Source organism: Vibrio penaeicida, assembly GCF_019977755.1.
In the GTDB taxonomy this organism is placed as follows: domain Bacteria; phylum Pseudomonadota; class Gammaproteobacteria; order Enterobacterales; family Vibrionaceae; genus Vibrio; species Vibrio penaeicida.
In genome coordinates this window covers 3,800,948-4,134,604 of sequence record NZ_AP025144.1, presented here as the reverse complement: position 1 = coordinate 4,134,604, position 333,657 = coordinate 3,800,948, and the positions used below count along the sequence as shown (strand labels likewise).

Annotated in this window: 274 protein-coding genes, 9 tRNA genes, 10 rRNA genes, 3 pseudogenes and 1 riboswitch (1 of these 297 running past the window's edge); of the genes and pseudogenes, 193 read left to right on the top strand and 103 right to left on the bottom strand. The window is 44.7% G+C overall.

Features of this window, described 5'->3' with window-relative positions; all coding sequences use genetic code 11:
- The first annotated feature begins 333 nt into the window (after positions 1-333).
- The 33 genes from LDO37_RS18490 to glmU all read left to right on the top strand — a co-directional run bounded on the left by LDO37_RS18490 (position 334) and on the right by glmU (position 33,535).
- Positions 334-1,089 (top strand): amino acid ABC transporter substrate-binding protein, encoded by a 756-nt coding sequence (locus LDO37_RS18490; protein ID WP_126609537.1) that lies wholly within the window; start codon positions 334-336, stop codon positions 1,087-1,089.
- A 92-nt stretch (positions 1,090-1,181) separates the two neighbouring features.
- Complete coding sequence (locus LDO37_RS18485; RefSeq protein WP_126609538.1) at positions 1,182-1,853, top strand: amino acid ABC transporter permease; 672 nt, start codon at positions 1,182-1,184, stop codon at positions 1,851-1,853.
- Complete coding sequence (locus tag LDO37_RS18480) at positions 1,850-2,587, top strand: amino acid ABC transporter ATP-binding protein (protein WP_126609539.1); 738 nt, start codon at positions 1,850-1,852, stop codon at positions 2,585-2,587. The genes LDO37_RS18485 and LDO37_RS18480 overlap by 4 nt, the downstream gene beginning before the upstream one ends.
- A 219-nt stretch (positions 2,588-2,806) precedes the next feature.
- Positions 2,807-2,944, top strand: a complete 138-nt coding sequence (gene rpmH / locus LDO37_RS18475; protein ID WP_101114886.1) for a 50S ribosomal protein L34 — start codon at positions 2,807-2,809, stop codon at positions 2,942-2,944.
- Between the two features lie 45 nt (positions 2,945-2,989).
- Positions 2,990-3,313 carry a ribonuclease P protein component gene (rnpA, locus tag LDO37_RS18470; protein ID WP_233448346.1) on the top strand — a complete coding sequence of 108 codons (324 nt, stop codon included), beginning with the start codon at positions 2,990-2,992 and terminating at the stop codon, positions 3,311-3,313.
- Positions 3,280-3,537 carry a membrane protein insertion efficiency factor YidD gene (gene yidD, locus LDO37_RS18465; RefSeq protein ID WP_004400212.1) on the top strand — a complete coding sequence of 86 codons (258 nt, stop codon included), beginning with the start codon at positions 3,280-3,282 and terminating at the stop codon, positions 3,535-3,537. The genes rnpA and yidD overlap by 34 nt, the downstream gene beginning before the upstream one ends.
- Positions 3,538-3,539: 2 nt before the next feature.
- Entirely contained in the window at positions 3,540-5,177 is a 1,638-nt protein-coding gene (yidC, locus tag LDO37_RS18460; protein WP_126609540.1) for a membrane protein insertase YidC, read from the top strand.
- A 130-nt stretch (positions 5,178-5,307) separates the two neighbouring features.
- A complete protein-coding gene (gene mnmE, locus LDO37_RS18455) occupies positions 5,308-6,669 on the top strand; it encodes a tRNA uridine-5-carboxymethylaminomethyl(34) synthesis GTPase MnmE (RefSeq protein ID WP_126609541.1) in 1,362 nt (453 codons plus the stop codon).
- Positions 6,670-6,963: 294 nt separating this feature from the next.
- Complete coding sequence (locus LDO37_RS18450) at positions 6,964-7,476, top strand: sigma-70 family RNA polymerase sigma factor (RefSeq protein ID WP_101114881.1); 513 nt, start codon at positions 6,964-6,966, stop codon at positions 7,474-7,476.
- A gap of 7 nt (positions 7,477-7,483) precedes the next feature.
- Positions 7,484-8,428, top strand: coding sequence for a FecR domain-containing protein (locus tag LDO37_RS18445; protein ID WP_126609542.1), 945 nt, complete (start codon positions 7,484-7,486; stop codon positions 8,426-8,428).
- A 72-nt stretch (positions 8,429-8,500) separates the two neighbouring features.
- Complete coding sequence (locus tag LDO37_RS18440) at positions 8,501-11,617, top strand: TonB-dependent receptor (RefSeq protein ID WP_126609543.1); 3,117 nt, start codon at positions 8,501-8,503, stop codon at positions 11,615-11,617.
- 167 nt (positions 11,618-11,784) lie between these two features.
- The gene (locus tag LDO37_RS18435) at positions 11,785-13,203 is read left to right on the top strand and encodes a PKD domain-containing protein (protein ID WP_126609544.1); all 1,419 of its coding nucleotides are present in this window, start codon (positions 11,785-11,787) and stop codon (positions 13,201-13,203) included.
- 58 nt (positions 13,204-13,261) lie between these two features.
- Complete coding sequence (locus LDO37_RS18430; RefSeq protein WP_126609545.1) at positions 13,262-14,605, top strand: PKD domain-containing protein; 1,344 nt, start codon at positions 13,262-13,264, stop codon at positions 14,603-14,605.
- A 195-nt stretch (positions 14,606-14,800) separates the two neighbouring features.
- Positions 14,801-15,535 carry a Slam-dependent surface lipoprotein gene (locus LDO37_RS18425; protein WP_126609546.1) on the top strand — a complete coding sequence of 245 codons (735 nt, stop codon included), beginning with the start codon at positions 14,801-14,803 and terminating at the stop codon, positions 15,533-15,535.
- 73 nt (positions 15,536-15,608) lie between these two features.
- On the top strand, positions 15,609-17,075 hold the full coding sequence (locus LDO37_RS18420) for a surface lipoprotein assembly modifier (protein ID WP_126609547.1): 1,467 nt from the start codon (positions 15,609-15,611) through the stop codon (positions 17,073-17,075).
- Positions 17,076-17,242: 167 nt separating this feature from the next.
- Entirely contained in the window at positions 17,243-18,103 is an 861-nt protein-coding gene (exbB, locus tag LDO37_RS18415; RefSeq protein WP_126609753.1) for a tonB-system energizer ExbB, read from the top strand.
- Between the two features lie 3 nt (positions 18,104-18,106).
- Positions 18,107-18,538 carry a biopolymer transporter ExbD gene (locus LDO37_RS18410; protein WP_126609754.1) on the top strand — a complete coding sequence of 144 codons (432 nt, stop codon included), beginning with the start codon at positions 18,107-18,109 and terminating at the stop codon, positions 18,536-18,538.
- Positions 18,535-19,422: an energy transducer TonB gene (locus LDO37_RS18405; RefSeq protein ID WP_126609755.1), complete on the top strand. Its 888-nt coding sequence runs from the start codon at positions 18,535-18,537 to the stop codon at positions 19,420-19,422. The genes LDO37_RS18410 and LDO37_RS18405 overlap by 4 nt, the downstream gene beginning before the upstream one ends.
- 251 nt (positions 19,423-19,673) lie before the next feature.
- Positions 19,674-20,108 (top strand): FMN-binding protein MioC, encoded by a 435-nt coding sequence (gene mioC / locus LDO37_RS18400; protein WP_101114863.1) that lies wholly within the window; start codon positions 19,674-19,676, stop codon positions 20,106-20,108.
- Positions 20,109-20,580: 472 nt separating this feature from the next.
- Positions 20,581-22,473, top strand: a complete 1,893-nt coding sequence (gene mnmG / locus LDO37_RS18395) for a tRNA uridine-5-carboxymethylaminomethyl(34) synthesis enzyme MnmG (RefSeq protein WP_126609756.1) — start codon at positions 20,581-20,583, stop codon at positions 22,471-22,473.
- Complete coding sequence (gene rsmG, locus LDO37_RS18390; RefSeq protein WP_126609757.1) at positions 22,473-23,105, top strand: 16S rRNA (guanine(527)-N(7))-methyltransferase RsmG; 633 nt, start codon at positions 22,473-22,475, stop codon at positions 23,103-23,105. The genes mnmG and rsmG overlap by 1 nt, the downstream gene beginning before the upstream one ends.
- Before the next feature lie 14 nt (positions 23,106-23,119).
- Positions 23,120-23,893 carry a ParA family protein gene (locus LDO37_RS18385; RefSeq protein WP_101114858.1) on the top strand — a complete coding sequence of 258 codons (774 nt, stop codon included), beginning with the start codon at positions 23,120-23,122 and terminating at the stop codon, positions 23,891-23,893.
- 22 nt (positions 23,894-23,915) lie between these two features.
- Complete coding sequence (locus LDO37_RS18380) at positions 23,916-24,797, top strand: ParB/RepB/Spo0J family partition protein (RefSeq protein ID WP_126609758.1); 882 nt, start codon at positions 23,916-23,918, stop codon at positions 24,795-24,797.
- A gap of 189 nt (positions 24,798-24,986) precedes the next feature.
- On the top strand, positions 24,987-25,376 hold the full coding sequence (locus LDO37_RS18375) for a F0F1 ATP synthase subunit I (protein WP_101114855.1): 390 nt from the start codon (positions 24,987-24,989) through the stop codon (positions 25,374-25,376).
- An 8-nt stretch (positions 25,377-25,384) separates the two neighbouring features.
- Positions 25,385-26,197, top strand: coding sequence for a F0F1 ATP synthase subunit A (gene atpB / locus LDO37_RS18370; protein ID WP_101114853.1), 813 nt, complete (start codon positions 25,385-25,387; stop codon positions 26,195-26,197).
- 51 nt (positions 26,198-26,248) lie between these two features.
- The gene (atpE, locus tag LDO37_RS18365; protein WP_004411110.1) at positions 26,249-26,506 is read left to right on the top strand and encodes a F0F1 ATP synthase subunit C; all 258 of its coding nucleotides are present in this window, start codon (positions 26,249-26,251) and stop codon (positions 26,504-26,506) included.
- Positions 26,507-26,578: 72 nt separating this feature from the next.
- A complete protein-coding gene (gene atpF, locus LDO37_RS18360) occupies positions 26,579-27,049 on the top strand; it encodes a F0F1 ATP synthase subunit B (protein ID WP_101114852.1) in 471 nt (156 codons plus the stop codon).
- Positions 27,050-27,064: 15 nt separating this feature from the next.
- Positions 27,065-27,598, top strand: coding sequence for a F0F1 ATP synthase subunit delta (gene atpH, locus LDO37_RS18355; RefSeq protein ID WP_101114850.1), 534 nt, complete (start codon positions 27,065-27,067; stop codon positions 27,596-27,598).
- Between the two features lie 13 nt (positions 27,599-27,611).
- Positions 27,612-29,153 (top strand): F0F1 ATP synthase subunit alpha, encoded by a 1,542-nt coding sequence (gene atpA, locus LDO37_RS18350; RefSeq protein ID WP_101114848.1) that lies wholly within the window; start codon positions 27,612-27,614, stop codon positions 29,151-29,153.
- Between the two features lie 50 nt (positions 29,154-29,203).
- On the top strand, positions 29,204-30,070 hold the full coding sequence (gene atpG / locus LDO37_RS18345; RefSeq protein WP_101114846.1) for a F0F1 ATP synthase subunit gamma: 867 nt from the start codon (positions 29,204-29,206) through the stop codon (positions 30,068-30,070).
- A gap of 34 nt (positions 30,071-30,104) precedes the next feature.
- Complete coding sequence (gene atpD / locus LDO37_RS18340; protein WP_104398602.1) at positions 30,105-31,508, top strand: F0F1 ATP synthase subunit beta; 1,404 nt, start codon at positions 30,105-30,107, stop codon at positions 31,506-31,508.
- 18 nt (positions 31,509-31,526) lie between these two features.
- Positions 31,527-31,949 carry a F0F1 ATP synthase subunit epsilon gene (locus LDO37_RS18335; protein WP_101114842.1) on the top strand — a complete coding sequence of 141 codons (423 nt, stop codon included), beginning with the start codon at positions 31,527-31,529 and terminating at the stop codon, positions 31,947-31,949.
- A gap of 224 nt (positions 31,950-32,173) precedes the next feature.
- Positions 32,174-33,535, top strand: a complete 1,362-nt coding sequence (glmU, locus tag LDO37_RS18330; protein WP_126609759.1) for a bifunctional UDP-N-acetylglucosamine diphosphorylase/glucosamine-1-phosphate N-acetyltransferase GlmU — start codon at positions 32,174-32,176, stop codon at positions 33,533-33,535.
- A 76-nt stretch (positions 33,536-33,611) separates the two neighbouring features.
- On the opposite strand, the gene LDO37_RS18325 is transcribed toward glmU, so the two are convergent.
- Positions 33,612-34,349 carry an amino acid ABC transporter permease gene (locus tag LDO37_RS18325; protein ID WP_399481260.1) on the bottom strand — a complete coding sequence of 246 codons (738 nt, stop codon included), beginning with the start codon at positions 34,347-34,349 and terminating at the stop codon, positions 33,612-33,614.
- 108 nt (positions 34,350-34,457) lie between these two features.
- Between LDO37_RS18325 and LDO37_RS18320 the strand changes: the two genes are divergently transcribed.
- Positions 34,458-35,231, top strand: coding sequence for a transporter substrate-binding domain-containing protein (locus LDO37_RS18320; protein WP_126609761.1), 774 nt, complete (start codon positions 34,458-34,460; stop codon positions 35,229-35,231).
- 59 nt (positions 35,232-35,290) lie between these two features.
- Here LDO37_RS18320 and punC read toward each other — a convergent pair whose 3' ends face one another.
- The gene (punC, locus tag LDO37_RS18315; RefSeq protein ID WP_126609762.1) at positions 35,291-36,493 is read right to left on the bottom strand and encodes a purine nucleoside transporter PunC; all 1,203 of its coding nucleotides are present in this window, start codon (positions 36,491-36,493) and stop codon (positions 35,291-35,293) included.
- Between the two features lie 137 nt (positions 36,494-36,630).
- Here punC and punR point away from each other — a divergent pair, with 137 nt between their 5' ends.
- Positions 36,631-37,542, top strand: a complete 912-nt coding sequence (punR, locus tag LDO37_RS18310; RefSeq protein ID WP_126609763.1) for a DNA-binding transcriptional activator PunR — start codon at positions 36,631-36,633, stop codon at positions 37,540-37,542.
- A 27-nt stretch (positions 37,543-37,569) separates the two neighbouring features.
- Here punR and ilvA read toward each other — a convergent pair whose 3' ends face one another.
- The 5 genes from ilvA to ilvG are packed head-to-tail and all read right to left on the bottom strand — an operon-like array spanning position 37,570 to position 43,867.
- On the bottom strand, positions 37,570-39,099 hold the full coding sequence (gene ilvA / locus LDO37_RS18305; RefSeq protein ID WP_126609764.1) for a threonine ammonia-lyase, biosynthetic: 1,530 nt from the start codon (positions 39,097-39,099) through the stop codon (positions 37,570-37,572).
- A gap of 3 nt (positions 39,100-39,102) precedes the next feature.
- Positions 39,103-40,944 (bottom strand): dihydroxy-acid dehydratase, encoded by a 1,842-nt coding sequence (gene ilvD / locus LDO37_RS18300; protein WP_101114832.1) that lies wholly within the window; start codon positions 40,942-40,944, stop codon positions 39,103-39,105.
- An 11-nt stretch (positions 40,945-40,955) separates the two neighbouring features.
- A complete protein-coding gene (ilvE, locus tag LDO37_RS18295) occupies positions 40,956-41,921 on the bottom strand; it encodes a branched-chain-amino-acid transaminase (RefSeq protein WP_126609765.1) in 966 nt (321 codons plus the stop codon).
- A 15-nt stretch (positions 41,922-41,936) separates the two neighbouring features.
- Positions 41,937-42,221, bottom strand: coding sequence for an acetolactate synthase 2 small subunit (ilvM, locus tag LDO37_RS18290; protein WP_104398593.1), 285 nt, complete (start codon positions 42,219-42,221; stop codon positions 41,937-41,939).
- Complete coding sequence (gene ilvG / locus LDO37_RS18285) at positions 42,221-43,867, bottom strand: acetolactate synthase 2 catalytic subunit (RefSeq protein ID WP_126609766.1); 1,647 nt, start codon at positions 43,865-43,867, stop codon at positions 42,221-42,223. Before ilvG ends, ilvM begins: the two co-directional genes overlap by 1 nt.
- A 459-nt stretch (positions 43,868-44,326) precedes the next feature.
- On the opposite strand from ilvG, the gene LDO37_RS18280 reads away from it, so the two are divergent.
- Positions 44,327-45,850, top strand: a complete 1,524-nt coding sequence (locus LDO37_RS18280; protein WP_126609767.1) for a YifB family Mg chelatase-like AAA ATPase — start codon at positions 44,327-44,329, stop codon at positions 45,848-45,850.
- A gap of 59 nt (positions 45,851-45,909) precedes the next feature.
- On the opposite strand, the gene LDO37_RS18275 is transcribed toward LDO37_RS18280, so the two are convergent.
- On the bottom strand, positions 45,910-46,884 hold the full coding sequence (locus LDO37_RS18275) for a DUF2860 family protein (RefSeq protein WP_185829929.1): 975 nt from the start codon (positions 46,882-46,884) through the stop codon (positions 45,910-45,912).
- A 200-nt stretch (positions 46,885-47,084) separates the two neighbouring features.
- Here LDO37_RS18275 and LDO37_RS18270 point away from each other — a divergent pair, with 200 nt between their 5' ends.
- Positions 47,085-47,969, top strand: a complete 885-nt coding sequence (locus LDO37_RS18270; protein WP_126609769.1) for an acyltransferase — start codon at positions 47,085-47,087, stop codon at positions 47,967-47,969.
- A 74-nt stretch (positions 47,970-48,043) separates the two neighbouring features.
- On the opposite strand, the gene LDO37_RS18265 is transcribed toward LDO37_RS18270, so the two are convergent.
- The 4 genes from LDO37_RS18265 to LDO37_RS18250 all read right to left on the bottom strand — a co-directional run bounded on the left by LDO37_RS18265 (position 48,044) and on the right by LDO37_RS18250 (position 51,743).
- Positions 48,044-48,646: a thiol:disulfide interchange protein DsbA/DsbL gene (locus LDO37_RS18265; protein ID WP_101115256.1), complete on the bottom strand. Its 603-nt coding sequence runs from the start codon at positions 48,644-48,646 to the stop codon at positions 48,044-48,046.
- Positions 48,647-48,688: 42 nt separating this feature from the next.
- A complete protein-coding gene (locus LDO37_RS18260) occupies positions 48,689-49,675 on the bottom strand; it encodes a serine/threonine protein kinase (RefSeq protein ID WP_126609770.1) in 987 nt (328 codons plus the stop codon).
- Positions 49,676-49,723: 48 nt separating this feature from the next.
- Positions 49,724-51,142 carry a cytochrome c oxidase accessory protein CcoG gene (gene ccoG, locus LDO37_RS18255; protein WP_126609771.1) on the bottom strand — a complete coding sequence of 473 codons (1,419 nt, stop codon included), beginning with the start codon at positions 51,140-51,142 and terminating at the stop codon, positions 49,724-49,726.
- A 337-nt stretch (positions 51,143-51,479) separates the two neighbouring features.
- Positions 51,480-51,743, bottom strand: coding sequence for a YihD family protein (locus LDO37_RS18250; RefSeq protein WP_126609772.1), 264 nt, complete (start codon positions 51,741-51,743; stop codon positions 51,480-51,482).
- A gap of 838 nt (positions 51,744-52,581) precedes the next feature.
- On the opposite strand from LDO37_RS18250, the gene LDO37_RS18245 reads away from it, so the two are divergent.
- Both LDO37_RS18245 and trhA read left to right on the top strand, forming a co-directional pair.
- Positions 52,582-53,382 carry a sporulation protein gene (locus tag LDO37_RS18245; RefSeq protein WP_101115252.1) on the top strand — a complete coding sequence of 267 codons (801 nt, stop codon included), beginning with the start codon at positions 52,582-52,584 and terminating at the stop codon, positions 53,380-53,382.
- Positions 53,383-53,548: 166 nt separating this feature from the next.
- The gene (trhA, locus tag LDO37_RS18240) at positions 53,549-54,202 is read left to right on the top strand and encodes a PAQR family membrane homeostasis protein TrhA (RefSeq protein ID WP_126609773.1); all 654 of its coding nucleotides are present in this window, start codon (positions 53,549-53,551) and stop codon (positions 54,200-54,202) included.
- Between the two features lie 12 nt (positions 54,203-54,214).
- Here the strand turns inward: trhA and LDO37_RS18235 are convergent, their stop codons facing one another.
- The 5 genes from LDO37_RS18235 to def form a co-directional block, all read right to left on the bottom strand.
- The gene (locus LDO37_RS18235; RefSeq protein ID WP_126609774.1) at positions 54,215-55,660 is read right to left on the bottom strand and encodes a TrkH family potassium uptake protein; all 1,446 of its coding nucleotides are present in this window, start codon (positions 55,658-55,660) and stop codon (positions 54,215-54,217) included.
- Between the two features lie 57 nt (positions 55,661-55,717).
- A complete protein-coding gene (trkA, locus tag LDO37_RS18230; protein WP_101115249.1) occupies positions 55,718-57,094 on the bottom strand; it encodes a Trk system potassium transporter TrkA in 1,377 nt (458 codons plus the stop codon).
- Between the two features lie 81 nt (positions 57,095-57,175).
- Complete coding sequence (gene rsmB, locus LDO37_RS18225) at positions 57,176-58,456, bottom strand: 16S rRNA (cytosine(967)-C(5))-methyltransferase RsmB (RefSeq protein ID WP_126609775.1); 1,281 nt, start codon at positions 58,454-58,456, stop codon at positions 57,176-57,178.
- Between the two features lie 137 nt (positions 58,457-58,593).
- Positions 58,594-59,541 carry a methionyl-tRNA formyltransferase gene (fmt, locus tag LDO37_RS18220; protein WP_126609776.1) on the bottom strand — a complete coding sequence of 316 codons (948 nt, stop codon included), beginning with the start codon at positions 59,539-59,541 and terminating at the stop codon, positions 58,594-58,596.
- A 34-nt stretch (positions 59,542-59,575) separates the two neighbouring features.
- Positions 59,576-60,097 carry a peptide deformylase gene (gene def / locus LDO37_RS18215; protein ID WP_101115246.1) on the bottom strand — a complete coding sequence of 174 codons (522 nt, stop codon included), beginning with the start codon at positions 60,095-60,097 and terminating at the stop codon, positions 59,576-59,578.
- 117 nt (positions 60,098-60,214) lie between these two features.
- Here def and LDO37_RS18210 point away from each other — a divergent pair, with 117 nt between their 5' ends.
- The 4 genes from LDO37_RS18210 to LDO37_RS18195 are packed head-to-tail and all read left to right on the top strand — an operon-like array spanning position 60,215 to position 63,481.
- Positions 60,215-61,321: a LysM peptidoglycan-binding domain-containing protein gene (locus LDO37_RS18210; RefSeq protein WP_126609777.1), complete on the top strand. Its 1,107-nt coding sequence runs from the start codon at positions 60,215-60,217 to the stop codon at positions 61,319-61,321.
- Complete coding sequence (dprA, locus tag LDO37_RS18205) at positions 61,322-62,422, top strand: DNA-processing protein DprA (RefSeq protein WP_126609778.1); 1,101 nt, start codon at positions 61,322-61,324, stop codon at positions 62,420-62,422.
- 2 nt (positions 62,423-62,424) lie between these two features.
- Positions 62,425-62,898 carry a DUF494 family protein gene (locus tag LDO37_RS18200; protein ID WP_101115243.1) on the top strand — a complete coding sequence of 158 codons (474 nt, stop codon included), beginning with the start codon at positions 62,425-62,427 and terminating at the stop codon, positions 62,896-62,898.
- Between the two features lie 13 nt (positions 62,899-62,911).
- The gene (locus LDO37_RS18195) at positions 62,912-63,481 is read left to right on the top strand and encodes a DNA topoisomerase family protein (RefSeq protein WP_126609779.1); all 570 of its coding nucleotides are present in this window, start codon (positions 62,912-62,914) and stop codon (positions 63,479-63,481) included.
- An 80-nt stretch (positions 63,482-63,561) separates the two neighbouring features.
- Here the strand turns inward: LDO37_RS18195 and LDO37_RS18190 are convergent, their stop codons facing one another.
- Both LDO37_RS18190 and purE read right to left on the bottom strand, forming a co-directional pair.
- Positions 63,562-64,689, bottom strand: a complete 1,128-nt coding sequence (locus tag LDO37_RS18190; protein ID WP_126609780.1) for a 5-(carboxyamino)imidazole ribonucleotide synthase — start codon at positions 64,687-64,689, stop codon at positions 63,562-63,564.
- A 5-nt stretch (positions 64,690-64,694) separates the two neighbouring features.
- Complete coding sequence (gene purE, locus LDO37_RS18185; protein ID WP_101115240.1) at positions 64,695-65,180, bottom strand: 5-(carboxyamino)imidazole ribonucleotide mutase; 486 nt, start codon at positions 65,178-65,180, stop codon at positions 64,695-64,697.
- A 192-nt stretch (positions 65,181-65,372) separates the two neighbouring features.
- On the opposite strand from purE, the gene LDO37_RS18180 reads away from it, so the two are divergent.
- The 4 genes from LDO37_RS18180 (at position 65,373) to LDO37_RS18165 (ending at position 68,072) form a co-directional block, all read left to right on the top strand.
- Entirely contained in the window at positions 65,373-65,930 is a 558-nt protein-coding gene (locus LDO37_RS18180) for an L-threonylcarbamoyladenylate synthase (protein WP_126609781.1), read from the top strand.
- Positions 65,931-65,952: 22 nt separating this feature from the next.
- Positions 65,953-66,870: an oxygen-dependent coproporphyrinogen oxidase gene (gene hemF / locus LDO37_RS18175; protein ID WP_101115238.1), complete on the top strand. Its 918-nt coding sequence runs from the start codon at positions 65,953-65,955 to the stop codon at positions 66,868-66,870.
- A gap of 98 nt (positions 66,871-66,968) precedes the next feature.
- The gene (aroE, locus tag LDO37_RS18170) at positions 66,969-67,799 is read left to right on the top strand and encodes a shikimate dehydrogenase (RefSeq protein WP_126609784.1); all 831 of its coding nucleotides are present in this window, start codon (positions 66,969-66,971) and stop codon (positions 67,797-67,799) included.
- Positions 67,800-67,805: 6 nt separating this feature from the next.
- Positions 67,806-68,072 (top strand): DUF1488 family protein, encoded by a 267-nt coding sequence (locus LDO37_RS18165; RefSeq protein ID WP_126609782.1) that lies wholly within the window; start codon positions 67,806-67,808, stop codon positions 68,070-68,072.
- Here LDO37_RS18165 and LDO37_RS18160 read toward each other — a convergent pair.
- Positions 68,062-68,613, bottom strand: a complete 552-nt coding sequence (locus tag LDO37_RS18160; RefSeq protein WP_126609783.1) for a gamma carbonic anhydrase family protein — start codon at positions 68,611-68,613, stop codon at positions 68,062-68,064. The genes LDO37_RS18165 and LDO37_RS18160 overlap by 11 nt on opposite strands.
- Positions 68,614-69,151: 538 nt before the next feature.
- On the opposite strand from LDO37_RS18160, the gene LDO37_RS18155 reads away from it, so the two are divergent.
- The 15 genes from LDO37_RS18155 (at position 69,152) to thiH (ending at position 82,154) form a co-directional block, all read left to right on the top strand.
- Positions 69,152-70,681 (top strand): 16S ribosomal RNA (locus LDO37_RS18155).
- A gap of 66 nt (positions 70,682-70,747) precedes the next feature.
- Positions 70,748-70,824, top strand: a tRNA-Ile gene (locus LDO37_RS18150).
- A 37-nt stretch (positions 70,825-70,861) separates the two neighbouring features.
- Positions 70,862-70,938, top strand: a tRNA-Ala gene (locus tag LDO37_RS18145).
- Between the two features lie 312 nt (positions 70,939-71,250).
- Positions 71,251-74,135: ribosomal RNA gene (locus LDO37_RS18140) — 23S ribosomal RNA — on the top strand.
- Between the two features lie 93 nt (positions 74,136-74,228).
- Positions 74,229-74,344: ribosomal RNA gene (gene rrf, locus LDO37_RS18135) — 5S ribosomal RNA — on the top strand.
- 71 nt (positions 74,345-74,415) lie between these two features.
- Positions 74,416-74,491: transfer RNA gene (locus LDO37_RS18130), tRNA-Thr, on the top strand.
- Positions 74,492-74,543: 52 nt separating this feature from the next.
- Positions 74,544-74,660, top strand: a 5S ribosomal RNA gene (rrf, locus tag LDO37_RS18125).
- Together the 16S, 23S and 5S rRNA genes with 3 tRNA genes alongside form the textbook arrangement of a ribosomal RNA operon.
- Positions 74,661-74,819: 159 nt before the next feature.
- Positions 74,820-75,254 (top strand): IS200/IS605 family transposase, encoded by a 435-nt coding sequence (gene tnpA, locus LDO37_RS18120; protein ID WP_126606448.1) that lies wholly within the window; start codon positions 74,820-74,822, stop codon positions 75,252-75,254.
- A 215-nt stretch (positions 75,255-75,469) separates the two neighbouring features.
- On the top strand, positions 75,470-75,853 hold the full coding sequence (crcB, locus tag LDO37_RS18115) for a fluoride efflux transporter CrcB (RefSeq protein ID WP_126606449.1): 384 nt from the start codon (positions 75,470-75,472) through the stop codon (positions 75,851-75,853).
- A gap of 50 nt (positions 75,854-75,903) precedes the next feature.
- A riboswitch (TPP riboswitch) is annotated at positions 75,904-76,020 on the top strand.
- A gap of 136 nt (positions 76,021-76,156) precedes the next feature.
- The gene (thiC, locus tag LDO37_RS18110) at positions 76,157-78,097 is read left to right on the top strand and encodes a phosphomethylpyrimidine synthase ThiC (protein ID WP_126606450.1); all 1,941 of its coding nucleotides are present in this window, start codon (positions 76,157-76,159) and stop codon (positions 78,095-78,097) included.
- Positions 78,098-79,291 (top strand): thiamine phosphate synthase, encoded by a 1,194-nt coding sequence (gene thiE / locus LDO37_RS18105; RefSeq protein ID WP_126606451.1) that lies wholly within the window; start codon positions 78,098-78,100, stop codon positions 79,289-79,291.
- 4 nt (positions 79,292-79,295) lie between these two features.
- Positions 79,296-80,063, top strand: coding sequence for a HesA/MoeB/ThiF family protein (locus LDO37_RS18100; RefSeq protein WP_126606452.1), 768 nt, complete (start codon positions 79,296-79,298; stop codon positions 80,061-80,063).
- Entirely contained in the window at positions 80,063-80,272 is a 210-nt protein-coding gene (gene thiS, locus LDO37_RS18095; protein ID WP_126606453.1) for a sulfur carrier protein ThiS, read from the top strand. The genes LDO37_RS18100 and thiS overlap by 1 nt, the downstream gene beginning before the upstream one ends.
- A 2-nt stretch (positions 80,273-80,274) precedes the next feature.
- Complete coding sequence (locus LDO37_RS18090) at positions 80,275-81,036, top strand: thiazole synthase (RefSeq protein WP_126606454.1); 762 nt, start codon at positions 80,275-80,277, stop codon at positions 81,034-81,036.
- A gap of 5 nt (positions 81,037-81,041) precedes the next feature.
- Positions 81,042-82,154 (top strand): 2-iminoacetate synthase ThiH, encoded by a 1,113-nt coding sequence (gene thiH, locus LDO37_RS18085; RefSeq protein ID WP_126606455.1) that lies wholly within the window; start codon positions 81,042-81,044, stop codon positions 82,152-82,154.
- Positions 82,155-82,307: 153 nt separating this feature from the next.
- On the opposite strand, the gene LDO37_RS18080 is transcribed toward thiH, so the two are convergent.
- Positions 82,308-84,095 carry an aminopeptidase P family protein gene (locus LDO37_RS18080; protein WP_126606456.1) on the bottom strand — a complete coding sequence of 596 codons (1,788 nt, stop codon included), beginning with the start codon at positions 84,093-84,095 and terminating at the stop codon, positions 82,308-82,310.
- 169 nt (positions 84,096-84,264) lie between these two features.
- Positions 84,265-85,215, bottom strand: coding sequence for a LysR family transcriptional regulator (locus LDO37_RS18075; RefSeq protein WP_126606457.1), 951 nt, complete (start codon positions 85,213-85,215; stop codon positions 84,265-84,267).
- A 103-nt stretch (positions 85,216-85,318) separates the two neighbouring features.
- On the opposite strand from LDO37_RS18075, the gene LDO37_RS18070 reads away from it, so the two are divergent.
- Positions 85,319-86,515 (top strand): multidrug effflux MFS transporter, encoded by a 1,197-nt coding sequence (locus LDO37_RS18070; protein WP_221768499.1) that lies wholly within the window; start codon positions 85,319-85,321, stop codon positions 86,513-86,515.
- Positions 86,516-86,649: 134 nt separating this feature from the next.
- Positions 86,650-86,934: an H-NS-like global regulator TsrA gene (gene tsrA, locus LDO37_RS18065; RefSeq protein WP_101111430.1), complete on the top strand. Its 285-nt coding sequence runs from the start codon at positions 86,650-86,652 to the stop codon at positions 86,932-86,934.
- A gap of 549 nt (positions 86,935-87,483) precedes the next feature.
- Here the strand turns inward: tsrA and LDO37_RS18060 are convergent.
- From LDO37_RS18060 to LDO37_RS18045, 4 genes are all read right to left on the bottom strand, one after another.
- Positions 87,484-87,939, bottom strand: a complete 456-nt coding sequence (locus LDO37_RS18060; protein WP_126609992.1) for a DoxX family protein — start codon at positions 87,937-87,939, stop codon at positions 87,484-87,486.
- Positions 87,936-88,715 carry an HvfC/BufC N-terminal domain-containing protein gene (locus tag LDO37_RS18055; protein ID WP_126609991.1) on the bottom strand — a complete coding sequence of 260 codons (780 nt, stop codon included), beginning with the start codon at positions 88,713-88,715 and terminating at the stop codon, positions 87,936-87,938. Before LDO37_RS18055 ends, LDO37_RS18060 begins: the two co-directional genes overlap by 4 nt.
- Positions 88,696-89,544, bottom strand: coding sequence for an MNIO family bufferin maturase (bufB, locus tag LDO37_RS18050; RefSeq protein WP_224055285.1), 849 nt, complete (start codon positions 89,542-89,544; stop codon positions 88,696-88,698). Before bufB ends, LDO37_RS18055 begins: the two co-directional genes overlap by 20 nt.
- 147 nt (positions 89,545-89,691) lie before the next feature.
- Entirely contained in the window at positions 89,692-89,952 is a 261-nt protein-coding gene (locus LDO37_RS18045; protein ID WP_101111426.1) for a BufA1 family periplasmic bufferin-type metallophore, read from the bottom strand.
- 276 nt (positions 89,953-90,228) lie between these two features.
- Between LDO37_RS18045 and uvrD the strand changes: the two genes are divergently transcribed.
- Positions 90,229-92,400 carry a DNA helicase II gene (gene uvrD, locus LDO37_RS18040; protein WP_101111425.1) on the top strand — a complete coding sequence of 724 codons (2,172 nt, stop codon included), beginning with the start codon at positions 90,229-90,231 and terminating at the stop codon, positions 92,398-92,400.
- Positions 92,401-93,196: 796 nt separating this feature from the next.
- Here uvrD and ggt read toward each other — a convergent pair.
- From ggt to rarD, 4 genes are all read right to left on the bottom strand, one after another.
- On the bottom strand, positions 93,197-94,954 hold the full coding sequence (ggt, locus tag LDO37_RS18035) for a gamma-glutamyltransferase (protein ID WP_126609989.1): 1,758 nt from the start codon (positions 94,952-94,954) through the stop codon (positions 93,197-93,199).
- A 99-nt stretch (positions 94,955-95,053) separates the two neighbouring features.
- Entirely contained in the window at positions 95,054-95,719 is a 666-nt protein-coding gene (locus LDO37_RS18030; protein WP_126609988.1) for a LysE family translocator, read from the bottom strand.
- A 63-nt stretch (positions 95,720-95,782) separates the two neighbouring features.
- On the bottom strand, positions 95,783-96,583 hold the full coding sequence (locus tag LDO37_RS18025) for a helix-turn-helix transcriptional regulator (RefSeq protein ID WP_126609987.1): 801 nt from the start codon (positions 96,581-96,583) through the stop codon (positions 95,783-95,785).
- Between the two features lie 94 nt (positions 96,584-96,677).
- Positions 96,678-97,571, bottom strand: a complete 894-nt coding sequence (gene rarD / locus LDO37_RS18020; protein WP_126609986.1) for an EamA family transporter RarD — start codon at positions 97,569-97,571, stop codon at positions 96,678-96,680.
- 217 nt (positions 97,572-97,788) lie between these two features.
- Here rarD and recQ point away from each other — a divergent pair, with 217 nt between their 5' ends.
- The 3 genes from recQ to LDO37_RS18005 all read left to right on the top strand — a co-directional run bounded on the left by recQ (position 97,789) and on the right by LDO37_RS18005 (position 100,908).
- On the top strand, positions 97,789-99,627 hold the full coding sequence (gene recQ / locus LDO37_RS18015; protein ID WP_101111420.1) for an ATP-dependent DNA helicase RecQ: 1,839 nt from the start codon (positions 97,789-97,791) through the stop codon (positions 99,625-99,627).
- 71 nt (positions 99,628-99,698) lie between these two features.
- On the top strand, positions 99,699-100,001 hold the full coding sequence (locus tag LDO37_RS18010) for a DUF3630 family protein (protein ID WP_126609985.1): 303 nt from the start codon (positions 99,699-99,701) through the stop codon (positions 99,999-100,001).
- Between the two features lie 241 nt (positions 100,002-100,242).
- Complete coding sequence (locus tag LDO37_RS18005; protein WP_126609984.1) at positions 100,243-100,908, top strand: 7-cyano-7-deazaguanine/7-aminomethyl-7-deazaguanine transporter; 666 nt, start codon at positions 100,243-100,245, stop codon at positions 100,906-100,908.
- A gap of 109 nt (positions 100,909-101,017) precedes the next feature.
- On the opposite strand, the gene LDO37_RS18000 is transcribed toward LDO37_RS18005, so the two are convergent.
- Entirely contained in the window at positions 101,018-102,127 is a 1,110-nt protein-coding gene (locus LDO37_RS18000; protein ID WP_126609983.1) for a Gfo/Idh/MocA family protein, read from the bottom strand.
- Positions 102,128-102,177: 50 nt separating this feature from the next.
- Positions 102,178-102,912, bottom strand: coding sequence for a GntR family transcriptional regulator (locus LDO37_RS17995; protein ID WP_126609982.1), 735 nt, complete (start codon positions 102,910-102,912; stop codon positions 102,178-102,180).
- 329 nt (positions 102,913-103,241) lie between these two features.
- On the opposite strand from LDO37_RS17995, the gene LDO37_RS17990 reads away from it, so the two are divergent.
- From LDO37_RS17990 to LDO37_RS17975, 4 genes are all read left to right on the top strand, one after another.
- On the top strand, positions 103,242-103,775 hold the full coding sequence (locus LDO37_RS17990) for a TRAP transporter small permease (protein WP_101111414.1): 534 nt from the start codon (positions 103,242-103,244) through the stop codon (positions 103,773-103,775).
- Positions 103,776-103,778: 3 nt separating this feature from the next.
- Positions 103,779-105,068 carry a TRAP transporter large permease gene (locus tag LDO37_RS17985; protein ID WP_101111413.1) on the top strand — a complete coding sequence of 430 codons (1,290 nt, stop codon included), beginning with the start codon at positions 103,779-103,781 and terminating at the stop codon, positions 105,066-105,068.
- Positions 105,069-105,225: 157 nt separating this feature from the next.
- Positions 105,226-106,269 carry a TRAP transporter substrate-binding protein gene (locus LDO37_RS17980; RefSeq protein ID WP_370693438.1) on the top strand — a complete coding sequence of 348 codons (1,044 nt, stop codon included), beginning with the start codon at positions 105,226-105,228 and terminating at the stop codon, positions 106,267-106,269.
- 290 nt (positions 106,270-106,559) lie between these two features.
- A complete protein-coding gene (locus LDO37_RS17975) occupies positions 106,560-107,540 on the top strand; it encodes a TauD/TfdA family dioxygenase (protein WP_126609981.1) in 981 nt (326 codons plus the stop codon).
- Between the two features lie 77 nt (positions 107,541-107,617).
- On the opposite strand, the gene gppA is transcribed toward LDO37_RS17975, so the two are convergent.
- Positions 107,618-109,111 carry a guanosine-5'-triphosphate,3'-diphosphate diphosphatase gene (gene gppA, locus LDO37_RS17970; RefSeq protein WP_126609980.1) on the bottom strand — a complete coding sequence of 498 codons (1,494 nt, stop codon included), beginning with the start codon at positions 109,109-109,111 and terminating at the stop codon, positions 107,618-107,620.
- A gap of 18 nt (positions 109,112-109,129) precedes the next feature.
- On the bottom strand, positions 109,130-110,431 hold the full coding sequence (gene rhlB, locus LDO37_RS17965) for an ATP-dependent RNA helicase RhlB (protein ID WP_126609979.1): 1,302 nt from the start codon (positions 110,429-110,431) through the stop codon (positions 109,130-109,132).
- A gap of 112 nt (positions 110,432-110,543) precedes the next feature.
- Here rhlB and trxA point away from each other — a divergent pair, with 112 nt between their 5' ends.
- The 18 genes from trxA (at position 110,544) to LDO37_RS17875 (ending at position 128,034) form a co-directional block, all read left to right on the top strand.
- Complete coding sequence (trxA, locus tag LDO37_RS17960) at positions 110,544-110,870, top strand: thioredoxin TrxA (RefSeq protein ID WP_126609978.1); 327 nt, start codon at positions 110,544-110,546, stop codon at positions 110,868-110,870.
- 205 nt (positions 110,871-111,075) lie between these two features.
- The gene (rho, locus tag LDO37_RS17955; protein WP_101111407.1) at positions 111,076-112,335 is read left to right on the top strand and encodes a transcription termination factor Rho; all 1,260 of its coding nucleotides are present in this window, start codon (positions 111,076-111,078) and stop codon (positions 112,333-112,335) included.
- A 108-nt stretch (positions 112,336-112,443) separates the two neighbouring features.
- Positions 112,444-113,445, top strand: a complete 1,002-nt coding sequence (locus tag LDO37_RS17950; protein ID WP_126609977.1) for a hypothetical protein — start codon at positions 112,444-112,446, stop codon at positions 113,443-113,445.
- Positions 113,446-113,566: 121 nt separating this feature from the next.
- Entirely contained in the window at positions 113,567-115,429 is a 1,863-nt protein-coding gene (ubiD, locus tag LDO37_RS17945) for a 4-hydroxy-3-polyprenylbenzoate decarboxylase (RefSeq protein WP_126609976.1), read from the top strand.
- Entirely contained in the window at positions 115,426-115,698 is a 273-nt protein-coding gene (locus tag LDO37_RS17940; protein ID WP_004399134.1) for a 2Fe-2S iron-sulfur cluster-binding protein, read from the top strand. Before ubiD ends, LDO37_RS17940 begins: the two co-directional genes overlap by 4 nt.
- A gap of 9 nt (positions 115,699-115,707) precedes the next feature.
- Positions 115,708-116,421, top strand: a complete 714-nt coding sequence (fre, locus tag LDO37_RS17935; protein WP_126609975.1) for an NAD(P)H-flavin reductase — start codon at positions 115,708-115,710, stop codon at positions 116,419-116,421.
- Between the two features lie 528 nt (positions 116,422-116,949).
- Positions 116,950-118,482: ribosomal RNA gene (locus LDO37_RS17930) — 16S ribosomal RNA — on the top strand.
- A 66-nt stretch (positions 118,483-118,548) separates the two neighbouring features.
- Positions 118,549-118,625 (top strand) — tRNA-Ile (locus LDO37_RS17925).
- A 37-nt stretch (positions 118,626-118,662) separates the two neighbouring features.
- Positions 118,663-118,738: transfer RNA gene (locus LDO37_RS17920), tRNA-Ala, on the top strand.
- Positions 118,739-119,050: 312 nt separating this feature from the next.
- Positions 119,051-121,939, top strand: a 23S ribosomal RNA gene (locus LDO37_RS17915).
- A 93-nt stretch (positions 121,940-122,032) separates the two neighbouring features.
- Positions 122,033-122,149: ribosomal RNA gene (gene rrf, locus LDO37_RS17910) — 5S ribosomal RNA — on the top strand.
- Positions 122,150-122,499: 350 nt separating this feature from the next.
- A 16S ribosomal RNA gene (locus LDO37_RS17905) occupies positions 122,500-124,031 on the top strand.
- Between the two features lie 88 nt (positions 124,032-124,119).
- Positions 124,120-124,195, top strand: a tRNA-Glu gene (locus tag LDO37_RS17900).
- A 2-nt stretch (positions 124,196-124,197) separates the two neighbouring features.
- A tRNA-Lys gene (locus tag LDO37_RS17895) sits at positions 124,198-124,273 on the top strand.
- A 30-nt stretch (positions 124,274-124,303) separates the two neighbouring features.
- Positions 124,304-124,379 (top strand) — tRNA-Val (locus LDO37_RS17890).
- 387 nt (positions 124,380-124,766) lie between these two features.
- Positions 124,767-127,654 (top strand): 23S ribosomal RNA (locus tag LDO37_RS17885).
- Between the two features lie 93 nt (positions 127,655-127,747).
- A 5S ribosomal RNA gene (gene rrf / locus LDO37_RS17880) occupies positions 127,748-127,863 on the top strand.
- Between the two features lie 94 nt (positions 127,864-127,957).
- A tRNA-Asp gene (locus tag LDO37_RS17875) sits at positions 127,958-128,034 on the top strand.
- 772 nt (positions 128,035-128,806) lie between these two features.
- On the opposite strand, the gene LDO37_RS17870 is transcribed toward LDO37_RS17875, so the two are convergent.
- The 4 genes from LDO37_RS17870 to hemC are packed head-to-tail and all read right to left on the bottom strand — an operon-like array spanning position 128,807 to position 132,869.
- On the bottom strand, positions 128,807-129,991 hold the full coding sequence (locus LDO37_RS17870) for a heme biosynthesis protein HemY (protein ID WP_126609435.1): 1,185 nt from the start codon (positions 129,989-129,991) through the stop codon (positions 128,807-128,809).
- Positions 129,988-131,175 carry a uroporphyrinogen-III C-methyltransferase gene (locus LDO37_RS17865; protein WP_126609436.1) on the bottom strand — a complete coding sequence of 396 codons (1,188 nt, stop codon included), beginning with the start codon at positions 131,173-131,175 and terminating at the stop codon, positions 129,988-129,990. Before LDO37_RS17865 ends, LDO37_RS17870 begins: the two co-directional genes overlap by 4 nt.
- A 14-nt stretch (positions 131,176-131,189) precedes the next feature.
- On the bottom strand, positions 131,190-131,921 hold the full coding sequence (locus tag LDO37_RS17860; protein ID WP_126609437.1) for a uroporphyrinogen-III synthase: 732 nt from the start codon (positions 131,919-131,921) through the stop codon (positions 131,190-131,192).
- Between the two features lie 9 nt (positions 131,922-131,930).
- A complete protein-coding gene (gene hemC / locus LDO37_RS17855) occupies positions 131,931-132,869 on the bottom strand; it encodes a hydroxymethylbilane synthase (RefSeq protein WP_126609438.1) in 939 nt (312 codons plus the stop codon).
- 351 nt (positions 132,870-133,220) lie between these two features.
- Here hemC and LDO37_RS17850 point away from each other — a divergent pair, with 351 nt between their 5' ends.
- Positions 133,221-135,749 carry a class I adenylate cyclase gene (locus tag LDO37_RS17850; RefSeq protein WP_126609439.1) on the top strand — a complete coding sequence of 843 codons (2,529 nt, stop codon included), beginning with the start codon at positions 133,221-133,223 and terminating at the stop codon, positions 135,747-135,749.
- Positions 135,750-135,819: 70 nt separating this feature from the next.
- Here the strand turns inward: LDO37_RS17850 and cyaY are convergent, their stop codons facing one another.
- Positions 135,820-136,134, bottom strand: a complete 315-nt coding sequence (gene cyaY, locus LDO37_RS17845; RefSeq protein WP_101115631.1) for an iron donor protein CyaY — start codon at positions 136,132-136,134, stop codon at positions 135,820-135,822.
- Between the two features lie 75 nt (positions 136,135-136,209).
- On the opposite strand from cyaY, the gene lptM reads away from it, so the two are divergent.
- From lptM to LDO37_RS17810, 7 genes are all read left to right on the top strand, one after another.
- The gene (gene lptM / locus LDO37_RS30395; RefSeq protein ID WP_411757107.1) at positions 136,210-136,326 is read left to right on the top strand and encodes an LPS translocon maturation chaperone LptM; all 117 of its coding nucleotides are present in this window, start codon (positions 136,210-136,212) and stop codon (positions 136,324-136,326) included.
- Positions 136,327-136,352: 26 nt separating this feature from the next.
- Positions 136,353-137,606, top strand: a complete 1,254-nt coding sequence (gene lysA, locus LDO37_RS17835) for a diaminopimelate decarboxylase (RefSeq protein ID WP_101115633.1) — start codon at positions 136,353-136,355, stop codon at positions 137,604-137,606.
- Between the two features lie 10 nt (positions 137,607-137,616).
- A complete protein-coding gene (gene dapF / locus LDO37_RS17830; protein WP_126609440.1) occupies positions 137,617-138,447 on the top strand; it encodes a diaminopimelate epimerase in 831 nt (276 codons plus the stop codon).
- Positions 138,448-138,483: 36 nt separating this feature from the next.
- Positions 138,484-139,188 (top strand): DUF484 family protein, encoded by a 705-nt coding sequence (locus tag LDO37_RS17825; protein WP_126609441.1) that lies wholly within the window; start codon positions 138,484-138,486, stop codon positions 139,186-139,188.
- Positions 139,163-140,098 carry a tyrosine recombinase XerC gene (gene xerC / locus LDO37_RS17820; protein ID WP_101115636.1) on the top strand — a complete coding sequence of 312 codons (936 nt, stop codon included), beginning with the start codon at positions 139,163-139,165 and terminating at the stop codon, positions 140,096-140,098. The genes LDO37_RS17825 and xerC overlap by 26 nt, the downstream gene beginning before the upstream one ends.
- The gene (yigB, locus tag LDO37_RS17815; protein ID WP_126609442.1) at positions 140,098-140,811 is read left to right on the top strand and encodes a 5-amino-6-(5-phospho-D-ribitylamino)uracil phosphatase YigB; all 714 of its coding nucleotides are present in this window, start codon (positions 140,098-140,100) and stop codon (positions 140,809-140,811) included. The genes xerC and yigB overlap by 1 nt, the downstream gene beginning before the upstream one ends.
- A gap of 217 nt (positions 140,812-141,028) precedes the next feature.
- The gene (locus tag LDO37_RS17810; RefSeq protein WP_126609443.1) at positions 141,029-143,557 is read left to right on the top strand and encodes a bifunctional diguanylate cyclase/phosphodiesterase; all 2,529 of its coding nucleotides are present in this window, start codon (positions 141,029-141,031) and stop codon (positions 143,555-143,557) included.
- Here the strand turns inward: LDO37_RS17810 and LDO37_RS17805 are convergent.
- Genes LDO37_RS17805 through LDO37_RS17795 form a run of 3 tightly spaced genes read right to left on the bottom strand, consistent with a single transcriptional unit; the run spans position 143,554 to position 147,131 of the window.
- Positions 143,554-144,963 (bottom strand): coniferyl aldehyde dehydrogenase, encoded by a 1,410-nt coding sequence (locus tag LDO37_RS17805; RefSeq protein ID WP_101115639.1) that lies wholly within the window; start codon positions 144,961-144,963, stop codon positions 143,554-143,556. The genes LDO37_RS17810 and LDO37_RS17805 overlap by 4 nt on opposite strands.
- Positions 144,953-145,591, bottom strand: a complete 639-nt coding sequence (locus tag LDO37_RS17800; protein WP_126609444.1) for a tRNA-uridine aminocarboxypropyltransferase — start codon at positions 145,589-145,591, stop codon at positions 144,953-144,955. Before LDO37_RS17800 ends, LDO37_RS17805 begins: the two co-directional genes overlap by 11 nt.
- 1 nt (position 145,592) lies before the next feature.
- Positions 145,593-147,131, bottom strand: a complete 1,539-nt coding sequence (locus LDO37_RS17795) for a hypothetical protein (protein WP_126609445.1) — start codon at positions 147,129-147,131, stop codon at positions 145,593-145,595.
- A gap of 324 nt (positions 147,132-147,455) precedes the next feature.
- On the opposite strand from LDO37_RS17795, the gene LDO37_RS17790 reads away from it, so the two are divergent.
- Positions 147,456-147,908, top strand: coding sequence for an EVE domain-containing protein (locus LDO37_RS17790; protein WP_126609446.1), 453 nt, complete (start codon positions 147,456-147,458; stop codon positions 147,906-147,908).
- A gap of 4 nt (positions 147,909-147,912) precedes the next feature.
- On the opposite strand, the gene LDO37_RS17785 is transcribed toward LDO37_RS17790, so the two are convergent.
- Positions 147,913-148,773 (bottom strand): Cof-type HAD-IIB family hydrolase, encoded by an 861-nt coding sequence (locus LDO37_RS17785; protein WP_126609447.1) that lies wholly within the window; start codon positions 148,771-148,773, stop codon positions 147,913-147,915.
- A 132-nt stretch (positions 148,774-148,905) separates the two neighbouring features.
- The gene (locus LDO37_RS17780; protein WP_126609448.1) at positions 148,906-149,904 is read right to left on the bottom strand and encodes an alpha/beta fold hydrolase; all 999 of its coding nucleotides are present in this window, start codon (positions 149,902-149,904) and stop codon (positions 148,906-148,908) included.
- A 78-nt stretch (positions 149,905-149,982) separates the two neighbouring features.
- On the opposite strand from LDO37_RS17780, the gene rhtB reads away from it, so the two are divergent.
- From rhtB to arsJ, 6 genes are all read left to right on the top strand, one after another.
- Positions 149,983-150,600: a homoserine/homoserine lactone efflux protein gene (rhtB, locus tag LDO37_RS17775; protein ID WP_126609449.1), complete on the top strand. Its 618-nt coding sequence runs from the start codon at positions 149,983-149,985 to the stop codon at positions 150,598-150,600.
- Between the two features lie 102 nt (positions 150,601-150,702).
- Positions 150,703-151,962 carry an EAL and HDOD domain-containing protein gene (locus LDO37_RS17770; protein ID WP_126609450.1) on the top strand — a complete coding sequence of 420 codons (1,260 nt, stop codon included), beginning with the start codon at positions 150,703-150,705 and terminating at the stop codon, positions 151,960-151,962.
- A 123-nt stretch (positions 151,963-152,085) separates the two neighbouring features.
- Positions 152,086-152,418, top strand: coding sequence for a metalloregulator ArsR/SmtB family transcription factor (locus LDO37_RS17765; RefSeq protein ID WP_126609451.1), 333 nt, complete (start codon positions 152,086-152,088; stop codon positions 152,416-152,418).
- Positions 152,419-152,477: 59 nt separating this feature from the next.
- Complete coding sequence (locus LDO37_RS17760; RefSeq protein ID WP_126609452.1) at positions 152,478-153,479, top strand: ArsJ-associated glyceraldehyde-3-phosphate dehydrogenase; 1,002 nt, start codon at positions 152,478-152,480, stop codon at positions 153,477-153,479.
- Positions 153,480-153,491: 12 nt separating this feature from the next.
- Complete coding sequence (locus tag LDO37_RS17755) at positions 153,492-153,995, top strand: cyclin-dependent kinase inhibitor 3 family protein (protein ID WP_126609453.1); 504 nt, start codon at positions 153,492-153,494, stop codon at positions 153,993-153,995.
- A gap of 116 nt (positions 153,996-154,111) precedes the next feature.
- Complete coding sequence (arsJ, locus tag LDO37_RS17750; RefSeq protein WP_126609454.1) at positions 154,112-155,335, top strand: organoarsenical effux MFS transporter ArsJ; 1,224 nt, start codon at positions 154,112-154,114, stop codon at positions 155,333-155,335.
- A gap of 75 nt (positions 155,336-155,410) precedes the next feature.
- Here the strand turns inward: arsJ and LDO37_RS17745 are convergent, their stop codons facing one another.
- The 4 genes from LDO37_RS17745 to LDO37_RS17730 form a co-directional block, all read right to left on the bottom strand.
- Entirely contained in the window at positions 155,411-156,214 is an 804-nt protein-coding gene (locus LDO37_RS17745; RefSeq protein ID WP_126609455.1) for an inositol monophosphatase family protein, read from the bottom strand.
- Complete coding sequence (locus LDO37_RS17740; RefSeq protein WP_126609456.1) at positions 156,214-157,290, bottom strand: ABC transporter ATP-binding protein; 1,077 nt, start codon at positions 157,288-157,290, stop codon at positions 156,214-156,216. Before LDO37_RS17740 ends, LDO37_RS17745 begins: the two co-directional genes overlap by 1 nt.
- Before the next feature lie 30 nt (positions 157,291-157,320).
- Positions 157,321-159,522, bottom strand: a complete 2,202-nt coding sequence (locus LDO37_RS17735; protein WP_126609457.1) for an ABC transporter permease — start codon at positions 159,520-159,522, stop codon at positions 157,321-157,323.
- Positions 159,523-159,619: 97 nt separating this feature from the next.
- Complete coding sequence (locus LDO37_RS17730) at positions 159,620-160,645, bottom strand: ABC transporter substrate-binding protein (RefSeq protein ID WP_126609458.1); 1,026 nt, start codon at positions 160,643-160,645, stop codon at positions 159,620-159,622.
- A 232-nt stretch (positions 160,646-160,877) separates the two neighbouring features.
- On the opposite strand from LDO37_RS17730, the gene LDO37_RS17725 reads away from it, so the two are divergent.
- Positions 160,878-161,888 carry a LacI family DNA-binding transcriptional regulator gene (locus LDO37_RS17725; RefSeq protein ID WP_126606999.1) on the top strand — a complete coding sequence of 337 codons (1,011 nt, stop codon included), beginning with the start codon at positions 160,878-160,880 and terminating at the stop codon, positions 161,886-161,888.
- A gap of 102 nt (positions 161,889-161,990) precedes the next feature.
- Here the strand turns inward: LDO37_RS17725 and LDO37_RS17720 are convergent, their stop codons facing one another.
- Both LDO37_RS17720 and LDO37_RS17715 read right to left on the bottom strand, forming a co-directional pair.
- Positions 161,991-162,461, bottom strand: a complete 471-nt coding sequence (locus LDO37_RS17720; protein WP_126606998.1) for a Dps family protein — start codon at positions 162,459-162,461, stop codon at positions 161,991-161,993.
- A 125-nt stretch (positions 162,462-162,586) separates the two neighbouring features.
- Complete coding sequence (locus LDO37_RS17715) at positions 162,587-163,417, bottom strand: LysR family transcriptional regulator (protein WP_126606997.1); 831 nt, start codon at positions 163,415-163,417, stop codon at positions 162,587-162,589.
- 125 nt (positions 163,418-163,542) lie between these two features.
- On the opposite strand from LDO37_RS17715, the gene LDO37_RS17710 reads away from it, so the two are divergent.
- Both LDO37_RS17710 and LDO37_RS17705 read left to right on the top strand, forming a co-directional pair.
- Positions 163,543-164,262 carry an SDR family oxidoreductase gene (locus LDO37_RS17710; RefSeq protein ID WP_126606996.1) on the top strand — a complete coding sequence of 240 codons (720 nt, stop codon included), beginning with the start codon at positions 163,543-163,545 and terminating at the stop codon, positions 164,260-164,262.
- A 125-nt stretch (positions 164,263-164,387) separates the two neighbouring features.
- Positions 164,388-165,407, top strand: coding sequence for an acyltransferase (locus LDO37_RS17705; RefSeq protein ID WP_126606995.1), 1,020 nt, complete (start codon positions 164,388-164,390; stop codon positions 165,405-165,407).
- A gap of 34 nt (positions 165,408-165,441) precedes the next feature.
- On the opposite strand, the gene LDO37_RS17700 is transcribed toward LDO37_RS17705, so the two are convergent.
- The gene (locus LDO37_RS17700; protein WP_126606994.1) at positions 165,442-165,771 is read right to left on the bottom strand and encodes a DUF2500 domain-containing protein; all 330 of its coding nucleotides are present in this window, start codon (positions 165,769-165,771) and stop codon (positions 165,442-165,444) included.
- A 234-nt stretch (positions 165,772-166,005) separates the two neighbouring features.
- Here LDO37_RS17700 and LDO37_RS17695 point away from each other — a divergent pair, with 234 nt between their 5' ends.
- The 4 genes from LDO37_RS17695 (at position 166,006) to LDO37_RS17680 (ending at position 168,899) form a co-directional block, all read left to right on the top strand.
- Entirely contained in the window at positions 166,006-166,371 is a 366-nt protein-coding gene (locus tag LDO37_RS17695) for a DUF4145 domain-containing protein (RefSeq protein ID WP_101115656.1), read from the top strand.
- A gap of 943 nt (positions 166,372-167,314) precedes the next feature.
- Entirely contained in the window at positions 167,315-167,938 is a 624-nt protein-coding gene (locus LDO37_RS17690; protein WP_126606993.1) for a lysoplasmalogenase family protein, read from the top strand.
- A 44-nt stretch (positions 167,939-167,982) separates the two neighbouring features.
- Positions 167,983-168,219 (top strand): YecH family metal-binding protein, encoded by a 237-nt coding sequence (locus LDO37_RS17685; RefSeq protein WP_101115659.1) that lies wholly within the window; start codon positions 167,983-167,985, stop codon positions 168,217-168,219.
- Between the two features lie 89 nt (positions 168,220-168,308).
- Positions 168,309-168,899, top strand: coding sequence for a YhgN family NAAT transporter (locus tag LDO37_RS17680; RefSeq protein ID WP_101115660.1), 591 nt, complete (start codon positions 168,309-168,311; stop codon positions 168,897-168,899).
- Between the two features lie 116 nt (positions 168,900-169,015).
- Here LDO37_RS17680 and LDO37_RS17675 read toward each other — a convergent pair whose 3' ends face one another.
- On the bottom strand, positions 169,016-169,282 hold the full coding sequence (locus tag LDO37_RS17675; RefSeq protein WP_101115661.1) for a DUF1145 domain-containing protein: 267 nt from the start codon (positions 169,280-169,282) through the stop codon (positions 169,016-169,018).
- A complete protein-coding gene (gene rsmD, locus LDO37_RS17670; RefSeq protein ID WP_126606992.1) occupies positions 169,279-169,878 on the bottom strand; it encodes a 16S rRNA (guanine(966)-N(2))-methyltransferase RsmD in 600 nt (199 codons plus the stop codon). The genes LDO37_RS17675 and rsmD overlap by 4 nt, the downstream gene beginning before the upstream one ends.
- A gap of 81 nt (positions 169,879-169,959) precedes the next feature.
- Here rsmD and ftsY point away from each other — a divergent pair, with 81 nt between their 5' ends.
- From ftsY to glpG, 6 genes are all read left to right on the top strand, one after another.
- Positions 169,960-171,192, top strand: a complete 1,233-nt coding sequence (gene ftsY, locus LDO37_RS17665; protein WP_126606991.1) for a signal recognition particle-docking protein FtsY — start codon at positions 169,960-169,962, stop codon at positions 171,190-171,192.
- A 47-nt stretch (positions 171,193-171,239) separates the two neighbouring features.
- Complete coding sequence (gene ftsE / locus LDO37_RS17660; protein ID WP_101115663.1) at positions 171,240-171,914, top strand: cell division ATP-binding protein FtsE; 675 nt, start codon at positions 171,240-171,242, stop codon at positions 171,912-171,914.
- Positions 171,904-172,836, top strand: a complete 933-nt coding sequence (gene ftsX / locus LDO37_RS17655) for a permease-like cell division protein FtsX (protein ID WP_126606990.1) — start codon at positions 171,904-171,906, stop codon at positions 172,834-172,836. Before ftsE ends, ftsX begins: the two co-directional genes overlap by 11 nt.
- Before the next feature lie 172 nt (positions 172,837-173,008).
- Positions 173,009-173,866, top strand: a complete 858-nt coding sequence (gene rpoH, locus LDO37_RS17650) for an RNA polymerase sigma factor RpoH (protein WP_101115665.1) — start codon at positions 173,009-173,011, stop codon at positions 173,864-173,866.
- Between the two features lie 385 nt (positions 173,867-174,251).
- Entirely contained in the window at positions 174,252-174,572 is a 321-nt protein-coding gene (gene glpE, locus LDO37_RS17645) for a thiosulfate sulfurtransferase GlpE (RefSeq protein WP_101115666.1), read from the top strand.
- Between the two features lie 9 nt (positions 174,573-174,581).
- A complete protein-coding gene (gene glpG, locus LDO37_RS17640) occupies positions 174,582-175,415 on the top strand; it encodes a rhomboid family intramembrane serine protease GlpG (RefSeq protein WP_126606989.1) in 834 nt (277 codons plus the stop codon).
- A gap of 67 nt (positions 175,416-175,482) precedes the next feature.
- Here the strand turns inward: glpG and LDO37_RS17635 are convergent, their stop codons facing one another.
- Complete coding sequence (locus LDO37_RS17635) at positions 175,483-175,893, bottom strand: flagellar basal body-associated protein FliL (protein WP_126606988.1); 411 nt, start codon at positions 175,891-175,893, stop codon at positions 175,483-175,485.
- 131 nt (positions 175,894-176,024) lie between these two features.
- Between LDO37_RS17635 and LDO37_RS17630 the strand changes: the two genes are divergently transcribed.
- The gene (locus LDO37_RS17630) at positions 176,025-176,564 is read left to right on the top strand and encodes a chorismate lyase (RefSeq protein WP_101115669.1); all 540 of its coding nucleotides are present in this window, start codon (positions 176,025-176,027) and stop codon (positions 176,562-176,564) included.
- Positions 176,565-177,413 carry a 4-hydroxybenzoate octaprenyltransferase gene (gene ubiA, locus LDO37_RS17625; protein ID WP_185829746.1) on the top strand — a complete coding sequence of 283 codons (849 nt, stop codon included), beginning with the start codon at positions 176,565-176,567 and terminating at the stop codon, positions 177,411-177,413.
- Positions 177,414-177,521: 108 nt separating this feature from the next.
- Here ubiA and LDO37_RS17620 read toward each other — a convergent pair whose 3' ends face one another.
- Positions 177,522-179,861, bottom strand: coding sequence for a Tex family protein (locus LDO37_RS17620; RefSeq protein WP_126606987.1), 2,340 nt, complete (start codon positions 179,859-179,861; stop codon positions 177,522-177,524).
- Positions 179,862-179,900: 39 nt separating this feature from the next.
- Complete coding sequence (gene greB / locus LDO37_RS17615) at positions 179,901-180,383, bottom strand: transcription elongation factor GreB (protein WP_101115672.1); 483 nt, start codon at positions 180,381-180,383, stop codon at positions 179,901-179,903.
- A gap of 225 nt (positions 180,384-180,608) precedes the next feature.
- Between greB and fdhD the strand changes: the two genes are divergently transcribed.
- The 10 genes from fdhD to LDO37_RS17565 all read left to right on the top strand — a co-directional run bounded on the left by fdhD (position 180,609) and on the right by LDO37_RS17565 (position 210,387).
- Complete coding sequence (fdhD, locus tag LDO37_RS17610; RefSeq protein ID WP_126606986.1) at positions 180,609-181,520, top strand: formate dehydrogenase accessory sulfurtransferase FdhD; 912 nt, start codon at positions 180,609-180,611, stop codon at positions 181,518-181,520.
- A complete protein-coding gene (locus tag LDO37_RS17605) occupies positions 181,520-183,805 on the top strand; it encodes an FdhF/YdeP family oxidoreductase (protein ID WP_126606985.1) in 2,286 nt (761 codons plus the stop codon). Before fdhD ends, LDO37_RS17605 begins: the two co-directional genes overlap by 1 nt.
- A 183-nt stretch (positions 183,806-183,988) precedes the next feature.
- Entirely contained in the window at positions 183,989-184,708 is a 720-nt protein-coding gene (gene ompR / locus LDO37_RS17600) for an osmolarity response regulator transcription factor OmpR (RefSeq protein ID WP_101115675.1), read from the top strand.
- 99 nt (positions 184,709-184,807) lie between these two features.
- Positions 184,808-186,121, top strand: a complete 1,314-nt coding sequence (envZ, locus tag LDO37_RS17595; protein ID WP_126606984.1) for a two-component system sensor histidine kinase EnvZ — start codon at positions 184,808-184,810, stop codon at positions 186,119-186,121.
- Between the two features lie 181 nt (positions 186,122-186,302).
- Complete coding sequence (gene recG / locus LDO37_RS17590) at positions 186,303-188,393, top strand: ATP-dependent DNA helicase RecG (RefSeq protein ID WP_126606983.1); 2,091 nt, start codon at positions 186,303-186,305, stop codon at positions 188,391-188,393.
- A gap of 350 nt (positions 188,394-188,743) precedes the next feature.
- Positions 188,744-190,081, top strand: coding sequence for a glycosyltransferase (locus tag LDO37_RS17585; RefSeq protein WP_126606608.1), 1,338 nt, complete (start codon positions 188,744-188,746; stop codon positions 190,079-190,081).
- A 75-nt stretch (positions 190,082-190,156) separates the two neighbouring features.
- Positions 190,157-192,046 (top strand): non-ribosomal peptide synthetase, encoded by a 1,890-nt coding sequence (locus LDO37_RS17580; protein ID WP_185829727.1) that lies wholly within the window; start codon positions 190,157-190,159, stop codon positions 192,044-192,046.
- Positions 192,047-192,103: 57 nt separating this feature from the next.
- Positions 192,104-201,232, top strand: a complete 9,129-nt coding sequence (locus tag LDO37_RS17575) for a non-ribosomal peptide synthetase (protein ID WP_126606606.1) — start codon at positions 192,104-192,106, stop codon at positions 201,230-201,232.
- Between the two features lie 3 nt (positions 201,233-201,235).
- Entirely contained in the window at positions 201,236-204,637 is a 3,402-nt protein-coding gene (locus LDO37_RS17570; RefSeq protein WP_126606605.1) for a non-ribosomal peptide synthetase, read from the top strand.
- Positions 204,638-204,639: 2 nt separating this feature from the next.
- Entirely contained in the window at positions 204,640-210,387 is a 5,748-nt protein-coding gene (locus LDO37_RS17565; RefSeq protein WP_126606604.1) for a non-ribosomal peptide synthetase, read from the top strand.
- 29 nt (positions 210,388-210,416) lie between these two features.
- Here the strand turns inward: LDO37_RS17565 and trmH are convergent, their stop codons facing one another.
- From trmH to LDO37_RS17535, 6 genes are all read right to left on the bottom strand, one after another.
- Positions 210,417-211,103: a tRNA (guanosine(18)-2'-O)-methyltransferase TrmH gene (trmH, locus tag LDO37_RS17560; RefSeq protein ID WP_126606603.1), complete on the bottom strand. Its 687-nt coding sequence runs from the start codon at positions 211,101-211,103 to the stop codon at positions 210,417-210,419.
- 85 nt (positions 211,104-211,188) lie between these two features.
- Positions 211,189-213,306: a bifunctional GTP diphosphokinase/guanosine-3',5'-bis pyrophosphate 3'-pyrophosphohydrolase gene (gene spoT / locus LDO37_RS17555; protein WP_126606602.1), complete on the bottom strand. Its 2,118-nt coding sequence runs from the start codon at positions 213,304-213,306 to the stop codon at positions 211,189-211,191.
- Between the two features lie 69 nt (positions 213,307-213,375).
- Complete coding sequence (rpoZ, locus tag LDO37_RS17550; RefSeq protein ID WP_101111469.1) at positions 213,376-213,648, bottom strand: DNA-directed RNA polymerase subunit omega; 273 nt, start codon at positions 213,646-213,648, stop codon at positions 213,376-213,378.
- A 59-nt stretch (positions 213,649-213,707) separates the two neighbouring features.
- Complete coding sequence (gmk, locus tag LDO37_RS17545; RefSeq protein WP_101111468.1) at positions 213,708-214,331, bottom strand: guanylate kinase; 624 nt, start codon at positions 214,329-214,331, stop codon at positions 213,708-213,710.
- Between the two features lie 146 nt (positions 214,332-214,477).
- A complete protein-coding gene (locus LDO37_RS17540; protein ID WP_185829726.1) occupies positions 214,478-216,373 on the bottom strand; it encodes an LTA synthase family protein in 1,896 nt (631 codons plus the stop codon).
- A 68-nt stretch (positions 216,374-216,441) separates the two neighbouring features.
- Positions 216,442-217,308 carry a YicC/YloC family endoribonuclease gene (locus LDO37_RS17535; RefSeq protein ID WP_101111467.1) on the bottom strand — a complete coding sequence of 289 codons (867 nt, stop codon included), beginning with the start codon at positions 217,306-217,308 and terminating at the stop codon, positions 216,442-216,444.
- 188 nt (positions 217,309-217,496) lie between these two features.
- Between LDO37_RS17535 and rph the strand changes: the two genes are divergently transcribed.
- Positions 217,497-218,213, top strand: coding sequence for a ribonuclease PH (gene rph, locus LDO37_RS17530; RefSeq protein WP_101111466.1), 717 nt, complete (start codon positions 217,497-217,499; stop codon positions 218,211-218,213).
- A gap of 123 nt (positions 218,214-218,336) precedes the next feature.
- Positions 218,337-218,978, top strand: a complete 642-nt coding sequence (gene pyrE / locus LDO37_RS17525) for an orotate phosphoribosyltransferase (protein ID WP_101111465.1) — start codon at positions 218,337-218,339, stop codon at positions 218,976-218,978.
- Between the two features lie 107 nt (positions 218,979-219,085).
- Here the strand turns inward: pyrE and lpxL are convergent, their stop codons facing one another.
- From lpxL to coaBC, 3 genes are all read right to left on the bottom strand, one after another.
- Positions 219,086-220,024, bottom strand: coding sequence for an LpxL/LpxP family Kdo(2)-lipid IV(A) lauroyl/palmitoleoyl acyltransferase (gene lpxL, locus LDO37_RS17520; protein ID WP_126606601.1), 939 nt, complete (start codon positions 220,022-220,024; stop codon positions 219,086-219,088).
- Between the two features lie 3 nt (positions 220,025-220,027).
- Positions 220,028-220,618, bottom strand: coding sequence for a nucleoid occlusion factor SlmA (gene slmA / locus LDO37_RS17515; protein ID WP_101111463.1), 591 nt, complete (start codon positions 220,616-220,618; stop codon positions 220,028-220,030).
- Between the two features lie 155 nt (positions 220,619-220,773).
- The gene (coaBC, locus tag LDO37_RS17510; RefSeq protein ID WP_126606609.1) at positions 220,774-221,985 is read right to left on the bottom strand and encodes a bifunctional phosphopantothenoylcysteine decarboxylase/phosphopantothenate--cysteine ligase CoaBC; all 1,212 of its coding nucleotides are present in this window, start codon (positions 221,983-221,985) and stop codon (positions 220,774-220,776) included.
- 766 nt (positions 221,986-222,751) lie between these two features.
- On the opposite strand from coaBC, the gene LDO37_RS17505 reads away from it, so the two are divergent.
- The 4 genes from LDO37_RS17505 (at position 222,752) to rpmG (ending at position 225,449) form a co-directional block, all read left to right on the top strand.
- Positions 222,752-223,738, top strand: coding sequence for a cytochrome-c peroxidase (locus tag LDO37_RS17505; RefSeq protein WP_126608118.1), 987 nt, complete (start codon positions 222,752-222,754; stop codon positions 223,736-223,738).
- Between the two features lie 248 nt (positions 223,739-223,986).
- Positions 223,987-224,661 carry a RadC family protein gene (gene radC / locus LDO37_RS17500; RefSeq protein WP_101111461.1) on the top strand — a complete coding sequence of 225 codons (675 nt, stop codon included), beginning with the start codon at positions 223,987-223,989 and terminating at the stop codon, positions 224,659-224,661.
- 370 nt (positions 224,662-225,031) lie between these two features.
- The gene (gene rpmB / locus LDO37_RS17495; protein WP_004728407.1) at positions 225,032-225,268 is read left to right on the top strand and encodes a 50S ribosomal protein L28; all 237 of its coding nucleotides are present in this window, start codon (positions 225,032-225,034) and stop codon (positions 225,266-225,268) included.
- A 13-nt stretch (positions 225,269-225,281) separates the two neighbouring features.
- Positions 225,282-225,449 carry a 50S ribosomal protein L33 gene (gene rpmG, locus LDO37_RS17490; protein ID WP_004405486.1) on the top strand — a complete coding sequence of 56 codons (168 nt, stop codon included), beginning with the start codon at positions 225,282-225,284 and terminating at the stop codon, positions 225,447-225,449.
- Positions 225,450-225,514: 65 nt separating this feature from the next.
- Here rpmG and LDO37_RS17485 read toward each other — a convergent pair whose 3' ends face one another.
- Both LDO37_RS17485 and LDO37_RS17480 read right to left on the bottom strand, forming a co-directional pair.
- Positions 225,515-226,411 carry a hypothetical protein gene (locus LDO37_RS17485; protein ID WP_126608117.1) on the bottom strand — a complete coding sequence of 299 codons (897 nt, stop codon included), beginning with the start codon at positions 226,409-226,411 and terminating at the stop codon, positions 225,515-225,517.
- A gap of 50 nt (positions 226,412-226,461) precedes the next feature.
- Positions 226,462-226,932 (bottom strand): hypothetical protein, encoded by a 471-nt coding sequence (locus tag LDO37_RS17480; protein WP_126608116.1) that lies wholly within the window; start codon positions 226,930-226,932, stop codon positions 226,462-226,464.
- A gap of 111 nt (positions 226,933-227,043) precedes the next feature.
- On the opposite strand from LDO37_RS17480, the gene mutM reads away from it, so the two are divergent.
- Positions 227,044-227,865: a bifunctional DNA-formamidopyrimidine glycosylase/DNA-(apurinic or apyrimidinic site) lyase gene (gene mutM / locus LDO37_RS17475; RefSeq protein WP_126608115.1), complete on the top strand. Its 822-nt coding sequence runs from the start codon at positions 227,044-227,046 to the stop codon at positions 227,863-227,865.
- Here mutM and coaD read toward each other — a convergent pair.
- Positions 227,844-228,350, bottom strand: a complete 507-nt coding sequence (gene coaD / locus LDO37_RS17470) for a pantetheine-phosphate adenylyltransferase (protein WP_104400986.1) — start codon at positions 228,348-228,350, stop codon at positions 227,844-227,846. The genes mutM and coaD overlap by 22 nt on opposite strands.
- Before the next feature lie 112 nt (positions 228,351-228,462).
- Between coaD and LDO37_RS17465 the strand changes: the two genes are divergently transcribed.
- Complete coding sequence (locus tag LDO37_RS17465) at positions 228,463-229,494, top strand: glycosyltransferase family 9 protein (protein WP_126608114.1); 1,032 nt, start codon at positions 228,463-228,465, stop codon at positions 229,492-229,494.
- Between the two features lie 31 nt (positions 229,495-229,525).
- Here the strand turns inward: LDO37_RS17465 and LDO37_RS17460 are convergent, their stop codons facing one another.
- Positions 229,526-230,314: a glycosyltransferase family 2 protein gene (locus LDO37_RS17460; protein ID WP_126608113.1), complete on the bottom strand. Its 789-nt coding sequence runs from the start codon at positions 230,312-230,314 to the stop codon at positions 229,526-229,528.
- Positions 230,311-231,363 (bottom strand): glycosyltransferase family 9 protein, encoded by a 1,053-nt coding sequence (locus LDO37_RS17455; RefSeq protein WP_126608112.1) that lies wholly within the window; start codon positions 231,361-231,363, stop codon positions 230,311-230,313. The genes LDO37_RS17460 and LDO37_RS17455 overlap by 4 nt, the downstream gene beginning before the upstream one ends.
- A 95-nt stretch (positions 231,364-231,458) precedes the next feature.
- Here LDO37_RS17455 and LDO37_RS17450 point away from each other — a divergent pair, with 95 nt between their 5' ends.
- Positions 231,459-232,172 carry a 3-deoxy-D-manno-octulosonic acid kinase gene (locus LDO37_RS17450; RefSeq protein WP_126608111.1) on the top strand — a complete coding sequence of 238 codons (714 nt, stop codon included), beginning with the start codon at positions 231,459-231,461 and terminating at the stop codon, positions 232,170-232,172.
- Positions 232,162-233,139: a glycosyltransferase family 2 protein gene (locus tag LDO37_RS17445; protein WP_126608110.1), complete on the top strand. Its 978-nt coding sequence runs from the start codon at positions 232,162-232,164 to the stop codon at positions 233,137-233,139. Before LDO37_RS17450 ends, LDO37_RS17445 begins: the two co-directional genes overlap by 11 nt.
- Positions 233,140-233,173: 34 nt before the next feature.
- Here the strand turns inward: LDO37_RS17445 and LDO37_RS17440 are convergent, their stop codons facing one another.
- From LDO37_RS17440 to LDO37_RS17390, 11 genes are all read right to left on the bottom strand, one after another.
- A complete protein-coding gene (locus LDO37_RS17440) occupies positions 233,174-233,995 on the bottom strand; it encodes a glycosyltransferase (RefSeq protein WP_126608109.1) in 822 nt (273 codons plus the stop codon).
- Positions 233,992-235,227 (bottom strand): O-antigen ligase family protein, encoded by a 1,236-nt coding sequence (locus tag LDO37_RS17435; protein WP_126608108.1) that lies wholly within the window; start codon positions 235,225-235,227, stop codon positions 233,992-233,994. The genes LDO37_RS17440 and LDO37_RS17435 overlap by 4 nt, the downstream gene beginning before the upstream one ends.
- A gap of 9 nt (positions 235,228-235,236) precedes the next feature.
- The gene (locus tag LDO37_RS17430) at positions 235,237-236,229 is read right to left on the bottom strand and encodes a glycosyltransferase family 4 protein (RefSeq protein ID WP_224056039.1); all 993 of its coding nucleotides are present in this window, start codon (positions 236,227-236,229) and stop codon (positions 235,237-235,239) included.
- Between the two features lie 47 nt (positions 236,230-236,276).
- A complete protein-coding gene (waaA, locus tag LDO37_RS17425) occupies positions 236,277-237,560 on the bottom strand; it encodes a lipid IV(A) 3-deoxy-D-manno-octulosonic acid transferase (protein ID WP_126608106.1) in 1,284 nt (427 codons plus the stop codon).
- Positions 237,557-238,591, bottom strand: coding sequence for a lipopolysaccharide heptosyltransferase II (waaF, locus tag LDO37_RS17420; protein WP_126608105.1), 1,035 nt, complete (start codon positions 238,589-238,591; stop codon positions 237,557-237,559). Before waaF ends, waaA begins: the two co-directional genes overlap by 4 nt.
- Before the next feature lie 63 nt (positions 238,592-238,654).
- Entirely contained in the window at positions 238,655-240,418 is a 1,764-nt protein-coding gene (locus LDO37_RS17415; RefSeq protein WP_126608104.1) for a polysaccharide deacetylase family protein, read from the bottom strand.
- Positions 240,415-241,356, bottom strand: a complete 942-nt coding sequence (gene rfaD / locus LDO37_RS17410) for an ADP-glyceromanno-heptose 6-epimerase (protein WP_126608119.1) — start codon at positions 241,354-241,356, stop codon at positions 240,415-240,417. The genes LDO37_RS17415 and rfaD overlap by 4 nt, the downstream gene beginning before the upstream one ends.
- 118 nt (positions 241,357-241,474) lie before the next feature.
- A complete protein-coding gene (locus LDO37_RS17405; protein ID WP_126608103.1) occupies positions 241,475-243,697 on the bottom strand; it encodes a YjbH domain-containing protein in 2,223 nt (740 codons plus the stop codon).
- Entirely contained in the window at positions 243,694-244,413 is a 720-nt protein-coding gene (locus LDO37_RS17400; RefSeq protein ID WP_126608102.1) for a capsule biosynthesis GfcC D2 domain-containing protein, read from the bottom strand. Before LDO37_RS17400 ends, LDO37_RS17405 begins: the two co-directional genes overlap by 4 nt.
- Positions 244,414-244,420: 7 nt before the next feature.
- Positions 244,421-245,092: a YjbF family lipoprotein gene (locus LDO37_RS17395; RefSeq protein WP_126608101.1), complete on the bottom strand. Its 672-nt coding sequence runs from the start codon at positions 245,090-245,092 to the stop codon at positions 244,421-244,423.
- 67 nt (positions 245,093-245,159) lie between these two features.
- Positions 245,160-245,393 (bottom strand): hypothetical protein, encoded by a 234-nt coding sequence (locus tag LDO37_RS17390; protein ID WP_126608100.1) that lies wholly within the window; start codon positions 245,391-245,393, stop codon positions 245,160-245,162.
- Positions 245,394-245,597: 204 nt separating this feature from the next.
- On the opposite strand from LDO37_RS17390, the gene LDO37_RS17385 reads away from it, so the two are divergent.
- The 21 genes and pseudogenes from LDO37_RS17385 (at position 245,598) to LDO37_RS17285 (ending at position 268,527) form a co-directional block, all read left to right on the top strand.
- Positions 245,598-246,218 (top strand): TetR/AcrR family transcriptional regulator, encoded by a 621-nt coding sequence (locus LDO37_RS17385; protein WP_126608099.1) that lies wholly within the window; start codon positions 245,598-245,600, stop codon positions 246,216-246,218.
- A gap of 424 nt (positions 246,219-246,642) precedes the next feature.
- Complete coding sequence (locus LDO37_RS17380; RefSeq protein WP_126608098.1) at positions 246,643-247,956, top strand: capsule assembly Wzi family protein; 1,314 nt, start codon at positions 246,643-246,645, stop codon at positions 247,954-247,956.
- Between the two features lie 110 nt (positions 247,957-248,066).
- Entirely contained in the window at positions 248,067-250,688 is a 2,622-nt protein-coding gene (locus tag LDO37_RS17375) for an SLBB domain-containing protein (protein WP_126608097.1), read from the top strand.
- A 75-nt stretch (positions 250,689-250,763) separates the two neighbouring features.
- Positions 250,764-251,762, top strand: a complete 999-nt coding sequence (locus LDO37_RS17370) for a Wzz/FepE/Etk N-terminal domain-containing protein (protein WP_224056038.1) — start codon at positions 250,764-250,766, stop codon at positions 251,760-251,762.
- Positions 251,763-252,227: 465 nt separating this feature from the next.
- A protein-coding gene (locus LDO37_RS17365) for an IS3 family transposase (protein ID WP_224055281.1) occupies positions 252,228-253,378 on the top strand; the annotation gives its coding sequence in 2 pieces (ribosomal slippage) (positions 252,228-252,471 and positions 252,471-253,378; 1,152 coding nt in all).
- A gap of 24 nt (positions 253,379-253,402) precedes the next feature.
- Positions 253,403-253,691: pseudogene (locus LDO37_RS17360) on the top strand (LPS O-antigen length regulator); the annotation flags it as partial.
- Positions 253,688-254,881 (top strand): O-antigen ligase family protein, encoded by a 1,194-nt coding sequence (locus tag LDO37_RS17355; protein WP_224055280.1) that lies wholly within the window; start codon positions 253,688-253,690, stop codon positions 254,879-254,881. The pseudogene LDO37_RS17360 and the gene LDO37_RS17355, both read left to right, overlap by 4 nt.
- A 531-nt stretch (positions 254,882-255,412) precedes the next feature.
- Complete coding sequence (locus LDO37_RS17350) at positions 255,413-256,012, top strand: hypothetical protein (protein WP_224055279.1); 600 nt, start codon at positions 255,413-255,415, stop codon at positions 256,010-256,012.
- On the top strand, positions 255,996-256,718 hold the full coding sequence (locus tag LDO37_RS17345) for an alpha-1,2-fucosyltransferase (protein WP_224056037.1): 723 nt from the start codon (positions 255,996-255,998) through the stop codon (positions 256,716-256,718). Before LDO37_RS17350 ends, LDO37_RS17345 begins: the two co-directional genes overlap by 17 nt.
- A gap of 87 nt (positions 256,719-256,805) precedes the next feature.
- Complete coding sequence (locus LDO37_RS17340) at positions 256,806-257,441, top strand: DUF1919 domain-containing protein (RefSeq protein ID WP_224055277.1); 636 nt, start codon at positions 256,806-256,808, stop codon at positions 257,439-257,441.
- A complete protein-coding gene (locus LDO37_RS17335; protein WP_224055276.1) occupies positions 257,441-258,550 on the top strand; it encodes a glycosyltransferase family 4 protein in 1,110 nt (369 codons plus the stop codon). The genes LDO37_RS17340 and LDO37_RS17335 overlap by 1 nt, the downstream gene beginning before the upstream one ends.
- Positions 258,543-259,301, top strand: a complete 759-nt coding sequence (locus tag LDO37_RS17330) for a glycosyltransferase (RefSeq protein ID WP_224055275.1) — start codon at positions 258,543-258,545, stop codon at positions 259,299-259,301. Before LDO37_RS17335 ends, LDO37_RS17330 begins: the two co-directional genes overlap by 8 nt.
- Before the next feature lie 22 nt (positions 259,302-259,323).
- A complete protein-coding gene (gene gmd, locus LDO37_RS17325; RefSeq protein ID WP_126609726.1) occupies positions 259,324-260,430 on the top strand; it encodes a GDP-mannose 4,6-dehydratase in 1,107 nt (368 codons plus the stop codon).
- An 83-nt stretch (positions 260,431-260,513) separates the two neighbouring features.
- Entirely contained in the window at positions 260,514-261,473 is a 960-nt protein-coding gene (gene fcl, locus LDO37_RS17320; protein ID WP_126609725.1) for a GDP-L-fucose synthase, read from the top strand.
- Between the two features lie 42 nt (positions 261,474-261,515).
- Positions 261,516-261,989 carry a GDP-mannose mannosyl hydrolase gene (locus LDO37_RS17315; RefSeq protein WP_126609724.1) on the top strand — a complete coding sequence of 158 codons (474 nt, stop codon included), beginning with the start codon at positions 261,516-261,518 and terminating at the stop codon, positions 261,987-261,989.
- Positions 261,990-262,009: 20 nt separating this feature from the next.
- Complete coding sequence (locus LDO37_RS17310) at positions 262,010-263,452, top strand: mannose-1-phosphate guanylyltransferase/mannose-6-phosphate isomerase (protein ID WP_126609723.1); 1,443 nt, start codon at positions 262,010-262,012, stop codon at positions 263,450-263,452.
- A 22-nt stretch (positions 263,453-263,474) separates the two neighbouring features.
- A complete protein-coding gene (locus LDO37_RS17305) occupies positions 263,475-264,902 on the top strand; it encodes a phosphomannomutase (RefSeq protein WP_126609722.1) in 1,428 nt (475 codons plus the stop codon).
- Between the two features lie 29 nt (positions 264,903-264,931).
- Complete coding sequence (locus LDO37_RS17300; RefSeq protein WP_224056036.1) at positions 264,932-265,390, top strand: glycosyltransferase; 459 nt, start codon at positions 264,932-264,934, stop codon at positions 265,388-265,390.
- Complete coding sequence (locus LDO37_RS17295; protein WP_224056035.1) at positions 265,348-265,947, top strand: glycosyltransferase; 600 nt, start codon at positions 265,348-265,350, stop codon at positions 265,945-265,947. Before LDO37_RS17300 ends, LDO37_RS17295 begins: the two co-directional genes overlap by 43 nt.
- Before the next feature lie 56 nt (positions 265,948-266,003).
- Positions 266,004-267,179, top strand: coding sequence for a mannose-6-phosphate isomerase, class I (manA, locus tag LDO37_RS17290; RefSeq protein WP_224055273.1), 1,176 nt, complete (start codon positions 266,004-266,006; stop codon positions 267,177-267,179).
- Between the two features lie 101 nt (positions 267,180-267,280).
- Positions 267,281-268,527 (top strand): annotated as a pseudogene (locus LDO37_RS17285) (IS256 family transposase).
- Here LDO37_RS17285 and LDO37_RS17280 read toward each other — a convergent pair.
- Both LDO37_RS17280 and LDO37_RS17275 read right to left on the bottom strand, forming a co-directional pair.
- A pseudogene (locus tag LDO37_RS17280) lies at positions 268,520-269,769 on the bottom strand (IS1634 family transposase); the annotation flags it as partial. The pseudogenes LDO37_RS17285 and LDO37_RS17280 overlap by 8 nt on opposite strands.
- 397 nt (positions 269,770-270,166) lie before the next feature.
- Positions 270,167-271,177, bottom strand: coding sequence for a sugar transferase (locus LDO37_RS17275; RefSeq protein WP_126606693.1), 1,011 nt, complete (start codon positions 271,175-271,177; stop codon positions 270,167-270,169).
- 385 nt (positions 271,178-271,562) lie between these two features.
- On the opposite strand from LDO37_RS17275, the gene rfbB reads away from it, so the two are divergent.
- The 11 genes from rfbB to LDO37_RS17220 all read left to right on the top strand — a co-directional run bounded on the left by rfbB (position 271,563) and on the right by LDO37_RS17220 (position 283,945).
- Positions 271,563-272,633, top strand: coding sequence for a dTDP-glucose 4,6-dehydratase (gene rfbB / locus LDO37_RS17270; RefSeq protein ID WP_126606694.1), 1,071 nt, complete (start codon positions 271,563-271,565; stop codon positions 272,631-272,633).
- Positions 272,630-273,505: a glucose-1-phosphate thymidylyltransferase RfbA gene (gene rfbA, locus LDO37_RS17265; protein WP_126606695.1), complete on the top strand. Its 876-nt coding sequence runs from the start codon at positions 272,630-272,632 to the stop codon at positions 273,503-273,505. Before rfbB ends, rfbA begins: the two co-directional genes overlap by 4 nt.
- A gap of 61 nt (positions 273,506-273,566) precedes the next feature.
- Positions 273,567-274,418, top strand: coding sequence for a dTDP-4-dehydrorhamnose reductase (gene rfbD / locus LDO37_RS17260; protein WP_126606696.1), 852 nt, complete (start codon positions 273,567-273,569; stop codon positions 274,416-274,418).
- On the top strand, positions 274,419-275,585 hold the full coding sequence (locus LDO37_RS17255) for a rhamnosyltransferase WsaF family glycosyltransferase (protein ID WP_224055272.1): 1,167 nt from the start codon (positions 274,419-274,421) through the stop codon (positions 275,583-275,585).
- Complete coding sequence (rfbC, locus tag LDO37_RS17250; RefSeq protein ID WP_224055271.1) at positions 275,586-276,143, top strand: dTDP-4-dehydrorhamnose 3,5-epimerase; 558 nt, start codon at positions 275,586-275,588, stop codon at positions 276,141-276,143.
- Positions 276,143-277,054 carry a rhamnan synthesis F family protein gene (locus LDO37_RS17245; protein ID WP_224055270.1) on the top strand — a complete coding sequence of 304 codons (912 nt, stop codon included), beginning with the start codon at positions 276,143-276,145 and terminating at the stop codon, positions 277,052-277,054. Before rfbC ends, LDO37_RS17245 begins: the two co-directional genes overlap by 1 nt.
- A 1-nt stretch (position 277,055) precedes the next feature.
- Positions 277,056-278,855 (top strand): ABC transporter ATP-binding protein, encoded by a 1,800-nt coding sequence (locus tag LDO37_RS17240; RefSeq protein ID WP_224056034.1) that lies wholly within the window; start codon positions 277,056-277,058, stop codon positions 278,853-278,855.
- A gap of 17 nt (positions 278,856-278,872) precedes the next feature.
- A complete protein-coding gene (locus LDO37_RS17235; RefSeq protein ID WP_224055268.1) occupies positions 278,873-281,071 on the top strand; it encodes a glycosyltransferase family 2 protein in 2,199 nt (732 codons plus the stop codon).
- A 20-nt stretch (positions 281,072-281,091) separates the two neighbouring features.
- Positions 281,092-282,372 (top strand): capsular polysaccharide export protein, LipB/KpsS family, encoded by a 1,281-nt coding sequence (locus tag LDO37_RS17230; RefSeq protein ID WP_224055267.1) that lies wholly within the window; start codon positions 281,092-281,094, stop codon positions 282,370-282,372.
- Positions 282,365-282,865: a glycosyltransferase family protein gene (locus tag LDO37_RS17225; protein ID WP_224056033.1), complete on the top strand. Its 501-nt coding sequence runs from the start codon at positions 282,365-282,367 to the stop codon at positions 282,863-282,865. The genes LDO37_RS17230 and LDO37_RS17225 overlap by 8 nt, the downstream gene beginning before the upstream one ends.
- Before the next feature lie 330 nt (positions 282,866-283,195).
- Positions 283,196-283,945 carry a class I SAM-dependent methyltransferase gene (locus LDO37_RS17220; protein WP_224055457.1) on the top strand — a complete coding sequence of 250 codons (750 nt, stop codon included), beginning with the start codon at positions 283,196-283,198 and terminating at the stop codon, positions 283,943-283,945.
- 5 nt (positions 283,946-283,950) lie between these two features.
- Here LDO37_RS17220 and LDO37_RS17215 read toward each other — a convergent pair whose 3' ends face one another.
- Positions 283,951-285,813: a polysaccharide biosynthesis protein gene (locus LDO37_RS17215; protein ID WP_126608202.1), complete on the bottom strand. Its 1,863-nt coding sequence runs from the start codon at positions 285,811-285,813 to the stop codon at positions 283,951-283,953.
- 121 nt (positions 285,814-285,934) lie between these two features.
- Between LDO37_RS17215 and LDO37_RS17210 the strand changes: the two genes are divergently transcribed.
- The 4 genes from LDO37_RS17210 to LDO37_RS17195 all read left to right on the top strand — a co-directional run bounded on the left by LDO37_RS17210 (position 285,935) and on the right by LDO37_RS17195 (position 289,853).
- Entirely contained in the window at positions 285,935-286,885 is a 951-nt protein-coding gene (locus LDO37_RS17210; RefSeq protein WP_126608201.1) for a UDP-glucose 4-epimerase family protein, read from the top strand.
- A gap of 35 nt (positions 286,886-286,920) precedes the next feature.
- Positions 286,921-287,481, top strand: coding sequence for a sugar transferase (locus LDO37_RS17205; RefSeq protein WP_126608200.1), 561 nt, complete (start codon positions 286,921-286,923; stop codon positions 287,479-287,481).
- 131 nt (positions 287,482-287,612) lie between these two features.
- Positions 287,613-288,779: a nucleotide sugar dehydrogenase gene (locus LDO37_RS17200; RefSeq protein WP_126609338.1), complete on the top strand. Its 1,167-nt coding sequence runs from the start codon at positions 287,613-287,615 to the stop codon at positions 288,777-288,779.
- 69 nt (positions 288,780-288,848) lie between these two features.
- Positions 288,849-289,853 carry an NAD-dependent epimerase gene (locus tag LDO37_RS17195; RefSeq protein ID WP_126609339.1) on the top strand — a complete coding sequence of 335 codons (1,005 nt, stop codon included), beginning with the start codon at positions 288,849-288,851 and terminating at the stop codon, positions 289,851-289,853.
- An 81-nt stretch (positions 289,854-289,934) separates the two neighbouring features.
- Here LDO37_RS17195 and LDO37_RS17190 read toward each other — a convergent pair whose 3' ends face one another.
- The 4 genes from LDO37_RS17190 to LDO37_RS17175 all read right to left on the bottom strand — a co-directional run bounded on the left by LDO37_RS17190 (position 289,935) and on the right by LDO37_RS17175 (position 299,959).
- Positions 289,935-291,089 carry a murein hydrolase activator EnvC family protein gene (locus tag LDO37_RS17190; RefSeq protein ID WP_126609340.1) on the bottom strand — a complete coding sequence of 385 codons (1,155 nt, stop codon included), beginning with the start codon at positions 291,087-291,089 and terminating at the stop codon, positions 289,935-289,937.
- Between the two features lie 65 nt (positions 291,090-291,154).
- Positions 291,155-292,693 (bottom strand): 2,3-bisphosphoglycerate-independent phosphoglycerate mutase, encoded by a 1,539-nt coding sequence (gene gpmM / locus LDO37_RS17185; protein ID WP_126609341.1) that lies wholly within the window; start codon positions 292,691-292,693, stop codon positions 291,155-291,157.
- A gap of 238 nt (positions 292,694-292,931) precedes the next feature.
- Positions 292,932-295,127, bottom strand: coding sequence for a penicillin-binding protein 1C (gene pbpC, locus LDO37_RS17180; protein WP_126609342.1), 2,196 nt, complete (start codon positions 295,125-295,127; stop codon positions 292,932-292,934).
- An 11-nt stretch (positions 295,128-295,138) separates the two neighbouring features.
- Entirely contained in the window at positions 295,139-299,959 is a 4,821-nt protein-coding gene (locus LDO37_RS17175) for an alpha-2-macroglobulin family protein (protein ID WP_126609343.1), read from the bottom strand.
- A gap of 361 nt (positions 299,960-300,320) precedes the next feature.
- Here LDO37_RS17175 and LDO37_RS17170 point away from each other — a divergent pair, with 361 nt between their 5' ends.
- The 5 genes from LDO37_RS17170 (at position 300,321) to LDO37_RS17150 (ending at position 304,304) form a co-directional block, all read left to right on the top strand.
- Complete coding sequence (locus LDO37_RS17170) at positions 300,321-300,755, top strand: rhodanese-like domain-containing protein (protein WP_101113999.1); 435 nt, start codon at positions 300,321-300,323, stop codon at positions 300,753-300,755.
- A 76-nt stretch (positions 300,756-300,831) separates the two neighbouring features.
- Entirely contained in the window at positions 300,832-301,302 is a 471-nt protein-coding gene (gene secB, locus LDO37_RS17165; RefSeq protein WP_101114000.1) for a protein-export chaperone SecB, read from the top strand.
- Between the two features lie 277 nt (positions 301,303-301,579).
- Positions 301,580-302,629 (top strand): NAD(P)H-dependent glycerol-3-phosphate dehydrogenase, encoded by a 1,050-nt coding sequence (gene gpsA, locus LDO37_RS17160; RefSeq protein WP_126609344.1) that lies wholly within the window; start codon positions 301,580-301,582, stop codon positions 302,627-302,629.
- 138 nt (positions 302,630-302,767) lie between these two features.
- The gene (gene cysE, locus LDO37_RS17155; RefSeq protein WP_101114002.1) at positions 302,768-303,589 is read left to right on the top strand and encodes a serine O-acetyltransferase; all 822 of its coding nucleotides are present in this window, start codon (positions 302,768-302,770) and stop codon (positions 303,587-303,589) included.
- A gap of 121 nt (positions 303,590-303,710) precedes the next feature.
- Positions 303,711-304,304: a DUF2913 family protein gene (locus tag LDO37_RS17150; protein WP_126609345.1), complete on the top strand. Its 594-nt coding sequence runs from the start codon at positions 303,711-303,713 to the stop codon at positions 304,302-304,304.
- A 26-nt stretch (positions 304,305-304,330) separates the two neighbouring features.
- Here LDO37_RS17150 and LDO37_RS17145 read toward each other — a convergent pair whose 3' ends face one another.
- Positions 304,331-305,938 (bottom strand): GMC family oxidoreductase, encoded by a 1,608-nt coding sequence (locus tag LDO37_RS17145; RefSeq protein ID WP_126609346.1) that lies wholly within the window; start codon positions 305,936-305,938, stop codon positions 304,331-304,333.
- Between the two features lie 347 nt (positions 305,939-306,285).
- On the opposite strand from LDO37_RS17145, the gene LDO37_RS17140 reads away from it, so the two are divergent.
- From LDO37_RS17140 to LDO37_RS17125, 4 genes are all read left to right on the top strand, one after another.
- On the top strand, positions 306,286-307,506 hold the full coding sequence (locus tag LDO37_RS17140) for a TRAP transporter substrate-binding protein (RefSeq protein WP_174715134.1): 1,221 nt from the start codon (positions 306,286-306,288) through the stop codon (positions 307,504-307,506).
- A gap of 102 nt (positions 307,507-307,608) precedes the next feature.
- Positions 307,609-308,136, top strand: a complete 528-nt coding sequence (locus tag LDO37_RS17135; RefSeq protein ID WP_101114005.1) for a TRAP transporter small permease — start codon at positions 307,609-307,611, stop codon at positions 308,134-308,136.
- Positions 308,137-308,146: 10 nt separating this feature from the next.
- Complete coding sequence (locus LDO37_RS17130) at positions 308,147-309,436, top strand: TRAP transporter large permease (RefSeq protein ID WP_101114006.1); 1,290 nt, start codon at positions 308,147-308,149, stop codon at positions 309,434-309,436.
- A gap of 45 nt (positions 309,437-309,481) precedes the next feature.
- Positions 309,482-310,240 (top strand): IclR family transcriptional regulator, encoded by a 759-nt coding sequence (locus LDO37_RS17125; RefSeq protein WP_126609347.1) that lies wholly within the window; start codon positions 309,482-309,484, stop codon positions 310,238-310,240.
- 352 nt (positions 310,241-310,592) lie between these two features.
- Here the strand turns inward: LDO37_RS17125 and tpiA are convergent, their stop codons facing one another.
- Positions 310,593-311,363 carry a triose-phosphate isomerase gene (tpiA, locus tag LDO37_RS17120; RefSeq protein ID WP_104400087.1) on the bottom strand — a complete coding sequence of 257 codons (771 nt, stop codon included), beginning with the start codon at positions 311,361-311,363 and terminating at the stop codon, positions 310,593-310,595.
- Positions 311,364-311,873: 510 nt separating this feature from the next.
- Between tpiA and LDO37_RS17115 the strand changes: the two genes are divergently transcribed.
- Both LDO37_RS17115 and LDO37_RS17110 read left to right on the top strand, forming a co-directional pair.
- A complete protein-coding gene (locus LDO37_RS17115; RefSeq protein WP_101114009.1) occupies positions 311,874-312,221 on the top strand; it encodes a 5-carboxymethyl-2-hydroxymuconate Delta-isomerase in 348 nt (115 codons plus the stop codon).
- A 17-nt stretch (positions 312,222-312,238) separates the two neighbouring features.
- The gene (locus LDO37_RS17110; RefSeq protein ID WP_126609349.1) at positions 312,239-312,667 is read left to right on the top strand and encodes a DUF805 domain-containing protein; all 429 of its coding nucleotides are present in this window, start codon (positions 312,239-312,241) and stop codon (positions 312,665-312,667) included.
- A gap of 409 nt (positions 312,668-313,076) precedes the next feature.
- On the opposite strand, the gene LDO37_RS17105 is transcribed toward LDO37_RS17110, so the two are convergent.
- The 3 genes from LDO37_RS17105 to glpX all read right to left on the bottom strand — a co-directional run bounded on the left by LDO37_RS17105 (position 313,077) and on the right by glpX (position 315,358).
- Positions 313,077-313,406: a DUF3135 domain-containing protein gene (locus LDO37_RS17105; RefSeq protein ID WP_101114012.1), complete on the bottom strand. Its 330-nt coding sequence runs from the start codon at positions 313,404-313,406 to the stop codon at positions 313,077-313,079.
- A gap of 179 nt (positions 313,407-313,585) precedes the next feature.
- On the bottom strand, positions 313,586-314,203 hold the full coding sequence (locus LDO37_RS17100; protein WP_101114013.1) for a helix-turn-helix transcriptional regulator: 618 nt from the start codon (positions 314,201-314,203) through the stop codon (positions 313,586-313,588).
- Between the two features lie 147 nt (positions 314,204-314,350).
- Positions 314,351-315,358 (bottom strand): class II fructose-bisphosphatase, encoded by a 1,008-nt coding sequence (glpX, locus tag LDO37_RS17095; RefSeq protein ID WP_126609350.1) that lies wholly within the window; start codon positions 315,356-315,358, stop codon positions 314,351-314,353.
- Positions 315,359-315,663: 305 nt separating this feature from the next.
- Here glpX and zapB point away from each other — a divergent pair, with 305 nt between their 5' ends.
- Entirely contained in the window at positions 315,664-315,906 is a 243-nt protein-coding gene (gene zapB, locus LDO37_RS17090; RefSeq protein WP_101114015.1) for a cell division protein ZapB, read from the top strand.
- A 186-nt stretch (positions 315,907-316,092) separates the two neighbouring features.
- Here zapB and rraA read toward each other — a convergent pair whose 3' ends face one another.
- The 7 genes from rraA to priA all read right to left on the bottom strand — a co-directional run bounded on the left by rraA (position 316,093) and on the right by priA (position 323,820).
- The gene (rraA, locus tag LDO37_RS17085; RefSeq protein WP_126609351.1) at positions 316,093-316,617 is read right to left on the bottom strand and encodes a ribonuclease E activity regulator RraA; all 525 of its coding nucleotides are present in this window, start codon (positions 316,615-316,617) and stop codon (positions 316,093-316,095) included.
- A gap of 77 nt (positions 316,618-316,694) precedes the next feature.
- Positions 316,695-317,612 carry a 1,4-dihydroxy-2-naphthoate polyprenyltransferase gene (locus LDO37_RS17080; RefSeq protein ID WP_126609352.1) on the bottom strand — a complete coding sequence of 306 codons (918 nt, stop codon included), beginning with the start codon at positions 317,610-317,612 and terminating at the stop codon, positions 316,695-316,697.
- Between the two features lie 112 nt (positions 317,613-317,724).
- A complete protein-coding gene (gene hslU, locus LDO37_RS17075; RefSeq protein WP_126609353.1) occupies positions 317,725-319,056 on the bottom strand; it encodes an HslU--HslV peptidase ATPase subunit in 1,332 nt (443 codons plus the stop codon).
- A 13-nt stretch (positions 319,057-319,069) separates the two neighbouring features.
- Positions 319,070-319,606: an ATP-dependent protease subunit HslV gene (gene hslV / locus LDO37_RS17070; protein ID WP_101114019.1), complete on the bottom strand. Its 537-nt coding sequence runs from the start codon at positions 319,604-319,606 to the stop codon at positions 319,070-319,072.
- A gap of 110 nt (positions 319,607-319,716) precedes the next feature.
- A complete protein-coding gene (locus tag LDO37_RS17065; protein ID WP_126609354.1) occupies positions 319,717-320,253 on the bottom strand; it encodes an SPOR domain-containing protein in 537 nt (178 codons plus the stop codon).
- Positions 320,254-320,363: 110 nt separating this feature from the next.
- On the bottom strand, positions 320,364-321,368 hold the full coding sequence (gene cytR, locus LDO37_RS17060; RefSeq protein WP_101114022.1) for a DNA-binding transcriptional regulator CytR: 1,005 nt from the start codon (positions 321,366-321,368) through the stop codon (positions 320,364-320,366).
- Between the two features lie 250 nt (positions 321,369-321,618).
- Positions 321,619-323,820 (bottom strand): primosomal protein N', encoded by a 2,202-nt coding sequence (gene priA, locus LDO37_RS17055; RefSeq protein WP_126609355.1) that lies wholly within the window; start codon positions 323,818-323,820, stop codon positions 321,619-321,621.
- Between the two features lie 302 nt (positions 323,821-324,122).
- On the opposite strand from priA, the gene rpmE reads away from it, so the two are divergent.
- Both rpmE and LDO37_RS17045 read left to right on the top strand, forming a co-directional pair.
- The gene (rpmE, locus tag LDO37_RS17050) at positions 324,123-324,338 is read left to right on the top strand and encodes a 50S ribosomal protein L31 (RefSeq protein WP_101114026.1); all 216 of its coding nucleotides are present in this window, start codon (positions 324,123-324,125) and stop codon (positions 324,336-324,338) included.
- Positions 324,339-324,605: 267 nt separating this feature from the next.
- Positions 324,606-325,868 (top strand): malic enzyme-like NAD(P)-binding protein, encoded by a 1,263-nt coding sequence (locus LDO37_RS17045; protein ID WP_126609356.1) that lies wholly within the window; start codon positions 324,606-324,608, stop codon positions 325,866-325,868.
- A 106-nt stretch (positions 325,869-325,974) separates the two neighbouring features.
- Here LDO37_RS17045 and metJ read toward each other — a convergent pair whose 3' ends face one another.
- A complete protein-coding gene (gene metJ, locus LDO37_RS17040) occupies positions 325,975-326,295 on the bottom strand; it encodes a met regulon transcriptional regulator MetJ (RefSeq protein ID WP_101114045.1) in 321 nt (106 codons plus the stop codon).
- A 296-nt stretch (positions 326,296-326,591) separates the two neighbouring features.
- Here metJ and LDO37_RS17035 point away from each other — a divergent pair, with 296 nt between their 5' ends.
- From LDO37_RS17035 to metF, 3 genes are all read left to right on the top strand, one after another.
- Complete coding sequence (locus tag LDO37_RS17035; RefSeq protein WP_126609357.1) at positions 326,592-327,758, top strand: O-succinylhomoserine (thiol)-lyase; 1,167 nt, start codon at positions 326,592-326,594, stop codon at positions 327,756-327,758.
- A complete protein-coding gene (locus LDO37_RS17030; protein ID WP_126609358.1) occupies positions 327,758-330,169 on the top strand; it encodes a bifunctional aspartate kinase/homoserine dehydrogenase II in 2,412 nt (803 codons plus the stop codon). Before LDO37_RS17035 ends, LDO37_RS17030 begins: the two co-directional genes overlap by 1 nt.
- Before the next feature lie 255 nt (positions 330,170-330,424).
- Positions 330,425-331,315: a methylenetetrahydrofolate reductase gene (gene metF / locus LDO37_RS17025; protein ID WP_126609359.1), complete on the top strand. Its 891-nt coding sequence runs from the start codon at positions 330,425-330,427 to the stop codon at positions 331,313-331,315.
- A gap of 71 nt (positions 331,316-331,386) precedes the next feature.
- Here metF and LDO37_RS17020 read toward each other — a convergent pair whose 3' ends face one another.
- Together LDO37_RS17020 and ppc are read right to left on the bottom strand one after the other, a co-directional pair.
- A complete protein-coding gene (locus LDO37_RS17020; protein ID WP_101114053.1) occupies positions 331,387-331,926 on the bottom strand; it encodes a PadR family transcriptional regulator in 540 nt (179 codons plus the stop codon).
- A 392-nt stretch (positions 331,927-332,318) separates the two neighbouring features.
- On the bottom strand, positions 332,319-333,657 hold the 3' portion of the coding sequence (ppc, locus tag LDO37_RS17015; protein WP_101114055.1) for a phosphoenolpyruvate carboxylase. It continues 1,295 nt past the right edge of the window; the window shows 1,339 of its 2,634 coding nt (coding positions 1,296-2,634); its start codon lies beyond the right edge, outside the window; its stop codon occupies positions 332,319-332,321.

The following is a 333,657-nucleotide window of genomic DNA, read 5'->3' as shown; positions in this document are numbered from 1 at the left end:
GTTGCCCTCACTCTTGTAATCGTTATTTGGAAAAGGTTGGTAATTCTAGCGCTCTGTTGCCCAGATCGCTAGTAAATGATCGCAGATCCAGTGAATAAGATCTAAGTTATTCACAATTTTTCATCCTCAATTCGAGTGATCCGCACACTTTTCCCCAATATTACCCACATGATCACCCACAATTTGTGGATCAATAGCGGTTTATCCCCAAGATCAAATGTTAACAAGTCGTTTCTTTTAAGATAGTTGGTTATTTGTAATAACAACTCGTTATTTTCACTAATAATACAATTAACAGTAATATTCCCCTCCATAATAATGAGGATATAACGAATGAAATACTGGATTAAGTCCGCACTTGCTGCTCTCGCTCTAACTGCTTCTTTTGCACAAACTGTTCACGCTGCGACAGACGTGAAAGTTGGAATGTCTGGCCGCTACTTCCCATTCACGTTTGTGGAAAAAGATGTGCTTCAAGGTTTTGAAGTCGATCTTTGGGACGAAATCGGCAAACGTAACGATTACAACGTTGAATACGTAACGGCAAATTTCTCGGGTTTGTTTGGTCTTTTAGAAACGGGGCGTATTGACACCATTTCTAACCAAATCACCATGACGGATGTGCGTAAAGCAAAATACCTTTTCGCTGACCCATACGTCGTTGACGGTGCACAAATTACGGTTCGTAAAGGCAACGATGAGATTAAAGGCATCGCTGATCTTGCAGGTAAAACGGTTGCAGTAAACCTAGGCTCGAACTTCGAGCAACTGCTACGCGATTACGATAAAGACAACAAAATCAACATCAAGACCTACGACACAGGTATCGAGCACGATGTTGCACTTGGTCGCGCTGACGCGTTCATCATGGACCGTTTATCTGCACTAGAGCTTATCAAGAAGACAGGTCTTCCTCTTGAGCTTGCAGGTCAGCCATTCGAAACCATTCAAAATGCATGGCCGTTCGTTGATAACGAAGCGGGTCGTAAGCTTCAAAAAGAAGTGAATGCGGCACTGAAATCGATGCGTGAAGATGGCACATTGAAAGAAATTTCAACTAAGTGGTTCGGCGGCGACATCACTCAATAATCAAAAAGCACAATACACAAGGATAAAGGTGGAATCATGGTTCCGCCTTTTCTTGTCTCTGCTACATCCGAATTTTAAGTACAGGTAATCATATGGGTTTCGACTTTAACTACATGATGGAATTGATGCCGATACTGCTGAAGTATCTCGGTACCACCATGTCTATGGCCACCTGGGGACTGCTGTTTTCTTTGATACTGTCGGTTATTCTCGCCAATATCCGTGTGTTTAAAGTGCCAGTGCTGGATCAGCTTAGCCAGCTATACATCAGCTTTTTCCGAGGAACACCGCTACTCGTTCAACTTTTCTTATTGTATTACGGATTGCCTCAGATCTTTCCGTTTATGGTGGGGTTGGACGCGTTTAGTGCGGCTGTTATCGGCTTAACCCTGCACTTTGCCGCTTATATGGCGGAAAGCATTCGCGCAGCGATTATTGGCATCGACAGAAGCCAAATGGAAGCCAGTTTGTCTGTAGGTATGACTACCAGCCAAGCCATGAGACGCATTATTTTGCCTCAGGCAACCCGCGTAGCTCTTCCGTCTTTGATGAATTATTTCATCGATATGATCAAATCGACGTCGCTGGCCTTTACGTTAGGTGTCGCTGAAATCATGGCGAAAGCGCAAATGGAAGCGTCATCCAGTTTCCGATTCTTTGAAGCGTTTTTAGCGGTTGCATTGATTTACTGGGGTGTGGTCTTAATTCTGACCCGTGTTCAAATTTGGGCAGAAGCGAAGCTCAATAAGGCATACGTACGATGATAAAACTCGACAACATTCATAAAAGCTTCGGCGATACTGAAGTATTGAAAGGCATTGATATCGAGATCCAGCAAGGCGAAATCATCGTTATCATTGGCTCAAGTGGTACCGGAAAATCCACACTGCTGCGTTGCGTGAATTTTCTAGAGCAAGCCAACAAGGGTGTGATCTCCATTGATGACATTACTGTCGATGCAGAAAAGCACACCAAATCGGACGTTCTGGCGCTGCGTCGCAAAACCGGTTTTGTTTTTCAAAGCTATGCACTCTTTGCTCATATGACAGCACGACAAAATATTGCTGAAGGCTTGATCACCGTCCGTGGTTGGAAGAAAGATCAGGCATTAGAGCGCGCTCAAGCGATTCTAGACGACATTGGCTTGGGTGATAAAGGGGATAGCTACCCTGCCGCGCTTTCAGGCGGTCAGCAGCAACGAGTGGGTATTGGTCGCGCAATGGCATTTCAGCCCGAACTTCTGTTGTTTGATGAGCCAACTTCGGCACTGGATCCGGAATGGGTGGGTGAAGTGCTCAGCTTAATGAAATCGCTCGCTGCGAAAAAACAGACCATGCTTGTCGTGACACACGAGATGCAATTTGCCAGAGAAGTTGCAGACCGAGTGATCTTCATGGCAGATGGACACATAGTGGAGCAAGGTTCTCCACAAGATATTTTTGGTAATCCACAGGATCCAAAACTGCAAAAATTTCTTCGCCAGGTGGGGATCGAATAAGGATCCTTGAGATTTAACTGACAATCCGTATAATTCGTCGACCGGAATTTTCGTTAGACCAATGATTGACTCTTAATGAGTCAGTGATTACAATTCCGCCTCTTTGTTGAGAGGCGTCGGATTTCGCTCAGACTTTCTAATAAAGAGCCAGAGTGAAGTTAAGTCCCACGCCGGGTTTAACATAAACCTATAAACTACTGATCAGTAAAGGTAATAACAATGTCTAAACGCACTTTTCAACCTTCAGTTCTGAAGCGCAAGCGTTCTCACGGTTTCCGTGCTCGCATGGCAACTAAGAACGGTCGTAAAGTAATTAATGCACGTCGTGCAAAAGGCCGTGCGCGCCTTTCAAAATAATATTTAATTATTTTGAGCAAGTACGCGTTTAATCGGGAGTTACGTTTGTTAACTCCCGAGCATTATCAAAATGTCTTCCAGCAAGCTCATCGAGCAGGCTCACCTCATTTCACCATCATTGCCCGAAAGAATTCTCTTTCACATCCTCGCTTAGGCTTAGCTGTCCCTAAAAAGCAGATTAAAACTGCCGTCGGTCGTAATCGTTTCAAACGTCTGGCTAGAGAAAGCTTCCGCCTGTCACAACATCAGCTACCAAGCAAAGATTTTGTTGTGATTGCGAAGAAAAGCGCTCAAGATTTAAGCAATGAGGAAATATTTAAGCTCTTCGATAAGTTATGGCATCGCCTTTCTCGCCCCTCTCGTGGTTAGCCATTGGTCTGATAAAAATCTACCAGTGGGTGATTAGTCCGTTAATCGGACCACGTTGTCGTTTTACACCAACCTGTTCTCAATATGCGATTGAAGCGTTGAAAGCTCACGGTTTTGTAAAAGGGTGTTGGTTATCAGGCAAACGTCTATTAAAATGCCATCCTTTGAGCGATGGGGGATATGACCCCGTTCCACCACACCAAAAACAAGACAGAGATAAATAACGATGGATTCTCAACGTAATATCCTACTGCTCGCTTTGGCACTGGTTTCTTTCTTGCTGTACCAACAGTGGCAAGTAGAAAAGAATCCCGCGCCACAACAACAGGTTGAGCAGGTACAAAACAGCGGTACTCTTCCGGCCCCAGACTTTGCGGACCCACTAGCCGACCCTGCACCTCAAGCAGCAGCGCCTTCAGCGCAAATCGTAACCGTAAAAACAGATGTCTTGACGCTCTCTATCGATACATTCGGTGGTGACGTGGTTGAAGCAGATCTAAATCAGTACGCGAAAGAATTCGACTCAGCAGACCCATTTGAACTGCTGAAAAACAGCCAAGGTCAAACATTTATCGCTCAAAGTGGCCTTGTGGGTCCTCAGGGTGTCGACCTAAGCAGCAAGAGCCGCCCTGTTTATCATGTGGCATCAAACAGCTTCGAGCTGGCTGATGGTAAAGATGAACTGAGCATTCCTATGACGTTTGAAGCGAACGGTTTGCAGTACGTGAAAACGTTTGTGCTTAAGCGCGGTCACTACGACCTTAAAGTGAAATACGATGTTGTAAACAACTCTGGTACTAACGCAACTTTCGGTATGTACGCGCACCTTCGCCAAGACCTAATGGACGACGGTGGCAGCATTACCATGCCAACGTACCGTGGTGGTGCTTACTCATCACAAGACGTTAACTACAAAAAATACAGCTTCGATGATATGCAAGACCGCAGCTTGGCCATTGAGCTGACAACAGGTCAAGGTTGGGCGGGTATGATCCAGCATTACTTCGCAGCTGCGTGGATCCCAGAGCAACAGCCTGGTACTCGACTGTATACGCGTGTTATCGGCAACAAAGGTGACATCGGTGTTCGTATTCCAGACATCACGATTGCTAATGGCGCAACGGGCTCAGTTGAATCAACTCTTTGGGTTGGTCCAAAACTTCAAGACGACATGGCAGCTGTAGCACCACACCTAGATTTGGTAGTGGATTACGGGTGGCTATGGTTCATCGCGAAGCCTCTTCACTGGTTGCTCTCTGCCATTCAAGGCATTGTGATTAACTGGGGTGTGGCTATCATGGTTCTGACGTTTATTGTTCGTGGTGCGATGTACCCACTAACAAAAGCGCAATACACCTCCATGGCAAAAATGCGCATGCTACAGCCTAAGCTGCAAGCGATGCGTGAGCGTATTGGCGACGACCGCCAACGCATGAGCCAAGAAATGATGGAACTGTACAAGAAAGAAAAAGTAAACCCGTTAGGCGGTTGTTTACCTATCCTTCTTCAGATGCCTATCTTCATCGCACTATACTGGGCGCTGATGGAATCGGTAGAACTTCGTCACTCGCCGTTCTTTGGTTGGATTACTGACTTGTCTGCACAAGACCCGTACTACATCCTTCCTGTTCTGATGGGTGCAAGTATGTTCCTAATCCAGAGAATGAGCCCATCAACCATTACGGATCCGATGCAGCAGAAAATCATGAACTTCATGCCATTGATGTTCACGTTCTTCTTCCTGTGGTTCCCGTCCGGTTTGGTTCTATACTGGTTGGTTTCCAACGTCGTGACAGTAATTCAGCAAACTCTGATTTACCGAGCGCTGGAAAAGAAAGGCTTACATACTAAGACAGCCAAATAAAGACTAAGACAGCCAAAATAATAGAAAGAAAGGCGACCAAATGGTCGCCTTTTTTAATAGTGCTGATTACAATTGCGCACAAAGAACTCAACACAGTAATGGGCAAAATGCCCCTTCAGGTAAAAATGCTATGACAACTGACACTATAGTCGCTCAGGCTACCGCTCCGGGACGAGGCGGTGTAGGTATAATTCGGGTATCAGGTCCACTCGCAGCGCAAGTTGCTTTAGAAGTGACAGGCAAAGTATTGAAGCCTCGATATGCTGAATACCTCCCGTTCAAAAACCAAGACGGCTTAGAACTGGATCAGGGCATAGCGCTTTACTTCCCTAACCCACATTCATTCACGGGTGAGGATGTGTTAGAGCTTCAAGGGCACGGTGGTCCTGTTGTCATGGATATGTTGATAAAACGTATTTTGAGCATCTCTGGCGTGCGCCCTGCACGCCCAGGCGAGTTTTCGGAGCGTGCATTCCTAAACGACAAAATGGATTTAACTCAAGCAGAAGCTATTGCTGACTTAATCGATGCAAGCTCAGAAGAGGCGGCGAAATCCGCCCTGCAATCTCTGCAAGGTGAATTTTCCAAACGCATTCATACGCTGGTGGAGTCTTTAATTCACTTGCGCATTTATGTTGAAGCCGCCATTGATTTCCCAGAAGAAGAAATCGACTTTCTTGCCGATGGCAAAGTCGCCACCGATCTGCAAACCATCATCGATAATCTCGCCGCGGTCCGCCAAGAAGCCAATCAAGGTGCCATTATGCGAGAAGGCATGAAGGTGGTCATTGCTGGTCGGCCAAATGCAGGGAAGTCCAGCTTACTTAATGCACTTTCTGGCAAAGAGTCTGCCATTGTTACCGATATAGCGGGTACGACGCGAGATGTGCTGCGTGAACACATTCATATTGATGGTATGCCGCTGCATATTATTGATACCGCGGGTTTACGTGAAGCATCCGATGAAGTAGAAAAAATCGGTATTGAGCGCGCTTGGGAAGAAATAGAGCAAGCCGACCGAGTCTTATTTATGGTGGATGGCACTACAACCAATGCCACCGACCCACGTGAAATTTGGCCCGATTTTGTGGATCGATTGCCTGAAAAAATCGGCATCACAGTGATCCGCAACAAAGCCGATCAAACCAGCGAAGATCTTGGGATCTGCCACGTCAACACACCAACACTTATCCGCCTATCGGCAAAAACAGGGGAAGGTGTGGATGCATTGCGTAATCATCTGAAAGAAATCATGGGGTTTTCTGGCAATCAAGAAGGCGGATTTATGGCGCGTCGCCGTCATTTGGATGCACTGGAACGTGCGGCTGAGCACTTGGATATAGGTCAACAGCAACTCGAAGGTTACATGGCAGGCGAAATTTTGGCGGAAGAACTTCGAATTTCTCAGCAACACCTCAATGAAATTACAGGTGAATTCAGTTCTGACGACTTACTCGGTCGAATTTTTTCTTCATTTTGTATCGGAAAATAGTACTTTCCATATTCAACCACCCTCATTTAATTTGGACGAAATGAGGGTAAATACCCTTCAAAATACCGTATAGTGGTGCGAAAAGTTGTTAAGTTACGAAGCCTTTCGTTTTCAATTAGAAAGATTCGACTTTTCATTGCCACATATCTCATTTACACAATTTATTTCTTTTCTCAGTATTTATTGATCTAGATCTACCGCCAAATTCTGCTATATTTCGTTGCCTGTTATCAATATAAATGATAACCATTATCATTTAAGTAAGCCAAATCTAGGCGATAGGAGTAACAAGCGATGGTGGCAATTGACCCAGCTAATATGCAACGCATTGATAATATGTATCAAGAGCACCGCAGCTGGCTCTCGGTATTCGTTCAACGACGCCTTGGTTGCCCTGAAGTTACTGCTGATTTGGTTCAGGACACGTACCTAAGGTTGTTAACCAAAGGCAAGCTTCCCGAACAAAAAGATTCGCGCCGCTATCTGACAACCATTGCCAAGGGTTTGGTTATCGATCTCTATCGAAGACGTCGGATTGAAACCGCTTATCTTGAGCTATTAGAAAGTGAGCCGGCTGATGTGTCCTCCTCACCCGAATCCCATACTTTGGTGGTGGAAGCACTGGTCGAAATTGACACCCTATTGAATAAACTTCCACACAAAGCGAGACAAGCCTTGCTGATGCGCCAACTTGAAGGCAAAAGCTACAAACAAATCGCCCAAGAGTTGGATGTATCGGTCTCCTCAGTTGAAAAGTACGTCGCCAAAGCCTTGCAAGGCTGCATGATGGCAATGCTCGAGGTCTGATTTGTCGATGGATAGAATTTCTCGAGAATCCATAGAGCAAGCATCTCTATGGATGGCTCGCTTATGGGCAGATGACGTCACAGAGCAAGATAAAAAAGCATTCAACACCTGGCGTACCGCTCACCCAGACAATGAATTTGCTTGGCAGCAATTGGAAAATCTGCAAAAAAAGTTTGCCTCTGTTCCAAATCCTCAGCTCAGTGGAAAGGTACTCGGTCGCAATCGTCGTGGAACCACTCGTAGGCAAGTTCTCCTTTGGGGAGGTGTCTCTGTTAGTACGTTAGCCCTGATGATGTCTACACAGGTTACCCAACCAACTGGCGCAGAATACGCTACAGCAACGGGCGAAGTGCGCTCGCTATCACTTTCTGATGGCACAGAATTAATCATGAATACCGCCACTCGTGTTTTTGTCGATTTCAATCAATCAGAAAGAATCTTGCACCTCGTTCAAGGGGAAATAATGATCACCAGCGGTCATCACTTAACCCCGTTTAAAGTGATAACAGGTCAAGGGAGAATCGTTCCAATTGGCACTCGTTATACTGTCCACCAGCAAGCGGAGCAAACTCAAGTCAGTGTGTACGAAGGAGAAGTGGCGGTTTATCCTGAGCAAAGCTTTGAGTCTACTCACATTCTTTCTGGTGAGAGCATTGTATTTAATGCTAATCGCACCGATACAAAATACGCCAATCGAGCGACTGACGCATTGTGGCTAAAGCAAAAAATCCTAGCTCAAGCAACACCACTGCCGGACTTCATTAACGATCTCGCCCGATATCGTCGTGGAGTGATCAAAGTCGACCCTAGTCTCCATCATTTAAAACTTACTGGTGTTTTCTCCACCAGAGACACAGACAAAACCTTGTACAACGTCAGCCAAGTCCTCCCGATCGAGATCCGCTACCGCACCCCTCTTTGGGTGAGTATCACCCCCAAACAAAATCATTGAGGAATGTTTACGGATTTTGACGTCTCACTCGGTGTAATTACCAGTGAGTAAAATAACGAAAAGGATAGCAAGGTGTCGTTCCTGCCAAGGCTTACACGTCAAGCCGTATTAATACGTGTCAAACTGGGTCTTACCGCTCTTCTTGTTCCAGCAATAGCTTGGTCTGCACAAAGTTTTCAAATCCCTGCAGGCAGGCTGGATCAGGTTTTGAATCAATTCGCTTTGGAAGCAGATATCGAGTTTTATCTGAATGCATCGCTTTCTGAAGACATATACAGCCAAGGGATACAAGGTGATTTCGATCCAGCGCAAGCGTTGACTTTATTGTTAGAAAATACAGGGCTTGTCGCGGAACCACAGGAAGATGGCAGTTTTATTCTTACGCCACTCAACAGTGCAATGACGTTGGATGCCATTCAGGTTCGTACCCATTTCGATGATGAAATTGCTCGGGATGAAACTGGTGAATTGGATGTTTACGACGCTGACACATCCACCGCCTATATCAGCAAAGAAGAGATAGAGCGCTTCAAAGGTGCCAGTGGTGCCGACTTGTTCACAGGCATGGCCAATACGTTCAGTGGTGAAGCACGAAACGGTGGCAGCAGCATCGACGCTAATATCCGAGGTGTCCAAGGTCCAGGACGAGTTCCGGTTGTGATTGACGGTACCGAACAGGGAATTTCGGTTTACAACGGCTATCGCGGTGCGTCGAACCGTAACTACATCGACCCCAATTTGATTGGTGGCATGAAGGTCCACAAAGGGGCGCAGCTCAATTCTGACATCAATACGTCAGTGGGGGGAGCAGTAGAAGTTACCACATTGTCACCGCAAGATATCATCGAAGAAGGGGAAACCTTTGGCATGGAGTTTGTGGTAGAGGGCAGCAGCAACTCTGTCGCTCCCAATGTCGCACGCCTTCATACAGGTAAACATTGGCAAGATGTTCCTGTCTACAATGAACTTGGTGGCGTTCCTTTGTATCAAGACCCCGAAGTTCGCTTTCAAACGCGAGACAACAGGAACGACAACCCGCTAGCCGGTAAAGATGTGGCATTTCGATTAGCGATGTCTGGTATAGCACAAAATTTTGAATGGTTAGGTGCTTACGCCTATCGCAAGCGCGGAAATTACCACTCTGGTACTCAAAAAGCGGAATTCTATCAACAACCTTATTCCGAAGAAGATTCAGGCACTAACTTTGGACGGATACCTTACCTGCAACCGGAGCACGTCGCTTTAAATCACCTTCCAAGGCATGAAGTTTCCAATACTTCATCAGAAATGCAGTCATACTTGCTAAAAACCACTTACAAGTTTTCAGACTTCGAGAAAATTCAGTTTAATGCGCGCTACACCGAAAGCATTCACGGGGAGATTCTAGCGAGTCGTTCAGACTATCGTACCTCAGACGGTATGCCGCAATGGCCATTGGCAAAGGTGAAAATTCAAGCTTACAGCTTTAAATATCGGACCAATCCAGACAATCCATATATCGACTTAAGCACCAACTTGTGGACAACGTTTTCAGATTCAAAAACCAATACGGGATATGGGTTCCCAAATTTTGCACATTTTCAGCCCGTTAACCCAGATATCATCATCAATACCGCCACCGTATTCAATAAAGAACGGCGTATAGGGTTTAACTTCAAAAACAAAATGCGGCTGGCAGATAACTGGGATCTCACGCTATCAGGGCACTATCAAGATCATAAATTGGTGCCAAAAGAAGGGCTACAGCACATGATCGACTTCTATGGCGGTGCTGTTCGCTCTGGTGAACGAGAAGAATACAACGGCGCTGCCAAGTTGGAATGGCGAGCCAACGACTCGTGGATCTTCAATGCGGGTTTACGGTACGGAAAATATAAATCAGTCGATCACTACATTAAAAATCGAGTAGATGCCGGAGACAAAGAATCTCTGCGCGAGTACAAAACTGAAGGCTATAGGCTAACCTACCAAACAAAAGAGACCTACGATCCCGCAGAAATGGCACAAAAAGTTGCTAATGCAGAACATGAAGTGCGCACAACATTTACTCGTCAGAATTTGAGAAAGGAAATTTCTCGCTTACAAAATCTGATCAAGTTATTCCCTGATCAAGCTTCTAAATACCAAAGTCGTCTAACCAATACCCAGTTAGAACTCACCAACTTTGACGTACTCCTAGAGAAAAAGGTCAGAGAGAGTATCACGGTGGCCCAAAATGATAAGACCTATATTCAAGAACACACTCACGATTGGGTAACGGACGGCAACAATGACTTGAGCCTTTCTAAAAATGCTTGCGCGCAAGCTATGACAAAACCAACCTACATTCAAGGCAGTTGTAAGATAGCTCGACTTGCTGATGTACCAGCCTACAATACGAACTACGAAACTAATGGTAGCGGTTGGATGCCTTCACTTACTGCTACCTGGCTTATCAGCGATGATAAACGTGCATACGCACGCTACGCAGAAACGCTTCGCTTCCCTAGCCTTTTTGAGAGCACAAGCGGTTTTTCAGCTACGCCAACAGCATCCGCGCCCCTTCAACCTGAACGAGCTCAACTGTTTGAATTGGGCTACATAAAATACTTCGATACCGCCAACATCAAGATCGCTTATTTTGATCAACAAATAGATGATGTTATGGACAGAGATCGCCGTGACATGGCGTTTTCAAACCTCAACTACCAACGCACAAGCGGCATCGAATTACAGGCTGCCTATGACAATGAACGCTATTTCGGCGAGTTGTCTGCCGCATACAACTTCCGAAATCAGGTCTGCGATGAGAACTCTGCGGCACAAGAGTTTGTTGTTGATCTCATTGATGGTGAAAAACCACAAACAAATCAATGTATGAGAGGCGGATTCTCGCAAGTCAGTTATCTCTCAGCTCACGCTGCACCCGAATATTCCACCAGTCTGTTGTTAGGCTCTCGTTTCTTCAATCAAGCATTGGAAACGGGCGTACGCGGTAACTACCAATCTGGCAGCCACGAAGACGAAGTCGTCAATCGAAATAAAACTCTAACCTTCGATGCTTACATAAAGTACGAAATCTACAAAGGGCTCGACGCAGAACTAGTGGGCACAAACATTCTAGATTTGTACTACCTAGAACCTGGCTCAATCTCTGGAATGCCAGCTCCAGGACGCACGATAAGCCTAAAACTGAAAGGTAAATTCTAACCTTGAATAGAAGATCGAATAGCGTTCTGCCATTTCCAACCTATCAAGGTAGAAAATTTTTACGGATTTCACGCATTGGCTCGGTGTATGGGGTGAGACATTAATTCCAACTTGTTAGCAGATCCCCACATAACGTCTGCACCAAGAAAAATACTCAGGACGATACAATGAATTCAAAAATTAAATGGACACTTCTGTCATTGACGATTCCAGCCCTAATAGCCTGCGGTGGTTCAGAGTCATCGGATTCACCAAAAGATAACACCAAGCCTTCAGTTATAGAGCCAAAACCAACGCTATTTGCCGTTACAAACCAAGGTGAGAATGCGAAGGTAAATTCCAGAGTTCGTCTTGATGGCTCTAGCAGTTACAGCTTGGAAGGTCGTGTACTGACCTACAACTGGGTTATCTCGACTAAACCAGATAGCAGCAACGCGGCACTGAGTAAAGCCGATGCGATTTCTCCAACGTTCGATCCTGACGTTGCAGGGACTTACATTATTGACTTAAGGGTGAGTAATGGTTCAAAGACCAGTAAAGCGACCTCGGTAACGTTTAACGCATCTACCGATGCGGTGAATGCCGCTCCAAACGTCTTCCCTGTTACAAATGTCAATGCGGTTACCGACACCGCCATCAACCTAAGTGCAAATGCGAAGGATGCCGATGCGCGAGACCAACTCACCTACGCTTGGTCGGTTTTAAAACAACCTGAAGGCGCTACACCAACTTTAACGAACGAGACAAGCGAGAGTGCTGCTTTCACGGGTAACGTTATTGGTGAATACCAAGTTCAAGTTGCAGTATCTGACGGCACTGACACTGTCAGTAAAACCATTACTGTAAATGTTAATGATGGCAACGTTGCCCCTATTGCTAAGGCATTTGCTTTTACAACACCAGCAGAGAATACCTCTGAGCCCGTCAATAAATCCAACGCGGCAACATTTGAGTTAGGGGGTGAAGCAACGCTCGACGCCTCTCATAGCTACGATGCCAATACCACAGACATAAATACTTATCAGTGGTCTGTTGTATCCAAACCAAGTGATAGCAAAACAGCACTTAGCGACAACACTGCAGAAAAACCCACTTTTACTCCGGATGTAATCGGCGAATATACCTTCTCATTAACCGTTAACGATGGGCAGGAGAGCAGCGAAAGAGCCTTTGTACGTGTTTCGGCAACTGAAACTGACTCCAGCCAAATCAAATTGTTTGATAAAGATGGAAATGAGCTAACCTGGCCACAAAAGCCAACCGATATGATTACGAAATCTCTTAATGGAAGTACCCCTGATTTTGTTGAGGTCAGTTCGTATCGACTCGAAGCGATTAACGCAGACTTCAAAATTATTGAATCAAGTACTATGGAGTTAGACGCTCAAGATCCATCAGCGATAGCTTTCACACCAAGAATTGAAGGGCTGGAAACAGGAACAGTGGTTCGAGCAGGCGATGTTATAGAAGTCAGCTTGCAAGCAAAACCAACAAATGGCGCGATGAAAATGCTTGTTTTCAGTTTTGCATTCAGTCTGAACCCTGAAATCCTAGTATCAACAGGTCATACATTTATCACAAACTAAGCTCAAAGAGGTGCGGAATCCGCACCTTTTCCTTTAGTTCGATTATGGAATAAAAAGAATGAAAAACATCTACCTAGGCTTTGTTTCTACTCTGGCTATTTTGATGACCGGATGCAACGGTGGAGAGGCAGAGTCGATAGACAGTGCCAGTGGAAACCGTACCCCCATCGCTATTGCTGGAATAAATCAACAAGTGAAGGTAGGTGATTTAGTCGCATTGGATGGAACAAATAGTGTAGACAGAGACAACGACGCACTGTCTTTTCAATGGACACTGGTAGAAAAACCGGAAAACAGCACCGCTCAGTTAAATTCACCTAACTCAACCAGACCCGATTTCAATGCAGATCTTGCAGGTACTTACTTGATCGACCTTGTGGTTAATGACGGCAAAACAAACAGTCGTACTAATCAGGTAAAAGTTGTTGCTGTTACCGTCGGTGAAAACTCAGCGCCTACTTTGAGTATTACTCAAGGAAAACGTAATAATTTAAGGTACTACTTACATATCGATAGTGGTGCAAACGATATTGATGATGATGAGCTGTATTTTTCTTGGGAAATAATAGATAAGCCACAACACAGTCATCCCATACTTTCAGACAATGGAAGTACTTCTTCATTAAAAGCAGATGTAGAAGGTGACTATACGGTAAAAGTGACCGTCTCCGATGGAGTAGAAGTTATTTCTTCTACATCAACTTTCTATTTTTTCTATGAAAACGTTGCACCTCTTGCCTACTTTGAACCTCCTTTCTACACATACGTCGGTCATCAAGTCCAAATAGACGGATCGGTCAGCAGCGATGGGAATGGTGAACCATTAACCTACCAATGGACGCTATTATCTAAACCGGAAGGAAGCCAAGCGACTTTTGACGACGCGACAGCCGTAAAGCCTTCATTTGTGGCAGATCTAGCTGGAACATATAGATATTCTTTAACGGTTAATGATGGTCAACTCGACAGCGATCCACCCTATTCTGAATACTCAATCGCCCTCACCCCTTCCGATCCACAACTTCGCATTTATGAGCACCCTCATTCAATGCCAGAAAATATGCCTTACAAAAAGACATTTACGGTAGACAAACGCGGTAGCCAAGGTTCTCTCCATGTTCTTGGGCGCTATACCCTGACGGCGATTGGTGCCGACGTCAGCATCCAAGACATTCACACTCAGGACAACAATGGCGTTGTTACCCCATACTTTAAGGGGCTAGACGAAATAAAATTGATCACCCTAGCTAAAGGCGAAAGTCTATCTTTTGAATTGATAGCACCTTCGACCAACGGTCAGCAAGCCGACCTTAAGTTTGAGTTTCACTGGGGAATAAAGGGACCTGGGAAATTCACGAAAGCCGAGCTTTTCAGAGCCCGATATCATTTCACCAGCGACTAGCCTAACTACTATTTACTCCTACTGAAGCCAGCTAATCCAAGCTGGCTTTTTTTATTTTTTTAACTCGCAGGGTTACGGGTTTTGCCTTTTCATCCGGTAGAAATAGTAAGACAACGCAGGAGATCTGTCGTGCGCACCAGAAACTCTTTGGTTGTTTCCTTAATCATATTTCAACCCATATAAAAGGAAGAGAAAATGAAACCAGTTCAACTTTCATGGATTACAGCGGCTATGCTTGGTCTTAGCACAATGGCACACGCAGGTTTTGATGGTGCAAGCAGCGACAATACGGTTCGTCAGGTTGGTGTATCTGAAGTTTATGTCCCATTTTTCCACCAAAAAGGCAAAGCGGGTATTGGTAAAGCTGGCGGTAAACGTGTGGATTTCCAAAGCCTAGCAAATCGCGCTTCAGGTATTTTTGGAACGACTCGCAACGGTATTCATACTTCAGGTAACTACCACTTTAGCAACACACACTACAACTTTGCTAAAGCCGCGAATCAAGATGTATGGTTCGGTGAGTGGTATGAAGGCGATCAAGATACAGGCTTCAACAACCGCGTTGTTTACTACGTAGGTGATGACACTGGTACTACTGTTCCAACGAGTGGCGTAGCGACGTACTCAGTAGCTGGCATCAACAAGTTCTCTGGTTCTAACAAGTTGAATGGTACGTTTACAGCAAACTTTGGTACGCAAACACTGACAGGCAACATCGCCAACTCCTCATTGTCTGTCGGTGTAAACGCATCAATTAATGCCTCTACCGCAGCATTTACTGGTTCTGCAACAGCTTCTGTAAATGGCGGTGCCGCGACAAACGGTGCGTCTCAAGGTCACTTCTTTGGTGCAAACGCATCTGCTCTTGCAGGTATTGCGACCTTCACTAACAGTGATCTAGACACAGCATTTGGTGGCAGCAAAAACTAATTGTTGAATCTCCCTCATACAGAAGCAGCCTACGCTGCTTCTGTTTTTCTTTCTTTACCATTTGGTTATTCCCTTGCTTAAATCCCTTTTAACTGTTTCTCCTATAGCGCTCACGTTTCTGTTTAGTGCACATACGTTAGCCGATCAAGACAAAAACCAGCGTCTGCAACAACGAGATGCCCTTTCTGCGCTGGAAAAAGAACAGGAACTTTTGAGAGAAGAACGGGAAAGAGAGCAATCGTTAATCGTGGATGGCGACACCTATGAAGTGAGCGACACATTAGATGACCTCGGCCCTGCTCTGCATATCGCAGTGAAAACAAGGCAATGGGAACAAGCTCAGGGTTTTCTGACCCGCTATAAAGCACAGGAAGGATACGATCCTTTGCTGGTGCACTACGCTCAGGGTGCGCTTTTCAGAGTAGAAGGAAAGCTTGCAGAATCAGAAGCGGAATATCAGTCTCTTCTTACCCTAGCTCCGGAATTCATGCCAGCCAAGCTAGAGCAGGCTCGGGTGCAGTTCAAAAATCAAAAAAACCGAGACTCTCTGGATCTGTTCAAAGAAATCAAACGCAGTATTCCACAAGACAATCCACGAGCATCGGGGGTTATCCGAACGATTGATACGTTCAGCGAAGCACTCGAAGTTCGTGACAGCTGGCAAGGGGCTTTTAGCTTTGGTCCTTCATACAATGACAATCTGAACAGCTCATCCGAAAGCACGGTCTGCCTAGCGACACTGCCTAATGGGCAATGCTGGATAAGTCAGACGACACCAGACAAAGAATCTGGCTTTGGGATGGATTACGACGCCAGCCTGAACAAACGGTTCTCGCTGTCCGGTCACCATGGAATGAAATTCAATACGTTAGCGTATGGGCTGCTGAATGACAGTAAAAAAAAGTACAACAAACATACCCTCATTACGGGTCTTAGCTACAGCTATCAAAGTGCCAAAGTTCAATTTTCTATTGGTCCGCAAGCTGAATACAACAACTCTGGCGATCGCACGCTTTACATCGCTCCTGGACTAAAGCTGGATGGCTTTTACAGCATCAACAATAAAAGCGCCGCAAAAGTAGAACTGAAAGCCGAATATCAGGATTACAAAGATCCGGATCTAGACCACAACAGCGACTGGTTATGGACGGCTTCTGGTACTTACTGGTATCAGTTACCCGAAAGGTGGCTCGTGTTTGGCGGTATCGACTGGAACAAGAAGCAAAGTGAAATAGAACTCTTTGCTTATGAGTCCCTAGGTGGGCGATTGGGCGTAAACCGTGCCTTTTTTGACGGCTGGGACATCAGCCTGTTTTCGTCGGTTAAAAAACGAAGGCACGACGGGTTCAACAAAATTCTCAACGGAAAAAGAGAAGATAAAGAGCAAAACCACACCTTGCTGATCACCGCAAAATCATTAGAGTTTTGGAGTCTCACCCCCACATTTACTTGGCAATACCAAAAAGTCGACAGCACATTGGATGCGATATACAGCTACAGCCAAGATGAATACAGTATCAAGTTGGAAAAAAGATTTTAGAAAAATAAAATCACAAGATACTGATTATTATAAATAAAAATATAAATCCAGTTTTTTATTCAGTTTTTATTACGGGTTTTTCTCTCTCATTCGGTATTCATATAAGGAATTAAGAAAAAACACTCGACAATAAAAGCGCGCAAGAACGCCCAACTAAGAGCAATCGAATGAGTAAATCACTTTATCTGAGCATGATCATCACCCTTTTTCTGTTCATACCTTCCCTCGCCTTTGCTGAAAAAGCGCCAGCTCAAGATCTGGCAAGCCCTCTAGTATCAGAGACTCAGTTAACCCCACCGACGAACCCACTCAATGCCCACGATCTCTCACCTATGGGTATGTATCATGCTGCTGATTGGGTTGTAAAAGCGGTGATGATCAGTTTAGTCATCGCCTCTGTATTAACTTGGGGCGTATTGTTTGCAAAGCAGTGGCAACTTTCATTGGCTTCCAAAAAAGCCCATCGCCAACTTCATGCCTTAACCCAATCCGATAGCCTAATTGAGGCAGAAACATTATGTGAAGACTTACAAGGTCCGGCTCAATTACTACTTTCTGCCACCCAGCATGAGCTGAAATTATCAGCCCAAGGATCGGCCAGCGAAGACGGAATAAAAGAACGAGTTCAACTTCGCCTAGAAAGAATTGGGGTCTCAATGAGTTCGAACATGACAAAAGGCACAGGAATTCTCGCCACGGTTGGATCAGTCGGTCCCTTTGTTGGATTGTTTGGAACCGTATGGGGAATAATGAATGCTTTCATTGGTATTGCCAAATCACAAAGTACCACGCTAGCCGTGGTTGCACCGGGTATTGCAGAAGCGTTAATGGCAACAGCGATCGGCTTAGTTGCCGCCATTCCTGCGGTGATATTCTACAATCACTTCGCGCGGCAGATAGGATGCTACAAGAATCAATTGGCTGATCTTTCCGTCGCCATAATGATATTAGTCAGCCGCGACCTTGACCGGCGGACAATACAAACTGAACAACCCGATGCAAAAATACCGCTCAAAGAGGCGGTGTAAGTCATGGCATTTAAAACCAGTCAATCCGGCGAGGACATGGCAGAAAACCACGAAATTAATGTCACGCCTTTTGTTGATGTGATGTTGGTGCTTCTCATCATTGTGATGGTTGCCGCGCCGCTGGCAACCGTGAATGTTCCCGTAGACTTACCCACTTCATCTGCTAGCCCAACCCCAATGAAGGACGATCCTGTCTACCTGACGATTCAAAAAAATTTAACGATCGTGATCGGTGAAAGTAATACCGTGGATTTAGCGAACCTAACCACGGCCTTAAAAACAAGCCTGCCAGACAACGAGCAGAGGATTTATCTCAGAGCAGATAAAGCGCTGGTGTATCAAGATCTTCTTAAGGTAATGAACAAACTGGCAGCGGCTGGCTATACGCAAATTGCTTTAGTGGGGCTAGAGCAACCGAAACGGGACGACCCGTGAACCTACTGGCCGGCGACAAAACGACAAACAGCCACAGTTCTTCTTGGTTAGTATGTGGCGTGATAGCAAGTATCGCACTTCATCTTGGTGCCGCTACAGCCTATTTATGGACACCGAGTTTTGACTTCACTCCACCACCTGCTGCCTCCCCTATTTCAGTCTCTCTGGTTGCGCCCCTCGCCGCCCCTACAGAACAAAATAATGACGCGCAGCAAGCCAGTGCCCAGCAATCGGAGCAATCTTTAAAATCGACAACGAATCAGCACGATCCAAAACTCGTAGTACCGAAACCACCTCTAATTGCTGAAAAAGCACCTGATCCTTCAGATTTACCAGAATACAAAGAAACCAAAGCTCCCAAGAAAATACCAGAAACACAAAAATCAGCGTTGCCTGACAAAACAGTGCCTTTAGAACAAGTGCGACTAAAAGCTGAGCAACCAAAACCGGTGCCAAAAAAAGAGAAAGAAGAAGAAAGTGAGAAGCCACAGGCTTCGTCTCCTTCGCAAATGGCGTCAACACCAAGCATCGAAGCGCCAATAAAAGCGGCAAATGCTTCCGCCCCAAAACAAGGCAAAACCAGCCAGCATGAGAAAGCCGCAAAGCTTCAGTGGCAACAGTTGCTTCACGCTCACTTAGAAAGAGAAAAGCGATACCCAAGGAAAGCCAAGCGTTTACGCAAACAAGGTATGCCAGTGATCCGATTCACAATGGATCGAGAAGGAAACGTGTTAGATGTCATCCTAATAAGAAGCTCAGGAACCCAATCACTGGATCAAGAAGCCATCGATCTTGTATTTCGAGCCCAACCGCTGATCAAACCACCCAGTTCGGTTTCAGGCCTTAAACTCTCTTTAACGGTCCCGATCAATTTTTCTTTCTAGTCGGATCCTACTATCAATACGATCCATACACATGTAATGAACAAAACAATAAAAACGTAATAAAGGGGGTGGATCCAGGGTTTAAAAGGTCTAGGCACCGCTCAATTTCGTTTAACCACACATTATGTCATCTGTTTATCCACAATCGAATCCGATACCATACCTCTGTTTATTAGCAGAAATTACACGTTAGCTTCTTTCAAATAACCAATAAGAGGCAAAGAGTGCCTCACAAGAAAAAGGATGCGTCCATGATCCACATTATGACCGGCAGTACTCTCGGTGGAGCTGAATATGTTGGTGACCACCTTAGTGATCTACTTAGAGAGAAAGGTCACGAAACGACCATTTATAATGAACCTAAGCTCGAAGAGATCCCCGCTAACGGGACTTGGCTTCTGATTACATCCACTCACGGTGCTGGTGAATACCCAGATAACATTCAACCGTTCATCGAAGCTCTTCAAAACACCCCTCCTAAAATGGCAGAGGTTAAGTTTGCGGTGGTTGCGATTGGAGACTCTAGCTACGATACCTTCTGTGCAGCAGGGAAACATGCCTATGCACTTCTCGAAGACATCGGGGGCACTCCGATAACGGATTGCTTTACGATCAATATTCTAGAAAACCCTGTTCCCGAAGACGCAGCCGAAGAATGGCTGCAAGAACACATCACAAAGTTCTAGTCAAAAGGCGGGAATCCCGCCTTTTTCCCTTCTTCTCCGTAAAAATTTACGCCCTGTGAATAACATTTAGACCTTTTATTTGATTCAAGTGATGCTTTTTTAAACAAACCATCTGTGGATAAATAGTGATCTATCCCGTTATTAACCTATAGTTATCCAAATAATAAGATCATACCATTTATACCCCTGTGTATAACCATCGATTTTGATCCCAGCTAATCCTCGATCAGATCAAAGGTAGATCACAAGATACGATCGTATAAAAAAGCATGATCTTGTTGATCATTTTTGACTTATCCACAAGATCGAGCTTCCTTAATAGTAGATCTAATAAAAGATCTATATAAAGATCTTATATATATTAAAGCCTCCGCTTCGATCCAAAATCGTTTCTCTCCTTGCCCTAAAGAGGGTAGAATATCGCTCCTTTTTACTAAGCTCTCTAAACTCATTGAATACCTGAGGTCGGTTCATGCTTTATCACGAAACTTTTGACGTCATTGTTGTTGGTGGCGGACATGCAGGAACGGAAGCCGCACTCGCATCAGCTCGTACGGGTCAGCGTACCCTGTTACTCACTCACAACATTGATACCCTAGGGCAAATGTCTTGCAACCCCGCTATTGGTGGAATAGGCAAAGGGCATTTGGTCAAAGAAGTGGATGCTCTGGGTGGATTAATGGCACAAGCCATTGATCATGCAGGTATTCAATTTCGTACTCTAAACGCGTCAAAAGGTCCTGCTGTTCGGGCAACTCGAGCGCAAGCGGATCGTGCTCTGTACAAAGCATTTGTTCGTCACGCACTTGAAAATCAACCCGATCTAACGCTCTTTCAACAATCGGTGGATGACATTATTGTTGAAAATGATCGAGTGACTGGTGTAGTGACTCAAATGGGGCTGAAATTCAAAGCTGATGCTGTTGTATTGACCGTAGGAACGTTTTTAGGGGGCAAGATACATATTGGGATGGAAAACTTCTCTGGAGGTCGTGCAGGCGATCCTCCTTCGATAGCATTGGCTGATCGTTTGAGAGAAATGCCTTTCCGGGTTGATCGCTTAAAAACGGGAACACCTCCTCGTATCGATGCTCGCACGGTCGATTTTAGTGAGCTTGATGTTCAGCATGGAGATGATCCAACCCCCGTATTTTCATTCATGGGTAATCGATCGCAGCATCCAACACAGATTCCATGCTTTATCACTCATACCAATGAGAAAACGCATGACGTGATCCGACAGAACCTCGATCGCAGCCCAATGTATGCAGGTGTTATTGAGGGGATCGGTCCTCGATACTGTCCATCGATCGAAGATAAAGTGATGCGGTTTGCTGACAAAAATAGCCACCAGATCTTTATCGAGCCAGAAGGTCTTACCACGCACGAGTTATACCCTAATGGGATCTCTACAAGTTTGCCATTTGACGTTCAGGTTGAGATTGTTCATTCAATGAAAGGGTTTGAGAACGCACATATTGTCCGCCCTGGCTATGCCATTGAGTACGATTTCTTTGACCCAAGGGACTTAAAACCAAACTACGAAACCAAATTTATTAATGGCTTGTTCTTTGCCGGACAAATTAACGGCACAACAGGCTACGAAGAGGCGGCAGCTCAAGGGCTAATGGCCGGATTGAATGCCAGCTTACAAACCCAAGGAAAAGAGGGTTGGAACCCTCGTCGTGATCAGGCGTATGTTGGCGTGTTGATCGACGATCTTTCTACAATGGGCACTAAAGAACCTTACCGCATGTTTACCTCTCGCGCGGAATATCGACTGTTACTTCGTGAAGACAATGCTGATCTTCGATTAACCGAAAAAGGTCGTGAGTTAGGGTTGGTTTGCGATGCTCGTTGGGCGCGTTTCAACGAGAAAGTGGATAACATGGAGCGTGAGCGTCAACGTTTAAAAGATACGTGGATGAATCCTAAGTCCACAGGAATTGATGCTCTTAATGCTCTGCTAAAAACACCTATGTCGCGTGAAGCCAGCGGTGAAGATTTGCTTCGCCGTCCGGAATTGAATTACGAGCAATTAACGCAGTTGGATGCGTTTTCTCCTGCGTTAGAAGATTCTCAAGCCGCGGAACAAGTTGAAATTCAGGTCAAATACGAAGGCTATATTCAACGTCAGAAAGACGAGATTGAAAAGTCACTTCGTCATGAAAATACGGAGATCCCTTCTGATTTTGATTACTCAACGGTGAAAGGCCTCTCTAACGAAGTGGTCGCAAAACTGTCTGATGCTAAACCATTGACCATTGGGATCGCGTCTCGTATTTCAGGGATCACCCCTGCTGCTATTTCTATCTTACTGGTTTACCTAAAGAAAAGTGGGCAACTGAAGAAAGGAGCAGCCTAGTGGAAGCGTTAAGAATCAAACTGGATGCGTTGTTAGAAGAAACCTCATTGGTCGTTTCAGATACACAAAAAGCACAGTTGGTTGGTTATGTCACACTGCTCGACAAATGGAATAAAGCGTACAATTTGACGTCCGTTCGAGATCCACTAGAAATGATCGTGAAACACATCATGGATAGTATCGTTGTCAGCGCTCATCTTGAAGGTGAGCGTTTTATCGATGTTGGCACGGGACCGGGTTTACCAGGCATTCCATTGGCCATCATGAATCCTGAAAAATCTTTTACGCTGCTTGATAGCCTAGGTAAGCGCATTAGGTTTATAAAACAGGTTCTTCATGAGCTGAAAATCGAAAATGTCACCCCTGTGCAAAGTCGAGTGGAAGAATTCCAGCCTGAAATTGGCTTCGATGGGGTACTAAGTCGTGCGTTTGCTTCGGTTTTAGACATGGTAGAGTGGTGTCAACATTTACCAAAACCAGAATCCGGCGTATTTTTAGCACTGAAAGGGGTAAAACCTGAATCAGAGCTTGCTCAGCTTCCGGACTGGTGTTCTGTGATCGACATCAAAGCTTTGAATGTTCCAGAGCTTGAAGGTGAGCGACATCTTGTAATCTTATCGCGCAAGGGATAATAGCGAGGTCATCCGTGGGAAGAATCATTTCAATTGCCAACCAGAAAGGTGGTGTGGGCAAAACCACAACGTGTGTCAATTTGGCTGCTTCTATGGCAGCGACAAAACGAAAAGTACTGGTAATTGATCTTGATCCACAAGGCAATGCGACCATGGCGAGCGGCGTAGATAAATACTCTGTTGACGCCTCCGCGTATGATTTGTTGGTCGAAGATACGCATTTTGACGATGTGGTGGTTAGCAAAACGTCTGGTGGCTTTGATCTCATTGCTGCGAACGGTGATGTTACCGCGGCGGAAATTAAACTGATGGAAGTGTTTGCTCGTGAAATGCGTTTAAAGAATGCGTTGGCCACGGTCTGTGACAACTATGATTTCATCTTTATCGATTGCCCACCTTCATTAAACCTCCTTACAATCAATGCGATGGCGGCTTCTGATTCTGTCTTAGTACCGATGCAATGTGAGTATTTTGCGTTGGAAGGCTTAACAGCATTGATGGATACCATTAGCAAGCTAGCAGCTGTCGTTAACGAAGATTTGAAAATAGAAGGTTTGCTCCGAACGATGTATGACCCACGCAATCGTTTGTCAAATGAAGTATCAGATCAACTGAAAAAGCATTTTGGTGACAAAGTATATAGAACCGTCATCCCTAGAAATGTTCGATTGGCAGAAGCCCCAAGCCATGGTAAACCTGCAATGTATTACGACAAATATTCCGCTGGAGCTAAAGCTTATCTTGCTTTGGCTGGCGAAATGCTTCGTCGTGAAGAAATGCCTGCATAATCCAATTTAGAAGGAAAGTGTCATGTCCAAACGCGGCTTAGGAAAAGGCCTCGATGCGTTGCTTGCGACCAGTTCAATGGCGAGAGAAAAGCAACAGACAATCAACCACAGTCAGTCTTTGTCCTCAGAAGGGGAATTGAAAGATTTGTCAGTGGCACAATTGCAGGCAGGCGTATATCAGCCACGTAAAGAGATGGAACCAGAAGCATTGAGCGAACTGGCGGCATCCATCCAATCTCAAGGCATCATCCAACCAATAGTTGTCAGACAAGTGGGTGAGCAACAATACGAAATTATCGCGGGTGAGCGTCGCTGGCGAGCAGCGAAACAGGCCGGTCTGAAACAAGTACCTTGCCTAGTGAAAAAGGTACAAGATCGCGCAGCTGTCGCCATGGCACTGATTGAAAATATCCAACGTGAAGATTTAAATGCGATTGAAGAAGCTCAAGCTCTAGAGCGATTACAAGACGAATTTGAACTCACACACCAGCAGGTCGCAGAGGTTATTGGTAAATCTCGCACCACCGTTTCTAACCTATTAAGGCTGAACCAGTTAAATGGGGATGTGAAGCGATTTGTTCAAACTGGAAAGCTTGAAATGGGACATGCACGTGCTCTGCTTTCGGTTGAACAAGACGACCAATTTGATATCGCTGAAACGGTTATTGCGAAGAAACTTAATGTTCGCCAAACCGAGCAGTTAGTGAAAAAACACCTTTCACCACAAGTTGACAGCAAAAAAGCTAAAAATGACCCTGAAGCGCAAGCTTTATCGGAAAGATTGAGTGAAAAATTAGGCTCTCAAGTGTCAATTGTTCGTTCTTCGAATGGCAAGGCAAAACTGACCATAAGTCTTGATGAACCTCACAAATTGGAGCAACTCGTTGCAATATTGGAAGGTTAAGTGAGATAATTGATTTAGGTCAATTATAAAAAAATGTTTTTTTGAGCGAAAGTTGTCGGTTTGTAAACAAAAATGTAAGTTTTTGCTGCGTTTTAATTGCATTAACAGCGTCTCACCGTATAATTTTCGGCAATTTCTCTTCGCTCGCAGTATAGAGTGATGCGAGCGTTTATTTAGAGGTACGAATACATGATAGCGGCGTTAGCTAGACCAGGACGAGAGCTTGCCAAGCAATTGTTATTGATCCAGGTTGGCGCGGTTATGTTTGTCGCAGCAGGAACAACGATTGCTGTAGATGTTGAATGGGGAATATCAGCGCTGATAGGTGGTAGCATCTTTGTTGTTGCCAATGCCGTTTTCGCAATGTGTGCATTCTTGTTTGTTGGAGCGCGAGCAGCTAAATTTGTCGCCGCTTCCTTCTACACGGGTGAAGCTCTGAAAATCCTCATTACAGTCGTGTTGTTCTCTGTTGCTTACATGTATATGCAGGTGGAACTCGTTCCCCTGAAACTAACCTATTTGCTGGTATTAGGGATTAACATCTTTGCGCCAGCGCTATTCATTAACAACAAAAAATAGGATGAGTTATGGCTGCGCCAGGTGAAGCGCTAACAGCTTCCGGTTACATCACTCACCACCTTACTCACCTTTCAACTTACAAGTTGGGGTTAGTGGCGGAAGAGACGAGTTTCTGGAACATACACATCGATAGCCTGTTGTTTTCTTGGATCACTGGTTTGATATTCTTAGGAGTATTTTACAAAGTAGCTAAGAAGTCGACAGTAGGTGTGCCGGGTAAGCTTCAATGTTTTGTTGAAATGATCGTAGAATTTGTCGCGGAAAACGTCAAAGATACGTTCCATGGACGCAACCCGTTGATAGCCCCTCTCGCACTGACTATCTTTTGTTGGGTATTTTTAATGAACTTGATGGACTTAGTTCCAATCGATTTCTTACCATATCCAGCAGAGCATTGGCTAGGTATTCCTTACCTTAAGATAGTACCGTCTGCTGATGCGAACATCACCATGGGGATGGCTATAGGCGTATTTGCTTTGATGATTTTTTACAGCATCAAAGTGAAAGGTCTAGGTGGGTTTGCTAAAGAATTGGCATTACATCCATTTAATCACTGGAGCATGATTCCATTTAACCTACTGATTGAAGTGGTATCGCTATTGGCGAAACCTCTATCTCTTGGTATGCGTTTGTTTGGTAACATGTTTGCAGGTGAGGTTGTATTCATTCTTTGTGCAGCAATGCTACCATGGTTCCTTCAATGGATGGGTTCACTGCCGTGGGCAATTTTCCATATTCTGGTAATCACGATTCAAGCATTCGTGTTCATGATGTTGACTATCGTCTACATGTCCATGGCACACGAAGACAATGATCATTAAAATTTTTTATTCTAAGTAGTTTTAGTTAATCGCTATATATTGGAGATAGTAATGGAAACTGTATTAAGCTTCTCAGCAATCGCAGTAGCAATCATCGTAGGTCTATGTGCAGTTGGTACTGCAATTGGCTTCGCAATTCTGGGTGGTAAATTCCTTGAAGGTGCAGCACGTCAACCTGAAATGGCGCCAATGCTTCAAGTTAAGATGTTCATCATCGCTGGTCTATTGGATGCGGTTCCAATGATCGGTATCGTAATCGCGCTGCTATTCACTTTCGCAAACCCATTCGTTGGTCAATTAGCTGGTTAATCATTGGTTTTGAGCGACAAGCACTAGCTTGTCACTGATTAACACTAAGTCTAATTAAGAGGGGTAGCTGTTGTGAATATGAACGCAACTCTGCTAGGTCAAGCAATCTCGTTCGCACTATTTGTGTGGTTCTGCATGAAGTATGTATGGCCGCCAATTATGCAAGCGATTGAAGAGCGTCAGAAGAAAATTGCTGACGGTCTACAAGCGGCTGAACGTGCTGCTAAAGACTTGGATCTAGCACAAGCCAATGCTTCTGATCAACTTAAAGAAGCTAAGCGCACAGCAACTGAGATCATCGACCAAGCGAACAAGCGTAAGTCTCAAATTCTGGATGAAGCTCGTGAAGATGCTTTGGCTGAACGCCATAAAATCTTGACTCAAGCAGAAGCAGAAGTTGAAGCAGAACGCAACCGCGCGCGCGATGACCTGCGCAAACAAGTTGCTACTCTGGCTGTAGCTGGTGCTGAGAAAATCCTAGAGCGCTCTATCGATGATGCAGCGCACAAAGATATTCTTGACAACATTACTGCAAAACTTTAATGCAAGGGGCAGCATATGTCTGATTTGACTACAATCGCACGCCCCTATGCTAAAGCAGCTTTTGACTTTGCTGTTGAGAAAGACGCTCTGGACCAATGGGGACAGATGCTGACTTTCGCAGCAGAAGTCGCAAAAAATGATGATGTTGCTGACTTGCTAGACGGGTCAATGACAGCTGAAAAGCTTTCTGAGCTTTTTATCGCGATTTGCGGCGAGCAGTTTGATGAATATGGTCAAAACCTAATTAAGGTATTGGCTCAGAATGGTCGCTTAAAGGCCCTTCCTGAAGTCTGTAGTGGTTACTTCGCTCTTAAACGAGAGCATGAGAAAGAAATCGAAGTTGATGTTATTTCAGCAACCGATCTTTCTGAAGAACAACAAGCAGATATCAGCAGCAAACTTGAAAAACGCCTAGAGCGCAAAGTAAAGCTGAATTGCAGCATAGATGAGACCCTACTTGGTGGGGTTATAATTCGAGCCGGAGACCTAGTCATTGATAACTCAGCGCGTGGACGTTTGAACCGCCTGAGCGATGCATTGCAGTCTTGATGGGGATTGGAGCATGCAACTTAATTCCACGGAAATAAGCGAACTGATCAAACAGCGTATTGAATCTTTCAACGTTGTAAGTGAAGCTCGTAATGAAGGTACTATCGTATCGGTAAGCGACGGTATCATTCGCATTCACGGCCTAGCGGACGTGATGCAAGGTGAAATGATTGAATTACCGGGTGGTCGTTATGCACTCGCACTTAACCTTGAGCGTGACTCGGTTGGTGCAGTTGTAATGGGCCCATATGCCGACCTTAAGGAAGGCATGAAAGTAACAGGTACTGGTCGTATTCTTGAAGTACCAGTTGGTCCTGAACTACTAGGTCGTGTTGTAAACACACTTGGTGAGCCAATTGATGGCAAAGGTCCAATTGAAGCGAAACTGTCTTCTCCTGTAGAAGTTATCGCACCAGGCGTAATCGACCGTAAATCGGTTGATCAACCTGTACAAACTGGTTACAAATCTGTTGACTCAATGATCCCAATCGGTCGTGGTCAGCGTGAGCTTGTTATCGGCGACCGTCAGACTGGTAAAACAGCGATGGCGATTGACTCGATCATTAACCAGAAAGATTCAGGTATTTTCTCTATCTACGTAGCTATCGGTCAGAAAGCATCGACTATCGCTAACGTAGTTCGCAAACTAGAAGAGCACGGCGCGCTAGCTAACACTATCGTTGTTGTTGCATCAGCTTCTGAATCAGCGGCGCTACAATACCTAGCACCATACGCTGGTTGTGCGATGGGCGAATACTTCCGCGATCGCGGTGAAGACGCACTGATTGTTTATGATGATCTATCTAAGCAAGCTGTCGCTTACCGTCAAATCTCTCTATTGCTTAAGCGTCCACCTGGTCGTGAAGCGTTCCCTGGTGATGTTTTCTACCTTCACTCACGTCTACTAGAGCGTGCAGCTCGTGTAAGCGAAGAGTATGTAGAGAAGTTCACTAACGGTGAAGTGAAAGGCAAGACTGGTTCTTTGACTGCTCTACCTATCATCGAAACGCAAGCAGGTGACGTATCTGCCTTCGTACCGACGAACGTAATCTCGATTACTGATGGTCAGATCTTCCTACAAACTGAACTGTTCAACGCAGGCGTACGTCCAGCTGTTGACCCAGGTATTTCAGTATCTCGTGTAGGTGGTTCAGCGCAGACTAAAATCATCAAGAAGCTGTCTGGTGGTATTCGTACCGCTCTTGCACAGTACCGTGAACTTGCAGCGTTTGCTCAGTTCTCATCTGACCTTGATGATGCGACTAAGAAGCAGCTAGACCACGGTCAAAAAGTTACAGAACTGATGAAGCAGAAGCAATACGCTCCTATGTCTGTATTTGACCAAGCACTAGTTATCTTCGCGGCAGAGCGCGGTTATCTTGAAGATATCGCTCTTGATAAGCTGGCTGATTTCGAATCAGCTCTACTGTCGTATGCTCGCAGTCAATACGCTGATCTTGTAAAAGAGATCGATGCAACGGGTGCTTACAACAATGACATCGAAGCGCAGCTTAAGAAGCTAGCGGATGATTTCAAGGCAACCCAGACTTGGTAATTGGTCGGTGGCCGTAAGGTCACCTATTACCATAAACGGAGAGTAATACGATGGCCGGCGCAAAAGAGATACGTAATAAAATCGGTAGTGTTAAAAGCACGCAGAAAATTACGAAAGCGATGGAAATGGTAGCGGCTTCTAAGATGCGACGTTCACAAGACGCGCGTCAAGCTTCTCGTCCATATGCTGAAACAATGCGTAAAGTGATCGGTCATGTGGCGAACGGTAGCCTTGAGTATAAGCATCCTTATCTTGAGGAACGTGAAGCCAAACGTGTTGGTTACATCATCGTTTCTACCGACCGTGGTCTGTGTGGTGGTTTGAACATTAACTTGTTCAAGAAAGCGACATTAGACATGAAAGAATGGTCGGATAAAGGCGCAGACGTTGAACTGGCGATTGTTGGTTCGAAAGCGACAGCGTTCTTTAACAACAGTGGCGCAAAAGTAGCGGCTCAAGTTTCTGGTCTGGGCGATAGCCCAAGTCTTGAAGACTTGATCGGATCAGTAAGCGTGATGTTGAAGAAGTATGATGAAGGCGAGTTGGATCGTCTGTATGTAGTGTACAACCACTTTGTAAACACTATGGTACAAGAACCAACGATCGATCAATTACTGCCTCTGCCAAAATCGGACAGCGAAGAGATGCAGCGCGAACATGCTTGGGACTACATTTATGAGCCTGAGCCAAAACCACTTCTAGATACTCTATTGATTCGCTACGTTGAATCACAAGTGTACCAGGGTGTGGTCGAGAACCTTGCTTGTGAGCAAGCGGCTCGAATGATCGCAATGAAAGCTGCAACTGACAACGCAACCAACCTGATTGAAGACCTAGAGCTTGTGTACAACAAGGCGCGTCAAGCGGCTATCACACAAGAACTGTCGGAAATCGTTGGTGGTGCTGCCGCGGTTTAAGCATAGGTAAAACTAATAAGTTAGAGGATTAACGATGGCTACAGGTAAGATCGTACAGATCATCGGTGCGGTAGTCGACGTAGAGTTCCCACAGAGCGAAGTACCAAGTGTATATGATGCTCTGAACGTTGTTGAAGCAAAAGAGCGTCTCGTTCTTGAAGTTCAACAGCAGCTAGGCGGTGGCGTAATTCGCGCAATCGTTATGGGTAGCTCTGATGGTTTACGTCGTGGACTGACAGTGGAAAACACTGGCGCTCCAATCTCAGTACCAGTAGGTACTAAGACTCTTGGTCGTATCATGAACGTTCTAGGTGACGCGATTGATGAGTGTGGTGAAATCGGTGCAGAAGAGCACTATGCAATTCACCGCCAAGCACCAAGTTACGAAGAGCAATCTAACGAAACTGCTCTACTAGAGACAGGTGTTAAAGTAATCGACTTGGTTTGTCCATTCGCTAAGGGTGGTAAAATCGGTCTGTTTGGTGGTGCAGGTGTAGGTAAGACCGTTAACATGATGGAACTTATCAACAACATCGCACTTCAACACTCTGGTCTATCAGTATTTGCTGGTGTAGGTGAGCGTACTCGTGAAGGTAACGACTTCTACCACGAGATGCAGGAAGCGGGCGTTGTAAACGTTGAGAATCCTGAAGAATCTAAGGTAGCAATGGTTTACGGTCAGATGAACGAGCCACCAGGTAACCGTCTACGTGTTGCACTGACTGGTCTAACAATGGCAGAGCGTTTCCGTGACGAAGGTCGTGACGTACTGTTGTTCGTTGATAACATCTACCGTTATACACTAGCAGGTACTGAAGTATCAGCACTTCTAGGTCGTATGCCATCTGCGGTAGGTTACCAGCCAACACTTGCAGAAGAAATGGGTGTTCTACAGGAGCGTATCACGTCAACGAAAGCAGGTTCTATCACCTCTGTTCAGGCGGTATACGTACCAGCGGATGACTTGACTGACCCATCTCCAGCAACTACGTTTGCTCACTTGGATGCAACGGTTGTACTTAACCGTAACATCGCAGCTATGGGTCTATACCCTGCGATTGACCCATTGGATTCGACATCACGTCAGCTTGATCCATTGGTTGTTGGTCAAGAGCACTACGACATTGCTCGTGGCGTTCAGTCGACACTTCAGCGCTATAAAGAGCTGAAAGACATCATCGCTATCCTAGGTATGGATGAGCTTTCTGAAGAAGATAAGCAAATCGTATCTCGTGCGCGTAAGATTGAGCGTTTCCTAACTCAGCCTTACCACGTAGCTGAAGTATTTACAGGCGACCCAGGTGTATACGTACCTCTGAAAGAAACCCTACGTGGTTTCAAAGGTCTGCTATCTGGTGAATACGATGACATTCCAGAGCAATCGTTCATGTACTGCGGTACTATCGATGATGCTATCGAGAATGCGAAGAAGCTATAAGGCTATTTAGGAGGCGATATGGCAGCAATGACCTTTCACTTGGATGTTGTAAGTGCAGAGAAAAGACTTTTCTCAGGACTTGTTGAAACATTTCAAGTGACCGGTAGCGAAGGTGAGCTAGGAATTTATCCTGGGCATACACCGCTGCTGACCGCTATTACGCCTGGAATGGTGCGTATTGTGAAGCAACACGGTCACGAAGAGGTGATTTACATCTCTGGTGGCATGATGGAAGTTCAGCCTGGTACAGCGACTGTATTGGCTGACACAGCTATCCGTGGTGAAGATCTAGACGCAGCTAAGGCAGAAGAAGCCAAGCGCAAGGCTGAGGAGAATATCCATAATCAGCATGGCGACATGGACTTTGCACAAGCGGCCAGTGAGCTGGCTAAAGCCATTGCTCAGCTTCGAGTAATCGAACTGACCAAAAAAGTACGCTAATCATTAGCGCAGCGATTAAGGCGACCTTAGGGTCGCCTTTGTTTTTTCCGTCTTTAATTCCTAATTAGTCCAACCTATTTCAATACGACCTTAAGCCTGTTGTCCTACTTTTGTTAAACCAAGTCATCATTTGGCACGAAAACTACTCTCAATCTTTAACTCTTCGGCTAATTCACGCTAAAATCTATCACTTAAACGACAACGTCTTTTAGGAACCACTATTTATGAAATTCAGCGCGGTTATCCTCGCTGCGGGTAAAGGCACCCGCATGTATTCTAATAAGCCTAAAGTGCTTCATACACTTGCAGGCAAGCCAATGGCAAAACACGTTATTGATACCTGCAATGGACTGGGTGCTCAAAATATTCACCTTGTTTATGGGCATGGTGGCGATCAAATGAAAGCGTCGTTGTCGCAAGAGCCAGTCAATTGGGTTCTGCAAGCCGAGCAGCTAGGTACAGGGCATGCGGTCAATCAAGCGTCATCTGAGTTTGCCGATGATGAGAAAATACTGGTGCTGTACGGAGACGTTCCACTTATTTCTTCTCAAACGGTTGAAAACCTATTAGAAGCGCAGCCTCATGGTGGTATTGCCTTGCTAACCGTGGTGCTAGACAACCCTATGGGCTACGGGCGTATTGTTCGTAAAAATGGTCCGGTAGTGGCGATTGTGGAGCAAAAGGACGCGACAGAAGAACAAAAGCTGATCAAAGAAATCAATACTGGCGTTATGGTGGCGACGGGCGGTGATCTGAAACGTTGGTTAGCGAATCTTAAGAACGAAAATGCGCAAGGCGAGTATTACCTGACGGACGTTATTGCCGCAGCTCACGATGAAGGTCGTGCAGTAGAAGCGGTTCATCCAGCGAATCCAATCGAAGTAGAAGGTGTGAATGATCGCGCTCAATTAGCCAAGCTTGAACGAGCATACCAGCGTATGAATGCGCAAACTTTGCTTGAGCAAGGCGTGATGTTGCGTGACCCGGAGCGATTTGATCTTCGCGGAACGCTACAGTGTGGAATGGATGTGGAGATTGATACCAACGTTATCATCGAAGGTAATGTTAGCTTAGGTGACAATGTGGTCATCGGTACAGGTTGTGTGCTGAAAGACTGTGAGATCGATGACAACACCATCGTTCGCCCTTACAGCGTCATTGAAGGTGCGACTGTTGGTGAGGAGTGTACCGTCGGACCATTTACTCGCTTACGACCTGGTGCTGAGCTTCGTAACGACGCTCATGTTGGCAACTTTGTTGAAGTGAAAAATGCACGCTTGGGTGAAGGCTCTAAAGCAAATCACCTTACGTATTTGGGTGACGCTGAAATCGGTCAACGCACCAATATTGGTGCTGGTGCGATTACGTGTAACTATGACGGTGCAAATAAATTCAAAACCATCATTGGCGATGACGTATTTGTAGGGTCAGACAGTCAGCTCATCGCACCTGTAACAGTGGCGAATGGTGCAACGATTGGCGCAGGAACAACATTAACAAAAGATGTCGACGAGGGTGAGTTAGTCATCACTCGCGCAAAAGAGCGTAAGATCGCTGACTGGCAGCGACCAGTTAAAATTAAATAAGCTTTAATTCGATAAGCATTAAGAAGGCTGACGGTGATGTCAGCCTTTTTTGTACCTGCATTCAGCCCTAAAAGAGCTAGTTACTTGGAATAGCAATACGTTTTTCTAGCCACCTAACACATTGGGAAACAAATAGGATCAGTATTAAGTATTCGAGTACCAAAAAGGTATAAATCTCGAGTGGTAAGTATTCGTTGACGACCAATTCGTTGGCTCTTCGAGTTAAGTCACTCAAACCAATAACACTGACCAAGGACGACATTTTTAAAATATAGACAAATTGGTTACCCAACGGAGGAAGTATTTGTCTCAAGGCTTGTGGCAATATGACCAATCTCATTTTCTGCCAGTAATTTAGCCCCAGCGATTCTGCTGCTTCATGCTGACCACGCGCAATGGCTTGAATACCACCACGAAATACCTCTGCCATAAAGGCACTCTCAGCGAGAGTAAGTGCTATCACCCCTGCTGCAAAATAGTCGAGCGATACATCCATAAGTGTCGGCAAACCGTAATAAACCCACAGCAACAGTACTAACACGGGGATGGAACGGATACTTTCAACGTATATTCGATTCACTGCTCGAAGCGATTTACGTTCACTCAAAGCAGGTAACGCTACGATTAAGCCCAATAACATCGCGAGCAGCATGCTGATTAAAGATATGTATATCGTATCTTCAAAGCCCGCTATTAAGAATTGTAGATTGATAAGACCCTGTTCGGTCGTGGGATCTAATACGTACCAACCCCATTGATAATCGCTGCACCCTGATAGGAGGAATACAGACAAAGCAACAAAAAGCGAAGACAAACGCACAATATTTATAACCAAACGCTAAAATTTGTTTAAAGATATTGCTATGTTATCAGTGTTGTCGTGAGAAAACGTTGTTTTTTCGAACATTAAAAAGGAATTAAAATGAAAAAGTGGTTAATTGGTTTTAGTGTATTGCTGTTGGGATTAGCGCAAGCTCATGCGGCTAGTCGCTTGCATGAAATATTGGATGCGGGTGTACTTCGTGTGGGCACGACTGGAGATTGGAATCCCATGACGATGAAAAATCCAGCAGATAACAGTTACAGAGGCTTTGATATTGATGTAACGACAGAACTGGCGAAAGATCTGGGCGTGAAAGTGGAATACGTCGCAACCGATTGGAAAACATTGGTTAATGGTGTAACTGCGAATAAATACGATATTACAGGCAGTGCGTCACTTAATATGTCGCGTGCTAAAGTGGCAGGGTACAGCCAACCGTACTTTTATCTAGCTTTTGTCCCTGTGGTTCAGAAAAAAGATTTAGCTAAATTTTCTGATTGGAGCGATTTCAATCAATCAAATATCCGAGTTGCTGCGACGCTAGGTACCGTTCAGGAAAAAATGGTGAAAGATTTCTTCCCTGATGCAAAGCATGTTGTCATCGAAGCGCCCGCACGTGATTTCCAAGAACTATTGGCTCGCCGTGCTGATGTATCTGTTACGTCAAATGTAGAAGCGGCGACCCTGGTTGAGAAGTTTAAGCAACTCGCGATAGTGCCCGTTGAAAAACCTCGCCGTCCAACCCCGATTTCTATGTTGCTACCGCAAGATGACCAAGTATGGATCAACTACGTGAACCACTGGGTAGAATTAAAGAAAACTCAGGGCTTCTTTAAGCAAACAGCTGAAAAGTGGGGGCTGAAAAGCCTTTGATCGACGAACTCGATAATTAAAATGGAATGAAAGGAGCGCTATGCTCCTTTCTTTTTACTTTAATCTTCTCTCGCAACTCGCGAGTTGTCAGGCAGTGTGAAATGCCTAGCAGCTTTTTCATGCGAGACAAAATAGCCCAACCAAAGTCCTGTCAAACAAATGATGATGGCTATTCCCGTAACCTTTAACGCATCGCTTGCCAGCCATGCAACCAAGGCACTGGCTAATCCACTGATGCAAATTTGTAAGCTATTTTGTAACCCCGCAGCTGTTGCTGGGCTTTGTTTCGCACTTGATAACGCTCGGTTTACAACGATTGGGTAAAGAGCGCCATTCGCTACGGCGATAAAACAAAAGGGAATCAGTAGCGGGTAGATGGTCGTCAGAGCCCATTGTGTTGCGACAAACACCAGCATGGAGGATACGCTGAACAAAGCCAGTAGCTGTTTTAACACTCGCTCATCACCATATAGACCCACAAAACGTTTCCCTAAGTATCCACCCAACATAAATGCGATGGTTTGAGGGATGAAACTCATGCCAATATCTTTCGCATCGTAGCCAAGTTTTGCCATTATTTCGGGCATACCCGTTAGGTAGGCAAAAAAAGCCGCTGAAGCCGTAGCAAACATCATCACATTACCTAGGTAAACCCGAGAGTGCATGAGAGCAGAAATGTCGGCTTTGACGCTGGTGGATTTATGGAGGGCGTTAGACTCTTTTTGTGCGAGTGTCATGAATACTAATACGACACCCATTAGCGTTAGTGCAATAAAGATACTGCGCCATCCTATGTTATTCAGTAGCAAGACACCAAGCTGTGGTGCTAAAGCTGGTGATAGCGCGACCAAGGGCATAATGGTTGAAAAAATCTGCTGGCTTACTTTCTTTGAATTTTGACTAATGACCATGGCTTGCCAAATGACTGCTGGCGCACAAACTCCAATCGCTTGAATAAATCTAAGGCTTAGCAATTGCCAAATTTCTTTAGTAAAAACGAGCCCCATCGACGCGGCAGAAAAAATCAGTAGTCCGATAATCAGTGTTTTCTTGTGGCCAAATTTATCGCTGGCTAATCCCCAAACTAGCTGACCGACAGCCAAGCCACCTAGGAATATTGATAAAGAAAGAGCGATGGATTCGGGACCTGTCGTTAGGTCTTGCTCCATTGCCTTGAATGCGGGTAGGTACATATCGGTAGCAATAAAACCGAGCATCGATAAGCACGCAAGATAAAAGAGTTGGTATTTAGATATATTCATCAATTTTCCGTTTAAAATTTTTGATGGTTTAAAAGCGATCTACTGGTCGCTTTCTTTGATGAAATCATTCTATTTTTGGATATAGGAAACGATAAGAGCTATATTTTGTGGTTATCAATCAAAAATTTTGAAAGCAAATGTTCTCGAAACAATCTTTAGAAATGTTGGATACGATTGCAAGAATGGGCAGCTTTACCGCCGCCGCAGCGCGTCTACATAAAGTGCCGTCTGCGGTGAGTTATGGTGTCAGGCAAATCGAGCAAGATTTGGGCGTGCTGTTGTTTCGTCGATTGCCCAGAAAAGTAGAACTGACCCCAGCAGGGGAAACGTTTATTCAGCATGCAAGGCAGATGCTGAGAGATATGGAAGAGGTCCGAGCCCAAACGCGTCGTGCGGCATTGGGGTGGCATCAAACATTGAAAGTTACCCTCGATAACGTGGTCAAACTCGACAAATTAAAGCCGATGATTGAAGACTTTTATCAGACATTCGACTTTGCTGAATTACAAATCAACATGGAAGTGTTTAACGGATCTTGGGAAGCGATTTCGCAAGAGCGGACAGATATCGTACTTGGTGCTACGGCTGCGGTGCCTGTTGGAGGCGATTTTGGTATTCGTTCTATGGGGGATTTAGAGTGGGTCTTCGTTATGTCGCCAGCGCACCCCTGCGTTTTAGAGCCCGTTCTAAATGAAGAAACCGTAAGTCCATACCCAGCAATTTGTCTCGATGATACGTCGATAACATTGCCTAAGCGGCACAACTGGCATTACAAAGAGCAACGGCGCATATTACTGCCTAATTGGTTCAGTGCCATAGAGTGTTTAAAAAATGGTGTTGGGGTAGGGTATATGCCTAAACACATCGCACAAGGGTACTTGGAGCGCGGGGAGCTTTACTCAAGAGAACTACTGACGGTAGAACACAGACCAATGAGTGCTTGCTGTATGGTTTGGCGTCAGAGTGAAGAGCACCGATTGCGTGACTGGATGATTAATTACCTAGGTGGTTCAGAAAAACTGCACCAAGACTGGATTGCAAGCGGATAGAGAAACGGGGCTTTCGCCCCGTTTAAATTACGATAAAAAGAATTTATACGATGGATTATCTGACTCATCCTTGCACTGGTAGCCCAATTCTCGAAGGTGAGCAGAGAAACGTGTCAGATCCGATTCCTCCAATTCAAACCCACAAAGCACGCGACCGTAATCCGCGCCTTGGTTTCGGTAATTGAATAGGCTGATGTTCCAGTGAGTGCCTAGCGTACTTAAGAATTTCACGAGTGCACCTGGATATTCTGGGAATTCAAAACTGTACAATCGCTCTTTCAATGGCTTTGACGGCTTGCCACCAATCATATAGCGGACGTGCAATTTCGCCATTTCATCATCAGATAAATCGACAACAGGGTATCCGCCGTCGCGTAAATCTTGTATGACGCTATCCAACTCTTGCTGACCATCTTGTAAGCGCAAACCGACAAAGATATTGGCAAGCTGATCATCGTTGTAACGGTAATTAAATTCGGTCACGGCTCTGCCGCCAATCAAGTTACAAAACTCGAAGAAAGCACCTTGGCGCTCAGGTATTGTCACCGCGAGTAAACCCTCGCGCTTTTCACCAAGTTCGCAACGCTCAGAGACATAACGCAAACCATGAAAGTTGGTGTTTGCGCCAGATAGCACTGTACCTAGTTGTTTGTCTTTCAACTCATGTTGTTCGGCAAACTTTTTCAAACCCGCCAGAGCTAAAGCACCTGAGGGTTCGGCGATAGCACGAGTATCTTCAAAAATGTCTTTTACGGCAGAACAGATTTCGTCACTGGAGACACTGATGTGACCGTCGATGTATTGTTGGCAAAGCCGGAAAGTTTCCTCGCCGATGCGCTTCACCGCAACACCATCCGCAAACATACTCACTTGATCCAGAACCACTGGCTCACCCGCATCCAATGCTGCTTTTAGGCACGCTGATTCTTCAGGCTCGACAGCGATGACTTTGATTTCTGGCATCAATTGTTTGACCAATACCGCTACGCCAGCAGCCAAACCGCCTCCGCCAACAGGCACAAAGATGTAATCTAGGTGACCATTTTGCTGCAGCATTTCCATACCAATCGTGCCTTGCCCTGCAATCACCATGGGGTGATCAAAGGGTGGCACAAAAGTATACCCATGTTCAGCAGACAACCTTTCCGCTTCGGCTTTGGCTTCATCAAAGTTATTGCCGTGAAGTACCACATTTCCACCAAACCCTCGAACCGCATCGACTTTGATATCTGGTGTGGTTTTGGGCATAACAATGGTAGTTTGAATGCCTAGTTTGGAACCCGACAGCGCCATGCCTTGAGCGTGATTGCCGGCAGAAGCCGCAATGACGCCTGATGCTTTTTGCTGATCAGTCAGGCTTGCGACCATGTTGTAAGCGCCACGTAGCTTAAATGAATGAACAGGCTGGCGATCTTCTCGCTTTATTTGAATTTGATTACCGATGCGCGCAGAGAGCCGAGGCATCTCTTGAAAGGGAGACACCATTGCCACTTCATAAACAGGAGCGCGCAAGATTTGGCGCAGATACTCTGCGCCGGTTTGAGTGGTCAGTGTCATCGGCTAGTCCTCTAACAACGATTTGTCACGGACTGCACCTTTGTCTGCACTGGTCGCCATGCTGCCGTATGCTTTAAGAGCGAAAGATACTTCACGTTGGCGGTTCGCTGGTTTCCAACCCAGTTCATCTTGTTTTGCACGGCGAGTAGCCAATTCGTCTTCAGATACGTCTAGGGTGATAGAGCGGCTTGGGATATCAATAGTAATGATGTCGCCATTTTGAACCAAACCAATGGTGCCGCCACTGGCTGCTTCTGGTGATGTGTGACCGATGGATAAACCAGACGTACCACCAGAGAAGCGACCGTCCGTTAGAAGTGCACAAGATTTGCCTAAGCCCATCGACTTCAAGTAGGTCGTTGGGTAAAGCATTTCCTGCATACCTGGTCCGCCTTTTGGTCCTTCATAACGAATAACCACGACTTCACCTGCTTTTACTTTTCCACCCAAAATACCTTCTACAGCGGTGTCCTGGCTTTCAAATACGATAGCTGGGCCTTGGAATTTCAGGTTATCTTCGTCAACGCCCGCTGTTTTGACTATACAGCCATCTTCAGCGATATTGCCCGAAAGTACCGCTAAACCACCTTCTTGGCTAAAGGCATTTTCTTTGGTGCGGATACAGCCGTTTTCACGGTCATCATCCAAGCGATCCCAACGACAATCTTGAGAAAAAGCTTTTGTAGTACGAATACCAGCAGGTCCGGCACGGAAGAATTTTAGAACATCTTCATTTTCTGTTTGGATGATGTCGTATTCTGCAAGCTGTTCTTGCATAGATAAACCCAAAACGGTACGAGTATCGCTGTTTAGTAATCCTGCGCGATCGAGTTCACCAAGAATGGCCATCACACCACCAGCGCGGTGAACATCTTCCATGTGATATTTTGGCGTGGATGGTGCCACTTTACATAGGTGTGGGACACGTCGAGACATTTCATCGATGTCTTTCATGTCAAAATCAATTTCGCCTTCTTGAGCCGCAGCCAATAGGTGCAAGACAGTATTACTTGAACCACCCATCGCAATATCCAGTGCCATGGCATTTTCAAACGCGGCGCGGTTTGCGATGTTTCTTGGAAGCGCCGTCTCGTCGTCTTTTTCGTAGTAGCGACGAGTAAGCTCAACCACTCGCTTTCCGGCGTTGATGAACAGTTCTTCACGATCAGCGTGAGTGGCTAGCATGGAACCATTACCTGGTTGAGAAAGACCTAGTGCTTCTGTTAGACAGTTCATCGAGTTCGCGGTGAACATACCGGAACATGAACCGCAAGTTGGGCACGCAGAACGCTCTACTTGCTGGCTTTGTTCATCGGATACCGTTGGATCGGCACCTTGGATCATCGCATCAACTAGGTCGAGTTTGATCAACTGATCTGAAAGCTTGGTTTTACCTGCTTCCATTGGTCCACCAGAAACAAAGATCACTGGAATGTTTAAACGCATGGACGCCATTAACATTCCCGGTGTGATTTTGTCACAGTTCGAGATACATACCATCGCATCTGCACAGTGCGCGTTTACCATGTACTCAACAGAATCGGCGATCAGTTCACGTGAAGGCAGTGAATACAGCATGCCGCCGTGACCCATTGCGATACCATCATCAACAGCGATGGTGTTAAATTCTTTGGCGATTCCGCCCGCTTTTTCGATTTCTCCAGCCACCAATTGACCCATGTCTTTTAGGTGAACATGTCCAGGTACAAACTGTGTGAATGAGTTCACTACAGCAATGATTGGCTTACCAAAATCTTCTTCTTTTACGCCTGTTGCACGCCATAAAGCGCGAGCACCAGCCATGTTTCTACCGTGTGTTGTTGTTGCTGATCTATATATTGGCATTGTTTTATTCCTTACTTCGCTGGTGCACTTTGTGTTGATTCGGCATCTTGAGGATACACGTAATCTAACCAGCCCCACTTGTCCTCTGTGGTGCCATTAAACAAGCCAAAATAGGCGTCTTGCAGTACTTTTGTGATAGGGCCGCGTTTGCCGTTACCCACTTCAATTTTATCGATGGTGGCAACAGGAACGATTTCTGCTGCAGTGCCTGTCATGAAAACTTCATCGGCTAGATACAAGGCTTCACGGGCAATATTGGTTTCGCGTACTTCGTAGCCTCTGTCTCTGGCTAGAGTCATGATAGAGTCGCGAGTGATACCCGGTAGAATGGCGCTAGTCGCTGGTGGTGTCATCAGAACACCGTCTTTAATTACAAAGATATTTTCACCAGCACCTTCCGACAGATACCCATCTACGCTTAGAGCAATGCCTTCGTCGTAACCGTGGCGACGCGCTTCTCCACCAACGAGGAGAGAAGATAGATAGTTGCCCCCCGCTTTCGCTGCAGTTGGAATTGTGTTCGGTGCCGCGCGATTCCAGCTTGAAATCATCGCGTCAACCCCGTTTTCCAACGCTTCTTCACCTAAGTAAGATCCCCAAGGGAATGCCGCAATGATCACTTCCATTTCCGTTCCTTCAGGAGGGCAAACCCCTAAACCGACATTTCCAACAAAACCCAATGGACGGATATACGCATTATCCAATTTGTTTTGACGTAATGTCTCACGGGTCGCTTCCATGATTTCTTCGACAGAATAGGGGATTGGGAAGCGATAGATTTTAGCGGAATCTTTTAAGCGTTTAGCGTGCTCTAAGTGACGGAATACGATCGGACCATTTGGCGTGTTGTAGCAACGCACCCCTTCAAATACCGAGGTGCCGTAATGCATAGCGTGGGTCAAAACGTGAACGTTCGCTTCGCCCCATGGAACCATTTCACCGTTAAACCAGATGTAGTCGGCTGTTCTTGCTGTCATGTTCGCGTTCCTTCCTTATGCACACACTTTTTGTTGTAAGTTATTATTGGGGAGTTCGTTGGTTTCGATCTCAGTGACATCGACAGAGCGAATGTCCCACAATTTTTCGATCTGGCTGACCAACATAGAAATGGGGCGATCACTGTCAACGATGATCTCAACGCTGGCCACTTTACTTTCATGGTTTTGAGTGGCGGCGACTTGGCGAATAATGAAACCGCGATGGCGTACAACGCGAAGAACACGTTCCAGCAACACGGGTTTATCGTCGGCTTTGATATCTAATAAATAGCGTTGCATTAGGTGTTCTCCAGCATGTCATTGTTCGAAGCACCTGGTGGTACTAATGGCCACACGTTTTGCTCTTCATCAATCAATACATGAAGCAGATACGACGTTTTGCTCTCTAGCATTTCTTTCAGCGCAGGCTCAACCTCTTCCTTACGCGTGATTTGTTTACCCGGAATACCAAACGCTTGTGCCAGCATAATGAAATCTGGGTTGTCATCTAAAATGGTTTCACTGTGCCTGCCGTCAAAGAACAAAGACTGCCATTGACGAACCATGCCCAAACGCTGGTTGTCGAGCAGAACCATTTTAACTGGAATCTGGCGGCGCTTTAGTGTCCCCAGTTCCTGTACATTCATCATGAACGAACCATCTCCTGATATAAGGATAGATTGGTCGTTAGGACGTGCAACTGCTGCGCCCATTGCCGCAGGTAAACCAAAGCCCATGGTGCCCAGACCAGCAGAACTGATGAAGTTCTGAGGTTCACGAGGTTGAATATGCTGTGCCGCCCACATTTGGTGCTGACCAACATCCGTAGAAACAATCGATGAATCCGGCATCATGTCAGACAGTTGCTTTAGCAATAGCGGCGCAAAAATAGGGTCACCCGGATGGTCGTAACGCCACTTGAAGCCACTTCTTAGGCTTTCGCTGTGATGAACCCAAGGGGAAATATCCTGTGAAAGTTCTAACTGAGGAAGTATCACGTTGATGTCGCCGCGTATTGGGGCGTTTGCCGTTCTCAGCTTATTGAACTCAGCGGCATCAATATCAATGTGAATCACTTTGGCGTGCGGGGCAAAAGTATCGAGTTTTCCTGTCACGCGGTCATCAAAACGAGCACCCACAACGATCAGTAGGTCAGATTCTTGAACCACTAAATTCGCCGCTTTCGTACCGTGCATCCCTAACATACCTAGGTAATGAGGGTCATGACGTTCAATGGTACCCAAACCTTTCAGTGTGCTTACAGAAGGCATTGGGTTAATTCTTAAAAACTCACGTACCGACTCGGTCGCATTGGCAAGTTGAACACCGCCACCTACATACAAAACTGGGCGCGTAGCTTGTGAAAGCAATGCTTGAGCTTGTGATATGGCTTCTGAGCTGGCAACTGGAATGGCTGGTGGTTCAAAATGAGGCAGTATTTCAGTTGGTGCTTGAGCTAACTGAACATCTTTAGCTATGTCCACAATGACTGGACCCGGACGACCACTTTTCGCAACTTCAAAAGCTTCAGCAAGAGTGGGAGCGAGATCGTTGATGTCAGTAACGAGGTAGCTGTGCTTAGTACACGCTAAAGACATACCAATGACGTCCATTTCTTGGAAGGCATCAGTCCCGATGTGAGAGCTGGCAACCTGACCTGTGATGGCAACCAATGGAACTGAATCGAGAAATGCATCTGCGAGTCCAGTGACTAGGTTGGTTGCACCTGGTCCTGATGTGGCCATACAGACAGCGACATCTTGAGTTGAACGAGCCATACCAATGGCTGCCATAGCTGCACCTTGTTCATGGCGGCATAGGATGTGCTCCACACCACCATCATACAACGCATCATATATTGGCATAATTGCCCCACCAGGGTAGCCAAATATTGTCTTAATACCTTCTTGCTGCAAAGCCGCAACAACTAATTCAGCACCTGTCATAGTTGTTCTCCTGCGATTTGCGAGGGATGAAACGGCTTCATCCCTTTATTGCCATTGCACATCGTGTGCTCCCATTTCTTCCTGTATTAACCTAATTGTATTCGGTTAATCATGTCTTAAGTTATAAAAAAACCCCCGAGCTTCTCAGCGCGGGGGTTTTTGCTATTCTGTGGTTATTTCCTACCCACAATCCCCCGCGCGGTCCTAATAATGACCACGATAATCAGGGCAACGAGTGCGTTAATGCGAGTAGTTAAATTCATTAATTCTAATTATTCAAAAGTTGTGAAATTGTTTGCGTTTCTAGTGGTAACACACTCTTTGGTTACATGACAAGGGAAAAGTAAGACTTTTTTCACATTTATCGCGTACGGAAAAAAGCTATAAAGTGAATAATTATTTAAAAATTAGATAGTTATAAATTTATCACTGTGTATAAATAATAGGCAAGGATGTAACATGGCTTTAGCAATTATTCACAGCCGCGCGTGTGTAGGAGTGGAAGCTCCAGAGGTGACGGTTGAAGTGCACATCAGCAATGGTATGCCTGGTTTTACTTTGGTGGGCTTGCCTGAAACAACGGTGAAAGAGTCGCGTGATAGAGTGCGCAGCGCCATTATCAATTCTGGCTTCGAATTTCCAGCCAAGCGTATAACGGTGAACTTAGCCCCAGCGGATTTGCCAAAAGAAGGCGGCCGCTTTGATTTGCCTATTGCGCTCGGGATATTGGCGGCATCAGAACAAATCGCCATCACTAAGCTGGGGCAAATAGAGTTTATTGGCGAACTTGCTCTGTCTGGTGAATTGAGAGCAGTCAAAGGCGTGTTACCAGCTGCGCTAGCGGCTAATAAGAGTAACCGTTGTTTAGTCGTACCCGATACCAATGGTGATCAAGCCGCATTGGTTGGGGCAAATACACATAAATCGGCAGCCAACTTGCTGGACGTATGCGCCGATTTATGTGGTCAAAAATCCCTTTCTTTATTTCAGACTCCCGAACTCACTGTTACCCAAGAATCATCTCGTTGTTTACAAGACATTATTGGTCAGCAGCAAGGTAAACGTGCGCTAGAGATAGCTGCTGCAGGTAACCATAACCTTTTGTTCCTCGGTCCTCCGGGAACAGGAAAAACCATGCTGGCATCTCGATTGCGTGATTTGTTGCCCGATATGGATGAACAAGAAGCGATGGAAACGGCGTCGGTTGCCTCGCTTACTCAGCAGGAAATCAATCAATATAACTGGAGGAAACGACCTTTTCGTTCTCCTCACCATTCCAGTTCCATGGCGGCTCTGGTTGGCGGAGGCTCGATTCCCAGACCAGGTGAGATCTCATTAGCGCACAATGGGCTTCTCTTTCTTGATGAAATGCCAGAATTTGAGCGAAAGGTGCTGGATTCATTACGCGAACCTCTAGAGTCAGGAGAAATCATCATCTCGCGTGCAGCGGGTAAAACGCGTTTTCCAGCTCGCTTCCAGCTAGTTGGAGCGCTGAATCCAAGCCCGACAGGGTATTACAAAGGGAATCAAGCGAGAGCGAATCCTCAGGCCATACTCCGGTATTTAGGGCGTCTATCTGGTCCACTGCTCGATAGGTTCGATATGTCTTTAGAAATCCCTGCGCTGCCAAAAGGTACGCTTTCTGAAGGTGGTGATCGTGGTGAACCTACTCAGGTAGTAAAACAAAGAGTGAATTTTGCGCGTGAGAGGATGCAATCGCGCAATGGGAAAGTAAACGCATTGCTAGGGACGCGTGAGATCGACAAATATTGCCCATTGCAAAAACAAGATGCGGAGTTTCTTGAAAACGCGCTGCACCAGCTTGGTTTATCTATTCGAGCGTACCACCGGATTATCAAAGTGGCTCGTACCATTGCCGATTTGTCGGGGAGCCGGAATATAGAGCGCCCGCATATTGCCGAAGCCTTGGGATATCGAGCCATGGATAGGCTCATGAAGCAGCTTACCGCGCAAGCGGCATAAAAAATGCCAGCGAAGAGCTGGCATTGATGAGCGATACGTTATTGGGTTGCTTACGCTGTTTAAAAACTGTAGTTCAAGCCAGTAGCAACAATCCAGTTACTGCTGTCGTAGAAATCAATATTTGAAGTGACGGAGTCGTAACCACCAAAAGCAACCAAAGACGTGTTTTCCCAACCCATGAAGTTCACGTATTCATAAGCTAAGAAAAGCTTGAGCTGATTATCATCTCGAGTTTTATCGAAGACAGGGTTTGTGTCGTCAAAGTTGCGGTTGAGATAAGAAACAGTGGTGACGAATTGATGCTGACCGCGAACCATGATCGCGGTTAAGTCTGCACCGATTCCAGTATTTTGCATGGCTGAACCATCGGCATCACGTTGGATGTATTTGAGCGAAGGCAGTAAAAAGGTGGTGCGACTTAATGGTACAAACTTCTCGACTTTGGAATACAGTACTTTACCATTTCGATCCAGTTTGTCGGCACCCGACGCCAATTCCGATCCCGATGTTTCTTTATCAATATTAATTTGCCCATAGGCGAGATCAAAATTGAGACCGAACAACGGCGTCTTTTCCAATTGAAGGCGGTAAGCCGTACCAAACTCTTTGGTTTCTGCGCGGTTACCGTTGAGCTGATAAGGGTCTTGCCATATTTCGGATTGAAGGACACTCGGCAGTGCCGCGAGGCTCCATGTCATTCCAGAAGACAATTCATTTTTGTAGCCTAACTCAAGCGCTAAGGTACCTATGGCAATATCGGCGCGAGACGTACCGAAAAATACCTGATGCTGCTTATTTGAGCCGAACGTGTATTGCAGGTTACCTAACGGCGCAATTAAGACGTTACTCTCGGTTGGGGTTTCGCCCTTTGTACGCTGCGCGCTGGCTTCGGTATTCATGTTTGATGTTTGACTGGTATAGCCAACATTGATAGCGACTTCGCCACTGAATCCATTCTTATCGCTGAGCTCTGCCTGAGCACCACAGGAAGCAACCAAAGCAGACAGTAAAACACTTAACGATTTTCGTTCCATGATAATTCCTTTATCCGAATACTGATTTTGAGCGAGAGTACAGAATGTCATATTAAGTGGTACTTCATCCATTAATCTATAACGTTATACGAAAAACTCGACAAATCAGACCATTAAATAAATGGATTACATTAAGATGACAGCGCAGTACAATAATGCACCATTTTTAACGTGGGCTTATTTTCGATACTTATAACGCTATGTTTGGTTATTTTCTTCTTATTCTCAACGTCACACTCGTCATCCTGACTTCTGCTTTGTGCTCCATTCCAATCGTCTTACTCGCATTGGTTAAGTTTCTCGTTCCGGGACAAAAACTAAAAACGCATGTTACTCGTGGTGCCAACTTTTTTATGTGGCTTTGGGCCACCCTTAATGGGCTCATTTTGATTATCTCTAACCGAATAGAGTGGCGTATTGAAGGGGGAGAAGGACTAAAAAAAGAGGGCTGGTACTTGATGATTAGCAATCATCTCAGCTGGACAGATATCGTTGTTCTTTGTTCTGTTTTTAAAGACCGCATACCCATGCCTAAATTTTTTCTAAAACAGCAACTTTTATACGTCCCTTTCGTTGGTATGGCTTGTTGGGCGCTGGATATGCCATTTATGCGTCGTTATTCAAGGGAGTACTTAATTAGGCACCCTGAAAAGCGTGGACAGGACTTGGCGACTACGCGTCGCTCATGCGAAAAATTCAGACACCTGCCCACCACAGTTGTCAATTATGTCGAAGGCACGCGTTATACTTCTGAAAAGCAGAAAAAATCCAGCGCGCCTTATCAGCATTTATTGTCCCCAAAATCGGGTGGGATAGCTTATACCCTAGCGGCGATGGGCGAACAATTTGATCATATTATTGATGTTACGTTGGCGTACCCAGACAATATAGATACCCCGTTTAAAGACATGCTAATGGGAAAAATGAAGAGAATTGAGGTGCGTATTCGTTTGATACCGATGACAGAAGAGGTGAAGGGCGACTACTTTAACGACAAGCCTTATAAGAGGCAGTTTCAGCAATGGCTTGGGAATATTTGGCGAGATAAAGATGAAGTACTGAGGAATATTTATCAAGGTAAATAGACCTAGCTCTAACTAACTGATTAAGAATAAAAAAGGAGCCAAAGGCTCCTTTTTTAATGACTATTCAATGTGATTTACTTGAGCTTCAATAGGAAATTAACCAGCTCGAAGTACTCATCCATTGATTTAATTGATGGTGCTTGTACGAGGTATTTGTTGTTCACAACAATGGCAGGAACACCGCGTAGACCGCTGTTTTGGAATTGCTTATCGAATCGACGAACCATAGAGTCCACAGCAAAACCTTTGTATGCAGAATCGAATGCCTTGGCATCAATACCTTCATCTAGGAAGATTTGACGCAATTCTTCTTCGTTCTTTGGTGCCTTTTGCAGGTTGTGGATGCGATTGAACATAACCGGAACCATTTTATCTTCTGCTTTCAGTGCCACCATTGCCGCATAGGCTTTACTCATTGGCACGCCCATGTTGCCGCCCATGAAAGAAACGTGCACTTTAACCAGTTTCGCGTTGTCTGGCAGTTGCTTTTTAAGTTGCTGAACAACGGGTTCGAATGAATTACAGTGCGGACAGTAGAACGAGAAAAACTCTGTTACTGTTGGGGAAGAAGACGCAGGAAGATCCAGAACTTTGTAGTGTTCACCTTCACTGAATTTTGCTGCATGGGCTGAAACGCTGATAAGCACAGTTGCAATCAGTGCAAAAAGTTTTTTCATGTAGTTATTCTCCGTGTAAAACCGTGTTGGACACAGCACAACTTACCATTGAGGCGTGAGTGTCAGCGGGGCTTCTTCTAAAGCCGCCAATTGTTCCTTGAATGCAAGCACTTGACCTTCCCAGTACTTTGCGTCGCTAAACCAAGGGAATGCAACGGGAAAGGCGGGATCTTGCCATCGCTTAGCTAACCAAGCCATGTAATGTACCATTCGTAGACCGCGCAATGGCTCAATTAGTTTCAATTCATTGTGATTAAAGTTACAGAATTCTTCATAACCCTCAAGAATGATATCCAATTGAGCCAATTTATCGTGGCGTTCACCATTGAGTAGCATCCATAAGTCCTGAACGGCAGGACCATTTCGCGCATCATCTAAGTCGACAAACATCGGTCCATCTCGCCAAAGAATGTTCCCTGGATGGCAATCTCCATGCAATCGCTGTATGGCTGCACCAGAAACCCAATGCGACTCGATTCGCTCAATAAGCATGTCTAAGTCGTTGAAAAAGCTTTTTTCCAAATGCATGGGTATCAGGTTCGATTGCTGTAATAGTGCACGAGGTTGATAAAGGTATTCTTCAAAACCTAAAGTAGGACGATGTTGAAATGTCTTACTTTGAGCAACTTTGTGAATTCGACCCATAAAACGACCCACCCACTCCAACTGTTCATCGTTATCGACTTCGAATTGACGCCCGCCTACGCTATCAAAAAGCGTGAATAGATAGCCATTATACTCATGCAATGTTTGACCATTGATCACCAAAGGAGGGGCAAGAGGTATGTCTTGTTCCAGTAATTCTAAAGCAAAATCATGTTCTTCTTGGATTTGAGCCTTGCTCCAGCGCGATGGTCTGTAGAACTTAACCACATAGCGTCGCTTGTCTTCGTCTGCGAATTGATAGACTCGGTTTTCATAGCTGTTTAGGGCAAGTAACCCCGATTCCGCGCGGACTCCGATGCTTTCCAGCGCGTACCACATGAAGTCGGGAGTCAGAGCTTCAAAGTTAAAGGCATTATCAGACATACATTAAAAAAGGCGCATTACTGCGCCTTATTCCATCTTGAGAAGAGTCTATAGCTTCTTAATAAATCGGCTTTCGACTTCGACAGTAAATTGGTCACTGTCGGTGAGTATAAACTGAATCTTTGAGATGGGAGAGCGAAGTTTGTCAGGATCAGCACCAAGGCTTAAAGGAAAGTTAAGCACTTCACCCGGGCTAACCTGCACGGTTTGAGAACCATACCAAGTAACATCGCTAATCCCGCTCACGTTGAGATGGTATTCCTGCCGTTCTTGAGTTTTGTTGATGATTTTAAGGGTGTACGTGTTTTCTACGAGCCCTTCATTATTCATTCTGAACAGCTGGTTTCTATCGCGTAAGACCGATAACCCCATGGGTTCAACACTCACTACTTGGAATAGAAAAAGCCCCGTCATGAGTAACATTACCACGCCATAGCCGAGTAATTTCGGTCGCATGATGTTGGTGTGCTTGCCTGATAGTCGATGTTCGGTGGTGTAACTGATGAGCCCTTTTTCATACCCCATGCGGTCCATGGTTTTGTCACAGGCGTCAATACAAGCGCCACAGTTGATGCATTCGTATTGCAAGCCATCACGGATATCGATACCAGTCGGGCAAACCTGAACACATAGGTCGCAATCAATGCAATCCCCCAACCCTAGCTGTTTCGGGTCGGCTTTTCGAGAGCGACCGCCACGTGTTTCTCCTCGTTCTACGTCGTAACCAACGATGTAGGTATCTTTATCGAACATCGCAGATTGGAAGCGAGAGTAAGGGCACATATGAATACACATAATTGAGCGCATCCACCCTGCATTACCATAGGTACAAGCGGCAAAAAACACGACCCAAAACACAGGCCAAAAGCTGGCGTTAAACGTAAAAAAGTCGATAACCAAATCTTTGACAGGCACAAAATACCCTACAAAGGTAAAGCCGGTAACGAGGGCTATAAACCACCATGCTATGTGCTTAAGGGCTTTGCGAAGCAGAAGGTTCGAGTTCATTTTTCCGCTGTCTTGCTTTCGCCGTTTATTGGCGGCGCCTTCTAACTTCTCTTCAAACCATATGTACATAAATGTCCAAACGGTTTGAGGGCAAAGGTAACCGCACCAAACTCGCCCTAAAAATGTGGTGAGGAAGAACAGCCCAAAGGCGGCGATCATAAACAACAAGGCAAGGAGCGTAAGATCTTGAGGGAACAAGGTTGTGCCGAAGAAATTAAACTGCTGATTCCCTAAATCCAGCAATATCGCCTGACGATCGCCGTAGGGTATCCAAGGCGTTAGACCAAACATCAGCAATAGAAACCAACCACCATATCGACGGAGTTTTTGGTAGGTTCCTTTACTTTCTCGCACATAGATTTGATTGTTCGGGTTAAAACGGTCTCTTTTACCCTTATGTGTTTTAGGGTTATAGGTTTTCGGAGTCACATCTTTAACTTCGATTTTGTCCTGACTCATACAGGTGTCCTTCTTGGGCGTTTGAGGTGAAGGTTCTTTTGCCTTCACTCTTCGACATTGCTTTTTTTATTCTAGTTGTCTTGCCAGATCTCACACGAGGAAGTCGATCGTAAGAAGGTTTGTGTGTGAAGAGAGCACGACACTCTGTTTAACTACACATACAAAGAGCAAGACACAGCTCGAATTGCCTAAGGATTATACTGTTTATAAAACATTTATTTTTTTATGGGTATCAAGGTTTAATAACTTTCTTAGTAACAGTTGAGCAAAAAAATAGGCATACACAAAAGCGGCAGAAACGCCGCTTTAAGGAAAGAGAGTTGAAATACGGTTGGAATTAAAGAATACCGCGAGCTTTTAGAAGTGCTGTCTTGAAATCGTCTTCTTGATCTTTAGCTAACCCTGGAATCATGTCGTCTTTTTGACTGTTTCGCATTTTTAAATGGTAGATCAGCACATCATCGGTCAAATCTTCAAGTTTGCCTTCATATCCTGCTTCTTGAGATAACTTTTGGATGAATGCCATTAAGTTGAGATCTGACTCTTTTTGCCATTCTGGATGCATGAGCTCGATTAACTCATTGATGCGATGACATTTCATATCTTTCTCCACAAATTTCATAGTGATATTTTTTGTACGTTAACAAAATCTGTTGAAATAAAAAAGCGCAGTCTGAGACCGCGCTTTTTATTAAGCCGCTTGGGTTACTTTCTTGTCTTTTTGGCTCTCAAGAGCTGTTTTAACAACTAAGTTTACCTGTGGAGCTGGTTTGCTGCAGACTGGAGCTGAAGCAAAACCTGAACGACGTCGAGACGCACTACGGTGTGTGTGCGAAAACCTGACAGGTGTTGGGCGCATTCGTTTACCTAACAGTCAGGCACATCCTTTGCCAATCATATGGCCTGATTCACTATGAGAAAAATCTCTTCTGGCGAGCGCCAATCCTATAGAAAATCAGGAGTATAGATATGAAGTCATATCCGGCTCAAAGATTAGCATTTATTCAAAATATGTGCGAACAAAATGCTGGTTTTTTGCTCATTTTTTAGTGAGTCTCTCGTATGAATGTTGCACAAGTCCGCCGTACAGGATATGTATAGAAAATAATCGGAACTTTCTTCTGCTAATCATCACCTTATATACTCAAGTGACATCAAGGTGCTAGGTTCAGCGAGAATTAACTGGCTTTTAGACAAGGCACCGATTTGAAGATCTAGTGGTTCTAAATCGATAATCGGTAACGCAGGATGAAAGCCAGTTAAACTCGCCCTTGGGAGCTCATATACTGTCTCATTTCTTTGTCAAAGAATTTGGAAAGGACTCGTCATTCCACTGCATTCTTTTCCTTGAACTGAAACAGTATATGAAGCTCTGAATCCTACATCTTGAGGTCACTTGAGTATAAAGCAAAGGAAGAACCTAACCAGAGGAGTTGTTCATGTCTTTTTTAAAGAAAACCTTAGCCAGCTTTGGTATTGGTAGCGCCAAAGTAGATTCTATTCTTCAGCAGGAAGTGCTGATTCCGGGGCAGAATGTCAGCATTAAAATCCACGTGTATGGTGGTTCTTCTGCGCAAGAGATCGATAACATCGATTTGAAGCTTTGTTGTCGATACGTACGTGAAGTACCCGCAGACAACGACAAAAGCCACGTGCAAGAAGGGATGCAAACCAAGAAGCAAAACGTGAAATACGCGTTGGCTTCATGGCAGTTGCCTTACGCTTTTACCATTGAACCCGGTGAAGAACGTACGTTTGATGTAGAGCTGCCTATTCCATGGAATACGCCTGTAACCATCGGTGATGCCAAAGTGTGGTTGGAAACAGGGTTGGACATATCTATGGCGATTGATCCAACAGACAAAGATGTATTGACCGTCCGTCCAGATCCGTTAATGGATGGCATATTTACGGCATTAGAAGAACAGGGCTTGCGTATTCGTCAGGTTGAGTGTGAAGAAGCCAAAGGGTTTGAACTTCCATTTGTGCAAGAGTTTGAATTTGTTCCGACCACGGGACCTTACCATGGACGCTGGCGAGAGCTGGAAATTGTGGCGTATCGTGACGAAGGTGAATTAAAGCTGTGGTTTGAAGTGGATCGCCGCAAGAAAGGCATTGGTGGCATGTTGGCTGGGTTACTTGGCGGCAACGAATTAAAACGTCATTTGGTTCTGCCATCCAGTACGTCCGGTGAAGATGCAGGGCAGCAAGTATTGGCGTTTCTGGAAAGTTCGACTTAGTCAGCCCAGTAAACCTAGTCAGTCCAGAAAACATAGTCATTTGACTCTAAACAGATCTGTTGATCTGAATCGGTCTGTCTAGCCAAAATTTAAGCTTACAAGTGTACGCTGAGTGTGTCATACTTCTCTTCTGTTGAGTATTCGCTCTAAATTGAAGGAGGGGCGTATGACACGTCCTACAACAACTGAGTACAGCGTAAGTGAAGAGATAGCCAATAGCATCACACATGCGCTAGGGATGATTTGTGGCATCGTTGGGTTAGTGTTCTTGCTGATCAAAGCGGTAGATAATCATGCCGATGTGCTAACCATCACCAGTATGAGCGTATACGGCGGTAGCCTTATTCTGCTGTTTCTGGCTTCGACGGTTTATCACGCTGTGCCTTACCGCAAAGCGAAACGCTGGCTAAAAACGCTGGATCATTGCGCGATTTATCTGCTCATTGCGGGCAGCTACACACCTTTCTTATTAGTCAGCTTGCGAACCCCATTGGCCATTGGTTTGATGATCATTATTTGGTCGATCGCACTGATTGGCATCATTGCCAAAATAGCCTTCGTGTACCGATTTAAAAAACTGTCGCTGTATACGTATCTTGGCATGGGATGGTTGTCACTTGTTGTGATCTACCAATTAGCGATCACGCTCGATGTGGGTGGTCTGGTTTTACTCGCTATTGGTGGCGTAGTGTATTCCTTGGGGGTTATTTTTTACGTGAGTAAACGTATTCCCTTTAACCACGCCATCTGGCACGGGTTTGTTCTAGGTGGGGCCGCGTGCCATTTCTTTGCTATTTACTTCTTTGTTGACCCGATTTAATCGGGTTAATCACTACCTTCTCCAGAATGCGGGGAAGAAAAGCACCAGTAGTGTCAGGATTTCCAGCCTACCCATTAACATACCAATACTCAGTAACCATTTCGCAGCATCAGGAAGCGGGGCAAAATTCCCCGTCGGACCGATAACATGCCCCATGCCCGGACCAACATTCGCCACTGCGGTGACTGCTCCCGATATGGCGGTCACTGGGTCTAAACCCATAGCCCCTAATGCAGCAGCAATCACGATAATGGTGATAAAGAACATCAGCCCAAATGCGACCAACGAGCGAACGATGTCGTCGTTGACGGGGCGATGGTTGTACTTTTGGACAAAAACACCTGACGGGTGAATTAAGCGCATCATTTGTTTGTGCAGAAGGGTAAGCGCTATTTGGAATCGAAAGACTTTAATACCGCCTGATGTGGATCCAGAGCAAGCCCCTGCCATCATCATGAATGCAAAAATAACGGCAGGCAATGCGCCCCAAGCTGTGAAGTCTTCCAAACCAAACCCTGTTGTTGTTGTTACCGAGATGATGTTAAACAAGGAAACACGAATGGCGTCGGATATGGGATAGTGCTGATGGAGCCATAACCAACCAGCGACAACCAAAGAGGTGAACGAGACCAAGTAGACGAACCCTCTTACTTGCGCATCTTGCCAGAAGGAATTAAGTTCGCGCTTTTTCAGTGCAGTAACAAACAGTAAGAAGGGAAGCCCGCCAAGAAACATAAAAAGAATGCCCACCCAATGTGCTCCGTTGGAAAAGTGGTTCATGGAGCTGTCTGATGTGGAGTACCCTCCAGTGGATAGCGTGGTGAATGCATGATTTATCGCATCAAAGCCTGACATCCCAGTGAGCAAATAGCCAATCACGCACATCGCCGTCAATGTGAGGTACACGTACACGATATGAATCGCGACAATTTTTGTTCGCGGTGCACTTTTGTCAGACCAGTCAGAGCTTTCGGTTTGGAACAACCGCATGCCGCCAACATTCAGCATGGGCAAGATGGCCACCCCCATTACAATAAAGCCGATTCCTCCTAACCATTGCAAGATAGAGCGCCAAAGCAGAATGCTCGGTGCCATATCATCGAGTCCGCTGAGGACTGTTGAACCCGTGGTGGTAATCCCCGACATGGTTTCAAAATACGCGTCGGTAAAGCTGATGTGGTTAATGAATACGAAGGGCAGGGCGGCGAATGCGCTGGCGATAGTCCAAACAAGTGACGTTATCAAAAAGAGGTCTCGAACCCCAAGACGGAATTCTGCGGTTCGCCCAATGGTTAAACAAACGAATGCCACGCCGTGCAAAATCAGTACGGACTGACCAAATTCGATAAACCCAGGTGTGCCAGTGAAAAAGGCAACGGCAGTGGGGGCGTACATAAATAGGGCTAGCTTAGAGAGCACCAGTCCAATGACAAATAAGATCGGGCGTAGATGGACCATATCGACTTATTACCACGGTTTGAGCGACGCCCCAAACACAGAGCGCCAACACTGACTCTATAGGAAAAATGGGCTTGGTTGGAACAAGCGCTCCACGTCGGGCACGTATTTTTTATCGACCAAGAACATCACCACATGGTCATCTTGTTCAATCACCGTTCGGTCGTGGGCGATCAACACTTCTTCGCCACGAACAATGGCACCAATGGTGGTACCTGGTGGAAGTTTGATATCACCTACCGCACGACCTACGACTTTAGAGGTGGTTTCATCCCCATGTGCAATGGCTTCGATGGCTTCAGCCGCCCCGCGGCGTAAGGATGATACGTTGACGATATCTGCGCGTCGAACGTGTGTCAGGAGTGCAGAAATTGTGGCTTGCTGTGGTGATATTGCCACGTCAATGGTACCGCCTTGCACCAAGTCGACGTAAGCACCGCGTTGAATCAGCACCATGACCTTTTTTGCGCCCATACGTTTTGCCAGCATGGCGGACATGATATTGGTTTCGTCTTCATTGGTTAGAGCGATGAAGACATCCACTTGGTCGATGTTTTCTTCTGCGAGCAGTTCCTGATCGGCCGCGTCGCCACAGAATACAATCGTATTTTCAAGCTGTTCAGACAGCCTTTCTGCTCGCTGATAACCGCGTTCAATCAGTTTTACGCTGTACTCTTTTTCCAAGCGTTTGGCGAGGCTGGCACCAATGTTTCCTCCCCCGACTATCATGATGCGGCGGTAAGGTTTCTCAAGACGTTGGAGCTCACTCATGATAGAGCGAATGTGGTTACTCGCTGCGACGAAGAACACTTCATCATCCGCTTCAATGACGGTGGTACCTTGCGGGCGAATGGGCCTGCCTTGACGAAATATGGCCGCTACACGAGTGTCAATGTGAGGCATGTGATCACGCAGTGCAGAAAGCGCGTTCCCAACTAGTGGACCGCCATAGTAGGCCTTAACCGCAACCAAGCTGACTTTACGTTCAGCGAAACTGACCACTTGGAGTGCTCCAGGGTATTGGATCAAGCGTTCGATATAGCTCGTAACCAATTCTTCTGGTGCGATAAGGTGGTCGACGGGAATCGCACCAGATTGGAACAATGCGTCTTTTTCTGTCAAATACTCTGGCGAGCGAATACGGGCAATTCGGTTAGGGGTATTGAACAACGTAAAGGCAACCTGACATGCCGCCATATTGGTTTCATCGGTATTGGTCACCGCAACCAGCATGTCGGCATCTTGAGCACCTGCTTCACGTAAGGTGCCCGGGTGGCTGGCAAACCCATTGACCACCCGCAAGTCATACTTATCCTGCAATTCACGCAGTCGGTCTCCATTCCGGTCTACTACCGTGATGTCGTTGTTCTCACCCACTAAGTTTTCTGCAAGGGTGCCGCCTACTTGTCCGGCACCGAGTATGATGATTTTCATCGCCTACCTATTCTGCTTATCTATCCGCTTACTACTGCTGCGCCTTTTGGCGACACGTATTGAGCATGGTTGTTTTATTGCTTACGCCTGCTTTCTCAATACAGCGTAATAGAAGCCATCCATATCGTCTTCTCCCGGAAGAATTTGTCTACCCGGGCTTTCGATGTCTGACCCATCTAACGTTGCATCCGATGTGCGATTCAGAAATCTAACCACTTGATCGCGATTTTCCTGCGGGGTGATCGAACATGTCGCGTAGACAAGCGTGCCACCCGGTTTGAGCTGTTGCCACATCGCATCGAGAATCTCACCTTGCAGTTCGGCTAAGGCTTCGATGTCATCGGCTCGGCGCAGCCATTTAATGTCTGGATGACGACGGATAACCCCTGTCGCAGAACATGGCGCATCAAGCAAAATGCGGTCAAATTGTTCCCCTTGCCACCATTCTTGAGGATTCCTAGCATCACCGCAAATAACTTTCGCCTGAAGGTTGAGGCGCTTCAGGTTTTCATGAACTCGCTTGAGGCGGTTTTCGTCGCAATCTATCGCAACAACGTCGCTGTTTTGGGTGCGCTCAAGTATATGTGCTGTTTTACCACCCGGTGCTGCGCAGCAATCCAAAATCAATTCGCCATCTTGAGGTGTCAGGTAATTCAGTGACAGCTGAGCGGCGGCATCTTGTACCGATACCCAACCTTTTTCAAAACCAGGCAAGGCATGCACATCGCTCGGCGCATCCAATTTTATGGCGTCTAGTGCTTCACTGTGTGCGCTGCTATCAATGTTTGCATTTTTGAGTAACTCAAGGTACTCGTCGCGGCTGTAATGCTGGTGGTTCACGCGAAGCCACATCGGTGCTTTTTGGTTGTTTGCTTCAACAATGGTTTCCCATTGTTCTGGGTAAGCCGTTTGCAACAATTTTAGTAGCCAGCTTGGGTGGCCATATTTGCCCGCGTTGTGGCTAACCGCAACTTGATCCAATTCTTCTTGGTTTCTTTGGTAGTTACGAAGTACCGCATTGATCAAACCGCGAAGCCGAGGACCTTTGAGTGTTTTGGTGCCTTCAACCGTTTCCCCAACCGCTGCGTGTGCAGGAATTCGCATGAAACTCAGTTGGTAAATGCCCACCAGAATAAGATGATGAAACACGCGTTGCTTGCCCTTTAATGGTTTATCCATTAAATGATTGGCAATGGTTTCTAGGCGAGGGAGGTAGCGTAGTGCGCCGTAGCAAATTTCTTGCAATAGAGCGTGGTCTCGCGGGCGGATATTTTGTTGTGCGGCAGGAAGGGCGGTAGAAAGTGATTGCCCTTTATCGACAACGAGATACAAAACGTTGGCAGCTTCAGCGCGAACATTCATGATGAATACCTTAAAGCAAAGGAGGGCATCTCTGCCCTCAAAAAGTACGTATTGAAGTGAGTCTTCACTTCGTCGATATACCAATTCAATCAATCATTGATATTGGCTATTTATCCTGAAATCAGGTTGTTTCTGATTTAAACGAGCTGCGTGCCCACTTCAAACCAAGAGGCTCTTGAGTTCAATATGTCTTGAACTGGCATCGCTTTTTTACCCGGAACCTGCAGCTTTTGGAGTACAAGTACACCGTCACCTGTTGCAACGTAAATACCGGTTTTGTCCGCTTGAAGAATGGTGCCAGCCGCTTTATCGGTGGTTTGGCTCTCTAAGCGACTCTGCCAAACTTTGATGGTGTTATCTGCAGCTTCAAAATGGCTAATGGGCCATGGATTGAAGGCACGAACACAGCGCTCTAAGTGAGCGGCATCGTCATTCCAATCGATACGGGCTTCTTCTTTGCTGAGCTTCTTCGCGTAAGTGGCTTGCTCGTCATCTTGCTTGACGGGTTGCGCGTTGCCATTCGAAATATCCGCTAGGCAGTCGACAAGTGCTTCTGGACCAAGAACGGCCAGTTTGTCGTACATCGACGCACTGGTGTCGGTTGCTTCAATTGGAAGAGAGGCAATTTTCAACATATCACCCGTATCCAAGCCAATATCCATCTGCATTATGGTAACGCCAGCTTCAGCATCCCCCGCCCATACCGAACGTTGAATCGGTGCAGCACCACGCCAGCGCGGTAAAATCGAACCATGAACGTTGACGCACCCTAAACGAGGGGTATCCAATACGGCTTGTGGTAGTAACATGCCATACGCGACAACAATCATGATATCGGCATTTAGATCCACCAACGTTTGCTTCGCTTCATCAGATTTGAAGTTTTCGGGTTGGTAAACAGGAATATCGTGTTCCAGCGCCAAGCTTTTAACTGGGGTAGGGGTAAGTTTTTTACCTCGACCTGCTGGGCGGTCTGGATTGGTGTAAACCGCAATAACTTCGTGCTCCGAAGACAATAACGCCGCCAAGTGAAGGGCGGCGAAATCCGGAGTACCTGCAAAGACAATTCTTAAAGACTGACTCAAGGTAAGGTTCCTTTATGGATGAAGGTGGTTTGGATTAGGCGTTTTTCGCTTGCTTCTCATTGAAACGCTTAAGCTTCAACATCTTGTCCTGAATGCGCTTACGCTTCAGTGGCGAAAGGTAATCAACAAACAACTTGCCTTCGAGGTGATCCAATTCATGTTGAACGCAAATGGCCAAAAGCTCATCGGCTTCAAATGAGTATTCCTCACCTTCGCGATTCTTCGCTGTAACAGAAACTTCTGCCGCACGAGGCACCAAAGCACGAGCACCTGGGATAGACAGACAACCTTCTTCGATGCCATCTTCACCGCGTTTTTCGGTGATCTCAGGGTTAATCAGTACCATTGGCTGATCGCGAGTATCAGAAACATCGATAACAACGATGCGCTGATGAATATCGACTTGCGTTGCAGCAAGGCCGATGCCTTCTTCGTCGTACATGGTTTCTAACATATCGTCGACGATTTTTTGAATCTCTGGTGTCACTGCTTCGACGGGCTTAGCCACTGTGCGAAGGCGATCATCAGGGAAAGTTAATACTTGTAATACAGACATATACACTCTAAATATTGAACTGTGCCGAAACAGCTAAAACCTAGCTGGCTCAATTCTAGACATTTTATAACCTAAATGACAGCATCCTAGCCAATATTGGATAGGGAAATTGAGGTTATGAAAGGAATAATAGCCAAGTTAGGTCGTACCTCTTTAGCTATAATAACATGTGTTGTCACACATAGTGTCCTTGCAAAAAGTGATGTTTTATCGGTTAAAGAAAACGCACCGAAAACGTACGAAGTGAAAAAAGGGGATACCCTATGGGATATTTCGGCGCTTTACCTCGACAGCCCATGGCTTTGGCCACGACTCTGGCAGATTAACCCAGACATCAATGATCCTCACCTTATCTACCCTGGCGACAAGCTGACTTTGGTATGGCGAAATGGGCAACCCATGTTGAGCCGAAAGCCTCTTCTTACGCTTTCCCCCAAAGCCCGAATTCTGGATAAAGATGCGGTACCTACCTTGCCTGAAGGGCTGGTTTTGCCATACATCAACTCGGATCGGCTAGTCACTAAGGAGGTGTTAGACAGTGCAATGCGAGTGATCGGGACACAAGATGGAAGACGTTTCTTGAGCCAGCATGACCAATTGTTCATTGATGGCAAAACCACAGAGAAACATTGGGGTATCTACCGCTCTGTGGCCGAATATCAGCGCAGTGACACTGGTGAAGAAGTCTTTTCTTTGAAAATGGTTGCGACGGCAACGTTAGTAAAATCAGAAGAAAAGCTGAGTTCTTTGAAGGTTGAATCCCAGAATCAAGAAATCCTATCCAATGATTTTGCGTTACCGCATCAGCATCGCGAAGACTTGTCATTCTCCAATACATTTTATCCAGAACCAGCGCCTAAGCATGTCTCTGCGTCTATTCTTGGGTCTTTGGAAGGAAGTAAGTTTATTGGGCGTAATCAGGTTGTCATCATTGATCGCGGGCTTAACGACAAAGTGGAACAAGGCACCATGTTTGACCTTTGGGAAGAAGGGTTAGGTGTCTCTGGAAGTCGAGGCAACTATATTGTGGATGATGGGTGGCTTAGCGAAAATCTTCCGGATGTTTCTGTCGGGGAAATGATCGTTATTCGTCCGTATGCGTCTTTCAGTATTGCATTAATTACCCGTAGTAAAGCACCGATTCACACCCAAACCATGGGGCTTTCTCCGTTATTGAAAGAGCCACAAAATGACCCATTGGAAGCGAAGGACGAAGACAGTTAAATGACAGAAAATGAGTTGAGAGCTTGGCTGACATTGAGTTTTACGCCCCAATTGGGTGGTCAGTCTCTGACTCGATTACTCACTATTGATTCTCCCGTCAATTTACTTTCGTCCAGTGAAGAGCGATGGCAAGCCATAGGGCTTAAGCCGAAACAAATTCAATTCCTTAAAGCCAGTTCACATCCAGAGGTCGATGAATGCTTGGAGTGGCAGCTGGCGTCAAACCACCATATTGTTACTCTACTCGATTGTGCGTTCCCGCCATTACTCAAAGAAGTCTCTTCTCCACCAACTACATTGTTTGTTAAAGGGGACGCTCGATCTTTGAGCACCCCACAGATAGCCATGGTAGGCAGTCGAAACGCCAGCATTGAAGGGCTACAAACAGCGAGGGCGTTTGCCAAAGATTTATCCGCAAATGGGTTAGTGGTCACCAGTGGTTTGGCGCTCGGTGTGGATGGGCACGCTCACGATGGTGCGTTGGAGGGAGGTGGTCAAACTGTTGCTGTGTTGGGCTCGGGACTCGACTGCATTTACCCGGCTCGGCACAGAAAGCTAGCACAAAGGATTATTGAGCAAGGCGCGCTCGTTTCTGAATTTCGACCCAACACAAAACCCAGACCAGAGCACTTCCCGCGCCGCAATCGTATTATTAGTGGATTGTCGGTTGGCGTTTTTGTTGTCGAAGCTGCCGAACGCAGCGGGTCGTTGATAACAGCGCGATACGCAGCAGAGCAAGGTCGCGATGTTTTTGCACTGCCCGGCTCAATTCACAACCCCAATTCTAGAGGGGGGAATGCACTCATTAAGTCTGGTGCCTGCTTAGTCCAATCGTCCGAAGATATTCTCCAAGAAGTAGAAAATTTAGTTTCTTGGTCGTTTTCCCAACAAACATCTATATTTAGTGAAGAAGCCTCGCAAGAAGAATTGCCATTTCCTGAACTAATGGCTAACGTAGGGTTAGAAGCAACACCCGTTGATATTCTTGCAGAGCGGACCCATATACCTGTGCATGAAGTCATGATGCAACTACTGGAGCTTGAGCTTTCAGGGTATGTTGTTGCAGTACCTGGTGGCTATATTCGAAAGGGGAGGGGCTAACTATGATGGACATACTGATGTATTTGTTCGAGACCTATATCCACAGTGATGCGGAATTGATGGTCGATCAAGATGAGTTGGAAGATGAGCTTCTCAGAGCTGGATTCCACCAAAAAGAAATTTACAAAGCCCTGAATTGGTTAGAGGACTTGGCAGCGCTACAACAAAGCGATGCACAATCCGCCATGAGAACCAGTGCAGCTACGTCGGTACGTATATACACGCGCACTGAAATGACACGTTTAGATATAGAATGTCGTGGATTCTTGCTGTTTTTGGAGCAAGTTGAAGTGTTGACCGCCGAAACTCGTGAAATGATCATTGATCGAGTAATGGGCTTGGAAACCAGTGACTTTCAGCTGGACGATCTAAAGTGGATTGTATTGATGGTACTGTTTAATGTACCGGGTAATGAAAACGCCTACACCCAAATGGAGGAGCTCTTGTATACTACCGAGAGTGGTATTCTTCATTAATGGTTTTGGGTGAATGAGCGGTAAAATCGATTCGCAATTATTCTCTGCCCATGAGCACGCACTGGAAAAAGAACCGTGCCCTCAATGCGGTGGAGAATTGTCTTTACGTCATGGTAAACATGGTCCTTTCCTAGGGTGCAATCAGTACCCATCTTGTGACTACATTCGTACGATTGGTCAAAATGATGGTCATATTGTTAAAGAGTTAGGTGTCCCTTGTCCAGAGTGTGCTAATGAATTGGTGCTGAGGCAGGGGCGCTATGGCATGTTTATCGGTTGCAGTGCATACCCAGATTGCCATCATATTGAGTCCTTGGATGCCCCTAAAGAGGAGCAGAAAAAGGAAGAAGAGATTACCTGCCCTGAATGCAAAACGGGTTATTTGGTCGAAAGAAAGTCGCGCTATGGCAAAACGTTTTACGCCTGCAATAGCTACCCTAAATGCAAGTTTGCGGTGAATCATAAACCTATCGTCGGTTCGTGCACTGAGTGTGATTACTCACTACTGATTGAGAAGAAACTGGCATCTGGCGTTAAAGTATTGTGCGCTAATCGGAAGTGCCAGAAAGAACAAATCCAATAAAAAACGGCACTCACTAGAGTGCCGTTTTTACAGGTAATGCTGCTTTTTATTGGTAACTGCTTTTTACAGATAGGTGCGTCTTACAGAGCTTGGGCGCTTTCCTTTAATGCAGGAAAAGCATCTGCATCCAAAATATCTGCAAGCTTAACCAAAGCGGCTTTTAACGCCTCATCGTTGCTTGCACACACATTAATGTGACCCATTTTACGACCTGCACGCTTTTCCTTGCCATACCAATGCACATGGCACTCTGGCATTGCCAAAACGCTCTCTGGCACTTGGTCTTCACCCAAGATATTTACCATAGAGGTTGGGCGTACCAGCTCAGTGCTGCCTAATGGTAACCCACACACAGCGCGTAAGTGGTTCTCGAATTGGCAAGTCTCAGCACCTTGTTGAGTCCAATGACCAGAATTATGGACGCGAGGCGCGATTTCGTTTACCAGTAACTCGCCATTCACATCAAAGAACTCGAGCGCCAAAACACCCACATAATTCAAAGATTCCGCTACTGCCGTAAACGCGATATTGGCTTGTGCCTGAAGTGTTTCATCTGCAATGGCTGTCGATAGTGTTAAAACCCCATCAGTATGAACGTTCTCTGCTAGTGGGTAGATGGCGATTTCACCCGCTGCATTTCGAGCACCAACCAAAGACACTTCACGCTGAAACGGTACAAACTCTTCTGCGACAATCGCTTGGTTTGGTGTTTCAGCGATGCACTCAGACATTTCCTGCCAAATCGCATTGGCTTGTGCTTTGTCTTTTAAACGCCACTGCCCTTTTCCATCGTAACCACCAAGAGTGCTTTTCAGCACCATCGGAATGCCAACATGCTGGATGGCATTCTCAAAATCTTCTTGTGTATTGATCACGAAGTACTTGGCATTTCTCACCTTGGCATTATCGAGTAGCGATTTCTCTATACGGCGATCACCGCCAGCTTTGATGGCGTCGGTAGTCGGAAAAAACTTACCGCTTTTTTCACACTCATCAAGCACATCGTGTGGAATGTGTTCGAACTCGGCCGTTATGACATCCGCTTGCTCAATAGCCGTGGCTAAGCCATTTCCAATCATTTGTTGGGTGAGTGGGTGAACAATGTTTTCTGTGCCTACATCGAAGGCAGAAATGTGAATGTTCAATGGCGCACCAGCCAAAGACATCATTCGAGCCAGTTGACCTGCGCCTAAGACAAGAACGTGCATGGGGATCAATCCTCTGCTGGGTTCGGGTTAGCTAAAACCGTCTCAGTTTGTTCTTGGCGGAAAGCTTCAACTTTTGCCATTACTTCTTCATTGTGAGTACCAATGATCTGAGCGGCCAAAATACCGGAATTGGCTGCACCAGCCTCTCCAATAGCCAAAGTGCCCACTGCAATACCTTTAGGCATTTGTACAATTGAAAGTAGGGAGTCCATGCCTTTTAATGCACGAGATTGAACAGGAACACCTAGAACCGGCAAGCTTGTAAAGGCCGCCGCCATACCAGGTAAGTGTGCGGCACCACCTGCGCCAGCAATGATTACCTTGATGCCGCGGTCTTTAGCGCTATTGGCGTAGTCTGCCAATAATTGTGGCGTACGGTGGGCAGAAACCACTTTCGTTTCATAGGACACACCAAAGCGATCCAGCATTTCTGCTGCTAGTTTCATGGTTGGCCAATCTGATTTAGAACCCATAATAATACCGACTTGCATCTCAAAACTCCTTCAGCGCTTTCATTGGGTGAGCGGATATTTTGCGCGCATTATACGTAGAATTTTCGGTAAGGAAAACGTTTGCGCGAAATCGTTTTAAGGTTTGATACAGTTTACTGATAAATTACTTTTGGGCTGAGGGGTAAACTCTTTGTACACTACTGCCCAAATGTTAAAGATAAGGGGTTCAAATTGACCAATTTTGAAAACACAGTTCAGGCGCTCCATGATGGGGAAGTCATTGCTTACCCAACGGAAGGTGTATTTGGAGTCGGCTGTGACCCTGATAACGCAGACGCTATTCAAAAGCTACTTGAACTTAAGAAAAGACCAGTAGAAAAAGGGTTAATTCTCATCGCTGCCAATTTTGAGCAACTTAAGCCATACGTCGATGAATCTCAATTAACGGATGAAGCTCGCCAAGCGGTATTTGACACTTGGCCTGGACCAGTTACTTGGGTAATGCCTGCAAAACCTGGGTTATCAAACCTACTTTCAGGTCAATTTGATTCCATTGCCGTAAGGGTGACGGATCATCCATTGGTACAAAAACTTTGCGAGTCGTTTGGTAAACCGCTAACCTCGACCAGCGCCAACCTTACGGGTGAGCCACCGTGTATGACTTTCCAGGAGGTATACGCACAGCTGGGTGAGTACTTGGTCGCAATTTTAGAAGGTGAAACCGGTGGTCGCGATAAACCGAGTGAAATACGCGACGCTTTAACGTCTACCATATTAAGACAGGGATAACCTGCGAATATAGGAATAAGCAATGTCAGATATCGATAAAGATGCAGTAAAGTACTTTTTGTTAGAACTTCAGGACAGCATATGCCAGCAGCTTGAAGAGGTGGACGGTAAGGCTGTATTTGAAGAAGATATTTGGCATCGTGAATCGACTGAGCGCCTGGGTGGCGGAGGTCGAACTCGAGTCATGAGTGGTGGCAACGTCTTTGAACAAGGTGGCGTGAACTTTTCACATGTCTCCGGTCGAGAGATGCCTGCCTCAGCTACCGCTCACCGCCCAGAGCTTGCTGGTCGAAAATTTGAGGCGATGGGCGTGTCGCTAGTGATGCACCCGCACAACCCTTATGTACCAACCTCTCATGCCAATGTGCGTTTCTTTATTGCCGAGAAGGAAGGTCATGATCCCATCTGGTGGTTTGGTGGTGGCTTCGATTTAACCCCGTTTTATCCTTTCGAAGAAGATTGCTTATATTGGCACAACACGGCGAAAGAAATCTGCGCACCCTTTGGTGATAATGTGTATTCGGAGCATAAAAAGTGGTGCGATGAATATTTCTTCCTTCCACACCGTAACGAAACTCGTGGTGTCGGTGGTTTATTTTTTGATGACCTCAACGAATGGGGTTTTGATAAAAGCTTCGAATACATTCAAGCCGTTGGGAAGGGCTATACCGATGCGCTTGTACCCATCATTGATCGAAGAAAAGAGACCGAATATGGTGAAAAAGAGCGCCAATTTCAGTTATACCGCCGTGGTCGCTACGTCGAATTCAACTTAGTCTACGACAGAGGCACTTTATTTGGGCTACAAAGTGGTGGGCGTACTGAATCGATCTTAATGTCGATGCCTCCTTTAGCTCGATGGGAATACGACTATCAGGTTGAGCCTGGGACACCGGAAGATGATTTGTACCAAAATTACCTAAAACCTAGAGAATGGTGATTTCCAGCTATAACGCTCAGAATCCAGTCGCTTGAGGCAATTTAGGTATGATGATAGGGTCTGTACAAACGACCCTATTTAATTTTGCAGGCAAGGAAATGGCGCAACCTATCGATCAGTACGTCGTGTTTGGTAACCCTATCGGACACAGTAAATCCCCTTTTATACACACCCTTTTTGCTCGGCAAACCAATCAGTCTTTATCCTATGTAACGCGCCAAGCGCCCGTGGGTGGTTTCGTAGAATCGGCAACAGAGTTTTTTTCGCAAGGTGGGAAAGGCTGTAATGTTACCGTGCCATTTAAGGAAGATGCTTTTCAATTTGCTGATCGCCTGACCGAAAGAGCGCAATTGGCTGGGGCGGTGAATACACTAAAAAAACTCGATGATGGAGAAATCATTGGTGATAACACTGATGGTGAAGGCTTGGTTCAAGACTTATTGCAATACCAAGTACCGTTAGAAGGTGCCCGTATTTTGGTTATTGGTGCAGGTGGCGCTGCTCGCGGCGTGATAAAGCCACTTTTGGACCAATCCCCAAAAAGCATAGTGGTCACCAACCGTACATTTGCTAAAGCGAAAAAGCTTGAGGAAATGTTTAAAGAATTTGGTGATATTCGTTCTGTTCCTATGGAAGACATCAAGACTTCCTTTGATGTGGTGATCAATTCTACGTCTGCTAGTTTGAGTGGTGACCTACCCACGATTAGCTCTTCGATATTCACTTCAACAACCGTTAGCTATGACATGATGTATGGGCAGGGGCTGACAGCATTTAACCAGTGGGCTAAAGATAACCAAGTTGTCAATACTTACGATGGTCTTGGTATGTTGGTCGGGCAGGCTGCAGAAAGCTTCCTTGTATGGCGTGGGTTAAGACCTGGCGCAAAGCAAGTTCTCAGAGAACTAAGAAAAAATTTGGAAGGATAGCCTGCCATGAATCAATCAATACTCTTTCCTGATATCCAAACTTGGGATGAAGGGCATAACGCGGTACGTTTTCCTGCACAGCAATCAGGTATGTTGATCGAATGTCTCGCTTTAGTGGCTGCCATTGAACGAGTGAGTGGAGAGACAATAGAGGAAGAGCAGCAAGCTCTCACTCTATTCTCACAATACCGCTTTGATATGGAAGAGCTTGCTGAATCTTTGATAGAAGAGGAAGACTACGACGACAGCGGGCAAGTTGTTATTAGAAAGTGACTGGCTCTACTACTGTTCTGTACTCATTTTTAGTATTGACGTAGTTATCTGCGGACTTGCGCAAAAAAGCGATTTCTTTTTCACTTAATGGGCGAGCCTGTTTTACTGGGCTCCCTACATAGAGATAACCACTTTCCAATACTTTATTGGGAGGGACCAAACTGCCCGCACCAATCATGACTTCATCTTTTATGTGCACGCCGTCTAAGACGATGGCACCCATACCTACTAATACACGATCGCCTAACGTACACCCATGAAGCATGACCTTATGACCGATAGTCACTTCATTACCAATGATAAGTGGGTAGCCTTCAGGGTTTTCCGCATTTTTATGAGTTACGTGCAAAACGGAACCGTCTTGAATGTTTGTACGCTCGCCAATATGAATATGATTAACATCACCCCTGGCAGCAACAAGTGGCCAAACGCTAGAATCCTTACCTATTTTAATGTCACCCACTAAGATAGAGCTGCTATCTATATAGACACCTTCACCAATTTCAGGGCAACTACCTTTATAACTTCGAATTGAGCTCATGATTTCTCCTTAATTTAGGGCGATTAAAGGGTAAAAAGTGAAAGAAGAATAGTGAAAATACCACCTTTTGAATAAAAAACACGCAAACAACCTAGAAATTGAAAAAAACGTCAAAAAGGGCTTGCCAATGTGATGCCGATCTCTATAATGCCCCCTCGCTGACACGGGAACGCTTCGAAAGAAACGAATCGAGTCAGAGGTTAGATTAGGTAGCTGAAAAGCTAACGAAATAAACTGAAAAAAGTGTTTGACACTAACGTTTATCTCGCTAAAATAGCCGTCCGATTTGAGTGAGACTCAAATCACGCTCTTTAACAATATAGACCTATCAATCTGTGTGGGCACTCGTTGATGATAATCCAAATAGTTTCTTTGGAAACAATTTAGGTTTCAATGAACTGAGTGACCAATACGATGATAACTTTCTTAGAAAGCAATCATTGGCACAGTCAATTCATTATCGTTCTGTTGGAACGATAATAGCTTTAAATTACATACGTAGTTTGAAGTCAGTATTCATTGAGCCGAACAAAATCTTAAATTGAAGAGTTTGATCATGGCTCAGATTGAACGCTGGCGGCAGGCCTAACACATGCAAGTCGAGCGGAAACGAGAATAGCTTGCTATTCGGCGTCGAGCGGCGGACGGGTGAGTAATGCCTGGGAAATTGCCCTGATGTGGGGGATAACCATTGGAAACGATGGCTAATACCGCATAACGCCTTCGGGCCAAAGAGGGGGACCTTCGGGCCTCTCGCGTCAGGATATGCCCAGGTGGGATTAGCTAGTTGGTGAGGTAAAGGCTCACCAAGGCGACGATCCCTAGCTGGTCTGAGAGGATGATCAGCCACACTGGAACTGAGACACGGTCCAGACTCCTACGGGAGGCAGCAGTGGGGAATATTGCACAATGGGCGCAAGCCTGATGCAGCCATGCCGCGTGTATGAAGAAGGCCTTCGGGTTGTAAAGTACTTTCAGCAGTGAGGAAGGGTGTGAAGTTAATAGCTTCATATCTTGACGTTAGCTGCAGAAGAAGCACCGGCTAACTCCGTGCCAGCAGCCGCGGTAATACGGAGGGTGCGAGCGTTAATCGGAATTACTGGGCGTAAAGCGCATGCAGGTGGTTTGTTAAGTCAGATGTGAAAGCCGGGCTCAACCTCGGAACCGCATTTGAAACTGGCAGGCTAGAGTACTGTAGAGGGGGTAGAATTTCAGGTGTAGCGGTGAAATGCGTAGAGATCTGAAGGAATACCAGTGGCGAAGGCGTACCTGGACAGATACTGACACTCAGATGCGAAAGCGTGGGGAGCAAACAGGATTAGATACCCTGGTAGTCCACGCCGTAAACGATGTCTACTTGGAGGTTGTGGCCTTGAGCCGTGGCTTTCGGAGCTAACGCGTTAAGTAGACCGCCTGGGGAGTACGGTCGCAAGATTAAAACTCAAATGAATTGACGGGGGCCCGCACAAGCGGTGGAGCATGTGGTTTAATTCGATGCAACGCGAAGAACCTTACCTACTCTTGACATCCAGAGAACTTAGCAGAGATGTTTTGGTGCCTTCGGGAACTCTGAGACAGGTGCTGCATGGCTGTCGTCAGCTCGTGTTGTGAAATGTTGGGTTAAGTCCCGCAACGAGCGCAACCCTTATCCTTGTTTGCCAGCACGTAATGGTGGGAACTCCAGGGAGACTGCCGGTGATAAACCGGAGGAAGGTGGGGACGACGTCAAGTCATCATGGCCCTTACGAGTAGGGCTACACACGTGCTACAATGGCGCATACAGAGGGCGGCCAACCAGCGATGGTGAGCGAATCCCAAAAAGTGCGTCGTAGTCCGGATTGGAGTCTGCAACTCGACTCCATGAAGTCGGAATCGCTAGTAATCGTGGATCAGAATGCCACGGTGAATACGTTCCTTGTACACACCGCCCGTCACACCATGGGAGTGGGCTGCAAAAGAAGTAGGTAGTTTAACCTTCGGGGGGACGCTTACCACTTTGTGGTTCATGACTGGGGTGAAGTCGTAACAAGGTAGCCCTAGGGGAACCTGGGGCTGGATCACCTCCTTATACGATGATTGTCGCGATGAGTACCCACACAGATTGATACGGTTTATAACAGTTAAGAGTAATGTTGGGTCTGTAGCTCAGCTGGTTAGAGCGCTCGCCTGATAAGCGGGAGGTCGGTGGTTCAAGTCCACTCAGACCCACCAATCTTGCCAAAAGCAAGATTCCAGCAACATTATTGATGGGGCTATAGCTCAGCTGGGAGAGCGCCTGCCTTGCACGCAGGAGGTACAGCAGTTCGATCCTGCTTAGCTCCACCATCTTTAAGTATTTTCTTAATACAGAATATTTAGAAATGGTTCTTAACGAATCACGCTCTTTAACAATTTGGAAAGCTGACGAATAACAACAATCCCCTTATCTTCGGATAAGCGTTGTTATTCAAATTAAAAGTTCTCAAATCCTAGATGACTTGTTCATTTAGGTACCAACACACATTCAAGTGTTCTTGGGTTTTCACGAAAGTGAAAACATATTTGAGTCCGGCAAAATCGAAGTGTTGTCTCGCTCATAATAAAGAGACAACGATAAACCTTGGTTGTTTGCCATACAGAAACCTTTTGGGGTTGTATGGTTAAGTGACTAAGCGTACACGGTGGATGCCTTGGCAGTCAGAGGCGACGAAGGACGTATTAACTTGCGATAAGCGTAGATTAGGCAGTAAAAGCCACTTGAGTCTACGATTTCCGAATGGGGAAACCCACTTACATAAGTAAGTATCCTGTTGTGAATACATAGCAGCAGGAGGCAAACCAGGGGAACTGAAACATCTAAGTACCCCGAGGAAGAGAAATCAACCGAGATCCCGAAAGTAGCGGCGAGCGAAATTGGGTTAGCCCTTAAGCTTTTTGTGCGTCAGGTGAAGTCTCTGGAAAGGGACGCGATACAGGGTGATAGCCCCGTAACCGACAACGCACATTGAGTGAAATCGAGTAAGGCGGGACACGTGATATCCTGTCTGAATATGGGGGGACCATCCTCCAAGGCTAAATACTACTGACTGACCGATAGTGAACCAGTACCGTGAGGGAAAGGCGAAAAGAACCCCTGTGAGGGGAGTGAAATAGAACCTGAAACCGTGTACGTACAAGCAGTAGGAGCACCTTTGTGGTGTGACTGCGTACCTTTTGTATAATGGGTCAGCGACTTATATTCAGTGGCAAGGTTAACCGTTTAGGGGAGCCGTAGGGAAACCGAGTCTTAACTGGGCGTTCAGTCTCTGGATATAGACCCGAAACCAGGTGATCTAGCCATGGGCAGGTTGAAGGTTGAGTAACATCAACTGGAGGACCGAACCGACTAATGTTGAAAAATTAGCGGATGACTTGTGGCTAGGGGTGAAAGGCCAATCAAACCTGGAGATAGCTGGTTCTCCCCGAAAGCTATTTAGGTAGCGCCTCGGACGAATACTACTGGGGGTAGAGCACTGTTAAGGCTAGGGGGTCATCCCGACTTACCAACCCTTTGCAAACTCCGAATACCAGTAAGTACTATCCGGGAGACACACGGCGGGTGCTAACGTCCGTCGTGGAGAGGGAAACAACCCAGACCGCCAGCTAAGGTCCCAAATTACTACTAAGTGGGAAACGATGTGGGAAGGCTCAGACAGCCAGGATGTTGGCTTAGAAGCAGCCATCATTTAAAGAAAGCGTAATAGCTCACTGGTCGAGTCGGCCTGCGCGGAAGATGTAACGGGGCTAAGTAGTAAACCGAAGCTGCGGCTGCAATCTTTTGATTGCGGGGTAGGGGAGCGTTCTGTAAGCCGTTGAAGGTGGTCTGTAAGGGCTGCTGGAGGTATCAGAAGTGCGAATGCTGACATGAGTAACGATAAAGGGAGTGAAAAACTCCCTCGCCGGAAGACCAAGGGTTCCTGTCCAACGTTAATCGGGGCAGGGTAAGTCGACCCCTAAGGCGAGGCTGAAAAGCGTAGTCGATGGGAAACGGGTTAATATTCCCGTACTTCTTACAATTGCGATGGGGGGACGGAGAAGGCTAAGTGGGCCTGGCGATGGTTGTCCAGGTTCAAGTGCGTAGGCTGATGGTTTAGGTAAATCCGGACCGTCATTAAGGCTGAGACACGACGTCGAGCTGCTACGGCAGTGAAGTCATTGATGCCATGCTTCCAGGAAAAGCCTCTAAGCTTCAGATTGTAAGGAATCGTACCCCAAACCGACACAGGTGGTCGGGTAGAGAATACCAAGGCGCTTGAGAGAACTCGGGTGAAGGAACTAGGCAAAATGGTACCGTAACTTCGGGAGAAGGTACGCTCTTGACGGTGAAGTCCCTCGCGGATGGAGCTATTAGGAGTCGCAGATACCAGGTGGCTGCAACTGTTTATTAAAAACACAGCACTGTGCAAAATCGTAAGATGACGTATACGGTGTGACGCCTGCCCGGTGCCGGAAGGTTAATTGATGGGGTTAGTCTTCGGACGAAGCTCTTGATCGAAGCCCTGGTAAACGGCGGTACGTAACTATAACGGTCCTAAGGTAGCGAAATTCCTTGTCGGGTAAGTTCCGACCTGCACGAATGGCGTAATGATGGTACGCTGTCTCCACCCGAGACTCAGTGAAATTGAAATCGCTGTGAAGATGCAGTGTACCCGCGGCTAGACGGAAAGACCCCGTGAACCTTTACTACAGCTTGGCACTGAACATTGAACCTACATGTGTAGGATAGGTGGGAGGCTTTGAAACCATGTCGCTAGATATGGTGGAGCCGTCCTTGAAATACCACCCTTGTAGCTTTGATGTTCTAACTTACCCATTATCTGGGGTGAGGACAGTGCCTGGTGGGTAGTTTGACTGGGGCGGTCTCCTCCCAAAGAGTAACGGAGGAGCACGAAGGTGGGCTAAACACGGTTGGACATCGTGTGGTTAGTGCAATGGCATAAGCCCGCTTGACTGCGAGAATGACAATTCGAGCAGGTGCGAAAGCAGGTCATAGTGATCCGGTGGTTCTGAATGGAAGGTATCGCTCAACGGATAAAAGGTACTCCGGGATAACAGGCTGATACCGCCCAAGAGTTCATATCGACGGCGGTGTTTGGCACCTCGATGTCGGCTCATCACATCCTGGGGCTGAAGTCGGTCCCAAGGGTATGGCTGTTCGCCATTTAAAGTGGTACGCGAGCTGGGTTTAGAACGTCGTGAGACAGTTCGGTCCCTATCTGCCGTGGGCGTTGGAAGATTGAAGGGGCTGCTCCTAGTACGAGAGGACCGGAGTGGACGAACCTCTGGTGTTCGGGTTGTCATGCCAATGGCATTGCCCGGTAGCTAAGTTCGGAATCGATAACCGCTGAAAGCATCTAAGCGGGAAGCGAGCCCTGAGATGAGTCTTCCCTGACACTTTAAGTGTCCTAAAGGGTTGTTCGAGACCAGAACGTTGATAGGCAGGGTGTGTAAGCGTTGTGAGGCGTTGAGCTAACCTGTACTAATTGCCCGTGAGGCTTAACCATACAACACCCAAGGGGTTTTGTGGGCTCAGATAAGAACAGATTGAATGTGTAAGAATCAGAACTAAAAAAACAGCTTTCCAGATTAAGAATTTGCTTGGCGACCATAGCGTTGTGGACCCACCTGACTCCATGCCGAACTCAGAAGTGAAACGCAATAGCGCCGATGGTAGTGTGGGGTTTCCCCATGTGAGAGTAGGACATCGCCAGGCTTTAAATTTATTGAAAGAGCCCGTTTGAAAAAACGGGCTTTTTTATTCCAACGCATATAAGAATTTAATGTGCTGGTATAGCTCAGTTGGTAGAGCGCACCCTTGGTAAGGGTGAGGTCCCCAGTTCAAATCTGGGTACTAGCACCACTATTTATTGCTTTTAGATTTTAAGAAATTCTAAGAGCAAAAACCAAATTTACTTGGCGACCATAGCATTGTGGACCCACCTGACTTCCATGCCGAACTCAGAAGTGAAACGCAATAGCGCCGATGGTAGTGTGGGGTTTCCCCATGTGAGAGTAGGACATCGCCAGGTTCAAATTGATAAGCCCTGATCTCTGATCAGGGCTTTTTTGTTTTCAGCCCTAAACCACCTACTTCAGTAGGTGGTTATCATTCAGTTAGGCTTTGCCTGTAGTTCTACCCATGTTAAATGCCCCCTTGATTTTTAGCGAAGTCAAAGAGGACAAATAACATGAGTAGATACAATCAAGCTTCCCACGTATTTTGGAGATGTCAATATCACATAGTGTGGACACCAAAATATCGATTTAGGATCTTGAAGAACAATGTAGGCAAAGAAGTTTATCGGTGTATAAATGTTTACTGTAATCAACTTGGATGTGAAGTTGTCGAGCTGAACGTCCAGATTGACCACGTGCACTTAGTAGTAAAAGTTCCACCCAAGCTATCCATATCCAAGTTGATGGGTGTATTGAAAGGCAAAATAGCCTTAAAACTCTTCAGTAAGTTTCCATATTTGAGGAAAAATAAGCTTTGGGGTAACCACTTTTGGCAAAGGGGCTATTTTGTCGATAGCGTAGGAATTAATGAAGAAATTATTCGACGTTATGTAAGACATCAGGAGAAGAAAGAGCGCGTGGAACAGCAACAATTAGCACTGGACTAAACAAAGGCCCCTTTTAGGGGGCTCACACAAAGCCACCTTCTTTAGAAGGTGGTAATTTACTTGCCTGTTAAGAAATATGCTTTACATCACCTAAAGTGACTCCTGTAACTTTTTATATTTATCCTTCTTTATGGCGAGTATTACCCGAAATTAAAAACGAATTTTAGCGTATATAGAGATAGAATGGTTTCAATATTTGATTAGGGTTGGTAGAGATGGGACAGTTATCCATTCTTGGTTTCATAGCATTAGGCGGTGCATTTGGCGCATGTTCTCGCTTTTTGGTGTCGGAGTTATGCGCGAGTTTATTTGGTAGAGGGTTTCCATATGGCACGCTCACAGTGAACGTAGTGGGTTCATTAGCGATGGGAATGCTGATAGCTTCATTTGAGAATGGAAGCCTTGCTACAGAGCCTTGGAGGCAGATAATCGGTCTTGGCTTCCTAGGGGCACTAACTACTTTTTCTACCTTCTCTATGGACAACGTTTTACTCATGCAGCAAGGTGCTTTTTTTAAAATGGGTTTAAATGTGTTATTGAATGTCGTTCTTAGTATCTCTGCCGCATGGATTGGCTTTCAATTGTTGATTAAAAGTTAATCTTTTTAAACTTTGGTCTTGGTTTTGACCTAACCTTTCCCTTATACTGGCTTCACTTGTCGGAGTGCTCCGCCCGATTTATTAATGGGCGAGCTGAGACCGCGTTAGCGGGATCCGTTGAACCTGATCAGACTAATATCTGCGAAGGGAACAAGAGAAGATACCTCACCTGATATTAGTCGGGATCTATCTACTTTCAGATGGCGTTATTCACGCACATTTGCCCTCTTGTAACAACAATCCGCCAAGCATTTTCTTCCTAGGGACTTTGTCCTAAAAATAATGATTGCAAGGAAAAATGCTATGTCGAATCGCAAGCAAGCGAGACTGGAAGCCAAACAGTTTATTGATAACCTGTCGACTCAACCGTATCCAAATTCTCATAAAGTGTATGTAGAAGGCTCTAGAAGCGATATTCGAGTGCCAATGAGAGAGATCTCTCTCGCAGACAGTTTGGTTGGCGGGAGTAAAAAAGACCCAATATTTGAGCCAAATGAGCCAATACGTGTCTACGATACGTCTGGGGTCTATACCGATCCAGAACATGAGATCGACCTTTATAATGGTCTGCCGAAGTTACGTGAAGACTGGATTAAAGAGCGAAATGACACTGAAGTCTTGTCGGATGTGAGTTCGGTTTACACCAAAGAGCGCTTAGAAGACGATACGTTAGACGATTTACGCTATGGCAATCTTCCAAAAATCCGACGTGCTAAAGAAGGTCAGTGCGTTACTCAGCTGCACTATGCACGCCAAGGTATTATTACCCCTGAAATGGAATACATTGCCATACGCGAAAACTTGCAGCGTCATAAGTTTGCGGATGACCAGTTGAACATTGAGCACCCAGGCGAAAGCTTTGGTGCAAATCTTCCTAAAGAAATTACCCCTGAATTTGTGCGAAAAGAAGTTGCTGAGGGACGCGCCATTATTCCTTCCAATATTAACCACCCTGAATCAGAACCTATGATTATTGGGCGTAATTTCCTTGTTAAGGTAAATGCGAATATTGGTAACTCTGCTGTGTCATCTTCAATCGAGGAAGAAGTTGAAAAGCTTGTTTGGTCGACTCGTTGGGGCGGCGATACAGTAATGGACTTGTCTACAGGTCGAAACATTCATGAAACTCGTGAATGGATCATGCGTAATAGTCCTGTTCCTATTGGTACTGTTCCTATGTATCAAGCACTAGAAAAAGTAAATGGTGTCGCTGAAGACCTCAATTGGGAAGTCATGCGAGATACGCTAATTGAGCAGGCAGAGCAGGGGGTAGACTACTTCACCATTCACGCTGGTTTGCTATTACGTTACGTGCCAATGACGGCAAAACGTGTCACCGGTATCGTATCTCGTGGTGGTTCTATCATCGCGAAATGGTGTTTAGCTCATCATCAGGAAAGCTTCCTATATACCCACTTCCGTGAAATCTGTGAAATATGTGCGAAGTATGATGTTGCTCTTTCACTTGGTGATGGCTTACGCCCAGGTTCAATTGCAGACGCGAACGATGAAGCACAATTTTCCGAGCTGAGAACCTTAGGTGAGTTGACTAAAGTTGCGTGGGAATATGATGTTCAGGTAATCATAGAAGGTCCTGGTCATATCCCAATGCACATGATCAAAGAAAACATGGACGAGCAGCTTAAGCACTGTCATGAAGCTCCATTTTATACTCTTGGTCCACTAACAACAGATATTGCCCCTGGATACGATCATATTACTTCAGGTATCGGTGCAGCCATGATTGGTTGGTATGGCTGTGCCATGCTTTGCTATGTGACACCGAAAGAGCACCTAGGCTTACCCAACAAAGAAGATGTTAAAACGGGTTTGATTACCTATAAGTTAGCGGCGCACGCAGCAGATTTAGCGAAAGGGCATCCTGGTGCTAAAATTCGCGATAACGCACTTTCAAAAGCTCGATTTGAATTCCGCTGGGAAGACCAATTTAACTTGGGTCTGGATCCTGAAACCGCACGTAAGTTTCATGATGAAACGCTTCCACAAGAGTCCGGGAAAGTCGCTCACTTCTGTTCAATGTGTGGTCCAAAGTTCTGTTCAATGAAGATTTCTCAAGAAGTAAGAGAGTACGCAAAGGACACTAAGCAAGTCGCGCAGGATCAGGCTATTGAGATCAAGATGCTAGATGACCCATTGGAAGGTATGCGTAGGAAGTCCGAAGAGTTTAAAGCGACGGGCTCAGAGTTGTACCACCCTGCCAAGCAGAGTGTTTTGGAGGATTAAATGGCTCAGCTATTACTGCCAAAGGCTCAAGTCGAGTTAACAGATCTCGTTCAGTCTAGACTGTTATTGGCTCAGGAGCAGGGCTTTGATATTGCTGATATCGAGTTGGGTGTAAGCCCAACTCATTTGACGCAATGCTACGTTGATGACAGGTGTATGTCTCTTTCATTTGATGAATCCGATAGTGAAGCTACTCATGTTTGCCGTTTTTCTAATGGTCAGGCTTCACCTTTGGCTTTATCTCAACTTTCAAAAGAGCCTAACTTACTCTTGATTGACGTTTATCATGATTTTCAGCTTGTTGATCTATGGTGCCATGGCGAATCCAATAGAGCGTTGAGTTTTAAGGGCGCTCCATTATCGGAGATAGAACAACAATCCTATCTGGCTTGGTTACTGACATCTCTTGTACTTGATTTCCCGATTGAAGATGCACTCGTGATAGCAAGAGGTGCAGTACGTTCTGATGTTTCACGTGAAACATGGCCTCAGAATCTATCTGAATTTCCAACACCGATACTCTCTGACGAGCTATTAGATATCCATGTAGGATGGGATATAGAAAACGCTTTGCCTTTCCCTGATACAAATGCTGAATATCTTAGTTTATATCCGGTTGTAGATACGGTGGAGTGGGTAGAGCGACTTCTGAAACTTGGAGTAAAGACAGCACAGCTTCGGATAAAAAATGCCGATGACCCAGAGCTAGAAACGAAGATTACAAAAGTAATCGAATTAGGACGTCAGCATAACGCTCAAGTCTATATTAATGACTATTGGCAGTTAGCGGTAAGACATGGTGCTTATGGCGTGCATTTAGGACAAGAAGATCTCGAGTTTGCAGACTTAGACCAAATTGCAAAAGCTGGCGTAAGGATAGGGTTATCCACTCACGGTTACTACGAAATACTTAGAATCAAACAGGTCAATCCTAGCTATATAGCGCTCGGTCATATATTTCCAACAACCACTAAAGTTATGCCTTCACGCCCTCAAGGGTTAGTGAGGCTTAAGCTTTACCAAGAACTGTCAGGACGTTTTCTTACCGTTGCGATTGGTGGAATTGACCTAGAACGAGCACCAAAGGTGTGGGAGTGTGGGGTTTCAAGTCTAGCCGTTGTTCGGGCTATTACACTAAGTTCTGACCCAAAGAAAGCTATTAGCGATTTTCGTGAAATTCTAAGTAGTAGGTAGTTCCGTGACGATTACAGATTCTGAGTTTCTGAGATATCAGCGTCAGGTAGCGTTACCTGAGATTGGAGAGCTCGGACAAGCAAAGCTTAGAAATTCGAGCATTCTAGTTGTTGGGTGTGGTGGGTTAGGGTGTTCTGCCATTCAGCATCTTGCTGCTTCGGGTATAGGTCATCTTATTATTGCTGATGATGATGTTGTTGAAGTGAGTAACCTCCCGAGGCAAATACTCTACTCAAGTGACGAGATAGGACTAGCCAAGGTAGATGCAACAAAAAAAGCTATTGCCAAAATCAATTCTGATGTGCGCGTTCGTGCTATCAACAAGAAACTTCTGGGTAGTCGGCTTGAACTTGAATGTATGCAAGCGGATATCGTTTTAGACTGCAGCGATAACTTTGAAACGCGACAAGAAATTAATCGAGCGTGTCATAAATCAAAAACACCTTTGGTATCTGGTGCAGCAATCGGCTGGGAAGGTCAATTAGCTACTTTCACGTATCAAGACTCAGATCCTTGCTATCACTGTTTATATCCAATCAATGAGTCACAACCCAATACGCGCTGCTCAGAATCCGGTGTGGTGGGACCTGTCGTAGGAATTATTGGAACTCATCAAGCTCTCGTCGCCATTCGTTTAGTCACATTAGAACGAGACTTAGCGAACCGTCTTACATTATTTGATGGCTTATCTATGCAGTTCCATCAATTTGCTATTCCAAAAGACAACGCGTGCAGTGTGTGCAACTCAACTTTTGATACTCAAGGAAAATAATGAGTACGTTAAAAATTACTTTTAATGGCGAGCCTATTTCGATTTCAGATGAAATGACGCTTGTCGATTTGCTGGAAAACAAAAAAATTGAACTCGTGGGCATTGCAATCGCAGTTAACCAAGAAGTTCAAACCAAAACAATGTGGTCTGATACTCGCTTAAAAGCGGGTGACGATGTTGTGGTATTTAGAGCGATTGCCGGAGGTTAAAGGTGTTAACGATAGCAGGAAAAACATTTGAGTCTCGCTTATTCACAGGGACAGGGAAGTTTTCAAATAGCCGTGTAATGAGCGATGCCATTATTGCCTCTGGCTCCCAGCTTGCGACGATGGCGTTAAAGAGGGTGGATCTCGATACAAAGGATGACGACATACTTTCTCCACTCATCGACAATAGAATAGCTTTACTGCCAAATACATCGGGCGCAAAGAATGCGAAAGAAGCGGTATTTGCTGCTCAGTTAGCGCGTGAAGCTTTGGGTACAAAGTGGCTTAAATTGGAAATTCATCCAGACCCTAAGTATCTAATGCCCGATCCTATTGAGACGCTAAAAGCAGCGGAAAAGTTGGTTGAACAGGGATTCATCGTATTACCTTATTGCCACGCTGATCCGGTACTTTGTAAACATCTTGAGGAAGTGGGTTGTGCTGCGGTAATGCCTTTAGGAGCACCTATTGGTTCAAACAAGGGTATCGCGACACAGGACTTTCTGGAAATCATTATCGACCAAGCGAATGTTCCGGTTGTTGTAGATGCAGGCATAGGTGCACCTTCTCACGCAGCAAAAGCCATGGAGCTTGGAGCGGACGCGGTATTGGTAAACACGGCAATTGCCGCCGCGGCTAATCCCGTTCAAATGGCTAGAGCCTTCAAGCTTGCCGTTGAAAGTGGGCGCCTAGGCTACGAAGCTGGCTTGGCGGGGCAAGTGAATCACGCTGTTGCATCTAGCCCACTCACATCATTCCTGGAGTGATCAATATGAGTTTTTCAGACCAGTTTGAAAAGATGAATTGGGATGAGATCCGCATGTCTATCTACAGTAAAACGTCTGAAGATGTACAAAGAGCAATATCGAAATCAAAGCGTGATTTAGAAGATTTCAAAGCGCTTATTTCGCCTGCAGCGGAACCCTTCCTAGAACAAATGGCGCAACAATCTTACGCGCTTACACGAAAACGTTTTGGCAATACTATTGGGTTTTATATTCCATTGTACCTGTCAAATCTTTGCGCAAATTCTTGCACCTATTGTGGATTCACTATGGAGAATAGAATTAAGCGCAGAACATTGAATGTTGATGACATTCAGTTGGAAATCGATGCGATCAAGAAAATGAGTTTCGATTCGGTTTTACTCGTCACGGGGGAGCATGAAACGAAAGTAGGCATGAAGTACTTTCGCGAAGTAGTTCCATCTATAAAAAAACGATTTAGCTATCTGGCTATGGAGGTTCAACCTCTGGACCAAGAGTGTTATGCAGAGTTAAAAACACTCGGCTTAGATGCGGTTATGGTTTACCAAGAAACGTATCATCCGTCGACCTACGGTCAGCATCACCTTCGCGGCAACAAAACAGATTTTAACTATCGTTTAAATACTCCGGATAGATTGGCTTCCGCTGGCATCGATAAAATTGGTATGGGTGCATTGATCGGATTGGAAGAGTGGAGGACGGATTGCTTTTTTGTTGCTGCTCACCTTAGCTATATGGAACGGACTTATTGGAAGTCCCGCTATTCGATTTCTTTCCCTCGATTAAGACCTTGTGAAGGGTCTTTGCAGCCAAAGTCAGTGATGTCCGATAAACAACTGGTTCAATTGATATGTGCTTACAGAATGCTAAATCCGGAAGTTGAGCTTTCCCTTTCAACGCGAGAGTCACCAGAATTTAGAGACAATGTATTGCCTCTTGGGGTGACGAGTATTTCAGCTGCTTCAAAGACTCAGCCAGGAGGCTATGCTAATGACGAAGAAGAACTCGAGCAGTTTGCGATAAGCGACGAGCGTTCTTCTGTTCAAGTAGCAAACGCCGTTAGAAGTAAGGGATTTGAACCTGTTTGGAAAGATTGGCACCATGCTTATTCTGGATAAGTTGTTTTTCTGGAGGATGATTAGAATGCGATTTTTGGTGAGATGTTTCACGTGAAACACAACGACCCAACTTAGTATCTTTTTGACTTTCATTACTCATATAAAAACCCCGCTAAACTTAGCGGGGTTTTGTTTTTGAAATCTAGAAAAATCTTATCGAGTTAGTGGTTCAGTGGCGAGTCTTAACCAATCTAAAGATGAACCAGATACTAACGGGCTGATCTCATCCCACACTTTTGCATGGTAGCTGTTTAACCAAGTTAATTCTGAGTCGGTCAGAAGAGCGACATCAATATTGCGCTTATCGATAGGGCATCGTGTTAGTGATTCAAACGCTAGCATGTCCATATCGCCTTGCGTTTCAACTTCGACAACTAACTCCAAGTTTTCTATCCGAATACCGAACTCATCAGCACGGTAATAACCTGGTTCATTAGAAAGTACCATGCCTTCCAGTAGAGCGACGTTATTAACAACAGGCGCGATTCTTTGAGGACCTTCATGAACACTTAGGAAATGCCCAACACCATGACCAGTACCATGATCGAAATTATAGCCATTTGCCCAGAGATGCTGACGCGCAAGAATGTCGAGCTGGTGACCTGTTGTGCCATGAGGGAATATTGCATTAGCAAGCCCGATATGACCTTTCAAAACCAACGTAAATTGCTGGATCATGTCGTGGCTAGGTTTACCTATCGCAATAGTACGTGTGATGTCTGTTGTACCATCTGGGTACTGACCACCTGAATCTACAAGGTAAAGTGAATTTGGTTCTAACTTACCGGGTTCTGGTTGGTTCATGTGATTGTAGTGACACATTGCGCCATTACCAGCTGAAGCAGAAATAGTGTCAAAGCTTAAATCCGCCAACGTTGGATCGGCCTTACGGAATTCATGAAGCTTATCTGCAAGAAGACCTTCATCATGATAATTTCCAGCTTCTACCTCAGCATCAAGCCACGATAAGAAGTTAACCATTGCCGCACCATCACGAAGGTGCGATGCGCGCATCCCTTCAATTTCTGCTGAGTTTTTTGCTGCCTTCGGAAGTAAACATGGGTCGTTACCATTAATAACTTCGGCACCAGCATTTTGTAGAGTCAGTGTAAACCAAGCGTTGCTTGTTGCTGGGTCCACTAAAACATTCTTGCCTAAAAGCGCTTGAAGTTGTGTCTCAAGTTGCTCCGGAGAATAAACCGTTACACCTTGACCTACATGCTCAGAAAATTCGCTAGGTAAGCGTGCTGGGTCAATAAAGAACTCTACATTAGCGTCAGCATGAACAATGGCGTGTGATAGCAGCACCGGTAAGCAAGAGACATCTAAGCCACGGACATTCAACAGCCAACAAATGGAATCAAGTTGAGTTAGCAATGCAGCGTCGGCACGGTTTTCTTTTACTATTTCAGCAATTTCTTGGCGCTTACTTTCACTTGTTTGTCCTACGAGCTTTTGCTCCATTAAGCGAGCATCTGTATAGACTGGAGCAGGTCTGTCCGACCAGATTAGATCGACCGGGTTATCGTTGACCAGCACTAACTCAAGCTTATCAGTAACCTTGTCTTGCGCTTTTAGAAGCCAAGAGTGTGAGTGCATTTTAGGATCGACGGCCAACTTAGCATTTGTCGGTAAGTTGTCGAGTGCCCAATCCAAAGGAGGCTGTTGGATGAGATGACAGTATTCAAAAACATCAGCAGGTGATTGCTTTGTTACTTGAACAGTGTATCTACCGTCGACAAAAATAGCGGCTTTGTCAGCCGTGATTACAGCTGCACCAGCAGATCCAGTAAATCCGGTCGCCCAAAGTAAACGTTCATGGTGAGCGGGAACGTATTCTCCTAAAAACTCATCTTCGTGGGGAATGATAACCGCATCAACGTTGTTCTCGCTTAACCAGCGACGAAGGGCTTCTACTCTTTCTTTAATCATGACATCCATCCGTATGATTCCTTTTCGACTGTTCTATTATCCGTACTTGCGACGAAATTGCGTACAAACTATCGTTTTTTAATCAGACAAGCAATGTATTCTGCTGTGAGATGAAGCCTAGCTTGTAAGCAATTTTGAACGTACCAATATATAGCCAAAATGATTCAATCTCTGAGTCTCAAACGACACTATTTAAGTGGTGAGTATGCGAGGTAATGATATTCCTAAACCAGCTAAGCGCTGCGTCTTGTGTTCTGTCTTTATGCCAGAAAAGCGTATAAGCCATTGGAGGTAATTCTGTCGGTAAAGGTAACAGTACCAAGTCGAGGTAGCCCGAAATGTACTGAGCGAAATGTCTTGGTGCTGTGAACACGAAATCGGTGTAAGTACACAAGCTGGCTGCGCTGTTAAAATCGGGAACATACAATGCGATGTCTCGTTCCAAGCCTTTATCAGCAAGTTTATAATCAAGTAACCAGCGATCGTTACCATCACACCTTACTTGGACGTGTCGCTCGGCAAGGTAGGCATCAAGGTCCCAGTGACGGCTCAGAACTGGATGGTATTTTCGAACCAAGCAAATCTGTTCGTCCTGAAATATTTCCTGCATTTCTATATCGCTTGGAGGCAGCATCGTTAGAGTGGCGTCATTAATATCGATGTCTTTTCCAGTAATACCGAAATCCATATCACCGGATTGGAGAAGCTTAAAGGTTTCTTTATTCCAGGGGTGGGTCGTGAGTTTGATACCTGGCGATTCTTGGAAAAGTTTCGGAAGAAAATGGGGCAGAATTAGTGGGTACACACTTTCAACTAAAGATATATGGAATCTACGATCAGATGTTTTCGGGTCAAAACTATCTGGCTGTGTAATAGATTCCAAATGATAGATTAGAGCTTCTAATTTGGGTTTAAGGAATAGTGCCCGTGGTGTTGGGTTTAGTCCGTGTGCGCTCCTATAAAACAGTGGATCATCAAATTGTGTACGCAGTTTGGCTAATGATTTGCTGACAGCAGATTGTGTTAAGCAGAGCCTAGATGCGGCTCGGGTTACGTTTCTTTCTTCAAGTAGCACGTTAAGGCAAACCAGAAGGTTGAGATCGATTCGACCGAGTTGTTCAATATTCATTAAGAAATTCCCCCATGGAATATCTGAGATGAAAATAGTCCATTTCCATTCATATCTTGATAATAATAAACTCCGCCTTAAGAAAACAGAAGTGACGGTTACTATGTCGACAATAAATCCAGAGAAAGTCTCAAAGCTACAATTCACCATGTTGGTAATGCTTGTGCTTTTTAGCCCAATGGCAATAGATATTTATCTTCCTGCGCTACCAACTATGGCGAAAGCATTTCAAGTAGACGCCACACTTGCACAAGATACGGTGACCTGGTTTTTATTTGCGATGGGAATCGGGCAGTTATTTGCAGGACCCATTGCCGACAGATACGGACGTCGAACTGTTGCATTAGGAGGCATAGTTATTTACGGGTTGAGCGCTTATTTGGCGTGGGTTGCTCAATCCATTGAGTGGATGCTAATGGCTCGGCTGCTACAAGGCTTCGGTGCTTGTGCGACATCGGTGGCAGCTTTTGCAACAGTTCGCGATATGTTTGGTCCCCAAAAAAGCGGCAGAATGATCAGTTACCTAAACGGGGCAATATGTTTTATTCCTGCTCTGGCACCAATCTTAGGCAGCTGGCTAACCCAACAGTTTGGCTGGCGGAGTAACTTTAGCTTTATGGCTGGTTTTGCTGTGATTGGCGGTATCATGATGCTGATGAATCTAAAAGAAACCAACCCTTCACGCTCGGAAGAGCCCTTGTTTAGACCTTCGAGATACTTGAGCGTATTGAAGCATCCGAGTTTTATATTTCATTCGTCGCTTTGCATGTTGGGCATGGCCGTCATTCTTGCCTACGTAACGTCAGCCCCCGTAGTATTAATGACGAATATGGGGATTACGATGAACGCGTTTACGTTCTGGTTCGGAATCAATGCCATATTCAACATCGTATTTTGCATGGTTGCACCTAAACTAATGGATCGCTGGGGCACTCATGGGACTTTGGTATTTGGTGTCGTTGTTTTATTGATTGGCGGTACCATGATGCTTGGCATGAAATCGTGGCAAACGCCTTTGGGCTTTATGTTGCCTATTTTTATGTCATCCATTGGATTTGCATGCATCATGGGTGCGGGGGCAGGGAAAGCTTTGGCTCCATTTGGTGATAAAGCAGGCACTGCTGCGGCTCTATTGGGGCTATTTCAAATGAGTGGTTCTGGTCTTATGGTTGGTATTATGCAAAGACTGTCGTTTGAGCCAGAGACGCTAATTGCATTGCATATGTGGCTTTTGGCACCGGCTTTAATCATTCTGTATAGCCGAGTGGGTAGGAATTGGCATGCAGAAGCAGTCAGCTAACCACATTTTGTAAGGTGCCGAGTATATAAATGACCAATAATTGAAATTGATTGTTTTCCCAACAGCGAAAGGGGTGTATATTTAGCGTCACATATATAATTATTTCCCCGATCTATTTGGAAGATACATATTCAATGTCGATGACAACATATGAGATGGCTCGTATTTTAGAGCAATTAGAAGAGTCTCCAGAAAAAGTAATGTTCGGAAAACTGCTTAGTGAACTCGGGAATCAGAGTGAAGAGCGTATTCGAAGCGCCGCCAAACAAGTTCCTTTGCATATGCTAAGAGATATTGTTTACCAATTTCAGCAAGTGATTGAATCCCGTAAGAGTGAAAGTGTTCAGCAACTCGCTGCTGAATTGGCTCAGCAGGGTATTTCACCAGATGAACTGAAAGAATTCCTTTCTAAGAAATAATCGGATTCTAAAATTAAAAGCCAGCCTTTGTGCTGGCTTTTAATTTATCTATGGATTTCATAGCAATATTTAACAAATACGAAAGGCTTTTGACTGTTAATATATTTCTCAAATTTATCCAAATAAATAATCTAGGCTTTCATCCAACCCTGCCTAATTATATTTTCCCTATCTGCATTAAATATCCTGAAACTTATCCATTCACTTTCCTATTGATAGCTGTAAGTCTAGAGCACTAAAAACCTAGTTTGCTAAAAAACTAAGATACTGGGTATAGAGTGATAAAAAAGGCGGCTCTATTACAGCCGCCTTGGTCATCCACGGTTGAGGGGGGAGGTGTGGTGACGAAATACATCAATGTTTTAACTTCATTTCAGCAATATTGGTGTTTGCTACATAGATGATGGTAGTGATATAGATGTTAATAGAGTATTTATTGAGCTTAAGATAAGCGCTTAAGGCTGAGAGGCGCATGCAAAAAAATGCCCCAGAAACTGGGGCGAATTGGTAGGTAGCTTACAGGTTGCTACTTAACTAAAGGGAGATTTGTTATTGGGTTAGCTTTTTCTTTAAGATATGGTCGACTGAAATCAGACCGGCTCCCCAAACAACATTTATAAGAATCATCAAACCCCATAGCTGATGATCGTAGAAGCCTTTTTCCCACAGAAGTGGGTAAGAGATAACGGCAATAATATTGAATACAAACAATATGGCTGCCATTGGGCGTGTAAAAAGCCCGAGCGCAAGAAAGACAGGTAAAATCAGCTCTGCTGCTGTTCCTGAATACGCAGCAAACTCCCAAGGTAGCAATGGGACGACATATTCAAACTCAAAGAGGTACAGGGTACTGTCCCATGAAGCAATTTTGGTCAGCCCTGAATTGAAAAAGACCCAAGCTACCCATAAGCGGCAAAAAACAAGTAACAACGGAATAAATCCAGCTTGAAGTTTGTCTACGATTCCATCGTAGGTGTCGATAATATTTCGAATGGCTGAACTCATAATTCTTCCTCTATTTGTTGTTCTTTTATACTGAACCCATCTAAGTAGCCTGAGGCCATTAAAGTGTTCAAATGCGTCAATAAATCGGGTTCGATTTCTGCTAGTGATAACCCCATCGAACAAGATTGAATAAGTTGATGTACTTCATCTGATATCGGATCGATATGAAGATGGCGAGCAGAATCAAGCCATACCACACCTTGCTCGGCGTTATTCAGCTCTAATCCGTCAAACTTCTCTTTCTCTAAGGCTTCCCACAAAGAGAAAACGGCAAATTGGCTGGATATAAGCTGAATATTTGAAGCAAGATGAAGGACAAGCGATGGCTGTTGTTCCTCAGCCACGGAGGCGAGTTTGTCCAAAGATAAGTATGGCTTTTCTCTTGCTAAAGATAATGCCATTTCACTTAGATCCAGTTTCCATTCCATGTCAGCGATATCCGAGAGGTAAGGCACAGCAGCAATGACTTGATCAAACTGTCTTATTGTGTCGGCAAAACCTTCACCATATCCAGAGACATCGCCTTCGGTTAAAGGGCGTGTCAAAACGTGTTGACGAGCAAGCTGTTGAAAACACTCCTCACCGACTAGCGCTAAAACCTTGGGATAGGTTGCTTCAATTACCTCGCACAAACTCATCACAAAATTGTTGCGATAAATCTGCATGCGTTCGTCAGCAGAGAACTCATCAGACACTAAATCACAGGATTCACCAGTAGCTTGGTAATGCAGCGCTTTGGCAAACTGGTTTTGCAGCTCAGCGAGGGAAAGTGCCATAAGACTCTCCTTGGATCTGCATTAAGTAATGACTGGCTTTGCTGGCTTCTTGAATCAAAACTTGAGGTTCAGGAATATCCAAATCCCACTCTATAAGTGTGTGTCGCTCACCATGCTCTTTTATCCAAGCATCAAATAACGCCCAAACTTCATCACAAACAGGGCGGCTATGGGTATCAATCCAAATTTCACCTTTCTCATGTTGCTTAATGGTGAAGCCGGCAAGGTGTATCTCGTCCACCTTTGTAGCATCGATGCCTGCTAAGTATTCATCACAATCGAAGCCGTGGTTGAATGCGCTGACATAAATGTTGTTGAAGTCGAGCAATAGTTGGCAATCGGTACGCTTTTGCACTTCGGACAGAAAAACCCACTCATCTATCGTAGAGTGAGAAAACTTCACGTAACTCGATGGATTTTCAATGAGTAGCGGTCTCTTTATCGCATCTTGAACTTGCAGCACATTCCGACAAAATACATCCAACGCTTCTTCCGTATAGGGAAGCGGCAACAGGTCGTTAAAGTAATGACCGCCGTTTTCGCTCCAACTTAAGTGATCAGAAACTAAAATAGGTTGTAAATCATTGATTAAGCGTTCTAGTCGCGCCAAGTGCGATTGACTGACGCCTTCTACCGACCCTAGAGACAGTCCAATACCATGGCAGCTAATATCGTAATTGTCCGCTATCTGATTAAGTTGCTGGCGTTGCAGAGAGTTAGGGAGAAAATAGTTTTCACTGTGGATTTCCAACCAGCTCAATCCAGTCGCTTCCTCAGAAAAGTAATCCAAATGTGGTGTTCTTAATCCAACGCCAACTTTGTTATGCATGTCTCTCTCCGGTGAGTTCATCAAGATTTAGCCAATCTTGTAAAGCTGTATGCGTTTAGCGGTTATTAAGCCTTTTTCACAAAGCCACTCCATAAATTAGGGCGATAAGCATGGCTCATCGCCCTGAAATGGCTAAGAGGGAAAGGCTTAAGAAGACGTGTTGCTTCCACCAGCCAAACGGTCACAAAGACCTTTAGGTACTACGATGAATGCGTCTTTTTGGAAATCTTCTTTAGACGTACCAGCACATGAGCTAGTTTTGGTTGCACAGTCGTTTTTACCTGCTTTGGAAACGCCATAGCATTTCTCTTTTTCTGCTGCGACCGCAGAAGTAGCAGTTAGAGTAGTACCAGCGATGGCAAGAAGGCCCGTAACCGCAGCAGTAACAGCAAGATTAGACTTTTTCATATTTCAATCCTCGAACTTGATCCTTAGTTTCTTTAATAAAGACAACCTGTTTCGCGATGGACAAGCGTTTGTCAGGTTGCTTACAGAATAAGATTAGGAATGAACGACAAATCTTTCACAAAAAACGCGATTTTTTTTTACTTATTTTTTTAATATATTCCAACCTATTGATTTTATGTGAATTATAAAGTGGGGTTTTTATTGCGAATTCAACCTTATTCTTCATTGGAATTCGGTTATAATGACCAGTTATGTATAAATACACAGTAGAAAACGATGGACGCTTCCCTATTACTTGATGGTTTGAATGACAAACAACGCGAAGCGGTAGCAGCTCCGCTAGAGAATATGCTCGTGCTTGCAGGGGCTGGTAGTGGTAAAACACGGGTGCTGGTACACCGGATTGCTTGGCTAATGGCTGTCGAGAATGCCTCTCCGTTTTCTATTATGTCGGTAACGTTTACCAACAAAGCCGCGGCTGAAATGCGTGGCCGTATTGAAGAGTTAATGATGGGCAGCGCATCGGGTATGTGGAACGGCACTTTCCACGGTATCTGCCATCGTATTCTGCGGGCGCATTACTTGGATGCCAAGCTTCCTGAAGACTTTCAGATATTGGATTCAGAGGATCAACAACGTCTACTGCGTCGATTGATCAAAGCCATGAATCTTGATGAAAAACAGTGGCCAGCGAGACAAGCGGCTTGGTGGATTAACGCCAAAAAAGACGAAGGTTTGCGCCCTAACCACATCGATTGCTATCAAGACCCCATAACTAAAACAAACCTACAAATATACACCGCATACCAAGAGGCTTGTGACCGAGCTGGGCTGGTGGATTTTGCTGAAATCCTGCTCCGAGCGCATGAGTTGCTTCGAGACAAACAACACATTCGCGAGCATTATCAGGCGAGATTTAAACATATATTGGTCGACGAGTTTCAGGATACCAACAACATTCAATACGCTTGGCTTCGCATGATGGCGGGACCAGAGGCACGCGTCATGATCGTGGGTGATGACGACCAATCCATTTATGGTTGGCGTGGAGCCAAAGTCGAAAACATTCAGCGTTTTCTTGATGAATTCCTTGGAGCAAAAACCATCCGATTAGAGCAAAACTATCGTTCAACCAAGACCATTTTATCGGCAGCCAATGAACTGATTTCCAATAATACGGAGCGCATGGGTAAAGAGCTCTGGACTGATGGCAATGATGGCGAGCCTATCTCTGTGTATTCGGCGTATAACGAGCTCGATGAAGCTCGCTTTACCGTTAGCAAAATAAAAGAGTGGCAAGAGAAAGGCGGAGCGCTGAATGACACCGCCATGCTTTATCGTAATAACGCCCAATCCCGTGTTTTGGAAGAAGCGTTAATTCAGTCTGGGTTACCTTATCGTATCTACGGTGGCATGCGATTCTTCGAGCGGCAAGAAATCAAAGATGCACTGTGCTACTTGCGTTTGATGTCTAACCGGAATGACGATGCCGCATTCGAACGTGTTGTAAATACACCAACTCGTGGAATGGGGGATAAAACACTCGAAACCATTCGTTTTGCTGCTCGAGATCGTGGTGCCACACTCTGGCAAGCCTCACAAGCGTTGTTGGAAGAAAAGGTTCTAGCCGGACGAGCCGCTGGTGCGTTAAGTCGATTTATCGAACTCATCAATGCACTTGAAGACGATACGTTTGAAATGCCGATGCATCATCAAACCGACCACGTCATTAAAAATTCAGGTTTGTACGCGATGTACGAACAAGAAAAAGGTGAAAAGTCGAAAGCTCGAATTGAAAACCTTGAGGAATTGGTTACGGCGACTCGCCAATTTGAAAAGCCAGAAGAAGCCGAAGAATTATCCGAACTCACTGCATTCCTTACGCACGCTGCGCTTGAAGCCGGAGAAGGGCAAGCCGACGAATTCGATGACGCGGTGCAGCTTATGACTCTTCACAGTGCTAAAGGGTTGGAATTTCCCCTCGTATTTATGGTTGGTGTCGAAGAAGGGATGTTCCCAAGCCAGATGTCGGCTGAAGAAGCTGGCAGGTTAGAAGAGGAACGACGCCTTTGCTATGTGGGTATGACACGAGCAAAAGAGAAGCTTTACATCACTTACGCGGAAATGCGTCGTCTATACGGGCAAGATAAGTACCACAAACCTTCACGCTTTATTCGTGAACTACCAGAAACGTGCTTGGATGAAGTTCGAATGAAAGCGCAAGTGAGCCGACCGGCATCATCTGGGCGGTTCAGTCAGCAAGTCGTGAAAGAAAACTTCAACGAAACGGGCTTTTCATTAGGCGCGAGAGTGATGCATCCGAAATTTGGTGAAGGGACGATTATTAACTTTGAAGGCAGTGGTCCCCAAAGCCGTGTCCAAGTCGCGTTCAACGGTGAAGGGATTAAATGGTTAGTAACGGCATTCGCCAAGCTAGAAAAGCTCTAACCGCGACAATGAATGGAATCAAAGCCTGCGCAAGCGGGCTTTTTTTTTGTCTCATTACAGGGGCGCTTTATCTCTGGTTATCTATATTGCTGATTAGTTATATCGCTGACTAGCTTTATCACGGAATAGTGGCACAGGTGATAAAACCGTTAGGCTGAAAGGTTACTTATGTACAGATAAAGAAAAACCCCGAGAGCAATGCCCATCGGGGTTATAATCTTACTCGCAGCAATCCGGCTACTAAAGTTGCTCCATGCATCAAATCCTTGATAGCAATACTGAATCCTTCAGCATAATCCTTTTCATCGCCATCCTAGCGGTGTCCATGATCTTATCCTGATCAGCCAACGTTCCTCGTTAGCGTGCTCACTTGTTCCTTGAGCGGTGTCCTTTACATCATCCTGATGTTTGTTCCTTGCCTCATCCTAGAGGTGTCCATTGTCTTCCTTGCGTTATCTTCCTGATAACGATTGAGTCCGTTCAATGTCCTTTTTTGCTCCATGCTGATTATTCATCCTAAATAATCAAATCTTCATCCTGAAGATAACCAAATCCTTGGCTTTTCCTGTTCCGTGTCAGCATCCTTCCGACAGGGTTAATATTAAGAGATTGAGGATTTTCCTCAATATACGGGCAGAAAAAACCTCTGCTCAAATAAGCGTCAATATTACCTAATTTGTTTTATATCAGCACCTTAGGCTTAGCTTCTTCTCTTGTTGATATAAATGAAACCGCGTTCACTTACGCCCTTGTAAGAGATATCTCACAAGGGCGTTGGCACAACGTCTAGATTCGGCTATTCACCAATAGCGGCACCTTCACGGCGCGGGTCAGCAGCACCTTCTAAGCCGTCTTTGGTGAGTCGAATGGCATGCAGTCCGGAATTGAGATCGCGAATGTTTACCTTGTGCCCCATGCCTTCAAGCGTTGACTGCATGGACTCGGCTGCGGTGCCTTTCTCGATATCCAACGTTCCGAATCGGTTTACCAAATGAGGTTGGTTGATGGCTTGTTGAATATCCATGCCCCACTGTAAATGCGCGATAATGGATTGAGCCACGTAACCAATGATACGGCTTCCCCCTGGCGAACCGATCGCCATATAAGGTTTACCATCTTGCATGATGATGGTCGGCGACATTGAAGAGCGAGGGCGTTTTCCTGGCTCAAGTCGGTTTGCGATGGGCGCTCCATCTTTGTGCGTTTTGAAAGAAAAATCCGTTAATTCATTGTTGAGTAAAAAGCCACGAACCATTAAGCGCGATCCAAAAGCGTTTTCTATGGTTGTGGTTATTGAGACAACGTTACCTTCCGAGTCCACGACATTAAAGTGGCTGGTGGAAGGCAGTTCAATGGATTCATCATCAGCTAAACGCATGGCATGACTCCAAGGGGGCGAACCCGCGCTGACACTCTCTAGTGCTTTGTTTGGAGTAATTAACTTCGCTCGTTCGGCAATGTAGCCAGAGTCCAGTAGCCCTTGAGTCGGCATTGGTACGTAGTCACTGTCAGCCATATAGCGACCACGATCCGCAAAAGCGAGACGAGAAGCGTCGGAAATGATCTGCCAGCTGGTTGGGTTGTCAGCACCGAGCTTTTCCAAATCAAATTTTTCAGTGATAGAGAGGATTTGCCCCACGGTTAATGCGCCAGAGCTTGGGGGGCCCATACCGCATATGTCATAAGACTGATAGGGAGCACAGACGGGCACGCGCTCTTTTGTGCGGTAATTTGCAAAATCCTGCAAGCCAAGTACCCCTGGGTTGCCTGGTGCGCTTTGCACGGTTTCTACAATGTCTTTTGCAATGTTGCCGGAATAAAAGGCGTTCGCCCCATTGTTTGCAATTTGAGCCAGGGTATCCGCGTATTGTGGGTTCTTAAGTATTGTACCTTCGGTTTTCGGTGTACCGTCGGCATTAAAGAAGTACGCTTTTGTTGAATCAAAGCGGCTTAACCGTTCTTTATCTTTTGCTATCAAGCCAGCAAGACGCGGGCTGATCGCAAACCCTTTTCGCGCTAAGTCGATTGCAGGTTGAACGACTTGTTTCCACGATAACTTTCCATGTTGCTGATGGGTATCCCATAACAATTTAACGGTTCCAGGGGTGCCAACAGAGCGACCACCGACAACAGCATCATAAAACTTGAGTGGTTTGCCTTGTTCATCTTGAAATAGAGTCGGGGTTGCCGCTAAAGGAGCGGTTTCTCTACCATCAACGGTCGTAAGGCGATTACCTTTGGCATCCCAGTACACGAGAAAAGCCCCACCACCTATGCCGGAGGATTGGGGTTCTACAAGTCCGAGAATGAGTTGAACCGTCACCATTGCGTCGATGGCATTTCCGCCAGCAGCAAGAATATCCGCACCTGCTTGTGTGGCAATGGGATTTGCAGCGGTGACCATCCATTTCTTAGCTGTGGTTAGCGTTTTGTTTTCAAGCCCGGTACTTTCTTCCGGTGCAACGCCATCTGCTGCCTGATTTGCAAAGCCAAAGGAACTGACAAGCAAGAGTGAGCAGGACGTCATTTGTGTGAGAGTTGTTTTCCATGACATAAGCTTCTCCTTTTGTTGGATCTTCAGCCTGTCAGGACAACGGAACTCGGTCTATACAAGGGAGATGCTTTTGTAAGCAATGTACCAGATTTGCTACGCCTAAATTCCAGAAGTGAATACGTTACTCAAAACTTGATACAAAATACTGAGTCCAATTCCTGTAAATATCAGCCCACACAATCCATCAATGTATAGTGACATGCGTTTCAATTTTGTTTGAAAACGAGCCGTAGAAAGCATCCATGCGAGTGCCGAAAACCAAGCAAAGGAAAGGCTCCATAAGATAAGAAGCGCTGTGCCTTTTCCGCTTAATGACATACTGGCAGGGACAAGTGAAGACATAAGACTAACAAAGAAGACCAACGCTTTCGGATTTAAAATATTAGTGATGAATCCGCGTAAAAAGGCTTGTTTACGGTTACTTAGCACCATATTGGGCGCTGAGGTGTCTTGGGATATAGCTTGGTTCCTATATTGAAAGACAAATCGAAGGGCGCCCAAGCCTAGATAAAGTAGGTAGCTACCCCCTGCGACTTGTAACAGCTGAAAGACAGAAGGGTGTTGGTGAACAAGGTAACTAACGCCAGTGAGGCTGAAGATCGAATGCAATAGAATGCCAACGGAAAGCCCAAATGCAATGTAGACGCCGGTTTGTCTGCCATGTCGGCTGGCATTTTGAACCACAAGTGCGAAATCAGGTCCTGGGCTCAAAAGCGCAATAAAATGGACCGTTGTAAGGGTGAGCAATAGGGTAGTTTCATTCATCTAACAGACTCTAGAGTGCAAAAAACGCCATTATCATTAATAGATACCAAGAGGTCTTGTAAATTAGTGACACTGAACTTGACTGGGTGTCGTGCCATAGGTGGTTTTAAAGGCTTTAACGAAGTGGGCTTGATCATAAAACCCAACTTGTATGGCGACATTGATGCTGTTGACTCCATGCAACAGTAGGCTAAGTGCTTGTTCCATTCTCAATCTCATTAACCAGGCGTAAGGTGTTATCCCCATACTGGCTTTGAAATGGCGCTGGAATTGTGAAGGTGTCAGCTCACACATATCGGCCAAAGCCTTTAATCGTATGGGCTGATCAAGGTTCACCATTAAGTATTCACGCAGAGATTGAATCGTTGTCTTACCTAAAGGCAAAGCAACGCCTGGCTTTAGGCTTCCATATCGATCCAACATGCTGTCGAAACCTTCGAAAGGCAAACAATCCTGCGCAAGTTGGCAAACCCTATTGTGCATAAGTTGTGTGTGAAGGCAGGATAATTGGTGGAAAAGTGCAGGATCGCTAATGATCAACTCAGTAAAGTGCGTCATTGCTTGTTTATTACCCAGATCAAGTTGATCTGTAAACCATTCTGGTTTTACCGAAAATACTTTCACTTGATAGCCGCTCTGTAACTCGGAATGACCGTCATGCATTTCATCTGGAGGCATGACAATAATCTGCCCTTGACCAACTTGATGACGGCTACCTGAATGGTTGAAGTTTTGAACGCCACGCTGAATCAACCCGATATGAAAGTCGAGGTGGTAATGGCGAGAAAAGGCAAACTTTTTATAATCGGCGTCTATCAGTTGGATACTGGGATCGCTAGATAGAGAGTATTTAACGTTGTCCATCACTTAAGTCGGTTCAATAGAATACAAAACAGCTGGTTGCTTTATCTACACTAAAGCATAACCAGCGTATTGTTGTCTTGTAAAAAACGAACAGTTAGCGCTTTTTCCGGCCGTTTCGAATTCCGTCGAAACTGAATACCACCAAAGCACTCCATATAAAGCCAAAGGTGACGGCTTTATCGAGTGTAAATGCTTCTCCATATACCAATACGGCTAGAAGGAACATTAAGCTTGGACCAATGTATTGAAAAAAGCCCAGTGTCGAGAGTTTGATACGGGTCGCTGCTCCTGTAAAGCATAGAAGGGGAAGCGTGGTGACTATCCCGGCAGCCAACAACAGAAGGTTTAGTGTAAATGTGTTGCTGCTCAAATCTGACGTTGCACTGTCTGCAATTAATAGGACATAGATAGCGGCGGCAGGAAGCATCACCATGGTTTCAATAAACAGACCAGTTTGCGCTTCCATATTGATTTTCTTTCTAAGCAAGCCATAAAAACCAAAACTAAAGGCAAGTGCAATGGCGACGACGGGAACAGAACCAAAGACCACGAGCTGTACTATCACACCAATTGTGGCGAGTGAGACGGCAAACCATTGTAGCTTTCTTAGACGCTCTCCAAGAAAGATCATTCCCATAAGAACGTTAAGAAGAGGGTTAATGTAATACCCTAAGCTGGCATCCAGCATATGATCCGCATTGACCGCCCAGATAAAAATTAACCAGTTAACACCAACCAGAATCCCTGTCAGGGCAAGTAGACCCAAACGTTTTTTATTTTTAAGTACAGTGACGACAGAATGCCAACTTCTTCCTATGTGCAGCAATATCGCTAAAAACACAAACGACCAAATTACCCTGTGGCTTAGGATTTCCAAGGCAGGGACATTATCGAGTGCTTTAAAGTAGATGGGTGCGATGCCCCACATGGTATAGGCAAGTACGGCTAATATGCCGCCTTGGCGTGACCTTTGTTGCTCTTCCGTCATTCTTATCTTTCACGTTTTCGTAACAGAACGTTACATTTAGAGGAAAAACACAGTATATCGATAGCCTTGTTAATGCCCTAGCAATTTAATTGTTCTTTAGGGAAATTTTCTGTGCACGGAATTATCTCCAGCAAAGGTTAATTTAAGTTTAATTAACCGTTAAAGCGCTCTACAATATGACGCTTTGCCGCAATCCAATTGTCCCTCAGAGAACCGAATGTCCGACTCCGCTCTAGCTCAGCCGATAGATCCAGAAACGAACAGTGCCATCAAGGTATTGAATGATGTTTTCGGTTACCAGTCATTCAGAGTTGGGCAGGAAGAAGTCATCGATTCAGTGCTCGATGGGAAAGACAGTTTGGTGATCATGCCAACGGGTGGCGGAAAATCTCTGTGTTACCAGATCCCTGCATTGGTAAAAGAAGGGGTGACGCTGGTGGTTTCGCCTTTGATTTCCTTGATGAAAGATCAAGTCGACCAGCTAAAAGCCAACGGTGTCGCGGCCGAGTGTATTAATTCCTCTATGGAGCGCGATACGCTGATCAGCGTGTATAACCGAATGAACTCTGGTCAGCTGAAGTTAGTGTATGTCTCACCAGAGCGTGTCCTGACTCGGGATTTTCTAGAAAGGCTCGAACATTTAAAGCTTTCGATGATAGCGGTCGATGAAGCGCACTGTATTTCCCAGTGGGGGCACGATTTCCGCCGAGAGTACGCTGCGTTAGGGGAACTCAAGCAGCGTTTTCCTTATGCACCGATCATGGCTCTGACAGCGACAGCGGACGAAGCCACGCGCAAAGACATCATTTCTCGGCTTCAACTTGACGAGCCACTCGAATACCTAGGCAGCTTTGACCGACCTAATATTCGTTATACATTGACCGAAAAACACAAACCCGTCTCGCAAGTCATTCGCTTCCTTGCCACACAGCAAGGTCAGTGTGGTGTTATCTATTGCGGTAGCCGGAAGAAAGTCGAAATGCTGACAGAAAAACTGTGCAACAATCACATTCGCGCTGCCGGTTATCATGCGGGTATGGATGCTGATGAGCGCGCCTACGTACAAGACGCATTCCAAAAAGATGATATTCAGGTCGTTGTCGCAACCGTGGCATTCGGAATGGGCATCAATAAACCTAATGTTCGCTTTGTTCTGCACTTTGATATTCCGCGAAACATCGAATCCTACTATCAGGAAACCGGTCGGGCAGGGCGGGATGGATTACCTGCGGAAGCAATGATGCTTTACGATCCAGCCGATATTAACTGGTTACGTCGGATGTTGGATGAGAAAGACGACGGTCCTCAGAAGCAGGTTGAATCTCACAAGCTCAATGCCATGAGCGCGTTTGCTGAAGCGCAAACATGCCGCCGTCAGGTATTGCTTAACTATTTTGGTGAATACAGCGAAAAGCCATGTGGTAACTGTGATATATGCCTTGATCCACCTAAGCATTTTGATGGCATTGAATCGGCGCAGAAAGCCCTATCTTGCGTATATCGTGTTAATCAAGGTTTTGGTATGGGGTACGTGGTTGAAGTGCTGCGCGGCATGCAAAACATTCGTGTACGAGAAAATGGTCACGATAAGCTTTCGACGTATGGGATCGGACGTGAACACAGCCACGACTACTGGGTGAGTATCATTAGGCAGCTTATTCACAAAGGGTTGCTTACTCAAAACATTACCCGTAACTCAACATTGCAGCTTACCGAAGAGGCTCGTCCCGTCCTACGTGGTGAACAATCGCTAGAACTCGCAGTGCCAAGGCTGGATACGGCGGCTCGTACAGCGAAATCGGACAAGATGGTGAACAAGCATTACGATAAAAAGCTGTTTGCCAAACTGCGCAAGCTGCGTAAGTCCATTGCTGACGAAGACGGCTTACCACCATACGTTGTTTTCAGTGATGCCACATTAATAGACATGGCGGATATTCTGCCAACTTCTTATGGAGAAATGCTGGCGGTGAATGGTGTTGGTCAAAGAAAACTGGAGAAGTACGCCGATCCATTTTTGGATTTGATTCAAGAACATCTGACTAACGGTAGCTAATAAAAGTAATAGCGAACATCAAGTGGATGTAAAACAAGATTCTCGCGGGTAAACAAGAAGTGACTAATGACATGAATACAGATTACGGTTTGGTGGAATATCAGAAAGAGCAGGGGCGAGCACCGCGATTCGATTATGATTCTTTTCCTGAACTTGGCGAGGCGCTAGTAAAAACCTTGTCTGCCGATGTGCTTGAAAAGCAATCGGATGCCGATATTCATTCATGGCTCATCGACTTTGAAGGGTGCCAACTGTTTTTAAGAGCAGAGCATTACAGTGAATCATTGTGGTTGGAAGTACTTTCTAAGGAAGACAACAGTGAAGACCTCGATTACCTTGCTGGTCTATTCCAAAAAGGCTTCAATATTCTTTAGTGCAACGTTTCCTACCATTCTATTTGAGACTGTGTAGGGGAGCATAGGTATTGAATGTTTCACATGAAACACTCGATTTAAACCGATTTTCTGGTTTATTACAGTTAAACGATTGCCTAATAAATCATCTATTGCACCGCCTTCAAGTTGCAGTATAATCCCCATCCTTAATTCACAGTCATGAAGCATTTTGCTTCGATTTGGGTTCCCTCACCCCCAAATAAAACGAAAAAGGTACAATATGAGTCACTTTACCCCTGCGCAGCAGCGCAACGCCCTTTTCTTTTTGGTTCTATTCCATCTGATCATCATTGCATCTAGCAACTATTTGGTTCAGCTACCCTTTACCATATTCGGTTTTCATACCACTTGGGGCGCGTTTACGTTTCCGTTTATCTTCCTAGCAACCGATTTGACCGTGCGAATTTTTGGGGCTGCGTTGGCTCGGAAAATCATTTTCCTCGTGATGTTGCCTGCATTAGCGGTGTCCTACCTGTTATCGGTCGTCTTCTTTGAAGGTCAATTCCAAGGTTTTGGGCAGCTTTCCGAGTTTAATCTGTTTGTTGCTAGAATCGCCATCGCGAGCTTTATGGCATACATGCTAGGTCAGATTTTAGATGTGCATGTGTTCAACCGCCTACGTCAAATGAAAGCTTGGTGGGTTGCACCAACTTGTTCGACACTTATCGGTAATGCTTTAGATACACTCGCGTTTTTCTCTATCGCTTTTTATCAAAGCAGCGATCCTTTTATGGCAGAGCATTGGACGGAAATAGCGCTGGTGGATTACGGCTTTAAGCTGGTGATTAGCTTGGGTCTGTTTGTACCTATGTATGGTGTGCTGTTGAATTACATTGTGAAGAAGCTAACGTTTGTAAAGCCTGAGCTGGAAACGCAGCAAGCGTAAACGTATTTTTGTTGGTACAAATTTCAAAGAAAAAAGGAGCGTTGGCTCCTTTTTTGATTTTTGTATTTGTAGGTTGGGTATATAAACTGTTATCACAGGGTTTGTTGAATTAAAATGCCCAGCCGTTATCAGTGATATCAACTGCTTTACCTTGCGCTATCGATTGCTGCGCAGCGAGTCCTATGATGACAGCTTTCAGCCCGTCTTCCACCGTGACTTCTACCTTTCCATTTTCCGTGACCGCTTGGTGGAATTTTTGATGCTGATAGAACGTTGACCCATTGTGGTCGCCAGCTTCAAGTAGTTCTGGGTCGACAGGGATATCGATTTCTTCAGGACCTGACGGTGTTCTTGGCGAAATCACAACTTTAGGGGTAGGTGGATCGCCAAGTTCTGTATTCCAAAAACGGGTCGGACCGGGCACAAAAGCTTCTACTTTCCCTTGGTGTCCTACTACGGAAATCTCTTCTTGATAACGTGAGCCTTCGGCAAACATACAGAGTTCCAACATGGCACGCTGACCATTAGCAAAATCGACAATGACATACGCATTGTCGAGGATATCGGGTGTTTCACCGCGATACTGTTCATCAATATGGTTGTGGTGTTGGCTACCAGAAGCATAGACGCGAACCGCTTCACTTTGCGTTTGCAGACGCATTAAATCGAAAAAGTGGCAGCACTTTTCAACCAATGTACCCCCCGTATTCCGGTTAAAGCGATTCCAATCGCCCACTTTTTCTAAAAAGGGAAAGCGATGCTCACGGATACTCAGCTGGCTTACGCGACCAGCTTGGTCGGTATTGATGAGTCCGAGAAGCTTACTAATAGGCGGCATGTAGCGATATTCCATTGCAACCCAAAGCGGAGCCGTGTGTTTCGCTACCGCTAAACGAATTTGGTGCGCATGCTCTAGTGATGTGACGATAGGTTTTTCAACCAATATAGGTAAACGAGTGTGTTCGATTACTTGCAGTAATTGATCGGCATGGCAATGGTTAGGGCTGGCGATCAATATGGCGTCGATATCCTGACGTTCAAGAAGCGATTCGGTCGATGACTCGAATTCAATAGAGCTGTCCAGTGCATGAATGGCTGTTTTCATCTGTTCGTCAGGTTCAAAAACAGCAGTAATACTGGCATCAGGCAATAATAGAATATTCCGAATGTGCTCTTGTCCCATCATACCGCATCCAATGATGGCGTATCGAATTGCCATATCAACTCCTTTTGACTTTTGAGGCTTTGCCTCAAGAGCATCGAGAGCCCTTAAGACATGCGTGAAACGTAGTGACAGGTTTCAGGGTTAAACCAAGTTCTGGAATACTCTTCAACCTTTTCATCATCTGACCAACTGATACGCTCAATCCAGCCGATCATTGTGTGTGTGGGAATACCTAAAATATCGGTTGCCCATTGATCCGCTTGTTTAACACTAATGCGGTCTTCCACACGGCTTATCCAAAAATTGAAATGTTCACGGTAATGCCGGTAAAGAGATTCATCTAACTCATCTGGGCTAAGGGAATCGCAGTGTTCAGCACGGATCCACATTTCTTCTGCCGCTATGACCGTATTATTGAGAAATCGTTGACGTTCTATTCGCCAAAAGTAGCTATCTTTTGCTGCCTCAAAGTGTTCAGCGACATCGGGGTTTTGCTCTTTTCGCACCGTTAGCGTGTTGGCATGTGGTGTCCCGCCACCTTCAAGAAGCTCCAAGCGAAATAGTTGGTAAATGGCTTCTTTTGGTGGGCTTTTGACATACGTGCCGCTGCCTTGGCGACGTTCCAGTAGACCGTCTTGTTCCAGTAGAGCTAGCGCTTTTCTCAGAGTGCCAACTGCCACCTTCAACTCTACCGCCAATTCCGCTTCTACTGGCAGCCTTTCGCCCGCTCTCCAATGACCAGCATTGATTTCACGAATCAGTAATTCACTGACCTGAACGTACTTTGGTCGCTTCTTTTGTTTGCTCTGTCCTGTATTGGACTGAAAATCAATAGCCATTATTTTCTCGAATTTTCCGCAGTTTGTAACTAGTTTGAATTAAAACAGATACTCATTTTTGCATCAATTCATTTACATTTGATTTACATGTTGAGAATACACTGTTAGGGTAATCTTGCAAACTAAAAAAATAAATGAATTGTGAATGAAAGTGATTTTATTCGGACTGGGAAGCTAAATGCCAGAGGTTAAAGCGATTTTAACCTGATAGAGCCTTTGTGGTGAAATATGTGATGTTCAACCATTTTCGTATTCTTAACCTCTTCTTTTTCCGAATGTCACCTACGTTACAGTAAAAGCTGATAACGGATTATCGCTGGAGAGGGTTAATGAAGAAGGTGTTGCATGGAAGCTTGCGGCTTCTGGAAGCTGTCAACAACCGCATGATTTGGGCGGGTCGTCAAATCGCTTGGGTTCTAGTGTTTGCAATGGTTGCTACTATTCTATTGCAGGTATTTTGTCGTTACATACTGTCGAACGCATTACCTTGGCCGGAGGAAGTGGCGAGGGCATTGATGATATGGATGATGGCATTTGTTGCCGCTGGTGCTTATCGAACAGGTGGGTTTGTTGCGATAGAAATGCTCCACGACTTTATACCCGGTAAGGTGGCACAGCTGCTTAAGCTCACATTGCTGGTTCTTTCTGCGTTGGTGCTGTTCCAACTATCCAGTCTTGGCTTAGAATTTTTTGAGCGTGGGTTTCGTACTCGTGCCGCTTCTTTTCAATTATCTCGCGCTTGGATTTACCTCGCTATGCCCGTGTGCTTCATTACCATGTTAATGGTGAACGTGGAGCTTATTCTTAAAAATATTTTAGGTGTTAGCGTTTCATCGCCCGACACTGAAGCGGCGAGGGGGTAAGTGATGCTCGTTCTCTTTTTACCTTTATTTTTGGTTCTTCTCTTAATTGGGCTACCTGTTTTCTTTGCAACACTGTTTGCTCCTGGCGCAATGATGCTTGCGTTGGATATGGACCGCGACTTGCCCCTGCTATTTCGAAATATTTACAACGGTATTGATTCATTCCCTTTGATGGCTATTCCATTTTTTATGTTGGCGGGCGAATTGATGAACCGTGGAGGCATTACTCTTCAACTGGTTAACTTTTCTCAAGCTTTCATTGGGCATGTGAGAGGCGGATTGGCGCACGTAAATATTATGTCGAGTATGCTTTTCGCAGGGCTATCCGGATCTGCAGTAGCCGATACTTCTGCCTTAGGCTCTATGCTGATACCCGCGATGGAGAAGAATGGTTACTCGCGGCGCTTTGCGGCGGCGATTACCGCAGCCAGTTCTGTGATTGGACCTATTATTCCGCCGTCTGGCATCATGATCATCTACGCCTACACCATGGAAGTATCGGTTGCTGCCTTATTTGCGGCAGGTGTGGTCCCCGGTGTGTTGATTGGTTTGGCGTTGATGGGAGTCACAACATTATTGGCGAAAAAGCATAACTTCCCCATAGCCAGCCAGAAGTCAACGTGGCCAGAGCGTGGGCAAGCAACTCGCGCCGCGATTCTACCGTTAATGACCCCTGTGATAATTTTGGGTGGGATTGTGGGAGGAATCTTTACCCCCACGGAAGCGTCTGCCATTGCAGTGGGTTATGCGTTATTCCTAAGCCTTTTCATGCTCAAAACCATAAACCTAAGAGACTTACCCGAGATATTTGCTCGCTCAGCGTCGTCTTCAGCCGTGGTTCTTCTTCTCGTAGGCTCTGCATTGGCATTCAAGACCGTGGTGAGCTTGTCTCACGCGGCAGAAGATTTGGCTGGATGGGTTTTGGCCATCAGTGATAACCCACTGATTTTACTGTTTGCCATTAACATCTTGTTGTTTGTTGTGGGTATGTTTTTAGATGCCGGTCCCGCCATCATCATTCTCGGTCCTATTCTCGCTCCTATCTTTATTTCTATCGGAATAGACCCTGTGCACTTTGCGATCATTATGAGTGTGAACTTAACCGTTGGGTTAGCCACACCACCAATGGGGCTGGTGTTGTTTGTGGCTTCGAGTGTGTCGGGGGAAAGGGTGGAATCTATTGCCAAGGGGATACTTCCGTTCTTGGCTGTCGAAGTTTTGGTGATTTTTATCATTACCTTTTTCCCATCCGTTTCCATGACCATTCCAAAATGGCTTGGATTAGTTCAATGAATTTGAGGTCAGCCTGATGGGTGACCTTAATGTTTGACCGTAAGGTCTGAAAGTGCTGCTGCTGAGGAAAGCGATAACAATAAGCCCAGTGCGCAACACGTAAAACAGGAAAGTGAAACATTCAAAAGGATAAGAAATTATGAAATTTGCTAAAGCGATGGTGAACAGTCTTGCTGCTCTGGTTCTTGCGTCGTCGATAACTGCTGCTCAGGCTGCAGATTTTCGATTAAGAGCCGTAGCCAACTCAAATGAAAACGATGAAGACTATGATGGTTTGGTCGTGTTCAAAGATTTTGTGGAATCGCGCTCTAATGGAAAGATCTCGGTGGACTTATTCATTGGCACTCAATTATGTGGTAACGGCACTGAATGTGTACAAGCACTGGAAGATGGCTCTATCGATATTTATGTGTCCACATCGGGTGGTACCGCAAATATGTTCCCTTACGTGCAAGTGCTCGACTTACCTTACATCCTATCAAGCGACCGAGTTGCTGAAGAAGTGCTAAGTGGTCAGTTTGTGCAGGAAATGCGCAGCGATATTTTGAAAGATTCGGGCAACAAAGTCCGCTTGATGACCATCGGTAATACGGGTGGGTGGCGTAACTTTGCGAATACAAAGCGCACGGTGAAATCCCCAGATGATATTAAAGGATTGAAGATACGTACCGTTGTGGCTGATTTACCTCAGGAGTTGGTGAAATCTCTGGGTGCAAGCCCTACCCCAATCCCATGGCCAGAGCTTTATACATCATTCCAAACGGGCGTTGTGGAAGGGTCTAAGAACGGTATTACCGACATTATGGGCATGAAATTCCCAGAAGCAGGGCTGAAGTACGTAACACTCGATGGTCATGCTTACATGGCGGCATTGTGGTTTATGAATAACGAGCACTTCAGCAAAATGCCAGAAGATCTACGTAAAGTTGTTGTGGATGGGTTTTATGCACTCCAACAAGCGACATTTGCCTCACCTAAGCGCAAATCCATTAAAGCTTATCAAGATTTCTCAAAGGCTGGCGGAAAGCTGTATGTGCCTAGTAAAGCGGAGAAAGATCAATTCAAAGAAAAGGCACAGCCAGTGTATCAATGGTTCTCTAAGAACGTGAAACAAGGCAAGAAGTACTACGAACTCTTGGTCTCAGAAGCGGGTAATGCCGAAAAAGCCATTGCCGATACCTACGCAGCTGAATTGAAATAGAAATACTCCAGCCTCTCCACCAAGCGCTTTTCGACAGAAAGCTCGATTGGGTTTGAATAAAGTGGAGAGGTCTTTTGCTTGTGTAGCGGACTTCGCTACCCATACAGCCACTCTTATAACCAGGTCACTAGACCCTAGTCATCTAGCCTGTTAATTCTGAAAATACGATATGGCATATATCGTATTTCGTGATCAGGATGTAAATTCATTCACAATTGATTTACATTTATATTGGGTGTGATAGGGTGGTGATAATTCATTCACTATTGATTTATTTATTGGAGAGAAGAATGACTTTGAATATTGGAAATATACCGGAGCAAAAAAGCGTTAATGGGCGCGCGTTTCCTTTGGTTATTCTTCCACCTGATGATGCTGTCGCTTTAGAGCCTACCGCCATGTTGAATTGGTTTTCTGGTGTAAAAGAAGCGGTTCACGAAAAATTGATTACGCACGGCGCAATACTATTACGAGGGTTTCCGGTGCAGGATGCTGATTTGTTTGAGCAGCTTCTGAATCATTCAGACTATGAAAACATGCCTTATATTGGTGGGGCAGCGCCTCGCGTTCAGGTCACACAATCACGTATTGTGACGGCTAATGAAGCCCCAGCGACCGAAAAAATACCATTTCATCATGAAATGGCACAAACTCCGAATCCACCTGGGTACATTTTCTTCTACTGCGATATCCCTTCAGAAACTGGTGGTTCGACGTCCATCCTTCACTCTTCTGAAATTTGCCAACGCTTTTTTGATATTGCACCTGAGTTTGCAGCAAAAATCGAGCAAGAGGGCGTTCGATATGTGCGTTACATGCCAGAGGTAACCGATAACTCATCTCCTATTGGACGTTCATGGAAAGAAACTTTTCATGTAGAAACACGCGAGGAATGCGAAGCGAAGTTGCGTGAACATGAAATGAACTGGCAATGGGGAGAAAAAGGCGTACTGAAAACAGAAACCTCTGTTTTACCCGCGATTCGATTTGATGAAGAAACGCAGGAGAAAACGTTCTTCAATTCTATTGTTGCCGTGTTTGACGGCTGGAATGATAGCCGAAATGTTTCAACCAAGGCGGTGACCAGTGGCAGTGGAGCACTAATGGACGCAGAAGTCATGGAGAAAACCAAATCTGCCATGGATGAGCTCAGTGTTAACTTTCGTTGGGAAGCTGGGGATGTGTTGTTAGTTAACAATTACACCGTTTTGCATGCAAGGCAGCCTTTTACCGGAAAGCGACGCATACTGGCTTCCGTAGCAATTAAGTAAGGTTGCGTTTACCAAAAAAAAGCCTCGCATCATGCGAGGCTTGGACATTTCAATAGGCTCTAGTGAAACAAGCTCAACTAGCACGCTTTGATTGCAAGCGGCCACCCCATATCAGATTGTCTATTCGATTCAATCTCTAGCTCAGCCTTGGTAAGGGGGTTGCTCTCCAACCATTGTTTGTCTACACACAGCTCGAGCCTGTCACCCTCTGCATTCAACGTGACTTTTGGTTGAAGTTCGGAGCATCGCCTGTGCGTCAGCAATACGGCTAACCTGAGTAATCTCAGTACTCGTTTGGCACTTTGACCCGACAATGCATGCTGTCCTGGTAAAGAGCTTACTTGCTCTCTGTATCGTCTGGCGAGTTCAGCCAATAAGTGTTTCTGTGCGCGGGTGAAACCCGGTAAGTCTAAGTGCTGTAGTAAGTACGCACTATGCTTTCCACCGCATTTGTAATCGATAGTCAGCCCAACCTCATGAAGCTTCGCAACAGAAGATAATAGATAGTGAGCTTGTGGTTCAGCAATCCAATCTTCGCCACCACATTGCTTGAAGAGCTGGCTTGCTGAATCAGCGACTAATTCGCCATATTCGGAATCAAGTTGGTAGCGAGACTGTATGCTGGCAATGGTTCTGGCTCGAATGTCGTCTTGACGCATTTCTGCCATCATTTCGTACACCATGCCTTCGCGAAGTGCGCCTCCGGCGAGGGTCATCGACTCTATCTCTAGAAGCTCAAAAATCGCGATCAAAATGGAAAGACCACTTGGGAATACCAATGCTCGTTCCAGTGTTAGACCATCAATATCCAGCTCTTCTAAATGATCCGCCAACATGGCTTGCTTCTGTAGGCGTTTTAATTTGGCATGGGTGATCACTTCATCCATGCCTTGTGCCAGCATGATTTCTTGAAGTGCCTGCACGGTACCGCTCGCTCCGACACATACATCCCAGCCGATGTCTTTATACTGCTCTAGAATCGGTGCTAGGGTGTTTTTTGCGGCTTCAATAGCGGTATTGAAATTGGTTATGGTTAATTGTCGGTCTTTAAAATGCTGTTCAAGCCAAGTTACACAACCCATTTTCAAGCTGGTGAGTGCTTTTGCATCAAATCCTTCACCAATAATCAATTCCGTACTAGCACCACCAATATCAACAACCAATCGGCGACCTAGACCGCCTGAAGTATGAGCTACCCCTTTATAGATAGTGGCAGCTTCTTCTTCACCGGCAATGACATTGATGTCGTAGCCTAAAATATCATTCGCCTTTTCTAAGAAAACATCCACATTTGTTGCGGTGCGCAATGTCGCGGTTCCAACGATGCGAATGTTCTCTGGCGATATATCTTGCAGCCTTTCTGCAAATAAGCTGAGGCAATCCCACCCTCGCTGCATGGCTTCAGTGCTAAGTTTATTATCCTTATCTAACCCAGCGGCCAAACGCACTTTGCGTTTGATTTTGGCCATGATTTGAACGCTGCCATCGATATGACGCACAACGAGCATATGAAAACTGTTCGACCCGAGGTCGATAGCAGCGTAAAGCGGCGAAGTAGCTGACTGACTCATAAATATTTGCTGTGTTCCTTAAGACTGATGACGAGGTGCTCTTGGGCGCGAATGGCGCTTGCGGTTACCGCCGTGTTTGTTTCCACCAGTGTTGGTGCGACGCTGCTGCATTTGTTTGTGACGCAGGCGAAGCGGAGCCGGTAGATGTTCAAGTAATGCGCTAGCATCGTAATCGGACACAGGGATCGGGTGCTCGATGTAGTCCTCGATCGCAGTCAGGTTGATGGCGTACTCTTCACATGCAAAGCTAATTGAGTGACCACTTTCACCCGCACGACCAGTACGACCAATTCGGTGTACGTAATCTTCGCAATCGTCCGGCAAGTCGTAGTTAAAGACGTGCGTCACTTGAGGAATGTGCAATCCACGCGCAGCAACATCGGTAGCAATCAGTAGATCAACATGACCTTGAGTGAATTGTTCTAAAATACGTTCACGTTTCTTCTGTGGTACATCACCTGTTAGCAAACCTACGCGATGCCCATCAGCGGCTAGGTGACCCCAAATGGATTCGCACTTGTACTTGGTATTGGCAAATACAATTGCACGATCTGGCCACTCTTCTTCTATTAGTGTCTGCAGAAGCGTCATTTTGTCTTCATTCGACGGATAGAAAAGTTCTTCTTGAATACGGTGACCGGTTTTTCTTTCTGGTTCTACGACGACATGCTCTGGGTTGTGCATGTGCTCGAAAGCCAGTTCTTGTACGCGGTAAGACAAGGTTGCCGAGAACAGCATGTTCAGCCTGTCTTTCGGCTCAGGCATACGGCGGAATAAGAAACGGATGTCTTTAATAAAACCGAGGTCAAACATACGATCGGCTTCATCAAGAACAACCGCTTGGATGTTATTTAGATTGAAAACACGTTGTTTGTAGAAATCGATGATACGACCGGTGGTACCGATAAGAATATCAACACCTTGTTCAATAGTCGCCAATTGTTTGTCGTAGCTTTCGCCACCGTAAGCCAGTGCGATTTTAACGCCAGTCGACTCCATCAAGGGCTTCGCGTCGTTGTGGATCTGAATCGCAAGCTCTCGAGTTGGTGCCATCACAATCGCACGTGGTTGCGATGGATTGCGACCTTCGTGTTCAGGCGTTGTCAGTAAATGGTTGAAAGTAGCAGTAAGAAACGCGAGGGTCTTACCAGTGCCCGTTTGGGCCTGGCCTGCAATGTCTTGGCCGGTGAGCAGTACCGGCAACGCCAAGGCTTGAATAGGGGTACAAAATTCGAACCCTTTTTTCTCAAGCCCTTCAATGATTTGGGGGTGTAAATCCAAATCGGCGAACTTTTGCTCTGTGATATGCGTCTTTTTCATGGGTATAGAATATCAGCTTAAGCTTGCATTACGAAAGTAAATACATTCCAATAGGGCATCTATTTACTGGTTATCATCCAACCAGTTCCTGAAAAACACAACGGAGTGGAAGATGAGTGACAAGATTTTGCAGCTTACAGATGACGGTTTTGAACAAGATGTAATCCAAGCTGCAGGTCCAGTTCTGGTAGATTTCTGGGCAGAATGGTGTGGTCCTTGTAAAATGATTGCTCCAATTTTGGACGAGATCGCAGACGAGTACGAAGGCAAGCTCACTATCGGTAAGCTAAACATCGATCAAAACTCGGGTACGCCACCAAAGTTTGGTATCCGCGGTATCCCAACACTACTTCTATTTAAAGATGGCAGTGTTGCAGCGACGAAAGTTGGCGCACTTTCTAAGACTCAACTGAAAGAGTTCCTAGACGCTAATATTTAATAGCGAATGCAAACTTAGTCATAAAACCGTGCTCCACATCTAGATGCACGGTTTTGATTTTTTTTAATGGCTAGACTAGGCTTGATTTTAGTGCTAATTTGTCGCACGCTAATTAAACAAATGTTCATTTCTTGGTCGATCCTGTGACCAAATCTCTCTAACTAACACAACAGATCCTATTTTGACTAAACAAGTATCCACTACTATGAACCTGACAGAACTGAAGAACAGACCTGTGTCTGAGCTCGTGAAACTAGGTGAAAGCCTGGGTTTAGAAAACCTAGCGCGTTTAAGAAAACAAGACATTATATTTTCCATCTTAAAGGCTCACGCAAAAAGTGGTGAAGATATCTTTGGTGATGGGGTTCTGGAAATTCTTCAAGATGGGTTTGGTTTCTTACGTAGTGCCGACAGTTCTTATCTAGCTGGTCCAGACGATATCTACGTATCACCAAGCCAGATTCGTCGATTTAATTTACGCACTGGTGACTCCATTGCAGGGAAGATTCGACCACCTAAAGACGGTGAACGCTATTTTGCCCTTCTAAAAGTCAACACAGTCAACCACGACAAACCAGACAACGCTCGCAACAAGATCCTTTTCGAAAACCTTACTCCTCTTCATGCCAACGAACGTATGGTCATGGAGCGCGGTAATGGTTCGACCGAAGACATCACTGCACGTGTTTTGGATTTAGCCTCACCAATCGGTAAAGGTCAACGTGGTCTTATCGTTGCTCCGCCAAAAGCGGGTAAAACGATGCTTCTTCAGAACATTGCACAAAGCATTGCGCACAATCACCCAGAATGTGAACTGATGGTTCTTCTGATTGATGAGCGTCCGGAAGAGGTAACAGAGATGCAACGCCTAGTAAAAGGTGAAGTGATTGCATCCACGTTTGATGAACCTGCTTCTCGCCATGTTCAGGTCGCTGAAATGGTTATCGAAAAAGCTAAACGCTTAGTAGAGCACAAGAAAAACGTAGTCATCCTTTTGGATTCCATTACACGTCTAGCACGTGCATACAACACCGTAGTGCCTTCGTCAGGTAAAGTCCTGACTGGTGGTGTAGACGCGAATGCATTGCACCGTCCAAAGCGTTTCTTTGGTGCAGCACGTAACGTAGAAGAAGGTGGTAGCCTGACTATCATTGCTACAGCGCTAGTGGATACGGGTTCTAAGATGGACGAAGTTATCTACGAAGAATTTAAAGGTACAGGTAACATGGAATTACACCTGAACCGTAAGATCGCTGAGAAGCGTGTTTTCCCTGCAATAGACTTTAATCGCAGTGGTACTCGTCGTGAAGAGCTTCTAACGAAAACTGATGAGCTTCAAAAAATGTGGATTCTCCGCAAGATTGTTCACCCAATGGGTGAAATCGATGCAATGGAGTTCCTTATCGATAAATTGGCAATGACCAAAACAAACGATGAGTTCTTCGACGCGATGCGTCGACAGTAAAATACGTTAATATTGTTTAACAAAACACCACCGACTCAGGTGGTGTTTTTGTTTGCGTCTAATTCATAATGGTTGCAAAATAGACGAAATCGTTAACAGGATGTTAATATGCAACAAGGGATGTTGGCATGGTTTATATCTTTACTTCTATTGTTTTCTCCATTGTCAGCAAAAGAGCTGTCACATGAGGAAGCCCAGCAGTGGGTTTTAGACCAGCAAGTTCTGAATAAAGCCGATGAGCTTTATCAGTTAGTTTTGAAAGATGAAGTCAGCTCTTTGGATTTTTCTTTGCAAAGGCTTAGTCTGCCTCAGCAAGATGTTGTGCGTTTTCTGTTATTAGAGCATATGGAAGACCAAGACATTATTCTCACATCCAAGATGGCTAAGTTTGTTCAAAAACAAATTGGCCGCCCTTCGCCATATAAAGTGCGTAAGCAAGGCGAAGGCTATGAATTCTCTGTTCCCGCGTTTGACTCCAGTGCTGTCGCCAGCCGCTTACTGAAGCGTTGGCATAGCGACCAACAAATTTTGACCTTTATCCTTAAAGCAGAGCAACTGGACCTGGTTTTGTCTCAGTGGTTAACGGATGAGGAGAGTAAGAAAAATAAAGAAAGAGAAGCGTTGTTGATCCGTGAATTAGACGGTTTATCTCCTAAGGCTCTGGACTACCTTATAAAGCAAATCACACAAAACCCCATCACCAATTGGCTTCCTTCGACCCAAGTAGTCGTTCGTATGGCTCAAGTTAGCGAGGATCCAGAAGTCTATAAGTTGCTATGGCGCATGAAAGCGGATAGTCACAGTAAGTCAGAATTGAAGCGATTGGCCAAAATTAAAAGCGAGTTTTCACTTCAGCAACTCATGCTTGCGAGTGATAATCCATCACTGCATGATGCTGCGTTGGATGAGTTGACACGCTTAGACCCCATTCCATTGGAAGTAAAAACTTTTCTGATTAAGAAGCTTAAGCAGTCAAACGATGCTTCTATTGTCGCTCGCAACCTTGTTAAGCACGGACACAGGGGATGGGTTGAGCAATTGGCTGAAAATCATCGAGGCTTGAACACCAAATCTTTGCTTCAAGTGCTCTCGAGAACAAAAGACAAATAGAATTGCTCTTAGATTCCGCCATTCACGTATCTATCCCTGCCGAGAGTTTATCGGTAACGAGAGTATATTGCATTTGTCTTTGATATAATGCGCGCAATTTAACCTGTTACAAGAAAGGTCTATGAGTTTTAAGGATTTACGCGATTTTATTGAACACCTTGAAAATGAAGGCTTATTAAAACGCATTACCCACCCAGTTGACCCACATTACGAAATGACCGAGATCAGCGATCGTACTTTGCGCGCTGGTGGTCCTGCCTTATTGTTTGAAAACCCGATTGGTTATGATGTTCCAGTATTAGCGAACTTGTTTGGTACGACCGAGCGAGTGGCAATAGGAATGGGGCGCGGTGACGTATCAGAATTACGAGAAGTTGGGAAACTACTGGCTTACTTGAAAGAACCAGAACCGCCTAAAGGATTTAAAGATGCCCTAGACAAGCTCCCAGTCTTTCGACAAGTCTTGAATATGCCAGCAAAGCGTTTGCGAAAAGCACCTTGTCAGCAAATTGTGTGGTCTGGTGAGCAAGTCGATTTAGACAAAATCCCGGTGATGAGCTGTTGGGCTGAAGACGTTGCACCACTCCTCACTTGGGGGTTAACGGTTACGAAAGGTCCGAGCAAAAAGCGGCAGAACCTTGGAATTTACCGTCAACAAAAGCTGAGTAAGAACAAAGTTATCATGCGTTGGCTCGCCCATCGTGGTGGAGCTCTCGATTTACGTGATTGGATGGAAACGAACCCGGGTAAACCTTTCCCCGTGTCGGTTGCATTTGGTGCTGATCCTGCAACCATTCTTGGCGCTGTGACTCCTGTACCTGATACTTTATCTGAATATGCCTTTGCTGGTTTACTTCGAGGTAGCAAAACCGAAGTCGTAAAATCGGTCAGTAACGAGCTTGAAGTACCAGCCAGTGCAGAAATTGTATTGGAAGGGTATATAGACCCAAATGAATATGCCGACGAAGGCCCTTATGGTGACCACACAGGCTACTATAATGAAGTGGAGAAACACCACGTCTTTACGGTAACTCATGTGACGATGCGCGAAAACCCCATCTACCACAGTACATACACAGGTCGTCCGCCAGATGAACCCGCAGTATTAGGGGTTGCGTTGAACGAAGTGTTCGTACCTATTTTGCAAAAGCAGTTCCCAGAGATTACGGATTTCTATCTGCCACCCGAAGGCTGTTCTTATCGAATGGCCGTCGTGTCGATGAAGAAGCAATACCCAGGACATGCCAAGCGAGTCATGATGGGAGTTTGGTCCTTCCTTCGTCAATTCATGTATACCAAATTTGTCATCGTAGTTGATGAAAGTGTAAATACTCGTGATTGGAGTGAAGTGGTTCGTGCCATGACAACGCAGATGGATCCTGTTCACGATACTGTCATGATAGAAAACACACCGATAGACTCATTGGATTTTGCTTCTCCAGTGGTTGGGCTTGGGTCAAAAATGGGATTGGATTCCACCATCAAATGGGAAGCTGAACTGTCGGTTTCATCAAAACCGAAAGAAACCATGCCTGAGGCGGAAGTCGTCGATAAGTTAGTGTCTCAGTTCAAACAAAAACATCCAGAGCTGATTGATCTGCATTTGCCTGAAGCCGCAAATGGTAGAAGCATGGCAATTGTGAGCATCAACAAAACGGAAGCCTGGCAAGGTCACCGTTTGATGAACGCACTATGGGAAGAGTTTGAGGCGCATATCCATCTTCAATACATCATCATTTGCGATGAAGATGTGAATGTCAGAGATTGGAATGATGTTATATGGGCAATTACCACGCGTATGGACCCAGCTCGTGACACGCTGATGAAGCAAGAAGCCAATCTTCCAACGACCCAAATGGGGTTAGATGCTACCAATAAAGTCGAAAGAGAAGAGACGCAGCGTGAATGGGGTCGACCAATTAAGAAAGATCCTGCGGTAGTCGCAAAAATTGATGAGATTTGGGATCAACTAGGAATAGAATGACTCAAACTGTCACCATAATGCCCCAGCAATGGGTATTTGAAGTTTCTACTGGGCAAACAATACTGGAAGCAGCGCTCAACAATAATTATCGCTTCCCGCATCGTTGTACAGTAGGCGCATGTGCCATGTGTATGTGCAGAAAATTAGAAGGGGAAGTCAGCTATCACCTTGAGCCTATGCTTACGGAAAAAGAAATAGCTCACGGTTGGATCTTCCCATGTCAGGCATACGCCGAAAGTGATTTACTGCTCACGTTTGAAAGTGAGTAAGAGGAAACCATGACAATTAAATGCCAAGTAAAGTCCATTGAGCCTTTGGCGTGCAACACATACCAAATTTTATTGCACCCAGAAACACCAGTCAGCTTTAAAGCAGGTCAGTACCTGTTGGTTGAAATGGGTGAAAAAGACAAACGCCCATTTTCAATCGCAAGTAGCCCTTGCCGCCATGAAGGAGAGCTCGAACTGCATATCGGTGCTGCGGAGCACAACGCTTATGCAAGTGAAGTTGTCGAAGCAATGCAAAAAGCACTGGAAGACGGCAGCGAGATCGCAATAGATGCACCACATGGTGATGCGTGGGTACGTGAAGAGAGTACTAACGATCTGTTACTGATAGCTGGTGGAACTGGATTTAGCTATGTGCGCTCTATACTTGACCATTGCGTTAGTCAAAAATTGAATAACACCATCCACCTATATTGGGGTGCGAAAGATGAATGCCAGCTCTATGCTAAAGAAGAGTTGGTTGAAATCGCAAATGTTCACAGCAATGTTCACTTCGTTCCTGTAGTAGAAGAAGCAGATGCAAATTGGTCTGGTAAGTTAGGCAATGTGCTTCAAGCGGTAGAAGAAGACTTTAATAGTTTAGAGAATGTAGATATCTACATTGCAGGTCGTTTTGAAATGGCCGGCGCAGCAAGAGAGCAATTTACTCAATCTAAACAAGCTAAGCGAGATCAGATGTACGCTGACGCGTATGCATTTATCTAATTAGTAGAGATAAATGAAAGAAAAAGAGGGTTTTTTAACCCTCTTTTTTCGTTTTTGATGGATTCTTCATCGAAAACGCATTTTTTTCGATTTTTTATCAAAAAGGTCTTGCGCACTTTATTAATCTCCCTATAATGCCGCCTCACTGACACGGCAGACGCCACAAGGCTTCAGCAGTGTTAGAGAGGTGAAAAACTTCTGAGAAAATAAATTTGAAAAAGTGTTTGACTCTTCAAATTATCTCGCTAGAATGCACCTCCGCTTCGAGAGAAAAACTTCTCGAAAAGCAACGCTCTTTAACAATATAGACCTATCAATCTGTGTGGGCACTCGTTGATGATAATCCAAATAGATACTTCGGTATCAATTTAGGTTTCAATGAACTGAGTGACCAATACGAATAATGACTTTCTTTATAGAAACGAGTTATTTGGCACAGTCAATTCATTATCGTTCTGTTGGAACGATAATAGCTTTAAATTACATACGTAGTTTGAAGTCAGTATTCATTGAGCCGAACAAAATCTTAAATTGAAGAGTTTGATCATGGCTCAGATTGAACGCTGGCGGCATACTTAACACATGCAAGTCGAGCGGAAACGAGAATAGCTTGCTATTCGGCGTCGAGCGGCGGACGGGTGAGTAATGCCTGGGAAATTGCCCTGATGTGGGGGATAACCATTGGAAACGATGGCTAATACCGCATAACGCCTTCGAGTAAAAGAGGGGGACCTTCGGCATCTCGCGTCAGGATATGCCCAGGTGGGATTAGCTAGTTGGTGAGGTAAAGGCTCACCAAGGCGACGATCCCTAGCTGGTCTGAGAGGATGATCAGCCACACTGGAACTGAGACACGGTCCAGACTCCTACGGGAGGCAGCAGTGGGGAATATTGCACAATGGGCGCAAGCCTGATGCAGCCATGCCGCGTGTATGAAGAAGGCCTTCGGGTTGTAAAGTACTTTCAGCAGTGAGGAAGGGTGTGAAGTTAATAGCTTCATATCTTGACGTTAGCTGCAGAAGAAGCACCGGCTAACTCCGTGCCAGCAGCCGCGGTAATACGGAGGGTGCGAGCGTTAATCGGAATTACTGGGCGTAAAGCGCATGCAGGTGGTTTGTTAAGTCAGATGTGAAAGCCGGGCTCAACCTCGGAACCGCATTTGAAACTGGCAGGCTAGAGTACTGTAGAGGGGGTAGAATTTCAGGTGTAGCGGTGAAATGCGTAGAGATCTGAAGGAATACCAGTGGCGAAGGCGGTACCTGGACAGATACTGACACTCAGATGCGAAAGCGTGGGGAGCAAACAGGATTAGATACCCTGGTAGTCCACGCCGTAAACGATGTCTACTTGGAGGTTGTGGTACTTGAGCCGTGGCTTTCGGAGCTAACGCGTTAAGTAGACCGCCTGGGGAGTACGGTCGCAAGATTAAAACTCAAATGAATTGACGGGCCGCACAAGCGGTGGAGCATGTGGTTTAATTCGATGCAACGCGAAGAACCTTACCTACTCTTGACATCCAGAGAACTTAGCAGAGATGTTTTGGTGCCTTCGGGAACTCTGAGACAGGTGCTGCATGGCTGTCGTCAGCTCGTGTTGTGAAATGTTGGGTTAAGTCCCGCAACGAGCGCAACCCTTATCCTTGTTTGCCAGCACGTAATGGTGGGAACTCCAGGGAGACTGCCGGTGATAAACCGGAGGAAGGTGGGGACGACGTCAAGTCATCATACTCTTACGAGTAGGGCTACACACGTGCTACAATGGCGCATACAGAGGGCGTACAACCAGCGATGGTGAGCGAATCCCAAAAAGTGCGTCGTAGTCCGGATTGGAGTCTGCAACTCGACTCCATGAAGTCGGAATCGCTAGTAATCGTGGATCAGAATGCCACGGTGAATACGTTCCCGGGCCTTGTACACACCGCCCGTCACACCATGGGAGTGGGCTGCAAAAGAAGTAGGTAGTTTAACCTTCGGGGGGACGCTTACCACTTTGTGGTTCATGACTGGGGTGAAGTCGTAACAAGGTAGCCCTAGGGGAACCTGGGGCTGGATCACCTCCTTATACGATGATTGTCGCGATGAGTACCCACACAGATTGATACGGTTTATAACAGTTAAGAGTAATGTTGGGTCTGTAGCTCAGCTGGTTAGAGCGCTCGCCTGATAAGCGGGAGGTCGGTGGTTCAAGTCCACTCAGACCCACCAATCTTGCCAAAAGCAAGATTCCAGCAACATTATTGATGGGGCTATAGCTCAGCTGGGAGAGCGCCTGCCTTGCACGCAGGAGGTCAGCAGTTCGATCCTGCTTAGCTCCACCATCTTTAAGTATTTTCTTAATACAGAATATTTAGAAATGGTTCTTAACGAATCACGCTCTTTAACAATTTGGAAAGCTGACGAATAACAACAATCCCCTTATCTTCGGATAAGCGTTGTTATTCAAATTAAAAGTTCTCAAATCCTAGATGACTTGTTCATTTAGGTACCAACACACATTCAAGTGTTCTTGGGTTTTCACGAAAGTGAAAACATATTTGAGTCCGGCAAAATCGAAGTGTTGTCTCGCTCATAATAAAGAGACAACGATAAACCTTGGTTGTTTGCCATACAGAAACCTTTTGGGGTTGTATGGTTAAGTGACTAAGCGTACACGGTGGATGCCTTGGCAGTCAGAGGCGACGAAGGACGTATTAACTTGCGATAAGCGTAGATTAGGCAGTAAAAGCCACTTGAGTCTACGATTTCCGAATGGGGAAACCCACTTACATAAGTAAGTATCCTGTTGTGAATACATAGCAGCAGGAGGCAAACCGGGGGAACTGAAACATCTAAGTACCCCGAGGAAGAGAAATCAACCGAGATCCCGAAAGTAGCGGCGAGCGAAATTGGGTTAGCCCTTAAGCTTTTTGTGCGTCAGGTGAAGTCTCTGGAAAGGGACGCGATACAGGGTGATAGCCCCGTAACCGACAACGCACATTGAGTGAAATCGAGTAAGGCGGGACACGTGATATCCTGTCTGAATATGGGGGGACCATCCTCCAAGGCTAAATACTACTGACTGACCGATAGTGAACCAGTACCGTGAGGGAAAGGCGAAAAGAACCCCTGTGAGGGGAGTGAAATAGAACCTGAAACCGTGTACGTACAAGCAGTAGGAGCACCTTTGTGGTGTGACTGCGTACCTTTTGTATAATGGGTCAGCGACTTATATTCAGTGGCAAGGTTAACCGTTTAGGGGAGCCGTAGGGAAACCGAGTCTTAACTGGGCGTTCAGTCTCTGGATATAGACCCGAAACCAGGTGATCTAGCCATGGGCAGGTTGAAGGTTGAGTAACATCAACTGGAGGACCGAACCGACTAATGTTGAAAAATTAGCGGATGACTTGTGGCTAGGGGTGAAAGTACCAATCAAACCTGGAGATAGCTGGTTCTCCCCGAAAGCTATTTAGGTAGCGCCTCGGACGAATACTACTGGGGGTAGAGCACTGTTAAGGCTAGGGGGTCATCCCGACTTACCAACCCTTTGCAAACTCCGAATACCAGTAAGTACTATCCGGAGACACACGGCGGGTGCTAACGTCCGTCGTGGAGAGGGAAACAACCCAGACCGCCAGCTAAGGTCCCAAATTACTACTAAGTGGGAAACGATGTGGGAAGGCTCAGACAGCCAGGATGTTGGCTTAGAAGCAGCCATCATTTAAAGAAAGCGTAATAGCTCACTGGTCGAGTCGTATGCGCGGAAGATGTAACGGGGCTAAGTAGTAAACCGAAGCTGCGGCTGCAATCTTTTGATTGCGGGGTAGGGGAGCGTTCTGTAAGCCGTTGAAGGTGGTCTGTAAGGGCTGCTGGAGGTATCAGAAGTGCGAATGCTGACATGAGTAACGATAAAGGGAGTGAAAAACTCCCTCGCCGGAAGACCAAGGGTTCCTGTCCAACGTTAATCGGGGCAGGGTAAGTCGACCCCTAAGGCGAGGCTGAAAAGCGTAGTCGATGGGAAACGGGTTAATATTCCCGTACTTCTTACAATTGCGATGGGGGGACGGAGAAGGCTAAGTGGCGCGGCGATGGTTGTCCAGGTTCAAGTGCGTAGGCTGATGGTTTAGGTAAATCCGGACCGTCATTAAGGCTGAGACACGACGTCGAGCTGCTACGGCAGTGAAGTCATTGATGCCATGCTTCCAGGAAAAGCCTCTAAGCTTCAGATTGTAAGGAATCGTACCCCAAACCGACACAGGTGGTCGGGTAGAGAATACCAAGGCGCTTGAGAGAACTCGGGTGAAGGAACTAGGCAAAATGGTACCGTAACTTCGGGAGAAGGTACGCTCTTGACGGTGAAGTCCCTCGCGGATGGAGCTATTAGGAGTCGCAGATACCAGGTGGCTGCAACTGTTTATTAAAAACACAGCACTGTGCAAAATCGTAAGATGACGTATACGGTGTGACGCCTGCCCGGTGCCGGAAGGTTAATTGATGGGGTTAGTCTTCGGACGAAGCTCTTGATCGAAGCCCTGGTAAACGGCGGTACGTAACTATAACGGTCCTAAGGTAGCGAAATTCCTTGTCGGGTAAGTTCCGACCTGCACGAATGGCGTAATGATGGTACGCTGTCTCCACCCGAGACTCAGTGAAATTGAAATCGCTGTGAAGATGCAGTGTACCCGCGGCTAGACGGAAAGACCCCGTGAACCTTTACTACAGCTTGGCACTGAACATTGAACCTACATGTGTAGGATAGGTGGGAGGCTTTGAAACCATGTCGCTAGATATGGTGGAGCCGTCCTTGAAATACCACCCTTGTAGCTTTGATGTTCTAACTTGTACCCATTATCTGGGGTGAGGACAGTGCCTGGTGGGTAGTTTGACTGGGGCGGTCTCCTCCCAAAGAGTAACGGAGGAGCACGAAGGTGGGCTAAACACGGTTGGACATCGTGTGGTTAGTGCAATGGCATAAGCCCGCTTGACTGCGAGAATGACAATTCGAGCAGGTGCGAAAGCAGGTCATAGTGATCCGGTGGTTCTGAATGGAAGGTAGCATCGCTCAACGGATAAAAGGTACTCCGGGGATAACAGGCTGATACCGCCCAAGAGTTCATATCGACGGCGGTGTTTGGCACCTCGATGTCGGCTCATCACATCCTGGGGCTGAAGTCGGTCCCAAGGGTATGGCTGTTCGCCATTTAAAGTGGTACGCGAGCTGGGTTTAGAACGTCGTGAGACAGTTCGGTCCCTATCTGCCGTGGGCGTTGGAAGATTGAAGGGGCTGCTCCTAGTACGAGAGGACCGGAGTGGACGAACCTCTGGTGTTCGGGTTGTCATGCCAATGGCATTGCCCGGTAGCTAAGTTCGGAATCGATAACCGCTGAAAGCATCTAAGCGGGAAGCGAGCCCTGAGATGAGTCTTCCCTGACACTTTAAGTGTCCTAAAGGGTTGTTCGAGACCAGAACGTTGATAGGCAGGGTGTGTAAGCGTTGTGAGGCGTTGAGCTAACCTGTACTAATTGCCCGTGAGGCTTAACCATACAACACCCAAGGGGTTTTGTGGGCTCAGATAAGAACAGATTGAATGTGTAAGAATCAGAACTAAAAAAACAGCTTTCCAGATTAAGAATTTGCTTGGCGACCATAGCGTTGTGGACCCACCTGATTTCCATGCCGAACTCAGAAGTGAAACGCAATAGCGCCGATGGTAGTGTGGGGTTTCCCCATGTGAGAGTAGGACATCGCCAGGCTTTGATTTTGATTGAACTCTATTGAGTTCAGTCACCATAAGGTTTTAAACAAAAGTTTAGAATTTTATGTTGACTTCCAAAGTCAGTCGCGTATTATACGCGTCCTGCCTAAGTGGTAACACACTGAAAGCAAAGCTCTTTAACAATATAGACCTATCAATCTGTGTGGGCACTCGTTGATGATAATCCAAATAGTTTCTTTGGAAACAATTTAGGTTTCAATGAACTGAGTGACCAATCAAGACTTCGGTCTTGGCACAGTCAATTCATTATCGTTCTGTTGGAACGATAATAGCTTTAAATTACATACGTAGTTTGAAGTCAGTATTCATTGAGCCGAACAAAATCTTAAATTGAAGAGTTTGATCATGGCTCAGATTGAACGCTGGCGGCAGGCCTAACACATGCAAGTCGAGCGGAAACGAGAATAGCTTGCTATTCGGCGTCGAGCGGCGGACGGGTGAGTAATGCCTGGGAAATTGCCCTGATGTGGGGGATAACCATTGGAAACGATGGCTAATACCGCATAACGCCTTCGGGCCAAAGAGGGGGACCTTCGGGCCTCTCGCGTCAGGATATGCCCAGGTGGGATTAGCTAGTTGGTGAGGTAAAGGCTCACCAAGGCGACGATCCCTAGCTGGTCTGAGAGGATGATCAGCCACACTGGAACTGAGACACGGTCCAGACTCCTACGGGAGGCAGCAGTGGGGAATATTGCACAATGGGCGCAAGCCTGATGCAGCCATGCCGCGTGTATGAAGAAGGCTTTCGGGTTGTAAAGTACTTTCAGCAGTGAGGAAGGGTGTGAAGTTAATAGCTTCATATCTTGACGTTAGCTGCAGAAGAAGCACCGGCTAACTCCGTGCCAGCAGCCGCGGTAATACGGAGGGTGCGAGCGTTAATCGGAATTACTGGGCGTAAAGCGCATGCAGGTGGTTTGTTAAGTCAGATGTGAAAGCCGGCTCAACCTCGGAACCGCATTTGAAACTGGCAGGCTAGAGTACTGTAGAGGGGGTAGAATTTCAGGTGTAGCGGTGAAATGCGTAGAGATCTGAAGGAATACCAGTGGCGAAGGCGTACCCTGGACAGATACTGACACTCAGATGCGAAAGCGTGGGGAGCAAACAGGATTAGATACCCTGGTAGTCCACGCCGTAAACGATGTCTACTTGGAGGTTGTGGTACTTGAGCCGTGGCTTTCGGAGCTAACGCGTTAAGTAGACCGCCTGGGGAGTACGGTCGCAAGATTAAAACTCAAATGAATTGACGGGTACCGCACAAGCGGTGGAGCATGTGGTTTAATTCGATGCAACGCGAAGAACCTTACCTACTCTTGACATCCATAGAACTTAGCAGAGATGCTTTGGTGCCTTCGGGAACTATGAGACAGGTGCTGCATGGCTGTCGTCAGCTCGTGTTGTGAAATGTTGGGTTAAGTCCCGCAACGAGCGCAACCCTTATCCTTGTTTGCCAGCACGTAATGGTGGGAACTCCAGGGAGACTGCCGGTGATAAACCGGAGGAAGGTGGGGACGACGTCAAGTCATCATAGCCTACGAGTAGGGCTACACACGTGCTACAATGGCGCATACAGAGGGCGGTACAACCAGCGATGGTGAGCGAATCCCAAAAAGTGCGTCGTAGTCCGGATTGGAGTCTGCAACTCGACTCCATGAAGTCGGAATCGCTAGTAATCGTGGATCAGAATGCCACGGTGAATACGTTCCGTTTTGTACACACCGCCCGTCACACCATGGGAGTGGGCTGCAAAAGAAGTAGGTAGTTTAACCTTCGGGGGGACGCTTACCACTTTGTGGTTCATGACTGGGGTGAAGTCGTAACAAGGTAGCCCTAGGGGAACCTGGGGCTGGATCACCTCCTTATACGATGATTATCGCGATGAGTACCCACACAGATTGATACGGTTTATGTAGAAAAGAGAAATGAACGTTCCCATACGTTCATACTAGTGTCCCGTTCGTCTAGAGGCCTAGGACACCGCCCTTTCACGGCGGTAACAGGGGTTCGACTCCCCTACGGGATACCATTGGGTCGTTAGCTCAGTTGGTAGAGCAGTTGACTTTTAATCAATTGGTCGCAGGTTCGAATCCTGCACGACCCACCATTTCCTGCCACAGGAAATCAAAATATATGTGGGCGATTAGCTCAGTTGGGAGAGCACCTGCCTTACAAGCAGGGGGTCACTGGTTCGAGCCCGGTATCGCCCACCATTCTCTAAATATTTTTGGAATTTTAATCCAAACCACATCAAACTCTTGCTGCTGGTTCGGATTTTTGTCGCCTAATTTGCGCACTGAAAATCTTTAGAAAATGCATATCTTTCGATAGAAAGTGGCATCGCTCTTTAACAATTTGGAAAGCTGACGAATAACAACAATCCCCTTATCTACGGATAAGCGTTGTTATTCAAATTAAAAGTTCTCAAATCCTAGATGACTTGTTCATTTAGGTACCAACACACATTCAAGTGTTCTTGGGTTTTCACGAAAGTGAAAACATATTTGAGTCCGGCAAAATCGAAGTGTTGTCTCGCTCATAATAAAGAGACAACGATAAACCTTGGTTGTTTGCCATACAGAAACCTTTTGGGGTTGTATGGTTAAGTGACTAAGCGTACACGGTGGATGCCTTGGCAGTCAGAGGCGACGAAGGACGTATTAACTTGCGATAAGCGTAGATTAGGCAGTAAAAGCCACTTGAGTCTACGATTTCCGAATGGGGAAACCCACTTACATAAGTAAGTATCCTGTTGTGAATACATAGCAGCAGGAGGCAAACCAGGGGAACTGAAACATCTAAGTACCCCGAGGAAGAGAAATCAACCGAGATCCCGAAAGTAGCGGCGAGCGAAATTGGGTTAGCCCTTAAGCTTTTTGTGCGTCAGGTGAAGTCTCTGGAAAGGGACGCGATACAGGGTGATAGCCCCGTAACCGACAACGCACATTGAGTGAAATCGAGTAAGGCGGGACACGTGATATCCTGTCTGAATATGGGGGGACCATCCTCCAAGGCTAAATACTACTGACTGACCGATAGTGAACCAGTACCGTGAGGGAAAGGCGAAAAGAACCCCTGTGAGGGGAGTGAAATAGAACCTGAAACCGTGTACGTACAAGCAGTAGGAGCACCTTTGTGGTGTGACTGCGTACCTTTTGTATAATGGGTCAGCGACTTATATTCAGTGGCAAGGTTAACCGTTTAGGGGAGCCGTAGGGAAACCGAGTCTTAACTGGGCGTTCAGTCTCTGGATATAGACCCGAAACCAGGTGATCTAGCCATGGGCAGGTTGAAGGTTGAGTAACATCAACTGGAGGACCGAACCGACTAATGTTGAAAAATTAGCGGATGACTTGTGGCTAGGGGTGAAAGGCCAATCAAACCTGGAGATAGCTGGTTCTCCCCGAAAGCTATTTAGGTAGCGCCTCGGACGAATACTACTGGGGGTAGAGCACTGTTAAGGCTAGGGGGTCATCCCGACTTACCAACCCTTTGCAAACTCCGAATACCAGTAAGTACTATCCGGAGACACACGGCGGGTGCTAACGTCCGTCGTGGAGAGGGAAACAACCCAGACCGCCAGCTAAGGTCCCAAATTACTACTAAGTGGGAAACGATGTGGGAAGGCTCAGACAGCCAGGATGTTGGCTTAGAAGCAGCCATCATTTAAAGAAAGCGTAATAGCTCACTGGTCGAGTCGTATGCGCGGAAGATGTAACGGGGCTAAGTAGTAAACCGAAGCTGCGGCTGCAATCTTTTGATTGCGGGGTAGGGGAGCGTTCTGTAAGCCGTTGAAGGTGGTCTGTAAGGGCTGCTGGAGGTATCAGAAGTGCGAATGCTGACATGAGTAACGATAAAGGGAGTGAAAAACTCCCTCGCCGGAAGACCAAGGGTTCCTGTCCAACGTTAATCGGGGCAGGGTAAGTCGACCCCTAAGGCGAGGCTGAAAAGCGTAGTCGATGGGAAACGGGTTAATATTCCCGTACTTCTTACAATTGCGATGGGGGGACGGAGAAGGCTAAGTGGGCCGGCGATGGTTGTCCAGGTTCAAGTGCGTAGGCTGATGGTTTAGGTAAATCCGGACCGTCATTAAGGCTGAGACACGACGTCGAGCTGCTACGGCAGTGAAGTCATTGATGCCATGCTTCCAGGAAAAGCCTCTAAGCTTCAGATTGTAAGGAATCGTACCCCAAACCGACACAGGTGGTCGGGTAGAGAATACCAAGGCGCTTGAGAGAACTCGGGTGAAGGAACTAGGCAAAATGGTACCGTAACTTCGGGAGAAGGTACGCTCTTGACGGTGAAGTCCCTCGCGGATGGAGCTATTAGGAGTCGCAGATACCAGGTGGCTGCAACTGTTTATTAAAAACACAGCACTGTGCAAAATCGTAAGATGACGTATACGGTGTGACGCCTGCCCGGTGCCGGAAGGTTAATTGATGGGGTTAGTCTTCGGACGAAGCTCTTGATCGAAGCCCCGGTAAACGGCGGCCGTAACTATAACGGTCCTAAGGTAGCGAAATTCCTTGTCGGGTAAGTTCCGACCTGCACGAATGGCGTAATGATGGCCACGCTGTCTCCACCCGAGACTCAGTGAAATTGAAATCGCTGTGAAGATGCAGTGTACCCGCGGCTAGACGGAAAGACCCCGTGAACCTTTACTACAGCTTGGCACTGAACATTGAACCTACATGTGTAGGATAGGTGGGAGGCTTTGAAACCATGTCGCTAGATATGGTGGAGCCGTCCTTGAAATACCACCCTTGTAGCTTTGATGTTCTAACTTGGCCCCATTATCTGGGGTGAGGACAGTGCCTGGTGGGTAGTTTGACTGGGGCGGTCTCCTCCCAAAGAGTAACGGAGGAGCACGAAGGTGGGCTAAACACGGTTGGACATCGTGTGGTTAGTGCAATGGCATAAGCCCGCTTGACTGCGAGAATGACAATTCGAGCAGGTGCGAAAGCAGGTCATAGTGATCCGGTGGTTCTGAATGGAAGGGCCATCGCTCAACGGATAAAAGGTACTCCGGGGATAACAGGCTGATACCGCCCAAGAGTTCATATCGACGGCGGTGTTTGGCACCTCGATGTCGGCTCATCACATCCTGGGGCTGAAGTCGGTCCCAAGGGTATGGCTGTTCGCCATTTAAAGTGGTACGCGAGCTGGGTTTAGAACGTCGTGAGACAGTTCGGTCCCTATCTGCCGTGGGCGTTGGAAGATTGAAGGGGGCTGCTCCTAGTACGAGAGGACCGGAGTGGACGAACCTCTGGTGTTCGGGTTGTCATGCCAATGGCATTGCCCGGTAGCTAAGTTCGGAATCGATAACCGCTGAAAGCATCTAAGCGGGAAGCGAGCCCTGAGATGAGTCTTCCCTGACACTTTAAGTGTCCTAAAGGGTTGTTCGAGACCAGAACGTTGATAGGCAGGGTGTGTAAGCGTTGTGAGGCGTTGAGCTAACCTGTACTAATTGCCCGTGAGGCTTAACCATACAACACCCAAGGGGTTTTGTGGGCTCAGATAAGAACAGATTGAATGTGTAAGAATCAGAACTAAAAAAACAGCTTTCCAGATTAAGAATTTGCTTGGCGACCATAGCGTTGTGGACCCACCTGACTCCATGCCGAACTCAGAAGTGAAACGCAATAGCGCCGATGGTAGTGTGGGGTTTCCCCATGTGAGAGTAGGACATCGCCAGGCTTGTTTCCTTGTTTTCAGATTTTGAAAAATCTGAAGGCAAAACTAAATAAAGCAATCTAACCATAAGACTTTATTTAGTAAGAGATACCACTGCGGAGTGGTAGTTCAGTTGGTTAGAATACCGGCCTGTCACGCCGGGGGTCGCGGGTTCGAGTCCCGTCCACTCCGCCATTTGTTTAAGAAACCTCAGCAGACATGCTGAGGTTTTTTGTATTTAGGGAAGGTATATTCGACCTGCGGTCGAACGAGTCCCGGTTGCGTGCGACCCCAGCCACTCCGCCATTTATTTAAGAAAGGTATATTCGTCCCACGTTCGAACGAGTCCCGGTCGTATGCGACCCCAGCCAATCCGCCATTTATTTGAGAAACCTCAGCAGAAGTGCTGAGGTTTTTTGCGTTTAGGAAAGGTATATTTGACCTACGGTCAAACGAGTCCCGGTCGTGTGCGACCCCAGCCACTTCGCCATTTATTTGAGATGCCTCAGCAGAAATACTGAGGTTTTTGCGTTTAGGGAAGGTATATTCGACCTACGGTCGAACGAGTCCCGGTCGTGTGCGACCCCAGCCACTCCGCCATTTATTTAAGAAACCTCAGCAGAAATGCTGAGGTTTTTTGCGTTTAGGAAAGGCATATTCGACCTACGGCCGAACGAGCCCCGGTCGTGTGAGAGCCTTACCACTTACCTCTATTCAAAAGCATTCACTAGCAATCTTCGTTTGAAGAGGTTTATCCGACCTGCAGACGAATGGATTTTAACTACTGGCTGCCTTTGGCTCTTAATAATAAGTAGCGTTCGTAGAGCGTATTGTTGGATTAGCCGAATTTGATAGTGGAAGGAGTATAATTTGGATTTGCAGACGAGAGGGCGAATAGAGCGATAGTTAGAAAAAACAAAGCCAGCGACTTATCGCTGGCTTTAAGAATACGAATCAGATGTTTAGATTAAGACTTATTGTCTATCAACGAAAGTGCCTTACGAGAGACGTCTCCAGCTGCTTGCGTTAGTTGCTGCTTCTCTAAGACGTCAGCTAAATAAGCGTAATCTGAAATGTCTTGTCGTAACTTCAGTGCTTGCTCGAAGTGATGCTGTGCCTCAGACCAGTTTTCCTGGCGCATCAGTAATTGGGCAAGTGTACTGTGGACAATAGCGCTTTCACCATCCTTTTGCAGTGCTCCTTGAAGAAGAACAACTGCTGGGTGCAGGTCTGGTAAGTTCATTTCAGAGATAAGTGAATAGAGTTTGTCGTCTGGTTGCTTTTTCAATCTATCCCGTACGATGATATAGGCTTGCGAATCGGCTTTACGCTCGATAAGTTGCTCTAATAGGCAATGGACAAGTGTTTCGCCCTGACGAGCCTTTTTAGGGAGTCCATTCCAATAAGCAAGTAAGCCTTCGCTGCCTTTTTGTTGGGCAACGTCGGCAAGTAACCCGCATTGTGCTTTCAACATCAAAGAGTCGTGTTCTATTGGGTCAATGAGCTTAGCTTTCTTTAGTTGTGGCAATAGATCAATGGTGTTCTGCCATAGCGCCAGTTCTTCATAAACGGTTTTAAGAAGCTCTGCCACAATGGGATTACCAGTGTAGCGATCGCGTAGTGAATGCAGGGTATCTAAAGCCAATTCATACTGAGAGTCTCTTACTAGCTGCTTCGCTCTTGTCAGCTCTACAGCAAGATCTGAGTTTTCTTGTTTTGAAGCTAAGCCTAAGTAGTGATCGCGTTTACTCTTGTCACCAAGCCCTTGCGCGGCTTCTGAAGCAACGAGATAACAAAGCATTGGCATGTCGTGATGATTTGCCCAGCGGGTGACTTTTTTCTCGGCTCCTTTCCAATCACCTTCTAAAAGCATGATGATGCCCTCGTTTGTATAGCGACGAGCTCGTTTCATCTTGCGTACACTAAACCAATTCCAAGTCGCACTGCTGGTATAAAGGAGTTTCTTAATGAGGTATTCCAAACCAAATAGCGCAGCAAGAATGCCAATGATAAAAATCACCAGGGTAGTCACGCTCATTTCTATTGTTTTGTCGGCAATAGAAATTAAGACATATCCTTGCTGTCCAGAAAACTGAGTTCCGGCGTAGAGGCCTATTCCTAGAATTACGAATAGAAAAATTGCACGAATCATTTAGCCTCCTCCGTAATAATGGTGGTCATCTCTCGGCGCAAGCGCTCTGAAATAACGTCAGAAAGGAGTTCCTGTGTTTCCAATTTTACTGGGTAATTTACTTGGATGTTTTGTTTGCCCAAAGCGGCTATACGTTGGTTAAATTTCTGAACAGCGGGATCATCCAAATTAAAGAATTGCGTTGACCATTCATGAGCGACTTTTAGTGCCGTGGAGAAAACTTCTCCTTGTTCGGTGTATACACCTTTCATCGCCGTTTCTAGCTTCGCCTTAATATTTTCACGCAAGTAGAAATGCTGTTCTGGTGACAGAAGGGGGATAACATTGCCATCTCGAGTGCGGAAGGTAATGAATTGCTCAGAAAACTCGCCTAAGGATGTCATCAAATTTTGCTGCCAGTCATTGATATCGGTTGAGACTTCTTGTTGCTCAACTACTGGCGCTTCAGGAAGAATGGCATTAGCGAGAGGTAAACCATCGACTTGAAGTTGCAAGCTAGTTAATGCAATGACCAAGCCGTCTCGGTCGATTAATGGCAGTGCTCGTAAATTGGTGATGTCATTTGCCATTGCTCTTCTTAAAGGAACCAAGCTAGGGTCATTAAGCGCTGCAATGCGCTGGTCAGCACTTTCCATCAATTTGGTTGCGCTAACAATATCGTGTTCTAAGAACAACTTTCTACCTGCCAGTTTCACCAAATAATCGGATTCGGCTAGCAGCCAGTCATTTGGTCGACGTCCCTTTACATCGGCTAAGGCGAGTTGAAGGCTTTCGATGCTCTTTTGTTGTTGTTCAAGCTCTACTTTGGTGCGGTTAACCGTGTGACGGTTGAGAGCGGCTGTTTCGCTTTTAACGGAATCTAACTCTTGAGCTAGGTTCGTTTGGGTTGCTTTAAATTGCGCTTTTAGCTTGGCTATTTCTTGTTCTTGTTGCTGTGTCTTTTGCTGAATAAGGTAGGTAAGACCACCTCCAAATATAAGCGAAAGAATGATCGCAATCGTACCAAGCTTGACGCCTCTCTTGCCCTGTTTTTCTTCAAACTTAACAGGCTCATGTTCTTTGACTTGAGGTTTGTCGGCTTCTTTATTTTGTGAAGATTCCGTTACCGTTTCCGTCGGTTCTGCTGTCTCTTCTTTTGTTTCTTCAGGTTCAATGTGCTCGTTGTTGTTTTTTTTACTTACCATGCTCTTGTCCTGTTTTATTTCTTGCTAACTGCATTCAGCAAGTCCGAATTTGCTGCGCTGCCTGTATTCACGATATTTTGATATCCCAGCTCTCTGGCGAGAATAGCTATCCGTTGGCTTGGCACTAAAAGGCTTAAAGTATGTAGCCAATCTTTTTGAATTTTCGACATTGATTGCTCTAGGTAGCTGAGTTGTTCGCTACTCGTGAGAATCAAAGTATCAACATTGCGGCTACGCCAATATTGAATAGAATCTTCCGAATTAAAAGGAATTGGGTGTCGTTGATAAACTTCTGCATATTCGACACTCGCATTCTTATTCGACAGCGATTCAAAAATCAACTCTCTGCCACTGTTCCCCCTCAAAATCACTATAGAAAGCTGAGAAACGTTTTGTAATTGAGGCAATTGCAGAAAGTGTTCACTATCGCTGATTGTCGGATAGTGTACTTTTTGTTGGGTCACTTTGCCTAATTTGTATGCGGTTTTTTGACCAATGGCAAGGTATGACACGCTCGCTGGCCACTTGGCTTGCTGTTCTTTGAGTATTTCTTGAGTGTAATGAACAGCGTGTTGGCTGACGGCGATAACAATATCGGCGTTGTGAAGCTTACTAGGTAGTGATTGGATATCGTCAGAAGATTGGAATTGAATGAGTGGGTGATGTATGGCATCAGTGTGCTGCGCTTGAATCGCTTCACACAACTCGATGCCATCTTGTCCCGGCCGGGTGACTAATACCGCCATAAAGCCGACTTATTCATGATCCTGATATAGGCGCTCCAGAATATCTTTTGCACCTTGGTCAAGAAGTTGATTCGCTAGGGTGACACCCAACTCATGCGCTTTAACGACGGGACCTTTAATCTCTCCGCGCACGACTTTGGAACCATCGGGTTCACCAACAAGTGCTCTCAGCCAGATCTCATCACCATTGATAAGAGAGTAGCTACCAATTGGAACCTGACACCCACCTTCGAGAGTCAAGTTCATTGCACGCTCTGCAGCAACTCTATTCGCCGTTTCCGGGTGATTCAAAGGCTCCAATAACTTAATTAGGTGGTCGTCGTCTAACCGACACTCGATACCCACTGCTCCCTGCCCAACCGCCGGAAGTGATTGTTCTGGTTCAATGACACTGCGTATGCGCTCTTCCAATTTCAGACGCTTTAGCCCCGCCGCTGCGAGAATGATTGCATCGTATTCCCCCGCGTCCAGCTTGCCTAATCGAGTTCCGACATTACCCCGAAGCTCTTTGATATGGAGGTCTGGTCTGTATTCTTTCAACTGACATTGACGGCGTAAACTGCAAGTTCCAACGACAGCACCTTGCGGTAGGTCGTCAATGGAAGCGAATGTGTTGGATACGAAAGCATCACGTGGATCTTCTCGTTCGCAAATTGTAACCAGCCCTAAACCTTCAGGAAAATCTACTGGGACGTCTTTCATCGAGTGAACAGCGAGGTCGGCACGACCTTCTAGCATCGCCACTTCGAGCTCTTTGACGAATAACCCTTTACCACCCACCTTCGCAAGAGGGGTGTCCAAGATAATGTCTCCCTTGGTAACCATGGTTACCAACTCAACGTCTAAACCTGGGTGTGCCGCTTGCAAAGAATCTTTGACGAAATGTGCCTGCCAAAGGGCAAGTGGACTTTTTCTCGTTGCGATGCGAATGGGAGCTCTTTCGGACATAATGTTTCCATATAGGTCAATCGGATGCGCTAATCCTACCACTGTGCTTAGTAAAGTATTACTGTTTCGTCACACCTATAGTCTGTGTGGCTATCGATCTCGATATTAAGAAAAATATATGTGATCGGGATCTCAAATGTTCTTAGGTCTATTATTACTATATGGTAGAAGGGATGACACTTAATGCGGCAGGGCAATATGTAGGAAAAGGAAGAAAGCAGGAGTTCAGGATATACGCTTATTCTTTACCCTTGAACATTAAAGTGTTAAATTGATCACGTTTTTGTGGCGATTGTGAATGCACTTTGAACAAAAACATCAATTTAACTTACATATCAAGGAATCACCCCCTTGCAGGCATTTACCGAAACTCTTGTTCACAGATTGGATTTGTTGAATCAGCAGCGTATTGATCGAGCATTGGCTCTGATGGATACGCAAAGTCAACGCGTATTCCATTTACTGCCTGCTCTCCTTCACTTTAATCATCCGTCCATTCCTGGTTATCTCGAAAGTCACGTTCCCTATGGCATTTTGGGCTTCTCATTAAATCAAACACAGCAGCAGTTTGTTGATGATACGGAGCTGACGCTAGGCGAATCGTTGGAAACATCAAACGAACCTGGAATTCTAGCGCTCTACACCATGGGCAGTACGTCCTCTATCGGACAGAGTACATCTAGCGATTTGGATGTCTGGGTGTGTGTATCGCCATCGATGCCCAAACACGACAGAGATAATTTGACCAATAAGTGCTTATTGATCACCGATTGGGCAAAAAACTTAGGCGTAGAAGCCAACTTTTTTCTGATGGATGAAGAGCGTTTTCGAAGCAATCGCTCGGAAGAGATGACAGGGGACAACTGTGGTTCCTCACAACACTTGTTATTGCTTGATGAGTTTTACCGTTCTGCCGTAAGGCTGGCTGGACAAAGATTACTTTGGCAAGTTGTGCCTCCAGAAATGGAGGAAGCGTATGATGATTACGTTGAAAAGCTCGTCAAAAATGGTGAGATAGATCGTAATGAGTGGATCGATTTTGGTCAGCTCGATCGCATTCCTGCTGAAGAATATTTTGGCTCCAATTTGTGGCAGTTATACAAAAGTATCGATTCGCCGTATAAATCGGTTTTAAAAGCGATTCTTCTGGAAGCCTATTCTTGGGAATACCCAGCAACTCGCCTCCTTTGTATTGATTCTAAGCGCCGATTCTTTTCTCATGAGCCCGATCTCTACGGAATGGATGCGTATTATTTGATGCTTGAGAAAGTCACGCGCTATTTAGAGCGAGTGAATGATCAGCGCCGTTTAGATTTGGTTCGTCGCTGTTTTTATTTAAAAACTCACGAAAAGCTATCACGTGAACCCGGAGTAGGGTCGGTCGCATGGCGACGAGAAGCTCTGGGCGACATGGTGAAGCGTTGGCAGTGGTCAGACAGTGTGGTTGAAGAGCTGGATGACCGCCGCAATTGGAAAGTCGAGCAAGTGAAAGTGGTTCACCACGAATTGCTGGATGCTCTGATGCTGAGTTATCGCAACTTAATTCAGTTTGCGCGTCGAAACGACATTACTTCAGCCATCAGCCCGCAAGACATCAGCATACTTGCGCGTAAGCTTTACGCTGCTTTTGAGGTGTTACCTGGCAAGGTTACCTTACTCAATCCTCAGATTTCTCCTGATTTGCACGAGGCTGATTTAAGTTTTATTCAAGTATCACCTGGTCGAACAAATAAACAAGGTTGGTATCTTTATAAACAGCCTTTAGATCCAAGCGCCATCATTGGTCAAAAATACCTAGAACATAATGAATACCTGAGTAAATTGGTCGCGTGGTCTTTCTTTAATGGTTTGATAACCGAGTCGACGCGTTTGCACTCCGTAGTGCGAGAAGCGGAATTAGATATCGATAAGTTCTACCAAATGGTCAGTGATTTGCGTAACACGTTCTCGTTGCACAAACGTCGTCCTACAATGGAAGCTCTGGGTAGCCCCTGTGAAATTAGTCAGCTCGCCATGTTCATCAATTTTGAAAACGACCCTACTGTTGAATTGAAGGGCAAATCGCTCAAAGTTGACTTGAAAGATATTGATATTTTTAGTTTTGGAGAAGAGCACCGAAGCTTAGTCGGCAGTGTAGACTTGGTGTATCGCAATTCATGGCATGAAGTTCGAACATTACATTTCACGGGTGAAACGGCGATCTTGGATGCTTTAAAAACCGTCCTAGGAAAAATGCACCAAGATGCGTTGCCGCCAGAATCAGTCGACGTATTTTGTTATAGCAAAAATTTGCGGGGTGTTATGCGTAACATGGTGTACCAGCTTTTGGCTGAGTGCATAGAGTTACGTTTGAAGCCTGTAGAGCAAGAGAAACGTCGTCGCTTTAAAGCCATTCGAATTGGCGAACAAATGTATGGGTTGTTTTTTGAGCGCCGTGGTGTTTCAGTTCAGAAGCTTGAAAATTCTGTTGATTTCTACAGCAGTATTTCGACCAATAAACTGAAAGGTTCGCCGTTGATGATGCTCGACAAAGAGCAGGATTATCAGATGCCAGATGTCGTCGATAGTTTTGCCAGCGAGGGCTTGATTCAGTTTTTCTTCGAAGACACTGTTAAAGGTTTTAATATCTATGTGTTGGATGAAGCGAACCGAGTGGAAGTTTATCACCAGTTTAGCGGTGACAAAGACGAGATGATCAGTAACGTTAACCGCTTCTATACGTCAAATCAGGATGAACTCGAAATTAGCGCCAAGTTTATCAATTTTAACTTGCCTCAGTATTATCAAATCATCAATCCTGAAGATGGTGACCCTTACGTTGTGCCTTATCGCAGCGACTCTTCACCACAGAATCGTTCGAATAATGCAGTGAATGCATGAAAGAATGAGTTTCCCCAGATCTTAAAAAGGAGCGCTTAGCGCTCCTTTTTTGCATTGCTCGTATTTGGGTTTATACCCAATCTATCGATTCTTGTGCGTGCTTTTCACACTCTTCTTTTACCATGGCGATCAGCTCAATACCTGTCTTCGAGCAAATCCATTCACTACCTTGTAATTTGAAGTGGAAACCACCCGATTTTGAAGCAAGCCAAATCTCGTGCATAGGCTCTTGTCGGTTGATGATTATCTGAGAGCGGTTTTCAAATTCTAGGGTCATAACGTTACCCGACGTTTCATAATCGATGTCCGCGCCTGAATCATCTATGGCTTCTTCGATAGTTTGCAGCTGCTCATCCACTAATTGATGAAATTCAGTATCGTTCATCTCTTATATCCTATTGCTTTTCCTGAGTGTGGTGCGATTATAGGGGGCATTGAATTATTTATCACGAATTGCAGCATGAAAAAGTCAATCACGGCACTTTTAATGTTTGTGGTACTCGGTCTTGCCGGGTGTGGACAGACTGGAGCGCTTTACTTACCAAGTGACTCCGAGCAAAACGAACAAACGCAATAGCAATAAAAGAATACAGGGATACAACATTGGATTACTTTAATTATCAGGATGATGGTCAGCTTTGGGCTGAGGACGTCTCATTAACTGAATTGGCGAATCAATATGGAACGCCATTATACGTATACTCACGTGCAACGTTGGAACGCCATTGGAACGCGTTTGATAAATCAGTGGGTGATCATCCCCACCTAGTGTGTTATGCCGTGAAAGCAAACTCCAACTTAGGTGTGCTGAACGTATTGGCCAGACTGGGTTCTGGTTTTGATATTGTATCTCGTGGCGAATTAGAGCGTGTTATCGCTGCTGGTGGCGATCCTGCAAAAATTGTTTTTTCTGGTGTGGGTAAAACCGCGGACGAAATGCGCCGTGCGCTGCAACTGAATATCAAATGTTTCAATGTCGAGTCAGAGCCAGAGCTAGAGCTACTCAATAAGGTAGCGAAAGAGCTGGGTGTTGTAGCACCAATCTCATTGCGAATTAATCCCGATGTAGACGCTAATACTCACCCATACATTTCTACAGGTTTGCTAGAAAACAAATTTGGTATCGCCTTCGATCAAGCGTTGCGCGTTTACAAGTTTGCTCAAACGCTTGATAGCCTAGATATTCAAGGTATTGATTGTCATATCGGCTCCCAGCTAACGGATATCGAACCTTTTATCGACGCAGTCGATCGTTTGCTTGGCTTGATTGATCAGCTAAAAGCAGAAGGAATAGAAGTTAAGCACCTTGATGTAGGTGGTGGCTTAGGCGTGGTATACAAAGATGAACTACCACCGGAGCCTTCTGATTACGCCAAAGCATTATTAGGCAGATTAACGAACCACTCTGACTTGGAGCTGATTTTCGAACCAGGTCGTGCGATTGCTGCAAATACAGGTGTATTGCTGACGCAGGTTGAATTCCTAAAACATACCGAACACAAAAACTTTGCGATTATTGATGCCGCAATGAACGACTTGATCCGCCCTGCACTGTATCAAGCATGGCAAGATATCGTTCCTGTTGTACCGCGTGAGGGTGAGGCAACCAACTATGATTTGGTTGGTCCGATTTGCGAGACTGGTGACTTCTTAGGTAAAGACCGAGCTTTGGTTCTGGAGCAAGGTGACTTGCTTGCGGTTCGCAGTGCCGGCGCTTACGCATTCGTGATGTCTTCTAACTACAACACACGTGCACGAGCTGCGGAAGTTATGGTTGATGGCAAACAAAGCCACTTAGTTCGTCAACGTGAAGAGTTGAGCAGCTTGTGGGAACTGGAACAAGTGTTACCGGAGTAATGTAAAACACATGCACTTTCATTTTTCTAAAATGCACGGATTGGGTAACGACTTCATGGTTGTGGATTGCATTACCCAAAATGTGTTTTTCTCTCCGGATTTGATCCGCCGATTGGCGGATCGTTATACCGGAATTGGGTTCGATCAGCTGCTGGTGGTTGAAGCGCCTTACGATCCAGAAACCGACTTCCATTATCGTATTTTCAATGCGGATGGTAGCGAAGTGGAGCAATGTGGTAATGGCGCGCGTTGTTTTGCTCGTTTTGTCAGAATGAAAGGCTTAACCAATAAACACGCGATAGGCGTCAGCACCAAGAAAGGCAAAATGGTGCTCAATATTGAAGATGGCGATCAGGTTACGGTCAATATGGGCGAACCTGTTTTTGAACCTTCTAAAATTCCATTTAAAGCCAAGCAAAAAGAGAAAACCTACATTCTGCGTGCTGATGACCAAACTCTATTTTGTGGTGCCGTAAGTATGGGTAATCCCCATGTGGTTACCGTCGTTGATGATATATCCACGGCCGACGTCGATAATTTAGGACCTCTTCTGGAATCACATGAACGCTTCCCTGAGCGAGTAAATGCTGGCTTTATGCAGGTTGTATCCCGCAATGAAGTCAATTTGCGAGTGTACGAACGCGGAGCAGGGGAAACTCAGGCTTGCGGAAGTGGTGCTTGTGGGGCTGTTGCCGTTGGTATTGTGCAGGGCTTACTTGATGAAGAAGTCACCGTACATTTACCTGGAGGCGATTTAAAAATTCGCTGGCAGGGACCCGGCAAGCCACTGTATATGACTGGACCAGCAACCCACGTGTTTGACGGTCAATTAAGCTGTTAGGGTCTACAGAGCCCGATGTTCTAAAAAGGAAACGTTTTGTCTTATCCAGAAGCGGATGCACTCACGGCTGAAATTGTTGCCGAATATCTGCAAGATAACCCTGATTTTTTCCAGCACCGTTCAGAGCTGGTTGGTCGCTTATCGATTCCACACCAACAACAAGGTGCGGTTTCATTGGTCGAAGTTCAGCTGAATCGCCATCGTCAACGCATTGAAGAATTGGAAGAAGAAATCACTCAGCTTATGTCACTTGCGGCGAACAATGATCGCACGTTTCACGAGTTTATGGATTTGCAGCAACAGGTGCTTAATTGTGACAACTTGACTCAAGTTGCGCATTGCATTGAGCAAAAATCCAAAGACTTAGGCTTGAAGGGCTGGATGAAAATTTTTGAATGTCCAGATAAGAACCATCATTTGGAACAAGAGCAGTACCAGCGTTTTGCGACGAATCACTTTAATGGGAAAGACGCCTTTTTGGGACGCATGAAGCAGACGGATCGTGCATTGCTGTTTTCCGATGACTCTGTCCCAGAGCTCGGTTCATTTGCAGTCTTGCCTATAATCAGAAAGAAGCCGTTGGGAATCATTGCCTTTTCCAGTGACGACGGCGGTCATTTTCAACCGAACATGGACACCTTATTTTTACGTCATTTGACGCTGGTGGTCAGCCATTTGGTAGAAAACCTTTCATGGCAGTCTGATGAGAAAACCCATGTCCAACGCACCTCTTCCCAGTGATATTCAAAAGCCTCTCGATCGTTTCTTTGAATTTTTAAGAAGCGAGCGAGGGCTTAGCCTCCACACTCAGCGTAATTACAAACTTCAACTTCATAGCATGGCCGAACATCTTGTTTCTTTGGGGCTAAATAATTGGTCTCAAGTCGATGCAGCTTGGGTTCGCCAGTTAGCCAGTAAAGGCATGCGAGATGGCATGAAAGCCAGCAGCATCGCAACTCGACTATCTTCACTCCGTTCGTTCTTTGATTTCTTAATATTGCGCGGTGAGATGCAAGCAAACCCCGCAAAGGGAGTGTCTGCTCCACGTAAACAGCGCCCATTGCCGAAGAACTTAGATGTGGATGAAGTTGGTCAGCTACTCGAAGTGGATGAGAACGATCCACTGTCGGTGCGTGACCGTGCCATGATGGAGCTGATGTATGGTGCCGGTTTGCGTTTAGCTGAATTGGTGAGTATCGATGTTAAACATATATCGATGTCCAAAGGGGAGCTACGCGTTGTCGGTAAAGGTGACAAAGAACGAAAAGTGCCTTTTTCTGGTATGGCGAAAGAGTGGGTAAAAAACTGGCTCAAAATGCGAGGAGAACTGGCATCCTCAGATGAACCCGCGCTCTTTGTATCGAAACTGGGCGTGCGGATTTCTCATCGAAACGTGCAAAAGCGGATGGCGGAGTGGGGACAAAAGCAATCTGTCGCGAGTCATATCAGCCCACACAAACTCAGACACTCTTTTGCCACTCATATGCTTGAATCCAGTGGTAATTTACGTGCGGTACAAGAGCTGCTTGGGCACGAGAACATCTCTACCACCCAAATATATACTCACCTTGATTTTCAGCACTTGGCAACGGCTTATGATAAGGCACACCCAAGGGCACGTAAGAAAGACTCGAGCAATAAGGACGACTGATGCGCGTTTACCGTAGTATTCCCACTATTAAAGCCATGACATTTGATTTGGACGATACGCTGTACGACAACAGACCAGTCATACTGAGGTTGGAATCAGAAGTCTATCAATGGATTGCACACCATTACCCTAAATGTCAATTGATAACCAAAGACGACTGGCTGACGTTTAAGTATCTTGCCAGAGTCAACAATCCAAATTTGGCTAGTGATGTGACGTTACTTCGCCGAGCGCAGTTAGCGTTGGGTTTAACGCATGTTGGATATGACGAAGCGGATATCCCCGGCATCATCGATAAAATCATGGAACAGGTGCTTTATTGGCGGCATCAGATAGACATTACAGACGAAACACACCAAGTCCTACGTCAGCTATCCAAACGTATGCCTTTGGTCGCGATTACCAATGGCAATGTTTACCCTGAAAGAATAGGGTTAGATCAGTATTTTTCACAGGTACTGAAAGCGGGACCCGACGGCGAAGCAAAACCGCATCGCGAGATGTTCGACAAAGCGGTGTCGTTTTTAGGTTTGAAACCCAGTGAAATATTACATGTAGGCGATCATCCCGTGAGTGATGTTTTGGGTGCAAAAGAAAATGGATTTGTCGCATGTTGGTTCAATGATCAGGCGTGTAACACCATCACCTCAAAGAAAATGCGAGTACTCCCCGATATTGAAGTGACCCGATTGAGCTACTTACTCAATATATAGTGGTATCACTTGCATAGATGGATTGTGAGTGCACACTTACGCTAGAGTTATTGTTTTGTTGTGCTTGCCTTTCACTTGGTCGCAAAAAAATTGGAGCGTTATCACTAAAAACTGAAATATTATTAGCTAATTGATAAAAAGTTGATCCGATGCGTGTTTTCTAGAGGAATGCTAACGTTATAGTGGCAAAAATCACGTTCTGTTAATAATTTGTAATATGCAATGTCATTCGATTTTGGCTCAAGATCTCAGTCAGCTACAGGCTGAGGTATTAAGCTACTCGCCAGACCCAAACGCAAACCATCTAATACAAATCTTTTCTACGCAATCTCCTGAGCTTGTTGTTGAATATAGCCGACTGATGAAACAGCGTTTTCCACACAGTACTATTCTGGGTCAAAGTACCAGTCATTGCATTAAAGATGGAAGTATTATTAATCTCGGCACATTGGTTGTGATCACCGAGCTAGCCGAAACACGTTTGACATCTTGTCTGGTGCAGTACACTGGGAATGCTCAGCAAGATGGTGAAGAGCTTATCGAGCATTTGAATGTAAGCGAAGAGACCAAAGCAGTCATCTGCTTTGCAGAGCAAGTTAATGATCAAGACACCCTACTTTTTGGCTCTCAAGATTATGAGGTGTTTGGTGCATTTAATGAACTGACATTTGAGTTGCCCGTTGCCGGTGGTTTGTCGCAGCCTAATTTGTTTGGGCGTTGGGTGTTATGGAACGACCAAATTCATCGACAAGCATGCGTTGCTGTTGCCCTTCATAATCCTAAACTTCAAGTTTGGCGTGGCTGTTACGCTGAATGGAATCCAATTGGTCGAAAGTTTCGAGTGTCTTCTGCCAAGAACGGCGCACTTTACGAATTAGATGGTATTCCTGTTCAACAAATCTATGACCGATATCTAGCCGATGGCAACCCAGTTCCTTTCGAACAGCTTTATGATTTCCCATTAATGAAAGGCGAAGCGAGTCAGCAAAAAGTGCAAATTCCTGTTCGACAGCTGGATGATGGGGCAATAGAGTTTGATACTCAGTGGCGTGTAGGAGATGAAGTTCGATTCTGCTACAACCACCCTTCGCTTACCGAAGAACAGGTTCGAGTCGGTGCACGCCAGCTCGACGTGAATAAACCAGAAAGCCTGTTTATCTACAACTGTTCATCGAGACTGGAATTCGTGGATGGGTTCGATGAAATCAGCCCATTTGCATCGGTTGCAAAAGTCAGTGGCGTGTATTGTTTGGGTGAGTTGTACCGTGATGTTAACCATCAAACCATTATGCATCATAGTTTGACGTATTTAGCCATGCGTGAACATGAAGTTGCAACGCAAATAGATGCCATCCAGCAAGATCGCTTTCAACATCAAATGTCGCCTTTGTTTTCCTTGATACGTAATGCCATCGCCGATGTCGACGATATGCAGGAAAACATGGAACACGAATTACTGGTGCAAGCACATCGACTAACAGAAAGTTACCGCCATGACAGACGAACGGGTTTACCCAATCGCTCTGTATTGAAAGAACGATTGGCGTCGATCAAAACAAATGAACACCTTCTAACGATAAAACTCGCTAACTTTAGCCAAGTGAATGAAAAATATGGGTATAAGGTAGGTGACCAGCTACTCGGTGATCTGAGCCAATACTTCAAAGAACAACTTTGGCAACGATTTGGCGGAGACTCTGAACTGTACAGCATAGGGGTAGGCGAGTGGGCTGCGGTTTTTTCATCTCACCATACAGGGCTGTATATTCGCCACTTATTTACCGAGCTGGTGGACGAGATAGAACATGTGAATTTTGAACCTTTTGGCTTACCTGAATTGGATTGTTTATCGGTTTCGATATGTGGAGGTTTGGTCAGTCGTCGTGATTTTCCGCAAGCAAGAGTCGAAGAGCTTTTGATTAAATCGATTGAAGCTCGTCGCCATGGCATGAAAAACAATCGACACATGTGTAACGCAAAGTTACTTGAGAAAGAAGAAGAAAACCGACAAGAGCAATTGAATTGGCTGTCGTCGGTGAGTCGAGCGGTATTGAATCATAAGGTCGTTGCCTATTCTCAACCCATATTTGCTGCCCATAGCCACAAGAAAGTGTCTGAAGAGTGTTTGGTTCGAATTCAAGAAGGCAACCAAATCATTCCCCCAGGGAAATTTCTCCCTGTTATCGAGGGGACGCACATATACACCCGACTCAGCCGGCAAATGCTCACGAGTGTCTTTGAGTTGATGTCCCATCGTGAAGGATCGTTCTCCATCAATTTGTCTCCACAGGATTTGATGAGTGACAAAACTCTGTATTTGCTTGAAAGCGCTTTGCAGAAAATGGTGAATCCAGCACGAGTTGGGATAGAGGTTTTAGAAACCGAACAAATCAAAGACTACAGCCGAATGAGAGAAGTGTGTAACCACTTCAAGCAGCTCGGCGCAAAGATTGTTGTTGATGACTTTGGCTCTGGTTATTCAAATATTGATGAAATCATCAAACTCGAACCCGATACCATTAAATTGGATGGCAGTATCATTCGAAATATAGATAAAGACCGAAGGCAGCGCCAAATTGCCATGCAGCTAGTCCAGCTTTGCCATGTATTTGAAGCCAAAACAGTTGCGGAGTTCGTGCACAACGAGCAGGTCTGCCGCGTGGCGGAAGACCTGGGGGTCGATTACTTGCAAGGGTTTTATTTGGCCGAGCCTTCCCCTTTGTTATCCAAAGCTAAGGTTTGTTAGCGAAGGAGCCACTTACGCACTAGCTGGTGGATGCTGCGAAACGGTGGGTGAATCATTCTAGTTGGGTACAGTTTTTTTCGAGCCACGACAGTGCGCTGGTTGCTGAACGTCAGGAACCCTTCTTTTCCGTGATAGCTGCCCATTCCTGATGTCCCGACGCCGCCAAACGGTGCATCTTCTGCCACAACTTGCAATATAGTGTCGTTCACACACGCACCACCTGATTGTGTTTTTTCCAACACTTTACTGACACTGTTTTTATCGTGGGAAAAGACATAAAGCGCCAACGGTTTTGGTCTTTGATTTACGTATTGAATGGCGTCATCAAGGGATTTATACGCCACAATTGGCAAGACTGGGCCGAAGATCTCGTTTTGCATCAATTGGCTGTCTTCCGGTGCGTCCATCACTAACTGAGTGACCATTTTACGTTGATTACTGTCTACCGAGTATTTGTTGGCGGGTTCAATCCATGCTCCACCTTGCTCTGCTTCGTCGAGCCATGATTGCAAGCGGTCGAAATGCGCTTGGCTGATGATGCTGGTGTAGCTTTCGCAATTCACACCAGAGGGGTACAGGTAACCAAAGTGATGTTTATAAGCAAAGACAAATTCTTTCGCCTTACCTTCTGGAATCATAACGTAATCGGGTGACACGCAAATCTGCCCAGAGTTGAGCGTTTTGCCATAGACCAATCGCTCAACCGCGTCGTTCATGTCCATATCTGGAGCGACAATAACGGGGCTTTTTCCGCCTAACTCTAAGGTGACTGGTGTTAAGTTTGACGCTGCGGACTGCATGACTTTTCGTCCTACTTCGGTGGAGCCAGTGAACAGTAGGTGGTCAAAGGGCAAGGAAGAAAATTGCGCAGCGATGGTGGCATCCCCTTCCACGATGTGGACGAGCTCCGACGAAAACACACTTTTAAGCAGCTTAATCAAGACTTGGTTGGTTCTGGGGGTAAACTCGCTCACTTTTATCATGACTCGATTGCCTGCCGCCAACGCAGTAATCAATGGACCTATCGACATAAACACAGGAAAGTTCCATGGCGCAATCACCCCGATGACACCTAAAGGCTGGGGGTGAACTCGGACGCTAGACAAAGCCAGCACTAATCCTGTTTTACGCCTTTCTGGCTTCATCCAGCTTTTTAGATGCTTCAGCGAATATTTAATTTGCTGAATGCACGGGAGGATATCGGTAAGTAGCGTTTCATAGTGATGCTTTGCACCAAAATCTTTTGCTGCCGCTTCACAGAGCGCGTCTTGATGATGAAGAAGCGCTTCTTTTAGTGCTGTGAGTCGTTGTTTTCGTTCACTCAAACTCGGATGCTTTTCACCTTCAAACGCCAATTTTTGTCGGTGAAATTGTGCAATCAACGGGTTGCTTTGATTATTGGTCATGATTGCTTCCTTTCCATTGATGCCCACTTTTGTCGGCTTGATAGACATTTAGGTAATGTTCAAAAAACTGTTGTAGCTGCTCACTACTATTGTTGTTAGGCAGTGTGGTGCGATGAGATAGAGATAATAAATGGATACCCACCTCCAGTGTGCAAAAATGCCCTGAAGTTTGATTTCTGCGAAGGGAATAACACGAATCTCCAGACATTTGAATATGCCAGTGAGGCAGCGCCTTAAGCCAATCGCTCCGGTTATACATTTTTTGTGCTTCCTGCCATGTGCCATCCAATACAATAAACACGATGCGCTTTGAACAACCCTGAATCGCGGTCGGCGTTAACAATCGGCTGTTGTCATTAGGAAACAGTAAAATGGGTTGATGGTTTGGGCTTTCCAAAATAGCCGTCAACTCCGCTGGAATGCTTGTACGGCTCCACTCAAATACTTGGCATTGCGCCAATGATTTACGCAGCCATTGACCTGTGTTGGTTTCACGTCGAGTTTCATTCGGGTGTGTCAGAAGCACCAAATCCCAATCTGCTACCAGGCTAGGTAGGCTGTCGCACACACAGTTAAATGTGAGACCGCAACCGCGACAACTTTCTATGATTTGCTTCTTTACCGCCATGCTACATTTGTACTCCGCTTTGCGGCGCTTTTCCGTCAGCAAAAAGGGTGACAACGGATTGAGAAGAAGACCAAAGCTCTGGAGCACTGCTCGGGTTTATTGGGTAACTGATACCATCGAAAGACAGCGTATGTGTGCTGGAACCTTGTGCGTTTTTAACGTTCATCTCTAGATCATGCCAACCAAGCTTGTTGTGTTGGCTGACTTTGAAAGGCGTTTGTACTTGAGTCACTCTTGAATGAAAGCGCCAAAGACTGCCTTTGTCTTCAAAAATTAAAAGAGTGCAACCGGCATTATTACACCAATCAAGATAAGTGAGTAATTCTGGTTTTCCATCTTGATTGAGATCGTACTTAAGCCAGCGGTATCGCGTGTTGGCAGGGTCGGTTTTATGAAGCGTGAAATACTGACGAAGCGCCTGATCGACATTGGCATCAAATTCAGAAGAAGATGAGATCGTGGCTTCTTTAAGCGTAGGATTAGGGGTATTGTCGGACGCTGTCAATTCACTGGTGTATGACTGACTGTCGGCAAACAGTTCCAATCCATTCCCTTGAATGGGGTATACCACGCCATTCACTTTTTCTTTCACCGCTTTTAGGCTCGAACCTGAGCGTGTATAAATACGCTCGGAAAGCAGAGGTTGGTTTTGGTAGTGTGTCATCGTCACTTTGATTTGATCCGGATTGAGCTGCTGCCAGTATCCTTTTTCTTGTGTGCTCGGATCGCCATTGCTGTAGTGGTAATGCGTATTGGCGCTGTGATCAGAGTTGAGCTCCAATTGCACTGAAAACCCTTGGCTCTTTGTACTGGTAGCGCGATAGCTTCCAAGCCAGTCGTGACTAGAATCACCATTAGAAAGTGCCCCACAGCCTAGATATTGGCTGTTTTTGGTCTTTAATGTTGCAGACCAACTGAATACATCCCCACTGCTGGTATCAACACAATGTGCTCGAGTGAATACGAGATTACCGTTATCGAACTGGTAGGTGCGTTTTAGTGGCGAAATTTCTGTTTTTCTCACCGTGTAGGATTGGCTCTCTTTACCTAATACAGCCAGTTGGATTTGGTCTTGCTCAAATGTGGCTTTCCAGAAAGGTTCGCTACCTGTGGCATAGGTTGAGTGTAATGGTGATGCACAACGCAACGGAGATTGTGCACTAACGTGGTTAATGCCCGTTACGACGAAGCGCGCTGCAAAATCGGCGGCAAAGCCATCTTGAGGTGGCGGGGCTAAGTAGCCAATCATTTCGCCATAAAGCGGTTGATATGGGCGCTCCACTAACCCTTGAATACGTTGGAATGCTTCTGGTGTAATATCCAGCCAGTATTGCTGTTTTCCGCCACATGGGGCTATGGTTCGAGTTTCATGCCCTAATACGACTTCACCATGCAACATAAACGTTTGTGGCACGATTTCAGGCTGATCAATAGTGACAGGAGTAGGCTTTTCAGGCTCGATTTCTGGCACCTTTGTTTGTGCACAGCCCTGTAATATCAGCACGCTACCGATGAAAGTCGAAAAAATCAGGGATTTCATTAAAATTAACCTCAAGCCAGCCTTCGAATTATGTGAGAAGTATTATACTCAAACTCCCCCAAGATACAGGATTCAGAGTTTTATCTTCTGATTAAGTTCAAGCCTTTCCACTCTTCATATTTAGAGGCGCTGCGAAATGACTCGTCATTTTCAAGTTCTTTGACGATGAGATGAAGTAAAAGATAAACTCCCTAGGGCGAGTTTGCTTGGCTTTCATACTGCGTTATCAATCCTCGATTTAGTGCCCTAAAGCTTCAAATTGATGCCTTGCCTGAAAGCCAATCAATTCTCGCTGAACCTAGTATTTTGAGGGAGTTTGAGTATATGCCATATTGGTTATTTAAAACTGAACCAGATGAGTTTTCTATCGATACTCTACGGGTGAAAAATGTATCGTGTTGGGAGGGAGTACGCAATTATCAAGCGCGTAACATGATGCGAGATGAGATAAAAGTCGGCGATTTGGTGTTTATCTACCATTCATCTTGCAAACATATTGGTGTGGCTGGAATTGCGAAAGTGACGAAAGAATCGTATCCCGACCATTTCCAGTTTGATGCAAAAAGCGACTACTTCGACCCCAAGTCTGATCCCGATAACCCACGCTGGGTTATGGTGGACATCGAATTTGTTCGTAAACTCGATAGGCTGATTCCGCTGGCTAAGCTTAAGTCTTTGCCCGAGTTGAGTGAATTACCTTTGGTTAAAAGAGGAAATCGCCTATCCATTATGCCGGTGTCCGAGCAAGAATGGCAGACGATTCTGGATCAGGAGTAGGGAGTTAATCTTTTCCTATCAAATGATTTTCTAGATAGTGTGCAACGGCGTCGTTCGCGTTGCTGCCAATGATTTCGTTGTTTGGTAGGGCAAGCTTCACTTTTTCATGGGATGTTTCCATGATTAATCCCTTGCCCGCCATGGCTAACATTTCGACGTCGTTCATGCCATCACCAAAAGCAATGCAGTTTTCAAGACCAAAGCCCAACTGCTTGGCAACGGCATCCAATGCTTCCCCTTTTGATACTCCAGCCGCCATGACTTCTAAGCACCACGGTGTCGAGAATGCGATATTCAGTTTGTCGCCAAATACGTCATTCAATTGGCTTTCAAATTGAACCAAATGTTCATGATCAGGGTAGGTGAAAAACAATTTAGCTATTCCATCGGTTGGTGCGTTATTTACCTCAAAGCGTTGATACGTAAAGCCGGATTCCTCATGGAAGTTTTTGAGTTTTTCGTCTTCCCGATCCAATAACCACGATTCATTCTGATACAGGTGAATAATGATGTCTTTGTCTTCTTTTATGATATCGATGACAGGTTGCACCAACTCAGAAGGCACATTTTGGCTGTACACCAAGTTATCGTTGGTGTCGTGTACACGTGCGCCATTTGACGTGATCATGTAAGCAGGAATACCCACTTGGCTGCGAATTCCTGCAACGTCGACGTGGTGCCTACCTGTTGCGAAAATGAAGTGAATGCCTTGTTGATGCAGGGCTTTCAGCGTGGATTTACTGAATTCACTTAGCTGGTGGTTCGGCGCAAGGAGTGTACCGTCAAGGTCGGAAGCAACGATACTGAAGTTGGCATGGTCAATATCAGAGCCGTTAAGATTGGAATCGCTAGCAGTGGTCTTCATAGGGTGTGTAGGTACTCGACGTTATTAATAAGGAAATTATCACCCTAGTCTAATTCAGTCTCATGACAAAAAAGAGGGTAATTCCGTATTTCCTCTTTTAGGAACCTATTCTTTTTTGATTCGGCTAATTGATTACTCTTTCGATGTATTCCCTTGAAAGAACCTGAGAATACTTTCAAGGGCAGCGTTGCGTATATGATCTCGTTCGAACAGTAATTCATGCCTAGAATCGGGCAAGCTAACCATGTGTGTAACGCGTTTCTCTCGTTTTAGGTTTTGAATAAATTCTGATTGCGCTTGATTGCTCACGATAATGTCATCGCCCGCTTGCAGCAACAGCAGTGGTGTTTTTATGTCGGCGGCTTTATCCACACAGGTTTGCGCGGCTGTCAGGCTCTGCCATACCCAGCGGCTACTTGGCCCACCGAGCTTGAGTTGTGGCATGGATTCATATAAATCTCGGAACCACGTATAGCGTGTTTTGCTAAACGTAAGAGGGTTATTCTCGAAGGGTTTACTCCAATACGCCCCTTGACCCGGTGCAAAATTGGGTTTGTTTGAAAAGGTATCAATAAGCCCACTAAGAATCTTCGCAACTGGGCGCATGTACCAAGATAGGTTTACCCCAAACATAGGGGCGCTCAGTGCCGTTGCAACAAACGGGTGATTGGCGTGGGTTTGCAAATACCGAGTGATGATTGCTCCCCCCATTGAATGCCCCAGTAAAAAGGACTGTTCGTAACGCGAGAAACCGAACTGTTCAACCATTAAAGCCATGTCGTCTACGTAATCGCCAAAGTCCATCACATGCCCTAATTCGGGGTTTTCGGTGAGCCTATCCGACAAACCTTGACCTTGATGATCGTAAGAGTAGATATCGTAACCTTGTTGGAATAAGTCGAAGAAGAGTTCTTGGTATTTCCACGTACTTTCGATACGCCCGTTCACGACCATAATGGCTTTCGTGTGCTTAGGTGAAGTCAGAGAGATCCAGTAAAGGCGGCGGCCATTGGTGCCCTGCGAGTAACCGTGTTGCCTTTGTTGCCAAAAAGGCGCAATCTGTTGGGCATAATATTGCGAAAAAGAGTCTTCCTGACTGAATGTGTAGTTGGAGGAGGCGAATTCGCTCATGGTTTTCTCTGTTAGATTGTCGACTATAGGTATATTGTACGCTGAAAGTGACGATTGAATGTAAAAAGGATTGCAGAAATGGATACCCAAGTTTTGTTGACCTATATCGCCACCGCAATCATTTTTAGTTTCGCACCGGGCTCAGGAACTGTGAACTCGATCAGTAATGGTATCAATTATGGGATACGCAAGTCGTTACCCGCGATCTTGGGTTTACAAATTGGGCTTACCTTTCATATTGTCTTAGTAGGAGCAGGGATAGGCGCCTTGGTTGCACAGTCTGCAATAGCATTTACTGTGATCAAGTGGGTTGGAGTGGCCTATCTAATTTTACTTGGTATGCAAAAGTGGCGAGAAACCACGAGCTTAACCGTTTCTACAGAGCCCAAACAAGTGTCGGGATGGCAATTGATGCGGAGTGCCACTTTTATCAATTTGACCAATCCGAAGTCGATTGTTTTCCTCGTAGCCCTGTTTCCACAGTTTATCGATCCGGCTCAAGATCAGATGACTCAGCTTATTGTGCTTGGTGTGACCACCGTTGTAATTGATATTTTTGTCATGATTTTTTACACCGGAATGGCTGCGCATTTAGGTCGGTTTATCCGATCAGAAAAGATGATGTCGAGAATGAACCGGATTTTTGGCTCTATGTTTATCGGTTGCGGTGCTTTGCTGGCGACGGCAAGAGCTTAACGCATTGGTGGATATTAACAATTTGGACTACCGATACGCATGGAAATACGGTATCTTCTCGGACCAGTGATACCTTTAGTTTGTGGTTTTGGGTAATTATCTATGTACACCTATGTTGCACGGCAACCTATTCTGAATAATAAATGCCAAACCATAGGCTATGAACTGCTGTTCAGAGACGGGGAGCACAACGCATTTCCCGTTCATGTTGACTCAAATCGAGCGACCTACCGCTTGATCGTCGAGAACTTCCTTTCTTTTGGAAGTAGTGCGACCTCTAAAGCTTCTCGCTACTTCATTAACTTCCCTCACGAAAGTTTGGTTCGAATGCTTCCAATGGCATTGCCCAAAGAGCAAATCATTGTAGAAGTGCTGGAAACATGCCGCCCAACCGACGATTTACTGCACGCGATCCGTTACCTACATCGTCATGGCTACGCCATTGCGTTGGACGATTTTGATTTGGGCGCAGAGTGGGAGCGATTTGTTCCTTACGCAAAAATTATCAAGATAGACCTGATGCAAGTGGGTATCGAGCAAGCGTGCGAATACGTTCGTCAAAAGATAGCCGCTGGGTCAAAATGTAAATTCTTAGCTGAGCGTGTTGAAACGTATCAAGAATTTGAAGCGGCTCGTGAGGCGGGTTTCGATTTCTTCCAAGGCTTTTTCTTCAGTAAGCCTGAAGTTATCCGTAATCGCGCAGTTAAACCTGAGCAAATGCTTGCCCTTGAGCTCTTTCAAGAAGTTTGCCAAGCCGATGTCGACTACGATCGCGTCGAAATGTTGGTCACTCAAGATGTGACGCTCAGTTATCAATTACTGCGTTTTGTAAATGGAATGACGCCAAGGATTTCTGTGCCTATTTCCTCTTTTAGGCAGGCCTTGGTCTACCTAGGACAAGATAAGCTTAAACAGTTTGTTTCCTTGGTTGTTGCTTCTTATGTTTCGAACAAGAAACCATTGGAATTGCATAAGCTGTCGTTGCAGCGCGCGCGTTTCTGCCACTTAATGACTCGCTATCGCCCCTTTGATAGCCAACGTGATCAAGCGTTCATCATTGGGTTGTTTTCATTGTTGGATTCCTTTCTCGACCATTCCATGGACAGCTTACTTGAGCAACTCCCATTATGCGCTGAAATCAACATTGCGTTGCTCCAGCGTGAAGGGCCTCTGGGTCAGCTGTTAACGCTTGAAGAACGCTTTGAAAATGCTGATTGGGATGGCGTGGAAAGTTTGTGCCAATCACTGCAGCTGAAAGTGGACGATGTCCGAAATGAACTTCACGAAGCGATGAACTGGAGTGAGCACATGCAAGCAATGATTCTGACCAATATGAAGCCGCCCAAAGCCGTCGGTGGGTAATTGAGCTGCTTGACTCACTGTCCTTTCCTTATGTGACAATTCTATTAATTTGATCTTTCTCTCTTGACCTAAGTTCGTTATTTTTTAATATATATGGATATGCGAATATATTAAGAGATGGCTATGTTACCTCACCTGTTTTTCAAGATGCTGTCAGACGAAACACGTTTGAGATGCTTACTTCTGCTCGCCCGAGAAGGCAGCCTTTGTGTATGTGAACTAATGGATGCATTGGAAGAAAGCCAGCCCAAAATCTCACGCCACCTTGCGCAATTAAGACAATCCGGTGTGCTGTTGGATGAACGCCGAGGGCAATGGGTGTATTACCAAATCTCTTCAGAATTACCTGAATGGCTAAGCAATGTGATTGATGGTATTGCGACTTCAGAAAGTTTGAAAGTGCAGTATCAAGCCGATATAGAACGTTTGAATCGCGCTGAAAGACCATGCCAGTAGCTCCCAGTCACCTTAAAGTTACTTGGGTACAACAGTTTCCCTAAATGGAAGATAAAACGATGACGATTAAAGTAGGAATTAACGGTTTTGGCAGAATTGGTCGCCTAGCATTGCGCGCGGCGTTTGACTGGTCCGAAATCGAATTTGTTCACATTAATGATGTGGCAGGAAATGCAGAAACCTTAGGCCACTTGCTGGAGTTTGATTCCGTTCAGGGGCGCTGGCACCACGAAGTGAGTGTCGATAATGGTGATATTGTTATCAATGATCAGCGAATCTCGACGTCACAAAATGCTTCCATTGCGGATACCGATTGGTCGGGCTGCGACGTGGTGATTGAAGCAACGGGCGTGCATCGCAAAACCTCTTTCCTGAACCAGTACTTAGATCAGGGTGTAAAGCGTGTTGTGGTATCAGCGCCAGTAAAAGAAGAAGGCATAGCGAACATCGTGGTGGGCGTGAACGACCATATCTTCGACCCTGCGAGGCATAAAATTGTTACCGCAGCTTCTTGCACCACCAACTGCATTGCACCTGTTGTGAAAGTTATCCATGAGAAGCTTGGGATAGCGCAAGCGTCTTTCACGACGATTCACGACTTAACCAATACTCAAACCATTTTAGATGCGCCCCATAAAGACCTTCGCCGCGCACGCGCATGTGGAATGAGCTTGATTCCAACCACAACGGGCAGCGCGACCGCGATTGTGGAAATTTTCCCAGAGCTAAAAGACAAGATTAACGGACACGCGGTGCGCGTACCTTTAGCCAATGCCTCTTTAACCGACATCATTTTTGATGTGAAAAAGGACACCACTCCAGAAGAAGTGAACGCCTTGCTTAAAGAAGCATCTGAAGGCGAACTGAAGGGGATTCTTGGTTTTGAAGAGCGTCCACTGGTATCAATCGATTATAAAGGCGACCAACGCTCTACCATTGTCGATGCGCTTTCAACCATGGTTGTTGGAACGCGAATGGTGAAAATCTATGCGTGGTATGACAATGAAATGGGCTACGCGACTCGTACCGCTGAGTTGGTTCGTAATGTTGGTTTGGCATAGAGAGGAACAGACATGTCTCACCCCACTTGGAATTTAGATTTAGAAATCGGTGGTTTGGTTTTAACGCCTTGCCCAGGTACAAAAGGCGTTTCATTAGAGGATTCTCTGAAGCAGCTTCAATCTCAAGGTGTGCAAGCGATAGTCACTGCTTTGAGTGATGCCGAACTTGCCAGCAAAGACGTTGCAGAGCTTGGAGCATTAACCGAGCAATTGGGTATGAAGTGCTTTCAAATTGAAATTGAAGACGATTGCGCACCGAGCGAAGCGTTCGAAATTAAATGGCAAAACGCCAGCCCAGACTTACACGCCATTCTAGAAGAAGACGGTAACGTAGCCATGCACTGCATGGGAGGCTCGGGACGTACAGGTTTGTTCGCCGCTCACCTATTGCTAGAAAAAGGTTGGGCTCTGGATGACATCATCCGGGAAGTACAGGCACTTCGTCCGGGTGCGTTTACCAAACCCGTACAAGTTGATTACATCGAGCGTGTGGCATCCGACTATACATCGAAGTAAGGCGATCTCTCGTGAGCTAGATTGATCGTTTAAAAGCTTTGGGATCATGATGTTCTCAAAGCTCAATTACCTAGGTCGGCAGACCTCAGCCTTTACTGCCAAGCATGGGAGTTTTCATGTTTTCAGGTTTGAGTAAAAGTGTTCGCCAATACATGTTGGTGACGTTCAACTATTGGAACTTCACACTCACCGATGGTGCACTCAGAATGCTGGTGGTGTTGTATTTCCATGATTTGGGTTACAGCACGTTGGCTATCGCTTCGCTGTTTCTTTTCTATGAATTTTTTGGGGTCGTGACCAATCTTATTGGGGGTTGGCTAGGAGCGAGGTTAGGCTTGAACCGAACCATGAATATCGGTTTGGGAATGCAAATCGTCGCCTTGATGATGCTAGCGGTACCTGCGGTGTGGCTCACCATTCCTTGGGTTATGGCTGCACAAGCACTTTCGGGTATTGCTAAAGATCTGAATAAGATGAGTGCCAAAAGTGCCATTAAAACGCTGGTGCCAAAAGAAGACCAAGGTGGGCTGTACAAATGGGTCGCTATCCTCACTGGTTCTAAGAATGCGCTTAAAGGTGCAGGTTTCTTTATTGGTGGATTATTACTGTCTCTTATCGGCTTTAAAGCGTCGGTATTGGTGATGGCTGGTGTGTTGTCTTTGGTGTTGGTTGGTAGCCTAATCGCACTTGAAAGCAACATGGGGAAGGCGAAGAACAAACCGAAATTCAGCCAAATTTTCTCTAAGTCTGAAAGCATCAATATTCTTTCTGCAGCCCGTCTATTTTTGTTCGGTGCACGAGATGTTTGGTTTGTCGTGGCGTTACCTGTGTATCTCGGTTCAGTATTCGGTTGGGATCACCTATGGGTAGGCGGGTTCCTCGCGAGTTGGGTGATTGCCTATGGTTTGGTACAAGGTTTTGCGCCCAACATTACCGGTAAAGCGCAAGGGCGTGTCCCCGATGGCTCCGCTGCATTGTATTGGGCACTGCTGTTGGCAGGTATCACGGGTGTGATTGCATATGCCGTCCAAATGTCGTGGTATCCACAGTGGGTTATCGTCATTGGTTTAATGGTATTTGGGGCAGTATTTGCGGTTAACTCGTCTCTGCATTCCTACCTGATAGTGAGCTATGCCAAAGGCGATGGGGTTTCGCTCGACGTCGGTTTTTACTACATGGCTAATGCAATGGGAAGGTTGATAGGCACGGTATTATCTGGCTGGGTCTTTCAGGTGGCGGGATTGTCGGCATGTTTGTGGGTGTCGTTCGGCTTCTTAGTGTTAACCGCTGTAATCAGTATTAAGTTGCCCAAACATAAAGTAATTGAACCCGCCTCCTAACGTATAAGATAAGAGGCTGCTAATGATGCAGCCTCTTGTTTTGAGTGGAATCCGTGTCGAATTTTGACTGGATGCCTATTTGATTTGTGATTTAAGGTCAAATACAGACGACTTTGTTCCTGCTAATACTCGGGCACCATGCTTTATGGTGTAGTCGTTTAGCTCAAAATCGCAAGCGTACCCTTTTGATTCCTTTATTAAACAAATTCCGGCTAGACAGTCCCATGGGTACATTCTTGGTTCAAAATAGGCGACGAGTTTAGAAGCCGCTACTTGGGCAAGCATCAGCGCTCCGGAACCATTCCTGATCACTTGCCCGCCGTTACCGAGTATGTAATCTATAGTAGATACGACGGGCTCCTGCGAACCGAATCGATTAGTACCTACTCCGGTCATGCCATCAGATAGAGACAGCTGGTTGTTGATTATCATTTTTTGATTGTTTAGATAAGCTCCATTTCCAATTAGACCAGAGTAGCAATCCCCTTGGTTGGGGTCGTACACGACACCTATGATGGGTTCACCATTAGAAACAATGGCGATGGAGATACTCCACGTTGGAATACCAGACAGAAACATTTGAGTACCATCAATGGGGTCGATCACCCAAGTGTATTCTGAATCAGCATTATCAAACCCCAATTCTTCACCAAGAATGCCATCGTTTGGAAATTCTGACTTGATGAGTTCTCGCATTAGAATTTCAGTTTCGCGGTCGGCAATTGAAACGACATCGTGTGCATTCGATTTTTTCTCGACCGCTAGGGAAGCAAGATCATTGAAGTACTTCAACGCAAGAATACCTGCTTTATGAGCGATGGATATGGCGAACTGAAGCCGGCTTTCTTCCGGATTCGCCGCCGAATATTTTGTCGTCATTAAGATTTACCTCCCTGTTTCAACAGCGCGAGATCACTCTGCCTGAAATGGATAGATACTTCTTGGTTCGTGGATATATCACTGTTGGAGTTATCGGCGATGGCAAAAAGATCGCCAGCAGCCGTTTCTATTTCATACTCCATATGGTCCCCCAAAAATGACGCGACTTTGACTTTGCCAGACAAGGTGTTTGCCTCTGGGCTGGAGGATATTTGGATGGCACCGGGCCTGACGGCAAGCCGTCCGTTTCCGACTTTGGCGTGCGCACAATTCAGTTCGAAGGTGTAGCCGAGTACGTCAATTTTCGCGACACCCTCGTTAACCCCTACAACTAGGCAATCGACCAAGTTCGCTTCGCCAATGAAATCCGCAACAAATTCATTCTCTGGTTGTGAGTACAGCTCCTTAGGCGTTCCCACTTGCTCTATCTGTCCGTTATTCATAATGACAACTCGGTCGGATACCGCTAACGCTTCATCCTGATCGTGGGTTACATACAGTGCCGTCAGGTTGAGCTTTTGTTGAATTTCTCGAATGTCAGTACGCACTTTTCGACGCAATCGTGCATCCAAGTTCGATAAAGGTTCATCAAGAAGCAAAACCTGTGGTTCGAGTACCAGAGCCCTTGCAACCGCGACCCTTTGCTGTTGCCCACCAGACAATTCAGAGGGTAAGCGTTCCCCGTACCCATCCAAACCCACTAGGCTTAAACCTTCCTCTGCTTTCGTAATGGCCAAGTTTTTAGGCATGCCACCTGAAATAAGCCCATACTGAACATTCTCAGCAACGGACATGTGTGGAAAGAGGGCGTAGGACTGGAAAACCATCGCGACATCGCGTTCATTCGCCGGCAGGTTGGTGACATCTCTGCCACCAATTTTAATGGAACCCGAAGACGGATGCTCTAAGCCTGCTAGCATACGAAGGGTTGTTGTCTTCCCACAGCCAGAAGGACCAAGGAGTGTGACTAACTCCCCAGGTCGAAGTTGAAAGTCGAGATCGGGTACAGCAGTAAAATCGCCGTATTTTTTGCAGATGCTAGAAAAATCAACCGCACCTTTTTTTGAACTATTCATTTAGCTTAATTCCTTGTTTTAGGCCTTGGACTAAGAGGTCGCCTTTTTAGTCGCGAGTCGGTTATGTCTTCGGAGCTTCCTTTCCCCAATCAATAACTGGAATATTGATATGACAATAACCATCACCACAATAAGAGCGGAGGAGTAGGCGATAGCGACACCAAAGTCACCATTTTCAACTAGCCCTACAATGTAGGCCGTTGCCATGTTCCACTCTGCGCTCACTAAGAAGATAACGGCGCTGATCGACGTAATTGCACGGACAAACGAGAACACCATTGCACTCAATATCGCGGGTCTCAAAAGTGGTAGGATAACTTTGCGTAAGGTACGCCAAGTGGTTGCTCCCAAAGTCTGAGACGCTTCATCTAGGCTTTGATCTAATTGCGACATAGCGGCGATACCCCCTCTCACACCAACGGGCATATTGCGGAAGACAAAACCGAGAATGAGAATTAAGGCGGTTCCCGTCATCTCTAGTGGTGGGTAGTTAAATGCCATAACGTAACTGACACCGATAACCGTCCCTGGTATCGCAAAGCTCATCATGAGGGAGAACTCGAAAATACTTCGCCCTTTAAAATGTTGTCTGACAATTAGATACGCAGTCAACAATCCGACGGCGGCGGTTAATGGCGCGGAAATCAGAGAAATTTCCATGGTTGTCCAGAAAGAATCCCAAGCAACACCCGTCCACTCGATACCCGTTTCGAGGAATTCGATACTGAATGCATGAGCGTAGTGCTTAAGGGTGAAGCTATGATCCAGTCCCCAAACATTCACAAAGCCGCCAAATAAGATCATCCCGTAGACAACGACGGTAACTGACATCCAAGTGAGAACAATCGTCACCGTTGCACGTTCTGCTGGTTTTGGCAGTCGGGCATGTACGCCAGAGTCTGCTTTACCCGTAACGGTCGCGTAGTTTTTACCGGATAACCAAAGGCGCTGAATCATGAAGGCTGTTAAGGTGAAACACAGGAGTACCAATGCCAAGGACGCCGCCCGAGTTGGATCACTTTGAGCACCGACCACCGCAAAGAATATCTCGGTGGAGAGCACGCCGTTACTGCCGCTGAGTACGAGCGGGTTACCAAAGTCAGCCATACTTTCAATGAAGGAAACGAGAAATGCGTTGGCAATACCGGGGCGCATTAACGGTAAAGATACGTTCCAGAAAGTTTGAGCAGAGTTAGCACGTAAGGTTTGGGATGCTTCTTCTAGTGAAGGGCTCACCCCTTCGACTACACCAATCATAATCATGAATGAAATCGGTGTGAATGAAAGCACTTGAGCTAGCCAAATCCCCTTCATACTAAATAGCCATCGGCTGGGTTCTATCCCAAACAGATCCGACAAAGACTCTGTAATAATGCCACTTCGTCCGAACAAAAGAATCAGTGCCATACCGATAACAAAAGGAGGTGTGATGATGGGTAAGATAGTGGCAATACGTAGTGTTTTCTTATACTTGAAGCTGGTTCGAGTAACGACAAGTGCAAAACACAGTCCTAATAACGTACATGCAGTTGCCGTCGAGATGGCTAAGCCAAGCGTACGAATGGCCACACCACAACGTGAATCGCTCACGACACATGCGAGGCTCCAAACATTTTCGTGGAATAAGTTTCGCGCTAGACCTCCCGGGTTGAACGTACCATCCAATGTTTGAACAGAACCCGCGAACATGCTCAATACGGGGTACAGAACAAACGTTGCGACCATGACGACCAGAAAGGATATAGCGCCAATGACAAAGGCGTCGCCTTTCATTACCCCACGTTCTGCCAGTCCAAAAGAAAAAAGACCAACCATGCACAGACCAAAGGAGACAGCACCTGCACCGAACGGGTTTTGCCCTGGAACCTCAGGTAAGACGGCAGACAAAAATGTCCAACTCCATCCATTCCAAGAAATGGCAAAGCCTTGAAGCGTCAGCAGCGTAAAACCCGCCAAGGAGCCATAAATGAGCAGGCTTGTTCGTCTGTTGGATGAGACAGCCGAACAAGCCGCTACCACGCTCAGGAGTATTACAATAGGAACAAATATTAACCAGTGTTTCCCATAAGCCAACAACTGCACCATACCTGGTGAAGATTCTTCATTACTGAATACACTTGAAATCCAGTAGAAAGAATAAAAGCCTTCTTCTTGCCTATACCAAGGGAGTATCAGAAAAGATAAAACAGCGGCGGCAACGGTTGCATATAAACGTCGATTTTGTAGCTGCATTCGTTTCCCTCACATTTTTATTGATGTGTACAGAATGCTCCTCACAAGAGTGAGCATTCCGTACCACGAGATGAATTTTTAAAGTGGAGCCGCGGAGTTACTTGGCAAGTACGCCAACTTCTGCGTCCCAACGCTTAAGAAGGCGAATTCGTGTTTCTGAAGACCCGTAGGTTACAAAGTCGAAATCAATCAACTTAGTCTCTTCTAGCCTTGGTGCCTTTTCTGGAATAGTCGAAGATTTGTTAGAAGGGAGCTGATATGAGCCTACATCTTTCAATCGACTTTGCGCGTCTGGCGTGAGCACCCAATCGTAAAATAGGCGAGCGTTTTCAGCGTTCCGTGCTCCTTTTACAATAGACATGGAGCCGATTTCATAGCCCGTTCCTTCACAAGGTGCGACGGTTTCAATAGGGAACCCTTTAACCGATTGTTTTATGGCATCGTGAAGGTAAACAATGGCAACGGCGTTTTCTCCACGAGCAGCCGACTTAACAGGAGCAGAACCTGATTTAGTGTACTGCGAGACATTTTCATTCATCTTCATTAAGTACAGGTAAGCTTCATTTTCACCCATAAGTTGACTTAATGTTGCCAGTACTGAATAAGCGGTACCCGATGAATTAGGGTTAGCAACTTGGATTTCTCCTTCAAGTTTAGGATTCAGTAAATCTTCCCAGCATTTAGGCGGCTCTATGCCTTTTTTGGCTAACAGTTCCGTGTTGTAGGCAATACCTAAAACACCTGAATAGACACCAACCGTTCTGTAATTAGCACTTTTTGCTTGTGAAACAGCCCAATCGTGCAGCTCTGGTAAATGTTTCGATTTATACGGTTCTGTTAGGCTCAGTTCTGCTGCCTGCAAATGCGGCTCGCCTGTTCCGCCCCACCAGATGTCAAGCTTAGGGTTACGTGCCTCGGCTCTCACGCGAGCAAAAACTTCCCCAGACGATAAGCGAACCATGTTCACATCCACATCTGCCTTTTCACTGAATCCTTTCGCAAGGGACTCACATACATCAACTGTCGCAGAACAAACCAAATTGAGTTTGCCTTCAGCATAAACATTGTGGGTAACACCAGTTAAAGCTATCGCGGCTAATGTTGCACTTAACTTGTATTTCATAAATCTTCCTCCATGAAGAATAAACATCTAATTCATTGTTGCACTCGTGTGCACTGATCAAAATGTAATCAATCAATAAGGGTTCTGTCAACCCTTGAAACAAATTTTTAACAACTATTTAATCTTTGTTGTAATATAGATTTGTCTAAGTCATGATGGGTTTTTGTACTGGTTTAGTCGGTTTTATTAGAGCGGCATTTAATCGACTAGTGAATTTCTTTAGTGAGTTGTTATGGAAATAAAATCATTAAAAACAAAAGGAAAGGTGACTTCTAGTGCTGTTGCTGAGTTGGCGGGTGTGTCTCGTTCAGCGGTTTCGAGAACTTTTTCTGGTGGGACGGTATCTCAAGCAACACGCGAGAAAGTTCTCAAAGCAGCAGAAGAGCTTGGTTATGAAGAAAACCGGTTAGCCAAAGGCTTAATTGAAGGGAAAAGTGGTATCGTGTGCATCGTTGCTGATCATATTGTCCAGCCGTGGCACTCAAAACTGTGTGATGCGTTGATTGAGAGCATTCAAAATAGTGGCCGAGCCGCTTTTGTTATTACTTCGGGCTCAGGGGATGCGGAAAATGCGCTAAAGCGGACCATTCATTTTCGTGCAGAAGCCACAATTATACTGTCGGGCTCTCCATCTCGCTCGGTCGTCGAAGCGTGTATCCGGTTTGGTCAAAGGTTGATATTGCTGGATCGGGAAGAGACGTTTGAAAACTGCCTAAACATTCGCCCAGATAACCTCGCGGCGGCTGAACGTGTTTGCCAATTGTTTTTGAGGGCAGGATTTAGCAAAGTGGCATTTGCTAAATCTCAGTCGAGTTCTCAAGGCTTAACAGAGCGCATGGAAGCCTTTCAATTAGAGGCAAAGAAGAAATCGTTGAACACGCAATTCTTCGAGATAGGTGAGACAAGCTATGAAGGCGGATGTCAACTGGCCAATGAGATCCTCAGCCACGTCGACTTACCTGAAGCGGTATTTTGTGCGTCGGATTTACTGGCATGCGGATTCATCGATACAGCTCGTAAGAAATTTGGTCTCGACGTCCCTAAAGACATCAGTGTTGTTGGGTATGATGATATTGATCAGGCGAGTTGGGCGGGGTATGACTTAACGACTTTCCATCAGCCGCCAGAAGAGATTGCACGCCTTGCTGTCGATTTTATCAATGAAGAACAACCGAGTAAGACGGTACGCATCAAATCTCGATTTATTGTGCGCTCTACGGTACGTACGAAAATGCATGGATAAGAAAAATCCCGGCATTTAGCCGGGTAAAGAGGGGGAACTCTAAAGCGGGTAAATTACCCAAATAGTGCAAGGATTATGTTCTAAGGCTCGGGTCTACAGACCTTACTGAAGCCAAGCGTTCAGCATCCACACGAGCTTTTCTTGTTCACGGATGTAATCACCCATTTGTGCGGCGGTGCCTTCATCGTCTGCGTCGCCTGCTACTGCAAGAATGTTGCGTTGCTGACGGATAAGTTTCCCAAAACCATTTACAAGCCCTGTCATTGTGCTCTGACCATCAAATGCTTGAGTGTGTTCTTCAATCGTGCTGACTTCTAAGTATTCCGAGAAGCTATGCAGCGGTGTGTGCCCAAGGGTTAAGATACGTTCAGCGATTTCATCCACTTTGGTTTGCAAGTCAGTGTAGATTTCTTCAAATTTTTCATGCAATTCGAAAAACGCGTGACCTTTGATATTCCAGTGATAACCGCGGCTGTTCATGTACAGCACCTGATAATTGGCGAGTAGCTGATTCAGAGCTTGTGCTAGGTCTTCTGATTGTTGTTGGTCTAAACCGATAAGTGTCGTATTCATAATGCTCTCCCAATGTTTTGAATGTTCTTCTTGGCTATGGGAGTAGAATAGCTATATTTTATTATTAGATAAAATCGATTGTAATTATCTATTCGATAGCTAAAAACTATCAATTCCAATGCCTCCTAGTTTCGATTTAGCGTTTTCAATACTAATTGAAGGGCTGGGTTAAGGCTGGTATTGGTTGGATAGCACAGCCCGATCCGACGAAACATCCTTGGACCATTTAATGCCTTGGTGACCAGCATGTTAGACGCTTCTAATACACCCGTTGGCAGAAAAGATATACCCACTCCCGCCTGTGCCAAATGCATGACTTGTGTTTTATGCTCAGCTTTAGCAACCAAATTGACAGCAAGCCCATCGCAGGCAAGTAGCCCAACGGTTTGCTGGTGGGCTTCACACGGTGGGCATTCGATGAAATCATGTTGATGTAACTGGTTTAAATCCACTGCGTCTTGATTGGCTAAAGGGTGATCGGACAGCATGCAAAGGACGTAGTCTTCCTCCCAAAGTGGCGAGAATATTTCGTCTTCTTGCTGAAACATATCCAAAGAGATTCGCGCATCATAATCTGCGTTATGATCCACCAGTTCAATTAGTAAGCTTGGAGCGTGCTTGGCAAGCTTAGCCAGCAGTTTTGCCAGTTCTGATTGACTGATGTCTGGAAAAGTAGCGAGTTTAATAGGTAGGCATTGATTGCGTTCTTGGAATAGTGAAGGTAGCTTTTGCACGTCATGAAGTAAGCGGATTGCCAGCGGGTAAAGGTGATGAGCCTCGTCGGTCAGGTTGACCCCTTTTTTATGTCTAACAAAGAGAGATGTATTTAATTCCTCTTCTAACTGCTTAATAGCATTAGAGATAGAGGGCTGGGAGACGAAGCAGCGTTCTGCAGCGAGTGTAATGTTCTTCTCTTCGTAAACCGCAAAAAAGCTTTTCAGTAAACGCAAATCCATGGTGGTCTTCTCATTATTATCTATAACTTAAACTTATCATAAACCTCAGAAAACGATATTTATCATTTATTTCTCTTATCCATATAGTGTCCTCCGTTCCCGTGAAACAGATAGAGAGAAAGAAAATGTCGAAGTTAATAGTAATTACTGGTGCAAGTTCAGGTATTGGTGAAGCCACCGCGAAAAAGTTGTCAGCAGAAGGCTACTCTCTGCTTTTACTGGCACGCCGAATTGAGAAACTGGAAGCGTTAAACCTGCCTAACACTTTGTGCCGAAATGTTGATGTGACCGATGTGAAAAGCTTTGAAGCCGCAATTGTGGAAGCGGAAGAGGCGTTTGGCCCGGTTGATGGTTTGATCAACAACGCAGGTGTGATGCTGTTGGGTAATGCGCACGAGCAAGATCCACAAGAGTGGAAAACCATGTTCGATGTGAACGTGATGGGTTTGTTGAATGGTATCCATGTGGTACTGGCGAAAATGAAAGCTCGCAAAACAGGTACAGTCATCAACATCAGTAGCATTGCTGGTCGCAAAACCTTCCCTAGTCATTCTGCATACTGCGGCACTAAGTTTGCCGTGCATGCCATTACGGAAAACATTCGTGAAGAAGTGGCTGACGATAGCGTTCGGATGGTCACCATTGCACCAGGCGCCGTTGAAACTGAGCTATTGAGCCATACGACCAGCGATGACATCAAAGCGGGCTATGAAGAGTGGAAAGAGGGTATGGGCGGTGTGATTGTGCCAGAAGATATCGCTAATGCGATCAGTTATGCCTACAACCAACCACAAAATGTATGTGTGCGTGAAATCGTTATCGCCGCCACGCGTCAGCCAGCGTAATGTGAGCTGTTCTAACAAACAGAAAATACTCACCTGTTTCTGACCGTGAGTTCCCTTTTTCTGACGGTTGGTAACATAGTACTCCCGGCTTTTACTGATATATTTGGGGAAGTTGGGAGTATGTTATGCAACAAAGAATTTTCTATTTTGACCTATTGCGGTGCGTTGCGGCGGTTGCTGTTGTCGCAATTCACGTTCTTGGTCCGTATCGTCACTTGCTCGGGGAGACTCCGATAGGTCATTGGCTCAGTGCGATAACCTTGAACAGCGCCATTCGTTGGGCAGTTCCTATTTTTATCATGATTACAGGAGCGTTGCTGCTCAGTGATCAACGCCCATTTAATTTACGTTATTACGTTCAAAGGCGTGTGGTGAAGGTGGTTGTGCCGTTTGTGGTTTGGTCGTTTATTTTCGCTGTGATTGTCTCTTATTCCTTAACGGATGGATTGAGTCTTAACGTACTAATAGAAAAAGTCTCGGCGTTTTTTTATCACGAAACCTATTACCATCTGGGCTTTTTTTATTATTTTATCCCGTTGTATTTTGTTGCCCCATTTCTGACTCACTTGGCTCAACACGCTGACCGCCCTCCGCTGATTGCTTTGCTGGTGGTTTGGATGATGACCACAACGCTGAATCTGTTTTTTATTGATGGATTGTGGTCAAACGACTTGTGGCTTTTTTCCGGATACCTACTTCTCGGTTATTTGTTGTTTAAGCAAGAGAGCGTGCCTTTGTCTTTCGTTTTACTGCTAGGAACCGTAGCGATAGCAGCGATTGCTTGTAATGCCTATCAAGTGATTACATTGAGTTTAGAAGCGGAACAATATCGAGTTGGGCGATGGCTGTCGTACAAAACCATTAACACCGTGATGGAAGCTGCGGCGCTGTTTTTATTGGTGAGATACTTTGCCCTCAAGCTAAGTGACAAGTCGAAACGTTTGGTTTCGTTTGTCAGCCGTCATAGCTTAGGGATTTACCTTACGCACCCATTAATGCTTTTACCCCTGTACCAGTGGCAATGGTACGAAGGCAATCATCCATTATGGGTGATCCCACTGTGGACGTTTATTGGATTCTTTGGCGCGTTATTGATGAGCTGGGGGCTGTCTAAGTCAAGCCATACAAGATGGTTGGTACCATAGAAACAGTGTCGCTATCGAACTGGATTAACAGGCCCTAACGCTTTAAAGCAAAATGCATGAACTTCTGACCTTTATAAGTCAGCGTTCCTTTGTCACCTGGGTTTAGAGCGTGATAGTAGTGAACACCAATTTGGAATTCACGTTTAGGACCGACTTTACCTTTTTGGATGTAGATCCAATATTCTTGAGATTCTTCACCTTCTTTAGGGTCGGGAACATCAATGATTTGTTTGTCTAAAACGGTCACTTCCGTTGTTTGCTCTGGCGCATCTTCACCAAACGTATGGCGTTTTTGAAATTGAACAAAAAACCAACCTGCAGCAAGCGCGAGAAGGATCAATAGGGCAAACAGAGTAAGAGGCATGAGGAAATATCATCTATGAAACACAATGGTGTTCAATTTTACTCTTACCAGACGCTTCGTCATAGGAATGCGACACAAATCGTGATCTAGCTAGAGAATTTGTTGCGGTAAATGCGCTAAATTCAAACGAGGATAGCCATAAAACAGCGAGTTAGGTATATGCTGGGCAATAGGTTATGAAACTGGTTGTGTTGGTGGAAAGTTGTGCCAACTACCCAGTAGGGAGGGACGGTAATGTCAGATATTGAAAAAGTCGTGACAAAGACCCGCAGGCTGGAAAAGTTGCTTAGGCAGCAATACCACGCATCTGGTGGGACGATGGAGCAGTTGATTTCAAGCTGCGAAGAACGATTACCTCATGACGTGATCGACAAATTACGCACAGTAGCGGCAACAAGGGATTCGCTTGTTAACGAACATATAGAAGAGCTTGATGATTCCATTCGCTTTTTGAAGCTGTGTGATGAATGTGAGAAAGAGCTGACACCGAGAAGTGGTCGATTTATTTGGGGGGTGGCACTGAGTTTAATGGTTGTGATTACACTAGTGGCTCTAAGTTTCTATTACGCGCACTGGCAAGAACTCAGTAAACACCTTTAAACAACAGAATTTGAACGAATAAAAAAGGGTAACGCATTGCGTTACCCTTTTTTATTCGTTCCATCATGAAATGATTCGCTGGAACTTAAATGTAAAGCATTGGCAGCGTCATTAAACCAACAACTACTGCAATCATTACAAGTCCTTGTCTTTGTGAAGACGTAATCATAACGCTGCTCCTAAAATATATAATTTATCCGTTGACAAAAAGAATAGCACTTATTTTGGGTTTTGATCAAGTATTTATTTCTCTAAGCCTCAAAAACATAAGTAATCTAGCTTAAAAACGACCAATTTACGTCACCTTAGTGTCAGGTTTTTGTTGTTTTTATTTTGAGCGAAAAACAATTGTTGGTCAAAATTTGATTTTAATACATTGTTTTTAAAGGCTTTTTTAAATGTTATATATTGTTCATAATGGTTTGTTGTATAAATCTCTTTTCGATCTTCTCTACCCTCTCTGATTTCAATAAAACACTGTTTCTTGATTTGATGGGTGCTTTTTCTGCTGATTAATGAGAATGAATATCATTGGTGAGAAATTTAAGATTAATAAATGAAATAAGAATGGAGTACGGTGCTTGTAAAGGGTTGGTGTCTTGTTTGCTTTTTGAAATTCACATTAGCTGTTGAAATAAAACGATTTTATTTTATATATATATTCAGTTAACTTGGCTGTTTATAGCGACTAATCAAAAAGATTAACCAAACTTTTAAGATCTAATATCGACAGAATAGTTGAGAAGAGGATTTTCAAGGTGACTGTTAATGGATTGTTTAACTATGTTGTGTTGGTGTTCTAGATACTGTTTGAAGATTAATCTAGATCCAATTATGAGCATTTGTTGCTGGACTTCGAATGATCTCTCTCTACACTGAGCCTCTACTTTTTAAGTATAGCCATAATTGGTGGATTGAAACGGTTAAAAGAGGTCGATGAAGCGTGAAGCAATCCAATCTAATAGACATCACAACTTCAAATGCATCCGACAGAGCAGTCAGCTTTTTTAGACCGATTGCCGCGCTTTTACTTTGCGCCGCGATATGGCTAACCGTGCCGTTTTCAGAGCCCTCGTTGTGGCTGCTAGTCGGTATGGGCGCGTTTGGAGTGAGTGATCTTCTACGTACATCCACCTCACCAACATTCAAGCTTTCCTTTCTTATTGATTTATTTGCGGTTGTGGCTATCAGTGGTACGTTTTGGTCCCAACTCGAAAGTGACATTATATGGTGGCTACCTGCTTTTCTCTTTGCCGCGGGCGTGATTGTTTTCCTTCTTTTGCTACCTCAGCTGGATAAACTGCTTGGTCCCATCAGCGTCTTGGGAATGGTTTTGGTGCAGCTCTTGTGGGCGTCAGGAGAAGTATGGCTGACTCAAATGAGCTTAGTGAGCTTATTAGGTGTTGTTGGGTGTCTTATATTGCTGATGTCTCAGATGACGTTTGTTCTACACCACTTTAAAAGCCCAATCCGAAATGGTGAAGCTTGGTGTTCAGCCAGCTATTTTATTGGTCTCTTTTTTATCTCTATCTCAACCATCATTGCGCTAAATCAACTGCTTGGTTAACCCTTTCGTTAGTCTGAATGGCAATTCCCTAATTGGAGAAAGCCATGTCTCAGTCCGTACACGCACATCAAGTTTTACATTTGCTGGCAGAGCAAGACCTTAACCTTCAACAGCTGCTAGAGCGCATTGAGCTGTCGTTTGGCAACGATGCGACATTTCACACCTGTAGCCGTGAAGGCATGACGATAGAAGAGTTGCTCGAATTCTTTGTGCAAAGGCAAAAAATCTTTGTCGAAGGTGAAATGCTCTCCTTGAACGCGGCGAGAGTTTGTTCCCACTGATTTCGAGATACTTCCTAGATTAGAATTCTGCATCTTGGTGTAACTTGGGTATATACTTGTCGGCATTTGATGCCGACTTGAGATTTTAGATGGATATTTTATCCGCTGCTGTCATGTTGTTTTTGATTATGGATCCGTTGGGTAACTTGCCCGTTTTACTGTCCATTCTTAAACACCTAGACCCCAAACGAAGAAGAAAAGTGCTCGCTCGTGAGCTTTTCTTCGCACTGATGATTTTGTTGCTGTTCCTATTTGCAGGTCAGAAAATCCTGAACTTCCTGCATGTGCAGCCAGAAACGTTGAGCATTTCCGGTGGTATTATTCTGTTTATCATTGCGATTAGAATGATCTTTCCCCAGCCTGGAGGTGTGGTTGGATTAGCAGCAGGCGAAGAGCCTTATATTGTGCCAATCGCGATTCCAATGATTGCAGGACCGTCGGTGATAGCGTCTTTGCTATTGTTATCGAATCAGGAGCCAGCGAGAATTTGGGAGTGGTCAGGCGCAGTGATGATTGCTTGGGGTGCCAGCTTTTTGATACTGATGTTTTATGACTTCTTCCATAAGTTGTTAGGAGAGCGGGGATTGAAAGCTGTAGAGCGCTTAATGGGGCTTTTATTGGTGATTATCTCAACCCAGATGTTCCTCGACGGTGTCAGTGCCTACTTCAAAATGGCATAAGAGCTGTTAGTTTGAGCAACAGCTTTTAGTTTGAACAAGAGCGTCTCACTTCCATAAGAACAAAAAAACCGCAGTTTTAAGACTGCGGTTTTTTATTTATCCTGAATTTAGCTTACTTAGCTCATGTACTTTCTGCGGATATCCAGCAATGAGAAAATACCAAATATCAGTATCGACCACTTTTCCCAGCGAGTAATGCTTATCTTGTCGCCGAAAGCACCCAAGAAAATCAACATTTGAAGCCCGTGCATGAAGAACAAAAATGCCGTCATGATGTACAGCGCAATAGCGGCTTTACCTGGAAACGGATGAAAAATATTGATCAACAAGACCAGCCATACAAACGCGATGGCGGCTTTCGCAAGAATTAGAAGTACTTTCATTTCTCTTCCCTTTCAAACAAACGGTAGCAAACCTGACCTGCGGTTTTCTCCCGATGCAATTGCCAATGTGTTGGAACGGCATCGATGGTCAGTTCTTTTTCCGCTTCAATATAAATCATCGCATTGGCGCTTAACCAGCCATTTTGTTCAAGCAAATGTATCACGCCATCCAACAGCCCTTTGCGAAAAGGGGGGTCGATGAATACTACGTCGTGCGGTGTACCTGCTTGCTTCAAAAACACCAATGCGTCGGTATGAATGGCTTCTATGTTACTGGCATCAAGTGTTTGAATATTTGACTGAAGCTGTTTGTGAGCCTGTTTGTTCATTTCAAGCATGGTGACGTGTTGTGCCTGACGGCTTGCGGATTCAAAACCCAAGCCTCCAGACCCCGCAAATAGATCAAGAACTTTCGCTCTAGGGACATCTTGAGCTAGCCAATTAAAAAGAGTCTCTTTGACACGGTCGGTAGTCGGACGTAATCCTTCAGCGTCGTAAACCGGCAACTTTCGACCTCGCCAAAGCCCACTGATAATCCGTACAAAACCGCTCGATTGTTTTTTTTGTGATGAGTTTGACTGACGACGTCTTACCATAGATTTTTTGACCGCGAATAAAGTGATAGTATACGCGGTCAAGTGTACCAGAAAGTTTTTGAAGTTTATTTAGGAACCCCGATGACAGGTAAGAAAAAACGCGGATTATTGTCTTGGCTGGGCTTTGGTGAAGAAGAGCAAAACCAGCAAGCTAACCAACAAGTTCAAGATGGTGTTCAACAAGAATCAGACCAATCAGAAGCCCCATCACAAACTCCTGTCGCTGAAGAAGTTAAGGAAGCATCTGTAGAAGAGCCAACAGATGGCGCGGTTGATGAAACACAAGGTGTTTCGGAGACGACGGTAAGCGAACAAACAGAGGAAGAGGTTACCAAAGCGCTTGATCTACCTGAGCCTGCTCAGCCTGAAATCGTTGAGCAAGAAAAACCAACAGAGAGCTTCTTCACACGCCTAAAACGTAGCCTAAGCCGAACCAAAGAGAACATTGGTGCAGGTTTCTTTGGCATGTTCAAAGGCAAAAAAATTGATGACGATTTGTTTGAAGAACTCGAAGAGCAACTTCTGATTGCCGATGTTGGCATGAATACGACCGTTAAGATCATCGACAGCCTTACAGAGAAAGCTTCTCATCGCGATTTGAAAGATGGTGAGGCGCTTTACGGTTTATTAAAAGAAGAGATGGCAGATATCTTAAGCCATGTTGAACAGCCTCTTGAAGTGGACACCAGCAAAACGCCATACGTGATTTTGATGGTAGGTGTTAATGGTGTAGGTAAAACCACGACCATTGGTAAACTGGCGAAGCAATTTCAGTCTCAAGGTAAGAAAGTCATGCTGGCAGCGGGAGATACTTTCCGCGCGGCTGCTGTTGAACAGTTGCAAGTTTGGGGACAGCGAAATGATGTCCCAGTTATCGCGCAGCACACTGGTGCCGATAGTGCTTCAGTGATTTACGATGCCATTGAAGCAGCCAAAGCACGTGGTGTAGATGTTGTTATTGCTGATACTGCGGGTCGTTTGCAAAATAAGAGCAATCTTATGGAAGAGCTGCGCAAAATTGTACGCGTAATGAAGAAGATTGACGACTCAGCGCCACACGAAATTATGCTTACTTTGGATGCAGGTACGGGTCAAAATGCGATCAGCCAAGCTAAATTGTTCAGTGAGGTCGCGCCAGTTACGGGCATAACGCTAACAAAACTTGATGGAACTGCCAAAGGTGGCGTAATTTTCTCCATTGCCGACCAATTTCAGATTCCTATTCGCTATATTGGTGTGGGTGAAGGCATCAATGATTTGCGTCCATTTGAAGCGCAAGAATTTATTGATGCATTGTTTAGTCGAGAAGAGTAAGTTCGCCACAAGTAATTAATATGGCGCATATATAGGAATTAGCACGCGTGATCAGGTTTCAGCAAGTCAGTAAAGCATATCGTGGCGGCAGACAAGCGCTGCAAAAGGTTGACTTCCACCTTAGACGTGGAGAAATGGCTTTTCTTGGTGGGCATTCAGGAGCGGGTAAAAGCACCCTGCTCAAGCTAATTTGTGCAATTGAACGCCCAACAGATGGGAAAATAAGCTTCAATGGTCACGATATTACACGCATCAAAAATGGCGACATTCCTTTCCTGCGCCGCAATATCGGTATTGTCTTCCAAGATCACTGCTTGTTAATGGATCGAAGTGTTTACGATAACGTTGCCCTGCCAATGCGCATTGAATCAGTCTCTGAAAATGAGATAAAACGCCGTGTTTCTGCTTCGCTAGATAAAACGGGGTTGCTGGATAAAGCACGATGCTTGCCTAACCAGTTGTCTGGAGGGGAGCAGCAACGTGTTGGCATCGCACGAGCTGTCGTTAATCGACCGACACTATTATTGGCTGATGAACCAACAGGTAACCTCGATTCAGATTTGTCGAACAGAGTATTGAGCTTGTTTGATGAATTTAACCGCGCAGGCGTCTCCATTCTATTTGCAACGCACGATGTCGATTTAATGAATACGAGATCGCAGTATCGCCGGTTGGAGTTAAATCAGGGCTTTTTGAGTGAGGTAGATTCCTATGGGCGCTAAAAATCGTCCTAAAACGGACAACTTCCTAAAAGCGCATTTTAAGCAAGCACGCCTATCTTTGATGGAACTGCTGCAGCGTCCGTTGGGCAATTTGCTCACTCTCGCCGTCATCTCAATGGCTCTGACCTTGCCAGCTTGCCTTTATTTGGTAGGAAAAAACTTAAGTGTTGCGGCTCAGGGGATGAATGCGTCGTTGCAAATCAATGCCTTTTTGATCGAACAGACCCCAGAAGCTCGTATTATGGTGCTTAAAGATGAGCTCGAAAGCTTGGATGAAATAAAAGCGGTCGAATACGTGTCTTCTCAACAGGGTCTTGAGGACATGAGCCAACATTCGGGGCTGGAGCAAGCCTTATCCTTACTGGATGACTATGCATTACCTGCTGTTTTGGTGATAACACCGAACACCGGTGAACAAAGCGACATATCCAAACTCAGGGTGAAAATTCAGAATTACACCGAAGTAACGGATGTGCGGATGGATGAAGACTGGCTAGAAAGGCTAGGTGCTATCCGCAACTTAGCGCTAGTTTTGGCTGCAGCATTGGGCTTCTTAATGCTCGGCGCTGTTTTCCTTATCGTAGGAAATACATTGCGTTTCAATGTGCTGGCCCGCAAAGAAGAAATACAAGTGATGAAGCTCATTGGAGCAACCGATGGCTTTATCCTGAGACCTTATCTATACACTGGTATGTGGTTTGGTGGAATCAGCGCAATTACCGCATGGATTTTAACCGCAATTATTACTATTTTATTGAATGGTGCCGTTGAAGACTTAGCTATTCTGTACGACAGTCAGTTTCGATTGATTGGTATGAATTGGGATGAAACCGTTATCTTACTGATGATTGGTACGGCATTAGGGCTGATAGCCGCTAAACTATCCGCTCAGCGTCACTTAAAAGAAATTGAACCTGTGTAGCATTTTTAAGTCATATATTCAGGTTAAGTGGTCGGTAGAGGCGATCTCTGACTTGCCAGTGACGCAGAACTATGGATAATAACTTTCCCCTCTTGGAATCTGTTCATTTTGAGTTCAAGAAGGCGACGTTAGATTAACCATTGCTCTAATTAAGAGACGAATGAGGAATTGAATGACTAAGCAAGCGTATTCTATGGCTTTAGTAACACAAGATAGCCTAGACAGCTATATCCGTTCAGTGAATAGCTACCCAATGCTAACCGCTGAAGAGGAACGTGGACTCGCCGAGAGACTACACTACAAAGGTGAAATTGATGCAGCGAAAGGTCTCATCCTTTCTCACCTGCGATTTGTCGTTCATGTTGCTCGCGGTTATTCAGGTTATGGTTTGCCAATGGCAGACTTAGTTCAGGAAGGCAACATTGGCTTAATGAAAGCCGTAAAACGCTTTAACCCAGAAGTGGGTGTGCGTTTGGTATCATTTGCTGTTCACTGGATAAAAGCTGAAATTCACGAATACGTTTTGCGTAACTGGCGAATTGTAAAAATCGCCACAACCAAGGCGCAACGCAAGTTATTCTTTAACTTACGTAAATCTAAAAAGCGTTTAGGCTGGTTTAATAACGGTGAAGTAGAAACCGTTGCTCGTGAACTTGGTGTAGAGCCTTCAGAAGTTCGTGAGATGGAATCACGCTTGGCTGCTCAAGATGCGGCTTTTGAATTACCCGCGGAAGATGATGATTCCGCCGCTGCATACTCAGCGCCTGTTTTGTACTTGGAAGACAAGCAATCGGATGTCGCTGAAAACGTTGAAGCCGATAACTGGGAAACGCATACCAATAATCGCTTGAGTCATGCTTTGGCAACATTGGATGAACGAAGCCAATTTATTGTTCGTTCTCGTTGGCTTGATGATCAAAAATCAACGCTTCAAGAACTGGCTGATAAATACGGTGTGTCGGCAGAACGTATTCGACAACTAGAAAAGAATGCGATGAAGAAGCTGAAATTAGCCGTTGGTGAATTCTAAGCTAACACCGAAAGAATTTGAAAAGCCGGGATCCGAAAGGACCCGGCTTTTTTGATCTTCAATTTTACAAATTAATTGTGGATAACTCTGTGAAAATAACTTTCGGTTATAGTGGTCAATACGGGTGTATATTGGGGTGGGAGAGCTTTTGACCTATGGGGATATGTTTGCTCTTACACACAGAAAAACAAAGATCATCACTACATATTGTGGATCTAAGATCCAAAAGACACTTTATCAACGCAATCCACAGAGTTTTCCACAAATGGTGCAAAATTACACAGTAGTGGATAACCTTATCGGTTACGGGTCTAACTTTGCCTTTGGATACGTTACACTTACACCAGACCAATAATTTTCAAAAAATACTCTGATAAGGAATCAAATGGAGCAGTTCAAACACATTGATGTCGAGCAAGCGAAGCTGAAATTGGAGAGTGGCGAAGCCGTCATGGTGGATATTCGTGATCCGCAGTCATTTGCTTTGGCTCATGCGCCGAGTGCTTTTCATCTGACCAATGACACAATTGTGTCTTTCATGAACGATCATGAATTTGAGCAACCCATTTTGGTCATGTGTTACCACGGCGTGAGCAGCCAAGGTGCAGCACAATATATGGTGAATCAAGGTTTTGAAGAAGTGTACAGTGTTGATGGTGGCTTCGAGGCATGGCAACGTAGTGGAAATTCAATCGAATCGGTATAGGTTAACTCTTTGATCAGACTGGCTGATGTGAATAACCCAAGATTGGGGCAGGCATATATAGACTATATGGCGACAAGGGGCATCTTGGTTGAAATGATGCCCGAAGGGGAAGGGCGTTTCGCACTTTGGGTGATGAATGATCAGGATGTAGATGAAGCACAAGCCGAATTTACTCTTTTTACTCAACACCCAGATAACCCCAAGTATCTTGAAGCCTCTTGGAACGTTGCAGAAAGTCGCAAGAGCCAATTTCATTATGGTTCTCCTTCCATGGCATCGATGATTACCGCAAAAGCTGGTCCTATCACGCTCATTGGAATGATCGTATGTGCTGTTGTATTCCTTGGGCAAATCATCGGCTTTGAACCTGTACTTTTAAATACCTTCCACTTTCCGGCATCGTCACAGCAAGCCTTTGAGGTGTGGCGCTGGTTTAGTCATGCCATTCTTCACTTCTCAGCGCTTCATATCGTATTTAATGTGTTGTGGTGGTGGCAGTTGGGGGGGGATATAGAGCGTAAATTAGGTGGTGGGAAACTCTTACTGCTGTTCTTCGTTTCGGCTGCGGTATCTGGACTTGGGCAGTACTTAGTTGCTGGACCTAATTTTGGTGGGTTGTCTGGCGTGGTGTACGCCCTGCTAGGGTATATCTGGATGCTCAGTTGGAAAGCACCGCATCTAGGTATTACGATAGCCAAGCCCATTGTGGGCTTTATGCTCGTGTGGCTGGTTATCGGTTTCGCACAACCTTTTATGGCGATAGCCAATACCGCTCATGTTATGGGGTTGATTGCTGGTTGCGCTCTTGGCTTAATTGACGCGCATAAAAAAAGAGATATTTAGTATCTCTTTTTAAACATTCTTTTTTCAGCGGAATACTTTTCCGAGCAAGATGCTTTTCAGTTATTACTTACTGATAAAGATACTTGGTAAAGAGTAGATCGGATACAACAGTTTTACCTGTTTCCGGCAGCAAAATTTCATTCAAGTGAGCCATCAACTCTTTACGTAAATCTTCTCTTCCCGACAGGGATTTCACTTTATCTTCGCCTTGCTTACCAAGCAAATCTATCACTGCGTCTCTAATCAGTGGTGTGTGTTGCTCCAGTAAAGGGACAAATGTCGCGTCAGCGACCATAATGTCTATACGTACTTGAAGGTAACCCAGCTTTTTCCCACTCGTGTGAAAATTGGTCGTTAAATCTGGTTGCAACGTATAGTAAGCGAACTGAGGTCCCGTTTTTTCTTCCTCTGTGGCTCCTGCAGCAGAAAAAAGTAGAGCGAAAGCTAAGATACATGGCTTTATAAGATTTCGAATCATAATGTGTCTTTTCTTTTTATGGGTAACTTGGGTATGGATAGTCTGATACAATAGTGGGTCAACAGTGACCAAATTAAAAGAAATTTTTCCGGCATCACATTTTATTGTAATGCGTCTAATAGAATAATGGTATGGATGAGTTGAAATCGTTGTACTTAACCGCACTGAAATCAGTTACCTGGCAATCACCTGAGCACTTTTCTTATCGCGATGAGCATTCAAAACGTTGGTTGCTGGAGTCCGGTTCGCTATCACGCTTATTGGCGCAGAGATGCAGTCACTTAGGCGTGGATTTATTGAATAACAGCACCGTTGAGTCAGACGCGTTAACCATAGATGAACTGAACCGTTTACCTGCTGAGTCATGCTTATTGCGTGAAGTGGTTTTATCCGGTGACGCCTCTCCTTGGGTCATAGGCAGAACTTTGATTCCCGTCTCCTCTTTGCAAGGTCAACAATCGGACTTAGCTCGTCAAGGAACCATACCTTTAGGTTTAACCGTGTTTAGTGCAGAAGATGTACGTCGAGATGGTTTAGAGCTTGGGTGGGCGAAACTCCCAACAGGTGATCTAATGGCAAGACGCTCAACACTTTGGATGAATCACAAACCCATGCTCGTGGCGGAATTGTTTCTACCAGATGCACCGATCTATACCAAGGAGAAGGTATAAATGTTGAAGGCGAAAGCGTACTTCCAACTTATGCGGCTGGATCGTCCAATTGGTTCGTTGTTGCTTCTTTGGCCGACGTTATGGGCACTATTCTTAGCAGCAGAAGGTTTCCCACAATGGGATGTACTGGTCGTTTTTATTGCTGGTGTATTTTTAATGCGCTCCGCTGGTTGTGTGATCAATGATTATGCAGATCGCGACTTTGATGGGCATGTTAAGCGAACCCAAAATCGTCCACTTCCATCCGGCTTAGTCAGTGGAAAAGAAGCATTAGCGCTTTTTACGGTCCTTGGATTAGCGTCATTTGTTTTGGTTCTTACCATGAACACATTGACTATCCAGCTCTCCTTTATCGGGATTGTGCTCGCCTTCATTTATCCATTTATGAAGCGTTTTACACATTTACCTCAACTGTTTCTTGGCCTGGCGTTCAGTTGGGCTATCCCAATGGCGTGGGCTGCGCAAGCGGGAGAGTTACCTCCTCAAGTCTGGTTAATTTTTGCTATCAACGCTTTGTGGACCATTGCATACGATACCCAGTACGCTATGGTTGATCGCGATGATGACCTTAAAATTGGCATCAAATCGACGGCTATTTTATTTGGTCGCTTCGATAAACTGATCATTGGATTGCTGCAGTTAATTTCCGTTGCACTGTTGATCGTGCTTGGGATGTGGCTTCAATTAGGCAGCGGATACTATTGGGGTGTATTAGCGACAGGTGCATTGTTTGTGTATCAGCAACACTTAATGCGACACCGTGATCGAGACGCATGCTTCCAAGCCTTCCTCAACAATAACTACGTTGGAATGGTTATTACCATTGGGTTAGCAATTTACTATTTCTAGTTTTTCTGACTCTATGGGTTGGAATGATAAAAACGAAAAAGAAGGTCGAGCATATGCTCGACCTTTTGCTATTCAGCTTTTATTAAGTGCAGAGGCGTGTGAGAAGATTTATTTCTTCTTCGCATTAGCAAAAGCAGCTGCGAATGCGCCACCCATTGCCCCATTTTGAGGTTCGTTGCGTTGCCCTTGGTTACGATTGCGCTGATTACCTCTGTCTTGACGTTGACCAGATGGGCGATTGCTTGCAGGTCGAGAGCTACGGCTATCTTGCCCCGGTTCATCGTTTAATCGCATGGACAACCCAATTCGCTTGCGTTGTACGTCCACTTCCATGACTTTCACTTTCACAATGTCACCGGCTTTCACCACTTCACGTGGGTCAGAGACGTAGCGATCGGTAAGCGCAGATATGTGTACCAAACCATCTTGATGCACGCCAATGTCCACGAAAGCCCCGAAGTTGGCCACGTTAGACACCACGCCTTCCAGTACCATACCAGGCTCTAAGTCCGAAACTTTGTTAATGCCGTCGGCAAAAGTGGCGGTTTTAAATTCTGGGCGAGGATCGCGACCGGGTTTGTCGAGCTCTTTGATGATGTCGGTAACGGTTGGTAGACCAAATGAATCGTTGGTGTAATCAACGGCTTTAAGTGAGCTCAGGAATCCGCTGTCGCCGATCATCACTTTGATGTCTTTCTGGTTTTTCTCAGCGATGGATTTCACCACGGGGTAAGCTTCTGGGTGAACAGAAGAAGCATCCAGTGGGTTTTTCCCATCCATGATCCGTAGGAAACCAGCACATTGCTCAAACGCTTTTGGACCTAAACGTGCGACTTTTTTCAATGTGGTTCTATTCGCAAAGCGCCCATTTTCATCGCGATAGTTCACAATGTTTTGTGCAATGGTCGTTGAAAGACCTGCAACACGAGTCAGTAGTGCGGAAGATGCCGTATTCACATCCACACCCACGGCGTTCACACAGTCTTCCACTACCGCATCAAGACGTTTCGCTAGCAAGCTTTGGCTTACATCATGCTGATATTGACCGACACCGATCGATTTAGGATCGATTTTCACCAATTCAGCTAACGGATCTTGTAATCGACGGGCAATCGACACTGCACCACGCAGCGACACATCCATATTCGGGAATTCATTAGCGGCAAGCTCAGACGCAGAGTACACCGATGCACCTGCTTCACTGACGATGATCTTCTGCACTTTGAGATTACCGCGTTTGATGACGTCGGCAACAAAGGCATCGGTTTCACGTGAAGCCGTGCCGTTACCAATAGCGATGAGATCAACATTGAACTGACGAACCAACTGCTCTACCACGTGTGCCGATTTGTCGTATTGCTTTTGTGGTGGATGAGGGTAGATGGTGTCAGTGGCAAGGACTTTACCCGTTGAATCAACCACTGCAATTTTAGAACCCGTACGTAAACCCGGATCAAGACCTAATGTCGCTCTAGGACCAGCAGGCGCGGCCATGAGCAGGTCTTTCAAGTTGGTGGCGAAAACTTCAATTGCCTCAACTTCAGCGCGCTCTTTCAATGCACCCATCAATTCTGTTTCCATGTGCATCGATACTTTAATGCGCCATGCCCAACTGATGACTTGTTTACGCCAATTGTCGGCGGGTGCTTGGCTTAGGTGGATACCATAGTGCTCGGCAATGATGGACTCACAGTACGAACCTCGCTGCCCCTCTTCTTGCTGTGGGTCCGCATTCATGGACAATTGAAGAAAGCCTTCATTTCGCCCACGTAACATGGCTAATGCACGGTGAGACGGCGCTTTGCTGATGGCTTCATCGTGCTCAAAGTAATCTTTGAATTTTTCGCCTTCTTGCTCTTTGCCCTCAATAACGCGAGCACTCAATTCGGCATGCTTGTTTAAGTAAACACGGACTTTTTCTAACAAGTTTGCGTCTTCAGCAATGCGCTCCATGATGATGGCACGAGCACCATCTAACGCAGCCTTTGTATCCCCAATGCCGTTTTCTGAATTGAGATACTTTTCTGCTTCGGACTCTGGATGATGTTCTGGCTGTTGCCATAGGGTATCGGCAAGAGGCTCTAACCCAGCTTCAATCGCAATTTGCCCCTTGGTACGGCGCTTCGGTTTATACGGTAGGTATAAGTCCTCAAGGCGTGTTTTGCTGTCTGCGCCGTTGATCTCCGCTTCAAGCTCTGGAGTCAGTTTTCCCTGATCTTGAATAGACTTGATGATGGTTTGTCGGCGTTCATCCATTTCTCTCAGATAAGAAAGGCGAGAATCCAGGTTTCGAAGCTGGGTATCATCCAATCCACCTGTTACCTCTTTACGGTAACGGGCAATAAATGGGACGGTATTTCCGTCATCAATTAGGGTAACGGCTGATAAGACTTGCTCAGCGCGAACGTTCAGTTCCTGAGCAATGGTTTGACAGATAGCTTGGCTCATCCGTGTGTACTCTTAGTAAAATTTGGGGAATGGGTGTGGCTACGAAGATTTATCGTAGCGAATGGCGTTAACAAACCACTCTTTTTCACCGTCAGGAGTGCGAACGACGCATTCATCGTCCACTTCTTTTTTCAATAGAGCGCGCGCCATGGGCGAGTCGATGGAAATGTAGTCTTTGACGCCACCGTAAATTTCATCGGGGCCAACTATGCGAAACGATTTGGTCTCGCCGCTTTCGTTTTCCACTTCTACCCACGCGCCAAAAAAGACTTTGCCTTCTTGTTGAGGTGCGTAGTCGATTACTTTCACCTGCTCTAGACGCTTTCTTAGGTAGCGCACTCGGCGGTCGATTTCACGCAGGCGCTTTTTGTTGTATTGATAATCCGCATTTTCTGAGCGATCGCCAAGGCTTGCTGCCCACGTGACTTTTTTTGTCACTTCTGGGCGGTCTTCTTTCCACAGAAAATCGAGCTCTTTTTTAAGGCGATTAAAGCCTTCTCGTGTAATTAAATTTGTTTTCATCCTGTTCAGAGCGGTATCCGAAATTAGGGTCAGTTTTACCACAAGTCAGCAGAAATGGAATGCCGTGTTTCATGGGATTAGAGTAATTTTGACATAGTTTTCAATTTCAGCCACGGATTGTCGCGAAATCGACATTCAGTGCCCATTTTTTATGCTTTGGTATGGCGGAGTGCACAATTTACTGTTTCATTTGGAAGTAACAAACATTTAACAGGTCTGACTATAGTGAAGAATAGGGTGGCACAAAGCCCAGAGCAATACCTCGATAAGGCGGATAAATCAACAAAGCGCCTGAACCGAATCGCGGTGAAACAAGGTAAGTGCATTCCTCAGACAGATAAATTGATCGTAGAGGAGCCTTTCGCGATTTGGCTGCGACAGCAACAACCCGATACTAGCGTGAAAGAAAAGCACCTATTTTCGACGATGCGAACACCGGGGGGGGATAGCGAACTCGTTCTTGGGATGTTGCTTTCGGAAGGGGTGATTAACAGCGTAGCTCAAGTTAGAAGCTTAACATTTGGTGAAGGCACCGACAGTAACGAATGTTACGCAGAACTGGTGCCCGAATTAGAGGTCGATTGGGCGTCGCAAGGGCGCAGTGCGTCCTTTTCCAGTTGCGGGTTGTGTGGCAAGTCTGCCATCCGATTGCTTGAGCTTAGAGGCGTCCCCAAACTAGACAACACCTCTCGTTGGCTTCCAGAACAAGTCGTTGTTGCGTTGCCAGATACGCTTAAAGCCCAACAGGACCTATTCGCCCAAACAGGGGCCTCTCACGGTTGCGGGTTGTTTGATGCTAACGGGTCCCTTCTTTCTATCGCAGAGGATGTAGGCAGGCACAATGCGCTGGACAAATTACTTGGTCAGCGAGCGCGCGTTTCAGAATACATGGAAAAGGGCAAAGTGATTGGGCTGAGCGGCAGAGTAAGTATTGAGATGATGCAAAAAGTCGTGATGTCTGGTGTGCCTGTTGTGGTCTCTGTCGGGGCGCCCACTCAGCTGGCAGTGCAAATGGCGCAGCGTTTTGGCATCACGCTGATCGGGTTTTGTCAGCAAGAGGGGTTTAATATTTATAGCGGTGAGCAAAGATTAGCCTTTGGTTCTCAGCCCCCAAAAAATAACATCAAGGAAAAATGATGACGGTAAAAAAATACACAGGGAATGCCGGAGGCTGGGGGGCGTTAGCGAGCACCACTCAGCACTTGATCAAAAGTGAGAGCGTTATCCGAAATATTCGCAACTTGCTGAGTACAAACCAACACGATGGCTTTGACTGCCCTGGTTGTGCTTGGGGTGAGCTGGAAGAGAACCGCCGATTTAAGTTTTGTGAGAATGGCGCAAAAGCGGTGAACTGGGAAGCAACGAGCCGTCGTGTTCGTGCGGACTTTTTTGCGACTTATCCAGTGTCGTGGCTTGCCAAACAAACGGATTATTTTCTGGAAGATCAAGGTCGATTGGCAGAACCCATGCAATATGACCCATCTACAGACCATTATCGCCCCATAAGTTGGGACGATGCTTTTGCACTCATTGCCAAACACCTCAAAGCGCTTCCCGATCCTAATCACGCGGAATTTTATACATCAGGGCGAGCCAGCAATGAAGCCGCCTTCTTGTATCAGCTATTTGTACGTGCGTATGGCACCAATAATTTCCCTGATTGTTCAAATATGTGCCACGAAGCCAGTGGTGTTGCGCTTAAACAATCCATTGGTGTGGGTAAAGGTACTGTCACCTTAGACGACTTTGATCATGCCGACGCCATATTTGTCTTCGGGCAGAACCCCGGAACAAACCATCCGAGAATGTTGGACACCTTGCGCTCTGCATCGTTAAGAGGCGCCAATATCGTCACATTCAATACGCTCAAAGAGCGCGGACTGCAGAAATTCACCAACCCACAGGCGATGGATGAAATGCTCACGGGTGGTGGAACAAAAATTACGCACCATTATTTTACCCCCAAACTAGGGGGAGATATGGCAGTGGTGCGTGGGATGGTGAAAGCTTTACTCCAAAGCGAAAAGACCGTACCAGGGAGTGTGTTTGACCAGCGTTTTATTGAAGATCACACGCTTGGGCTTGAGGCGTATCTGGACAAAGTGGAACACACGGAGTGGCACCAAATTGTAGATCAGTCTGGACTAAGTCAAGTGGAAATCGAGCACACCGCACAAATTTACCGGCATTCTGAAAAAGTAATACTGACGTGGGCGATGGGCATTACCCAACATTTACACTCGGTGAAAACCATTCAGGAAATGGCGAATCTGCAATTGTTGTGTGGGCAAGTGGGAAAACGCGGTGCAGGGCTATGTCCAGTAAGGGGGCACAGCAATGTACAGGGTGATCGCACTATGGGCATTGATGAAAAGCCACCGCAATCCCTACTAGACGTGATAGAAAAACAATTTGGGTTTAAACCCCCTCAAGATGAAGGGCACAACACCGTTCAAACCATCAAAGCTATGGAAGAGGGGCGTAGCAAAATCTTCATTGCCTTAGGGGGAAACTTTGCAGCAGCCACACCGGATTCCGCCAGAACACTGCAAGCGCTCTCTTCTTGTGATCTCACGGTGAATATTGCCACTAAGTTGAATCGAACACACGTCACGCCTGGTAAGGCATCGTTGATATTGCCTTGCTTGGGTCGAACCGATATCGACTTACAAGAGGGTGTGCCCCAAAAAGTGACCGTCGAGGATTCCTTTAGCATGGTGCACGCGTCTGGTGGCGTCGTGAAAAGTGACACAAGCGAAATGCGTTCAGAGCCTGCGATTGTGGCAGGTATGGCTCAGGCAACGCTGGGTGTTACTCCCGTTGATTGGTTGGCACTCATTAAAGATTACGATTTGATACGCGATCTCATCGAGAAAACCATCCCCGGATTTACCGATTTCAATCATCGCTTGAAACAGCCCGGTGGCTTTTACTTGGGAAACCGAGCAGCAGAGCGTGTTTGGACCACTCAAAGTGAAAAAGCCGAGTTTCATTCTCATGCTTTACCTGAATCGATAATCAAATGGGCAAAACCACGTAAAAGTACCGATCCCGTTTTTGTGTTACAAACCATGAGATCTCATGATCAATACAACACCACCATTTATGGCTTTAATGACCGATACCGTGGGATATCTGGCGAGCGAAAAGTATTGTTCATTAATCCAACCGATATAGAACTTTTGGGGTGCCAAGAAGGGGATCGGGTGACCATTACGGCCTGTTGGGGAGACGATGTTAAGCGTCAGGTTACCTCATTTAAATTGGTTGCTTATGAGATACCTGCGGGTAACTTGGCGGCGTATTTTCCAGAAACTAATCCGTTAGTGGCTCTCGACAGTCATGGAGAGTACAGTTTTACACCAATATCGAAATCCATTCCTGTGACAATTGAAAAAATAGAATCATCTACTGTGATTTAGCTGCGTAAATCAACGACAAAGCAGTTTTCTCTGTCAATAATCGCTCGCTGTCAGAATGAGGTAAGGTATATACTTGTGTTTCATATATGAAGCGAAGAAATAAAGTGTAACAATTGATTGAGTGAAAAACGCTCAGTCAATGCTACCTTTAGTCCGATTAAGTTGTTAGCGGAAGTAAGATCTATGCAAGAGAACTACAAAATACTAGTGGTAGATGATGATGCTCGATTACGTTCTTTGTTAGAGCGCTATTTATCTGAGCAAGGTTTTCAGGTGCGTAGTGTCGCCAACAGTGAACAGATGGATCGTCTGCTAACACGCGAAAACTTCCACCTAATGGTATTGGACTTGATGTTACCTGGTGAAGATGGCTTGTCCATTTGTCGCCGTTTGCGTAATGCCAACAACATGCTGCCTATCTTAATGCTGACAGCAAAAGGCGATGAGATAGATCGTATTGTGGGTTTGGAAGTCGGTGCTGACGATTACCTACCTAAGCCATTTAACCCGCGTGAGCTGCTTGCTCGTATCCGAGCTGTTTTACGTCGTCAGACGATTGAAGCACCGGGCGCTCCAAGTGCTGAAGATAAGGTTATCGAGTTCGGTGAATTCATACTGAACCTTGGAACACGTGAAATGTTCCGCGGTGAAGAACCTATGCCACTGACATCCGGTGAGTTTGCGGTTCTGAAAGCACTCGTGACTAATGCGCGTGAGCCAATGTCGCGTGACAAACTCATGAATATGGCACGTGGTCGTGAATACTCGGCCATGGAACGTTCTATTGACGTTCAAATTTCCCGTTTACGCCGTATGCTGGAAGAAGACCCTAGCCGCCCACGTTATATTCAAACGGTTTGGGGATTAGGTTATGTCTTTGTCCCAGACGGCAAAGAAATGTAACGCTCAAAACTGACATGAGTAGGGAGTAAAGATAATCACTTTACTCCCTATCTTTTTTAACCGATAACACTTCTCACCTACTTCCGAAAGGAGCCCTCGATGCGATTACGCAGCTCCCGTACTCAAAGCATAGTTCTATTCCTTACCTTACTTATTGCCAGTCAGGTTTTTTCCTACTTTGCTGTTTTCAATTACGCGCTCTTACCTAGCTTGCAGCAGTTCAACCGTATTCTTGCCTACGAGATGAACCTCATGCTTGATGAAAGTGTCGAGTTAGAATCCGGCGTGGTGCTCGAAGCGCCTCAGCGTCGTAAACTACTGGAGCAGCTTGGGGTAACCATGCATACGCTTGATGAAGCCATCGTCGAGGAGTATGACAAAGCCACAGAAATCGATTTGATGAGTGAAGAAATGAGCGCCGCCCTCGACAGAGAAACGCACGTTCGCCTTATCTTGTCGGAAGAAAGCTACGTGTTATGGGTGAAAATCGAGTCTTTATCTGGGTATCTGATTCGGATTCCATTGTCAGAACTGCAAGAAGAAGACTTCGCGCCCTTTTTCCGCAACAGCCTGATTGGGGCATTGTTGATTATCGCGGGTGGTTGGTTGTTTATCCGTTTGCAAAACCGCCCACTAATGGCATTAGAAAAAGCGGCCGCAAACGTTGGGCGAGGTGAAATTCCACCACCGCTGCCAGAGCGTGGCGCAACCGAAATCAAAGCGGTGACAAAAGCATTCAACCAAATGTCTCGAGGTATTCAAGAGCTAGAAGGAGACAGAGCACTTCTCATGGCTGGGATCAGTCACGATTTACGTACTCCTCTTACTCGAATTCGACTGGCGACGGAAATGATGTCGCCTGAAGATGCGTATTTAGCAGAAGGGATCATCAGTGATACTGAAGAGTGCAATGAAATCATCAGCCAGTTTATGGATTATTTAAAACCCGTAAATACGGATTCATTTGCCCCTGTGCATCTTAACGACATTGCAAAAGACGTGGCCGGATCGGAAGGGGGTTACGAAATCCCTATCGAAACGGACCTACAAGAACCCAATAAACCTGTATTAGGTAGCCCAATCGCAATCAAACGCGCCGTTAGTAACTTGGTGGTGAATGCCGTTCGTTATGGCAATGGTTGGGTCAAAGTGAGTTCGGGTATGACTGCCGACAACAAGCTGACGTGGGTATGCGTAGAAGATAACGGACCTGGAATTGAAAAAGACCAGGTAGCGAAGCTGTTTGAACCCTTTACTCGGGGCGATACGGCGCGCGGCAGTGAAGGTACTGGGTTAGGGCTGGCGATCGTTAAACGTATCATGAGCCAGCATCTCGGCTCCGTAGTGGTGAATAACCGAAGCGAAGGGGGGCTGAAAGTTCAAATTAGCTTCCCTGTAGCGAAAAAGCAGTAAATACGAAACGAGCTGTTGTTCCCCAAAAGACCATTCTCCAAACGTACTTTAGCCCCGCGGTTGCGGGGTTTTTCGTTTATGCTTCTGATTCCTTGTCTTGCTCTTGAAGATCTTTTAAATGGGCGTCAAACTAACTCTCTGAATCCCTATTCACTTTCCTAGAATCAAGAGAGACCTTTTTATGTCGCAACTCCTGTCTGCCATTCCACTTACAGAGCTATCTGGTGTCGGCGCAAAAGTGGCAGAAAAGTTAGCCAAAGTCGGACTGAACACCGTTCAGGATCTCTTGTTTCATCTGCCTTATCGTTATGAAGACCGCACCCGCGTTTATCCCATGGCGAAGGTTCACCCAGGGTTATGGGCGGCGGTGCAAGGAAAAGTGATGGGCGTAGATACCATTTTTGGACGACGCAAAATGCTGACAGTAAAGATCAGCGACGGTAACGGCACAGTTACCTTAAGGTTTTTTAACTTTACCGCGGGCATGAAGAATAACTTCTCCAACGGAAAATTGGTTCATGCCTACGGAGAGATAAAGCGTGGCGGTCATGGGTTGGAGATCATCCATCCAGATTACACTTTTTATACTCCAGACCAAAAAGCGGAAACCGAGCCGACATTAACTCCAGTTTACCCAACGACGGAAGGGCTTAGGCAGATCACCCTGCGTAACTTGACCGATCAAGCGTTAGAACTGCTAGATAAAGCGTCGGTAACCGAATTGTTGCCAAGTGGGCTCTATAACAATCAGATGACTATGGGGCAGGCACTTCACATTATCCATCGACCTTCTCCTTCAATTGATTTAGAAGCGTTTGATGCCGGTGAACACCCAGCACAAAGACGATTGATTTTAGAAGAATTACTGGCGCAGAATCTATCCATGCTTGCCGTGCGCAGTAAAACGCAAATAGACGCAGCACTGCCATTACCCGCCGTGCACCAACTGAAACAGCAATTGCTGGATTTGTTGCCATTCACCCCAACTGGCGCGCAGCAAAGAGTCGTTAACGAGATTGAGCAAGACTTGGAAAAGCCGCATCCAATGATGCGATTGGTACAAGGCGATGTAGGATCCGGAAAAACGCTGGTGGCAGCCTTGGCGGCAGTACGAGCGCTGGAACACGGTCATCAGGTGGCATTAATGGCGCCTACTGAGTTGTTGGCAGAGCAGCATGCAATCAACTTTACCGAGTGGTTCGAGAAAATCGAATTCAATGGTAAGCCCATCAAAGTTGGCTGGCTGGCAGGCAAGTTGAAAGGCAAAGCCAAAGAAAAGGAATTAGCGGATATTGCCAGTGGTGATGCACAAATGGTGGTCGGAACCCATGCACTGTTTCAAGAGCACGTAGAATTTAAAGATCTCTCTTTGGTCATCATTGATGAGCAGCACCGTTTTGGTGTTCATCAAAGGTTAGAGCTACGTGAAAAGGGAACCAAGCAAGGGTATTACCCGCATCAATTGATCATGACTGCCACCCCCATTCCTCGTACACTCGCAATGACGGCATATGCCGATTTAGAAACCTCGGTGATTGATGAGCTGCCACCAGGAAGAACACCGATTCAAACGGTCGCGATTCCGGATACACGTCGAAAGGACATTGTCGACAGAGTTCGAAATGCGTGCTTAGAAGGGAAACAAGCCTATTGGGTGTGTACTTTGATAGATGAATCAGAAGTGCTAGAAGCCCAAGCTGCCGCTGATACGGCAGAGGAGCTTAAACTTCAACTACCCGAGTTGAACATTGGTTTGGTACACGGGCGCATGAAGCCTGCTGAAAAACAGCAAATCATGGCTCAGTTTAAGAACAACGAACTGCATTTGCTGGTGGCGACCACGGTTATTGAAGTAGGGGTGGATGTTCCTAACTCCAGTTTGATGATCATAGAAAACCCAGAGCGATTGGGTTTGGCTCAGCTTCACCAACTTCGCGGTCGAGTAGGGCGAGGGTCGGTCGCAAGTCATTGTGTCCTGCTTTACCATTCTCCTCTTTCTAAAACAGCCCAGAAGCGTTTAGGTGTATTGCGTGAAAGTAATGATGGGTTTGTGATTGCACAGAAAGATTTAGAAATTAGAGGACCAGGTGAACTGCTTGGTACCAAACAAACCGGTTTAGCGGATTTTAAAATTGCTGATTTGGTGCGAGATCAAAAGTTGATTCCTGAGGTTCAACGTATTGCAAGGCATCTACATGAGCAATATCCAAACAACGCTCAAGCAATAATCGACCGTTGGCTGGGTGATAGAGAGCTATATTCAAACGCCTAGATTAGAAATCATCAAAAGAAGGTGTTTTATTGTTTTATTTGTTAGTAAAAAATCACAATAAAATAACCTAAGTCAATTAAACTATAATTACATTAATATTTATTTTTAAATATTGATCTCAATCTCTGTTATTTATTTAATTACCTTTTTATTCAATATAAGTCAGTAGATAAATCTCAAATCAGATAAATATATTTTCGCACGATTTATAATTGTTAACTGAGTCTAAAATTTATCCAATCTTAATGTAACGAAAATTCTATTGATGATATTTTTCGCAGTAAAAAATAAATCGAATTAATACTTATGTATTGGTTTCAATAATATTTAATACTGGCTGGTATCATCATATGGCGAATATATTAATATCGACTCATTGGGTAGGTGGGGATGTCATTCCCTTTATCCGGTTAGCTGAATATTTGAAAAAACAGGGGCACTCAGTCCGTATTTTTAGCCATTATGGATACCAACAATGGGCAGAAGATGCAGGGGTGAATTTTACATCTTGGGAAGATGAAGATTCGTATCATGAGCTCCAAGAATGCTTGCCTAATTTCCTCCAGCCTTTTTCTCAACCCGACCAGTTCCAGCATTTCAGGCAGCAATACCTCAGCCCAGAAAAGCGATTAAAAGAATTCAATATCCTCGCCCAATACGCAAACGAACCCGAGACCATACTCATTGGACGTTGCCGATCCAGCATCGCTGCCATGCACCTTTCCGAAGTGTGCCAATTGCCCTTTATTAGCGTTTATCTCGCGCCTAGCAACTTGAGCTATATGGCGCTGATCAATCAGGCGTTTAAAGCAACGCTAGACAAAGAAGTGAATGATTTTAGAGCACTTCTCCAGCTTGAAGGGCAAACAACTTGGCAGGATTACCAATTTTCTAGCGTACACAATTTAGGCTTTTGGCCTAGTTGGTTCTCGAACGAAGTCTTTGATTCTAAGTTGGAAATATCGCATGTGGGCTTTCCTTTAACCGCTGATAAATCGACTGATATTGAGAAACCTCGCGACCTTTTGCCTGAAGCGATCGAGCGCTTTTTTCTCGCGAACCCTAATCCCGTGCTGATCACCGGTGGCACAAGCCAACTCGTTTCAAAAGATTTATACAAAACCGCCATCGACGCTTGTGCGCAAGCCAATCGCCCTGCGATTGTTGTGACGGAGCATGACCTTATGCTGCCTAGCGAGTTACCCAAACATGTTATTCGAGCAAGAAAGCTCTCATTTGAGCGTGTTTTTTCACGTTGTTCGCTAGTGATACACCACGGTGGAATTGGCTCTAGTGCGCAATGCGTAAGTGCTGGCGTGCCACAACTGGTGATGGCCCATATGACGGACGGTCCTGATAATGCTAGGAAGTTAGAAGCCCAACAAATCGCCCGCTTTTTGCCTCAAGCTGAATGGACGACGACCCATCTTTTGCAAGTGATGGAGGAGTTAGGCTCACAAAGCGTGTTAGAGCATTGCCAGTCATTAGCCGAGTTAACGTCTCAAGAGCAGCCCTTCGAAGCGGTTCATCAGCGAGTACAGAAATTGGTGGAATCAGGTGGTGGATATATACCTCACCCAAGCAGCATGGTTACAGACACCTCAGATAAACCCAAGATAAAGTCAAAGACCAGCATTAATAAAAAAGCACTACTCATGCGTCGGTTAAAACAAAAGAGTCACGAGTGATTCATTTTTAATATTGTATTTCTGTCGCACATAAAAACATACGCTCTGTAATTAATAAGGTTACATGGAATGAGTATGAAAAATGATATTGATCAAGGCGTAAGCCTTCAATATTTATTTGAAGAACGATTTCGTTTATCTGGTGATAAGTGCGCAATCGTTTTTAAAAATAAAGAAATCAGCTTTAATGAACTAAATTTAAGAGCCAATAGACTTGCCAACCTTTTGGTAGATAAGCAGGTAAAAGAAGGCGACATAGTGGCCATTCTTTTGGAGCGCTCAGAAGACATTCTTGTGTCCATATTAGCAGTGCTTAAGGTTGGTGCGGCTTATTTACCTGTAGATTTGAATTACCCATCATCAAGGGTAGAGCACATGCTAAACGACAGCATGTGTCGCTTGGTCATCGCCGATGACAGCGGAACCAAAATGCTCGGAGCCATACAAAGTGAATTGGCCGTGGACGTCGCATTGGTGGCGAATTCTTTGGCACTCCATCCACGGTTTGAATGTCACCAAGGCGCAGCAACCGATTTGGCGTACCTCATTTACACGTCAGGTTCGACTGGAAAACCCAAAGGCGTGTGTGTCACTCATGGCAATGTGGCTAATTTTAATGCAGGGATGCAAGAATGCCTTGATTTAAGCGAACTGCGTAGCATGGCGTCTTTAACAACGGTGTGTTTCGACATCTTTGTTTTGGAATCTCTGGTTGCACTGTTGCAGGGGCTGACCGTTCATTTGATTTCGGACGATGAGCGCAAATCCATTTCTCGGCTTTCCGAAGCGCTTTCTGACGTGGATGTCCTTCAAATCACCCCTTCTCATCTCAGTGTGATGATGGATGAACCTCGTATTCAAGCGGCTTTAGCGGGGCTCAATACCCTATTGGTCGGTGGTGAAGCATTCCCTGTTACTCTGCTTAGAAAGCTCCAGTCGGTCACCCAAGCTCACATTTTCAATATGTACGGGCCAACCGAAACCACGGTTTGGTCGACCGTGCAAGATGTGACGCACAAAGACCAAATCGATATTGGTCATCCCATTATAAATACTCAAATCCTCATTCTGGATGACAACAACACAGAATTGCCTCAAGGCGATGTGGGTGAAATCTGCATCTCAGGGGAAGGAGTAACCGCAGGGTATTGGAACCGCACTGAAATGACGGCGCAACGCTTTATCGAGCATCCGTCAGCACAAAGCAAAGTATACAAAACAGGAGATTTAGGGAGAGCCAATCCGGACGGGTCATATCAGTGTCTTGGCAGAATTGACCATCAGGTGAAAATTAATGGTCATCGAGTCGAACTTGGTGATATCGAAAGTCACATACTTGCCCAATCAAATGTGCAGCAGGTAGGCGTTGTGGTGTTGTCGTCACAGCCTTACCAAGGGCAGTTGGCTGCGTTTGTCGTCAGCTCTACTTTTGATGCTCACTCCCTTCGTCATCGGCTTTCCAGCTCGTTACCCAGCTACATGATCCCTGCGTATATTGAGCATGTAGAGTCATTGCCCATGACAGAAAATGGCAAAGTCGACCGCCAAGCATTAGCGCAATTGATACCAAGCGCTGTCTCGGCTGGTGTTTCGCAATCGAGCGTTTCGCAAAAAAGCACTTCGCAGCCCGTTATTTCGCAATCCTCTATTTCTCACTCCTCTATTTCGCAAGAACCCGTCTTACCCGAAACCGACATTGAAGAAGAAATCCATCATATTTGGTGCGAAGTATTGGCTCGTCCCCAAGTTTGCTGCACCCAGCGCTTTATGGACTTGGGCGGAACATCGGTGCTTGCCATTCAGCTATTGAGTGGGATTGAGGCTGAGCTGGGCATCGAAGTGACCTTTTCAGACTTCATTACACGGGGGAATACCGTTCAGTCGCTATCACGGTTGATTGAAGATCTGATCATCTCAGAGATGAGTGAAGAGGAAATAGAAGCATTAATGGCATCGGAAGAGTAACGCTATACCCAAGCATCTAGAGAATAAATACAACGAAGCAAACACAGTAGGCAGAATATGAACGGTGAAAGAAAGGGAAGGCTTTCGCTTTCCCAAAAGCAACGGGAAAAGTTGCTCGCGCAGCGTAAGCGCCGCACAGGAAATGGCATAGAAGCATTAAACCGACAGGGAAGTGACAACACATTTCCGGTTTCTGAATTACAGCAAGATATGTGGGTACTTGAAAGCCTGCATAATGCAACTTCTACCAGCAACATCCCCTGTATGTATTCCGTTGAACATTCTTCTTCCAAAGAACATTTTGACGTCGCCAAACTTCGCCGTGCCATGTCATGCTTAATACAGCGGTATGAAAGCCTACGAACCGTATTTGTGAACGAAGAAGGGCAATTAAAGCAGCGAATATTGCCCAATGTACAATATGAAATCCGCGAAACGAATTTATCTGATCATAACCAAGAGGTCGCAGTTCTATCGCTGGATGAGGTGATTCAGCAAGATATTGCAGAAGCGTTTAACGTCAACACCGGTCCTATGTTTCGCGTGCACATCATCCGATGCAGCGATACCAAAAGCAAAGTGGTGTTTGTTTTCTCTCACCTGATCTTTGATGGTGGCTCCATTGCGCATTTCGAGCGTGATTTCTTCCACTTTTATTTGTATTCAAACAGCGAACAGCATCCTGAAGAGACAAGTGAAGCCTTACCCGCACTTCCAGTTCAACCGGCAGACTACGCCCACTGGATGCAGCAAGAACCACAGAAAGCCAAGCGAGCGTCTCATCTTGCTTACTGGAAAACGCAACTGGCGGGTTGCGACGTCGATTTAGCGTTACCTTACGACCGCACACCAGGCATCCACAACGATGTGTCGGTGACTCAATATGAACACGTTTTACCTACTCGTTTGACTCGTTGGTTAAAGGACGAGTGTGCACAGACAGGTACATCGCTGTATTCCCTATTGCTGGCGACTTATGGTGTCTTGCTGCACCGAATAACGGGTCAAACTGACGTTGCCATAGCCTCAGCGTTCACCAACCGAAATCGCTCCGAGCTAGAGCATCTTATTGGGCTATTTGCCAGAGAGGCATTACTGCGAGTTCGCTTGAACCAAAACGATACCTTTTCCAGCGTGAAGCAGTCCGTTCAGCAACGTGTGATTGAGGCAATAGACCACAGCGAGCTGTCTTTGGGGCAAATTAACCGAGAGCTTGGCATGGTGAAAGCCAGTCAAGATGGGCAGGTTGCAAGAACGCTGTTTCTGCTTCGAGAGCATAAAAGCCAGCTAGGAAGCCAACACAATGTAGAAGGCTGGGAGCCCTATGGTGAAGCGCGTTTAGGGAACGATCAAAACCGCTACGATTTGAGCTTAGTATGTCGCGATGAAGGCGATTCAATACGCGTGTCATTTAACTATAAACCGTCGCTGTTTAATGAATCCACGGTGGCACAGTTCGCCGCGATATTTGAACGAATACTGCAAAGCCATATGGAAGAGGCGTTGCCGATTGGGGAGATATCCCTGATACCTCCGATGGAATTAAGCGATGTTTACCATCGATGGAATGGCACCCAGCGCGCTTATTCTGAACACAAAACATTGCATGGAAAATTTGAAGAACAGGCGAAGGAAACGCCTGACAATACTGCACTGATTTTTGAACAGCATTCGCTTACTTACCGAGAATTGAATCAGCGAGCGAATCAGCTAGCCCATAAAATTCGAACGTATCACTTAAACAGAAATCAAACTCAACTTGCGGCTAATACCCCTGTCGCCTTGTATCTAGACCGCAGCTTAGAAATGGTTATCGCGATTTTGGCGGTCATGAAATCCGGTGGTGCTTACGTACCCATTGCCACCGATAATCCTACGCAGCGTACACGTTACATATTGGAAGATACCCAAGCGCAGCTGATCCTAACGCAAGAAAGGTGGCAAAACGATTTACTCGGTGTCTGCGAGGATTTGCCTGCTGAAAGTGTCTCTATAGATGAAGGTAGCGATCGCACAAACGAAAACTATGAAAACGTAAACGCGGATGTCAGTAGCTCGGATATGGCTTACATCATCTATACCTCTGGCACAACGGGTCAGCCAAAGGGGGTAATGGTGCCGCATAAGGGCGTGGTCAATCGTTTGGAAGCGCTGCAAAACCAATTTCCATTGAGTGCCAACGACAGAGTGTTGCAAAAGACGCCATACACGTTTGACGTATCGGTGTGGGAACTGCTTTGGGCGAACTGGACAGGCGCAGCGATTGTGATGGCGCCGCCAAAAGCGCATCAATCACCGGAGCAGCTGCATCACATCATGACGCAAAATCGGGTGACGGTTACGCACTTTGTACCTCCCATGCTAACAGGCTTCAGCCACTTTCTGTCTCACGCTAACCAATCAATACCGAGTTCAGTACGTCGTGTTTTTTGCAGTGGGGAAGCATTAACTCCCGAGCACATTAGGCTGTTCAATGCGATTAACCAGCATGGTGCAACCTTGCATAACCAATACGGACCAACGGAAGCCTCGATAGAAGTCAGTGTGTACGATTGCTTACTGAATGAAACGGAAACCGTGCCCATTGGCCGACCGATTCAAAATGTGCGTTTATTGGTCATGGACCCCCATTCTGAGCATCTTCAGTTATGTCCTGAAGGGCTACCTGGCGAGCTGTACATAGGTGGTATTGCCGTCACACAGGGGTATTTGAACCAGCCAAATCTGACGAAAGAACGTTTTGTCGATAACCCATTTGCGACCAAAGAAGAGATAGCGCAAGGTCTAAACAAGCTTTACAAAACCGGTGATTTAGTCAGACGTCAGCCGAATGGAAACATCGAGTATTTGGGAAGAAACGATTTCCAAGTCAAAGTGCGCGGCTACCGTATCGAGTTAGAAGAAATTGAAGCAGCGATGCAAGCGCACCCGAGAATCAAAGCATCGTGCGTTCATACCGTTGAGGGCGCAGGTGAAAAGTCGCTAGTAGGGTATTACGTGGAACACGCTCCTACCTCTTCTTCCAATCAGGAGCAGGAAGGCGTGGCGCTTTGGAAGAGCGTTTATGAAGCGGAATACAAAGAGGATAATCAGACCATTAATCAGTTCGATATCCGAGGCTGGAAAAGCTCGTTTACGCAATTGCCTATCCCACCGGAAGAAATGAAAGAATGGGTCGATGCTACGGTGACTCGGATTCAGGGGTTAAACCCTAATTCTGTATTGGAAATTGGCTCGGGATCGGGTTTGATTTTCTATCCGTTATTGCCGTCTTGCACCCACTATATAGCCACCGATTTTTCAACAAATGCGATGAATCGTTTGTCTTCTTCGGCAAAAGTGTTGGGATATGAGCATAAATCTGAATTTGTCACTTGCCCAGCCGACGAAGTGGCTAATGCCGCGTTAGAGCAACGTGTTGATACAGTGGTGATGAATTCGGTTTCTCAATATTTTCCTAATGCTGGCTACCTCGACAAAGTGATCGAACAAGCCATTGAAAGTATTGAGGGGGAAGGCAACCTATTCTTTGGTGATATAAGAGATCAACGGTTACTAAGGGCTTTCCACCTTTCCATTCTTGCTCACCGGAATCCGGAGAAAGCCATCGATCAGTTAGTCAAACAGGCGACTTGGTTAGCATCGAAAGAAACGGAACTCGCGATTTCTCCCACTTACTTCCTCGCATTGATGCAGCACCCAGCGGTTGATGCGGTTCAAGTGCTTCCTAAACGCGGTTTTGCCGATCACGAGATGAATCGTTTTCGATACGATGTCATTGTTCAAATTAAGAAAAACGGTGCAGAAGGCGTCGAAGCAGCCAATAACCATTCTATTGAATTAAGTGAATTTGACTCGGTTGAGTATTCAAGTGAACTCGATTTGCCGAGTTTATTGGCTTCGTCTGAACGTGGAGTTTGGATAAAGCATTACCCAGATGCGCGAGTCTGGGGCATACAGCAATGCGTAATGGGGAACCCGTCAACGGAACGATCTTTTTCTGCCGAAGACGCGCTTTCCATTGAAGTTTTGCATCTATTGGCGGAGCAGCAAGGGGTAACATTACAAGTATTGCTGGCAACGGAATCTGAGCAAGCGGGCGCCTTACATTTGTTCTTCAGTGAAGACGCCGTGAATGTCTCAAGCCATGCATTGCATGATGTTGAGTCACACCTTAGCTCACCTGCTCAACATTCCCATACCAATTCACCCGATATCGGCCATCAAGCGCTGACATACGGAGAATTGAGCGACTATTTGGCACTTCGCCTACCCGAATATATGGTGCCAGTGGCGTTCGTTCCGATGAAAGACTTTCCATTGTCGAGCAGTGGAAAGCTGGATCGCAATGCGCTCCCAGAACCTGAACTCATCGATAAAAATAATTATGTCGCGCCTGATAGCGACATAGAACTGGAACTTTGCAGCATTTGGAAGCAAGTTTTAGGCATTGAAAGTATCGGTGTGAACGACAACTTTTTCCGTATTGGTGGCGATAGCATCATCGCCATTCAACTTGTCTCTAAAATCCGTAAAGCGGGTTTTCATATTCAAGTGAAAGACATGTTTGATGCGCCAACGGTTAAGCAATTGGCGCTGGTATTGGCGGACAATAAACCTCAGCAAACGCTCAATACTGAGCAAGGAGAGCTGGAAGGTGAATTCTCGCTATTGCCTATACAGACGTGGTTTTTCAACAAAGGGCTGGCAAACCCACACCATTGGAATCAAGCCTTTACGCTACGTGTCCCCGCTGGTATTTCCCAGCCTGCTCTTGAGGCGGCTTTATTCAAGTTGAGTGCCTACCACGATGCCATGAGAATTCGATTTGAAATCAACGAAGGCAGTATCAAGCAGCGTTATTGCCGGACTGAAGAATTACCAAAAGTAGAAGTGCATGAGTTGAATGTGGCGGCAGAAATGGACGTAGCGCAACAGCTCACGGCTTGGCAGAGCGATTTCGATATAGAAAATGGCCCGTTATGGCGAGCGGCGTATCTAACAGGATACCCCGAAGGTGAAGCCCGCCTCTGGTTTGCTTTTCATCACTTGATTATAGATGCGGTGTCTTGGCGGATCATTGCAGAGGACTTGGAGACGTTACTGTCTGACAATACGCTATCGCAGAAAGGAAGCAGCTATCGCCAATGGGTACGTGCGGTGGAGCAATATAGGGAAACCCATGTAGCCGAGCTGCCTTATTGGCAAGATGTATTATCAGATACAAAGACGCTGCCTTCTCCGCAAAGCGACTCTTCTGGTGCTGCTATTGCTGAAAATACGTCGACAACGCGAATCGAGTTTCCGTTAAAAGAAACGCATTTGCTGCTGCACGAGGCGCATCAAGGATATAACACCGAAATCAATGATTTGCTTCTGAGTGCGTTAAGCCTTGCGCTGAATGCCGTTGCGGGGCAGTCAGTTAATCACATTACGCTTGAAGGACATGGGCGCGAGGCGATCGACCCTGCTCTCGATATTTCTCGCACACTAGGGTGGTTTACCACGGCTTATCCGCTGCGATTAGAGGCGGCAGGCGATCTCGAACACACCATTATTCAAACCAAAGAAACTCTGCGCGGTGTCCCCAATAAAGGCATTGGGTTTGGTGCGTTTTCTCACACGTTTTCTCATGATGCGTTGCCGAAGATTTACTTTAACTACCTAGGGCAATTGGACTCCACAGGAAACGGGTCGATGTGGGAGGTGGTGAATGAAGACAGTGGCAATGTTATTGGAGAAAGTAACCGTGACAGCGCTTTACTGAACATCAATGGTGGTGTCTTTAATGGGCAGCTGCAGTTCGACATCATTTCTCAATTGCCGCCAACTCAGACCATGGCATTTCGCCAAGCGTTCGACACATCTTTGCATCAAGTATTGGAGCAAAGCCTAGAAGCAGCCAAGCGAGGAGGCGTGAATACGGCGAGCGATTTTGGCTGTGCTGGATTGCACCAATCGCAATTGGAGCATATTGGTCAGTCACGCCAGTATGGTTTATCGAGCATAGCGGCTATTTATCCAGCAAGCAGTTTGCAGCAAGGGTTTGTATATCATCACATCAGCCAACCTGAAGATGATGCTTATCGCCTTCAAGTGCTGGTGGATTATGACCGCGCCATTGATGTTGACCGTTATTTTAAAGCATGGGAGCTCGCATCCTTCGCGTTTCCAGCGCTTAGAATCGCATTCCACTGGGAAGGGGAAATGGTTCAGGTGATCGGAAAAGAGGCGGGTATCACCTCACGCCAATTCACCTCTTTAAGTTTGGCGGACCTCCCAGAAGACGAACACGATGACGCCATCATCGCTCTACAATCCGCTGAGCGTGAAAAGCCTTTTGACCTGACCGTGTCTGGTCTGATGCGTGTAGCGATAATCAAACGCAGTGACAGTGCTTTTACACTAATTCAAACCGCACATCACAGCATTACCGACGGCTGGAGCAACCCAATTTTGCTCAAGGCAGTTCACAGATACTACGACGCACTGAGTGCAGGGCAAGTGCCACACGTAGTGGAAGAGTCGGTGTATGGCAAAGTGCAAATGCACCGCATGGCACAACGTGATAAAACCACGCGTTATTGGTCGGAAAAACGCAGTTCATTGAGTCAACCGAATGACCTTGGCGCATTTCTGCTAGAGTCCCAGGAGCTCGATAGTGTTAGGTCGCTTGTGACACCTTCGCAAGCGTCAAAGTGTATTAGCGGGAAAGCTTACCAACAGCTCAAATCTGCCTGCCAATCCCATAACGTAACACTCAACGTGGCACTGCAGTTTGCATGGCATAAGTTGATTCAAATTTACACGCAAGATGTTCAAACCATAGTGGGAACCACGGTTTCGGGGCGAGATGTTCCGATCGATGGGATTGAAGAAAGCGTCGGCTTGTACATCAATACCTTGCCACTCGCCGTCAATTGGACCGATTCCCTCACCGTTGCCGAAGCACTTACTTCCATTCATCGAAGTATCGCTGAGCTTAATAGCTTTAGTGGAATTGCATTGGCCGATCTGCAAGAAGACGGCAAGCGCCTTTTCCAAAGTTTGTTTATTTTTGAAAACTACCCATCTCTCGATGATGTGTCTCCAACTGGGCTTTCGGCAGACAGCACACCGAGAAGTTGGTCCGATAAAATGGACTACCCATTTTCGGTGATGGCCTACGAGAAAGAAGGTGCGTTGTCGATTCAGCTAGGTTTTGATCAGTCGCTGATGGAAATCAGCCAAGTCGAAAGGTTATTGACGCAATTGGAGAGCATATTGCAGTTTGTTGCTCATCAGAGCGACGAAAGCCATCACCATATCAATGTGATTGATAGCACTGAGCAAAACAGGCTTATCCACGACTGGAATACAACGCAATCGCCTGTGCCTTCCATGCCAACGTGGCATCAGTTATTTGAAGCGCAAGTGCAAACTACACCTAATGCAGTGGCACTCACGTTTCAAGATCAGCATTTGACCTATCAAGAGCTGAACCAAAAAGCCAACCAGCTCGCGCACACTCTGCGCCAACAGCATGTGATTCGTTACGAGCGTGAACTGACGGCAGACACACCGATTGCCTTGTACTTAGACCGAAGCGTAGACATGGTGGTGAGCATTTTAGCGGTGCTCAAAGCGGGCGGGGCGTATGTCCCAGTATCACCAGAATACCCGAAAGAGCGCGCGCAGTTTATTTTGGAAGACACCGCGGCACCGCTGGTACTGACTCAGCAAACGCATCTTAGCCAGCTGGATGCTTGGTTAAGTGATTTGCCGCAGCTACCCGAGCTGGTATTGGCAGACAACGCGTATCCCCAATCATCAGAGAACCTAAACCTGACGGTTTCAGGTGATGACCTTGCGTACATCATTTACACCTCAGGCACCACAGGTAAGCCCAAAGGGGTGATGATGCCGCATTCGGCATACGCCGATTTCATTCATCAATATCATCAGTCTGTTGAAACCCTGTCCGCTGAAGCACAGCCTGTTTCCTTAGTCAGCCTCACTCAATACACCTTTGACATCTTTGGCTTGGAATACGGCTTACCGTTGTTGTCAGGCGGAACGGTTCATCTGTCGGATATCCACCAGGCATCGGAAACTTTATCCGAGCATGCCAGCAAGACCAACGTATTGCAGCTTACCCCATCGGTGTGGTCAGTGTTGCAAGTAGCGTTGCCAGACGCTCTTGATTTGTCTCATGTGACCGTTATTGTCGGCGGCGAAAGTGGCTCGGAAGCGATTTACCAAAGCTTGTCGCAGCGCTTTAAAGAGGTCATTCAAGTGTACGGTCCGACTGAGGCATGCATTTGGAGTACCCAATCTCGATACCAATCGGGCAACGCCCACATTATCGGTACCCCGCTGAGTAACGAGCGATGCTATGTCCTCTCGGACAATGGAAAGCTGTGCCCAATTGGTGTTCCCGGTGAGCTGCACATAGGGGGCGCAGGACTGGCGAGAGGCTACCTCAATCGAGGCATCTTAACAGCGGAGCAGTTCATCGACAGCCCAATTGAAGGGCAGGATGAACGGTTATACAAAACCGGAGACTGGGTGCGCTGGCGTCACGATGGACAGCTGGAATACATCGGGCGCAATGACAGCCAAGTGAAGATACGTGGTTACCGGATTGAGCTGGGTGAAATTGAAGCCACACTTATGGCGGTTGATGGGGTACAGCAAGCCGTCGTCATCGACAGAGAAAAAGAAGGCGATAAGTATCTTGCCGCGTACCTTGTGAGTGACCAAACACTCAGCATGGATGACCTCCGCCACAGCTTAAATGCTCATCTACCGGATTACATGGTGCCCGCTACCTTCAACCAGATTGAAGCTATCCCTCTTACGTTAAATGGCAAGCTAGACCGCCGAGTGCTGCCTGAGCCGGAATGGGTGGGATCCAATGGTTACGTTGCCCCAGAAAGTGAGTTGGAAATCGCACTGTGCGACATCTGGTCTCAGGTGTTGGGGTTAGAGCGCGTTGGCGTTCACGACAGTTTCTTCCAAATAGGCGGTAATTCCATTAACGCCATTAAAGTCATTAGCCAGATCAATCAATTATCGGTTTGTCACCAACGTGTCGAGCTGAGCCATTTGTTTAATTTAAAAACCATTGCTGAGCTGCATAAGCATCTGCAAGCCCAAGAGAATTCGGGTTTATTAGACCAGCAAGTCAACGAGATGAGTATTTAAGCCATGTTAGATCTAATCAATCAAATCAAAGAGAATGAATTGTCTGTATGGGTACAAGAGGATGCTATCAAATTAGCATTTGGTGACGAGAAACCATCGGACGTATTGCTTGCGAAAATCAAAGAAAACAAACCCGGTCTGATGGATATCTTAAGGCGCAATGGCATCTTATCGAAGCACGACTTCTGGGAAACAGAGATTTTCTCTTTGCCAAATACAGGCGCGACGTTGTCTTTTGCTCAAGAGCGCATGTTGTTTATTGAGCAATTTGAACAAGGCACAGATGCGTACCACATTCCTTATACCGTCGAGCTTTCCAGTGATATCCAGCAGGATGTGTTGATTCAAGCGTTCCAAGCTGTTGTCGATAGGCATCCAGTGTTGAATTCGATTTACAAACAGAACGAAGAAGGGCAGTTTGCGTTGCATCCGCTCGATCAAAAGGTTTGTATCTCTCAACAGGTCGCGGCTGACTTTGCTGACTTTAAAACCCAATTGTCTCAAGCGATTGAGCGACCGTTTGATCTGTCTACCGAAGCCCCAATGCGTCTGTCGCAATTCACCTCTGAAGGTAAACACTATCTGTTGATATTGTGGCACCACATTGCTTTTGATGGCTGGTCGACCGACATTTTCTTACGTGAGCTATCTCAGGCATATCAAACTTTGTTAACGCAGGGTCGACCATCACAGCAAGGTCAGCCAGTATTGCCACCCTTGGCAATTCAGTACAGTGATTATGCATTTTGGCAACGTCATCAACTTGAGGGGAAGGGGCTAGAGAGCCAAATGGCATTTTGGTCTGATACGTTATCTGGCTGTCAGACGTTGGAGTTGCCAACCGATCATCCAAGACCAACAAAAGTGAACTACCAAGGCAGAAACGTCGCACTGACTCTCGATAGCGCGTTGTCGGAGCAACTTAAAACGTTAGCACGAGATCAAGACACCACGCTTTACGTTGTTATGCTGAGCGGATTTTATCTGACACTGTCGACGCTGAGTGGACAAGGTGACATCGTTGTTGGTACGCCTTCCGACAACCGCCATCAACCCCAGACACAAGACTTGATTGGTTACTTTGCAACGTCTCTGGTGTTAAGGGCTCAAGTGGATCTTGCTGGAACAGTGAGCGATCTGTTTAAGCAGATTCACACAGTAATGACCAACGCTAAAATGAATCAGGATGTGCCGTTTGAGCGTTTGATTGATTTACTCAACGTAGAGCGCGATATGTCGCGCCACCCACTGTTTCAAGTGATGTTTGGCATGCAAAGTTTCGGTCACCAGCAGCTGAGCCAAGACGCATTGCCATTTGAATCGGTCGATTTGGGCGACGAAGGGCTATATGCCCCAGCCAAATTTGATTTGAACTTCCATGTGGATGACGGTCACGGTGCTCTAAAATTGGGGTTGGATTACGCCACCAGCCTGTTTGAGCATACTTCTGCACAGCGTGTGTTGACGATTTATCAGCACATATTAAAAAGCTTTGTCGCGGATTCTGAACAATGCCTTGCAGACATTGATGTGCTATCGGAATCTGAAAAAACGCTGCTATTACGCGACTGGAATACCACACAATCGCCTGCGCCTTCCATGCCAACTTGGCATCAGTTGTTTGAAGCACAAGTGCAAACCACACCGAACGCGGTGGCACTCACGTATCAAGACCAGCACTTGACCTATCAAGAGCTGAACCAAAAAGCCAACCAGCTCGCGCGCACTCTGCGCCAACAGCATGTGATTCGTTACGAGCGTGAACTGACAGCAGACACACCGATTGCCTTGTACTTAGACCGAAGCGTCGACATGGTGGTGAGCATTTTAGCGGTGCTCAAAGCGGGCGGGGCGTATGTCCCCGTATCGCCGGAATACCCGAAAGAGCGCACGCAGTTTATTTTGGAAGACACGGCGGCACCGCTGGTACTGACTCAGCAAACGCATCTTAGCCAGCTGGATGGTTGGTTAAGTGATTTACCGCAGCTACCCGAGCTGGTGTTGGCAGACAACGCGTATCCTCAATCATCAGAGAACCTAGACCTGACGGTTTCAGGTGATGACCTTGCGTACATCATTTACACCTCAGGCACCACAGGTAAGCCCAAAGGGGTGATGATGCCGCATTCGGCTTACGCTGATTTTATTCATCAATATCATCAGTCTGTTGAAACCCTGTCCGCTGAAGCACAGCCTATTTCCTTAGTCAGCCTCACTCAATACACCTTTGACATCTTTGGCTTGGAATACGGCTTACCGCTGTTGTCAGGTGGTACGGTTCACCTGTCGGATATCCACCAAGCATCGGAAACCTTATCCGAGCATGTCAGCAAGACCAACGTATTGCAGCTTACCCCATCGGTGTGGTCAGTACTGCAAGTGGCACTGCCAGAAGCCCTCGATTTGTCTCACGTGACCGTTATTGTCGGCGGCGAAAGTGGCTCGGAAGCGATTTACCAAAGCTTGTCGCAGCGCTTTAAAGAGGTCATTCAAGTGTACGGTCCGACTGAGGCATGCATTTGGAGTACCCAATCTCGATACCAATCGGGTAACGCCCACATTATCGGCACACCGCTGAGTAACGAGCGATGCTATGTCCTTTCGGGCAATGGAAAACTGTGCCCAATTGGTGTTCCCGGTGAGCTGCACATAGGGGGCGCAGGACTGGCGAGAGGTTACCTCAACCGAGACACCCTAACGGCGGAGCAGTTCATCGACAGCCCAATTGAAGGGCACGATGAGCGGTTATACAAAACTGGAGACTGGGTACGCTGGCGTCACGATGGTCAACTGGAGTATATCGGGCGCAATGATAGCCAAGTGAAGATACGCGGTTACCGGATTGAGCTGGGTGAAATTGAAGCCACGCTCATGGCGGTTGATGGGGTACAGCAAACCGTCGTTATTGACCGAGAAAAAGAAGGCGACAAGTATCTTGCCGCGTACCTTGTGAGTGACCAGACACTCAGCATGGATGACCTCCGCCACAGCTTAAATGCTCACCTGCCAGATTACATGGTGCCCGCCACCTTCAACCAGATTGAAGCTATCCCTCTGACGTTAAACGGCAAGCTTGACCGTCGAGCACTACCCGAGCCGGAATGGGTGGAATCCAGTGGTTACGTTGCCCCAGAAAGTGAGTTGGAAATCGCACTGTGCGACATCTGGTCTCAGGTGTTGGGGTTAGAGCGCGTTGGCGTTCACGCCAGCTTCTTCCAAATAGGCGGCAATTCCATTAATGCCATTAAAGTCATTAGCCAGATCAATCGCTACCTTGGTCATTCGCTGCGTTTGGAGTTAGTGAACCTTTACACCACCAAAACGATCGCCGAGTTGGCTGCGTACATTGAAGAAAATCAAACCGTCAGCTTCCTTGATGAGCAAGATAACGAAATGAGTATTTAGTTATGTACGAATTAGTGAATCGAATCAAAGCCAGCAACATGTCGGTTTGGGTGGAAGAGGATGCCATTAAGCTGGCGTTTGCTGGTGATAAACCGTGTTCAGAGTCGCTGGGGGAAATCAAAGCAAGAAAGCCAGAATTATTGGGCATATTGCAGCAAAATCAGATCACCTCTAAGCATGCGTTTTGGGATAAAGAGATACTGGCTATGCCAGAGACGCAAACCGAGCTTTCTTTTTCACAAGAACGCATGTTGTTCATAGAGCAGTTTGAGCAAGGTACGGATGCGTATCATATTCCCTATGTCTTTGAGCTCAATGCCGACGTCGATTTACCGGCGCTGGAACGGTCTTTTCAAAAGATATTCGAACGTCATCCGGTATTGAATTCAATATACCTGACTGATGAACAAGACAAGGCGTATGTGAAGCTGCTGGCATCCACCGTGCAAATGGACGTGGAATCCATCGCACCTAATACGCCAGTAAAAACCATTTTTGATTCCGAAATATCTCGACCCTTCCAATTGGATCAAGAGCGACCGATCCGGTTGATTCGCTACCTAGGGTTGGAGAAAGATTACTTGCTGGTCATTTGGCATCATATTGCCTTTGATGGTTGGTCGACCGATGTTTTTCTTAGCGAGTTATCGCTGGCGTACCAAGCTTACAGCACAGGGAACTCACCTGTGCTGCCTGAATTGGACGTTAGTTATGCCGATTACGCCCTTTGGCAGCGTCAGCAACTAACGGGCTCAAACTTAGAGAAACAGCTTTCGTTTTGGAAGCGTCAGCTTGATGGCGTTGAAACGCTAGCCTTACCGACCGATTCTCCACGCCCAGCAACAATCGATTACAGCGGTAAAGATTTAGTATTCACGTTCGATAGCGGGCTCTCTGATCATCTTCGACAGCTCGCTCGTCAGCAGGATACCACCTTGTACACAGTATTGCTGAGTGGGTTTTATGCGACTCTGGCGCTATTGTCTGGCCAGAAAAGCATTGTCGTCGGCACGCCTTCTGATAACCGACACCACACGCAAGTCCAAAATTTGATCGGTTACTTTGTTAATTCATTGCCAATGCGAGCGGATGTATCGCTGTCGTCGAGCGTGAAAGCGTTCATCACCTTGGTTCACAACGTGGTAGCAGATGCAAAGGCACATCAAGATTTACCCTTTGAGCAACTTGTCGAAGCGTTAAAAGTAGAACGGGACATGTCACGTCACCCGATTTTCCAAGTGATGTTCTCGCTACAAAGTTTTGGTGAGCAGCGTTTGAAAGAGCAGACGTTGCCGTTTAAACAGGCGCAATTTGAAGAGGTGCGTTCGCTCAGAAATCCCGCCAAGTTTGACTTGAGTTTGTACTTGGATGACAGCGGAGAAGACATTTACGGCAACTTCAATTTCGCGACCAGCTTGTTCAATGATGACACCATTCAAAGGATTGCCGACGTCTACTCATGGGTATTAAAGAGCTTTGCTGCTAATCCGAATCAAGCGCTTGGGCAAATTGATGTGCTTTCACCGGCTGAGCGCGAGCAGCTTTTTGAACAGTGGAACAACACGCACGAAGATTACCCTAAAAGAAATTTGCTCGACGGATTCAATGAGCAAGTGGCAAAGCAACCTAATGCGCTTGCGGTCGTTTGTGGTAACCAGAACGTTAGTTATCAAGAGGTGCACGAGCATCGTTTGTTATTAGCAAATCAGCTTCAACAAGCAGGGGTAGAACGAGGTGAGTTGGTTGGTGTACTGACGGAAAAAGGCGAACCACAGCTGGTGGCTACGCTGGGTATTATGTCGATTGGGGCGGCGTATTTACCACTCAATGTGGCTTGGCCAGCATCGCGTTTGAATGATGTGTTGAAAGCGGGTGATGTAACGCATCTTGTGATGACTCAGTGTCAGCAAGACTTGTACGCTGGTGAAGAGTGGCTAAAAAATTATCAGATTACGATCATTGAATCGGTGTACCAAACCTCTATCCCAGACCATTGGGAAAATGGATTGTGGCGAGAGGCGTTACCGAATGTCAGCCCTGATGAGTTGGCGTACATTATTTTCACCTCTGGTAGCACGGGAAAACCGAAAGGGGTGGTGATCAGCCATGATGGTGCAATGAACACCATCGAAGCGGTGAATCGAACGTTCGACGTTCAGCGGCAAGATCGAGTATTGGCGCTATCGGATTTGAGTTTCGATCTTTCTGTTTACGATTTATTCGGCACGTTAGCAGCAGGCGCAGCCATTGTTTTCCCTGAACAATCAGAAGTGCAAAACCCAAGTCGATGGGTCGAACTTGTCGATACCCATCAAGTGACTATTTGGAACTCTGTGCCTCAATTGGTGCAGCTTTTGGTGGAAGAGGTGGCGTTGCCTATTGGTGCATCTGGAACAGAGGGCTCCAAATACGAACATCCACAAACCCTCCGTTCATTGAAAGTCGTGCTCATGAGTGGGGATTGGATCCCGCTTCAACTTCCAAAGCAACTTAAGAGTCTAATACCCACAGTACAAGCCATCAGTTTAGGCGGTGCAACGGAAGGGAGCATTTGGTCAATTTGGTATCCCATTCAGTCGGTTAACCCTGATTGGCAAAGTATTCCATATGGGTTGGCGATGCCAAATCAAGCCATGTGGGTGCTTAACGAGCAGGGTGGGCATTGCCCAGCCGGAGCGATAGGAGAAATCCATATTGGCGGTGCAGGGGTTGCGAAAGGGTATTATAACGAGCCAGAAAAAACGGCTGCTCAGTTCTTTGATCATCCAACACTCGGTCATTTATATCGAACAGGCGATTTAGGTTGCTGGAATAAGCATGGCTACATCGAATTCAAGGGACGCAAGGATTTCCAAGTAAAAGTACGAGGCTACCGCGTAGAGCTTGGGGAAATCGAAACTGTGCTCTCGGAGCAAGCGGGTGTGAAGCATGCAGTGGTCATTGATGTTGAGCGAGAAGGCATTAAGAGTCTTGCCGCTTACATTGTTTCAGATGACGGCAGCGAAACCTTGTTTGCTAGGCTCCATCAAGTGGTGTCAGACGCATTGCCAGAATACATGGTGCCGTCAACCTTCAACTTGATCGACGGTATTCCACTGAGTGCGAACGGTAAACTAGACAGAAAAGCGCTGCCCGACCCAGTATGGAACCAAGCAGAAGAATACGTTGCACCAACTACAGACTTGGAGATCTTGTTTGCCGATATCTGGCAACAAGCGTTGAATGTCGAAAAAGTTGGTGTTCACGACAACTTCTTCCAGGTCGGTGGTAACTCGATTACCGCAATTCGAATGGTGAGTATGCTGAATCGCGCTTTGGAATCTTGTTCTTTAGCAGATCGGTCGATAGCAGACCATGCTTTAGAGCCAGATAAAGGCGGCAGTGAACCGAAAAAAGTCACGGTAGTGGATTTGTTCCGTTTCCCAACCGTAGCGGAGATCGCTAAGCACATTGAGTCCGACACCGATGCCCAACCAACCGGTCTGTTGCATTGCCTCACTTCCCAAAATAACAGCAAAGCCAAACCTAAGCGCCACCTTGTTTGTATCCCCTATGGCGGCGGAAGCCCCATCGCGTATCAACCTTTATCAGGTTGCCTTCCTGAAGATTATTCGCTGCATGCTTTGAATTTCCCCGGTCATGACTACGCGCGCTCAGATGAAGGGCTGATGCCGATGAATGACATTGCAGAGCAGTGCGTCGAAGAGATACTGTCTGGCATTTCAGGTGATATTTATCTTTATGGTCATTGTGTTGGCGGGGCACTTACCTTGGATATTGCCCGCAGATTGGAAGCAAAGGGATCACCCGCAAAAGGGGTGTTCTTAGCGGCGACGTTCCCATTCCCAAGGTTGCCTTTTGCTGCATTGGAATCACTTCGGAAATGGATTCCGTTTGATAAGTTGGTTTCCAATCGCTTACGTTTTGAGTCGATTTTGTCGTTAGGCGGTTTTTCAGAATCACTGGAAGAAGACGAGCTGAATTTCCTGATGTCAGCGATGCGACAGGATGTCAGCGATGCCGAAGACTTCTACACGGTTGCGAACTTGTCGCCAGAGGACTACGTCGTCAGTGCGCCGATATTGTCGATATACGGAGACAAAGACAAAAGCACCGAATTTTATGAAGAACGATACCAAGATTGGCGAGCCTTTTCGCCAGATGTGTCGATGGAAGTGATTCCCGATGCAGGGCATTTCTTTATCAAACATCAACCTCATGAGTTGAGCCGAATCCTGACCGCGCAAATTCAACAATGGGAATCACCAACAAAAGACGACGAAGATAAAAGAGGTGATGAAGACAGAAAATATGAAAACGTAAATGGGTCTACATTGAGCCAACCGGATAATGAGCCAAAAGAGACGTTTTCGTTTAGCCACTTGTTCAATAGGAAAAATCGGGAGGCGAAACCAAGCTTACCGCTGTTTTTTGTTATCGTCTTCGGGCAATATATGTCGATGCTTGGAACCGGTTTGACGGCGTTTGCATTGGGTACTTGGGTTTACATACAAACCGGATCCGTCACCGAATTTGCATACATTTCCGTGTTTGCATTGCTCCCCGGTATCTTGGTGTTGCCGTTTGCAGGGGCATTGGTCGATAGGTGGGATAGGCGGCTGATTCTCATGCTCAGCGACGCCATCTCTGTCTGTGGCACCTTGTTTATTTTCTTTACCTTGTGGACGGGAGAGCTGCAGATTTGGAAAATTTACACCGTGGTCGCCATCAGTTCTATCGGGCAAGCTTTTCAACGACCAGCCTACATTGCCACCATTGCGCAATTAGTACCTAAGAAATACCTCGGTCGAGCGAATGGATTGGCTCAACTGGCTTCTTCCACCAGCCAAGTGATCGCGGTTTTTGCGGGAGGGTATCTTTTCCTAGAGGTTGGGCTGCAAAATGTGTTGATTTTAGACATTGCGGCATTCTGTGTTGCGTTTACCACGCTGCTTCTCATTCGCTTCCCGAATCGGATGTTCAAAAAGCGCGAGTTACCGATTCTTCAGGAAATAGTTGAGGGTTGGCAATACATCCTTCAGCGTAAAGAGATGCTGGCGATGGTGGTTTTCTTTGCAGTGTACAACTTTGCTTTCAGCGCCATTATGGTACTCGGTACCCCATTAGTACTGTCTGTGGGCAAAGCAGATTTGCTTGGCCAGGTGCTTGCATTTGATGGAATAGGGCAGTTGGCTGGCGGTCTAATTATGGGGATATGGGGAGGAACCAAGCTCCGAGCCCATGGCATGATTGGCTTTACGCTTCTAACTGGTGTCTCGATGATCATTGCGGGTATTCAAGCCAATCAGTTTTATCTTATGGCTGGGTTCTTTGGTATCGGAATGTCGTTGGCGTTAGTCAATGCGCACTGGCAATGTCTGATTCAAGTGAAAGTTGGGCTTGAGTTGCAAGGTAGGGTGATCGCCACCAATCAGATGATGTCGTGGTCGATGATGCCTTTGGCGTATTTCCTTATCGGTCATCTAGCAGAAAACGTGGTGGAACCGTTTATGACGAGTGACTCCGCCATGGCGCATTTTGCTGTGTCTGTATTTGGTGGAAGCGAAGGTCGAGGGGTTGGATTGTTGCTGGCGATGTTAGGGGCTTTTGCCGTTATCTGGGGTGTGATGAGTTTGCTTTATCGTCCTCTGAGGTTGATGGAGCAAAGGCTACCCGATGTTATCCCTGATGAAGAACCGACACCAGCCATTGGCGAGCCTAAAAAGTGGCATGAACAAACGGTGCTTTAAGTTGAACTATAAAAAAGAAAGTAGCGGTGCTACTTTCTTTGCATTTCTGCCCACCAGTTCTCGTCTGCCACGATTTGACCAACTTCATCCAAGGGTGGGTAAGGTAAGCCTTTGCGCTTGGCGACTTTTGCGAGAACGGGATGCCCGCGTTCAAACAGAATTCGATGAATGTACTCGGCAGGCAATGCCGACTCATTTCGTTCGTACATACCAGCAATTTGGCGCTGTCTTTGCGCTTCAAATAAGATCAACGCGCTGGCAACTGAAACATTCAACGATTGCACCATTCCAACCATGGGAATGATGATGTCTTGATCGGCCATAGACAGAGCATGGGGAGTGATTCCGTGTTTTTCGCCACCTAAGATCACGGCCGTGGGTTTGGTGTAGTCGATGTCACGAAAATCGACTGCTGTGTCCGACAAATTTGTTGCGAGTATTTGCATGCCTTGGCCTTTTAGCTCGCCTACGGCGTCATCTATCGATTCATGCGTATCCACTTCTACCCAATTTCTCGCACCCGCCGAAGTGTGGCTTAAGGTTCGCATTTTAGGATCTGGCCACACCGCGTGTATTTTATGGACACCCGCCGCATCGGCACTGCGGATAATGGCAGAGACGTTGTTTGGCTTATGGACTTCTTCAAGACATAAAGTTAGATCAGGCTGGCGTGCCTTAAGTACGGTGTGGATTCGATGGTAGCGTTCTAAATTCATATGTCGCTCTGAAAAAGGTCTCTTACCAGAAGATAAGAGACCTTTGAGTGTTAGTGTTTAATGTTCAAACTCGTTTTTTAGATGATCAGTGTTTGCGTCGGCGAACTTTTGTTGCCTGAGGCATAACGCGAATGCGCTTCATAATGCCAGCTAGATTCACACGGTCTTTCGCGGTTAACAGCACGGTAATGGTGTACAGGCGACCGTCTTTCTCTTCGGTCGAAATACCGTGGATGTTCGAACCCGTTTGCGAAATCACGTTGGTTAACGCAGCCAGCGCACCTTGGTGGTTTTGCATGTCGATCTGAAGTTCAGTAATGAACTCTTGATCGTAATCGTTCGACCATTCTACCGCCATGTACTTATCCGGTTCTTTTTGGTATCCGCGTACGTTTGGACACGTTTCACGGTGAACCACTAATCCTCGACCTGGAGAGACGTGGGCAATAATGTGATCATCTGGAATTGGGTGGCAGCAATTAGCAAACGTCAGCAAAATACCTTCCGCACCGCGGATAGGAAGCTTCTTCTTATTGCTTTTCGAGTCACTCGTTTCGGTCAGTTCATCCACATCGCCTAACAAGCGGCGTGCAATCACAATACTCATCAATTCGCCAAGGCCGATGGCAGCCAGCAAATCATCCAGCGATTCGACTTTTAGCTCAGCCAAAACATGATCGATGTTGTCTTGATTGATGTCGGAAATCGAATGTTCACCTAATGCGTGATTCAGTAATCGACGGCCTAAGGTAATCGACTCTTCACGACGCATGGTTTTCAGAACCTGACGGATCTTGGTGCGAGCACGAGAGGTCACTACATAGTTGAGCCACGCGGCGTTCGGGCGTGCCCCCGGTGCACTGATGATTTCAATGGTTTGACCATTTTTCAGAGATTTGCTCAACGGGTAAGGTTGGCGATCAACCCGCGCGCCAACACACATGTTGCCCACATCGGTATGCACGGCATACGCGAAATCGACAGCAGTCGCGCCCACAGGCATTTCAACAATTCGACCTTTTGGTGTGAACACGTAAATTTCATCTGGGAACAGATCGGATTTTACGTTTTCAATGAATTCGAAAGAGTTACCCGCACTTTGCTGCAGCTCTAACAGGCTTTGCATCCAGCGCTGCGCTTTCACTTGTGCGGTGGTGCCAGACTTATCGCCATTGGATTTGTAAGACCAGTGTGCTGCGACACCTTTGTCCGCCATTTGATCCATGTCTTCGGTACGAATCTGCACTTCAACCGGCACGCCGTGAGGACCTACCATCGAGGTATGCAAAGACTGGTATCCATTGGCTTTTGGAACAGCGATATAGTCTTTCATTTTGCCAGGACGCGGCTTGTACAAGCTGTGGACCTGACCAAGAACGCGATAACACATGTCGGCAGAATCAACGACGACACGGAACGCGTAGATATCCATAATAGTATGGAAACGCTGTTCTTTGGTGCGCATCTTGTTATAGATGGAGAACAGGTTTTTTTCGCGCCCAAATACGCGGGCGTTGAGTCCCATTTCTTCCAATCGACCGGAAATCTCGTTGTGGATACGCTGAATGATTTCTTTTCGGTTACCGCGCGCGGCTTTCACCACTTCTTTTAAGACGCGATATCGATTGGGGTATAAAGCCTCAAAGCCTAGCTCTTCAAGCTCAACTTTGATGTTGTGAATACCTAAACGGTGAGCCAGTGGTGCATAAATTTCCAGCGTTTCACGAGCAATACGGCGCTTTTTATCGGGACGAAGTGCGCCCAGTGTACGCATGTTGTGCGTACGGTCTGCCAATTTGATCAGGATAACGCGAATATCCTGAACCATGGCAAGCACCATTTTGCGGAAGTTTTCGGCTTGTGCTTCTTTTCGATCGCGGAACTTAAGCTTATCCAGCTTAGATACCCCATCGACCAATTCAGCGACCGTAGCTCCAAACTGCTCTTCCAATTCTTCTTTGGTGACCTCGGTATCTTCGATAACGTCGTGCAGCAAAGCTGCCATCAAGGTTTCATTATCGAGGCGCATTTCTGCGAGGATACGAGCGACAGCGACAGGGTGGATAATGTACGGTTCGCCAGTGGAACGGGTTTGCCCTTCATGGGCGTCTCTTGCTACCACATAAGATCGACTCAGAGCCTCAAGTTGAGGCTCTGTCAGATATTCTTGGGCAACTTCTTTTAGGCTTTCAAAAAGATACAAATTACAGGCCCGAAATGCTTTAGAAAGTTACTGTGAACTAAACAGTTACTATGAACTATTTAGTTACTATTAACGGTTGTGAGCGATACTGCTTACTGCCGCCAGTTCTGCTGCTTCTTGTTCTTGCTGCTCTTGACGCTCGCGAGCATCCAGTACCTCTTTAGTGATAAGACCTTCTTCGATCTCGCGAAGAGCGATAACCGATGGCTTATCGTTTTCTTCAGGCACTAGTGAATCTTTACCGCCAGTTTGCATTTGACGAGCGCGGCGTGCCGCAATCAGAACCAAGTCAAAACGGTTACCAATTTTTTCAACAGCGTCTTGTACAGTTACGCGTGCCATGAGGACTCCAATATTTAACTAAAAATTTAATATGACGAGAAATTATACAGTCTAAAGGCTCAATCGGCCAATAGCGCTGTTAACATGCTGCTGTATTTAGCGGCTTGTTTGTCTTCCTTCAGGCGTTCTGCACGAAGAATAGACTTGAAATCGAGCACCGCGGTGTCGAAATCATCGTTTACAATGACGTAATCATACTCATTGTAATGGGATATCTCAGATTGTGCTTCATTCATGCGCTTGGCAATCACAGCTTCGCTGTCTTGGCCTCGTGCATTAAGGCGGCGTTCCAGTTCTTCTTTTGATGGCGGAAGAATGAAAATGCTCTTAGCCAGAGGCATCTGCTCGCGTATTTGACGAGCGCCTTGCCAATCAATGTCGAGGAACACATCAATGCCTTTATCTAGGTTCTCTTCAATCCAAGGGCGAGACGTACCGTAGTAGTTACCAAACACTTCTGCGTATTCAAGAAACGATTTTTGTTCAATCAATTCTTCAAATTTATCTTTGCTAACAAAGTGATAGTGTATGCCGTCTTCTTCTCCAGGGCGCATTCCACGAGTGGTGTGGGATACTGATACTTTCATAGCGTAAGTTGGATTTTTTTCCAATAGCGCTGAAATCAGGCTTGATTTACCTGCACCGCTTGGTGCTGAAACGATGTATAAAGTACCTTTACCCATGAATAATCCGCTTACTTTTACCCTAGTTACCTGAATGCGAGTGTAACGCACTGCAGGGTGAGATGCCTAAAAAATGGGGCGAAAGGATAGCATTTTTTGTTCAATAACCTCAATGCTTCTGTTTCGCCCTAGTGGATTTGGTTGAACTAGTGGGTTTTGCTGAATATGTCTCGATACTGAGTCGTCTCGCCGTTAAACAGCAATTCTTGGGTGAGCGCATTGAAGTCGCGACCTTGTTCAAACAGTGGTGCTACCCAAGACTCATTACAGTCTGCTCGCTTCAGCCTTATGGTGTCATCTTTTATATGGAAACACTGTTGCAAGCTGTTATTGCTAGAATCGATAGTTACCATGCGCTTGCCGTCTACCCAAAAGAACAGGCTTCCATCAGAGAAACTAGACTGCCCTGCGTAATGTTCATTGAGCAGGGACTGCCCTGTAAACCAAGGCGCGTAGCCACCCAACCAATCTAGAATGGTGCTTCCAACATCGCGCTGAGATGTGGCGGCATTGTGGTGAATGGCGGGTACGCTGCCGTCGGTGGCGTAAATCAAAAACGGAATCGAATTTTTCGCTAGGTTAGGCTCTACAATCTTGGCGGTGTGATCCGACATCAGCACGACCAATGTTGGCTCTTTTACGGTGTCATGCAGTTCAGTAATAAAGGCTTCTAATGCTTTGTCGGCATAATTCATGGTACTACGACGCAGTTCAGGCATGGTGGACTTTCCGAACGTAAAATCATCTTCGGATGGAAGTAATGAACCGTGCGTGGTGCCTGTGTTGATGGCAATAAAGAAGGGCTTGTCAGAGTTGCTGTTCTGCATCTCGTTGATTCTGTCCATCGAGAAGCGATAGATACTGTCGTCTTGAAAACCCCACTCATTGTGCGGCGCTTCAAAGTCAAAATCTTCTTTACCGTAGGATTCTGTAAATCCAAGGGATTGAGCAAACGCTCCAACGATGCCTTTGCCACTGCCTTGAACGAAACGCGTGTCCCACCCTTGCTCACGTAGCATGTGGGGTAAACATTTGTATTGGCTATTTTGTAAGTGTGTGCCCGCTACAATGCCACCGTTAGGGTTAGGGTAGCTGCACATGCTGGCAAAAATACCTTGGACTGTACGGTATCCATCGGCATACATGGCATCCGATGTCAGCGATTTGGCACGCAGTGCATCAAAGAACGGGGTGGAGTGATGTTCTGGGTTAGGGCTATTCATATCTACCGATGCCCAGCTTTCCAACAAAACGAAGACCACATTGGCTTTTTTGAAGTCACTAATGTTGGAAGCGATTTCTTGATTGAGTGCGGCGTTAAATACTTCATGAACAGAAGGTTCAGGGCTGGCTGTAATGCGAGAAACGGCTTTGTTCTTCCCGTTTGCAAGATAATAAGTCACGCTGTAAGGCGCGCTCCACGCTATATACGCTTTGTCATTGTGACCAATTTTATATGCACTCATCGGTGACTGAGGCGCATCGAACCAACCACCACGAATAAAGGTGACGGTGAGTACGAGGTAAGCCAGCGTCGCCAGTGTGTATTTACCGAGGGTTAAGCGGCTCGTCGCCATGTTCGTCCAGCTGCTTTTCCAGATAATGAAGACAGAGACGGCACTAAGGACGAGACCTAAAATCACCAGCGGGTAGTATACGGTGAAAGCCGTTATCAGTACGGAATCGACTAAACCAGAAGCCGTAAAGAGTTCAAAGGTGACGTGCTTACGCGCATCTTCAGCGTAAATGGTGTCGGACGCCGTGGCACCAATGATCCATAAAACAGCCAAACTCGCCCAAAGACGAATCGCCCATCGCATGTCGAATCGAAGAAAATTCAGAACCAGTAACACCAATGCCGCGGGTGCCGTCAATAATGCCGCTATGGTGGCATCGAATCTCAGCCCGTAAAGCAGGCTAATAATACCATCCGCGCTGAATAGGCTCAGAGGAATAGAGGTAGCAGCGAAAAGGAAAATCACCTTGCTTGAAAAAGCCGTCAGCAAGAAGGTGAAAAACAGTCTTAGTATGTTTCTTATCATTGTGAACTCGGGTAAAGCAGATATTGACGCAAGAAAAAGGCAAGCGATGCTTGCCTTAAAATAGACGATTATTCGATGTTTTGGATCTGCTCACGCATTTGCTCGATTAGAACTTTCAGTTCTACGCCAGATGCGGTGATGTCTGTGCTGATGGATTTGGATGCCAGCGTGTTCGACTCGCGGTTGAACTCTTGCATCATGAAGTCGAGCTTACGACCACATGCGCCACCCTTCTTAAGGATGTTGTTGGCTTCTTTTACGTGTGAGTCCAAGCGATCCAATTCTTCAGCGACATCGGATTTTTGAGCCAAAAGAATCAGCTCTTGTTCCACGCGTGAACCTTCTAGCTCGATCTTGGCCTCTTCAAACTTGGTGAGTAGGCGTTCGCGTTGCCATTCTAGAATTTCTGGCATGCGGGCACGTACCTTGACTACTTGCTCGGTGATGGAAGACAAACGCTGCTCAATCAGAGCTTTCATGTTTTCGCCTTCACGGCCACGAGCGTCAATAAAGTCTTTTAGCCCTTCATCAAAGGCACCTAATAGGTCTTTGTTGATGGCATCCATGTCTTGTTCAGGGGTTTCCATTACGCCTGGCCAGTTCATGACTTGGAATGGATTGATGCGGCTATCTTCACCGGTCATCGACATCACTTGATTGGCGGCATTGATCACTTGCTGCGCCAAATCTTGATTGATGGTGATTTCACCTTTTGCTGCTGGGTTCGCTTCAAAACGCAGGTGACATTCTACTTTTCCGCGTGCCAGTTTCTTGCGAAAGCGCTCACGAAGGATAGGTTCAAGACCACGGAATTGCTCTGGCAAACGAAAGTAGGTTTCTAAATAGCGTTGATTGACGGAGCGAATCTCCCAAACTGCGCTGCCCCAGTCACCTTTAATTTCTTTTCGTGCATAAGCAGTCATGCTGTAGATCATTGAATTGTCCTTTGCTCGCGGAGATGAAAATTTTGAATGAGCGGTATAGTAGCATAATCACCGAGCGAGGTACGAGATCTCCGGTGGTTTGCCGCGATGTAGATAGTCGCCATGGCTAGGCAGCACGAGTGAATTCCTATATACTTTGCCTCCAACCAGATTCGCCTCCCCATGAAAGGTATTTATCCATGCGTCCAGACGATCGCACCGCGGAACAAGTTCGCCCAATCAAAATTACTCGTAACTATACTGCGTATGCAGAAGGCTCCGTGCTTGTCGAGTTTGGCAATACTAAGGTGTTGTGTAACGCCAGTGTGGAAGAAAATGTGCCGCGTTGGCTGAAAGGTCAAGGCAGAGGCTGGGTAACAGCGGAATACGGTATGTTGCCACGTGCAACTCACACTCGTAATCGCCGTGAAGCCGCGAGTGGTAAGCAAGGCGGTCGTACAATGGAAATCCAGCGACTGATTGCTCGCAGCTTACGTGCAGTCGTTGATTTAGAAGCCATGGGTGAAGTCATGGTGACTGTTGACTGTGATGTTATCCAAGCAGACGGCGGTACACGTACGGCATCGATTTCTGGTGCAAGCGTTGCGATGGCTGATGCGTTCCAGCACTTGGTAGAGCAAGGTAAGCTAAAAGCGAACCCAATGAAAGGACACGTTGCTGCTGTTTCTGTTGGTATCGTTGAAGGAAAAGCGCTATGCGACCTTGAGTATGTTGAAGACTCAGCAGCAGAGACCGACATGAACGTTGTCATGACGGAAGACGGTCGTATGATTGAAGTGCAGGGCACCGCAGAAGGTGAACCGTTTAGCCACGAAGAATTATTGGAGTTGCTGGCGCTAGCGAAAACCGGCATCAATTCCATTGTAGAAACACAGAAGAAAGCGTTAGAAAACTGATTAAATGAATAGCTCCTCACTGAGGGGCTATTTTTTTGTCTACTCTGTTTATGTTTCTCATCAACCGGAGAGTCATTGATGGAGTAGGCGACGAAACACACTAAGAAAATAGAGAGAAAATTAATGAAAGCATACCAGCGTGATTTTATTGAGTTTGCACTAGAGAAAGAAGTGCTTAAGTTTGGCGAATTTACTTTAAAATCTGGTCGTAAGAGCCCTTACTTCTTTAACGCTGGCTTGTTCAATACCGGTCGTGATTTGGCGAGACTAGGGCGTTTTTATGCGGCTGCTTTGGCTGACTCTGGTATTGATTACGATGTGTTGTTTGGCCCAGCGTATAAAGGCATTCCAATTGCAACAACGACAGCTGTTGCATTGGCCGATCACCACGATGTGGATACGCCATACTGCTTTAACCGTAAAGAAGCAAAAAACCATGGTGAAGGTGGCAACCTAGTCGGCAGTCCGCTAGAAGGACGTATTATGCTGGTGGATGATGTAATTACAGCGGGCACAGCGATTCGTGAGTCGATGGAAATCATTAAAGCGAATGGCGCGGACTTAGCGGGTGTTCTAGTGGCGATTGACCGCCAAGAGAAAGGCAAAGGTGAATTGTCTGCCATTCAGGAAGTGGAGCGCGACTTTGGTTGTGCTGTTATTTCGATTGTGAGCTTGACGGATCTTATCTCTTACCTCGAAGAGAAAGGTGGGAATTCAGAACACCTTGAAGCTGTAAAAGCGTACCGCGCAGAATTCGGAATTTAACTTAGCGATAGAGTTAAAGTACAAATGTTAAAAAAGACAGCCTAGGCTGTCTTTTTTGTTTCGAATACTCTTGCGTCAATAATACTCGGCTATCAAAAACCTATAGATCAGTCGTTATAAAGGTGCCCACGTTCACTGCCATCGTGCATGGTTTTAAATCGACGGTGCATCCACATGTACTGATCCATGCCTCGGGTGATCACTTTCTCTATGGCTTTGTTCATGACGATCGCCGCACCTTCAGCATCTCTTCTTGGGAATTGAGCACTGATATCGCTGTCTATTTCTAAGCAATACTGATTCCCACTTCGCAAGCTTGATGCCGTAATAACAGCACATTTACCCATATCGACTAAAAATCCGGTGCCAGATGGGGTGCACGCTTTTTCGTATTCAAAGAAAGGGACATAGACGGAGTTTTGGCTGCCATAATCCTGATCCGGTAGATACCACAATCGCCCGCCCGATTTTAGAACGCGGACCATGCCCCGAACGTCCTCTCTATCGACCATTTGATGCCCAAATCGAGTTCGTCCCCAATTCTGAATAAAGTCGACCACTGGGTTTTCGTGAGGGCGATATACCCCATAACCTGATGCAAATTGACTGAAAGCGCGAGCGGTAATCTCAAGGTTTAGCATGTGAGTACAAACAACCAATACCCCTTTGCCTTGTGCTTCTAGGTCTAGGATATGCTGATCGTTTTTAAAATTAATGATGCGTTTGAAGCGCCAGTTGGGCCAAAACCACGCAATGCCAGTTTCTATCAGTGCAAGACCGGAGTTTTTGTAGACTTCATCTGTGATGCGTTGCTTTTCGGACTCTTCCATGTCTGGAAAGCAAATTTCCAAATTCTTGCGAATGATTTTGGCGCGTTTTTTAATGAGTGGTGCTACAGCTTTACCCAAGCCTCTACCCATCTTCTTTAAGAGTGGGTAAGGGAAAAGCGTTACGATCAGCGCTAACAAGCCAAATCCAAACCATACCAACCAGAAACGAGGATGAAGTAATCCTGTGTGAAATCTTGCCGTTTCAAACTTTTTCATGGATTACTGAATCTGCGCACTGAGCAGTGCCCAGTACTCCTCAAAATTATCGGTTGGCTGGTATTTGAAATCGGAACGGACAAATCGATTTAAACTGCCTTCTACTTGACCAAGTAATTGGGTTGCCAAAATGCTTTCATCGACAGGGAAGGACTTGCCTTCTCGAAGCTTACGTTCACGCAGGATCTGGCGTAGTTGGGTTTCGATGCGTTCAAACAGTTGGTTGATTCGCTCACGTAAACGCTCGTTTTCAAACATCAACGCATGCCCAGACAGGATACGTGAAAGGCCAGGGTTGCGTTCTGAAAACGCGAGAATGAGCTGCATAACCAGTCGAATACGCTGAAGCGTGTCTTTTTCTTCATCCAGAATCCGGTTGATGCGAGACATCAGCGCGTCTTCAATGAATTCGATTAAGCCCTCGAACATGCGAGCTTTACTAGGGAAATGGCGATATAGCGCGGCTTCGGAAACACCTACTTGTTTGGCAAGTTTGGCTGTCGTAATGCGAGAGGCTCCATCGGTGGACTCCAGCATTTCAGCCAGTGCCTGTAGGATTTCTTCACGACGATTTGATTTTCGATTGCCGGTCATTCAGTCCATTCCTTAATTTTGGCAGAAAATTTACAAGCCAGCATTTTAGCGCCAGCCAGCTAAAGAGGCTAGAGATACACTCGTGATTTTCAAGGAATAAAAGAATTTGTTGTTTGCAGCGCTCAGCAAGAGCGCTGTTTATCGAAGAGAAATTGTTATTTGTTCGGCGTCATCTGCGCAGCGATTTCTTCCATTAAGGCTTTGCCCAGCTCGACTTTACTGGCGATAGGCAAGATTTTATCCCCTTCTTTCCAGAATAAATGCAGAGCATTGCTGTCGCTATTAAAGCCAAGCCCTTGAATGGACACATCGTTGGCACAAATCATGTCCAAATTCTTTTTGGCGAGTTTGCTCCGCGCATAGGTTTCGACATCTTGTGTTTCAGCCGCAAAACCGACAGTAAAGGGACGATCCTCTTTAAGTTCGGCAACGGAGGCTATGATGTCTGGGTTTTTGACCATCCGAATCGTCATGGCATCGCTGTCGTCTGTTTTCTTAATTTTCTGATCGGCAATGGTTTCAGGTCGATAGTCAGCGACCGCAGCGCATCCAATGAAGACATTATGTTTTACAGCTTGATCCAAGGCAGCTTGGTGCATTTCTGTAGCGCTGTCGACATCAATTCGATTCACACCAATAGGCGTGGGTAACGCGACGGGGCCGCTGATTAACGTGACGTTAGCGCCTAATTTCGCCGCTGCACTGGCAATGGCAAACCCCATTTTTCCCGAGCTGTGATTCGATATATAGCGAACCGGGTCGATGGCTTCGCGAGTGGGACCTGCGGTAATCACCACGGATTGACCCGATAGCACCGAAGGGGTGAAAAAATCTTCACATAGGTGAACCAACTGCATCGGTTCGAGCATTCGACCTTTTCCTACGTCCCCACAAGCTTGCTCACCGGAAGCGGGACCCCAAATTTCCATTCCTCGGCGGCTTAATGTCTGGATGTTTTCTTGTGTCGCTAGGTTGGCATACATTTGCTGATTCATAGCAGGAGAAACGGCGATGGGGGCATCCGTTGCCAGAACGAGTGTCGTTAATAAATCATTGCCCAACCCCGATGCCATACGTGCGATCAGATCAGCGGTTGCAGGAGCAAGCAGCACTAAATCTGCCCATTTGGCGAGTTCAATGTGCCCCATAGAAGCTTCAGCGGCGGGATCGAGTAAGCTGTCTGATACAGGTCGACCGGATACGGCTTGCATCGTCAGCGGGGTGATGAACTCTTTGGCTGCATTCGTCATAACGACTTGCACTTCAGCGCCTCGTTCGATGAGCCTACGAGTGAGTTCGGCACATTTATACGCAGCAATTCCGCCGCTAATCCCTAAAAGTATTTTCTTTCCTGCTAGTGTCTGCATGCTGCGTTTCTCAAATTGGTTTTGTTCCATACCCAGTAACCATATCAAATATATATACTCAAACCACCTCAAGATGCTAGGTTCAGCGGCTTCTTATCCATAGATTGGGGGCTTGGTTTTCAGGCAAGGCACCAATTTGCAGATCTAGTGGCTCTAAATCAAGAATTGGTAACGCAGCATGAAAACCAAGCAAACTCGCCCTTGGGAGCTCATCTTCTGTCCCATTTCATCGTCAAAGAACTTGGAAAGGACTCGTCATTCCACTGTGTTCTTTTCCTTGAACTGAAACAGAAGATAGAGCTCTGAATCCTGCACCTTGAGATGGTTTGAGTATATTTTTAATGAGACCTTAAACCCCCTCATTAAATTTCTGAGTAAATTTTGCCCATTTTTCTGGCTTTTGGTGTGCTACAAGAGGCGTTTGTCATTCAAAGTGAATCTCTTAAATTTCATGATCTTATATTTTGATTTCAATCAATGAATCGGTGAATAATTTTAAGGCGTTTTTCTTCTGTTTTTTTACTCTGGCATATCAACCTATTGATAAGAATAACAAATAAGAGGTTGCTAATTTATTCATCTAGTTTGTCGATAAATGTCATCGATTTTTTGCGTTGTCCTTTTTTTAACCACTTATTTTTAATGTCTTACACATGGTGTGGTTATACATGGTCAGTTGTGCTGTCGGCTTGTTCTTTACCACCTGTGTTGTGTCGGAATACACGGTGACGTTTCGTTCACCGAAAACATAATAAGGTAGACAACAATGAAAATAATGACGTTTGCTACACTGGCGGCTTTCTCCTTTAGCGTGCAAGCCCAATCCCACTCTCAGGAACCTATTGAAGTGATTGTTCCTGCTGAGGGGCTTAACACCTCTTTGGTCAAACTTGGGAAAAAGCTCTGGTTTGATCCTCGTTTATCTAAGTCCAATACCATTTCGTGTAATTCTTGCCATAACCTAGCAACTGGTGGGGTGGATAACCTCCCGAGTTCGATTGGTCATGGTTGGCAAATTGGTCCCATCAATTCACCGACGGTATTGAATGCGGAGTTGAACTTCGTTCAATTTTGGAATGGGCGGGCGGAAGACTTAAAAGCTCAAGCCGCAGGACCTATTGAGAACCCAAAAGAGATGGCGTTCACCCATACCTTAGCGATTGATACGATAAAATCGATTCCTGGTTATCAAGCATTGTTTAAAGATGCGTTTGGGAAAAGCAGCTTTGGTATCGATGAAATTACGGTTGCTATAGCGGAGTTTGAGAAAACACTGCGTACCCCTAATTCGCCTTTCGACTTGTGGCTAACAGGTCAATCGGATGCGATATCGAATGTACAAAAAGAAGGGTATGCACTGTTCAAGCAAAAAGGTTGTACAGCTTGCCATAGTGGTCCTTTATTAGGTGGTCAGAACTATCAGAAAATGGGGTTGGTTAAACCGTTTGCGACGGATAACCCCGACGAAGGCAGAAAAGCGATAACCGGTAAGGAGTTTGATAAGTTTGTCTTCAAAGTACCGACGCTGAGAAACATTGAACTTACCTATCCTTACTTCCATGATGGTTCGGTTTGGGATTTGAAACAAGCCGTAAAAACCATGGCGGATATACAGTTGGGGCAGGCACTAAGTGATGATGAAGCCGAAAAAATCACAGAGTTCTTGAAATCTCTGACTGGCGAGCAGCCACGTATTACGCTTCCTCTACTGCCGCCTTCGAGTTTTGACACACCTCGACCAGATGTTGGCTAGCGGTATCGATAGATAAACAGCGAATTTTGCTGAAGACTGTATTTATCTCATCGCAGAGTTTGTTTATAGAGAGGGTGTCGCGCTCTCTCTATTCTCATCTTTTGAGTTCCTCCTAACATGAGTGTGGAATTTACTGATTCCTCAATTTCATAAAGATCATCGCTCGCTCGAAATTTACTGTTTGGTAATTGATATAAAACGACATTCTCTATCCAATGAGCCTCATTGTTCTTTTGCAGGTCGTTTCGATGAGCATCAAAAATCTTCCGTCTGAATCTCAGCCTAGAGAAAAGCTACTTAACCAAGGTCCTAGTGCGCTTACCGATGCTGAATTGCTGGCTATTTTTCTGAGAACCGGAATCAAAGGCACCAATGTGATTGAGTTGTCCTCTCAGCTATTAGATGAGTTCGGTTCGCTGCGAGCCCTCTTTTCAGCCAGCCAAGAAGACTTCTGCCAGAAGAAAGGACTAGGGTCAGCCAAATTTGTGCAGTTAAAAGCGGTTATTGAGATGACTCAGCGTTATCTTGGGGAAACCCTAAAGCGTGGTGATGCGCTGACGAGCCCTGAACACACAAAACTTTATCTATCTAGTATTTTGCGCGATAGGCACAGAGAAGCCTTCTATATACTGTTTCTAGATAACCAGCATCGTGTGATTCAAGATGAAGTGTTATTTGAAGGGACTATCGATGCCGCGAGCGTTTACCCAAGAGAAGTGGTTAAAAGAGCACTGCACCATAACGCGGCTGCGCTCATTTTAGCGCATAACCATCCTTCTGGTGTTGCAGAGCCAAGCCAAGCGGACAGGAGAATCACTCGGCGGTTAACAGATGCAACTGCACTGGTGGATATTCGGATCTTGGATCACTTTGTGATTGGGGATGGAGAGGTGGTTTCGTTTGCGGAAAGAGGGTGGATATGAATATTGAGCACCGTTTCCTCACCGAAACTGCGCTTAAAATAATAGAGAATCGCGATAAGGCATACTGAGTCGGCTTTTAGCGTGTTTTGAGCTCACATTTTAGTTGTCTGCTAGTCAAAATCTGCTATCATCCCCGCACTGAAATTTATGAACCTCAATCAGCTCTGCCTAAAAAAGATCACGAAAACCTGTAAAAAGGATCTGTTCGGGTCTTGAGCAATGCATATCAAGTTAGTATAATGCGCGACCTTTGATAGCCTTGTATGGGTATTCCATAACGGTATTTGGCCTCCAGTCTTCTTATATGATAGATAGAGAGGTTCGGCCACCAAGGTTGATATCGAGCTGAAACGATTTGGAGAAGACATTCATGTCCCGAGTATGCCAAGTAACTGGTAAGCGTCCTGTAACGGGTAACAACCGTTCACACGCACGAAATGCTACCAAGCGTCGTTTTCTGCCGAACCTACAAACTCATCGTTTCTGGGTAGAAAGCGAAAAGCGCTTTGTTAAACTACGTCTAACTGCTAAGGGTATGCGTATTATTGATAAGAAAGGCATCGATGCTGTTCTTGTTGATATCCGTGCTCGTGGCGAGAACGTATAAGAGGAATTGAACAATGGCTAAAGGCATTCGTGAGAAAATCCGTCTAGTATCTTCTGCTGGAACTGGTCACTTCTACACAACTGACAAAAACAAACGTAACATGCCAGGCAAATTTGAGATCAAAAAGTTTGATCCAGTTGTACGCAAGCACGTTATGTACAAAGAAGCGAAAATCAAGTAATTGATTTCCAAATTCTTTGCTAGTGTTTAAAAACCCAGTCAATCGACTGGGTTTTTTATTGCTTGTTAGTTTGTATTTTCTAGTTCCATTTCGTAGGGCTTAAAATGACGAATAAGTTTTGGTTTCAGCAGCTTTTGACTTAGTCTTTCTATTCTTAGCTTGGTGCTTTTTTCAATCAAAACGGTGGGGATGGATGTTAAATCTAGAGAAGAAAGCCTGTCAATTTCGTTGCTAAGAGAGCTTTGTCTGATTCGACTCTCCATGAAGAATTGAGACATAGTATTATTCCAGCTATTTTTGTTACCCCAATAATGAATAATTTGGTTTTCTGCTGGTAGCAAGGTCGTTTCTTCTTTCAAAACTACTGAGAAGGCAAACTGCTCTAATAGCCAATTATAACAACCAGTAGCACACATTGCATCGCACACCTCAATCGCTTTTAGAACCAATTTATTGGCTTTCGATCTTGGAAGTGCAATTACACCGGCGTTCCACATTTCTGATTTTTCAGAAATCTTTATGTTTGAATACGAATTACCAGAAAGCTTTGCTCTCATTTCTTTATCTGTTTCCTGAACGGAACCCGAGAGATCTCGCTCAAACTCATGCATGTATGAGTAACCCTTATCCAAATTCAATTTAATTGTGCATAGACCACTTTGATAAAACGTATCTGAATCTACGTAGAGGATATGCTCATTCGGGAATTGCTCGGTTGCTTTTAGAATGGCGGTCATTTTTATCCGCCAAAAAAAGTCATACTTACCGCGCCATGTTTTAAAGTCATCAGGTTTTATTTTGATGGTATGAAGGCGATCACCAAGAAATTCGTAAGCTTCTGGATAATCAGTAACAATACATACTTTTGATATATCTGGGCTTTTCAGAAAAGAAAGAATAGAAAAACAGGCTTGTTGGTGTGTTTCAATTTTTTGTCCAAAAGAAAGGAGCGTTAATATCATTGACTCGTAAATCCTAATGTAGATGTCAGCTGAGTGTTTGAGAGTAGAAGTTAAATGAATGGAAAAAGGTACTTTTTTTCTACGGAAACAGCAACCCAGTCACCTTCCCAATTTTGAAGCAACCAAAAGCTTGGGGTTTGGTAAAATGTGATTCTTTCCGGTTCTTCGACACCGACATACCACACCTCTAACGTTCTGGCGGGAGGGAGATTTCCTTTCAACTTATCGTACGTATCTGAATCCACCTGAGTACCAGTGAGCTCTGTCCACCGGAGCGCAGCTTGTAACGGGTCGATAGAGAGTTGGCGTGTCGAATTCCATTCATTATCGACATTTTCAAGTGACCATTGAGCAAAATGCAAGGCACTTGGCTTTTCATTCGGGCTAATAACATAAGGAAGCGTGTTGGTTTCACCAAGCCCAAAGTGCTTTCTTAATACACTTGGTGCATTGATAACGGCAATAAATGCCAAGATCGATAAGATCAGAATGTTGTTCCAGCCACGACGGGAAAGCTTCATTGAATGCCTCAAACAGACGTATTTTAAGTATATACTCAAGCACCTTGAGGTAGCTTGAGTATAATCATAACCTCGTTCCCGATATACCGACAGCCTAATCAAGGAATTAAGATGCCAGAGTTACCAGAAGTTGAAGTGAGTCGCCTAGGGATTACACCTCATTTGAAAGGGCAAAAAGTCAAAGCCATACACGTGAGACAGCCCAAACTGCGTTGGATGGTGCCAGAAAGTATTCAAACATTGGTAGGCAAAGAAATTCTGGATATTACGCGTAGAGCAAAATACCTGATGATAGAAACAAAGGCGGGTAGCGCAGTCGTGCATTTGGGAATGTCGGGAAGTTTACGCGTTTTGGATGCCTTCATTGAACCGGGAAAGCACGATCACGTTGATCTGGTTTTAACCAATGGCAAAGTCCTTCGCTATAACGATCCTCGACGCTTTGGATCGTGGTTACACGCGGAATATGGAGAACAACCTGATGTGCTTAATCATTTGGGACCTGAGCCGTTAACGTACGCTTTCGATATTGATTATTTTACACAGCAAGCCAAACGTAAAAAAACCGTTGTTAAACAGTTCATTATGGATAACAAGGTTGTGGTAGGTGTGGGTAACATTTACGCCAATGAATCGCTATTCATGTCTCGTATCCATCCACAGTTACCAGCCAATCAACTCAATGATAGTGAGCTTGAATTATTGCACAGCAACATCAAGCGAGTACTGGATACTGCGATTAAACAAGGTGGGACGACACTTAAGGATTTCAATCAAGCTGATGGCAAGCCTGGTTATTTCGCCCAAGAGCTTCAAGTGTACGGACGTTCGGGGGAAAAATGCACGGTTTGTGAGAGCGTGATCGAAGATGTCAAAATTGGGCAGCGAAATACCTTCTACTGCCCAGTGTGTCAGCCTTTAGAGCGCTCTTGATACTTCTTCTCCAAAGCTGCGGCGACGATAGTGGGAACAAATTGCGCAACACTACCACCGTGAATGGCGACTTCGCGAACAATGGTGGATGAAATAAACGCGTGCTCCTCGGCTGGGGTAAGGAACACACTTTCTAACCCTGGTAGCAGCCTTCGGTACATGTTTGTTAAGCCAAATTCGTACTCAAAGTCGCCAGTGGTTCGCAGCCCACGAATCAGAACATTGGCTTGTTCTGTACGAGCAAAATCCACCATCAGCCCTGAAAAACCTTTTGTTGTGACGTTATCTAAATGCTTCGTGACAACTTGTGCAAACTTGACTCGTTCTTCCAAGGTGAACATGGTGTTCTTACTTGGGCTGGCGGCGACGGCGACAATCACTTCATCAAACATATCGGCAGCACGTTCAATCAAATCTAAATGGCCGTTGGTTAATGGGTCGAAGGTGCCCGGGTAAATCACTCGGGAGATACGTTTTGCTGACACATTTTACTCGCTTGCTTTTATTCATTAATCTGCTGTCATCATAGCAAAAAACACTCAAACTTCGCTATGTAACTGGGTATCATGTGTGGCGAACCACAGTGCGGAAAATAAGATGAAAAAAATACTGGTTATTCGAAACGATAAGATAGGCGATTTTATGTTGGCATGGCCGAGTTTCGCTATGCTAAAACAATCAATGCCTGACGTAGAAATTACCGCACTTGTCCCAGGTTACACCAAAGCATTGGCAGAGCTTTGCCCTTGGATTGATTCTGTTATCGTCGATTGTGGTTCAAAAGCGCCGAAACAAGAAAAAACGGAGCTGGTGAGACGAATAAAATCGGAGCAATTTGACGCTTCAATCAATTTATTCTCTACTTCTTACAACGCATCACTGGTATGGAAAGCCAAAATTCCCTATCGCCTTGCGCCCGCAACGAAAATTGCCCAGATTTTTTACAACAAACGAATCAAACAGAAACGTTCACAATCGGCTAAACCCGAGTTTGAGTACAATCTCGATCTTGTTCGCTCATTTTTATCGGGTGTCGGAGGCAAGATTGTTGAGCCCAACGCACCTTATTTGACTATAACGGCAGATGTTTTAGCTGCGCAAAAGGACAAACTGTCTAGGCAGTTAGATATCTCCCAAGACAAACCTTGGGTGTTTGTTCATGCAGGCAGCGGCGGTTCGGCTAATAACCTATCATTGGAACAGTATTCAGCGTTTATCAAAAATTTGCAGGTAGATAGAGAATACATTCTCACGGCTGGTCCGGGTGAAGAAAGTAAAGCCATGGAATTGCATGCTTTGTTGTCCGATCTTGGTGTGAAGTCAGTGGTATACAGCAAAAATGATGGGCTGGTCGATTTTACCTATTCCATTGCTTGTGCAGACATGTTTATTGCGGGCTCGACGGGACCCCTTCATATAGCAGCAACGTTGGATGTACCCACGGTCGGGTTCTTTCCGAGCAAGCGCTCAGCAACGCCACTTCGCTGGCGACCCATTAATTCAGAAGGGAAGCACATTGCTTTTTGCCCACCTGAAGCCAGCAGTAAAGACCAGCAAGAAGATATGTCTCGTATTGATGTGGCGGAATGCGCCGAGCAAGTGAAGAAGTGGTGGGCAGATATAGCATAAACTGCCCTTTAGCATAGGGTTTAGTCACCCATTATTTATAATGGGGATCGTTATCTCTCGCCCACAAATCTGCGTATTTGATAAAGGTAGAATGCGCGGATAACAAAGCAATCAAGAATCCTTGTTTCCCATCTAAAAAGCCTCGCTTTAGTACATACATTTTCATAAAACAGGCGAGTGCATGAACCACCCCCTGAGACAGCGACGCTTTTTTTCCTTTAGCTTGTCTTTGATCCGCCCAAGCTTTGCCGTAACCGGCTGACTTAACGAGATAATGGTTCAGGTTTTTGTAGGAGTAGTGAAGGATATCGCCATCGAGCTCTGCCACTTTACATCCGTCGGGAATAACGACTGATTCATGAACGAGGTTGTCGTTGTACGTTGTTAGCTTGTTGGGGTAAAGGCGGACATGTCGATAGTACCAGCCCGAATGTTTTAGGAATCGACCAAAGACCCAAGTTAGCTCATTAAGATTAAAAACGGTGTTATCGGGGACATTTTCTAACATATCAAGAATATTACTTTTTAATGTTTCATCAATGCGTTCGTCTGCATCAACGGCGAGAATCCAATCACATTCCGTATAGCTCTGGGCGAGTTGCTTCTGCTTGCCAAAACCCGGCCAATCCGAATTGATAAAGAATTTGCCGGTGTATTGTTTCGCGATAGCTTCGGTTTTGTCTGTGCTACCTGAATCAACGATCACGATTTCATCAACCCATGTCAGGCTTTCTAAGCAGTCTTTGAGACTGTCTTCTTCATTTTTGGTAATGATGACCGCAGCAATAGTCGCGCGGTTAGATTGGGAAAGCTGCGTCATAATTTCTGTTCTCTGCGCACACGGTTAAACATTGCGATGACATCTGCCGACGGGATGTTAGCCATCGCTTTTTCGTCTTTGACACGCGAGCGCCAAGGTAATTGAGATGGATTCTTTCCCGTCTGCTTTTCTATCTCTTGTGCCCACACACTGACAACATAATCCTGATACAAATAAGGACCTGTCCGAGCTGGGTTGTGGTGGGCATACAACCCGATCACTGGGGTATTCATTGCATTTGCCATATGGGTCGGACCCGTATCAGGTGCAACCACCAAATCACATTGATCAAGTAGAGCTAGCATCTCCAGCAGGCTGCTTTTACCCACTAAGTCGGTGACTGGTTTTTTTAATGATTGAAGAATTGACTGGGTTAGCTTTTGTTCCACAGGCGATGGGCTACCAGCAAGAATAACGTTCCAGCCCAATTTGTCCGCATGATTGATGAGATCGACATAGCCTTGAATCGTCCAGTTCTTATAGGCTTTACTTGCACCCGGAACGATCACTAGATTACGTTTGTCTGCAAGTAAATGGCTTTGTGCCCAAACACCAGCCGATTCTGGATAAGAAAGATCCCATTTAGGGGAGCAATCCGGTATGCCCAATACTTCATTAAAGGCTATCAACCCATCTAAAACGTGAGTTTTTTCGGGTGATGGTACTTTGGTATTGGTAAACCAATGTTGCCCATCTTGACTGCGGATTTTGTCAAAGCCCAACTTGTGTTTAGCTTTAATGCCTAAGGTGACGATGCTCGCTCTGATGGCGTACTGCATGTGTAATAAAGCATCAAACCTTTTTCCCTTGAGTTGCTTCCATACCGATACATAGCCACGCCACCCTTGCTTTTTGTCGAAAATAATGACCTCTATGTTGTCAATAGATTCAAGCAATTGCGCTTCGAGCTTTCCTGTTATCCACGTTACTTGCGTTTCTGGCCAATACTTTTGAATAGCTTGAACCGCAGCAATCGTGTTACAGACGTCGCCAATGGCAGATAAACGCAAGACACAGATAGAGGTGGGCGGGCTTGTAAAAAGCGTCATAGTGAAAGAAAGTTCTTTGATAAGTTGCTAAGGATTATGCAGTTAAGCTTTAAGAATGTAAAATCGACCCACGGTTTTCTCACCTTCTATAAATCATGATTAAGACCCACTGCAGCAAGAATCAAAAAATATGGTATGACAGCAATGTTATTCATCATGATTTAGATCGCTTGTTCGACATCGACTATTGGCAAAATCAAAACAAAGTAATTGGGCAAGCCAGTGGCAGAGGGACAACATGGTTTGTTGATTTGGGAGAAACACACGCTGCATTGCGACACTATCGGCGTGGTGGGCTATTTGGCAAACTCGTTAAAGATCAGTATGTGTTTACGGGGTTTGACAAAACCCGCAGCGCATTAGAGTTCTCATTGCTTGGCTTAATGCGTAAAAATGGACTTAATGTTCCTAAACCGATCGCAGCCAACGCTCAAAAAACAGGGCTGACTTATCGTGCTGACATCATCACCGAGAAGATTAAAAACGCCAGAGACTTGGTGGACATTTTAAAATCCGAGACATTAGAAGCACGGCACTATCAGCAAATTGGCCGAGAGATCCGTAAAATGCATGATCTTGGCATTAACCACACGGATTTGAATATCCATAATATTTTGATGGATGAGCAAGAAAAATTTTGGATCATCGACTTTGATAAATGCTTCCAGCAAAGTGGTGAGAGTTGGAAGCAAGGGAATTTGGAACGACTTAAAAGGTCATTTGAGAAAGAGGCTCAACGCAGCTTAGGTGAAGATATCATCGAGAGCATGGAGCCGATTATTGTAGGGTATCGAGAGCATGACAAATAAAAAAGAATTAAAAGTATCTGTATTGGTACCCGCTTACAATGCCGCAGACACTATCGAGCAATGCATAGCGTCAATTGCTGAAATTTCCTCTATAGACCTCGATTTGATTGTTACTGACGATGGCTCTAAAGATGCTACCGCGAGTCAGCTGCTGAAACTTCAACAACGTTATAATTTTCGTTTGGTGACTCAAGAAAATTCAGGGCAAGCCGCTTCCCGAAACAGAATGATGACCATGGCTGAGGGAGACTACATTTTATTTTGTGATGCGGATGACTATGTTGACGCAAAGAAAATAGAAGAGATGGTTAAGTACGCATATACACATCATTTGGATCTGTGTATGGGGACTAACTTTGAAGTAGACCCAAGAACCAAACAAGTGTACGTGGTCGAAAAAGAGAAGCGTTTAAAGGCGATCAGTGGACTTCCAGTGAGTTCGGGTCTTGAGTATTTACCCAAAGCGCGAGAGTACAAAGTTTACTCTGCGACGACCCCTTCCCATTTGTGGAGCCGACAATTTATTGAACAGTATCACTTAGCGTATTTGGAGGGTGTGAGGTACGAAGATGTAGACTTCACCTTTAAATCCTTACTTCATGCCGATCGGGTTTCGTTCTTGGATTCCCAGCATTATTTCTATGTTCAGCACGAAAACTCATCCATGCGAGCAGAAGGAGGCACACTTCGACCTGCGGATATTCGCAGTCATGCTGCTGTCGTCAATAATTTAATGGAAGAAATTTCGTCGCTGAAATCCAGTAATTCATCCACCCTGTCCGCATTTTTCAAATTGGTTTTTATGGACTACATGCAAACGGCACTTCGATCTACAGATTATGCCTTGGGCGACGATCGTAATGTTCAAAAGTTTCAATCGCTGGTAAAGGAAAGCGGTTTGACATTAGGTGAAAGAGTACGTATTTGGCGTAAGTTTGGCTTGAAGGTGTATGCAGCGTTAACTTAGAAGATTTCGATGCAAGGTTTCAGTCGGGCTAACGTTATTTTAGCCCGATTTTTGCTTGGTACTCTTTGTTGGATTTTCGGTCTAGCATTGTGTGGTAAAGGGCTTCTTCTTCCGGAATAAAGCGGTCACGTTTCTCGTGATACAAGTGGAATACCGTTGTTGCGTGCTTGACTGATTTCAATTCAAACCCAGCTGCACGAAAGCGCCACTCAATATCGGTATCGTCCCCTAGTGCGGTTTCTCCATAGGACTCGTCAAATCCATTGATGAAATACATGTCTTCTCTGAAACAGCTAAAATGGCAGCCGAGGAGGCTTGTGGAACGCTTTGATTTTGCAAAAAAGGTTTGGAAAATCCAACCATCCGGTTTGAAACAAAGTCCTGTCTCTGCGTGCCCTTCTTTGCCATCCCAGGCCACCTGAGGGTAATATCGAAGGTAGCGGTTAGCGAGTTCGGCAGTATCTAAGTTGCCTTGTCTAATTCGAGTGCTAAAACCAGGACCCAGATTGGTTCTTCGACCAGAAAGTATCGTGCCTCTTGTTGCCATTTTTGCGTGGCATTCAAAGAAATCAGGGGCGGGAATGCAATCGCCATCAGTGAAGATTAAGTAATCCCCAGTGGATGCTCTAATGGCGTTGTTGATTGAGCGCATTTTTCGGATACCCGAATCTTCCTGCGAACAATGCACAATATCAATGTGAGAAAATTTGGATACGAGCTCCGGAATGTCTTGGCTTATTGCATCCTCGGCAATCACGATTTCAAAATTATCGTACGTTTGTTTTGCCGCTTGCTCCAAAATAAGGTTGAGTGCTTGGTAATCTTTGTATACTGCGACAATCAAGCTGATTTTCATGCTTCTTTTTCTCGCATCATTTCAGAAAGTAACAATGATACTGCAAATGCCGTAGCGTACGTAGCGTAATCTTGAGCGATGGTATAAAACTGATAAATCACAAACAGCCCGACAAAATAGGCTATAACATATCGGCAAGCGAAAATATCTTGATTGGTACCTTTCATTGCTTTTGAAATCACAAATGCCCATGAGCCAAAAAAGAGTGTTGCATACAAAACTCCCGATTTAACAAAAACATCGAGGATTGAGTTGTGGAAATCAGAGCCGCCGAATACGCTGCCATCGGTTAGTAGGTGTTCTCTCTCCTCTGGCTGTAAAGCATCCACATAGCTCAAGTATTTTTCCTTGGCACTGTACATACCAGATCCCGCTATGAGTGTTATTGGGGAGTCTGAAACTTGATGTCCCATATACTCTAAGCCACCACGCCACATGGTTAAGCGAGCTAGACCACTGAGTTCAAGGTGAACAATGGATTTTGCGCGCTCAACATAGCGCTCCACTTTATCGGGGAAACTGATTGACGCAATGACGGCAACCAAAATAGCAAGAATAACTCCCGGTTTTATCAATGCTTTATGGAAACGGATTATGACGTAAAGCAGCATCGCTCCTCCGCCCAGCCAAGCCCCTCTGCTTCCGGATACGAGTAAACTCAATATAGCAATAATTATACAGCCCCATAGCAGTGACTTGATGGCGGTTCCTGTTTCTTTTTTATTCAGATAGATCAAAGACAAACCGATGCTAAGCAGCATACTGTTGGCGTGTCGCGAATGCCCTAAAAAACCAGTAGAGCGTGCGTAAACGTCAAAATTGGCAAGATAGGCATCGTACAAACTTTCGATTCCCGCAATTGTTGCTGCCAGGATAAATGCAATGCAGGCAAGATTTTTAAGTTGCTCATGCTTCAGAATCAAAATGAAGACAGGAATCAGCAACCAAAAGCTGTTCTTTTGCATGTAATAGGCAAAATCGAGCTCCGATGCGTGGAGTGCGTAGCTTTCTATCCCACCTATCGAATACGTCGCTATACAGAATAAGAAGGCAAACTTTTCGAGCTTTGTTAGTGTCTTAACATTGAATATCGCGTAACCGAAACCTCCCAGAGCCAGGAGTGCAGAGAAGATATTCATGCCAGCTTTTGAAGTTGGTAGGGAAAGCATCAATAGTGTCAAAACTACTGCTGTTAGGTAATAGTACGCTTTATTTAAATAGATTTTCTGCATGTGGTCTTTTTAAAGTAATGGTTGCCATTGGCGGATAGCACTTTCTTCACTGAAGTGTTTTGCAAGCACGTGAAAATTTGGGTTTACTTCTAAGCTTAAAGAACTTTCAAACGCAGCTTCAATCTTGAGCGCGAGATCTTGAATGTTACGATCTTCTGCAAGATAGAACGCTTGGCATCCTAGAGATGTAAACTCAGGGAAAACGGTGTTGTTATACGTAATGCAGGTCAATCCACATTGTAATGCTTCTAAAATCGTGTTTCCAAGACCTTCTCCGTGACTGGGAAACAGCAAAAATTTGTGTATTTTATAGTGGGTAAATGGGTCTTTGACAAAACCTTCGAACTGGATCTGCACAGATCCTTTTTTTGCAAGCTCGGTTAATTGGCTTTTTATATGTGGCTTAACTGCGCCAACAAAAGTAATACGCTTGTTTTCTCTTGGAATATTGGATTTTCCAAGAGCCTCTACAGCATCAAATACCCCTTTACCTTCTTCTACGCGGCCCACATGTATGAACTGATTTTGTTTTGGGCTAGCTTCTTGTGTATGACTTGAGTCAACAGGATTATAGATGGTTTTTACAGGCTTATCGTTAATTGGAAATATCGCTTTTACATTGTCATTAAGGTGGTCACTAATGGATACATAACTAGAGACACAACGATAAAACAGAGCATGAATCATGTCGGTTTTTGGTGATGACATCGTTGTTCCATGGCGTAATATGACTTTGCAGCCCAGTCCTTTAACGGCAAAGTAAATCGATTTTATTTCCGAAGTACCAAAAAAAACTAACGTGGATATTTTCTGCTGCTTTATTATCTGCCTTAGGCCGTTTATAAGCGCTATTCCTAATTTCGCTTTGAAATCTATACTGTAAGTCGGAAGCTCTTTTGATAGCGCGGCTTGTTCTAGGTAGGTGTTCTTCCTACAAATCAATATTGTATTTACGTTGTGGCGACGGAACATGCCGGCATGCTTGATCGCATCTAATTCCATTCCGCCTTGATAGTGCGAAAGGCAAACAATCGCGACATTTCTGTTTTTCATAGTGCACACGCGGTATTTTTGGTGATGGCTTTCAGTGAGAGGTTTAACGCTCCACGACTTTTTTCTATGAAAGCCATGGCATTAAGCCCGGCTTGTTGAGCTTCTTGCTCTGATGTTAAGAGTACTGTCAAGCTATCGACCAAGTCCGTCGAATCTTGAATAATCTTGGTGGCATTAAGCCTGTGGAGCTCTTTTGTTATTTCCAGAAAGTTGTAATAGCTTGGACCAATAATCGTGGGTTTTCCTAATGCAGCTGGCTCCAACAGATTATGTCCCCCCACTTTATTACCCAATAAGCTACCACCCATAAAGCACACATTTGCTGCTTGCATCAATATCAGCATTTCGCCCATGGTATCACCCAAGTACACTTGTTGATCGCTAAAATCATGGTTTGGTTGTGTTCTTCTTACGACCTTTAAGCCTTCTGCCGTACAAAGGTTAAACACGGCATCAAATCTTTCTGGGTGCCTCGGTACTAGTATTAGTAAGGCATCTGGTAGTTTCTCTAATAGCTTTTTATGTGTATCTATTATTTGCTCATCTTCACCTAAGTGTGTACTGGCCGCTATCCAGATGGGTCTTTCAATACCCATTTTGTCACGAAGAAGATTACCTTCTCTTACCGTGTTCTCTGTTACCTTGATGTCAAACTTGATTGAGCCAGTGACTTGAACTTTCTTATCGCTAACCCCAAGCTTTACGAAGTTATCTGCGTCTTTACTGTGTTGGCATAGCACTTGCGATATATGGTTTGCGATACCTGTAAATAAAGGCTGGATTTTTTTATACCCACGAAATGATTTATCTGACAGCCTTGCGTTCAGAACTGTAATGGGAATGCCTTTCTTTGATGTGACGTGAATGGTGTTTGGCCATAGTTCAGTTTCCACGATAATAAGCTGTGAAGGGTTAACTCTCTCTAAAAATCGTTGAACAGAAAAGGGAAAATCTACGGGGGCGTAACGGTGTGTGGCAAGGGTTGATAGCTTTGCTGCTTGTTCTGCACCCGTCGGGGTCGTGGTAGTGATCAATATTGGTGTATCGGGAACGTTTTTTTTTAATTCTTTTATAAAAGGAGTCACCGCAAGGACCTCACCCACTGATACAGCGTGTATCCATATCGGGCTCACTTCACTATCCAATTTAGGCGTCAATCCAAAATGTTCTCTCCAACGAGAACCGACAGATGGTTTGTTTTTGCGTTTCCGGAAAAGACCATAAAGTAATACTGGCGCGACTAATGTGAGTATGACGGTGTAAAAGGCTCTTGCGATCATGCTGAAGCCTTATTCGTTTCTAATGCGGATATCACGCGGCTAGGAGGTAACTCTGTTAAACACTTCATATGCCCATACGGGCAGGTCTTTTTGAAACATGGACGGCACTGAATGTCAGTGTGCAGCATGGTCAACTTGTCGGTTAACGGTGGCGTATACTTTGGTGAGCTTGAACCATAAATCGCAACAATATTGCAGCCGACTGCAGCTGAGACATGCATTAGACCAGAATCGTTGCAGACAACGGTATCACAGGCTGCGAGTAAGTCTACGGCTTCAATTAAGCTCGTTTGTCCGGCCAGATCATGGCAATACGCTTGAAGTGCTTCGGGTAAGGCGTTTCTAATCTTCTGAGTGACTTCTCTGTCTTTGGCAGATCCAAATAGCCAAACTTGTTTGCCTTGTTCTATAACAAATTGTGCAACTTTCGCGTAGTAAGCGTCGGGCCACCGCTTTGCAGGACCGTACTCGGCACCAGGGCAAAGGCCAATAGCGATTCTTTCATCGGACAGGTTTAATCTAAGTAAGGCACTTCGCTGAGAGTCTGAATCTATCGTAAGTTTTGGTGTTGGGCACTGTGGCAAGACAACCGAATCGAGCATGGTATTTTTGCTGTGGGCGAGTGCGACATACCGCTCGACCATATATTGGAAAACTTTTCGATCAGGACGTAAATCGTTAAGCAATCCATATCGCATTTCACCTTTCCAGCCAGTACGGTTCGGTATGCCCGCAAACCAAGGGATCAGTGCAGACTTCGCCGAATTAGGGAGGATGAAAGAGTGCGTATAGCCTTCTTTGGCTAGAGATTTACCTATTTTGCGTCGACCGAATAAATTAAACTCCCCGTGTCCCATAGGCATTTCTATGGCTCGGGATATCTCAGGCATACGTTCTAGGATGGGTTTACACCAGGCTGGAGCAAGTACGTCAATCGTGGCTTCCGGGTGCTGGATCTTCAATTCTGTGTACAGGCTTTGCGACATCACCATGTCGCCTACCCATGAAGGTCCAATAACCAAAATCTTCATATTGTTGCTCACCGATTTTTCTTCTAGTGCGATAGGATATCATCATTGAATCTTATCGCGAGATCATTTCTTACGGAAAGTATAGCGTCCAGATACCTTGCGCCATAACCCTAAGACATCCGTTCGCGGGAAGATAGCGATGCGACGAATTTGGGTTAAATTTTTATGGAATTCAACCGGACCACTGTTGGTGGCAACGGCGTATTGATAACCCACTTCTAACGCGATGTCTTTTGTTTTTTGGTTGTGATCACCATAAGGGTAAGCAAAAGAGGTGAGAGGTTTGCCTATGATTGACTCCAGCTGAATCTTGTTTTCTAAGATTTCATGTCGCTGCTCTTCAACGGAAAGTTGACTCAATTTGGGGTGCGTTAATGTGTGACCACCAATTTCAATGAACCCAGAATCTGCCATTGCCTTGATTTCGTCTTTGGTCATTAACTTGAACGGCTTATCTGGATTTTCGTCTGCCTCTACATCCCAGCGATTGAAGGATTCTCCAGTAACCACATAGACGACGGCCTTGAATCCATATTTTTTCAAAAGTGGCAGCATTAGGTGGTAATTGTCTGAAAATCCATCATCGACAGTGATCATAACGTACCGTTTACCCGGAGCCAGTCTATCAATGGTTCGTCCCTTTGAGAGTTCCTCGAAGGTGAGGCTTTCGAAGCCCTTTCTTTTTAGCAGCTTCAGATGTTTCTCAAACATTTGGATATCAAGATACGGGCCACGCGTGCCTTTTTCTTCTTCGCTTTGAATAAAGCGATGGTACATGAGAACAGGCATCTCACTTTGGCGTGCCTGAACGTACGTTGTTTGGTACTCGTCTTCCAACTGGTCAACAACACGCTGAAGATCGTAGTTGGCTAAGATCGTTTCTTTTACGGCGACGTCACAATGAGTCTGGTTGATACCGAGCTTTATTTGATCGATCAGTGCCGGAAAGTCAATGTCCAAAACCTTTGGTCCAATATCACCAAAGTTAGTGGCCATAGCGTGGGGTAGGTTATCGCTTGTAACCAGACCAATTGAGATGGCCTCTCCAACGGCAAGGGTTGGTCGCCCACATAGCAACGATTCCATCGCGACTCTGCCAGCACCAATCACTAAGTCAGACTCTTTTAGCATCTTTGGTACGTTATTGGTGTAACCCGTAAAATTCACTTTATCTTTGAATGAGTCAAAGCGTTCGTCTGGCTCGGAACCAGAAACCACTCTAATGTCGTAAAGGTTGGAATCCAAACACTCAGATAGTAGTCGGTAACACAAATCACCTTTAGGTCCTGTCAACCGACCAATAACCGAGATGACAGGTTTGGTATTGGAGGGAGTGCTCTGCCAGGTAAAGTCGTCTGTTTCTATCCCATTGCGAGCGACCGTCAGCATGTCTTCCGGTACACCCAATTCTTCAATCAATTGCTTTTCAATCGCTTCGCATACAGGAAGGGCTTTGTTACCCATGGCATGAAAGCGTTTTCTTGAAGCGTGAACGGGCTGCCTACCGTGTACTGTTGTAATCATCGGTGTGTTAGTCAACTTACAGGCAATATGACAGCTCCAGCTGGAGGCTCTTGAATGCGCGTGTACTAACTGAATCTTGTATTTTCGAATGAGAAAGCAAAGGTATCCAACATGCCAGAAACGGCGTAATACACTGCGCTTATTAAAGCGCAGTTTAAAAAATTCACCAACATGTGGTTTGGTAAGAGTATCGGAGACATAAAATACGTTATGCCCCCTTTTTGATAGCTCGTTTCCTACGGTAGTCGCATAGACTTCGGCACCCGTCACCTCCAATTGTGACAGTGCCATTAGGATATTCATGCGTTTACAATTGTCATATATTCAGCGACACCTTCTGCCACCGTTTTAAACTCATGATCGCAGCCTGCAGCGCGAAGATTAGACATGTCCGCTTGAGTGTATTCTTGGTAGGCGCCTTTCAAATGCTCAGGGAACGGAATTGTTTCAATTTCTCCTTTACCATGGAAAGCGATTACGGCTTTCGCCACCTCTTCAAAGGATTCTGCATTGCCTGTACCAAGGTTGAAAATGCCGGATACCCCATTTTCTAAGAACCAAAGATTGACCGCTGCAACATCGCCAACATAAACAAAATCACGAATGAATTGCTCACTGCCTTCAAATAACTTTGGGTTTTCGCCTGCATTCATTTGATTATTTAGGTGGAAAGCAACGGACGCCATTGAGCCTTTGTGATCTTCACGAGGACCGTACACATTGAAATAGCGGAAGCCCGTGACTTGAGGCAGTGTTTCACCGTGTGCGGTCGCATCTTCCCAAATTTTGCGAACGTAATTGTCGAATTGTTGTTTGGAGTAACCGTATACATTAAGGGCGCCTTCGTATTCTTTTTTTTCTTTGAAAACCGTAGTTTCACCGTAAGTCGCAGCAGAAGAGGCATATAAGAAGGGGATTTCGCGTTCTAAGCAGTAGTGAAGTAACTCTTTGGAATACTCATAGTTGTTGAGCATCATGTATTTGCCATCCCACTCGGTGGTGGCTGAGCAAGCACCTTCATGAAATACCGCGTCAATGGGACCAAAGTTTTCGCCCGACATGATTTGAACTAAAAAGTCATCACGATCCATGTAATCAGCGATATCAAGGTCAACGAGGTTTTTGAACTTTTTGCCGTTTTTTAAGTTATCTACAACTAGGATGTCGTTGATGCCTTGTTCGTTTAGGGCTTTGATAATGTTGCTGCCAATCATGCCAGCGCCGCCAGTTACAATGATCATGTTTTCACCAAGCTTTAAATTGAGTTGTTGCGAGTGTACCAAATAAGGCGCTAAAAAATACAGAGGCATAGCGCCTCTGTATTGTATTTTGTTCTTATTGATTTATACCTACGTTCCTCTATGGCTGAGGAACCGTGTTCTTTCTTGTAAACCAAGGCGAGGCTGAATCTGTTAGGCTAAACAAGTCGTGCTCCTTATTGAGCTTCTGACCGCCGTCTCGAGTTAGAGGTTGCCAATCAAATTTCGCTCTGTTTCGGCTTGGTTTTACTGTCATAACGTCGAATGGAATCGAGATGTAAAACCCTTTGGTAAAGCTGCCTTCGCCAAAATCTTCAGCGGATAAATTGCTCAAGCTGGCATAAGCACCCACTATCACCCCACTTTTGAATTGCTTAGAGAAATCCCCACGAACACCTGCATCCTGAGCGAGGTACTGACCAACATCAACCTTGAACAGAGTGTCATCCAGCCACGACCATTTTGGCATATAGTAACCCGAAACGAAGCCGGTATAGCCTTTGTCTAACACTTTGAATGAGCGACCATCTGCAGCACTGTATTGAGTTTCTTGCTGGTATACACCAAACCAGCTATCGGGATCGCGCTGCGCAACAAGGTTGATGTCTGCGCCAATAGCCCAGTTTTTTCCTCTTGGGCGATAAAGCCATTCCGTTCCCACACCAGCAAACATACTTTCTAGGTAACCTGCGTAAGTTTGTTGATAAATGCTGTCGCCGAAATTATCAAACCAAGTCAGTTGAAGCGTGTCCATTCTGACTGGGTTGTCGTGGAAATACATCCGGCCCAATGATCGAACTCTAGGGGGAACCGTTGTGCCATCTGGTGGCACGATAAAGTTCAGTTCAGGGTAATTGTCGTATAAATTGACTTGGATTGAGCTCGATGCTTGAAGCTGGTTTGTTAACCAATAACTGGCTTCACCACGAACACCGATATTGAAAATATAAAACTCTTCGGGCTCTGCTATCGATTGACGTAGCGTTGGTGAAACTCCGTAATATAAGCGATCGGCGCCATCATGCATTTGTCTTCCACGGACTTTAGTATCTGTACTGACGCTTGAAGCATCAGAAATGTGTGGATTGATGTAGCTGACATTAGCAACGCGATCATATTTTTTTGCATCAATGTCGGTAGCTTCGGTTACGATGTGCTGTTGCGTATTGATCACTTTGTACGTATTGATGGATTTAGGCAGTTGATTGCGCAAAACGGCAGCCGCACGCTCGTGGGCGATCTCTGAGTCTCGATATTTAACTTGCTCACCAGAGATAATCACAGTCGTGTCATCCACATGAACCTTAACACCCTCATAGCCTGCGACCAGCGCAAGTTGTTTTTCGAGTGATTGCCAATCTACGTCATTGACATTTTCTGGCTGCTCATTGCTCGGGCGAGGTATGGGTTCGTCACGCCACTGGGATGCCAATTCATTGTAGTTAGTGCGAAGGCTGAAACCTGCAGAAACGGTGTCTCCCCTTTCATAGCTTAAGCGGAGATCAATATTTCGGTGCGCGCGATAAATTAAGCCAACATTTATGGGCGTGTGCTGAGTCATATCGACTTCGTAGAAATCCCCTGGTCGAAATCTTGTCGGGAAATCTTCAGAGTAATCATTGGTATCGTATTCCACTTTTAAGCGAAGTGGCTGATAGGGTGTTTGATATTCGACGCCACCATAGATGGCTGCTGGTCCTTTGAACCAGCGATGGTAATCCACTTCGCCGCCAGTGCCGCCAAAATCTTTTGGTCGCTCACAGAATTTGTCGTTGGCTTTGCAAAATGGATTGGTCACGTTGCCGTGCATGCCCATATAGCCCCAACCCATACCTAATGTGAAGTCGAATACACCGTAATCATTGGTGTAGACCTTTTTGGATGCTGCGATGAACTCGCCATCAAACAAGCCAGTCCCGCCAAAGTCTCGGACACCCGCTGCTACTTCCGGTAACCAACGGCTTTCTTCCAATAAACGGAATTTAAAATCGATGCCTTTATCCAGATAAGGGCTGTCCCCACTGAACTCTTGGGCACCCATCCGCTTGTTTGGCACGATCGCATAGCGAATGGTCGCTTCGAACCATGGAAAAAGAGCGATTGATGCATTGTACATACGATATTCATGGTTGATGTTTGCGCTTAAATTGAATTCCCCTTCTGGTGCCATTCTCCCGGTTGGCATCTTGATGAGACCAACACCGCCAAAGTCCATTTGGGATGGCGTGTAAGAGGCAGGTTGGAATACAGTGTCTGTAGATTCTGCGTTAGCGTAAAACGCAGCGAATAGAGAAAGGGTTAGCATTGATTGGCGAAACATCATTTATCCACCGCGTATCTAAGAAGTTGAGCTATGTCTTTGTTTGTTTCCGGAGTATCTCTGGAACCAATGAATATCTTTGAGCTTGGGCTTATGTAATAGCGCTCTGGCTGCCAATAACCTAGCTTTGCATGGATGAGGTCACCATTGGCATGAATAATATAGGTTTGATCTAAATCGCCAAATTCAGATAGCTCAAGACCATTCAAATAAGCCGTGAGGTCTCGACTATCTAATAATGGGGTATGAGTTGGATTTTTAACGTGCCCTAGAATACGAACTTGATTCTTTTGTGGGGAGATATAAAAATCATAGCGCCCAGACAGTAAGGGGTTTAGTTCAGGTTTTAGCCGAACGAGATCATTATCTAGGCTTACCCATTCACGACCAACGAAATGCATCGTTTTTAGTTGATTAAGAAGGTGTAGGCTTTGTTCAGAGTTCTCACGAGTTAGGCGTTTAAATATTGAATGTTTAAAGCTGTCAACTTTGGCTTGCTGCTTAGCACTCGCTAATACACCACCTTCAAAAAACAACGCTTCTTTATTTTGTGCTTGTGTGTCTGCTATGACCTGGGATAGCTGACTTGGCAACATATAGTTTAGATTTAATTTTTGGTTGGGAAGATGGACGGTCAGTTGATGTGATGACGCTAAGGTACTAAATACCAGTGTACAGGCAAGCAAGGTATTTAGTAGTGAGGTAAGTAAAGTTCTCATAATAAGGTTACCTTGCTGGCGCAAATGTTTTCAATATGGTCATTTCGAATTTATTCATATTTGGACCGATATACTGAATCGATTTCATTGTTTCACCTGCATCGGTAATCCAGTAACTATTGGTAAAGGCTTTATTTAGCTCACCAAAATTGACGTGTTCATCAATTTTATTGGTTTCCAGCGTCCATTGGTTTGTGCTTATCGCTTCTCGTTTTATGAACGTTGAATTTACCGATGCACTAAATTGGTAGCGATTATCAGGGGACCAATCATAAACAGCATTCCATTGGCTATCTGTGATGATGCCCGTTGAGATACCTTTACCCGCAATATTGATGAGATTGCTGCCGTCAAATCCCAATGTTTTTACGATTCGACCTTGCTCCGTTGCTATCATCGATCCATCTGCAGACACCCATTTTAGTCGAGTATTGCCTGTTGTCGGATTTAAGTCAGCAAATGCTAACACCATGAATACTTGGCGACCGTCATTGATGCGTAAATAGGTACTGGCGTACGGGAGGCTGGAAATTTCTTCTTGGCTAAGTGTGACATCATCAGAAGCTGAAAAGGCTTCGGATAAGCTGCTGCCCACATCATTCATCTTTTGAGTGCAGCCTAGTAAGAGAGAAACCACAGAAAAGTAAATCAATGTACGCAATGAAAAATTTGAAAGCACAGTCGTATGATCCTACAGATAAAAAATCGCCCTGAACCAGTCAGGGCGATTGCATAGCGATATCAGATTACTGAGATACAGACGTAGACGTTGTACCAGAATCTGCTACAGCAACTGCAACGATTGCTGCAGCAGCAACGCCACCAACGATTGCAGTGGTAGTACCTACTGCAGCACCAGTAGCGCCAGCGCCACCTGCAGCACCGCCACCTGAAGCAGCTGTTGAACCAGTTTCACCAGCGGCGAAAGCGTTACCTGCAGCACCTAGTGCAACCAGCATTGCTAGAGCGATATGTTTCATTATTTATCCTTACTTATTTACATCGATGTAATGAGGTGATGAAATTCTCCTCAAGGCTATTCTAGTGTACACACTTGGATAAAGTAAATAATCAGTATGCAGATCAGACCATATTTAACGAAGAAAATTGAAATTCATTGTTTAATGTATGGTCTCATTGTGCACTAATCATTAAGCCATTGAATAATCTATTCGGAGTATAGTGTGAAGACAAAAGTGAAAATAGTTCTAGGTGCTCTAGATCTGTTTAATGAGCATGGCGAGCGGAATGTGACTACTAACCACATCGCAGAACACCTCTCCATGAGCCCTGGTAATCTCTATTACCACTTTCGTAACAAAGAGGAAATTGTTCGAGGTATTTTTAAGCTCTACGAGGAAGAATTGCTTCGCCAGTTTTCACCAAGTATTGATTCGAAAGATGCTGTGAGCCTGTTTGAGCATTACATGAACAGTATTTTTGCCTTAATGTGGAGGTTTCGTTTTTTTTACTCCAATCTTCCTGACATTCTCGCTCGAGACCCAAAATTACATCGCGATTATTTGTCTGTGCAAGAGCAGTTGCGTGCGAATTTGCTTGTGATATGCGAGTCCTTCCAATCGTTAAATTTGATCAGTATTGATGAGACGGAAAAGAGCGATCTGCTCACGACTATTCATTTCATTGCGACAAACTGGTTTAGCTATCAAAGTGCCATAACCGCACATGAAAAAGTCACAGAACAAGATGTCGCCAACGGGATAAGGCAAATGGTGAGTGTGATGAAGCCTCATGCTACGGTGGCAGGTAAAGACATTTTAAATCAATTCGTTAGGTGCTTATAAATAAGCCGAATTTATTAGATGAACATGAGTAATGGACGCTCTTTTTACAACATTCCGTTTAAGGGTTTAATGCAATATGTCTAATGCTGATTTATGGGGATGTTATTTCGTATCTAATTACTAAACAGTAAGTTACATTTTATTACCAATGATATTCCATGTAGAACTATAGCTCGCTGCTGGGCTTTGTTGTCATTTCCTAAATATATGACGCTTTTTTATCAGTTTACAGAGCTACTTCGTTGAGATTTGATTCTCGTTGTGGATAATGGTGTCGCAATAATAGGGCTTGACTGAAAAACAACAACATTAGCCCTAATTAAACACTCATTCGATAGATGAAAACGCAATGTGGCTATGCGTGTGCTAATGGGCGGTAGCGTGCTTAAACACCAAGCTTTGTTGCGTTAGGACAATCATTCCCGTGAATAAAACTCAGCTCAACTCTTTGTTTACCCCCTTTAAGCCAATTGGTTATTTAGTGGTATTTTTACCACTGAGCATGACTTCATTTTCTTCCTACGCTTCTCCTTGGCTTGAAGCCAAAGATCCCTTTTTACGTTCTGATGTAACGCTCCTTTCTGATGCTGGTTTGTTGCAGTCTTCAGTCAATCATTATCCTTTACGATGGGCTTCTATTGGCGATGATTTAGATAAATCGCATTATGACAATGAAAGTCTTGCCCGAGCCAATGCACATGTGAGTTATGCTTTAAATTCAGCCAAATATTCAAGAGGCAACCGTTCGGCAAAAGTTGTGATCGGAAACGAACCTTCTCCTTATGTTGGTTTTGGGCAATTTAATCAAGATGAATGGGGTGCTTACGCATCGTATGAAGCATTGGAGAATAGCTTCGCTTTTCGAGTTTCAACAGGTTACGCAAAGCAAAATGGCGATGATCAGTTTGTTTGGGATGATAGCTACTTGTCTCTCAATGCTGGAGCTTGGTTGTTCTCTATTGGTAAGTTAGATAAATGGTGGGGGCAAGGTTGGCAACACAATCTTGTACTGGGCAGTTCTAGCTCATCAACGGCGGATCTGAGTGCGGGTTATATCGGTAAAAATGCCTTTTTAGGTGGTTGGAGTGCAGAAGCGATTGTGGGCTTTGCTGATGATGCAAGTTTTGAACGGTTCAGTGCTTCACGGTTTACCTCCAAGCCTTTGGATTGGTTGGATCTAGGTGTTACTTATCAAACTTGGTTTGACGGAACAAAGATTAATAATGGGGATAAGCAGCTTGCTGTCGATGCGAAAGCTTCTTTGTCATCATTTGAGCATTTATACCATTCTATTTATGCAGAAATTGCTTCAACCCATGATGTTGCTGAAGCTGGTGCTTATCTTTACGGTTGGACAGGTCAAATTGACGCATTCGACCAGACATGGCGCTTAGTTCTAGAAAGGCAGGAGTCTACAGCAGCTAAAGAGAGCGAGAATGCCCAAGGGTGGACTAATGGTATGTACCCTTCAGCTCACGATGGCATATCTCGCAATACGTATTTGCTAGACAAAAGTACATCCGCCTCTCTCTATCTTCAAATGGAAAATGACCATAAGCTTAGCGTTGTATTACAGGACTCGTATCAAGATCAAAATCGATACAAAAATACCAATGTCACTTATCAATTTCCTGCAGTCGCGGGAATGGTACATGCTGGTTTTGGTTACAGCCAACAGACTGGGGATAAGACAGAAAACTCAACGTCTGTCTGGACCGGGTACGAGTTTCGATTCTGAGTGACGAGTTTCGTCGGCAAGTATCTTACTTCGATTTTTACAATGACAACTATCTTTCTACAAGCGGTCAGCACCTAAGTTTTCGCTGGCACATAAAAGTGAAGTTAACCATGCACAACATTTTTAAGACTCCGTTTCTTGCGTTTTGCATCTCAGCGTTGAGCGCCAATGCAATTGCAAATACACCAACACCCGCGCAAATGGCGCAGTTTAAGAGTTTACCTAAAGCGCAGCAGGAGCAATTGGCGCGCCAATACGGTATTGATTTAAACGCACTACAGCAAACAGGGCAGCCTAGTCAAGATATAAGTTCAAATAACACTCAGGTGCCTGAGCGTACTCTTCCGATAAAAAATTCAGAAAATGGTGTGGCAAGTTACGAAGAGCAAGATGGTCTCAAGCACTTCGGCTACGACGTATTGTTAGGCGAACCTCAAGGGTTTACGCCAACGGATACACTACCCGTTCCATTGGATTATGTGATGGAGTCGGGTGATGAGATTAAAGTGCAGCTTTACGGTAAGACTAACCAAGAGTATCGATTAAAAGTAGATCGAGAAGGGAAGGTATACTTCCCTGAATTCGGACCACTAGCTGTAGCAGGGCAGACTTTCTCTCAAGTGCGTGCGCAAATAACGCAACTTGTGGAGCAAAAAGTGCTAGGTGTTGATGTAGCAGTCACCATGGGCAGCATGCGCACAATGCAAGTGTATATTGTGGGAGAGACCAATCAGCCGGGTGCGTACAACGTAAACGGATTAACTACTATTACTCAAGCGCTTGTTGCAAGTGGCGGGGTAAAAGAGTCGGGCAGCCTCCGTAAGATACAGCTTAAGCGGAAAGGCGAAACAGTCGCGACTCTCGATCTTTATGATCTTCTCATTAGCGGAAACACCTCTTCTGATGTACGTTTGCTTGCAGGTGATACGTTGTTTATTCCAGCTAAGTCATCGAGTATTGAAATCGACGGTGAAGTACTTCGCCCTGCTATTTATGAGCTTGGTGGTGCAACAACATTATCAGATGTGATTAAGCTTGCTGGTGGTGTTTTACCTCAAGGGTATTTATCGAAAATTAATGTTCGCCGCCAGACATCTCAAGGTCAAGAGCAATTTACTTTGGATTTAACGAAGGCTTCTGGTCGTGATTTTTCTATAAAGTCAGGCGACAAAATAGAAATTGCACCTTCTTCAAGTAACCTCAAAGGGGCAGTCGCAGTACGTGGTGAAGTAATTCGCCAAGGTGCATTGAGTTACCAAAAAGGTATGCGTGTGTCTGATGTGATCAGCTCCGCTGACGATGATCTTAAACTGAATGCTGATTTGACTTATGCATTGATTGTACGAGAAGTGAATGCCAACCGTGATATTGAAGTGATTCAGTTTAACTTAGGGCACGTGCTAAAAAATCACCGTTCTACCGAAAATATCAAATTGAAAGAACGTGACCAGATCTTTGTGTTTGATAATGGGCTTGAACTGGACTATTGGTATGGCGAGCAAAAGAATCAAAAAGTAGAAGGTAAAGAGAAGCTTACTGAAAAACACCAGGAATTAGTTGATGAAGAAACAGGCGCAGTTGTACTGAATGAGCAAGTAAATGAAATTGCCGTTCAAGATGTTGATACAGTAGCTAAAGCAGATAACATCAAGCAATCTAGCCGCGAACAATTACTCAACCCTATTATTGAGCGCTTAAAAGCCCAGTCGAGTTTTAAAAAGCCGGCGAAGTTGGTGGAAGTCTCAGGTGCAGTTAAGTTTCCTGGTACTTACCCGCTGCCTGCGGGGGAAACGTTAGACAAAATCATAGAAGCGGCTGGTGGTTTAAGCGAGCGAGCTTACCTCACTCAAGCTGAGATAACGCGTAGCCAAAGAGTGGGGGAAAGCTTTGAGTCACGCCATATTCCGTTTTCTTTGCGCGATGCACTCAATGGAGATTCTAACCTAGAACTTCAAGCTCAAGATCATGTTGTAATTAAAACCCAACCAAACTGGCAGCAAGATATGGTAATTGAGCTGCAAGGTGAGGTTGTTTTCCCTGGAAAATACACTTTTCAACGTGGCGAAACATTAAGTGATGTGATTAATCGTGCAGGTGGGCTGACGGAGTATGCTTATGCAAAAGGTGCGGTATTTAGCCGATTAAGGCTTAAGCGCCAAGAGCAAGAGCGCTTACGATTATTGAATATGCAACTAAAGCAAGAAATTGGCAATCTCGCATTGAGGCGACAAAACTCTGCTGCCACTTACACCACACCGCCAGTACAAGCGATGGAAATTGCAGAAGAGCTCTCTAAAACGGAAGCGGTTGGTCGCTTGGTAATTAACCTGCCTGAAGCTATGGATGAAGACCCAATCTCGGACCTTATGTTAGAAAAAGGCGACAAGCTATATATTCCAGCTAAAAACCCAACTATTAGTGTGATGGGGGAGGTTCAATATTCGTCTAATCATACCTTCCGCCCAGATATGACGGTAGAAGAATATTTAGAGTCGGCAGGTGGAACTAAAAAACAAGCGGATACAGATCGTATTTACATCGTGAGATCGGATGGTTCCGTTATGCTGCCAAACAATTCTTTCTGGTTTAGCCGCAAAGACAAGCCACTGGCACCAGGTGACACCATTATTGTACCGATTGATACGGATTACCTAGATGGGCTAAGTACACTCACCTCGGCAACGCAAATCCTGTACCAAATTGGTGTCGCGTGGAAAGCCATTTCAGACTAGCCAAACGATTAAAACCTTTTTCAAACTATGCATTTGGAGCGTGATTAACGTCACGCTCTATTTTTAGGTAACACTATGAATCAACAATTACCACCAGACCAACCACATCCACCATATTACCTCCAACCCCCAGTTACCGAAAACGACGAAATTGATTTAAGAGAGCTCTTTTTAGCGCTGTGGAAAGGGAAGTGGGTCATTATTCTATTTACTACAGTATTTGCTGCTAGCTCTGTTTTTTATGCGTTGAGTCTACCTAATATCTACAAAGCAGATGCTCTTCTTGCTCCAGCGGAAAGCTCCAATGGTGGTGGGTTATCCCAAATGGCTGGTCAGCTTGGAGGATTGGCTTCATTAGCGGGAGTAAACCTTGGTAGTGGTGAAGTATCACAAACAGATTTGGCCGTACAAGTGATGAAATCTCGCCAATTTGTAGAAGCGTTTATTGACAAACATAATTTACTAGTTCCTCTTATGGCTGTGAAAGAGTGGGATCTTGTGCGCAACGAACTTGTTATAGATGAAGAATATTACAATCCTGATACAGAGAAATGGCTACGTGAGCCTCATGGTTTACGTGGTGCAAAGCCGACAGCACAAGAAGCATTTAGTAAATTTAATAAGGAAGTTTTAAGCGTAAGTCAAAACAAAGAAAGTGGTTTATATACTATATCTGTTAAGCATTTCTCACCTTATATTGCGCAGCAGTGGGTTAATTGGTTGGTAGAAGATATTAACCAGGTCATGCGTGAGCGAACTATTGCGGAAACATCTCAAAATCTAACTTACTTGAATACTCAGTTGGAGAAAACGTCCATTGCAGATATGCAAAGCACTTTTTATAAGCTTATTGAGGAGCAGACTAAGAGTTTAATGTTGGCAGAAGTACAACAGGAATTTATCTTTAAAGTAGTTGACCCTGCTGTAGTGCCAGAGCTTAAAAATGAACCAAAACGTGCGTTAATTTGTGTACTAGGTTCTCTACTTGGCGGGATGCTGGGAGTTACTATTTTATTAGTACGTGTTGTATTTCGAAGAGAAGTTAATTCGAAAAGTGAAAGTTCAAGTACCTAGAGATTCAGGGAGGTGTAGAAATTGATAGCATACCCATTCATACACTTCTAAAGCGTGAAAGACTTTCATCATTCGCAGATATTAACGATATCAACGGATTGATTTAGAGCTGTGAGGGCAATATGTCATTACAAAGACAAGTTAACAACGACTTGTTCTAAGTCACCAAAAACTTCATCGATGGACTATTTGCCACAGTAGTTTTAGTTACTGAGTTAAGTGAATCATGACAGACTAGAAAAAATTATTCATTCTCCTGAATTGAAAGCTGAGGAGCTAAATAGTAGAAAAGCTGCCACTTAGTTCGAGAAGAATCTAAAGTAGATCGCGACGAAATTATGGTCGATTACCCACCGTACTTCAATTTTGCCCATATGGCTAAGGTATTTGGAGTTTTTCAAAGTGATCCGCACCATCAGTTTTGGATATTGCGTTAAGTGAGTACAATCACTAACGATGTGGACAATGACAACTAAGAAAACACGAATCAAACATGCTCCCGAATTTAAAGCCGAAGCGCTTAAGTTAGCAGAGAAAGTCGGTGTCACTGCTGCGGCACGACAGCTATCGTTATATGAATCTCAAATCTATGCATGGCGTAAAGCCGTTAAAAAAGACGCGAAAATCAGTGATAGAGAAAGAGAACTCGCCACTGAAAATGCCAAACTCAAACGATTATTGGCTGAGCAAGCTGAAGAGCTAGATATCGTAAAAAAGGCCGCCACCTACTTCGCGAAAAATCTAAAGTAGATTGCTATGAGTTTATGCTCGAACACCTGATGCAATATAGGATTGTCCGTATGGCTAAGGTGTTTGGGGTTTCTCGAAGTGGGTTTTATTACTGGATTAATCATCGCCATAAAGTCACTCAACGCAACGAGCACCGCAAGCAGCTTGATAGCAAGGTTCTAGAAGTCTTTGCTAATAAAAAGGAACGCGATGGTGCAAGGCGTATTCAAAAAGAACTTGAAGAAAATGGGAATAAGCACGATGTAAAAACCATTGCTGCGAGCATGAAACGCCAGAGCTTAGTCGCGAAAGCCGCCCGTAAGTTTAAATGTACGACAGACAGTAAGCATAAGCTTCCTGTTTCCCCGAACTTGCTTGAACAAGACTTTAATGCGACAGCACCGAATCAAAAATGGGCTGGAGATATCACCTATCTAGCGACAAGCGAAGGTTGGATGTATTTAGCTGTTGTAATCGACTTATACTCACGGCAAGTCGTTGGTTGGTCAATGAACACTAGAATGACGGCGACTCTGGTCTGTGATGCGCTATCAATGGCATTATTCCGCAGAGGTATGCCAGAAGGGGTGATTATCCATAGCGATAGAGGTAGCCAGTATTGTTCAAAAGACTACCGAGACTTATTTGCAGCCCATAATCTAAAACAAAGTATGAGTAGGAAGGGAAATTGTTGGGATAACGCTTGTGTTGAAAGCTTTTTCCACTCAATGAAAGTAGAAGCCGTCCAATACGAGCCGATAATGACGCAAGAAGAGATGCGCCAAGCACTTTTTGAGTACATCGAAGTTGATTATAATCGAACAAGAAGGCACAGTGCCCTTGGGTATCTAAGCCCAGTTAACTTTGAACAGCAAAATGTCGCTTAATGCGCTGTCCAGTCTGGCTGGAGCAGATCAATTGCTGAAACTTCACAAAACCTAGCCTATCTGAATACTCAGCTACAAAAAAACGCTGTTGCTGATATGTAGAGTTGAAGGGCAAACAAAAAGTTTAATGTTAGCTGAAGTGCAAGAAGAGTTTGTTTTTAAAGTTGTAGGTCCAGCAGTTATCCCTGAATTGAAGTTTGGACTAAAAAGAGTTGCTATATGCGCATTAATTCCCATTTTTGGTTTTATTTTTAGTATGGCAATAGTGATATTGAGTCAAATTTTAAGGGGAAATAGAGAGTTGAATAGATGATGTTTGAAAAAGGTAAAGTTAAGTTAGAAACATTAGCGAAGTTCGCTATTTCTTTAAATATCTATTCTTGTTTAGTTTATGCTATTCCTCTAAAAAACTTGTTGTCGGGTTTGCCAAGTATTACGCTAACAACACTAGCAAATATATTTATATTAATTCTATTTTTCATAATAAGAGTCAAAATAAAATATTATTTTATTTTATTTTTATTAATTTCTTATGTTCTTTTAGTTATAATTTATAATATTAAAAGTGTGAATGTGTCTTATGAGATTAATGTAGTAAGAGGGATACTTGTAATAACTTGTTTTGTGGCATTAGTAGATAGATTTAGAATTAAAAAATATATCGAAGATGTATTCGTTGATGTGTCAAAGCTAGCTTCTTGCTTAGTTGTGCTTCAATTAATTAGTGTGTTTTTCCTTGGTGATGTTTTTTTTGGTATAGAGTATTCAACTTTTTTACGTGCATCAGAGGGAAATATCATGTTTAGAGTAAGCCCTTTGAATGGAGATCCTAATTATTTTGCTTATGTAATGATGCCAGGAGTGGCTTTATTAATGATGCGTATCTTAAGTAAAAACTTTGAGATGAAAACGCTATTATGGTTTGTATTCGTTTTTGTCTGTTTTTTATTGACGATGTCAAGAGGAACTATTATTGCTATTGTGTTAGGTGGTGGATATTTAATTATAAGTAACCTTGTTAATAATAAGAAGACTTTTCGTGCGATAATTATATTAATAGTTACTGTATCTTTAATTCCAATGGCTTATAACTATATAAGTGAGGCAAGGAGTACTAATGCCAACTCGTCATCTCAACAGAGATTGGAGATAATTAAAGCTCAATTAAATAAAATAGATGATTCGGTTTTTTTTGGTAATAGTATATCTGACTCTAAAGTATTAGTCGATGGACTTAAGATGGGACCTCATAATTTATATATTGAAGTTCTTAGTTCGTATGGAATCATAGCTTTTACTATATTTTCTATTTTGTTAGTTTATTGCTTTTATCGTAGAGATAAAATAGAAGTGTTGTCTACATTAGTATTTATGATTGGAAGTGTGTTTTTGGGGCTTCTTATTTATCAACCATTTTGGATGGTATTTGCTTTTTGTATTTCTCGTGGTTATGAGAATAAAGATGAATATGTTAAAAATAATTACTTCAGTTTGGGGAATTAAGATTCTTCAAATTCTCATCTCATTTATATTACCAGCAATAATTGTTAGAAGTTATGATAGTGATAGTTTTGGTCTCTACGTTTTTTTATTATCACTATTGAGTTATGCCGGAATATTTCAAAGTGGGATTACAGCTTCATTTAGGCATGAACTCTCCAATGCCAATAATTATAAATCTATAAATCTATACCAAAATGCATATTCTAAATCACTGTATATTTTAGTTGTTGTTGCAATATTGATGATATTTTTAGGTTTAGCATTAAATAAACTTGAAATGCTATTATTCCTGTCAATATCAATGCTATCTATATTATCTCCGGTTACCTCAACATACTTTGACTATAAACATCAGAGTGTAAGGTATAGGATATTTGAGTTAGTTTCTATATTAGTAACAGTAGTCTTAACATTAATCTTGATTTTTTTGAATCTAATATATATGTTGTTGCTTCTCTGTGGAGTTTAAATAGATTGTTTTCTTCGATGTATTATGCTCCGTATAAAAGTTTCAAAATATTTGTTAACAGTATGAAGTCTAATGTTAGTACTAAAGTGTTCGAAATAGTTGATAAGAGAGATGTGAATTGTCTTCTTGCTCAATGTTCTTCAGTAGCGTTAATGATTGTATTTAATTTTACTTTGGTCAAGCTGCTAGGTTATCAAAACTACGGTGAATTAAACCTATATCAAAGATTTATATTCTTCCCCCTTCAGTTGTTTTCATCAATTGCTCCTATTTTATGGATGTCATATAGTAAAGATAGTCAAAATAGTAATCATATTGATTTTTTGTTAGTTATTACAGTTATAACTTGGTCTATGTTAATATATTATATTTCACCTTTTATTGTTGAAGTTTATAGCGGAAAGTTTATTGAACCGAGTTATCTGATATTTATGGTTTTTCTTTATTTGACTATGCAAGTAAAAGATATTTTTAGCGTTGTGATGAATGTTCAAGGTAACTTTAATCTTCAATCTGTATTAAACACTATTACATTACTTGTTGTAATTGCAACTTATTATTTAACGGTGAAGGTTGAGTTTGTAATATCAGCAGCTTCTTTATGTTACTTGATTACATCGTGTATTTATTTTAAAGGAAGGAAAAATGAGAGTAATTCTTAATGGGGGGTTAGGAAACCAGCTTTTTCAGTTATCAGAGGCGTACAGTTCTATTGGTGCAAAAGAGGTTGATGTGTCAATAGTACAATCTACTTGGTTTCAAAAGTATGTTCTTAAGCAAAGACCTGTAAATTACGAATTGGGCAACTTTCTTTTTGAGGGGAAATGCATTAAAACAAAATTTAGTTATTTGACCTTTGTTTTAGTCATATTACACAAAGTGTTGAAAGCGATATCAGGTAGTAGATTGTTTTTGTTATATGATGATGAAAATAATGGAATTATCGACATAAAATATGGATATTTTCAAAATGTTGAACAAGCAAAAAATATAGCTAAAAAGATTAAGATAAACCCGGATAAGATTGATCAGGTAAACCTCGATATTACAAGAGAAATTAGTGATAATCATTCGTTATGCATACATGTTCGGAAAGGAGATTATTCTCTTCCTGAAAATAGTTATTTTTCACAGTGTTCTTCTCAATATTATCAGTCAGTTATTAACCATAGCAGTGCGAATAAAATATATGTATTTTCAAATGATACTGCATGGTGTCGAAGTTCAAAAATTTTCCCTGAAGATACTGTTTATATAGAACATAATATAGGTTCTTTAGCTTATTTGGATGTTTTTCTAATTAGTAAAGCGCACGAAATTTGCATTGCCAATAGTACGTTTAGTCAATGGGCGTACTTTGTTAAGTGATGCAGTGGTTTATTGCCCGAAACATTATTATAATAATAGAGAGTCTAATCACTACTTAGATTCTTGGATATTGATGGATAATTAACTATGTTCATGAGAATAGTCAAAAGAATAAGAAATGAAATTTTGCATCGGCTTAGGATAAAAGAGCTTAATTTAAGTCGTGTCGAAGATAAAAACTTTACTATAATTTCCCAAAATTGTATTGGGGGGGCTATTTACAAAGATCTATCTCTCCCATTTAATACACCTACTATTGGTCTTTTTATCTTTGGTGAAGACTTCTTTAAATTATGTAGTAATTTGAAATTTTATTTAAGTCAAGATATAGAGGAAATACATATAAGTAAATGGAATGGTCGGAATGATTATCCGATCGGATTAATTGCTGGGGATATAGAAATTCACTTTTTGCATTATGACTCATTTGAATTAGCACGTAAGAAATGGTTGGATAGATCTAAGAGAGTTAACTTCGAGAATGTAAATATTATAATGGCAGATCGTGATTTTTCCACATATGATAATATGAAAAACCTTGATGCACTTGAATATAATACTATGATCTTTAGTGCTAAAAATCATCAGTATATAGACAGTTTAGTTTTTTGTGAAGAGTATAGTAATCAAGGTAATATTGGCGTGATTGCTTTGTATGCAGAATATCTTAAATTTGTCGACGTTATTGCATGGTTAAATAAAGAAATTCATTGGAAAAAATAATGAAAAAGGTTATCGTTCTCACCCCTAACTATTTGAAAAATAATGGCGTCGGGTTTGCATGTTCAAATAATGTTAAGTCTCTTATTAAAACAGGATATGATGTAACTGTCTATACAGATAAAGCTGGGAGTGTTAGCTTATTTGGTGAGAAAGTTACCATTATACCGGAAGATAAAGCAAGAGCACTTCATTGTATTATTTCAGATGAAAACCCTGATCTTTTAATTGCATATTGCTGGCATACATGGTGCATAAAATTATTATACAAAGTATCAAAGAACAATAAGGAAATTAAAACATGCATCATGTCACATGGAACAGCAAGAAGAGTAAAACATAACTTCAAATCAAGAATATATTCTATGAGGTGGTTTTTTTATAACCACTTCATTAAGAAAAATATAAAAGAAATTGATTTGTTGGTGGTATTGTCAGATAAGAAAGATACAGATCGATTTGAAGATAATCTTATTTACGATTCAATCGTAACCAATAAATGTCGAAAAGTGACAATTGGTAATACAGTCCCTGACCATTTTTTTAAAAACAAGCTATCTTTTCCAAGAAAAAAACAAATTGTTCATGTTGGGGCTTTTACCTCATTGAAGAATGAGAAAGAAATTTTAAATGCTTTCCTGGAAAGTAACTTAGATGAATTTTCTTTAATATTAATTGGTAAAGAAGATAATGAATATTTAAGAATAATGAAAAATACTCTCAAGAATACAGATAAGAAAGTACTGTTTAAAGTGGGTATTAAACATGAGGAAATTATAGATATTGTCTCACAAGCCTCCATTGTTGCGCTGTCTTCAAAATCTGAGTGCCAACCCATAAGTTTGATTGAGTCGCTCTCTAAAGGAACTCCGTTTGTAGCAAGAAATACCGGGTGTATATCTGAATATAAAGGAGGAGTTGTTTATGATAACTATGAAGGGTTACGCAGAGTTTTAGACAGACTAATGATTGATGAGGAATATTTAAAAAAACTATCGGATACTGGCTATGAATATTGTCTAGATTTTCACTCTGAATCAAAAAATCAAAATGAATTTATCAGCGAAGTAGCAAGACTCATAGATGTAGAGCAGGAAAGTACAAATGGATAAGTTAGTTAGTTTTATATTATGTACGTCTAATGCTCAAAGTACTATAAAAGAGACTGTTGATAGTTTACTTAACCAAACTTTTGAAGATTTTGAAATTTTAATTGTACTTAACGGGGTTAGTGATAATACTGCAAATATCATTTATGAATATGATGATTGTCGCATAAGAGTATTCGAAAGTAATATTGTCCAACTTAACTATAACCTCAATCTTGCTTTATCTAAAGCCAATGGAAAGTATGTCGCTCGAATCGATTCTGATGATATTTGCATACCAGAAAGATTAGAAAAACAAGTTGGTTTTCTAGAGGCAAACCCTTCTATTGATGTTTTAGGTAGTTTTGTGGAAATTATAGATGAGAAAGGTGAAACTAAAGGCGTTTTGGAATATCCAGTAAATCATCGAGATATTGCCAATAAATTACTGAAAAGTAACCCTATTTGTCATCCTTCAGTTATGATTAAAAGAGATATAATCCTTAACAATAATGGTTATTTAGGAGGGATGTACGCTCAGGATTATGACTTATGGATTAGATTGATTTCGTCTGGGGCTTGTTTTCATAACTTAGACGTTCCTTTGTTGAAATATAGAGTTCATAGCGCCCAATCTAAAGGTAACTCATTATCTTACTCATGTGTTTCTAGTTATTTCTTTAGGGAGTTTGTTCATAAAGGAAATCTTCGTTTTCTAATATCTTCATTGTACTTTCTCTCTAAGCGTATTTTTTTGTCTAAAAATAAAATTTAATAAGGTAAAGGTTTCTTATCATATGAACGTTGCATTTATTACAGGAATTACAGGTCAAGACGGCTCTTATTTAGCTGAACTTTTAGTTGCAAAAGGCTATGAGGTTCATGGGCTTATTCGTCGAGCATCATCATATAATACAGAACGTATCGATATGCTAGTAAATGATGGAGCAAATATTAAACTGCACTATGGCGACCTAACGGATTCTTCAAACCTAATTCGATTGGTTAAAGAAATTCAACCTGATGAAATCTATAACTTAGGCGCAATGTCGCACGTGGCGGTTTCTTTTGAATCACCAGAATATGTTGCCGATGTAGATGGCATGGGTACTCTTCGTCTTCTTGAAGCGATTCGTATAAATGGTCTAGAAAAGAAAACCCGTTTTTATCAAGCGTCTACTTCAGAGCTTTACGGAGAGGTTCGTGAAATTCCTCAGCGTGAAACAACGCCTTTTTATCCGCGCTCTCCATACGCTGTAGCTAAAATGTATGCATACTGGATTGTGGTTAACTATCGTGAATCTTACGGTATGTACGCATGTAATGGTATTTTGTTTAACCACGAGTCACCACGTCGCGGTGAAACCTTTGTAACTCGTAAGATTACTCGAGCGATCGCTAACATTTCTCAAGGTCTAGAATCTTGCCTAGAACTTGGCAACATGGATGCGTTGCGTGACTGGGGGCATGCTAAGGATTACGTTCGAATGCAATGGATGATGCTCCAACAAGATCAGGCTGAAGATTTTGTTATTGCTACTGGTAAACAGATCTCTGTGCGCGAGTTTGTTCGCTTGTCAGCGAAGGAAGCGGGGATCGAACTTGAATTTTCCGGCGAAGGTATTGATGAAATCGCTACTGTGGTTGCTATTGATGCAGAAAAGGCACCAAAAGTGAAAGTTGGCGATGTCATTGTAAAAGTAAACCCTCGCTTCTTCCGTCCAGCGGAAGTCGAGACGCTACTTGGTGACCCAAGTAAAGCGAAAGCCAAGCTTGGCTGGACTCCAGAGATCACTGTGGAAGAAATGTGTGCAGAAATGGTTGCGTCTGATATCGATAAGGCAAAACAACACGCAGTTCTCAAAGAGCACGGTTTTGACGTTGCGATCTCACTAGAAAGCTAATTATTCAGTAATACTGATTCGTTTATATTGCAGAGTTCCTCATTTCAGGCTCTGCTTTTTCTATTTATATTATCGGTACTAGTATGAAAAGAGTATTTGTAGCTGGCCATAAGGGAATGGTTGGGTCTGCTATTGTTCGTCAATTATCTAAAGATTGCTCAGTAGAAATTATTACGAAAGATCGTAGTGAGCTTAACTTGTTGGATGCACTAGCCGTCGAGGAGTTTTTTGCGACTCACCATATTGATCAAGTTTACCTTGCGGCTGCGAAAGTCGGCGGGATTGTTGCTAACAATACGTACCCAGCTGAGTTTATTTACCAAAATTTGACGATTCAAAACAATATTATCCACTCTGCACATCTTTATGGTGTTCAAGATCTACTGTTCTTGGGTTCATCTTGTATTTATCCAAAGTTTGCACAGCAACCGATGCGCGAAGACTCTTTATTGACTGGAACTTTGGAAGAAACCAATGAGCCTTACGCAATTGCTAAGATCGCAGGTATCAAAATGTGCGAGTCTTATAATCGCCAATATGGTCGCAACTATCGCTCGGTAATGCCAACTAATTTGTATGGTAAAAATGATAATTTTCATCCTCAAAATTCTCACGTTATTCCCGCGTTGTTGCGTCGCTTCCACGAAGCGAAATTGAATGGTGACAGTAAAGTTGTTGCGTGGGGTAGCGGTAAACCTATGCGAGAGTTTTTACATGTGGATGATATGGCGGCAGCTTCGATTTATGTAATGAATCTTGCTCAAGAAGTGTATTTAGAAAATACGCAAGAAATGCTTAGTCACATAAACGTCGGTACAGGTGTGGATTGTACTATTCGTGAACTTGTTGAAACTGTGGCAAAAGTGGTTGGTTTTGAAGGTGATATTGAATTTGACACTACGAAACCAGACGGAACCCCTCGTAAGTTAATGGATGTATCTCGTTTAAAGAGTCTGGGCTGGAAAGCGAAGACGAGCCTAGAAGATGGTTTAACTATGACTTACCAGTGGTTCCTAGAGAATCAAGAAAATTATCGCGGTTAAAGTACCTAGGGTAGAGCTAATATAAGGGGGTAAACAAAGCACATGTTTTTAAGCAAACAACGTTTTTCTCAAGTGATTGAAAGTACGCCATTAGTTTCAATTGACTTAGTTATTGAGGACGAAAGTGGTCAAGTTTTACTTGGAGAGCGTTTAAATCGACCAGCTCAAGGTTTCTGGTTCGTTCCTGGTGGTCGTATTCTTAAAGATGAAAAGCTTGAAGATGCCTTTGCTCGTTTAACTTTGGAGGAGCTTGGGCATGAGTTTAAGCTCTCTCAAGCAACACTGATGGGACCTTATACACACCTCTATGATGACAATGTATTTGGCAATGAGTTTACGACTCATTATGTCGCGATTGCCTACAAGCTCATTGTCATTCGCTCTGAATTGAACTTACCCATGGATGTACAGCATTCTCGTTACCGTTGGTGTAATCAAGATGAATTATTGACCAGTGATAAAGTACATATTCATACTAAATGGTATTTTCAAAAAATAACTAAAACTATCACCTAATTAAAAACAACGAGTTGACTATGCTTATTCCTGTAATTATGGCCGGCGGTTCAGGCAGTCGTTTATGGCCTCTATCTCGTTCAAAATATCCTAAACAATTTCTTGCAGTAACTGGTGAGCAAACCATGCTTCAGCAAACGTTGAGCCGCATGGTTGGTCTAGAACACAATGCGCCGTTTGTGATCTGCAATGAAGAACATCGATTCCTAGTTGCTGAACAACTTCGCCGTGTTAATGGCAATCATAGCGGAATACTATTGGAACCAGTAGGGCGTAATACTGCTCCCGCTATTACTTTAGCAGCAAAATTTACCCTATCTGAAAATCAAACTTCATGTGAAGATGCTTTGATGTTAGTTCTTGCAGCTGATCATGTAATTAAAGATACTCAATCTTTCCATCAATCGGTGCAAGCTGCTATTCCGTACGCACAACGTGGTGATATGGTCACTTTTGGTATCAAAGCGAATGCACCCGAAACAGGTTATGGCTACATTAAAACCGGTGCTACGGTTACTGCTGGGGATGAGAGTCGAGGCTTTAGTGTTGACAGCTTTGTTGAAAAGCCTGCCCTCGAAACTGCAAAGCAATATCTAGAGGATGGTAGTTACTTGTGGAATAGCGGTATGTTCTTATTCAAAGCATCTACCTATCTTGAAGAGCTAGCAAAGTTCAGGCCAGATATCTTGAAAGCATGTGAAAATGCGTACGATAGTCATTTTGACGATCTAGACTTTATTCGTATGTCATCTGAACTGTTCTCACAGATCCCTGACGAATCAATCGATTTCGCGGTAATGGAAAAAACAGAAAAAGCTGTTGTTGTTCCAATGGACGCTAATTGGAGTGATGTTGGTTCTTGGTCTGCATTATGGGGCGTAAATGATAAAGATGCAAAGGGCAATGCAACTCGCGGTGATGTGTTAACTGAGCAGACTCATAATAGTTATATTTATTCACAAGATAAACTTGTTGCTACCGTTGGTGTCGAAAACCTGATCGTTGTAGAAACAAAAGATGCGGTGCTAGTTGCTGATAAAGACAAGGTCCAAGATGTAAAGTCGATTGTAAATCAGCTAAAACAACAAAACCGAGCAGAGTGTCAGCAGCATCAAGAGGTATATCGCCCATGGGGGTCCCATGAGACGGTATCTGAAGGTGAGCGTTACCATGTGAAGCAAGTGTTAGTTAAGCCAAAAGAGAAAACGGCTCTTCAGATGCATTATCATAGAGCTGAGCATTGGGTTGTCGTGTCAGGTACGGCTAAAGTGACAAAAGGTGATGAAACTTTCCTACTTACTGAAAACCAGTCAACTTATATTCCACTGGGGACTCCGCACTCCGTAGAAAATCCAGGACAAGTGCCCTTGGAGCTAATTGAAGTTCGTTCTGGATCGTACTTAGAAGAAGACGATATTGTTCGCTTTGATGAGCAAGCATCTAAGTTTGGCGGCGACTACTAACTACTTATTGAGATAGGAAATTATGGTGACAAAATTAATCAGTAGTGAAGTGCTTGATGCTTCTGGTGTTCAGTTTGGTACTAGTGGTGCGCGAGGGCTCGTCACTAAGTTTACATCGGACGTCTGTGCTGCTTTTACTCACGCATTTGTGGCATCAATGCGTAGCAATTTTACTTTCAATCAAATGGCTGTGGCAATCGACAACCGCCCTAGCAGCCCAGTAATGGCAAAAGCAGTAATTCAAGCGCTTACTGATGCAGGTGTAGATGCTATTTACTATGGTGTTGTACCCACTCCTGCTCTGGCTTTTACCGCAATGCAAGATAATATGCCTTGCATCATGGTGACTGGATCTCATATCCCATTTGATCGCAATGGAATTAAGTTTTATCGCCCAGATGGAGAGATCACTAAAGCAGATGAACAAGCAATCTTAACCGAGAGGGTAGGCTTTAGTACTATCAATGATCTGCCTGAGTTAACGGTTAATTTCCGAGCGGTTGAGCTTTACCTAACACGTTATACCGACCTGTTTGATGCAGATTTACTGGCAGGAAAGCGTATTGGTATTTATGAACATTCAAGTGCCGGGAGAGATATTTACCAAGGACTCTTTGAATCGCTTGGGGCTGAAGTCATTTCATTGGAGCGTACTGATGAGTTTGTTCCAATTGATACCGAAGCTGTCGCTGAATCTGACAAAGAAAAGGCACGTTTTTGGTCCAAACAATATAATTTAGATTTTATTTTTTCGACCGATGGAGATGGTGATCGCCCTTTAGTTACAGATGAGAGCGGTGAATGGTTGAGAGGTGATATCCTAGGTTTGCTTTGTTCGCAAGCGCTTCAAATTGAAGCGTTGGCTGTGCCTGTTAGTTGCAACACGATTATCGCTGAATCACCCGAATTCGAAGTTGTTTCTAAAACCCGAATTGGCTCGCCTTACGTTATTGCAGAGTTTTCAGAATTAGCAAAAGTTTATAAAAGAATTGCAGGATTTGAAGCTAACGGGGGATACTTGCTAGGAAGTGATGTATCGGTGAATGGAAAATCTTTAAAAGCTTTGCCAACCCGAGACGCTGTTCTACCTGCGCTAATGTTGCTTTCTTTAGCGAAAAAATCATCGATCAAAAGCTTGGTAAGTAAATTACCACAGCGCTTTACGTATAGTGATCGTATTCAGAATTTTGCGACAGAAAAGAGCTTATCGATATTGAAAAGCGGTCGTCAAAATACTAAACAGTTATTAGATTCTCTGGGTTTCTCAGAGCTTAATGCTGTCCATATTGATAACACAGATGGTTTAAGATTAGAGCTTTCTAATGGTACGATTATTCATTTACGCCCTTCTGGTAATGCTTCTGAACTTCGCTGTTATTGTGAGGCTGGCAGTATGATCAATGCAGAATTTTTAGTTGAAAAAATACTAGATGTGTTATCTAAGAAATGAATTTTTAATGGTGTATAAGTAAATTTATTATGAACGTGGCGTATATAATATCAAAATCTGAGGTTGGTGGGGCGCAAACTTGGGTAAAAGATCAGATTTCCTTATTTGAAAAAGAAGTATCATCATTCTTAATCACTAACAAACCTGGGTGGTTGTCTCAAGAGATAAATGTAAAAAAAACTCTTTTTCTACCAGGTTTAGATAAGGGGTTTAAAATTTCTAATGTCATGGAAATTTTAAAATTTTTAAAGGAAAACAATATTAACTTAATCGTTGCTAGCTCTGCTAATGCAGGGGTATATGCTAGATTAATTAAGCCATTTCATAAAGAATTAAAGGTTGTCTATGTTTCTCATGGATGGTCTTGTATATATAATGGTGGGAAACTTAAGAAAGCATTTATAATTTTGGAAAGAATACTTTCGCTATTTACAGATGCGGTGTTATGTGTGTTTCAAAAAAAGATAGAGAAGATGCAGAAAATATAATTGGAATTAAAGAAAATAAACTTCATTATATTAGGAATAGTGTTTATCCTAAAGTTAAAAGTAAAAACACCAAAACTGAAAAATGCTTGAGAATAATTTTCTTGGGAAGGTTAACTAAGCCTAAAAGACCTGAGCTTCTTATTGAAGCAGTAAAAGGAATGGATAATGTTAAGTTGGATATAGTTGGTGCTGGTGATTTAAAATGTCAGCTTCCTCGTTACGACAATGTGAATTTTTTAGGAGAAGTTGGAGGTTTCGATAGCTTCTGTAATTATGACCTGTTTGCTTTAATTTCAGATAGTGAAGGAATGCCAATGTCTGCTTTGGAAGCCGCCTCTGCTGGTGTTCCAATTGTTATTAGTGATGTTGGTGGATGCAGTGAAATTATCAAAGATAATGGGGTTTTAGTTTTAAATGATGTTTATAACATAAGAAAAGCGATTGAGCACATTATAGAAAACTATGCCGAAATTAAAGGGAACTCATTACGTGCCGCAAAATATTTCGACATAAACAACTCAAAATTATACTATAGGGAATTATATAGTAAACTTTGATTTTTTATTGCTAGCTTGGTTTTTACTCTTGGTTTTTTGGGATATATAAAGTTAATATGATTTATAAACTAATAAATACTGTTAAAAACTTTGATTGGGGAAGTAAAACCGCTTTTAATGAGTTATATAATATACCTAACGAGCAAGCTTTACCGCAAGCTGAGTTATGGATGGGGACTCATCCTAATGGGGGGTCAAAAGTCTCATTACGTAATGGAAAAATAATTTTATTAAGTGAGTTAATTAGCGAAAGCTCAAAGAATATCAAGTGTTCTAACGAGCTTCCATTCCTTATGAAGATATTAGCGGCACAAGCCCCGCTTTCTATACAAGTTCATCCAGATAAGGAATCTGCAATATTAGGTTTTGAAAGAGAGAATGAACAAGGTTTGTCTCTTAGTTCTCCAACGAGAAATTATAAGGATTCTAATCATAAGCCAGAGTTGATTTATGCGATTAGTCCATACCTTTCTATGAATGGTTTTCGCTCTCCTGCTGAGATTTTCCGAATTTTCTCTGCCTTAGAGATAGAAAAATTGTCTCCTTTAATATCAAAGTTAATGAATGATGAATCAGAGGAAGTAGTGCTACATGATTTCTTTGTTGGCTTACTTTCGTTAGAAAATAAAATAAAATATCAAGTGATAAAAGAACTTGATACTTTAACTGGAAGGAGTTGGGACAATGTTGATATTAGGGAGGCTATGTCTTTAGCTAAAAAGCTTATATCTCTATATAAAACTGATATAGGGGTTTTTTCACCATTATTCCTTAATATTATAAGGTTAGAGCCAGGCGAAGCTATGTTTTTAAATGCAAAAACTCCTCACTCTTATGTCCAAGGTGTTGGTGTTGAAGTTATGGCTAATTCAGATAATGTTCTTCGGGCCGGATTGACATCGAAATATATTGACATTCCAGAGTTAATATCGAATACAAATTTTATTTCAACTCAAAGAGATAATATTAAAGTAAGCCCTATTAAAATGGGTGAGGTTCTTAGGTACCCCGTACCTGTCAATGACTTTTGTTTTGAAGTTATACATGTACAAGCTAGTGTTGAGATTAATTCGAAGAAAGCGGAAATCTTACTATGTTTGGAAGGCAGAAGTAGGGTTTTTTTTGATGGTGATGAGGTTTTGATTTCTAAAGGAGAGTCAGTTTTCCTGTCAGGTTCTTTAGGTAAATATAACTTAATGGGTGCTGCAAAATTGGTAAGAGTATATGTCTAGATTGTTTTGACTTTATAAAATATAGCTCATTAACTTCATTTTTTCTAGAGAATGTCCTGAATTCTGTGCAACTGTCTAAACTGAAACCTTAAAGTCTATGGATGGACAATAAAGCACTTGAAGCGTTCACTGGTGAAGCAGCGAAGTCAATTAAGACAGAGTCTGATCTTAAAATGTTTACCAAGGTATCCGTTGAGAAGGCGTTAAACGTTGAACATGATGAGCACCTTAGTTATCAAAAATATCAACCTAGAACTAGAAGCAATTCCGCAATGGCTACTCGGGCAAGTCAATCATTACCGACGATGGAGAGGTTGATATCGACGTTTCTTGTGACCGTGAAGCCAGTTTTGACTCCTAACTAGTTCGCAGGTTCAAAACCCGATTCCCATCCATGGATGACAAGATACTAAGCCTTTGCGCTAAAGGCATGACCATGCGTGAAATCATCTCAACCTTCAAGGAAATGTATGACGCTGATGTATAGCCAACCCTGATATAGAAGGTGACTGCTTCGGTACTTGAGCAAGTCGTTGAATGGCAATCACGAGCTCTCGACGAAATTTACCCTATAGTCTATTGTGATTGCATTGCGGTTAAGGTACGTCTAGACAAGCAACTCATAAACAAATCGGTGTTTCTAGTACTGGGTGCTAATATGGAAGGGCAGAAAGAACTGCTTGGTATGTGGCTTACGGAAATGAAAGGCGCCAAGTTCTGGCTTAATGTACTAACAGATCTTCAAAATTGTGGGATTAATAATATTCTTATCGCTTGTGTTGACGGACTTAAGGGCTTTCCCGATGCTATCAATACAATATTCTCTGAGACTCAAATACAACTCCGTATCGTACATATGATGCGAAACTCGGTGAAATATGTTCCTTGGAAGGACTACAAGGCGGTGACGACTGACCTAAAGAAAATCTATCAATCTATCACTGAAGATGAGTCGCTGTTGGCTCTAGAGCAGTTCTCTGATCGATGGGGGAGTAATTATCCTCAAATCAATCGTTCTTGGACGACGCATAGGGATAAGCTCAATACCCTGTTTTACTACCCAAAGGATATTCGTCGAGCGATTTATGTGACTAAGGCTATTGAGTTACTAAACAGTGCTAGTAGAAAAGCGATTAAGAAACGTAAGCTGTTCCCAACAGATGAGTCCGCTCGAAAGGTGATTTACCTAACGATCCGAGATGCCTCCAAAAAATGGACGATACCGATTAGAAACTGGCGACAAGCTCTGAACCGGGTAGTGTTTAGAAATCTGTGTTATCCGAGATTCCGCAGCCAATTTAGGAAAAAACCGCGTCATACAGTGTGCCGTCGGTATGTATGGTTGTAGTCTTGTTTTTTATCGTAATAGGAAATAATTCCTTGGTCTTGGTGAGATTTTTTCGGTTTTTGTGCTCTAAGCTTGCGTAAACGAGAAGGCTAAGCGTCATGATCATTAGCAGTGCCTCGATTCGCTGAGGCTTCTTCAGGAAAATTGATGATGTTCGGAGCTCTGGGCTTTTCAAGAAGCGAAAATCGTGCTTTACCTTTTGCTGGGACTTGTAATGCTCAAGCAACGCAACCATCGTTAGATCGGAGTAGTCGGTATCGTTGGCTTCGTGTTTTTCTTCTGCCGACTGCGACCTGAGTAGATTGGCTCTTTAACGATGATCGGTTGCGCAAAGCTAAGCAAATGACACTGGCTGGCGAAGTTGCTCATTGCTTGCTCACTATGAACCAACGGCCACTTCTGAGATACCGAGCCATAGTCAGCATCAACCCAGTAACCCGAGTAGCCATTGTCGATACTGCTTAACTGCTCCGACTCAAGGACCAATAGAGCTTCTTTGGCTGACTTGATAGTCATTGGAACGCGAGTAGTAAACTTCTGCTGTTGCTCATCTAGTGAACAAATGCATTCTTCCGTGTACTGAGAGGCATCGGCGATGAAGTAGCGACTGTTTTGAGCAGCCTTTAGACAATGAATATGTCGTTTAGTGACCTCTGAAAATGCCTTAGCATTATTGGTGTTGCCATTGAGCGCTTGCAATTAAACAGGTAGGTCAGCTTGGTTTTCACAAATCAGCTCAAGGACCACTTGATTTAGTTCTGGACGTTGGTCTCGGCTGTAGACTTTTACCAGTTTTATGGCATTAAGATCTTCGCCTTGGGCGTACTAACCATCGATATAAAAGCTAGTAATATCAAGATGGACAGAGTCTGTTTTTAGTCCAAGCTCATTATCGACATGCTCTGCTATAGCTTCATAGAGTACGGACGCATCTATTTCATATAAAGCATCTAATGTACGTCCAAGTACATCGTCAGTTAAACTGTGTGCTTCAATGTCTTTAGCGAGCAACTTGGTTGCAGGCTTCGTCTCGAAGAAGTCAGAGAACATATACAGCGTTCTGCTGTGAAAGCCAAGGCCATTCAGAATCAGTGCTAAGACAGCGTCGCCATGTGATACGTTGTGATCCGAGTATTTGGGAGTGATGCGACCAATAATACCTGGTAAACCGACTTCATGGCAGAAAGCAGCGGTTAGCCTTAAGTGGTCTAGGCGTTTAATGATAGGTTGAGTAGTAGACATAATAAGCGTTCGTTAAATAGCAGTAATAGATCAAAACTGGGGAGCGCGATCAAGAGGTCTATCGCACTAATAGCTGCAAACGATCACTGGGTTCACATTATTTTAATTCTGAAATTGGCTGCGGAATGACGGGCACATGATACCGAACATACTCAGAGCGGAACCCACCAATGAAACAGAAACGCTGCATGATGAAACCCGCTTTCTTGGAACAAGCCCTTGTGGCGGGATTGATAGAGGTGGCTAAAAATCAACCACCCATACGGATGCCCTGCAATTTTGCTGACAATTTGTGACTTTTTGTTAAGGTATAATTCATAGGAAAGTATCGTATTTTTTTACTTATCACAAGATAGAGCGATACTACAGAGCAACTTTACCCTGCCTCACCTTTTCTTTAACGACCCATCCCGAATAAAACAGTTTTAATTGTTAGAAGCAAAATTTTTAACTCCATGCGCCAATTTTGATGTTTTATATAAAAAATATCGTATTTGTGCTTCCATATAGCATCTTCTACTGATGCCCCGTATGGGTACTTAACCTGAGCTAAACCAGTAACACCAGGTTTTACCGCGTGGCGAAAACGATAATAAGGAATTTCCTCTTCCAACTTTTTAATGAAAATTTCTCGCTCTGGGCGTGGGCCGACCATCGACATTTCATTTTTAAGGACATTAATTAGTTGAGGTAACTCATCAATACGAGTTCTTCGAATAAACTTTCCAACGCGGGTAACACGGGCGTCGTTTTGTGAAGCCCATTTTGCTCCATCCTTTTCGGCATCATTCCTCATTGATCTGAATTTTATTACATCGAATTCATCATTAAACTGTCCCGTTCTTCTTTGTTTGAAGAAGACTGGACCCGGGGATTCAAGCTTAATAAGTAATGCAGTGAATAAGCCTATGGGAATGGCTGCCCACGCAAGAAGAAATACAAATAACAGGTCAATACTTCTTTTTTCCCAGCTATTTTTTCTACTAGACAGGATGGAAAATGCTTTTTGGTGTAAGAAGTACCCACTATGAAGAAGCTCGGTTTCAGTGTACCCTAGTGCTCGATCTAGGAAGCTCACTAAAGGCTCTATTTGCGCTCCCAATTCAGTTGCAGCGACCAAAAAACTTTGTTGTTCAGGAGAGAGTTGCGCACTTTTGAAATGGCACAGGGTTTTGTTTTTAAAGTCTCTAATGGAATAGTCATTTAAGCAGACTGGTATGTGAGAATGCCGTTTTAAAACCGTCATTATTCCAACAGCATCACTTTCCGGACAGAAAACATATACGCAGTTATCTGATTTAGATGTGTCCCCGCCTGAAATATTTATTGTTGGAGAGCCAATATCTTTTTGAATTGGTGGCTCTGTTTGCTGGCGCCTTTGCAAGGTTTCACTGATACTATCATTCATAAATTTTATTCTAATTAGCCTAAAAACTAATGTGCAATCACAGTAGTCTCGCAATGGTAATCGATTCGGTGTGATATTTGAAGTTATACAAAGTAACAATCATTGAACATTAGCATATTTTTTATTTGAAGAATGTTACCACCAATAGATTGCACAGCATACGAATCAAGCATTATCACATGTTTGGAAATTATCAAGTTGAAAGAAGTAATATAGATTACCCTCGAACCCCAATCAAAATTCAGTTACAATTCCGACATTTTTTAAGGCGATTTCCTCGATTTGTTCGCATTTTGGAAGTGTTATCCAAGGGCGGTAGCGTGCTCGAATTCTATGGGCAAGTTGAGATTTTAAACAGAAGTGAAAACACAAGCGGGTTGGAAGCATGAAGATATTGGTAACCGGTGGTGCTGGATTTATTGGGTCGGCAGTAGTAAGACATATTATTGAAAAAACAAGCAATTCTGTGGTTAATTTAGATAAGTTGACCTATGCCGGAAATCTAGAATCTTTAGAAACGGTTAACACGTCTGATCGCTACACGTTTGTGCAAATAGACATATGTGATAAAGCGGCGTTAGAACATGTGTTTGAGCAGCACAAGCCAGATATCATTATGCACTTAGCCGCTGAATCCCACGTTGACCGTTCGATAGATGGACCATCCGAATTTATTCAAACTAATATTATTGGTACGTACAACCTTTTGGAAGTATCTAGAAGTTATTACAGCCAATTGGATGCAGCGAAAAAAGAAAGCTTCCGTTTCCATCACATCTCCACAGATGAAGTGTATGGTGACCTTGAGGGAACGGATGACCTATTTACAGAAACCACATCTTACGAGCCAAGCAGCCCATACTCGGCATCAAAAGCATCAAGCGATCACCTAGTTAGGGCTTGGCAACGCACCTATGGACTGCCTACGCTGGTTACCAATTGCTCTAATAACTACGGTCCTTACCACTTCCCAGAAAAGTTAATTCCACTCATGATCCTCAATGCGCTTGAAGGCAAACCGCTCCCAGTATATGGCGATGGTATGCAGATCCGTGATTGGCTCTATGTTGAAGACCACGCTCGCGCACTTTATAAGGTCGCGACTGAAGGCGAAATAGGGGAAACGTATAACATCGGTGGTCACAACGAAAAAGCGAATATTGAGGTGGTGCAAACACTTTGCTCATTACTGGAAGAACTGGTACCAGAAAAGCCAGAAGGTATTGCAAACTACTCAGACTTGATTACGTATGTAAAAGACAGACCTGGTCACGATGTTCGTTATGCTATTGATGCGTCAAAGATTGAACGTGAACTTGGCTGGATACCAGAAGAAACCTTTGAATCTGGAATTAGAAAGACGGTCGAATGGTATCTCAGTAACCAAAAATGGTGGTCTCGAGTGCTTGATGGTTCATATGCGCGTGAGCGCCTTGGTTCAGGAGATTCGAAATGAAAGGTATCGTTTTAGCAGGTGGCTCAGGGACGCGCCTTTACCCTCTGACTCGTGGCGTCTCTAAACAGTTGCTCCCGATTTATGACAAACCGATGGTGTTTTATCCAATATCGACGTTAATGCTGGCTGGGATTCGAGACATATTAATCATCACTACACCAGAAGATAACGCCAGCTTTAAGCGTTTGCTCGGCGACGGTTCCGATTTTGGTATCAATCTAGAGTATGCAATTCAACCAAGCCCCGATGGTTTAGCCCAAGCCTTTACCATTGGTGAAGAATTCATCGGTGATGATTCGGTTTGTTTAGTCTTAGGCGACAACATTTTCTATGGTCAGTCCTTTGGTCAGCAATTAAAGCACGCAAGAGAACTGGCTGAGCAGGGGCAAGCAGCAGTTTTTGGTTACCAAGTAAAAGACCCAGAGCGCTTTGGAGTGGTTGAGTTTGATACCGAGATGAAAGCGGTTTCAATCGAAGAAAAGCCCCAGGTGCCCAAATCGAATTATGCGGTAACAGGTTTGTATTTCTACGACAATCGTGTTGTGGAAATGGCAAAACAGGTCAAACCGTCTGCTCGTGGTGAGTTAGAAATCACCACACTAAATGAGATGTACCTTAATGATGGTAGCTTGAACGTTGAGCTACTTGGGCGAGGCTTTGCGTGGTTAGATACGGGTACTCATGAAAGTTTGCATGAGGCATCCTCTTTTGTACAAACGATTGAACACGTTCAGGGCTTAAAAGTTGCGTGTTTAGAAGAGATTGCATGGCAGAATAATTGGTTAACGGATGAAGAGTTAGCAGTAATCGCGGAACCAATGATGAAGAATGAGTATGGTCAATACTTGAATCGATTGGCTGCAAGAAAATAATACTCTTGTAGTAAATTTGATATGACCTCAATTTGGCGATAATGGAAGAATAAGGAATGATATGATCTTAGTTACTGGAGCCAATGGGTTATTAGCGACTGAAATAAGAAAAACAGCAGATCTAGATAAGTTCTATTTCGCTTCACATGATGAACTCGACATCACATCAGAAGAAAGTGTAGAAAGCTATCTTATCGAGCATAAAAATATAGAAGTGATTATAAATTGTGCCGCAGGAGCTAATGCTGAGTATATTGAAGACAATGTAGAATGGGGACATGCCATTACAGTTACGGGACCCAAAAACTTAGCGAAGCTTTCAAAGAAATATGAAATGAAATTAATTCATATTTCCACAGACTATGTTTTTGACGGTAAAAAAAATACACCTTACATTGAAGAAGATGATACGGCGGGCCTCTCTGTTTACGGACGATTAAAGGCGGAGGGCGAGAAAGAGGTTCTTAAACATTCTGAGTCATGTGCAATTGTTAGAACTGCTTGGCTGTTTTCAGAACAATGTCGAGACTTTATAGGTTCAATGATCAGAATCTCCAAAAATAGAAAGGAGGTTAATGTAGTTTATGATCAGGTAGGCAGTCCAACCTATGTTCCCGATTTGGTTGGTATTTTGATGATCATAGCAGAGCGTCTTGAAAAAGGTGAGCGCGAAATATTCCATGTTACCAATGAAGGTGTATGTAGCTGGTATGATATAGCTTGTACTATAATGCGTGTTTTAGAGCTTGAATGTTCAGTTATACCGATATTAAGTGATGAATTTGTTACAAAGGCAAAACGCCCTAACTACTCTGTGCTAAGTAAGAGAAAAGTAAAAAACAGATTTGGTATATCGATAAGGCATCATCAAGATGCTCTTAACGAATGTTTAGCTATTATCAAAGCACAATAAATGATTAGTAAGAAAAGCATAGCTGAATTTTTGGAATGTTTCTTCCCAAGTAGGAAACTAAAACCGTTTGAATTATTCCAAGCTGAAAGCGAATCGCTAGTGTTGAATAAAAGTGTTGTTGAAAAAAGAGTAAAGCTCGAAATAATTGATAGTGTTGCATGGTTTTTACCATCAGTTGGAAACCATAGGGCTGGTGGTATTGTTACAATACTTAAAATAGCAGAATATTTAAGTGCCAATTTTGGGACCCAAAACTACTTCGTTATTAGAGATAATTCTTTGGGTCAAATAGCTAGTAAGCTCGATTTAAACTATCCAAATTTACGATATGAAATTATTGAAAACTTGAATAAAGTACCCAGTTGTAGTTTGGGAGTTTGTACTTTTTGGACGACGGCTTTTGATTTGCTGGAATTTAACCGCTGTAAGAAGAAATTTTACTTACTACAGGATGATGAGCGAACATTCTACAACCGAGGTAGTATGTTTGAACTAGTTGAATCTACATATCGCTTCGGGTTTACTGGGTTGACAAATTCATTTTCAATTTCAGAGGTTTACTCAAAAATTTCACAGAAACCTTCTTATGTATATACTCCAGGGATGAATGAGTCACTTTCTAGCTGTCGTTTTGAAAGACGTGGTGACGTTAGTACAAATGTAGTTGTGTATGCAAGACCTAGTCATTCTAGAAATTGCTTTGAATCCCTTTTTACAGCCATTTCTAAGGTTGCAAAAATACTTGGTGATGATTATAGATTTTTCTTTGTTGGTGAGGATTTACATAAAATTAAAGGTAAGTTACCAAGTAACTGTATAGTTTTAGGAGATCTGGATTCAGAATCGAAGATTAAAGAATTATACGCGAAATGTCATTTTGGAATAAGCTTTATTAGTACACCAACGATTACCTATCATCAGCTAGATTTGATTCAGGCAGGTGTATGTTTAATCGCTAATTATAATAAAGAGCTCATGAGAAAATTTTCTGAAGAAGAAGTGTATTATGTATCACCGGTTTTTCATGAAATGGTCCCTGAATTAGTTAAGATTTTGAGTGATAGGGGGCGTGCAAAAACTAAAGTTGAAAGAAGTAAAGAACGCATCAAATATTATAATTGGAATGATAACCTTTCAGAAATTGCCGCTTTTTTAAAGGACGGATAGATGTTAAAAGAAGTTTCAGAAATTAAAGGTCTTTATATTTTTGAGCCTAAAGTATTCAAAGATGAGAGAGGTTTCTTCTTTGAAAGCTATAATAAAAATTTATTTGTAGATTCTGGTATTGAATTCAATGTTGTTCAACAGAATCAATCGCGGTCTAGCTATGGCACTATACGTGGGCTTCATTTTCAGAGTGGAAATTTCCCACAAGCAAAATTTATTAGAGTGATCAAAGGTGAAATACTGGATGTTGCTGTAGATTTAAGGTCTAGTTCGCCAACCTTTGGAGAATACTTTGCCATCAAATTGAGTGAAGAAAACCAAAAAGGGTTGTATATACCCTATGGGTTTGCCCATGGCTTCTCTGCGTTGTCTAAAGAAGTTGAAGTGACGTATCTTTGTGATGAGTTTTATCATGCAGACTCAGAAGGAGGGATACTTTATAACGACACTGATATAGCTATAGATTGGCTTGTGGATGTCTCTATTGCTAATGTCTCGAGTAAGGATAAGTTACAACCATCTTTACAGGATTATAAATTAAACCCAGACTTTAAATAATGAAAAGACTCACTATTTTTGCTCATTACGACAGAGACGATATAGTCGATGATTATGTGATTCACTACCTAGAAGAGCTTAGTAAAGTTTCAGATGATATTATATTCGTCAGTGTTAGTAATATTAGTAATCCAACGTCCATTAATCGAATAGTAAAAAAGATAATTGTAAGAGAAAATGTTGGTTATGACTTTATGAGCTGGCAGGTCGGCTTAGCATCAATTGATGATTTAAGTGAATATGATGAAGTAATCTTCTGTAACGACAGTTGTTATGGTCCTGTTTACCCATTAATAAAAGTATTTGATGAGATGAAGCATCAGTCTGTAGACTTTTGGGGGATAACTGATAGCAATCAAATAGCATATCATCTGCAAAGCTACTTTCTTGTATTTAAAAAAGAGGTCTTTCTATCTGATATATTTAATGGATTTTTAAGAACAATTAAGGTAGAAGATAGTAAAGATAAAATTGTTGAGAATTATGAAGTAGGTCTTACAAAACTACTTACTAAATCTGGCTTCATATCAGGCTCATATTTAAATCATACCAGAATTTTGTCTAGTTTGAATAACACTAAGATTTATAAAGATAAGTATTCAAGAATAATAGAGTTATTAAAAAGAAGTTGGCAAAGTGAAGATACATATCTAAAAAAAGTGGTTGCTATTAAATGTCTATTTGGGAAATATTGGGCGAAATTAGGTGATTTTTCTTTAAAAGATAATTCAAATATTAAGTTTGTTGCTTGGAAGGAACTACTCGATTCAAAGGACCCTTTTGTTAAGGTTATGCTGCTTAGAGATAACCCATCAAATATATCAGACTTAGATAGCTGCTACGACTATCTAGATAGAAATACAGATTATGATATAGATTTAATAATAGAACATCTAAAGAGGATTAAATAAGTTGATAAGATTCACTTTAGAATTTCTCAAACTATTTGATAGGAAATTAACTTTTGATTTTTTTCTTATTATTATAGGTGCCTTTTTTTCAGGTATTCTTGAGCTTTTTGGCATAATGTTAATTTTACCATTTGTACAAGTGGCAATGGATCCAAGCTCGGTAGCTAACAGTTCGATTTTGATGTATATATATGAATCTCTTGGGTTTGATGATTATTCCATGATGGTATATGTAGTTGGATTCTTGTGTGGTTCTTGCTTTATCCTCAAAGATATATATATGCTCGCGTTTCAGTATTTCCAATTTAATTTAGTTACTAGATGGCGAAATGAACTCTCAGAAAAATTTATGTCACTATATTTGGGGTTGAATTATCGGTTTCACCTAAGACAAGCTTCAACAGCTATCATTAATACTCTCACTTCTACCGTTAGCTCCTCTGTAAACGGTTACTTACTTCAAGTGCTTTTTATAATCTCTTATAGCATTGTAGCCTTATGTCTTATGGGTTACATGCTTGTCAATTTTTTTGAAGCAACTATTGTTACTTCTTTGTGCCTTGGAGTTCTTATTTGGATTCAATTGAAGTTTCTCAAATCAGCAAATTACCAAATAAATAAAGATAGTGTTAGAGTTAAAGAAAATAACCTTAGCAATTTGAAGCAGGGAATTGAAGCGATAAAAGAAACAAAAATGTTCTTGAGAGAAAAATATTTTTCGGATTTGTTTAGTGTTTCCAATAGAAGAGTTACTGACAATGAAAGGAAAATGAATCTAATACAATACATTCCATTATATTTAACGGAAATCATAATTATTCTTTGTATAGTTGTGTTGGTATGTACTACTGTTTATTTTAGCGAAGATTCTTCCAATCATTTTGCAGGTTTAGCAATACTTGTAGCTATCGCTTTTCGTCTTACACCTGTTATAAATAGAATTCTTACTTCATATTCTCAAGTGCGAGCATCTATGGAATCTGTAAGAGTTCTAATGAAAGAATTCTCGGAGATAAGCAAAAATCAAGATACTGTCTCTGACGAGAATGTTGATTCCGAAGAATACTTATTCTCCAAATCTATATCACTTAACAAAGTATATTTTTCATATAATGATGTTGACGTTTTACTCGACATAAATTTAACTATTAATAAAGGCGAATTTGTAGGCGTTGTTGGTCACTCTGGGTCTGGGAAAACAACAATTGTTGATATTTTAATGGGGTTACTTATACCAAAATCTGGCAATCTCTTAATTGATGAAAAAGTAGCCGGAAATTCTGATGTTAGAGCCCTTAGAAAGAAGATTGGGTATGTTCCACAAAATCCATTTATCGGAGATATGTCAGTTAAAAACAATATCGCTTATGGAAGTGACTCGGCTGAAATTGATGAAGAAAGAGTAATAAGTGTATTACGAACAGTAAACCTTCTGGACTTTTTCCTTTCTAAACCAGAAGGGCTTAACTTTAAACTAGGAGAGTCAGGTAAAGCTTTATCTGGAGGGCAGAAACAAAGGGTAGCAATTGCTAGAGCTTTATACAATAAGCCAGAAATAATTGTCTTAGATGAGGCTACATCCGCTCTTGATGTAATAAGTGAGAGTGAGATATCTCATGCATTGGCTAATCTAAAAGGTAAAACGACTATAATAGCTATTGCTCATAGGTTATCTACCATACGTAGATCCGATAAAGTGATACTTGTTAACTGGGGTAGGATTGAAGAGGTGGACTCGTTCAACAATCTAGTGGAGAACAATACCAGTTTTAATAAACTCGTTGAATTGTCAAAAATATAGAGTAATAAAGGTTATTTATGCAGCCACAAGAGCCAGCTATATCAGTTGTAATGTCCGTTTATAATGGTGAAAAATATATTGAAGATACTATTGAATCTATTTTAAATCAGACTTTCGAAAATTTTGAATTTATCATTATTAACGACTGCTCAACTGACAGTTCATTGGAAATTCTAGAGGCTTTTAGAGAGCGTGATACTAGAGTTGTAATAATAAACAATGACATTAACTTAAAACTCCCAGCTAGTCTGAATAAAGGTATAGCGAAGGCCAGAGGGCGTTACATTGCTAGAATGGATGCTGATGACATAGCACTACCCAATCGATTTGCAGTTCAGTTACAAGCGATAGAAAGTGAACCAGAGATTGATTTCCTTGGTTCAAGAGTGCAGTGTTTTTATGATGAAGAGAATGATGGAGAAGCCTATGCCAATATATCTTCGATGGAAGAATTGCATTTCAATTTTATTGCAGCGTCTTTAGACCTCAAAGATACACAAGAACTAATAACAAAAGAGAGCTATAAAACAACAAGAATATGCCATAGTACTTTATTTGGTAAGACATCAGCATTTAAAAAACTGAAATACAATGAAGAAGTCTTTGCTGAAGATTGGGACCTATATAATAGAGCAATAAATAGAGGTTACTCTATATCAAAGGTTCCAGATATTTTAGTTAAATATCGTATAGTAAACACTGGGATGTGTGGTCAATTTAATAATCAAAATCATAAAGAAATAAGAAAGAAAATTAGCACGTTGAATAACGGTATTTTAAAAGACTGTTTCGTGACTAAAAATTATGATAATGCGTTCAAGTTTCTTTGGTTCCACTATATAAGATTTTTCCTAGCAAACCTTATAGTAAAGTTCAAAACAATGGTAAATAAAATGATAAAGCGTCCGGTTTTTCTAGTGATGAAGTTAGTTTACAAATCATTACCAGACGCAGCATTAATAAAATTATATCGATTTTTCTCTATCTTGGATAGAAGGACTCCCATAGGAAAAATCCCATTAGTAAACCGAGTCCTTTCTCTGTCTTTACTCGTTTTAAGAAATAATGAAATCATTAGTGCATCCCTCAAGGAGAAACTTAATAAAGAGGTATCAATAAATATCGGTATTTGGACGATTGAAAAGAAATGGGCGATGGGGGGGTTAAATACCATTTTAAAGATGCTTCCTAAGCTTATTGAGAAGAAAGAAAATATTAGAATAGTAAATTACGGTCTTCATACCGAAGAATTAAAAAAGGACTTTCTATCTTTCTTACCAGAAATAACAGGGTTAGAAGCGAGTGTTGTAGAGAGAAAAGTAGAAGTTGTAAGTGCAGCTACATACCGAAATCAAGTCAAGGAATTTAGCACTGACGACAAATTTATTGCTGGTTTTTGGGAATCTGCTGAAGACTTTATAAAATATAGGAAGCTAAACCACTTTAAAACAAGTAAATTTGCTTACGTAATCCAAGACTATGAGCCATCTATGCTTTATCGTTGGGGGAGTGAGTATATTCGCTCTAAGTCTACCTTAGAAGATAATAACTACTATCCGATATTTAACAATTCAGTCTTTGTTTGTGGTTATATGAGAAGTCTTGGTCTTATAAAAGATTGGAGTGAAGACCAAATATTACATGGTGAGCCCTGTGATACTTACCCTTTACCCATAGATAGAATGGAAAGTAGTAATATTAAACTGGTTTTTTATTCTAGACCTACAGTAGATAAAAACATATATGAAATTAAAGTCGCGGCATTGAGGATTTTTATCGATTATGTGAAAGAGCATATGCCTGAGAAATATAAAAGCATGGAAATAGTTGGAATAGGCGAGAAGTCTGAAGACGTCTTACATGGTGACTTTAAGATTAAAAACTTAGGAAAAATCGACTTTTCTGATTACCCCAGTTTTCTAAATAAATTTAATTTGGGTATGTCTTGTATTATATCTCCTGCATTCGCGTATCCATGTATCGAGTTTCCTAGAGCAGGTCTAGTAACAGTTGTAAATAGATTTGAAAATAGAGATTTGTCTGATTTCTCAAAAAATATTGTGAGCTGTGATAACTCCGCTCAATCAATAGCTGAAAGCTTGATTACGGCTGTTAGTATGATCGGTGATACGCAGTCTCGTTTTGATGCTTCAAATTTCATTTTACCTGGCGTTGGAATTGATAAAGCGACAGAAGAAATGCTTAAAAATATTTAGTGCTGAAATATAGGAATATTATGGATTTTCGCGAGATTCTCAGAAAACACATTTCAGACAAACCCTTTGACCGTAATTTACTGAATGGTAGTAAATCAGCCTACGGAATGTCTCTTTTGGTTGAGGAAGAGTTTTCTGAACGATATCAAAACTTAACTGAAGAGTTCCTTAATATAGCTAAATTTCATAAGCATACTGATCCCGAGCCAAAGGCAAATGATATAGATTTTGTTGTACTTTGGGGGGTTTCGGAAACTGACGTAAATTGTCAAATGTTACTTAATTATGCTGTTAAACACAGTAAACCTATATTAATTATTGAAGACGGTTTCTTACGTTCCTTTTTCCCAATGGCTTTTGGTGAGGTTTCTGCGTCACTACGCTATGATCCACTTGGCTGCTATTACGACTGTAATCAGGAATCATCGATAGAAAACTTATTAAACGATGATGAATTTATTCTGACTGAACAAGAAAAAAGTGAGTTAGCAGATACGATTTATTCAATGGTCAGCAATAACATTACAAAGTACTGTTCAGTTGATACTTGCTCGCTTTGTGTAGATCAGGGTAAGGGTACAGTTTTGGTCATCGATCAGGTATATGGAGATATGTCGATACAACTTGGTGGAGCTGAACCAAGTGATTTCGAGAATATGCTAAATGATGCTCAAGCAGAGAATCCAGATAAAGATGTGATAGTTAAACTTCACCCTGAAACAGCGCTAGGGATTAGAAAAGGGCACTATGATCCTAAAAACCTAGAAGATAGAGGGTTTAAAGTAATAACTGAAAACTCAAATTCGATTGATCTATTAAAAAGAGTTGACATTGTATATTGCGCGACTACGCAAATGGGGTTTGAAGCCTTAATGTGTGGGAAAGAAGTCGTTGTGTACGGCAGTCCATTTTATGCTGGCTGGGGTGTAACTCGAGATAAAAAACTTGTGAAGAGAAGAAATAGCAGACGAAATATTTTTGAGTTATTTTATGCTGCATACATATACCAAGTTAACTATTACCACCCTGAAAAGAAATGTAGTTCTGACCTTCATAGTGTGATCGAATATTTTATATCGAAATCTAAAGATCGAAGTTATTTATCAGAAATAAAAAATCAGAATTTAGAAATCAGAATTAGAAAATTAGAGAAGAAAATTCAAGAAATTGAACCTTTAAAGCAAGCTTCAGTAACCTTAGATTGGCATGTCAATGATATCAAAGATAATTATTCTTACATGTTTGGCGCAAAGCTTAGACGAGTAGTTGACAAGATTAAAGGTAAGTTTTTTGATGTATGATAAGAAAATCAAAAGAATATTAGATGTATCTATTGTTGTCTATGGGCATAGTTTGAGTGAAATAAAGTCGGTATTGGAGTCCTTAATTCTCTCATCGAAGCATGCGCAAATCGAAGCTTTAAATGTTAGAGTTTTAGATAATAAGGGCTGCTTTGATGTTAAATCATTAGAGGCTGCTTTGAATAATGATACTTTTGGATTTACTATTAACTTTGAGCATACTGTAAGGCATGACAATCCTGGATACGGTGTCAGCAATAATATTTCCATCTTTGAGGATTCCGGATATTATCATCTAATATTAAATCCGGATGTTATTTTTGATGAGAATGCAATTGAAGTTGCTATTTCTCAATTAGAAAAGAACTCAAACTGTATACTAGTTTCCCCTAAAATTCTGGATAGTAAAGGAAAAGTTCTTTCTGGAATAAAACAGTATCCGTCCTTACTGGTTTTGGTGTTACGCTTTTTTAGATATATCTATATTCAATAACATTTTTAGAAAGACTCTAAACGCATATTCTTGCCAAGATGTTCTTGATAGTGACCTTATTACATCTGCAAAAATTGCAAGCGGCTGTTGTATGATGTGTCGAAAAAAAGATCTTATTGAGGTTTGTGGTTTTGATGAAGATTTCTTTCTTTATTTCGAAGATTTTGACCTCAGCTTGAGGCTTGGTGAGAAAGGTACAATCTATTACAACCCTAATTTTGTTATTAAACATTTCGGTGGTAATACCGGAAAGAAAGGGGTAAAGCATATTTCTTTCTTTTTGAGATCAATGGTCAGATTTTTTCATAAACATGGAATTAAGTGGATATAATGCAATATAAAATAGCTAGTCTGATACCGGTAGTCCTGAAAACAAAGATTTTAGATTACTTTGCAACACATCCATATATTAAAGATAAAATAGAGAGAGAGAGAGTCAATGATGAGACAAAACATTATGGTCTCACTTCTGCTCAAGCATTATCTAAACTCTTGCGAGATTTTAAATTTCAATCGATTTTAGACATTGGCTCCGGCGAAGGTAGACATACAGATATATTCTTAGAGAATGGTAAATCGGTTACGGCGTTAGATTATGGAGAATCGGTTTATTTTAAGAAATGTAGCGACTCAAAAAACGTAGTTAAGTGTGATTATTATAAGTATCAGCCGAAAGAGAAATTTGATTGTATATGGGCTTCTCATGTACTGGAGCATCAACCTGATACTCACAAGTTTCTTTCGAAAGTGTATAGCGATCTGAAAGACGATGGGATTGCTGCATTGACAGTACCTCCACTTAAACATGAGATTGTTGGAGGGCATGTTAATTTATATAATGCAGGGTTACTTTTATACCAAATGATTTTGGCTGGCTTTGACTGCCGCAATGCCTCGATACATACATATGATTACAATATTTCAATTATTGTGCGTAAAGATCGTTATGTAGACTTAAGCGGGTTAACATTCGACTCTGGTGATATCAACTATTTGAAACAGTATTTTCCTGTATCAGTACAGAGGTTAATAGCAGAAAGTGATCTTTTTGATGGTAGGTTGTACAATATCAATTGGTGATTAATTCATTGCTGCGTATATCCTGTAGGTGCTTCGAGTAATAGCATTTGAATGCTTTCAGAATCAAAATTGTGGCAACTAGTATCCATTCTTTCTATTAATTTACTCATATCTCGCCACGTCAATTTTTCCTCCAAAGCCGTCATGATTTTTTGATGGCTTGTACCTTCAACATCATCCCCAATTAAAAGCTCTTCATATAGTTTCTCCCCGGGTCTTAACCCAGTAATCTTTATAGCAATATCCCCCTCTTCTCCAGTGCCTTCCACATACTCTTGTAACCCCATTAAATGAATCATTCTTTTGGCGAGATCCAAGATTTTAACGGGTTCACCCATATCCAATACAAACACCTGACCGTTGTGCGCCATGGCTCCGGCTTGAATAACAAGCTGCGCAGCCTCGGGAATCAACATAAAGTAACGAGTGATATCAGTATGGGTGACGGTTACTGGTCCGCCTTTCTTTATCTGTTTTTTGAATAGTGGAACAACTGAACCTGAAGAGCCCAGTACATTACCAAAGCGTACCATGGTAAAAATAGTGTCTGTTTGCTTATCTGCAAGTGCTTGTAGTACCAATTCGGCCATTCTTTTGCTCGCACCCATAATATTTGTCGGCCGAACGGCTTTGTCGGTTGATATGAGTGTAAAGTGGCTAACTCCCGCTTCGATGGCTGCATTGGCACAGGCTAGGGTACCAAAAACATTATTCCTTATGCCTTCAATAGCATTATCTTCTACAAGAGGAACGTGTTTGTACGCTGCAGCGTGATATACAGTATCTACACCATGAGCTTGCATAATTTTTAGCAATCGATTTTCTTTCTGAACAGAACCCAATGAAGCAACAATCTTAATGTCCAAACTCTGCTTCTCTTTGAGTAGTTGTAATTCCTGATCGATCGCGTATAAGTTGTACTCATTGAGCTCAAATAAGATAAGAGTTTTAGGTTTATAGTTCGCAATTTGGCGGCAAAGCTCGGAGCCGATAGACCCTCCAGCCCCAGTAACCATAACATTCTTACCAAGAATGTTTTTTTCCATCAAATCAATGTCTGGTTCAACAGGGGAGCGCCCTAATAGATCGGCTACATCGAGATCTTTTACGTCTGTTGCTTGAGCTCTACCCGCTGCAATGTCTTCTACAGATGGGACCGACTGAACGGCGATGGGCCAGTTTGATAACTTTTCTAACAGCCTTAAGCGCTCGCCTTTATTGATATTGTTGATTGCTAGTAGCAATTTAACAGGCTGATACAGAGACATTAGGCTTTCAAAGTCCTCTGTGTGATGTACTTTGATGCCGAACATTACTTGCCCTGCTTTAGTCGCGTCATCGTCTAGCAATACGACTGGGTGATACTCATTACCTTGTACTAAGGCGTAAGCAAGGTCTCGACCAGTAGCCCCCGCTCCGTAGATAAATACGTTTGGCTTTTTTCTTCGGTAATAATGGTAGTAGATGGTTCTGAAAAGTACTCTTGGGCCACCCATAGCTAAGATAGCGAAACCACAGTAGATGAAAGGAACACTTCGAGGTACAAAAGACTGAAAAAAGAAGCTGCTCAAAGCAAGCGTCACCGATGAGATAACAACCGCAATAAAGATATTTCCTAGGGCTGGTAGCATCATATATCGGAGAACTGCTCGATACATCCCTAACCGTATGAAGCAAAATATCGTCACGATAACTGTGCAAAGGGCACTGGCTGTTTCGTCGAGTCCAATTTCGAAAGTGAAGTCGTCTAAGCGCAATGCTGTAGCAAGATAGATCGATAATACGATAGCAATTGAATCGTATGAAATACTGATAAGACGTTTGTTTTTTCGGCTAGCGCTTAAAAGTCGACTAAGTAGCTTTATCATTTATTGCTCTGAATTGTGGAATCATTTTTATCTTTTATCGGGTGTATTGTAATATTCTTAAGTTATTTAAGCTAGGCGGCAATTTTGCTTCTGAGCGTTTGAAAGGCTAAGCGGTGGGAATTTGAAAGTACTTGTAACGGGCGGAACGGGTTTTGTTGGCAGTAGAGTGTCTCAAAAGGCATCCAACATGGGGTGGGATGTGAGTGTTCAGCACAGAAATACAGTACAAGTTGATAAGCGATTCGATTTTTTTCAACTCGACCTTGGGCTTGAAACGGATTGGGATGATGCTTTGTGCGGTGTTTACTGTGTTATACATTGTGCTGCGCGAGTGCATCAAATGAAAGAAGATGAGGCTTCCGCTTTCAAAGCGTACCAACGAGTAAATACGGAAGCAACGATTCATCTTGCTAGGCAGGCGGTAAAATCCGGTGTGAGAAGATTTATTTTTCTAAGCTCAATCAAGGTGAATGGCGAAAGCACCGGAATTGGAAAAGCGTTTACATCAAAGGTTGATACTGCACCACTAGACCCTTATGGAAATAGCAAATACGAAGCAGAAATAGAACTTCAACGGCTCTCAAAAGAAACTGGGCTGGATGTGGTTATTATTCGTCCGCCTTTGGTATATGGACCTGGTGTTAAAGCAAATTTCCGCTCTATGATGAAGATTGTCCATACGGGGGTCCCCTTACCATTTGGCTGTGTCAAAAATGCTCGGAGCTTAGTATATATCGATAATTTAGTAGATTTGATTCTCGAATGTGTCACAAACGATAAGGCTGGAGGTCAAACTTTCTTAGTTTCTGATGGTAAAAGCGTGTCGACCCCGGAGATTTTTAACGCGATTTCATCGAGTATGTCTAAGCGTTATTTTATGCTCCCTATCCCCGTTCACATGTTAACATTGGCTGCATCATTACTTGGAAAAAAAGCCGTAATGGATAGAATCGCTGGGAATTTAGAAGTTGATGCGACGGATACATTTTCTCGCCTTAACTGGCAGCCTTCCATTTCTTTTCAAGAAGGTATTCAAAGAACCGTTGATCACTTTTTGGCATCCAAAAAATGAAAACGTGTATTTCACTATAGTTGATAAGATTCAGTATGACTTTTACTTTACGCATCCTAGACTTTTTGTTTGCAATTATTGGACTGATAGTACTCTGGCCAGTATTGCTTATTGTGTACATTGTTGGATTGTTCGATACCGGAGCACCAGTCTTCCGCCAAGAAAGGGTAGGTAAAAATCTAAAGCCCTTTACGCTTATTAAATTTCGTACTATGCCAGTGGAAACAAAATCGGTCGCTACTCATCTTGTGAATGCTTCTTCAGTCACTAAATTAGGTTCCTTTTTACGTAAAACTAAACTTGATGAACTTCCACAACTTATCAATGTGGTGAAGGGCGAGATGAGTTTAGTTGGTCCAAGACCTTGTCTTTTTAACCAATCTGAGTTGATTGAAAAAAGGAGTGAGCTTCATGTTTTCGATGTATTACCTGGGATCACGGGATTGGCTCAAGTTAATCAAGTTGACATGTCAACGCCCGAAAAATTATCACAATTAGACAGTGAAATGATAAAAACAATCAGTGTTCGTAATTATTTTCGATACATCTTACAAACAGTATCCGGAAAAGGCTCTGGAGATAGAGTTAGAGAGTAGCTTTGTTCAGTAAAGCGTTAGAGGTCGTATTGTGAGATTCAGTATAAAATCACGATTTAACGTTTTTGTATTTAATAATAATTACCCGTGTTTGAAATACCGTATTTTAGTCTTGAGATAGAAGGTAAGTAATGAAAATCGCAATAGCAGGGACAGGCTACGTAGGTTTGTCCAATGCCGTGTTGTTGGCTCAACATAATGAAGTTACCGCTGTGGATGTCATTGAAAGTAAAGTGGCGCAGATCAATAACAAAATATCCCCTATAGCGGATAAAGAAATTGAATCTTTCTTGGCGGAAAAATCGTTGAATTTAGTGGCGACGTTAGACAAAGAAAGCGCATACAAAGAAGCAGAGTATGTCGTTATTGCGACTCCAACGGATTATGACCCAGTAACTAACTACTTTAAAACGGCTTCTGTAGAAGCAGTGATTAAAGATGTCATGGCAATCAATCCAAACGCGACGATGGTGATTAAGTCAACAGTACCAGTTGGCTATACCGAGCGTATTAGTAAAGAACTAGGTTGCAATAACATTATATTTTCTCCTGAGTTTTTGCGAGAAGGGCGGGCGCTTTATGATAACTTGCATCCGTCTCGAATCATTGTTGGTGAGCAAAGTGAGAGGGCAAGGAAATTTGCGGACCTGCTCGTTCAAGGTGCTGAAAAAGAGAACATTGAAGTTCTTTTTACCAACTCAACAGAAGCTGAAGCTGTTAAATTGTTCTCTAATACATACTTGGCGATGCGCGTTGCGTACTTTAACGAGTTGGATTCCTACGCGGAAGCGCATGGATTAGATTCTCGCCAGATTATTGAAGGTGTTGGTCTCGATCCTCGTATTGGCAGCCATTACAACAACCCTTCATTTGGCTACGGTGGATACTGTTTACCAAAAGATACCAAGCAGCTTTTGGCGAACTATCAAGACGTTCCGAACAACATTGTTCAAGCGATTGTGGATGCCAACCGAACGCGCAAAGATTTCATTGCTGAATCTATTCTTCAAAAGCAACCAAAAGTGGTTGGGATATATCGCTTAATCATGAAAGCGGGATCGGATAATTTCCGAGCTTCAAGTATTCAAGGAATCATGAAGCGCTTGAAAGCGAAGGGTATTGAAGTTTTGGTGTTTGAACCAGCTTTGGAAGATAAAGAGTTTTTCCATTCGAAAGTCATCACAGATTTGAATGAATTTAAGAAGAAATCTGATGTTATCGTATCGAATCGTATGGGGGAAGAGCTGAGCGATGTAAAAGATAAAGTATATACGCGGGATCTGTTTGGTAGTGACTAGCCAAGCAATAGATTAAGTCAAGCCAGTCTTGTGAGACTGGCTGTTTGTTTCTTTAGGAATCTGTAAATAATGAAGTACTTAGTAACAGGTGCGGCTGGCTTTATCGGTAGCGCTACAGCAGAAAAGCTTAATGCTCTAGGGCATGAAGTAGTGGGTATCGATAATCTAAATGATTACTACGACGTTAATTTAAAGCATGCTCGGCTTTCTCGCATTGAGAGCCCTCTATTCAAGTTTGTAAATATAGATATTGCTGATCGCAAAGCGATTGAACAGCTATTTGCCTCCGAGAAATTTGATCGAGTCATTCACCTTGCAGCACAAGCAGGCGTTCGTTATTCACTGGAAAATCCACATGCTTATGCGGATTCCAATTTGGTTGGTCATCTGAATATTCTGGAAGGTTGCCGCCAAAACAACGTTGAGCATTTGGTTTACGCTTCTTCCAGCTCTGTTTACGGCTTAAATGCAAAAGTCCCTTTTGCAACATCTGATAGTGTTGATCATCCAGTGTCACTGTATGCTGCAACAAAAAAATCAAATGAGCTGATGGCGCACAGCTATTCACACCTCTACGATATCCCTACAACAGGTCTTCGTTTCTTCACCGTGTATGGTTCATGGGGAAGGCCTGATATGGCACCATACATTTTCACTAAGAAGATTATTGATAGAGAAACGATCGATATCAATAATAATGGTGACATGTGGCGAGACTTTACACATGTTGACGATATTGTGGAGGGTGTAGTTCGTATCGCAGATATTTTGCCATCTAGAAGTGCTAACTGGACTGTTGAATCAGGTACTCCAGCAAGTAGTTCAGCCCCTTATGCCGTCTACAATATCGGTCATGGTTCACCTATCAACCTAATGGATTTTGTGAAAGCGATTGAAAATGAACTTGGAATCGAAGCTAAGAAAAACTTCAGAGGAATGCAGCCTGGGGATGTTTACCAAACTTATGCTGATACCGAAGATCTATTCGCAGCAACTGGTTACAAGCCTCGAGTAAGTGTTAAAGAAGGGGTTGCGGAATTTATCTCTTGGTATAAAGAATTCTATACTAAGTAATTTACGTTTCAGTACCGTAGAGAGTTTAATAAGGGAGCTTCAAGTTCCCTTTCTGTTTTATTCGTACTTTATTAAGTATTCTTATCTGGTTAACCAAGATTTCGGATTCTGAGCTTTACTGTTTCGTCGAATCTCAAAGTATAGGGAGGTTCTGTCTTGCCCTCCTGTATCCCCTGCGAGTGCAATGGTTTCACCGGCTTGTACTTTATCGCCCTCTTTTTTCATCAGAGTCTGATTAAAGCCGTACAACGTCATGTCGCCCTTTCCATGGTCGACTAACACAAGCAAGCCATAGCCTCGTAAGTATTCTGCGAAAACCACGGTGCCCGAATACACGGCTTTTACCGGTTGTTGGTGTTTAGCGCTGATCACCATACCTTTCCAGTTTACCTGCCCAGTCTGCTTTGTGCCGTAATTGTGCAACACTCTGCCTCGAAGTGGCCACGGAAGTCGTCCTTTTTGCTTGCTTAGACCGTTCATTGGAATAGCAGCGCGTTTTGCGGCTTTGGCGATTTCGGCTTTTAATCGGTTTTCGTTGCGTTGCAGTTCGGATAAATACGTTTTGTCGTTCTTAACGGTGTTTTTAATTTTAGAGACGGTTTTCTTACGGCTTGATTGTGAGCTGGTTAGTGCTTTCTTCTTGGATTTTTGAGTCGCCAGCAAATCGGATATTTCTTGTTGTTTTTGTCTCAATGCACGGTGGGTGGTTTCCAATTCGGTTTCGGTTGCCATGAGTGCTTCAATAGTTTTAGTGCGCTCTTTGGCTAAGTGTTGGAAATAGTGCCCAATGCGATCCAGTTCGGCTTTGTTATCACTTTGCAGAAGGGATGCCGCATCGTATTTGCGTCGAGTTATGTAATAGGTTTTGACCAGCTCTTTTAACGTGTCACTTTGTAATTTTTGCTGCTTTTCTAAAGAGGACTTTTGTTTTTGGTATTGGCTTAGGTTGGTGTTGGCTTTCTTTAGGTTGGCTTCAGTCTGCTTGATCGTCTTCTCAATCGCATTGATTGAAAGCTCTTGTTTTTTGAGTTCGCCTTGCAGTTTGTTGAGCTGCTTCTGTGCTTTATTGAGCTGCTGCTGTTGGCGAGAAATTTCTGTCTTTACCCCTTTAAGTTCAGTTTGAGAAGCCGCAAGTGTACTGCCACTGAATGTCGAGATAACGATAAGAAGACATGAGAAAACGCCAGCGCGAAATGCACTGGCGTTTAAGGAATACTGTAAATTAAACAGGTTCATCCGTATGAATCGTTCCGCCATAAGACGAGGCTGAAGCAGTTCCAGCCTCTTGATTATGAGGATGATTATTTCAGATTAACGATCACCTGACCAGTCATCTCAGCAGGGATTTCCAGATCTGATAGCTGAAGCATTGTCGGAGCAAGGTCAGACAGCTTACCGCCTTCAACAAACTCAAGCTCACGGCTACCCACGTATACCAATGGAACTGGAAGGTTAGTGTGCGCAGTGTGCGTACCGCCTGTTTCAGGGTCGACCATCATTTCCGCGTTACCGTGGTCAGCCGTAATAAGAACCTGGCCGTCTACTTCACGAATGGCTTCAACCACTTTACCTACGCATGCATCTACAGCTTCGATAGCTTGAACTGCAGCTTCGTAAACGCCTGTGTGACCCACCATATCTGGGTTAGGGTAGTTACAAATGATAGAGTCGTATTTGCCTGATTTGATAGCAGCGACGAATTTCTCAGTCAGTTCTGCAGAGCTCATTTCTGGTTGCAGGTCGTATGTTGCCACTTTAGGAGAAGCAACTAAGCTACGCTCTTCACCTTCAAATTCAGCTTCTACGCCACCATTGAAGAAGAAAGTAACGTGTGCGTATTTTTCTGTTTCAGACATACGAAGCTGAGTTTTGCCACACTTAGATAGCCACTCACCTAGCGTGTTGTCTAGAGAAGCTGGTGGGAATGCCGTTGCCAGAGGAATATCTGCCGCATATTGCGTCAGCATAACGAACTCTGCTGATGGGAATACGTTGCGCTCAAAACCCGCGAAATCGGTAACGAAAGTACGCGTAATTTGACGAGCACGGTCCGCACGGTAGTTCATAAAGATAACCGCATCGCCATCTTGAATGCTTGCGTCTTCTTGACCTTCAGCTTGAAGAGTTGTCGCTTTCACGAATTCATCGTTTTCGTCACGTGCGTACGCCGCTTCTAAACCTTCAACAGCGCTGCTGTATGTGAATTCTGCTTTTGCTTCAGTCAGCAATTCGTAAGCGACTTGAACGCGATCCCAGTTGTTATCACGGTCCATTGCGTAGTAGCGACCCACCAAAGAAGCCACTCGACCTTTGCCTAGCTCGGCAAACAAGTCATCAAAACGTTTTAGAGAGTTTTCTGCGCTGCGTGGTGGAGTGTCACGTCCGTCAAGGAAGCAGTGAAGGTAAATCTTTTCTGCGCCACGTGCTGCTGCCATTTTTACTGCAGCGTAAATGTGGTCTTCGTGGCTGTGAACGCCACCTGGGGACATTAGACCCATCAAGTGAACGGCTTTACCTGCGTTAACGGCTTTGTCGATAGCAGCAACCAATGCTTCATTTTGTTCGAACTCACCATCAGCAATCGACTTAGTAATACGAGTTAAGTCTTGGTATACCACACGACCTGCACCAATGTTGGTGTGACCCACTTCTGAGTTACCCATTTGACCGTCAGGCAGACCTACATCAAAACCAGATGCAGAAATAAGTGTGTTTGGCTGGGTTGCTAACAGCTCATCCATAACCGGTGTTTTAGCGTTAGCAATAGAGTTGCTTGCTGTGTCTTCGCGGTGTCCCCACCCATCCAAAATAACTAGAGCCATTGGCTTCTTAGCTGACATAGTTCTAACCTCGTCAAATTCAAAGTAACTGATAAATCAAATTAGCGTAATTTTACTACACTTTGTAGTCGAAACTGTAGCCTTAGATCAAATAATGATCGCGGCTGACTGTTACAAGTTTTCAAAAGTGCGTTGCAGCTGGAACAGATTATTGCGAATTACAGGAAGGAAAGACAATCATTTTCAGTGACGGATGGTATTGAAAGCGTCTATTCTTGGGCTAAGTTTGAAGCGCAAATTACTTAAAGACTTGGATAACGACATTGTCACAGTGAATTAGACAGGCGGTTAATTGGTAACGACCATCGCTTAACTGATCAAATTCAATCTCTGGCTTTGAAAGTGGCTGATCATTCAAATACCAACCAGCATTCTCTACGCTCGCTTTGAGGTTTAAAACTTGCCCGGGGTAGGGAAAAAACTGCATTTCGTTCTGAGGCGTTAAAATCGTGACGCTTTCTTGGCGAATCGGTGCGGATTGATTCAAAGATATACCTTTTGAGAGTGACCACTGCTGCAACGGCTCTGGCCACTGATGCAAGGTGTTGAAAGGTTCTTGGTACCTCAACGTTGGTGGTGCTTGCTCGTCAATTAGCCACGCGGGCTGAGTGCTCAAACAGTCTTCTTGTTTAATCTGCGTCTGTAATAACCCACTTGGCCAACATACAATGCTAGAAGAGACATTGATAGGCTTGATGAGTGGCTTAGATTCTGGTGGAAGTAAATCAAACACATCAAACATGATGGGAGCGGCTTGTTTGGCTCCTGTTTGCCCTACGTTGGGTGAGCCGTCTGGTCTTCCTACCCATACGCCAACTGTGTATCTAGGGCTCACGCCAATGGACCAAGCATCGCGGAATCCGTAACTGGTGCCTGTTTTCCAAGCGACTTTTCTGCCGTGAGCAGGGGCAAAACGCTGAGGCGGTGGAATTTGAGACAAGATGTCAAACAGAATCCAACTCGCTTCTGGAGTCAGTAATTTATTCTGCGACGTTGTTTCACCTTCAAGGTATCTCGGTTTTACGGCAACCCCTTCTTTTACTAGTGAAGAGTAGAGAGAAACAAGACCTTCTAAGTTAGTACCTACTCCGCCTAAAGCAAAAGATAAGTTTGCGTCATCTGCCTTTAGAGGGATTTGGCTTGTGTTTAAAAAACTCAGGAACTCTTCAGACCCTAGCAAGCTAAGAACTTGTACGACAGTAGAGTTCTTAGAGAGTTGCAGCGCTTTGTCCATGCGGATCGGACCGCTGAAATAACGGTTAAAGTTTTGTGGCTGGTAGTTCCCATGTGCAATAGGGATGTCCATCATTAAACTGCCACTGTGGATGAGCTGTTTTTCCAGTGCCATCCCGTAAATAAAGGGCTTCAACGTTGAGCCAGGGGAGCGAATCGCCTGCACCATGTCGACATGCCCATAACGACGCAAGTTCGCGAAGTCGGCGGAACCTTTGTAAGCAATCACTTCTCCGGTAGCGTTTTCCATCACAAGCACGGCGCTGGAGAGTGTGGATGACCAATCTGTCGAGCGCTTTGATATCAGTGCTTCGATTGAAGATTGCAATGTGTGATTGATGAAGGTGTCAAACTCTGCAAGGTTTGGCTGGTTTGAGCGCAGCCTTCTTGCAAGCAGTGGGCTCATCACTGGCGACAGATACCGAGATGCACCGAGTGGAGAGCTTGCTAATAAATGAGTGGTCGAGTCCGTCAGTGCCAGCGCTTCGCTGACCCTGTACAAAACTTTATTCCTTGCCGTTAATGCAAGCTTAGGGTGGCGATCGGGGCGAGTGCTGCTCGGACGCTGAGGCAGTACCACTAAAGTGAGTGATTCGGTTAAATTGAGGTTCTGAGCCGATTTACCAAAGTAACGTTGTGCTCCAGCTTCGACCCCTTCAATGTTTCCCCCCATTGGCGTATGGGTCAGGTACAAATCTAAAATCTCTTCCTTGCTGTAAGCCAGCTCGATTTGTATCGCTCTAAATATTTGCTCAACTTTACCGGCATATGAACGCTCATAAGGATAAAACATGCGTGCGACCTGCATCGTTATGGTGGAGCCGCCCGAAATTACACGCCCATGGGAGACTTGCTGAATCAGTGCTCTAGCAAGGGAAAATGGGTTAAAGCCGGGGTGAACGTAAAAGTACTTATCTTCATATTCCAGCAGGGCTGTTAAGTACACGTCCGAGACTGGGCGTAAGACCTTTCCATTACGCACTTGATGTTTTATTGGGGTTCGAAAAATACCCTTGGAGTTGGAAAATTGGCGTAGCACCTCGCCATTTTTACTATAGACCGTGGTGCTGTGATCCAATTTCTGCGCAAGGTTAAGAGGTGAGCGGGCATTCGCGATAAAAAAAGCTCCGACGATAAGCAGTATTAGAATCAAAATACTGCTTAACGCCCCAATGCACAGTCGCTTGGATAAAGGCTTCATCACGCAATCGCTTATGGGCGAATGGTAATAGATTCGATGGAGCGATAGGGTTTATAAATCAGTTTTTCAGGCTGATACATCTTTTCCATAAAGAGCGCCGGCTGTGTCGAAACCCCCGGTGTTTCAGCACGTAAAACATAATTGATTCGGTAACGCTGCCCTTTTTTCATATTGGTTGAAGCAATCAATCGGTCGTTTCGATATTCCAACATGTCCCACTTACTGCTCTCAATCACCTTAGAGGACTTTATGATATCCGCGCTATTGGTAAATTGTGGATTTTCTAATACGAAGCCAGTAGGTAGGTACTCAACAATCAGCGCGTTATTGGCTTTCTCTTTTAGGTTGTAATCGACTGAAACAATCAACTTGTCCCCTACTTTGAGAGGCTGCCCTTTGTAGATACTGCCGTCTTCTAAGCGATAAGAGCGAAGTGCTTTATTGAAATCGATAGTGGAGTTCAAATAACTTGAATTGGCGAGCCCTTTTGTGGTCAGTCGAAGGAAGACTGATTGATCACCCACTAGAGATACTGAGCTTCCTACCGCCAGCAGTTCTTGCCCTGAACCTTGGCTGGATACTTTTCTATCGACATCATTTTCACGAATGAGCAACTCTACCGTTTCGTTGGTGTCGTCTTTTAAGGCGATACCCGCTCTCACGAGTGCAATGCGTTCTTGCGTACTCAGGTAGGATTTACTTGCCGACAGTTCCATGACTCGAATGGCAAGACGGTTCCTTAATTCAATCATGTCTGGGCTTAGCTTCATGACTTTCTGTACATCTTCGAGAATAGAAATCGTTAATGCGAGGTCACGAACATCGCTTCCATACTCGTAATAGGATACGCGGCTTCGCATTGTGTCGGATTCCGCCCATGACAGATACTCTTCTCCTTGTTTGGTTTGTCCATTGAGGAGGAATGCCCCACCTAAATGTGCCGCAGACAGTCTTGAAATACCGTGCCTCGGGCTATCTTTTAACGTGGACTGTGTACTGTAGAGCTGTGCGTTATTGACTAAACCTGCTTTCGCACCTAGCCAAAGCGCGTAGAAATGGCTGGCATCGGAGGATTTGCTTGCGCCGATATAACGCGTCAGGTTTTCCAAGGCTTTAGCGAGCATTTGTTCAGGAACAGCATCACTAAAGCGCGCGTTGGCTTCGAGTAAGTATTCCGTCACGTACATGCTTAGCCAAGGATCTGCCGAGCCATGTTTGCTCCAGAGCGAGAAACTGCCGTTGGCTTTTTGCATGGTTGACAATCGATTCATCGAATCTTCAATAATTTGTCGAACAGGTTTGCCGTCTGCTGCCTTGGCTTTTACCTGATTGAGATCGCTGTCTTCAAACAACCAAGGCATCGCCTTACTGGTGGTTTGCTCAGCGCATCCGTAAGGGTAACGGAATAAATCTGATGCATGTTCAGCGAAATTCAGTTGTGGCGAGCGAGAGAAGGTCGCTACCGCGAATTGCTCGGTGAAATCTTGGTAGTTCTTCCATAAATCCGGCGTTAATTCAAAAGACTCGTTTCCTACGCTTTCTGTATTTTCGGTACTTCCGGCATCTTCTGCGCTTTCCTTGCTTTTGGGTGTTAACGTTTTCGGCGTCAATGTAATCAGGGTGCGCTGGCTCACCATCGGCTGACCAATGCGAACAGGAAGGCTCCAATCTCGCTGTTGATGATAGTGGCTATTGTCTTCGCCTTTTGCATCAATGGTTAGCTTGAGCGCAATCGTCTCTGAACTTGAGTGAATCTGACCAACTTCAAATGGAATAGGCACGCCTGTACGTTCTCCATCTTTAAGCATGAATTCAAACTCTGAATCCCCAGGTAACGACAAAATGTCGTCTGCTGTAATGGAGGCTTTAATCGTCTGGTTTACACCCGAAGTGTTAAAGAGTTCCATATAGGTCTGGCTAGAGTCGCCCGGTGCCAAAAATCTCGGTACGGCAAGTTCAGCCACAATCGGTGCAGAAATGGTAACGTTCGATTCCGATTGTCCGAATTGATTGTCGGTAAATGCCATCGCAACGACTTGTGCCTGACCGTTGTAATCTGGGATATCTACTGTGATATTGGCTTCACCATTTTGGTCAAACTGAATCAACTCCGACATGATGGTGATGGTTTTGCTTTCGACTAAATCATCTTTACTGACATTTAAATCGATTTCCTGATCACCACCGTATCGATGATGCGTGACAAAGGAGTCCGGTCTTGTCTGATACAAGCGCGAGTACAAATCAATCACGTCACCTTGGTAGCGCCTGTGCGAGAAGAACCAATCCGCCATTTTAGGAGGGTGGTACTTGGCAAGGTTCACGATGCCTCTATCCATAAGCGAAAGCGTAACCCAAGCGCGTGTTTCCACCGCTGTATCGAGTTTCACTTTGATGGTGGCAGGCTCTAGAGGCAGTAGTTTTTCTGCATGTTCAATAGAGACGGGCAGTCGACGAGCTTCGCGATCCAGCATCACTGGAGCAACGGCAAAGTAGCGCCTCGGTAGTGCATTTCCTGATGGATCTTGATCGGTTGCACTGCTGACCAAGGTCGCGGTTAAGTAAAGATCGTGGCGATTGGTGTTTGGATCCAGTGCTATTTCAAACTGGTGCTGATCTGCAGTAATAGTGTGGCGTTGCTGCAAAAGAGACTGCCCGCCATCCAAGCTGAGTATTAACTCACCCGCTTGTTTACTAAACAGAGACACTTGAACCGTGTCACCAGCGTTATAGCGTTTCTTGTCTAACGTAAGGGAAAGCTGATCCGGTTTAACGGGTTGTTGAGCATTCCCTTCATTCCAACCAGCCCAAAATGGATAGCGTGTAATGGTGCCATCCTCGGTGCGAAGCGTAAGTCGGTAACGTCCCCAGTCAAGTTTAAGTTGAAGTGGTACAGATTGGTCGGCGATGGTATCAATTTGGTTCACCTCAACTGGTCGCCATTTATCGTCGCTGCGAATATCCCAGCCACTGCTTTCACTGTATACCCAGTAATAGCCACCAGCATTGCGTTCTAAATGGTAATCGACTTTGCCAGCTTCCAATTGTTTTCCATCACCGCTCAGTAAAGCTACATGAAATTCTACAGAGCTGTACGAATCAATATCGCCTTGAGGGGCTTTAAGACCCGCCAATTTCTTCCCAGACCAAAGCTGACGCTGTTGGCTGCAAGAGACACTTGCGCCTCCGGTTTCGAATAGCTCGAAGGTGAAGCGAGCGTTAACCGGCGATTTCATCAATGAGGATTTATATAATGGAAAGGTGAGTGAGTACTTGCCTTGGTCATCGAGTTTTATGTCATCAATACTCTCTACATCACGCCAATGTGAAATCGAGAAAGCTTGACCAACAAAGTAATCGCTATACTTCGTGTCGAAATGGTTCGTTGGTTGGTAATCCGTGCGAATAGACACTCTGTTTTGTGCCGCAGGGGAGCCAAATAAGTATCGACCATCAAGGTCAGCAGTGACGCTCTTTGCACCAAGGTCAATGTCTTTGGGTAAATCGACGGTGAGATCCATTCTCTCAGGAACAAACTCGCTGACATTAAAGGTAAAGGTACTGATAGGCGTTTTGGCTTTCTTATGGAGCTTTATCTGAGCGACCCATTTACCCAGTGGCGCGCTAGTTGGAATGGCATAGTGGTCACTGTAGAAACCACTCGCGGCACTTGGGCTCAACCAACGGCCCGCCGCAATACTTTGGTCTGGTTTTACGTATTCCACATACAAGCGATGGATATCGGGCGCTACTTCACCGTCTTGGTCTCTGGCAATAATATTCAAAGGAAGAGTGTCGCCAGGACGGAATAAATCGCGGTTTGAATACACAAACGCTTCATGATCTTGATACTGACGCCCCGCGACTTGGTAGTCGGACAAATCCAGAGGCATCTCACGCAGTGGCAGTACGCTCACTTCCGCCTCTTTCTTAACAAATAAGATATCGCCTTGTTTTACCTGATAGTCAAACTGTGCAAAGCCTTCTGTGGATGTACCCAAATCGGTTTTCGAACCATCGGAGTGATAAACCGAAATTTGGGCGTTTGTAACAGGCTCAGAGCTTGATAGCGACGACAGTTGAACCGCCAGATGTTGTGGAAACACTTTGGTCTGAATACCAATGTCGGTCAGTGCTACTTGAATCGCTTTTTCGCTATCGTAACTGAAACTTCCCGTGGGCTTTACGATCAACAAATACCAGCCGCTGTCGAGCTCAGGTGGCAATAAGAGTTCTGAGTATTGAGTTTGGTTGGTTTTTGCTTTCTCAATATCAAAGCTCAACTCGGTAATCGGTTGAGTAGATTTAGTGAGTCGATTCAGTGCCCAGCGATCTGGCGATGCAGAGTAATGGGAAGCGTTGAGAAAGCGGGCAGGGTCGCTGACTTTAAGAATTTCAACAGAGACCTGTTCAACGTTGGTTGTCGATATTGGAACACTGCGCTTTCCTTTGGAAGGCACTATCGGACCGCGCCCAATCACTTCTAGTGTCGGGTCTTTTTTGTGAATGGTCACTTTTTTGGTGGAAGAACCGTTGTATTTCAGACCGTGGTTGAGCGCTACAAGATAACCTTGCCCCACATTGATGTCGGTATAAATCAGCGCATTCTTCGCTTTATTGAGCTGCCAAGTGTCTGGAAGGTGAGCCTCTTCCCCTTTTTTCTGAATGGTGACCGCATCTTGAAACGGTACGACATCATCAAACTGCACTATGATTGCTGGCGTACCATTGTGGTTATAGCCACCAATATAGGAAATGGTTGTACTTCCCCAGCTGAGAAGCGACCAAAAGGTCAATGTCATAGCGAGTGTAAATTGGGCAAATCGTCTCATGGTGGTTCCTTTACCGTGATAGGTCACTAAAGAGAAAAGTCACTGAAAGATTGTTCGGTTATTTTGATCCCAAGAAGTGTTTGAACTCTTGAGGAAATTTTGTGCGCTGACTATACAGTATCACAATCGGATTGTATAAATTTCAATGCATATGTCCTTGATATATCCATCAATTGTTAGTTTGGTTTATCGTTTTGGAAGCATTGTCAAAGTTGGGTCAGAAGCCCACGAATTGAGACCTGAAAGGTGAGCGCTGCCTCTTATTTCACTTCTTTCGCGCCCCCTTGTCGAATTTCCCCATCTTCAACGGTATACTCAGCCCTTTACAGACATCCGCGTAAGCGTTGCAAGAGCGTAGGACATGCAAGAATATTTAGATTTTATTTCCAATAATCCAATTTTAGCTATGGTGTGGGCAGGTATTGTTGTTGCACTCATCGCGAACATTGTGAAAAGTAAAACAGCCGGTTACCAAGAAGTATCGGCATCTGAAGTCACCAATATGCTGAACCGTGAAGACGGCGTTGTGGTTGATATCCGTTCAAAGGATGAGTTCAAGAAAGGGCATATTACAGGCGCAGTTCACATTTTGCCTTCAGATATCAAAAATGGTTCTACAGCGAGCCTTGAAAAGCATAAATCGAACCCAATCATTGTGGTATGCAAAACAGGTCAAACTGCGCAAGCAAGTGCGAATGAACTGAAAAAAGCAGGCTTTGAAAAGGTATACCTTCTGAAAAGCGGCTTGATTGCGTGGAATGAAGCTAATTTGCCACTGATTCGTGGCAAGAAGTAATTCACAGATACACAAACAGTTTTTAATGCTCTGACTGGGTCAGTCGGAGCAGTCAAATAGATTAAAGGATTTAGACATGGCTGAAGCAGCACCTCAAGAAGCTCAACAAAACTTTGCAATTCAACGTATTTTCCTAAAAGACGTTTCTTTCGAAGCACCTAACTCTCCGGACATGTTCCAAAAAGAGTGGAACCCAGACGTGAACTTGGATCTGGATACTCAAAGCCGTGAATTAGGTGAAGGCGTATACGAAGTGGTTCTTCGCTTAACAGTAACAGTGAAGAACGCAGAAGAAACGGCTTTCCTATGTGAAGTTCAGCAAGGTGGTATTTTCACTGCTGAGCAAATGGAAGCAGGTCAGTTGGCGCATTGCCTAGGTGCATTCTGCCCGAACATTCTATTCCCATACGCTCGTGAAACGATTTCAAGCCTAGTGGTTAAGGGTACATTCCCTCAACTGAACCTAGCACCAGTGAACTTCGACGCGTTGTTCATGAACTACCTTCAACAGCAAGCGGCTGAAGGTGAAGGCGAAGCGCAAGCTTAATCGCTTTAAGTTGGCGCTCCAGAAAATTAGAGCGCCATCTATAAAATCCAATTCTTATGCACATCTGATCTCACGATACGATGTGCATTTTGTTTTTAGCGAATCGGTACTTTGTTTTTTGTAAACCGGATGCTGAAGACAAAAGTGGGATTAGCAACATTTTCAGATCAAGCCCTACATACTTTAGAGATCCACAAACCTTAGATGTCTGCAAACCGAGAGCGACATGCTAAAGTGACTTAGGTATGGGCATTCACGATACGTAACAGGTGAAACGATGACACACACTTCAGCCAACCCAAACAGTACAAATAATAGCTACGGCAAAGAAATAGCCATGACTGTCATTGGGGCAGGATCTTATGGAACCTCGCTGGCGATTTCTTTGGCACGTAACGGAGCGAATGTCATTCTTTGGGGGCACGAGCCAGAGCATATGGCGCGCCTTGAATCTGACCGAGCCAATCATGTGTTTTTGCCTGATGTGGACTTTCCGCCTTCTCTGATTATTGAAGACAACCTAGAAAAAGCCGTTCAAGCCAGCCGAGATTTGCTGGTGGTCGTACCTAGCCACGTATTTGGCATCGTTTTACAAAGTATGAAGCCTTTCTTAAGGAAAGATTCACGCATTTGCTGGGCGACCAAAGGGTTGGAGCCAGAAACAGGGCGCTTGCTGAAAGATGTTGCCCAAGAACAGTTAGGTGAAGGGTACGCTTTGGCAGTGTTATCCGGCCCTACGTTTGCCAAAGAATTAGCGAAAGGAATGCCAACCGCTATCTCTGTTGCCTCTCCAGACAATGAATTTGTGAAGGATTTGCAGGAGAAAATCCACTGCAGCAAAACATTCCGCGTCTACGCGAACAGCGATTTCACGGGGATGCAGCTTGGTGGAGCCGTCAAGAATGTTATTGCGATAGGGGCTGGCATGTCTGATGGTATTGGGTTTGGTGCCAATGCTCGTACAGCGCTTATTACCCGTGGCTTGGCGGAAATGACACGCCTAGGCGTATCGTTAGGTGCGCAACCGGAAACGTTTATGGGTATGGCTGGGTTAGGCGATTTGGTTCTAACGTGTACCGACAACCAATCGCGAAATCGTCGATTTGGTCTAGCTTTAGGGCAAGGGAAAGATGTCGACACGGCTCAAGAAGAAATTGGTCAAGTGGTAGAAGGTTATCGCAACACCAAAGAAGTCTGGCTACTGTCAGAGCGAATGGGGGTTGAAATGCCAATAGTTGAACAAATCTATCAAGTATTGTATCAAGGAAAAGACGCTCGCATGGCAGCGCAAGATTTGCTCGCACGTGACAAGAAATCAGAAGCATAAAGCGGCAGAAATTTAAAACGCTAAAAGTTTAAAACGATAAATGCTTAAAACGATAAAAGCACAAAACGGCGCTGTACTTTAAATAATTGGACTTTGCTTAGATAAAACATCTATTTCAAGGATGATTGGAATACCACAATGAAGCTATGTGAAAAACAAAAGGTTTGGAAGGCGATAGTTCGTGAAGCACGAGAACTGTCAGAGCAAGAGCCGATGCTGGCGAGTTTTTACCATGCCACCATCATCAATCACGACAGTTTGGGGGCCGCACTGAGCTACATCCTCGCCAACAAACTGAAAACCGCCTCTATGCCTGCCATGGGAGTGCGCGAAGTGGTGGAGCAAGCGTTTAACTCCGATCCAGAACTTACCGCTTCAGCTGCTTGTGATATTTGTGCAACCGTCAACCGTGACCCCGCCGTAGCTATGTATTCCATGCCGCTTCTCTACCTCAAAGGTTTTCACGCCTTGCAAGGTTATCGTGTGGCTAACTGGCTCTGGAAGCAGGGTAGGGTGGCGTTAGCCACTTACTTGCAAAACCAAATATCCGTTGCATGTCAGGTAGATATCCACCCAGCCGCTCAAATTGGAAGAGGTATCATGCTCGACCATGCAACCGGTATTGTTATCGGTGAAACCGCAGTAGTGGAGAACGATGTTTCCATACTTCAAGACGTTACATTGGGTGGTACTGGTAAGGAAAGCGGCGATCGTCACCCGAAAATCCGCGAAGGCGTTATGATTGGTGCAGGTTCAAAAATTTTGGGCAATATCGAAGTTGGAGAAGGCGCCAAAATTGGTTCAGGCTCGGTGGTTCTTCAACCAGTGCCTGAACACACGACTGTGGCAGGTGTACCAGCAAAAATTGTCGGTAGACCTAAAAGCGATAAACCTTCTCTCGATATGGACCAGCAGTTTAACGGGAAGTCTCAAACATTCATTGGCGGAGATGGCATTTAGCCAGCGCGATGAAAAAGACCACTTGAGTATTCTTCGCTCAAGTGGTTTGATACGTTCAAGCGGCTTAGGTTTTGATCTTAAGCTCCAGAATTCTAATTATAAAATCAATAACGTCGGTTAAATGGAACACTCCCAATTATTTAAAACTCTTGCTCTGCATGCACTGCTGCATCTTCAATTTCAAATCCAGTTAAAGCCGCGTGTTGTCACGGGAACTCTGGCAAAAAACGATGTCCTCATTCGCTGGTTTAAACCCAAGTTAAAACTGAATAAGTACAAATCTATTCGTAAGCAAATCAAGCTGTTTGTTAATTTAAGCAAGCACTCTAACTCTAATTTGGAGCGTTTTTTAGAAGGCTTAGTGCTTGGGGAAGATGGGAAGCCAGGCTACCCACACCTTGATGGTTACTTATTGCTAATGAATGAGATCGAGAAAAAGCTGGGTACGACAGTCGTGTTATCAACACCCGAAGCTCTGGATTTGGATTTCAATAAAAACGGCAACTTAGTCGCTGTGTTATCTCAGGATCTTAACGCGCATTTTAACGATGCCAATCAATTGCAAATGCCAGTACCGATGTTGTTTCGCGGAAACTTAACCCATCGACATACGTTCCTTGGCAGTATTTACGCCAATAGCCAGTTTGACTATGACGTTGAGTACGAAGACGACAGTTTTATCCGTATTCTTCTCTCTGCCAAAGCGGAAAGCTAAACTTCAACACACCCCAGTTTTTCAGTCTAGTGACCGTTATCCTCTAAAATCATGTCGGCTGCTTTCTCGGCAATCATGATGGTAGGGGCGTTGGTATTGCCCGATACAATGTCGGGCATCACAGACGCATCGGCAACGCGAAGCCCCTCAATTCCATACACTTTCAAGCGATGATCTACGACGGCCATGTCGTCTTTCCCCATCTTACATGTACTGGTTGGGTGGTAAATGGTTTGGCTATATTGACGAGCTGCTTCCAGCAATTCTTCATCCGATTGATATTGGCTTCCCGGAACATATTCTTCAATAATATGCTCAGATAGGGCTGGTTGTGAGGAGATGTGTCTCGCCATCTTAATGGCATCCACCACGACTTGTTGATCGCGCTCGTCCGACAAATAATTAGGCTGAATGATCGGGTGCTGGGCTGGATCGCGAGACTGTATTTCAACGTAGCCTCGGCTGTGTGGGCGAAGCTGGCATACGGAAGAGGTAAAAGCGGAAAAGGGGTGTGCTCCTTCTCCGGGCTTATCCGCACTGAGTGGTTGCATGTGAAATTGGATATCTGGTCGCTCAACTTGCGGATTGGATCGAGTAAATACTGTGACTTGGCTGGCTGCTAATGTAAGAGGTCCTGTGCGATTAAAGGCGTACTGCATCCCTACCCATACTCGCTTCAGAAGGTTATTGACCTCATCATTAAGCGTGCGTTGGCTGGTTTTAAAGACCAAGCGAATTTGTAAATGATCTTGTAGATTTTGCCCAACACCAGGCAACGGGTGGATCAACGGAATGTCGAAGCGATCCAGTAGATCGCGATCCCCAATGCCTGAAAGCTGAAGTATTTGTGGCGACCCAATAGCACCGGATGACAGTATCACTTCTTTGCCAACCTTAGCGGTTATCTTTGTTTGGTGTTGCTGGTATTCGACCCCAACGGCTTTCTTATCTTCAAATACGATGCGGTGTACTTGTGCATGCAAAGCGACAGTAAGGTTCGACCGTGAGAGTACAGGTTTTAAGAAACCCTTCGCCGTGCTCCAACGAAACCCTTTGTACGCGGTTTGCTGAAAATACCCAACCCCTTCTTGGTGCTCGCCATTGTAGTCGGTATTTTCAGGAATGCCTGCTTGAATGGCTGCTTGGATAAAGTAGTCGGCAATAGGGCGTCGAAGCCGAAGATCCGACACTTTTAAAGGACCGCCTACACCGTGGTATTGGCTTTCACCGCGTTCTTGATCTTCCGACTTTTTAAAATAGGGGAGCACTTCGTCGTAAGACCATCCAGTATTCCCGAGAGCCGACCACCGATCATAATCCTCGGCCTGCCCTCGTACATACAGCAATCCATTTAATGCACTGGATCCCCCGATAACTTTGCCTCTCGGCCACTGAAGTTGGCGTTGATTGATGCCTTTATCAGGTGAAGTCAAATAGCACCAATCCGTTTTGGGGTTGTGCATCGTTTTAAAATACCCAACTGGAATATGCAGCCATGGGTTGTTGTCGTTACCGCCTGCTTCAATGAGTAATACCGTGTTTTTTGGATTGGCAGAAAGCCGGTTTGCTAGCACGCACCCTGCCGAGCCTGCCCCCACCACGATGTAATCGTATTGTGTTTCCGATGTGCTCATCTCTTCACATTCCCTGTGTCTGTGTGACAGCGATTCCGCGATTCTACGCAGAAATCTTTAATATATCTTAAATTTCATTTATTGAGACTAAATGGCTCAATTTTTTAAGTCAAGGGTTGTTTTTTTATTTTTTTGTGTAATAAATGAGCAACGTTGAATCATAAAATTTAACATTTGCATGGAAGAAATATTGGGAATGTAAACAGATTCAATAGCTACAACAGCGTGTTACCCAAACGAATAACCGCACGGTTATCAAAGCAAGGTAACCCTTTCTGTTTGTCGGAAGAGTGGTAGTCAAAGAGCTGAGGTTTCGCTGTTCATCATTAGTCAATGGAGTGATAACCATGAAAGACGAAAAATTAACGCGACGTGGATTTATGAAAGTCTCTGCCCGTTATGGCGTGACATCAACGTTTATTGCTGCTGGCACATTAGGGGCGGGAGCGACTCTGTCGCAGCTCGCTCAAGCCGCAGAGCAAACAACGAAAAAGCGCTATGCCGTTAAACCCAAATTCCAGCTTAAGTTTGGTGCATCTGGATTTAACGAGAAGAACCTGGATATTCAAAAGTCGGGGCAACTGTTCTTCGCCAAGGACCTTGAAGCGCGCACAAATGGCGCGATTCGGGTTGAGTTTATTGGTAGCAATCAAATTTGTGGGCAAACCAACTGCGTGAAAAAAACTCAGCAAGGCATTGTTGATATCTACTCTGCCTCCACGCAAAACTCGGCAGGTGGTGCGCCTTATCTCAACGTTCTCGATTACGCCTACATGTTTCCGTCGCGAGCGGCGCAGTATCACTTCTTCTACAGCAAAAAGAGTGAAGCGTTACTGCGAGAGCCGATGAGGAAAAGGCATAACGTCCAGTTTTTGTTTACGCACTGCGAACTCAGGGGGATTCAACTTGGGCTCAAATGGCAGGACAAACCAACGGTAACCTCTGTCGATCAACTTGCCGGAACCAAGAACCGAGTCACGGGTACGCAACTTGGCCGGATAGCTATGGAGCTGATGAACCTAAACCCTGTTCCTATCGCATGGGAAGAGACCTTGGATGGTCTAAAGCAAGGTTTGATTGACGGGGCAGAAACGTGGATGGGTGCAGTGGCATACGCGGGAATGGCCCCTGTGGTTTCGCAGTGTGTAGACCTTAAATTCTTTTGTGGTACAGAGCATACGGCAATGAATCTTTCTGTATTCGATAAGTTGGGTTCAGATTTGCAAGATGCAGTGATGGAGTCGGCGTATTTAGCACAAATATACACACAAGGTATGAATGAAGCGGGCTTGTTCGACATTGTTGGCGCAACCAATCCACAGAAACCCGACACCATTTTTGCGAAAAATAACGTTCGAGTTGCGACGTTGTCCGATGCTGAGCTGAGAAAAGCAGAAGAAATGTGCTCCCCTGAGTTTAATCCGAAACCTTGGGAGGCATGGCGCGACCGTTTAAACAAGTGGTCTGGTGGTCATGATACCTATCAAGAAATTTACGATATTGCTCGTGAGATCCCCAAAGACATGGCCGCAGTGAATGTTGAGCCACAGCGTTGGTGGCAGAGCTAATAAGAATAGGGTGGTGCAGCAGTTATTGCGGCACCTTTCCTACCCTAAACCTTGGGGTCACTTGGGTATATCAAGCATAAATTCAGATAACAGGATAGGGATATGACGTATCTTCGAACGCTTTTGGGTTGGCTGGACAAAAACACGGAAAAAGTGATTATTCTGATCACTTACATCTCGATGGCGGGGATTATTTTTGTCGAGGTGATTCGGCGTTTCTTGTTCAATCAGCAGGTTCCGTGGAGTACCACCGTTCCTGTCTTGCTCTTTTTGTGGGTGACGTGGTTTGGCGCCTCTTACAACATCAAGAAACGCACTCACTTGGCGCTGACGGAAGTTCGGTCTCGGTTGCCATATCGAATGCAGTTTTATTGTTTTGTTTTGGATGCAGTCTTATGGATTGCGTTCGCTGTGATAGTCATTTACTACACCTACCAACAGACTTGGCTGGCGTATGACAATTTCGCCATTGTGGGGGGCACCGATAACGTAATGGAATGGTGGTTTTATTTGGCGACGCCATTGGCTTGGGGGCTGATAGTGGTTCGGGTGCTTCAGAATTTGAAGCAAGATATTGTTCGCTATCGCAATAACGAACCGTTTGTGCTGCAAGCATCATTATTGGATTAAGGGAGGAATCATGGATAACGCAACACTTATTACCCTTATTTCAATCGGCGTAACGATTTTGTTTTTGCTGGGTATTCCGATTTTCTTGGTGATTGGCTTCTGGGTCGTTGGATGCAGTCTCGTCATCGATTTCACTCTTGCAAACGTGGGCGTAACCCTATTTGAAGGATTGAGCTTTTTCGGATTACTGGCGCTGCCTCTGTTTATTCTAACGGGCGACCTGATCAATGCGGCTGGCATCGCCAAGCGCATGTCGGACTTTGCCTATTCAATACTGGGCTGGGTTCGTGGTGGACTAGGAATGGCCACCATTGGTGCATGCGGAATGTTCGCTGCTATTTCAGGATCGAATGCAGGGACCACAGCAACAATCGGTTCGATCATGCAGCCTGAAATGGCAAAAAACAAATACGATGAACGCTTTGCAGCAGCCACCGTCGCTGCGGGAGGCACGGTGGGAATCATTATTCCGCCGAGCATTATCTTTATCGTTTATGGTTTTCTGCTCGACTTATCCATCAGTGATTTGTTTATAGGCGGTATGCTACCAGGCATTCTAATGGTGATTGCCATGCAAGTAACCTGCTACTTGGTTAGCCGACGCAATAACTGGGGAGACATGATTCGATTCGAACCAAAACGAATTGTTCGTGCTGGTCTTAGAGCGTATTTAGGCATACTGGCTATCGGGATTGTGATTTACGGCATATATTCTGGAACGTTTTCACCAACAGAAGCCGCAGGGGTAACAGTTGGGTTTTGTTTGATTGCGGGTGTCTTAGTGACTCGCCAAATAAAGCTTTCTAAGTTGCCGGAAATCTTGCTTCGCTCTGGGCAGATAACAGGCATGTTAGCACCGCTGATCGCGGTTTCGGTTGTTATGCAGCAAATTCTCTCACTATTGGGGGCAGGAGAAGTCGTGAATGGCTGGATGTCGAACATTGGTGACCCAGTCTTTATTTTGTTGGCGTGTATGTTCCTCGTTCTTATGGCGGGCACTGTGCTAGAAAGTTTGCCTAACACCATCATATTGGCACCGATTTTGGCACCAATAGCCTACAGTGCAGGCGTGGATCCCATTCACTTTGCGGTGGTTTTCCTTGTCGGCGATGCCATCGGGTTTATTACTCCTCCATATGGGCTTAACTTGTATGTCGCCAGTGGTATGACGGGTATACCGTACTTCACGATTGTGCGTCATGTTCTGCCATATTTATTCGCATTGATGATTGCTTGGCTTATCATTGCTTTCTGGCCACCGCTGTCGACATTCTTATTGCAATTTGGTGGTGCTGGTTAGGTCAATAAATCTAAGCAAGCTAAGGCTTTAAAGAGGGGAAAATACATGGATGAGGAACGGCATTCTTACCCTACCATCATGCGTGGATTTGTGGTGTTGGAGAGAGTGGTTCAAGCACGCAAGCCAATACCGACAGCTGACTTGATGGATGAACTCGGTTTAGCCAAGCCGACACTGAACCGAATACTTCAGCAGTTAGAGGAAGAAGGTTTAGTGGAGCGTGAGCCCGTGAGTCGGCGTTATATACCCAGCTTGCGTGCACGTGCATTTTCGAGGAGCATTATGTCGAATCATGCATTAAGTGCGCCTCGACATGCGATCTTAAAAGTATTGTCTCAAGAAGTTGATGAAACGTGTAATTGCACCATGTTAGATGGCGATCACACCGTTTACTTTGATCGCGTTGAAGCTAATTGGCCGTATCGAATTCAGCTTCCTGTTGGGTCTCAGCTTCCCCTTCATTGCACGGCAAGTGGGAAAATGCTGCTTGCTCATATGAAGCCCAAAGTTCGAGATAAGCTAATCAATGCAACACCATTGAAATCTTATACGTCATTCACGCTTACTGATCCCAGTGCTTTGTTGGAAGAGCTGGAGAAAATTCGTCATGAGGGGATTGCATTTGATCGGGAAGAATTTATGGAAGGCATGGTGGCAATTGCTGTACCCGTCCGGGATCAGAGTGGTAGCGTGTGCTTCACTGTCTCTGTTCATGCCCCTAAAATTCGTAAGACGTTGGAAGATTTACGAATGTATCTCCCCTTTCTGAATAAAGCCGCTACTGCTTTGGCTAGGGTCTATTGACCTTTCGAGATGATTTTTGCAGCGATTTGTGGGTTTTTTATACAAGGCAGAGCTCATTCGGTGTAGTCGCTCTACATCAATGAGTGATAACGCAGTAGAAATAAGCCACAAATGCTGCCCGAAGGGTTCGTTTCTATGCCTTTTACTCTTTGTTGCAAGGTATTTGCTTAGAATGACTAGGCTACACACCTTACGCCGCGATTAAAAGGCATAGAACTCGAACAAAATTTAACCACGAAAGGTCAACAGACCCTAAAGTTCAGTTTGAATAACCCTTGAGTTATGGCAAAAAAATGCAATAAAAAAAGACCAGCCGAAGCTGGTCTTTTTAATGTGTTCTGGAAAATCAGAATTACGCTTTTGCTTCTGCCGCTGCTTTAGCGATAGCTGCGAAACCTTTAGGGTCTAGAGATGCACCACCTACTAGCGCACCATCAATGTCTGGCTGTGCGAAGTAAGACGCTGCATTTTCAGGTTTAACAGAACCACCGTATTGGATGATTACTTGCTCTGCTACTGCTGCATCTTTTTCAGCGATAAGTGCACGGATAGAAGCGTGAATACGCTGTGCATCATCAGCGGTTGCTGCTTTACCAGTACCGATAGCCCAGATTGGTTCGTATGCGATGATTGCGCCATTTAGAGCTTCAACGCCGTAAGCGTCGATCACTGCATTGATTTGACGTGCACATACAGCTTCAGTTTCGCCTGCTTCGTTTTGAGCTTCAGACTCACCGATACAGAATACTGGCTTTAGGCCGTTTTCTTTAAGAAATGCGAACTTCTTAGCAACAAACTCGTCAGACTCAGCGTGGTACTCACGACGCTCAGAGTGACCGATGATGATGTGCGTTGCACCGAAATCTTTTAGCATTTCAGGAGAAGTATCACCAGTGAATGCACCGCTGTTATTTACATCAGTGTTTTGCGCGCCCAAGATGATTTTGTTGCCGCCTTCTTTAATTAGACGCTCAGCTAGGTCGATGTAAAGTGCTGGTGGAGCAACTGCAACGTCTACACCAGTTACGCCTTCAAGTTCAGCATTTAGGCCATTTAATAGTTCAGTGACCATTGATTTGCTGCCATTAAGTTTCCAGTTACCCATCACTACAGGACGACGCATAGGAATATCTCCATTAATTAATGTAAAAAATAAACGTGATTGCGAAAGAATATAACAGATTAATACGGCTAAATCATGACTGGTGTCATGTCTTTCCGTGATCTGACTGTAAGGTCAGATCTGATGGTGTTACCAAAGAGATAAAAACCAGTGATCAAGTGGGCAGTTTCATGTCCAGAGTGCACCAAGGCGCTTAATTTCCTGTATCTTATACCCAAGTAGCCCCAATGAGTTTGGCTCAGCGAGAATGAATTGGTTATCAAGCAAGGCACCGATTTGAAGACCTAGTGGTTCTAAGTCAAGAATCGGTTACGAAGCTTGGAAGCCAATTCAACTCGCCCTTGGGAGCCCATATTCGGTTTCATTTCATCGTCAAAGTACTTGGAAAGGACTCGTCATTCCACTGCGTCCTTTTCCTTGGGCTGAAACCGAATATGAGGCTCTGAGTCCAGCTCCTTGGGGTTATTTGGGTATTACCCCAAATCACAGAAAGATGAACAAGGACGAGCAATGCCTAACTTAGTGATGGAGTATTCGAATTCGGTCGATGAACGAGTGAATGTACAATTGTTGCTGGAAGATTTACATCAAGCAGCGATCAGCAGTGGTTTGTTTGAAGTGTCCTCGGTAAAGTCTCGAGCTTTGCGTTGCCACCATTGGTTGGTGGGGGATCAAGAAGATTCGGTGGATTTTATTCACATTACATTTGATTTGTTAGACGGCAGAACCGAAGAACAAAAACGCACGTTGTCGAGTCAGTTGATGGAGATATTGCAGCAGCAAGCCAGTGAAGTTCATAGCTTGACCATTAATGTCCGTGATATGGACACCAAATGTTTTCAAAAAGTGCTCAATTGAGCAAAGGTAAGTAAAAGATGTCGATGAAGCAGTACTTGTTTTCTTTTCGCGGACGTATCGGGCGTCAGGTTTTCTGGATCTGGAATGCGTTCTATTATCTGATAGTGATTGGTTTTAGTTTTGGTGCAGGGACATTATTCCCAGACTTAGGAAATGTCATTGCCATCGTCTTCCTAGCGTTCATGCTTTTCCCTGATCTTGCTATTACCGCAAAACGTTGGCACGACAGGGGAAAATCGGTGTATTGGCTTGCATTACATATTCCGGTTATCGCTGGGCGTGTTTTGGTACCTGTTGCAGCGCCAGGCGTTGAAATTCAAACTTCACCTCTTGAAATGATTGCTTCTATCTTAGCGTTGGCGGCGGGGGTGTGGATTTTTGTGGAATGTGGTCTGCTGAAAGGTGACGACAAAGAAAACCAATATGGTGCTCCTCCGCTTAAATAAGCCAATCCTCGTGCGATATTGAAAGCGGCAAAGCGCAACGAATGCAATAGCCCAATGAAAAACGGACCGAAGGAGGTCCGTTTTTGTATTTGTACTCAATTTATACTCAAACCACCTCAAGGTGCAGGATTCAGAGCTCTATCTTCTGTTTCAGTTCAAGGAGAAGAACGCAGTGGACGAGTCCTTTCCAAGTTCTTTGACGATGAAATGAGACAGAAGATAAGCTCCCAAGGGCGAGCTTGCTTGGTTTTCATGCTGCGTTACCAATTCTTGATTTAGAACCACTAGATCTGCAAATTGGTGCCTTGCCTGAAAATCAAGCAATGCTCGCTGAACCTAGCATCTTGAGGTGGTTTGAGTATGTTTCAAAGTGTAGAGTTCAGCGAGTTTCGTTTGAGTGTACTTCGAGCTATTGTTTTCGTTCTAAGTCGAACGGAACAATGTCGGCGGATTCCTTAATGATATCGCCATGCAAAGCATCTTGGAATTTACCAATTTGAGCGGTGAGCTCGTTCATTAATGCTACGTTGGCATGGGTTGGATTTTTACATCGGTCAATGACTCGTTCGATGTGAGTTTGCTGCGCCCGCAAGCGGGGCTGCATTTCAGATGATGCGTATGTGATCATCTCATCGCACATCTTCTGGCGAAATTGATTAAATGCTTCTGGATCATCCTGAGCCAGAGCGACAAGCTCCTCAAATGGAGGTAAAGTTTGATCATATTGAGCGCGTCCCATCTGCACCCTCCTACTTCTTCGTTACAGCACATGATCAGAGCATACGATAAAATTAGCTCAAAAAATGCACTGTAACTGCTCTATTATTGTTCTGTCTCATTATTGATATATGCAACTTTAATCTTAAAATAATACGACAAATTGAGCTTTCAGCGTAAGTTTATGATGCGATTGGGAAATTAGTGAGGGCTAATTTGATAACTGCAGCGACGCTTTCCTTGGATGATATGTTCGGTTCGCGTAACTGAATAGTCTTTTCCTAAAAGCTTACGGAAGACATTCAGCTCGGATAGGCAGAGGTTGGGGCACCGTTTTGCGGCTCGGCAAATAGGGCAATGATTTTCTATGAGTTCAAATCCTAGCTCGTTTTTTAGCAGTTCAACCATGTAACCTTCGCTATCACGGAGCTCGGTAAGCACGTTTAGCTTTTCTTCCAATGTCTTACAATGCGCCATTGCCGTTTGGTATTGTCGAAGTGTGGTTGCTTCACGTTCTGCCGTGACTTTTTCCATCCCTTCTTTTCCAAAGACAGACTCTACAGCATCAATCATATTAATCATTAGGTCGCTATGACCATCAAAGAATTGTGCGTGACCTTTATCGGTAAGTGACCAATGGCGGGTCGGACGTCCGACTTTCGCTTTTATATCATCAAAATCTAAGAACCCTTCGTCTTCTAGGCTCTGAAGGTGTTGGCGTGCGCCCATCGTTGTCATGGATAAATCTTGTGAAAGTTTTTTGGCAGTAATAGCGCCTTCACGTTTGATTTTATTCAGAATCCGATCAGTGGTTTTCATGTTGTCCTTACCTCTAGCTTGATAACTATTATGAGGTATGAGGTTAATAAAGCAAACTCTTGATTAACTGTCGGTTACTTTGCTAAAGGATGAGTCTTAAAACAAAAAGCGCAGCCAAGGCTGCGCTAATGACAATATGATTATCGCTTACAGAATAAAGTCACGAACTTCGTCATCTTTACGATCAAGATAGTGAGTAGACTGAATACGGCGAATCGTACGACAACGACCTCGAATTAATAGTGTTTCGGTCGTGGCGATATTCCCTTGACGAGAAATTCCTTCAAGCAGATCGCCTTTGGTAATACCGGTTGCGGAAAAGACCACATTGTCGCTGCGCGCCATATCTTCCATGCGCAAAACAATGCCAGCAGTAACGCCCATTTCTTTACAGCGTTCTAGCTCTTTTTCGCCATGAGCTCTGTTTTCTGGAGTATCGCCTTTGACTTCGTGACGTGGTAGTAAGCGGCCGTGCATATCACCATCTAGGGCGCGAATAACTGCTGCTGATACTACGCCTTCCGGTGCGCCACCAATGCAGTACATGACATCCACTTCGCTATTTGGCATGCACGTTAGAATGGATGCGGCAACATCACCATCCGGCACGGCGAATACACGAATACCCATCTGTTGCATTTCAGCAATCACCGCATCGTGGCGAGGCTTGGCTAATGTGGTTACGGTTAATGTATCCAGTGTTTTCCCTAGAGCGGCAGCGATGTTCGTTAGGTTTTCAGCCAAAGGCTTGCTTAGGTCAATTACCCCTTTTGCACCCGGACCCACAACCAATTTTTCCATGTACATGTCAGGCGCTTTCAAAAAGCTGCCTTTTTCACCAGCGGCTAGTACCGCGAGTGCATTTGATTGCCCCATTGCAGTCATGCGAGTGCCTTCGATTGGGTCAACCGCGATATCCACGGCATCACCGCCAACGCCAACACTTTCACCAATGTAAAGCATAGGAGCATCATCAATCTCACCTTCCCCGATAACAATCTCACCAGAGATGTCAGTTTTATTGAGAAGGGCACGCATAACTTCAACAGCGGCACCATCAGCGGCGTTTTTGTCGCCTCGACCAAGCCATTTATAGCCAGCCAGTGCTGCGCCTTCAGTTACTCGGGAAAATGCCATCGCCAAATCGCGTTTCATGTGGACTCCAGATACCAAACAAAATTAGAGAAATAATTGGCGGCGATTCTATCACAGCCCCATTCAAACGTTTGCGATTTTGCCTTTGAAATCCAGTGTCGATTGCCCAGCATCAATTTTTGACGGTATATTTGTAGATATTAATAACGAACGTCAAGATTTGGTTAAATATCGACTTTTTTTTAACCAACCGAGCATAGATCACCAATTTTGAACGTGTGTCTATCAAAGATGCTGAGTAGAATGTGAGGTAATTTGTGAACTTTCATTCACGCAGACTGAATCAAAATAAACAGGTGGCTAACATGTCTTTAGAAGTCCTAGAGCAGCTAGAAGTAAAAATCCAAACCGCAGTTGATACTATCGCACTTCTACAAATGGAAGTGGAAGAATTGAAAGAGCAAAACGCTCAACTTAATTCCGAAGCAAACGAGCTGAAAAGCAACCGTGAAGAGTTAGAGTCACAAAACATTAAGATGCGTGAAGAGCACACTGCGTGGCAGGAGCGTATTCGTAATCTTCTTGGGAAGATGGACGACGTAGAATAATTTCTTTTTCCTACGGCGTACGCTCGCGTATTTCGTTGTCGGTGGTGCTCATTTATGCTTATAAATTCCGCGCCCCCTCCTAGAACTACACAAGCGTACTGTGTAGGAAACTATAGAAATTCAAGAATACAAAAAAGCAGCCGATGGCTGCTTTTTTGGTATGAGTGCTAGGGTGAAGAGACTTGTTTATTCTTCTTCGTCTGAGAAGTCGTCGTCTTCGCTTTCTAAGTCGGAGTCGAGAGGCTCTTGGGAGATGATGATGCCTGTGTTATCAGCGTAGAGGTAATCTTCTGGTAGGAAGGTTACACCACCAAAGTTGACGGCAACATCGATTTCACCAACGCTTTGCTGCGCTGCACCGACTGGAATAGAGGCGAGGGCTTGGATACCGATGTTCATGTCTTCGAGTTCGTCGACTTCGCGCACACACCCGTAAACCACAATGCCTTCCCATTCATTTTCTTCTGCTAAAGACGACAGATCTGCATCGATTAAAGCACGGCGTAGTGAACCGCCTCCGTCGATGAGTAATACTCGACCTACACCATCTTGTTCCAATACCTTTCTGATTAAGCCGTTATCTTCAAAGCATTTCACGGTTGTAAGCTGACCCGCGAACGAGGCACTACCACCAAAATTACTGAACATAGGTTCCACTACATCTACTTGATCCAAGTAGATATCGCATAGTGCTGAGGTGTTGTATTCCATAAGCAAGTCGTCTTCTGTTACGCAGTTCTGTATTCGAGTATATATGCCTAGTAAGTCATTGCAATGACAAGGCTCAATTAAGTCATCAGAGTTTGACCCGTGATCACGATTGAGAATAAGAGGTTAGTTATCAAGGCACATTTAACAATGACGGGCATCATGGGCGCCAGTTCCGTTGGGGAAGAGGCAGCAAGTACCGCTCTGCCATGATTGACCACAAATAATACGGCTAGCAACATACTCAACCCCCAAGCTAATGCAGTGCTCTGTAAAGCTAAAAATGCTATGAAGGGGACCGTTCCGCCAGCTAACAACAACATGTGGTAGCGTTTTGCACGTTGAGCGCCAAGACGAACCGCCATCGTGCGTTTGCCACAAGCGGCATCGTTGTCGATGTCCCTCATGTTGTTGATGTTAAGGACAGCCACGGCCAAGAGCCCACAACCAATCGAAGGGAGGAAAATGGTGGCATCAATAAAACCAGTATGAAGAAAAAAGGTGCCAGCAACGCCAAGTAGCCCAAAGAAGATGAACACCGAAAGATCCCCTAAACCGATATAACCATAAGGCTTGTTACCCACCGTATAGGCGATGGCAGCTACTATAGCGAGCAACCCCAGTGCTAGAAATGCGGCAATGCTGGTGGGGGATTGCAGAGCATAAAAAATGAGAGCGAGACCAGACAGTATCGTGAGAACAATATTGATGATAATGGCATTTCTCATGGTTTTTGCATCGACAGCACCCGATTGGATCGCGCGCATAGGACCTATTCTGTCTTCGTTGTCAGTGCCTTTTTGAGCGTCACCATAATCGTTGGCTAAGTTGGAGAGTATCTGTAACAGAATCGCCGTCAGTAAGGCTAGCAGCATTACAGGAAGAGAAAAATGACCATTGAATAAAGCTAGGCTGCTGCCTGTTGCGATAGAGGCAAAGGCCAAAGGCAGTGTTTTGGGGCGAGCGGCGCCCAGCCATGCACTTAAAGATTGTCTCATGCTTCGTACGTCGTTGCTCGATTTGCATCCAGTATAACAACGACTTTGAAATGGTGAATACAAAAAGCCCGCTTAAGTGCGGCGGGCTTGTTTTATATCAAATACGGGATGTTTATAGAATGAATCGGCTTAAATCTTCGTCTTCTACAAATTCACCTAACTTGGATTGCACGTAGGCGGAATCAATTGTCACTGCACTTCCACCTTTCTCAGTGGCTTCAAATGAGATCTCTTCCATCAAGCGCTCCATTACGGTATGCAAACGTCGGGCACCGATATTTTCTGTGGTTTCGTTGACTTGCCATGCTGCGTCAGCAATCTGTGAGATGCCGTCTTCAGTAAAGCTCACATCGACAGACTCCGTCGCCATTAGCGCGGAATATTGCTCAGTCAGAGAAGCTTTAGGTTCGGTTAGAATGCGTTTGAAGTCTTCGCTTGTTAGGGCTTCTAGCTCAACACGAATAGGTAGACGACCTTGCAGTTCTGGGATCAGATCGGATGGCTTCGCTACTTGGAATGCGCCGGACGCGACAAACAGAATATGGTCTGTTTTTACCATGCCGTGCTTGGTCGACACCGTGCTACCTTCGATCAAAGGAAGCAGATCGCGCTGGACACCTTCGCGAGACACATCTGGACCGGAGCTCTCGCCACGTTTACAGATTTTGTCAATTTCATCAATGAAGACAATGCCATTATTTTCTACGTTATAGATGGCTTGTTCTTTCAGTTCTTCTTGGTTGACGAGTTTCGCGGCTTCTTCTTCAGCTAGCGCTTTAAATGCGTCTTTGATCTTCATCTTGCGGCTTTTCTTGGTATCGCCTGCAAGGTTCTGGAACATGCCTTGAAGTTGGTTGGTCATCTCTTCCATACCAGGAGGAGCCATGATTTCCACGCCCATTTGAGGCGCAGCCACTTCAATGTCGATCTCTTTGTCGTCTAGCTTGCCTTCACGCAGCTTCTTGCGGAAAACTTGACGAGTATTGGACTTATCTTCTGTGTTCTCGCTTGAACCCCAGCCTTCACGTGGTGGAGGAAGCAATGCATCCAGAATGCGTTCTTCAGCTTGTTCTTCCGCGCGGAATTTTACTTTTTCCATCGCTTGCTGATGCGTCATTTTGATCGCAACGTCGGTCAAATCACGGATAATGGTTTCGACTTCTTTGCCGACATAGCCTACTTCTGTGAATTTCGTTGCTTCTACTTTCATGAACGGAGCATTGGCTAACTTAGCTAGGCGGCGAGCAATTTCTGTTTTACCCACACCCGTTGGGCCGATCATTAAGATGTTCTTTGGGGTGACTTCAGCTCGCAAGCTTTCTTCGAGCTGCATTCGACGCCAGCGGTTACGAAGCGCAATGGCTACAGCGCGCTTGGCTTTGTCTTGACCGATGATATGACGATTTAATTCGTGAACAATTTCTCTAGGTGTCATTTCAGACATAGGGTAATCCTTATTATTCTTGCGCCGCGGTGTCGAGTTCTTCAACGGTATGATGGTGGTTGGTGAAAACACAAATATCACCAGCAATTTTCAGCGATTTTTCAGCGATTTCACGGGCGTCTAACTCTGTATTTTCGAGCAGAGCAGTGGCTGCGGCTTGCGCAAAGTTACCACCAGAGCCAATGGCGATGAGATCGTTTTCTGGCTGAACCACATCACCATTACCAGTGATGATAAGCGAGGCTGTTTCATCCGCTACGGCGAGTAGAGCTTCAAGTTTTCTTAATGCGCGGTCACTGCGCCAGTCTTTTGCCAATTCAACGGCCGCTTTTGTTAGGTGACCTTGATGCATTTGCAGTTTGCTTTCAAATCTCTCGAAAAGAGTGAAGGCGTCTGCCGTACCGCCGGCAAATCCAGCTAGTACTTTATTATTGTAGAGGCGGCGCACTTTCTTTGCGTTGCCTTTCATTACGGTGTTACCCAACGATACTTGACCGTCTCCGGCGATGACGACTTTATTATTTCGGCGTACAGATACGATAGTAGTCACTTTTATTAACCTATTAATTCGCTCGCGATATAACTCGGATATGAGGGCTGGAGATAAAAAAACAAGGGAGCCAACGGCTCCCTTGTGAATTTAGTCATGAACGCAGTGTTCTATTGCGACTCTTTCCAGATGGCACAAGGCTCTATCTTGGCGCGCTGAAGTTTGTGACGATCGCGCTCTGCATCGCGTTTTTTAACATACGGTCCGAGCACGACACGATACCAGCTACTGCCTTCCTTTTTACGGATCTTACTGCTGATGCCTTGAAAGGCTATATCTACTTTACGTGCTTCTGCTTGCGCGAGCGTTTTATAGGCTCCGCATTGCATTATATATGGAATCTCCGACACCACTTGCTCTTTGGCTTCGACTTGCACTTCTCGCTTTGGAAGTGAATCGACGTATTCCCACTTTTCTTCAGGTGGTGGTGGCAGTGGTTTAGGTTTGCTCACCGGTTTCTTCGGTTTCTGAGCAATCTGAGGTTTGGGTGGTTCAGGATCTTGGCTGAGTATATAAAGCCCATAACCAAACCCGCCAGCAAGTAAAATGGCGATAAGACCTGCTTTCCACGGCTTCTTATTGGATGTTTGTTTTCTGGTAGGCTTCTTTTGCCCACGCCCTCTTCTTACGTAATCTTTATTTGCCACGGTTTAACAGCTTGCAGTCAATAAAAAACGGGTAACATGGTAATCCAGAATTGCTCTGGAAAACCAGTGTTACCAGTGAAAAGCTTGCAGGTGAGTCCACTTTCGACGTGTTAAGTTCTTGGTGGAGCGGCGCTTTCTCGGATTTTCAAGTGTGTTTCCAACAGGCGTGAACCTGCGTGAACGTCACGACCTTTCAAGATTTCAAGCAGCATCAGCATGGCTTGTCGACCGATTTCATAGCGTGGCTGCGTGATGGTCGTTAGTGGAGGGTCGCAGAATTCAGCAAACTGAATATCATCGAAGCCTACAACGGATAAATCTTGAGGTACTTTTAATCCTGCGGCTTTTGCTCCTTTGATTGCTCCAATTGCCATGGCGTCGTTATGACAGAAAACAGCGGTTGGTGGCTCTGGTAACGAAAGCAATTTGGTGACTGCCTTGTGACCAGACTCAAAGGTGAAATCTCCCATCTCTTTATAAGTGGGGTTCATCGTTATGCCAGCTCTTCTCAGCGCTTGCTGATACCCTTGGTTTCTAAACTGGCAAAGCGCAGCATCGTCTGGCCCTGAAATCTGAGCAATCTTGGAGTGGCCCATTTGCGTCAAATAGTTCACCGCCTCGAAAGAAGATGTTAGGTTATCAATATGGACTGTCGGCAATTCCAGTTCCGGTGCAAATTCACAAGCCATCACCAGTGGTGGCAGGTTTTTTTGTTCCGGTTTGCTGACATCGAATGGCAAGTGCGTACCCAAAAGCAACATGCCATCGGCTTGTTTAGTGAAAACCAAGTTGACCAACGAGCTTTCTCGTTTCTTTTGCTGACCGCTGTCCCCCAACAGTACGAGATATCCATTTTCCACAGCTACATCTTCAATGCCACGAATGATCTCAGTGAAATAGGAGTCACAGATGTCAGGTACAATTGCAACGATGGTTTTGGATTCATTACGTCGTAAGTTTCTTGCCAGTGAATTCGGTGAATAACCAGCTTCCAAAACGGCGCTCTCTACACGTTTACGCGTAGTAGATGAAACCTTCTCAGGGTTCATCAGAGCTCGTGATACGGTTGCAGTAGAAACTCCTGCTAGCTGGGCAACATCCTTCATTGTCGCCATAGTAAGTTGTCCTCTTTATTTTTCATGGCTGTAATAGCATCTATAAGATTTATATCTAGCGCTGACGTGAGCAACTTTTTTATTGGATATTTTATGCTCTAAATTAAGATTAATTTACGGGCAGATTAACAAATTTTGCATAAGTAGCGTGACATCAATCACATAGGATCATATTCATTTTCTCAAACTAGCTACAAAATACCGTTGAGTAACAGAACTGACATCACATCAATTTACAGAGATTTTACTTCTAACTAAGATCTTGGGGCTCAATATCGGTTGTCCATCGCACTTTTTTTGCCAATGGCAGTGCGTCTATGACGACCTTTGAACTGTACAACAATTTTTGCATTAAAGATCGTGACGGAGCTTGCAATATTAGTTGCCAACGCGACTTGCCAGCGCGTCTAGCTAATGGTGCGGGCATTGGACCTAATACCATGCATTCTCTGTTGAAAATTGGATTAGATTCAATGGTTTGTCTTACTTGTCTTAGGAATTGCTCACCCGTTTCTTCATGATTTGCTTCAGCGCGAAATAAGGTAAGAAAAGTGTAAGGTGGCAGTAAGGCAAGCTTCCTTTCTTCAAGTGCTGTTTGAGCAAAATGTCCATACCCTTTATGAAGAAGAGCTTGCAGTAACTGATGTTCAGGATGGTGTGTTTGTAAGATGACTTCCCCTGCTTTGCTGGCTCGACCTGCACGCCCTGCCACTTGAATAAAGAGCTGAGCTAGCCTTTCGGAAGCTCTAAAGTCACTGCTGTACAACGAGCTATCAACATCAATCAGCGCAACGAGCGTGACGTCTGGAAAATGGTGACCTTTCGCCAGCATTTGCGTGCCAATCAGGATTTGATATTCGTTATTCCGAATGGATTTCAAGGCACTCTCTAGGCTGCCTTTACGTCGGGTACTGTCCCTGTCTATTCGGATTGCTTTGAATTCGGGAAACAAGCTGGCAAGTTGTTCTTCCAACTGCTCTGTGCCAACACCGACGGATACCAATTGTGTCGAGCCGCAGCCTTGGCACTGATGCAAGACTGGATGTTGAGCACCACAGTGGTGGCATCGCATTTCTCGACTATTTTGATGAAATGTATAGTAGGCATCGCAACGGTGGCATTCGGCAATCCACCCACATTCATGACACATGAGGGCAGGTGAGTAGCCTCGGCGATTGAGGAATAGCATGACTTGGTTGCCAGCCGTTAAGTGCTTGCGCATTTCGGCAATCAATGGGGCGGATAAGCCGCTCTCAAGGTATAGCCCTTTTACGTCCAGCACTTTATTGGTTGTGGGCATGGCGGCACCAGCGCGGTTAGCCAAGGTTAAGTGATGATATTTACCATTCAATGCATTGTGGAGAGTTTCGAGAGCAGGGGTTGCACTGCCTAATATGACAGGAATCTTCTCTTTAGCCGCTCGCATCACCGCAACATCTCTAGCGTGATAACGCAAACTGTCTTGTTGTTTATATGAAGCGTCGTGTTCTTCGTCGACAATGATGATGCCAAGATCGGCAAACGGCGTCAGTAATGCAGAGCGAGTCCCGATGACAATACCGGCGTGTTTATCACGTGCCGCTAACCAAGCATTCAAACGTTCGGTATCGTTTAATCCTGAATGAATAACTTCTACTGGGACATTAAAGCGACGTTTGAATCGATTGATGGTTTGCGGTGTTAATCCAATCTCTGGTACCAAAACCAGTGCCTGCCTTCCTTTATCGAGAACGGGCTTAATCATATTCAAGTAAACTTCGGTTTTACCCGAACCAGTAACCCCTTCCAACAGAAAACAGCCAAAGTCCTTATGGCTATTTACAGCTGCAATCGCAACAGATTGCTCTTCGTTGAGCTTGGGCTTTTCCTCAGTGCTTTCTACTTGCTTTGTCCAATCTAAGGCAACAGGCTTACTTTCTATTTGTTCTACCCAGCCTTTCTCTTGCAAGGTTTTCAATACCTGGCTGGATATTTCGTTGTCGAGCATCACTTGATGGGGAACAGTTCCGTTTGCGAGTAAGTGCATTGCTTTTGCTTGCTGAACGGCTCGACCAAACCCGCTCATGATTTGGTCTTTACCAGAGGAAGTAATAACCCATTCTTTTAAAGTACTGAAGTTGGCAGGCTTTCCCTTCCTTAATAAAGCAGGCATAGCATTCGCTAACGTGTCACCTAGTGGATAGAGATAAAATTGGCTGCACCACTGCAGTAATGCGTACAGAGAACCTTGCCAAACCGGTGACTCATCAAGTACTGCTTTAATTCCCTTTAGCTGATGAACGGGAAACTCAGACTGGCTGACGAGCTCCGTTACAATACCAACCAAAGTTTGCCTGCCAAAAGGTACGCTCACGCGACCGCCAATCACTGGAAATTGATGGGGGGCAATTAGGTAATCAAATTGCTTGTCCAATGGTACGGGCAAAGCGACTCTGGCAATAGAAGGGCGCATAAATCTTTTATAAAGAACCTGATAGGAATAAAGTGAGTATAACTGAGTAAGATTCGCTAAGTAACCTATCCATCAAATCTGGCTAAACTCGAATTTTCTTACCCGTAGGGTAAACGGGTGAAAACTGCCTCTAAATCAAAAATAGTTGGCGAAAAAACTGCCAAATAGGTTGATCCTACCTAAATGTTTCATTACTATACTGCGCCTTGATGATGTGGTCATTCCGCATCGATTTATCTGAAACTACGTGTGGTGTCCGGCATAGAATCGGATGGCGACACGGCCCAATTTGAGGTTATCCCATGAAAGTAGGTATTCACCCAGAATACAAAGCTGTTGCAGCAACATGTTCTTGTGGCAACACTTTTGAGTTCAAAACAACTCTAGACAAAGATTCTATCCACCTAGACGTATGTGACAAATGTCACCCGTTCTACACTGGTAAGCAGCGTATCGTTGATACTGGCGGCCGTGTTGATCGCTTCAACAAGCGTTTTGGTGCTCTTAGCAGCAAGTAATTACGAATTCGTAATACTGACCAAATTTGAAAAGGACGCCTCGGCGTCCTTTTTTCGTTCATGAAATAAATGTTTTTTGATTTAGCTCTCGGTTAAGTGGTCTTAGCTCTTTCAAAATGACCTTTCTTTGACGCTGGCAATCTATGAAGATTGCAAGTCATACTTTAGTATAATAAAGAGTTGAAGTTAAATTTGCGGTCGGCTTCAGCTAACAATGCAAGAAACACCTTTTACCTACTCAAAAAACAATAATTGGAACGTCCCCACATGTCTGAAGACAACAGCCAACAAGATTTTCGCCAACAAGCTCTGGATTATCACGCTCAACCTACTCCCGGTAAAATTTCCGTCGAACTCACCAAGCCAGCCAATACAGTAGAAGACCTCGCGCTGGCTTACAGCCCTGGCGTAGCCGAACCTGTACGTGAGATCGCGCAAAATGCTGACAATGTTTATAAGTACACTGCCAAAGGTAATATGGTGGCTGTCATTTCTAACGGTACAGCCATTCTTGGGTTGGGTAACCTAGGACCACTAGCGTCCAAACCTGTGATGGAAGGTAAATCGCTTCTTTTTAAGCGTTTTGCTGGTCTTGATTCCATCGATATCGAAGTGAAACATCGCACGATTGATGAATTTGTTGATACCGTCGCCAACATTGCCGATACGTTTGGCGGCATTAACTTAGAAGACATTAAAGCGCCAGATTGCTTTGAAATTGAGCAGCGACTTATCGAGCGTTGTGATGTTCCCATCTTTCATGACGACCAACACGGCACGGCTATTGTGACGGCTGCCGGTATGTTGAATGCGATTGAACTTCAAGATAAGAAACTCGAAGATGCGACAATTGTTTGTTTAGGTGCGGGGGCTGCTGCCGTTGCGTGCATGGAACTGCTGATCAAATGTGGCGCACAGCGCGAAAAAATCTACATGCTGGATCGTAAAGGTGTGATTCATACTCGCCGTGATGACCTGAATGAATACAAGCAGCTGTTTGCGAACAATACAGATAAGCGCACGTTGGAAGATGTTATTGAGGGTGCCGACCTTTTCTTAGGTGTGTCTGGCCCTGATTTGTTGCCTGCAGAAGCTCTAAAGTTGATGGCGGATAAACCTGTTGTCTTCGCGTGTTCTAACCCTGATCCAGAAATCAAACCGGAAGTCGCCCATCAAGTTCGTAATGATCTGATCATGGGGACGGGTCGAAGCGATTACCCGAATCAGGTTAACAATGTTATTTGTTTCCCATTTCTTTTCCGTGGTGCGTTGGATGTTCGTGCCAGTGAAATTAATGATGAAATGAAGCTCGCAGCGGTGGATGCTATTCGACAATTAGCAAAAGAGCCTGTACCAGAAGAAGTGAAAAAAGCGGCAGGTGTTACGGCGCTAGAATTTGGTTCCGGTTACATCATCCCGAAACCGATGGACGCTCGTTTACTACCACGTGTAGCAAAAGCTGTTGCGCAAGCTGCCATTGATTCAGGCGTTGCTCGAATTGAAATGCCTGAAAACTATATGCAATCCTGAATATGACAATCTGATTCACTTTTCATGTGTGTCAGATTAAACGTACATTGCTTTTTCAATACACATAAAAAAGAGGGGATAGCCTAGGCTATCCCCTCTTTTTTGCTTATTCTTCGTCGTAGGCTTCGAACTCGATGCCCATTTCCGTCATGATTTTTTTCACTTCACTCGGAATATCGTCTGGGCGATCTTTTCTCAAATCTTCATCTGTCGGTAATGGCTGGCCTGTATAAGCGTGGAGAAAAGCTTCACAAAGCAGTTCGCTATTGGTGGCGTGACGCAGATTGTTAATTTGGCGGCGTGTTCTTTCGTCTGTCAGTACTTTAAGTACTTTTAACGGAATCGATACTGTAATTTTTTTTACTTGTTCGCTTTTTTTACCATGCTCAGCATAGGGGCTTATGTATTCGCCATTCCAATCTGCCATTGCGCACCTTCAATTATTATTTATCTAAGTTATATGGCTACTCCGCACAGAAAGCTCTTTTCATGTGTTTTAGCGACTTAGCCGTTCATAAAAACGATTTTAGCGACTTTTACTGCCACAAGCAAAGACATATGGACGTCTAGAAGTGTTGACGTCCTAAAATGAGAACGCTAAAGTATTGCATATTAATCGTGACTATCTCTGTTAAAACACGTTACACGCATGTTAACTCGCGTTCGTAATTGGTATAACAGAGGCTCGAAAAGTTTGCACCACAGGAAAGGAAGACCCTATTTATGAGCCAACGAAAGCCAGCCACTATTGCCGTACGCACTGGTATTGAAGCGGATACTCAGTATCACGCAGTTGTCCCACCAATTTACTTGTCTACGAACTATGGCTTTCCTGCGTTTGGTGAAGTGCCCAAATATGACTACACGCGTTCAGGTAACCCAAATCGAGGCTTGCTAGAGCAAGCTTTAGCTGAGCTGGAAGAAGGTGCAAACGCCATCATAACCAATACTGGTACAGCAGCCATTAACCTTTGGGTGACGGCATTCTTAGGTCCTGACGATCTTATTGTCGCGCCACACGATTGCTATGGTGGTACTTATCGACTCTTTAACACTCGCTCACTAAAGGGTGACTTCAAAGTTGAATTTGTTGATCAATCCGATGAAGCCGCTCTTGCTGAAGCACTCAGCAAAAAACCTAAACTGGTCTTACTTGAAACACCATCAAACCCTTTGGTACGTGTTGTTGATATTGCGAAAATTTGCGAACAAGCAAAACAAGTCGGTGCGCTTGTCGCAGTCGATAACACGTTTTTAACACCGGTTTACCAAAAACCGCTTACTCTTGGTGCAGATTTCGTTGTGCATTCCACGACTAAATTCATTAATGGTCACTCTGACGTGATTGGTGGTGTCATCATTTGTAAAGATGAAAAACACGCGGAAGATTTAGCGTGGTGGGGTAACTGCATTGGCGCAACTGGCACGCCTTTCGACAGTTATATGACTCTACGAGGCCTACGTACACTTGGTGCACGTATGCGAGCTCATGAAGAGAGCTCGAACACGATATTAGAATTTTTGAAAACACATGAATTGGTTGGCACCATTTACCATCCAAGTTTGCCAGAGCACCCAGGTCATGACATTGCCAAAAAGCAGCAATCGGGCTTTGGTTCTATGCTCAGCTTTGAATTGAATGGAAGCTTTGAGCAAATGAAATGTTTTGCCAGTTCTCTCCAGCTTTTCTCGCTCGCAGAATCATTGGGAGGGGTGGAAAGCCTGATCTGTCACCCTAGTTCAATGACCCATCGTGCCATGAGTGATGAAGCGCAAGAAGAAGCGGGCATTGCCCCAACATTACTACGTTTGTCTGTGGGTCTTGAAGATGCGCAAGATCTGATCGCTGATTTGAAGCAAGCCTTTGCAAAAGCCAAGGAGGTGGCGTAATGACTCTCGAACGTCAATTGCATAAATTTGGTGGCAGTAGCTTGGCGGATGCCGAATGCTATCAACGTGTGGTGAGCATACTCAAAGAATATTCGGATACGAATGACTTGGTTGTTGTGTCGGCAGCGGGTAGCACGACAAACCAACTTATCGCTTGGCTGGCGGCGTTAGAAAAAGACGGGCGTTTAGCGCATGAAGCGTTGCAAGAACTCAGACAATACCAAACACAATTAATTGAAAGCTTGTTGCCAGCAGAACGTGCAGCGCCTTTGCTTGATGTTCTTAACACGGAATTTTCTGGGTTAGGCGAATTGTCTTACCCATTAAGCAGTGCTCAAAAATCATCAGCAATGGGACACGGCGAAATATGGTCGGCGAGGCTATTGGCGGAACTTCTTAATCACAATGGTTTAGAAGCGGTTTCGCAAGATTCACGTGATTTCCTTCGTGCAGAACACGGAGCTCAGCCGGAAGTCGACCGAGCACGTTCTTACCCTTTAATTAAAGAATCGCTAGCACAGCATCGTCAGTGCCGAATTGTCATTACTGGTTTCATGGCAAAAAATGAAGAAAGTGAAACAGTTCTTCTTGGGCGTAATGGTTCAGATTACTCAGCGACCGTCATCGGTGCGCTAGCAGAAGCGTCCAGAGTGACCATATGGAGTGATGTGGCTGGGGTGTATAGCTCTGACCCCCGTAAAGTATCAGACGCCTGCTTACTGCCTCTGCTGCGCTTAGATGAAGCCAGTGAATTGGCTCGCTTGGCGGCACCAGTTCTTCATAGCCGTACGTTACAGCCTGTTGCTCAAAGTTCAATGGAATTGCATTTGCGTTGCAGCTACCAACCTGAATCAGGTTCAACACGTATTGAGCGTGTTCTTGCATCGGGTCGTGGTGCCAAAATTATTACCTCTTTGGATGAAGTGCTACTGGTTAAAGTGGACTTCGGGCACGGGCACGATTTTGAACGTTTAGCTAAAGAAGTACTTACAACGCTTTCACGCGGGCAACTCAGCCCATTGGCATTTGAAGCGCAAAGCGATCAAGGTTGCTTGCTTTTGGCGTATACCTCAGAAGTGGCTGGCGAGGCGCTTTCCCATCTACAAGATGTTTCTATTGGTGCGGAAATTAAATTGAAAGAAGGGTATTCACTGGTTGCTGCAGTAGGCGCTGGCGTAACCAATAACCCGAATCACTGCTACGGTTTTTACCAGCAACTGAAAAACAGCACCGTAGAGTTTATTAGTGAGGCTGAATCTGGTCTTAGCTTAGTCGCGATTCTTCGTAAAACCGATACATCTCGCTTAATCACAGGCATTCACAGCCAGTTGTTCCAAGCTCAAAAGCGTGTTGCTATCGCTTTGTGCGGCAAAGGCAATATCGGTTCCAGCTGGATAGAGCTGTTTGATGAGCAAAAAGACGAGCTTGAAAAGCGTCATGGAAAAACATTTGATTTGGTTGCAGTAGTCGATAGCCAAACGTATTGGTTGGACTTCGAGGGCATTGATGCCAAAGAGGTTTTCAATCGTTTTGATGATGAAGCGATCAGCAATGACGGAACGGAATGGTTGGACAAACTGGCGCATCAGCAGAAATTCGATGAAGTTATCGTATTGGATGTGACAGCCAGTGAAGCGTTATCTAATCAGTATGTCAGCATTGCTGAGCACGGTTTCCATTTGATTTCGGCAAATAAAGTTGCAGGTTCGGCACCGGGCGACGTTTATCATCAGGTACAAGATGCGTTTTCAAAGACTGGTCGCCATTGGTTCTATAACGCAACAGTAGGTGCAGGGCTTCCTGTTAACCACACAGTGCGTGATTTACGTGAAAGTGGGGATGACATTCTAGCGCTTTCTGGAATCTTCTCAGGAACGCTGTCATGGCTCTTCCAACAGTTTGATGGTCAGGTGCCTTTCAGTGACTTAGTAGATCTTGCTTGGCAGCAAGGTTTAACGGAGCCCGATCCTCGTTGTGACTTAGATGGATCTGATGTGATGCGTAAGTTGGTGATTCTCGCTCGTGAATCCGGATTAGAGCTAGAGCCTGAAAACGTGAAAGTTGAATCATTGGTTCCAGAGCAATTGCGCGATTTACCGCTGGATGACTTTTTGGACAATGGACAGATCCTGAGCGAAAACTTAGCCGAGCGCCTTGAAAAAGCCCAACGTGAAGACAAAGTATTGCGTTATGTGGCAAGACTGGAAAAAAGCGGCAGCGCAACAGTAGGTGTGGAGGCGTTACCTCGCGAGCACGCACTAGCCAACTTATTGCCTTGCGACAATATCTTTGCCATCGAGAGTAAATGGTATAAAGACAACCCATTGGTTATTCGAGGCCCTGGAGCGGGTAAGGCCGTAACGGCAGGGGCTATTCAGTCAGATCTGAATCGACTTTCAAGTTTGTTATAAATCTTTGTTTTAGTGATTTGCTATAGCGATTTGTTATATCTAAAGGGCACTCTGTGCCCTTTTTTGTTGCCTCTATCCCTTTAAAATGCTGTGGATTTTTATTAATGAAAAATGCGTAGTTTCATCATGAATAAAATTCATGGTGATCTAGTTGACATTAAATCGGATAAAAGACATTCTTTGGACATATAGACGTCTAAACGTCGCTGAGAATTTTAAAAGAATTTTTTGTGGTGGTGCCACAGGGAGAGAAGCATGAGTTATACCCACGCAAGTCACATAGATGCTTTGAATCAGAATGTTGCTGAGCTTTCTGATGACATCAATGTTTCATTTGAGTTTTTTCCACCAAGCAGTGAAAAAATGGAAGAAACGCTTTGGAATTCCGTGCACCGCCTAAAAACGTTACAGCCAAAGTTTGTTTCAGTTACATACGGAGCAAACTCTGGAGAGCGCGATCGTACGCACTCAATTATCAAAGAAATCAAAGATCAAACAGGTTTGGTTGCAGCACCACACTTAACTTGTATCGATGCATCACGTGATGAATTAGTGAACATTGCTAATGATTACTGGAGCAATGGTATTGAAAGTATCGTAGCGTTGCGCGGCGATATTCCCCCAGGCGGTGGTGTGCCGGATATGTATGCTTCTGATTTAGTTGAATTACTAAAGTCTCAGCACGATTTTGATATTTCTGTTGCGGCATTCCCTGAAGTTCACCCAGAAGCTAAAAGCGCACAAGCCGATCTACTGAACTTGAAGCGTAAAGTTGATGCCGGAGCAAACCGAGCTATCACTCAGTTCTTTTTCGACGTTGAGAGCTACTTGCGTTTCCGTGACCGCTGTGTGGCGGCTGGAATTGATGTTGAGATTGTTCCGGGAATCCTACCAGTATCGAACTTTAAGCAGGCTTCACGCTTTGCGGATATCAATAATGTAAAAGTCCCTGGGTGGATGGCGAAGCAATTTGAAGGGTTGGATGATGACCCAATGACACGTCAGTTAGTGGGTGCAAGTCAAGCAATCGATATGGTGAGAATTCTAAGCCGAGAAGGCGTAAAAGATTTCCACTTCTTCACGCTAAACCGTGCTGAAATGACATACGCGTTATGCCATACGTTGGGTGTTCGCCCGCAAGCGTAATTTAAACGTAAACTGTGAGACATAAAAAAAGGTTGGTGTACGCACCAACCTTTTTTATTAATAGCGAAGATTTACGCCATAGCTTCTAATTCTGCAAGCGCTTCTTCTGCCCAAGCAACCCATGTGTTACGAAGCAACAAGTTGCGACGAAGGGTTAAACGCTCTAAACGAGCTTGCTTGTCTAAAGTGCTTGGTGTCGCGTAGTAAACCGACTCAATTTCTTTGTAGTGGTTCACTAGTTGACGAGACTCTTCGATCAAACCAGTCAGTTGTTCAATATACGAAGTAGAAGGTTGTACGGAACATGCCATTAACTTGGCAGAAAACTCATCGCGAACGGTAGGGTGTGCAGTAGGTTGGTCAAACCACTCCCCAAGTGCTCGGCGTCCTTCTTCTGTAATTGAATAAACTTTCCTGTCTGGTTTGCCCTCTTGCGGCTCAAGCACGCAAGTCACAAGTTGGTTTTGAGCCATTTTATTTAGCTCGCGGTATACTTGTTGGTGACTTGCTTTCCAAAAATAGCCAATACTGTATGAGAACTCTTTTGTGATGTCGTATCCAGTTGCATCACGAGTACTTAAAACAGTAAGGATTACGTGCGGTAATGACATGTCTTCAATCCAATGGTCAATCAAACTGTAAAACTTGAACGCGTAAACACCGAGTGTGCTTCTGTGGCACGTTTGTATAGTGTGTTAATGCGCTCATACCAATCTAAAGACAAATTTAGACGGCTCTGTCACCTTCTTAGCCTTACATCACCTAGAAAATGGCAGCTATTGAATTTGCTACCTTAGAAACAAATGCCAATGCCATAGAATTGCTGCGGATAGTTATTAGTAAATTTACAGCGGTTAGTAAGCATATCAATAATAATAAGCATTAAGTAGAATAAAAAATATGAATGGTTTGAAAAACTGACAAAATTCTCAATAGCGAATGCCAGCCATACAAAAAGCCGCATTTAGCGGCTTTTTGTCTCACTTAAAGAATAAATGACTGGTTAACCGGTGTTGCGCATTCCTGCTGCAATACCTGCAATTGTGACCATTAATGCTTCTTTAAGCTCTGTCGATGGCGTTTCTGTCTGTCTTGTACGGTAAAGCAGTTCTGCTTGCAGCATATTCAACGGCTCTACATAGATGTTACGAAGGCGGATAGATTCTAATCCCCACGGATCACTCTGCATTAAATTTTCATTATTCTCAACATTGAGTACAGCTTTAATGTCTTTTTGTAATTGAGCTCTCAGTTTGTCGCCCAGAGCCCACAAAGATTTGTCTGTTAGCTTCTGATCGTACAGGCTTGCGATCTCGATGTTACATTTCGAGTACACCATTTCTAGCATGCCCAATCGTGTTGAGAAGAAAGGCCATTCGCGACACATTGACTCCAGTAATGATTGGTGTCCTTGGTCGACCGAATACTGAATCGCCTCTCCGGCACCTAACCATGCTGGTAATACCAAGCGGTTTTGGCTCCATGAGAAAATCCATGGAATGGCACGTAAGCTTTCGACACCACCGTTAGGATTACGCTTCGATGGGCGTGAACCTAATGGCAGCATGCCTAGCTCAAGCTCTGGTGTTGCCGCGCGGAAATACGGTACGAAGTCAGGCTCACCACGAACAACCCCACGATAGGCTTCACAAGACACTTCAGACAGGGTGTCCATCAAGTCACGCCATTCTTGCTTCGGCTCCGGTGGTGGCAGCAGGTTGGCTTCTAATATTGCACTGGCGTACATGTTGAAGCTGTTGACCGCCACTTCAGGTAAGCCCAGCTTAAAGCGGATCATTTCACCTTGTTCAGTTACGCGCAGACCACCTTTGAGGCTTTTCGGCGGTTGAGAAAGCAACGCAGCGTGTGCAGGTGCACCACCACGACCAACCGTACCACCACGACCGTGGAATAAGGTCAGCTCGATGCCCGCTTCTTCAGATACCTTCACTAAGGCTTCCATGGCACGGTATTGCGCCCAACCCGCCGCCATAACACCAGCATCTTTGGCGGAATCTGAGTAACCGATCATGACCATTTGGTGGTTCTGAATGAAACCGCGGTATAGGTCGATACCCATTAACTGGGTGATAACGGCTTCAGCGTTATTCAAATCTTCCAGTGTTTCGAACAGTGGACAAACGTCCATGCGATATGGACAACCTGACTCTTGAAGTAACAAGTGCACTGCAAGTACGTCTGAAGCGGTTCTTGCCATAGAAATTACGTAGGCACCAAACGCTTCACGAGGTTGACTTGCCACGATACGGCAGGTATCCAACACCTCTTTTACAGGCTCTGATGGTTCCCAACCTCGCGGCAGAAGTGGGCGCTTAGAGCTA

Coding starts and splice junctions, on each gene's coding strand:
- cyaY (WP_101115631.1), bottom strand. CDS start 136,134: ATGAACGATACTGAATTTCATCAATTAGTGGATGAGCAGCTGCAAACT.
- rpmH (WP_101114886.1), top strand. CDS start 2,807: ATGTCTAAACGCACTTTTCAACCTTCAGTTCTGAAGCGCAAGCGTTCT.
- LDO37_RS17310 (WP_126609723.1), top strand. CDS start 262,010: ATGCTTATTCCTGTAATTATGGCCGGCGGTTCAGGCAGTCGTTTATGG.
- LDO37_RS17110 (WP_126609349.1), top strand. CDS start 312,239: ATGTCGATGAAGCAGTACTTGTTTTCTTTTCGCGGACGTATCGGGCGT.
- LDO37_RS17220 (WP_224055457.1), top strand. CDS start 283,196: ATGCAATATAAAATAGCTAGTCTGATACCGGTAGTCCTGAAAACAAAG.
- LDO37_RS17335 (WP_224055276.1), top strand. CDS start 257,441: ATGAAAAAGGTTATCGTTCTCACCCCTAACTATTTGAAAAATAATGGC.
- def (WP_101115246.1), bottom strand. CDS start 60,097: ATGTCTGTATTACAAGTATTAACTTTCCCTGATGATCGCCTTCGCACA.
- pyrE (WP_101111465.1), top strand. CDS start 218,337: ATGAAAGCATACCAGCGTGATTTTATTGAGTTTGCACTAGAGAAAGAA.
- rraA (WP_126609351.1), bottom strand. CDS start 316,617: ATGGAATACAACACCTCAGCACTATGCGATATCTACTTGGATCAAGTA.
- uvrD (WP_101111425.1), top strand. CDS start 90,229: ATGGACGCTTCCCTATTACTTGATGGTTTGAATGACAAACAACGCGAA.
- LDO37_RS17995 (WP_126609982.1), bottom strand. CDS start 102,912: ATGGCTATTGATTTTCAGTCCAATACAGGACAGAGCAAACAAAAGAAG.
- bufB (WP_224055285.1), bottom strand. CDS start 89,544: ATGCATAACAAAGTTGGCGTTGGATTAAGAACACCACATTTGGATTAC.
- rfbB (WP_126606694.1), top strand. CDS start 271,563: ATGAAGATATTGGTAACCGGTGGTGCTGGATTTATTGGGTCGGCAGTA.
- LDO37_RS18380 (WP_126609758.1), top strand. CDS start 23,916: ATGTCCAAACGCGGCTTAGGAAAAGGCCTCGATGCGTTGCTTGCGACC.
- LDO37_RS17245 (WP_224055270.1), top strand. CDS start 276,143: ATGAAAAGACTCACTATTTTTGCTCATTACGACAGAGACGATATAGTC.
- cysE (WP_101114002.1), top strand. CDS start 302,768: ATGAAGCTATGTGAAAAACAAAAGGTTTGGAAGGCGATAGTTCGTGAA.
- LDO37_RS17695 (WP_101115656.1), top strand. CDS start 166,006: ATGTCAGATATTGAAAAAGTCGTGACAAAGACCCGCAGGCTGGAAAAG.
- LDO37_RS17675 (WP_101115661.1), bottom strand. CDS start 169,282: ATGAAAGTACTTCTAATTCTTGCGAAAGCCGCCATCGCGTTTGTATGG.
- rpoZ (WP_101111469.1), bottom strand. CDS start 213,648: ATGGCACGCGTAACTGTACAAGACGCTGTTGAAAAAATTGGTAACCGT.
- rarD (WP_126609986.1), bottom strand. CDS start 97,571: ATGACGGAAGAGCAACAAAGGTCACGCCAAGGCGGCATATTAGCCGTA.
- LDO37_RS17860 (WP_126609437.1), bottom strand. CDS start 131,921: ATGGCGGTATTAGTCACCCGGCCGGGACAAGATGGCATCGAGTTGTGT.
- LDO37_RS17435 (WP_126608108.1), bottom strand. CDS start 235,227: ATGCAGAAAATCTATTTAAATAAAGCGTACTATTACCTAACAGCAGTA.
- rpmB (WP_004728407.1), top strand. CDS start 225,032: ATGTCCCGAGTATGCCAAGTAACTGGTAAGCGTCCTGTAACGGGTAAC.
- LDO37_RS18485 (WP_126609538.1), top strand. CDS start 1,182: ATGGGTTTCGACTTTAACTACATGATGGAATTGATGCCGATACTGCTG.
- pbpC (WP_126609342.1), bottom strand. CDS start 295,127: ATGAAGCCTTTATCCAAGCGACTGTGCATTGGGGCGTTAAGCAGTATT.
- tpiA (WP_104400087.1), bottom strand. CDS start 311,363: ATGCGTCGTCCTGTAGTGATGGGTAACTGGAAACTTAATGGCAGCAAA.
- gppA (WP_126609980.1), bottom strand. CDS start 109,111: ATGAGTCAGTCAGCTACTTCGCCGCTTTACGCTGCTATCGACCTCGGG.
- LDO37_RS17230 (WP_224055267.1), top strand. CDS start 281,092: ATGGATTTTCGCGAGATTCTCAGAAAACACATTTCAGACAAACCCTTT.
- greB (WP_101115672.1), bottom strand. CDS start 180,383: ATGAAAACAAATTTAATTACACGAGAAGGCTTTAATCGCCTTAAAAAA.
- ccoG (WP_126609771.1), bottom strand. CDS start 51,142: ATGAGTCAGGACAAAATCGAAGTTAAAGATGTGACTCCGAAAACCTAT.
- LDO37_RS17175 (WP_126609343.1), bottom strand. CDS start 299,959: ATGAGACGATTTGCCCAATTTACACTCGCTATGACATTGACCTTTTGG.
- atpE (WP_004411110.1), top strand. CDS start 26,249: ATGGAAACTGTATTAAGCTTCTCAGCAATCGCAGTAGCAATCATCGTA.
- LDO37_RS17415 (WP_126608104.1), bottom strand. CDS start 240,418: ATGAATATCCTAATGGCACTGTCACAATTGGAGGTGACGGGTGCCGAA.
- LDO37_RS17685 (WP_101115659.1), top strand. CDS start 167,983: ATGTCTCAGTCCGTACACGCACATCAAGTTTTACATTTGCTGGCAGAG.
- LDO37_RS17735 (WP_126609457.1), bottom strand. CDS start 159,522: ATGCAGCTACAAAATCGACGTTTATATGCAACCGTTGCCGCCGCTGTT.
- mioC (WP_101114863.1), top strand. CDS start 19,674: ATGATCCACATTATGACCGGCAGTACTCTCGGTGGAGCTGAATATGTT.
- ubiD (WP_126609976.1), top strand. CDS start 113,567: ATGAGTTTTAAGGATTTACGCGATTTTATTGAACACCTTGAAAATGAA.
- mutM (WP_126608115.1), top strand. CDS start 227,044: ATGCCAGAGTTACCAGAAGTTGAAGTGAGTCGCCTAGGGATTACACCT.
- LDO37_RS17405 (WP_126608103.1), bottom strand. CDS start 243,697: ATGATGTTTCGCCAATCAATGCTAACCCTTTCTCTATTCGCTGCGTTT.
- LDO37_RS17810 (WP_126609443.1), top strand. CDS start 141,029: ATGCAATGTCATTCGATTTTGGCTCAAGATCTCAGTCAGCTACAGGCT.
- LDO37_RS17620 (WP_126606987.1), bottom strand. CDS start 179,861: ATGAGCCAAGCTATCTGTCAAACCATTGCTCAGGAACTGAACGTTCGC.
- LDO37_RS17480 (WP_126608116.1), bottom strand. CDS start 226,932: ATGAAGCTTTCCCGTCGTGGCTGGAACAACATTCTGATCTTATCGATC.
- LDO37_RS18045 (WP_101111426.1), bottom strand. CDS start 89,952: ATGAAAAAGTCTAATCTTGCTGTTACTGCTGCGGTTACGGGCCTTCTT.
- rfbC (WP_224055271.1), top strand. CDS start 275,586: ATGTTAAAAGAAGTTTCAGAAATTAAAGGTCTTTATATTTTTGAGCCT.
- yidD (WP_004400212.1), top strand. CDS start 3,280: ATGGCATCGCCTTTCTCGCCCCTCTCGTGGTTAGCCATTGGTCTGATA.
- LDO37_RS17170 (WP_101113999.1), top strand. CDS start 300,321: ATGCAAGAATATTTAGATTTTATTTCCAATAATCCAATTTTAGCTATG.
- LDO37_RS17315 (WP_126609724.1), top strand. CDS start 261,516: ATGTTTTTAAGCAAACAACGTTTTTCTCAAGTGATTGAAAGTACGCCA.
- thiS (WP_126606453.1), top strand. CDS start 80,063: ATGAGTACGTTAAAAATTACTTTTAATGGCGAGCCTATTTCGATTTCA.
- LDO37_RS17135 (WP_101114005.1), top strand. CDS start 307,609: ATGACGTATCTTCGAACGCTTTTGGGTTGGCTGGACAAAAACACGGAA.
- LDO37_RS17430 (WP_224056039.1), bottom strand. CDS start 236,229: ATGGAATTAGATGCGATCAAGCATGCCGGCATGTTCCGTCGCCACAAC.
- LDO37_RS18435 (WP_126609544.1), top strand. CDS start 11,785: ATGAATTCAAAAATTAAATGGACACTTCTGTCATTGACGATTCCAGCC.
- LDO37_RS17785 (WP_126609447.1), bottom strand. CDS start 148,773: ATGAAGACCACTGCTAGCGATTCCAATCTTAACGGCTCTGATATTGAC.
- LDO37_RS17035 (WP_126609357.1), top strand. CDS start 326,592: ATGAGCCAACGAAAGCCAGCCACTATTGCCGTACGCACTGGTATTGAA.
- LDO37_RS17790 (WP_126609446.1), top strand. CDS start 147,456: ATGCCATATTGGTTATTTAAAACTGAACCAGATGAGTTTTCTATCGAT.
- lpxL (WP_126606601.1), bottom strand. CDS start 220,024: ATGAAAAAGTTTGAAACGGCAAGATTTCACACAGGATTACTTCATCCT.
- LDO37_RS17205 (WP_126608200.1), top strand. CDS start 286,921: ATGACTTTTACTTTACGCATCCTAGACTTTTTGTTTGCAATTATTGGA.
- LDO37_RS17295 (WP_224056035.1), top strand. CDS start 265,348: ATGTGTGTTTCAAAAAAAGATAGAGAAGATGCAGAAAATATAATTGGA.
- trkA (WP_101115249.1), bottom strand. CDS start 57,094: ATGAAAATCATCATACTCGGTGCCGGACAAGTAGGCGGCACCCTTGCA.
- LDO37_RS18000 (WP_126609983.1), bottom strand. CDS start 102,127: ATGGCAATTCGATACGCCATCATTGGATGCGGTATGATGGGACAAGAG.
- secB (WP_101114000.1), top strand. CDS start 300,832: ATGGCTGAAGCAGCACCTCAAGAAGCTCAACAAAACTTTGCAATTCAA.
- LDO37_RS17400 (WP_126608102.1), bottom strand. CDS start 244,413: ATGAGAACTTTACTTACCTCACTACTAAATACCTTGCTTGCCTGTACA.
- ilvD (WP_101114832.1), bottom strand. CDS start 40,944: ATGCCAATATATAGATCAGCAACAACAACACACGGTAGAAACATGGCT.
- LDO37_RS17635 (WP_126606988.1), bottom strand. CDS start 175,893: ATGATTCGAAATCTTATAAAGCCATGTATCTTAGCTTTCGCTCTACTT.
- atpH (WP_101114850.1), top strand. CDS start 27,065: ATGTCTGATTTGACTACAATCGCACGCCCCTATGCTAAAGCAGCTTTT.
- waaA (WP_126608106.1), bottom strand. CDS start 237,560: ATGATCGCAAGAGCCTTTTACACCGTCATACTCACATTAGTCGCGCCA.
- xerC (WP_101115636.1), top strand. CDS start 139,163: ATGTCCAACGCACCTCTTCCCAGTGATATTCAAAAGCCTCTCGATCGT.
- LDO37_RS17345 (WP_224056037.1), top strand. CDS start 255,996: ATGAGAGTAATTCTTAATGGGGGGTTAGGAAACCAGCTTTTTCAGTTA.
- LDO37_RS17940 (WP_004399134.1), top strand. CDS start 115,426: ATGACTCAAACTGTCACCATAATGCCCCAGCAATGGGTATTTGAAGTT.
- LDO37_RS18210 (WP_126609777.1), top strand. CDS start 60,215: ATGAAAGGAATAATAGCCAAGTTAGGTCGTACCTCTTTAGCTATAATA.
- ilvA (WP_126609764.1), bottom strand. CDS start 39,099: ATGACACTGACCACTCAAACCGGCGCAGAGTATCTGCGCCAAATCTTG.
- exbB (WP_126609753.1), top strand. CDS start 17,243: ATGAGTAAATCACTTTATCTGAGCATGATCATCACCCTTTTTCTGTTC.
- recG (WP_126606983.1), top strand. CDS start 186,303: ATGTCGCAACTCCTGTCTGCCATTCCACTTACAGAGCTATCTGGTGTC.
- LDO37_RS17255 (WP_224055272.1), top strand. CDS start 274,419: ATGATTAGTAAGAAAAGCATAGCTGAATTTTTGGAATGTTTCTTCCCA.
- LDO37_RS17565 (WP_126606604.1), top strand. CDS start 204,640: ATGTACGAATTAGTGAATCGAATCAAAGCCAGCAACATGTCGGTTTGG.
- LDO37_RS17805 (WP_101115639.1), bottom strand. CDS start 144,963: ATGACCAATAATCAAAGCAACCCGTTGATTGCACAATTTCACCGACAA.
- LDO37_RS17020 (WP_101114053.1), bottom strand. CDS start 331,926: ATGTCATTACCGCACGTAATCCTTACTGTTTTAAGTACTCGTGATGCA.
- LDO37_RS17455 (WP_126608112.1), bottom strand. CDS start 231,363: ATGACGCTTTTTACAAGCCCGCCCACCTCTATCTGTGTCTTGCGTTTA.
- atpD (WP_104398602.1), top strand. CDS start 30,105: ATGGCTACAGGTAAGATCGTACAGATCATCGGTGCGGTAGTCGACGTA.
- LDO37_RS18430 (WP_126609545.1), top strand. CDS start 13,262: ATGAAAAACATCTACCTAGGCTTTGTTTCTACTCTGGCTATTTTGATG.
- trmH (WP_126606603.1), bottom strand. CDS start 211,103: ATGAATTTAGAACGCTACCATCGAATCCACACCGTACTTAAGGCACGC.
- LDO37_RS17870 (WP_126609435.1), bottom strand. CDS start 129,991: ATGATTCGTGCAATTTTTCTATTCGTAATTCTAGGAATAGGCCTCTAC.
- LDO37_RS17485 (WP_126608117.1), bottom strand. CDS start 226,411: ATGATATTAACGCTCCTTTCTTTTGGACAAAAAATTGAAACACACCAA.
- LDO37_RS17580 (WP_185829727.1), top strand. CDS start 190,157: ATGAAAAATGATATTGATCAAGGCGTAAGCCTTCAATATTTATTTGAA.
- LDO37_RS17130 (WP_101114006.1), top strand. CDS start 308,147: ATGGATAACGCAACACTTATTACCCTTATTTCAATCGGCGTAACGATT.
- LDO37_RS17305 (WP_126609722.1), top strand. CDS start 263,475: ATGGTGACAAAATTAATCAGTAGTGAAGTGCTTGATGCTTCTGGTGTT.
- atpG (WP_101114846.1), top strand. CDS start 29,204: ATGGCCGGCGCAAAAGAGATACGTAATAAAATCGGTAGTGTTAAAAGC.
- LDO37_RS17105 (WP_101114012.1), bottom strand. CDS start 313,406: ATGGGACGCGCTCAATATGATCAAACTTTACCTCCATTTGAGGAGCTT.
- gmk (WP_101111468.1), bottom strand. CDS start 214,331: ATGGGTAAAGGTACTTTATACATCGTTTCAGCACCAAGCGGTGCAGGT.
- rhtB (WP_126609449.1), top strand. CDS start 149,983: ATGGATACCCAAGTTTTGTTGACCTATATCGCCACCGCAATCATTTTT.
- thiE (WP_126606451.1), top strand. CDS start 78,098: ATGGCTCAGCTATTACTGCCAAAGGCTCAAGTCGAGTTAACAGATCTC.
- LDO37_RS17755 (WP_126609453.1), top strand. CDS start 153,492: ATGTCTCACCCCACTTGGAATTTAGATTTAGAAATCGGTGGTTTGGTT.
- LDO37_RS17300 (WP_224056036.1), top strand. CDS start 264,932: ATGAACGTGGCGTATATAATATCAAAATCTGAGGTTGGTGGGGCGCAA.
- LDO37_RS18080 (WP_126606456.1), bottom strand. CDS start 84,095: ATGGATGTCATGATTAAAGAAAGAGTAGAAGCCCTTCGTCGCTGGTTA.
- LDO37_RS17080 (WP_126609352.1), bottom strand. CDS start 317,612: ATGAGACAATCTTTAAGTGCATGGCTGGGCGCCGCTCGCCCCAAAACA.
- rsmB (WP_126609775.1), bottom strand. CDS start 58,456: ATGAATGTTCGCGCTGAAGCTGCCAACGTTTTGTATCTCGTTGTCGAT.
- ftsX (WP_126606990.1), top strand. CDS start 171,904: ATGGGCGCTAAAAATCGTCCTAAAACGGACAACTTCCTAAAAGCGCAT.
- punR (WP_126609763.1), top strand. CDS start 36,631: ATGTTCTCGAAACAATCTTTAGAAATGTTGGATACGATTGCAAGAATG.
- LDO37_RS17710 (WP_126606996.1), top strand. CDS start 163,543: ATGTCGAAGTTAATAGTAATTACTGGTGCAAGTTCAGGTATTGGTGAA.
- thiC (WP_126606450.1), top strand. CDS start 76,157: ATGTCGAATCGCAAGCAAGCGAGACTGGAAGCCAAACAGTTTATTGAT.
- LDO37_RS18275 (WP_185829929.1), bottom strand. CDS start 46,884: ATGGAACGAAAATCGTTAAGTGTTTTACTGTCTGCTTTGGTTGCTTCC.
- rpmE (WP_101114026.1), top strand. CDS start 324,123: ATGAAAGTAGGTATTCACCCAGAATACAAAGCTGTTGCAGCAACATGT.
- fcl (WP_126609725.1), top strand. CDS start 260,514: ATGAAAAGAGTATTTGTAGCTGGCCATAAGGGAATGGTTGGGTCTGCT.
- LDO37_RS18450 (WP_101114881.1), top strand. CDS start 6,964: ATGGTGGCAATTGACCCAGCTAATATGCAACGCATTGATAATATGTAT.
- tsrA (WP_101111430.1), top strand. CDS start 86,650: ATGTCGATGACAACATATGAGATGGCTCGTATTTTAGAGCAATTAGAA.
- cytR (WP_101114022.1), bottom strand. CDS start 321,368: ATGGCGACAATGAAGGATGTTGCCCAGCTAGCAGGAGTTTCTACTGCA.
- LDO37_RS18060 (WP_126609992.1), bottom strand. CDS start 87,939: ATGAGTTCAGCCATTCGAAATATTATCGACACCTACGATGGAATCGTA.
- LDO37_RS18245 (WP_101115252.1), top strand. CDS start 52,582: ATGTCTTTTTTAAAGAAAACCTTAGCCAGCTTTGGTATTGGTAGCGCC.
- LDO37_RS17540 (WP_185829726.1), bottom strand. CDS start 216,373: ATGATAAGAAACATACTAAGACTGTTTTTCACCTTCTTGCTGACGGCT.
- LDO37_RS17440 (WP_126608109.1), bottom strand. CDS start 233,995: ATGAAAATCAGCTTGATTGTCGCAGTATACAAAGATTACCAAGCACTC.
- LDO37_RS18070 (WP_221768499.1), top strand. CDS start 85,319: ATGTCGACAATAAATCCAGAGAAAGTCTCAAAGCTACAATTCACCATG.
- ftsY (WP_126606991.1), top strand. CDS start 169,960: ATGACAGGTAAGAAAAAACGCGGATTATTGTCTTGGCTGGGCTTTGGT.
- LDO37_RS18280 (WP_126609767.1), top strand. CDS start 44,327: ATGGCTTTAGCAATTATTCACAGCCGCGCGTGTGTAGGAGTGGAAGCT.
- LDO37_RS17865 (WP_126609436.1), bottom strand. CDS start 131,175: ATGGTAAGTAAAAAAAACAACAACGAGCACATTGAACCTGAAGAAACA.
- LDO37_RS17730 (WP_126609458.1), bottom strand. CDS start 160,645: ATGAAATACAAGTTAAGTGCAACATTAGCCGCGATAGCTTTAACTGGT.
- LDO37_RS17740 (WP_126609456.1), bottom strand. CDS start 157,290: ATGAATAGTTCAAAAAAAGGTGCGGTTGATTTTTCTAGCATCTGCAAA.
- ilvM (WP_104398593.1), bottom strand. CDS start 42,221: ATGCAACGCTATTTATTAGATATCAAAGCCGACGATAAACCCGTGTTG.
- rpmG (WP_004405486.1), top strand. CDS start 225,282: ATGGCTAAAGGCATTCGTGAGAAAATCCGTCTAGTATCTTCTGCTGGA.
- priA (WP_126609355.1), bottom strand. CDS start 323,820: ATGCGCCCTTCTATTGCCAGAGTCGCTTTGCCCGTACCATTGGACAAG.
- LDO37_RS17350 (WP_224055279.1), top strand. CDS start 255,413: ATGAAGTCTAATGTTAGTACTAAAGTGTTCGAAATAGTTGATAAGAGA.
- ompR (WP_101115675.1), top strand. CDS start 183,989: ATGCAAGAGAACTACAAAATACTAGTGGTAGATGATGATGCTCGATTA.
- LDO37_RS17700 (WP_126606994.1), bottom strand. CDS start 165,771: ATGCCTCTTACTCTGTTTGCCCTATTGATCCTTCTCGCGCTTGCTGCA.
- gmd (WP_126609726.1), top strand. CDS start 259,324: ATGAACGTTGCATTTATTACAGGAATTACAGGTCAAGACGGCTCTTAT.
- rho (WP_101111407.1), top strand. CDS start 111,076: ATGAACCTGACAGAACTGAAGAACAGACCTGTGTCTGAGCTCGTGAAA.
- LDO37_RS18005 (WP_126609984.1), top strand. CDS start 100,243: ATGAGTCACTTTACCCCTGCGCAGCAGCGCAACGCCCTTTTCTTTTTG.
- rsmD (WP_126606992.1), bottom strand. CDS start 169,878: ATGGTAAGACGTCGTCAGTCAAACTCATCACAAAAAAAACAATCGAGC.
- LDO37_RS17375 (WP_126608097.1), top strand. CDS start 248,067: ATGCACAACATTTTTAAGACTCCGTTTCTTGCGTTTTGCATCTCAGCG.
- LDO37_RS17720 (WP_126606998.1), bottom strand. CDS start 162,461: ATGAATACGACACTTATCGGTTTAGACCAACAACAATCAGAAGACCTA.
- LDO37_RS18200 (WP_101115243.1), top strand. CDS start 62,425: ATGATGGACATACTGATGTATTTGTTCGAGACCTATATCCACAGTGAT.
- LDO37_RS17795 (WP_126609445.1), bottom strand. CDS start 147,131: ATGAAATCCCTGATTTTTTCGACTTTCATCGGTAGCGTGCTGATATTA.
- recQ (WP_101111420.1), top strand. CDS start 97,789: ATGTCCGACTCCGCTCTAGCTCAGCCGATAGATCCAGAAACGAACAGT.
- LDO37_RS17725 (WP_126606999.1), top strand. CDS start 160,878: ATGGAAATAAAATCATTAAAAACAAAAGGAAAGGTGACTTCTAGTGCT.
- LDO37_RS17765 (WP_126609451.1), top strand. CDS start 152,086: ATGTTACCTCACCTGTTTTTCAAGATGCTGTCAGACGAAACACGTTTG.
- LDO37_RS17200 (WP_126609338.1), top strand. CDS start 287,613: ATGAAAATCGCAATAGCAGGGACAGGCTACGTAGGTTTGTCCAATGCC.
- glpX (WP_126609350.1), bottom strand. CDS start 315,358: ATGAAACGCGATTTGGCGATGGCATTTTCCCGAGTAACTGAAGGCGCA.
- LDO37_RS17140 (WP_174715134.1), top strand. CDS start 306,286: ATGAAAGACGAAAAATTAACGCGACGTGGATTTATGAAAGTCTCTGCC.
- atpA (WP_101114848.1), top strand. CDS start 27,612: ATGCAACTTAATTCCACGGAAATAAGCGAACTGATCAAACAGCGTATT.
- yidC (WP_126609540.1), top strand. CDS start 3,540: ATGGATTCTCAACGTAATATCCTACTGCTCGCTTTGGCACTGGTTTCT.
- coaBC (WP_126606609.1), bottom strand. CDS start 221,985: ATGCAGACACTAGCAGGAAAGAAAATACTTTTAGGGATTAGCGGCGGA.
- LDO37_RS17125 (WP_126609347.1), top strand. CDS start 309,482: ATGGATGAGGAACGGCATTCTTACCCTACCATCATGCGTGGATTTGTG.
- LDO37_RS17950 (WP_126609977.1), top strand. CDS start 112,444: ATGCAACAAGGGATGTTGGCATGGTTTATATCTTTACTTCTATTGTTT.
- gpmM (WP_126609341.1), bottom strand. CDS start 292,693: ATGTCAGCTAAGAAGCCAATGGCTCTAGTTATTTTGGATGGGTGGGGA.
- LDO37_RS17115 (WP_101114009.1), top strand. CDS start 311,874: ATGCCTAACTTAGTGATGGAGTATTCGAATTCGGTCGATGAACGAGTG.
- LDO37_RS17465 (WP_126608114.1), top strand. CDS start 228,463: ATGAAAAAAATACTGGTTATTCGAAACGATAAGATAGGCGATTTTATG.
- slmA (WP_101111463.1), bottom strand. CDS start 220,618: ATGACCGGCAATCGAAAATCAAATCGTCGTGAAGAAATCCTACAGGCA.
- LDO37_RS18195 (WP_126609779.1), top strand. CDS start 62,912: ATGAGCGGTAAAATCGATTCGCAATTATTCTCTGCCCATGAGCACGCA.
- hslU (WP_126609353.1), bottom strand. CDS start 319,056: ATGTCTGAAATGACACCTAGAGAAATTGTTCACGAATTAAATCGTCAT.
- ilvG (WP_126609766.1), bottom strand. CDS start 43,867: ATGACAGGTGCTGAATTAGTTGTTGCGGCTTTGCAGCAAGAAGGTATT.
- LDO37_RS18190 (WP_126609780.1), bottom strand. CDS start 64,689: ATGCACGTTCTTGTCTTAGGCGCAGGTCAACTGGCTCGAATGATGTCT.
- LDO37_RS17225 (WP_224056033.1), top strand. CDS start 282,365: ATGTATGATAAGAAAATCAAAAGAATATTAGATGTATCTATTGTTGTC.
- radC (WP_101111461.1), top strand. CDS start 223,987: ATGAGCATCAAAAATCTTCCGTCTGAATCTCAGCCTAGAGAAAAGCTA.
- LDO37_RS18445 (WP_126609542.1), top strand. CDS start 7,484: ATGGATAGAATTTCTCGAGAATCCATAGAGCAAGCATCTCTATGGATG.
- LDO37_RS17605 (WP_126606985.1), top strand. CDS start 181,520: ATGACGGTAAAAAAATACACAGGGAATGCCGGAGGCTGGGGGGCGTTA.
- trhA (WP_126609773.1), top strand. CDS start 53,549: ATGACACGTCCTACAACAACTGAGTACAGCGTAAGTGAAGAGATAGCC.
- LDO37_RS18260 (WP_126609770.1), bottom strand. CDS start 49,675: ATGTCTGATAATGCCTTTAACTTTGAAGCTCTGACTCCCGACTTCATG.
- lptM (WP_411757107.1), top strand. CDS start 136,210: ATGAAAAAGTCAATCACGGCACTTTTAATGTTTGTGGTACTCGGTCTT.
- punC (WP_126609762.1), bottom strand. CDS start 36,493: ATGAATATATCTAAATACCAACTCTTTTATCTTGCGTGCTTATCGATG.
- rfbD (WP_126606696.1), top strand. CDS start 273,567: ATGATCTTAGTTACTGGAGCCAATGGGTTATTAGCGACTGAAATAAGA.
- metJ (WP_101114045.1), bottom strand. CDS start 326,295: ATGGCAGATTGGAATGGCGAATACATAAGCCCCTATGCTGAGCATGGT.
- LDO37_RS17370 (WP_224056038.1), top strand. CDS start 250,764: ATGAATCAACAATTACCACCAGACCAACCACATCCACCATATTACCTC.
- rhlB (WP_126609979.1), bottom strand. CDS start 110,431: ATGAAAAAGACGCATATCACAGAGCAAAAGTTCGCCGATTTGGATTTA.
- LDO37_RS18410 (WP_126609754.1), top strand. CDS start 18,107: ATGGCATTTAAAACCAGTCAATCCGGCGAGGACATGGCAGAAAACCAC.
- glpE (WP_101115666.1), top strand. CDS start 174,252: ATGGAGCAGTTCAAACACATTGATGTCGAGCAAGCGAAGCTGAAATTG.
- LDO37_RS18025 (WP_126609987.1), bottom strand. CDS start 96,583: ATGGACAACGTTAAATACTCTCTATCTAGCGATCCCAGTATCCAACTG.
- purE (WP_101115240.1), bottom strand. CDS start 65,180: ATGCAAGTCGGTATTATTATGGGTTCTAAATCAGATTGGCCAACCATG.
- LDO37_RS17780 (WP_126609448.1), bottom strand. CDS start 149,904: ATGAGCGAATTCGCCTCCTCCAACTACACATTCAGTCAGGAAGACTCT.
- arsJ (WP_126609454.1), top strand. CDS start 154,112: ATGTTTTCAGGTTTGAGTAAAAGTGTTCGCCAATACATGTTGGTGACG.
- LDO37_RS17760 (WP_126609452.1), top strand. CDS start 152,478: ATGACGATTAAAGTAGGAATTAACGGTTTTGGCAGAATTGGTCGCCTA.
- envZ (WP_126606984.1), top strand. CDS start 184,808: ATGCGATTACGCAGCTCCCGTACTCAAAGCATAGTTCTATTCCTTACC.
- LDO37_RS18010 (WP_126609985.1), top strand. CDS start 99,699: ATGAATACAGATTACGGTTTGGTGGAATATCAGAAAGAGCAGGGGCGA.
- LDO37_RS17980 (WP_370693438.1), top strand. CDS start 105,226: ATGGTGAACAGTCTTGCTGCTCTGGTTCTTGCGTCGTCGATAACTGCT.
- LDO37_RS17745 (WP_126609455.1), bottom strand. CDS start 156,214: ATGACGACAAAATATTCGGCGGCGAATCCGGAAGAAAGCCGGCTTCAG.
- LDO37_RS17630 (WP_101115669.1), top strand. CDS start 176,025: ATGGATGAGTTGAAATCGTTGTACTTAACCGCACTGAAATCAGTTACC.
- mnmG (WP_126609756.1), top strand. CDS start 20,581: ATGCTTTATCACGAAACTTTTGACGTCATTGTTGTTGGTGGCGGACAT.
- LDO37_RS18425 (WP_126609546.1), top strand. CDS start 14,801: ATGAAACCAGTTCAACTTTCATGGATTACAGCGGCTATGCTTGGTCTT.
- LDO37_RS18250 (WP_126609772.1), bottom strand. CDS start 51,743: ATGAAATGTCATCGCATCAATGAGTTAATCGAGCTCATGCATCCAGAA.
- LDO37_RS17330 (WP_224055275.1), top strand. CDS start 258,543: ATGGATAAGTTAGTTAGTTTTATATTATGTACGTCTAATGCTCAAAGT.
- LDO37_RS17215 (WP_126608202.1), bottom strand. CDS start 285,813: ATGATAAAGCTACTTAGTCGACTTTTAAGCGCTAGCCGAAAAAACAAA.
- LDO37_RS17190 (WP_126609340.1), bottom strand. CDS start 291,089: ATGAACCTGTTTAATTTACAGTATTCCTTAAACGCCAGTGCATTTCGC.
- LDO37_RS17390 (WP_126608100.1), bottom strand. CDS start 245,393: ATGAAACATATCGCTCTAGCAATGCTGGTTGCACTAGGTGCTGCAGGT.
- zapB (WP_101114015.1), top strand. CDS start 315,664: ATGTCTTTAGAAGTCCTAGAGCAGCTAGAAGTAAAAATCCAAACCGCA.
- LDO37_RS17235 (WP_224055268.1), top strand. CDS start 278,873: ATGCAGCCACAAGAGCCAGCTATATCAGTTGTAATGTCCGTTTATAAT.
- trxA (WP_126609978.1), top strand. CDS start 110,544: ATGAGTGACAAGATTTTGCAGCTTACAGATGACGGTTTTGAACAAGAT.
- LDO37_RS18160 (WP_126609783.1), bottom strand. CDS start 68,613: ATGAGCTCAATTCGAAGTTATAAAGGTAGTTGCCCTGAAATTGGTGAA.
- LDO37_RS18265 (WP_101115256.1), bottom strand. CDS start 48,646: ATGAAAAAACTTTTTGCACTGATTGCAACTGTGCTTATCAGCGTTTCA.
- LDO37_RS18320 (WP_126609761.1), top strand. CDS start 34,458: ATGAAAAAGTGGTTAATTGGTTTTAGTGTATTGCTGTTGGGATTAGCG.
- aroE (WP_126609784.1), top strand. CDS start 66,969: ATGGCGCAACCTATCGATCAGTACGTCGTGTTTGGTAACCCTATCGGA.
- LDO37_RS17030 (WP_126609358.1), top strand. CDS start 327,758: ATGACTCTCGAACGTCAATTGCATAAATTTGGTGGCAGTAGCTTGGCG.
- manA (WP_224055273.1), top strand. CDS start 266,004: ATGATTTATAAACTAATAAATACTGTTAAAAACTTTGATTGGGGAAGT.
- LDO37_RS18375 (WP_101114855.1), top strand. CDS start 24,987: ATGATAGCGGCGTTAGCTAGACCAGGACGAGAGCTTGCCAAGCAATTG.
- LDO37_RS17990 (WP_101111414.1), top strand. CDS start 103,242: ATGAAGAAGGTGTTGCATGGAAGCTTGCGGCTTCTGGAAGCTGTCAAC.
- ubiA (WP_185829746.1), top strand. CDS start 176,565: ATGTTGAAGGCGAAAGCGTACTTCCAACTTATGCGGCTGGATCGTCCA.
- LDO37_RS18165 (WP_126609782.1), top strand. CDS start 67,806: ATGAATCAATCAATACTCTTTCCTGATATCCAAACTTGGGATGAAGGG.
- LDO37_RS18490 (WP_126609537.1), top strand. CDS start 334: ATGAAATACTGGATTAAGTCCGCACTTGCTGCTCTCGCTCTAACTGCT.
- LDO37_RS17975 (WP_126609981.1), top strand. CDS start 106,560: ATGACTTTGAATATTGGAAATATACCGGAGCAAAAAAGCGTTAATGGG.
- dprA (WP_126609778.1), top strand. CDS start 61,322: ATGACAGAAAATGAGTTGAGAGCTTGGCTGACATTGAGTTTTACGCCC.
- rpoH (WP_101115665.1), top strand. CDS start 173,009: ATGACTAAGCAAGCGTATTCTATGGCTTTAGTAACACAAGATAGCCTA.
- LDO37_RS17505 (WP_126608118.1), top strand. CDS start 222,752: ATGAAAATAATGACGTTTGCTACACTGGCGGCTTTCTCCTTTAGCGTG.
- LDO37_RS18030 (WP_126609988.1), bottom strand. CDS start 95,719: ATGAATGAAACTACCCTATTGCTCACCCTTACAACGGTCCATTTTATT.
- LDO37_RS17100 (WP_101114013.1), bottom strand. CDS start 314,203: ATGAAAACCACTGATCGGATTCTGAATAAAATCAAACGTGAAGGCGCT.
- LDO37_RS17340 (WP_224055277.1), top strand. CDS start 256,806: ATGTTCATGAGAATAGTCAAAAGAATAAGAAATGAAATTTTGCATCGG.
- hemC (WP_126609438.1), bottom strand. CDS start 132,869: ATGTCCGAAAGAGCTCCCATTCGCATCGCAACGAGAAAAAGTCCACTT.
- ilvE (WP_126609765.1), bottom strand. CDS start 41,921: ATGACAGCAAGAACAGCCGACTACATCTGGTTTAACGGTGAAATGGTT.
- LDO37_RS17575 (WP_126606606.1), top strand. CDS start 192,104: ATGAACGGTGAAAGAAAGGGAAGGCTTTCGCTTTCCCAAAAGCAACGG.
- LDO37_RS17195 (WP_126609339.1), top strand. CDS start 288,849: ATGAAGTACTTAGTAACAGGTGCGGCTGGCTTTATCGGTAGCGCTACA.
- waaF (WP_126608105.1), bottom strand. CDS start 238,591: ATGAAGATTTTGGTTATTGGACCTTCATGGGTAGGCGACATGGTGATG.
- LDO37_RS18235 (WP_126609774.1), bottom strand. CDS start 55,660: ATGGTCCATCTACGCCCGATCTTATTTGTCATTGGACTGGTGCTCTCT.
- atpB (WP_101114853.1), top strand. CDS start 25,385: ATGGCTGCGCCAGGTGAAGCGCTAACAGCTTCCGGTTACATCACTCAC.
- LDO37_RS17585 (WP_126606608.1), top strand. CDS start 188,744: ATGGCGAATATATTAATATCGACTCATTGGGTAGGTGGGGATGTCATT.
- hemF (WP_101115238.1), top strand. CDS start 65,953: ATGTCAGATATCGATAAAGATGCAGTAAAGTACTTTTTGTTAGAACTT.
- LDO37_RS17445 (WP_126608110.1), top strand. CDS start 232,162: ATGACAAATAAAAAAGAATTAAAAGTATCTGTATTGGTACCCGCTTAC.
- LDO37_RS18480 (WP_126609539.1), top strand. CDS start 1,850: ATGATAAAACTCGACAACATTCATAAAAGCTTCGGCGATACTGAAGTA.
- glmU (WP_126609759.1), top strand. CDS start 32,174: ATGAAATTCAGCGCGGTTATCCTCGCTGCGGGTAAAGGCACCCGCATG.
- LDO37_RS17570 (WP_126606605.1), top strand. CDS start 201,236: ATGTTAGATCTAATCAATCAAATCAAAGAGAATGAATTGTCTGTATGG.
- LDO37_RS17355 (WP_224055280.1), top strand. CDS start 253,688: ATGATGTTTGAAAAAGGTAAAGTTAAGTTAGAAACATTAGCGAAGTTC.
- yigB (WP_126609442.1), top strand. CDS start 140,098: ATGCGCGTTTACCGTAGTATTCCCACTATTAAAGCCATGACATTTGAT.
- crcB (WP_126606449.1), top strand. CDS start 75,470: ATGGGACAGTTATCCATTCTTGGTTTCATAGCATTAGGCGGTGCATTT.
- fre (WP_126609975.1), top strand. CDS start 115,708: ATGACAATTAAATGCCAAGTAAAGTCCATTGAGCCTTTGGCGTGCAAC.
- LDO37_RS17715 (WP_126606997.1), bottom strand. CDS start 163,417: ATGGATTTGCGTTTACTGAAAAGCTTTTTTGCGGTTTACGAAGAGAAG.
- LDO37_RS17800 (WP_126609444.1), bottom strand. CDS start 145,591: ATGGCGGTAAAGAAGCAAATCATAGAAAGTTGTCGCGGTTGCGGTCTC.
- LDO37_RS17275 (WP_126606693.1), bottom strand. CDS start 271,177: ATGAATGATAGTATCAGTGAAACCTTGCAAAGGCGCCAGCAAACAGAG.
- LDO37_RS17145 (WP_126609346.1), bottom strand. CDS start 305,938: ATGAGCACATCGGAAACACAATACGATTACATCGTGGTGGGGGCAGGC.
- metF (WP_126609359.1), top strand. CDS start 330,425: ATGAGTTATACCCACGCAAGTCACATAGATGCTTTGAATCAGAATGTT.
- mnmE (WP_126609541.1), top strand. CDS start 5,308: ATGACAACTGACACTATAGTCGCTCAGGCTACCGCTCCGGGACGAGGC.
- LDO37_RS18270 (WP_126609769.1), top strand. CDS start 47,085: ATGTTTGGTTATTTTCTTCTTATTCTCAACGTCACACTCGTCATCCTG.
- tnpA (WP_126606448.1), top strand. CDS start 74,820: ATGAGTAGATACAATCAAGCTTCCCACGTATTTTGGAGATGTCAATAT.
- dapF (WP_126609440.1), top strand. CDS start 137,617: ATGCACTTTCATTTTTCTAAAATGCACGGATTGGGTAACGACTTCATG.
- LDO37_RS17985 (WP_101111413.1), top strand. CDS start 103,779: ATGCTCGTTCTCTTTTTACCTTTATTTTTGGTTCTTCTCTTAATTGGG.
- LDO37_RS18075 (WP_126606457.1), bottom strand. CDS start 85,215: ATGAATATTGAACAACTCGGTCGAATCGATCTCAACCTTCTGGTTTGC.
- LDO37_RS17450 (WP_126608111.1), top strand. CDS start 231,459: ATGATTAAGACCCACTGCAGCAAGAATCAAAAAATATGGTATGACAGC.
- thiH (WP_126606455.1), top strand. CDS start 81,042: ATGAGTTTTTCAGACCAGTTTGAAAAGATGAATTGGGATGAGATCCGC.
- LDO37_RS18055 (WP_126609991.1), bottom strand. CDS start 88,715: ATGGCACTTTCCCTCGCTGAGCTGCAAAACCAGTTTGCCAAAGCGCTG.
- LDO37_RS17150 (WP_126609345.1), top strand. CDS start 303,711: ATGGAACACTCCCAATTATTTAAAACTCTTGCTCTGCATGCACTGCTG.
- rfbA (WP_126606695.1), top strand. CDS start 272,630: ATGAAAGGTATCGTTTTAGCAGGTGGCTCAGGGACGCGCCTTTACCCT.
- LDO37_RS17535 (WP_101111467.1), bottom strand. CDS start 217,308: ATGATCTACAGCATGACTGCTTATGCACGAAAAGAAATTAAAGGTGAC.
- LDO37_RS17705 (WP_126606995.1), top strand. CDS start 164,388: ATGCAACAAAGAATTTTCTATTTTGACCTATTGCGGTGCGTTGCGGCG.
- gpsA (WP_126609344.1), top strand. CDS start 301,580: ATGACACACACTTCAGCCAACCCAAACAGTACAAATAATAGCTACGGC.
- LDO37_RS17460 (WP_126608113.1), bottom strand. CDS start 230,314: ATGACGCAGCTTTCCCAATCTAACCGCGCGACTATTGCTGCGGTCATC.
- rfaD (WP_126608119.1), bottom strand. CDS start 241,356: ATGATCATTGTAACTGGCGGCGCTGGCATGATTGGCAGCAACATTATC.
- LDO37_RS17045 (WP_126609356.1), top strand. CDS start 324,606: ATGTCTGAAGACAACAGCCAACAAGATTTTCGCCAACAAGCTCTGGAT.
- LDO37_RS17680 (WP_101115660.1), top strand. CDS start 168,309: ATGGATATTTTATCCGCTGCTGTCATGTTGTTTTTGATTATGGATCCG.
- LDO37_RS18335 (WP_101114842.1), top strand. CDS start 31,527: ATGGCAGCAATGACCTTTCACTTGGATGTTGTAAGTGCAGAGAAAAGA.
- rph (WP_101111466.1), top strand. CDS start 217,497: ATGCGTCCAGACGATCGCACCGCGGAACAAGTTCGCCCAATCAAAATT.
- LDO37_RS17770 (WP_126609450.1), top strand. CDS start 150,703: ATGTACACCTATGTTGCACGGCAACCTATTCTGAATAATAAATGCCAA.
- ggt (WP_126609989.1), bottom strand. CDS start 94,954: ATGTCATGGAAAACAACTCTCACACAAATGACGTCCTGCTCACTCTTG.